Genomic DNA, 461,373 nt, shown 5'->3' on the forward strand with positions numbered 1-461,373 from the left:
TGGGGATGATGCGGTGGAAGATCACGTCCTTGTAGAGCGGACCTTCACCCTTGGCGCCGGTGGCGGGATTGGTCCATTCCTGGGTTCCATCGGACAGACCGATGAAGTTGCGGACGGTACGGGGAGCGTGGTCGCCGAACAGGTTGACCACGATGTCGCCGTGGTTGGTGTGCAAGGTCGCGACGGCGGTGTGAGTAGCCATGGGTACATTCTCTCAGAGTTATCTGCAAGGGTCCGTGGTGGGCACCGCCCGGTCTGGCAAGATGAAGCAACGTACATCCCATCGATAGGGAGGATGAGCCGTGGGCCTCAGCCGCAAGAGCAAGAAGGAACTGCGCAAGCTCCAGAAGCACGCCGCGAAGGTGTGGGAGTCGCAGCAGGTGCTGCTGGGCGAGAGCGGAAAGGTGGCTCGTGAAGCCGGCCACCAGCTCGGTCGCTTCAGCCGCGAAGACCTCGTTCCCGTCGTGCAGGACGGCTACAACAAGTACGCCGCGCCCTACGTCGACAAGAGCGTGAAGTACAGCAACCGCTTCCTCAGCAACAAGGTCATCCCGGCCGCCGGTGCTGTCGTGGGCGGGGCGATGTCGGTCTGGGACGCCGCGGGCGACACCCGCGACCGTCTCGCCAAGGGTCAGGGCTTCGACCTCGATGCCCACAAGTACGCCAAGCGAGCCGAGAAGTACGGCAAGAAGGCGTCCAAGAACCTCGCCAAGAAGCTGCCTCACCAGAACGACGGCATCGGTGCCGGTGGCGTCATCGCGATCATCCTCGGGGTGGTCGCCGCGGCCGGCGTGGCCTACGCCGCCTGGCAGACGCTTCGCGCCGACGACGAGCTGTGGGTCGCGGACGACCCGCTGCGCGCGCCGGACGCGTGAGCGACCCCACCATCAGAGTCCGAGAGGCCGCGCGTGAGCGCGGCCTCTCGGTCGATGTGCGCGAAAGACCCGCGGCCTCCAGCCTCGATGAAGCCGCGGAACTCCTCGGAATCCCTCCCGCGTCGATCGTGAAGACCCTCGTCGTCAAACGTTCCGACGACACCTACCTCTTCGCCCTTGTTCCCGGTGACCGGGCCATCTCGTGGCCGAAGCTCCGAGCGGCGGTCGGGGTCAACAAGCTCCGGCTGCCCGAGCCCGAACTGGCCCTCGCCGCCACCGGGTACGAGCGCGGCACGATCGTTCCGATCGGCAGTACTCACGACTGGCCGATCTACGCCGACGAGAGCATCGTGGGTCAGCGCATCGCGATGGGAGCCGGAGCGCACGGGTACAGCCTGTTCGTCGACGCCGACGACCTCATCCGCTCCTACGACGCGACCGTCGCCGACATCACGTCTCCTCGAGCCTGAGCGGTCACTGCTCGCCCTCCCCACGGGGAGGGAGCTTCGCCATGCGAAGCGCGATGTCCACGAGCTGTACCCGACGCAGCTTCCGCACCGCAGCAAAGCTGAACCACTCGGCTCGGTCGGTGGATCCGCCCACCTCATGGCGCAGCCGGCCACCGACGATACGCGCCCGATAAACAATGCGGAGGGTGTGCAGAGGCCCCTCCGCGCCCGTGGAGAGCCTGGAGGCGGCCGGGATCACCCGGGAATGGATGCCGAGGAGCGAGTCCACGTCGACGCGATACCCCGTCTCCTCTCGCACCTCGCGGCGAACAGCGCGTTCAGGGTCCTCGCCGGCCTCCAGGCCGCCTCCCGGGAGCGTCCAGGCCGCCCGACGCCCCTCGACCCAGTGCGCGAGCAACAGGCGATCGTCGGAGCCGGTGATGACGGCGTACGCGGCGACTCGCATGTCCATTGCGACACCATAGCGGCGCGGCCGACGACATGCTCGCGAAAGGTCGTGCCGTTTCACGCCTCGGGGAGATCGACGACGGATGTGCGGCGGTTCCGCTCGATGCCGCTTCCGGCATTCGGGAGAAGGAAGAAGATGTGGAGCCTGGGAGATTCGAACTCCCGACATCCTGCTTGCAAAGCAGGCGCTCTACCAACTGAGCTAAGGCCCCGTGGGGATGGGGTGGGGCTACCAGGACTTGAACCTGGGACCTCTTCATTATCAGTGAAGCGCTCTAACCGCCTGAGCTATAGCCCCGTTGCGACGACGTGATGTCGTCAACCTCGAAGACTTTACCGGAATCCCGAGGTTTTTCCGAATCGGCGTCAGTTCGAGGTGAAGCCGACCAGGAGACCGCCGGTCACCTTGACCGCGAGGTTGTAGATCCCGGCCACCACGGCGCCCAGCACGGTGATGACGACGAGGTTGAGGATCGCGACGATCGCCGCGAACGCCATGACCTGGGGAAGCCCGATGTACTGCGAAAGCGTCGTGCCGCCGTCGGTGAAGCTCGTGAAGAACTCGTCGAGCTTCGTGATGAGGCCCGTCGCGCTGACGACCAGGTAGATCAGGAAGTAGGAGACGACCGTCACGATCGCGACGGCCACCGCCGCGAGGAAGGACAGCTTCACCGCCGACCAGAAGTCGATGTAGACGAGGCGCAGACGCACCTGCTTCGCGGGGGTCTTGTGAGTCGACTTCTTAGCGAGCTTGTCGGCTACCGTGCTCATGCGTCAGTACTTTCCTCAGGGGTCTCGGGAGCGGAGGCGTCGGCCTCATCCGCGGGAACTGCGGCGGGCTCCGTGGTCGTCTCCGTCGTCTCTGCCAAGTTGCGTTCCGCGTTTCGCGCGATCGCGATGATGCGGTCGTCGCCTCCAGCGCGGGCGAACACGACACCCATCGTGTCGCGTCCCTTGGCGGGCACCTCGGCCACGGCAGAGCGTACCACCTTGCCGCTGGCAAGAACCACAAGGACCTCGTCGCCCTCCGACACCATCATTCCGCCCGCGAGGACGCCTCGATCGTCGGTCAAACGGGCCACCTTGATGCCCAGACCACCGCGATTCTGCATGCGGTACTCGGTCACCGCGGTGCGCTTGGCATAGCCGCCCTCGGTCACCACGAAGACGAACTCGTCGTCCTTGGCGACGGATGCCGAGAGCAGGCTGTCGCCCTCGCGGAAGTCCATGCCCTTCACGCCCGACGTCGACCGGCCCATGGGGCGCAGCGCGTTGTCGGTCGCGGAGAACCGGAGGGACATTCCCAGGCGGCTGATCAGAAGGATGTCGTCGCCCTCGTCGACGAGGAGCGCGCTGACGAGCTCGTCGGCGCCGCCCTGCTCGGTCTCGTCCGCCTCGTCCGACACCTGGCCGCGGAGCTTGATCGCGATCACGCCGCCCTGACGGTTCGTGTCGTACTCGTCGAGACGAGTCTTCTTGACCAGACCGTTGCGGGTGGCGAGCACCAGGTAGGTCGCGACGCTGTAGTCGCGGATGTCGAGGATCTGGGCGATCTCTTCATCGGGCTGCAGCGCGAGGAGGTTGGCCACGTGCTGGCCCTTGGCATCCCGTCCCGCCTCGGGGACCTCGTAGGCCTTGGAGCGATAGACGCGACCCTTGTTCGTGAAGAACAACAGCCAGTGGTGGGTCGTCGTGACGAAGAAGTGCTCGACGACGTCGTCGGCGCGCAGCTGCGCGCCCTTCACGCCCTTACCGCCGCGGTGCTGCGAACGGTAGTTGTCGCTGCGGGTGCGCTTGATGTAGCCGTCACGGGTGACCGTGATGACCATCTCTTCTTCCGCGATCAGGTCTTCGATCGACACGTCGCCGTCGAAGCCGTGCAGGATCTGGGTGCGACGGTCATCGCCGAAACGGTCGACGATCCCGGTCAGCTCGTCACGGATGATCGTGCGCTGGCGCGCGGGGGACGCCAGGATGTCGTTAAAGTCGGCGATGCGAGCTTCGAGCTCGGTCGCCTCGTCGACGATCTTCTGCCGCTCGAGGGCCGCCAGACGACGCAGCTGCATGTCGAGGATCGCCTGCGCCTGGATGTCGTCGATGTCGAGGAGCTTCTGCAGGCCCTCGTTGGCATCCTGAGCCGTCGGCGAGCGACGGATGAGCGCGATGACCTCGTCGAGGGCGTCGAGCGCCTTCAGGTAGCCGCGCAGGATGTGCATGCGCTCTTCGGCCTTGCGGAGGCGATAGCGCGTGCGCCGGACGATGACGTTGACCTGGTGGTCGATCCAGTGGCTGACGAATCCGTCGAGCGAGAGCGTGCGCGGCACACCGTCGACGATCGCCAGCATGTTGGCGCCGAAGTTCTCCTGCAGCTGGGTGTGCTTGTAGAGGTTGTTCAGCACGACCTTGGCCACCGCGTCGCGCTTGAGCACGACGACGAGACGCTGACCGGTGCGACCGGACGTCTCGTCGCGGATGTCGGCGATACCGGTGATCTTGCCCTCGCGAGCGAGGTCGCCGATCTTGACCGCGACATTGTCGGGGTTGACCTGGTACGGCAGCTCGGTGATCACGAGGCACGTGCGGCCCTGGATCTCCTCGATGTTCACGACGGCACGCATCGTGATCGAGCCGCGACCGGTGCGGTAGGCGTCCTTGATACCGCGCGTGCCGAGGATCTGCGCGGCGGTCGGGAAGTCGGGCCCGGGGATGCGCTCCATGAGCGCTTCGAGCAGCTCCTCGCGGGTGGCATCCGGGTTCTCGAGAGCCCAGAGCGCGCCGGCGGAGACCTCGCGGAGGTTGTGCGGCGGGATGTTCGTCGCCATACCGACCGCGATGCCGACCGAACCGTTGACGAGGAGGTTCGGGAAGCGCGACGGCAGGACGACGGGTTCCTGCGTCTGGCCGTCGTAGTTGTCCTCGAAGTCGACGGTCTCTTCTTCGATGTCGCGGACCATCTCGAGCGCGAGTTGCGACATCTTCGTCTCGGTGTAGCGCGGGGCGGCCGCACCCTGGTTGCCCGGGGAGCCGAAGTTGCCCTGGCCGAGCGCGAGGGGATAGCGCAGCGACCACGGCTGCACGAGACGCACGAGGGCGTCGTAGATGGGGGCGTCGCCGTGGGGGTGGTAGTGCCCCATGACCTCGCCGACGACACGGGCGCACTTCGAGAACGACTTGTCGGGTCGGAAGCCGCCGTCGTACATGCCGTAGATCACGCGGCGGTGCACGGGCTTGAGACCGTCCTCGACGCGCGGCAGTGCGCGACCGACGATGACGCTCATCGCGTAGTCGAGGTAGCTCCGCTGCATCTCGAGCTGGAGGTCGACCTGGTCGATCCTGCCGTGGTTGTGCGCGGGTTCCGACCGGACCTCGTCGGGCTCGGGCGTGATGTCGTCAGCCATGTCTTCTCAGTTTCGTAGTGCGTCGTCGATCGTCGTCGTGCGGGGTCGCAGAGCGACGGGTTCAGATGTCGAGGAAGCGGACGTCTTTGGCGTTGCGCTGGATGAAGCTGCGTCGCGACTCGACGTCTTCGCCCATGAGGACCGAGAAGATCTCGTCGGCGGCGGCCGCATCGTCGATCGTGACCTGCTTCAGGGTGCGCGTCTCGGGATCCATGGTGGTCTCCCAGAGCTCGTGGTCGTTCATCTCGCCCAGACCCTTGTAGCGCTGGATGCCGTTGTCCTTGGGGATGCGGCGACCGGCGGCCTGACCGTCGACCAGCATCGCGTCGCGCTCCCGGTCGCTGTAGGCGTACTCGTGCGGGTGGTTCGACCACTTCAGGCGGTACAGCGGCGGCTGGGCGAGGTAGACGAAGCCGGCCTCGATGAGTCCGCGCATGTAGCGGAAGAGGAGCGTGAGCAGCAGCGTCGTGATGTGCTGGCCGTCGACGTCGGCATCGGCCATCAGCACGATCTTGTGGTACCGCGCCTTGGCCATGTCGAAGTCTTCGCCGATCCCCGTCCCGAAGGCCTGGATCATGGCCTGGACCTCTTTGTTGCCCAGAGCTCGGTCGAGGCGGGCGCGCTCGACGTTGAGGATCTTGCCGCGCAGCGCGAGGATCGCCTGGGTGTGGGGGTCGCGGCCCTGAACGGCCGAGCCGCCGGCGGAGTCACCCTCGACGAGGAAGATCTCGCTGATCGAGGGATCCTTCGACGTGCAGTCCTTCAGCTTGTCGGGCATGGCCGCCGACTCGAAGACGCTCTTGCGACGAGCGGTCTCGCGCGCCTTGCGTGCCGCCAGGCGCGCGGTGGCCGCGTCGATCGCCTTGCGGATGATGTTCTTGGCCTGGCCCGGATTGCGGTCGAACCAGTCGCCGAGCTTGTCGCCGACGACCTTCTGCACGAAGGCGCGGGCTTCGGTGTTGCCGAGCTTGGTCTTCGTCTGCCCCTCGAACTGCGGCTCCGACAGCTTCACCGAGATGACGGCCGTGAGGCCCTCGCGGATGTCGTCGCCGGTGAGGTTGTCGTCCTTCTCTTTGAGGAGGTTGTTCGCGCGGGCGTAGCGGTTGACCAGCGTGGTCAGCGCGGCACGGAAGCCCTCTTCGTGGGTGCCGCCCTCGTGCGTGTTGATCGTGTTGGCGTAAGTGAAGACGTTCTCGGTGTAGGCGGTCGTCCACTGCATCGCGAGCTCGAGCGCGATGTGCCGGTCGGTGTCTTCGGACTCGACCTCGATGATCTCGTCGTTGACCACGTCGGCCTTGCGGACGCGGTTGAGGTGCTCGACGTAGTCCACGAGACCGCGCTCGTAGAGGAAGGAGTCGTTGCGCGCCTCGGTGACTTCTTCGCCCGGCTCTCCCTCGACGACCACCGACTGGGGACGCTCGTCACGGAGGCTGATGCGCAGCCCCTTGTTCAGGAACGCCATCTGCTGGAAGCGGGTGCGGAGGGTGTCGTAGTCGAAGTCGATGGTGTCGAAGATCGTCGCATCGGGCCAGAACGTGATCGTCGTCCCCGTCTGGTCGCTCTCTTCGCCCTTCTCGAGAGGGGCGAGGGGCTGGCCGCCGTCGCGGAAGGACTGGCGCCACACGTGACCCTGTCGCTTGACCTCGACCTCGAGCCGCGTCGACAGGGCGTTCACGACCGACGAACCGACGCCGTGCAGACCACCGGAGACGGCGTATCCGCCACCGCCGAACTTTCCACCGGCGTGCAGCACGGTCAGGACGACCTCGACCGTCGACTTCCCCTCGGTGCGGTGCATGTCGACCGGGATGCCGCGACCGTTGTCGACCACGCGGACGGCGCCGTCGCTGAGGATCGTGACGTCGATCGTGTCGCAGTAGCCGGCGAGAGCCTCATCGACGGAGTTGTCGACGATCTCCTGCACCAAGTGGTGGAGGCCGCGCTCACCGGTCGAGCCGATGTACATACCGGGGCGCTTGCGAACGGCTTCGAGACCCTCGAGCACCTGGATGGCGTCGGCCCCGTACTCGTTGGGAACCTTCGTGGAGGGTGCTTCAGGTTCCTCGGAAACGCTGTCGGGGTTTTCGGACGTCATGGGTGCGCGCGCTCCAGATCGGTTCTCGGAGCTTCCATCCTATCGCGCGGGACCCCGGGAAATGGCGTGTACGCCCCTACACGGGGATAAATCGGGCCGAGGCGGGATCGACCATGGCCTAGCCGTAGGTATCGCGCGGGCCGCGGCCTGGAACGGCTCTGGGCCCCCATTTCCAAGAGGGGACGTCCGGCCCTACGAACCGGATCGCCTCGACGCCGGCCTCCGGGAACCGTCTCAGGATCTCCGACAGGATCTGCGCGCGCATGAGCTGCAGCTGTTTCGCCCACGCCGTGGAGTCCGCCTGCACGGTGAGGGTGCCGGCATCCAGGGCCACCGGGCGGGTGTGAGCGGCGGTGTCCGCGCCCGCGACATCGTGCCAGGTGCGCACGAGATCCTCGCGGGCCAGCTGTGGCTCCCAGCCCGCCGACTGCGTGAGGGTCGCGAGAACGTCTCCCAGTCCTCGCGGGTCTCGGCCCGGCGAGAACGGGGCGTTCTCGTCGTCGTCGGTGCGGCGGCGACGCCTCCTCTTGCGGTACGGCGACGGCTCGAGACCGCGCAGACGCAGGTAGGTCGCCATCGTCTCGGGGAGTTCGGCGTCGTCACTCATCGTCGACCGTCACGATCTGGCCCGCCTCGACACGGACGACGTGCGCGCGAAGGGCATCGGGAACGTCCTCCTCGACGGCCGAGGTGACGATCACCTGCTCGTACCCGCCGACCAGCTCGGCGAGGCGAGCGCGCCTCCCCGCGTCGAGCTCGGCGAACACGTCATCGAGGATGAGCACGGGGTCTCCCAAGCGGGACTCGGCGCGAAGAATCTCCGCCGAGGCCAGACGCAGAGCAAGAGCGACCGACCAGGACTCGCCGTGTGAGGCGTACCCCTTCACCGGAAGGCCCCGGACGCGCAGGACCAGGTCGTCACGATGGGGACCGACCAAGGTCAGCCCGCGCTCGAGTTCCGCGGACCGTCGCGCAGCGAGGGCGGCGCGGAACTGCTCCGCGAGGGGCCCGCCCGGAGCGGAGGTCGCCGCGTCTCCCTCTTCGGGATCGCCGCCACCGACCGACAGTGCCCACTCCAAACGGGGCTCGTGGTCGGCGCCCGCGATCGCCGCGTAGGCGCTCGCGACCGGCTCGGACAGATCGGATGCCAGCGCCAAGCGCGCCTCGATCAGTTCGGTCCCCAGGGTGACGAGCTTGTCGTCCCAGACGTCGAGGGTTCCGAGGGCGTCACCGCGCACGCCCCGCGCCCGAGCGGACTTCAACAGCGCGGTCCGCTGGCGGAGGACCCGGTCGTAATCGGCGACGACCGCGGCCATCCTCGGAGTGCGCTGCACGATCAGCTGATCGGCGAACCGCCGCCGCGCAGATGGGTCGCCCCGCACGATCTGCAGGTCTTCGGGGGCGAAGAGCACCACCTGGGCGTACCGGGGAAGTTCCGCGGTGCGCACGTTCACCCCGTTTACCCGCGCGCGGTTGGATCCCTGGCGATTCAGCTGCAGCTCGAGCAGCACGCTGCGTTCCCCGTGGGCGAGACGCGCGCGGACGATCGCGGCATCCGTCCCGTCCTTCACCATCGGCGCGTCGCTGGACACCCGATGAGAACCGAGAGTCGCCAGATAGGCGACGGCCTCGACGAGGTTCGTCTTGCCCTGGCCGTTCCGGCCGACGAAGACGTTGGCACCGGTGGAGAGCGAGACATCGACTTCCGCGTAATTGCGGAAATCCCTGAGTCCCAACTGCTCCACGATCACCGAGTCAGACTACCCGCCGCCTCCGACATCCCGGCGGGGCGCCGGTCTCAGCGGAGCAGCAGGTTGGGCTGGAGGAGGTACTTGAAGGTCCCCTCGCCGCCCTTGTCGACCGAGGTCTGCGGGGTGACCAGCACGGGGCTGAGCTTGTTCGCGTTGTCGCTCGACGTGAAGGTGATGCGCGTGAACTCGCTGCGCACCGCGCCGAGGGACTCGAGGAGGTACTGGGGGTTGAGCCCCAGGGTGACCTCGTCGCCGACGAGGGTGGCATCCACGGTCTCGGTGGCGCGAGCCTGCTCGGTGCCGGAGGCGTCCATCGACACGCCATCCGCCCCGAAAGTGAAGCGGAGCGGCGCGGAACGGTCGAGGACCAGGGCGACACGGCGAACGGCCTCGGCGAGCTCGGCGGTGTTGACCACGCTGTGGTGTTCGGTCTGCTCGGGGAAGAGCCGACGGACGGGCGGGAAGTTGCCCTTGATGAGGAGCGAGGTCACCGTCTTGTTGGCTGCGGTGAAGGCGATGATCTCGCGGTCACCCGACCCGGAGAAGGCGATGGAGATGTCGCCACCGTGCGCGAAGGTCTTGCCGACCTCCTGCAGGGTGCGAGCGGGAACCAGCGCCGACGTCGTCTCGTCAGATGCCGCCTGCCCCCCGTCCCACGGGATCTCGCGGAGCGCGACCCGATAACGGTCGGTGGCCACGAGGCTCAACCGTGTTCCGGAGACCTCGAGCTGCACACCGGTGAGGACCGGAGTGACATCGTCACGCGATGCGGCGAAGGCGACCTGCGCGATGGCGGTGGCGAACTCGTCCGCCGGCACGAGACCGGACTCGCCGGTGACCTCGGGAATCGCGGGGTATTCCTGGACGGGCATCGAAGCGAGCGTGAAGCGCGCCGAACCACAGGTGAGCAGGATGCCGCCGTCTTCATCGACCGCGATCTGGATCGGCGCATTGGGCAGTCGGCTCGCGATGTCGCTGAGCAGTCGGCCGTGGACGAGGATCGTGCCGGGCTCGTCGACCGTGGCCTCGATGGTCGTCCGAGCGGATGCCTCGTAGTCGAAAGCCGCGAGCGTGAGTCCCTGCTCGTTCGCTTCGATCAGGACACCGGCCAGGATCGGCTGCGGGTTGCGCTGAGGCAGGAGCTTGACCACGAACGACACAGCTTCGCTGAACACATCGCGATTGACGTGGAACTTCACGGACGCTCCCTTGACGGCGGGTATGGCTTACCCATGCTAGCCCCCGGCCGGGGATGACCCCGGTCCACGACTGAGCGCACCACGAGGTCATCGAATCTCTCTTAACTCAATAGGGATCTTTCATCTTGTTAACAGCTGTGGAGAGTGTGGATAACTTCGCGGATCGCTGTTAACAGAAGGGAACGACAGGACTGTCACTTGTGGACGGGCTGCGGAGAGCTTGCGCAGTTAACACGGCGAGGAGGGAAGTCGATCCGATCGCCGTCCACAAGTTAAGGCGCGTCGTGCACAGTTCATCCGCAGAGATTCGGAGTTATCCACAGGTTTTCCACACTGTGTAGAACCCGCTGAAACATCCCTCTGGTGCGGGTGAAGCGGAGCTCTGACCGCCGAAAAGACGAAGGACCCGACCGCGGATGCGGACGGGCCCTGGGCCGGGAGAGAGGCGCTCAGCGCATACGCCCGAGCTGGCTCGTGATCTCGGAAACCTGGTTGAAGATCGAGCGGCGCTCCTTCATCAGGTCGCTGATCTTCTTGTAGGCGTACATGACCGTGGTGTGGTCGCGGTTGCCGAACAGCTGCCCGATCTTCGGCAGTGACAGGCTCGTGCGCTCACGACAGAGGTACATCGCGATCTGCCGAGCCGTGGCGACGGCTTGCGATCGGCTCGATCCGTAGAGGTCGTCGACGGAGAGCTTGAAGTATTGCGCGGTCGCGGTGATGATGTCCGTCGGCGAGACGACGTTGGCGTCGTCCTGGTCGATGATGTCGCGGAGCACGGTCTGCGCGAGCGACATGTCGAGCGTCGACCGATTCAAGCTCGCGAACGCCGAAACGCGGATGAGCGCGCCCTCCAGTTCGCGGATGTTCGACGAGACGACCGTGGCGATGTACTCGAGCACGTCGTCCGGGATGAGAAGTCTCTCGCTCTGCGCCTTCTTGCGGAGGATCGCGATGCGTGTTTCCAGGTCGGGCGCCTGCACGTCGGTGATCAGACCCCACTCGAATCGACTTCGCATGCGGTCCTCGAAGCCGGTCAGCTGCTTCGGGGGCAGATCGCTCGTGATCACGACCTGCTTGTCGTGATCGTGAAGGGTGTTGAACGTGTGGAAGAAAGCTTCCTGCGTCTCGGCCCGGCCCTGGAGGAATTGGATGTCGTCGATCAACAGGATGTCGACGTCGCGATACCTCGCCTGGAACGCCGAGCCCCTGTTGTTGGCGATCGAGTTGATGAAGTCGTTCGTGAACTCTTCGCTCGAGACGTACCGGACACGGATGCCGGCGTACATGCTCGCCGCGTAGTCACCGATCGCGTGGAGCAGGTGTGTCTTACCGAGACCGGAGTCGCCGTAGATGAAGAGGGGGTTGTACGCCTTCGCCGGTGCTTCGGCCACGGCGACGGCTGCGGCGTGAGCGAAGCGGTTGGACTGACCGATGACGAAGTTGTCGAACGTGTACTTGGGGTTCAGTCGGGTGTCGCTCCGGGATGCCGGGACGATCGGTTCCGGTGCCTGCTCCGGGATGAGCGAATGGCTGGTGGGAGCCGGCGCCGGGCGGTCATCGCTCGACGCGGATCGCGGGGAGTCGATGAGGTCGGGGTTCACGACGACACGGAAGGCGTTCACCTCGGGGTCGGGTCCCTGAACCTGGGTCAACGCTTCGAGGATGGGGGCGCGCATGCGCTTGTTCATCTGCGCCGCGGTCAGATCGTTGGGGACGTCGAGGTAGAGGGTCCCGCCCATGACGCCCTGCGGAACGGCGAGGTTCAGGAAGCCGTGGAGTTGCGGAGTGACGCGCTCGTCTTCCAAGAGGTGGTCGAGCACGGCGGACCAGACAGGAACATCCGGTACTTCGTGCAATGACATGTCCCCTCCGGGATCTCGGCGCGCGGGCAGACCGACGGAGTCGCGTCGAACCTGTGGATAACTTCCGGGGCCACGCTAGTTCGCGGCTCATCCGGAGCAAAATCCACTGTAGAACGCTGTCGCGTGTCTTTGCCACGCCTGTGGACAACGACTGGGGATAATGGGCGGTCGGTTTCTCGGTTTGAGTTAAGGGCGCGCGCGACGTAGCCTTAGTCGGTTGACTTATGCCTATACGGCAGTCCCGACCCCACGTCCCCGGCAGAAGAGCATCGGGCGACACCACCTCCGGAGTGACCCATGAGCAAGCGCACCTTCCAGCCCAACAACCGTCGCCGCGCCAAGAAGCACGGCTTCCGCGCCCGCATGCGCACGCGCGCCGGCCGCGGCATCCTCGCGGCCCGTCGTGCCAAGGGCCGCACCGAACTCTCGGCCTGATCCCCCTAGTGCTCGCGAAGCCGAACCGACTCACCCGCGGATCGGACTATAAAGCCACTGTCCGTCGGGGCTCTCGGTGCGCCGGAACGCACGCCGTGACGTACGTCGGCGGTGTGGACGAAGACGGCCCCGCCCGTTTCGGCTTCATCGTGAGCAAGCAGGTCGGATCCGCGGTCACTCGCAACACCGTTCGCCGCCGCCTCAAGGCGGTGTGCGCCGAGGCGCTCCCGTCTGTTCGCGGGGGCGCCTCGGTCGTCATCCGAGCACTCCCCTCTTCGGCGACAGCGGACTACGCGTCGCTTCGGTCCGACGTCCTTCGTTGCCTCCAACGGAAGGCCTTCGTATGAGCGCGTCGACCCTCCCCACCTCCTCCACCGGCACCGCTCACTTCGAGCTGTCCGCGGTGGTGGCCTCCGTCCCGCTCCTCCCCCGGAACGCGGGACTCGCCCTGTTGCACGCGTATCGCGCGACGATCTCGCACGTCTATGGCGACGTCTGCAAGTACTACCCCTCCTGTTCCGCCTATTCGGTGGGCGCCGTGCAGCAGCACGGACTCGTCAAGGGTGTCGCGCTGACCGCGGCCCGTCTCGCACGCTGTCATCCCTGGGCTCAGGGAGGCATCGACGATGTCCGTCCTCACCGCGCTTTCCGTCACGAACTCACTCCGCACGGATTCGTCGTGCCCTCCCGGAAGGACTGATCGTGCAATTCGATCTCATTGGGACCATCCTCTGGCCGTTGAAATGGATGGTCGAGCTCGTCCTCGTGGGCTGGCATGCGCTCTTCACGGCGCTCGGCATGGCGCCGGCAGCCGGCCTCACGTGGGTGCTGTCGATCGTGGGCCTCGTTCTCATCGTGCGAGCCGCCCTGATCCCGCTCTTCGTGAAGCAGATCAAGAGCCAGCGCAAGATGATGGAGATCGCTCCGGAACTGCGCAAGGTGCAGGAGAAGTACAAGGGCAAGCGCGACCAGCTGTCTCGCGAGGCCATGAGCCGCGAGACCATGGCGCTGTACAAGAAGCACGGTACGACGCCCGTCTCGAGCTGCCTGCCGCTCCTGGTGCAGATGCCGATCTTCTTCGCGCTCTTCAGCGTGCTGAACGACGTCTCGAAGCACGCCGCGAGTGGTGTCGGTGGTGTGGGTCTGCTCACGCCGGAGCTCACGACCGAGTTCTACGACGCACGCCTGTTCGACGTGGCATCCATGCACGTGAACCTGGTGACCGCGTGGAATCAGCCCGACGGTCAGGTCACCGTGGCGATCCTGCTCACGCTGGTCGTCCTCATGATCGCGTCGCAGTTCTTCACGCAGCTGCAGATCATCTCGAAGAACCTCTCCCCCGAGGCGAAGACGGGTCAGGCCTACCAGATGCAGAAGGTGATGCTCTACATCCTTCCGCTGGCCTTCATCTTCTCGGGTGTCTTCTTCCCGCTCGGTGTGGTCATCTACTGGTTCGTCAGCAACCTGTGGACGATGGTCCAGCAGTTCGTCGTCATCCGTGAGATGCCGACTCCGGGCTCGGACGCCGCCAAGGCTCGTGAAGAGCGTCTGGCCCGCAAGGGGAAGGCGATCGACTCCAGCGGCAAGGTCGTTCCCATCGAGAAGTACCGCGCCGAGCAGCAGCGTCTGCTCGAAGAGGCGGAGCGTGCCCGCGCCACGCAGCCGAAGCGCCAGCAGCCGGTCGGCAAGCAGCGCGCCAAGAAGCAGCAGGGCGGCAAGCCCGGGGGCTCCCCCGCGCGACCGGCCCCCGGCTCCACTGCATCCGATCCCTCCTCCTGACGACACGGAGACCATCATGACGACGTCCGAGCAGATCTCGACCGACCAGAACGCCGCCACCGAAGAGCAGCTCGAGCAGGAGGGCGACATCGCCGCCGACTTCCTCGAGGGGCTGCTGGACATCGCCGACATCGACGGTGACCTCGCCCTGGATGTCCGCGCGGGTCGCGCCTACGTGTCGGTGGAAGCGGAGGACGCGAGCGCACTGTCGGCGCTGTCGCACTCGGACACGGTCCAGGCGCTCCAGGAGCTCACGCGGCTGGCCGTGCAGAACGCGACCGGTCGTTTCTCCCGATTGATCCTCGACGTGGGCGGTTCGCGCGACGCGCGTCAGCGTCAGCTCGAGAACCTGGTCGACCGTGCGATCGAGCGCCTCGACGAGGGTGCATCGCAGGCGTCTCTGCCCGCGATGTCGAGCTACGAGCGCAAGCTTGTGCACGACATCGCCGCGGAGCGCGGTTGCGTGTCCGAGTCGTTCGGTGAGGGCGCGGATCGCCACACCGTCCTGCGACGCAGCTGAGGACGTCGGATGCCGATGGAGCTGGAGCCGGAGCCGGATGTCGCCGCCGAGATCTTCGGCGATCGTCTGGATCTCGCTCGGCGCTTCACACAGGCGCTGGCAGACCACGGTGAGGAGCGTGGGCTGATCGGCCCACTCGAGGTACCGCGTCTGTGGACGCGGCACATCCTCAACAGTGCCGTTGCCGCCCCCCTGTTCGAGGGGCAGGCGGCGGACATCGGTTCAGGTGCCGGACTCCCCGGTATCGTCCTTGCGATCGCGCGGCCGGATGTGCAGTGGACTCTCATCGAGCCCATGGAGCGTCGAACGGTCTGGCTCACGGAGCAGGCGGAGAGCCTCGGCCTCACGAATGTGACGGTCGCGCGGATGCGCGGTGAGGAGTGGACCGGCGGACGTTCCTTCGATGTCGTCACCGCTCGCGCCGTCAGTGCTCTGCGCACCCTGTTGCCTTCGACCGCACCGCTCGTGCGCCCGGGAGGCAGGCTCGTTCTCCTCAAGGGAGCGAACGTCGCGGCAGAGATCGACGCCGCGGCGAAGCAGGTGCGTCGCTTCGGATTGACGGACGTTCGTGTAGAGGTCGTCGGCGAGCGGCAGTTGGACGAACCGACGCGCGTGTTCGTGGCGACCGTTTCGCGCTGACCGCGCGTCGCGTCGTCCGTCTTAGAAGACACTGCCCCTCATCGATGACGGGCCACGTGGGCCGTCGGGCGTCACGCGTCGTTGCCGGTGCGGAGACCTCGCCTGCCCAGTCCGCGCCGCGAGGGATGCGCGTCGACGGGGTGGCGGGCGTCAGGCCGGAAGCTGGGGTGGCGACAGCCCGTCAGCGACGGACCTCACGGGAGGGTGTGTCCCTGCGTGCCGTGTGGATGTGAGTGTCCGCTCCCGTGATGTGATCCCAGCTCGGGAAGATCGCATCGATCCGACGGCTTGGGTCCGTTCGTTGCGAACTCCGACGGAGGGCGAGAGGAGTCAGATCGCCCTCGCTGTGGCAGGGCCAGGATTCGGGGCAGTGCGAGTCGCGGGCCTTTACTTAACTGGTTGTAAAATGAAGTCCTTATCGGCATCCGCGCGTTGATGCCGAGTGTGGGAACGGCTCTGTCGGCGTTCTGAATGCGCGAGCATCTTCCTGCCGTGGAACGCTGGCGTCGCCCCGGGCGTAGCGGACCGCGAGGTCATCGTCGTCGAGGAGATTGACCTGATGGACGACGAGGGCGGTGCGGATGTGGGGGGTGCCGTGCGCACGGGTCGACGTGGGACACCATCGCAGGCTTTTCGAAGACGAGCCGGGAGGGCCGGCGTTTCACGTGAAACGAGCTGCCAGGCGGACGTGGCGTGACGTGCGGTTGGGAGGTCTCCTCGGCCGCCGCTCGAGCTGGCCTTCGGGGTGCTCGGGTGCCCCCGTGGCTTGGCACGTTGCAGCAGGCGGCGTATTGCTGATCCTTCATTTCAGGTCGGACGATGATGCGGCGCCGAGATGAACTTCGGGTGCGTGAGCCTGCGAAAGGCCGGTGGTGTGCACGTGTCGCGGAATGGCTGCGGTGACGTCGGCGAGTCTCGGCGCCCTCGGTGACGACGTCCGTCCGCCGGAGTCGGGCCTTTGTCGGAGCTGGCTCGGTGGGTGCGGAGCGTCAGGGGTGGTTGGGTGCTCTCGAGGGGGGTATCCGCCGCCATGACGGAATGGGCTGGGTGAGGCGCGTCCAAAGGGGGTACTCGCTCAGCTCGTTGCGCGGGCATCCGGGCGAGCGAGAACTGCAATGCTGTCCGAGTGCGATTCTTCACGTGAGCGGACCCTCCGCGCGGCGGCGAGGATCGACGCCTCGATCCGAAGGCCGTGAGCGTGAGACCTATTCGGGATGTGTGTCGGACGCTGGTGTCTGACAGGTGATTCGTGCGGACTTCGTCGCGACGCTCAGATGGCGGAGCTCAACCAAGTTCCGGTGAGGGCTCCCCAGCGGACGGGATCATACGATCCGCTGTGGTCGGGTACATCGCCCGCGCTCCTGTTGACGGTGTTCCCGACGTCGTGAGGCGGCTTGAGGAGACGTCGCTGTTCCACTGTGAGCAGCGCTATCTCGTGTCACTGCTGCTTCGCCGCGGAGGCTGGCCGGCTTCGAACCAACACTCCCCCGCCTGGTTCCACAGCTCATAGGATGCGGATGATGCAGGTGTTGGTGAACGTCTTCGTCCGCTGCGGGAGGGCGTCCCCGGGGCTTGGCGGTGGATTGCGTGTCGTGATCATTCGGAGTTTCACGTGAAACATCCCTCGTGTGATGCAAATGGTTCGCATGTTGAGTCGGGCGCTCGGGCGGCTCGAGTGAGTGACCACGCCCCGATTGCAGGTTCTGGCACGACCTCACGGCGTGGACCTCGCGTGCAGTTCCGGCGCTGCCGTCGTTCTGTACCTGATTCCGATCTCGCCTGGCGCCACTTGCTGAACCTGACCTGGGCTTAGGCGAGCGCACGCGGGTGCCTCACAGCGCGGTGGTATACCGAGATGGGTTTCCGACGAGCGGAGCGTCGGATCCGTCGGACCGCCGAAGGACGTTGCCGCGCCGAGGTGCCAACCCCCGGCGAGTTGTGGCACTAGTTTCACGCGGTGTGGTGTGTTTCGTGGCAGCCGTCCGGTGTGAGCGATCACTGTGGAGCCACGAGCGAGCGCCATGTACGCCGAGATTCTTCTTCGAGGCGGTGTGGTTCGCGCCTGTTGTCGTGCGGGTCCGGCGGCATCGCCATAGGTGGCATCGCAGCGGTCTCTGCCGTCTCGAGTGCCGCAGTGACCGGAGCACATTCGCGTCGGTGTGCGCGACTCCGAGCCTGGAGCTGGCTGCGGGCCAATTCTCGCTCACTCGGAATGCACACGGTCGTGCTGATATCCGTGTGTGCTCCCGATCCACCCAAGACGGAGACGTTCGTAGATGGGGTGTGACAGGCGGGTCTCCCGGCTAGGAACTCACCAGGGCGCTGGACGCAGCTGGCGGTTGCGGATCGAGGGTGTCGGGGCCGCGTTGCCTCGGCGTCAGTCCAGCTGGGCCGCGGATTGGACGGAACTACACCGTGGGGTTGCGTGAGCCGAGGAACCTGTCCGCAGGCACCGCGTACGTCACGCCGACGCCATGGGGAAGCACAAAGTCGGGCATCCTGCGTCCCCGCACACACCCCTTACGGGGACACGGGAGCCGCGCGAGGTCTGCGGCAAAGTGTCAAATGTGCCTACAGGCACCGATCACGCGGTCAGATGCCGGCGGCGGCGGGTGCGCCGCGGCCACGATGGTGAGCTGTCGATCTGCCCTGCCCCTCCCCCGCTGCCATGTTGCCGCGTGCAAGACGGAGGGAGGGTGTTGCGCTGGCCAAGTGTTTGACGTGAAACATGCCGAGTGTCCGGGTGTCGGAAGAAGCCGCGGGCTGAACATCGCAGCCGCCTACATCCCTGAGCCGATCCGCGGGCGGTCATGAGAGTCGGCACTGTTGCAGCTTCGCCGCGTGGCCCGGGGAGTGCTCTCCGCGTGTACGGAGCGTCACCGCAGCCATCGATTGGGAGGTGGTCTGGGCCGCCTCGCGCGCTCTCCGGAGTGTGGTGGTGGTGGTCGGGCCCACAATTCTGCCAGCGCCCAACTCCCCCCGCGTCTTCCGCGCTGGCCCGCTACGGCGACAACGGCCGCTCGCGCCACGCTCCGCTGTGAGGGTCTACCGTGACAGCTATCGCTCGCGTCGCGCTCCGCTGTGGGGCGCTGTTGTGACAGTGGCGGCTCGCGTCGCGCCCTGCTGTGAGGGTCTATCGTGACAGCTGTCGCTCTCGCGGCGCTCCGCTGTGGGGCGCTGTTGTGACAGGGGCGGCTCGCGTCGCGCCCTGCTGTGAGGGTCTATCGTGACAGCTGTCGCTCTCGCGGCGCTCCGCTGTGGGGCGCTGTTGTGACAGGGGCGGCTCGCGTCGCGCCCTGCTGTGAGGGTCTATCGTGACAGCTGTCGCTCTCGCGGCGCTCCGCTGTGGGGCGCTGTCGTGACAGCGGCCGCCCGCACCGAGTCCGGCCCTGGGCCTTCTGCGGCCGTGGCCGCGTCGACGGTGCGACGAACACCCGCGCCGCCGAGAGATGTGGGCCGGTATCGCAAGATGGGGCCGACATAGCGAGGTGGACAGAGATGGCGGGCTCACGGGCCGACCTCCTCGGCTCGCGACGCCGCTACGACGCGTGTGAGGCGTGGAGATGAGTTCCGAAGACGCCCCCATTGGCGCGACTCCTTCGAGCTTTGTCTTGCTGGACCCGGTATTGGGCTCCCTTCCGCGTCTCAACGCGGGTGCGGCCTGCACGTGTGGCGTGTCGGCTGCTGTCTCGCGACATCACGTAGTGCAGGGGCTCCTGAGCGAAACCGCTTCTCGACGTGACGCGCGGAATCCGGTCAGCATCCCCGCGATGCCGTGAATCTGGCACCGACGCTCGACGGTTCTTGCGATGAGGTTGCGGCAAGGCGGTGGGGCACCTTGCACAGGCCCGCCCCAACTCGGACCGGGTCACCGCGGTCCAGAAGGAGGCTCCCGGGGTGCTGTCAGGACCAGATGCAGTGATCAGGTTGTGAATGGGCAGGGCGCCCGTGTTTCACGTGAAACCCCACGGGTGCGGCTTCTTCAGGACGCAGGGTCCGCGTGGCTGTGTGCCCTGGACGCGGCACGTGCCCTGTCGCGACGCCACGTGGCGTGGAGGAGAAACACCCCGCTTCGCACGGGAGCCGAGCACCGCCCCACGGCGGACGGGACAGCAACGTTTGTGTGAATGCCGGACGCCGGAACTGGCTCGGTGAATAGACGACACATTCTGCACCCGAGGCTTGGGGCGCGCGAGGCCAGTGCGCCGATCGCACTTCGCTGAGATCACGCCTGCGATGGCACATTGGATATTGACCCAATTGATGATGATCACGCCGCGGTGAGCCTTTCGCTCGGTTGCCCTACAGTGCAGAACGTCGCTGGCCGCCTCAATCGACAGGGATGGCTTGGCCGTGCACGGAACGGACTCCGGCGTTTCACGTGAAACATCGGGGTGTGAGCCTGGCTCATCCGAGTGCCGAAACCGTGGCTCCATGCGATCCGCTGCACACTCCCACGTTTGGAATGCGCACCCGCCCGCCAGGCGCTCTCTCGTCGCGAGTTAGCCGTCGCGGTCTCCGTGCAATGGTCTGGCGTTGACCCGCGGCGCCTCACCCGAGCGCGAGGTGGGGTGACACGGTGCGCTCGGCGTCGTCGAGTCCACTAGTCGTGGTGTGGACTGAGGGGAGTGTCCGCGGGGGTCTCAAGAGATCCTCGACGCACCGGCCTACTCGGACACGGGTGTCGCTTGGGGTAGTGCCGGCTTTGGACCAAGCGTGGGTGCCCCGCCCCAAATGGTCGCATCTAGCTCTACGGCGCTCTGGGCCCAAGGAACACCGTCTGGTGACGGAAAGCGGAGGGTGAGCGAGCAGGACATGTTTCACGTGAAACGGAAGAGAGATGTGCCGAGCGCGGGGCAGGTAGGAACGACTGTGGGCGGCCCTGGTGGTGTTCTGATCGGGAGCGGGCACGTCACGGCATCGCGCGACCGACCGCTCGTTCGCTGACATGCAGGGGCCGAAGGTGGACCGGATCAGGAGCGTCGAAGAGGCGCAACGAGATGGCGCGATGATGATCCGGACGCGAGCCAGAACGCATCGACACATCCACACGACGGGAATGGCTCCGCGGAGGGTGGGTCAGCGTGTCCCGATCGCCGCCATCCAGTACGTCGTTCCCATCAATGGAGCCGGAGCAGCACCACGGTAGACCGCTGCCGCGGCGGTGCGGCGGTGCGGCGGTGCGGCGGTGCGGCGGTGCGGCGGTGCGGCGGTGCGGGGATGCGGGGATGCGGGGATGCCCGGCTGCGGCCAACCCCCCTCAGGTTCAGATCGACGAAGGAGCGTTCCGAGTTGCATTCCTCCAATGAGTTCAGAATCGATCCCACGGCTCGCCCCGGCCGTCGAACGAGACAGGCTCGCGCTCCTGCGGCGCGACGTCAACGAGCGAGGCGTCACGGGCTCGGCGATGGTGAAGCACGCAATCGGGTAGCGCATTCTCACCTCACCTACCCTCCCCTCACCTACCCTCCCCACAGGGCATACGCGTCGGACGTCCGCGCCACCTCGCGGGTAGACTGGGCGAGTTCGGCGACGGCAAGGGAGAACGTTTCACGTGAAACAGTCCGACGAGACGCCATCGTCATCCTCGTTCTTCGACTCCCCTATCGCGCGCGAGATCGCTGACCTCTCCGCGCGACGCCGTGCGCTTGAAGCCGTGAAGGTCGAACTATCTGGGCGAACGCGGGTCTTCACCGTTTCGAATCAGAAGGGCGGCGTTGGTAAGACCACGACGGCCGTGAACATCGCCGCCGCGCTGGCCTCTGTCGGCGCGCGCGTTCTGGTGATCGATCTCGACCCGCAGGGCAATGCATCCACCGCTCTCGGTGTCGCGCACAACGCGGAAACGGCGAGCATCTACGACGTCCTGATCAACGAAGTGCCCCTCGCGGACATCGTGCAGACGAGCCCGGAATCCTCCGACCTCCTCTGCGCGCCGAGCACGATCCACCTCGCGGGAGCTGAGATCGAACTCGTGTCGCAAGTCGCCCGTGAGCACCGGCTTCGCGGTGCACTACGCGACTACCTCGCCATCGAGGGTAACCATCTCGACTTCGTCATCATCGACTGTCCCCCGTCGCTGGGCCTCCTCACGATCAACGCCTTCACCGCAGCCGACGAGGTTCTCATTCCCATCCAGTGCGAGTACTACGCGCTGGAGGGTCTGAGTCAGCTCCTGGGAAGCGTGCAGATGATCCAGAAGCACCTGAACCCGACGCTCCATGTCTCCACCATTCTTCTCACGATGTATGACGGGCGTACGCGTCTCGCGCAGCAGGTCGCCGACGAAGTTCGCTCGCACTTCACCGACGAAGTACTGAATACGGTGATCCCGCGCTCCGTGCGTGTTTCTGAGGCACCGAGCTTCGGCCAGACCGTGATCGCGTACGATGGCCAGTCAGCGGGCGCCATTGCCTACCGCGAGGCAGCGGTCGAGATCGTCAACCGCGACACCACGACGAAGGGCTCCTGATGGCAAAGAGGACCGGACTCGGGCGCGGTATCGGCGCCCTGATCCCCACGGCTGAAGCGTCCGAAGCGCGTCCGGTCGACGTGTTCTTCCCTGGTGCCCCGACGAAGGCACCGGTCGCAGCGGAGTCGGATACGGGTGCCACGCCCCCCGCAGACGATCTCGTGTCGGTTCCGGGTGCTCGCCTTGTCCACATCGACCCGAAGTCGATCGTCCCGAACCCTCGGCAGCCCCGTACACACTTCGACCCCGAGGACTTGGCGGAGCTGGTGCACTCCGTGCGCGAGTTCGGTGTTCTGCAGCCGGTGGTCGTTCGCGACAAGGGTGATGGCACCTACGAGCTCATCATGGGCGAGCGTCGCACGCGCGCATCGCGTGAGGCCGGTCTCGAGTCCATCCCCGCCGTCGTTCGCGAGACGGACGACGAGTACCTCCTGCGCGACGCTCTCCTCGAGAACCTCCACCGTTCGCAGCTCAACCCTCTTGAGGAGGCGTCGGCTTACCAGCAGCTCCTCGAGGATTTCGGTATCACCCAGGAGGAGCTTGCGACGCGGATCGGACGCTCCCGACCTCAGATCAGCAACACCATCCGCCTTCTGAAGCTGCCCGTGCCGGTACAGCAGCGCGTCGCTGCCGGCGTCCTGAGCGCGGGCCACGCACGCGCCATCCTCTCTCTCGAAGACCCGAAAGAGATGCAGAAGCTCGCGGACAAGATCGTCAACGAGGATCTCTCGGTCCGCGCGGCGGAGGCCGCGGCCAAGATGCCCGGGGTCTCCCCCGCGCGTCAGAAACCCAAGGCCGGCTCGCGCCGCTCTGGCCTCGACGATGTCGCCGAGCGTCTGGGCGACCGCCTCGACACCAAGGTCCGCGTATCGTTGACGGCTAAAAAAGGCCAGATCAGCATCGATTTCGCCACGATTCAGGACCTGAATCGCATCCTCTCCGCTCTGGGCGAAGAAGGCTACACAGGCTGACGTCGAGGCCCCGGTGTCGTTGGTCCCGCGTACCCTGGATGAGTGACCGCGAACGAACAAGACCCGCCCCGGCGGGCGAGTCTGGAACTGCTGCGGGCAGAGGCATCCGATGAACTGGCGGTGCTGATCCACGAGCGCCTGCGCGGCGGCGAAGACCCCTGGGACTTCATGGAAGACCTGCCGAGCGTGGACGAACTCGTCGTCCTGATCCTCCGCGCCGACAACATCGCCGAGAACGGTGGGCAGCGGCCCAACCGTGCGCGCAACTATCGCGTGCTCCGTCAGATCGCTTTGGACTATCCCCCGCTCACACGCGCTGTGTGGCGCATTCTGGGTGAGGAAGAGCCTCACCGTCGCTGGGATGCCAGCGTGCGCCTCGACGCGTCCTGAGCGCCTTACGCGCCGGATCGGACGGCGGGGAGAAGGGCGCGTGGGCCACCGGCCCGGCCCGCACCCTGTACGGCCCTACACCCCCGCACGACGAGCCCCGGCACGGACCGCGCCCCTGCACGACGAGCCACGGCCGGGGCCGCACGCCGGCACCACACACCGCTAGCGGTCAGACACCGCTCCTTGCACACGGTGACAAGCCAGGAGCCCGCCGGGTGCAGCTCTGTCTATCCGCCGCGCAGGGGTCGCGTTCCTCGGGCGCGGAGGGGCGGCATCCCTTCGCCTCGGGACGAGTCGAGAGCCCACCCGGAAACGACGAATCCCCGACGCCGAGGCGCCGGGGATTCGATGCGTGAGAGAGGGGACTCAGCCGATGAACGGCGCGAGGTCCTGCTCGAGCGCGTACTTCGGCTTCGCGCCGATGATGGTCGTCTTGACCTCGCCACCCTGGAAGACCTTCATCGCGGGGATGGAGGTGATCTGGTACTTCATCGCGAGGTCGGGGTTCTCGTCCACGTTGAGCTTGAGAACGGTGATCTTGTCCGCGTTCTCGGACTGGATCTCGTCGAGCACGGGGGCGACCATGCGACACGGTCCACACCACTCAGCCCAGAAGTCCACGAGAACGGGTCCGTCGGCCTGCAGGACGTCCTGCTCGAAGGTCGCGGAGGTCGTCGCCTTGGCGGTCATGTGCTTTTCTCCTTAATGAGAGCGTCGATAGGGGAAACGCCGGTGGGCGTCAGTTTGTTCCTCAGACCACAGCCGCGTCGGGGAGACCCTCGATGAGGCTGTCGGCGACGGCGGGTTCGCCGGCTTCGCCACGCGCCGCGAGGAAGTGCTCGACGTCGAGGGCCGCCACGGTGCCACTGCCGGCGGCGGTGATCGCCTGACGGTAGGTGGGGTCGATCACATCGCCGGCGGCGAAGACGCCCTCGACCGACGTGCGCGACGAGCGGCCGTCGACCCAGATCGTGCCCTGGTCGGTGAGCTGCAGCTTGTCGTGGACGAGGTGGGTGCGCGGGTCGTTTCCGATGGCGACGAACAGTCCGTCGAGCGGCAGCTCGCGCGTGGTGTCGTCGACCGTGGAGCGCAGACGCACACCGCTGACCGCTTCGTCGCCGAGGATCTCGTCGACGGCGCTGTTCCAGATGAACTCGATCTTCGGGTTCGCGAACGCGCGCTCCTGCATGATCTTGGAGGCGCGGAGCGTGTCCTTGCGGTGGATGATGTACACCTTCGACGCGAACTTGGTGAGGAAGTTGGCCTCCTCCATCGCGGAGTCACCGCCGCCCACGACGGCGATCGTGCGGTCGCGGAAGAAGAATCCGTCGCACGTGGCACACCACGAGACGCCGTGACCCGAGAGGCGGTCCTCGCCCTCGAGGCCGAGCTTGCGGTAGGCGGAGCCGGTGGCGTAGATGACCGAGACGGCTTCTTCGACCTTGCCACTGCCCAGCGTGACCTTCTTGACGGGGCCGTCCAGCTCGAGCGAGACGACGTCGTCGTACAGCACCTGGGCGCCGAAACGCTCGGCCTGGGCCTGCATCTTGGCCATGAGGTCGGGGCCCTGGATGCCTTCCGGGAACCCGGGGAAGTTCTCGACCTCGGTCGTGTTCATGAGGTCGCCGCCGGCTTCGACGGAGCTCGCGACGACGAGGGGCTCGAGGTTGGCTCGGGCGGCGTAGATAGCGGCCGTGTAGCCGGCAGGACCCGACCCGATGATGATGACGTGACGCACGATTGCGCCTTCCTCTCGTAGATACCGTCGGATGAAACCCATGGTAGCCGCGGGGTATTCCGCGACCGGGGGGGCTAGCGCTTGGGGAGGAACCGCCGACCGAGCGCGAGCGCCGGGGCGAGTTCGGGAGTGCGGAACAGAGCCAGGATGCCGATATAGACGGCGAGGACGCTTCCCCCGACGAGCGCCGACCCGAGGACACCGGTCAGGCGATCGGCGGAGAGCCACCCCTCGGGGCCGCCGCAGAGCAGGACGACGCCCCAACCCGCTGCTCCGGCCGGGATCCCGACCAGGACGAAGCGGCCCAGGGGCAGGAGCCACTCGCGGATGCCGATCCCGCCGAGACGACGGTTGAGGATCGCGGTGGCGATGATCACCTGCACGAGGCTCGACAGGGATTGGCCCAGGGCGACCGCGGCCGCGAGCTCGGTGATCGGGAGGAGTCCGGCATCCAGAGCCCAGCCCGCGCCGAGAGCGGTCAGCGCGACGAGGATGCCCTGGACGAGCGTGAAGAAGAACGGGGTACGCGTGTCGTTGTAGGCGTAGAACGTGCGCTGAATGACGAACAGCACCGCCAGCGGCAGGAGGCACACCAGGAAGCACAGGAGGACGGGGGCCGCGGCGACGGCCTCACGCGAGTCGTTCGTGAAGATGCGCGAAGCGGGTACGGACGCCGCGATGAGCGCCGCGGTGGCGGCGACGATGAAGAGGCCGAGCACTCGGATGCTGCGGATGATGTCGTCGCGCACGCGGTCGTCGCGGCCGGCCGCCGCGTGCTCGCTCAGCTGCGTGAAGTACGGGGTGCCGATCGACAGCACGATCAGGGAGTACGGGAGCATGAAGACCAGCCACGCGTTCTGCGAGGCGAGGACGGCAGGACCGTTTCCGGATGCCTCGAAGAGCACCCGGCTCTGCACGATTCCGGCGAGCTGACCGATGATCACCATGAGGAATGTCCACCCGGCCAGCCGCCCGATGTGTCTAAGGCCCACACCGCGCCACTGGAAGTCGGGGCGCAACTGCAGTCCCGCGCGCCGCCAGAACACGAGCAGGACGATGGTCTGCAGCACGATGCCGCCGGTCGCGACTCCCCCGAGGAGCGCGATCATGGCGGGTGTCCACTGATCGACAGCGGTGTTCGGGCCGCCGAAGATCAGCAGGAACACGCCGAAGCCGATGAGAGAGACGACGTTGTTCACGATCGGAGCCCAGGTGTACGGTCCGAAGACCTTCCGGGCGTTCAGGACCTCGCCGAGCAGCGAGTACAGACCGTAGAAGAAGATCTGCGGGAGGCACCAGTACGCGAAAGCCGTGGCGAGGGCGATCTGTTCGGGAGCCGCCGTCGCGGGTGTGTAGAGCCCCACGATCCACGGAGCGGCGATCATCGCCAGGGCCGTGGCGATGAGCAGGATGACCGTGCCGAGCGTGAAGAGCTTCGAGATGAACGCGCGGCCGCCGTCGGAGTGGGAAGCCGCTTTGACGATCTGCGGCACGATCACCGCGGTCAGCACGCCCGTCGAGATGATCGCGTAGATGGCGTTCGGCAGCGAGTTGGCCAGACCGAACGCGTCGCCCGCGTAGCTCTGCACGGATCCGACGATCGCGACCAGAACGACCTGGCGGAGGAGACCGCTGAGGCGGGAGACGACGGTACCCGCCCCGATGAGCACGCTGGCCCGTCCGATACTGCTCACGGGCGGTTCTCCTCGGGGATGGTGGCGGCGGGCTCGTGTGCGACGTCATCGCCTTCGGCGGGTGCGCGGCCGTCGGCCGGTTCGTTCTCGGCGAGCGATTCCGGCTCCTCGGCGCCGGAGGCCACGCGCCGTCGGCGGGCCAGAGTACGGATGACACCCACGCTCAGGAACACGATCACGAGCGCGATGACCACGACGAGGCCTATGCTCTCCCACTCGGCGCGCACCTCGACGTCGACGACCTGCGGCTCGCCGACCGGCTCACCGGTGGGGCTGTAGAGCTGAAGCCCGACGCTGACCTCGCCGTTGGCCAGTCGCGCTTCGACGGGGACCTCGACGCGCGTGTTGGCCGAGGCCTGAGCCTCTACCGGGGTGCGATCCTGCACCCTCAGCCGCGCGTCGTCGGGTCGCACCGCGAGCACGACGGAGACCGGCCAGGGCAGGTCGTTGCGCACCCACGGCCGCAGCGGAGCGCTCGAGCTGACGAGCCGGAAATCGGACGACAGGATGCCGACGGAGTTCAGGGTCGTCTGCGTCGCGGCCCGGTGGTCGGAGACGGCCGTGCGGGCGGCATCCCCGGTCCACGACACGCTCAAGACCTGCAGGACCTCGGCGCGCTCGCGGCCGGTGAGGAGTTCCGGTTGGTCGAGGATCGTCGCGAAACGGTCGATGACCTGCTCGTCGGCGGTGAGGTTGCTCACGTCGTCGACGCGCGCGGTGTCGACCGAGGCGTCGACGAGGGAGATCTCGGATGCCGGCTGCCCCGCGATCGCGTCGAGGGTCGTTCCGCTGAAACCCGGGGCGGTCGTGACGGCCGTCATGGTGGCGCGCAGGCTCCCGCGCGAGCGGTCCGTGCCGCGGTCGAGGACCGCGAGGATCGGTCGGTCGGCGCTCGCCGTCCGAGCGAACGTGAGGTAGCCGAGAGCCGAGGCGAGGTCGGATCCGCGGCGGGTCGTGTCGTTCTCCCCGGCTGCGCGGGTGAGGGCCGCCGAGACCTCGCTGTCGTACACGGGCGTCGACACTCCCCCGACGCTCGCGTTCGCGGGCACGGACTCCCCCGCGCCCGCGACGGTGCTCGAGGGGACGAGGACCCGCGCCGGGGCGTCGGCCGTGCCCAGGGCGCCGAGAGCCGCCACCGTGTCCGCGCCCGCGGAGCCGGACGCGGGCCAGTACACCGACGAGGTGGCCGCGCCGATATCGAGGAGGCTCTTCATATCGGGCAGGGTGGGCTGCCCGGCTGTCGGGGACGGGTTCGGTGAGGGGCTCGCGATCGCGGGCGGCTGCGCGAAGTCGCTCGCGGTCATGTACGAATCGAGCGAGGTCGGGGTGAGGGGCGTCGCGAGTCCGGACCGCAATTGAGACGCCAGGTCGGCGTCGCCGAACTGCAGGGCGAAGCGCTCGTTGGGCAGGGACAGGAGGCGCTGCAGCCACGCGACGGCCGTGGGCGGTGCGGAAGAGCCGAGAGCGCGGATCGCCGCCGGAATCGCCGGATCGACGGCGAGCGTCGCCGGGGTGCCGTCGACGGCGTCGAGCTGGGCGGAGAGGGGGCCGTCGACCGCCGTGAGGTCGGCGAGCTCGTTGGCCGTCAGGAGGCCCCGCGTCATCGGGGCGGCGGTGACGGGGACCACGATTCCGAGAGGAGTGGGCGCCGCGCCGTCGGCGACGACCACGACGACGCTGAGGGCGGAGAGTCCGTCGTCGGTGCGGGCGAGGAGCGGGTAGACGCCGGCCGCTCGACCGGCCACCGCGGGGTCGGTCGCGGGCACGCTGAACGCCGCCGTCGACTGCGCGCCGGCGGGGGTGGCATCCAGGGTCCCGACCGCGACCTGCTGAAGCGTCACGCCCGACGCGTCGCCGTCCAGCCACCGCGTGAGGGCGGCGTCGTCGGCGAGGGCCTGCGCGCCGATCGAGAGGGTGACGGATGCCGCGGGCAGGGGATTGTTGCCGGTGGGGTTCGCGCGGGACGCCGTGGCGGTGAGGGCGTCTCCGGATCGGAGGATGCCGTTGGCCGAGGGCGCCGTGGAGAGGACGGGGTTCGCGGCTGCCGGGGAAGACGACGGTGTGGGCGTCGGGTCGGCGACGGCCGCGGCCGGGGCGGCCAGACCGAACGCCAGGACGCTTGCGGCGAGGGTCGCCAGCAGCCGGCGCGTGAGAGGGCGCCGCAGCACGGGTGAGCCAGAGGGCTGGGAGGTCACGGTCATACGAGCGTCGGTGGAAACGAGGGGGCCTCGCACCGCGACGAGTCTATGGCCGCGCACCTCGGAGCCCCCCGATAGCCTCGCGGAGACGGTTGAATGGAGCGGTGCTCCCCGAACCCGATCCGACGCTGTGTCACCTGCTCGCCGATGACCTGAGGGCGGCGGGCTACGGCAGCGCGGCACTGCGATCCGCCTGGGGCCCTCAAGCCGACGACGCCATCGCCCGTGGCCTGCTGGACCCGGCGATCCGGGCGCTGGGCGACCGGCGGGATCCGCTCGCGGTCCTCGGGCGCCTGTGGGGGCTCGGTCGCCCGGTGCCCCGTGACGACCTCGCCGCCGCTCTACCCGCTGTCGGTATCTCCGGGGTGGTCGCGCTCGGCCTGGCCACGAGCGAGGGCGACACCGTGACGCCCGCCGTCCTCGTACGCCCGCAGGCGATCGCCGACGCCGACGGTGAGGAGGAGTGGTGGATCGCCAGCGACCTCGACGAGGCGGCGCTGGGGGGACCCCTTCCCGAAGACCACGTGCTGGGCGTCGGCGGGGCTTCGCAGACGCTCGCACGCCTGCAGCTCACGTGGCGTGCCGCCTCGGCTCTCGACATCGGCACGGGGTGCGGCATCCAGGCACTCCGACTGCGTCGCTTGGTACCCCGGGTCGTCGCGACGGACATCTCGGAGCGGGCGCTGCGTTTCACCCGCTTGAACGCCCTTCTGAACGACGTCGACGGGATCGAGACGCGGCACGGCTCGCTCTTCGACCCCGTCGCGGGGGAGACGTTCGAGCGGGTGGCATCCAATCCCCCGTTCGTCATCACCCCGCGGGTGGCCGGCGTGCCGGCCTACGAGTATCGCGACGGCGGGCTCGAGGGGGACGCGCTCGTGGCCTCGGTCATCCGTGGGGTGGGGGCGCACCTCGCCCCGGGCGGGGTGGCGCAGTCCCTCGGCAACTGGGAGTATCGCGACGGTGAGAGCGGACTGGACCGGGTGAAGGGGTGGGTGGACCCCGCCCTGGACGCGTGGGTGATCGAACGCGAGGTGCTGGATCCGCTCGCGTACGCCGAGCTGTGGGTACGCGACGGCGGAACGGTGCCCGGAACTCCCGCTTACGCCCGCCTGATCGACGCGTGGCTCGAGGACTTCGAGCGGCGCGGGGTCACGGGGGTCGGCTTCGGGTACGTCCTGCTGCGGCGGCCGCTGGCCGGGGCTCCCACTCTGGAGCGTTACGAGCGCGTCGCGGGCGGCGGCGAGGCGGCATTCGGTCCGCACCTGGCCGCATGCCTCGAGGAGCATGATCGCGCCGCTCTCCTCGACGACGACGGGCTGGTGGCCGCGACCCTCGGCGTGTCGTCCGACGTCACCGAAGCCCGACACCACCGCCCCGGCGAAGAATCCCCGTCGGTGATCGAACTGCGCCAGGGCGGCGGGTTCGGCCGCACGATCGAGGTCGACCCCGCGCTCGCCGCTCTCGTCGGAGCCTGCGACGGTGATCTGCCCGTCGGACCGCTGATCGGTGCGATCGCCGAGCTTCTCGAGGTGGATGCCGATGACCTGCGGGCGGACCTCCTCCCCCGCGTCCGCGAGCTCATCGTGACGGGCTTCTTGCGCTTCCTCGACGCATAGTCGCCGCGGCGGGCATGGGCCCGGGACCCTCGACGAGGGGCCGGCGCCCTTCCGGCGCGCTGTCAGTGGCCCCGGATAGGCTCGATGCATGCTGAACATGGCCGAGGGTCTCGCGCGCCTCGAAGAGCTCGCCGCGCACCCCGTGGTCGCCACCTTGGCCCGCGTTTTCGCCGACGCGGGGCGCGATCTCGCGATCGTCGGCGGTCCGGTGCGCGATGCTCTGCTCGGGCGCCTCACGCACGACTTCGACTTCACCACCGACGCTCGCCCCGACGAGATCCTCGCGCTCGTGAAGCCGGTCTCGTCGGTCCAGTGGGATGTGGGTCGGGACTTCGGCACGATCGGTGCGCGCGTCCACGGTGAGCAGGTCGAGATCACGACCTACCGCGCCGACAGCTACGACGGTGTCACGCGCAAGCCCACCGTCGAGTTCGGGGACACTCTCGAGGCCGACCTCACCCGCCGGGACTTCACCGTCAACGCGATGGCCCTGCGCGTCCCCGCGCGAACGCTCGTCGACCCCACCGGCGGCGTCGAAGACCTGATCGCCGGCCGCCTGCGGACCCCGATCGACCCGGCCGTCAGCTTCGGCGACGATCCGCTGCGCATGCTGCGCGGGGCGCGTTTCGCCTCGCAGCTCGAGTTCGACATCGACCCCGACACGCTCGATGCGATCGCCGAGCTGCGTCAGACCCTGCAGATCGTCAGTCCCGAGCGCGTTCAGTCGGAGCTGGTGCGGCTTCTCCAGACGGATGATCCGGTGCGTGGCATCCGGGTCCTCGTCGAGACACGGCTGATCGACGAGTTCCTCCCCGAGGTTCCCGCGCTGCGGCTCGAGGTCGACGAGCACCACCACCACAAGGACGTCTACGAGCACTCGCTCACGGTGCTGCGGCAGGCGATCGCGCTCGAGAAGCAGCGGACTCCGGATGCCGCGCCCGACGTGCCCCTCCGCCTCGCGGCGCTGCTGCACGACATCGGTAAGCCCGCCACCCGGCGTCTCGAGCCGGGCGGCGGCGTCACGTTCCACCACCACGACATCAAGGGCGCGCGGATGGCGCGCAAGCGCCTGCAGGCCCTGCGCTTCGACGCGGCGACCACCACGGTGGTCTCTCGCCTGATCGAGCTGCACCTGCGCTTCTTCGGCTACGCCGAGGGGGCGTGGACGGATGCCGCGGTCCGGCGTTACGTCCGCGACGCGGGCGACGAGCTCGAGCGCCTGCACATCCTCACGCGGGCCGACGTGACCACGCGGAACAAGCGCAAGGCCCAGCGCTTGGCATCCGCCTATGACGACATCGAATCCCGCATCGCGACGCTGCGCGAGCAGGAGGAGATCGACGCGATCCGGCCCGAGCTCGACGGGAACCGCATCCAGGAGGTCCTGGGGATCGCTCCCGGTCGCGAGGTCGGCGAAGCGTATCGCTTCCTCCTCGACCTGCGGCTCGACGAGGGCGTGGTCGGCGAAGAAGAGGCCGAGCGACGTCTGCGGGAGTGGTGGGCGGCGCGAACGACGAACGGGGCGTGATTCGGGCCCCCTTTCGCCGAATCACGCCCCGAGTTTCGGGTGCCTAGTCTTCGTCGTCGCGGGACTGTTCCAGCGCCGCGATGACGAGGTGGGTGAGGTCGATGCTCACGATGCGCGGCTCGTCGCTCATGGCGCCACCGTTTCCTGCACCGGCGTCGGGGTCGGTTGCGGCGTGGCGTTCGGAGAGGCTTCGGTGCTCGGCACCGCGCCCGTCGGCACCGGCTGGACGCGCAGGAAGGGGAAGGTCGGCGTCTTCGCTTTCGCGACGTCTTCCACCTCATCCCAACTCATCACGCCGGCCGGGATCTCGCGCAGCGGGTAGATGTTCCACGCATCCGCGGCCCCCGGTGCCGTGTAGGGCACCGGCACGGGTCCCCCTCCGCCGTAGAAGTAGTTGTCGAAGGGGGCCGAGCCGTTGTCGCTGCCGATGGTTGTGAGCGGCCTGCCGTCCTGATCGAAGAGCTGCACCATCGGAATGGCGTTGCCGTCGGATCCGAAGGCGTAGATGTTGCGGATGCGCTGCCCGTCCAGTGAAAGCCCCGGAGTGATGGATGCCGCGGCGTGATCGTTGTACGACGAGTCCCAGACGAGCGACTGCACGCTGCCGGCGATGCTCACGAGAGTGAACGGGGTCAGCACCAGGGTCACCACGGTCACGGCGGTGCGGATCCCGCGCGTGATCGAGGTGGGCGCCCACCGGCCGCGGCCCCACTGCACGCTCAGCAGCAGCAGGGCTGCCATGAGCACCATGCCGGGGAACTGCGTCGCCCCGACCAGGTACGCGACGGTGCCCGACATCGAGCCGTACCCGGACCAGAAGAGCGGCGCGATGAAGAGGTACAGCACCACCGCGCGGAGCACCCACCAGATCGGACGGAGGGATGCCGCGAACTCGAGCAACCATTCGGCCGCGGGGTTCCGCCGGATCTGCGTGTCGATCGACTTCCGGAGGTCGGCGATGCGCCGCCGGATCGGTACCCGCGCGGCCGCGGGCATGTCGCTGCGCTCCGGGAGCCCCGCGGCCGCGCGGAGTTCGGCGGCGTAGGTCGCGGCATCCGGAAGCGTGAAGGTGTCACCGGCCTCGGCGGCCTGATCCGAGAGGTCGGCTTCGAGACCGTCGAGCAGATCGTCGACGTCGTCGACGGGCAGGTCGTCGAGGTGTCGGCGGACCGCCGCGGCGAAGGCACGGATGTCGTCGTGCACGGGTGTGGTGATCATCGGGCGTCTCCGATCGTGCGCAGCTTCGTGGGGGTCGTGTCGTCGAGGAGGGTGGTCATGGCGGTGGAGAAGTGGGTCCAGCTCTCGCGCTGGGCGTCGAGCAGCTCTTTGCCCTGCGGGTTGATCGCGTAGTACTTGCGGTGCGGTCCCCCCTCGGATGGCACGACGTAACTCGACAGCGCCCCCGCGGAGTACAGGCGTCGCAGCGTGCCGTACACCGAGGCGTCCCCCACTTCGCCGAGTCCCGCCTCGCGCAGGCGCCGCACGATGTCGTAGCCGTACCCGTCGTCGTGCTGCACGACCGCCAACACGGCGGCATCCAGCACCCCCTTCAACAGCTGCGTCGTATCCACACGCGGCTCCCTTCGCTTCTCTGCCTCGGACAGTACCACGCAGTGCGCAGTAGTGCGCGGTGCGAAGGCGTGTCGCGCGTCGCGGCTCCCGGTGGCTTCGACGAGCTCAGCCACCTGCGCTCGGAGGTCCCTGCGCTTGTCGAAGGTTCCGGGACCCCCGCGTGCTGTGCGCGGAGGTCCCTGAGCTTGTCGAAGGGTCCGGTGCCCCAGCGCCCTGCGGACGCGACGGCGGTGCGGGAGGAAGGCCGAGGGGGTGGCATCCATCCCGACGAATGGATGCCACCCCCTCGAGGCGACGATCAGGGAACGACGACCGCGCGCCCGCGCACCTTGCCCGCGTGGAGCTTCTCGTACGCCTCCACCGCTCCGTCGAAGCCGTACCGCTCGACGTGGACGCCGACGGCGCCGCTGCGCGCGAGATCGAGGACCTCGATGAGCTCGCTGCGCGTACCCCAGTACGGCGCGCGCACGGCCGCACCCATGGGTGTGGAGAAGAAGCCGGCGGGGAGGATGCCGCCTCCGATTCCGACGATGTGGATGAAGCTGTCGATCCCGGCGACCTCTCGGGCGAGATCGATGGTGGGCTGGACGCCGACGAAGTCGAAGACCGCTGCGGCTCCGAGTCCGCCCGTCAACTCACGGATGCGCGCGGCGGCGTGCTCGTCGGAGGTCACGGTGTGGTGCGCGCCGACCTCGCGAGCGAGCGCGAGCTTGTCCTCGCCGAGGTCGACCGCGATGACGGTGGCCTGCGAGATCGCGCGCAGGATCTGGACGCCGACGTGTCCGAGACCTCCCACGCCGATCACCACAGCGGTGGCACCGGGGTACAGCTTCTCTTTCGCCGAGACGATCGCGTGGTACGGCGTGAGGCCCGCGTCGGTGAGAGAGACGGTCTCGACGGGGTCGAGGTCGCCGAGGGGCGCGAGGTGGCGCGGATCGTCGACGATCACGTACTCGGCCATGGCGCCCGGGCTGCCGAGGCCGGGAGGGGTGATGCCCATCTCCGCCGCGTGCGGGCAGTAGTTCTCCGCCCCTTTCGCGCAGGCGTGGCAGCGCCCGCATCCCCACGGTCCGTAGATGGCGTAGGCCTCGCCGATGTTCACGCCCTTGACGCCTTCGCCGAGCTCATCGACGACGCCGGCCCCCTCGTGGCCGAGCGTGAGGGGGAGCCCGTACGTGTACTGCTCCTCGGGGAGGTCCATCACGAACCAGTCGGAGTGGCACAGACCCGCCGCCGTCACCTTGAGACGCACCTGGCCCGGGCCCGCGTGAGGCTCCTCGATGTCGACGACCTCGGGGCCCTTGCCGATCTCGCGATACTGCACTGCCTTCATGGCATCCCTTCCTTTCGTTCCCCTCCACCGTGCGTGGTCCGTCGCTTCGCGGGCGCGGGGGTTGACGGCGTTTTCGGGGGATCGGGAACGGTTCTCAACCGGGTGCGGTGGCGGGCGGGCGTCTCCGCCCGCGGTCGCGGTCCGTCGGGGCGCCGTCGTGCAGCGGTCGGGCCCGAGTGCGAGGGCTTCGACGACGACTCGGGCAGCCAGGGCGTGACGGTACCGCCCTCCCGCGAGAGCGACGCCCGACCTAGACTGGCGAAGACCACCGTCACCGCCGATGGGAGTCCCGTGCCTTCTCCGTGGTCGCGACCGCCGATCTCCCCCGAGACCTCGGGGCTGCTGATCGCGCGAGCGCACGAGGAGCTTCTCGCCGGAAACGAGGAAGATCGGCGCCTGAACGACGTGCGGCCGCTTGTGCAGGAGTCGTGGCGCCGGTCGTTGGCGTCCCTCGTCGGACCCGAAGGGCTCCCCTCTCTCGACCTCGCGAGCGACGAGCTCGAGGCGTACCGCCGCGCGCACCCGCTCGCCGGGGTGATGGACATGGTTCGCGCTCTCCTGCTCCCCGGAACGGCCGAGGAGTCGGGGGTCGTCGTGGCGGTGGGCGACGCGGCGGGCCGCCTGCTGTGGGTCGAGGGCGACCGGCACATCCGCGCGCTGACGGGCGACATGGGCTTCGTCGCGGGCGCCAACTGGGCGGAGGATGCCGTCGGCACTTCGGCCCCCGGAACAGCTCTGACGCTGGATCAGTCGGTGCAGATCCGCGGTGCCGAGCATTTCAATCGACTCGTGCAGCCGTGGTCGTGCACCGCGGCGCCCGTGCACGACCCGGAGTCGCGGCGCCTGATCGGTGTGATCGACGTCACGGGAGGGCCCGAGGCGGTGACCCCGCAAGCGCAGTTGCTGGTGGATGCCACGGCCCGGGCGATCGAGAGCGAGATCCTCGTCGCGCGGCTGCGGGCGCAGCAGGCGCCACCGCCGAAGAGATCCGCGCCGTCGCGTGCGCTCCTGCGCATCCTCGGCCGCGACCGGGCGATGCTGGAGGTCGGTGGGGAGACGCTCGAGCTCAGTGCCCGACACGCCGAGATCCTGCTCCTGCTCGCCGTCCATCGCGAGGGACTGTCGGCCGAGGCCCTGAGCGAGGCGGTCTACGGCCACGCAGCGGTCGAGACGCTCCGGCCCGAGATGGTCCGTCTGCGGCGCGTGCTCGCCCCCGTTGCACCTCGCCTGGTCCCGGCATCCCGACCGTATCGGCTGCCCGACGCACTGGAGACCGACGCCCAGCACGTGCTGTCTCTGCTGGATCGCGGGGCGCACCGGGTGGCGCTCGCCGCGTACGCGGGGCCCGTGCTCCCCGAGTCGGATGCTCCGGGCGTCGTCGAGGCGCGCGAGTCGGTGCGCTCGGCGCTGCGGGAGGCGCTCCTCGCCGAGGCGGGCGTCGATGTGCTGCTCGCGTACGCAGAGACCGCGGATGCGCGCGACGACGAGGACGTGCTGCGGCTGTGCCTCGCGATGCTCCCGGCCCGATCGCCGAAGCGGGCGGGGCTCGTCGCACGGCTGGAGCGACTCGACAGCGCGTGAGGTCGCACGCGAGGGCGCTCGCGACGCGCCGGAGGGGTGCCCGATGTCGGAGGCCCTCGTTACGCTGAACATATGGACGAAAAGGCGCTCGACATCTTCTCGGCAGCTCGCGCTCGACGCGACGTGGGGCGCATTCGCGAGGCTCTCGCCGAGGTGAAGGCGGGCGACGTCGCTCGGGTCATCGTCCGTTCGCCGCGGTACGGGCTGTATGCGATCGAGGGCACCGTGCGCATCGGCGTGGGCGGTCAGCCTCTCGTCGGTGACATCATCCTGGGCACGAGCTCCGAGATCCAGCGGATCGACGTGGGCATCGAGTCGCCCGAACCGGCTCTCGGGGCCGACGTGGTCGATCCGTCGACACTCCCCCACGGAACCCCCGTTCGCGTGACGTTCTCCACGCCCACGAACCAGACTTTCGCGCTGACCGGTCCGATCACCGCCGGCAACGACCGCTTCCTCCTCGTCGGCAGCTGGATCGTCGCCGACGATCGCACGATCGCCCCTCGCGTCATCAGCATCGAGCGTCTCGACGACGTCGACCTGCACGAGGTGAACGTCCCGCCGCTGCGCTCGGTGCTGGCCGACGCCGACGCCTGACGGCACGCGCGGAACGGATGCCACGGCCTCGGGGTCGTGGCATCCGTCGTTCCTGCGCTGAGTCGGGGTTGCGCCCCGGGCGCGGCGGCGCTGCGCTGTGCGCCGGGTGGTCGTGCCATGCGCCGGGTGGCCGCGCCATGCGCCGGATGGCCGCGCTATGCGCCGGATGGTCGCGCTGTGCGCCGGGTGGTCGCGCTGTGCGCCGGGTGGTCGCGCTGTGCGCCGAGCGGCGCGTCGTTCGCCGAGATCACACCTTCGTGCCGAGATGGCACGTATTTCGAGCGAAATTGCGAGGGATCTCGCGCGGGACGTGTGATCTCGGGCGTCGTGCGCCGCCGCCCACCCCGTGCAACCCGATGCAACCTCCCCCGGCGTAGCGTCGGCGCATCGCCGCCCGGAGCCTGCGCGGCGACTCATGACCGTCGAAGGAGACACGCATGACCATCGTCGAAGAAGGCGTCTCGAGCGTCTACGCCGCCCCCGGAACGCGCGGGGCCGTCGCCCAGTACCGCGAGCGGTACGGGCACTACATCGGTGGCGAATGGGTTGAACCGCACAGCGGCGAGTACTTCGAAAACATCACCCCCGTCACCGGTAAGCCGTTCTGCGAGGTCGGTCGCGGCGACGCGCACGACATCGACCGGGCAGTGGATGCCGGCTGGAAGGCGTTCGCGACGTGGAAGAAGACCACGCCCGCTGAGCGCAGCGTCATCCTGAACAAGATCGCCGACCGGATCGAGGAGAACCTCGAGAAGATCGCGGTCGCCGAGACGTGGGAGAACGGCAAGCCCGTCCGCGAGACGCTCGCCGCCGACATTCCGCTGACCGTCGACCACTTCCGCTACTTCGCGGGCGTGCTGCGGGCGCAGGAAGGCTCGCTCAGCCAGCTCGACGAGAACACCGTGGCCTACCACTTCAACGAGCCGCTCGGTGTGGTCGGGCAGATCATCCCGTGGAACTTCCCCATTCTCATGGCGGCATGGAAGCTCGCCCCGGCGCTCGCCGCCGGCAACTGCGTCGTGATCAAGCCCGCGGAGCAGACCCCGGCATCCCTGCTCTTCCTGTTCGACATCATCGGCGACCTGCTTCCGGCGGGCGTCGTCAACATCGTCAACGGCTTCGGCATCGAGGCGGGGGCGCCGCTCGCGCAGCACAAGCGCATCCGCAAGATCGCCTTCACCGGAGAGACCACGACCGGGCGTCTGATCATGCAGTACGCGTCGCAGAACCTCATCCCCGTGACGCTCGAGCTCGGCGGCAAGAGCCCGAACGTGTTCTTCGAGGACGTGGCGCTCCGCAGCGACGACGCTTACTACGACAAGGCGCTCGAGGGTTTCACGATGTTCGCGCTCAACCAGGGCGAGGTGTGCACGTGCCCCTCGCGGTCGCTCATCCAGCGGTCGATTTACGATCAGTTCCTCGGTGATGGTCTCGAGCGCGTGAAGAAGGTGCGCCAGGGGAACCCGCTCGACCCCGAGACGATGATCGGCGCACAGGCCTCGAACGACCAGCTCGAGAAGATCCTGTCGTACATCGACATCGGCAAGCAGGGCGGAGCGAAGCTGCTCACGGGCGGCGAGCGCGTCGACCTCGGCGGAGACCTGTCGGGCGGCTACTACGTCGCGCCGACCGTGTTCGAGGGCACGAACGACATGCGCATCTTCCAGGAGGAGATCTTCGGGCCCGTCCTCTCGGTCACGTCGTTCGACGACTTCGACGACGCCATCTCGATCGCCAACGACACGCTTTACGGTCTCGGCGCCGGCGTGTGGAGCCGGAGCGGCGACACGGCGTACCGCGCGGGCCGGGCGATTGAGGCCGGACGCGTCTGGACGAACACGTACCACCAGTACCCCGCGCACGCGGCGTTCGGCGGGTACAAGCAGTCGGGCATCGGCCGCGAGAACCATCTCAAGATGCTCGATCACTACCAGCAGACGAAGAACCTGCTGGTGTCGTATGCCGACGGGGTTATGGGCTTCTTCTGATCGGCGGAGCCGGGGCCGCGGCGGGTGGCCTCGGCTCTCGTGACGTGACCCCCGGGTTCGCGCCCGGGGGTCGCACCGCCCGGTCGGTGCCGCTTCGGTGCCGCAACTCGCCTCGGCCGGGCCGAGGCTGCCGCGCGGCCTCTCGTCCCACTTATGGCGGGTTACGGGACCTCCAGCCGACACATTCTGGGACATGAACCGAAAGGAGTGGGACATGACGACGCAGCTCTCCCGCGTGGACGTGACGGATGCCGCGGCCGCGCTGCTGCGCGACCTCACGGCCCAGCACGGCCCCCTGATGTTCCACCAGTCCGGCGGGTGCTGCGACGGCAGTTCGCCGATGTGCTACCCGGTGGGGATGTTCCTGACCGGACCGAGCGACGTGCGCCTGGGCACCATCGAGGTGGGTCTAGAGGAGCCGATCGAGGTCTTCATGTCGGAGTCGCAGTTCGAGTACTGGAAGTTCACGCACCTGACGATCGACGTCGTGCCGGGGCGCGGCGCGGGCTTCTCAGTCGAGGGGCCGACGGGGATGCGATTCCTCATCCGGTCGCGGATGCTGACGGAGGAGGAGGCGGTGGCGTTCGGGGTGGGTGCGTGACGTGGCGGGGACAGCAGGTGAGTAGTTGACGGCGCCCATCGAGGCACAAGGAGGGGCACCCCGGGCACCTTTCCGGGGTGCCCTGGGTCAGTTCTCTGTGCTATCGGCCGTCTTGAGTTGCCGTCGGGTGCGGTTTCTCATCATGGCGGTCACGGCGTACCCCAGACAGATACCTGAGGGCGCTAGGACAGCTTCGGGCGCGAGCGCCGCGGTGCTGAGAGCGGCGAAGCACACGGCGCTCACGCTGCCCCACAGGGCGCGGGAACTTCGCAGCTCGAGGGCCAAACCCGTACCCACACCGACGAGGTTCGCAAGCACGGTCACGACCACGGGGACGCGGAGGAACTCGAGGATCTCGTGCACGGCTCAGCAGTACGTGTGTGAGATGGCGCCGGGCAGTGGGGCGACAACGATGTGCAGGCACCCTTTCGGCCGCAGTCTGTTCGCCGTGGCTGCCTGCACCTGCAGGTATCCCGACCAGAGACCGCACGCGAGTGTGAGTCTCTGGTTACGAGCGAGCGCGGCGCAGAAGGAAGCGGCGGCGGCGTAGTCCTTGATGCTCGCCGTCTCCGATCGGCTCAGGGTGAGACCCCAAGCGGCGTTGCGCCAGCCCCAGGTGGGGTCAGCGACGACCGGGTAGGCCGTGCTGGCCGTGGGGGTGACGATCTGTACCAGTCGATCGCCGCGCACCTCATAGTGCGTGGGCACCGACGCCCCTGTCGCGTCTGTGGCCCAGGGGGCATCGACGGGGACGAAGGCACCCTCGCTTCCGTTCTGCACGAAGCCGGCGTTGCCCGCGGAGTCGATGACCGCACGGAAGCCTTCCATGCCGAACGCAGCCTCATGAGTGGCATCTCGATCAGGGATCACCGTCTGCACCCGGGTGTCGCCGGACTCGAGGGTCTGGACAGCTACACTTGCGTCGCTCTCGCTCGGGTAGACGACGGTTCCGTCAGCGGTGGCCTCCGCGGCCGCGAGGTCGAGTCCGTTCGGCAGAGTGATGTTTGCCGAGATCTCGCGTCCGGCTACGTCGGCCGTCACCTCGATCGGCTGTGCAGGGTCAACGGGGATAGTGGTTGTGGCGTCAGGTGTGAACGTTTCGAAAGCAATGCCCGTCGCGCTCGCATCGACCGGCTGTGCGCCGTCGGGTGTGGCGCCCGCCACGAGCGCTGCGACGGCAGAAGGATCGGCCGTATCTACGCTGGTTTCTGCCGAGGCCGGTGTTGCCGAGAAGGCGACGACACAGCATGCGATTGCGGCGACGCTCACCTTCGACAGGAGCGCCGCCCGGTGGCGCGCGGTGAAGATTCTCATTGGATGCACCTTTCTACGACCACGATGTAGGCACGACGAGGTCACCGACATGACCGAGTGCAGACGATGGAAGGTCGCGGATAGGAGCATATTGAGATGCGCATGTTTACATGCAAGGTTGAAGAAAACTTCATCATCCGGAGTCGGTGTCACCCAAACGGACGACAACGCGAATTCGCCCAGAGGGTGACCCGCGGTGAGCTATCGCGCCGCTGCAGCCGCCCCGTTTCACAGTCGCCCGCACGGCATTCGCTGGATTCCGCCCGCCGGTCTTGCCGATCGCGCGCGACATGGCTTTTTCTCCGTTCCACGGCGACGTGCCCCGCGCGGAGTCGGCGATCTGGCCGCCGTCGCTGAGTAGTGAGCAGGCGTGAGCGGGCGAACCTCACCACCAGCCGGGTGAAAACAGATCCCTGATGCTCCGTCGTCCGTGCTGTGCTCGCTAGCTTGTGGTGCCCCCGGGCCCGACGCCCGCTTCGAGGAACGCGGGATTTCTGTGCGAGAGGTGCCCGATGAGGTTCACTGTTTGCCGTCGACGTGAGCTGAGGCGCGGACTCAGCGCCGATCGACTCTTCATGATGGTCTGTTCGTTCGCCATCTCGATCGGGGTGACAATCGTCGCCGCGCTCGCGCTCACCGCATTGGCGTTCGGTCAGGTCGTCACGATTCAGATTCCGCTCGTCGCGACGTTCCGTGGGTTCTCCGCAGAGGGCGGTGCACATGCCGTGACCGTGCAGGGATCGTGGGGCGGAGCGCTAGGAGTCATCCTTCTCCTCGCGACTCCTCTGTGTGCTGTTGCGATCGCTCACCGCGATGGCGGTAGCTGACTGATCGTCGGGTGTGGCTCCGGAACACGTGCGGAGCCACACCTAGCGAGGGCTATAGCCACCCCCGCTCCACCGCCACCCGCACGGCATCCGCCCGATTCCGCCCCCCGGTCTTGCCGATCGCGCTCGACAGATGGTTCTTCACCGTCCCCTCGGACAGATGGACCGTGCGCGCGATGTCCGCGATCGAGCCGCCGTCGCGCGCCGCGGAGAGCACGTCGGTCTCCCGCTCCGTGAGCGGTGAGTCACCCTGCGCGAGCGACTCCGCGGCGAGGGCCGGATCGACGACGCGGAGGCCGAGAGACACGCGCCGCACCGCATCGGCCAGCTCCGCGGCCGGAGTGTCCTTCACCACGAATCCCGACGCGCCGGCCTGCATGGCACGCGCCAGGTAGCCGGGGCGTCCGAAGGTCGTGACGATGAGGGCGCGGCATCCGGGAACCTCGGAACGAAGGAGGGATGCCGCGGCGATCCCGTCGATGCCGGGCATCTCGATGTCGAGCAGGGCGACGTCGGCTTCGGACGCTCGCGCGGCCTCGACCACCTCGTCGCCGCGGCCGACCTGCGCCACGACCTCGATGTCGTGCTCGAGACCGAGTAAGGCCGCAAGGGCGCCGCGCACGAGCGCCTGGTCATCGGCGATGAGGAGTCGGATCACCAGGCCACCTTCACTTTGAATCCGCCCAGGTCGCTACGGCCGACAGTCAGACGGGCGCCGGACGTCTCTACCCGCTCCCGGAGGCCGGTCAGCCCCGAGCCCGTGGATGCCGTGGTCGAGGGGCCGCACCCGTCATCGGCCACCTCGATCGACCGTCCGTCGAGCCGCACTCGGCAGGCGGTGGCACCGGAGTGGCGGATGACGTTCGTCACGGCTTCACGCACGACCCAGCCCGCGAGCTCGCGGCGGTCGGCGGGCACCTGTTCCGTCGTTCCGGGGAGGTCGGCGGAGACTCCGGCGCTCTCCAGCGCCGCCCGCGCGGCCGCGAGCTCTCCGCTGATGCTGACACCGCGATACCCGTGGACCGTCGTGCGGACGTCGGAGAGGGCGCCGCGAGCCAGCTGCTCGATCTGCGTGATCTCGTCGCGGGCGGCCGGGGAGCCGGCATCCAGGAGTCTTCCGGCCAGCTCCGCCTTGACGGTGATCACGGTGAGGGAGTGGCCGAGGATGTCGTGGACATCGCGCGCGACGCGGCCGCGTTCCTTCTCTGCGGCGAGTTCGGCGATCTGAGCCTGCGCGTCGCGGAGGCGCTCGAGGGTGGTGATGTTCTGCATGAAGCTGAACATCATGATCGAGATCGAGAGGATGATCGCTGAGTTGAGCACGCTCGTGAAGGTGTCGGCGCCGCTCCACTCCCCCACGGCGAACGAGAGGCCGCTCAGCACGCCCACGGTCGTCCACATGGTCCGGCGCCCCATGCGCGAGACAGCGACCGAGACGCCCACGAACGTCCACATCCACCGGACGTCGGCACCGAGCCACGGCCAGAGGGACAGGCTCAGAGCGAAGAGCGCCACGGGGGGAAGCAACCGGCGGCCGAACGACGGGGTGATGCGCGCGAGGGGTGCGGTCGCCATGAACAGCGCCGCGAACACGACGACGATCGCCGTTCCGACGACCCGCGGGGCCAGGCCCGGTTCTTCCCACAGGGTGAGCAGCGTCGGGAGGGTCCAGATCAGCGAGATCGAGGAACCGATCAGCCACCCGCGTTGAAACGGGCGACGGCCCGGAACGATCGCTCGTTCCGGGCCGGTCGTCATGCTCACGTCGTTCACGATAGGCGTGTCACGCGCGCCGCGTGTCGCGACGGAAGAAGTACACGGTCCCCGCGATGAACACCGCGAGCCAGATGACCGCGTTGATCAGGGCGCCGAGGTCGAAGGCATCCCCCGTCAGAGGCGACCGGGCGAGCTCGCCGATGCCGTACACGGGCGTCAGCTTGCCGATCACCTGGAGGAAGTCGGGCATCGAGGACAGCGGGAAGAACAGGCCGCCGAGGAACGACAGCAGCACCACGGCGAGGCTCGTGATCTGCGCCGCGTTCTCGCCCGGCACCATGTATCCGACCATGAGACCGAGCGTCGTGAACACCGCGCTGGCCAGGAGCCACGCCGCGAGACCCGTCACGATCCACTGCACGGGGGCGAGGGTCACGCCGGCGAAGGCGGCGACGGCGTAGGTGGCGATGACCGCGATGAGGCCGAACATCATGCCTGCCATCATCTTGACGACGACGTTGGCGACGGGGTTCAGCGGCGTGAGGCGCAGCTGGCGGCTCCAGCCCTGCGCGCGCTCGACCGCGACCGACGCCCCGGTCTGGGTCGCCGACATCATGGTTCCGTACATGGCCATCGAGACCATGATGTAGGCGGCCACCGACACTCCCCCGGATGCCAACGGGGTATCGGTCAGCGGAACGTCGAGTGTCTGGAACCCCACGATGAAGAACATCAGCACGGGGAACGCGACCGTGAACAGGAGGCTGCGCGGGTTGCGGAGCTTGCGCATCAGCTCGATGCGGAGGTAGGTGAGCGTGAAGCCGCCGAAGGCGGGGACCGGGCGGTCGAGGGCGATGGCGGTCATCGGACTGCTCCATTCAGGGCGGGCGCGGCGTTGTCGGCGGTGAGGGTGAGGAAGACGCTCTCGAGGTTCTGCGCCGTGATCTCCACGTCGCGCGCGTCCGTGGTGGTCAGCAGGTGGCGCGCGAGGGCGTCGGAGTCGCTCGTGCGGATGGCGACGCGCTCGCCGGCGGTCTCGACCGAGTCGACGCCCGGGAGGGCCGCGAGTGCGGCGAGATCGGCATCCGGAAGCGTCGCGTGCACCATGCGACCGGACACGAGGTTCTTGATCTCGGACGTGGGGCCGTCGGCGACGATCTCTCCCCCGCGCATGAGCACGATGCGGTCGGCGTACTCGTCGGCCTCGTCGAGGTAGTGCGTCGCGAACATGACGGTGCGGCCACGGGCGGCATCCGCCCGGATCGCATTCCAGAACGAGCGGCGCGCCTCGACGTCCATGCCGGTGGTCGGCTCGTCGAGGATGAGCAGGGCGGGGTCGCTCACGAGCGCCATCGCAAAGCGCAGCCGCTGCTGCTCTCCACCCGAGCAGAGGCCGACGCGTCGGCTCGCCAGATTCCGGATGCCGGCCCGCTCGAGCGCTTCATCGACGGGACGCTTCTCGGCGAACAGGCTCGCCGTGAGCTCGACGGTCTCGCGGACGGTCAGGTCTTTCAACAGCCCACCCGTCTGCAGCACCGCGGAGACGAGACCCCGGGCGATCGCGCCGCGGGGGCTGTGCCCGAAGACGCTGATCGAGCCGGAATCGGGGGTGCTCAGACCGAGGATCATGTCGATCGTCGTGGTCTTGCCCGCGCCGTTCGGGCCGAGGAACGCGACGATCTCGCCCGGCTTGATCGAGAGGTCGATGCCGCGGACGGCATGAACGGAGCCGAAGCTCTTGACGACGCCCCGCGCGTCGATCGCGGCGGGAGTGGGGGTGGAGGAGGTCATGTCTTCATGCTGGCCGGAAGTCGGCCGCACGACCTCAGACTCCCGTCACGTTGTGGGGGTGACGTTCGTCATGGGTGTGGGGCGGGTGCGGGGAATCAACGCGATGTCCCAGATGACTGCGGGCGCGCCCAGCATCCGTGCGGCGAGTCCGGCTCCGCCCCACGCAGAGAGGGACAGAGCCTCATCGGCCGTGGAGGAGCGCGTCCCTGTCAGGCGACGCTCGTGGGATCGCACGGTGACCTTGCGGCCACTCCGCCACGTTCCGTCCGCGGCGAGTCGCCCTGAGACGCGTCGTCGAGAGGACGCCACTCGGGTGGTTCGCGGCGTTCCCCCCATGGTGAAAACTCTCAAGACGGCTGCGAAGAACACCACGAAGCACAGGGCGGGAACGACGACAGGTGAGAGGGCGGCGAGGACGAGCATCCCGCCGCCGTGATTCCACCGTCGGATGCGACCGGCCGGCAGGCAGCACGCGACGACGACATTCGTGACGGTGGAGGCGGCGCAGAGCACCGTCGTGGCGATCAGGAGGGGCGCAGCCACCGGCCACATACCGGCGAGGGGCTGCGGCGGAAGAAAGAAGGAGATGACGAAGGCGTCGAACCAGAGAGCCGCAGGCAGGAGCATCGCGCCGATCGCCAAGGAGGTCGGCGTCCCGGCATCGTCGAGACGCCGCCACAGGGCGGCGGTCAACGACAGAACCCACCACCCGCCGAGGGCGACGACCGTCGCCGCGACGACGGCGGACGGTGCCGGGATGCGGCTCACGGCGCCGATGATCAGGATGCCGAGGGGCAGGCCCACGAGGACGAAGGGCCAGAACCGGGCTCGGTGGTCGCTCCCACGGAACGCGAAGGCCCGTGCGTAGCCCCGGACGGCGTCGAGGGCGAGCTTCCCCCACGTGATGCGTCGCATCCGAGCCACCCTCTGGTGCAGGGCCTCGCGCGCGGTGGGACGGCGGGGAGGAGGCGTCGGAGTGGACACGCGGTTCTCGGCGGCCTGGAACTGCGTCCAGATGCGCTCACGCGCCCGCGGGTCTTCGGGCGGACCGAGCGCGCGCAGCTCCTCCAGGAGGTTTGCGATCTCCTCTCGCGCTTTGGCGGGATCGGAGAGCTGACTCGCGCGCTCCGCCCGCTGCACGATGCGGACGTAGGGGGTCAGATCGGTCACGGCCGGACGATTTCGAAGCCGCCCGCGCCGTCGACGGTGATCCGCTCCCCAATGCGGCGGAAGTCGGCGCTGTGACCGTCCTGGCCCGTGTGTTCGAAAGCGCCGACGAAGCGGTAGTAGATCCGCCCGAACTCGTCGCGATAGTGCGCGAACACGAGTCTCTTCTCCCCCGTGCCGGTGCCGACCGGAAGTGGAGCGGGGTCGACTCCGACGGTCACATCCACCGCGAGCCGCTGCACGATGCGCCGGCCGTCGTCGAGCAGCGCGTTGTGCCACTCCTTGTTCGGGTAGAGCTTCGGGAACCACACCTGCACGGTCGGCGACACACGCAGCATGCCGGAGCGGTGCATGACGAGATCCTTGCCGAAGAGACGGGCGACATCGATGTGGCGACGGAAACGGGCATCCTCCTGGACGCCGACTCCCCCACGGACGATCCATTCGGCGGGGTCGGACGTGCGCCCGAACCGGAACGGCACGAAGGTGCCCTTCTTGATCTGTGCGCGCTTCCGCTCGCGGATGTCGACGACCAACTCGTCGATCCGCTCCCGCGCGTCGTCCAGGGTGCGGATGTCCTGCATCTTCCACCGCCAGAACTCGACGTTCGCGATGTCGATGACCCGGCGTTCCCGGAGCCGGTCCTGCGCGACCTGGTCGACGTGTTGGAGCTCGTCGATCTCTACGGCCAACCGGAACTGCGGGAAGTAGAGGTCGAGTAGCGCGAGCTTTTCGGCTTCGCGGGCGGGAACGGCCTGCTGGGTGACCCATTCGATCTCGGGGTCGTCCAACGCGTGCACGATGCGGCTGATCGCCCACACCTCGAACTTCTTGTGCACGATCTTCTGCAGCCGCAGCGCCTGCCATTCGAGTTCGGCGTCGATCGGGGGAACCGCGAGGGGCTTGTCGGCATCCGCGGTGCGGACGCGGTCGATGCGAGGCATCAGTCGACCGGTCGGATGTCGTAGCCGAGGACCGTGCGGAAGTGGTCGATCATCGCGAGGTGCGCGGCGCCGCCGCTGGTGGAGCCGAAACCGAGTCTCCAGCCGGTGCGGAGGGTCTCGCCGTCGAGGCGGATGACTCCGTCGTCACCGTGCGAGGTGAGCCAACGTTCGCCTTTCTTTCGTTCACCCTCCTTCTGGCCGGGGTGGACGACCTGCTGCAGAAGCAGGCGCGGGTTGAATGGGCCACCCGCCGCGTGCGGCTCTATGACCGGGCGGACCATGTCCCCGAACGCTTCGTCGAATGCGGCGCGGGTGGTGATCTCGGGGTGCTCACGCAGCCATCGCGCGCCGGCCAGGGCGAGCACATCCCACTTGCCGAGCTTCTCGGGGTCGTCGCCCCAGGTGAACTTGGTGCGATCGACGACATTGGTATGGAAGGTGGCGTCGGCCGCCTCCTGCCGCGTGCGGGCACCCTCATCCGACTGCACGACCGCGTACACGCGTTTGATGGATGCCAGAACCGCGTCGCGGACCTGGGGCTTCAGATCGTTGAACGCCGTCATTGCGTTCTGCCGATCGAGTGCGACGCCGTGGACATAGGTCAGGAAGTCGCGGTCGGATGCCGAGAGCGTCGGCTTCGCGAGGAGTTCGACGATCTCCCTCGTCGTGAGTGAGGCCTGGATGTCGAGCGCGATCTGGGTGTCTTCGAATCGCCGACGGCGGTGGTCGCCGACGAACTGGAAGACGGTCAGGAGTCCCAGCGCGAGGGTCGTTACGACTCCGAACGCGAAGTCGAGGAGTTCAATGTCCACCGTTTCATCCAATGGGATGCCGGTGCGTCGAGGTGGTCGTCAGCTGTTCGGGTTCGTTCGGATTCGGGTGTCGAAAGGGCTACGGCGTGGGCGATGGAGCACGGTAGTCGTCGTCGTAGTAGTCGAAGGGGTTGCCCGGAACGCAGATGCCACCGACGCTGATGGCGTAGGTGGGCGCCGTGCTGAAGGAGATCGCATTGACGGGGCCGCCCGATCCGAAGACGACGGGGACGGGCTTGGACACGATCCGTGACGTGATCTCCAGGCTGGCCCAGTAGTCCGCGACGCGCTGTACGTCCGCGGCAGGGTCGGTGCCCTCGGTCTGCGCGTAACCTCCGAGCGAGAAAGTCACCCCTTCTTGCCCATCCACTGAACACTGACCGGGCAGGGGCGCGCCTTTAGCGTCGAGCACCCACTCACGGGCACCGACAGCGTTCATGGTGTCGTACAGGACAGAGACAACGTCATCTCGTGCTTGCTCCGGAGTCGTCATGTGTCCTGACGGGTTGGCCGCGCACCCGACGATCCCCAGTAGCGAGGCCATTGCTGCGGCCACACGGCAGCCTCGCCGCACCTTCACAACGAGCGCCGCGAGGATATCCCTGCCCATACCCTGAGTCGCGGGGCCCGGGGGTGCGGGAGTCAGGGCCACGGCCGGGGTGTCGGAGTCTGGTCGTAGAAGTCATACGAGTTCCCCGGAACGCACGGGCCGCCGACACTTATCGCATATGTAGGGGCGGTGCTGAACGAGATCGCGTTCACTGGTCCACCCTCGCCGAAGACTCGGGGCACCGGGTCGGTGACCATGCGGGATCTGATCCCGAGGGTTTCCCAGTAGTCGGCGACGCGTTGAGCGTCGGCTAAGGGATCGGAGCCCAAGGTCGTTGTGTACGCGCCGTGCCCGAAGGCAACGCCACTCTGGCCGTTTCGGACGCATTCTTGCGGGATTGCCAATCCTTTGCGGTCGGGCACCCAGCCGGTCGCGCCGGAGGCGAGCATGGTGCCCTCCAAGATCTCAATGACCTGCTGCTGAGCCTCTTGCGGCGTCATGAAGTCTTCTTTCGTCGTGGCGCAGCTCGCGAGGGCTCCCGCGAGAACGATCGCCAGGGCCGCGGCGATGAGCCTAAGGGCGATCACAAGCTGAACCCGGGGGTGTTGATGATGCTTTCCCAACCTTGTTGAAGAGCGGTCCTGCTCTTTGGTACCGCGGGAGTGAGCCCGCCTTGACCGCCTGTAGCGAGAGCAGTGTTCAAGAGTGACTCCGTTCCCAGGTCGAGATATCCCCATCCGCGTTCGGGCTCGACGAGGACGTTGTGGTCGGTCACAGGGTGCATCCCGTTGTCTCCATCCGTCCCGAAGGTCTGTGCTCTGAAAGAATCCGCGGTCGGATCGATCGGATGGTCAGGGCTCATTCGACCCACCCACGCCCACTGGTCCCCTTGGCCGTTTTCCATGAGTGGGATCATGTTGCGCGCCTGCCCCGCGTAGACGGTGTTCGAGTTGATCTCGGACGCTGATTCGATGGAGGCGGGAAGCCCCGCCGAGCCGAGCGCGACGTACGCATCCACTCTCGGCGTCCCCGGAAGAGTCAGCGCGATCGAGGCGGTCGTCGTCCCATAGGAGTGCCCAACGACGCTCAACCTCGGATCATCCGCTCGAGTCGCGGTGAATCCCGACAGCGCACGACTCAGATTCAGTGCACCGGTCCGCGCGTACTCGTTGCTCATCACGTCGATGCCGCCCTCACTGAGTGGCACGGGCGGCGTTTTGTAGCCCATCCATGCCACCACCGCCTGATCATGAGCCGCTGCGGCGTGGGATTGCTCGTCTGAGATGTTCTGCGCAGCCCTGGCCCAACCTGTCATGTCACGAGATGTGCTTCCCATCCCGGGCACTGCGTACGTCACGGTAGAAGCCTGATCAAGGTCGCCGATCGAGATGGCCGCGAGTGGAGGGCGGTCGTCGTTCAGCATGATGAGTTGCCGATCGGGAGCCTCCGATGGAGCGTCCAGCGCCGCCTCGATGTTCAACAGATTGTCCAGGCGCTCCCTCAGATACTTCAGCCGTGATTCCTTTCCGCCTCCCACGCCGTACTCCGGTCCCCAGGTTGGATCCGCACGATTCATCTCCGTCTCTATGGCGGCGCGCGCCGCGTCGATCTCGTGAGTAAGCGTCGTGCGATTGGCGAGGTCGCGTGACCGGTACGTCACCCCTTCGAGGTTGCCGATGATGAGCGAGGCCCCGCTGATCAGGGCGGCTGCGTGAGAGGCATCCACATTCCGCCACCATGCGGCGACGTCCTTCGGGGCCGGTGGGTGATCGCGCAGCATCGCGGGCCAATCGGGATGCTCGGCCAACATCCGCGCCACCTCATCCGCCTCCATGGTGGCGAGCCGGTGGAGGATGCTCATCGAGATGCGTGAACGGAAGTCCTCGCTCTCTTGGGCCCAGGTCAGCGAGAGATATCGAGGCACCACTCGGGACCACATCACCGGTGAGGCACGCTCCACATCACCGATCCGGCGCAGATCCTGCTCGCACTCGACGAGGGCGGCGCGCAGCGCGCGTCGCAGGCTCTCGCAGCGCTCCTCGAGCTCTTCGTTCCGGGAGTAGCTGTACGGCCCCCACCCGGCCAGCGGGTCGTCCGGGTCGTCGGCCACGTCGTTCGATTCCCGGTAGGCGAGCACAGCGGACCGATGTGCGGCGATGTCCTCGATCAACCGAGCGCGAGTCGAACCGAGAGCGCTCAGCCTCTCGCCGAGGACCCGAAGGGCTGTGGATGCTGCAGCCGATGCGTCGTCGAGGTCGTTCGCCGCCATGGAGGCGGGCTGCAGGGCGGTGACCACCGAGGCTGTGTCGGGCGTATCGAAGACGTCGGGCAGAGTGCTCCACCTCGCGGTGGCTTCATCGACACGTTGACGCACCGTCAGGGCGGCGGCCGCCATCGTGTCCGCGGCCGCGACGAGCGAGGTGGCATCGGCGGGAAGCTCCGGCACGTCGGTGACATCGATGAGCTCGCTCATCTGGGCACCGCCCCGAAACCACGCTTCGTCAACGGAAGGACCCCTTTGGCGATGGCGGTCGTCTGCGCGGCCATCTCGTCGTCGCCGGTGACGAAGGCGATCGTGGCATCCTGCAGCTTCCGGGCGACCTCGCCGGCGTATGCGGCGATACCTGGGCCGCTCTGTCTGCGTGGCGAGAACACGGACTCGAGGCCACGGAGCACACCGGATGCGTCCGAGCGGAGCGCGGCCACCGCGTCGTCAACAGCGGCAAGGGTGCGATCCACAGCGGCGGTGACATCGTCGAAGCACACGGCCACATCGGACATGACGGCCGCCACGCCGACGGCATCCACGGAATAACGCATCCGGTAAAACTAGGTAGGCCGCGGGGGCGGTGAAGGCGTCGTGTGGATAACTCACGCTGAGTTTCATCCGCGTCATCACCCTCCTGGAACCCCCGCATGTCGTGACCGCGATGAACCTTCGACCGGGGCCGGTGTCGCAACGTGACGATGGGCGGACCCGATGTCGGGGCCCCGGGCTAGCCTGGCGACATGTCGGGCAGCGTGTACGTGATCCATGACAACCCCTCGTGGTTGCCGCCGTTCCAGGCGGCCTTCGATGCCGAGGGAGTGCCGCTCAAAGAGTGGCTCCTGACCGAGGGGGCGATCGATCTCTCGACAGAGCCGCCGGAGGGTGTGTTCTGGTCGCGGCTGAGCGCCTCCGCGCACACACGCGATCGCGCGCACAGCAAGGACTACGGTCGGGCCGTTCTCCGGTGGCTCGCGTCCTGGGGTCGCACCGTCGTCAACGGCGCCGACGTGCTCGAGCTCGAGGTGAGCAAGGTCGCGCAGCACGTGGCTCTTCAGCACGCGGGCATCGAGGTTGCGCGTACCGTCGCCGTGCTCGGCACCGAGGGGATCGTCGAGCGGGCTGCGGAGTTCGGTGCGCCCTTCATCAGCAAGCACAACCAGGGCGGGAAGGGCCTCGGTGTGCGGCGGTGGGACTCCGTCGCGGAGTTCGCGGCGTGGGTCGAGGGCCCCGACTTCGAGCCGTCGCCCGACGGGATCACGCTCCTGCAGGAGCTGCTCGTCGCGAAGGCGCCGTTCATCACGCGCGCGGAGTTCGTCGCGGGTTCGCTGGTCTACGCGGTGCGCGTCGACACGAGCGCGGGAAGCTTCGAGCTGTGCCCGGCCGAAGCCTGCGCCGTTCCCGGTGCCGACGGCATCGAGCCCGAGCCGATGTTCCGTCGTCGGGATGACGTCGACCCCGAGCTGATCGACCGGTACCTGGCCTTCCTGGCCGCCGAGGGCATCGGCATCGCCGGCATCGAGTTCATCGAGACGCGCGACGGCCGCACGGTCACCTACGACGTGAACACCAACACGAACTACAACCCCGACGTCGAGGCGGCGGCCCCCCGCTCAGGTCCGCGCGAGATCGCGCGCTGGCTCGGCTCGCTCCTGCCGCAGGAAGCGGTGGCGGCCCGTGGCTGAGGCTGCAGCGCCGCACGCGGAGTGGGAAGGCTTCGGCTTCCAGACGCGTCAAGTGCACGCTGGGGAGGTGGAGGACCTCACGCACGGTTCCCGCGTGACGCCCGTCCACCTGTCGGCGGCCTATCGCTTCGCGTCGTTTCAAGAGGCGACCGACCGGTTCGCGGGCGCCGATCTCGGGCACCTTTACTCTCGCAACCTCAACCCGACGAACCAGGTGGCCGAACGGCGTCTGGCTTCTCTCGAGGGTGGGAGCGGAGCGATCGTCGTCGGGTCGGGTCAGGCGGCGATCACGACCGCACTGCTGGCGCTGGCGGGTAGTGGCGAACACATCCTCTCCACCGCGAGCATCTACAGCGGCACGCGCGTGCTGTTCGACCGAACGTTCGCGCGCATGGGGGTGACCGTCGAGTACGTCTGGGACCCTGACGACGAGGCGGAATGGGACGCCCTCGTCCGTCCCGAGACAAAGGCGATCTTCACCGAGACGCTGCCCAATCCGAAGAACGACATCGTCGACATCGCCGCCGTCGCCCGCGTCGCGAAGCGCTACGGCATCCCCCTCATCGTCGACAACACCATCGCGACGCCGTTCCTGATCCGCCCGATCGAGCACGGCGCCCACGTCGTCGTGCACTCCGCGACCAAGTTCCTCTCCGGCCACGGGGCGAACCTCGCCGGGGCGGTGGTCGACGGGGGAACGTTCGACTGGGTGGCATCCGACCGCTCCTACCCCGCGATCACGGAGACGCCGATCGCCACGCATGCGTCGTTCGTCGACGCGTTCGGTCCGCGCGCCTTCGAATTCTCACTGCGGTTCGGGATCGCGAACGACACCGGCCCGGCATTGTCCCCTCTGAACGGCTTTCTGCTGCAGCAGGGCATGGAGACGCTGTCTGTGCGCATGCGCCAGCACCTCGCGAGCGCACGCACCATCGCCGAGTGGCTCGAGACGCACGACGCCGTTGAGAGCGTCGACTACGCCGGCCTCCCGTCGCACCCGCAGCACGCTCTCGCCGTTCGCGACTACGGCGGACTCTCCGGCTCGGTGTTCTCGTTCACCGTGCGCGGTGGCCGTGATGGTGCGGAGCGGTTCTTCGACGCCCTGCGTCTCTTCAGCCGCATGACGAACATCGGCGACACCCGATCGATGGCCCTTCATCCCGCGACCACCACGCACCTCGGCTTCACGCAAGAGACGCGCGACCGCCTCGGCATCGGCGACGGTCTCGTTCGCCTGTCGATCGGACTCGAGGATGCCGAAGACCTCATCGCCGACCTCGACCAGGCCTTGCGCGCGGCCATCTGACCGTCGCGCCGGTCCCGGACTCCGCGTCCAGTGTGTCGTGTGCCCGTGCGCCCGTGCGCCCGGCGCCTTGCGGGGGCCGTGCCGGCGTGCCCGCGCGCGGTCGTTGAGTGTCCAAAACACCCGGACGATTCCGGAAACCGTCCGGGTGTCTTGGACAGCGAATGGGTGGAGGGGTGTCGCGCGCGTCGCCCCTCACGGTGGACACCGCGCGGGCTCAGGCGTCGCGCAGCGCCTCCAGACGGCGCACGCGCGGGATCACCTCGAGGGCGAAACGCTGCATCTCAGGGAGGTGCGGTGAGAACTGCAGGAGCAGCGTCGAGACGCCGACGTCCGCGAACGCGACGATCCGCTCGGCGACCTGGTCGGGGGTGCCGACGAGGTTCGGGCGGAGGCCGCGGTTCGACACCGAGTACTCCTTCAGGTCGACGGGGGTGTCGAGCTTCGACTTGCTCACGAAGTCCTGGTACGACCCGTACGCCGCTCCCCCGCGCACGTCCGTGATGCGTGCGATCTCTGTCTGCGCCTCTTCCTCGGTGTCGCGCACCACGGCGTAGGCGGCCATGCCGAACGCCTCGAACGGCTTCCCCCCGGCGGAAGCCCGCCGCTGCCGCATGTCCGCGACCTTCGCCGACAGCTCCTCGAGGGTCCCGCCGTGCGTGAGGTACGCGTCGGCGAAGCGCGTGATGGCGGTGCGACCGGCCTCGCTCTCGCCGCCGGCGTACAGGCGCGGGCGCACTCGCGGCTTGGGCTCGGTGTAGGTCCCCTCGGTGCGGTAGTACTCCCCCGCGTACGCGAAGGGTGTTTCCGACCAGAGCCCGCGCAGCACCTCCACCCACTCGATCGTGCGGGCGTAACGGTCATCGTGCGCGCTGAACAGGCCGTCGTACTGCTTGGCCTCCTCGGCCCACCACGCCGACACGACGTTCAGGGTGAACCGACCGCCGCTCATCTCGTCGATCGTCGCGGCCTGCTTCGCCGTGTGGAACGGGTTGTGGAATCCCGGGCGGACCGCGGTCATCAGCTCGAGAGACGAAGTCACTGCGGCCAGGCCCGCGGTCACCGCCCAGGCATCGAGCGACGGAGCCTCGACACCCTTGATGTCGTTGAGGTTGAGCTCGGGGATGAGGGTCAGATCGAAGCCGCCCTCCTCGGCGACCCGCGCGATCTCGGCGATGTGCGCGAACGAGACAGGTGTCTGCTCGTCGTCGACATTGCGCAGCCACCCGCCGAAGATCGGGGTCCAGTAGCCGAATCGCACGCGCTGAGGGGATGCCATGCCTCCATCCTCACCCGAGCGACGGGCCCCGGCGCGACGCAGCGCCTTCCACCCAGCGCCTTCGACGCAGCGCCTTCCCCCCAGCGCCTTCCCCCCAGCGCCTTCGACCCCGCGCCGCCCGGCCTAGGCTCGAAGCATGGTCGAGACGCGGTACGTCACCCCCGACCGCCCCCGCGCCGAGGCTCTTGTCGCTGCGGCTCTCCGGGCCGCCGGGCAGCCCGTGGTGCCGGGCGAGTGGCAATGGGTCGAGCACGGCTCGGCCAACCTCGTCGTCCTCGCCGGCACAGCCGCCGTGCGGGTCGGCCGTACCGCGTCGGCGGCCGCGGAATCCCGCCGCGCCCAGGCCCTCATCGACGCCCTCCCCGACCTGCCCTTCGCGGTCCCGCGTGCGCTCGCCGATCCGCTGTCCGACGGAGACATGGTTGCGATCGTGCAGCGTCGGCTCGAGGGCATCCCCCATCCGAGTGGACACGGAGAGGCCACCGCACTCGAGCGCCTCCTCGACGCGCTCGCCGCCGTGCCGATCGACCCGCACGATCCGAACCTCGCGATCCCGCACGCGTTCATGGGCGGTGGGGAGTGGCATCCGGTGATCGTCGAGCACGCGGTCCCGCTGCTCTCACCGGAGGTCCGGGATGCCGCGCGTCAGGCCGCCGATGCCCTCGCGGGCCTCGACCCGGCGCCGTACGCTCTCGTCCACGGCGATCTCGCCGGCTCGAACGTGCTGTGGAGGGGAGGCACCGTGGCGGGGGTGATCGACTGGGATCTCGCGAGCGCGGGTGATCCGGCGGTCGACGTCGCCGCCCTGGCCGTGTGGCACGGGTGGGAGGTGATCGAGCGCGTTCGTCCGCCGGAGGTCGTCCGGCGGGCGCGGGTCGTGGCGGCAACGCATCCCCTCCAGGTGATCGCGTTCTCGATCGTGAACGAGCGCCCGGAGGCCGAGGTCCTCCGGGCCGCCGCATGGGCGACCGCGCGCCTACATTCCCCGGACGGCATGCGACGGAGAACGGCCCACGAAACGGGACGGGAGACGGTGCGATGAGCGGCGCACGGCTTGGATTCTTCACGCGACTTCTGGATGCCGGCACCGACGGCGAGCGATACCGTCGGGCGCTCGCGCAGGTCCGGGCCGCCGAGCAGCACGGCTTCGCCTCGCTCTGGGTGGCGCAGCACCACTTCGACCGCGACGAGGGCGGACTGCCCTCGCCGTTTCCCTTCCTCGCCGCGGCCGCCGTCCAGACAGAGCACATCGCGCTGGGTACGGGGATCGTGACCCTCCCGATCGATGATCCGGTACGCGTGGCCGAGGACGCCGCCGTCGTCAACGCCCTGAGCAACGGGCGCGTGCAGCTGGGCATCGGCACGGGCGGGACACCGTCATCGTTCGCCGCGTTCCAGCGCTCGTCCGAGGACCGGCGGGAGATCCAGGCCGCGCATATCGAGGTGCTGCGCGAGGCGTTCGGCGGGCGCGGCATCCGGGGCACGTCCTCGGTGCTCAATCCCCCGGCACCCGACCTTGCGGTACGCCTGTGGCAAGCGACGTTCTCGGTCGAGGGCGGCCGTCGGGCCGGGCTCGACGGCGACGGTCTGCTCCTCTCGCGGACCCAGCCGAAGAAGCCCGGCCAAGCGCTGCACGACGTGCAGCGGCCCATCGTCGACGCGTACCTCGAGGCGCTGCCACCGGGTGTCGAGCCGCGGATCCTCGCCTCGCGCAGCGCCGTCGTGGTGGATGCCGCCGACCTCGACGCCGCGTGGCAGACGGCGGACGCCGGCCTCCGGCGTCTCGCGCGGACGTTCCTCCGGCAGGACGGCGCCAGCGACCTGCGCGACGTCGCCCGCCTGACCGACACGCACCTGGGCACGGTGGACGAGGTCGTCGCCTCTCTCGAGGCCGATCTCACTCTCGGCCGTGCGACCGATGTCGCATTCCAGGTGCACTCCGTCGACCCCGCCCACGAGATCACCCTGCGCTCGCTCGAGCTGCTGGCGACGCAGGTGGCTCCTCGCCTCGGTCTCCGCACCGGCGCCGAAGCCGCCGCCGAGCTGCGGAACCTGACTGCCCACCACAGGAGTCCCCGCCGAACCGGTGTGATGGACCGCCGCCGCTCCCCGGTCGCGACGGCTTCGTCTGGACACGCGCGGAAAGGGTGACGAGACTCGATGCACGAAGGAGTGGGCATGAGCATCGACTTGACCGGACATCGGGCGCTCGTCACCGGGGGAGCCAGCGGCATCGGCGAAGCCATCGCGAGGAGATTCGCGGATGCCGGCGCCCAGGTGACCGTGGCCGACGTCAACGGCGAGGTTGCCGCGCGCGTGGCGGGGGAGATCGCCGGCCGCGCGTGGGCGGTCGACCTCTCCGACACGGCCGCGTTGCGGGACCTGACCCTCGATGTCGACATCCTCGTCAACAACGCCGGCATCCAGCACGTCAGTCCGATCGAGCAGTTCGATCCGGAGCGGTTCTCGTTCATGCTCCGGCTGATGCTCGAGGCGCCCTTCCTGCTCATCCGCGCGGCGCTCCCGGGGATGTACGAGCGCGGCTTCGGCCGGATCCTCAACGTCTCGAGTGTTCATGGCATACGCGCATCGGCATATAAGTCGGCGTACGTCACCGCGAAGCATGGGCTCGAGGGCCTGTCGAAGACGACCGCCCTCGAGGGCGGGCCGCACGGCGTCACCAGCGTGTGCATCGACCCGGGGTACGTGCGCTCGCCACTGGTCGAGAAACAGCTCGCTGACCAGGCCAAAGCTCACGGCATCCCGGAGTCCGAGGTGCTCGAGAAGGTCCTCCTCCAGGATGCCGCGATCAAGCGACTCGTCGAGCCCGATGAGGTGGCATCCCTCGCTCTCTGGCTCGCGGGTCCCGACGCCGGGATGGTCACCGGCGCGAGCTACACGATGGACGGCGGCTGGTCCGCGCACTGACGTCCCCACACGGACCTCGCGGCGAGTGTCCAAGACACGCCGCAACTCCCCCGCGCCCTATCGATCGGCGGAGCTCACGGAGCGCGCGTCAGCGGAAGAACACGTCCGAGACGATGCTCACGATCCAGTACCCGACGACGATCACGCCGATCACGACCGTCACCCAGGACACGCCCTGCTTGAGGCGCCGGCCGGTCGGAGCCACGCCCACCGGGGGTGGAATCAGCATCGGCATGGCCGACGCGACGCCCGACGACGAGAGCCGCTCGTCGCGCCAGCGCGCCCACTGCGCCACCTTCTCCTCGATCGCCGCCACCGTGGTGAACAGCCATTCCCACGTCCGCGGGTCGAGGGTCGAGAGGTCGCGCCGCGCGTAGAGGAACAGCCAGTCGTCGACGATCTCGACGTCGAGGGCGGCCGCGTTGTCGACGAACCGCGCCATGACGTCGGGCGTGAACAGGTACAGCGCATCGCGCTCGTACCCCTCGGGGCAGTACAGCGCGAAGTGCTTGTCGAAGTCGCCCTCGAGCCCGAGACGCTGTCCACGCGTGAACGTGATCGGCAGGTTCGACGCCCCGAACAGACCGTTGTTGCCCACGGCATCCAGAACGATGTGGGGGAGCGGGGTGTCGAGCCGGAGCGCGACGTACGCCCACTTGTGCGTCGTCTCGCTCTTCCCCGATCCCGTCTTGTACGTGTAGTTCGCGACCTCGATGAAGCGCGGACGGTAGCCGCTCACGACGTCACTCGCCTCGCGCGAGTGGCCCTGCGTGAAGATCATGCCGGGGAGGGGCGGGTCGTCGACGTCCCCGCGCCACTCGAGTCCGTTCGCGCGGGCGAAGCGGTCGAGCCGGAAGCGTCGCTCGGCCCTCCCGCGGAACGCGCGCACGATCGCCACCACGACCAGCGCGATGACCGCGACCAGGAACAGCACGAAGAAGATCGACACAGGGTTGACCGTGTTCCGGCCGGAGGTGAGCGTGTAGATCAGCGCGAGCAGCGAGGGGAACGCGAAGAGCACGATGGCGCTCGCGATGAGGGTCAGCACGAGACCCGACACCCACCTCGTCCGCAACGCCCCGCGCCGACGCAGATCAGCGGTGAAGGCGCGTACCTCGGCGCGGTCGACGGGCGCGGTCAGGGGCGTGGGGTCGAACGGGGGAGTTCCGGATGCCACGGGCACACCTTCCTCAGAGGGTCTCGTCGTGCGCGGCCCAGGTTACCGAGCCGTGGTCAGGGCAGCAGCGTGGTCAGCGCAGCAAGAGCACGGGGAGCAGCGCCATCCCGCCGACCAGGGCGAGACCCAGTGCCAGGACGCCGCCGAGGATCCCGAGCACCAGCCACGGAACGCCGCGGCGCAGGCGGCGACCCGGGGGAGCGACGCCGGGCGGCGCCGACAGCGGCACCGGCGCGACAGGAGCGGGAGCGGATGCCACAGCCCCCGGCATCCCTCCCCCCGGTGCCGCCAGGCTCGGGGCGCCCGCGGCCGCGCCCGCAACACCTGGCCCCCACGGCACCCCCGGATCCGCGGCCGGCAGCAACCGGTCGTCGCGCCAGCGTTCCCACTGCGCGAGCTTGTCGAGCAGGGCGGAGAGGAGAGAGAACGTCCAGGCCCAGCGTCCGGGGTCGAGCGTCGACATGTCGCCCGACGAGTAGAGGAACAGCCAGTCGTCGATGATCTCGACGTCGAACACCGCCGCGTTGTCGATGAAGCGCGCCATGACGTCGGGGGTGAAGAGGTACAGCGCATCGCGTTCGTACCCCTGCGGGCAGTACAGCCGGAAGTACCGGTCGAAGTCCCCCTCGAGACTCAGGTGCTGGTCGCGGTCGAACGTCCCGAGCGAGATGTTGTTGCCCGAGGCATCCAGGACGATGTGGGGGAGCGGCACGTTGAGCTTGATGGCGATGTATCCCCATCGCACCGTGGTTTGGTTCTTCCCGTTGCTCACCGTGTAGTGGTAGTTGCCGACCTCGACGAAGCGCGGCTCCCGCCCGCGGAGGACGTCGACGGCGGTCCGTCCGCTGCCGCGCTGGAAGATCGACCCGGGCAGCGGCGGCTGGCTGATCGAGGGAACGTACTCCATGCTCACGGCCTGCGCGAAGCGCGCGAGTCGCCAGCGTCGCTCTTGGGCGATGCGGTCGCCGCGCAGGCCGAAGAAGAAGGCTCCGACGATGACTCCGACGCACAGCAGGACGGGGAACGCGAACAGGATGCCGATGACGAGGGCACCCTCTTTGAGCACCGGGGCGAACGCGATCAGCAGGACGAGCCCCACCAGGGAGAAGCTGCCGATCAGGATGAGCATGACGACGTAGACGATGATGGCGGCGATCTTGCCGCCGTCGGAGACGCAGCCCTCTTGGCGCAGGCGCTTCGTGAACGCCCTCGCAGCCGTCGCATCGAGCGGATCCATCAGCGCACGTGCGTCGAACGGTCGAATTCCCGGCATCCGTCCCCCCACGGTCGTGATCGAGGACCACGTTACCGAGGAGGATTCCGCCGAGCGAGGCGGCATCCGTTAGACTATGAAGGTTGTCTGGCGACGCCCATGCGCGTATAAGCCCGAGACAACGTGCACCACACCCTCCTGCTGCCGGGAAATGCCCGTCAGCCGTTCTAGTCCGAAGGAGGTGGGTTAGTGACGCACCAGTACGAACTCATGGTCATCTTCGATCCCGAGGTCGACGAGCGCCAGGTCGCTCCGAAGCTCGACGGATTCCTCAAGGTCATCACGGCCGATGGAGGAACCATCGACAAGGTCGACATCTGGGGCCGCCGTCGTCTCGCCTACGAGATCCGCAAGAAGAACGAGGGCATCTACGCCGTCGTCAACTTCGTCGCGACCAGCGAGGCCACGAACGAGCTCGACCGTCAGCTGAAGCTGAACGAGCAGATCATGCGCACCAAGGTCCTCCGTGCCGAAGAAGCGATCGCCCAGGTCGCCGCCGAAGCCAAGCGTTCCGAGGAGAAGGCCGCTCGCAAGGCTGCCGCTCCCCGCAAGGTCGAGTCCGCCGAGAAGGCTGCGAAGTAACGACGATGGCCGGCGAAACCGTCATCACCGTTGTGGGCAACCTCACGGCCGACCCCGAGCTGCGTTACACGCAGAACGGTCTTCCGGTCGCGAACTTCACCATCGCGTCGACTCCCCGCACGTTCGACCGTCAGGCGAACGAGTGGAAAGACGGCGAGGCGCTGTTCCTGCGTGCCTCGGTGTGGCGCGAATTCGCCGAGCACGTCGCCGGTTCGCTGACGAAGGGCAGCCGAGTCATCGCGACCGGTCGCCTGAAGCAGCGTTCGTACCAGGACCGCGAGGGCAACAACCGCACCTCCATCGAACTCGAAGTCGATGAGATCGGCCCCTCGCTCCGCTACGCGACCGCCCAGGTCACCCGTGCCGCTTCCGGCGGCGGCGGTGGCGGCGGCGGTCAGCGCCCGCAGGTGCAGCAGTCCAACGACGAGCCGTGGTCGACGCCCGGTTCGAACAATGGCGGCGGCAACAGCGGCGCTGACGCGTGGAGCACTCCTGGTTCCTACGGAGACGACACCCCGTTCTGATCTTCGCCGCGCTCTCTCGAGCGAGACGACCCCCTGAAATTCCGGATGCCACACCTCGGTCCGCGTGACCGGCTCGGCATCCGAACCACACGAAAGAAGGAAGCATGGCTGGAAAGGCCACTGGCGACCGCCGCAAGCCGCGGAAGGGCGCGAAGAACGCAGCCCCCGCGAAGGCGATCCGCGTCGGCGTCATCGACTACAAGGACGTCGCAACCCTCCGCAAGTTCATCTCGGAGCGCGGGAAGATCCGCGCCCGTCGTATCACCGGTGTCTCCGTGCAGGAGCAGCGCCTGATCGCCCGCGCCATCAAGAACGCGCGCGAGATGGCTCTCCTGCCCTACGCCGGCGCCGGCCGCTAAGGAGCACCCGATGGCAAAGCTGATTCTCACGAATGAGGTCACCGGGCTCGGTAGCGCCGGTGACGTTGTCGAGGTCAAGAACGGGTACGCCCGCAACTACCTCATCCCGCAGGGCTTCGCCGTGGCTTGGAGCCGCGGTGGCGAGAAGCAGGTCGCGTCGATCCGCGCCGCTCGCGAGTCCCGCGCGATCCACGCGCACGAAGACGCCGTGGCCCTGAAGAACTCGCTCGAGTCGAACACCGTCAAGCTCGCCGTCAAGGCCGGCAACGAGGGTCGCCTCTTCGGTTCGGTCAAGCCCGCCGATGTCGCCGACGCCGTCCAGGCCGCCGGCCTGGGTGAGCTCGACAAGCGCAAGATCCAGATCACCTCTGCGATCAAGTCGGTCGGCCAGCACGAGGCGACCGTTCGCCTCCGTGACGACGTCACCGCCGTGATCACCCTCCAGGTGGTCGCCGCGAAGTAATTCGCGACGCTCGATTTGGCCCCGCTCCTGCTTCGGCAGGGCGGGGCCTTTTCGTTGCTGCCGGGGTGGCTTCGACGGGCTCAGCCACCGTGGCTTGAGGTCCCTGAGCTTGTCGAAGGGGCCGGGGGCGGCTTCGACGGACTCAGCCGCCGTGGCTTCAGGTTCGAGGGGCCGGGGTGGCTTCGACGGGCTCAGCCACCGTGGCTCGAGGTCCCTGAGCGTGTCGAAGGGACCGGGCCAGACGCGCGACACACGCCCGTCACACCGCGACCCTAGGCTGACGCCGTGCAAGAGCGTGTTGGTCGTGTCGTGGTGTACTCGGCATCCCTCGTCCTGCCGATCACCGCTCCGCCCATCCGCGGTGGCGCGATCGCGGTGGCGGCCGGGCGGATCCGGCACGTGGGGGAGCGCGAGTGGGTCGTGCACGAGCTGCGCACCCGCGGGATCGCCTTCGACGAGGTGCACTGGTCGGGCGTCCTCACCCCCGGGCTCGTCAACGCGCACGCGCACCTGCAGTACACCGGCATGGCCGAGGTGGGACGCGGCACGTACGACGGCTTCGACGACTGGGCGCGGGCGTTCCAGGTCGTCTACGAGACTCCGCACGACTGGCGAGTGGATGCCAGAGCCGGCGCCCAAGCGATGATCGCCGCCGGCACCACCGCCGTGGCCGACGTGGTCACCGACGTCGAGGCCGCCTCGGCGCTGCACGACGCTGGGCTGCACGGCATCACCTACTGGGAGGTAATGAGCTGGACCAACGCCGCGTGGGCCGAACGCGGGCGCGCGGAGGTCGAGGCGCGCCTCGACGCGCTGCCGTCTCCGCCCGGGACCGGACTCTCGCCGCACGCGCCGTATTCGCTCGACGTCGAGCCGCTCCTCGAGATCCCCGACATCGTGCGCGAGCGGGGGAGTCGTCTGCACATCCATCTCGGTGAGGCCGCGTTCGAGCGGGAGCACGGCGAGGCGGCCCCATGGCGCGAGCGGCGTCCCGCCAGCTTCCAGGCGCTGCGCGACCAGGGCTTCGGCACGGGGGCGACGGAGTTCGTCGACGAGCTCGGTGTGCTCGGACCCGACTGCCACATCGCGCACGGCGTCTACATGACCGCGCGGGACCGCGCGACGCTCCGTGCCCGCGGGACCACCGTGGCCCTCTGCCCGCGGTCCAACGCCGTCATCGGCCTCGACGAGCCGCCGGTCGCCGCCTACCTCGTCGAGGGCAATGCGCTGGCCGTGGGCACCGACTCTCTGGCATCCAGTCCCTCGCTGGATCTGCTGGCCGACGTGGCGGCGCTGCACCGGCTCGCTCGGGCGCAGGGCTACGTGCACCGCGACCTGTCCGAACTGCTGCTGCGCGCGGCGACCCTGGGCGGGGCGCACGCGATGGGGCTCGACACCGGTCCCGCACGCACGGGGTACCTCGCCGTGGGAGCGGCGGCCGACCTCGCGTTCTTCGACCTGGACGTGGATGCCGTCGACGACACGATCGAGAATCTTGCGACCGACGGTGCCGGGCGCGCGGCCGCCACCCTGATCGACGGCGTGGTGCGTTCGGCATCCGCTGTGTTCACCCGAGAGACCGGAGTACTCGCCCATGACCGATGACCGTCCCGCCACCGCCGTCCTGCTCGACCTGGAGCCGCACGCGGAGGGCGGGTGGTTCCGCCGCATGTGGACGGGCGGCTACGCCGTCGAGACGCCGGCGGGGGAGCGGCCGGCGGCGACGTGCATCCACTACCTGCTGACGCCGGGGGAGGAGAGCGCGTGGCACGTCGTGACGAGCGACGAGGTCTGGCTGTGGCACGGGCCGGGCAAGCTCGCCCTGTCGCTCGGCGGGGACGGCGAGGCGCCGTCGCTCGATCACACGGTCGTGCTCGGCCCGGACCTCGCGGCGGGGGAGCGGCTGCAGTACACGGTTCCGGCCGGGGTCTGGCAGGCGGCGCGGCTCGTGGCCGACGAGGAGGTCGTGGTGAGCTGCGTGGTGTCGCCGGGGTTCAGCTTCGAGGATTGGCGTCTCGCGGACTGAGGTGCGCCGGCGCGGCACACCGCTACGTGCAGCGCCTGTCTGACGGTCCTCCGCAGGGGACTTTCCTCGGCCGACGGGGAGTTTTCCGCCGTGGCGTGTGAGGCACGTGTGACGCGTGAACGGACGGTGAAGAGCGCCTGTCCGGACGACACGCCCACGCGAACGTGAACTTGACACGGGCGCGGCCCGCCAGTAGCGCAGTGGCGAAGTTATCCCCCTGGTTGTACACACCTTCTTGTCAAGTCGAGCAACCTTCAACTCCCACTTCAACCCGGATTTTCCCCCACCTCCTGTGGAGAGAAAAAGCCCAGGTCAGGGGCATCCTGTGCTTCGACTTTCCACATTTGACCCCAAGTTGTCCACAGAGGTTGTGCACAGCCTGTGCGGCGTTTCTCGCAATCTCTCCACAGAGTTATCCACAGGGTCATTTGCGTGTGGAGAGCGCCGTCCTTAACGTGGGTGCAGCCCCTCGGGCACACCCGTTCTCCCCCGCGCGCGTCGATGTCGGAACCCCCTGGTTCGATGCACTCGAGGCCGTCACCGCGCCCTTCTCGTGTCGCGATGGGTGAGTGCGTCCGAGAACAGAAGGAGAGCCTGTGTCGATCGCTGATATCGCCGAAGAGCGTCTCGGAAAAGCACCGCGCCCCGAGCGCACCCCGCCGCACGACATGCTGGCCGAGCAGTCCGCTCTGGGCGGCATGCTCCTGTCGAAGGATGCCGTGGCGGATGTCATCGAGACCCTCCGCGGTCCCGACTTCTACGTGCCGAAGCACGAGCTGATCTTCGACGCGATCCTCACGCTGTACTCGCACGGCGAGCCGACCGACGTCGTCACCGTCACCGACGAGCTCATCAAGACCGGAGAGCTGCAGCGCGCCGGAGGCCCGGACTACCTCCACACCCTTACCTCGATCGTTCCGACCGCAGCCAACGCCGGTTATTACGCGTCGATCGTCGCCGAGCGCGCTCTGCTGCGTCGCCTCGTCGAAGCGGGCACCCGCATCGTGCAGATGGGCTACTCGGGCGAGGGCGACCCGACCGAGCTCGTCAACAGCGCCCAGGCCGAGATCTACAACGTCTCGGGCGATGACAGCGCGGAGGACTACATCCCCCTGACGGTGGCGGTGGATGCCGCCGTCGACGAGATCGAGGCCGCTCGCGGTCGCGACGGCTCGATGACCGGCATCCCCACCGGCTTCGCCGGCCTCGACCAGCTCACCAACGGTCTGCACCCGGGCCAGATGATCGTGCTCGCCGCGCGCCCCGCCATGGGTAAGTCGACGCTTGCGCTCGACTTCGCCCGCGCCGCCGCGATCAAGTCGAACGCGCCGTGCATCTTCTTCTCGCTCGAGATGGGCCGCTCCGAGATCGCGATGCGCCTCCTGAGCGCCGAGGGAGCCATCCCCCTGCAGAGCATGCGCAAGGGCACGCTCGACTCCCGCGACTGGACCACCGTCGCCGCCACCCGCGGCCGCATCAACGACGCCCCGCTCTACATCGACGACAGCCCGAACATGACGCTGGTCGAGATCCGCGCCAAGTGCCGTCGCCTGAAGCAGCGCGAGGGCCTGAAGATGGTCGTCATCGACTACCTGCAGCTGCTCACGAGCGGTAAGCGCGTCGAGTCGCGCCAGCAGGAGGTCAGCGAGTTCTCGCGCGCGCTGAAGCTGATGGCCAAGGAGCTGCAGGTTCCCGTCATCGCCCTCTCGCAGCTGAACCGTGGTGCCGAACAGCGCGCCGACAAGAAGCCGGCCCTGTCCGACCTACGTGAGTCGGGCTCGATCGAGCAGGATGCCGACATGGTGGTGCTCCTGCACCGTGAGGCCGCGTACGAGAAGGACTCCCCGCGCGCGGGCGAGGCGGACCTGATCGTGGCGAAGCACCGTAACGGTCCGACGGACACGATCACGGTGGCGTTCCAGGGGCATTATTCGCGGTTCGCGGATATGGCGCCGGGGATGTGACAGAGGTATTCATCATGGTTTGAGAGTTCGCATCTCTCAGGTCATCTGATTCCCGAACGTGGAGGAATGCCGATCGGATGGGTAAGAAGTCGCATCTCTCTGACGATGCGCGCGAGCTGCTGGCGCGCGTGAAGAAGAGATACCTGGGGTCAAGAGATTTCAACGGACTCCACGTGAGCAGGCGCGAAAGCTCCGACACCGTCCTGGATGCCGCGATCGAACTCGTCGACGCTGGTCTCGTTCAGGTCGTCGGCCCGAGTGACTACATGAATATCCATATACGACCGTGGCCGTCGCGCCGCACGGTCTCCGATCAAATCTTGGAGCTTCGCGAGCTCACCGAGAACGAGTACGGTGTTGCCCTTTACCCGATGGCCAAGGCGATGAAGGGAGTCAGACTCCCCAAGAAGTATGAACAAGCTCCATTTTCGCGAGCAATGGCGCGTGGTCGCTCAACTCTCGAGGTCGCATACTTCTCCACGGATGTGCTCGAGGGCTACCGGAACGACGCGCGGTTCAGGTTCGGCATGGGCGACTTCGGCATCAGCTTTGGATTGACTGACGAGGCGTACGAGGAGGAGGAGGAGAAGGAGTTCGAGGGGACCACCTCGCTCATTCACCTTGGCTTCGGCTACGACGTGCGGGGACATGACGCGAGCGATCCGGACAGCACGATTGTCCGGCGAGTAGCGGCTTTCTACGGTGATCTTGACGACCTGACTCCGGCCCATCAACAGAGGTGGGCGAGCTATCAAGTCGACTCGGATGGGGTCGACCCTCATCCGGTGTGGTTCAGGTCGCAGATGGGTCACTGGCCGGATGCTGTTGGTCCATTCCATCGGCTTACGCAGGAGCTGAAGAACTTGAATGAGCTCTGGGAGAACGTGTGGAACGGCAGACTTTTTCGAACGCATCGTACGCCAGACGACTTCGGCTGGATCTTGCGTCCTGACCAGAGGGAGTGGGATCACTTCATTTTGTCCCTCGACAAGCTGTTGTCGGACAACATCGACCCCAAGGCGCTCGACCGAGCGGGTGCCTCGAAGACGAACGATGTGGGCCAAACGCTGGGAACTTTGGCTCGCCTCGAAGTATTCATGATGGCGAACGGCGTGGCGAGGGAGAAATCCCAATGGGCGCTGAAGCCGTTGCGGGAAGTGCGGGCCGCCAGGCAGAAGCCAGCCCATGCACTTCGGAGCAACGTGACCGACCGGACGTTGGTCCGCAAGCAAATGGATCTTATGCACGATGTCAACGAGGTATTGATCAACATCCGTCAATGGCTCGCTAGCTACCCGGCGAATCGAGGTTGGGAAGATCCGCTCGACGGCTTAAAGGACTATCCCATCTAAGCTGCGCTAGAACTGCCGCTGTGGCGTGGCGTTCGCCATAGTTCTGTCGACCGCCGGCGCGTGACTCTCCCTCCGTCGCGCCTCGCCACGAAGAGACCCGAGCCATGTCGAGCCATCGCGGCGAACCGGGAATGAGCTGCCTCACTTAGTTGTTGCGTCAACTAAATGCGGCCGGACCGTCCGCTCCGCAGGCCGAAGGACGTATCCGATGACCGCTCCCGCGCTGACCTGGCGCCCGTCTCCCCTTCACACCGCCGGTGCCGCGGCCGACGCCACGCGCATGGACACGGTCGAACTCCTCGTCGGAGACCTCGACGCGCAGACGGAGTTCTACCGCCGCGCCGTCACTCTCGAGGTGCTCGACCAGTCCGGCCCGCGCGCAACCCTCGGCCGTGACGGTATCCCGATCGTGACCCTCACCCACACGCCCGACCTACCGCCCTTCCGCCGGCACGATGCCGGGCTGTACCACACGGCCATCGCGTTCCCCGATCGCGCGGCGCTCGCCGCGGCGGTCATGTCGATGGCCCGACACGCGGGGCATCTGTACGAGGGCGCGACCGATCACACGTTCAGCAACGCCTTCTACTTCCACGACCCCGAGGGCAATGGCATCGAGCTCTACTGGGATCGCCCGGTCGAGGTCTGGCAGAACAAGCCCGCCGGATGGATGCCGCAGAACCTGGCGATCGACCCGAACGCCTTCCTCCGCGAGCACTTCGACCCCTCACGCGAGAGCACCGACGAGGCCACGATCGGCCACGTGCACCTGCAGGTCGGTGACATCGCGACGGCGCGCCGCTTCTACGTCGACACCCTGGGCTTCGACGTCGTCATGGACCTCGGGTCCGCGTTGTTCATCTCCGCCGGCGGCTACCACCACCACATCGGCATGAACACATGGCACAGCGCCGGCGCCGGCCCGCGTGCGGTCTCGCTCGGGCTGGGCGATGTCCGTCTCCGAATGCCAGAGCGCAGTGACGTGCTCGCCCTCGCCGATCGTGCACGCCACGCTGGCATCGCCACGGAGGACGACGGGCGGAGTCTCCGGCTCCGCGACCCCTGGGGAACCCTGTTGACCGTCACGCCGGAAGAAGGTGCGGCATGAACGCGGCGGTCTCGCTCCTCCCACGCGCGGAGGTCCGCACCGAGGTGCGCATCCCGCTGCGCTTCGCCGATGGCTTCGAGACCACGGCGCGAGTGTCGACTTTCCGTCACCTCGTCGACGGCGCCGAGCACCTGCTCCTGTCGTTCGACGGGACCGCACCGAGCGACGACGCTCCCCTGGTGCGGCTGCACAGCGAATGCCTCACCGGCGACGTGTTCGGTTCGGAGCGATGCGACTGCGGCCCGCAGCTGCGCGAGGCCGTTGAGCGGCTGTCGATCGAGGGTGGCGCGCTGCTCTACCTGCGGCAGGAAGGCCGTGGCATCGGGCTGTACGCGAAGCTCGACGCGTACGCGTTGCAGGATGCCGGACTCGACACCTACGAGGCGAACACCGCCCTGGGGCACGGGGAAGACGAACGCGATTACACCGCGGCCGCGCAGATGCTCGATGCGGTCGGGGTGCGTGGCATCCGGCTTCTGACGAACAATCCCGACAAGGTCGCGCAGCTGACCGCGCTCGGGATCACCGTCCATGGCGTCGTGCCGACCGGAGTGCACCTGACGGCGGCGAACGCTCGCTATCTGCAGGCGAAGCGCGATCACACCGGCCACCACCTCGACCTCGGGGTAGCGTGAGGGCGCGGTAGCCCTCCCGCTCCCGACGTTCGGAGCACCTGATGACCTACGCCGTTCCGCGCATGACCCCCGAAGAGGGCGAAGCCTGGCTCGGACTCTTGCGCGTCTGCAATCTGCTGCCGAGCGAGCTCGATGCGCAGTTGTCGCGCGACTCCGGGATGACGCATTACGAGTTCGGCCTCATGTCGTACCTGCGCGCGATGCCCGAGTCGACGGCATCCATGACCGAAATCGCCGAGGCCACGAACGCCACCCTCCCGCGGGTGTCGCACGTGTGCCGACGGCTGGAGGGGCGCGGGCTGGTCGAGAAGTCGATCTCGCCCGCCGATCGACGCGTCAGCATGGCCACTCTGACCGCGGCGGGGCGACGGGAGTTGATCCGCGCGACGCCGCGACACATCGCCACCGCGCGCCGGCTCGTGATCGATGCGCTCTCGCCGGAAGATCTGGCTCACCTCTCGCGGATCACCGCGATTCTCGGGAAGAATCTCGATCCGTTGCACCGGTTCGGCCCACGGGGATGAGGGAGCGCTCGATGACCACGCGTGTCGGTGAACCATGAAGCTTCTGCTGACCTCCGGCGGGGTCACGAACGACAGCATCCGTGCCGCTCTCGTCGAGTTGCTCGGCAAGCCGATCGAGGAGTCGCGCGCGTTGGTGATCCCGACGGCGCAGTGGGGCCACCCGATGTGCACGCCCGAGAGTCTGTGGCGCGCCGTGTCGGGGAAGACGCGTCTCGTCGAGCTGGGCTGGGAGTCCGTCGGGATCCTCGAGCTCCTCGCTCTGCCCACCATGCGTCGCGAGCGCTGGGAGCCGTGGGTGCGTCAGGCCGACGTCCTCCTCGTCGACGGGGGCGAGGCGGTCTACCTCGCGCACTGGCTGCGCGAGTCCGGGCTCGCTGACCTGCTCCCGTCGCTGCCGGACACGGTGTGGGTCGGGGTGAGCGCCGGCAGCATGGTGCTGACGCCGCGCATCGGGCCGGAGTTCGTCGAGTGGCAGCCGGACGGCCCCGACGAGACTCTCGGTCTCGTCGAGTTCTCGATCTTCCCGCACCTCGACTACCCGGGCTGGTCGTCGAACATCACGGAGAGCGCGCGGCGGTGGGCGTCGAAGATCGGGGTGCCGGCCTACGCGATCGACGACGAGACGGCCCTCATGGTCGAGGGCGATGAGGTGCGCGTGGTGTCGGAGGGGCGCTGGGAGCGGTTCGGCGGAGGGATTTAGCCGACGGTGCGCTCAGCCCCGGAGGGCGTGGTCGACGGGCATCGCGCGGGTCCAGCCCTGCTCGTGCAGCCGCTGCGTGCCGGCGAGGATCAGGTCGAGGGCGAAACCGAATTCAGCGTCGTCGTCGCAGGCCTCACCCGCGTGGGGAGAGGTGGTGGCCATGCGCACGATCGCGGGATACGACGTGGCGAAGGCCGCCATCGCGCGCGCCCGTTCGTCGGGGTCGCTGGGCGGTTGGGGCGTCGGTAGCCCGTCGCGCGTGAAGCCCCACATGCGTGTCGAGAGGGCGTGCATCGTGTGATGCACGAGGTCGGCCGAGAGCCCGCCGGCGAACATGCCCGCTATGAGGGCGTCCAAGTGCCGCAGGGTCAGCGGGGTCGCGAGCGGGCGCGTCTCGATCGCTTCTCGAGCCCAGGGGTGCGCGGCGAACGCCGCTCGGGCCGCGAAGATCCGTGCCCGCGTCGCGTGCATCCATTCGCCCTCGGCGTCGACGTCGGGGATGCCGGCGATCACCTGGTCGAGCATGTTGTCGATCAGCTCGGACCGGTTGGCGACGTGGTTATAGAGCGCCATCGGGGTGACCTTCAGCTGGTCGGCGAGAGCCCGCATGCTCGTCCGCTCGAGCCCCTGCTCGTCGGCCATCGCGACCGCAGCCTCGACGACGCGCTCCCTGTCGAGGCGCGGCGGAGTTGACATATGTACAGCGTATATCCATACTCTCGATCATGCAGGCATACACCGTATATACCGACGCTTCTCCGTCCCTCTCGCGGCACACCCCGCGCCAGCACGCTCGCGCCGCCGGCATCCTCTACCTGGTGACTCACGTGACCTCGGTCGTCGCGGTGGTCGCGTATGGTGCCGGGCTTCTCCCGGCGGGAATCACGCTCGAGTTCGCCCTGGCGATCGGGTGTGCGGGGACGGGGGCGCTGCTCTGGCACCTCCTGCGCGCCTTCGGGCCGGTCCGCGCCACGACGTTCGCTCTTCTTCGCGCGGTCGAAGCGGCGGTCATCATCGCCGGGACGCTGCCGATGCTCGCGAGGATGTGGGCGCCGATGGCTGGTGGCGCGGTGACGGAGGTGGCATCCGCGATGCACACCGCCTCGTTCCTCGTGGGCCAGGGCTTGGTGATCAGTGTCAACACGATCGTGCTCGGGTGGCTGCTGTGGGACGCGCGTGTCGTGCCCCGCGCGCTCGCCGCGCTCGGCCTCGTCGGGGGCGCGCTCGTGCTCGCGAGCAACCTCTGTCAGCTGTGGGCGGTCATCCCTCTCAACGGGCCGGTCGCGGGGGTGGCGGCGCTGCCGGTGTTCGCCTTCGAGGTCTGGCTCGCGATCCTGCTCATCGTCCGCGGGTTCCGGGAGCCTGTCGCCGAGGACCTCTCCGCCCAGTCGAGTGGCCCGATAGGGTCTCCGGCATGACCGATCGCGCCGTCCCGAACCTGCCGTCTCGCGACTTCGACGCCACCATCGCGTTCTATCGAGGGTTCGGGTTCGAGCAGGACTACCGCGACGAGGGCTGGCTCATCCTTCGGCGCGGCGAGCTCTCGCTGGAGTTCTTCCCCTTCGCCGACCTCGACCCCGCGAGCAGCTCGTTCATGTGCAGCATCCGCGTCGACGACGTCGACGAGCTGTACCGACGCATCACGGCGGCGGGGGTCGTCGAGAAGACGGTCGGGTTCCCGCGCGTTCATCCGGTGACGACGCAGCCGTCAGGATTGCGGATCGGGAACCTGATCGACATCGACGGCACGCAGTTGAATCTGATCGAGAACCCCGCGCCGTGAGACGTGGACTGAGCCTCCCTAGGCTCTTGCCATGAGCGTCAGTCTGAGGGTGGGCCCGATCGCGTATCCGATTGGACGCGCTGACTTTGTCGGGTCGTTCTTCGACACCGTCACGGTTCGGCTCGAGGGAGGTGCTCGCGGCTCGCGGTTCCCGACTCTCGCAGGGCTGTATCGGGATGGTGAGTTGTCTCCGGATGCCGCGGAGCTCGCCCGCGTGGAACTGGCGGACGTTGAGCGCGAGTTGCGGCAGCACCCGCCCGCCGACGTGATCTGGGACATCGACAAGTCGGACGTCAGCCCGCCGTGGGGGAGCGACATCGCCGACACGATCACCTCGCTCGGTGATTACTTCGTCACGGCCGATGGGCGGCAGCTCATTGCGGTGATGGACACTGCGCTTGATGCGAGCGTTCGTACCGGAAAGCCGGTGCGGATCGTCTGACTGTCTCGCGTTCGTTGTCGCGGCAGGATGGAGCGGTGAGTACTGAGCGGGACGCCGCGTACGCCGTTGTCGATGAGCTCGCCGAGTGGTCGGATTGGCGACCCTTTTTCGAGGTGGCCGAGGGTGCCCCCATGTCTCCCGGCGTGTATCAGATGCGCCTTCGGGATGATCTGATCGTCTATGTCGGAATGGCGGGGGAGCGTCGTGGCCAAGGTATCCGCGGACGGCTCTCGATCTACCGACGCGGCAAAGGGGCGGTGAGCGGTTTCGGTGAGGCGGCGCTGGATCGTGCGCTGGCGGATGCCGGGTTCATAGAGGAGCATCTCGCGAACGTCAGGGAGGGTCAGCCCTCGAGGGCATCGGTTTGGGCGATCGACGCGATTCGACGACTGGACGTCGAGGTCCGCTGGACCCCGTGCGAGACTGCGGCATCAGCGTTGGCAGTGGAAACAGCGGTCGTCGCGTTGCTGCGCACGCATGGCATCTGGAATCGTGTCGCCAGCCGCGCGATCCTGACGCCCGCATCCGCCCGGGCGGTTGCCGAGCAGCCCATTGAGGATGGAGCCGGGGGCCCGACGACAGTTGTCGCACTGAGTGGGGAACTCGGTCGCGACGACGGGGGCAAAGCGGTGCGGCGCACCCTCCGGCAGGGCTTTCCCGACCATGTTCGCCACACGTCATGGGACCCGCTGACTCCCGCCCATGTCGCGTACGTGCGGTCGAGACTAGGTGGCTCTCGCTACTGAGTCGTCGTCGAGGCGAGGGTCAGGGCACCCAGAACCCGAGCGTGCAGAGCAGCCGTGTCTCATCGTCGGCATCCGCGGGCGGGTCGATGGCCGGCGGGAAGACTCCCCACTGCCGCCACTCGTCGGCGTGCGGGGTGACGTGCTCGTTGAAGCCGGCGACCAGTTCGGGGGAGAGGTGGAACGGGATGCCGAAGTGCTTCGCGATCGAATACGCCTGGAACGCGCGGTACGTCGCGAGGTGCGCGAAGCCCTCGTCGGCCGGGTAGTCGCCGTAGGTGAACCGGAAGGTCTCGGCGATGTCGCCTGACCGCACGGCTGCCGTCGCCTTGTCGTTGAGCGCGTCGTATGACGCGATGGGGTCGTCGCCGAGCAGGTCGACGTCGGCGTACGGGTCGCCGTCCGCGACCGCGCGGCCCGCGAGCACGTCGGGAACCCAGGCTTCGTCGTAAGCATGGCGCCCCAAGATGCCGAGCAGCGTGGGCGACTCGAGCTGGCTCCACTCCTTCGGCACGGGGTCGTACAAGTCGGCGGGATCGAGCTGGTCGATGACCTCGCGCAGCGCGGCATCGGCGTGGAGGAAGAGGGTGGCTGGGGTCATGGCGCCGACCGTACTCCGAGCCACCGACACGGACCAGACCTGTCGCGGCGCACGATGAGTCTCAGGCGCGCCGGACGCCTGCGCGCTCGATTCCGGTCAGGAGAACGTCGATCGCGAAGTCACGCCGTGCCGAGTCGTCGGGGCCGGTGAGCAACGACGCTGAGCGAGCAACGTGCGGGAATCGCTCGGCGTCGGCCCGTTCGTAAGCGGTCAAGACGTGTTCGCGATCGTCGCCGACATCCCCCCGGTTGAGCCGGACGGTCCGCTCGACGGCGGTCGATGCGGCGAACTGCGCGATGAGGTCGACCGCGAGCGCGGCGCGGTCGGCGGGGACACCGCCCGCCTCCATGAGCGCCAACTCGTGTTCGGCGAGACGGAGAGCGCCGGGGAGGACCGGGATCGAGCCGAGCGCGATCGTGCCGAGGCCGGGGTAGGTCTCCAGCGTCTCGATCGTGTGGACGACGGTGCCGGCGAGGGCGTCTCGCCAGTCGCGCCCGCCGCCGGTGGCATCCACGAGCGACACCTCTGCGTACGCGGCGTCCAGGACGTGCTCGAGCAGGATGTCGCGGTTGCCGAAGTATGCGTAGAGCGAGGCCGGGCCGGTTTCGACCCGCGCGGCGACGTGCCGCAGGCTGACCGCGTCGACGCCGTTCTCGCGGATCAAAGCCATCGCCGCCTCGAGGATCGACTGGCGGGACAGGGGCTCTTTCGCAGGGCGGGCGCGGCGCGAGACCGGTTCTGCGGGTGACGACATGCGGACACGCTATCACTTGACACGATCGGCATTCGTGACGAACATTGTTCGCGAACATCGTTCGTGAAGGAGTGATCATGTCGATTTTGGTTGTCGGCGCCAGTGGCGCCGTGGGTGGTGCGGTCGTGGCGGGTCTGCTCGATCATGGGGAGCGGGTGCGCGCGACCAGTCGCACGCCGCAGAAGCTGGCTCTGCCGGCGGAGGTGGAGGTGTTCGCGGCGGATCTCGATGACCCGGCGTCGTTCACCGACGCTCTGACGGGTGTCGAGCGCGTCTTCCTCTACGCCGACCTCGCCGAGCCGGAGGCGTTGCTGGCAACCTTCGCGGCCGCGGGCGTGCGTCACGTGGTCGTGCTGTCGTCGTCGTCCGTGACGTTTCCAGGCGCGGCCGAAGACTTCAACGGGTCGCGCTTCCTCCGGGTGGAGGAGGCCGTCGTGCGGTCGGGTCTCGCGTACACGTTCCTGCGACCGGGCGGATTCGCGAGCAATGCGGCCCGCTGGAGCTGGGGCGTGAAGGGCGAGAGTGCCGTTCCGCTGCCGTACCCCGATGCGGTGCAGGCGCCCATTCATGAGCAGGACATCGCCGATGTCGCCGTGGTCGCCCTCACCACCGATGCCCTCGTCGGCGCCGCGCCGGTGCTCACTGGACCGGAGCGTCTCACCCTCCGCGAGCAGGTCGCGCTGATCGGCGACGTCATCGGACGCCCGGTGGCGGTGATCGAACAGACCGAGGCAGAATCGTCCGCGATGCTGTCGCGGTTCGTTCCCGAGGTATGGGTGCGGCAGATCATCAAGGATTGGCGTGAGGCGGTCGGCGCGACTCCACCCATCTCCGGTGAGTACACCCGCATCACGGGTCGCCCGGCGCGCACCTTTCGGGCGTGGGTCGTCGACCACGGCGAGCTGTTTCGTTGAGGGCGGGCCGAGGCGGCGTTTGATAGCGCGAGGGCCCGAAGACGGACGCCATCGACTGTCTGCAGCCGCCCGGCGATGCGAGCACGACAGAACAGGTTGCGTTCCGAAACGGGTGCTCACGATCATCTAGGCTCCGATACCACGGCCGAGTCGTAACGGGCGTCAGGGGGAATGTGATGACCATCGATACACGTCGAATCATCGGCGAATCCGTCGACGACCTGGCGGAGGGCCTCCGTCCGTTCATCGAGCGGGTGTTCGCGGAGCGACTCCCCGGTGGGCCGTCCTGGGTGCAGATCGTCGCTCACAAGGACGAGCTCGCGGGCAGACCCACCGCCCATCATCATGCGAATGACGTCGGACTGATGCTGCGCGTGATGACCGAGAAATTGGGCAACCTCGGCTACCCCTTCGATGGGCATATTTCGCGACAAGCGACGAACTGGGCGAGCGAGATGCGCGAGGTGCGTAACAAGCATGCGCACCAGGTCGAATTCAGTCTCGCCGAGACGTATCGGGCTCTTGATTCTGCTGAGTTGCTCCTTCGCGAAGTCGGCGCGGCCGACGAAGCGCAGCGGATCGCGGCGCGTAAGCCCGCGGTGCTGTCGGCACTCGGCGGTGGGGCGACCGGCCGCTCGCTTCCCTCCCCGCCGAGCGCGCCGCTTCCCGCGCCGCCGATTTCGCAGCTCCCCTCGCCACCCGCTGTTTCGAGCGCTTCGACGACCGAGCCCGTGAGACCCGCCGGATCGGACGCAGTGTCCGCAGAGCCGCTCACCCGCCGGCAACGGCGCGAGCAGCCCGAGACGGACGCGTTGGCGACCCCACCCGCTGCCGCGTCGAGCGCGCGCCTCTCGCTCGACGCGGTCACCGAGCTCAGCTACGCCATGGCGCATGCGCGCATCGTGCCCGTGCAGGAGATTCGGGTCGCATATGCGGGGCCCGAGCTCCGCGGAGCGTCTCTCGAGATCGAGGCCGCCACAGCCACTGGTTCCCTGGGGGCGCCGAAAGTCGTCATTCTCGACCTTGCGCCCGGGCTGAAGACGCTCGCGGGGCTCGACCTGCTGTCCCTCGATCCTGCTCCGATGCTTCAGGTCGATACGGAGCAGCCTGGCTCCATCACCCTCACTCTTCGCGGCCCCGACGGCACGGTGATCGCCGATCATCGGCATCCGGTCACCGTGCTGGCCGCGAACCAGTGGATCGCCAGGGAGCTGCACCTCGGCCTCGAGCTCCTCGCATCCTTCGCTCAGCCGCAGGCGACCGCATTGACGCCCGTCCTGCAGCGTGCCTCGGATCTGGTGGGGCAGTCGAGCGGTCGCACCGATCTCGACGGTTATCAGAGCGACAACCCCGCTCGGGTGGACGCCATGGTCGCGGCCATCTGGGATGCGGTGCGCGAACTCGACATCCGCTATGCCGAGCCTCCGGCGAGTTGGGGCCTGCACGGCCAGAAAATCCGCACGCCGCAGGAGGTGCTCGAGGGCCGACTCGGAACCTGTCTCGACACGACGCTGACGCTCGCCGCGCTGCTCGAGCAGATCGGGATCAACTCGACGCTGTGGATGGTGGACGGGCACATCTTCCTCGGGTACTGGCGTGAGAACGGCAGTCTTGGTCTACCCGCGACCACCGACATCGAAGAAGCGGTCAACCTCACGAAGCTGGGCCGGATCTCGTTGCTCGAGACCACGCAGGTGACCGGTGGCGCAGCATCCGCCCCGTTCGAGACCGCCCGCGCCACGCCCCGGGCGTACCTCGAAGCGCGCCGGGATGAGATCCTCGGCATCACCGACGTGCGCGCCGCCCGTGAGAACGGAATCTTCCCGCTCCCCAGCCGCAGGTTGGGTCCCGACGGTGAGGTGACCGTCGTCGAGTACCGACCGCTGGATCGCGTCCTGGCGCCGTTCGTCGCCGACCAGCGCGATGCACAGGGCCGCGCAGTGGCTCCACCGAGAGTGGCGCAATGGAAGAACGCCCTGCTCGACCTGAGTCTGCGCAACCGCCTCATCAACTTCACGAGTCGCGCCGGCTACCAACTCGCGGTACCGGGCGCGGCACTGGGCCGCCTCGAGGACATGATCAACGGAGGAGCGAGCGTCACGCTTCTCGCGTCCGACGACGTTCCCGAGATCGCACGAGAGCGGGGCATTCGCTTCGGTCGCGACCGCGACGAGGCCGATCGAGAGGCGCTGCTGGCTGACAAGAGGCAGGCGCACCTCACCGACGTCACTCAGGCGGCCTACACGACCAGGCTGCGCGCTCTGGCCGCGAAAGCCAAGACCGTCACCGAAGAGACCGGGGCGAACAACCTCTACCTCGCGTTCGGCACCCTGCGGTGGGAGTTCAACGACCGGCAGCTGCAATCGCCGCTCGTTCTCGTCCCGGTGACGTTGGAAAGCGTGTCGCGTGGACAGTCCTTCCGTCTCGTCCTAGACGAAGCGGGTGCGTCCACGCCGAACTATTGCCTCCTCGAGAAGCTGAAGGTGAGCTTCGGCATCGAGGTACCCGGGCTCGCGAATCCGGCGACGGATGCCGCGGGCATCGACCTCGGCGCGGCGTTCGATGCCGTGCGCCAGGCGATGGTCGACGCCAAGCGGCCCTTCGTCGTGGAGGACACCGTTCACCTCGGCATCCTCCAGTTCGCGAAGTTCCGGCTCTGGAAGGATCTCGACGACAACTGGGAAGATCTCGCGACGAACTCGCTCGTCACCCACCTCATTACGTCGCCGAATGAGGCGTACATCGACGATGTCCCCGCGCCGGTCGACGTCGATCTCGATGCGCTGTCGGCGCAGGTTCCCGTCTCCGCAGATTCGTCCCAACTCGAGGCTGTCGTCGAGGCCGTCGAGGGCCGCACGTTCGTGCTCGAAGGCCCCCCGGGTACCGGCAAGTCGCAGACCATCACGAACCTGCTGGCTCGGTCGCTGGCTTCCGGCAAGCGCGTGCTCTTCGTGGCAGAGAAGCGTGCGGCTCTGGAGGTCGTGAAAGATCGATTGGATGCCGTCGGGCTGGGCGCCTTCTCGCTCGACCTGCATGACAAGGGTGCGCGGCCGAATGCCGTGCGCGAGCAACTCCGTGCGGCGCTCGACGCCACGGCCCGGCCCGATCGAGCGGCGTTGTCCGCGCAGCGTGAGGCGGCGGAGTCCAGTCGTGGCGCGCTGTCGCGTTACGCGCAGCGGGTTCACGAACCGAACGCCGCGGGTCTGTCCCTGTACTCGGCGCGATCGCAGTTGCTGGCATCGGCTGCGGACATTCGGCCCTTGGATGTGCCCGCCTCCCTGGTTGCGTCGGGCGATCACATCGACGAGCTGCGCTCGACTCTGCGGGAACTGCCCGCGGTCAGCGATCTCGCCCGCCCGGCAGCGACGCACCCGTGGGGGTTCGTCGACGATCCCGATATCGACGCGGTCTCGCTGCACAGCGCGGCGCGCACGTTCGATGATGCGCTCGCCGCCGTCGGTCCGAGTGAGTTGCTGTCGCGCGTGCGTGAGCCGCAGCAGATGGAAGCGTGGGCAGGTGTCGCTCGCGCGCCGCGCCATCCCCTTGGTGCCCTCGACCGTGTCCAGCTCCCGTCGATTGATGACCTCCTTCGGCGGCTCGCAGAGGCCGCAGCGCAGCCGCCTGCATGGCTCGCCCAGATCGACCCGCGGGTGCTCTCGCGGGACGTTCGCGACATCCACGCCGCTGCCCTGGCCGCGGATGCGTCGTCGTTCTTCGGCCGCAAGAAGCGTCGGCGCGCGGTGCTGGCCCAGTTCGCGGCCGACCTGCGCGTCGAGCAGACCGCGATCGACCTGCGCGGTCTCTCGGCACTGACCGGGGTAATGGCCGAGACGGCCGCACAGGTCGACGAGTTGCGTAGTGTGCTGCAGCGACAGCCCGTCGTGGTCGCGGCCCCCGACGTCAATCCGTATATGCCTGGCGCGGCGGAGCAAGTGGGAGCCGCCCTCACGTGGGTGGGTTGGCTCTCGAGGACCCTCGCGTCCGATGCCTCGGCTGCCGGAGACCTCCGCTCGGATCTACGCCGTGTTTACGAGACCACGGCTCCGGACGTGGCCTCGGCCGAGCGATACGCAGCGCTCGCCGCAGCGTGGCGGGCAGTAGCTGCTGCTGCGGGAGGTGGCGCGTCACCTCACCGCCTCGCCGTCTGGACTGGGGAGGAGGGAATCGCATCGACCTGGGAACGTACTCGGACGGCGCGCAACCTGGCCACGACCGAACCGGTCACGCTCGGCCGCTGGATCGACCTCCTCCGGCACGTTGAACCCCTGCGGCGCCATGGAATGAATCACGCGCGCGAGGCGATTCTGGCCGGTCGCGTCCGCGCCGACGACGCGGCGCTCGCCTTCGACAAGGGCGTCGCGGCGGCGTCCCTCGATGAGCGCGAGGACGCTACCGCGCTCAGTGACTTCGATCCCACCGCGCACAACCGAACGATCGCGCGGTTCGCGGCGAGTTCGGCCGCCATCCGCGGCGAGCTTCCGCGGGCTCTGCCCGCTGACATCCTGTCTCAGCGGCGATTCGACCCGACCTTCGACGGCGGCGACATGGGCGCGCTCAAGCGTCAGCTTTCGCGTCAGCGCGGTGGCGACAGCGTGCGGACGCTCATGGATAAGTACGGCGACCTGATCACCCAGATCACGCCGTGCATGCTCATGAGCCCGGAATCGGTTGCCCGGTTCTTCCCCGCCCGAGCCGGGATGTTCGACATCGTGGTGTTCGACGAGGCATCCCAGATTCGCGTCGCGGATGCCGTCGGGGCGATGGGGCGCGCGCGTTCGGTCGTCGTCGTCGGAGACTCCAAGCAGATGCCGCCGTCGACCTTCGCGGAGGTGACGGCCGACGTCGACGAGGCGGAGACGGAGGCGGGCCTCGTCGCGGATGAGGAGTCCATCCTCACGGAATGCACCCAGGCACGAGTCCCGAGCAAGTGGCTCTCGTGGCATTACCGCAGCCAGGACGAGGCGCTCATCGCCTTCAGCAACCACCAGTACTACGAGAGCCGCCTGTCGTCGTTTCCGGCGCCGCTGCGCGACTTCTCCGCGTCCGCGCCCGACGCGCTCGCTGCGTCGAAGCCCGACTACGGGCTTTCGCTCGTGCGCGTCGACGGTCGGTTCGAGCGTTCGGGTGCGCGCGGGGTCCTTCGGACGAACCGCGTCGAAGCGCAGACGATCGTCGACGAGGTGATCCGTCGGTTCGCCGCCGCCGGCGACACCGCACCGTCGATCGGCATCATCACGTTCAACGTCCAGCAGCGCGACCTCATCGACAACATGCTGCGCGACGCTCCGGATGAACGCATCGGCCGCGCACTCGACGAGCGCGATGGATTGTTCGTGAAGAACCTCGAGAGCGTACAGGGTGACGAGCGCGACACGATTCTGTTCTCGGTCGCCTTCAGCAAGAACGACCGCGGGATGCTTCCGCTGAACTTCGGACCGCTCTCTCGCGCGGGCGGCGAACGCCGGCTGAACGTCGCGGTGACTCGTGCGAGACGACAGGTCGTGCTGTACGCGAGCTTCGATCCCGCTGAGCTGCGTGCCGAACAGACCTCGGCCCGTGGACTCAAAGACCTGAAGTCGTATCTCGAACTCGCCGCGCGCGGAGTCGCGCCGACCGACGACTCCACGTCTCGTGCGCCCGTGATCGATCGCCACCGCGACGAGATCGCCGCGGTCCTGACCGAGCGCGGACTCGTCGTGAAGACGGACGTCGGGCTCTCGGACTTCCGTATCGATCTCACGCTGGCATCCGCGTCCGACCCCGCCCAGCCGCTCATCGCCGTCCTGCTCGACGGTGAGGGCTGGCGCGCGCGCCGCACGGTGGCCGACCGCGATGGCCTGCCCGTTGATGTCCTCGGCAAGTTGATGCGGTGGCCGGGGGTCGAAAGGGTGTGGCTGCCGGAATGGCTGGATGATGCGGATGCCACGGCCGACCGGCTCGTCGCGGCGGTTGAGGCCGCCAAGGCCGGCGTCCGGTCTGTGTCAGACGCGCCGGTGGAGCGGGTCGAGAATCTTGACGCGCTTCCGGCGGAGGAGCCGCTTGAGCCTCCGCGCGGGGCAATGCCGGCAGGACAGGACGACGAGGATGCCGTCACTGTGACGCATCCGCACGTCCGCCCCTTCGTGCCCTGGACGTCCACCGCGTCGGGGGGAGTCGCCGTGCTTGATGCGCTTCCGAGTCCATCTGCTGCTCAGCGGGTTCGCTCCGTCCTCGTGGAGGCGATCGTCGCCGAGGGGCCAATCTCGCGAGCACGCTTGGTGAGGCTGGTGGCGGAATCGTTCGGACTGTCTCGTGTGTCGGGGCCCCGGGCTGCGGCGATTCTTGGGCTGATCCCGGATGCTCACACCCGCCAGGGCGACGAGCAGTTCGCCTGGCCGGTGGACGTGGATGTCGCCACCTGGCGTGATCTTCGCACGAGTGCTTCGGGGGAGAGTCGACCGCTCGAGTCCGTGGCTCTGGAAGAGATCGCGAACGCGATGGCCGTTGTTGCTGAGCTCGGTGGTGGGGTGCGCGAGGACGAGATCAAGCGAGAAGCTCTGCGACTGCTCGGGGGGAAGCGGATGACGACGCAGATCTCCGAGCGACTCACCGAAGCATTGACGGTGGCGGTGGCGACCCGACGGGTCGAGCTCGCACCGTCGGGGGCCTATCTCGCTCGTTTCTGAGTGGCCACGATCGATTTTGGACGACGGATAGAGTGACCTCGATCACGAGGGGGCGCAGTATGGGGCGAGGGTTCGCTGTCATCGATCTCGAGACGACAGGTCTGTTTCCGCAGAAACACGATCGCATCGTCGAGGTGGCGATCGTGCATGTCTCACCAGCAGGCGTCGTCGAGGGAGTCTGGGAAACACTCGTCAATCCGATGCGCGACATGGGCGCGCAGCGCATCCACGGCATCAGTGCCGCTGCCGCCGCGCGAGCCCCGGAGTTCAGCGCACTCGCCCCGTCCATTGCCTCGCTGCTACGCGGGCGGGTGCCTGTCGCACACAACGCCAGCTTCGACGCGCGATTCTTGGCCCACTCGATGGAGCACGCCGGACTGGCCTGCCCCGATCTTGCGTACTGGATGTGCACGATGCAGCTCGCGGGCACCTTCCTGCAGGGCAATCGCAGTCTCGCCGACTGCAGCGCGGCGATCGGATATGCCATGCAGAACGCCCATCGTGCTTCGGCGGATGCCCTCGCTGCGGCGGCACTCCTTCGCGCCTACCTCGGCGCGGGTCACGACCCCGCGTGGTGGGATGGTTGGCTCGCGACCCCGGGGGAGTGGCCGGATGAGCCGTTCGACACGACGGCCTGGCTGGCGCGCACGGACTCCGACACGGCGCCGCGGTCGGTTCTCGAGCGGTTGCACGTGGACGTCGCGACCGACGCCATCGACGACGGCGCACTGAACCTCGACTACCTTGCTCTGCTCGACCGGGTCCTCCTCGATCGGTACATGTCCGCGACGGAGACCGACGACCTCATTCGATTCGCCGCGGAACTCAACCTTTCGAGCACCGCAGTTCGCCGTCTTCACCGCGCCTACTTCGACGGTTTGGTTTCGGCGGCCTGGGCGGACGACCATCTCACCGCTGACGAGTGGGTCGATATCCGGAAGATCGGCGGGCTGCTCGAGATCGACGCGCAGACGATCGCCGGCGCCGCCTCGAAACCGGATGCCGCGGCGCCGACCCTCACCACCGGCTTCCGCCTGTCGCCGGGTGACACCGTCGTCATCACCGGCGATACGCGCCGGGATCGAGCGGCGTGGTTCGCCATCCTCACCGAGCGAGGTCTGATCCCAAAGGACAGCATGGTGAAGAAGGCCAAGGTGCTTGTGGCCGCCGACCCTGACTCGATGTCGGGGAAGGCGCGGCAGGCGCGGGCCTGGGGGATTCCGATCGTCACGGAGGAGGGGCTGGAGAGGTTGCTGGGGCTGTCTGCGGCTGAGTAGCGGCGTCTAGGGACCTCAGCGTGCAGGGGACGATGCCCTAGGGGGCGTGTCAGCACCGCTATGCACATCCCGCCATGATTTAGGGCAGGATGTTCCACGTCGCAGAGATTCGTCGACGAGCTGCCGTCCGCGAGCGACGCCATGGGGGTGGGGCGGAGAATGGTCGAGAACGCAATCGCGGATAACGCGGCCGAGCGTCTGACGGAATCGGCCTGGGGGGTGGGATACCGGACGGTCTTCCGAGTAAGGCCGCATGTCGATGCGATCGAAGTCGCCGAGCGCCACGTGCGCGGGTGGCTCGGCGAGAAGCTTGGTGGTGTCGGTCGACTCGACGACTGGGACGGTGCCACCAGCCGTGACTTCGATGATCGATACTCAATCTTCGTCACAGGTATCCACGACGCGGATGAGAGCGTTGGACGCAGGCTCTACCGGTTGGTCGACGCTAACCTCACCGGGACATTCATTATTTCCATCTACGCCGCACGAGAGACTGGTGCAAAGCGGGGGCTTCTCGTCGTTGAAGGCGCACTGGACGGGGTCACCGACGACGCTGCTTTGGACGTAGTTGGTACCCCGCGCATTGTGCGTGACCTCCTCGATGAGCTTGAGCCACTTGATGGATCGACTCTCCTGACTAGCCGGCCGCAGTTCGTCAGATCTGAGGACGTTCGTTCCGTCCTGGACGCAATCACGGACAAAACTCGCATCGGGTCCGTGATTGTCGCTTCTTCGCCGGGCACGGAGGTAGATGTTGCGTGGTCCGAGATCATCGAGAAACTGACGCGCAATAGCCTCGGAGTCGCTGCGACATTTGTGATCGCTGCGGAAGCTGTCCCTGTTCTCAACCAGCACTTGCCGGCGTCGCACGAAGCGCCGGCCGGCCGCGTACGAACCTTTGGCCCGGACGTCCAGCTCGACGATCCGCTCGACGGTCGGGCGCACCGCTTCCTCGGCCCATCCACACTCGCTCGGGCGATTAGGGGTCGAACCGTCATCGGCAAGCTACCCGCAGTGCATGCCCGCGGGCCGCGACTGCGTCTTCTGGAACGCGCGCTCCCGGCAGATGCCCGTCGAACCATCGAGTTGCTCGATCGAGCCGGCCGACGGCAGAGAATCGCTGAGCAGGTTGCGATCGAGTCCGCAGGCGAACAGCGGATACTCCCCGATTCGAGCGCCGCTGGCGCGCCGTCCGAGAGCGGTCCCTCGGAGGCAACCACGGGTACGCGGACACCCGTCTTGGCGATTCTCAAGCGCGTGCTGGCCCGGTGGCTTGGGCGCGCGGAAGTTACCGAACTCGAAGTTGAGGAACTCGACACCTTCATCGCCGCGAATATCGCGGATGCTCGCGTGGCCCACGACTACATCTCTGAAGTTGAAGCCGAGAACGATCGCTTGCTGACTGAGTTGACTGGTCTGCGAGCGCAGCTTGACGAACTCGGATTTGAAATTGCACTTTCCGCAGATGAGGTTCGAGTATTTAATCGTGAGAACCAGCTGCTCAAGGCGCGATTGCGTGAACTTCACGAGTTTACGCCCCCTATCGATGCTGAAGCCGAGCTTTGGGCTCCGCCGGCTGACGTCGAGGAATTGATCGCGCGCATAACTCCGGGTGAGGATGCTCACGCGGCATTGCAGTACGTGGAGTTCACTGGCGACCCTGCCGCTGTCGCTGAGGTCAGAAAGCGGGACCATTACGGCAAGTATGCAAGTGACTTGTGGGACTACGTGCGCGTTCTCGCTGAATACGCGGCTCTCCGCGAGGGTGGCGTATTCGATGGAAGCGTATATATGTACCTCGAACAGGACGACGTCGACGGATTCAAGTGTTCTCCGCAGCGGCATGCGGCACGCGAAAGCGACTCGGTTCTACAGAACAGCAAATGGCGAAGCGAGCGTGAACTACCCGTTCCGGCCAGTGTGGACGCCACGGGAAAAGTTCTGATGCAGGCGCACTTCAAGCCCACTCATCGAGACCAATTTGCCCCGCGCATGTACTACTTGGATGATCTAAAGTCCACCGGGAAGATTTACATCGGCTACATCGGTCGTCATCTCTCAAATACAAGAACGTCCTGAACTTGGGCTCCGGGAGCCGATGGCACAAGCGCCTGTTTGAGAGAAACCACGCGGTCCCGTCGTCCGCAGGAGGTCGACCTAGCGCTGCTTTTCGTGCGTCCGCTGCGAGCTGCTGCTCGTTCTCGACGGCGTTCATGTCGAGCACGTCCACCGAAGCGACGGGCTTCTGATCGTCCCCGTTCAGGTTCCGACGACGCCTGTCGGTTGTCCTTCGTGCGGGGTCGTGGGTGCTGTCGTTGCGTGTTGCGTAATGTGCCCGGCGTGATGCGAGCGCGAATCGTGTGGCGGCGAATGGTCTGGCTGCGGCGGCGACGGTTGCGCAAGAAGACGTGCGGCTCGACGTCGACGAGTGCAGGTCTGACGGGACCACCGCTCTGGGCGTTGACGAGCACATCTGGCATTACCTCGACCCACGCAAGCGAAGCCCGAACTGGCTCACCATGATGGTCGACCCCAGCCGCGATAGAACTAGAAACACGCGAGCGAGGCGGTTGGACCTTGTTCCCGGTAGGCCGGGGGAGGCGCGCGGGTCCCGGATCGCAGACCGTGGCGAGTCGTTCCGGAGGAACGTGGAGCTCGCGGTCCTGGGCTCGCTTGCCGGCTCAAAGACCGCACCAGTACCCCATCGGAGCCGAGCCACTCTCGTGCATTGCCTCGGCTAGCGTAAGAGGGTTACACGCGAGTCGGGAGAGTCTGTGGTCACAGGTCCGCTGAAGGGTCAGGTCGACAAGGTCTGGGATGCGTTCTGGTCGGGCGGCATCGCCAATCCCGTCGAAGTGATTGAGCAGATCACGTATCTGCTCTTCATCAAGCGGCTCGACGAGCTGCACACGAAGGCCGAGCAGAAGGCTGCGCGCTTCGGAGACCCGATCCAGAATCCGATCTTCCCTGACGGCTACGACAGCGATCTGCCGGGGCGCCGGCCGTTCCGCGACCTCCGGTGGAGCGTGTTCACGAACTACTCCCCCGCCGAGATGTTCGATGTCGTCTCCGAGCACGTCTTTCCGTGGCTGCGTCGGCTCGGCGCTCAGGGCTCGAGCTATGCGCGCAACATGCGCGACGCGCGCTTCACGATCCCGACGCCGGCGCTGCTGACGAAGGTCGTCGACCTGCTCGCCGAGATCCCGATGGAAGACCGCGACACTAAGGGCGACATCTATGAGTACATGCTGCTCAGGCTCTCGACGAGCGGCACAAACGGGCAGTTTCGCACCGCCCGCCACATCATTCAGCTCATGGTCGACCTCCAGCAGCCGCGCCCGGACGACCGCATCATCGATCCGGCGGTGGGTACGGCTGGGTTCCTCATCACCGCCGAGGAGTACCTGCGCGCGCACCACCCCGAGATTTGGACGGATGCCGCGACCCGCGCTCACTTCAATGGACCGATGTTCACCGGCTACGACTCGGACGCCTCTATGGCGCGTATCGCGAGCATGAACATGCTGCTGCACGGCGTCGAGAATCCGACAATTGAACGCGCCGACTCCTTGTCAGAGGGGCACCCCGGTCTCAATGAGTACACGCTAGTGCTCGCAAATCCCCCGTTTGCCGGCTCGCTCGACTACGAAACGGTGGCGAAGGACCTGCAGAAGGTCGTCAAGACCCGCAAGACCGAGCTCCTTTTCCTCGTTCTGATGATCCGGATGCTGCGCAACGGCGGTCGCGCGGCCGTCATCGTGCCTGAAGGCGTGCTCTTCGGCTCCTCGAACGCGCACAAGGCCGTCCGCAAGATGCTCGTCGACGAGCACAAACTGGATGCCGTCATCAAGCTGCCGTCGGGAACTTTCAAGCCCTACACCGGTGTGTCCACCGCGATTCTGCTGTTCACGAAGACCTCGTCCGGGGGTACCGACCACGTCTGGTTCTACGACGTGCGCGCCGACGGCATGACGCTCGACGACAAGCGGACGCCGATCGAGGCGAACGACCTTCCCGATGTACTCGCCCGTTGGCGGGAACGGGATGCCGAGGCCGCGCGCGCGCGGACGGATCAGAGCTTCGTCGTGCCTAAGCAGGAGATCGTCGACAACGATTACGATCTGTCGCTCAATCGCTACAAAGAGATCGAGATCGAGGAGGTCGAGCACCGCTCGCCACTGAAGATTCTCGACGAACTCGACGCGCTTGAGGTCGGAATTCAGGATGGCCTGAGGCGCCTGCGGGAGATGCTCGCGTGACCTGGGAGACCGTGCCGCTCGGCGAGGTAGCCCGATTTGTTCGCGGAGTCACCTACAAGCCGGGAGATGTCGTCGCCAATGGTGCAGACGGTGTTGCCTGCCTACGGACGAAGAACATCCAGTCAACTCTCGATCTGACGGACCTTGTATGCGTGAGATCCGATCTGAAGCACCGCGTGGAGCAACGTGTTCAAGAGGACGACGTGCTCGTGTCTTCAGCGAATAGCTGGCACCTCGTGGGTAGGGCGGTCCAAGCAGGAGCTGACGCCGAGGGTATGTTGATCGGCGGCTTCATCGGAGGCCTTCGATTCAAACCTGAGGACATTAGCCCCCGGTATGGCTACTACTGGTTCTCATCCCCCGTCATACAGGCAAAAGTTCGCAGCTTCGGTCAGCAGACAACCAACATTTCCAACCTGAACGTCGACCGCACGCTCCGGCTCCCGATTCCCCTCCCACCCCTCCCCGAGCAGCGCCGCATCGTCGCGATCCTCGATGAGGCCGACGCCCTCCGCACCACCGCGGTCACTGCGACTGAGCGGGTCGACGACGCCCGGGCAGCGCTGTTCGAACATCTGTTCCCCTCTGCTGGCGAAGACCTAACTACCATCGGCGCGCTCATAGAGTCGACTCAGTACGGAACCTCGGGAAAGGCTGGCGGCACGGGCCGATTCCCCATACTCCGCATGGGTAACCTGACGGCGCGAGGTCGAATCGACCTCCGAGACATGAAGTACATCGATATTCCTGATCAAGAGGTCGAAAAGTACTTGGTGCGCAAAGGTGACGTGCTGTTCAATCGCACCAACAGCGCCGAGCTTGTGGGAAAGACCGCCGTCTACCGAGAAGACGTTCCGCGGGCGTACGCTGGCTATCTGGTCCGGCTGCGGGCCTCCGACGAGTTCATCGCTGAGTACATCGCGGGGTATCTCAACTCTGTGCACGGCAAGCGGACACTTCGACGTATGGCAAAGAGCATCGTCGGAATGGCGAACATCAACGCTCGCGAAGTGCAAACCATTCGCTTGCCCGCCCCTAGCGCGGAGAAGATGCACGCCTACAAGGCATTCGTCGACGAATCGTGGAGCAATACGGCACGGTTCGAGAGCCGGGCCCGAGAACTCGACTCGCTCTTCGCGTCACTTCAGCACCGGGCTTTTCGAGGAGAATTGTGACTGACTCCGCCACCCCTGGGCCGATCTCGACGATGCCGCGATGGTACGAGTTCTTCCGACCACTTCTCGAGGTCCTCGCCGACGGCCAGACTTGGCAGAAGCGCGACATGGAGCGGGCCATCATCGCCCGTGCAGGGCTTTCGGAGGACGAGATCGCCGAGATGCTCAGCTCCGGTCAGCCTCGAGCGCTGAACCGAATCGGATGGGCTACGTCTGCGCTGCGCCGAGCGAAGGCGATCGAGTCCCCGTCGCGAGCTCACTTCCGCATCACCGAGACCGGGCGCAGACTGCTCAGTGAGCATGAGGGGGCCATCCCGGAGCCCGTTGTCTACGCAATTCCGGCCTATAGCGAGTACACCCCCGCGCGTGGACGGAAGACGATCGCCGTCGATCCATCCCCCGCCACAGTCGACGACGCTGACCCCGATGAGCTCATCACCTCGGGAATCGAGCTCATCGAGAGCGACACTAAGTCGACTCTTCTGCAGCGGCTGAAGGAGAGCGACCCGTATGACTTCGAGCGCGTTGTCCGTTCGCTGCTGGTGAAGATGGGCTATGGCCGCGATGGAACGATGTCTCCCTTGCGGGGCTCGGGCGACGGTGGTCTCGACGGAGTGATCGACCGCGATGAGCTCGGTCTGAGCAAGATTTACGTGCAAGCGAAGCGCTACGCGGAGGCGACGATCGGTCGCCCGAAGGTACAAGAATTCGTGGGAGCTCTTGCCACGCGGGGTGCGAACGTCGGGGTGTTCTTTACAACGAGTCGGTTTACCGGTGAGGCCGTTGATGCCGCGGAACGAGTGCCGCAGGAGATCGCACTCGTCGACGGCGAACGGCTTACCGCACTCATGCTCCGACACAAGGTGGGCGTGCAAGTGGCCAGGACGATCGAAATCCTCAAGGTGGACGAGGACTTCTTCGCCGACGAGTAGCCCGTGATCGGGTTATGTGCTCGACGAGTATGACCAGCACGTTGACGCCAACCAGCTTCGGGATTGGGCTTTGGTCGGGGGAGGGCAACGTCGGGACCGTTCGCTAGCATGGCGAAAGGTGGGGGCCGTGCCTGCCGCAGGGAGCCGCGCGTTGGGGAACTTCGACTTCGTCCGGGATCGCTGGCCGAAAGTGTGGGAGGCCGCATCCCGCGCTGAGGCATACCTGCGCAGTGACCCGCGCGCGTCGGCGACCTACGCCCGGCGCGCCGGCGAGATGTTCACCGAGTGGATCTACGCCGCCGAGGCTCTACCGCGCCCGTACGATGACTCGTTCGCGAATCTGACGGCCCAGGCCGCATTCAAGGCGTTGGTCGGCCAGAACGTGACGGGCAGCCTCCGCATCGTACGGACGATCGGCAACGACGCGGTCCACAAAGAAGAGGCGATGCCGCTCGGCCGCGCCCGCGGGTCACTCGAGCAGCTGCACACAATCTGCCGTTGGCTTGACCACGGCTACGGTGATCCGGATGCCGCCGGAGCCCCGCCGTTCGACTTCGCTCGGGTTCCGCCGGCTCCGGCCGCCGTGATCCAGCGCACCCGCGCCGAACTCGAACGCGCCCAGGAGGACTTCGACCAGGCGCGGCGGGCGCTCGTGGAAGAGCGCAAGCGCAGTGCAGCGCTGCAGGCGGAGCTCGCGCGACTGCAGGCCGAGGTCGCCGCGACGAAGGCCGCGAACGAGGTCGTGAACGCCGCGCGCGGCGTCCCTGACCCGACCGTTGCGACCGAGGCCGAGACCCGCCGAGACCTCATCGATCTGCAACTCTCCGAAGCCGGCTGGCTACTCACCGACGCACGCGATCGGGAGTGGCCCCTCGTCGGCGTTCCCACTGCTTCTGGTGAGGGTCGGGTCGACTACGTGCTGTGGGGGGACGACGGCAAACCGCTCGCTGTCATCGAAGCCAAGCGCACGACCAAGAGCGCGAAAGAGGGCCGGCTGCAAGCCGAGGTGTACGCGGACGCCCTCGAGCGCGACTTCGGCCAGCGTCCGCTGATCTACTACACGAACGGCTTTGAGACCTGGCTGTGGGACGACCGCCGCTACCCGCCTCGCGCGGTCGCCGGGTACATGACGAAAGACCAGCTCGCGCTGGCGATCCAGCGCCGGACTTCGCTCAAACCACTCGCGACGGCATCCGTGAATCACACGATCGTCGAAAGGCCGTATCAGCTGCGTGCGATCCGCGCGGTGACCGAGACGTTCGAGCATCAGCGCCGCCGTGCGCTGCTCGTGATGGCCACCGGGACAGGCAAAACCCGCACCGTCATCGCGTTCGTTGACGTGCTGCAGCGGGCGAACTGGGTCAAGCGCGTGCTGTTCCTCGCCGACCGCACGGCGCTGGTCACGCAGGCCGTCGCCGCGTTCAAGACCCATCTGCCCGATAGCGCCCCGGTCAACCTCGTGACTGACCGCGACAGCGACGGGCGGGTCTTCGTCTCGACCTATCAGACCGTGATGGGCCTGATCGACTCCGGCGAAGACGCGCTGCGCCGCTTTGGACCGGGCTACTTCGACCTCATCGTCGTCGACGAGGCGCACCGGTCGATTTACAACAGGTATGGCGAGATCTTCTCGTATTTCGACGCGCTCGTTGTCGGCCTCACCGCAACTCCGCGCGCCGACGTCGATCACAACACCTACCGGATGTTCGAGCTCGACGATGGCGTACCGACCGACGCATTCGAGCTCGACGATGCGATCGCGGGCGGATATCTGGTCCCTCCTGTTGCGCGGCCGACCGACCTCGGGTTCATGACGCGTGGCATCCGCTACGCAGACCTGAGTCCCGAAGAACGCGAGCGATGGGATGAGCTCGAGTGGCAGGACGGCGAGATCCCGGATGCCATCGACGCGGCAGCGATGAACCGATGGCTGTTCAACGAAGACACGGTCGATAAAGTCCTCGACGTTCTTGTCACGGAGGGGCGCCGCGTCGGCGGCGGCGACGTACTCGGCAAGACGATCGTCTTCGCGAAGAACCAACGGCATGCCGACTTCATCGAGTCGCGGTGGGATGCGAACTTCCCCGAGATGCGCGGCAACTTCACTCGCGTGATCACCCACGCGTCCGGGCCCTATGCGCAGGCACACATTGACGCGTTCTCCACGCCCGGGAAGTCTCCGTACATCGCGATCTCGGTGGACATGCTTGACACCGGCATCGACGTGCCCGACGTCGTAAACCTCGTGTTCTTCAAGCCCGTCAACTCGCACACGAAGTTCTGGCAGATGGTCGGCCGCGGCACACGCCTTCGCCCTGATCTGTATGGCCCCGGCGACGACAAGCGCGACTTCGTGATCTTCGACGTGTGCGGCAACATCGACTACTTCAACGAGCAGCTCGCTGAGGCAGCGGCACCCCGTTCGATGTCGCTATCGGAGCGCGCGTTTATGCTGCGCACGCGCCTCCTCGCTGCGCTGCACGGCACCGACGACGCGGATGCCGCAGGTCTGCGTGATGTGCTCGCGGCGCGTCTGCATTCCGCGGTCGCGGGCATGAACCACGACAACTTCCTCGTGCGCCGGCGGCTGCGCGCGGTCGAGCGCTTCTGTAGCCCGGACGCTTGGGACGGTTTCGGGGAGGTCGATGTGGATGCCGCGGCGGAGCTCGCAGGTCTGCCGTCAGCGGCCGAACAGGACGCCGACGAAGCCGCCAAGCGATTCGACGCGCTCGTGCTCACCGCACAGGTGGCCATCGCAAGCGGTGAGCCGGTTCCGGCCGGCGTGGGCGCCCGCATTGTCGACATCGCGCGTGCGCTGGGCGACCAGCGCGGCATACCGGCCGTGGCCGCGCAGGCGGCGCTGCTGGATGCCGTCGTGGATGCGTCGTGGTGGGAACACGTCGACGCCCTCCTGCTCGAGCGCGTGCGCGTAAACCTCCGCGGCCTTGTGCGTCTGATCGGCCGCGAGAGCCAGGCAATCGTGTACTCCGACTTCGAAGACACCCTCGACCCCGCACGGGACGTCGTCCTCACCCGAGTTGTACCTGGGCTGAACCGTCGCGCATTCCGGGAGAAGCTCTTCGGATTTCTCACCGGCCGATCGGATGTCGCCCTGCACAAGCTGCGCACAGGACGTCCGCTCACCGAGGTCGACCTCGTGCAGTTGGAGGAAGCGCTGACTTCAGCAGGTGGAGTCGACGCAGGCTTGTTGAATGAAGAAGCGAAGGGGGCTGGTGGCCTCGGGCGACTCGTGCGGTCAATCGTCGGTATGGATCGCTCGGCCATTGAGCAACAGCTCGCCGATTTCGTCTCGGCACCCGGTTTCACCCATCGCCAGCACGCGTTCGTCGACTTGGTTGTGCAGCAGCTTACGATCGCCGGGTATCTGGACCCGCGAAGGCTATATGAGGATCCTTTCGATGGCTTAGCCCCCGAGGGCCCGGACGCACTGTTCAGCGACGCGCAAGTATCCGATCTGATCGCGCGGCTGCGGCGCATCGACGAGTCGGCGAAGCCAAGCGATTCGGCGAGCGCTTGAGCCACATCGGGACGTGGATTGAACGTGCCGCCGAAGGTTTGGATTAGGCTGCTCGCGGAGCCAGGTCAACAAGCTCTGCCCGGTGAGCACTATCGACGCGCACCGGGTCCGCGTCGCGACCGCACGTCACTCCGCTGCAACCGACGCGCTCCACGTCACCCCGAACTGATCTGTCACCATCCCGAACCCCGCACTCCACGCCGAAGCCGCCAGCGGCTCGACGACCGTGGCATCCACCGCCAAGGCATCCCAGCAGCCCTGCAACTCCTCAAGCGTCGGCGCGCTGATCGAGACGAACACCGCCTGGTCGGTGATCGTCGTGCCGTTCTCGCGGTGCGTCGACCCGCCGCCCGCGAGGCCGCCCTCTGTGAGGCCCGGGATGTCGTAACCCATGACGCGGAAGCCGTTCTCACCAGTGACGAGGCCGAAGACGACCTTGTCGGATCCGGGAATCTCGGGCGGCATCCCGAAATCGGCGTACGTGTTGATCACGAGGTGTCCGCCGAAAACGGACTGGTAGAACGTGAGCGCCTCGCGGGCGTCGCCTCGGAAGTTCAGGTGGGTGGTGGTCTGCACGGACATATCTGCTCCTCGGTATCTTGGCCGGAATCGGCTTGTGAAACGACAATCGCACCCGTATAGGTCTGTTTCTGTCCTAAATGCGATCTAGCGTGGATGCCATGGCCACGACGTCGCGACTCCTGACCCTGCTGTCGCTACTGCAGGCCCGGCGCGACTGGCCAGGATCGGTGCTGGCGTCGCGGCTCGGCATCAGCGATCGCACGGTGCGGCGTGACATCGATCGGCTCCGCGAGATGGGGTACCGCATCGAGTCGACGATGGGCCCCGATGGCGGATACCGACTCGAAGCCGGCAACGACATGCCCCCGCTGCTCTTCGACGACGATCAGGCGCTCGCCGTCGCGATCGCGTTACGGGCGGCGCCGGCGCTCGGTGCCGGGATCGGCGAGGCCGCGGTCCGGGCTCTCGCGACGATGCGGCAGGTGCTTCCGTCGAGGCTTCGGCATCGGCTCGACGCGGTCGAGGTCACGACGGTGGGGCGTCCGGGCGAGGCGCCGATCGCCGCGGTGCCGCTCGACGTTCTGCTGACGCTTGCGCAGGCCGTGCGTGACCGGGTGACGCTGCGGTTCGATTACCTGCCGAGCGGCGAGGGCGACTCCCAGCCGCGACGCGTCGAGCCGCACCACCTCGTCACCTCGCACGGCCGGTGGTACCTGCTCGGGTGGGATCTCGATCGCGACGACTGGCGACTCTTCGCCGCTGAGAGGGTCCGCCCGCGCGTGCCGCACGGAGCCCCCTTCGTGCCGCGGATCGTGCCCGGCGGTGATGTCGACGCTTTCATCTCGGGACGGTTCAAGGGATCGGATGCCGATGAGTGGCCGTGCCGCGGAACGGTGATCCTGCATGCGCCCGCGCATCGCGTCCGGCCCTTCGCGGGAGACGGAACCGTCACGGTGGTCGACGAGGGCCGCTGCACCCTCGAAGCCGGATCGTGGTCCTGGGGCGCGCTGGCGGCATCCTTCGGTCGGTTCGAGGTGGGGATGGAGGTCGTCGGGCCGCCCGAACTGGCGGAGGCATTTGCGGTGCAGGCGGGGCGATTCGCGGCAGCAGGCTCTTCCGCGGAGGAGTCCCGGCGAGGAAGCTAGCGGCATGCCCCAACCCCTCCGCTACGCCACCAACGTCACCCTCGACGGCTGCTGCTCGCACGAGGAGGGCCTTCCACCCGATGACGAGTCGATGGCCTTCTGGACCGACGAACTCCGCCGTTCCGACACGCTCCTCTATGGGCGCGTCACGTACGAGCTGATGCAGGGCGCGTGGCGCAGGCCCGAATCGGGGGAGTGGCCGGACTGGATGGATGCCAGTGAGGTCGCCTTCTCGGAGGTGATGGATCCGATGCGGAAGGTGGTGGCATCCGCGACTCTCGACGAAGTCGACTGGAACGCGGAGCTTCTCGACGGCGATGTGGTGGAGGCGGTGCGGCGGTTGAAGGAGCGTCCGGGGCGGGGCATCTCGCTCGGCGGGGTGCGGCTGCCGGCGGCGCTCGCCGCGGCGGGGCTGATCGACGAGTACACGTTCGTGGTGCATCCGGTGGTGGCGTGGCGCGGGCCGCGGTTGCTCGATGGCATCCGGAATCCGGCGAGGCTCGCGCTGATCGAGCGGCGGGAGTTCGCCTCTGGGGCGACGGTGCAGCGGTACCGCTTCCGGGCGGGCTGAGCGCAGGCGACGCCTCGGCGCTGCGCGGTCACGACGTCGTGCGTGGCTCCGCCGATACGGTCGCGCGAAGAAGCCAGCCGTCGGCCGCCGGGCCCGCTGTCAGCTCGCCTCCGTGCTGCGCGAGTCGCTCACGTGCGCGACGCAGACCACGGCCTCCTCCGCGTCCGGTGGTGGCCCCGGCCCCGGAGGGCGCGACGTTCTCCACGACGAGCGCAACGGTCCCGGAGCGGGAATGGACCTCGATGCTCGCCCGTCGGGAACCGGGGGCGTGCTTCAGGATGTTCGTCACCGCTTCGGTGGCGGTCTCGACGAGCGCTCTTCGAGCGGGGGACCCCGCATCCAGGGGCGTTGACGGGGTCGAGACGGTGGTCGGGATGCCCGCATTGTTCAGCAGATCACCGAGCGACCGTGCGGCGCCGACGATGTCGCTGTCGTCTTCTGCGTCATCATCCGTCGATGACACCGAGGTCGTGTCGCGCAGGAGGGTCAGCAATGACTGGATGTTGACGAGCGCCTTCTCGGCCGCGCTCTCGATCGTCGCGAGGGACGTCCCGCGAGCTTCATCGTCGGTCTGCTTCGGCAGCGCACGAGCGTGAAACAGCACCAGCGTGAGATCGTGAGCGATCCCGTCGTGCAGTTCATCGGCGATGCGTTCCTGCTGCTCTTTGGCGAGGGCTTCGAGATCTTCCACGGCCCGGGAACGCTCGGAAACAAGCGCTGCCTCCCTCGCTGCGACGAGGCGGAATGCGATACCGATGAGGAGGGCGATGGCGGCGATACCCGCGATCCCGTACACGCCGCCGCTCGAGAGTGCCGATCCGTCGATCGACACGCCGACGGTCAGGATGCCGAGCAGCACGACGTGCGCGACGATCACCCACCACGTGCAGGTCGCCGCCACGAGCCCGAGGGTGATCGCCAGTTCGAGGAGATCGCCGCCACCGCCGGAGAACACGGCCCCGAGAGTGCACACCAGCATGACCACTATGGCCGCGGTGAGGGGTTGCCACACGAACATCGCGACGGCCGCGTAGAGCACCAGCGAGAGGACGTCGTCCCTGCGTGGACCGCCCGCCGCCAGCGAGAATCCGACCGCGATGCAGATCAAGACACCGACGACGACGAGGAGGAAGACGCGCGCGATCGGATGAAGGCTTCTGGGCCTCCAGAACTCGGCTGATCGCAGCGCACGCAGCACGGAAGACCGAGACTGCACCAACGACGCGGTCGAGGGCACCGCGTCGAAGGGGGGAGGGGCTTCAGGCACAGATCCCCATCATCTTGCACAGCCAGTCACCCAGGTCGGTGGCAGAGCCCGCGAGGGTCAGGACGAACATCTCGATACCGGACAGGTGCGTGATCACGGCATCCTCCTCTTCGTCGGTCGAAGGTCGGTGTCAGTCACGGAGCCGACATCAGCCCTCGAGGTGGTCATCCGTCCCACCCTAAGACCGCCCCCGCGGATGGTCAGGAACCATAGCCGTGGGGCTACGGATGCTCTCGAGCGCACGGGGTACCGTGAAGCGGTGGCAGAGGTGGTGCGGGTTCTCGTCGTCGACGACGAAGCGCTGGTCCGGCACGCTCTGCGCGCGTTCCTCGCCGCGGACGAACGCGTGACTCTCGTCGGGGAGGCATCCGACGGCACCGAGGTCGTCGACGTCTGCAGGGCGACGAGCCCGGACGTGGTGCTCATGGACATCAAGATGACGAACGTCGGCGGGGTGGAGGCGACCCGGCATGTCCTTGAGTGGAATCCGCAGTGTCGCGTCGTCGCGCTGACGACCTTCACCACCGAATGGCGTGCTCTCGAAGTCCTTCGGGCGGGCGCGTGCGGATATCTGGTGAAGAACTCGACTCCGACGCAGATCGTCGATGCGATCGTCGCGGCCCACGCGGGCGATCGGGTCGTTTCGCCAGAGGTCCAGGAACGCTTCGTCCGAGCCGCGATCGAAGCGGGCGAGAGTCGAGCAACAGGCGATCCGACGCTCAGCGACCGGGAGCGGCAGATCATCGAGTTGATCGCCAACGGCCTCTCCAACGCGGAGATCGCCGACGTCCTTCATTACGCCGAGAGCACGGTGAAGGCCGACATTCGTCACATCAACCACCTGTGGGGCGTCGAGAATCGGCTGCAGATCGTGCTGCGCGCGACCGAGCTCGGTCTGATCAGCCTCTGACCCCGCGGCATCCATTCATAGCCCCAGGGCTAACCCGGCCCCTCAAGCGTTGAATCCGTCAGGCGACGGTGCCCATGATGCGAGGGTCTGGTCGGGAACCTCCCGGGCAGTCGGGCCCACCACGAAGCGGGCACAGTCTCCCGGTGAGCCGGGATTCGGGAAAGGACACGACGATGTACGCCGACACCACCAGACGCGCGCCCCGGCACCGGGCGAGAGTCATCACCTCCCTCACCGCCGCGACCGTGACCGTGCTCGGCATGCTGTTCGCGGCACCGGCTGCCAACGCCGCCGAGCCAGCCGCCGAACCGGCACCCGCGGTCGCGGAACTGCCCGCCGCGGAGCAGGCGAACCTCGACGCCCTCCTGGCCGCATCCGACACGAGCGGTGAGGTACCCGTCTTCAATATCGACGATGCACTCGCACGCGGAGCCGATCGGGCGGCGACCGAGCAATTCGCGGCCACGTTCGTGCAGACCGGCGGAACCCTCACGGGAACCTCGTCGCCTGAGTCCGCGACCATCTCGGAAAGCTCCTCGGTGGTCGCCTTGGCCGCTGCGGACTGTCGCGGTCGGACCGGCTTCACCGGCTACTACTGGTTCGGACCGCAGACGGCCCTCGACTCGTGCCTGACGACGACCCTCATCAACGGGATCAGCATCGCCGCGGCGGGCGGCGGCGTCTACACCGCCGCTTCGGCTCTGACGGTTGCCGGGCTTCCCTCTTCGGCCGTGGTCGGTGTGGTCTCCGCCGTTCTCGCCCTCGGCGTGGTCTTCCTGAACGTCTGCAAGGACACGAGCAGCATCAACGCGATCTACCTCAACGGCGGAGTCCCCGGGGTGGTCTCGCCCAGCTGCTGGGCTCAGTAAGAGGACGGAAGAACGATCATGGGAACCGATAACCGCGTCACTCTTCTCGGTCTGATGCTCGGCATCCTGGGCCTGGGAATCGGGGTAGGGCTCGTGATTGCGAGCTTCCTGGTCGGGGTGGGGACAGCGATGGGAGCCTCCCTCTCGTCGTCGGGAACAGTCACGATCATCGCCTTCGTCATCCTGACCGTCGTCTTGAGCGCTGCGGTGCGGCGTCAGAGACAGGTCGGCCACTGAACACAGCCGAGGAGGGGTCCGTTCGTCGGGCCCCTCCACGGTTGTGTCCGCGCCCGTGGTGTCCTCGTGAGAAGGGTCGGTGACGGGCGACTGACCTAGAGGGCCGGGACAACCACGTCGGCCAGGTAAGCGCGCAGCCGCGGCACATCGCGCGTGAGCGTGCGCCAGACGCGATGCGGGTCGAGATCGTCGTACTGATGGGCGGCGAGGTTCCGCATGTCGATGATCTGCCGCCACGGCTGATCGGCGAAGCGCTCGCGGACGGGTCGCGGGATCTTGGCTACCGCCTCGCCGATCCGGATCAGGCCCATCTCAGCGGCCCACTGCGCCTCGACCTCGTGGAGGAAGTGGTCCTCGCCCTTCTCGACGATGAGTGCGATGACCTCGCACACGGCGATCACGCGGGTCGCGGCATCCTGTGCCCGACGATTCTTGATGCTCACAGAGGGACAGCCTCCCGGAGCACCCGCTCCCGAAAGTCACCGCGGAGGGTGTCGGACGCGATGACATCCACCTCGGCGTGAAGCAGATCGGTGAGGGCGAGGCGCAGGCCCACCTCGTCCAGAAGGCCGGCTTCGGGTGTGAAGTCGACCAGGATGTCGATGTCGGATGCCGCGGTGTCTTCGCCACGAGCGACGGAGCCGAACACCCGAGGGGCGGTGGCGTGATGCTCGGCGACGAGGCGATGGATTTCGTCTCGATGACGGAAGAGGCGCTCGTTGAGGGTGCCGGCCAGCGCGCGACGGATCCGTTCGAGAACCTCGGGACTAGGTTGGCGCCGGCCGTTCTCGTACGCCGAGATGTTGGGCTGCGCGACGCGGGCGGCACGGGCGAGCTCGGCTTGGCTCATGCCTGCCGCTTCTCGTCCCGCGCGGATGTTCATGCGATCAGGGTAGTCGAGGGGTTATCGGGGGTGATATGACCGAGTCCCCGACAAGCCACAGGCCCCACGCAGAATCTGCGCGGGGCCTCTGGCATCCGGAATCTCAGCCCTGCAAGAACGGGTAATCCGTGTAGCCGCGCTCGCCGCCGCCGTAGACCGAAGCCTGGTCGACCTCGTTCTCGGACGCGCCCTGCTCCCAGCGCGCGACGAGGTCGGGGTTGGCGATCGCGGGGCGGCCGACGGCGACGAGGTCGGCGATGTCGTCCTCTACGACCGACACCGCTTCGTCGCGCGTCGTCACGCTCGAGAAGCCGGAGTTGACGATGAAGGTGCCGCCGAAGGCGCGGCGGAGGTCCTGGATCAGCTCGCTCGCGGGGTCGGCGTGCAGCACGCTCAGGTACGCCAGGCCGAGGGGCGCGAGGCCGGACACGAGGGCCTCGTAGGTGGCGCGGGTCTCGGCGTCGTCGGTCTCCAGAACGTCCTGGATGTTGTGGGCGGGAGAGATCCGGATGCCGACACGCTCCGCGCCGATCTCCGCGGCCACGGCCTGCGTGACCTCGATGACGAAGCGGGCGCGGGCCTCGGGCGAGCCGCCGTACTCATCGGTTCGCTGGTTGGAGGCGGGGGAGAGGAACTCGTGCAGGAGGTAGCCGTTGGCGCCGTGCAGTTCCACGCCGTCGATGCCGGCATCCACGGCGCGGCGGGCGGCGGCGACGAACTCGTCGCGGACGGTGGCGAGCTCGGACGTCTCGAGCGCGTGCGGCACGGCGTAGTCGACCTTGGTGCCGTCGGCGAGGCGGGTCTCGCCCTGAATCGCGATCGCCGAGGGGGCGACGATGCGGTCGGTGCCGGTGATGGCGGGGTGCGTGACACGTCCGCCGTTCATGAGCTGCATGAAGACCGTGCCACCCTCGGCGTGCACGGCGTCGGCCACTTTGGCCCAGCCCGCGGCCTGAGCGTCGGTCACGATGCCCGGCTGGCCCGGGTACGCGCGCGACTCGTCGCTCGGGAAGACGCCCTCGGTGACCAGCAGGCCGATGCCCGCGCGCTGCGCGTAGTACGTCGCGACGATCGGGCCGGGAACGCCGTCAGCGCTCGCGCGCAGGCGGGTCATCGGCGCGAGCGAGACGCGGTTGCGGACGTCGACGGCGCCGACGGTGGTGGGGCTGAAGAGGCTCACGGGAGTCCTTTCGTGGGGAACAAGGGCCACGCGAACTCAACGGAGCGCGGCGATGACCTATTCCACGGAATGCACATGTGTGCAGCGGTGGGTTGACACGGGCTGCCTGGGCGGCCTTGCTCACAGGAGACTCATCTGTGGGGGTCGACGGTAGACAATCGCTGCTCGCGACACCCGCGGCGTACGAAGGTGGCTCGCCGTGTTATCGGTATCGTAAAGCCCAAATCGCTGGCGATACGAAGGACGTGCGGGAATGCCAACGTGGGCACTGTTCGAAGAGAAGGAGTTTGAAACTCTCGCCAACGCGGCCTTCGTCACCGAACAGGTGGTGAAAAAGCGCAACGTCCGAATCTTCAGCCCTGGTCAGGTTCTCGAAAAGAGTCTGGCTTTCGATTTCGCCACCCATGTCGGACCGCATACGCGGCTCTACCGGCGGCTTTTTGGCTCCGCTCCCGGCGCTCCAGGTGCAAGCGCGGGGCAACTCGCGCAATTCCAGATTCCGGTGGTGCCATCGACTCGGTTTCTGAACGTTTTTCTCCAGTACAAGCGGCCTGAATACTTTCAACGTGAGCATCGGTCGCAACTGTGGCCGAAGAATGAGGAGTTCCTTCGGTTCACCGTGTCAGAGAACTACGTAAGTGGCGGCGGATACCACTTCGATCAGATTTCTGCGTTGGATGATCTGGCGGGCTCGTTCGGATCCAACGCCGTCGTGCGCTACGCCTGCCCCAGTGTCTGGAGCAAGGCCGATCTGTACGGCCTGTTCAGTGCGCAACGACTTCTTGACACCTCCGTCTTCGTCGCTCCGGAGAAGCTGCGTGATGTCGGGGGAGGGGACCCCTACCATCGTCGCTGGACATTCCAGCGCGGCAGCGGAAAAGTTGGAGTGCCAAATCCGAATGGGCCGCTCACCCAAGCGGAAGACGGCGAGCTGTTCTTCGACCACGCGGAGGCCGTTGCTAAGCAACCCCGCAGATCAGCGTCCTACGTGGAGGACCTCATCGGCGAAGCGTCCAGCGTTCAAAAAGTCCGCGTCACTGCAGACGCTCGCAAGGGAAAATTGAGCAAGAAAGAAAGATCCCGAACGGATATCGAAGATAGGGCCCTTGAAAGCGACCTTAAGCGCGTGCCCCAAGATGAATCCGACGCGGTCCGGGCCTCGCTCGAACTCGCAACGATCGCGCGAGATCTTGGGGTGCAGTGGAGCGTTATTGCTTTCGAGTAGCCCGACACTTGGATCCCCCGCCACAGCATGCGCAATCCGGGGTCTGCAGCGACCAATCGTTGGGCGCTGACCTGAACGGCTCAGGGGAAGACGAGCCTGTCGCCGTCGCGGGTCAGCTCGGCCGGATCGATCGAGAATCGCTCGCCGATGGCGTCCAGGGTGTCGGCCCGCCCGACGTAATAGGACTTCACCTGACGGTCGACCCCGGAGACGACCGCGTACCCGTCCGCTCCCGGCACGGGGCCCAGATCGGCCCCGGGCGCGGCTTTGGGCGACACGAAGAACCGGTTGGGGTTCGCGGGGTCGAAATCGTGTTTCGCTGGGTCGTAGTAGTAAACGTTCAGTGGAAGGACGTCGCCGGGCTCCCCGATCAGCGACCGGTAGTCGTTCGGGCAGCCCTCGGTGCCCTGGCATTCGAAGCCGTCGGGGTAGATGATCCACGGACCCGACCCCTCCGCCCAGTCGGGCAGCTCGGGATTCTCGGGGATCGCCGGCGCGGTCGTCCGCACGGACGGCGCGTCGGCGGCGGGGCCGACCGCCGCGACGACCGGGGCCTTGGGTCCTTCGGCATCCATCCCGGTGAACGCGGGGACCACGAGGGCGACCAGCCCCGCGACGACGACGGCAGAGGTGGCGAACGTGATGGCGGCGGCGCGTCCCATGCGTTCAGGCTGACATACGGCTTCCGCGACGGCGAGTCGAGGTAAAGATGCGCGCGAATCGGCCATGCGTGCGGTCCGCGGCGGACCGAGCATGTTCGCGCACTCCACCGAGCGTTGGCGCGGCCATACGATGGTGCTTCCCGCGACCGACCGGAGACCCCGCGCGATGACCGAGAACCCCCTCGCCCACCGGCTGGATTACACGCTCGACGAGCTCGATGACGCGGCGCTCGCGGCATCCCCTCTCGCTCTTCTCCAGCGGTGGCTGGCCGACGCGGCCGATCTGCCCGAGCCGAACGCGATGGTCGTCTCGACGGTGGATGCCACCGGCTCGCCCACCTCGCGCACCGTGCTGCTGCGCGGAATCGACGACGACGGCGCCCTCTGGTTCTTCACGAACCGGCTCTCGCGCAAGGGCCGCGCGCTCGCCGAGAATCCGCGCGTCTCGATCCTGTTCCCCTGGTACGCGCTGCAGCGGCAGGTGATCGTGCTCGGCACGGCGACGCCGCTCCCGGCCGAGCGCGACGACGCGTACTTCGCCTCGCGTCCGCGCGGGTCGCAGCTGTCGGCCTGGGCGAGCCACCAGTCGGAGGCCGTGGCATCCCGGGCCGCCCTCGAGGAGCAGATGGCCGAGGTCACCGCGCGCTTCCCCGACGACCAGCCCGTGCCGAGGCCCCCGCACTGGGGCGGATACCGGGTGGATGCCACGGAGTTCGAGTTCTGGCAGGGCCGGCCGTCGCGATTGCACGACCGGATCGTGTTCCAGCGCGAGGGTGAGGGGTGGGCGGGGGTGCGGCGGCAGCCGTGACCACCCTCCGCGAGATCGCACCCGGCGTCCTCGTGCGCACGAGCCGGGTCATGCAGACGAACACGACGGTGGTCGTGGCATCCGGACGCGCTCTGCTCGTCGACCCCGCGTGGATGCCCGACGAGCTCGCCGCACTCGGCGCCGAGCTGCGCGAGCGCGAGATCACTGTCGCCGAGGGCTTCGCGACCCACGCGCATCACGACCATGTGCTGTGGCATCCGGAATTCGGGAACGTCCCGCGCCGGGCCTCGCCCCGAACCGCCGAGCTCGCCCGCACCGAGCGCGACGACCTCGTCGCGGCTCTCGGGCCGGAGTTTCCACCCGACCTCGTCGACCTCATGGGGAGGGTGGATGCCGGCACCCCGGCGTTCGAGGTCGAGCTCATCGTGCACGACGGACACGCCCCCGGGCACACGGCGCTGTGGCTTCCGGAGCCGCGCGTGCTGGTCGCCGGCGACATGCTGAGCGACGTCGAGCTTCCGCTGCCGTTCTGGCCCCACGACGTCCCCGCGTACGAGCGGGCTCTCGACCTGCTCGAGCCGTACGCGGACGCCGCGTGCCTCGTGATCCCGGGGCACGGGACCGTCGGCACCGACGCGCGCGCCCGCCTCGATGCCGACCGGCGGTATCTCGCGGACGTCCGCCGGACCGGTCGGTCCGACGACCCGCGGCGAGCGAACGCGGGCATGGATGCCGAGTACGAGCTGTTGCGGGAGATCCTCGGGGCGTGAGCCTCGCCGTTGTCCAGGGGCGGGCACGCGGCCACCGCGAATGCGACACTGACCACGGCGAGTCACACCGAGGGAGCGCAATGGCCAAGAAAGACGCGAGAAAGCCCGCATTCGACGAGCGGGCGTTCGTCGACGCGTCGTCGGAGGCGCGGTCGCGCTACGGGCGGTTCAACCTCGCGATCGTCGGAAGCTCGGGTGTGGGGAAGTCGTCGCTCGTCAACGCCGTCTTCGGGCGCGACTGGGCGAAGGTCGGGAAGGGGCTCCCGGTCACGCGGGGCGTGCAGTTCTACCGCGACGAGTCACTCGGGATCTGGGACGTCGAGGGCTTCGAGATCGGCTCGGCCGTTCCGCCCGATCAGCAATTGCGCAATCACCTCGACGCGATCGCGGCGCACCCGGGGGACCATCAGATCTCCGTCGTCTGGTACTGCGTGAAGGCGAACGACGACCGCCTCACTCCCGCCGACATCGCGATGATCCGCGAGCTGGACGCGCGCGGACTCCCCGTCATCCTCGTGCTCACCAAGGTCGACTGGATCAAGAACCCCCTCACCGGGCAGCGCGGGATCGCGAAAGACCTTCAGGCCTTCGTCGACTGGCTGCACGAACCCGTGGATGCCACCGGCCAGCCGCTGCACGTGCCGTATCGCCGCGTGATCCTGACCTCCACCCGCGACCGGCACGGGAAGGGCAAGGGGCACGGTCTCGGTGACCTTGTCACGGAGACCCTGGCGCTCGCCCCCGAGAGCGACAAGGATGCCTTTCGCATCGCGCAGCGGCTCAACCTTCCGTGGAAGCGCGAGATGGCGCGCCCCATCATCGCCGCCGCCACCGCAGCCGCCGCGGGAGCGGCGACGGTTCCCCTTCCTGTCACGGATGCTGTCACGCTGGCGCCGATCCAGCTGACGATGATGGGACGGATCGCGACGATCTACGACCTCGAGTTCAAGACGATGCTCTCCGCCGGCGCCCTGGCGCAGTTCGGGGTGCAGGTCGCCGGGCGCGCGCTGGCGACGAGCTTCCTGAAGCTCATCCCCGGCGCCGGTGTCGTGGTGAACGCCGGAGTGGCCGGTGCGCTCACCGCGGCAACCGGCGAGAGCTGGATGAAGCTGTGCGAACTCATCCACACCGGCAAGATCGACGTCGCGAAGCTCGACAAGGAATGGGCGAAGTACGCGCCGCACTTCGCTGACGTCGTCCGCAAGCTCATCGAGCAGCGGGCGGTCAAGCGGTAACCGCGCGCCCGCCCGTGCCGCGGGCGGAGGCCGGCGGCATCCGTCCCGCCCGGTCGGGTGCGGAATTCGCCCTCTCTCCGCGCGTCGTCACACCGGCCCTCGGTCTTCCGCGGCGTGCGACGCTGGGAGGACCGAAGGGAACACCATGACCGACTCCACGCCGGCCGAGCGGCTGCGCGCCGCGCTCGCGCACCCGGACGCCTCCGCACGCCTCGAGGCTGCGCTCGCCGCGGGAACACGCCCCGATGACAGCTACGTCGTCGAGCTCGTAGCGCGGTGCGCTGTCGAGCCGGACTTCTTCGTCCGCGACATGCTGACGTGGGCGCTCACGCGACACGACCCGTCGCTGGCGGTCGAGGTGCTGCTGCCCGAGGTGAAGTCCGAGATCCCCCAGGCGCGGAGCCAGGCGCTGCACACCCTCTCGAAGATCGGCGACCCGATCGCGTTCTCGGTCATCACGGCCGCGGTGCTGCGCGACCCGCACCCCGAGGTGGCGCGAGCGGCGTGGCGGACGGCATCCGGTCTCGTTCCCGAGGGAGCGCAGGAGGTCCTCGCCGATGAGCTCGCGACGCAGTTCGGGCGCGGAGACCACGACACGCAGCGGAGCCTGAGCCGGGCGTTCGCGACGATCGGGTTCCGGGCTGAGGGGGCCATCGAGCGGGCCATCGTCTCGCCGTACGACGTGATCAGCGCGCACGCGCGAGCCACGGCGATCGTCATGGACGAACCCGACGCCGACTTCGCTGAGGCGGCCGTCGAGGCGCGCCGTGTCGTCGCGAAGCGGGCGTTGCCGCGGGACTGAGCGTCCGGCCCGGCGGCGTCAGGAGCGAGCCGGGTGCGCCGCGCGGGCGGAGCTGTGCGTCGGGCCAGCCGCGTCAGGAGCGAGCCGGGTGCGCCGCGCGGGCGGAGCTGTGCAGGATGAACCAGGTCAGTCCGAGCATCGCGAAAATGCCGAGCAGGGTGGTCGCGGCGATCCCCAGATCGCCGGGAGACATCGTCACCTGAAGCACCATCGCCGTGGCGGCCCCCACCATCGCGACCGCGAGTGCGATCCACCGAACGACGGGGGATGCCACGAAGACGGCGACCACGAGAAGGACGCTCAGCGCGATCTCGGTGAGCCCGGCGGCGAGCATCGGCGGCGACGCCAGGCCGAAGCCCGTGAAGGCGACACCCACCGCGGCGAAGACGACGGCGAAGAACGGGGTGAGGATCCGCGTGCGGCGTGCGAGCTTCTCGGGCGGGACGGGTGCCGTGTTCGCGCTCATCGGTGGTCCCCCGGGTGAAGTCTTCGGATGCCGAGAGGTCAGGGTATCTCGACGCGCGTCAGACCCGCGGCACCGCCCCGCCCTCGCTCCACGTGCGGAGGAGCTCCACGCCGCTCGCCTCGAGCCCCACGGCGGCGGCGGTCTTGACGCCGCCGAGGCCCGTGGCATCCAGTCTTCCGGCCCGTCGCGCGAGACCCTCGGGGAGGCGGCGGGAGGAGAAGTCGAGGGTCGCATCGACTGTGACGACCTCGTCGCCCGCGGGCAGGGTGCGGACGCGGTGGATCAGGGACTGAAGCTTCCAGTGCTCCCAGAGGACGTTCGGGCCGGTGTCGACGCGGTCGTCGGTCGGCGGGACGGGGAGGTCGGCGGCATCCGGGAACCGCACGACATCGCTCAGGCCCAGGTCGGCGGAGAGGACTCGCAGTGCTTCGGGGTCGGTGAGGCGGTTCGAGTTCCAGACGAGGTCGGCGGAGAGGGTGCGCAGGCCCTCGACGACGGTGGGGCGGAAGAAGAAGCGCCCGCCCGGGAGCAGTTCGGCATCGGCGGGGACGGGGAGGGGCGCGTGATCCCGGCCGGTGCGGTAGTCGGCGTACGCGCGCACGGGGGAGTCGAGCTCGACGAGCAGCACTCCGTCGACGCCGAGCAGGATCGTGTGGCGGCCCATTCGACAAGTCTGGCAGGGCGGCTCGCTCCTCGCGGGGAGGAGATCCTGGGAGGGGAGGGCGGAAGCCGCCGGGCGTGTCCTCCCGTCCCGGTTCCTCCTCCGCGGGGCGCCGGTTCGGGTCGCGAGGCGTGATCGGGGGAGGGCCAGGGGTGTGCGGAGGATGCACGTGGCGGGACCGCCCTCCGTCCGCCCCAGGCCCTCCGCTCATCACGCGCGAGCCGGCCGGCTTTTTGTTGCGATCGCCAACTTACCTCTTGCGCTCGCCGCCGACCTGATCTAGCTTTGCGGTCGAAGCGCTTCTCGGAAGCGCTTCGACAGCTACGAAGGAGTCGCTATGGTCAAGATCGACGAGGTCGCCCGTGCCGCGGGTGTATCGATCAGCACCGTCTCCTACGCGCTCAGCGGCAAGCGTCCGGTCTCGGCCGAGACGCGTCGCCGCATCCAGGACGCCGTGCACGAGCTGGGCTACAGCCCCAACGCGGGGGCGCGCATGCTCGCCGGCAGCCAGACGAACATCTTCGCCCTGTCCGAGCCGCTGCGCGCCGACTCGCACGCGCCGAGCCACATGTCGTTCATGCACGCGATGACCGTCGCCGCGCGCCGCAAGGAGTACGACATGCTCCTGCTCACCGACGAAGACGCCTCGGCCGGCATGAAGCGGGTCGCGCAGAGCGGACTCGTGGATGCCATTCTCGTGCTCGACGTCGCCCCCGACGACGCGCGGGTCGAGATCGCCCGCGCGAGCGCGACCCCGACGATCTTCGTCGGCATCCCGAACGACCACGACGATCTCGTGTGCGTCGACCTCGACTTCGAGCGCGCCACGGTCGAGGCCGTCGACCGGCTCGCCGATGCGGGTCACCGCGCGATCGGCCTCATCGGCGGGTCGGAGCGCGCGTACGAGAAGTCGAACTTCCCGTCGCGCGTCCGCGCTGCCCTGTCGGAGCGGGCGACCGAGCGGGGGATGAGCGCCACGTCGGTGGCATCCGGTCCCATCGTCACCGACCGCGGCCACGTGCGCCGCTCGGTGCGGGCATTCGTCGACGCGGGGATCACCGGGATCGTGCTGCACGCTCCCGAAGAGGTGCTCCAGGTCGTGCTCGTCGAGCTCGAAGCGCTCGGCAAGAGCGTGCCGGCCGACGTGTCGATCGTGTCGGTCGGCAGCAGCTTCGACACCGACGCCCAGCCCACCCCGATCGACTCGATCCCGCTCGTGCCGCAGAGCTCGTGCGAACTCGCCGTCGATCTCGCCATCGAGCTGATCGCCGGTCGGCCGGTGGCATCCGGTCTCCATCTCATCGCCCCGACGTATCTCGAGCGCGGCTCAGTCGCCGCGGCTCCTTCCGTCTGATCCTCCAACTCCACATCTCGCTCTGTTCGCCCATCATCGAAGCGCTTCGACAATTCTTCGACGACGGGCCCAGCGCATCCGCCACCGCTAGCGGACCCCTCTGAACCAGCGGACCACAGTGAAAGGAGTGCCAACGATGGCACGCACGAACGCACAACGACGCGCGACCCGAGCCCTCGCGGCCGTCGGCTCGATCGCCGTCGCCGCCCTCACCCTCTCGGCCTGCAGCGGGGGAGGCGGCGACGCCGGATCCACCGACGGCGAGGGCAAGACCCTCACGCTCTGGCACTACGAGGGAGCCGACAGCGCCATGGCCAAGGCCTGGAACGCCGCCATCCCGATCTTCGAGGAGAAGACGGGCGCGACGGTCAAGGTCGAGGAGAAGTCCTTCGAGCAGATCCAGAAGACGGCGAGCCAGGTGCTCGACACCGACGCGGCTCCCGATCTCATGGAGTTCAACAAGGGCAACGCCACGGCGGGCTTCCTCGCCAGCACGGGGCTCATCGCCGACATCGGAGACGCCGTCAGCGAATACGGATGGGATGCCAAGCTCGCCCCGTCGCTGCAGACCACCGCGAAGTACTCCTCCGACGGGGTCATGGGCGGCGACACCTGGTACGGCGTGCCGAACTACGGCGAGTTCGTCGGCGTCTACTACAACCTCGACGCGTTCAAGGCGGCGGGCATCGAGGTGCCGACCACGTACGACGAGTTCGTGAAGGCGCTCGACGCGTTCGTCGCGAAGGGCATCACGCCGCTCGCCGAAGCCGGCGCGGAGTACCCGCTCGGCCAGCTCTGGTACCAGCTCGCGCTCACGAAGGCCGACCGCTCGTGGGTCGACGACTACCAGCTGTACAAGAACCCCGTCGACTGGAACGGCTCCGAGGTCGACTACGCCTCCGAGACGCTCAAGGAGTACGTCGACAAGGGCTACATCGCCAAGGACGTCTCGTCGGTCAAGGCCGAGGACGCCGGCGTCTCGTTCATCAACGGCACCTCGCCGATCTTCGTCTCGGGCTCGTGGTGGTACGGGCGCTTCTCGGAGGAGGCCGGCTTCGACTGGTCGCTCGCGACCTTCCCCGACGCGAAGCTGTCGCTCGGATCCTCGGGCAACCTCTGGGTCGTCCCGGAGCGCTCGAAGAACAAGGACCTCGCGTACCAGTTCATCGACATCACGATGAGCCCTGAGATCCAGGCGATCATCGGCAACAACGGCGGCGTCCCGGTCGCGGCGGACACCGCCGACATCACGGATGCCAAGAGCAAAGAGCTGATCGACACGTTCAACGGCATCCTGGCCGACGACGGTCTGTCGTTCTACCCCGACTGGCCCGCCCCCGGCTTCTACGACGTGCTCGTGCAGGAGCTGCAGGGCCTGGTGACCGGCACGCAGGATGCCGCGACCACCAACGCCAACCTCGGGAAGAAGTACGACGAGGGCACGGCGGACTTCCGCTGACCCCGGTGGGGGCGGCGCGTCCCGCCGCCCCCACCCCTCTCGAACGAAGGATCGCGAATGGCTCTCCTGACCCGCCCGGCGCGCGTGGCACTGCCACCCGAACAGCCGGCCATCCCCCAACGCCGGGGCGGCACCGCCGGCTACTGGCTCTACCTGCTGCCCGGCTTCGTGCTGCTGCTCGTGATCGTCATCGTTCCGCTGGTGTGGAACGTGTTCCTCACCTTCACGAAGTGGCGGGGCGTCGGCGACCCCGAGTTCATCGGACTCGCGAACTGGACGAAGCTCCTCGGCGACGAGGACTTCTGGACCTCGTTCGCGAACTCGGTGTGGATGATCCTGGCGATGGTCGTCGTGCCGACCGTGGTCGGTCTCACCGTCGCCGCGCTGCTCTTCGACGTCGTCGGCCGCAAGTTCGGCGGCAAGGTCGGCAGCTTCCTCCGCGCGACCTACTACCTGCCGCAGATCCTGCCGATCGCCGTCGCCGGCATCGTGATCGGCTGGATCGTCCGCCCCGGTGACACGGGCGCGCTCAACCAGATCCTCACGAGCCTCGGTCTGCCCGCCTACGACTGGCTCGGGCAGATGCCCTCGGCCCTCATCGTGCTCATGGTCGTGCTCGTGTGGGTGCAGATCGGCTACCCCGTCGTGGTCTTCATGGCGGCGCTCCAACGCGTCGACCCCGAGCTGTACGAGGCCGCGGAGCTCGACGGCGCGAACTGGTTCCAGCGCTTCACCGCGATCACGATGAGCATCATCCGGCCCGAGATCTTCGTCGTGACCCTCACGTGCACGATCGCGGCGCTCAAGGTCTTCGGCCCGGTCTACGTCATCACCCAGGGCGGACCCGCCGGCTCCACGATCGTCCCGGCCTACTACGCCTACCTCGAGTTCTTCACGAAGCGGAACGTCGGCTACGGCGCGACGATCGCGACCGTGCTCACGATCGTCGTCGTCATCGTCTCGATCGTGTTCATCCGCGTGCAGGGCTCGCTCGAGCGCAAGGAAAGGGCGGGACTGTGATGGCCTCGGCATCCGTTCTCACGACCACCGCTGCGGAGCGGCCGCCCCGGCGTCGCGCGGGCGGTTCAGGCCGCGGCGGCATGACCCGCCGTCGCCCGGTCGACTGGCTGCTGCTCGCGCTCGTCGTCGTCGGAGCACTGCTCGTGCTCGCGCCGTTCTACCTCGTGCTCGTGAACTCGTTCAAGTCGCCGCTCGACTACGCGACCTCGGGCCCGCTCGCGCTCCCGCAGCAGCTCGATTTCGGCGGGATCATCGACTTCTGGAACCGCGTCGACTTCCCTCGCAAGGTCGGCAACTCGATCCTCATCTCGGGCGTCGTCGCGGTGCTCGCGGTGCTGATCTCGGTGCTGAACGCCTTCGCGATCGGCATCGGGCGGGTGCGCGGGCGCACCGGGATCGTGCTGCTGTTCCTCCTGGCCAACCTGCTGCCGCAGGAGGCGCTGCTGTACCCGCTGTACTACATGTTCAAAGAGGTCGGTCTGTACGACAACGTCTGGTCGGTGATCATCGTCTTCACCGTGGTGCAGGCGGCGTTCGGCACCTACCTGCTGTCGTCGGTCTACGGCACGTTCCCGCGCGAGATCCTCGAGGCCGCCGCGATCGACGGGGCGAGCCGCTGGCAGATCCTCTGGCGCGTGATCTTCCCGATCAGCCGGCCGACCCTCGCGGTACTGCTCATCTTCTTCTTCATCTGGACGTGGAACGAGTTCCTCATCCCGCTGACGTTCCTGGCATCCAACGACAACCAGACCGTGCCGGTCGCGATCAGCGTCCTGCAGGGCGACCGCCTCATGGACGTCACCACCATCAGCGCGTCGGCGCTGCTCGGCATCATCCCGACGCTCATCTTCTTCCTCATCTTCCAACGCACGCTGACACGCGGCATCACGGCAGGAGCAGTCAAGTAATGAAGTTCACCGATGGGTTCTGGCTCATGCGTCACGGCGTGACCGTCGACTACGCGGCCGAGGCCTACGACATCAGCCGGACCGACGACACCCCGGACGGACCGGGACTGGTGGTGCACGCCCCGACCAAGGTCATCGCCAAGCGCGGCGACGTCCTCAACCGGACGCTCCTGACCGTCACGCTGTCGTCGCCGCTCGAGGGGGTCGTGCGCGTGCGGATCGTGCACCACGACGGCGCCGGACGCGGGCGCGGGTTCGCGCTGCCGGGGGCCGTCGGCGGCGGCGACGTCGATGTCGAGGCGGGCACCCTGACGGCGGGGCGGCTCGTCGCGCGCATCGCGCCGGGCGCGCCGTGGGACCTGTCCTTCGAGCTCGACGGGCGGCGGGTGACGGGCAGCGGGCACCGCTCGGTCGGTCGCGTGAGCCTCGCGGCGGACGCCGACGTCGACGCCGGCGTGATCTCGAACCGGGGTGCGGACACCGGCATCCCGGCATCCCGTCACTTCCTCCACGAGCAGCTCGACCTCGGCGTGGGCGACACCGTCTACGGGCTCGGCGAACGCTTCGGGCCGGTCGTGAAGAACGGCCAGACCGTCGAGATCTGGAACGCCGACGGCGGCACCTCGAGCGAGCAGGCGTACAAGAGCGTGCCGTTCTACGTCTCGTCCGGCGGCTACGGCGTGCTCGTGAACGACCCCGGGCACGTCTCGTTCGAGGTCGGGTCCGAGAACGTCGAGCGCGTGCAGTTCTCGGTCTCGGGCGAGGCGCTGGAGTACTTCGTCATCGCCGGCCCCACCCCCAAGGAGGTGCTCGAGCGCTACACCGCGCTCACCGGCCGGCCCCCCGTGATCCCCGCGTGGTCGTTCGGCACGTGGCTCAGCACCTCGTTCACCACCGACTACGACGAGCAGACCGTCACCTCGTTCATCGACGGGATGGCCGAGCGCGACCTGCCGCTGTCGGTGTTCCACTTCGACTGCTTCTGGATGCGCGAGTTCACGTGGACCGACTTCACGTGGGACGACCGGGTCTTCCCGGATCCGGATGCCATGCTCCAGCGCCTCCACGACCGCGGCCTGCGGGTGTCGGTGTGGATCAACCCGTACATCGCGCAGCGTTCCGTGCTGTTCGCGGAGGGGGTCGCGAACGGGTACTTCGTGCGCCGACCCGACGGGTCGCCCTGGCAGTGGGACCTGTGGACTCCGGGCATGGCGCTCGTCGACTTCACCAACCCCGATGCGACGCGCTGGTACCAGGACCACCTGCGTCGCCTGATCGCGCAGGGCGTGGACTGCTTCAAGACCGACTTCGGCGAGCGGATCCCCACCGACGTCGTCTGGCACGACGGCACCGACCCCGAGCGCATGCACAACCTCTATGCGCAGCTCTACAACGCGGCGGTGCACGAGGTGCTCGTCGACGAGCGGGGCTCCGGGGAAGCGGTGCTCTTCGCGCGGTCGGCCACGGCGGGCGGGCAGATGATGCCCGTGCACTGGGGCGGCGACAACTCCTCGACGTTCGCGTCGATGGCCGAGACGCTGCGCGGCGGTCTGTCGCTCGCGTGGAGCGGATTCGCGTTCTGGAGCCACGACATCGGCGGCTTCGAGGGAACCCCCGACCCCGCCGTGTTCAAGCGCTGGATCGCGTACGGGATGCTGTCGTCGCACAGCCGCTTCCACGGCTCGGACTCGTACCGGGTGCCGTGGGCGTTCGACGACGAAGCGGTCGAGGTGACGCGGTCGTTCTCGCGCCTGAAGCTCCGACTGATGCCGTACCTGTACGCGGCGGCGCGGGAGGCCGCGGCGACGGGTGTTCCGGTGATGCGGCCGATGGCGCTGGAGTTCCCCGACGACCCCACGACCCTGCACCTCGATCGCCAGTACATGCTCGGCGGCGATCTGCTCGTGGCGCCGGTGTTCTCGGCATCCGGTGACGTGAGCGTCTACCTGCCCGAGGGGGAGTGGACGCATCTGCTGTCGGGGGAGCGGGTCGCGGGCGGCGGGTGGCGGCGCGAGACGCACGGCTTCGACTCGCTGCCGCTGTACGTGCGGCCCGGGGCGGTGCTGCCGTGGGGTGCGCGCGAGGACCGGCCCGATTACGACTACCTCGAGGGGTTGTCGCTGCGGGTGTTCCCGGGTGGGTCGGGGGTGGCCGAGGTCACGGTTACGGCGCCCGATGGACGGAGCGAGACGTTCCGGGTGGACCGGGGGGATGTGACGGAGTAGGGGGGAGGGGGCTGAGCTTGTCGAGGTGTCCGGTCCCTTCGACGGGCTCAGGGACCTGCGTGGGGGTCTGGGGCCTGGGCGCGGGTCAGGGAGCTGTGAGCGGCTCGGGGACCTGGGTGGCGCTATGGGGCCGGGGTGCGGCTCAGGACCTGGGGGCGGCGCTCGGCGAGAAGGGGCCGCCGGGAGCGAAGGCGTAGTCGGCGAACCGCCTCCCCATGCGCTCGTACGCCGCGGCGTTGGGGTGCAGGCCGTCGTCGAGATCGCCGACCTCGGCCTCGGGCAGCAGCTCGCGTCCGTCGAGGCCGAACAGGAGAGGATCGTCGGACCGGCTGGAGAGGACCTCGTGCAGGACCTCCCGGACCGTGCCGAGGCTCATCGCGCCGCGATCGAGTTCTCGGACGTTCCCCGCGCTCGCCGCCTGCCCCGTCGCCGGGTCGATGACGGTCGGGCCCGGCATGCTCTCCAGCGACGGGCACGGGATCGGACCGAGCACCACGAGGGGCGTGGCGGGATGCCCCTCGCGAATGGTGTCGAGCACTCCGTGCAGCACCGGCGCGAATGCGCGCCGACGCATGAGGTCGCCGTTGACGACGTTGATGCCGATCTCGATGCTGATCGCCTCCGCCGGGTGGTCTCTGATCGTCCGAGCGACGAACGGATCGCCCACGGCGTTGCCGCTGAACCCGAGGCTGCGCAGGCTCACTCCGCCGCGGGCTGCGGCGATCGCGGGCCAGGTCCGGGTGGGACCGGATGCCTCGCCGCACTGGCTGATCGACGAACCGTGGTGCAGCCAGACCCGGCGAGTGTCGCGGGGAGGTTCGAAGGGGGCGTCGGCGCGGAGCGCCACGAGCTCCACCGCGGTGGTGTGGGGGAGCCACAGTTCGACGGACGACGTCGGTCTGTCGGCGCGGGGGAGGCGGAAGGACACTCGCGCGGGCGGTCGTTCCTGCGTCGAGGAGCCGTCCGCCGCCAGGAGCGTCTGCTCGTCGGCCGGGATCGAGACCGCATCCAGCCGCTCCCCGTCCACGACGAGTTCGACGAGGGCGAGCCCCCCGGGCGCGATGCCGATCACGGCGAGCTCGAGCTCGATCGCGCTCGCGCCCGTCGTGACAGCCACGCGGACGCCCGAGGTCATGCCGACGACGAAGTCGAATCCCGGGTCGGGGATCTGCCGGCGCGTCCAGTCGGGGAGCCGTCGCGGCGCCACGCCGTACCGGCCGGGCGCGAACCCCAGAGCGCCCACCACCTCGGCTGCGGCGGAGGGGAAACGTGTCGTGTGGCGGAGTTCGTTCACGGTGTCGCCGGGCTCGGGCCGCTCGAGGCCACGCCGCCCACCGGCGGCGCGGTCACCGTGCGCAGCAGCGTCTCCACGAGACGCAGGCGGGCCGCATCGCCGCCGCGTACCGTCGATCCGGGGGCGTAGACGGGCGCCACGGGCGTGGCATCCCCCTCCTTCTCTTCGAGTGCGGCGATGAGGTACCGGGCCGCTCGCTCGCCCACCGTCGTCAGTCGCGGATCGATCGACGCGAGGTACGGATCGACGTCGTCGCCGTAGCCGGAGACGTGGTCGTACCCGACGATCGCGATGTCGTCGGGCACCCGCACGCCGGCCGCTTCGAGCCCCGCCGCCAGTCCCACGGCGATCGCGTCGCTGCCCGCGAACACCGCGTCGGCGTCGGGCGCTTCGGCGAGGAGCATCTCGGCGGCGCGGTGGCCCCAATCGCGGCTGAAGCCGCCGTGCAGGACCGTGGCGGGGGTGAGGCCCGCCTCGCTCAGCGCGTCGGAGAAGCCGCGGGAGCGTTCGCGCACCGACGGAAGGTCCGCGGCGGCGGTCACGTGTGCGATCCGTCGGCGCCCCGCCTCGATGAGGGTGCGCGCGGCGAGCCTTCCTCCGGCGTGCTCGTCGGGGTGCACGCTCACCGCGCGGTCCGCATCGTACGGCCCGAAGGCGTGGACGACGGGGTGAGATTCGCTCGCGCCGATGTCGGCGATCGGGACGTCGGGCCCCTCGCCGATGACGATGATGCCGTCGACCTGCCGATCGAGCATGTGCCGCACGTGCTCGCGGCGAAGGGAAGCGTCGTGGCGAGCGTCGTAGAGGATGCTCGCCAGGTTGTGGTCGCTCAGGGCGCGGTTCACACCGATCAGCACGGGCATGCAGAAGGCACCGGCCGCGTTCTCGGCGAGCACCCCGATCGTGCGGCTGCGTCCGAGGGCGACGCTGCGTGCCAGCGCGTTGGGGCGGTAGTCGAGGTCGCGGGCGGCGTTGAGCACGCGTTCCCGCGTGGCCTCGGCGACGCGCCCGGTCCCGTTCATCACCTGCGAGGCCGTGGGGAGCGACACCCCCGCAGCGCGGGCGACGTCGGCCAGGCGCGCGGTTCTCTGGGGCATGGACTCATCCTCTCCCGGACCGATCGAACTGCTCGGACCCATCCTATGCCAAAGCGGTTCGGCAGTAGACTGGCGCGATGACCGACGATGCTCTCCCACCGGTTCCGGCGACGATTCTCCCCCGCGGCTACGCCCATCCCGCCTACGCCGGAGTGGCCGACGCGTTCGCTCGGGTGGTCGAGATGGATGCGGCCGGGGCGGCCCTGTCCGTGGTGGTCGATAGAGACGGTGGTCGACCTGTGGGGCGGTACCGACCCCCTCTCGGGGGCCGATTGGGTTCACGACAGCGCCACTCTCGCCTTCTCGGCGGCGAAGGGCATGATCGCGCTGTTGGCCGCGCAGCAGGTGCAGGCGGGTGCGCTCGATCCGCTCGCGCCGGTGGCCCGGTACTGGCCGGAGTTCGCGGCGGCAGGCAAGGACGGCATCACGGTCGCCGACGTCCTCACCCATGTCGCCGGGATGCCGACGCTCCCCATCGAGACGCCCGAAGACCTGCTCGATCCGGTCGGTCTCGCCGCGCGGGTCGCGTCGCGCGCCCCCGACTTCGCTCCCCGCAGCGCCCGCGTGTACCACGTGCTCAGTTACGGGACGATCGTCGGGGAGATCCTTCGTCGCGTGACCGGGACGGATGCCGCGACCCTCCTCCGCGAGAAGGTCGCCGACCCGCTGGGGGCCGCGCTGTGGTTGGGTCTTCCGGCATCCGAGGATCCGCGTTTCCTCCCCGCCCTCATGGAACCGATCGTGCCGCCGCCCGCGCCGGTGGGGACCCCCGAGGCATCCGGTGCCGCCTGTGCGGCGGCGTACCGCAGCACCCTGCAGATCGTGCCGCTGTTCGAGCGGGTCGATGGCGAGCTCGGCACCGAGCCCGTGAACGGCGTGCCTTTCCGTCGGGCACTCGTCGCGGGCGGTGGTCTCGTGGCCGACGCTCGCTCCCTCGCTCGCGTCTACGGCGCGTGCGTCGCGCCGGTCGACGGCGTCCGCCTGCTCGACGACGAGACGGTCGCCCGGGTCTCGCGCGACTGGCAGCACGGCATCCGGGAGCCCTCGTGCCTCCCGGGCGCTGCGCCGACCGAGCGGTGGGGGCTCGGATTCGAGATCTCGCACCCCCTCAACCGGATGCTCGGTGAGGGATCCTTCGGCCACTCGGGCATGGGGGGTCGACTCGCCTTCGCGCATGCCCCGTCGCGCACCGGGTTCGCCTTCGTCGGACAGAGGATGACGTTCCCGGCGCCGGGACAGGATCCCCGGTGGGCGCTCCTCCTGGACGCGCTCGCTCGGGTCTGACTCGCGACGCCGGGAGCCCGCCCGCGCGGCGGCGTCAGCGTCTCACCCTGTCGGCGCGGCCTGCTTCTCGGCCTCCAGCTGGGCGAGACCTCGATACGCGTCGTCTCGCGCGGTCGCGGCGCGGGCCGTGTGCAGGGCCGCCCGTACGGCCTCGACCGTGAAGGAGGCGGGAAGAGTCGTGCGGACGTGCCAGTCGGCGCTCTCGCCGGGCAGCAGGGTCTCGAGGGTGCGGTCGACGTGGGCGTCGGGGTCGATGCGGTCGACGAGCAACGTCGCATCCCTCAGGAGTGTGTCCGCGGTCAGCCGCACCACCACTCCGTCGGGCGCGGGCGTTGTCTGGACGTCGAAGCGGGGCGCGCTGTCCGGGTACTCGCGGTCGGTCCCACCCAGGAGGACGCTGCGGACGGGTCGCGCGTCGCCGGCGTCGGTGGCATCCGTCGTGCCCACCGTCGCGACGAGCAGCTCGTCGCCCGCGAGTCCGGTTGCGAGCGCGCCGAGCGGGACCTCGATCGCCGTGTGGGCGGGGACGTGTGCGTGCAGAGTGACACCGGCGGCGTGGCATCCACGTGTCCAGCGTTGGGCATCGATCGTCGCGTCCCACGGCTCGGCCGTGCTGTTGCAGGCGAACAGCGTCGGCGAGCCGTCCTCGTGCCGCAGGACGACGATGCGCGGGCGATACGCCTCGCGCACCGCGTAGGCGACGGGCTTGTACCGGTCGGCGACGTCGATCATCGACCACGAGAGGGCGGGCCAGCAGTCATTGAGTTGCCAGACGATGGTGCCCCGGCAGAACGGCTCGAGGGTGCGGAAGCGCTCGATGCCGTACCGGACGGCGCGAGCCTGGTCCAGCTGGGCGAGCCAGTACCACTCGTCGAAGTCGTGCGGGACGCCGAAGTGCGCGTCGAGCACATCGTTGATGCGCTCCGTTCCGCCCTCGGCCTTCTGGCGCTGCACCGATCCCGGCGAGAACGGCGCGGGGGACGCGTCATGCACGACCGCGTCGAAGGTCGCGCGGGCGGGGGGTCCCTGGAATCCGAACTCGGAGACGAAGCGGGGGCGCACGTCGTCGTAGGCGCGGTAGTCGTCGGGGATCCACCAGTGCACGATGCCGCGGGACGGGTCGTTCGGCTCGTCCCAGCGACCGCCCGACGAGGGGCTCCCGACGAGATACGCGCGAGCGGGGTCCAGCTCGGCCACGAGACGGGGAAGCAGGTCGATGTAGAAGCCCTCTCCCCAGGTCGCCCCGTCGAGCTTGTGCTCCCAGTCGTGGAGGAACCAGAACCAGAGGTTCTCGTTGTTGCCGTTCCACAGGGCGAGGCTCGGGTGGGACATCAACCGGGTGATGTTCTCGCGTGCCTCCGCCTCGACCTCGGTCGTGAACGGCTCCTCCTCGGGGTAGGCCGCGCACGCGAAGAGGAAGTCCTGCCAGACGAGGATGCCGGCCTCGTCGCAGGCGCGATAGAAGTCGTCCGATTCGAACACGCCGCCACCCCAGACCCGCAGGAGGTTCGCGCCGAGGTCGAGCGTCTCCGCGATGCGACGGCGGATATCGGATGCCGTCACCCGGGCCGGAGAAGTGTCGTCGGGGATCCAGTTGAAGCCCCGGACGAAGAGCGGGATGCCGTTGACCGTGAGGCCGAACCCGCGTCCTTCGCCGTCCGGGACCTGCTCCACGACGAGGTCGCGGAAGCCGATGTGCTGCGTCCAGACGTCCAGCGCCGTCCCGTGCGTGTCGACGAGCGTCACCGTCAGTTCGTGCAGCGCCGCGCGTCCCATCCCGGTGGGCCACCAGAGTTCCGGGCGGCGCACGACCAGCTCGCCGCGAAGCCGTTCGGCGCGCGCGGGTGCCGGGATCCAGGTGCGAGCCCCGCCGACCTCGACGAGGACGCCGAGGTCGGCGTCGCGCCCCGTTCGCTCGGTGCGCTCGAGCTCGATGTCGAGGGAGACGACGCCGTCGGCGCCGAGCAGCCCCACGGTGGGGCGGACGGCGCTCAACCGCGCGGTCGACCAGGCTTCCACCTCGACCTCGCGCCAGATCCCGGAGCCTGGAAGGGAGGGTCCCCAGTCCCAGCCGAACGCGCACGCGTTCTTGCGGATGAAGGGAGACAGGCTGCTGAACACGGTCCACCGCGCGCCGAGGCGGTCGCGCTCCGCTTCGGCCGCCGCGACCGGGGAGCGGAGGGCGACGCAGAGCTCGGCGGATGCCGCGGCGAGTTCGGGCGCCGGTACGCGCCACGTGCGATGCATGTTGGTCAGGCGGGCGCGCTCGGCACCGTCGATCGCGACCGTGGCATGGGTGTCGACACCGTGGAACACGACGTCGATGCGCTCGGGTGTTCCGCCGACGCGGGGCAGGGTCGTGCGGTATTCCCAGTCGGATCGGCCGATCCACGACAGGCGGTGCTCGTTGTCATCGTCGAAGGGGTCGGGGATCGCGCCGGCGTCGCGCAGTGCCATGTGGACGTCCCCGGGAACGGGCGCGTCGAAGGTGCGCCCGGAGATTCCCTCGGGAACAGGGCCGGACAGGCTGCGCAGCAGCCAGAGGGGCTCGGTGGTGATACGGGTGAGCACGGCGTTGTCCTCGTCTTCTCGGCGGGAGGGAGCGGATTTCGGATCGCGGTCTTGCGTCCGTCAGCGCTCGGGGGCTAATGTGCAAAAGCGCTTTGGCAACTGCCCGACCAAAGTACATCACGCCCCGAGTCACCTGCAATCCGACTCAGAAAGAGAAGTTTCGATGAAGAGACCACTCCGTTCTCGTCGCTGGGCGACGGCCGCCGCGTTCGTCGCGACGACGGCGCTGACCATCGGCGGGCTCACGGCCTGCAGCGGTGCCACGAGCACCGCCCCGTCCGACGGCCCCGTCGAGATCACCATCGGCAACCAGCCCGCCGCGACCGAGACCGCGCGGCTCGCCCTGTTCACCACCCTCGTGGACACGTTCAAGAAGCAGCATCCGACCTACGTGGTCACCACCACCGAAGACGGCTGGGACGCCCAGACCTTCTCCGCCCGCCTGGCCGGCGGCGATCTGCCGACCGTCATGGGGGTGCCTTTCACCGAGATCCGCGGGCTCATCGAGCGCAAGCAGGTGGCCGACCTGACCGACGCGGTGAACCAGCTCGGTGTGACCGACGTGCTCAACCCGCAGCTGGTCGACCTCGTCTCCGCCGACGGCAAGACCTACGGCGTGCCCACGATGGCCTACGCGATGGGTCTGGTCTACAACCGTGCGCTCTTCGAGAAGGCGGGTCTGGATCCCGCCGCCCCGCCCACGACGTGGGACGACGTGCGCAAGGCCGCCAAGCAGATCACCGACAGAACCGGCGTCCCCGGCTTCGCGCAGGTGACCACGAACAACCAGGGCGGCTGGGTGCTGGGCGCCGAGGCAGCCTCGCGCGGCGGCTCCCTCGTCAACGACGCGGGCGACAAGATCACCTTCGACGACTCGGCGACCACCGACTCGCTCACGCTCCTGCACGACATGCGCTGGAAAGACGACAGCATGTCGCCCAACGGCCTGATGGGCGCGCTCGATCTCGCCCAGGCGTTCGCCGGACAGCAGGTGGGCATGTTCATCCTGCAGTCCGACGCCTACCGACCGCTGACCGAGCAGCTCGCCTTCCCGAGCGCCGACTTCGGCTTCGGCGCCATGCCGACCGCGTCGAAGGCAGAGGCGCCCACCACGCTGTCGGGGGGCAACATCGACATCGTCCGACCCGACGCGTCACCCGCGCAGGCGAAGGCGGCCGTCGAGTGGATCCAGCTCGCCGAGCTCGGCAAGTACACGGACAAGGATGCCGCGCGGGCGGACGCGCAAGCGCTGGCGTCGCAGGGTTCGGCCGTGGCCATCCCCGGTCTGCCCGTCGTGAACGCGGACGCGTACACGCAGTACCTGTCGTGGATCGCCGACCTCAACAACGTGCCGATCGACAACTTCCGCCCGTACCTCGACAAGGTGGCGGAGCAGAAGGTGCAGTCGGAGCCGCCGGTGAAGGGACAGGACATCTACGCCACCCTCGACCCGGTCGTCCAGGCGGTGATCACCGACCAGAACGCGGACATCGACGCGCTCGTGTCGAGTGCCGCCGCGACGGCGCAGGGTCTGCTCTCGCGCTGAATCGTGCGGGGCGGCGGTGAGCCCGCGCCGCCGCCCCGTGCTCCATCGCGTCTGGCCTCGCTCGTCGCACCGGTTCCCTCGCCCCGCCCCGCCCCGCCCCGTCGCTCCGCTCCGCCTCGCCCCGCCCCATCGCCCCGCCCCCCGCCCCGTCGTCCCGAGGAGTCCGATGTCCGTCCGCACTCGACGTCGCCGCACGTCGCTGACGGCGCTCGCCGTCGCCGCGCCGACGATCGTGATCTTCGCCGCGTTCTCGTGGTGGCCGATCGTGCGCGGTGCTCTCATGAGCGTGCAGCGCCCGACCTTCGTCGGCCCCGTCGAATGGGTGGGGTGGAGCAACTTCGCGTACGTGCTCGCCGATCCGCAGCTGGGCCAGGCCGTCGTCAACACCCTGTGGTTCACGGCCCTCGCGATCGTGTTCGGCTTTCCGCTGCCGCTCGCCCTCGCGGTGGTGATCTCCACCGTGCGGGCGCGACGCCGCGGCCTCTACGCCGCGCTCGCCTACTTCCCGGTGATCGTGCCCCCGGTCGTCGCGATCCTGCTGTGGCAGTTCGCGTACAACCCCGCTCCGAGCGGACTGTTCAACAGCATCCTTCGCGCGCTCGGCGTCGGACCGTTGGCGTGGTTGAACGATGCCTCCCTCGCGATGCCGTCGATCGTGTTGCAGGCGACCTGGGCCGCCGCCGGCACGAGCGTGCTGATCTACCTCGCGGCCCTCACCGCCGTGCGGCCCGAACTGTACGAGGCCGCCGCGCTCGACGGCGCCTCGGTGTGGAAACGGGTATGGCACGTGACTCTGCCGCAGATGCGCACGATGATCCTCGTCATGCTGTTGCTGCAGCTGATCGGCGCCGCGCAGGTCTTCACCGAACCGTTCCTCATGACCTCCGGAGGTCCGCAGAATGCGACCCTCACCATCCTGCTGCTGATGTACCGCTACGCCTTCGGCGGCTCGGCCGACTACGGCGCAGCCACCGCGCTCGGCCTCCTCCTTGCGGTGGCCCTCGCCGTGCTCTCGGTGATCTACCTGCGCCTGACGAGGAGGTGGCAGGAGTGAGCGGCGGCATCCTCACCTCCGCGGAGCTGCGTCGCCCGGGCACGCGACGGATGCTGCTCCTGGTACACACGTGCGTGCTCGCGAGTCTGGTGGTGGCCGGGCTCGGGCCGCTGCTCTGGTTGTTCGCCGCCTCCCTGGGGCAGACCGACGACGTGCTGAGCGACCCGCTCGGCGTGTTCGGTCACATGACCCAGTGGCAGCACTACGTCGAGGCCTTCCGCGGTGTCGACACCGCGCGCCTCTTGGGGAACACCCTCGCGATGGCGGCCGGGTCGGCGGTGGTGACCGTGGTCGTGGCGATCAGCGCGGGCTACGTCATCGCGATCCTGCGACCTCGATGGGCGCCGCTGCTGTCGGGCGGCATCCTCGCCACGATCTTCCTCCCCGCGATCGTGTCGTTCGTTCCCCTGTACCTCACGGTGATCGACCTCTTCGGCACCGGCATCTCGCTGCAGAACAGCTTCTGGGGGGTGTGGCTGCCCGCGGGCGCGAACGCGTTCGCCGTCCTGCTGGTGACCGGGTACCTGCGCAGCATTCCGCGGGAGCTCATCGAAGCGGCCGAGATCGACGGAGCGGGTCCCCTGCGGATCCTCTGGAGTGTCGTGCTGCCGCTGGCCCGTCCCATCCTCGGGGTGGTCGCTCTGCTCGCGGCGATCGGAGCGTGGAAGGACTACCTCTGGCCCTCCCTCGTGCTCACCGATCCGAAGCTGCGGCCCATCTCCGTCGCTCTCCCGCAGCTGGAGCGCACGAACGACCTCACCACCTTCTTCGCGATCCTCGTCGTCTCGGCGCTGATCCCCATCGCACTGTTCCTGGTCTTCCAGCGGCCGCTGCTCGCCAGCGCCGGTCTCTCCGCGGGCATGAAGGACTGAAACCCGCCGCCGCACGCACCACACCCCCCCCAGACCCCCGCACCCGCCACGGACTCCCGCCGAGGCGACGATCGGCGCGCAACGACGCGCGCGGAAAAGAGAGGAGATCGGTCCATGACCGAACAATCGATCCCGCGGCCGGCCGGCCGCACGCCCCGGCGGCACCGCGCCCTCGCGGCGGCGCTCGCCGTGGCGCTCATCACCGCGGGCGGAGTGCTGGCCGCGCAGCCCGCGAACGCCGCGGCCACCACCTATTACATCGACAGCGTGAACGGCAGCGACTCCGCCACCGGCACGAGCGCCACCCAGGCGTGGAAGACGCTGGCGCCGGCGAACTCCCGCACGTTCGCGGCGGGTGACAGCATCCTGCTCGCGCGCGGCGGATCGTGGACGGGGCAGCTCGCCCCGCAGGGATCGGGGACGGCGGCCGCGCCCATCACCATCTCGGCGTACGGCTCCGGGGCGCGTCCTCATCTCAGCGGCGCCACCCTCGCCGGCGGAGGCACGGTGCAGCTGCAGAACCAGAGCTGGTGGACCATCCAGAACCTCGACGTGTCGAACAACTCCGGCGCCGACAACTTCGGCGACCCCACCGCGGGCACGCCGCGATCCGGCATCCTGGTCCGCAACACCGTCTCGAACACCCTCCAGCGGGGCATCGTCATTCGAGACAACGTCGTCAGCGACGTCAACGGATGCTTCAACTGCGCCGGCCTGGACGCGCACGACAACGGCGGCATCGTCGTCGACACCACCCAGCTCGGCGCGAACTTCGACGGCGTTCTCATCGAGAACAACACCGTGCACGACGTCGGTCGCACCGGGATCGTCGTGTGGGATGCCAGCTACTTCACCACCGACATGACGGTGCCCGTGCAGTCGGCGCTCACCTCGAACGTACGGATCCGCGGCAACACGGTGGTGGACACCGACAGCGACGGCATCCTCGCGTTCGGCACCGACGGCGCGGTGATGGAGTACAACGTCGTGCGCGGCGCCGGTCAGCGGACGATCGTGCCCACGGACGACAACGAGAAGTGGGTGATGCCCGCGTCGGCGGGACTGTGGCCCACCCGCGGCATGAACACGCTCGTGCAGTTCAACGAGGTGTCGGGCACGCCGACCCACACGACCGATGGTCAGGGCTTCGACGTCGACATGGGCAGCAAGAACACGCGCGTGCAGTACAACTACTCGCACGACAACGAGGGCGGCTTCATCCTCCTCATGGGCGGGTTCTCCAGCGATGTCGTCGTGCGCGACAACCTGTCGGTCAACGACGGCTGGGGTGGCGAGAAGGGGATCTTCACGTTCTCGTGGGGTGTTCCGGGCCCGGTGAAGATCTTCAACAACACCGTCTACATCCCGTCCGGATCGCCCGCCAAGCCGATCTACTGCGACGGAGACGCCGGGGCCTGCGCGCCGTCCACCCCCGGACAGTGGTCGTTCGTGAACAACATCATCGACAACCACGGCACGGGCGAGTACAGCTACCCGGGCATGGGCACGAACGCCACGTTCGCGTCGAACGTGTTCTCGGGCAATCACCCCGCCAGCGAACCCGCGGATGCCACGAAGATCACCGCTGCGCCCCAGTTCGTGGCCGCGGGGACCACCGGCAACGGCTTCGCCGTCGCCGACGCGTACAAGCTCACCAGCTCGTCGCCGGCGATCTCGAACGGTCAGGTGGTGAGTCCGAACGGTCTGCGCGACTTCTTCGGCAACGCCCTCTCGACCACCGCGGCGCCGTCGCGCGGCTTCCACGAGGCGGCACCTCCCGCCGTCGCGCCCGCGCTGGTCGACCCCGCGAACGACTGGAGCATCAGCACCGCGCGGTCGGCGAACATCATGCGCGACACGACCGCGCCGGCGTCCAACATGGCGGGGGACACCTCGCGCATCAAGCGCAGCGACGACCAGCCGGGCTGGGTGCGCTGGGACGCGGCACCCGGCAAGACGGTGACGCTCTCGACGTACTACTTCAACCAGCAGCCGAGCGCGTTCACGATCGTCGCCCTCGACGGGTCGGGCAACGCCACGACGGTGCCGTTCACCTCGACGGCGGCGACGCCGACCACGAACAACTGGGTGAAGCGCACGCTCACGAGCTCGGCTCTGCCCGCGGGTACGCGGGCGGTCGAGGTGCGGTTCGGTCTCGTGTCGTCGTGGGGTGTGCAGATCGGCGACATCACGATCGGCTGAGCGACGTGGCCGCGCGTCGCGGCTCCGGGCGCGCGGCTCCGGGGGCGCGGTTCCGGGCGCGCGGCTCCGGGGGCGCGGCTCCGGCGTGACCGAGGGAGGGCCAGGGAGGAGGGGAGGAGGGATGCCGAGATCTCGCCCTCCCTCCGTCCTTGCCCCTCCGCTCGTCACGCACGACTGCGCGATACGCCCCCGGTTCTCGACGAACGTCTGATGCTCGCGCCCGCCCCGCGGGGTTGAGTGGTCGAGCCACGTTCGTGGCGCACTCGTCGAGACAAGGAAGCGGGCAACGTCATGGCATTCGTGACCACCGAAGATGGCGCAGAGATCTACTACAAGGACTGGGGCGACCCCGAGGCGCAGCCGATCGTGTTCCACCACGGCTGGCCCCTGTCGTCCGACGACTGGGATGCGCAGATGCTCTACTTCCTCGGCAAGGGCTTCCGCGTGATCGCGAGCGACCGACGCGGCCACGGGCGCTCGTCGCAGATCGGCACCGGCCACGACATGGACCACTACGCCAGCGACGTCAGCGCCGTGGTCGAGCACCTCGACCTGCGCAACGCCGTGCACATCGGCCACTCCACCGGCGGCGGTCAGGTCGCCCGGTACGTCGCGAAGCACGGCGAGCCCCAGGGCCGCGTCGCCAAGGCGGTCCTGGTCGCGGCCGTCCCTCCGCTCATGCTGCAGCGCGACGACAACCCCGAAGGCACCCCGCTGTCGGTGTTCGATGGGTTCCGCGAGGCGCTCGCGGCCAACCGTGCCGAGTTCTTCGAGGCCGTGGCATCCGGACCCTTCTATGGGTTCAACCGCGAGGGCGTCACTCCGTCGCAGCCCGTCATCGACAACTGGTGGCGCCAGGGCATGACCGGCAGCGCGGTCGCGCACTACGAGGGCATCAAGGCGTTCTCCGAGACCGACCAGGAAGCCGACCTCAAAGCCATCACGGTGCCCGTGCTCGTGCTGCAGGGCGACGACGATCAGGTCGTGCCGTACAAGGCCGCGGCGGTCCGTCAGCACGAGATGCTCGCGAACTCGACGCTCAAGATCTACGAGGGCTACCCGCACGGCATGCTCACCACGCACGCCGACGTGATCAACCCCGACATCCTCGCGTTCATCCAGTCGTGAATCCCTGACGAGAGGCGCATTCCGGGCAGCCGGGGTGCGCCTTTCGCGTGCCGTGGGAGCGGTACCGTGTGTGCGAGAGGGCCACGCTCCCGCGTGTGCCGCCGACTTATGTTGTGAGCACCCCCACCGGACCGCACGCGAGGAGTCGGGATGCATCCGCCGCAGATCGTGGAACAGCTGTCGACGATGCTCGGTCGTCGGGTACGCCTGCGTGAGACGGCGCACCCCGCGATCGCCGACCGCGAGAGCGTGTGCGTCGACGTCCCGTTCGGGCGGGGGGCGGCGTACCTGCGCATCGTCGGCGCGACGCAGAGCGAGCTCGGTCCGTTCGAGTGGGCGGTGATCGACGCGGCGGCGTACCTTCTCGACCTCGGGGCGGGCCTGGCCGCCTCGCGCGACACCGTCCTCGACGGACTGATGGATGCCGACCCCCGGATCCGACGCGAAGCCCTCGGCGAGGTGCGCGCCCGGCGGTGGATCGACGGTCGGGTCGATGACCTCGACGTGCTCGTGGTCCGGCTCGAACCGGCGCGTGAGCTGGCGATCACCGCGTTCGGCCGGCATCTCGCCCTCACGCTGCACGGGGCGGTCCACTTCGTCGGCCTCCGCGAGGGATCGGCCGTCTTCCTCGCCGCTCCGGTGCGCGACATCGACGACCTGACGGATGCCGTCTCCCGCGAGGCCGCAGTCCACGGACTCGTCCCGCGGGGCCTCGGGACGGCGGTGTGTGCGGCGAGCGAGACCGATGTCGACGGTGCCGTCGAGCGCGCGATCGCCTCGGCGCGCCTGCGGGCGACCCTGCCCGACCAGGTCGTGTCGGTGCGGGCGGAGGACCTCGGCGGGTGGGCGCTCCTGCACACGGTGCCGCGCTCGCGCGCTCTCCTCAGCCAGGCGTGCCCGGCCGCCTTCGACCTTCTCGCCCTGGACGATCCGACGCCCCGCGAGACCGTCGAGGCCTACTTGGATGCCGCCGGGCGCGTGCCCGTGGCCTGCGAACGCCTGCACATCCACCGCGCGACGCTGTACTACCGGCTCGAGCACCTGCCCGATTCGGTGCGCGCAGCTCTCGCCGACGGTCTGCAGAGGACCACCCTGCACCTGGCGCTGAAGCTCCTGCGGCTCTGGGAGGAGGAGGCGGCCGAGGCATCGATGGTGCCGCTGCGCGAGGAGGGGCTGCTGCGGGCCTGACGGAGCGGGGCACTATCCCGCGGGAGCACGTGCCGGGGGGAGGGCCGGGGGTGGGTGGAGGAGCGTGCCGCGGCATCCGTCCTCCGTCCGCCCCTCACCCTCCGCTCAGCACCGCTGGCGCGTCGCTCGGGGTCACGCCCCGCCGAAACGCTCCGTCCGCACCCGGAGCGGCGGGTGGCCCGCGGCGACGACCGCGTCGGCGGTGGACTCGACGAACGCGGTCGGCCCGCAGATGTAGATGAGGGGCCGCTCGGACGGCGGGATCGTCAGGCGCTCGAGCTCGGCCAGCGAGACGCGGCCCGCGGCCCTCGGCGATCCGGGCGGGGCGAGGCGCGTGTGGATCCATTCGGTCGGGATGCCGCGCGCCCGAAGCTCTTCGATCTCGTCGGCGTACAAGGCATCCGGGGCCGAGCGCACCGAGTACAGCAGCCGGAAGGGCTGGGCCGTGCCCGCGGCCGCGCGCGCCCGGGCGATCGAGAGGAGGGGGACGATGCCGGAGCCGCCCGCGATGAGCTGCACGGGGGAGGGGTCGTCCTCGCGCCAGACGAAGTACTGGCCCAGCGGGCCCTTCACCTCGAGGAAATCCCCGGGGCGCACCTCCTCGACGAGGTAGGGCGAGACCTCGCCGTCCTCGACCTCGTCGACGGCGAGCTCGACGCGCTCGCCGGGGCCGAAGCTCGCGATCGAGTAGGAGCGCTCGGCCCGGTAGCCGTCCTCGGCGGTGAGGCGGATGTCGAGGTGCTGACCGGGAAGGCTCCCGGTCCAACCCGGAACGTCGAGCACGAGCGAGCGGGCGTGCGCGGTGAGAGGGGTCACCGTCTCGACGTGCGCCGGCAGCCAGGGCGTCGCGGTCACCAGTACCGCTCTTCGCGCCACGGGTCGCCGTGCATGTTGTAGCCGTTCTGCTCCCAGAAGCCGGGCTCGTCGCGCGACTGCAGGACCAGACCGCGCACCCACTTCGCGCTCTTCCAGAAGTAGAGGTGCGGGACGAGCAGTCGCGCCGGTCCTCCGTGCTCAGGTGCGAGCGGCTCGCCGTCGAACTCGAAGACGACCCATGCCTTGCCGCCCATCAGGTCCTTCACGGGCACGTTCGTCGAGTAGCCGCCGTACGAGTGCGCCATCACCGAGGGGGCCGCGCTGTCGATGTCGGCGAGGAGGGTGTCGACCGAGACCCCGCGCCACGAGGTGCCGAACTTCGACCACCGCGTCACGCAGTGGATGTCGGTGTGCACGTCTTCGATCGGCAGCGCGTGGATCTCGTCCCACGTCCACGTCGTCGTCGCTCCCGTCTCGGTGCGGATCGCGAACTGCCAGTCTTCTATCCGGATGCGAGGAGTCGGGCCCGCCGAGAGCACGGGGAAGTCGTCGGTGAGGTACTGCCCCGGGGGAAGTTGCGGGTCGGAGGCGCGTCGACGCGCCCCGAAACCCCTGCTGAACTCGGCCATGACGCCTCCTCGCCCCGACCCTACTCGCGGCGTCCGACACCCGGCTTCGACAAATGACGCACGCCTCAGGCGCTCTCCCAGACCGACGCGCGCGCCGAGTACGCCGCGAGAGCGGTGAGCCGCTCGCGCGGGACGCGGAGGCGACTCAGCTGGATGAGTCCCTGGGATGCCAGGACCGTGCGGTCCGCGTGGGCGCGGGCGTCGGCGGCATCCAGGACGACATCCTGCTCCGCGGCCGTGCGGAGGAACTTCTCGGCCAGGACCGCCTCCATCCGCTCGGTCGTCGCCGTGGAGATCTCGAGCACCTCGGGGAAGCGGTCGCCGAGCTCGACGATGGTGTTGAGCAGGAGGCATCCGCGTCGATCCGTCGACGATCCGCACTCGTCGACGACGCGCTCGAGGAACTGCGCGGCCGCGACCGCCAGGTCGGCACTCGGCTCAGCCGTCGCCTCGGCGACGAACGACACGCGTCCCTCGCAGTACCGGCGGAAGACGCAGAGGAACAGCCCGAGCTTGCTCGCGTATGCGGCGTACAGGCTGCTGGTGCCGACTCCGGATGCCGCGGCCACGTCTTCCATCGAGGTGCGGTCGTATCCGCGCGACCAGAACAGCTCCTGCGCGGCATCCAGGAGCTGATCTTCGTCGTATCGCCGGGGTCGACCCACGCCGACACGGTACCCGGTCGACCCCCGGGCGCTTCAACGGGCACGTCCGGTTCTCGAGCAATCGTGTCCGTTTGCGTCGTACGTCCGCCCGGGTCCGGCCGCAGAATTGGAGCGACCGTTCCATTACTCGCGTGGAGGATGCGCGTGACGACCTCGAGTGGCCCGCTGGCCGAGTTCCTGCGCGACCGACGCGAGTCGCTCACGCCCGCGCAGGTCGGGCTGTCGGACTCGTCCCGGCGCCGTGTCCGGGGCCTCCGTCGCGCCGAGGTCGCCGAGCTCGCCGGCATCAGCGCCGACTACTACCTGCGCATCGAGCAGGGCCGGGGGCACCGCCCCTCGGCCGAGGTGCTGTCGGCGCTGAGCCGCGCGCTGCTGCTCGACGTCTACGGCGACGAGCACCTGCACCGCGTCGCCAATCTGTCGGCGGGGCACGAGGCTCCGGCGGTCAGCGACGAGGTCCCCGCGGGCATCCGCGAGCTGCTCGACCTGCATCCAGACACGCCCGCGTACCTCTCGAACGGGACGCTCGACGTGATCGGGGTCAACGAGCCCGGCCGCCTGCTCGCGCCGGGGGGCCTGCGGCCGGGGCTCAACCTCGTCCTGTCGGTGTTCGAGCACTACCCCGACCCGCACTCGGAGTCGCACTGGCGGCGGACCGCGAGCAATCTCGTCGCGTCGCTGCGCTATCACGCGGACCCGCGCAGTCCGCGGCTGCGGCTGATCGTCGACACGCTGAGCGCCACGGACCCCCGCTTCGTGGAGCTCTGGCAGCAGTGCGAGGTGCGCCCGCACACGAGCTCGTGGCCGCTCGTGCACATCGAGTCCCACGGGTGGGTCGCGCTGCGCAGCGAGACGTTGGCGATCCCGGCATCCCGAGGCTGCACCCTGACGCAGTTCTTCGCCGAGCCGAACACCCCCGGGGTCGCGGCGCTGCGCGATCTCGTGCGGCGGGCGTACGGACGGGCGGATGCCTAGAGAATGGTCAGCGCTCGCTGTATAGTCAGCATGTGCTGACCATTGCCTCCCGTCTCGATGTCATGAACAGGCTCGGCCGGGCGATGGCGGATCCCACCCGTTCGCGGATCCTCCTGACCCTGCTCGACGCGCCGAGCTACCCCGCCGTGCTCTCGCGCGAGCTCGGGCTGACGCGGTCGAACGTCTCGAACCACCTGGCCTGTCTGCGGGATTGCGGCATCGTCGTCGCCGAGCCGGAAGGGCGGCAGACGCGCTACGAGATCGCCGACCCCCACCTGGCGGCGGCGCTCACGGCACTGGTCGAGGCGACGCTGGCCGTCGAGGACGGTTGCGCCGTCCCGGGATGCTGCGACAATCCGTGACCGCGCTCTCGCGACGCGACGTCCTGCGCCGACGCATCCGGATCATCGTCGCGGTCACCATCGCCTGGAACGTCGTCGAGGCGGTGGTCGCGCTCGTCGCGGGCGGTATCGCCTCGTCGGCGGCGCTCATCGGTTTCGGTCTCGACTCGATCGTCGAGGTGCTCTCCGCCGCTGCCGTCGCGTGGCAGTTCGCCGCGCCCGACCCCGAGAAGCGCGAGAAGGTGGCACTCCGTGTGATCGCGTTCTCGTTCTTCGGCCTCGCCGCGTACGTGAGCGTGGATGCCGTTCTCTCACTGCTCGGCCTCCGCGAGGCGCAGCACTCGCCCGTGGGGATCGCGATCGCGGCGTCGAGCCTCGTGGTCATGCCCTTCCTCAGCTGGTTCGAGCGCCGCACCGGCCGGGAGCTCGGCTCCGCGTCGGCCGTCGCGGACTCGAAGCAGACGCTCATCTGCACGTATCTGTCTGCCGCGCTGCTCGTCGGTCTGCTGCTCAACAGCCTGTTCGGCTGGGCCTGGGCCGACGCGGTGGCCGCGCTCGTCATCGCCGTTCTCGCGGTGCGGGAAGGCGTCGAGGCGTGGCGGGGAGACGCGTGCTGCGCCGCTCCCGTCGTGCGGGACGAGCCGCCCGCTCAGGCGGAGAGCTCCTGCGCGTGCTGCGTGACCGTCGACCGGAACCGCTGCTGATACCCCGACGGCGTCACGCGATAGCGCGCGAGGAACGCACGGCGCAGGGCCGCGGGTGAGCCGAATCCGGCGGCGGCGGCCGACTGGGCGATCGAGGCCCCCGACTCGAGCAGGTTCACGGCGAGCTCCAGGCGCAGCGACGAGATGTAGGCCGCGGGGGTCACGCCGAGCTCGTCGCGGATCACGCGGGTGAGGTGCCGCGGGCTGACGTTCACGTGCGCCGCGAGCTCGGTGACGCTGGTCGGGCGGGTCGGATCGTCGGAGACGTAGTCGGCCACCGCGCGGGCGATGCTCGTGCGCGGGGCGGGCATCTTCAGCGCGGCCGAGAACTGCGACTGGCCACCCGAGCGGCGCATGTAGACGAGGAGGTGCTGGGCGACGCTGCGCGCGACTTCCGCGCCGTGGTCGTCCTCGACGAGCGACAGCGCGAGGTCGATGCCCGCCGCGACCCCCGCCGAGGTGTAGACGTTGCCCTGCTTGGTGAAGATGCGCTCGGAGTCGACCGCCACCCTCGGGTACCGGCTGGCGAGGGCGTCGGCGAACTTCCAGTGCGTCGTCGCCGGGTGCCCGTCGAGCAGGCCGGTGGCGGCCAGACCGAAAGCCCCGCTGCAGATCGACGCGATGCGCCGGGCCTGACGGGCGAGGGTGGTGATCGCTCGCTGCAGGTCGGCGTCGTCGAACACCCCCGGGGCCAACTCGCTGCCCGGGATGATCACGGTGTCGAGAGGCCCGCTCTCGGACGCGGCCCCGTCGACGCCGATCCGCAGGCCCATGAACGCCGTGACGTCGGCGCCGGTGGGGGAGTAGAACCGGAGCTCATAGGCATCCGTCGTCAGGTTCGTCTCGGAGAAGACCTCGGCGGGGCCCACGAAATCGAGAGCCTTCACCCCGTCGAACAGCAGAATCCCGATTCGACGCCGTTGCCCCGTCATCCGCCGCTCCCGTCTCGACCCTGCTGCCAGCCTGTCATCGATCGCCGCGCCGCGGGGGACCCGCTTTCGACATTCGTCGAAGCCGAGTCTCGACGAATGCCCCTGCCGGCCCGCCCCGGTGCTGCCTAGCGTGGGCACCCACTCGCGGCGACCGGGCTGCGACGAGAGGAGTGGCATCCCATGTCCGTTTCCCCCACCATCGTCCTCGTGCACGGAGCCTTCGCGGATGCCGCGAGCTGGGCGCCCGTCACCCGCGCACTGCTCGACCAGGGGTACACGGTGCGCGTCCCCGCCGTCCCCAACCGCAGTCTGATCGGCGATGCGGCGTACATCCGCTCGGTCGTCGAGCACATCGAGGGTCCCGTGCTGCTCGCCGGGCACTCGTACGGCGGCGCGGTCATCACCGTCGCGGGGGCCGCCGACAACGTCGTGGGACTCGTCTACGTCGCCGGCTACGCGCTGGACGAGGGCGAGAGCCTCGGCCAGCTGCAGGGCGGTTTCCCCGACTCCGACCTCGCGCAGCACCTCGTCTACACGCCGTTCCCGGTCGAGGGCGGCGAGCCCGGCACCGATGTCTCGGTCGAGGTGGCCGCGTTTCCCGAGGTCTTCGCGCACGGCGTGCCGCTCGACCGGGCCGAGGTGCTCGCGGTGTCGCAGCGCCCCCTCGCCGCCCTGGCGTTCGGCGAGAACGCGCCCGTCGCCGCGTGGAAGACGAAGCCGGCGTGGGGCATCGTCTCGAGCGCCGACCACACGATCAACCCCGACGTCGAGCGCTTCGGCTACCAGCGCGCGGGCCTCCGGTCGGTCGTCGAACTCGACGCCCCGCACCTCGTGATGCAGAGCCACCCCGCCGAGGTCGCGAAAGTCATCACGGACGCGATCGCCGACCTCGCGTGATGTCCGCGCCCGAACAGATCGACCGGAGCCTCCCACCCACCGGAACCGGATGCCGGGAGTGCGACGCGAGCGGAAGCTGGTGGGTCCACCTGCGTCGGTGCGCCGCGTGCGGACACGTCGGGTGCTGCGACTCGTCGCTGAACCGGCACGCGACCGCGCACTTCGAGGCGACGGGGCACCGGTACATCCAGAGCTTCGAGCCCGGGGAGGTGTGGTGGTGGGACTACGGGACCTCGGCCGTCGTCCACGGCCCCCCGCTGGCCCCGCCCACGACCCACCCCCTCGACCAGACGGTGCCGGGGCCGGAGGAGCGACTCCCCGCGGACTGGGAGGAGCAGCTCGCCGCGGCCCGCGGGGGCGCGTGAGCCGGCCGCGGGCGCGGGGCGGACCACGGCGTGGGGCCCCGGCCCGGGGTGGGGGGAGGAGATCGGGCGACGGGAGGACGGATGCCGCGACGTCGGTCCTCCCGGCGCCGGATCTCCTCCGCTCGCCGCGCGGCGCCGGCCGCGCAGCCGGCGCCGAAGCGCTCAGCCCTTCGGCACCTCGATCGCCGGCGCGCACGCGGTGAGGAGCGCCAGGGCGCTCACGGTCAGTGCGAGGGTCTTCGTCGTTCGCCGCATGGCATCCACTCTAGGAAGACACCCCCGGCGATGCCCACCGGGCTAACGCCGTGCCGTCAGCGCCGGGATCAGCACGGGCGTGCGGTCGCGGTAGGCGCGGTAGTCGGCGCGGTCGCCCCAGCGTTCGTCGGCGCGCTTCTCGAGGAGCGGGATGCCGCTCACGCGGGTCAGCAGCAGGATGACGAAGAGCGGCGACAGCACCGCGACCCACTGCCAGCCCTGCAGCACCGGCGCGGCCACGAGGAAGACGCCGATCCAGACCAGGATCTCGCCGAAGTAATTCGGGTGACGCGAGCGCGACCAGAGGCCCGTGCGGATGAACTCGCCGTCGTTCGCCGGGTCGGCCCGGAACGCCTGCTTCTGCAGGTCGGCGACGACCTCGAGCGCCATCCCGAGCAGCCAGACGATGACACCCGCGATGACGAAACCGTCGAGGGGTGCCCGGCCGTCGGCATCCGCACTCATCGCGATCCACGCGGCCGAGGCGGTGAGGGCGACCCAGAGGCCCTGGATGCACCACACCTGGAAGAAGCGCAGCGGGCGCGTCTTGATCTCGTCGAAGCGTCCGTCGGAGCCCGAGCGGTGCACCCGCGCGAAGAGGAACGAGCCGAGGCGCGCCGCCCACACGATGACCATCGCGGCGAGGATCCACCCGCGGGCATCCTGCGCCGGAGCGAGAAGCGCGAGGGCGACCGACACGGTGATGAAGGTGAGGCTCCCGGTGAGGTCGAAGAAGCGCTCGGTCCGACGGATCGCCGAGGGGATGAAGACGAGGACCTGGATGCCGAACGCCGCCGCCACCGCGAGGGCGAACACCGGGATGCCGCCGACCTCCGCCCCGCGGGAGCTGCCGGCGACGGCCAGGCCCACTCCGATCGCGAGGGAGACGACGACCGCGATGAGCGCCGCGCGGTTCTGCGCGCCGGGGGAGCGCTCCGTGGTCGAGGGGACGGGTGCGCTCATGATGCGGCTCCTTGGTACAGGGTGTCGATCGTGTCGGCGGCGCGATGCAGGACCTCGCGGCGCTTGATCTTGAGAGTGGGTGTGACGAGCTCGCGATCGTCGAGGTCGGCGACCACGAGGATGAAACGACGTACCTGCTCGCTCCGCGCCACCAGGGCGTTCGCGGCGTCGACGGTGGACTGCAGGTGCGCGCGGAGTCGGGGCTCATCGATGGTCCGGAGATCTCCGGGCGAGCCCGCGGCGAACGTCCAGCCCTGGGATGCCGCCCACGCGGCCGACTCCACGGGATCGAGGATGAGGAGGGCCGACAGGTACGGCTTGCCCTCGCCGACCATGACGGCGTGCTGCACGAGGGGGCTCGCCTCGACCGCCCCCTCCCAGCGGGCGGGGACCACGGTCTTGCCGTTCGAGGTGACGATGACGTCCTTCAGACGGCCCTCGAGGATGAGGCGCCCGCCGTCGTCGATGCGGCCCAGGTCTCCCGTCCGGAAGAAGCCGTCGACGAACGCCTCGGCATCGTGGCGCGGGTCGCGGTAGCCGGCGAACACGCCCACTCCGCGAGCGAGCACTTCGCCCTCGGGGCTGATGCGCACCGTCGAGCCGGGCAGGGGGAGCCCGACCGTGCCCGACACGATGCGGCCGGGGAGATTCCCCGTCAGCGGAGCGGTGGTCTCGGTGAGCCCGTAGCCCTCGATGACCGGAACGCCGATCCCGCGGAAGAACAGCGACAGGATGCCGTCGAGGGTCGCCCCGCCCGAGAGGATGTAGTCCACGCGGCCGCCCATGATCGCGCGCAGCCGGGAGTAGAAGAGGGCGTCGAACACCGCCCCGCGCACGCGGAATCCCAGAGGAGCGCGGCGCCGGCGTCCGGCATCCTGCTTCTCGGCCAGTCGTCCGCGCGCGACAGCCGTCGAGACGGCGCGCGCCCAGACCCGGCCGACCTTCATCCGCGCCGCCTTCTCGGCGGCGGCGGCCTGGATCTTCTGCAGCACGCGCGGCACGACGACGAGGAACGTCGGGCGGAGCACCGAGAGGGCGGGCACGACCTGCGCGGGTTCAGAGAGGTGCGCGATGCGCATTCCGCTGGCGATGCAGATGAGCTGCAGGCCGCGCGCGAGCACGTGGGCGAGCGGGAGGAAGATGATCGTGTTCCCCGTCGGGGTGACCACTTCGCGGTAGGCCGCGGCGATGTTGAGCACCTGCCCGAGGAAGTTCGCGTGCGTGAGCACAGCCCCCTTCGGCTCCCCCGTCGTCCCCGAGGTGTAGACGATGGTCGCGGGGTGGTGGTGGCCGGCGAGCGTCCGGCGGCTCTCGAGCTCGGCGTCCGAGATGTGCGTCCCACGGGCGGCGAGCTCGTCGAGCGACGGGATGCCATCGACCCCGCGCATGGCCCAGGTGCCGATCGCGTCGGTCCCCGCGAGCGCGGTGTTCAGGAGGTCGGCGTGCGCCCGAGACCCCGCGATGGCCAGGCGCACGTCGGCATCGCGCACGATCGCGTCGACCTGCGAGGCCGAGGACGAGTCGTACACCGGGACGACGACGCCCCCGGCGAACCAGGTCGCGAGGTCGGCGACGGCCCACTCGTAGCGCGTCGGCGCCATGATGGCGACGGTGTCGCCCGCCGCGAGACCGGCGCCCATCATCCCCTTCGCGAGCGCCCGGACCTCGTCGAGGAACGCGGCGGTCGTCACGGGGCGCCACGCCGCGGGATCGTCCGTCGGCACGTCGAACGCGACGTGGTCGGGGGCGTCTGCAGCGCGGCGAGCGAGAAGGTCGGTCACGTTGCCGAACTCCTCGAGGCGCGCCAGAGCGGGCGTGGTCGTCTCGATCATCTGTCCTCCGGGTGCGAGAGCGCGGCCGTCGGAGAAAACGAGCCGCCGAGATCTGTTCGGAGGAGTGCGCGAATCGGATGGGTGTTGCGCGTGGAGGTGCGCCGCCCTCCTCGGCATCCCGGAGTCAAGCCCCACCCCTTTCAGGGATCTCTTCAAGAGCGCCGTGTACCGTCTGTCCCGGTCTGCGCGACGTCACGTGCTCAGGTCGACTCCATAGGCGGTGTCGTCGACGGGTGGGTGGGCGCGCTCGGTCACGACACGGGAGGCGATCACCATCAGCACGCTGACAGCACCCGTGGTCGCCCCCGTCGCGAAGGCCCCCGGCCCCCTCGACAAGGTCCGCAACCTGCCCTCCCTGACCGGACTGCGCTGGGCGACCGCGATGCTGATCTTCGGCCATCACCTCATGGCCGTGGAGTACTTCGGCGGCACACCCGGAGTGATCTGGGGCAACCTCTTCGAGGCGGGGAAGACGGGCGTGACCCTCTTCTTCATCCTCTCGGGGTTCGTCCTGGCGTGGGGGTACAAACCGCAGCAGACCGCGCGCTCCTTCTGGTGGCACCGCATCGCGCGGATCTACCCGCTGCACCTCGTCGGCGTCGGGCTCGCGCTGATCGCCGCGGCCACTCTCGTTCCCGAGATCCGCGCCGACGGCACCGCGCCCGTGGTCGCGAACGTCTTCCTCGTCAACGGCTGGGTGCCGGACTGGTGGCAGGCGGGAAACCCCGCGAGCTGGTCTCTCGTGTGCGAGGCGTTCTTCTACCTCACCTTCCCCTTCCTCATCCGCCCGCTCGCCCGTGCGTCGAACCGGGGTCTCGGGGTCGTCGTCGTGGCATCCCTCGTCGTCGCCGCTCTCGCTCCGCAGCTCGCGTCGATGTCTCCCGTTCCGATGTCGGCCGCATCGACGCCGCTGCTGCGGATGCCCGAGTTCGTCCTCGGCGTGACGCTCGCGCTGTTGATGAAGAAGAGCACCTGGCAGCCCGTCCGTTTGATCGTCGCGGTGCCGCTCGCGGTGGCCGGCTACGCGCTGTCCGAGGCGCCGACGCTGCCCGGGACCGACATCCACCCGGGGCTCGCCGCCACGGTCGGCTTCTACGCCCTGCTCGTCGCGTCCCTCGCGAACGCCGATGCCCGCGCGAGCTCGACCTTCCTCGCCCGACCGCTCTGGCAGGAGCTCGGCCGGGTGTCGTTCGCCTTCTACCTCGTGCACCTCCTCGTGATCGCGTCGGTCTCGTCGGCGTGGCCCGACGGGCACCCGCAGCTGCCGTGGCGGCAAGCCGTGCCGCTCGCGCTCGCCGCTTTCGGGATCGCCCTCGGCCTCGCGTGGGCGATGCACAAGCTCATCGAGATCCCCGCCCAGCGGTGGCTGCTGCGGTACGACCGGTCGCGGACGACGCGACCCGTCGCCGCGCGCGGTCGGGCGGACCTCCTCCCGAATCGCTAGGCCCGCGAGGTCATCGACGCGCGAACCCTCGGTGTCCGTGCGGTGTCTCGGCTGGACCGGATGCCACCCGGGACGGCATCCTGTGAGGTGGACGAGAGGGCGGGCATGGCGCAGCGCACGGCGAAGAGGTACGGCATCCGGGTCATCGTGGGGAGCGCCGTCGCGGCGCTGGCTCTCGCGTTCGGCGGAGGCGTCAGCCCGGCATCGGCGGTCGCGCCCGTCGTGCGCGACAGCGGCCGGGTCGTCGTCTACTACCAGAAGCAGTTCGTGAACGGTTCGACGGGTGCCTACATCTCGCCACTGCCGCTCGTCACCGAGCACACCGGCGTGGACGTCGTGAACCTCGCCGCCGTGCACATGAACGCCGACGAGCTGAAGCTCAACGACCTGCTGCCGGACGACCCCTCCTTCGACACGATGTGGGCCGAGCTCCGGCAGATCCAGGCGTCGGGGGTCGCCGTCGTCGGCATGATCGGGGGCGCCCAGAACGCCACCTGGCAGAGCCTGACCGACGACTACGACGTGCAGTACGCCCGGCTGCACGACTTCGTCACGGCGCACTCCCTCGACGGCATCGATCTCGACGTCGAGACCGACACCGACATCTCCGTGGTCGAGCGGGTGATCGTCGATCTGCGCGCCGACTTCGGCTCGACGTTCCTGGTGACGCTGTCGCCGGTGACGGCGGCGCTCGTCGGCGAGGACAACCTCTCGGGCTTCGACTACGACGATCTCTACGCCAGCTCGGGGCAGGCGATCGACTGGTTCAACACCCAGTTCTACTGCGGCTGGGGCGACCCGACGCCGGACGAGTACGGCGCGATCGTCGACTACCAGAGCACGCGGGGCGCGGGGATCCCGGCGAGCAAGATCGTGATGGCGGTCCTCACGAACCCCGACAACTGCGGCAGTGGATGGATTCCGCTCGCGGAGCTGACGGCATCCATCCAGGAGATCAAGGCGGAGACGCCCACCTTCGGCGGAGTCGCGGGGTGGGAGTACTTCAACTCGCTACCCGGCGGGCCCGACGCGCCGTGGAAGTGGGCGGGGGAGATGCGCGCCGCGATCGACGCGCCGCTGCCGACTCCCACCCCGACCCCGACGCCGACCCCGACCCCGACGGTGAGCCCCACCCCGACTCCCACACCGAGTGCGACCGTGCCCATGCTCGCGGCGAGCGGCCTCGACACCGGCGGGCTCGTCGGGGGCGGCGTCATCGCGAGCGTGGTCGCGATCCTCGGCGGAAGCGTCCTTCTGCTCGCCGCGCTCCGCCGCCGCTCCACCCGATGAGCCGGGGCCGGCGCGCCGGGGTTCTGGCGACCGCCCGCGCTCGCGGTTAGGCTCGCCGGATGTTCTCAGCTGTCGGAGGCGCCCACCTGTTCATCCTTCTGGCCGGCTGGCTGGTCGCTCTCGCGGTCATCGGCCTGGTCGTCTACTTCGTCGTGCGCCTCGCGGTCCTGCACGCGCTCAAGGCCCACACGCGCTGGGTGGACGGCGGCAAGCCGTAACCCGCGGCACGAGAACAGGCTCCGCGCCGGGGACAGGCCGATTCCGCTGATTCCGGCCTGTCTCCGTGGCATCCCCTGTTCTGGTGACGGCCGTGGTTCCCCGCCGACTCCCGGCGACACCTCGGTACACTTCCCTGTGCCCGAAACACCCCCCACCCCCGATCAGGACATCGCGCCGGATGCCGCCGCGCCCGATGCCGCGGCTGCGCCGGTGACCGACGTGGATCCGGATGCCGCTGATGCCGATGCCGCGGCTGCGCCGGTGACCGACGTGGATCCGGATGCCGCTGACGCCGGTGCCGCGCCCGAGGTCGAGCCCGTGGCATCCATCGATCCGACCGAGCTCGAGATCGCGCTGCGCGTGATCGACGCCGCCTCCTCGCTCGACCACGAGGACCCCGCCTACATTGCGCTGCGGCGCCAGACCGGCAAGCTCTACAAGGACGTCAAGCGGCAGTCGCGGCGCGAGAAGCGCCAGCGCATCGCCGATGCCGATCGCGCGGTCGTCGCCGCCACCGCGACCGGAGCCGCCGACCGCATCGACGACGAGACGCGCGGCATCCCGCTCGCGACCCGAACGACCACGCCCTTCGCCGGAGAGCTCATCAAGGCCCGCGCCTGCTACATCTGCAAGCAGGACTACACGCTCGTCGACGCCTTCTACCACCAGCTCTGCCCCGACTGCGCGGCGATGAGCCACGCGAAGCGCGACGCCCGCACCGACCTCACCGGCAAGCGCGCGCTGCTCACGGGCGGCCGCGCCAAGATCGGCATGTACATCGCCCTGCGCCTGCTGCGCGACGGCGCGCACACGACGATCACGACGCGCTTCCCGCGCGACGCCGTCCGGCGCTTCTCGTCGCTGCCCGACAGCGCGGATTGGCTGCACCGACTCAAGGTCGTCGGCATCGACCTGCGCGACCCCGCCCAGGTGATCGGACTCGCCGAGTCGGTGGCATCCGATGGCCCTCTCGACATCCTCATCAACAACGCCGCGCAGACCGTGCGGCGCTCGCCGGGCGCGTACAAACCCCTGGTGGATGCCGAGTTGGCGCCGCTTCCGGACGGACCCCTGCCCGAGCTGGTGACCTTCGGCCACACGAACGACGCGCACCCGCTCGCGCTCGCCCAGTCGGTGTCGTCGCACCCGATCCTCGCCTCGGCCGCGCGCACGGCCGAAGAGCTGACGGCCGAGGCGATGGCCGCGGGCTCGTCGTCGCTCGAGCGCCTGATGACCGGAACCGCGATCGACGCGGGCGGGCTCATCCCCGACGAGGACCGCATCAACAGCTGGACGCAGTCCGTCGAGCAGGTCGAGCCGCTCGAGATGCTCGAGGTGCAGCTGGCCAACATGACCGCGCCGTTCCTGCTCGTCAGCCGGCTGCGCCCGGCGATGGCCGCATCGCCCGCGCGTCGGAAGTACGTCGTCAACGTCTCGGCGATGGAGGGCGTGTTCGGCCGCGGCTACAAGGGCCCGGGGCACCCGCACACGAACATGGCCAAGGCTGCGCTGAACATGCTCACGCGCACGAGCGCGCGCGAGATGTTCGAGACCGACCAGATCCTCATGACCGCCGTCGACACGGGCTGGATCACCGACGAGCGCCCGCACTTCACCAAGGTGCGTCTGGCGGAGGAGGGCTTCCACGCCCCGCTCGACCTCGTCGACGGCGCGGCCCGCGTGTACGACCCGATCGTGCGCGGCGAGGCCGGTGAAGACCTCTTCGGCATCTTCTTGAAGGATTACCGCAAGAGCTCGTGGTGACGGCGCCCGGCGCCCGCCGCTCGCACCCTCGCACCCTCGCACCGTGAGTGTCCAAAACACCCGGACATTTTTGTGAGGCGTCCGGGTGTTTTGGACACTCACCGGCCCGAATGCGAGGGATGCGGCGCGCCGCGCGCCCGTGCCAGGCCGAGGTGCGTGAGCACTCAGGCCTGCGGTCGCAGCACCCCTTCGTCCACGGGAAACGTCACGTCGTAGAACACCTGCGGCGCTCCCACCGCGCCCCAATCGTCTTTCTTGACCCGGATGCCAGAGGTCGAGACCTCGGCGATGCGCACCCGCAGCCACGACCCGTCGTCGAGGCGCAGCTCGTACATGTCGGCGAGGTAGCCGATCCCGCGCTCGTCCAGCGTCTCTTCGGCGGTGAGCCAGTCAACCGCTTCCGTCGCGCGCCGACCGAGCAGATCGATGACGACGAAGCCGTCGCCGAGAGGCTCCATCCACCCGAGCACCTCGCCGTCGGGGCGTCGGTGCGTGATCCAGTCGCTGCGCATGGCGTCGAGCCTATGCGCCGGGGTGGGGCGCGCGGGGTGCGCTGAGTGTCCAAAACACCCGGACGTTTTTCTGAGGCGTCCGGGTGTTCTGGACACCCAACGTGGTGAGACGCGGGCAAGGGGGCGGGCGCCGGCCCGCACCACTCAAGACCACCGGCCCGTAGACAACTCGATTACCGAGCCGTAACCTAACTGCATTACCGGTCAGTAACTCAACGAGGAGTTGTCATGGGCTCAGACCGCTCGTACCGCGAGCTCGTCGACGAACTGCGCGAGCGCCGGGCCGTCGCGGCTGAAGGAGGACCCGCCCCAGCCCGCCAGCGCCACACCGCCCGCGGCAAGATGCTCGCCCGCGACCGCATCGACGCGCTCCTCGACGTCGGCAGCCCCTTCCTCGAGGTCGCGCCGCTTGCCGCGTACGAGATGTACGGCGGCGACTGTCCCGCCGGTGGCGTCGTCGCCGGGATCGGGCTCGTGCACGGGCGACACGTGATGGTCGTCGCGAACGACGCGACCGTCAAGGGCGGCAGCTACTTCCCGATCACGGTGAAGAAGCACCTGCGGGCGCAGGAGATCGCCGCCGAGAATCGCTTGCCCTGCGTGTACCTCGTCGACTCCGGCGGAGCATTCCTCCCGATGCAGGACGAGGTCTTCCCCGACCGAGACCACTTCGGTCGCATCTTCTACAACCAGGCACGGATGTCGCGCGATGGCATCCCGCAGATCGCGGCCGTGCTCGGCTCCTCCACGGCGGGAGGCGCGTACGTCCCGGCGATGAGCGACGAGACCGTGATCGTGCGGAACCAGGGCACGATCTTCCTCGGCGGACCGCCGCTCGTGAAGGCCGCGACCGGTGAGGTCGTCACCGCCGAAGACCTCGGCGGTGGCGTCGTGCACACCCGTGTCTCGGGCGTGGCCGATCACCTCGCCGAGAACGACGAGCACGCGCTGCGGATCGTCCGCGACATCGTCGACACCCTCCCTCCCCCCGAACAGCGGATGCCGGCCCCCGCCGCCGACCCCGCGCGGGATCCGCGAGAGCTCGAGGACGTCGTGCCCGTCGAGCTCACCACCCCCTACGACGCGCGCGAGATCGTCGCGCGGATCGTCGACGCCGGCAGCATCCACGAGTTCAAGCGGGAGTACGGCGAGACGCTCGTCACCGCCTTCGCCCGCATCGAGGGGCACCGCGTCGGCATCGTCGCGAACAACGGCGTCCTCTTCGGCGAGTCGGCGCTCAAGGGCGCGCACTTCATCGAGCTCTGCGACCAGCGCGGTATCCCGCTCGTCTTCCTGCAGAACATCGCCGGCTTCATGGTCGGCCGCGAGTACGAGTCGGGAGGCATCGCCAAGCACGGCGCCAAGATGGTCAACGCCGTCGCGTGCGCGTCGGTGCCGAAGCTCACGGTCGTCGTCGGCGGCTCCTTCGGCGCCGGCACGTACTCGATGTGCGGACGCGCGTACTCGCCGCGGTTCCTCTGGCTCTGGCCCGGCGCGCGCGTCTCGGTCATGGGCGGGCCGCAGGCGGCATCCGTCCTCTCCACCGTCCGTCGCGACCAGATCGAGGCCGGCGGCGGCGAGTGGTCGGCCGACGAGCAGGCCGCCTTCGAGGCTCCCGTCCGCGAGCAGTACGAGCGGCAGGGGAGCCCGTACTACTCGACCGCGCGGCTCTGGGACGACGGGATCATCGAACCGAGCCAGACCCGCGACGTCCTCGCCCTCGCTCTCGACGTCGTCTCCCGTTCGCCCCTCGACGCGCCGGGCTACGGCGTCTTCCGGATGTGACCCGCATGTTCACCACCGTCCTGATCGCCAACCGCGGCGAGATCGCCTGCCGCATCATCCGCACCCTCCGTTCCCTCGGCATCCGGTCCGTCGCCGTCTACAGCGATGCGGATGCCGGCTCCCGGCACGTCCACCTCGCCGATGTCGCGGTGCGCCTCGGGCCCGCGCCGGCGGCGCGGAGCTACCTCGATGTCGACGCCGTGATCCGCGCGGCGCGCGAGACGGGAGCCGAAGCGATCCACCCCGGGTACGGGTTCCTCGCCGAGAACGCGGCCTTCGCGCGCGCGTGCGAGGAGGCGGGGATCGTGTTCGTCGGCCCGGGCGCCGAGGCGATCCGGGTCATGGGCGACAAGATCACCGCCAAGCACGCGGTCGAGGCACGCGGGGTGCCCACGGTCCCGGGCGTCGCTCGCGCCGGGATGACGGATGACGAACTCATCGCCGCGGGTGAGGAGGTGGGCTACCCGCTCCTCATCAAGCCGTCGGCGGGCGGCGGGGGCAAGGGCATGCACGTCGTCGAGGAGTCCGCTGCCCTCCCGGAAGCGATCTCCGCGGCTCGGCGCGAGGCGGCGGCGAGCTTCGGCGACGACACGCTGTTCCTCGAGCGGTACGTGCGGAGTCCGCGGCACATCGAGGTGCAGGTGCTCGCCGACGCGCACGGCGGGGTCGTGCACCTGGGTGAGCGCGAGTGCTCGCTGCAGCGCCGCCACCAGAAGGTCATCGAGGAGGCGCCGTCTCCCCTGCTCGACGCTGAGACCCGGGCGCGCATCGGTCGGGCCGCGTGCGAGACCGCGCGCAGCGTCGACTACCGCGGGGCGGGAACGGTGGAGTTCATCGTGTCGGCCGAGGCGCCGGGGGAGTTCTTCTTCATGGAGATGAACACGCGCCTGCAGGTCGAGCACCCCGTCACCGAGGAGATCACGGGGCTCGACCTCGTCGCGCAGCAGCTGCGCATCGCCGCGGGCGAGCCGCTCGGCTTCAATCAGGATGCCGTCACCCTCACCGGCCACGCGATCGAGGCGCGCGTGTACGCCGAGGACCCGGCATCCGGGTTCCTGCCCACGGGTGGTCGCGTGACGCGCGTGCGGCATCCGGGTGGGGAGGGGATCCGCGTCGACACGGCTCTGGAGGACGGCCTCGACGTCTCGGTCGACTACGACCCGATGCTCGCGAAGATCATCGCGTGGGGGCCCGACCGCGAGAGCGCGCGGCGCCGGCTCGTCACCGCGCTCGGCGACACGGCGGTGTTCGGCTTCGCGACGAACGTGGCGTTCCTGCGGGCGCTGCTCGAGGTTCCCGACGTGGTGGCGGGCGAACTCGACACGGGGCTGATCGCGCGCGAGCTCGAGGCGCTCACGGTCGAGGCGGTCGACGAGCGCGCCTTCGCGGAGGCCGCTCTGATCCTGGATGCCACGGCCTCACGGTCGCGGGAACCGTGGCGGCGTCGTGACGGCTGGCGATTCGGAGCGCCCGCGCCGCGGCGCTACCGCCTCGCGCTCGGCGGGGAGCAGCGCACGGTCGAGGTGACCGGAGCGCGGGAGATGCTCGCCGTCGCGGGACCGGAGCGGGAGGGAGCACGGCCGGCGCGCATCACTCCGCACGACGACGGTCTCGTCTCGGTCACGCTCGATGGCCTCACCCGCACCGTCGCGGCCGAGGGCGACGACGACGGCGCGTGGATCGCCCGCGACGGGGCGGTGCGGCGTCTAACCCTCGTCCGCGCCGAGCATCGGGCGGATGCGACGGCCGACGCCGACCCGCAGCTCGTGTCGCCCATGCCGGGCACGGTGGTGGCCGTGCACGTCGCCGACGGCACCGTCATCGGGGTGGGCGATGCCGTGATGGCGGTGGAGGCGATGAAGATGGAGCACGTGGTGCGATCGAGCGTGGCGGGGACGGTGTCGCTGCAGGCGCGGGTGGGCGACGTCGTGGCGCGCGGGCAGGCGCTCGCGGTGGTCGCGCCGGCGGCCGGCGAGGAGGCTCCGCGCGACGGCGCGGCCCCGGGCGGCACGGATCGCTCCGGGAATCGCGGCACCGACGACGAAAGGGGCGCCGCGTGAGTGGCATCCGGATCATCCAGCGAGGGCTCTACTTCGACGAGCTCGAGGAGGGGGCGACCTACGTCCACAGCCCCGGCCGCACCGTGACCGAGGCCGACAACGTCTTGTTCACCACGCTCACGATGAACACGCAGTCCCTCCACCTGGATGCCGCGTGGTCGGCGTCGACCGAGTTCGGCGAGCGTCTGGTGAACAGCATGTTCACGCTCTCGACGTTGGTCGGCCTCTCGGTCGCGCAGCTCACCCAGGGCACGATCGTCGCGAACCTCGGCTTCAGCGACGTGCGCTTCCCCGCGCCGGTGCGGGTCGGCGACACCCTCTTCGCCGAGACGCTGGTCGCGGGCAAGCGCCTGTCGGCGTCGCGACCGGGCCAGGGCATCGTGGAGTTCGCCCACACGATGCGCAACCAGAATGGGGTGGTGGTCGCCGAAGCGCGCCGCTCGACGCTCATGCTCACCACCCCCGACCCGCTCCCGGAGGAGGCGCCCTGATGCACGGTCCCGCCCTGCTGTTCTGCCCCGCCGATCGTCCCGACCGGTACGCCAAGGCGGCCGCGGCGGCCGACACCGTGATCCTCGACCTCGAGGACGCGGTGGCCCCCGCCGACAAGGCCCGCGCGCGCGAGGCGCTCGCCGCGAGCACTCTCGACCCGGAGCGGGTGATCGTGCGGCTCAACGCCGCGGGGACGCCCGAGCACACCCTCGACCTCGCGGCCGTCCGGTCGAGCGGCTACACGACGGTGATGCTCGCGAAGGCCGAGTCCGCCGCCGACGTCGCTGCGACCCCGGGCCTGCGCGTGCTCGCGCTGTGCGAGACGGCGCGCGGGGTGATGAACGCCCCCGAGATCGCCGCGCACCCCGCCACGGCCGGGCTGATGTGGGGAGCGGAGGACCTCATCGCGAGCATGAACGGACGCTCGAGCCGCTTCGCCGACGGCCGATACCGCGTCGTCGCCCGCACCGCGCGCGCGACCGTGCTGCTGGCCGCTCGCGCGCACGGCAAGGACGCGATCGACGCGGTCCACCTCGACATCGCCGACCTCGACGGCCTCCGGACGGAGTGCGAGGATGCCGCCGCCTCCGGCTTCACCGCCACGGCGTGCATCCACCCGACGCAGGTCGCGACGATCCGCGCGGCCTACGCGAGCAGCGACGCCGAGCGCGAGTGGGCGCGCGCGGTCCTCGCCGAGGCGCAGGAGCAGCCCGGGGTCTTCCGCTTCCGCGGGCGCATGATCGACGAGCCCGTGCTGCGTCAGGCGCGCGAGATCCTGCGGTGACGGCGACCTGGAGAGCGACGCAGAAGGCCAACCGTCGCGCGTCCCTGATGCGGTCGGCGGCGGCGCTGTTCGCCGAGCGCGGCTTCGCGGCGGTGTCGACGGTGGAGCTCGGCGAGGCCGTGGGCATGAGCGGCCCGGCGCTGTACAACTACTTCCCGAGCAAAGAGGCCCTGCTGGCCGAGCTGCTCGTCGACGCCAGCGAGCGCCTGCTCGAGGGAGGACGGGCCCTGGTCGCCGAGGCCGGGACCCCCGACGAGGTGCTGTCGCGGCTCGTGCGATTCCACCTCGACTTCGCGACCGCCGACCCCGACACGATCCGCATCCAGGATCGCGAGCTCGCGCAGCTCCCGGCCGACGCCAACCACCGCGTGCGCAGCCTGCAGCGTCAGTACGTGCAGGAGTGGGATGCCGTCCTGGCATCCGTCCGTCCCGAACTCGATGCCGCCGAGCGCCAGACCCGCCTCCTCGGCACCTTCGGCCTGCTCAACTCGACCCCGCACAGCGCCGGTTCCTCCGGCGACCGCGCGGCCGAGATCCTCGCCGCGATGGCGCTGCGCGCGTTGGTGGGTCGGCCGGCCGAACCTCTGTGACGGTACGGGCCGTCACGCCGGCAGGAAGAACTCCCGCGCGAGCGGGGCGATCTCGATTCCGGATGCCGTCGCGGCGGTGACCCAGCGAAGTTCCACGATCTCGGCATCCAGGACCGGCTGCTGGTCGCCGATGTCGACACGGAAGACGTCCGCGACCACCTCGAAGCCGGGCTCGTTGGCCGCCGCGGCGGCGAACTCTCCGAGCGGCTCGAGGGCGGCGGGATCGACGTCGAGGCGGATCTCCTCGGCGAGCTCGCGGGCGAGGGTCTCGGCCGGCGTCTCCCCGGCCTCCGGCTTGCCGCCGGGCTGCATGAACGCGGTGGTCCCGGCCTTGCGCACGAGCAGCAGGCGCCCGTCGGCGTCGGTGATGACCGCCGCCGAGACGCGGATTCGGCGTGGGGTCGTGGCATCCGTCTTCACCCCCGCACGCTAACACCCGCGCCGGTCACGGCACATGACCCCGGCCTGCGGAGCTTTGAGGGTCCAAGACACCCGGACGAGTGCCCCCATCCATCCGGGTGTCCTGGACACTCAACGCTGTCGGCCGCGTCACATCGCGCCGCGACGGATTCCCGTCACGATCGGGCGCGTCGACGCCAGGGCCGCGGCCACCAGCGCGAAGCCCGCCACGAACGTCAGCGCGATCGTCGCGACCGAGAGCGGGGCGACGAGGAGGCTGATCCCGACGATCGGGAACGACAGCACCCCGCCCAGCGCGGCGCCGCCGATCGCGGCCCAGCGCAGGGGGACCATGACCGTGAGGCGACGGGCGCGGCGGAGTTCGGCATCCGGGATGCCGAGACGATCGAGGCCCACGATGAGGTCGCGCTCCTCGAGCACCGACGCCGCCTGCGTCACCCCGACCGCGCACGCGAGGAGCACGAAGGCGATCCCGAGGGTGAGGAGCACGCCCGTGCGGATGTCGGCCATGAGCGTCCCCTCGGCGCCCGAGGCACCCTCCGCGACGTCGGTGATCGCGAGACCGCAGCCGGCGACGACCGCGATGAACGACACGATGGCCATGCCCGAGACGCGGCGCCACGAGGGCCCGGCGTGGGCGGCGAGCTCCCGGCCGGCGACGAGCTGGGCCGCCCCCTTGGCGTGACGGGCCATCGCCCGTCCCCGCGCGGCGACGATCGGCGCGCCGACGAGGTTCAGGAGGGCCATTCCGCCCGCGAACACGCCGAGCAAGACGGCAACGGCGATCGCCGGGCCGAGGAGCTCGCCCACCACCGCGAAGTTCGCCACCAGAAGCGCCACCCCCGCCAGAGCGACGAGCCCGACGATCAGCGCCGCGCGCCGCGAGGGCGGAGCGGCGCTCCGCGTCCGCACGCCGAGCGGGGTCACGGTGACCCTCCGCAGACTCGCCGCCGCGCTGACCGCGGCGATCACGACCACGCCGACGAGCACACCGGCTCCCAGCAGCGGGTCGATCGCGACGGATGCCATCCCGACCGGACCGCCGAAGAACGGCAGCAGCCCGACGAGGGGCAGGAGCACGACGTACAGAACCACGCCCACGACAGCGCCCGCGGCGGCGACCAGCGTCGCCTCGAGGACGGTGAGCGTCCAGATCTCGCGTCCGCTCGCGCCCAGCAGGCGCAGGGTCGCGAGGCGGTCGTTGCGGCGGCGGCTCGACAGCCGGGCGGCCGCGGCCCCCAGCGTCACGAGCGGAACCGCGAGCAGCAGCAGGGCGAGCGAGGCCAGGATGCCGTAGAAGCCGTCGCCCGCGTCCTGAGCGCGGGGATCCACGAGGAACATGCGTGCGCCGCCCGCGACGACGAGGAGCAGAGCCGTGGTCACGGCGAAGGCGACGGCGGGGAGGACGATCGCCGCGCGGCCCTGACGGCTGGGCCGCGACAGCAGGCGCGCGAGGGGGAGGACGGTGCTCATCGCGCGGCCCCCGAAGCAACGGTGGCGGTGTCGTCGATCACGCGACCGTCGCGCAGACGCACGATGCGCGAGCACCGCCGGGCGACCTCGGCGTCGTGCGTGACCATGACGAGGGTGCGGCCTTGGCCCGTGGTGGCGTGCAGGAGCGCGCTCAGCACGTCCGCCGAAGTGGCCGAATCCAGGGCGCCGGTGGGCTCGTCGGCGAAGACGACCGGCGCCCCGGTCACCTGGGCGCGGGCGATCGCGACGCGCTGCGCCTGCCCGCCCGACAGCTGGCCGATGCGGCGGGTCTCCATGCCCGCGAGCCCCAGGGCGGCGAGCCATCCCGCGGCGTGACGCTCGGCATCCGTTCTCCTCATCCCGGTGAGCAGCAGCGGCAGGGCCGCGTTCTCGACGGCGGTGAGCTCGGGCAGCAAAAGGTGCTCCTGGAAGACGAAGCCGAGGAGCGTGCGACGGACACGTGCCCGTTCGCTCTCGCTGAGGCCGACGAGCTCGGTCGGCTCGGTGCCCGGGGGCGAGAGCACGACGGAACCGGAGTCGGGCGCGATCACGGCCGCGAGGGTGTGCAGGAGGGTCGTCTTGCCGGAGCCCGACGCGCCCATGACGGCGACGGATTCGCCGGGGCGAATGGTGAGAGAGACGTTGTCGAGAGCCGCCAGGGCGCCGTAGCGCTTGACGAGCCCGGTAGCGGTGAGGACGGGGGAGGAAGTCATGGTTCCATCCCAGCCGCGTCGGCGTCCGGTGTCGTCCGCCCGCCGAGGTATCCGCGTCCTCCCCGCGGTTGATCCCGAGCAGGTCAGATGAGGCGCCTGAGGGCGTCGTAGACGGCTTCCCGTCGTTCATCGATTCTGCGGTTGCTCTCGACGTCCGGAACGCTGCCGTCCATCACGACGAGGTCGTTGACAGAGTTCATGCCGCCGAAAGCCGCCAGACCGCGGGCGGCTGCCCCTCGAACCTCGCCCGGGTCGCCGGCGTGAAGGAGGTCATCGATGACGCCGTCGAAGAACGTCGCGTAGCGTTCTTGTCCAACGGTTCTCAGCACACCGGAGAATGCCGACAGATTCGCCACCGCGGCATCCATGGGGTCCCCCGTCATCGACGCGCCTCACCGTTCCTGCAGGGGCCGGACGGCGTCCGGGATGGGGAGGTCGGGGCGGTACTGGCGGAAGTATTCGATGAGCTGCGGGTAGCCCAGCATGATCCCGGTGGCGTAGAACCGGGTCTTCGATCCGGTCTTGCCCAAGATGCCGCCGTAGTTGCTCATGATGTGCGGGGCGAGCGCGGTGATCTCGGCGAGGGGGATTTCGCGAGGTGCGGCGATCATCGGGAAGGACCAGATGGTGTCGGGGGTCACTTCGAGGCGCAGGCGGTGCATGCCCTTGGCGAGGAGGATCAACAGGATGCCGCCGACGACAGTGGCAACGCCGGCGATCCTCATCGCGGGCGGTGATGCCGGACGGGTGAAGGCGACCAACGCGATGACGGCTCCCAGCGCGACGACGGCGATGCCGACGGTGCGGATGAGCACGCGTTGCCAGCGTCGGGTGGAGACGACGAAGAGGACGTTGGCCTTGGTGGCCTTGTAGGTCGCGGTCGATGGGGAGCGGCGGATGCCGGCTGACACGGCGAGTGTGACGATGACCATCGCGGCGACGGCGACTCCGACACTCACGGCCGTGGTGGAGAAGTTCATGGCTCAGCCTTTCATGCACTCGATCGTGGCGTCGGTCAGCTCACGGGCTCATACGACTGGGCCTCGGGAAGCCCGTTCGGGAGAAGCCTGATCAGGTACACGGATACCCAACCAATCTGGAAGTCGTAGGTGCCCGGCACGAAGTCGGCGGCGATCTCGGTGTTGTTGTCGAAGGTCACGCCGTTCTGCAGGGCGATGTCGCCGCAGTCGCTCGTGTCCAGGAGCACGCTGGGCAGGGTGGTCGACCCCTTGAATGTGCCTGACAATTCATGAGGCTCTGCCGATGTCACGTCGCACTGCCATGTCGTGAGCACGTTCCGCTCTAGCGAGGGGGCGACAAACAGGAAGAAGACGACGACTCCCACCATGAGGAGGAAGATCGATCCGAACACCTTGAGCCTGAGCGAGAACTTGCGCCGGGGAGTCGCCATCACGGTGCCCACCTTCCTACGACGGGTCCGTCCCCGCCGTTCGCGAAGCCCTGGAGCAGACCACTGACGATGTCCGTCGACCTCACGTCGCCGGGCTTGAGCGGGTCCGTGCCTTCATCCTTATTCGCACTCCGCTATTCGGCAGAGAAGCTTGTTCGTCCCCGAGCGGGCCGATCTCACCACTTGCATCGGGTATGAGATAACGCGCCGCGCGGAGAAGTCAAGTGCCTCTGCCATGATTACCCTTGTCTGGCATTCATCAAGGGTTGGTGATGGGTTTCCCGTATGGGTAGTCGACCCACGTGCCGGGCTGGCCGTAGCCGACCATGCTTCTCGCTCCCTCAACGGTGGCGTGGTAATCGGCGGGATACCGTGAACCCTGCAGAACCCTTCCGATATTCACGTTCTCGATCACTGTACCGTCGGCGTACATCACGTCGTACTGCATGGCGTACTTTCCGAAGATCAATGACCGACGTGCGCGAGGAAGCTGAGTGACGCGGACCCGCGTCGGCATCTCCTCCAGTCGTCCTGCGTTCTTTCCCCGGTTCTCGTTCATGGGTTACCGCCGCCAAGGATGGGTCGCAGGTCCATATTCGGCTGAAAGTCCTGGCGGTAGTTGGCATACCCGTCGACGGCGTGACGTTCGATTTGATAGAACGTCGAGTCCGTAGCCACCCCGATATCAACGATGTTGCGCTCAGAATTCACCTGTGCATTAATCCATGCTCGGTTAAAGTTCTCGTCGATCGTGTCCATCACTTTCTTGGTCGCGCTCTGCAGAGGCGACCCTTCCGGAGCGTTTTCCCAAAGATGTTCCAGGGGTTTATGAATCGGGCCCGGCGTGCCCCGATACCAGCCGAGTCCGTTGGCCTCGGCGTACGGAGTGACTCGGCCATCCATCCAGCGTCCTATTGCCACACCTGACGCGCCGGGATTTGCTGTCCGCAGATTCATCAGCCAGCGAGCACCGTAGGTCCCTGCCGTCCCGCCAGCTGCCCCGAGGAGAGCACCGGACCCCGCGCCGCTCGCAGCTGCCCCCAACGCTCCGAGCGGTGTGTGCGGTCCCGGGCCAGAGGTGCGACGCCCGGTGGGTGCAGTGTGGGGTCCGCAGCGCCAGCCGGGTGCGTGGGTCGCGACGGATCTCGGTGACCCGGCGCCCGTCGACTGAGAGACCGGATGCCAGCCCCGCAGCGTCATACGTCCACTCGGTGGTGACGCCGTCCGGCGCCGTCTGGGCGATCTGGCGACCGGCTGCGTCATACGCGGCGGTGGTGACCCGACCGAGCGGGTCGGTCTGCGCCGCGACCTGGTCGAGGTCGGTGTACGTGCGCGTCGTCACCGCGCCGAGGGGGTCGGTGATCGACACCAGGCGCCCTCGGTCGTCGTAGGCGTAGCGGGTGGCTCCGCCGATGCCGTTGGTCGCCGCGATGAGCTGTCTCGCGGCGTCGTAGGACAACCGACGGATGCCGTAACGCGGGTCCTGCGAGAACGTCAGGCACCCGGCTCGGTCGTAGCCCAGGCGTGTCACGTCGGCGCCGGGGTGTCGAGGCGGACGATGCGCCCGACCGCGTTGCAGACGGTGTCGGCGCGCCCTCCGGTCTGCGCGACACGCGCGACCGTGCGAGCCGGCGTCGTACTCGGGCGTCGTTCGCATGGATGGCTGCGACGGGCTTCTCAACCGAACATTTCTTTGCTGCGTTTGCGTTGGATGCCTCTTAGGTCCTGCTCGGTTTGCGGCCACTCGTCAGGACCGAACTTTCTCTCTATATCCAAAAGTCGAGTTCGCACAAACTCCGCGTACTCAGGACTTAGAATCGACGTTCCCAGGCGCTCTCCGGTGAGAAGCCGGTAGACAAGATCGATCGAGTACCAGTCTTTCTCTTTCTGCGAGGTCGGCGGTCGGAGGTCGAGGAATAGCTGATCTCGTTCTTTTATGAAGCGAAAGTGGAGTCCATCCGAAACAAACACGACGACGGAATCACCTCCGTTCGCCGCAGTCTCCATCGTTTCGACTACCTTGTATCGATCGGCGTTCAAAAGAAAAGGCATGTAGTTCGTGATGAACGAGCTGATCTGGTCCATCGGTGTCAACCGTTCGGGTGCAAGGACCACTGGTTTACCCAGTGGTCATTTTTGTCGGTCAGGTTTCAGCTCATCTTCGAGATGCGAACCCTCGCGCATCTCGCCTCTGGCTAGTCGTCCATGGGAGCGGCGAATGGAAAGCCCACCCATCGTGGGTCGTTGGCGTCAGCGAGCCGCCCGGCAAGTGTCAGGCACATCTGAAAGTCAGTACCGCCGCCCGGACAGCGTTTAGTCAGGCCGTCGAAGTCGACGATGGAGTTGGGTGGAAAATCTTCTTTGATCTCAAACCGACGTCGTCGAAATCGTAACGGCAGCCACCGAGGGCCCTCGGGGGGTGCGTACCTGAATTTGACTATTTCGATGTCTGGCATGTGTGGCCTCAGTTCTTATTACGTATCTGGCGTCACGTCAAGTTCCACGATGACTGGATGTCCTGCGAGTATCCGCCATAACCCGAAACCTGCTCCAACTCCATCGAATAGTAGGGGCTGTGATCAAGCGGGGGCACCCCGGGAGGGCGGAGCGCGGGGTCAGGTGCGCCGATATCGACAAGACCCTTTCCCTGCATCATTTGGTAATTGATCCACTTCTTGTTGACCCACACGTTGACGCTCTCGTTGAGGTCGTGTCCCAGGAGTTTCTCTCCCGTGTTGAAGAGAGGCTTCGGCAGGGCCTCGTAGTAGCCGTACCCGTTATCAATGGCATATGGCTCGACGCGGTATTTCATGGATCGCCCCATGGCCATGACGTCGGCGGACGGGTTGTGTGTGATGAGTCCCATGAGCTTGTCGCTCACGGCGTGACCCGCGGCACCTCCAGCGCCGCCGAGCACCGTTCCTGCCAGTGCCCCGCCTCCTGCCGCGCCGAGTGTTCCCGCCACCGTGTGGGGGCCGGGACCGGTGAGATAGCTGTATGTGTTCATCACGCCGCCGCTGACACCACCTGACGCAGCCCCCGCGGTGATGGCCGCCTTCGCGCCCGTCAGTCCGGCGCGAGCGGCCACGCCCGCGCCCCCGAACGCGCCGAGCGCGCCGCTGAGCGCGACCTCGCCCCAGTTGACCTCGCCCGTGGTGGCCTTCTGGATGATGGTGTCGGCACCGGCGCCGATGAGCATGGCCCCCACCGGGCCGCCGACTCCGGTGGCCATCATGACGCCGCCGGCGATGACCATGGCGCCGCCGGCGACGTACTCCCAGTTGTCGTTCCACCATTCGCCGATGGCGTTGCCGGCGGTGGCGAGGGCGCCCTGGTGGGCGTTGGCGTAGGCGGTGAGTTGTTCGTCGGTGACGGGTTGGAGGCCGAGGGGATCGGTGGCGTGGAGGGGGTCGTTGCCGGCGAAGGAGTACGGGTTTGCTGACCACGCGGCGCCGGCGGGGGCGGTGATGGGGTCGGTGCTGAGGAATCCGCGGGTGGTGGGGTCGTAGGCGCGGGCGCCCATCCACTCGAGCCCCGCGACCTCGAGGCCGCCGGCGGGGCTGATGGCGACGGCTCCCCCGCCGAGGGCGTGCGCGGCGGTGAGAGCTTCCCAGGGGTCGTCGGTTCCGGTGGTACGGGTGCCGCGCCATCCGCCGGTGCTCCAGGTGTCGCCGATGCCGGTGATCGCGCCGGGGGCGTGGAACACGTCCGTGTCGCCGACGGTGAGCGGGGTGGCGGCGTAGGAACCGGCATCCCAGGTCAGGGGGGTCCCGTCGACCTCGGCGAGCTCACCGAGGGCGTTCACGCGCAGCTCGGTGCGACGCTGTCCTCCGTCGGGGCTGTGCGTGGTGATGGCGTGGATCCAGCCGCGGTCATCCCACGCGTACTGCGTCGACCCGGCGGGGGTGGTTTCGCGGGTGCGGCGCCCCTGTGCGTCGTAGGCGTAGGTCGTGTCGCCGTCGGGCGCGGTGAGGGTGAGGAGTTGCCCGGCGGCGTCGTACGCGAACGCCCGCTCGACATCGTCACGGGTTTCGCGGATGAGGCGCCCGGCGGTGTCGTACTGCCAGGCGTTGGTGTGCGTGTCGCTGACGGCGGTGAGGAGTTGCCCGGCGTCGTCGTGGGTGTACCGGGTGGTGCCGTCGGGTCCGTCGATGGCGGTGATGCGGCCGTCTTCGTCACGGGTGATGCGGGTGAGGGTGGCGCCGTCGGCGTCGGTGCGGGTGTGCGCCACAGGGAACCCGTCGGCGTACTCCCATGTCTGCAGGCTGTCGCCGGCGCGGGCTTCCAGGATCCGCCCGAACGCATCGCGGGTGTAGTGCACCGCCCCCAGACGCGAGTGGTCGATGCGGGTGAGGTGCCCGGCGGCATCCCTCGTGTAATCGACCGTCACCCCGTCGGCAGTGATCAGGCGGGTGCGAGCACCGTCGGCGTCGTACTCCCAGCGGGTCGAGCGACCGTCGCTCGTGCTCTCGGCCAGACGGTCCAGGCGCGTGAACCGGAGGGTGTGCGTGGTCGGCTCGGCCGTGGTGTGATCGACGATCGTCGCCGTGCGGGCACGCGCGTCGCGACGGATCTCCGTCACGACCCGCCCGTTCACGCTCAGCCCGGATTCGAGGCCCGCGTCGTCGTACGACCACTCCGTCACGGTCCCGTCGGGGCCGGTCTGCCGGATCTGACGACCCGCCGCGTCGTAGTCCGCGGTGGTCACCCGGCCCAGCGGGTCGGTCTGCGAGGCGACCTTGTCGAGATGCGTGTAGGTGCGGGTGGTGACCCCGCCAGCGGGATCGGTGATCGACACCACCCGCCCGCGCTCGTCATATGCGTACCGGGTCACCCCGCCGATGCCGTTCGTCGCGGCGACGAGCTGACCGGCAGGGTCGTAGGAGAAGCGACGGATGCCGAAGCGCGCATCCTGCGCGAAGATCGGGCGCCCCACCTTGTCATAACCGAATCGGGCAACACCCGCGCCGGGGACGTACTCGCGTACCACCCGTCCAGCCAGGTCGTACTCGATCTCGGCACGCTCTCCCGTGGGGAGGACGCGGGCGATCACGCGGGAATCGGCGTCGTACTCCAACGCCGTTCGAGCCCCCGTCGGGTCGACGGCGGCAACCGGGCGCCCGCACGAGTCGTAGTCATACCGGGTCGTACGGCCGGCCGGGGTCGTTATGGCGGTGACGCGTCCCGCGCGATCGCGTTCGAGGCGTGTGAGGCCGCCATCCGCGTTCAGCACCTCCACCGGACGACCACAGGGGTCGTAGGTGATCAGCGACGCGTCGTCTGCGGCATCCTGGATCTTCTCCGGACGACCGTAGCTGTCGTACCGGACCGAGGTCTCCTCGAATGCGGTCTGCACCGTCATGGTCGTGTCTGAGCGGGACGCCTCCGCCGACACACCGGTCGGATCCGTCGTGCGCGCCAGTTCGCCGACCGCGTCGTACTCGCGGGTCCAGACCCCGCCGGCGGGGTCGGTAATTGCCCTCAAGCGCGAGAGGGCGTCGTGGGTGAAGCCCCAGGCGGCACCGTCCGGGAGGGTGACGCCGGTGACGTTGCCGAAGGCGTCGAACGATCGGTCGATGCGACGCCCGAGCGGGTCAGTCGTGCCGGTCAGGCTCCCGTGGGGGCCGTATTCCAGCTCCGTGCGCGCACCCAGCGGATCGATGACCGCGGTCACGACCCCGCCGGCACCGTACTCGTACCGCCAAACGGAACCGTCCGGACCTTCCCGCGAGGCGAGGCTTCCCGCGTCGGTGTAGACGTACCGCGTGACCGCGCCGAGGGGGGTGATCGCTTGGGTGACCCGGCCCGTGGCGTCGCGGACGAGCTTCGCGACCGCCCCGTCCGCGTTCCGCGTCGCGACCAATTCGCCGTGGGCGTCGTAGTCGAAGCGGACGACGACACCCTCGGGGTCTTCGACCCGGCGGAGGAGCCCGGCGGCCCAGTCGAGTTCGGTGACGCCCCCGCCGGGGTCGGTGACCCGGGACGGGTTCCGCTCCAGGTCGTTGGGGTAGTCGTAGGTGACGATGCCGCCGCCGGCGGTGACGACGGTGGTGACGCGGTCGTGGTCGTCGTACCCGTAGGTGATGTCGGCGCCGTCGGGGGTGACGGTGCGGGTTCTGCGGCCGCGGGTGTCGTAGGCGTGGACGGTGATGCGTCCCTCGCGGTCGGTGACGGAGACGAGGTTCCCGTTCGGGTCGTACGCCATCGACTGACGGTTGCCGTCGGTGTCGATGATCCCGACGAGGCGGCCCTTGCGGTCGGCGATCCACGTGTTCGCGTTCGACCCGTCGGCGTCGGCGACCTCGGTGACGCGGCCGGAGAGGTAGGTGAAGCGGGTGTGACGACCGAACTCCGTGACCTGCTCCCGCACCCGACCTTGCACGTCGTACACGTTCGTGCACTCGATCACCCCGGCAGCCGAGACCACCTGGTCGATGAGGTCGTCCTCGTTCCACCGGTACGTCCGCGTCCCCGCCGGACCCGTTACCGCGCTCAGGCGGCGGTCCTCGTCGTACAGGTACTCCACGCGGCGACCGTCGGAGGAGGTGACGGATGCCACGAGCCCGTCGACGTAGTCGACGTCCACGCGGCGGTCACGGGAGTGCTCCAGGGCGATGATCGCGCCCGCGGCATCCCGGACGACGGTGACGACGTTGCCTGCCCCGTGGCCTGCGCCGAGCCAGTCGCCGCCGGTGGTGAACGCCCACCACGCCCCGGTGTTGTCGGTCACCAGCAACCCGTCCGGCCCGATGAGACCCCGCGCGGCAAACTCGGCAGCACGGACACGGTTCAGCCAGTAGTTCTCCCCCGTCGCCCGTGCCCAGTCGCGCCCGTCACGGCCGAAGACGATCTGTCGCCCGTCCGCCATCACGAACCGGGCATCATCGTCCGACAGCAGCAGGGCCGTGTCGAGGATCGAGGACCAGCCGAGACCGAACACCCCGTCCCCGTCGTTCAGGGAGTTGTACATCCGCGTCAGCGACAGCAGGCCCGTCGCCGCGGGGAACGGGAGGTCGTTCTCCGGCTCCAAGAAGTTCCCGGTGGCGGAGTTGACGGGGTCGTTCACGAACCCCGTGGTCGGTGCCCCACCCCACGCGGTCGGGGGGTCGATCACCAGATCCTGACGCGTCGCGGACACCCCCGCCGCCGCCAAAGACGCCGCCAACGCGGCATCCGACACCGTCCCGATCCCCCCGTTCGTGCCAGCGTCCTCGAACGCCTGCGCGATCGTGTTCGCCCACGCCGTGTCATTCGCATTCGCGTCGAGCCAGGCGCGGAAGCCCGCGACCACGGGACTTACGTCGATCCCGCCGAAGTCGCACGTCGACATGAAATCGCTCGTCCACTCCGAGAGTCGACCCGGGTGCGCCGAGAGTCCCGCGTCCAGCTCGGCGTTGCCGTTGGCGAAGGTACGCAGGTTCTCGGGCCGCGCCGAGGACGTCCCGCCCCCGCCGCCGCCGCTGCCCGGTGCGGGCGTCTGGCGGACGGAGGGCGTCAGCGCGGTCGACTGGAACACCGGCGGGCTGATCTCGCCCGCGGTGGGCGGCGGCTCCTCGCCGAAGATGTCGTCCCACGTGGCATCCAGCCAGTTCGACCGCCGCGCCTCGACACGGTCGCGCCACTCGCGCGCCCGCTTCCGGCGGGCGTTCTCCTCGCGCGCCGCGTCGCTGAGACGCCCCATGAAGGACGCCACGTCGCGCAGCCGGTACACCAGCTCGCGGGCATCGCCGGCGGCGATGTCGGCGTTCGCGTTGAACAGTTCGGAGAAGTACCCCTGGAAATCGGTCCGCGCTGTCGCGGCGTACGAGATCCGCGAGGCGGTTTGATCCTCGATGGAATTCGCGGCCGCGTTCGCGGCCGACGCGACGGCATCCGCCGCCGGAAAGTCGTACGTCAGATCGGGTGCCCCATACACCTCGAGATCGACATCAGTCATCCGTAAACCCCCAAAGACGACGCGCGGTCACCCACCGACCGCTCACGGCGTGAGAAAGGATAGCTCCCGGGCCTTTCGCGAGCGGAAGACTTGCTTTTGCCCTCCGTCTGCGCCTAAGAATCGCCTCCTCGGCTGGGGATTGCCGATGAGCCCGACGGCATCCAGGCTCCCCGGAGGTCGGCCGCTCCCCGAGGAATAGACTGGGTGCCATCGACACCGTTCTTCCGGGATCTTCCGTGGCCACTTCCTCTTCTGCGCGCGCCTTCGACGTGCGCCACCTGCAGCTCGCGCGCGCCCTCTTCGCCGCCATCGCCGCAGCGATGGTCACGTTCTCGTCGGATCACTCCGCGGCCGTCGGCCTCGCGGTGTTCAGCGGCTTCGCCCTCGCCACGGCCCTCGTCTTCGCGCTCTCGGCCTGGCTCGTCTTCCCCCGCGGACAGCGCGCCACCGTCATCCTGCTCGCGGTCGTCGCGGCGGTGGCGGGCATGGCGGCCAGCGTCCCGTCCTGGCGCGAGACCGGCTTCTTCTTCGGCATCGTCATCTCGTGGGCGGTCGTGAGCGGTCTCATCGAGGTCATCGCCGCGGTGCGCGATCGCCGGGCCGGCCGCACGGCCACCGCCCCGCGCGATGGCCTGCTCATCGGCATCCTGACGCTCGTCCTCGCCGTCGTCCTCCTGATCACCAGCCCCCAGTACTCGCTCGGCTACGCCATCGAGGGCGCGGGCTCGTTCACCCTGACCGGCATCGTCATCGCCGTGGGCCTCTTCGGCGGCTACACGGCGGTCGTCGCGGTCTTCCTGGCGATCGCGGGCTTCTCGCCCCGCCGCCCCGAGCCGATTCCGGCTGCACCCACCGAGGAGGCCGTGTCGTGACCGACAAGCCCGCCGCAAAGCCGACCCGCCGCGACCTGATGAAGCCCGTTCAGCTTCTGGGACTCGCCTTCGGCGCCGCCCTGTTCGCCGGCTTCACCACGCTGATGTCGATGGGCTTCTTCCAGACGCGGCCGGCCGACGAGATCCAGCGCGCCCTCGTGGTCGGACTCGTCGCGGCCGGGGTGACGTTCATCGTCGTCCTCGTCACCGTCGCCCTTCTCCTGCTCGTCGTCGATCCCGCCAAGGTCACCACGACCGTCGATCGTCCGCTGCTCCTTCCCCAGGAGACTCCGGATGCCACCGCCCCCGAGGCCGCCGGTACCCCCGAGGCTCCGCGCTCCGACGACGGCCCCGAGAAGCCTCGCGCCTGAGCCCCCGCGTCAGTCGAGCCGCGGGTCGATCATCGTCATCCCCGCCGGTGAGGCCGTGTCCATCGCGGGGAGAAGCGTCGCCGCCTCGCTCAGGCCGATCACGCGCTCCACGAGGTCCTGCGGGCGCAGGGCTCCGCTCTCGATGAGCGAGAGCATCTCGGGATAGTCGACCGCAGCCATGCCGTGGCTGCCGAGAAGGTCGAGCTCCCACGCGATCACGCGCGCCATGGGCATCGCGGTCATCCCGTCGGCGGTGGGCAGCAGCCCGATCTGCACGTGGCGCCCGCGGCGGCGCAGGCTCAGCACGGCGTCGCGCGAGGTCTGCGCGCTCCCGACCGCGTCGACCGCGACGTGGCTTCCGCCGCCCGTGAGCTCGTGCACGGCGGCGGCGATATCGGATCCGTCGGCGAGCAGTGTGTGTTCGGCGCCGAGCCGGGCGGCTGCCTCGAGGGCTGCGGGCGTCCGGTCGACGACGATCACCCGTGCGCCGAGCGCCACCCCGATCATGCCGGCGCTGAGGCCCACTCCGCCCGCGCCCACGACCGTGATCCACTCGCCGGCCTGCACCCGCGCGCGGCCGGTGAGGGCCCGATACGCGGTGGCGAAGCGGCACCCGAGGGCCGCGGCCGCCTCGAACGAGACGCCGTCGGGGATCCGCACGACGTTCGTGTCGGCCGCGCGCAGGACCACGCGTTCGGCGAACGAGCCCCACTGCGTGAAGCCGGGCTGCTGCTGGTCCGGGCACACCTGCGCGTTGCCGCCGAGGCACCACTCGCACGCCCCGCAGCCCATCACGAACGGCACCGTCACGCGATCGCCGACGTTCCAGCGCTGCACGCCTTCCCCGACCTCGACGATGACGCCCGCCAGCTCGTGCCCGGGGACGTGGGGGAGGGTGACATCATCGTGCCCGACCCACGCGTGCCAGTCGCTCTTGCAGAGTCCGGTCGCGTGCACCTCGACCACGACTCCGCCGACGGGCGCGATCGGGGCCTCGACGTCGCGCACCTCGAGGGGGGCGGCCAGGGCGTCCATGATCATCGCGCGCATGGCATCCATTCTCCCGCGTCTCCCGCGCGCGAACGGCGGGCCCGCGCCCCGTGTCAGTTCATCCAGAGGACGATGCCCCGCTGCCCGGTGAGCACCGAGGCGACGCCCGCGCGCACGGCGGCACCGGCCCGCTCGGGGGTGAACGACGCGGGGTCGTACGCCGATGCCGTACCCAGACCCTCGCCGCGGTAGGCGGCGCCCGTCCAGTCGGCTGCCGTCACGTTCTCGGTCGGCTCGGCCAGCTCGGCACCGACGACGAGGAACTGCCGATCGAGATGGCTCGCGGTGACCGTGGCGAGCGGGTCGACCAGGGCGTCGCCGGCGCTGATGATCAGGTCGGGATTCATGTTCATCGCGGCGACGATGCCGTCGATCATGTCGTCATCGGCGTGCACGACCTCTAGGTCGGCCCGCGTCTCGGTCGCCCAGTCCTGCACGGCCCGGACGAGCACGGCGGTCGGCGCGTCGTCGCCGACGGTGAGGAGCACCACCCGGTAGCCCGCGGGGGCGTGCACCCCGTCCCACGATCCCGGCAGCGGGCTGTGGGTCGACTCCGGCGCGGGAGGGGTGGCGGGGAAGAAGCCCGCAGCGGGTGAACCGATGGGCGACGGCGCATCGCGCATCTCGCTCCATCCGGGCGCTGTGGAGCACCCGGTCAGCAGGGCCAGGGCGACAATCGTCGCCGCCATCGTCGTCGTCCGCCTCACGCCCTCACTGTGCGCTCGTCGTGCGCGACGAGGGTGGCGTGCGGGAGAACAGCGGACACACGTTACGTTTCCGTTCTCTTCACCGCGTCCCGCCGTTCAGCACCGCGGAGCACTCTCGTCGCGGAAAGGTCTTCATGTCATCAGTGGTCCGGCGCGCGTTGCGCCCGCTTCTCTTCGTCCTCGGGCTGATCGCGCTCCTCGCCTCGGCGGCACCGGCCTCGGCGCACGGCATCCTGTCGGTGGTCTACGCCGACCTGTCGAGCGGCGGCCCGGGTGTCGTGCACACCCAGCTCCAGCTCGAGTACGACCTCCTCGTCGTCTCGGCGGCCGACGCCGCCCACGAGGACGCGTTGTACCAAGCCGGAACGGATGCCTTCAACGCCGCCGATGCCGGCCAGCAAGTCGACGCTCTCCAGGCGCATCGCGCCGCGGTGTCGTCATACGTGACCGAGCGCTTCCGCATCGATGCCGAGGGGCGCGACTGTACGCCCACCCTCGCGGACGACATCACCATGACCCAGCAGGACAGCGTGCCGTACGCGGTGCTCGACCTGGACTACGCCTGCCCGCCGTCCGAGAACGGGCACGCAGTCGTCTCGACGCTCTTCCCCGACAACGAGGGCTTCGTCACCGACACCAAGACGATCCTCACCTATGCCCTCGACCTGCACGAGGGCAGTACGGTCCTGGATGCCGAGCACCCGTCGTTCAGCACGGCGCAGTCGCCGCTCGAGCGCTTCTGGGAGTTCTTCCGGCTCGGTGCCGAGCACCTGCTCACCGGGATCGACCACATCCTGTTCCTCCTCGCGCTGATCGTCGGCTCGCGGCGTCTGCGCGAGGTCGTGATCGCCGCCACGACCTTCACGCTCGCCCATTCGGTGACGTTCATCCTGGCGGCGACGGGGGTCGTCGCCGCTCCTCCCGAGCTCGTGGAGCCCACGATCGCCCTCTCGATCGCCGTCGTCGGGGCCTGGTACCTCTGGCGGCTGTGGCGCGGCGGCAAGGTCGACCAGGATCTCTCGCACGCCCACGGGTTCCTCCGCCTCGACCGGGCGGGTTGGCTGCGGGTGGGGGTCGTCTTCCTCTTCGGCCTCGTGCACGGGCTCGGCTTCGCCTCGGCCCTGGGCATCGACGAGCCGTGGTCGTGGACGCTCCTGTGGTCGCTCCTGGTCTTCAACGTCGGCATCGAAGCGGTGCAGATCAGCATCATCGTCGTGGCGTTCCCGCTCCTCGTCCTGCTGCGACGTCGGTACCCCCGCATCGGAATGTGGGCGAGCGGCCTGCTCGCGGTCGTCGTCACGGTCGCCGGCCTCGTCTGGTTCGTGCAGCGCGTCCTCGGCATCGAGTGACGAGCGTTGGGTCACTCGCTAGATGCCCTGAGTCAACCATTCATCGGAACGTCACCGAGCGGGCGGAGCGTGGGAGAGCCCGCCGATCGCGGGCGCCTCCCCCAAGAGAAACGGAAAACCATGCTCTCTTCCGCATCGACGTCGCACGGGACGCGTACGCGTCGCCGCGCCACGTGGATCGCAACGACCGTCGTCGGCTTCTCGCTCGTGCTCTCCGGCACGGCAGTGGCCTCGGCCGCGCAGGCCGATTCCACGACGACCGTCTCCGGCGTCATTCTCGGCGTCGGAGCCGACGAAGCACAGCGCATCGTCACGTGGTACTCCTCCGCCGACACCACCCAGTCGGTGCAGGTCGCCCCCACCTCGACGCTCGTGAACGGGGCCTTCCCGGCCTCGGCCACGACGTTCTCGGCATCCGGCACGGCCAACATCGCCACGAGCGGCGGGTTCAACCGCCACGCGTCGATCACCGGCCTCGCCGAGAACACCGCGTACTCGTACCGCGTCGGATCCGACGGCAACTGGTCGTCGACGTACGCGTTCAAGACGCAGTCGTTCGAGGGCGATTACGACTTCCTCTTCTTCGGAGACCCGCAGATCGGTTCGTCCGGCGACGTCGCGAAGGACCAGGCGGGGTGGCAGGACACCACAAAGGTCGCCCTCAGCGCCAACCCGAACGCGGAGCTGCTCGTCTCGGGTGGCGACCAGGTCGACTCGGCCAACAAGGAAGACCAGTGGAACGCCTTCCTCGCTCCCGACGAGCTGCGCCAGTACCCCTGGGTCAGCACGATCGGCAACCACGACGTGGGTGGCAAGGCGTACGAGCAGCACCTGTACACCCCGAACACCGACCGCTCGGGCGCCTACTACCGCAAGGGCGCCTCGAGCACCGGGACCGAGTCGGGTGGTGACTACTGGTTCATCTACAAGGACACGCTGTTCATCGACCTCAACAGCAACAGCTACGCCACCTCGCAGGGCGGCGGCGGCGACGACGCGCACGTGGCCTACGTCACCGACGTCGTGAACAAGCACGGTGCCGACGCGAAGTACACCGTGCTCGTGTACCACCACGCGATCTATTCGCCGGCGGATCACGCGAAGGATGCCGACAACAAGGTCCGCCGCGTCGACTTCCCGACCGCGTTCTCGAAGCTCGGCGTCGACCTGGTCCTCCAGGGTCACGACCACAGCTACTCGCGCTCGTACGAGATCAAGAACGGCGCGAAGGCGAACGCCGACGAGAAGCCGGGCCAGGACGAGGTCTTCGAGGGCCCCGGCGGCGTCGTGTACGTCACCGCGAACTCGGCATCCGGATCCAAGTACTACGACATCACCGCGCCGGACAACAGCGGCACGAGCGGTGCGGGTAACGGCGCCGACCCGCTGAACCCGAACAACTACTGGTACAACTCCGTCGAGAACCAGGAGCACGTCCGCACCTACGTCAAGGTCCAGGTGCAGAAGGACCAGCTGGTCGTGCAGAACATCCGCTCCGGCGACTGCTCGGCCCCGAACGCCGCCGTCGAGCTGAACCGCGTGCTGTGGTGCGGTCCCCAGAACGGCACCCAGCCGGCCCAGGCCGTCGGGTCGATCCAGGACGAGGTGACCATCCACCCCAACCACGGTGACGGTCAGGACATCCAGGTCGACGTCCCCGCGGGTGCACCGGGCGAGTTCGGCTGGACGATCAACGGGCACAACGGCCTGGTCGACCTCGGCACCGCCGAGGAGAAGAACCTCCAGTACTTCGAGGCCACCGGTCAGATCAACCCGATCGCCGTGACCGACACGCGTCGGAGCAAGGCCGCCTGGTCGGTCTCGGCGTCGGTCGGGAACTTCACGGACGGGGCCAAGACCTTCGAGGGCAAGTACCTCGGGTGGACGCCGAAGGTCGTCACGCCGGGTGCCGGTGCTGTCGCGGGTGCGCCCGTGGGGTCCGGCTACGACGGGGGCGACGGTCTGTCGACGTCGCGGGTGCTCGGCTCCGCCGCCATGGGCCACGACCGTGGCACCGGCGTCGTGGGAGCGGACCTCGACCTGAAGATGCCCAACTCGATCGACAAGGGGAGCTACCGCGCGACCCTGACCCTCACCGCGCTGGCCGGCTGACCAGCGAACCGGGCCGGCGGGGAGTTCGCTCCCCGCCGGCTCTTCCCGAAGGATCCCTCATGAACAGACTCTCCCGCCCGCTCGCTTTGTTCGTGGCGACGGTGGTCGCGGCCGCCGTCCCGCTCGTCGGCGCCCCCGCCGCCTTCGCGTCGACCGACGACGTCACCTGGACGGTGCGCACCGCATCGAACGCGCTCGGCGCCGACCGCACGAACTTCGCGTACGCGCTGAACCCCGGGGCTCACCTCGACGACGGCCTCGTGATCGCCAACCGGGGAACCGAGGCGGTCGAGCTCGACGTGTACGCCGCGGACGGCTACACGACCTCGACGGGGGCGGTCGACCTGCGTCTGGCCGCCGAGAAGCCGACCGGTGTCGGCAAGTGGATCGCCGTTCCGCAGCATCACGTCTCGGTGCCCGCCGGGCAGACCGTCGAGGTGCCCTTCACGATCGACATCCCCGCCGATGCCACGCCCGGCGACTACGCCGGTGGCGTCGTGACGTCTCTCACCGTCGCCGATCAGACGGCGAACGTCAACGTCGACCGTCGTCTCGGCATCCGCGCCGGCATCCGGGTCGGGGGCGATCTGGCCCCGGCCCTGGCGGTCGAGGGTCTCCGCGTCGACTGGGACGGCGGTGCCGTGCCGTTCCTCTTTGGCGACGCCACCGTGCACTACAGCCTGCACAACGCCGGTAACGTCTCGCTCACCGCTGCCGACACCGACGCCGTTGCGGGTCCCTTCGGGTGGGGCGAGGTCGACGCGATTCCCGGCGACGCCGCTCCCGTCCTCCTCCCCGGGGAGTCCTGGCAGCGCGACGTCCGGGTTCCCGCCGTCGCCGCGATGGGCCTGGTGTGGGCATCGGTGACGGCGACGCCCGCGGTCACCGACGCCTCGGGTTCCACCACGGATCTCGACCCGGTCGTCGCCTCCGCCGTGGGCTGGGCCCCGCCGTGGCCGATGCTCGTCGTCCTGCTCCTCGTCGTCGCCGCGGCGGTTCTCGGTCCGCGCTGGCTGCGCGATCGTCGTCGCCGTCGACAGGATGCCGAGGACGCCCGCGTCGCCGAGGCGGTGGCGCGCTCGCTGGCCGAGAAGGACAGCGACGTCGCGCCGGTGGCCTGAGGCCGCCACCCACCGCAGTGCCCGAGGACGGGCGGGCGATACCCGCCCGCCCCCGTGATGCTGCTCCGTCCCTTCATCCGTCGGCGGGCGGGTGGTCGGGACGGATCGCCGGTCAGCCGCAGCTCCGTGCCGTGAACGGCACGCTCTGCTCTCCCTGAGCGCCGTCGATCGACGTCTTCACCGTGATCGTCCCCGCGACGATGGAGGTCGCACGGGTCGCCTGGGCGATGGAGGCGGCCGAACCGGCGGCCATCGCGGTGAAGGTCTTCCGTCCCCACGGTGAGGCGATCTCGACGGTCGCGGGGGTGGCCTCGGTGTTGCGCACCGTGGTCACCAGCGTCACCTTCCCGGAGAGGCAGCGAGAGGTGACCGTGGCCGTGGCTTTCGGCGCCGCGACGCCCTCGGGAACGACGATCTCGGGGATCTTCAGGTAGGAACCCGGGGTGGCGAACGTCAATCTCAGGCCCGTCGCGACCACCTGGGTGAACGACAGGGTCGTCTCGCGACCGTTCGTCACCGTGGGCGCAGCACCGGTCAGGGTGACCGGCTTCCACTCGTTCGCGCTCGTGCGGTACTCGGCCGAGACACCCGTGATCGCGCCCTCGGTGTTGGTGAAGGTCACCTTGTCGAGACGGTGCGTCCCGGTCGTCTCGAGGGTGAAGGTCGCGGAGTCCTTGAACCCGGCGTCGGTCCACGTCGACCACTGCGTGTTCTGGCGGCCGTCGCAGGCGTTGCTCGCGGGCAGGGTCGCCCACTTGGTCTGCGAGAAGGATGCCGACACCGTCGCGTCGGAGCCACGGCAGACGTTCGCGGCGAGGGCGTTGCCCCAGATCTCCACCTCGGCGACCGACTGCCACGTGTTCGCGTCGCTCGTGAGATGCAGGCGGAGGGCACTGGATGCCGGAAGGCCCTTCCCGTCGAGCGTGACCACGGGCGCTGCCGACGCGGCATCCTGTGTCAGGGTCGCCGCGACGGTCGTGTCCTGCCAGGTGCCGGCGGCGTCGCGGTACTGCACCTGGATGCGCGACGGCCAGGTCGCGGTTGCGCCGTCCTTGTACGTGTACACGGCGAGGGAGTCGAAGGTGCGGTTCGTCCCCCAGTCGAACTGGAGCCAGCTGTTGCGCGGGTAGCCGTTGCCGGTCCAGTCGTCCCATCCCTTGCCGGTGCGGTTGCCGTCGGTGATCGTGCCGAGGAGATCGGTGCGGCTCGAGGCCGTGACGGTCGCCTCGGGCGCGATGTTCGCGACGCCGGGCGTGGTGACGGTGATCGTGCGCTGGAACGAGCGACCGGTCGTGAACTTCGCGTCGGCGGCGAGGGTGCCCGTGAGAGTCTGCGGCCCGAGGACGCTCGTGTCGATCGCGCTCCAGGTCACCCCGACGGCGGAAGCGGTTCCGTCGACGTCGACCGACACCGTACTCGGCAGCTGCGGCGCCTGACCGCGGAGGACCGTCGTCGGGAGAGCCGTGGTGACCTTCCACGTGCCGTGGCCGAACCCCTTGTCGTTCCAGTACGACGCGTCCCAGCCCGAGCTGTACCGGGCGGGGTCCTCCGCCGCGGGGTTGTGCATCTCGAGGCGACCGTTCTCGCCCACCGTCAGCGGCAGCCAGACGTAGGTCGAGTCGGACTTGCCCTCGTTCCAGCGGTCGCCCATGTAGACGAACTTGCCGGGCTCGAGCTCGAAGACGTTCGTGGACTGCGAACCGAAGGTCGAGCGGTTCTTGTCGCCGATCGAAAGCAGGCCGTCGGAGCCGTCGGGCATGCTGGCGTACCACGTGTTCTCGTTCGCATCGCCGGCCTGCACGCCGCGGATCCACGATCCCATCAGGTTCTTCGTGGTGTAGTACGTCTGCGGGTTCGGGGCCCAGCCGGTCGCGCCGGAGGCGATGGCCGTGTAGGTCCCGTCGCGCTCGAAGATCGCGGGGGCCTCGAGGTAGCCGCACTCCTTCACGATCTGGAAGTCCTGGCCCCGCACGGGCGCGCCCTCCTTGCCGTCGGCGAAGACGTAGGGGTAGCGGCCGTCCTCCGAGTACTGCTTCACGCCGAGGGTGTCCGAGTCGACGGTCTTGAGCACGTTGGTGTAGTCGGCGTTCAGCTCGGCCACGTAGAGCGAGGAGTTCTCCTCGGACGAGTACGAGATGTATGCCGTGCCGTCGTCGTCCTGGAACACGTTCATGTCACGGGCCTGACCGGGGACGGCGTACTGCGAGCACCCCTTGTAGTCGGTGCGGTTCGGCATGCGGAAGGCGCCCGTCATGCGGAAGGGGCCGGCGGGGGAGTCCGACACGGCGACCGCCGCCATCGAGCGGGCGTAGGTGCTTCCGCCGGGTTCCGTGCGCCCGTCGGCGTGCCACCACATGACCCACTTGCCGGTCTTGTCGTTGTGGAGCACCTTGGGGCGCTCGAAGATCGCGGTGTAGTCCGACTTCTCGGTCGAGTTCAGGTGGTACGCCAGCGCGTCGATCTTCGCCGTGCGCGGCTGGCCGTTCTCATCGACGGTGTCGTAGAGGTTCTCGAAGTAGGGCGTGAGCAGGTCGTCGCGCGTCGAGATGCTGCGAAGCGCATCGCCGAGGTTCGTCCAGTTCTTGGCATCCGTCGATCGGTACACGGCGACGCCGGGGCTGTTGTAGTACCCCTTGGTCCGGTCCTCGCCGTACCAGTAGTAGACGGTCTGCCCGTTCTCCTGGGTCGTCACGACCTGTCCGCCGTGCGCCTGGATGTGTCGTCCGTCGGTGTCGTACCACTTCGGCTGGAGATAGTCGGCGGCTCCGCGGCCGGGGTCGGCGATCGGCTCGAATTTCGTGTACGTCACCGGAGGGTCGACCCGGGGCACTCCGTCGCTCGGGTCGGTCGGCACGCCCGTGACGGCGGAGGCCGCGAGAGGAGATGCCAGGGCTCCGGCCAGGACGGCGGCCGTTGCGGCCGCGAGGAGGCGGCGGGCGGTCAGGGGGCGTCGATGCGTCATCGCGTCTGTTCCGATCCGCGCCGCGACGATGCGGCGCACGGGTGACCCGGGGCAGGTCGGGGAATGTTGACGTCAACACGCTAGACCCCGGGGCACTCCCGCGTCCAGGATTTCCTGACGCGGATGCGGTTCCGCCGCGTCCGCCCGCACGCGAGCGTCTGGGGGACCCGGAGAAGGGATGCCGCAAGGCGGCCGCCGTCGTACCCCGCGGGCGCGCGGCGTCTCACGGGGACCGGAGCAGGGACGTCGCGGCCGCCCGACCACAGCGCGTCGACCGGCGCACGGTCGCGGCCGCCCGGACTACAGCGCGTCGACCACCCGCGACGCGAGCCCCGCGTACGCGGCGGGGGTCAGCGCGAGGAGGCGCTCCTTCGCGGCATCCCCGATGTCGAGGCCGCGCACGAACTCGGCGAGTTCGGGGGCGCCGACGCGGCGACCGCGCGTGAGGTCCTTGAGCAGCGCGTACGGGTCGGTGATCTGCGAACGCCCGGCCGCGATCTCGGCGCGCACCACGGTCTGGATGGCCTCGGCGAGCACCTCCCAGTTCACGTCGAGGTCGGCGAGCAGCACGTCTTCGGCGAGCGAGATCTCGGTGAGCCCGCGCTGCAGGTTGTCGAGAGCGAGCAGGGAGTGCCCGAACGCGACGCCGATGTTGCGCTGCGTCGTGGAATCGGTCAGGTCGCGCTGCAGGCGGCTCGTCACCAGGGTGGATGCCAGGGTGCTGAACAGTCCGCCGGCGATCTCGAGGTTCGCCTCGGCGTTCTCGAACCGGATCGGGTTGATCTTGTGCGGCATGGTCGACGACCCGGTGGCGCCCGCGACGGGGATCTGCGTGAAGTAGCCGAGCGAGATGTAGGTCCAGATGTCGGTCGCCAGATTGTGCAGGATGCCACCCGCGTGCCGCGCGCGGTCGTACAGCTCGACCTGCCAGTCGTGCGACTCGATCTGCGTCGTGACCGGGTTGAAGCCGAGGCCCAGCGACTCGATGAACTCCCGCGTCAGCGCGGGCCAGTCGACGTCGGGCTCGGCGGCGACGTGCGCCGACCAGGTGCCGGTGGCTCCCGAGAACTTCGCGAGGTACTCCCCGGCATGCAGCTGACGGATGACGCGCTCGAGGCGCCACGCGAAGACGCCGATCTCTTTGCCCATCGTCGTGGGCGTGGCGGGCTGGCCGTGGGTGCGCGACAGCATCGCGGCGTCGCGGTGCTCCACCGCGAGCTCGGCGAGCGCGGCGGTGACCGAGCGCAGCTTGGGCAGCCACACGCGCTCGACCGCGCGCTGCACGGTGAGGGCGTACGCGGTGGAGTTGATGTCCTCGCTCGTGCAGGCGAAGTGCGTCAGCTCGGCGAGGGCCGTCAGCCCGAGGGCGTCGAGGCGGTCGCGCACGAGGTACTCGACGGCTTTGACGTCGTGGCGGGTGACCGCCTCTTTCTCCTTGAGCCAGGCGATCTCGTCGGCGCCGAACTCTTCGTACAGCGCGCGGAGCTTCGCGCGGTCGCCGTCCGACACCGGCGAGGTGCCGAAGAGGGAGCGGTCGGTGAGGGCGAGGAGCCACTCGACCTCGACCTCGACGCGGGCGCGGTTCAGGCCCGCCTCCGACAGGTAGTCGCCGATCTCGGACACGGTGGCGAAGTACCGACCGTCGAGCGGGCTGAGGGGCTGCGGAGGCAGAGAGGACACGGGTCTCCCGGGGATCGCGCGAAAGGGTCAGCCCGCGGAACGGATGGCGGGCTCGAGCTGCCGGAACAGAGCGCGGCTGGCGCGTTCGATCATACCGAGGACCTCGTCGAACATCGGGGGCCCCGCGTAGTACGGGTCGGGGACGTCGAGGGTCTCGGCATCCGGCACGAACGACTGCAGCAGCGCGATCTTGTCGGCCGCGTCGTCGTCGCGGGCCCAGCCGCGCAGGACCCGCTCGTGACTCCGGTCCAAGGCGACCACGAGGTCGTTGCGGTCGAAGTCGGCGTACTGGAACTGCCGCGCACGGTGGGCGGACCCGTCGTAGCCGAGGCGTTCGAGGGCTTCGAGCGTGCGGTGGTCGGCACGCTCGCCGACGTGCCAGTCGCCGGTGCCGGCCGACGACGACGCGACGCGCGACCCGAGGCCCGAGGCATCGGCGAGATGACGGAAGACCACATCGGCCATGGGGGAGCGGCAGATGTTGCCGCTGCACACGAACACGACGCGGAAGGGCGCGTCGGCACTCGCGGTCATCCCTCCATCATGGCGGGGAAGCGCCGCGACCGCACGCGTCGATTCCGGCGGAGGAGGCTGAGCCTGTCGAAGTCTCCGCCTGGATGCGGCTTCCGGTCCCCTCGACGGGCTCAGGGGTCGGGGCGACGCGAAACCGACCCCTCAGCGGCGTGAACGCTCGTCTCGACGGGGACGCAGAATGCCGCCGAGCACGGCGTTGATGACACCGATCAGCAGAGCGGCCACGACCGTCAGCCAGAACTCCCCGGTGCGCAGGCCCCAGTTCCAGTTCGAGGTGATGACGGCGGTGAGCCACAGCAGGAACCCGTTGATCACGAGGGAGATGAGCCCGAGCGTCAGGATGTAGAGCGGGATCGCCACGATCTTGACGACCGTGCCGACGATCGTGTTGACCAGGGCGAAGATGAGGCCCACCAGCAGGAGCGTGAGCGCGACCTGCAGCCACTCCCCGGGCGCGAATGGGATGAGCTGCACCTGCAGGGCGGGCAGCAGGGTGACGATCCAGATGGCGAAGGCGTTGACGGCGACGCGGACGACGAAGCGCATGATCCCACCCTGGCACGGGGCGCCACCGTCCGGCAGGGGCTTGCGACGGATGCCACGGGGGGACTGACGCGCGGCGGGCCCCCGCGGTTAGGCTCGCGGGGTGAGTGAAGAGCCGGTTCTCCCCCGTATCCGCCCCGAGATCGCCGCGCTGCCGGCGTACCGCCAGGGGCGGCAGGCCAGCGCCGACGCGTTCAAGCTGTCGAGCAACGAGAACCCGTTCGACCCGCTCCCGGGCGTGCTCGAGGCGATCCAGGCGGCATCCGGCATCAATCGGTATCCGGATGCCACGGCCTCCCGCCTCCGCGAGCGTCTCGCCGCACGACACGGTGTCTCGCCCGACGACGTGCACGTCGGTGCCGGGAGCGTCTCGCTCCTCGCGCAGTTGCTCCTGGCGACGTCGGGGCCGGGCGACGAGGTCGTCTACGCCTGGCGCTCGTTCGAGGCGTACCCCTCGCTCGTCGCCGTCGCCGGCGCCACCAGCGTGCAGGTGCCCTTGACCGAGGACTTCCGCCACGACCTCCCCGCGATGGCCGCGGCGATCACCGAGCGCACGCGCCTGGTCATCGTGTGCAGCCCCAACAACCCCACGGGGCCCACCGTCACGCACGACGACTTCGCCGCGTTCGTCGACGCCGTCCCGGCCGACGTGCTGATCGTGCTGGACGAGGCCTACGCCGAGTTCGTCACCGAACCCGCCTCGGTCGAGGGCGACCGTGTGCGCGCGATCATCGCCCGGCCGAACATCGTCATCCTCCGCACGTTCAGCAAGGCCTACGGCCTGGCCGGCCTGCGCGTGGGGTACGCGGTCGGGCACACGCGCGTGCTCGACGCGGCACGGAGCACCGCGATCCCGCTGTCGGTCACGGCCGCCGCGGAAGAGGCGGCGCTCGCGAGCCTCGCCGTCGAATCGGAGCTGCTGGAGCGCGTGCGCGTGATCGCCGAGCGCCGCGACCGTCTCGTCGCGCGCCTGCGCGAGGCGGGCTGGTCGGTCCCCGACGCCCAGGGGAACTTCGTCTGGCTGCCCGCCGGAGAGCGCACGCTCGAGGTCGCCGCGGCCTTCGAGGACGCCGGTCTCGTGGTGCGTCCGTTCGCCGGAGACGGCGTCCGCATCTCGATCGGCGAGGAGGAGTCGCTCGACCGCATCGTCGAGGTCGCGGCCGCTCAGCGCTGACGCGCTGCGGTGCCGGTGGCTTCGACAGGCTCAGCCACCTCGGCCCGCGCCCGCGCGAGGTCCCTGAGCCTGTCGGACGGCCCACGCCCGCGTGAGGTCCCTGAGCCTGTCGGACGGCCCACGCCCGCGTGAGGTCCCTGAGCCTGTCGAAGGGACCGGGACCAAGGACCGGCTACGGCCGTCTTTGTCGATGATGCATGCCGAATCGCGGCATCCGTTGTGCACCTCATGCGGTCCCCGGCATAGGGCGAGCATTAGCGTGGGAACATGACCCCGCTCGACGATCCCGCTCTCGTGCGCGTTCTGGCAGCCGACGGCACGATGGCGCCCACGCCCGCGGCCGAGCGCTACCTGCCGCTCATCGACGCCCTGACCGACGCCGAACTCGAGACGTTCTACCGCGACATGGTGTCGATCCGCGCGTTCGACGTGCAGGCCACCAACCTGCAGCGCCAGGGGCAGCTCGCCCTGTGGCCCCCGTCCTTCGGGCAGGAGGCCGCTCAGGTCGGCTCCGCCCGCGCGGCCCGCGCCCAGGACCACATCTTCCCCTCGTACCGCGAACACGTGGTCACCCGTATCCGCGGCGTCGACCCGCTCGACATCATCCGCCTCATGCGCGGACTCACCCACGGCGGGTGGGACCCGACCGACCCGAAGAACGGCAACACGCACATCTACACGCTCGTGCTCGGCGCGCAGACCCTGCACGCCACGGGCCTCGCGATGGGCCTGGTGTTCGACGGCAAGAGCGGCAGCGGCGACCCCGAGCGCGACGAGGCCGTCATCGTCTACTACGGCGACGGCGCCTCCAGTCAGGGCGACGTGCACGAGGCGATGGTCTTCGCCGCGAGCTTCCAGACCCCCGAGGTGTTCTTCCTGCAGAACAACCAGTGGGCCATCTCCGTCCCCGTCGCCACGCAGTCACGGTCGCCGCTGTACAAGCGCGGTGAGGGATACGGCATCCCGAGCCTGCAGGTCGACGGCAACGACGTGCTCGCCAGCTATGCCGTGTCGAAGGTCGCTCTCGACGAGGCGCGTGCCGGCGGCGGACCCCGCGCGATCGAGGCGATGACCTACCGCATGGGCGCGCACACGACCAGCGACGACCCCACCAAGTACCGCACCTCGGATGAAGAGAAGGCGTGGGCCGAGCGCGACCCGATCGCCCGCATGCGCGCCTACCTCGAGGGTCGCGGCGCCCCGCAGCAGTTCTTCGACGACGCGGATGCCGAGGGTGCCGCGCTCGCCGACGACGTGCGCGTGCGCACGAACGAACTCGGCACCATCCCCCGCGTGCACATGTTCGAGAGCGTGTACTCCGAAGCGCACGCGCTGATCCAGGAGGAGCAGCGCTGGCTCGACGACTACGAGGCCTCGATGGAAGGGGGCGCGCAGTGACCGAGAACATGCCGATCAGTCGCGCGCTGAACGCGGGCCTGCGCCGCGCGCTCGAGACCGACGACCGCGTCCTGCTCATGGGCGAGGACATCGGCCCCCTGGGTGGCGTTTTCCGCGTGACCGAGGGGCTGCAGAAGGACTTCGGTCCGCGCCGCGTCATCGACTCTCCGCTCGCGGAGTCGGGAATCGTCGGCACCGCGATCGGCCTCGCGATGGGCGGCTTCAAGCCGGTTCTCGAGATCCAGTTCGACGGCTTCGTCTTCCCCGCGTTCGACCAGATCACCTCGCAGCTCGCGAAGATCACGAACCGGCACGAGGGCGGCGTGCGCATGCCCGTCGTCATCCGCATCCCCTACGGCGGGCACATCGGCGCGGTCGAGCACCACCAGGAAAGCCCCGAGGCGTACTTCACGCACACCGCGGGCCTGCGGGTGGTCAGCCCCTCGAACGCGAACGACGCCTACTGGATGATGCAGCAGGCGATCGCCTCGCCCGACCCGGTCATCTTCCTCGAGCCGAAGGCGAAGTACTGGCAGAAGGGCGAGGTCGACACCGACAAGCCTGCTCTGCCGCTGCACGCGAGCCGCATCGTCCGCCGCGGCACCGACGTGACCCTCGTCGGCCACGGCGCGATGGTCACGACGCTGCTGCAGGCCGCTGCCCTCGCCGAGAGCGAGGGCACGAGCTGCGAGGTCATCGACCTGCGGTCGCTCTCGCCCGTCGACTACGGTCCCCTCCTCGACTCCGTGCGCCGCACCGGCCGCATGGTCTACGCGCAGGAGGCTCCGGGCTTCACCTCGCTCGGCTCCGAGATCGCCGCGACCGTCATGGAGAAGGCGTTCTTCGCCCTCGAGGCGCCCGTGCTCCGGGTCTCGGGCTTCGACGTGCCCTTCCCGCCCGCGAAGCTCGAGGGCACGTACCTGCCCGACGCCGACCGCATCCTCGAGGCCGTCGACCGGTCTCTCGCCTACTGACCCTCCCTCCGGCCGTCAGGCCCTCCCGCCGCCGGATCATTCCGTTGCGGCATCGCCGGTGGCAAGCTGGCTCCCGAGCAAAGGACACACCGTGACCGAGCAGACCTTCGTTCTCCCCGACGTCGGAGAAGGCCTCACCGAGGCCGAGATCGTGCAGTGGCGCGTCGCGCCCGGTGACACCGTCGCCGTCAACGACGTGATCGTCGAGATCGAGACGGCCAAGTCCCTCGTCGAGCTGCCCTCGCCGTACGCGGGCACGGTCGGCGAGCTCTTGGCATCCGAGGGCTCGACCGTCGAGGTCGGAGCGCCCATCATCACGATCGGAGGGGCGGATGCCGGCACCCCGGCGCCCGCGGAGCCCGTCACGGTTCCCGAGCCCAGCGACCCTGGTGGGGCCGTGCTCGTCGGCTACGGCACGGGCGGAGCGGTGTCGTCGCGCCGGCGCACCCTTCGACAGGCTCAGGGACCGTCCGCCGAGCGCCCCGTGAAGGCCTCGGTCGGCGTGGTCGCGAAGCCCCCGATCCGCAAGCTCGCGCGCGACCTCGGCGTCGACCTCTCCGCCGTGACGCCCAGCGGTCCCGCCGGCGAGGTCACCCGCGACGACGTCGTGAAGCACGCCGAGCAGGCGAGCGTCTTCCGCAACATCGAGACGCCCGCGTGGGGAGAGGTGCGCGAGGAGACGATTCCGGTCGCCGCCCCGGCAGCCCCGGCCCCGGTCGCCGATGCGCGCGAGGAGTCGATCCCCGTTCGCGGCGTCCGCAAGGCCACGGCGAACGCGATGACCTCGAGCGCCTATTCGGCCCCGCACGTGTCGGTGTGGGTCGACGTCGACGCCTCGCGCACGATGGAACTCGTCAAGCGGCTGAAGGCCTCGCCCGACTTCGCCGACGTTAAGATCTCGCCCCTGCTGATCATGGCGCGCGCCGTGATCTGGGCCTTGCGCCGTACGCCGATGATCAACGCCGCGTGGGTCGACACGGAGGACGGCGCGCAGATCTCGGTGCGTCACTACGTCAACCTCGGCATCGCCGCGGCGACGCCGCGGGGTCTTCTCGTGCCGAACATCAAGGACGCGCAGTCGATGAACACGCGCGAGCTCGCCAAGGCGCTCGAGAGCCTCACGCTCACCGCGCGCGAGGGCAAGACGAGCCCGGCCGATCAGATCGGCGGCACGTTCACGATCACGAACATCGGTGTCTTCGGAGTGGATGCCGGCACCCCGATCATCAACCCCGGCGAGGCCGGCATCATCGCCCTCGGCGCGATCCGCCAGAAGCCGTGGGTCGTCGACGGCGAGGTGCGCCCCCGCTGGGTGACCACGGTGTCGGGCTCGTTCGATCACCGCGTGGTCGACGGCGACGGGATCTCGCGGTTCATCGCCGACGTGGCATCCGTTCTGGAGGAGCCGGCTCTGCTGCTCGACTGAGGTACGGAAGACTCTCGCGAGCACCGGCTGGCCGCAGCCAACGTCGGGGCCACACGAAGTGCATCGTGCTGAGGCAGAACACGCCCCATCCGGAGACGAGGAACTGCCAGCCGTCCACGCCCGGCGAACCTGCCTCTGCGCCCGCCCGGGCGAGAACCACGCCGACGATCAGGACGATGAAACCTCCCACGGCGCCGATCAGCGTGTACTCGCCGTGCGACAGCCACCACCGGCGAATCGGCGGGACGAGCCGGATCGGCAACCCGATCACCAGGGCGATCAGAGCCGACGGGATGGCGACGACGATCGGCAGGACGACCATCCCGATGAGCGTGAGCATCCCGTCGTATTCCGTCCACATCCCCCACAGCGACACTGCCGCCCCGGCGCCGACGACCGCGCCTCCGCCGAAGACGTTGATCAACGCCAGAGCGCCGGTACTCCGCCCCCAGGGCGGCGGAGTCCAGGTTCCGACGGGAACTTCTGCGGGGCGACCGGCATCCATATCGCGATCCTGACAGCCCGGAGACGACAGCGTTCGCCGATACTTCGACATCGCCTCATTCGTCTCGTCGCGTCATCGCTTCGGGGGCGCTGTCGACCGTGAACGCGCCGTGGCGGCGTCCGGCGCCGATATAGTGAAGCGCATTCACTAGCGTTGCCCCTCCATCGCCCGTCCGGGAAAGAGCCCCCATGTCCGACTCCACCGACATCGCCATCGTGACGGGCGCGGGAAGCGCCGACGGCATCGGCGCCGCGACCGCTCTCCTCCTGGGGCAGGCCGGCATGCGCGTGGTCGTCACCTCGACCACCGATCGCATCCAGGATCGGGTCGCCGACCTCCGCGCCGCGGGCATCGACGCCCGGGGCGTGGCCGCCGACCTCACGGACGAGCGGGGAGTGGATGCCGTGCTCCAGGCGGCGCGAGAAGCGTTCGGGGAGCCGACGGTCCTCGTCAACAACGCCGGCATGACCTCCGTCTCGCACGCGGATTCGCCCGCCGCCATCGACGACATCACCGTCGATCAGTGGCTGACCTCGCTGGACCGCAACCTCACCACCGCCTTGCGCATGACGCGCGCCGTCGTCCCCGCGATGCGGCGGGCCGGGTACGGACGCATCGTGAACATGGCATCCATCTCCGGACCCGTCATGGCGTACACCGGTGACGTGGCGTACCACGCGGCGAAAGCGGGCATGCTCGGGCTCACGCGGGGTGCGGCGGTCGACGTCGCGGCATCCGGGATCACCGTCAACGCGGTGGCGCCCGGGTGGATCGCGACGCCGTCGTCGAGCGAGCACGAGCTCGCGATGGGGCGCGCGACGCCCGTCGGACGCTCCGGCACGCCGCTCGAGGTCGCGGCCGCGGTCGCCTTCCTCGCGAGCCGGGGAGCGTCGTACGTCACGGGTCAGTTGATCGTCGTCGACGGGGCGAACTCGATCAACGAGGAGCGCGGGGCGTAGAACTCACTCCGGGAGCGACGCGCGCTCGCCGGCCGGGTTCTCGCGCGTCGGGATGAGCAACGCCAGGACGAGAGCGACGGCCGCCGCGCCGATCCCGAGCAGGAACGACACGTGGAACGCCTCCGCGGTGGGGACGCGGGTGTCACCCTCGCCCGTGGAGAGGGTCGCGAGGACGACGCCGACGATCGCGGCCGCCGTGCTCGTGCCCAGGGAGCGGGCGAGGGCGTTGAGACCGTTCGAGGCACCCGTCTCGCTCGGCGGGACGGCGCGCATGATGAGCATCGGCATGGCGGCGTAGCCGAAGCCGATTCCGAAGCCGATGAGGATGTTGGCGACGACGAAGTGCCACACCTCGGTGGAGAAGAAGAGGCTGAAGCCGTAGGCGAGGATCAGCGAGATCGATCCGGCCACGAGCAGCACGCGCGGTCCGATCGTGCGCGCGAGGGTGCCCGAGATGGGGGAGAGCACCATCATCACCAGCCCCGAGGGCATGACGACGAGGCTCGCGGCCAGCAGCGACAGTCCGAGGCCCACGCCGGTGGCGAGCGGGAGCTCGAGCATCTGCGGGTAGGCGACGTTCGAGGTGAACAGGGCGAAGCCCATCGCGATCGAGGCGAGATTGGTGAGCAGGACCGGACGGCGCGCGGCGACGCGAAGGTCGAGGAGGGGGTTCTCGACGCGCAGCTCGTACCAGCCCCAGACGAGAAGGATCAGGATGCCGCCGACGGCCAGCCCGAGAGTGAGCGGCGAGGTCCAGCCCCAGGTGTTGCCGCGCGAGACAGCGAGGAGGATGCCGATCAGGCCGATCGCGAGGCCCACGGCTCCGAGGTAGTCGAAGCGCCCGGCCGTGCGCAGCACGCTCACCGGCACGATCCACAGGACGAGCGCGAACACGACGGCGCCGAGGCCGCCCGCGATCCAGAACAGCCAGTGCCAGTCCGCGTTCTCGGCCACCAGGGCGCTGATGGGGAGTCCCAGCGCCCCGCCGACGCCGAGCGTCGCGCTCATCAGCGCGATCGCGCTGTCGACGCGGTTCTCATGCAGGACATCGCGCATGATCGAGATGCCGAGCGGCACCACGCCCACCACAGCCCCCTGCAGCGCGCGGCCGACGATGAGGCCGACGATTCCGCCGGACACGGCGGCGATCACCGAGCCGACGATCATCACCGCGAGGAGCACGAGCACCATGCGGCGCTTGCCGTACATGTCGCCCAACCGGCCCGCGATCGGTGTGAAGACGGCCGCGGCGAGCAGCGTGGAGGTCACCACCCAGGCGGTGTCGTCGCGCGAGGCGTTCAGCAGCGTCGGGAGCTGCGACTGGATCGGCACCACGAGGGTGAACATGAACGAGGAGCACAACCCCGCCAGGGCCAGCACCGCGACGACGGCTCCCTGGGATGGCATCCGGGTGAGTCTCTTGCGCGCGTTCTCATCCCGTGACATCGATTCCAGGCTATCCGTCGCACGAGGGGGGAGGATCGCGGGGGGCTATGGTCGATCCGTGCAGATGCGCCTCGAACTGGTTCCTCTCGCGGTCTCCGACGTCGAGCGGAGCATCGCCTTCTATCGCGACCGGGTCGGCTTCACGCTCGACCACGATGTCTCGCCGGGGAACGGGATGCGCGTCGTGCAGCTCACGCCGCCCGGTTCGGCCTGCTCGATCGCCTTCGGAACAGGGATGGGCGGCGGGGCGCCGGTGTCGAACATCCACCTCGTGGTGGACGACGTCGACGCGGCGCGGGCGGTACTCGCTGACCGGGGTGTCGAGATCAGCCCCGTGCAGGACGTGGGTGGAGGGGTCCGCTACGCGTTCTTCGCCGACCCCGACGGCAACTCGTGGGCCCTGCAGGAGATCGCGGTCGGTGCCGCTCCACCCGAGTAAGGCGGCTCAGACTGCCGCGCTGCGGCGCGCGGGTGCGGCCCCGCTGGTGGCACGCACCCGGAGAGCCGGGGAGAAGACCCGCCGCTGCGCATCTTGCCGTCCGCCGATGCGCTCGAGCAGCAGCTGTGCCGCCGTCGCGCCCATCTCCTGGCCGTGCTGGTCGACCGTGGACAGCCCGATGAGGGGGTGGCTGGCGATGGGGACGTCGTCGTAGCCGACCACCGCGAAGTCCACGGCGCTGAGTCCCCTCTCGACGGCCACCTCGAGCGCGGACAGGGCCAGGGAGTCGTGACCGGCGAACAGTGCCGTCGGTCGTGTATCGCGGTCCAGGACGTCACCGACCGTGTGGCGCACGTCGTGATCCGAGGAGTCGATGCGGATGACCTCGGGTTCGAGGCCGCGCTCGCGCATCATGCTCTCGTAGACGCGGAGCCGGCGCGGGTGCGGGTCGGTGCGCGGTTCGACGAGGATGCGCTCGTCGTTGGTCACGTGAACGATGCGGGTGTGGCCCGCCTCGAAGAGGTGTTCCATCACCAGGCGCGCGCCGGTGTCGTCGTCGCCGACCACGACGTCGTAGTGCTGCGGGTGGTCGTGCTGTCCGACCTGGACGAGGGGAACGCGCCGCCCGAGTCCCTCGAGCCAGGTCTGCGGGACGGCGGGCGCGACGGCGATGATCCCGTCGACCTGCCGGTCGTACAGACTCTCGAGGGCGGCCGTGCCGCTCACCGGGTCGGCCATCGGCGCGATGATCAACTGGTACGCGGACGCGTTCAACTCCTGCACGATGCCCGTCAGGATGCGCGTGAAGAACTCATTGTCGACCTGCGGGAGCTGCACGCCGATCGTCGCAGTCGACCCGCGCATGGCTCGCGCCGCCACGCGGGGGCGGTAGTCGAGAGCGGCAATGGATGCCATCACCCGTTCGCGCATCCGATCGCTCACGCCGTAGGCGTCACGGATGACCTTCGAGACAGCGGCGCGGGACACCCCGGCGTGCTGCGCGACATCTTCGATGGTGGCGGCTCGGGCGGGAGAGCCGGGGGGCGACGCGTTGTCCAGCATCGAACTCCTTCGGTCGGTCTCCACCCAATGTAGATCGGTTGACGAAATCGCGCCAGTCGGTTTATTGTCGCTTCGTCACCTCGTGTAGATCGGTTTACACTCGATCTCGCACCCGATCACGAGGCGTCGAATCGACCGGACTCTTCAGCGCCCGGCCCCTTACAAGGAGGTAAGCAGTGTCCTCATTCATCACCCCGCGCCGCACGACGACCGTCGTCGCCGGTGCCGCTCTCGCCGCTCTGGCCCTCGCCGGCTGTTCCGGCGGAACGGGGGGAACCTCGGCTGACGGCAAGGTCGAGATCACGTATCTGACCACGAACGGCGACGACTCGATCGCCACCGGGAACGCCCTGATCGCGGCGTTCGAGAAGGCCAACCCCGACATCACGGTCACGCTGAACACCCGCCCGGGCGGCACGGAGGGCGACAACCTCGTCAAGACGCAACTGTCGACCGGCGAGATGGACGACGTGTTCTTCTACAACACCGGCTCCCTCTTCCAAGCACTCAACCCCGACCAGACGCTGGCGAACCTCGCCGACGAGTCGTGGGCGTCGGAGGTGACCGACAACTTCAAGACCGTCGTCTCCACCGGCAACGGCACCTACGGTGCGCCCCTCGGCACCTCGATGGCCGGCGGCATCGCCTACAACACCAAGGTCTTCTCCGATCTGGGTATCAGCGTCCCCACCGACTGGTCCTCGCTCGTCGCGGCAGCCGAGAAGATCAAGGCGGCGGGGATCACCCCCATCGAGCAGACCTACGGCGACACCTGGACCTCGCAGCTGTTCCTGCTCGCCGACTTCGGCAACGTCCTGAAGCAGGACGAGAACTGGGCGAAGGACTTCACCGCCAACAAGGCGAAGTTCGCCCAGGAGCCCGCCCTCGCCGGCTTCACGCACCTGCAGGAGGCGTTCGACAAGGGCCTCTTCAACGCCGACTTCGCCTCGGCCACCGCCGCGGACGGCTCAGCCGCCCTCGCCACCGGCAAGGCGGCGATGTACCCGATGCTCTCGAGCGCCGTCCTGAGCAACATCAAGCAGTCGAACCCCGACGCGGTGAACGACATCGGGTTCTTCGCCATGCCGGCCGACAAGTCCGCGAACACGACGCTGACGGTCTGGGAGCCGAACGCGGTCTACATCCCGAAGACCACGGAGGGTGCGAAGCTCGACGCGGCGAAGAAGTTCGTCTCGTTCATCAACTCGTCCGAGGGTTGCGACATCCAGAACGCCAACTTCGTCGCGGGCGGTCCGTTCTCGATCAGCTCGTGCTCGGTTCCTTCGGATGCCGCGCCCCTGGTCGCGGAGATCCAGAAGTACGTCGAAGACGGCAAGAGCGCCCCGGCGCTCGAGTTCCTCTCGCCCGTCAAGGGACCGAACCTCGAGAACATCGCGATCAGCGTCGGCTCCGGGATCTCGAGCGCCCAGGACGGCGCCGCGGCCTATGACGAGGACGTGAAGAAGCAGGCCCAGCAGCTCGGTCTCTCCGGCTGGTGAATCCGCGCTGATCCCAGCGCTCCCCCGTGCGGCCGGTGCCCCCACGCCGCCGCACACCGCGGGGCCGGAGACCCCCTCTCCGGCCCCGCTCTCCCCCACGAAGGAGTGACCGATGGCCCAGACGTTCGCCAATGTGGTGCCGCCTCAGGTGCGGAACCGGCGTCGAGGCGCACCCCCCGCCACGCGGGCGGGCCGCAAGATGCGCAGCATGTACCCGTCGTGGTTCTACATCCCGGCGGCCGCGCTGTACGTCGTGCTCTTCGCGGTCCCGACGTTCGCCTCGTTCTACTTCAGCCTGACGCGGTGGTCGCTGTTCGACGTCCACTTCATCGGACTGGACAACTTCGTGCAGTTCTTCTCGGACCCGCAGCTGTCACAGGCGTTCCTGCACACGCTCGTCTATGCCGTCATCACCAGCGGCCTCAAGGTGGTTCTCGGGCTCGCGCTGGCCGTCCTCCTGACGTCCTCCCTGATCGGGCGCGGCTACCTGCGCGCCGTCACGTTCTTCCCCGTGCTCGTCTCCACGATCGGCGTCGGTCTGACCTTCAAGGTGCTGCTCGACCCTTTCGACGGCGTGGTGAACGGTGCGCTGTCGGTGTTCGGCATCCAGGGTCCGGGGTGGCTGACCGATCCGAATCTCGCGCTCATCAGCGTGGCGCTGGTCGACGTGTGGAAAGGCCTCGGCATCGCCACGCTCATCTACATCGCGGGGATCGTCGCGATCCCGCAGGAGTACTTCGAGGCCGCCCGCGTCGATGGGGCGAGCGCGTGGAAGGTCTTCCGCAACATCACTTTCCCCCTGTCGTGGCCCGCGACCGGGACGGTCGTGATCCTGTCGCTCATCGGTGGCTTGCGCTCGTTCGACCTGATCTGGGCGATGACCAAGGGTGGCCCCGGATTCAGCTCGGACGTCATCGCGTCCGTGATCTACAAGCAGTACCAGGCGGGCTTCTACGGTCTGTCGACCGCGGGCAACGTCGTCCTCTTCGTCGTCGTCACGGCCGTCATGATCCCCATCTCGATCTTCATCAACAAAAGGAGCGTGGACTCATGAGCCGCCTCGCTGTGCGGCGGTGGACCGTCGGCACGATCGCGATCGTCGTGTCGGTCGTCGTGTTCCTCGTCCCGTTCGCCTTCATCCTCGTCACCGCGGCCAAGACCGCGCCGGAGGCCTCGACGCTCTCCTTCAGCTGGCCCGCGGAGTGGAAGCTCTGGGACAACATCGCCGCCGTACTCGCCGATAGGGACGGCATCCTGATCCGCGCCTTCGTCAACAGCATCGTGCTGACCGTGGCGAGCGTGGTGATCATGGTCGTCCTCGCGGCGATGGTCGGGTACGTGCTCCAGCGCAAGAAGTCCCGGTGGAACGGCATCATCAACTTCTTCGTCCTCGCGGGCCTCATCGTGCCGCCCGCGGTCGTCCCGACGATTTGGGTTCTGCAGGGGCTCGGGCTGTTCAAGACGCTGGGCGGGCTGATCCTGATCGAGGCGACGTTCGGTCTGTCGTTCTGCATCCTGCTGTTCCGGGCGTTCGTCTCGACGATCCCGCGCGAGCTGGACGAGGCCGCCCTGATCGACGGCGCCGGTCCCATCCGCCTGTTCTTCCAGATCGTGCTGCCGCTGCTCAAGCCGGTCATCGTCACGGTCATCGTGGTGCAGGCGGTCGCGGTGTTCAACGACTTCGCCAACCCCCTCTACTTCCTCCCGGGCGACGCGAATGCCACGGTGCAGCTCACGCTCTACGCCTACGCCTCGAGCTCGACCAGCGCCGGGCAGCTGAACCTGCTGTTCGCCGACATCCTCCTCATCACCATCCCGCCACTCGTCATGTACGTCTTCTTCAACCGCCAGATCGTGGCGGGCATGACCAGCGGCGCGATCAAGGGCTGACCCATGTTCACGATCGCTCGTCTCATCACTCCGACCGCACCCGTGGACGGGGCCGCCACGCTCGTCGGTCGCTTTGCGCTCGATCAGGGTCACGGCGACCTCGTCCGCGCAAGCCTGCGATACTCCGCGCTCGGCGTCGTCGAGGCGACACTGAACGGTGTGCGGGTCTCGGACGAGCTCCTCACGCCGGGTTGGTCGAGCTACGAATGGCGGGTGCGGGTCGCCGAGACCGACGTCACCTCCCTCGTCGCCGACGATTCGACGCTCGAGCTCACCCTCGGCAACGGCTGGTACCGCGGCAGCCTGACCTGGATGGGAGCGACCGGGGTCTACGGCGACCGCCTCGCCGCGGTCGCCCAGATCGACCTCGTCTTCTCCGACGGACACACACAGGTGTGGGCCACCGACGACTCGTGGTCGGCGAGGCCCTCCGACACGGTGTCCGACGACCTCTACCACGGGCAGACGATCGACGCCCGGCGTCGTCAAGCCGCCTCCTTCGAGGCGCCGGTCGAGGCCATCGACGACGCCTCCGTCCGCTTCGAGCCCTACGTCGGACCGCCCGTGGTTCCGGTGGAGACGCTCGCGGTGCGGGACGCCTGGCTGTCGCCCACCGGGCGGATGATCGTCGACTTCGGCGAGAACGTCGTCGGGTGGGTCCGTGCCGAAGTAACCGGCGAGCCGGGTCGCGTCGTCACGCTGCGGCACGCCGAGGTGTTGGAGAAGGGCGAGATCGGCATCCGTCCCCTGCGGTCGGCTCGCGCCACCGATCGGTTCATCCTCTCCGGCGGCGACGACGTCTTCGAGCCCCGTTTCACCTTCCACGGCTTCCGCTACGTCGAGGTCGAGGGCTGGCCCGGAGGAGTGGATGCCATCCGCCGGGGCGGACTCACCGCGATCCGGATCAGCTCGCGCCTGCGGCGCACCGGCACCTTCTCGAGCTCCGATCCCCTGCTCAACCGTCTGCACGAGAACGTGGTGTCGAGCACCCTCGGCAACTTCGTCGACCTGCCCACCGACTGCCCCCAGCGCGACGAGCGTCTGGGCTGGACCGGCGACATCTCCGTCTTCGCGCCGACGAGCGCGTACCTGTTCGACGTCAGCGACTTCCTCCGGGACTGGCTGCGTGATGTCGTCGCGGAGCAGGAGCACCAGGGCGGAGTGGTGCCGTACGTCGTGCCCGATGTGCTGAAGTACGTCGGCGTACCGGAGGACATCACCCCGGTCGACTCGACGGCCGTGTGGAGCGACGCGATCGTGTGGGTGCCATGGGCGGTGTGGATGGCATCCGGTGACGTCCGCGTGCTCTCGGAGAATTTCGAGGGGATGCTGTCGCACCTCCGCCACGTCTCCTCCCTGGTCTCGGGCACCGGCCTGTGGGACCGCGGTTTCCAGTTCGGCGACTGGCTCGACCCGGACGCGCCCCCGGAGGACCCCGCCGCCGCCAAGGCCGACCGAGGACTGGTCGCCACCGCGTGCCTGTACCGCTCCGCCGATCTCGCCCTGCGTGTCGCCGACGTGTTGGATCGCGAGGACGTGCGCGACGAGCTGGAGCGCCTGCGTGACGCGACCCGGGCCGCGTTCCGCGCCGCCTACGTGGACATCGAGGCGCGGCGGCTGCGCAACCACTGCGAAACGTCGTACGCGCTCGCCATCGTGTTCGGGCTGCTCGACGACGGTGAGCGTTCCTGGGCGGGCGCGCGTCTCGCTGACCTCGTGGAGGAATCGGGGTTCCGCATCTCGACCGGCTTCGCGGGGACGCCGTACATCCTCGACGCGCTGAGCGGCACGGGGCACGTCGACGCGGCGGGGCGCCTGCTGCTGCAACGCGAGTGCCCCTCGTGGTTGTACCCGGTGACGATGGGGGCGACGACGATCTGGGAGCGCTGGGATTCGATGCTGCCGGACGGCACGATCAACCCGGGCGAGATGACCTCGTTCAACCACTACGCCCTGGGCGCGGTCGCCGATTGGATGCATCGCGAATTGGCCGGACTGGCCCCGATCGAGCCGGGCTACTCCCGGGTACGCGTCGCCCCGCAGCCGCTCGCCGGTATCGATCACGCCCAGACCTCGTTCGACAGCGTGCACGGGACGGTGGCGGTGTCCTGGCGTCGCGAAGGAACCGTCGTGCACCTCGACGTGACGGTTCCCGAGGGGGTCGTCGCCGACGTCCGGCTCGGTCAGGTCGCCGCCGAAGTCGGAGCCGGTCTGCACCGGTTCTCCGCGGAGCTCGCACCGACCGTCGCGGTGTGATCGCCGTGGCAGGCCGACCGTGACGGCGGCCGGCCTGCCACTCCCGACGGCGGTGTCGCCGCCGGATTCTCGATGAAGAGCCGAACGCGAGCCCCTCCGTCAGCGCCATCCGGCGGAAGGGCTGACTCGGTCCTCGGGCACTGACGACCGGAGAGCGCTTCGTCTACTCGATGACGCCGCGTGACGACCCGTTACCACCCGTAACGCTCCGACTTTGGCATCCACTCTGCGCATGTTGACGTGGTGTCATGACTTCGCACCGCACCGCACGCCTGGCCACGATCCTCGGCGCCTCCACCGCAGCACTCCTCTTCGCCCTCACCGGGTGCGCCGGGGGAGCGGCATCCTCCGATGACTCCTCGCGCATCGTCCTCGGCGCCGACGACGGCAACGAGGCGCACTGGACGGTGCTGAAGCAGAAGCTCGCCGACGAGGGCATCGACCTCGAGGTGCGCACCATCAACGACGGTGTGCAGCTCAACCAGGGCGTGCAGGACGGCGAGCTCGACGTCAACCTGTTCCAGCACCTCATCTACCTGTCGCAGTTCAACGTCGAGAACAACGGCACGCTCGTGCCCGTCGGCGCGACCGCGGTGTACCCGCTGGCGTTGTACTCCGAGAAGTACCAGGACGTGAAGGACCTGCCGGAGGGCGCCAAGGTCGCGATCCCGAACAACCCGACGAACCTCGCCCGCGGCCTTCTCAACCTGCAGACCGCCGGCCTGCTGACGCTGAAAGACGGCGGCAACGCGCTCTCGACCCCCGCGGACATCGTCACGACGAAGGTCGAACTGCTCCCGGTCGACACGAACCAGACGGTCACGGCACTCAAGGACGGCAGCGCCCAGGCCGCGATCGTCAACAACACGCAGGCGCAGAAGGGCGGGCTCGGGGACGAGCTCATCATCTTCAAGGAAGACCTGAACAACCCGCAGCTCGCGCCGTACATCAACGCCTTCGTCACGCGCGAAGACAAGAAGGACGACCCCCGCTGGGCCAAGCTCGTCGAGGCGTACCACTCGCCCGAGGTCGAGGCCGCGGTGACCGAGCTCAACCAGGGCAACCTCCAGTTCAAGACGGAGTGGACCGGCGCTCAGCTGCAGGACGAGCTGACCAGCCTCGAGGACGCCCTCAAGGCCCAGAAGGGATGACCGCGGTCATCGAACTGCGGGGCGTCACGAAGACCTTCCGCACCGATCGCCGCTCCTCCTCCACCGCCGTCGACGACGTGTCGCTGACGGTGGAGGAGGGCTCGATCGTCGGCGTCATCGGATACTCCGGTGCGGGCAAATCGACCCTCGTGCGCCTGCTCAACGGCCTCGAGAAGCCGACGTCGGGCGCCGTCGAAGTGCTGGGCGTGAACGTGGGGGATGCCGGCGAGGCGAAGCTGCGCGACCTCCGGCGCCGCGTCGGCATGATCTTCCAGCAGTTCAACCTCTTCACCTCGCGGACGGTCGCGGCCAACGTCGCCTACCCGCTCAAGGTGGCGGGCTGGAAGAAGGCCGACCGCGACAAGCGGGTCGCCGAGCTGCTCGACTTCGTGGGAATCGGCGACAAGGCGAAGCAGTACCCGCGGCGCCTCTCGGGCGGGCAGAAGCAGCGCGTCGGCATCGCTCGAGCGATCGCGACGAACCCGCAGATCCTGCTCGCCGACGAAGCCACCAGCGCGCTCGACCCGCAGACCACGGCCGAGGTGCTCGACCTCCTGCGCGAGATCAACCGGCGCTTGGGCATCACGATCGTCGTCATCACCCATCAGATCTCGATCGTGCACGAGCTGTGCGACCAGGTCATCGTGATGGACGGCGGACGCGTCGTCGACAGCGGCGACACGTACCGGGTGTTCGCGCACCCGCGTGCCGAGCTGACCAAGCGCTTCGTCGCCGCGGTGACGCAGGGCGTGCCCTCGGGTGAGGCGCTTTCGGCGCTCGCCGCGGGCGGGGGTGACCTCGTCAGCGTCGAGGTGAACGAGTTCACCAGCGAGGACGTGTCGGAGGTGTTCCACCGCCATGGCGCGCGGCACTCGGTGGTCTACGGCGGGGTGACCGACGTGCTCGGAAGGCAGCTCGGCACTCTCACCTACCGCGTTCATGCCGACGACGTGGATGCCCTCGTCGCCGAGCTGCGCACGCACACCGACGTCGTCGTCCCCACTGCGGAGGCCCGCGCATGAACAAATGGGACACCCTCACCCCGGTACTGCTGCAGTCCATCGGCGAGACCGTCTACATGGTCGCGGTCTCGCTGCTCATCTCGGGCGTCGCGGGACTCGCCATCGGCGCGCTCCTGTACGCCACCCGTCCCGGCAACCTCTTCGCGAACCGGGTCGTGTTCGCCGTCGCGAACCTCGTGATCAACCTCATCCGTCCGATCCCGTTCATCATCTTCCTCACCGCCGTGGCCCCGGTCACGCGCGCGGTGACGGGGACGACCCTGGGAACGGATGCCGCGATCGTCCCGATCACGATCATGGCCACGGTCGTGATCGCCCGCGTGGTGGAGCAGAACCTCGTCGCCGTCGACCCGGGCACCGTCGAGGCCGCCCGCGCGGTGGGTGCGCGGCGCATCGGCGTGCTGTTCGGCGTCGTCATCCCCGAGGCGCTCGCGCCGCTGATCCTCGGCTACACGTTCATGTTCATCGCGGTCGTCGACATGTCGGCCATGGCCGGGTACATCGGCGGCGGCGGTCTGGGCAACTTCGCGATCATCTACGGCTACCAGCAGTTCAATCAGCAGGCGACCTGGGTGACCGTGGCGATCATCGTGGTCATCGTGCAGGCGGGTCAGCTGGTCGGCAACGCTCTCGCCCACCGCATCCTCCGGCGCTGAGACGTGGTGTCACGGGCGCGCTGAGTGTCCAAAACACCCGGAGCGCACGAAAATGCGTCCGGGTGTTTTGGACACTCACGGCCGCGAGGCCGCGCACGAACCACCCGTTCCGAACGAGGGCGAGCGGCGACGGCGACGGCGTGGCTGAGAACACGTCATGAACCCCCTCCTGAGTTTGAGAACGGTTATCAGTACCGTTACAGTGACTGGCATGACCCGACGCCTCCTCGCTCCTCTCGTCCTCGGTGCGGCCTCCGTGCTCGCCCTCGCCGGTTGTGCCGGGGCGTCGCCCTCGGCCGGTTCGACCGCGAGCGCCGACGGCAAGGTCACCGTCGTGGCATCCACCGACGTCTACGGGTCGATCGCCCAAGCGGTCGGCGGTGACTTCGTCGACGTGACCTCGATCATCACCTCGCCGACGCAGGACCCGCACGAGTACGAAGCGAGCGCGCAGGACCAGCTCACCCTGAAGAACGCCGGTCTGGTCATCGAGAACGGCGCCGGATACGACTCCTTCATGGAGGGACTCGTCCAGGCCAGCGGCACGACCGCGCCGGTCCTCACGGCTGTCGAGTACAACCACGACTACCCCGGTGCAGAGTCGCATGACGACGCGAGCCCCGCGCCGAGCGAGAGCGCCGATGACCACGACCACGCGGACGACGACGGTCACGATCACATCGAGGGCTTCAACGAGCACGTCTGGTACGACCCGCACACGATCGAAGACCTCACCGCGGCGATCGCGAGCGAGCTCGGCAAGCTGGCACCCGACCACGTCGCGGACTTCAACACCAACGCGGAAGCCTTCACCCAGCAGGTCGCGGGTCTCGAGGGCTCTCTCGACCAGATCAAGGCGAAGGATGCCGGAGCGAAGATCTTCGTGACCGAGCCGGTGCCGCTGTACCTGACCACCGCGGCGGGCCTCGACAACGCCACCCCCAACGAGTTCAGCGAGTCGGTGGAGGAGGGTCAGGACGTCCCGCCGGCCACCCTGCTCGAGTCTCTGCAGCTGCTGGATTCCGGCCAGATCAAGGTGATGATCGTCAACCCGCAGACCGGTGGCGCCGAGGTGACGAAGGTCCAGGACGAGGCGAAGTCGAAGAACATCCCCGTGATCGAGTTCACGGAAACGCTCCCCGAGGGTCAGACTTACATCTCGTGGATGCAGAGCAACATCACGGCGCTGAGCGACGCGCTGGCCGCGTGAGCGCAGCGGCACCGCTGCGCATCCACGGCGCCGCCCTCGAGCGGGGTGGACGCGAGCTCTGGTCCGGGCTCGACCTCGAGGTCGAGCCCGGCGAGCTCGTCGCGGTGCTCGGCCCCAGCGGCTCGGGCAAGACGACCCTCCTGCGCGCGATCCTCGGCCTCGAGCGCCTGAGCACCGGCTCGATCGAGGCGCTCGGCGAGCCCGTGCGTCGCGCGGGCAACCGCCACATCGGCTACATCCCGCAGCAGCGTCCCCTGCCGCGGGAGACGCCCCTGCGCGGCCGCGACATCGTCGGGCTGGGTGTCGACGGACACCGCCTCGGCCTGCCGCTGTCCCGCAAGAAGGACCGCGCGCGCATCGACGACCTCCTCGAGGCCGTCGGAGCCACCGCCTTCGGCGACCGGCCCGTCGGACTGCTCTCCGGCGGCGAGCAGCAGCGCCTGCGCGTGGGCCAGGCCCTCGCCGACAACCCCGCTCTCCTGCTCTGCGACGAGCCGCTGACGAGCCTCGACCTGGCGAACCAGCAGGCCGTCGTCCGGCTCATCGACCGGCACCGCCGCGAGCGCGACGCGGCCGTCCTCCTCGTCACCCACGACATCAACCCGGTCCTCACGCGGGTCGACCGCATCCTCTACATCGCGAACGGCCGTTTCACGCTCGGCACCCCCGACGAGGTGCTCACGACCGAGACGCTGACCGCCCTCTACGGAGCCCCCGTCTACGTGGTCCGCGCCGGCGGACAGCTCATCGTCGTCGGAGCTCCGGATGCCGATGAGGCCCACCACCATCACCACGACGAGGATCACGCATGAACGGGGCCGACATCGGCAACGCCCTCTTCGGGGGCGTGAGCCAGTACGGCGCGATCCTCGAGCTGGTGCAGAACTCCGTGTACGCGGGGGCCATCCTGGGCCTGGTCGGCGGACTGATCGGCGTCTTCGTGATGCAGCGCGACATGGCGTTCGCCGTGCACGGCATCAGCGAGCTGTCGTTCGCCGGCGCGGCCGTCGCCCTGCTGATCGGGGTCGACGTGGTCTCGGGCTCGATCGTGGGCTCGCTGATCGCCGCGGCGTTGATCGGCGTGCTGGGTGCCCGCGCGCGAGACCGCAACTCGATCATCGGCGTGCTCATGCCGTTCGGCCTGGGTGTCGGCATCCTGGCCCTGTCGCTCTACAACGGGCGCAGCGCCACCCGGTTCAGCCTGCTGACCGGGCAGATCGTGTCGGTCCAGAGCGGGCAGCTCGGGTGGCTCGTCGCGATCGGGGCGGTCGTCCTCGTCGCGCTGCTGCTGATCTGGCGCCCTCTGCGCTTCGATTCTCTCGACCCGCAGTCCGCCGCCGCGCGGGGGGTGAACACCACCGCGGTCTCGCTCGTGTTCATGCTTCTTCTGGGGCTCATCGTCGCCGTCGCGGTGCACATCATCGGCGCGTTGCTCGTGATGGCGCTGCTCGTCACCCCGGCCGCGGCGGCGATGCGGGTGGCATCCGGTCCCCTGTCGGTGCCGGTGCTCGCGGCGCTGTTCGGATTCGTGTCCGCGGTGGGCGGCGTGCTGCTCGCGGTCGCGGGAACCCTGCCGGTCAGCCCCTACATCACGTCGATCTCGTTCTTCATCTACCTCGTGTGCCGCGTGATCGGTGCGCGCCGCGACCGCACGACGCGAGCCGCGTAGGGCGCCCAGCCGATTCACCGATCACCTGGCTAAACTCGGGGCCATGGTCCAGCGCAACACGTGGCAGCGAGAGCGGGTGCGCGAAGCCCTGTCCGGTGCGGGCGGCTTCGTCAGCGCCCAAGCGCTCCACGCGACGCTGCGCGACGAGAACACCGGCATCGGCCTGGCCACCGTCTACCGCACGCTCGCGGGGATGGCCGCCCAGGGTGACGCCGACTCGCTGCAGAGCCCGGAAGGCGAGAATCTCTTCCGCGCGTGCGAGACCCGCGGTCACCACCACCATCTGATCTGCCGTTCGTGCGGCGTCGCCGTCGAGATCGCCGCGACCGACGTCGAGGAGTGGGCCCAGCGCACCGCCGCCCAGCACGGCTTCACCGAGGCTGAGCACGTGGTCGACATCTTCGGCATCTGCGCCGATTGCGCCCGCGCGCGGGCCCGTGAGCGTGGCGACGAGTAGTCGCACCGCGACGCCGTCGCCGCAGCGCACCGGCGCCTCCCGCACCCTCGTCGCTCTCGGTCTGGGTGTCGTCGTCGTCGCGGCGCTCTTCTTCATCGACGCCTTCGCGCCGACGTTCTTCTCCCAGCCGCTGCCGACCCGCGCGCAGGACGGGCTGACCCTCGCCCTCAGCGTGCTGATCGAGTCGCTGCCCTTCGTCGTCCTCGGCGTGGTGCTGTCGATCATCGTGCAGGTGTGGGTGCCGCCGGGAACGATCGAGAGATGGATGCCGCGCGCGCCGTGGGCGCGCCGAGCGGTGCTGTCCCTCCTGGGCATGTTCATCCCCGTGTGCGAGTGCGGCAACGTGCCCTTCGCCCGCGGGCTGCTCATGCGCGGCTTCGGGGTGTCCGACACGCTCACCTTCCTGGTCGCGGCGCCGATCGTGAACCCGATCGTCATCATCAGCACGCACGCGGCCTTCGGCTTCAGTGACGGCATCCTCGTGGCGCGTCTCATCGGCGGGTTCCTCGTCGCCAACCTGATCGGCTGGCTGTACAGCCGGCATCCCGATCCCGACAAGCTGCTCACGGAGCGCTTCCTCGAGACGTGCGAGATCGTCGTGCAGGAGCGCGGCGACCGCGGTCGACGGACGCTCGCGCAGCTGGTCGTCGAACTGCGCTCGGTCATGCCGGCGCTGATCATCGGGTCTCTGCTCGCGGGTGCGGTGCAGGTGCTCATCCCGCGCAGCGCTCTGCTGGCGATCGGGTCCGACCCGGCACTGTCGATCGCCGCGATGATGGCCCTCGCGATCGTGGTGTCGCTGTGCTCCAACGTCGACGCGTTCTTCGCGCTGTCGTTCGCCTCGACGTTCACCCCGGGCTCGATCGTCGCCTTCCTCGTGGTCGGTCCGATCATCGACCTCAAGATGATGGCGCTGCTGCGCACGACGTTCTCCACTCGTGTGCTCCTGGGGATGACGGTGGTCGTCGTCCTGTTCGCCTTCGCGCTCGGAACGGTGGTGAACCTCCTTGTCTAAGACCGGTGCCCTCGCCACCCGCTGGCTCGGGGTGGGCCTCACGGCCTGCCTGTCGATCACGACGATCACGCTGTGGATCACGGGCCGGATGTCGCTGTACATCAACCCCGATTCCGCGTGGTTCGCCGTCGGGATGTCCTTCGTGGCGTTGATCGGCGCGATCGCGTCGTTCGCCCTCCCGCTCGGCGCCGAGGCCGACCACGGCCATGACCACGAGCACGGCCACGCGCCGGCGGCTGCGTCGGCTCGTCGAGAGGCCTTCGCTCACGCCGACCACGCGCACAGCGATCCCGCCGACGCCCATGACCACGCCGCGCACGACCACCTCGCGGCGCGCCCGCGCCTGACGGCGGGGGGCATCGCCGCGTTCACGGGAGGCGTCCTCGCCTCGACCGCCGTGGTCGCCGTGCTGCTCACGCCCGCCGCCTCGCTCTCCACCGAACTCGCGGTGTCGCGCGACGTGGGTGCCGCTCCCCTCTTCGCCGGGTCCGACGTGATCACGCTCGCCGCCTCCGGCGACACCTCGAAGTTCGGCGTCGGCGACTGGTCGGCGGTCTTCGCGCACGCGACCAACCCCGAGACCTTCGACGGCAAGCCGGTCACCCTGACGGGGTTCATCACGCCCGGCGGCGACGGCGCGACCTTCGACCTCACGCGGCTCGTGATCACGCACTGCGTGATCGACGCGCAGACGGCCCGCCTGCCGATCGCCGCGACCGGGGACGCCCCCGCGAGCGGGCAGTGGGTCACGGTCACCGGTACCGTGCGATCGAGCGGCGACGGCAAACTCGAGGTGCACGCCGAGCAGGTCGCCGCGATCGACGAGCCGGCGGACCCCTATGAGTACTGAGACCCGGCGTCGGGGCGGTTCCGATTCCCGCCGAGCGCGCGCGCGGCGACGACAGGGACGCGGCTACCTCCTCGCGTTCGGCGCCGTGATGCTCGCCCTCGTCCTCGTGGGCGGGGTCGGCGGGGTCGTCGCCGTCGCGCAGGGTCCCCGCGTGACGGACGTGCAGGTCGATCCCGAGGCCGGGATCGCGGCATCCGGATCCCGGGTCATCCTCACCACGACGCAGTCGCTCGAGAAGGTGGATGCCTCGCAGGTTCAGGTCGAGCCGGCCACGCCGTTCACCGTCGACACCTCGGGGCGCAGCGTGGGGATCCGCTTCACGCTGCCGCTGCGCGACGACTCCGACTACACCGTCACGGTCACCGACGTGAAGGGGCTCGGCGCCGGCCCCGGGGCGACCCTGACCGAGTCGTTCCGCACGCCGCCCCTGCAGGCCTACCTGATGCAGCGCGGCAGCCCCGAGGGCGACACGATCTTCCGGACCGACCTCGCCGGGAAGGCCGGACTCCCGGTGTTCACCGACCCGCACATCGAGGACTTCCGCACGACCGCGAATCACCTCGTCATCTCGACGCGCGACGGCGACAACGCTCGGGTGATCGTCACCGACCTGGACGGCAAGAACCCCCGGGATGTGACGCTTCCCGGGCCCGGCTTCGTGTCGAACCTGCAGTCCGCCGACAGGGGTGAGCGGTTCGGCTTCACCTTCTCGGATGCCACCCTCGGCGCCGCGGGCGGACGCGAGAGCCGGCTCTTCACCGCGTCGGCCGCGACCGACGATGCCCCGGTCGAGGTGGGACTCAACGGTGGCGACGTCCGCATCGCCGACTGGCGCTTCGTCCCGGACACCGACAGCATGCTCGTGCTCACGTTCGATTCGCGTCTCCTGCTGACCGATGCGGTGGGCGGAAACGCCGCCCCGCTCGGCAGCGCCGTGGCCATCGACGGCATCGCCCGCGGGTCGTCGGTGGCGATCGTCGAGCGCATCGAGGGGGTGCGCGAGATCAACCTCACGGACGGGTCGGAGCAGGAACTGGTGGCGCCGGTGGACCCGCCCGGGACGCCGGGACGGGCGACACCGGTCCCCGGGATCGACGCCGGCACCGTTCGCTCGTTCGCGGACATCGGCTCGGACGGGGCGTACCGCTCGACCATCGTCGGACACGTCGACACCGACGGAACGGTGCGCAAGCTCCTCGACGTCCCCGGAACCGACACGGTGCTGCAGACCTGCGTCTCCCCGAGCGGTCGCTACGCCGCCGTCCTCGTGGCGCCGCAGGCCGTGAGCAATCCCTTCGACCGCTACCAGCTGCCCCTCCCCGGCAAGCTCCTGACGCACCTCGTCGAGCTCGACACCGGTCAGGAACTCGTCGCCCTGCAGGGCTTCGACCTGTCGTGGTGCCAGGTGCCCCCGGGATGACGCGCTTCGCGACACGGAGCGATCTCTCGGCCCTGCCGGTGGAGGTCGCTCCGCTGCTGCTCGGGGCCGTTCTCGAGACCGAGGTCGAGGGGGAGCGGGTCGCGGTGCGCCTCACCGAGGTGGAGGCGTATCACGGCCTCGGCACGGGCGATCGCCCCGATCCGGGCTCGCACGCCCGCATGGGCCCGACGGCGCGCAACGCGACGATGTGGGGGGAGCCGGGTCACCTGTACGTGTATCTCAGCCATGGCATCCATTCCTGCGTCAATGTCGTGTGCGGCCCGGACGGTGTCGCGGGAGGTGTGCTCTTGCGCGGAGGCGAGATCGTGGAAGGAGCCGATGTCGCCGAGCGACGGCGCCTCGAGCGCCGAGGGGCGGTGCGCGCTGCGCGCGACCTCGCGCGCGGGCCGGGTCGTCTGGGCGACGCCATCGGCCTGCGGCATCCTCGGCACGACGGGATCGATGTGGTGACGGGCGAGGTCCGCGCGGGTGCGCGAGCCCGGCTGCGGTGGCCGGACGAACCGGTGCGCGCGGTGGCGACCGGACCCCGCGTCGGCGTGGCGGGCATCGCCGGCACGGCCGCGTTCCCGTGGCGCTTCTGGATCGAGGGGGATGCCACGGTGTCCGCGTTCCGCTGGGGCCGCGGTGCCGCTGAGGCGGCGGGGGAGTAAGGGTCCCGGTCCCTTCGACAGGCTCAGGGACCTCGACGGCGAAGGCGGCTCCGCGAGGTGCGAGGTGGCTGAGCCTGTCGAAGCCACCGGGAGTCAAGGCGACACGCCGTCCGTGCTAGACTGACCCCTTGTCTGCGCGCACTCCAGCACGCAGTTCGCATCCCTTCTCCTGATCCCGACCTTCCGTCGTGTTCAGGCGGGGTGCAGACAAGGGATCTTGGGTGGCACCGTCCGGTGTCACGGTACAGAAGGAGACATCACCATGGCAGCAGTGTGCCAGGTGACTGGAGCGGTTCCCGGCTTCGGTCACAACATCTCGCACTCGCACCGCCGGACGAAGCGCCGCTTCGACCCGAACGTGCAGAAGAAGACCTACTTCGTTCCGTCGCTGGGTCGCAACATCAAGCTCAACGTTTCGGCGAAGGGCATCAAGGTCATCGACGCGCGCGGTATCGAAGCCGTCGTCCGTGACCTGCAGGCGAAGGGCGTGAAGCTGTAATGGCGAAGAAGGCTCAGGACGTCCGTCCGATCATCAAGCTGCGTTCGACCGCGGGCACGGGGTACACCTACGTGACGCGCAAGAACCGCCGCAACAACCCCGACCGCATCGTGCTCAAGAAGTACGACCCCGTGGTCCGCAAGCACGTCGACTTCCGAGAGGAGCGCTAAGCACATGGCTAAGAAGAGCAAGATCGCGCGCAACGAGCAGCGCAAGGTCGTCGTCGAGCGCTACGCCGCGAAGCGCGCCGAGCTGAAGAAGACCCTGGTCGACCCGACCGCCACCGACGAGGCCCGCGAGGCCGCCCGCGTGGGACTGCAGAAGCTCCCCCGCAACGCGTCGCCCGCGCGCGTGCGCAGCCGCGACGTCATCGACGGCCGCCCCCGCGGTGTCCTCACGAAGTTCGGCGTCTCGCGCGTCCGCTTCCGTGACATGGCCCACCGTGGCGAGCTGCCCGGTGTGACCAAGTCGTCCTGGTAAGCACCAGACACACGAACGAAGGGCGGGGTTCCGAGAGGAGCCCCGCCCTTCGGCGTTCCTCCCGACCGCTCGGAGGCGTCAGAACCCGCGCTTGAGCAGTTCTTCGACGGCCTCCGCGCGCCCGTTCACGCCGAGCTTGCCGTAGATGGAGCGCACCTGGCTCTTGACCGTGTTGAGGGACACGCCACGCTCGCGCGCGATGTCCGTGAGGGGGAGCTCGGAGGACAGCAGAATGGCCAGCTCGCGCTCGGCCGGGGTGAATCCGACGACCTCGCCGACGGGAAGCGCCGGGGCGGCGACGGCGGGCAGGAACTCTCCGATGCCGGCGGCGAGCGGAGCCAGCTCGGGCCGCGTGCTCACCACCACGTCGAAGAGGGCCAACGTCTCGTCGAGGGGGAGCATGATGAACGGCGTGATCGACCCGCCGGTCTGCGAGATCAACAGCAGGGCGGCCTCCATGCTCTGCTCGGCGCGGCGTGCGCTTCCCACCCGGGCGAAGGCGATCGCGCGACGCAACAGAGTGGGTGTCAGGGTCCGCAGGCAATGATCGGTCTCGTCGGCGACGCACCCCTCCGTCTCGGCGAGCAGTTCGCGCTCTCGCCCGAGCAGCAGGAGGCACGCGGCGCGCTGCATGTGGAAGCAGACCCCGTGGCCCGGCGGGGTCTCCGCCGCCGAAAGGACGGCGAGCGCCTCGGCGTATTCGCCCCGCGCCACGAGGATGTCGGAGCGGATGCACGTCAGGAAGTCGCGGATCATGCGATGACTCCGGTGACGCGGTGATCCATACGCGAGCCGCCAGATCTCGGCGAGCGCGCCGGAGTAGTCCCGCTCGAGAAGGCCCCGCATGACGTCGATGGCGCGCGCGGAGTACTCCCAGTAGGGGTCGCCGGGGCGTGCCTCGCGGAGGTCTCGCGAGACCTCCGCCAGCCGATTCGGCTGCAGCCGCGCGGACGCGACCAGCGACTCGGCCAGCAGGATGAGGTAGTCGGTCTCTTCGATCGGCCACCCGTGGGCCTCGAAGAGCGCCTTCGCCTCCGTCATGTCGCTCTCGCTGCTCTCGTACTCGCCGTTCAACGCGTGCCCCAGGGCGAGGACGCAGTGCGCGCGGTAGCGGATCGCGTCGGTGTCGGCGAAGAGGAGCGCCTCGGCTCCGTACCGCGCACCGATCTGCGGCCACCCCAGGGCGCAGCAGTACTCACCCGCGGCGGCGAGCAGCTGGGCTCGCGCGCCGCTGGAGATGTTGGCGGCGCGGGTGAGCCGGGTGTCGTCGAAGTAGCGCTCGATGAGGCCGAGACCCTCGGAGAGAGCGTCGCGGCGCGACCGCGAGGCCAAGACCGCGGCCAGAGTCAACGCCGTCGTGTCCGTCCAGATACGCGGCGCCGGCGGCGGTTGCGCTTCGGCGAGGAGGGCGAGATGACGCTGCTCGGGAGTACCGTGGCCGGGTGCCAGGCGAGCGGCCGTGGTCACCACGGCGGCGTGGAAGGCGGCACGGGCGTCGATGGAGGTCTGCGTGCTCGGCATCCCACCCCCTTCCGCGGCAGAGTCCGTCTGATTCACCCGGGGGCCTTCACCGGTGCGTCGCGCCTAACCCGTGAGTCCTAAACATACGAAATGTCGCGCGTGTCCGATCACCGCGCGACGGCGCATTACCGCCGTGATTCATGCTCATACTCACCCGCCGTAGCGTGCCGCTTCGCCCACGGCGCTCGCCGGTCGGAGCCAGGACGCCCCTCTCTGTCGCCGTGCGAACCCGGCAACGGCCCTGTTTCGCGCGACACGCCGGGTCCTTCGACGAGGAAAAGCCTCAAAATCCCCGTAATTCCGCGGTTCGGTTGATACTGTCGAGGCGGTCTCCCGACCACCGAGGAGAATTCCTCCTCGTCCGATGTAACGAGAGGCGACGGCATCGTCGCCTGGAGGACAACCACATGGCTGACAAGTCCATCACCAAGACCGAGCTCGTCGCGAGCATCGCCAGCGCGACCGGGCAGAGCCAGTCCGCCGTGTCGGGCGTGCTCGACTCCCTCTTCTCCACCGTCTCCGAGGCGGTCGCCAAGGGCAGCAAGGTCTCGATCCCCGGCTGGATCGCCTTCGAGCAGGTCGCCACGTCCGCTCGCACGGGTCGCAACCCGCAGACCGGTGAGGAGATCTCGATCCCCGCCGGCAAGCGCGTCAAGGTCACCGCGGGCTCGAAGCTGAAGGCTGCCGTCAAGTAAGACGACGCCGTACCGCGACAGAGGGGGATGCCGAGGCATCCCCCTCTGTCCTTTTCCGCACCTGTTTGCTCGACGTCGACGGGGTCGAGGCGCCGGGGCATCCTCCCCCGTGTTCGCCGACGTAGTCTGGGTGGGTGAACGCCCGTGCCCTCCGCGTGGCGGGACCCGTCATCCTCGTCGTGGTCTCGCTGATCGCCGTCGTCGTGGGCCTGGCGTTCGGCGGGGGTGCTGCTCAGCCGCTGCTGGCCGACCCCGGCCCCGTCGTGCGGTGGGGGCTCCCGCTCGCGACGCTCGTCGTCAACCTGTCGGCGGCCACGATGGTCGGCTCCCTCGTGCTGGCGCTGTTCGCCCTCGAGGCCGGGGAGCGTCCCTTCGAACTCGCCCTCGACACCGCCTCGATCGGCGCCGCGATCTTCACGGTCGCCTCGGCGACGACCGGATACCTGACGTTCCTCAACATCATCAATGCGAAGCCGACCCTCGACCCTCTGTTCGGCCAGCAGCTCGGACGCTTCCTCGTCGAGAGCGAGATCGGCCCCGCGTGGTTGATCACCACGATCGCCGGGGCGGTGCTCACGGTGCTGACCTTCGCCGTGCGCTCGTGGGTGCCGACCATGATCGTGGCGATCCTGGCGCTCGCCGCCCTCGTGCCGATGGGCACGCAGGGTCACGCCGGCACGGAGGCGAGCCACACGGCCGCCGTGACGTCGCTGGTGCTGCACATCATCGCTGCCGCCGTGTGGCTGGGCGGCCTCGTGCTGCTCGTCGTCGTGCGGCCGGCGATGTCGCGGACCCAGCTGCAGACCGTGCTGCTGCGCTACTCCTCCCTCGCTCTCGCGGCGTTCGTCGTCGTCGCCGTCTCGGGCACGGTGCGCGCCTCGATCGGTCTGCTGGGCTGGGATAATCTCCTCTCGCCGTACGGCATCCTGGTCCTGGTCAAGGTCGGAGCGCTGCTCGCGATGGGCGTCCTGGGAGCCTGGTACCGGCGCCGGCTCATCGCGCGCATGGCGGACGAGCAGGGCTCGAGGCGCTTCTGGGCGATCATCGTGCTCGAACTCGTGTTCATGGGTGTCGCGAGCGGAGCCGCGGCCGCCCTGGCCCGGACGCCCCCGCCGATCGCCCCGCCGCTGGTCGGGCAGACGCCGGCGGAGATCCTCACGGGGTCGCCGCTGCCGCCCGAGCTGACCATCGAGCGCTGGTTCACCAGCTGGGACATCGATCTGCTCTGGGCCTTCGTCGTGGCGTTCGGCCTCTTCTTCTACCTCGCCGGGGTGTGGCGACTGCACCGCCGCGGCGACGGCTGGCCGATCTCCCGCACAGTGCTCTGGTGCCTCGGCATGCTCGCGGTGTTCTGGATCACCTCGGGTCCGGTGAACGTCTACCAGGACTACCTGTTCAGCATGCACATGATCGGGCACATGCTGCTGTCGATGGCGATCCCGCTCATGCTCGTGTCGGGAGCGCCCGTGACCCTCGCCGCCCGCGCGATCCGCAAGCGCGACGACGGCACGCGCGGCGGACGCGAGTGGATCCTCTGGGCCGTGCACAACCCGGTCGCGAAGGTGCTCACGAACCCCTACGTCGCCGCGGGGCTGTTCATCGGCTCGCTCTGGGCGTTCTACTACACCGATCTCTTCCGCTGGTCGCTGTACGACCACCTCGGCCACATCTGGATGGTCGCGCACTTCCTCGTCACGGGCTATCTCTTCGTGCTGAGCCTCATCGGGATCGACCCGGTGCCCTACCGCCTGCCGTATCCGATGCGCCTTCTCGTGCTCATCGCGATCATGGCGATGCACGCGTTCTTCGGTATCGCGATCATGATGAACTCCGGTCTGATGGTGGCCGAGTGGTTCGGGGCGATGGGCCGCACCTGGGGAGCGACTCCACTCCAAGACCAGTACGTCGGCGGCGGCGTGGCGTGGTCGGTCGGCGAGATCCCGACCCTCATCCTCGCGATCGCCGTCGCGATCCAGTGGAGCCGCAGCGACGAGCGCCAGCAGCGTCGGCGCGACCGGCACGTCGATCGCGTCGGCGACGTCGAGCTCGACGCCTACAACGAAGAGCTCGCGCGGCTCGCGGCGCGCGACGCCCGCGTGGCCGAGCGCGACGCGGCCCGTCGAGGCTGACGCGGCCGCTCCGGCTCCGACGGAGGCGCGGGGCCTCAGTCGGCGCGGGCGCCTCCACTGACGAGGATGGATGCCGTGCCGTCGGGGAGCACCGTGATCTTGCCGTCGACGGCGAACGGCACGTCCTCATCGACCTTGCGGAGGGAGCCGTCGAAGATCGAGCGGATGTCGACGTCGATGTGCGCGACCGCCTCGGTGGTGGGGATCCGCCAGCCCGCGCCGTCCGGGACGACCGTCACTTTCGGCTGCTGGGCGATCGACCACGACGGTGCACCGTCGATGCGGTTGCGGACCGTATAGCCGAAGGGACACCCGGTCGGTTGCAGGACCTTCTGCTCGGCGCAGGTGGTGAGGAAGTCCTCGACGCGCTGCTGCACGACCGAGACGAACTCGTCGGTCGGCTCCGCCTGCACGTCGACGGGGATGCCGGTCAACGGAGCGTCGGCCAGCACGGCGACACCCGGGGTCGCCGAGATCGGGGTGTCGACCGACACGGAGTACAGACCGGGTGAGAACACCAACAGGGGAACGGCGGCCGAGGGGTCGGCATCCGCCTGATCGACCGAGACCTGCCTCTTGTCGATCTCGAATCCGTTGACCGAGAAGCGCATCGAGCCGCGCACCGACAGGTCGACCACCGCGAGCGGGCTCGTGGCGAAACGCCACCGGGGCAGCAGGCTGCCGGACGCGTCGCTCTGGACCGCGAACGTCGTACGACCGTCGTGACCGCCGGCGCGGTAGGTCACGCTGACCCGCGTGAGGTCGCCGTCGGTCTGCTCGTCGACGACCTCGGCATCGCTCAGGACGCTCAGGGCATCAGGACGCAGGAGCGCCTCGGAGGCGGTCGCCGGCAGACCCGCCGCCTCGAGGTCGGCGGCGTCGATCGCGACTCCGGGAACGGCGAGGGCTTCCGCGGCACGATGGTCCTCGAGCAGCTCGAGGTAGTGCCGCACGAAGGCGCTCGGGCTGTAGAGATCGCGATACAGGGCACCGGCGCCGGCGGCGAGGGCGAGGAACAGCAGCACCCCGACCACGCCGAGGGCGGTCAGTTCGAGCGCGAGCCGCGGGCGCGCGGAGCGGACACCCTCGGGCGTCGCGGGGCCCCCGCCTGCGTTGTCCACACCCCCAGTCTAGGAAGGGCTCGCCGCCCGCACCTGTGCGTCCGCCTGCACGACGGCCACGGCCGCGAGCTGCCCGGCCGCGATCGCCGCCGCGAGCGACGCCATCGGCCCCGGGAGGTGATCGGGGTGGGCCATGTCGCCGACGGCGTAGACGCCCTCGACGCTCGTCCGGCCGAAGGGGTCGACGCGGACCGCCCCCGATTCCTGCCGTTCGAGGCCGAGCTGGTCGGCGAAGGGTGCGCGCTGTCGCGACGTCGGCGCCACGAACGCCCCGGCGACGTCCTCGGTCGTGCCGTCGTCGAGGTGCAGTCGCAGCCCGGTGGCCGCGTCGCCCACGTCCCGCACGCCTTCCGGGTCGATGACGAGCACCTCGGATGCCACGGGCTCCAGCATCGCCGCGAGCATCGCCGCGTGGTCGCCGGCGTTGAGTACCGCGACGCGCTGCCCCGCGAACTCGTGGCCGTGGCAGAACGGGCAGTTCGCCACGCGGTCGCCCCAGCGCTCGCCGAGGCCGGGGATGGGCGGCAGGTCGTCCGCGAGCCCCGTCGCGAGGATCACGGCGGTCGTACTCAGCGGAACTCCGTCGACCGTCACCACCAGAGCGGAGTCGGTCCGCGCGACCTCGGCGGCGACGGCATCCTGGATCTCGACCGTCTCGTAGGCGGCGATCTCGGCGCGCGCGAGGCGGCGGAGCTCCGCGGGGTCGCGTCCGTCGTTGGTCAGCAGGTTGTGGGCGTGGGGGACCGTCCCGTTGCGGTAGGCGCCCGAGTCGAGGAGCAGTGCCTTCCGATGCATGCGCCCGAGGGTGAGAGCCGCCTGGAGGCCTGCGGGGCCGCCCCCGATGATGATCGCGTCGTACACGATGAACTCCTTCCGCTTGCGTTCGGATCCATCGTGTGACTTCATGTCGACATGAAGTCAAGGGCCTCTGCTTCGTACAAATCTGCGCACGTAGCGGGCGGGGCCGCAGGCCCGAAACGGAGGGGGTCCTGGACATATGATCGAACCTCACTACCCGAGGTGGGGTTGGGCGTGGTATCGTCACGGCATCACGATCAGCCCGCTCGCCTCACGGCTCGGGCTGATTTTCTTTTGCGGGGATTGATGCGGTACGGCAAACCATGGCTGCCGTTGGGCGACCAGATCGACCGGCTGGAGCGTCGCGGCATCGACATCGGCGATCGAGCACGGGCGGAACGCCTGCTGTGCGAGGTGGGCTACTACCGCCTGACCGGATACCTCCATCCGTTCCGTGCGGTCGACCCGGCGATCGGTTATCTCCCCGGAACCCATGTGTCCCACGCGGCGGCGCTGATCGACTTCGACCGACGGCTCCGTCTCCTCGTCCTCGATGCCCTGGAACGGATAGAGGTGTCTCTGCGAATGAGGGTCGGTTACGTCCTGGGTGAAGTCTCCGCCTTCGCTCATCGCGATGCACAGACGTTCATGCCTGAGTTCACCAGGCGGCCCGAGCATGCGGCCGACAGGACCATCGCGACGTTGCTCCCGCCGGAGCTCTCCCTGAGCAAGCACGACGTGTGGCTCGTGAAGGTGGCCGAACGGCAGAGTCGGTCGAGTGAGAACTTCGTGCAGCATTTCCGCGAGAAGTATGCAAACGAGATGCCGATCTGGGCACTGACGGAGATCCTCGAATTGGGGCAGCTCGTGACGCTCTATCGGGGCCTCAACACACGCTTGTCGCAAGCCATCGCGGACGCCTATGGGGTTCCGACGAAGAAGCTCTTCCTCAGTTGGTTGGCAACCCTCAACTACGTGCGGAACGTCGCGGCGCACCATGCACGTCTCTACAACCGCAAGCTCGTGACCGCGCCCAAGCGGCCTGCGCCCTCGCGAGTACCTCTTCTCGCCCATCTCAGCGACAGCGCCCTGCCGAAGGAGTACGGGCTTTACAGCGCGTTGGCTGTGGCGCAGTATCTCCTGCTCGCCGTTGACCCGGAGTCGTCCTGGGGTGCCGAGCTCGCGCGCCTCTTGAGCGAGTTTCCCGCAGCCGGACCGGTTGCGGTCTCCTCCCTTGGCGTCCCCGAGGGGTGGGAGACGATGCCCCTCTGGGCGGGCCCGCGGAGCTCTCGTGAGCCTCTCCCTACGAGCGAAGTGACCTCGTGCTGACCCCCGGTGGGGCGTCAATCGGAGACGCCGCCGCGCAGTTCGGCCTCGACACGCACGTGCTGCGGTACTGGGAGGACGAGGGTCTTCTGCATCCGGATCGGGATGCCGCCGGCCGACGCCGCTACTCGGACGACGACAGCGTCCGGATCGCGATCATCCTGCGCAACAAGGCGGCGGGCCTGTCGCTCGAGCAGATCCGCGTGCTCCTCGACAAGGGGGCACCCGACCGGCATCGCGTGCTCGAGGAGCACATCGCCGAGCTCGAGCGGCGTGCCGCCGACATCGCGCAGGCGCGGGCGATGACCGAGCACGCGCTGCGCTGCCGCGCGCACGACATCACGCAGTGCCCGCGTTTCCGCAGCCACGTCGCCGATGTGCTCTCCGGAGAGGCGCGGTGGCTGCTCGTCCACACCGAGCCGACGTGCGATGTCCCCGCGAACTAGCATGAATCGGTGACCACCCCGCCCCTTTCCGCCGAGCAGCAGGCGCTGTTCCGGCTGATCGAGGACACCCGCGAGCACGTCTTCGTGACCGGGCGCGCGGGGACGGGCAAGTCGACGCTCCTGCAGCACCTGGCGTGGAACACGCAGAAGCAGATCGCCGTGTGCGCGCCGACGGGGGTCGCGGCCCTGAACGTCGAGGGGCAGACGATCCACTCGCTGTTCCGCCTCCCGATCGGGCTCATCGCGAACGGCGACATCGACCAGAACGACGCGACGCGGAAGATCCTCAACGCGATCGACACCCTCGTGATCGACGAGATCTCGATGGTGAACGCCGACCTGATGGATGCCATCGACCGCTCGCTCCGTCAGGCGCGCGGCCGGCGCGCCGAGCCGTTCGGCGGCACCCAGATCGTCATGTTCGGTGATCCGTACCAGCTCGCTCCCGTGCCTCCGCGCGGCGACGAGGCGCGCTACATCCGCGATCATTACCGCTCGTTCTGGTTCTTCGACGCCAAGGTGTGGTCGGGCGAGGCGGCGAGCGACGGGCTCATCGACATCGGACGCCACGGGGCCGATCTCCACGTGAACGAGCTCGTCGAGATCCATCGGCAGTCCGACCCGGGGTTCAAGACGCTCCTCAACGCGGTGCGGTACGGGCGCGTGACGGCCGAGATGGCCGGCATCCTGAACACCGCCGGAGCCCGCACACCCCCGCATCCGGCCGACGGCGAGCACCCGATCATCACGCTCGCCACCCGCAACGACCGCGTGAACAGCATCAACCGGCGCCACCTCGACGAGCTCATCGGGCGGACGCAGACGGCCAACGCCGAGATCTCCGGCGACTTCGGGCGCGGTGAGGCGAACTACCCGGCCGAGATGGAGCTCACGCTGAAGGTCGGCGCGCAGGTGATGTTCCTCCGCAACGACGCGGCGCAGTTCGGCGAGGCGCCGCGGTGGGTCAACGGCACGATCGGCACGGTGACGCGCATCGCGGGCGACAGCGTGCGCGTCGAGGTCGACGGCATTCAGCACGATGTCGAGCCGGCCGTCTGGGAGAGGTACCGCTACGCGTACGACCCGGGCACGAAGAACCTCTCCCGCGAGATCGTCGCCGAGTTCACGCAGTTCCCGCTCCGCCTCGCGTGGGCCGTGACGATCCACAAGTCTCAGGGCAAGACGTACGATCGTGCGGTCGTCGACCTGGGGGCGGGGGCGTTCGCTCCCGGACAGACCTACGTGGCCCTCAGCCGCCTGACCTCTCTCGACGGTCTGTACCTGTCACGGCCGCTGCGGCCGAGCGACATCCGCGTCGACGAGGACGTCCGCCGCTTCATGAAGCAGGCGTGGCTCGGACGCCGAGAGGGCGACGAGGCTCAGGCGACCTGAGACGCCTTCGCGCGGGCGAGGTCCGCGAACAGCTCGGTGTTGAACCGGTAGGCGACGAGCACCTCGTCGATGACGCGCGCCTTCTCGTCGTCGTCCCACGGGACGGCGTCCAGCTGCTCGCGGTAGACGTTCTTGAAGGCCCTCGGGTCGGCGATGTCGCCGAAGAGGAAGAACCCGATCCCGTTCGTGTCGAACCCGAAGCGACGCTGCATGAGGCGGCCGATGAACGGCCCGCCGGACAAGTCGCCGAGGTAGCGCGTGTAGTGGTGCGCGACGAAGCCGCCGGGCCACGTGGCGGCGACGCGACGGATGCGCGACACGTACGCCTGCGTCGTGGGGAGCGCCGAGATCTGCGCGCGCCACTCGGGCCCGAGGAGGAACGCGAGGTCGGCCTCCAGGGCGGGCAGGCGCGTGAGCTTGTCGCTGAGGAACACGGATGCCACGGGGTCGTGGCGCATGCGCGCGGCGGCGGTCTCGAGCGCTTCGTAGATGAACCAGTGCTGCGCGATGAGGGCGATGTAGTCGTCGCGCGAGCCCGTGCCGTTCAGGAGGTCGGCCATGAAGCCGTCGCACTCGCGCGGGGAGTGGGCGCTGCTGGCGCGCTCGTGGAGAGCGGCGGAGAACGGGACGACGGCGTTCATGGAGCCATCATACGCACAAGGTTAGGTCAACCTAACCCCTGATTTCCTGTGGTTTCACGCCGGGGTCGCTCGCTGTCGCGTTCTTCGGGGAGATGTGATGGAGACGTGACGCCCCCGGAGCGCAAGCGGCGGTTTCCCCCAGGTGGCGTGTGTTTGAATCTTGGAGCGCGTGATTCGTCGTGCGCGGATTCCAGGGGGTTTTCGGTATGGGGACATGGCGTCGATCTGCGGCGGCCGCGATCGCCGGTGCGGGTGTCCTCGCCGTCATCCTGAGCGGGTGCACCCCGGAGAGCACGGTCGCGGTCGACCTTCCGGCACAGGTCGACGCTCCGTTGGCCGACCAGACCGTCACCGAACTGCGGGATGCTGTCACCACGGCCATGGCCGCGACGGGATCGAGCGGGGCCATCGTGGGTGTCTGGGTGCCCTGGAGTGGGACGTGGGTGTCGGGTCTCGGGACGCAGGGGCCCGGTGGGGCGGAGGTCAGCGCGGACCTCGACTTCCGCGCGGCGGACGTGACCGGCGCGATGACGTGCGACGTGCTCTACGACCTCGCCGCCGATGGCACCGTCAAGCTCGACGACCCCGTCACGACATGGGTCAGCAACCTCCCCGGCTATGACGACATCACTCTGCGGATGCTCTGCAACGGCACCTCGGGGCTCGGCTCGTACTCGTCGGTGCTCCAGGGCGTCGAACTGAACAATCCTGACCGCGCGTGGAACCCGCGCGAGCTGCTCGCCTACGGGATCTCGAGCCCGCGACGCAACGCACCCGGAGCCGCGTTCGCCGACTCGGACACCAACTACCTGGTCGCCGGGCTCGCCGTCGAGCGCGCGACCGGAGAATCGCTGTCGGATCTCATCCGCGAGCGTGTCGCCGCACCGCTCGGCCTCTCCGACACGACGCTGCCGGGATCGGCCGCCGCCGCGCCCTCCTCCTCGGCCCTGGAGGGGTTCCGCTCGCAGCAGATCCCCGAGGGCGGATGGACCTGCGACCAGCCGCAGGACGTCACGGTGGTCTCGGCGAGCTTCGGCGGAGCCGCCTCCGGCGCGGTGACCGACATCACCGATCTCGGGCGCTACACGCAGGCGCTCGCCGCGGGTTCGCTGCTGCCCGCGGAGAGCGACCGATTCTCGTCGCCCCTGCCGGTCAGCCCCGACGACCCGACGTGGTTCACGGCGGCCGGCGGCGCGTACCAGGCCGGCTCTCTCATCGGACAGTTCGGCGCGACGGCGGGCTACATGGTGGGCTCGTTCGCCGACCCCCAGACCGGAATGGCGGTCTCGGTGGTGCTGAACAACTCCGCGGGCAACCAGAAGACGGCCGCCTGGCTCGCCTGGGAGCTCGCCGCGATCGCCTCGAAGGCCCCCGCGGCGTCCGGACAGACCGCTCCCGAGGCGGGACTGCCGTGGACGGCGCAGCAGATGCGCGACGGCATCGTCGGCAACGCGATCTGCCCGGTCCCGTGACCCGGGAATGAAGGCGCCCGGCGGCCCGCAGTCGGCGGCGGCGCTGGTCCTGATCGGTCTGGCCTGCCAAGAGGTCGGCGCGTCGTTCGCCGTGATGCTGTTCCCCCAGACGGGGCCGCTCGGCATCGTCATGCTGCGCCTGGTGTTCTCGGCGCTGCTGCTCCTGCTCATCGCCCGCCCACGGGTGCGCGGTCACGCGGCGGCGGACTGGCGCGCGGTCGTGGCGTTCGGACTCGTCCTCGCGACGATGAACGGCCTGTTCTACCTCGCGCTCGAGCGGCTTCCGCTCGGCGTCACCGTGACCATCGAGGTCCTCGGTCCGCTCACTCTCTCGATCCTCACGGCGACAGGCCTCGCGCGCTGGCTCTGGGCGGGGCTCGCCCTCGCCGGCGTCGTGGCGCTGGGCGCGGGTGGATGGGAACGGCTCGACCCGCTCGGGGTGGCGTTCGCCCTGGGGGCGGCGGTGAGCTGGGCGCTGTACATCCTCGCGTCGGCGCGAGTCGGACGCGCGTTCCCGCGCCTGGACGGCCTGGCCTTGGCCATGGCGATCGGCGCGGCGATCGCGCTCCCGTTCGGCATCGTGCAGGCGGGGGCGGTGCTGGTCCGCATCGACATCCTGGCCTTGGGTGCCGCGGTCGCCGTGCTGTCGTCGACGGTGCCCTACGCTCTCGAACTCATCGCCCTGCGCCGGCTCCCCGCCTCGGCGTTCGCCATCCTCATGAGCCTCGGTCCGGCGACGGCGTCGACCGCCGGCTTCCTCCTCCTCGGCCAGCGCCTCTCGTGGCTCGAGGTCGGCGGCATCGCCCTGGTCATCTCGGCGAGCATCGGCGCGGTGAGGGCCGCCGCCCGACGCGCGCCGGGGTCTCGGCATCTGGGATCCGATCCGGATGAGCCGTTGAGCGAGCCCGTCGGCTGACCGGCCCGCCGCGACTGTTCGTTATGGCGCCGCTGTGAATCTCGTGCCCACGGGTGCCCCACCGCGGGGACCGCATCGTCGGCGTCATCGTCCGTCCACCTGGCGGGCGTAGAACTGATACATGCCCATCATCGACAGCGCCGTGTACGTCGACGGCCATCGCATCGAGAATCCCGCGAGCCTCGACCAGACCTTCGAGTACATGGAGGCGCACGGGGGAATGGCGTGGATCGGCCTCCTCCGGCCCTCACCGGAGGAGCTCGAGCGCGTCGCGGCCGAGTTCTCGCTGCATCCCCTCGCGGTCGAAGACGCGCTGGCCGGGCACCAGCGGGCGAAGCTCGAGCGATACGGCGGCAACCTCTTCGCGGTCCTGCGTCCCGCGCGCTACATCGACGAGACCGAGACGGTGGAGTTCGGCGAGCTGCACGTGTTCGTGGGCCGGGACTACGTCGTCACCGTGCGCCACGCCGAGGTGCCCGACCTCGCGCGGGTGCGGCACCGCCTCGAAGAACAGCCCGAGCTGCTGGCGCGCGGACCCGAAGCGGTGCTCTACGCGATCCTCGACGAGGTCGTCGACCAGTACGACCCCGTCGCCCGCGGACTGCAGAACGACGTGGACGAGATCGAGGATCAGCTCTTCGGCACGGGCGGGACCGAGCTGACTCAGCGCATCTACGAACTCGCTCGCGAGGTCATCCACTTCCAGCGGGCCACGGAGCCGTTGCGCGACATGCTCCAGGCGCTGCTGCGCGGAGCGGAGAAGTACGGCGTCGACATCGAACTGCAGCGGTCGCTGCGCGACGTGCTCGACCACGTCCTGCGGCAGTGCGACAAGCTCACGTCGATGCGATCGATCCTCGACAACGCCCTCACCGTCAACGCGACGCTCGTGACGCAGAGGCAGACCGAGACGTCGCTCGAGCAGAACGAGCAGGTGAAGAAGATCTCGGGATGGGCGGCGATCCTCTTCGGGCCCTCGCTGATCGGCGGCATCTACGGCATGAACTTCAAGAACATGCCCGAGCTGGACTGGGAGTTCGGCTACCCCATGGCGCTGGTGCTGATGGTGGTCGTCTCCGCCGGTCTGTGGCTGACGTTCAAGATCAAGAAGTGGCTGTAGGCGGCGGCATCCGGAATCCCGACTCGCGGCGCGCTTGCTGGACAGGGGCTGCGTGAAACGAATGATGGGTACGTGACCGACTCCACCCCCCGCTCCGGCGACGCTGCCGAGCAGATCCACACCTCGACCGTTCAGCTCGAGGACGCCGGCTACCACAAGCGGCTGACGTCGCGTCAGGTGCAGATGATCGCCATCGGCGGTGCGATCGGCACCGGGCTCTTCCTCGGAGCGGGTGGACGCCTGGCCGAGGCCGGCCCGTCGATCGTCATCTCGTACGCCGTGTGCGGCCTCTTCGCGTTCTTCATCCTGCGGGCTCTCGGCGAGCTCGTGCTGCACCGGCCGACCTCGGGCTCGTTCGTCTCGTACGCCCGCGAGTTCTTCGGCGAGAAGGCCGCGTTCGTCTCGGGCTGGTTCTACTGGATCAACTGGGCGACCACGACGATGGTCGACATCACCGCTGCCGCGCTCTACATGAACTTCTTCGGGAAGTACGTGCCGTGGATCGCCGCCGTGCCGCAGTGGGCGTGGGCGCTCGCCGCGCTCGTGACGGTGCTCGCGGTCAACCTCGTGTCGGTGAAGGTGTTCGGCGAGCTGGAGTTCTGGTTCGCCCTCATCAAGGTCACCGCCCTGGTCGCGTTCCTGCTCGTGGGCATCTACTTCGTCATCTTCGGCACGCCCACGGGAGCGCCCACCGGGTTCTCGCTCATCGCCGACAACGGCGGATTCTTCCCCAACGGCATCCTGCCCGCGATCATCCTGATGCAGGGCGTGGTGTTCGCCTACGCGTCCATCGAGCTCGTCGGCACCGCCGCCGGCGAGACGAAGGACCCCGAGAAGGTCATGCCGCGCGCGATCAACTCGGTCATCTTCCGCGTCGCGATCTTCTACGTCGGCTCGGTGCTGCTGCTCGCCCTGCTGCTGCCGTTCACCGCTTACTCGAAGGACGAGAGCCCGTTCGTGACCTTCTTCGGCTCGATCGGGGTGCCGGGCGTCGACGTCATCATGAACCTCGTCGTGCTCACCGCGGCGCTGTCGTCGCTGAACGCGGGACTGTACTCCACCGGCCGCATCCTGCGCTCGATGGCGGTCGCCGGATCGGCTCCGAAGTTCGCGTCCCGGATGAACAAGGCGGGCGTCCCCTACGGCGGCATCGCGATCACCGCGGTCGTGGCGCTGCTCGGCGTCGTCATCAACTACGTCAACCCGAGCGACGCGTTCGAGACCGTCCTGAACGTCGCCGCGGTCGGCATCCTGGTCACCTGGGCGACCATCATGCTCTGCCAGATGAAGTTCAAGCGCCTGACCGATCGGGGGGAGCTGGTGCGCCCGAAGTTCCGGCTGTTCTGGGCGCCGTACACGGGCTACGCGACGCTGGTTTTCCTCGCGATCGTGCTGGTGCTGGTGTTCATCGACTCTCCCGCGACGCTCGTCGTCGCGATCGTTGCGAGCCTGCTGATCACGGCGGGATGGTTCGCGTGCCGCAAGCGCATCGCCGAGCTCGCCGCCGAGCGCGAGGGGTACACGGGGACGGTGCCGGTGGTGCCGAGCCCGTTCCCGAAGCCGCGCGACAAGAAGGACTGAGCCTCACGGGCTTCACGCGGCGCTCGGGCCTCGGTCCGGGCGCCGCGGTCGTGTGCGGGGGAACGTGCGTTGAGTGTCCAGGACACCCGGACGTTTTCGGCTTCGGTCCGGGTGTTGTGGACACCCAACAGGGCGGGGTGCCCGGATGCCGGCATCCCGGCGCTCGCGTTCCTGCTCGGGCGGCGCGCTCCCGTGTCCCGGGTCGGGTCGGGTCGGGTCGGGCCGGGCCGAGTCGGGTCGGGCCGGTTTGGGCCGGTTTGGGCCGGGCCGGGTCGGTTGAGTGTCCAGAACACCCGGACGATTTCGATTTCGGTCCGGGTGTCTTGGACACTCGAGAGGGGGCGGGAGCGTGCGCGCCGGGTGGGGCGCCAGGGGGCGCGCGGCGGGAGCCGGTCAGGCGTCGAAGGGCCAGCCGCAGTACGCCTCGGCGAGGTAGGCGCGGCCGTGTTCGGACTCCACGACGGTGCGCAGCTCGCCGAGCTGGCGGCGGCGGTCGAAGTCGGTGGCATCCGGAGCCACGTGGAGCAGGCTCGTCATCCACCACGAGAAGTGCTGCGCCTTCCAGATGCGGCGGCTCGCGGTCTCGGGGTACGCGTCGAGCAGGCGCTCGTCGTGCTCGAGCAGCAGCGCCTCGAGGGCGGCGGCGAGGAGGCGGACGTCGGCGATCGCGAGGTTCATGCCCTTCGCGCCCGTCGGAGGCACTGTGTGCGCCGCGTCGCCGACGAGGGCGACCCGGCCGCGGCGCAGCTCGTGCGCGACGAAGCTGCGGAAGCGCAGCACGTCGCGCTGGAAGATGGGGCCCTGCTTCAACGTCGTGCCCGGCACGCGCTTCTGCAGCTCGTCCCAGAGCTGCTCCTCGCTGTAGGCGGCGGTGTCGGTGTCGGGGTCGCACTGGAAGTACATGCGCTGCACGGTGTCGGAGCGCTGGCTGACGAGCGCGAAGCCGTCGGGGGAGTTGCTGTAGATGAGCTCGTCGCTCGACGGCGGGGCTTCGCACAGGATGCCGAACCAGGCGAACGGATACTCGCGGAAGTACCCGCCCGTGCTCGATCCGGTCACGGCGGCGCGGGCGACGCTGCGCGAGCCGTCGGAGCCGACGACGAAGTCCGCCTCGATCTCGAGGGGGTTCCCCTCCGCATCGCGGGCGATCACGCGCGGGCGATCGCCGTTCTCGATGCCTTCCGCGGTGATGCCGAAGCGCAGGTCCTGGCCCGCCGCGAGGCGCGCGGCGATGAGGTCTTTCAGCACCTCGTGCTGCGGGTACAGCCACACCGCCCGGCCGACCGTCTCGGCGAAGTCGATGCGGTGCCCCTCGCCCTCGAAACGCAGCTCGATGCCGTCGTGGCGGTGCCCGACGGTGCGCGCGCGCGACGCCTCGCCGATCGTGTCGAGCAGCTCGACGGTGCCCTGTTCCAGGATGCCGGCACGGATCGTGCTCTCGATCTCGTCGCGCGAGCGCTGGTCGATGACGACGGAGTCGATGCCCGCCCGATCGAGCAGGTGGGACAGCAGGAGGCCGGCGGGGCCGGCGCCGACGATGGCGACACGGGTGCGAACGGTGGTGGTCATGGCGTCTCCTTCGACGGTGCTGACTCCGATGCTGCCCGCCCCGCGCTCAACCGGCCGGAGTATTCCCATTGATCGGGATGCCGCGCGGGCTCCCTGCGGCGCAGGCGGGCGGGGTCAGCGGCGGTAGCCGAGGGCGCGCTCCGTGTCGCGGGCGGAGCGGTGCAGCTCGACGAGGGCGAACTGGGTCTCGGCGTCACGGGGGAGCACGACCGAGAGGGCCGCGATCACGGCGCCGGTCTCATCGCGGACGGGAACCGCGACACCGGTGGAGACTTCGTCGACGTACCCCGGCGCGAGCACGCGGCCGAGCGTCCGGATCTCGGCGAGGGTGCGGCGTAGCGCCGCCGGGTCGACGATCGTCTCGGGCGTCACGCGGGCGAGCGGCCCCGCGAGGACGCGCTCCTGCAGGTCGTGCGGCGCGAAGGCGAGCAGCACCAGGCCCGATGACGAGGCGTGCACCGGCAGGCGTCCGGCCACGCGCGTGATGTTGGCCCCGGAGTCGGGGGCGCTGAGACGCTCGAGGAAGAGCGCCTCGTCGTGCTCGAGGATCGCGAGCTGCGTGTGCTCGCGCACGCGCTGCTGGACGCGCTCCATGTACGGAAGGGCGGCTTGGCGCAGCCGGAGCGCGTGCGACGATCGCGTCGCCAGTTCCCACAGGCGCATCCCCACGCGCACGCGTCGCTCCTCGTCGCGCTCGAGGAGGCCGGCATCCACCAGTTCGTTCACGATCCGGTGGGCGGACGAGCTCGGCAGCCCCGCGCGCCGGCCGATGTCCGCGGTGGTCTGGGCGGTGCGCGTGGGGGTGAAGGTCTCGAGGATGCGGACCAGCCGTTCGGTGACCGAGTCGCCCGAGGGGGAGTTCGCCATGGGCTCAGGATGCCACGATTCCCATTGAGCGGGAAGAATTGGCCGTCCGTGGCGGTCATGCCGGACGATGGTCTGGTCGAAGGAGACCCCATGACGAACACTCCCGCCGCCGCGCCCGAGACACTGCTCGCGGCTCCCGATCAGGCCACGCAGGATCAGATCGTCGAGGAGATCCGCGCGCGTCACGCCGAGCTCGATGCGCGCGAGGCCGCGGGCCACCCGATTCCGGCGACCGCCCACGACTTCCCCGCGTACCGCTCGAGCGTGCTGCGCCATCCGACGAAGAATCCGAAGCTCGTCGATCCCGAGACGATCGAGCTGTTCTCGCCCGCTTTCGGGCAGCGCGACGTCGCCGCGATCGAGTCCGACCTCACGCTGCAGCACGCGGGAGAGCCGCTGGGGGAGCGCATGGTCGTGCAGGGGCGGTTGCTCGACTCGTGGGGTCGGCCCGTGGCGAACCAGCTGGTCGAGATCTGGCAGGCGAACGCGGCCGGTCGCTACATCCACCAGCGCGACCAGCACCCCGCACCGCTCGACCCGAACTTCACCGGGGCGGGCCGTACGGTGACGAACGAGAACGGCGAGTACCGCTTCACCACGATCAAGCCCGGTCCCTACCCGTGGAAGAACCACCGGAACGCGTGGCGGCCGGCGCACATCCACTTCTCGGTGTTCGGCTCCTCGTTCACGCAGCGTCTCGTGACGCAGATGTACTTCCCGGGCGACCCGCTCTTCGCGCTCGACCCGATCTACAACACCATCCACCGGCAGAAGGACCGCGACGCCCTCGTCGGCGTCTACGACCACGACCTGACCTCGCCCGAGTGGGCGACGGGATACCGCTTCGACATCGTCGTGGACGGTCCGGATGCCACGTACTTCGAGCAGGAGGGTGAGTGACATGACGACGACACCGACGCACGGCGTGGTTCCTGAGCCTGTCGAAGGACGAGCAGGAGGGCGACGAATGATCCCGCCGAGCACCGCGGCCGAGCCCGCGCGCGTTGCCCCCGCCAAGACCCACCGCGCGACCCCCGGGCAGACCGTCGGTCCCTTCTTCGCCTACGGCCTGGAGTACCCGAAGCAGCACGAGGTGGTCTTCCCGCACTCGCCGGGGGCGATCGTGCTGGGCGGCACCGTGTTCGACGGGGCGGGTGCTCCCGTCCCCGACGCGCTGGTCGAGATCTTCGGGGCGGATGCCGACGGCTCCGTGCCGCGGGCGCGCGGCGCGTTCCGTCGCGACGACCACACGTTCACCGGCTTCGGGCGCGCGTTCACCGACGACGAGGGGCACTTCGAGTTCTGGACGCGCGAGCCCGGTGGCATCCAGGGTCGACCCGGTTTCTACGCGGCGATCGTGTTCGCCCGGGGGCTGCCCGACAAGCTGCACACCCGGATCTACGTGCCCGGGGACGAGGCGGCGCTCGCCGCCGATCCGCTGCTGTCGACGCTGACGTCGGAGGAGCGCGCTAGCCTCGTCGCGACGCGTACGCCCGGCGGTGATCTCACGCACGACATCCGGCTCCAGGGCGAGAAAGAGACGGTCTTCCTTGCCTTCTGAGCCCTTGCCGCACATCGACCTCGGTCTGCTCTCGCCCGTGACCGTCGGGCACGACCTGTTCGTGTCGGACGGGTTCGTGCTGAACGAGCTCGTGCGCGCCGAGTGTGCGCTCGTGGCCGCGTACGTGGAGGTGGGCGTCGCCCCGCGCGAGGCCCGCCGCGACATCGACCACGTCTTCGGTCTCGACGAGAAGTACAGCCACCTCACTCGCGGCCTCGACGTCGACCGCCTCATCGCGGAGTCGGTGAGCGGGGGCAACCCGGTGATCCCCCTCGTCGGCATGCTCAAAGCGCAGGTGCCGGCCGAGCACCGCGGGTGGATCCACCGCGGGGCGACGAGCCAGGACATCCTCGACACGGCGCTCATGATGGTCGTCCGTCGCGCGATGGGACAGGTGCGCTCGTCGCTGAACATCGCGGGGCAGTGGACGCGGCAGCTCGCCGCGGCCCACGCCGACGACGTCGCGGCGGCGCGAACCCTGACCCAGCACGCCGTCCCCACGACCGTCGGGGCGCGGGCGGCGACGTGGGCCCGCGGGATCGAGCGGGCGGTGAAACGCATCGATGCGCTCGAGTACCCCGCGCAGCTCGGCGGAGCCGGCGGCACGCTCGCCTCGTTCGTCGAGATCACCGGGTCGGAGGAGAGGGCGGCGGCGCTGCCCGCGGCGTTCGCCCGGGCGACGGAGCTCGACGTCCCCGACGCGCCGTGGCACGTGACCCGGTGGCCCATCACCGAGATCGGTGACGCGATCGTGCAGGCGCTCGACGCGCTGGGGAAGTTCGCGGGCGACGTCGCGACCCTCAGCCGCACCGAGGTCGGCGAGGTGTCAGAGGGCGTGGGCGGCGGGTCGTCGGCCATGCCGCAGAAGCAGAATCCGGCGGAGGCGGTGCTCATCCGCTCCGCCGCCCTGCGTGCGCCGCAGTTGGCGGCGACGCTGCACCTCGCGGCATCCCTCGCCGTCGACGAGCGTCCGGACGGGGCCTGGCACGCCGAGTGGCCGACGCTGCGCGAGCTCGTGCGGCTCGCGCTCGGGGCGACGCGGCACGCGGCCTCGCTCGCCGCGCACCTGCGGGTGAACGTGTCCGCCGCGGAGCGCAACGCCGACCTGACCCGAGGACGCCTCGTCAGCGAGCGGTTGCGCGGCGTGCTCGTGCCGTTGATCGGGGCGGAGCGTTTCGCCGAGCTGCTCGCGGGTGACGACGACCTCGCTCTCGCGCTGCGGGCGCTGCCCGAGACCGCGGGCCTGGACGTCGATGCGCTGCTCGACCTGCGTGCGTACGTCGGCCTCGCGCCGCGGCTGGCGCGGGGCGGCGGCGGGCCCAGCGGCGGCGGGCCGGGCGCTGGCGCCGAGACCGCACGCGATGACCGAGACCGCACGGGATCGGATGCCAACGGATACGGGGTGCACGAATGACTGCGGTGTCGCTGATCTCGCTGACCGAGCCGGTCGGGCCCGAGGGCGCGCCGCTCGTCGTGCTGGGGCCCTCGCTCGGGACCTCGACCATCCTCTGGGAGGACGTCGTTCCGCTGCTGGCCGACGACTACCGCGTCGCGGCGTGGGATCTCCCGGGGCACGGCGCGGGGCCGCTCGCTCGGGAGGGCTTCACGGTCGCCGACCTCGCGGATGCCGTGGCGGATGCCGTCCCCGACGAGACGTTCCTCTATGCCGGGGTCTCCCTCGGCGGGGCCACCGGGCTCGAACTGGCCCGTCGCCATGGCGATCGGGTGCGGGCGGCCGCGATCGTGGCATCCGGAGCCCAGCTCGGCGACCCCTCCGCGTGGGCCGACCGGGCGGCGCAGGCCCGGGCGCAGAGCACGTCGAGCCTCATCATCGCCTCGGCGCAGCGCTGGTTCGCCCCCGACTCGATCGCGCGTCGCCCCGAGCTGACCGGCCGCCTGCTGCACGCGCTGCAGGATGCCGACGACGACAGCTACGCGCGCTGTTGCGAGGCGCTCGCCGCGTACGACGTGCGTCCCGTGCTCTGCGACATCGCGGTGCCGGTGCTCGCGGCGTGGGGTGCGTTCGACGCCGTCGCGCCCGAGACGAAGGCGGTCGAGATCGCCGAGGGCGTCCGGGACGGCCGCACCGCGCGCATCGAGGAGGCCGGGCACCTGCCGCCCGCCGAGCAACCCGAGGCCGTGGCGGCGCTGTTGCGCTCGTTCTTCGCATCCGTCTCTCGAAAGGACGCCTGATGGCCACCGACCAGGAACGTCACGACCAGGGGATGGCCGTGCGCCGCGCCGTGCTGTCGGACGCGCACGTCGACCGCGCCACGGCGGCGACCACCGACCTCACCGCCGACTGGCAGGACTTCATCACGCGCGTGGCCTGGGGGGACATCTGGTCGCGCCCGGGCCTCGACCGGCGCTCGCGTTCGGTCGCGGTACTGAGCTCGCTCATCGCGCACGGGCACCACGAGGAGCTCGCGATGCACCTGCGCGCGGCCCTGCGCAACGGCCTGACGGTCGACGAGATCCGCGAGGTGATCCTGCAGTCCGCGATCTACTCGGGCGTCCCGGCGGCCAATACGGCGTTCCGGATCGCGTCCGAGGTGTTCGCGGCGGACCCGGAGCACGGACAGAACGCCGACTGATCGTCCCGGTCGAGCCGAGCGCGGCGACCGGCGCTCCGGCATCCGGAATCGCCGTCCGAGTCGCGGTCAGGCCGGGGCGATGACCAGGTACACCGTGTGCGCGACGCGCTCGAGCAGTTCGTCCCAGTCGTACGCCCCGTCGGGGGTCGCCGTCGCGGTGACGCCGAGGCCGAGGTACCGCACGCACAGGCTGTAGAAGATCTCGAAGGCCCACTCCGCGGTCCGCTCGGAGAGGGCGACGCCGTGGTTCTCGGCGCAGCGGCGGAGCGCGCGGACGAAGACAGCTTGCCCCGCGTCGCCGGACTGGCGTCCGCGCTCGAGGATCGCGCCGTCGTCCACGCCGAGGAGGAAGAAGGGCGACAACAGGTCGCGGTCGCGCCGCAGGATGTCCGCGTAGGCGGTGACGATCTGCGCGGTCGCTTTCGCGAAGCTCGGGGCTTCCCGCCCCGCCTCGCCGACCTGCTCCTCGGTCTCCCGGTCGAGGCGATCGAACTCCTGGCTCTGGACGATGCGCAGCAGTTCCGCCTTGCCGGCGACCCGGCCGTAGATCGCCCCGATCGACACATCGGCCCGGGCGCTCACCTCGGCCAGTGAGAACTGCGCGGTTCCGCGCTCCTGGAGGAGTTCGAGCGCGGCGGCGCGCACCTTCGCGAACGAGTCGCGGCTGCGCTGCTGCTTGGGCTCCGACAGGCCGCTGACGGTCGGTCGTACGGACACGGCTCCCCTTCCCGCCGTCAGACGCTCAGTTCGACGAGGAACGCGGACTGGGGCGGGAGGGCGACGTCGAGGTGAAGGGTACCGCCGTCCGACACCGTCACGTCGCGGGGGCCCTCCACCTCTCCCGTCAGCGAGGTGATCGTGACCGTTGCGGCGCGACCGGCCCACGGGAGGTTGTACAGCTCGATGCGGGCCGCGTCGACTCCCGCGGACGCCAGTTCCGCGCGCTGCGGCGGCAGGGTCAGTCCCAGCTCGATCCGCTGTTCGCCGATGGGGATGCGGAAGGTGAAGCGGTCCTCCTCGCGCGGGGCGAGAGCGCTGTCGGGCGCGACGTAGTTCGCCACGAGAACGCGCACGGTGTCGCCGTCGCGGCCGGCGATGCAGGCGAGTCCGGATTCGTCTCCGCCCGTGGCGGCGAGGCGACGACCGCGCATCGCCCGCCCGGCCAGGGCGAGCGCCCGGGATCGCTCGTCGGGTCGCCCGTCCACGTCTCCCACGCCGCCCGGGTCGACGAAGCCGTAGTGCGGGTCGCGGCCGCTGTCGGCGCGGAAGAAGAACGCGTGGTCGAGGACGGTGTCCTGCAGGGCGATCGCCGTCGCGGCCTGGAACGCGCCCTTCTCGGCGGCGGGCGCGGAGCTGCTCGGAACGGCGAGGTAGTTCCAGTAGCAGAGCGTCAGCTCCGTGTCGTTGAATCCGTGGCGGTCGAGCAGCGCCCGCAGGTCCTCGGCCACGTAGCGGTAGTCGAACGGGTCGCGGCTGCCGTCGGTGAACCAGAGGAACGAGAAGAAGTGGAGGGGCAGGTCGTTCTCGCGCACGAAGCGGAGGAAGCCCTCGCGATACGGCGCCTCGGCCTCGAGCGGGAAGGCGGTGGCGGGACCGCCGACGGTGAGCGTGGGATCGACGCGATGCACCGCCTCGCAGAAAGCGCGGTACATGGCGTAGAACTCCTCGGGCTGCCCGGCGAAGTGCAGGGGGCCGAAGTCGGGTTGGTCGCCGAACTCGTAGATGCGGATCGGTTTCGCCGGCCCGTTCGCCCACCCCTCGGAGAAGTGCCGCACGATGTGCTCGACGACGCGGCCGTACACCTCGACGTCCTCCGCCGGCAGCTTGTTCTGCGGGATGGAGCTCGCCACCGTGAACATCACCTCGGCGCCGATCGCGTGCACCGCCTCGACCCACTGGTCGGTCGCGGCGAAGTTGTAGCTCGCGGGGTCGTCGACGTCAGCGCTCCAGTCGGGGAAGAGGCTCGTCGGGTTGTCACGCGTGTCCAGGCGCGAGACCCAGTCGAACGAGCGCACGACCGTCACGCCCGCCTCGCGCCAGAGCGGCGTCATGTCGGGGAACTCGGGGTACGTCTCGACCGGGCCGGGCACGCCGCCGACGCCGTTCAGCGGGCGGAACGCGCTTTCGCGGGCGGCGTCCACGACAAGGGTGCGGATGGGGGTGCGCGACACGGTCGTCTCCTCGGGTCTCAGTACGGCATCCGCAGGAGGCGGTTCGCGTACTCGTTCGCGATCGGCTCGTCGTGACGGAGGTGGTCGATGCGCGCGCGATAGGTCTCCTCGGTGACGGAGTCGAACTCCTCGAGCATCGACTCGATCGAGCGCTCGTGCACGGCGCGCACGCGCGGGAGGCGGCGCTTCATGACCTCGAGCTGGGCGTCGAGCAGGGACTGGTCCTTCGCGAGCTCCTGCGCGAGCACGACGCCGTCCTCGATGCTCATCGCGGCTCCCGACCCGAGGTACGGGGTCATGGTGTGCGCCGCATCGCCCATGATCATCACGCGACCGCGGAACCAGGGGTACGGCACCCACACGGTCGAGTAGGGCGTGTAGGCGACGTTCTCGGCGTGGCGGACGTCCTCCAGGGCGTCGGCCAGGAACGTCGAGCCGCGCGTGAGGTCAGCGGCACGGTCGTGCATGATCTCGGCCATCTTGCTCGCGTCGTAGCGCGGTCGTCCCTCCTCGGCGACCGTGAGCACCATGTACATCGTGTCCTCCGACAGCGGCGTGAGCATGATCTTGCCGCCGTAGCCCTGACAGATGATCGGCTGCATGATCTTGCGGCGGTTGGGAAGCCCCGCGCGCCACGCCACCCCGCCCACCGGCCGGGGATCGTACTTCTCGCCGAAGTAGTCGCGGCGGATCTGCGAGTGCAGGCCGTCGAAGCCCAGGACGAGGTCGTAGTCGACCTGGTCGCCGCCGCTGAACGTGACCGTCGCCCGGTCGTCGTCCTGTGCGATGTCGGCGACGGTCGTGCTCATGCGGAACGTGCAGCCGTTGTCGCGGGCGTGCCGCGCGGCCAGCTCGAGGAAGGCGATCCGCGACATCGTGACGCACCCGGGGAGGCCCTCGTCCCGCGTGCCGTAGCTCATGGTGCTGAGGAGGTTGCCCTCGGCGTCGTAGTTGTCGATCCCCGGCGCGGGGTGCCCGATCTCGAGGACCTCCTCGAGCAGGCCGATCTCGCGCACCGCCCGCAGGCCGTTGATGCGCAGACCGAAGCCGACTCCCGCGACGCTGATCTCGGGCTTGTCGTCGATGACGTCGACGGATGCGCCGATCCGCGCCAGGGCGGAGGCGGTGGTGAGACCGCCGATGCCGGCGCCGACGATGAGGACCTTCAACGGGTGGGTCATGGGGTGCTCCTCTTCGAGCGTGGGCGGGAGTCGATCTGAAACCAGAACGATGGTTCGGATTCGGACGGTACCCGGGGCCAAGCGTCGCGGCAAGCGTCCGGCGCGTGCACCTCGTGGATGCGCGTCATCAGAACCCCTTATGTCTGATTGCAACAGAAGTCGGGTAGCGTCGGAGCATCCCACCACAGAAGGAGCGACGATGCTTCTCGAAAGAGACCTCATCCAGTCCGTCGGATTCCGCAACGTCCGCGAGGGCGGCGCCGGCGGCGAGATCACCGGCTTCCAGTTCCGGGTCCGGATGCCGTCGTACCGCGGCATGGCCGCCTCGCTGATCGACGGGATCGGCGTGAGCATCCCCGGTCTGGTCGACGTCGCCCCCGATGTGCCGCTGTGGACCCTGCAGGGGCAGCAGTACACCCTCGCTGAGCTGTGGGACGGCGACGGCGTGCGGTGGCCCCTCGAAGACGCGGCCGTCATCTTCGTGCCTCTGCCCGGCGGTCTCCCCGATGGTGTCCACGAACTCTCGATCGAGCTGCGCCTGCGCATGTCGTACATCCCGCAGGAGCACCAGCCGAGCACCTACCGCGTCACCAAGCACGTGACGCTCGCGCCCGAGGCATCCGGTGCCCCCTTCCGCTACGGCGTTTCGCTGTACAGCTACATGACCGACTTCGGCACCGTCATGGACCTCGAGACCGCCATGGCCTCGATCGCCGACCTCGGGGCGACGGGGCTGGAGATCCTCGGCGAGGCCCACATCCCGAACTACCCGAACCCGTCCGACGAGTGGGTGGAGCAGTGGTTCGCGCTCCTGCAGAAGTACGGCCTCGAGCCGACGAACTACGGGTCGTGGATCGACACGCGCCTGCACTCCAGCGGCCCCAACGGCCGCGACATGACGGTCGACGAGGGCGCCGCGGCGCTCCAGCGCGACCTGCGGCTCGCGAAGCGCCTGGGCTTCCGCTTCGTGCGGCCGAAGATCGGCGTCGTCTCGAGCGACCTGATCCCGCACCCGATCTGGACCGAGGTCGTCGAGGCATCCCTCCCGCTCGCCGAGGAGCTCGACGTCATCATCTGCCCCGAGATCCACTCGCCGACCCCCATCAAGCACGAGGTCGTCGACGACTACATCGCCCTGATCCGTCGCACGGGTACGAAGCACTTCGGCCTGCTGCTCGACACCGGCATCTTCCAGGACCGTCCGATCCCGCTCAAGCCCGGCGAACTGCCCGGGCAGCGCCCGGCGTTCCTCGACGGCATCCATGTCGACCCGAGAGACGTGTTCGACGTGATCGAGAACGTCGTGTTCATCCAGGCGAAGTTCCACGACATCGACGAGGAGCTCGACGACAAGCAGATCCCGTGGGAGCCGGTGCTCAAGGCCCTCAAGGACGCGGGCTACACGGGTTACCTCTCGAGCGAGTACGAGGGCGAGCGCGAGCCGTGGCGCTCGATCGAGCAGGTGCGGCGCCAGCACTCGTTGATGCGCCAGATCGCGGATCGGCTCTGAGGACACGCCATGCCCAACGGACTCATCCACGATGACAGCCTCCGCACGCACCCCGACGGGCTCGCGCTCCGGCTGACCATCCCCTGGTACCGCAGCCTCTGGCTCTCGTCGGTGACCTCCCTCGCGCTCACGGTCGACGGGAAGGAGGTGGATGCCGACGACCTCCGCGTCGCGTTCGGCGACACCTCGTACCGCCTCGACGAGCTGCCCGAGCAGAGCGAGCGGCTCTGGTTCCTGCAGGAGCACCCGCTGCTCGTCGCGCGGCGCGCGGACCCCGTTTCGCTCGGTGAGACCCACGACGTCGTGCTGCACGGCGAGCTGCGGCTGCCGTACATGCAGATCGCGCCCGGGTCCGACAGCGGCCCGGGGATGTACGTGCCGAACGTCGTGCACGACGTGAAGACCTTGACGGTCGCCGACACGGATGCCGCGCCCCCGGCGCTCGTGACCGAGGTGGCGCCCCCGCCGCCCGCGGTGGACGGGGATCCCTTCCAGCTCGGCCTGACCCTGTACTCGGCCAGCGCGGAGTTCCGCGCGGGATGGTTCGACTTCGACGGGCTGCTGGACCGGGTTGCGGAGCTCGGGATCGGTCCGGGCATCGAGATCGTGGCATCCCAGATGGTGCCGACGTACCCCGTCGTCGGCGACGACTTCGTGCGCACGTGGCGCGCGGCCTTCGATCGACACGGGTTCGTCGAGAGCTCGTTCGGCGCCAACCTCGACATGGGTCGGCGGCGCGACCGCGACATGACGCCCGACGAGGAGTTCGCCTTCTCGAAGCTCATGTTCGAGGGGGCGAAGAAGCTCGGCTTCCCGCTCGTGCGCATCCAGAGCGCGAAGCCCGAGCTGCTGCGGCGGCTGCTGCCGATCGCCGAAGACCTCGAGCTCAAGCTCGCGTACGAGATCCACGCGCCCATGGGCCCGAACGCCGAGCCGATCCTGCGCGTGCGCGAGACCTACGCCGAGCTCGACTCCCCGCTGCTGGGCTTCGTCGCCGACTTCTCCTCCACGATGCACGCGATGTCGCCGACCCTGCTGCGTGCCGTGCGCCGCGCGGGCCTCGACGACGAGGCGGTGGCGAAGCTGCAGGAGATCTGGGCGACGGATGCCACGATGCAGGCGCGTCAGCAGGAGTTCCTCGGCTACCTCCGCGCGCGCGACTTCGACCCTGGCCGCCTGGGCTCGTTCGCGCACCTCGCGTTCAACATGCACGGGCACGTCGACCCGCGCGAGTGGGCCGACATCATGCCGCAGATCCTGCACGTGCACGCGAAGTTTTACGACATCGACGACAGCGGACAGGAGCCCGCGATCGACTACCCCGAGCTCGTGCGCGTGTTCGTCGAGGGCGGGTACCGCGGGTTCTGGTCGAGCGAGTGGGAGGGTCACGCGTTCGCCGAGCTGGGCGAGGTCGATCCCTTGCTGCTCGTGCGGCGGCAGCACGATCTGATCCGGTCCGCGATGCGGGCGGTCGCGGTGTGACCGACCTGCGTGCGCTGCCGTTCCGTGAGATGCTCACTCACCTCCGGGAGCACGGCGAGCCCGCTGATCCGCGCGACGACATCGACACGGACTCGCTGAAGCGCCGGTTCCCGCGCCTGGCGGGAGTCGAAACGCGTGACCTCGCGGTCGACGGCGCCCGCGGGCCTCAGCCGGCGCGGCTGTACCGCGACCCCTCGGTCGCACCGAGCGGACGGGCCTTCGTGTGGGTCCACGGCGGCGCGTTCGTCGGCGGGTACCTCGACATGCCCGAGTCGCACTGGGTCGCCCTCGAACTGGCGTCGCGCGGCATCCCGGTCCTGGCTCTCGACTACACGAAGTGCCTCGGCGACGTGCACTTCCCGGTGCCGTCCGACGACGTCTTGGCGGGGTGGCGCCTGGCCCTCGAGAACGCCGAGGAGTTCTTCGGCGTGAGACCGGATGCCGTCGTCCTCGGCGGCGCGAGCGCCGGGGGCAACCTGGTGGCCGGTGTGTCCGCGCGGCTGCGGGACGGTGCGGGACCCGCGCCGGCCGGTCTGGTGCCGGTGTATCCGGCGCTGCATCCGAACAGTGCCGCGCCGGGGGAACCGCTGGACCCCGATGCGCCGATGGGGCGGATCTCGCTCAACTTCGCCGGGCCGACCGGCATCCACGATCCGTACGCCTTTCCCGGCCTCGGGCGCGGTGACGGATTCCCGCGCACGCTCGTCGTCGTGTGCGAGCTCGACGAGCTCCGTCCCTCGGGCGAGGCCTTCGCGGAACTCGTCCGCGCGGCCGGGGGAACGGTGGACGTGCACCTCGAGCCCGGTGCCGGGCACGGGCACATCAATGAGCCCGCGGACCCGACCGCTCTGCCGACCGTCGAGGCGATCGCCGCGTGGATTCGGCGGCTTCCCCTCGACGGAGACGCGCGGCGCGGGGCGCACGCCCCTACGAACGGGTGTGAACCTGCCTGTGGATAACTCTGTGGAGAGGTGTGCGTAAACCGCCATTCTCTGTGCAGATACCCTGTGGAAAACCCTCGCCCCGAGCGAAGCTTCGAAACTACACCGGCGTAATTCCGGGGCCTGTGCGGAGTGCGGGAACGCCGCGGTGGGCGGGGACCCGAGATCGATTGAGTGTCCAGAACACCCGGACGTTCGACGAAATCGTCCGGGTGTTTTGGACATCGAAGGGGGCGGGGGCACGGGCCCGCGGGTGCGTGCGTGGGCGCCGAAGGGGGCGAGGGGGGCGAGGGCCCGCGGGTGCGTGCGTGGGCGCCGAAGAGGGCGAGGGGCGCGGGCCCGGGGGCGCGGAGTCAGTGCGGGGCGTGACCGGCGGCGATGACGCGGCCGGCCTCGGCGAAGAGGCCGCGCATCCACTCGTGCTCGGGGTCACGGTTGTGGGACGGATGCCACCACAGCGCGCTCACGATCGGCGTCGCCGCGAACGGCAGGGGCACGACGCGGATGCCGCCGATCCTCAGCAGGTGCGGAGCCAGAGCCGACTGCACGAGCCCGACGCGGCGGGTGCCGCTGACGAAGTGGCCCACCGACAGGAAACTCTCGAGGACGACCTCGATGTGCGGCTCGACACCGAGCTGCTGGATCTGGCGCGCGGCCGAGGTGAAGGCCGACCGCGACTGGAAGGTGAGGACCCAGGGCATGTCGGCGAGGTTCTGCATGGTGAGCGTGTCGCCGACCTCGTCGTTGTCGTCGGCGACGACGGCCAGCCAGTCGTCCTGCCAGAGGTCGAGGTAGGGCAGCTCCGACACGGGGCCGTGCGGGATCACCATCGCGTCGGCGGAGCGCAGCCGGTTCGCCGCGTCTTCGACGATTCCGGGGTTGTGCAGCATGTAGCGGAAGCGCACGCCCGGCGCTTCCTGGGCCGCGAGCTGAGACACCACGGTGCCGACGGTGACGAAGCCGTAGTCGGAGCCGTAGATCGAGAACTCGCGCGTCGACTCCGCCGGCGACCACGACGCCTGACTCTCGAACACGCGGCGGGCGGCCTCCAGAGCCGTGCTCGTGTGGTCGGTGAGGCGGATGGCGAACGGGGTCAGTTCGTACGTGTTGCCGCGGCGGGCGAGGATCTGGTCGTTGAAGTGGGTGCGCAGTCGCGCGAGCGACGCGCTCAGGGCCGGTTGGCTGAGATGCAGACTCTCGGCCGCGCGCGTGACGCTGCGCTCGGTGAGCAGGGCGTCGAGCGAGACCAGGAGGTTCAGGTCGAGGCGGGAGAGGGCTGCGTTGTCGGACACGTCGTCGTGTTCTCCTCGTGCCGGGTGGAACGAATGGGAACCCCGAGCGTATCAATCCGGTCGATGGAATGGCGGAGAATATTCCTGATCGTGATCCGGTGTCAGAGCGCCTCGACCCCCACGAGCCGGGTCGTCGCGAGCGTGCTCCCCACGTGCAGCTCGAAGCGCCCCGGTTCGACCCGCCACCCCTCCGCCCACAGGGCGAAGACCTCGCGCGGCAGAGCGATCTCGACGCTCGCCGTCTCGCCGGCATCCAAGGTCCGCCGGCGGAAGCCGACGAGACGCCGGACGGGCTGCGTGACCGAGGCGACGACGTCGCGCAGGTACACCTGCACCACCTCGTCGCCGCGCCGGTCGGAGGTGTTCGTCACGTCGACCCGGACCGTCAGCACCGTCTCGTCGAGAGAGCCGGTGGCGGCGAAGGCGGATGCCGAGACCTCGGGCCCGCCGTGGGCGAAGCGGGCGTAGCCCGACCCGTGGCCGAAGGAGTACTGCGGCCCCAGGGGCAGGTCGAGGTACTTGGACGTGTACTTGTCCTGCACATTGCCGGGGCCGTGGAGGCCGACGTCGTGGTGCTCGGCCGTGAGGGTGCCGCCCGTGGAGGCGGGGCGGCCGGTGTTCTCGTGGGCGTAGGGGATCGGGATCTGCCCGACCGAGCGCGGGAACGACATCGGCAGGCGACCGGAGGGCTCGGCGTCACCCAGCAGGAGGTCGACGATCGCCGCCGGGGCTTCGGTGCCCCCGTGCCACACGACGACAGCGGCCGCCACCTCGTCGATCCAGTCCACGACGACGAGCGGTCGGCCGGTGACGAGCATCACGACGGTGGGCGTGCCGGTGGCGGCGACCGCGCGGATCAACGCCTCCTGCCGACCGGGGAGGCGCAGGTCGCTTCGCGAGGCGGCTTCGCCGGAGAGGGCGGAGGGCTCCCCGGCGAGGACGACCGCGACGTCGGCGGCGGCCGCCGCACGGACGGCTGCCGCGATGCCGTCGTCGTCGGGTGAGAGGAAGTCCACGCCCTCCTCGACGGCGATCTCGAGGTCGGGGCGGCGATCGGACAGCTCGTCGACCACGGACCCCGCGCGGGCACCGAAGAACTGCACCCACGCGCCGAGGTGGTCGGTCGACGTGGCGTACGGGCCCGTCAGCAGCACGCGGCGCGGCGCGACGAGGGGGAGGGTGCCGTCGTTGTGCAGCAGCACGCTGCCGCGCGTGGCGGCGGCGCGGACGAGCGCGCGAGAGGCGGCATCCGGGGTCGTGATCTCGGCATCCGGATCGACGTAGGGGTTCTCGAAGAGGCCGAGCGCCTCCTTCACACGCAGCACGCGGCGTACGGCGTCGTCGACGCGGCCGGGATCGAGACGTGCGAGTTCGTCGCCGGCGAGGGTGAGTGGAGAGCCGCCCATCTCGATGTCGAGCCCGGCCGCGTACGCCTGGCGGACGGCATCCGCGAGGTCCTCGGCCACGCCGTGCGGCACGAGGTTGGCGACACCCTCGGCATCTCCCACGATCACGCCGTCGAAGCCCCATTCCTGCTTCAGAACCTCGGTCAGCAGGCGCCGGTGAGCGTGCATCGGGATACCGGAGACCGACGTGAACGCGGCCATCACGGACGCGGCTCCCGCGCGCACCGCCGCCTCGAAGGGAGGAAGGTGCACGGTGCGCAGAGCGCGCTCGCTGAGGTCGGCGCCGTTGTAGTCGCGACCGCCTTCGCCCGCGCCGTAGCCGACGAAGTGCTTGGCGGTGGCGGCGATGGCATCCGGAGCCGAGAGATCGTCGCCCTGGTACCCGCGGACCATCGCGGCCACGAGCAGCGAGGTGAGCCACGGATCCTCGCCGAAGCCTTCCGACACCCGCCCCCAGCGCGGGTCGCGCGAGACGTCGGCCATGGGAGAGAACGTCCAGGTCACGCCGCCCGAGCGTGCCTCCGTGGCTGCGAGGTGCGCGAGGGAGCGGACGAGCTCGGGATCGAAGGACGCGGCCTGCGCGAGCGGGATCGGGGCGATCGTGCGCTGGCCGTGGATGACGTCGAGGCCGACGAGCAGGGGGATGCCGAGGCGCGTCTCCTCCACCGCGACGCGCTGCAGGGCGTTCGTGGCTTCGGCCGACGGCGGCCAGAAGGTCGAGCCGATGCCGCGGCGCACCAGGGCGGCGGCGTCGTCGGGGTGGGGGCGGAAGACGATCTGCAGTTGGCCGATCTTCTCCTCCCACGTCATCCGGGCGAGGAGCTCCTCGATGCGGGCGCTCACGACAGCGGCCGGTAGGTCACGGAACGGAAGCGGGCAGAGCCGCTCCCGGTCGCGTACAGCGCGGGGCGCAGGCTCAGCAGGTCGCCGACGGTGTTGGCGTGGTAGCCGGAGACCTCGAAGCGCAGGCCGTGGCGGGTCCAGTCGCCGCCGGGTTCGCGGTAGTGGATCTCGACGATGTGCTCGATGTTGCGGATGCGCAGCTGCAGGCGCCGGACCGCGGGCGCGGGCTCCGGCCGGTGGTGCGGGTGCCCGCCGAAGTACGTGCGCATGCGCGCGCCGTCGATGCCGACGCCCACGTACAGGCGGTCGTTGAAGAAGAGCAACAGGCCCGCCTCGGTGTCGTCCCCCAGGACGTCGACGTCGGCCTCGATCTCGTACGAGTGATCGGGTGCCATCGTGACCAGGGGAGACGTGTCGGCGGGTGAGGTGCCCTTCGCCGCGAGCACGAGACCGTCGTCGAGGGCGAGTCGGTCGGCCTCTCCGGGCCCGGGGGCGTGGAACGTCCACCGCTCGCCCGAGGGGAGCGCGGAGAAGTCGTCGGTCCAGCGCGCGGGCTCCGCCTGCGGGGCGGCTCCGGTGGGCGCGTCGAGGTCGCCGCCGACGTCGTCGGCGCCCACGGGCCACCCGTCCTCGGTCCACGTCACGGGCTCGAGCAGGATCTGCCGGCCGAGCGTGCGGTAGCCGTTCTCGTAACCGTGCGAGAGCATCCACCAGTCGTCGCCCGCGGGCCCGGGGACGATCGTCGCGTGCCCGCGCGACCACCAGGCCTGCGCGGCATCCGTCGTCCGGGTCACGGGATTGTGCGGGCTGTTCTCCCACGGCCCGTGGACCGAGCGAGACCGCGCGGCGATGACCATGTGCCCGGTGGGAGGACCGGCCGTCCCGCCGACCGCGCTGACCAGGTAGAACCAGTCATCCTTGCGCAGCAGCTTGGGGCCTTCGAGAGCGTAGGCCTCGGTGATCCAGGCGTCCGGATAGTGCCACCCGTCGTAGACGTGCTCCAGCTCGCCGATCGTCGACAGCCCGTCGTCGCTCAGCGCGATGCGGCGGATGCCGTTGGTGAAGAGATAGCGCGAGCCGTCTTCGCCCACGACGTGGCCGGGATCGATCGCACCCCGGATGCCGAGATCGATCGGCTCCGACCAAGGGCCCTCCATCGCGTCGGCGTGGATGACGAAGATCGAGGGTTCGGTGAGGGAGGACCAGGGGGCCGGGATGAAGGGGATGTAGATGAAGAAGCGCCCGTCGACCTCGGCGATGTCGACCGCGAAGGTGACGCCGACGGGGGCGGGGAGCGCGGCCGTGACGTACTCCCAGGTGACGAGGTCGCGGGAGCGGTAGAGCAGCAGGCCGGGGGCCGACTCGAACGAGGAGTACGTCATCCAGTACTCGTCGCCGACCTTGATGACGGCGGGATCGGGGCGGTCGCCGCCGAGGACGGGGTTGCGGAAGGTGGTCATCGCGGCTCCTGATCAGGGAAAACGGCGGCCGGCTGCCGCCCCGAGGGGCGACAGCCGGCCGGTTCGGGGATCAGCCCCAGGCGGTGTCCATGTCGGCGAGAACCTGGTCGACCGTCTTCTGGCCGGTCAGCAGGCCCTGGACGCCGGCGCCGAGGGCGTCGTAGACGCCCGGGTTCGGCCACGCGGCGTTCGGCAGGCCGGTGTAGGAGTTCGACTCGAGCAGCGAACCGATGTTCTTGTACTGCGGCAGGAGCGTGTCCTGCGAAGCGCCGACGATCGGCACGCCGCCGAAGCTGTCGGCGAAGGTCTTCGCCTGCTCGGGGGTGGCGACCCAGTCGAGGAAGTCCTGGATGAGCTTCTTCTTGGCGTCGCTGGCCTTGGCGTTGACGCCCCAGGCGTAGTTGGCGGAGGCGAGCACGAAGGGCTTCTGTCCGGCGGAGGGCGGGAAGCTCTGGACCGTGAGGTCGGCGCCGGTGGCGGCACCGATCGAGCTGGCAGCGCTGCCGGGGACGGCGGCCGAGAGCGAGGTCCCGCCTCCGAGGCCGGCCGTGATGTTGTCGAACGTGCCGCCCGCGGCGCCGTCCTGGAAGCAGCCCGCGCTGTTCATGTCGACGAGGTCCTGCAGCGTCTCCTTCCAGCCGTCGCTGTCGGCGAAGGTGACCTTGCCGTCGGCGCGCTGCTGGTTCCAGTCGGGCTGAGCCTCGTAGACGCGGGTCGCCGAGATGAGCTGAGCCATCAGGCCGGTGTTGAACGTGATGGCGCCCGCGAGAACGGTGAAGGTCTTGCCCGCGTCACGAGCGGTCTTGCAGTCCGCCAGGAGCGAGTCGTAGCTCTCGGGGTACTCGGTGAGACCGGCTTCCTTCGCGGCGTCGTTGTTGTAGACGAGGCCGACGGGGATGAGCGCCGTGGGCTGTCCGTAGACCTTGCCGTCGACTTCGTACTGGTTCTCGGCGTTCGCGGGGACGAGGCTCTCGGACGTGCCGCCCAGCGGGGCGAGCAGTCCGGCCTCGGCGAGCGAGATGACCGAGATGGGCTGGCCGGTACCGGGCGCGAGGATCATCACGTCGGCGGCGTTGCCGGCCTGCAGCTGGGTCGTGACCTGCGTGTTGTAGGCCTCGGAGGGGTAGGGGATGACCTCGATGTTGAGGCCCTTCTCCTGCCCGTACGCCTCGAGAGTCTTGGCGTAGGACTGGTCGTCGTCGTTGGCCTGAGCGACCATGACGGTGAATCCGTTGGCGCTGTCGCCGTTCCCCGAGTCGCCGCTGTTGCCCGAGCATCCGGCGAGGATGAGAACACCGGCGAGGGGGGCTGCGAGCAGGGGAAGGCGGAGGGGCCGAAGCGAACTGTGCTGTGGCATGGACGAACCCTTTCGTGACTTCTTTGTCTCCAGCCCCGGGTAGTGGCTGGTACGGCTTCGTAGCCGCGAATTCAGGGTGACACACATCTGTCGGTTTTCGACATTAGCTTTGCTGATGCCGGGCAATAGTCCCAGCGATTCGCCCGGGAAAACTTCCCTGATCAGGGCTTACAGAGAAGAGTCACGGGCCCGGAGATGCCCGCCGGACGAGGAACGGCGTCGACCGAGAACACCTGTGTCATCGGGGCGAAGATCTCGCTGGAGGGGTGGGTGGCCTCGGCGATCAGCCGATTGCGCCACGGCACCGCCACCTCCACACGCACCTGGTTCACCCCTTCCTGCCACGCGGCGGAGACGTCGACGCGGTACGGAGCGGTCCACGCGATCCCGCAGTCGGTCCCGTTCACCCGCACGCGGGCGACCCCGTGCACGGTGCCGAGATCGAGCTCGGTCGGGGTCCCGGCATCCGGTGTCGACAGCTCCGCGCGATAGACCCCGATGCCGGAGAAACCGCGCGCGGCGGCGCCGTCGTCCGTCCAGGGGTGCGGGTGCTCACCGTGCGAGACCGCAGGGATGCCGGGGAGCTCGACGCTCCACTCCCCCTCGGGGTTGATCGTGCGCCCGGGGGAGGCGTCGTCGGCCCCCGTGCCGTCGACGACGAACACCGAACCGAACGCAGGGAGAGTCACGTCGACGCGGCCCTCGGCGGCGGAGGGTGCGTGACGCGTCCGACGGACGGGGTCCCAGATCTCGACCGGGCCCGGCACTCCCGTGAGTGTCACCGTGACGGGGTCGCCCGACGGGTTGGCCAGGAAGTCCACGCGACGATCGCCGACGATGCGGGCGATGCGACGTACCTGCGCGCCGGTCACGGGCCGCTCGGGAGCGCACCCGAGTTCGGCCAGTGCCTGACCGAGGTCGTCCGTCTCGACGACGCCCGGTGACGCCCAGACGCGCGCCACGAGCGCGGTGAACTCCTCGGCGTCGTCGCCCAGCGACGGCGTCGTCTCGGGGCGGAGGCCCACGAGAGACGCCCCCGCGTCGACGAGGGTGGCGAGCCGTCGCAGCGTCGGGACCGTCATGCGTCTGCTCGACCCGCCGAGGAAGAGAAGCCGGTAGCGCGAGTGCCCGGCGACGAGGCTTTCGCCCTCGACCTGGAGGATGTCGAGCCCGTCGACGCCGAGATAGTCGAAGTCGAAGCCGGCGGGCACAGTGTCGTCGAGGCGGTGTTCGTACAGCCCCGTGACCGGAGCCTCCTCGCCGACGAAGACGGCGACATCGACGGCGGGGCGTCCCGCGGCGAGCAGGGCCGAGCATCGCGCGAGGTAGTCGATCCAGGGCCGTGCCATGTCGGCCCACGTCTCGTGCCGGGTGAAGGCCTGACCGAGGAACGGTGCCAGCGCGATGCCCGGCGGAGGAGTGGATGCCGGCTGGTGCGGCGACGTGTGCACGCAGAAGCGCGTGACCCCCAGTGCCAGCTGGAGGTCGGCGACGTGTTTGAGGTTCGACGGCATCCATCCCCAGGGATCACCGAACGACGTGAAGGCTTCGGCACCGGTCCAGGTGCGCCCGTGGACGTGCGCGACCGAGGAGGCGCCCTTGAGGTCGGCGACGTACGTGGGCTTCGGGCCCGCGGACGGGTCGAAGGTCCACATGGCGCCCATCGGCACGTCGGCGGGACCCCGCATGGCGAGGTCGTCGCCCCACTGGGGACGACCGTCCTCCAGGGCCTCGGCGTAGTACGTCATGCCGCGCGCGTGTGCTTCGGTGGCGAGGGTTCCGTAGTACTCGCGCGCCAGCAGCTCGCCGAGCGTGCGCCGATAGTCGGCGAGGAACCCGTCGCTGGCCTCGGCGCCCTCGACGAGGTACCCCGCGAGCGTGGGCAGCCACGCGGTGGGGTCGTAGCCCCGCGCGGCGGCGAACCGCTCGGCGATGGCGTCGGTGAAGTTCTGCGCTCCGGCCTCGATGCTGTCGCTGAGGAGCGCCGTGAACCGGCCGGTGCGCGGTCGGTACCGCTCGAGGTGGGTCTCGAGGTACGCGGCGACGCGGTTCCCGTCGAGTTTGTCGACCTCGAGCCCGGTCGAGACAGCGGGGGCCGGGCCGTTGGTCTGTCCGGTGGGTGACGCGCCCAGGCGCAGGATGCGCCAAGAGCCCGGGGGGATCTCCCCGCGCAGACGTTCGCCGTCGAAAGAGGTCGTGAGGTCGATGACCGTCGCGGGGTCGATCGCGGGGGAGTCGGGGTCGGCGACCGAGTCGAGGGCGTAGAAGTCGGGCTCGACGCCGAAACCAGCCTTCGTCTCCGCATGATGGACCCGCGCCGCGGCGAACAGCGCGAACTCGCTCACCTCGAACGCGTCCGCACGCCGCAACACCGGTGGCATCCGGACTCCCGGAGCCATGGTCGGCAGCGCCTCGCTCGCGCTCGCGCCCGACAGCAGCAGGCGGAAGCGACGGGCGGTCACGGCGGGGAAGCTCGCGGTTCGCGCGACGACGGTCGTGGGCTCGAGGCGCACGAGGTCGTGAAAGCCGGCGCCGTCGTCGACCTGCAGGACCGCGAGCGGCGGGGGCGCGGCGCCGAAGCCCCGCGGGCCGGGCAGGCCCAGGGTGACGGCGCGCACCGTCACCGGCTCGCGGAACACCGCCTCGATCGCCGCCTCCGACCAGGCGTCGGGGTCTCGGGGCAGACGGATGCCGGGACCGAAGGCGCCGTCGATGAGGGTCGCGCCGTCGATCGCGACGCCGTCGACCCGGTAGCTCGCGGGTGCGAGCGGCAGCTGACCCGCGGAGGCGGGGAAGGCCACCACCCGCCAGTCGGCGCTCCACCGGGGCGAGCCGTCCGCGCCGTGGCGCGGGGCGTCCTGGAACCCGCCGGCGGAGTCGGGGAGCGGGGGAAGCGCGACGTCGATCCGGCCGCCGTCGACGACGACCTCGCTCCACACGACCTTCTTCATCGCGTCGACGGGTGCGACCCACGGTCCGCCCGACGCGCTCCACCCCGCCGAGGTGGCGATGGCGATCTCCATGTCCAGGCGCGCCGCGGTCGTGACCGCGGCCTCGATCGCGTCGTCCCACTCCGGCATCCCCGGATGCCGAGGAGCGCCGACGACCGACGGCATCCCCATCCCTCCGTCGAACAGGTGCACTCCGCGCACGCCGATCCGGTGCAGCCACTCGAGGTCGGCGACGGCGCCCTCGGCGTCGGCATTGCCGTCCATCCAGTGCCACCACGCGCGCGGGCGGGCCTCGTCGGGCGGGTCGACGAAGAGGTTCCACAGGTCGTCGGGGGAGGAGTTCGCGGGGCTCGGGCTCACTGCCGCATCCTTGCAAGATCCCGGCGTTCGCGGGGCTCCCGCCTTGTTATGTCGAGCATCCATCTCACTAATGTGTCTTTTCGACACAAGGGTGCGATAGTCGGAGAACCGGCGCTCGACGCAACGGAGCGCAATGACGAAGAAGTCAGAGAGCAGATGACTGTGACCATCGAACAGGACACCACACGGACGCTCACCGTGCCGCCCAAGGCGCGGCGAACGTCCCAGCGGCCGGTGCGCGGGGGCAAGCCCCTCATCAGCTACGGGCAGTGGTGGTGGGCCCTCCCCGCCATCCTCCTCGTGCTCGGCGTGCAGTACGCCGCGACCCTGACCGGCGGGTTCTTCGCCTTCACGAACTGGACCGGCCTCGGCTCCTTCGAGATCACCGGCTTCGACAACTTCGCGAAGATCTTCGCCGATCCGCAGCTGCTCGGCGCGGTGTGGAACACGCTCTTCCTCGCCTTTGGCTCGGTCATCATCACCAATGTGCTGGGCCTGCTGTTCGCCCTCGCGATCAACCGCACGCTCAAGACGCGCTACATCCTGCGCACCCTTCTCTTCATGCCGGTGGTGCTGAGCCCGCTCGCGGTGGCGTACGTCTGGAAGTTCATCTTCCAGTTCAACGGCCCGCTGAACGGCTTCCTCGGGGCGATCGGCCTCGAGGAGCTGCAGAAGACCTGGCTCGCCGACCCGACCTGGTCGATCTGGGCGATCCTCATCACGGTCGTCTGGCAGCAGACGGGCTTCACGATGGTCATCTACCTCGCCGGACTCGCCTCGGTCCCCGTCGAGGTCGAGGAGGCGGCGGCGCTCGACGGCGCGGGCGTCTGGGGACGCTTCTGGAACGTCGTCGTCCCCGCCATCCGTCCCTCGATCGCCATCGCCACGACGCTCGGGCTCATCCAGGGCCTGCGCATCTTCGACCAGATCCTCGCCCTCACCGGCGGCGGTCCGGCGGGTGCCACCGAGACGCTCGCCACCGAGGTCTACAAGAACGCGTTCTCGCTCGGGCAGTTCGGCTTCGGCTCGGCGCTCGCGCTCGTGCTCACCGTCATCATCTTGGCGTTCGCCATCCTCCAGCAGTACGTCACGCGCGACCGCGAGGTCGGGAAGGTCTCCTGATGTTCCGCTACACGAAGTTCACGGCCGTCCGCGAAGTCCTGGTCTGGGTCGTGACCCTGATCGGTCTGCTTCCCCTCTACATCCTCGTCGCCACCGCGCTGAAGAGCGACAAAGAGGCCCTGTCCAGCAGCGCGGTCGCTCCGCCGACGAGCATCGACTTCAGCGCGTTCGTCTCGGTGCTGACCGCGACCGGGCGCAACAGCATCCCGATGAGCATCCTGAACAGCGTCATCATCACCGGCGGCGCGATCCTCGGACTCGTGCTCTTCGGCTCCGTCGCGGCCTACGTCATCGCGCGCCGCACGCGGAAGTGGACGACCATCACCTACTACCTCGTGCTGATCGCGATCATCCTTCCCGCCCAGCTCGGAACGGTGCCGCTGTACATCGGAGCGCGTTCGATCGGCTTGACCGGCAACGCCTTCGGCATGATCGTGCTCTGGGTCGGCATCCTCATGCCCCTGTCGGTCTTCCTCTACGCGAGCTTCTTCCGGGGACTCTCTACCGAGTACGAGGAGGCGGCCGTCATCGACGGGGCCTCGCCGGTGCAGGCCTTCTTCCGGGTGGTGCTGCCCCTGATGGCCCCGGCCACCGGCACCGTCGCGATCCTCGCGGGTCTCATCGTCTGGAACGACTTCTTCAACTCGCTGATCTTCCTCGGCGGCTCCACCACGCAGACCCTGCCGGTGGCCATGTACACCTACGTCGGCGGACTGGTCTCGGCCTGGAACAAGATCTTCGCCGTCGTGATCATCTCGATGATCCCGATCCTGCTCTTCTACATGTTCGCCCAGAAGCGCTTCATCCAGGGCTTCGCCGGCGGCTTGAAGGGCTAGCGCTTTTTCCTCACGGAGGCCGACCGCCGGCCTCACGGGCTAGCGCCCTGTCTACATGGATGCCGGATCACCGGCCTCATGGGCTGAGCCTGCCCAGATGGATGCCGATCGGCATGGCATCCGTCGATCGTCGTGCCCGCGTCTGTCGAAAGGACACCCCGTGTACCAACTCGCCCCCAACATCGAACTCCTCTTCACCGAGGCCGGCGACTACCACGACCGCGTGCGCGCGGCCGCGGCCGCGGGCTTCGACGCCGTCGAGATGTGGGGTCCGACCGGCGTCGACGCCCCGGCGACTCCCAAGGACCTGCCCGCGCTCAAAGCGGCGCTCGAGGAGACCGGCGTGCAGCTCACCGCGCAGCTCGCCGAGCCCCGCACGCAGTTCATGATCCCGCCGTGGGACCACTCGGAGTTCTTCCGCAAGCTCGACGAGGGCGTCGCGATCGCCCGCGACCTCGGGTGCCCCCGCATCGTCGTCGGCAGCGGCACCGGCTTCGGGGGGTGGAAGCGGCAGGTGCAGCTCGACAAGCTGATCGAGATCTACACGAAGGCGATCGCTCAGATCGAGGGATCGGGCGTCGGGCTCGTGCTCGAACCGGTCAACGTCCGTGTCGACCACCCCGGCTCCCTGCTCGACCGCACGGCCGAGGCCGTATACGTCGCTCGCGGCGTCGACTCGCCGCGGTTCGGCGTGCTGTACGACATCTATCACTCGGCCGTCGAGGGCGAGGACATGGAGGCGGAGCTCGCGAACGCCGGCGACCTCATCCACTACGTGCAGCTCGCCGACGCGCCGGGCCGCGGCGAGCCCGGCACCGGTGACCTCGACTGGGTCGAGCGCTTCCGCCTCCTGCGCGACAGCGGCTACGACGGTCCCGTCGGCCTGGAGTACTACCCGACCACCGCGTCGGAGGCGTCGGTCGCGCACGTCGTCGAGATCGCGCTCGCGGCATGAACGCGCGGCGGTATCCGGAAGCGGTCGACGTCGTCATCGTCGGTAGCGGCCCCACGGGCTCGGCCTACGCGCGCATCCTTTCGGAGCGTGCGCCGGGCGCGACGATCGCGATGTTCGAGGTCGGCCCGACGGTGTCGGACCCGCCCGGCGCACACGTCAAGAACATCTCCGACCCCGCCGCCCGCGCCCGCGCGCAGGTCGCGTCGGAGGGCCCGGGCGAGCGCGGTGCGAAGGTCGCCAATCCCGGGGCCGCGAAAGCCGGGGTGCGAGGTGCCCGCCCCGGGACGTTCCTCCTGGAGGACGGCTACGCGTTCGAGGGTGAGGACGGCCTTCCGGTCGTGGCGATGTCGAGCAACGTCGGCGGCATGGCGGCGCACTGGACGGGCGCGTGCCCGAGACCCAACGACAGCGAGCGCATCGACTTCGTCGACGACCTCGATGAACTGCTCGACGAGGGAGACCGGCTGCTGGGGGTCACCCGGAACGCCTTCGACTCCGCTCCCTTCGGGGCGATCGTGCGCGAGCGTCTCTCGGCGGCCGTGGACGCGGGGCGCGTCGACGAGACGAAGGTGCAGCGGATGCCGCTCGCCGTGCACCGGCGTGACGACGGTCGCCTGGTGTGGTCGGGCTCGGACGTCGTACTGGGCGAGGCGACGCGGAAGAACCCGGGATTCTCGCTGTTCGACGAGTCCCTCGCGGTGCGCGTGATCGTCGAGGGCGGCCGCGCGGCCGGTGTCGTCGTGCGCGATCTGCGAACGGGCGAGGAGCACCGGGTGACAGCGCGCTTCGTGGTGGTCGCGGCCGATGCGCTGCGCACGCCGCAGCTGCTCTGGGCGTCGGGGGTGCGCCCGCAGGCCCTCGGGCGGTATCTGAACGACCAGGCTCAGGTCGTCTTCGCCTCTCGCCTCCGGGACATGCCGCCGCTCGCCGCGGACGCCCCGACGGCGGGCCTCGCGGAGTACAGCGGCGTCAGCTGGGTCCCCTTCACCGACGACATGCCCTTCCACGGGCAGATCATGCAGCTCGACGCCTCGCCCATCGCGCTCGCCGAGGACGACCCCGTCGTCCCGGGGTCGATCGTGGGGCTCGGACTGTTCTGCGCGAAGGATCTGCAGGCCGACGACCGCGTGGTCTTCGACGATGATCACGCGGACGGATACGGGATGCCGGCTCCCCGCATCCACTACCGCCTCACCGCTCGTGATCACGAGGTGGTGGAGCGGGCTCGTCGCGAGATCGTGCGCTTGGCCGAGGCCATCGGTGACCCGGTCGGCGACCGACCTTTCACGCTGCCGCTCGGCTCGTCCCTGCATTACCAGGGCTCCACGCGCATGGGCGTCGTCGACGACGGGACGAGCGTGTGCGACATCGACAGCGAGGTGTGGGGCGTGCCGGGGCTCTTCGTCGCGGGCAACGGGGTCATCCCCACGGCGACGGCGTGCAATCCCACGCTGACCTCGGTCGGCCTGGCGGTCCGGGGAGCGCGCAAGATCGCGGCATCCCTCTCCTGATTTCCTTGCTTATGCAGGAATCAGACAATAGAGTGTAGAAATCAAGACAAAGAGGTCCGCGGCTTCGGTCGCACCGACGAGGAGGTCATCGTGATCCCGGATCGAATCATCGAGCAGGGGACGCTCACCGCCCACGGCGGCCGTGCGTCGGTGGAGGTGCGCCTGCCGTGGTACCGGGCGCTGCCGGCATCCTGCATCTCGGGGGCGAAGCTTTCGATCGACGGGGTCGAGGCGCCCGCGGACTCGCTGCGCTGGCGGATGAACGGCGAGGAGTTCACGTTCGCCGACATGAAGACGAACACCCAGCAGTGGTGGTTCCCGACCGACTCGGCGGTTCTGTCCGGAGACGTGTCGGTGGATGCCGGGGAGCACGAGGTGCGGGTCGACCTCGAGCTCTACATCCCGTACATCATCATCTCGGATGACAGCTCTGCCGACAGTGTGCTGCACATCGAGGAGCACGACACCAAGACGATGGAGGTCGCGGCATGACCGCTCTCGGCACGCCCATCCAGGGCGTCACGCTCTACAGCTTCACGCGCGCGTTCCACGGCCGCGAGTACGACCTCGACCAGCTCATCCGCAAGACGGCGGCCGAGGGCTTCGGCCCGGGGCTCGAGATCATCGGGTTCTCGAGCTTCCGCGGGTTCCCCGAGATCGACGACCACTTCGCCGGGCGCTTCAGCGACCTCGTCGACGAGGTGGGGCTCGTCCGCACCTCTCTCGCGGTCAACGCCGACATCGGCCTGCGCCCCGACAAGCTGATGGACCAGGACGAGCTCCTCGCCTACATGCGCAAGCAGATCGCGGCGGCGGCGAAGCTCGGCTTCCCCATCGCCCGCGTGCAGATCTCGATCACGCCCGACTCGATGGAAGCCCTGGCCCCCATCGCGGAGGAGTACGGCGTCACGCTCGCCCTCGAGGTGCACGCCGACCAGTACGCGTCGCATCCGCGCATCCTGGCGCTGCGCGACCGCTATGAGAAGGTCGGCTCGCCCTTCCTCGGCTTCACGATGGACTGGGGCGCCACCGTCACCGGCTTCGCCCCCTCGCTCATCGAGGCGTACCGCCGCCGAGGGGCCTCGGAAGAGTTGCTCTCGGCCGTCGTCGCCCTGTGGGACGAGTACTACGAGCAGGGCCCGCCCGTCGACCAGGCCGACCACGGCCAGCGCTTCGGCAGGTTCATCGGCCTCGGACACCAGTACGGCCGCCCCGACCTCGGCATCGACTTCGGCATCAACGGCACGGGGCTCTTCGGCCCTGCGCGCGTGGACGACTGGCTCGAGATCATGCCGTGGGTCAAGCACGTGCACGGCAAGTTCTTCGGCATCGACGAGAACGGCGACGAGCCTTCGGTGCCCGTCGCCGACCTCATCACCCTGCTCGTCGAGAACGGCTACAGCGGAGCGGTGTCGAGCGAGTACGAGGGCTGGCACTGGAACCACTGGCAGAGCCCGTTCGAGATCATCCGCGGCGAGCAGGCGATCCAGCGCACCGCGGCCGAGGCGGCCGGATCGCGCATGATCACGGATGCCGCCGAGGCCCGCCGCGTCCTGGACACCCACCTCGCGCACGCCGTGCGCGCCTGACCCTTCGACAGGCTCAGGGACCGCCCTTCGACAAGCTCAGGGAGCCCGGCCGAGGTGGCTGAGCTCGTCGAAGCCACCGGAACCACCTCCCGCACACGACCCAAGGACCGAAATGACGGACACCACCGGCATCGCCGGAACAGGCATCACGCTCGGCACCACGCTCTACTCGATGACGAGCGAGTTCGCCGCGGGCCTCTACACCCCCGAGACCCTCATCAAAGAGGTGCACGACCAGGGCATCGGCCCCGGTGTCGAGTTCAACTTCGCGCAGCTGCTGCGCTCGTACCCCGACGTCGACGCCGACTTCGTCACGCTCTGGTTCGACTCGCTCGAGAAGTACGGCGTCGAAGCCAGCGCCGTGGGCACGAATCTCGACATGGGGCGGCGCAAGGACCGCGACATGACCCCGGACGAGGAGCACGACTTCTTCGCGCGACAGCTGAAGTCGGCGCACACGCTCGGGTTCAAGAGGGTCGTCATCCGTTCGGCGGGCAAGGAGCTGCTCCGCCGCCTGCTGCCCCTCGCCGAGAAGTACGACCAGAAGCTCGGCTATGAGATCCACGCCCCCTCGGGTCCCAACGACCCGAAGGTGCTCGAGATCCGGGAGGTGTATGAGGAGCTCGGCAGCGACCGCCTCGGCTTCACCGCCGACTTCTCCTCGACCATGCACTCTCTGTCGCCGACCCTGCTGCGCACGCTCGGGCAGATGGGCATGGACGAGAAGCACTTCCCCGTCATGGAGGAGATCTGGCACGAGCCGACCCCCATGCACGTGCGCAACCAGAAATTCGAGGACTACCTCTCGAGCGAGGGCGTCGACCCCCTGCGCTTCGGGCCCTTCACCCGCCTGGCGTTCAACATGCACGGGCTCGTGCCGCCGGAGGAGTGGCTCGACATCATGCCGCAGATCTTCCACGTGCACGCGAAGTTCTACGACATCGGCGCCGACGGCGAGGAGCCCGCCATGGACATCCCCCGCATCGTGAAGCAGTTCGTGATCGGCGGGTACGAGGGCTACCTCTCCAGCGAGTGGGAGGGGCACGCCTTCAGCGACCTCGGCGAGAGCGACCCCATCGATCTCGTCAAGAAGCAGCACGCGCTCATGCGTCAGGCCATCGAAGACACCGTCGCGGAGCGCGCGAGCGCGAACCAGCCCGCGTGACACCGAACCATCACGAAGGAGTGAAAATGTCGAACACCACCACGGAAAGCTCCGTTTCCGAGCTCGTCGCAGAGGTCGCCCGCCTGCGCGAGCAGGTCGAGGCCGCCCACGCCCTCGCGCAGCGCGCCGAGGACCGCGGCCAGGTCGAGAACCTCTTCAACCGCTACATGTTCCTGCACAACGCGTTCGAGGACGAGCAGATCATCCCGATGTGGGTGAAGGAGGGCACCGAGGGTATCCGCGCGCGCTACACCAACGCCGGTCAGTACACGACCTGGCAGAGCGTGACCGACTACCACCGGGGCCGCCCCCACCCCGAGGGCAAGCTCATCCTCCACACCACGAACACCCCGGTGATCGAGGTCGCCGCCGACGGCAAGACCGCCAAGGGCGTCTGGCTGATGGCCGGCACCGAGTCGGGCCTGACCGACCCGAGCGTCGCCGAGGCGTTCCCCGACATGTACTCGCCCGAGGAGGTGCTCGGCAAGAAGGTCTGGGCGCACTGGGTGTGGTGCAAGTACGCCATCGACTTCCTCAAGCAGGACGGCGAGTGGAAGTTCTGGAAGTTCCGCTGCTACGAGCTGGCACGCGCGCCGTTCGAGGAGAACTGGGTCAGCTTCGGCCTGAAGAATCAGGGCGCCTTCGACCTCGACCTCATGTACTTCGGCGACGACGGCAAGCCCGTCTTCATGCCCCCGGCCGACGAGCCGGTGCCGTCGACCAACCACCCGTACAGCCCCGAAACCACGCAGAAGCTCGAGCCCGTGCCGCCGGTGGCTCACGACCGCTTCACCGACACGTTCGCCTAGGAGCCCTCATGGCCACCCACAACTCGCTCTTCGCCGAGAAGGACGTCCGTCGCACGGACGACGGTCTCGCGGTCTCGGTGCAGCTGCCCTGGTACCGCAGCCTCTGGCTGTCGGCCGTCGACGACGTCGGGGTCTCGGTCAACGGCGTCGCGGTGCCGAAGGACGACCTGCGCTTCGCGCTCGAGGGACGCGAGTATCGCGTCGAGGAGCTGCCCGAGCAGTCGGAGACGCTCTGGTTCGTCGCGGATCGCCCCGACGTGCTCATCCACCTCGACACCCCGCCGGCGGCGGGCGAGGAGATCACCGTCGAGGTCGTGCTGACGATGCGTCTGCTCTACATGCAGATCATGCCGGGCGTCGACGGCGGCCCCGGTCGCTACGTCACGAACCGGGTGCCGGTCGAGCGTGAGCTGGTGTTGTCGTGACCCGTCGACAGGCTCAGGGTCCCGCGCTGCGCGTCGCCATGATCGGCTACGGCTTCATGGGGGCCGCGCACTCGGTGGGTTGGCGCCAGGCGCCGCGCATGTTCGACCTGCCGCGCGCGGTCGAGATGACCGTCGTGGTGGGCCGGAACGCGGATGCCGTGGCATCCGCCGCCGAGAAGTGGGGATGGGCCGAGTCGGCCACCGACTGGCGCGAGATCATCGCGCGCGACGACATCGACATCGTCGACATCGTCACCCCCGGTGACTCGCACGCCGAGATCGCGATCGCGGCGCTCGATGCCGGCAAGCACGTGCTGTGCGAGAAGCCCCTGGCCAACACGGTCGCCGAGGCCGAGGCCATGGCCGAGGCGGCCGCGCGAGGCCGTGCCCGTGGCATCCGGTCGATGGTGGGATTCACGTACCGTCGGGTTCCCGCCGTCACGCTCCTGCGCGACATGATCGCGGAGGGCGCGGTCGGCACGGTGCAGCAGGTGCGCGCGGCCTACCGGCAGGACTGGCTCGTCGACCCCGAGATGCCGCTCGCGTGGCGCCTGCAGAAGGAGCACGCCGGTTCCGGTGCGCTCGGTGACATCGGCGCGCACATCATCGACATGACCCAGTTCGTGACGGGTCTGGGCGTGGAGCGGGTGTCGGGCACGATCGACACGATCGTCGAGGAACGCCCGCTGCAGGCCGCGGGATTGGGCCTGTCGGGGGCGGCGGGCGAGGGCTACGGCGCCGTCACGGTCGACGACGTCGCCATCTTCACCGGGCGCCTGGCGAACGGCGCCCTGGTCTCGTTCGAGGCGACGCGCTTCGCGACCGGCCGCAAGAACGCCCTCACCATCGAGGTGTCGGGCGACCGCGGAGCCCTCGCGTTCGACCTCGAAGACCTCAACAGCCTGCGCTTCTACGACCGCACCGCGCCCGAGGGGCGTCAGGGCTTCACGCAGGTGCTCGTCACCGAGCCGCAGCACCCCTACGTCTCGGCATGGTGGCCCGCGGGGCACATGCTCGGCTACGAGCACGGTTTCAGCCACCAGGTCGTCGACCTCGTCACCGCTGTGGCGGACGGCACCGACCCGCACCCCTCGTTCGACGAGGGACTCAGCGTTCAGCGCGTGCTCGACGCGGTCGAGCGCAGCAGTGACAACGATTCGGCCTGGACCGGCGTCGCCGCCGGCGTCCCGGTCGCCTGACGCGAAGGAGCATCATGGCCCGCCCGATCACCCTCTTCACCGGCCAGTGGGCCGACCTGCCATTCGAAGAGGTCGCCCGTCTCGCCGGAGAGTGGGGCTACGACGGCCTCGAGATCGCCTGCTGGGGCGACCACATCGATGTCTCGCGGTGGGACGACGCCGACTACGTCCAGTCGCGCCGCGACATCCTCGAGAAGAACGGCCTGAAGGTCTGGACGATCTCCAACCACCTCGTGGGCCAGGCCGTGTGCGACGACCCCATCGACGAGCGGCACCACGACATCGTGCCGCCGCGCGTCTGGGGAGACGGGGATGCCGAGGGCGTGCGGCAGCGCGCGGCGGAGGACCTCAAGAACACGGCGCGCTTCGCCGCGAAGCTCGGGGTGAAGACGGTCACGGGCTTCACCGGGTCGAGCATCTGGAAGTACGTCGCGATGTTCCCGCCGGCCTCCGACGCCATGATCGAGCGAGGCTATGCGGACTTCGCCGCCCGGTGGCATCCGATCCTCGATGTGTTCGAGGAGGTCGGCGTGCGCTTCGCGCTCGAGGTGCACCCGTCCGAGATCGCCTACGACTATTGGACGGCGAAGAAGACGCTGGATGCCATCGGCCACCGGAAGAGCTTCGGCTTCAACTTCGACCCCTCGCACTTCGTGTGGCAGCAGCTGGACTCGGTCGCGTTCGTGCTCGACTTCGCCGACCACATCTTCCACGTGCACTGCAAGGAGTCGACGACCAACCTCGACGGCCGCAACGGCGTGCTCGGCTCGCACCTGTCGTGGGACAACCCGCGTCGCGGGTGGACGTTCGTCTCGACCGGTCACGGCGATGTGCCGTGGGAGCCGCTCTTCCGCGCGCTGAACGCGATCGGCTACGACGGCCCCACGAGCGTGGAGTGGGAGGACGCCGGCATGGACCGCCTCGTCGGCGGACCCGAGGCGCTCGCGTTCGTCCGCAAGCTCGGCGAGATCACTCCGCCGCACCAGTTGTTCGACGCCGCGTTCTCGCAGAAGGGCTGAGGCATGACCGACGTTCTGAACGTGCTCATCCTCTCGGGGCACATGACCATCGAGCACGACAACGCCCACCGCAGCTTCCGCCTGCACAACCAGTGGATCACGACGCTGCTGGAGGACACCGGACGCTTCAAGGTGCGCGTCGTCGAAGACCCGCGGGGGCTGCCGGCGAGCGTGATCGACAAGTACGACGTGCTCATCGTCATCTTCGAGGGACGCGACGGCTACCACGACATGGCGACCGGCTTCGGCGAGGAGACGGATGCCGCGATCCTGCGCTTCGTGCACGACGAAGGCAAGGGGATCGTCTGGTTCCACGGCTCCGCTGCGCAAGAGGACCGCTGGGGCTACCCCGAGGAGTACAACGTCATGCGCGGAGCCAAGCTCAGCGCGTGGGAGACGGGCCTGCGCCCCCGCCCGTGGGGCGAGGCGCAGTTGCACACGACCGAGCCGCGGCATCCGATCACCGAGGGCATCAATGCCACCTGGACCGTCACCGGCGACGACATCCTCGTCGGCGTGCAGATGTACGAGGGCGCCCGAGTGCTGCTGACGACGTTCGACGACCTCGAGGCGTACGAGAAGGCACCCGTGTGGCCGATGTCGCACTACCCGGTCGACATTCCTGAGGGCGGCATCGCCGACCTGCCGGGCATCAACACCGAGCAGCCTCTAGCGTGGATCAACGAGTACGGCGCCGGCCGGTCGTTCACCATCACGATCGGTCACGACATCGACACGTTCCGCCGCATCGAGTTCATCCGCATGTTCCCGCGCGGCGTGGAGTGGGCGGCGACGGGCGAGGTCTCACTGACCGGCCCCGACCGCCGCGGCGACCGCCGCATCAACCCCTGGCCGTACTACAACGGCGAGGGGTGAGCCGCGCCCCGGCGCGTCGGCGCGCGCGGGTGCGTGCCCCGGCGCGTCGGCGTGCGGGTTCGTACCCCCGCGATAAACGCTCTTCCTCGCGAGAAACGCGGTGTGGCGGCGTTTATGGCGAGGAACGGCGTTTATCAGTGAGGGGGGGGGACGGGCATGATCGGAATCGGAATCCTCGGCGCGGGCGGCATCGCGGAGCGCGCGATGGTCGAGCCCGCGCGCGGCGTCGACGGGGTCGAGGTCGTGGCGATCGGGGCACGCGACCCCGAGCGGGCGCGCGCGTTCGCCGAACGCCTCGATCTGCCCGCGTGGGGCGACTACCGCGCCGTGCTGTCGGACCCGCGGGTCGACCTCGTGTACCTCGCGCTGCCGCCGATCGTGCATGCCGAGTGGGCCGTCCGGGCGCTCGCGGCGGGCAAGCACGTGCTGTGCGAGAAACCGCTGTCGGCCAACGGGACGACCGCCGAGCAGATCGCGGATGCCGCGGATGCCGCGGGCCGACGCGCCTTCGTCGGGTTCCACTTCCGCCGGCACGGCTTCATCCGCGAGCTCCTCGAGACGATCGCCTCGGGCGTGCTCGGCGAGGTGAAGCTGGTCGAGATCGACTTCAGCATCCCCCACTTCGTCGTGCAGCCGGGCAACATCCGCCTCGACGGCGACCTCGCGGGCGGAGCCGTGATGGACGTCGGCTGCTACGCCGTCGACCTGCTGCGCGCGGCCTTCGGCGAGCCCGAGGTCGTCATGGCGACGGCGCAGACCTACGACGCGGATCCCCGGATCGACCTGCAGACCGACACGGAGTTGCGTCTCCCCGGTGGCATCCCGGCCCTCCTGCGGGCTTCGTTCCTCGGTGACGACCAGGGCGCGATGTGGGTGCGCGTCGACGGTACGGCCGCTTCGCTTCTCGCGACGAGCGTGATCGTGCCGCAGTGGGGAGGGACGCTGACCGTGACGTCGTCCGGCGGCGAGGTCCTCCGCTCCGTCGCGGCGGAGCCGGGGGAAAACAGCTACGCGCGACAGCTCGAGCACCTGCGCGATGTGCTTTCCGGCGGGGCGGAGAGCGTCCTCGACGCCCGCCGAGGCGTCGGCACCATGCGCGTGGTCGACGCGATCTACCGCGCCGCGGGGCTGCAGCCGCGCTGACGCCGCTTGTCTGCCCGACGTCCGCTCCATCGAGTGTCCACAACACCCGGAAGCGCCCGTACCCGGGTCCGGGTGTCCCTGACGCTCGACGACGGAGTCGGGTTCATCTGTGTACACAACAGCGCCAGTTGCTACACTTGCGCCATGGACACCGTCACGACCGAACTCTCCACGCGCGAGCTCCGGAGTCAGCTGTCCGACGTTCTGGGTCGGGCGATGTACGCGGGCGAGCGTATCGGGGTGACCCGCAACGGCAAGCTGGCGGCGGTGGTCGTGAGCGTCGCCGACGTCGAAGCCCTCGAAGAGTTCGAGATGGCGCAGGACGTGGCCGCCTACCGTCAGGCGAAGAACGACGATGACGGCGTGCGTGTGACGCTCGATGAGCTGCGCGGCGACCTCTCGTCGTGAGCTATCGGGTCGAACTCACCTCCGCGGCGGCCCGTCAGGTGAGGAAGCTGCCGCGACCCGCTCGTGACCGAGTCGTCGAGGCGATCAGCGGCTTGCGAGAGGACCCTCACCCTCCCGCGGCGAAGAAGCTCGTCGGAGAGCAGACCGCCTGGCGTATCCGTGTCGGCGACTACCGGGTGATCTACGACGTCTTCGACGGCGACCTGCTCGTCACCGTCGTCCGGGCCGCGCACCGTCGAGAGGTGTACGACCGGTGACCGGGCAGTCATACGCGCCAGTGGTCGAGACGGCGACCCTCGCCGACATCGACGCGCTGCTGGCGTTCTGGGCGATCGCGGGCGAGAACGACGCGCGACCGAGCGACTCCGCCCCGGCCGTCGAGGCACTGCTCCGTCGTGACCCCGACGCGGTGCTCGTCGTCCGCGCCGAGGGCCGGATCGTCGGCACCGTCATCGCCGGCTGGGACGGGTGGCGCGCCCACCTCTACCGCCTCGCCGTGCACCCCGACCACCGCCGACAGGGGATCGCCCGGCTCCTGCTCGATGCGGCAGAAGCTCGTCTTCGCGCGCTGGGCGCCGGACGCTTCGACGCCATGGTGCTCGAGGGCAACGACCTCGGCGCGTCCGCGTGGGCGGCTCGCGGATACGCGCCCCAGCCCGAGTGGCGGCGCTGGGTGCGTTCCGCGCGCTGAGTCCGCGGCATCCGCGTCACGAGAACAGGGGATTGCGCCGGAGCAGGCTGCGCGCGAGGTGAATTGCCCTGTTCCGGGTGGATCGCCTGTTCTCGCGCGGACCGTCAGCCCCGGTGGAACGGGCAGCCCGACGGCGCGTCCGCGCGGCGCACCCGCCCGCCGGAGCGCGGCTTGGTCGGCATCCGGCGCCTGTTCACCTCGAGTCCGCGGCCCGAGATGCGCAGACGCGGGCCGCTGAGGACGGCGATGGATGCCGCGAGCCCGGCGATCGCGAGCTTCTCGCCGGGGCAGCGGTGACCGGTCGGCACGTCGCCGCCGCCGTGGGGGACGAAGGCGTGCAGCGCCTCGTAGTCGTCGACGCCGCGGAAGCGCTCGGGGTCGAATGTCGACGGTCGCTCCCACTCGCGCGCATCGGTGTCGGTGCCGAGGATGTCCAGGACCACTCGTCCGCCCGCCGCCACCCGCTCTCCGTCCAGCTCGACGTCGGTCTTCGCCCACGCCGGCAGCATCGGCACGAAGGGGGCGGTGCGGCGGATCTCCTGCGCGAACATCGTCGCGAGTTCGCCGCCCACGAGCGATCCGCGCTCGGCCGTCTCGACGGCGATGCGCTCGCGCCACTCCGGTCGGTCGTGCAGCTCCTTCGCGGCGAAGGCGACGAAACGAGAGACGGCGATCATCGGACGGAAGCTGTTCTGCAGCTCGATCCCCGCGCGCTTCGCCGGGAGCAACGCGCCGCCCTGGTCGCGGTGGTGCGCCCACGCGTGCAGCGCGGTGCCCTCGGCGGGGTCGAGCGTGCCCTCACGGACGGCGTCGATGAGCTCCGCGGCATGGCGATCCGACCACCGGCGGTTGAGCAGGGCGAGCGCGAACTCGGGCGAGTACGGCACGCCGAACCCGTCGACGATCTGCGCCTGCCGCCTCGCCCACCGCGTCTGCGCGGCCGCGGTTCCCGGAATGCCCGCCCACCGCATGATCGCCCGGCCCAGCGCTCCGACGGCGGCGTCGTACGCCGAGCGCTCCCCGCCCGCGACCCACGCGTCGAGCTCGCCTCGCCACTGCCGGTCGAGCTCGGGGAGCAGACGCTGCACCTCGGCGTCGTCGTACAGCACATCGACGAAGGTCGCCTTGCGGTGCCGGTGCTCGGCGCCGTCGAGGCTGTGCACCGAGCCGTGGCCGAAGAGCGACTCCTGGATGAAGGCGGGCATGGCCCCGTGGCGGCGGGTCAGCGACTCGTCGTAGAAGAGCCGCACGCCCTCTTCGCCGCGGACGAACAGCGCCTCGCGCCCGAGCAGGCGGAACGGCACCGCACGGGCGCCGCGGTCGGCCCGGCGCCACAGGTGCGCGCCGAAGCCGTAACCGCGGACCAGGAGCGAGAGCGAGTCGTCACGAAGGAGGGCGAGGGGGGATGCCATGCCCCCCACGGTTCCACGTAGGTCGAGGGGCCACCGAGGGGGCGGCGCGTTCTCGGCGCGTGTGGTACCGAGTCAGGTGCACAGGCGCCGCGACCGCCCCTCACGCGCCGGGCCGGGGTGGGCGCGCGGCGACGAGAACAGGGGGATGTCACCGGAGCAGGACGTCTCGGGACGGATCGCCCTGTCCTCGTGGCATCCCCTGTTCTGGTGACGGGCACAGCAGAGGGGCGGCGGCCGCACGGCCACCGCCCCTCCAGAAGACCGTCGATCAGGCCGGAACCCGCGCCCCCTCGAGGATCGGCCGCAGCACCTTCTGCACGTACCACCCCGCGACCATCGTGCTCTCGGCGGGGTGCGGGCTCTGGTCGGACTCGACCACGATCCAGCCGCGGTAGCCGTGCTCGGCCAGCGCGCCGACGAAGCCCTCGAAGTCGACCAGCCCGCGCTCGTCGCTCGGCTCGGAGAACCAGCGGAGGATCTTCCGCGAGCCGCCCTCCGTGCGGATGAACTGCTCCGCGTGCGGCGTCGTCGCCTCGGCGTCGTCGACCGTCTCGCGCGCGTCCTTCAGCTGGACGTGCACGACCCGATCGGCGTGCTGCCGATACAGCGCCACGGGGTCGATCCCCGCGATCGCGAGCTCGGCGGTGTCGATCGCGAGGCCCACGGTGTCGGCATCCGTCGCCGCCAGCAGACGGTGGATGCCGTCACCCAGCCGCAGCGCGGAGAGGAAGTCGACGTGCAGGCCCAGGGCGATGCCGTCCTCGGCGATGGCCGCGCCGACGGCGTTCCACAGGTTCGCCAGCACGCCGATCTGCTCGTCGGAGAGCGCCCCCGTCTGCCACGCCGACGGCGCCGCGCGCACGACCAGCACGCTCCCGCCCAGTCGGCGGATGGCATCCGCGAACCACCGCGCGGTGCGCACGATCTGCTCGACGGAGGCGGGGTCGAGCGGGTCGGGCCCGCGGCCCATCTCGACCTCGAAGCCGACGGAGGGGTCGTACACGTAGCTGCTCACGGCCTCGATCGCGCATGAGGTCAGGAACTCCCCGAACTTCTCGACCGAGCCGTACAGGTCGGCGAGCTGCTGCGGGGTGCCGAGCGGCTCCCACGCGCCGAAGCTCTCGGCGGTGAGTTCCACTCCCGAGAAGCCGCTGATCGACACGGTTTTGAAGGCGCGTTCGTGCTCGCGCGTGCGGACGAACGAGTCGATGTTCGTGTCCCACTGGTTGATGGCGTAGGCCCAGCGCACGTCGCTCATCGCGCGACCTCCTCGGCGTAGATGCCGTCCAGGACGTTCTTCGCGTACCACCGGGCGATCGCCGTGCTCTCGGCGTAGTCGCCGCCGAGCTTGTCGGCCTTGTCGTGCTCGACGCTGATCCAGCCGGTGTAGCCGTGGTCGCGGACGGAGCGCATCATCGCCTCGAAGTCGACGAGCCCCTCGTCGGTGCCCATCTCGTAGAACCACTTCTCGGTCGTCTTGGCCGACACCTCGGCGTCGGGGAACATCCGGTAGTCGTCGTTGACGTCCTTGTGCCGGGTGTCTTTGAAGTGGAATCCGGTCACGCGCTCGTGGTGCGCTTCGTACACGTCGACGGGGTCGACGTCGGCGATGCAGTGCTGAGCGGTGTCGACGAAGAACTTCACGTACCGCGGGTCGGCGTAGGAGTAGAACCGGCCGATCTGATCGCGCGTGCGGATGCCGGCGTAGAACTCGTGGTGGCAGGTGAGGTTCACGCCGTGCTGCTGGGTGAGCTCGCCGACCTTGCCCCAGATGTCGGCCGCGTGCTTGAGGCCGTCGTCGGGCACGCCCGCCTCGTCGAAGTACCGGGAGCCGGGCATGACGATGATGTTGTCCAGCTGGATGCCCGACCACATGTCCAGCGTCCGCTGGAAGTCCTCGAGGATCGTGCCGTGCGTCGCGGGAACCTCGGGCGCATAGCGGTCGGGGGAGTAGTAGACGCCGTGGAAGGTGTTGACGATGCGCTCGAGGCCCTGCTCCTGCACGAACTCCTGGTAGTTCGCGACGGACCCGTACTGCTCGAGGATCTGCCAGATGCGGAAGTCGAAGGTGTCGATCGCATCGAACCCGACGGCGGCGACCTGCTGCAGGAAGCGCTTCATCGCCAGGCGCGACTGCCACTGGTCGTAGGGCCCGGCGGGGCCCTGGGCCCGCCAGTGGTCCATGTAGCTCCACTTGATGGGTCGGTCGGTCATGGTGTGCTCGCTCTCGGAGAAGGTGCGGATGAGGGACGGTCGGAGAGGAGAGCGCCGGCCAGAGCGAGATGACGTGACGTCATCTCCCACGGGTCGTCGTCGAGCCACTCCTGGCCGCCCCACTCGCTGCAGAGCGTGCCGGTGAAGCCCGTCGCGGCGAGGGCGGCGCCCACGTCGCGAAGGGGGTCGGAAATCCGGTGGTCGGCGTCGTCCAGGTCCCAGAACTTCAGGTGCACCCCACCGAGGAGGGGGAGGACGGATGCCAGGTCGTGCACGTGCGATCGGCCGAAGCGCACGAGCAGGTTCATGTAGAGCGTGTGCACGGGGCCGGGCACCTGCCCCGATCGCAGCAGGTCGACGACCGCGTCGTGGGTCGCGGGATCGCGCCACTCGTCGCGCAGGCGACGGAGAAGGTCGGGACGGATGCCGCCGCGCTCGAGCCGTTCGAGGTAAGTCACCGGCAGTGCCGGCATGAGCATGCTGATGTCGAGCAGCAGGCGCACGTGCGGGGTGTCGAGCGCGGCGATGCGCCCGTAGGCCTCCGGACGGGCGGCGGGTGTCTCGTGGCCCTGCGCCTCCTCGTAGAGGACGAGGTCGAGTTCTTCGAGCAGCGGCACGAGCTCGTCGAGCAGTGCCCCGGCCTGGCCGATCGGCAGACGGACCCCCGCGGCTCCCGCCCAGGCCGCCGTGCGCAGCTGAGGTTCGAGGAACGCTCGGCGCTCGGCATCCGTTCTCCGCCTCCCGTGGTCGAACTCGTCGATGGAGACACCGACGATGCTGACGCGTCCGCCCGCGGCCGTGAGCCGGTCGCGGAACGCCTGTACGTCGACGGCCGGAGGGGAGGGGAACCCGCGCCACATCTGGCCCAGCTCGATCTCGATCGCCGGTGCGATGCCCTGTTCGACCAGCGTGAGGGCCAGGTCGGGAGCGGTGCGCTCGGCGCGGATCACCGCGGGCGTGAGGTTGAAGGCGCTGGCGGTCAGGGTCCAGCCGTCGGGGAGGCTCATGCGGCTTCTCCCACGTCCCGCGACACGCTCGCAGCGGCGGCGCGCGTCTCGAGCGTGCGGGTGACCGAGAACGGCAGGCGCAGCGGGGCATCCGGGCCGCCGGGCAGATACGGGATCTCGAGACGGAACGACACCGACACCTCGTGGATGCCGGGGGTGGTGGCATCCGGGATCTCCAGCACGACGCGATCTTGGAGATACCACCAGGCGTCCTCGGCGCCGAGGTCTGCGGGGGCGATGCGCCGCTCTCCGAGGACGATCGACGGCTCGTGCGGCTCGCCGTCGAGGTTGACGAGAGGTTCGATCAGGCTGGCGAGGGGAAGCGAGCGGATCCAGGGGAGCGAGAGGCGGACCTCGGTCACGTCGTCGGCGACGCGCAGGGCATCGTCGCGCAGAGCGGAAAGGGTCATCGCGGGCACGTCCTCGTGTCACAGCGCACCCGACGGCGCGCTTCCGCTTACAACCTACCTACTAAAGTCGAAATGCGGAAGAAGTCAGTTCGCGACGCCGTGCACGGCCGCCACCGTCGGGCGTCCCTCGGCGAACCAGCGCGGCAGACTCACCTCGAACAGCTGCTCGAGCGCGAGGTCGACGCCGCCGCGGACGGGCTCGCGCGTGTCGTTCTCGCTCGTCTTGATCGAGAGGTCGCGCGTGGCCAGGGGCAGGGAGAGCTCGTAGACGCGGTGGCGCACTTCGGCGAGGAACAGCTCGCCCGTCGACGCGACGGCGCCGCCGATGACGATGACGCTCGGGTTGAACATGTTGACCAGGGCGGCGATGGCCTCGCCGACCTGACGGGCCGAGGCCTGGACGAGCGAGACGGCCAGAGCGTCGCCTCTCGAGGCGGCGAGGGTGATTCTCTCGAGGCTGAGGTCGTCTCCGGCGGCCACGCTGTCGGCGAGAGACCCCGTGGCGCCGGCCTCGATCGCGGCGCGGGCGTCGCGCACGAGCGCCCATCCTCCCGCGACGGCTTCGAGGCAGCCGATCTTGCCGCAGCGGCACACCTGCTCCGCGCCCGGGACGCGCACGTGGCCCATGTCGCCCGCCGCCCCGTTCGCGCCGCGGTGCAGTCGTCCGTGCGAGACGAGCCCCGCGCCGATGCCCGTGCCGACCTTGCAGTAGATGAGGTCGACGCCCTCGTCGCGACGGCGGGCGCGCTCGCCCGCGGCGAGGAGGTTCACGTCGTTGTCGACCCAGACGGGGGCGTCGTAGCGCGTCTCGAACGCACCGCGGACGTCGAAGCCGTTCCACCCGGGCATGATCGGCGGAGCGACGGGGCGTCCCGTCTCGAAGTCGACCGGGCCGGGGAGGCCGACGACGATCGCCCACACCGGAGTGCCGTCACCCGCGGCGAGCAGCTCGTCGACCATCGCCGTCGCGGTGGCCAGCGTCTCGTCGGGGCCGCGGGCGATGTCCCACACGCGATGGGCCTCGTCGAGGATCTCTCCGTCGAGGTCGGTGACGCCGACGTGGATGTGCAGGCCGCCGAGGGCGCACACGACGATGCGACCGCGTTCGGCGCGGAACCGCAGGGTGCGCGGGGCGCGTCCGCCGGAGGAGGGGGCGTACTCGGCATCCTCGAGGAAGCCCATCTCGACGGCACGGTCGACGCGCTGGGCGACGACTCCGCGGCCGAGGCCCGTGACGCGACCGATCTCGGGACGGGTGACGGCTTCGCCGAGGCGGACCATGTTGACGATGCGCAGGAGGCTCGTGACCTCGTCGGTCTGGGCGCCGAAGCGGAGGGTGGACACGTTGGCCATGGGTTGATCTTCACATAAGAGGGGCTCTCGCCTCCCCGAATCCCGTCATCTATAGTTCGAGAAGTATCAACTTCTGCGTTAATCGCGCCGAAGTAGGCGAGGGGGCCGACATGACGTGGGGCGTGGGCATCATCGGATCGGGACCCGGCGTGGCGGCGCTGCACGCACCGACGCTCGCGCGAACCGGAGGCGACTTCCGCCTCGTGCACGTCAGCGACGCGGGGAGCGGGCGGGCGGCGGCGATCGCGGAACGCTTCGGCGCCCGTGCCTCGGAGGGGATCGACGAGCTCCTCGCCGACCCCGAGGTCGACGTCGTCGCCGTCTGCAGCCCGCCTTCCCGGCACGCGGAACACGTGCGCGCCGCGCTCGCCGCGGGTCGACGGGCCATCTTCTGCGAGAAGCCGCTCGCCGACAGTGCCGAAGACGCCGACCGCCTCGTCTCGGAGTGCGCGGCGGTCGGTGCGCTGCTGGTCGTGGGCACGAACCATCTCTTCGACCCGGCGTGGGTGCGGGCCACGCATCACCTGAGCGCCCTCGACGGACGTATCTCGGCGGTCACCGTCACGCTGTGCCTCTCGCCCAACGATCGCTATCACGCGCTCACGATGGGCGAGCCGCTTCCGGCGGCGCCACCCCCGAAGCGCCCTCCGCTCGACCTCGACGATCCCGAGCAGAGCGCCGCGATCGTGCGTCAACTCGTCGCCGGGCTCGGCGTCCACGATCTTCCGCTCGTCCGCGACCTCGTGCCGGGCGTCCCCGAGGTGCTCTGGGCGCGGCCCGTGCCGCCGGTCGGCTTCGATCTCGCGCTGCGCGCGAACGGTGCCCTCGTGCGGTTCACGACCGTGATGCTGCCCGAGGGCGCGGACTCGCTCTGGCGGGTGAGCGTCGCCACCGCCGGCGCCCGCGTCGACGTCGAGTTCCCGCCTCCCTTCGTGCACGTGGGCGGGGCGCGCACGACGGTGCGCGATGCGCAGGGGGTGCAGACGGTCTACCCGATCGACCGCCGCAATGGGTACGAGGTGGAGTGGCGGGCGCTCGCGGCGCTGCTGCGCGGGGAGGCCGCGATGGAGTACGACGAACTACGAGCGGATGCGGCGTTCGTGACGGCGATCGCCGACGGCGCCGCCGAGGCGGTGCGGGCGGGGGCCGCGGGGGCCGCGGGGGAGCGGGCCGAGCGCGAGGGCGTCGCGCGCGCCGACGCCGAGCGCAAGGGGGCTGCGCGCGAAGACGCCATGCGCGAGGGGGCGGCGCGATGAGTGCGCGCGAGGTGCGGACCGACCTCGCCGCCTACCGGGCGGCGGTGGCCGAGCTCGCGCCGCTGGTCCGGCTCGGCCGCGGTGCCGGGGCGATCCGGGTGGTCGAGGGCCGGGGCGCCTGGTGGGAGCGTCTGGTCGACGCGGCGGCGTTCGTCGTGGACGAGCCCGACCCGGCGCCCGCCGAGACCCACGCGGAGCTCGGGGCGATCGGCGTTCCGGTCGCCGTCGTGCGTCGACGCCTGCGTCCCGACGTCGTCGCTGACGCAGGTGCGGAGCCCGTCGCCGCCCGGCACGTCGTGGTCGACGCCTGGGGAGGGCGAACGGATGCCACGGCCCTCCTCCGCGACGCGCTCGGGTGGGCGCGGGTCCTGGCCGGCGGCCCGCTGAGCGTCGTCGATCGCGCCGACACGGCGACGGCCACGACCCTGGCCCTGCGTGGTCCGGACGGCGTCGGCGCGAGCGTGACCCGCGCGATCGGCGGCGGCGTGGGCGGCGCGCTGGTCGCCACCGCGCTGGGACCGCGCCGTCTCGAGGTGCGCGTGGACTCGGCGTCGCCGCTCGCCGAGGTGGCGTTCGACGACGAGGAAGGCCGCCGCATCCGTCCCGTTCGGCGGGAATCGCCCGAGCGCCTCGCGCTGCGACGGGTGCTGGAGGCCGTCGAGTCGGGCGCAGCGCTGACCGATCTCGCAGACCTGTCGGCGGATGACGCGGTCATCGCACCTTCTTCCGACTAAGCCGCTCATCCGGATACGCCGCTCTTCCGGACACGCCGCTCCCGCCGGACCATGTCCCACTTATGGCCGGTTGCAGGCTCCTCAACCGGCCAGATGTGGGACATCCACCGTCAAAAGTGGGACGAGCGAAGCCTGGGCCCGCGGTCACCGCATCGCGCTCGCCCCACCGCGCTCACCGGCGCGAGCGCCGGGCAGATAAGTCACGCCGATGCCCGGCATCCACAGAATCGGATTCCCTGATACCGACTTCGGTCGGATAGTGGAAGAAGAGTCGGAACGACCCGATTCACCGAAAGGATCGAAGATGATCAAGCTTCTCTCTCATCTGTCGTTCGTCGCGATCACGACTCCTGATGTCGAGGCCTCGGTGGACTTCTACGTCAACCAGGTGGGCCTGACCGAGGTCGCCCGCGAAGACGGCCGTGTCTACCTGCGTTGCTGGGGCGACTACTACGCGTACTCCGTCATCGTCGTCAAGGGCGACGAGCCGGGGATGGAGACCATGGCCTGGCGCACCTCGTCGGCCGAGGCGCTCGAAGAGGCCGCGAAGCGCGTGCAGGCCGCCGGCATCGAGGGCGAGTGGTTCGAGGGGCGCGGCATCGGCCGCGCGTTCCGCTTCACCGGACCGCAGGGCCACAACATGACCCTGCACTGGGACGTCGAGCGTCAGCGCGCCGAGCCGCACACCGCCTCGATCTTCCCCGACCGGCCCGAGAAGCGCAGCGGCGTCGCCGGCGCCCCGCGCCAGCTCGACCACGTCACTGTTGCGACCAAGGACGTGGATTCGTTCGTGCAGTGGTACGTCGACACGCTCGGCTTCCGCTTCATGGCGCGCACCGTGCTCGACGAGGCGCCCATCTCGGTGTTCTCGGTGCTCACCACCAACGAGAAGTCGCATGACCTCGGCGTCGTCCTCGATGGCTCGAGCCGCGCCGGCCGCATCAACCACTACGCCTTCTGGGTCGACACCCGCGAAGAGCTGCTCATCGCCGCCGACACCCTCATGGAGAACGGGGTGCCGATCGAGTACGGCCCCAACATCCACGGCATCGGCGAGCAGACCTTCCTCTACTACCGCGAGCCCTCCACGCTGCGCATCGAGCTGAACACCGGCGGGTACCGCAACTACGTGCCCGACTGGGAGGCCAACACCTGGAAGCCCTCGCTCGGCTCGAACAACATGTACCGCAACGGCGCCATGCCGATGTCGATGACCGAGTCGTTCCCGCCCGCCGACGGCCCCAGCGCCACCGAAGAGGGCGTGCCCGACGAGATCAAGGACGCGCTGCTCAACCCCTACGCCCAGCAGGGCCGGGGCTGACGTCATGACCGCCCCCTACGCTCTCGCCCGTTTCCGTGACGGGGATGCCGTTCGCGTCGGCCTCGTGGCCGGCGAGCGCATCCGTGCGCTGACCGCCGACGAGCTCGGGGGCGGTCTGAACGCCTTCCTCGCCGCCCCCGACTGGGATCGCCTCGAAGCCCTGATCTCGGCACAGGATGACGCGTCGGGGGAGTGGCATCCGCTCTCCGACGTCACTCTCACGGCCCCCGTCGAACCGCGGCAGGTTCTGCAGACCGGCGCCAACTACCGTCAGCACGTCATCGAGCTGGTGGCCGCGGGTCTCACGCAGAACACCGACCGCACGCCCGAAGAAGCGCGTGCCTTCGCCGCCGACATGATGGACGAGCGCGCGCGCAGCGGCGAGCCGTACTTCTTCATCGGGCTGACGGCGTGCGTCGTTGGCGACGACGTGCCCCTCGTGCTCCCCGCCTACAGCGAGGTGCACGACTGGGAGCTCGAGCTCGCCGTCGTGATCGGTCGCGAGGCGTTCCGCGTCTCGCGGGAGGACGCCCTCGACCACGTCGCCGGTTACACGATGGTCAACGACATCACCACGCGCGACCTGGTCTTCCGCAAGGACATGAAAGAGATCGGCACCGACTGGTACCGGGCGAAGAACGCCCCCGGGTTCCTGCCGACCGGCCCCCTGCTCGTGCCCGCGCGCTTCGTCGATCCGGCCGACACGTCGGTGCGCCTCGAACTGAACGGACAGGTGATGCAGGATGCCAACACCTCCGACCTCCTGTTCGACGTGCCGGCGCTCATCTCGGCGGCATCCCAGACCCACCCCCTGCTCCCCGGCGACCTGCTGCTCACCGGCAGCCCCGCCGGCAACGGGCAGCACTGGAAGAGGTTCCTGCGCGACGGGGACGTCATGACGGGGACCATCGGCGCGCTCGGGACGCAGGTCGTGCGGTGCGTGGGGGAGGCGGGGTCGTGACCCTTCGACGAGCTCAGGGACCCGACGCTGCGGTGCAGGGACCCCTTCGACAGGCTCAGGGGCCCCTTCGACGAGCTCAGGGGCCCGACGCGGCTCGGGGACCGGCGCCGTCGGAGGACCCCGCCGATCTCGACCGGCAGAACCCCGAGGCGGAGATCGCCGCGCGGGCCGAGGCGTTCCGCAACTGGGGACGCTGGGGCGACGACGACGTGCTCGGCACCCTCAACTTCATCGACGCCGACAAGCGCCGTCAGGCCGCGGCCCTCGTGCGCGACGGCGTCTCGATCTCGCTCTCGCAGCGCTTCGACACCGACGGCCCGCAGAAGGGCTGGCGCCGGCGGACCAACCCCGTCCACACGATGACCGACACGGGGACGGATGCCGAGCGCGGCAACCAGGGCTTCCCGCACGGTATCGGCGGCGCCGACGACGTCATCGCGATGCCCCTGCAGTGCTCGACGCAGTGGGACGGCCTCGGCCACATCTTCGACCACGGCTTCGCGTGGAACGGCCGGCGCGCGGGCGACGTCGTCACGAGCGACGGCGACCTCGTCACCGGCATCGAGCACGCGGCATCCGTCATCGTCTCGCGCGGCGTGCTGCTCGACCTCGGCCGGCACCTCGCACCCGAGAGCGGTGAGCTCGCCGACGGCCACGCGATCACCGTCGCCGACCTCGAGGCGTGCGCTGCCGCCGAGGGCGTCGAGATCGGGCGCGGCGACATCGTGCTCGTCCGCACCGGCCACTACACCCGCGCGCACCGCGACGGGTGGGGCGACTACGCCGGCGGTCCGGCTCCCGGTCTGTCGCTCACGACCGCCGGGTGGCTCCACCGCACCGAGATCGCCGCGATCGCGACCGACACGTGGGGTTTCGAGGTGCGGCCGAACGAGTTCGACGTGCCGGCCTTCCAGCCCCTGCACCAGGTCGTCATCCCCAACATGGGTCTGACGATCGGCGAGATGTGGAACCTCGATGCGCTCGCCGAACACTGCGCCGCCGCGGGCCGCTGGGAGTTCCTGCTCTCGGCTCCGCCGCTCCCGATCACCGGGGCCGTCGGGTCGCCGGTGAACCCCGTCGCTCTGCTGTAATTCCTTCACCCGTCCCAGAACAGAGAGGTTCTGACATGACCGCCGTTCAGAAAGTCGCGATCGCCGGAGCCGGCGTCGCGGGCCTGGCCACCGCCATCTTCCTCGCCAAGGCAGGCGTCGAGGTCGATCTCTACGACGCTCAGCCCGCGCTGTCCACGCGCGGCTCGGGCATCACCCTGCAGGGCAACGCGCTGCGGGTCTTCGACGAGCTCGGCGTCTGGGACGAGATCGCCGCCGCGGGCAAGGCCTTCGAGGGGCTCAACCTGCGCGCTCCCGGTCCCGGCGCCCCGGTGGTCGCGGCTCTCCCCGACCTGAAGACCGGCGGCCCCGACTACCCCTCCACGATGGGCATGTCACGCCCCGACCTCGCCCGCATCCTCCTGGCGGCCGCGGAACACCACGGTGCCCGCGTGCACTTCGGCACGCGCGTGACCGGCGTCTCGCAGACCGACGACGGCGTCGCGGGTGTCGCCCGGACCGACGGCGTCGCCGGCGTCGCCCGGACCGACGGCGTCGCCGTCGAGGTCGACGGGGAGCCGGCGGGCACGTTCGACCTGCTCGTCGGAGCGGACGGACTGCACTCCGCCGTGCGCGAGATGATCGGCATCCACGTCTCTCCCGAACAGACCGGCATGGGTATCTGGCGCACCTTCGTGTCGCTGCCGCCCGAGGTCGACCGCAGCGAGCTCTACTACGGCGGCCCGATGTACATCGCCGGCTACACGCCCACCGGCGACGACACGATGTACGCCTTCCTCGTCGAGGCCGCGCAGGACCGCTCGAACGTCTCGCCCGAGGAGGCGCGCCGCATCATGGTCGAGCAGTCGCGCGCCTACGACGGCCCGTGGAACCACATCCGCGCCGACATCGAGGCCGGCGCCGACGCCAACTACACCTGGTTCACGCGCCACCTCGTCGAGGCCCCGTGGAACCGCGGCCGGGCGGTCGTCATCGGCGACGCCGCCCACAGCTGCCCGCCCACGATCGCCCAGGGCGCAGCCCAGGGCCTCGAGGACGCGGCGGTCCTGAGCGAGCTCCTCGTGGAGCGGGATGCCGTCGACCAGGCGCTCTGGGACGCGTTCCACGAGCGCCGCGTGGCGCGCGCGAAGGCGATCGTCGACGCCTCCGTCCAGCTCGGCCAGTGGCAGCTCGACGGCGTCCGCGACGCCGACATGGGTGGCCTGATGTTCGGTGTGGCCCAGCTGACGGCGGCCCGCGCATGACCTCGACCGAGGGGCAGGACGTCACCGACGTCCACGCCCACCTCCTCATGCCGGGGCTCCACGCCGAGGTCGAGCGCCGCGTCCCCGACGAGGTGCAGGCCGCGGCCGATCTCGAGCTGCGCCGCAACGGCCTCGCGAGCCTGCAGGCCTCGGGCCGGATGATCGGCGAGCGCTTCCCGCGTCTGACCGACGTGCGCGCGCGCTTGGCGGCGATGGACGAGCAGGGCGTCGACCGGCAGTGGGTCAGCCCGTCGCCGAACCACTTCTACCCGTGGGCCAATGAGGGCCTGGCGACCTGGGCGAGCGGTGAGGCCAACCGGCTCATCGCCGAGCACGTCGCCCTGGCCCCCGACCGGCTCGTCGGTCTCGGCGTGGTGCCCCTGCAGCACCCGCACCTCGTCGTCGACGCCCTCGACGACGCCGTGCTCGGCCGCGGTCTCGCGGGGGTCGAGATCTCGTCGTTCGCGGGCGACGTCGAACTCAGCGACGAGCGCCTCGAGTCGTTCTGGGCGCGCGCGGCGGAGCTTCGCGCCGTGGTCTTCCTGCACCCCTTCGGCTGCTCGCTCGACGAGCGCCTCGACCGGTTCTACCTCTCCAACACGGTCGGGCAGCCCACCGAGAACGCCGTCGCGCTGTCGCACCTCATCTTCTCGGGCGTGCTGGATCGGCATCCGGGGCTCCGCCTGATCGCCGCGCACGGCGGAGGCTACCTGCCGACCGCGATCGGGCGCTCCGACCGCGCCTGGAGGGTGCGCCCCGAGGCGCGCGGCTGCGCCCACGCGCCGTCGACCTACCTCTCGAAGCTGTGGTTCGACACCGTCGTGCACGACGAGCGGGCCCTCCGGTGGCTCGTCGAGGCCGCGGGTGCCGATCGGGTGCTGCTCGGCAGCGACTTCCCGTTCGACATGGGGCTCGACGACCCGGTCGCCTTCGTGCGGGGCGCGGGACTTCAGGATGCCGAGGTCTCCGGCATCCTGGGCGGGAACGCCGCGGAGCTGCTGCGCACCCGGGTGCACGCGTGAGGATCGCGCGCTGGGCCGACGGCGCCGACGTGGGCGAGGGGTTCGTCGACGGCGACCTCGTCGTGCCGTTCCCGGACGGGCTGCGGGTGGCGGAAGTGCTCGCGCAGGGGCTGTCGGCGGCCGCGTCGCTTTTCGACCGGCGGGACGTCGCAGCGGCGAGACCTCTCGCCGAGGTGCGCCTGCTCGCCCCGCTCGTGCCCGCGTCGATCCGCGACTTCGTCGCGTTCGAGGAGCACGTCGAGGGCGTGAGCGCCTCGGTCGACGGCAAGAGCGAGGTCGTGCCCGAATGGTACGAGGCACCGACGTTCTACTTCACCAACCCGCACACGGTGCGCGCGACGGGAGAGGTCGTTGCGATCCCCGAGACGCAGCGCCTCGACGTCGAGCTCGAGCTCGCCGCGGTCATCGGTGCGGTGCCCGGCTCCGACGGAGAGAACGTGGATGCCGAGACCGCGGCATCCCACATCTTCGGCTACACCGTGATGAACGACTGGTCGGCCCGCGACCTGCAGTCGCGCGAGATGAAGGTGCGGCTGGGGCCGGCGAAGGGCAAGGACTTCGCGATGACGCTCGGACCGTGGATCGTCACGGCCGACGAGCTCGAGCCGTTCCTCGACGCCGAGGGTTTCCTCGCCGTGCGCGCGGAGCTCTTCATCAACGGCGAGCTGATCGGCCACGACCTCGTGTCGAACATGGGCTGGCCGTTCCCCGAGCTCGTGGCCTACGCGGCGCGCAACTCGGTGGTCGTGCCGGGCGACGTGCTCGGCTCGGGCACCGTCGGCAACGGCGGCTGCCTCGGCGAACTGTGGGGGCGCCGCGGCGGTCTCGACCCGCTCCCGCTCGAACCCGGCGACGAGGTGCGTCTGGTGATCGAGGGCGTCGGCGAGATCGTCAACGTCGTGGGCGAGCGCGTCGCCGCGCCGCCTGTGCCGCGCGCGCGGGTGCGGCCCCGGACCCGATCCTTCGAGCGATGAGCTTCGCCGGCCGGCTCTTCGTCGTCACGGGGGCGGCGAACGGTCAGGGGGCCGAAGAGGCGCTGATGCTCGCCGCGCAGGGGGCCGACGTGGTGGCGGGCGATCTGGCGGCATCGGCTCCCGATCTCCTGGCGCGCGCGGACGCGCTGCCCGGCTCGGTGCGGTACCGGCGCCTCGACGTCGCGTCCGAGGACGACTGGCGCGCGCTCGCCGCCTCTCTCGAGGGGCGCCCGGTCCGCGGGCTCGTCAACAACGCGGGCGTCACGCATCGCGCGCGCATCGGGCAACTGGAGCGCGCCGACTGGGATCGCGTCCTCGCGGTCAACGTCACGGGGGCGATGCTCGGCATCCAGGCCCTCCTCCCGTTGATGGATGCCGGGTCCTCCATCGTCAACATCGGCTCCGTCGCGGGACTCACCGGGCACTACACGGCGGCGTACACCGCGAGCAAGTGGGCGCTCCGCGGCCTCACGCACGCCTGCGTCACGGAGCTCGGGCCCCGTGGCATCCGGGTCAATCTCGTGCACCCGGGCTACATCCACACGGCGATGACCGAGAGCGCCCCGCCGGCGTTCCGCACCGCGAACGAGGCGATCGTTCCGCTCGGGCGCGGGGGACAAGCCGCCGAGGTGGCGAGCACGGTGGTGTTCCTGCTGTCGGATGGCGCCGCCTACCTGTCGGGCGCCGAGATCACCGTCGACGGCGGACAGACGCTGTCCGGAGCGGCGACGGTCCTCTCGAACGCCGTGCGGCCCTAATGTTGAAAATCGACATAAGTCGGGTATGCTGGACCTGACGTCGGGGCCCCTCGGGTCCGTTCGCCCGGTGAGGGAGCCGGAGCGGCACATCCGGTCGCGTCGATCGCCCGGTCGTACGGGCGCCCCACGCATGACCCTCTCTCCGGCGCGCCTGCGCATCCTCGTCGCATCCCTCCTCACGGTGTCGTTCCTCGGCGCCCTCGACCACACCGTCGTCTCGACCTCGCTCGCCACGATTGCCGGCGACCTCGGCGCGCTCGAGCACATGAGCTGGATCATGGTCGGCTACACCCTCGCCGCCACCGTGATGCTGCCCGTCCTCGGCAAGCTCGGCGACGTCGTCGGCCCCCGCCGCGTGTTCCTCGTCTCGCTCGTGCTCTTCCTCGTCGCCTCGCTCGCGTGCGGCTTCGCGCCCGACCTCGGCTGGCTCATCGCCGCGCGCGTCCTGCAGGGCCTCGGCTCGGCGGGACTCCAGCTCATGTCGCAGACGATCATCGCCCGCGTGACCAGCCCCCGTCAGCGCCCGCGCTACATGGCGATCATCGGCGCGGCGTTCCCCGTCGCGATCGTCGTCGGACCCGTGGTCGGCGGTCTCATCACCGACTTCTGGGGCTGGTCGTGGGTGTTCTGGATCAACCTCCCGGTGGGGCTCGTCGCCCTCGCCCTCGCGCTCGTCGCGATCCCGCGGCTGCCGGGCGGCGCTCATCCCCGCTTCGACATCCCCGGATCGATCGCCTTCACCGGCACGCTCGTCGCCCTCGTGCTCGCCGTGACCTGGATCGGCGACGACGCCCTGCGTCCCGCGGCGATCCTCTGCGCCACCGCCGTGGTCATCGGCATCCCGGCTCTCGTCGTCATCGAGCGGCGGGCGGCCGAGCCGATCCTCCCGCCGAGGATCCTGCGCCACCGCACGATCCTCGTGTGTCTCGGCCTCTCGCTCGTCGTCGGCGCGGGGCTGTTCGCGATCGTGGCCTACGTGCCGACCTACATCCAGATGGCGTTCCGGACGACCGCGACCGTGTCCGGACTCGTGCCCATCGCGACCGTGCTCGGCATGCTCGTCAGCAGCCTGCTCACCGGGTGGCTCGTGAGCCGTTCGGGACGCTATCGCGCCTACCCGGTGATCGGTACGGCCCTCGGCGCTGCCGGGCTCACGGCCATGGCGGCTCTGCCGGTCGGGACGCCGTTGTGGGTGCCCATGGCCGTCATGGCCGTCGTGGGCATCGGCACGGGGTCGTTCACGAACCTCATCTTCGCCGTCGTCCAGAGCGCCGCCGCCCGCTCCGACCTCGGCGCGGTCACCGCGACCACGAACCTCGTGCGCCAGATCGGCTCGGCCGTGGGGACCGCGATCGTCGGCGGCGTGGTGGGCTTCGGGGTCGCGTCGAGCCTTCCCGCGGGGCTGGATGCCAACACCCTCACGCCCGCGGTGGCCCGGGCCACCTCCGAGAGCGTGCGCGAGGAGATCGCCGTCGTCTACCACGACGTCTTCGCCCCCGTGTTCCTCGGCCTCGCGGCCGTCTACGCCTGCGGCGTGGTCATCGCCCTCCTCCTCCCCGCCGGTCGGCTCTCCGACGAGGCGCCCACCCCGGTTTCGTCCGACGCCCGACCCCAGCACGCCTGATCTCGAAGGAGAGAAATGTCCGACACCCCCACCATCGCCGTCGTCGGCAGCGGACCGATCGGCTCCGCCTACGCCCGCGTGCTGCTGGAGACGCTGCCCACCGCCCGCGTGATCATGTTCGAGGCCGGCCCGCAGATCACCGAGCGCCCCGGCGAGAGCGTGCGCAACATCGCCGATGCCGACGAGAAGGCCCGGGCCCGTGAACGTTCCCAGGGGCCGCAGGCCGGCACCCACCGGGAGTCGCTCGGCATCCCCGGCGGAACCGTCGTCGAGGGCATGTTCACCGCGCGGCAGGGCACCCATCTCTACGACTTCGGCGGCGAGGGCTCCGCGCACGCGCCCACCTTCCCCGCCGCGGCCGCCGCGACCAACGTCGGCGGCCAGGGGGCGCACTGGACCTGCGCCATCCCGCGTCCGGCCTTCAGCGAGAGGCTCGACTTCATCGACGACGACGAGTGGGAGGACCTGATCTCCACCGCCGAAGACCTCCTGCACAAGCAGAGCGCCGCCTTCTCGGATTCCCCGGTCGGCGCCGCCATCCGTACCCTCCTCGACCGCGAGTTCGGCGCCGAGCTGCCCGAGGGCTACGGCGTGAGCACTCTCCCCGTCGCCGGAGACCCGCAGCCCGACGGATCGATCCGCTGGGCCGGCGCCGACACCGTGCTGGGGCCCCTCATCGAACCCGGGACCGACACCGCTGCGCGCTTCGAGCTCCGCGACCTCACGCTCGTCCGCCGCATCGACCACGACGGTGCACGCGTGCGCGGTCTGGTCGTCGAGGACCTGCGGACGGGAGAGGAGTCGTTCGTCGCTGCGGATGCCGTCGTCGTCGCCGCGGACGCGTTCCGTTCCCCGCAGTTGCTCTGGGCCTCCGGCATCCGTCCCGCCCCGCTCGGCCGCTACCTGACCGAGCACCAGGTGGTCATCAGCACGGTCGCGCTCGACGAGGACCGCATGTCGGCGCTCGTCACCGACGGCGAGCTCGAGGCCGAGCTTGCCCGTCGCGCCGCGAACCCGAGCGATCCCGTGGCCGCGGTCAACCGCATCCCGTTCTCGGAGCCCGGGCACCCGTACTCGGCGCAGATCATGTACGCCGAGACCCCGCCCTTCCCTCTCGCTGCGGACCACCCCGCCCACGGCAACCGGTGGGGATACGTGAACATGGGCTTCGGCATCCGCAAGTTCCCCCGCGTCGAGGACGGCGTGACCTTCTCCGATGACGAGCTCGACTATCGCGGCCTGCCCAACTTCACGATCGAGTACGCCCTCACCGACCGCGAGGAGAAGGAGATCGCCGAGGCGACCGAGCGCCTCCGCCGCGCCGGCGACGCCCTGGGGACCTTCGTCGCCGAGCCGCGCCTGCTCCCGAACGGATCGAGCCTGCACTTCATGGGCACGATGCGGGCGGGGACGGATGCCGCGACCTCGGTCGCCGACCCGTACTCGCGCGTGTGGGGCTTCGAGAATCTCGTCGTCGGGGGCAACGCCCTGATCCCGACGGCCAACACGATGAACCCGACCCTGACGAGCGTCGCGATCGCCGTCCGCGGGGCGCGTCAGCTGGCGGCGGACCTGGGCGGCGCGCGTCACTGACGCGCGCGGGCTCCCGCCGGGCAGCCCCGCGCCGACAGCCCGTCCCGGCGCCGACAGCGCGTCCCGCTGGGCAGCCCCGCCGGATAATGGAGCGGTGGAGGCCTGGGAGACGCGCGAGTGGTTCGCCGAGTTCCTCGACGCCCAGAATCGCCACGATCTCGAGGCCGTCCGCGGTTTCCTCGACCCGGGGGTGCGCCGCGCGCACCGTCCCGCCGGGGCGGAGGCGTGGATCGCCGAGGCCGCCGAGCTCCTTCACGCCTTCCCCGATTGGCGGTGGAAGCGGATCCAGCTGATCGTCGAAGACGACCGTCTCGCGGTGCACCTGCGGGGGTCGGGGATGCAGGCGGGAGCGTTCCAGCACGTCCCGGCCACGCGTCGGCGGGTCAACATCGCCGCGTTCGCGATGTACCGACTCGAGCGCGGGCGGATCGTCGAGGCATCCGGAACCGACGACGCCGAGCAGATCCGCGCCCTGCTCGTCTGAGAGCGGACGGGTTCGGGCGTCGCTGTCAAGGAGCGTGCGCCCTTCCTCGGGATAGGTACGGTCGAAAGTCCGCGGATCCGCCGTGGGAGAGGAGCTTCGACATGACGGACACGAACCGCCCGGGCGCCGGCGTGGTGTGGGCGCGCGTCGAAGAGGGGTTCCACGTGGGCAGCCGCAACGGCGTCTTCCTGGGCTACCTCGACCGCGAAGCCGACGGCAGCTACCTGGCCTACAACGGACGTTCCCGCCTGGTCGGGCGCTTCCCCACGCTCGTCGCCGGGATGGCGGCCGTCACGTCCGCGCCGACCGAGACCCGTATGCCGGTTCGGTCGGAGGAGGAGATCGTCTTGCAGCAGGTCCGGACCGACCGCGAACTCCCCGGATCGATGGTGCGGTGATGACCGAAGCCCTCCGGTCGATGACCTACTCCAGCACGGCCGTGTCGGCCTTCGGCGCGAAAGAACTCGCCGATCTCCTCTCGTCGAGCCGCGCCGCGAATCTCGCGCGCGATCTGTCGGGAATGCTGCTCTTCCGCGGGAACCGATTCCTCCAGGTGCTCGAAGGGCCGGAGTCGCTCGTCCGCGAGCTCGTCGACCGGATCCGTCGCGACCCGCGGCACCGCGACATGCGGGTCCTCGTCGACGAGGAGATCGATGAGCGGCGCTTCGCCGACTGGACCATGGGGTACGAAACCCTGAACGTTCCGCAGAAGGCGGCGCCCGAGGGTTTCCGTGACTCGTTCGACGACCTCTACTCCGACGACGACACGATCACGGCGCGCGCCCTGCGCGAGCTGACGGTCTGGTTCCGCGCGCGGACGTCGAACCCGCGCTGATCAGCGGCGCCGCCGCGGCCCCGCCGACCGCGGTGGGGCGGACCGCAGGGGCCGGCGCACTTTCGCGAGGAGCGCCCCCAGCGTCTCGACCTCGTCGTCGGTGAGCTCGGCGAACAGCAGGGCTCGCACCGTGTCGATGTGACCGGGGAAGACGTCCGCCAGCACGTCGCGCCCCGCCGTGGTGATCGTGACGACCACGCTGCGCTCGTCATCGGGCGACGGCGCGCGGGACAGGAGCCCGCGCTGCTCGAGCAGCTGCGCCTGATACGTCAGTCCGCTGCGGCTGTACACGACGCCGTCGGCGAGATCGGTCATGCGCTGGCTTCCCTCAGCGGCGTCGCCGAGGCGCGCGAGCAGCTGGAACTGCACGTAGCTGAGGTCGCCCGCGTCGCGTAACTGCTTCTCGACGGCGTGGCGCACCAGGCTCCCCACCTCGGTGAGGGCGAAGTACGTCTCGAGTTGCGCCGCGGAGAGCGGGGCGGGCATGTCGGGCATGGCTCCATCCTATTGCTTGCTTCGAATTCAAAGCAGTGCTACGTTCGGCATACCGCTTCGAATTCGAAGCAAAAACCGAAGGAGAGAATCATGAAGGCTGTGCAGTTCACCCACACCGGCGGACCCGAGGTGCTCGAGACCGTGGAGATCGCCGAGCCGACGCCCGCCCCGGGCCAGGTGCGAGTGGCGGTCTCGGCATCCGCGTTCAATGCCGCCGACAACGGCATGCGCGCGGGCACCCTGCCGCTCCCCGTCCGACTCCCGCACGTTCCCGGATACGACGTCTCGGGTGTCGTCGACGCGGTCGGCGAGGGCGTGGACGATCTCGCCGTCGGTGACGCGGTGGTCGGATTCCTGCCCATGACCGAGAACGGGGGTGCCGCTGAGAAGGTCGTCGCCCCCGCCGAGGCGTGGGTCGCCGCTCCCACCACCGTGCCCTTGACCGACGCCGCGGGCCTGCCGTCGGTCGCGCTCACAGCCTGGCAGGCGCTCTTCGAGCACGGCGAGCTCCAGCGCGGTCAGCGCGTGCTGATCGTCGGCGCCGGAGGGGTCGTCGGCACCTATGCGGTCGCGCTCGCCGCCCGCGCAGGTGCGCACGTGATCGCGACGGCGAGTGCCCGGAGCGTCGAGAAGGTCCACGCGGCCGGGGCCGACGAGATCATCGATCGCGCCGACACCGCCTTGACCGACGGTGTGACCGCCCCGGTCGACGTGCTGCTGAACCTCGCCCCCCTCGAGCCGGAGGAGTTCGCCGGTCTTGTCGCCCTCGTACGCGACGGCGGACGGGTCGTCAGCGCGACGGCCTGGATGCCGACCCCCGACGATGCGGAGCGCGATGTCCGCGGCTCCACCGTCTTCGTCCGCAGCGATCGGGCGCAGCTGGCGGAACTGGTCGCTCTCGTGGATGCCGGAGAGCTGACCATCGAGGTCACGCGCCGCATCCCGCTCGCCGAGCTCCCCGCCCTGCACGCCGAGGCGGCGGGACGCGGAGTGAGCGGCAAGGTCGTCATCCTGCCGTGACGGTGGGGCGTGTCAGCGCCGGCGCCACTGCTCCTCGCCCGTGAACGGGACGACGGGCGGGGGCGCCGGCCTCGTCTCGATGTCGACACGCGCGCCGGTGCGTGCCGACTCCTGCAGGGCCGTCATCACCTCGAGGACGTGCAGTGCGATGGCCGCGTCGGTGCGATCCGACCCCGTACGGACGCGATCCAGGATGCCGATCCCCCGACCCGCGTGGTCGTACCCGGCGCGCTGGGTCACGGCGTGCCACTCGTCCTGGCGGCCCGCGCGGACGCGGACCTCGCCGTCGAAGAGGTTGGGGTCGGGGACCGACAGGGTTCCCGTCTCGCCGTAGACCTCGATCGGGGAGGCGTCGCTCACCGGCGCGTCGAAGCTGAAGGTCACCGTCGACACCGCACCGCCGACGTGCTCGAGCACCCCCGTCACGTGGGTGTCGACCTCGACCGGGATGACCTCGCCCGCGCGCGGGCCGCTCGCGATGGTCCGCGTGTCTCGCGGTCGCGACGACGCCCCCGAGGCCCGGGCGACCGGCCCGAGGAGGTGGAACAGCGTCGTGAGGTAGTACGGCCCCATGTCGAGCAGTGGCCCGCCGCCCTCGCGGTAGTAGAAATCGGGGTGCGGATGCCACGCCTCGTGGCCCGCGGACACCCAGGTCGCCGTGGCCGCCACCGGTCGCCCGATCGTCCCGGCCTCGAGGGCCGCGCGCGCCGTCTGCACGCCCGTGCCGAGCACCGTGTCGGGAGCGCAGCCGAGCCACGATGCTCCACGTTCTGCCACGATCCGGCGAGCGTCCGCGAGGGTCGCCGCCAGCGGCTTCTCCCCGAAGACGCCCTTCCCCGCCGCGAGCGCCTTCGAGGCCACCTCGGCGTGGGCGGCGGGGACGGTGAGGTTCAGGACCGTGTCCACGGCCGGGTCGGCGACGAGGTCGTCGACGCGGAGCGCGCGGCATCCGGCGAACCTGCTCGCGACCTCCTCGGCGCGGGAGTGGTCGAGGTCGGCGGTCGCGACGATCCGCACGTCGGGGTGCTCGCCGAGGGTGGCGAGGTACTGCGCCGAGATGACGCCGAGTCCGACTATTCCGATACCGTGCGGCTGGCCCACAGCAGTCCCCTTTCGATGATGGTGCGCACCGACGGCTCGCGAAGGACGTCGGGGCTGTGCCCCGGGGTGGCGACGAACACGCGTCCGGCTCCCCATTCGCGGGTCCAGACCGCCGGCGAGACGATCGGGCGATGCCACGGGTGATACGGCTGCACGGGGTGCGTGGTGGTGGCGAGGACGTCGTTGAGATCGTCGGTCAGCACCCAGTACTGCTCGGTGTCGAGGTCGAAGTCCTCGAGGCCCGCGGTGATCTCGTGCGTCCGGCCGAGGTCGGTGAGCTCGACGCGGTAGGGGAGGAAGTTGTCCTCCTCGGTGCCCGGTCGCTCTTCGGGATGCCGACCCGGGTGCGTGGCGAACTGCCCGCCGACGAGCTGCAGGTAGTCCGACGACGCGCGATACGAGTCGGCGATGCCCCCGTGCCAGCCGGCCAGCCCCGTCCCGTTCTCGACGGCGGCGCGCAGGCCCGTGAGCGCCTCGCGCGAGATCTCCGACATCGTGACGCACTGCAGGACCAGATCGACCGCGGCCATCTCGTCGGCGTCGGCGTAGACCTCGTTCGTCTCGCTCACGCGCACGTCGAAGCCGTTCTCGCGCAGGAACGGGAGGAACAGGTCGGTGGCCTCGACCGGGTGGTGGCCATCCCAGCCGCCGCGGACGACGAGTGCTCGTCGATGGCTCATGCGTCCTCCTCATTGTGGATGGATGCCACCCTGCCACGGCCCGCGCGACGGCCGGCGAGGTTTTGCGCAAAAGCCCGTGGCATCCGGCACACTGGGGTCGTGTCCCGTCCCACCCTTGCTCAGGTCGCGGCCGCCGCGGGCGTGAGCGTCGCGACGGTGTCGCGCGTGCTGCGCGAGCGGGGCGAGATCTCGCCGATGACGCGCGCCCGCGTGCGCGACGCGGCGGCTTCGCTGGGATACGGAGGCGCAGGGTCCGGGCGTCCGCGCGCCGGGACCGCGCGTCTCATCGACCTCGTGATGGGGCGGTACGACGGTCCGTACAGCGAAGAGGTGGTCGTCGGCGCGCGCCAGGCGGCGACGCGCCTCGGTTACGACCTCGTGCTCACCGCCGAGAGGGAGGATCCGGCCGACGACTGGCCCGCGCGCATCGCGGCGCGCGGCTCGGGCGGGGTCGTGCTGGGCTTGACCGTCCCGACGGCGCGGCAGCGCGCGATGCTCGAGGCCGCGGCCATCCCGCTCGTGCTGTTCGAGCCCTCGTCGGAGTCGCGCGTCCCGCTCCCCAACGTCCGCACCACCGATCGCGCGGGCGGCGCCGACGCCGCGCGGCACCTTCTCGACCGCGGCGCGAGCCGCTTCATCGTGGTCGACGGGGCGCCCTCGTACCGCTGGGGTCGCGCGCGCGTCGAGGGTTTCGGTGCGGCCCTCGCGGAGAGCGTTCCGGATGCCGTGCTCCGCCGCGTCGCGACCGGATGGAGCGCGAGCGGCGCCCGCCGCGTCGTCCGCGCGGTCTTGCCGGAGCTGCCCGGTGACGGTCCCGTCGGCGTCTTCGCGTGCTCGGACGAGATGGCCGCCGGCGTGTACGCGGCGGCCGCCGACCTGGGGCTTCGCATCCCCCAGGACGTGCTCGTGGTGGGCTTCGACGACGTCCGCGGCGCCCGGTGGCTCCGCCCCGCCCTGACCACGGTGCGCCAGCCGATCCGCGAGATGGCGGCGGCCGCGGTGGAGCTGCTCGTGCACCCGCCCTCGACCGACGAGCCGGTGACCATCGAGCTGCCGACGCGGTTGATGGTGCGGGGGTCGACGGGGTGAGCGGTGGACGGCCGCCGCGGGCCGCGCGGGTGGGCGCGTGGCATCCGTTCCGCGAAACCGCACGTGTCTGCCGAGACCGCGCCCCATCGCATGCCAGCACGTGCGGTCTCGGCGATCGGGTGCGGTTTCGCGGCGGCGACCGCGCTCAGCTCGCCGGATCGACGGATGCCGCGAGCCGGGCGACGTGCGCGGCGATGCGCTTTGCGCGCAGGGCGTCGCTCGTCGCCGTGACCACGGGGTGCAGAACGGAGTAGCGCTCGGACTTGTTCAACGCCTCGAAAGCGCGGGCCGCCGCGGGATTGGCATCCAGGGCTGCCCGCAGGTCGGGCGGAACCTCGATGGTCGCGGATCCCGCGTACGCGCGGTCCCAGCGGCCGTCGGCCTGCGCTCGAGCGATCTCGTCGGCACCGCGCGGGCGCATGCGCCCGTCCTCGATCAGGCGAGCCACGAGGTCGACGTTGCGCGTGGACCACATCGACCGCGCGCGCCGCGGGGTGAAGTGCTGGCGGAATGTCTCGGCATCCCGAGACTGCTTGCGCCCGTCGATCCACCCGCTGCACAGCGCTTCGTCGAGGGCCTCGGCGTAGGTGAGCGACGTCGGCGCGGTCGTGCCCTTCTTCGCCAGAACGAGCCAGACGCCGTCACTCGTGCTCTCGTTCTCGTCGAGCCACGCGCGCCAGCGCGCGACGTCGGCGACGGTGAGTTCGGGTGGGTCGGCCACGGGCGCCTCCTCGTGCGGGGTGTGTTCGGAGGGTAGCGCGGGGGTCCGACATCGGGAGCGGCGCGCTCGACCTGTGCGGGGTTGGCGGGAGGACACTCTGGGAGCGGAGGATGGATGCCGCCCCGCTGGTCCTCCCGTCCCGGATCTTCCTCCGCTCCTGGGCGCCGCTGTGCGCCGCGCGGAGCCTCTGGCGGCAGGGGCCCACCCAAGGCTTCGATTCACTTCAACACGAAAGCCCTCCCGAACGGCCTGCGGCCGCCCGTGAGGGCTTTGAGGGGCTGACGGGAATCGTCCCCACCGCCCCTCCACGCGCCGCTCCGCGCCGCGCGGAGCCTCCGGCGGCGTGGGCCCACCCGCTGCGGGATCGGTTCCTACGGCACCCACGCGAAAGGCCCGCCATCCCGGCTGCGCCGGAATGTCGGACCTTTGGAGGGGCTGACGGGAATCGAACCCGCGCTGTCTGCTTGGGAAGCAGAAGTTCTGCCATTGAACTACAGCCCCGGATGCCGTGCGGCAACCCGGCCAGCATAACAGCGTCCGCGCCGCGTGCCGGCGGTGCCGATCGGCATCCCTCGCTGAAACCGCACGCGATTCGCGAGACCGCAGGCTTTCAGCAGCCGGCGGATGCGGTCTCAGTAAACGCGTGCGGTCTCGGCGCAGAGGTCGCGCTCCCGGCGGCGTCGACCCGCGACACGGGCGGACCCCGCGCTCTAGGCTGGCCTCGTGCTGCTCTCCGATCGCGACATCCGAGCCGAACTCGCCTCCGGACGCCTGGGGCTCGACCCCTTCGACCCGGCCATGGTCCAGCCCTCGAGCGTCGACGTGCGGCTCGACCGGTACTTCCGGCTGTTCGACAACCACAAGTACCCCTTCATCGACCCGGCCGAAGACCAGCCCGAGCTCACGCGCCTCATCGAGGTCGAGCCCGACGAGCCGTTCATCCTGCACCCGGGGGAGTTCGCGCTCGGATCCACCTTCGAGCGGGTCTCGCTGCCGGACGACGTCGCCGCGCGCCTCGAGGGCAAGTCGTCGCTCGGACGCCTGGGCCTGCTCACGCACTCGACCGCCGGCTTCATCGACCCGGGCTTCTCGGGTCACGTCACGCTCGAGCTCTCGAACGTCGCGACCCTGCCGATCAAGCTCTGGCCGGGCATGAAGATCGGGCAGGTCTGCTACTTCCGCCTGACCTCGCCGGCCGAGAACCCCTACGGTTCCGGCCCCTACGGCAACCGCTACCAGGGCCAGCGCGGCCCGACGGCCTCGCGCTCCGCCCTGAATTTCCACCGGACCGACGTCGGCTCGACCGACGCGGGCTCCGCCGGACGCTGACCCGCACGCGAACAGCCCCATCGAGTCGAACTCGGTGGGGCTGTTCGTTTCGCGGCGCGCGCCGCGCCATAAACGCGATCCATGCACAGAAACACGGCGTCCGCGTGTTTCCCGTCGCGGAGAGCGTTTATCGCTGATCACTCGGATGCCGAGGGCTCACCGGATGCCGAAACCTCACGGCCGCGGACGAACCCGGCGTCGAAGCCGCGCTCGAAGGCGCGCTGCGCCGCGCGGTGGGCGCGGTGGGAACCGCCGTGGCGGTGCTCGCCATCACGGTGCGCGCCGTGGCCGTGCCGGCCGCATGCCCCGCGTCCGCGGGGGTCGCCGTGTCCGTCGCCGGAGCTGAACCCGGCGTGGTCGCCGCGCCGGCCGTGTCCGGTGTGCGCATCGCGCTCGAACCCCGCGCGCTCGCCGCGCTCGAACCCGGCGAGCTCGCCGTGCCGCTCGTGGCTGCGCGCGAACCTGCCGCGGTGGCCCGGCCGACCGTGACCGCGTTCCGCGTGCTCGCCGCGCTCGAACCCGGCGTGGTCGCCGCGCCCGCGGAGCTCGGGACCGAAACCCGGCCCGAATCCCCGACCGAACCCGGGACCGAACCCGGGACCGAAACCCCCGCGTCCGCCGCGGAATCCACGCGGCCCGGAGTCCGTGGCATCCACCCCGAGGGCATCCGCGACGGCGTCGAGGGAGGTGTTCAGCTGAGCCAGCTCGTCGGCGGGGAGGTCGGCGAGCAGGGACGCGCGCTCGGCGTCCACCCGGTCAAGGGCGGCCCGGCCGTCGTCGGTGAGGGTCCACGCGTCGTCGACGCGGGCGATCCACCCGCGCTCGGCGAGAGCCGTGACGCGCTTTCCGCCGCGGGCGATGCGGTCGCTCACCCAGGGGGCGTCGAGGCGACCGTCGATGACGCTGAGGATCGCGATGGTCCGCGGGTCGAGGTCGCTCGCGCGGAGCTGCTCGAACAGGCGGTGGTGCAGCGCGTGGCCGACCGCGTTCAGGCGGTGGGCGAGGCTGCGGGCATCAAGAGAAGAAGAGGCGTTCATGGGGTGTCCTTTCGTGGGCGGGAGATCCGCCGATGTATGTCATGTGACAACGAATGTACTGTGACATGTATTCCGGATGCTTGTCAAGCGACATGTAAAATCTCCCCGTGACCTTCGATCCCGCCGACGACATCGCCGCCGCCCTCGCCAAGCTGCGCGGCCGACGTCCGCGTCCGCCGTTCGGCCCGGACGAGCACCACCACCCGCACGGACACGGCGGACCCTGGGGGAGAGGCGCTCCGCCGTGGGGCGACCCCGCGCACGGACGCTTCGGGGGACCCGCGCGCCTGCGCCTGCTGGATGCGCTGGTCGCGGCATCCGATGCCCTCTCCGTCAGCGAGATCGCCGAGGCGGTGGGTGTGGATCAGCCGCGCGCTTCGCGCCTTGTGCAGCAGTCGACGCAGATGGGCTTGGTCGCCCGCGAGCCCGACCCCGACGACGCGCGCCGCACGCGCGTGCGCCTCACCCCCGAGGGCGAGCGGCTGATCTCGAGCTTCCGCGGGAGGCGACGGGATGCCGTGCGCTCCGCCCTCGAGTCGTTCACCGAGGCCGAGCGCGCCGACTTCGCGCGTCTGCTGACGAAATTCGCCGAGGCGTGGCCGCGCGACTGAGTCCGCGGCATACCGAATCGTCCCCGCTGCGCGGACGAAACTCCCGAGAATTCGCGTGCGCCACTGACCTCCGCCGCGAGATCACGCGGACGTCCGGGACGGCGACGCCGAAAAGTCAGGAGTCTCGCACGCCCCGCTCCGGCCCCCGGCCGCGCGCGACCGCAACGCGCGATCGCAACCCGCCGCCCACCGCCGCAGCGCGGCGCGTCAGACGATCGCGGCCGGTCTCGTCTTCACCGGGAGCAGGAGCACCAGGCCGACGGCGAGGATCAGCACGATCCCCAGGATGCCGAGGCGTGTGTCACCCGTCAGCCCGACGAACAGCGCGAAGAGGCCGGGCGCGAGGAACGACACGGCGCGTCCGGTCGTCGCGTAGAGGCCGAAGATCTCGCCCTCGCGGCCCTGCGGCGCGACGCGCGCGAGGAACGACCGGCTGGCCGACTGCACCGGGCCGACGAAGGCGCACAGTCCCAGACCCACGATCCAGAACCCGGTCTGCGACGTGCCGATGAAGAGCATGGTCGCGCCGAGGACGATCAGACAGACCAACGATGTGGAGATCACGCGCTTGGGGCCGAAGCGGTCGTCGAGGCGACCGGCGAGGAACGTGCAGACCCCCGCCACGACGTTCGCAGCGACCGCGAAGTAGAGCACCTCGGTCGAGGTGAAGCCGAAGACCTGCGCCGCGATGATCGCACCGAAGGTGAAGACGCCGGTGAGGCCGTCGCGGAACACCGCGCTCGCGACGAGGAACAGCAGCACCTGGCGGCTGTCACGCCACAGCGAGCGCAGCGTGTTCCACAGCACGACGTACGAGCGGAAGAAGCCGACGCGCACCTCGCGCCGCTGCGCGGGGATCTCCGGCACGCGCACCAGCACGGGGATCGCGAACACCCCGTACCAGAGGGCGGATGCCAGGACGGCGAGGCGGATGTTCAGACCGCCGTCCTTCGACACGGCGAGGAGGCCACCGGCATCCGGATTCCCGAAGCTCTGGATGAACAGCACGAGGAGCAGGATCAGGAGCACGATGCCGCCGACGTAGCCCATGCCCCAGCCGAAGCCCGAGACGCGGCCGATGTTCTCGCGCGTCGAGACCTGGGTGAGCATCGCGTAGTAGTTGACGCTGGCGAACTCGAAGAAGACGTTGCCGACGGCGAGCAATGTCGCGCCGAGCACGAGGTAGCCGGGCGTGCCCTCCACGAACACCATCGCGGCCATCGCCAACACGACGAGGCCCGTGTTGACGCCGAGCCAGAGCTTGCGGCGGCCCGTTCCGTCGGAGCGCTGGCCGAGCACGGGGGCGACGAGAGCCACGACGATGCCCGCGAACATCAGCGCCAGGCCCACGAGGCTGGCGTTCTCGGCCAGGGCGCGGACGAGCGCGGGATCCTTGTCGTCGCCGTTCGCCGCGGCGACGATCGCGGGATCGACGAAGAGCTGACTGGACAGATACGTGCTGAACACGAACGTCGTCACCACGGCGTTGAACGCCGCTGATCCCCAGTCCCAGAGGGCCCAGGCGATGACCGGACGGCGGCCCTCGGCGGGCGGGGAGGCGGGGGAGGAGGACGACGCGGAGTGCGGCATGTCGGTCACGGTAGGGTCCTCCGATGAACTCCCGGTGATCCCGGAATCTCGCCGCGCCGACGTCGGCGCGCGCGTTCAGGTTATCCTCAGGCCCGCGCGCGGCAGCGCAGCGGACTACCGTGGAGTCATGGCATCCGAAAACCCCGTCGACTCCGCTGAAGCTGAGACCGCCCCCGAAACGCTCACCTTCGCCGATCTGGGTCTGGATGCCAACGTGCTCAAGGCCCTGAAAGACGTGGGCTACGAGACCCCCTCCGCCATCCAGGCGGCCACCATCCCCGTGCTGCTGCAGGGGCGCGACGTCGTCGGCCTCGCCCAGACGGGAACCGGTAAGACCGCCGCCTTCGCGCTGCCGGTGCTGTCGCAGATGGAGACCGGCCACAAGAATCCGCAGGCGCTCGTGCTCGCCCCCACCCGCGAGCTGGCGCTGCAGGTGTGCGAGGCGTTCGAGAAGTACGCCGCGCACATCAAGGGCGTCTCGGTGCTGCCCGTCTACGGTGGGCAGGGCTACGGCCAGCAGCTGTCGGCGCTGCGCCGCGGCGTCGACGTGATCGTCGGAACTCCCGGCCGCATCATGGACCACCTCGACAAGGGCACCCTCGACCTCAGCGAGCTGAAGTTCCTCGTGCTCGACGAGGCCGACGAGATGCTGAAGATGGGCTTCGCCGAGGACGTCGAGACGATCCTCGCCGACACCCCCTCGACCAAGCAGGTCGCGCTGTTCTCGGCCACCATGCCGGCGCAGATCCGCCGCATCTCCGCGCAGTATCTGAACGACCCCGAAGAGATCACGGTCAAGACCAAGACCACGACCTCGGCGAACATCACGCAGCGCTACCTGATCGTGTCGTACCAGCAGAAGATCGACGCCCTCACGCGCATCCTCGAGGTCGAGAACTTCGAGGGCATGATCGTCTTCACCCGCACGAAGAACGAGACCGAGACGGTCGCCGAGAAGCTCCGCGCCCGCGGCTACACCGCCGCCGCGATCAACGGCGACATCGCGCAGGTGCAGCGCGAGCGCACGGTCAACCAGCTGAAGTCGGGCAAGCTCGACATCCTCGTCGCGACCGACGTCGCCGCGCGCGGTCTCGACGTCGAGCGCATCAGCCACGTCGTCAACTACGACCTGCCGATCGACACCGAGTCGTACGTGCACCGCATCGGCCGCACGGGTCGCGCCGGTCGCACCGGAGACGCGATCAGCTTCGTGACCCCGCGCGAGCGCCGCATGCTCACCGCGATCGAGAAGGCCACGCGTCAGCCGCTGACCGAGATGTCGCTGCCGAGCGTCGACGACGTCAACGCCACGCGCCTCACCCGCTTCGACGACGCGATCACCACGGCCCTCGAAGACACCGCGGCGATCGCGACCTTCCGCGACGTCGTCGCCCACTACGTGTCGCACCACGATGTGCCCGAGGCCGACGTGGCCGCGGCCCTCGCCGTGGTCGCCCAGGGCGACACTCCGCTGCTGCTCGAGGAGGAGACGCTGCGCCAGCAGCGCTTCGACAACGACCGCCCCGACCGCTCTTCGCGCGATTCCCGCGACGGCGGTTCGCGCGACAGCGGTCCGCGTCGTGAAAGCTCGGGTCGCTTCGCGACGTACCGCATCGCCGTCGGCCGCCGCCAGCGCGTCGAGCCGCGCCAGATCGTCGGTGCTCTCGCGAACGAGGGCGGCCTCCGCCGCAACGACTTCGGGGCGATCCAGATCCGCCAGGACTTCTCGCTCGTCGAGCTGCCGGCCGACCTCTCGCGCGACACGATCAACCGTCTCGCCGACACCCGCATCTCGGGTCAGCTGATCGACCTGCGCCTCGACCAGGGCGGGCGCTCGGCGAAGCGCAGCGACCGTCCGCAGCGCCGGGACCGCGACCGCGACTGAGTCCGCGGCATCCGTCCCCTCGCCCGCGCTCGTCGCGACCCGAGGTTCGGCATCCATCGACGCCCCCGTCCCCCTGTGGGTTCGGGGGCGTCGTCGTCCCTGGGTGGGGCCGCTTCGCTCTCCGCCGGAGCCATCTCGCTCCCCGGCGGGGCCGCGTCGCTCCCGGCCCGGGGCCGCGTCGCTCCCCGGTCAAGCCACCCTCGTCCCACTTATGGCCACTTCAGCGCCCCTGGACCGGCCACAAGTGGGACATGAACCGCCACAAGTGGGACAAACCCCCGTCGGCGCGCAAGGCCAGCCGTCCCGGAAGTTGAGCCAATTCATATCAAGTCTCCTTGACGACCGGAAAGCCCTGCGATAACCTTGAGTCATCGCGGCTCAACCCGCGAGAAGACTTCATCGGAACCATGAGTTCGGCACCGGTCGGACTCACAAGCAAGGAGACACATATGCCACGTGCAGTGGGAATCGACCTCGGTACGACCAACTCCGTCGTGAGTGTGCTCGAGGGTGGCGAGCCCAAGGTCATCGCCAACGCCGAGGGTTTCCGTACGACCCCCTCGGTCGTCGCTTACACGAAGGACGGCGAGGTGCTCGTCGGCGAGACCGCCAAGCGCCAGGCCGTGACCAACGTCGACCGCACCATCTCGAGCGTCAAGCGCCACATGGGCACGACCTGGACCTTCGACGTCGACGGCAAGAAGTGGACGCCGCAGGAGATCTCGGCCCGCATCCTGCAGAAGCTCAAGCGCGACGCCGAGGAGTACCTCGGCGACAGCGTGACGGATGCCGTCATCACGGTGCCCGCCTACTTCAACGACGCCGAGCGTCAGGCCACGAAGGAAGCCGGTGAGATCGCGGGCCTCAACGTCCTGCGCATCATCAACGAGCCCACCGCTGCGGCCCTCGCGTACGGCCTCGACAAGGGCAAGGAAGACGAGCTCATCCTCGTGTTCGACCTCGGTGGCGGAACGTTCGACGTCTCGCTGCTCGAGGTGGGCAAGGACGACGACTTCTCGACCATCCAGGTGCGCGCCACCTCCGGTGACAACCGCCTCGGTGGTGACGACTGGGACCAGCGTCTCGTCGACTACCTCATCAAGCAGTTCAAGGACACCACCGGTGTCGACGTCTCGGGTGACAAGATCGCCCTCCAGCGTCTGAAGGAAGCGGCCGAGCAGGCCAAGAAGGAGCTGTCGAGCTCGACCTCGACGTCCATCAACCTTCCCTACCTGTCGCTGACCGACTCCGGCCCCGTGTCGCTGAGCGAGACGATCACGCGCGCCAAGTTCGAGGACCTCACCAAGGACCTCCTCGACCGCACCCGCAAGCCCTTCTCCGACGTCATCCGCGAGGCCGGCGTCAAGGTCGACGACATCGCCCACGTGGTGCTCGTCGGCGGCTCGACCCGCATGCCCGCGGTCGCCGAGCTCGTCAAGAAGGAGACCGGCAAGGACGCGAACAAGGGCGTGAACCCCGACGAGGTCGTGGCCGTGGGCGCAGCCCTGCAGGCCGGTGTCCTCAAGGGCGAGCGCAAGGACGTGCTGCTCATCGACGTCACCCCCCTGAGCCTCGGTATCGAGACCAAGGGCGGCATCATGACCAAGCTCATCGAGCGCAACACGGCCATCCCGACCAAGCGCAGCGAGACCTTCACCACCGCCGACGACAACCAGCCGTCGGTCGCGATCCAGGTCTTCCAGGGCGAGCGCGAGTTCACCCGCGACAACAAGCCCCTCGGCACCTTCGAGCTCACCGGTATCGCCCCGGCTCCCCGTGGCATCCCGCAGGTCGAGGTCACCTTCGACATCGACGCGAACGGCATCGTCCACGTGTCGGCGAAGGACAAGGGCACCGGCAAGGAGCAGTCGATGACCATCACGGGCGGCTCGTCGCTGCCCAAGGAGGACATCGAGCGCATGGTGCGCGAGGCCGAGGAGAACGCGGCCGAAGACAAGAAGCGCCGCGAGTCCGCCGAGACCCGCAACCAGGCCGAGACCCTGTCGTACTCGATCGAGAAGCTGATCAAGGAGAACGAGGACAAGCTCCCCGCCGAGGTCAAGGCCGAGGTGCAGGGCGACGTCGATGCGCTCAAGACGGCTCTCGCCGGTGACGACGACGACGCGGTCAAGACCGCGTTCGACAAGCTGAACGCCAGCCAGGGCAAGCTCGGCGAGGCCATCTACGCCTCGTCGCAGGCCGCGGGCGAGCCCGCCGACCCCAACGTGGGTCAGCCCGGCAACGGCGAGACGCCGAACCCCGAGGAAGACGTCATCGACGCCGAGGTCGTCGACGACGAGAACCCCGACGAGAAGAAGTAAGCAGAGACCATGGCACACAAGGACGACGAACAGCCCACGGGCTCGGGCGCCGGTCCTGACGAGACGGGGCCGGAGGAGAACACCTCCGGCCCCGCGCCGTCGGGTGACCAGCCTGAGACGGACGCCGGCCAGGACCCGGATGCCGAGGGCCTGACCATCGACGACATCCTCGGCGCCGAGCAGACGCCCGAGGCCGCCGCAGAGGGCGCTTCCTCCGACAAGGAAGCGTCGCTGCTGATCGACCTCAAGCGGCTGCAGGCCGAGTACGCCAACTACCGCAGGCGGACCGAGGAGCAGCGCGAGCGCGAGATCGAGCGCGCCAAGGGCGAGGCCGTGAAGGGCCTCCTGCCCGTCATGGACGACCTCGACCGGGCCGCCAAGCACGGTGACCTCGTCGAGGGAAGCCCCCTCGCGGCCATCGGCGAGAAAGTGCGCGCCGTGGCCGAGCGCCTCGGCGTGGTGTCGTACGGCGCCGTCGGCGACGTGTTCGACCCGCAGCAGCACGAGGCGATCTTCCAGGCCCCGACTCCGGGCGTGACCGAGACGACGATCCTCGAGGTCGTCGAGGTCGGCTACCGCCTCGGCTCGGTCGAACTGCGACCGGCGAAGGTCGTCGTCGCCGTGCCGGCCTAAGAGGAGGACACATGGCGAGTCAGGACTGGTTCGACAAGGACTTCTACAAGGTCCTCGGTGTCGACAAGAGCGTCAGCGCGGCTGATCTGAAGAAGACCTACCGCAAGCTCGCGCGCCAGTATCACCCCGACTCGAACCCGGGCGACGCGAAGGCGGAAGCCAAGTTCAAGGAGATCAGCGAGGCCTACTCGGTGCTCAACGATCCCGAGCAGCGCGAGGAGTACGACCAGATCCGGGCCATGGGCTCGGGGGCGCGCTTCTCGGCTCCGGGGGCGAGCGGCGGGGGCTTCGACGACGTCTTCAGCCGATTCGGTCAGCAGCGCGGGGGATCGACGAGCGGTCCCGCCGGCTTCGAGGACTTCTTCTCGATGTTCGACCAGGGCGGAGGGGGCTTCGGCTCCGGACGCTTCGGCCAGACGACGGGCGGATACCGCGGGTACGGCGGTCCGCAGCGCGGATCGGACGTCACGGCGCGTACGACGATCGACTTCGTCACCGCGGCCAAGGGCGAGACCATCACCCTGCAGGGCGAGGACAACAAGCCCTTCAAGGTGAAGATCCCCGCCGGCGTCTCGGACGGGCAGAAGATCCGTCTTCGCGGTCGAGGTCGTCCCTCGCCCGACGGCGGCGAGAGCGGCGACATCGTCGTGACGGTCGCGGTGCGTCCGCACCCGGTCTTCACGCGTGACGGCCTCAACCTGCGGCTGACGGTCCCCGTGACCTTCACCGAGGCGGCGCTCGGCGCGACGATCGAAGTCCCCACCCTCGGCGGCGACCCGGTGCGGCTGCGTGTCGCCCCGGGCACCCCGTCCGGGCGCGTGCTGCGCGTCAAGGGGCGTGGCATCCAGACCTCCAAGGGCACCGGCGACCTGCTCGCCGAAGTCCAGGTCGCGGTCCCCACGCACCTCGACGACGCCGCCCGCGAGGCCCTCGAGCGGTTCCACGAGCTCGAGCCGAAAGAGAATCCCCGCGCCGACCTGATGGCCAAGGCGCGATAACACCACGACGCCGGGGCTCGGCATCCGGGATCCACGGATGCCGGGACCCCGGCGAACGGCACGAGCGAGAGGAGAAGACGTGGCCGACCGAGAGATCGATGAGGATTCCCCCCTCTTCGCCATCGCCGTCGCCGCCGAGCTGTCGAACATGCACCCGCAGACCCTGCGGCAGTACGACCGGCTCGGTCTCGTCGTTCCCGCGCGGACCCAGGGTGGTTCGCGGCGGTACTCGAGTCGGCACGTGCAGCAGCTGCGCGAGGTCGCCCGCCTGTCGAGCGAGGGCATGAGCCTGCCGGCGATCGCGCGGCTGTTGACTCTCGAGCGCCAGGTGCACGACCTGTCGCGTCGGGTGAACGAGCTCGAACGGCAGCTGGTGGCCGAGCGCGAGTCGCGTCCCGGGGCGCGCGTGTTCGCCGCGGGGGCGACCGGCTCGGTCGTGACCCTGCGTCACGGAGCGCGCGTGCGCCGCGCGACCGACATCGTGTTGTGGCGTCCGCGCGATCCGCACGGCGACTGACGCCGCTCCCGTGTGACGCGAGCGCCGCCCCGCGCGCCGCGAGCCCCCTGAGTGCGAGGCAAGGTCCCTGAGTGCGAGGCAAGGTCCCTGAGCTTGTCGAAGGGACCGGGATGCCGCGGTCGCCCGGTGGCTTCGACGAGCTCAGCCACCTCGACGAGCTCAGCCACCTCGACGAGCTCAGCCACCTCGACGAGCTCAGCCACCTCGACGAGCTCAGCCACCTCGGCGGGGTCAGGCCGGATCGAGCCTCAGCACGGTCGGTGACTCGCCGAGCTTCAGGTCGTCGACGATGCGCACCGTCCGGGCGATGTCGTCCACCGCGCCGATGATCGTGCCGAAGCGCTCGCGGTCGGAGCAGACCGCGGTGACCGTCACGAAGTGCGAGCCGGTGTCCCACGTGTAGGTGGCGAACGGCGGCGTCTTCGGGTCGGTCGGCAGTGGCATGGCGAGCTTCTCGCCGACGCCGAGGTAGGGGTTCCGGAACGACTCGGTGTCGTCGTACTCCATCGGCATCATCGCCCGTGCGGTGCGCAGCTGCGGTGTGGCCTCCTGCAGCTGCGCCATCACGACGAGCAGTTCCGGATCGCTCTTCCACACCCACACCAGCACGCGCCCGGCCGCGCGGCGCATCAGCAGCGGAGCGGCCTGGCTGAGGATCCACGCGAAAGCCCCGCCGCCGGGACGGGGCGTCGAGCCCGCGGCGGTGTTCGCCTGGTTGAGGAGCATGCCGATGGCGGCCTTGCGGTGGCGGCGGCCACGGAATCCGAGGGAGCCCGTCACGGGCACCCAGCGGTCGGCGGGAGCGTCGGCCTGCAGTCGGGACATGGGTCCAGCCTAAAGGCCGCCCCTCTTGTCATCCAGTGGGATATGCGTTTCACTGAACGACATGACCGAGGCTTCCACGCGCACCGTCGACCGGGCTCTGTCGCTCCTCGCGACCGTGTGCGACCGGGGTCCGTTGACGCTGGCGGACGCCGCGCGCGCGGCCGACCTCTCGGCGAGCACCGCTCTGCGGCTGTTGCGCACGCTCGAGGCCCAGGAGTTCGTGCGCCGCGGGGACGACGGCCGCTACGTCGCGGGCGTGCGGCTGGTGCAGCTCGGCGCGCGCGCTCTCTCGAACGATTCGCTCGTCTCGCTCGCGGAGCCCGCTCTCTCTCGGATCGTCGACCGCACGGGGGAGTCGAGCTACCTGGCCGTCCGCGGTGCGGGCGAGACGGCCGTCTACATCGCCATCGTCGAGGGCACCCACTCCATCCGCCACGCGAGCTGGGTGGGGCGAACGATCCCCCTGAACGGATCGGCGGCCGGTGCGGTGTTGACCGGGCGCACCGGCCCCGACGGCTACGTCGTCGTCACCCAGGGCGTCGAGGCCGACGTGACCGCGATCGCGGCGCCGATCCTCGTGGGCGGGCGGGCCGTGGCATCCCTCTCCGTCGTCGTCCCCAGCTACCGCACCACCGAAACCCGAACCGCCGAGATCGGACGCGTGCTCCTCGCCGAGAGCCGTTCGATCGGGGCGGTGTCCGACGTCGAAGGAGACAGAACGACATGACCGGAACGCGAGAGATCCGCGCCCCACGAGGGACGACGCTCACCGCCAAGAGCTGGCAGACCGAGGCCCCGCTGCGGATGCTCATGAACAACCTCGACCCCGAGGTCGCCGAACGGCCCGAAGACCTCATCGTCTACGGCGGTACGGGCAAGGCCGCCCGCAACTGGGCGAGCTACGACGCGATCGTCGCGACGCTCGCCGACCTCGACGACGACGAGACGCTGCTCGTGCAGTCCGGCAAGCCCGTGGGGGTGTTCCGCACGAACGTGTGGGCACCGCGCGTGCTTCTGGCCAACTCGAACCTCGTGGGTGACTGGGCCACCTGGCCCGAGTTCCGCCGCCTCGAGGCGGAGGGCCTCATGATGTACGGCCAGATGACGGCCGGCTCGTGGATCTACATCGGCACGCAGGGCATCCTGCAGGGCACGTACGAGACGTTCGGGGCGGTGGCGCGCAAGCGCTTCGGCGGCACCCTCGCCGGGACCCTCACCGTCACCGGCGGCTGCGGCGGCATGGGCGGCGCCCAGCCCCTGTCGGTCACGCTCAACGGCGGCGTCGTGCTCATCGTCGACGTCGATGAGACGCGGCTCCGGCGCCGCCAGGGCAAGCGCTACCTCGATGAGGTCGCCACCGACCTCGACGACGCGCTCGAGCGCGTGCTGGCCGCGAAGGCCGAGGGCCGTGCCCTCTCGGTCGGTCTCGTCGGCAACAGCTCCGAGGTGCTGCCCGAGCTGCTCCGCCGCGACGTGCCGGTCGACATCGTCACCGACCAGACCTCCGCCCACGACCCGCTCGCCTACCTTCCCGCGGGCATCGCCTTCGAGGACTGGCGCACCGAGTCGGCCCGCGACCCCGAGGGCTTCACCGCCCGTGCGCGCGAGTCCATGGCCCGCCACGTCGAGGCGATGGTGGAGTTCCAGAAGCGCGGCGCCGAGGTGTTCGACTACGGCAACTCGATCCGCGACGAGGCTCGGCAGGGCGGATACGCCGACGCCTTCGCGTTCCCCGGCTTCGTGCCGGCGTACATCCGCCCGCTGTTCTGCGAGGGCCTCGGCCCGTTCCGCTGGGTGGCGCTGTCGGGCGACCCCGCCGACATCGCCGTGACCGACCACGCGATCCTCGAGCTCTTCCCCGAGAACGAGGGGCTCAAGCGCTGGATCACCGCCGCGCAGGAGCACGTGGAGTTCGAGGGCCTTCCCGCCCGCATCTGCTGGCTCGGCTACGGCGACCGCGCCAAGGCGGCGGTCCGCTTCAACGAACTCGTCGCCGAGGGCAGGATCTCGGCCCCGATCGTGATCGGCCGCGACCACCTCGACTCCGGCTCGGTGGCCTCGCCCTACCGCGAAACGGAGGCCATGGCGGATGGATCGGATGCCATCGCCGATTGGCCCATCCTCAACGCGCTCCTCAACACCGCCTCCGGCGCCACCTGGGTGTCGCTCCACCACGGCGGCGGGGTGGGCATCGGCCGCTCGATCCACGCGGGCCAGGTCTCGGTCGCCGACGGCACGCCGCTCGCGGCCGAGAAGCTCCAGCGCCTCCTCACGAACGACCCCGGTATGGGCGTCATCCGTCACGTGGATGCCGGATACGACCGCGCGATCGAGGTCGCCCGCGAGCGCGGGGTGCGCGTGCCGATGCTCGACTCATGACGCCCGTCACCACCCTCCTCGACGCCATCTCGGGCATCGGCCGCGAGCCGCGCAGCGGCGGCTACGCCCGCCCGGTCTTCTCGACCGCCGAACGCGACCTGCGCGCGTGGTTCGTCGCCGAGGCCGAGGCGCGCGGGCTCGACGTCGAGGTCGACCGCAACGGCATCCTGTGGGCCTGGTGGGGGATGCCGGGACCCGGCGCCGTCGTCACCGGAAGCCACCTCGACTCGGTGCCCGGTGGCGGGGCGTTCGACGGGCCGCTGGGCGTCGCGGCTGCGCTCGCCGCGGTCGACGTCCTGCGCTCGCGGGGGATCGCTCCCGCAAAGCCCTTCGCGATCGCGGTGTTCCCCGAGGAGGAGGGCTCGCGCTTCGGTGTCGCGTGCCTCGGTTCGCGGCTGCTGACCGGGGCGTTGTCTCCGGATGCCGCGCGCCGCCTCACCGACCGCGACGGCGACACGCTCGCCGACGTCTTCGCCGCGGGCGGCATCGACCCGGCCCGGATCGGACCCGACGCCGAAACGCTCGCCCGCATCGGCGTCTTCGTCGAGCTCCATGTCGAGCAGGGGCGCGGGCTCATCGACCTCGACCGTCCCTTCGCCGTCGCCGAGTCGATCCTCGGCCACGGCCGCTTCAAGGTGTCGGTGCGCGGCGAGGGCAACCACGCCGGGACGACCCTCATGGCCGACCGCCGCGATCCGGTGGTCGCCGCCGCCGGCATGGTCGGTCGCATCGCCGACCTGGCCGACGCGGTCGAGGACGCGCGTGCTACCGTCGGCCGCTTCGAGCCCGTGCCCGGCGGCACCAACGTCATCGCGTCGTCGGTCGACTTCTGGATCGACGCGCGGCATCCCGACGACGCCGTCACCCGCCGCCTCGTCTCCGACATCGAGCGCTCGTGCGTCGAGCTCGCCGCCGCGCGGGGGTGCGAGGCGGTGCTCGTCGAGGAATCGTGGAGCCCCACGGTCGGCTTCGACCCCGCGCTCGCGGGACGCCTCGGTGCGGCGCTCGCCGACGCCCCGTACCTGCGCACCGGGGCGGGCCATGACGCCGGCATCCTCGCGAGCGCCGTCCCCACCGGCATGCTGTTCGTCCGCAATCCCTCGGGCATCTCGCACTCACCCGAGGAGCACGTCGCCGACGCCGACGCCGACGCGTCCGCCGCGGCGCTCGCCGATGTCCTGCAGGACCTGCTGTCGTGACCCGCTTCTGGGCGCCGCGGGCGTGGATCGGCGACGCCGTGGCGAGCGGCGTCCGCATCGTGGCATCCGGTGGGCTGATCACCTCCGTGGAGACCGAAGCGACTCCGGATGCCGACGACCACCGCCTCGACGGACTCGTGCTGCCGGGGGCGGTCAACGCGCACTCCCACGCCTTCCACCGGCTGCTCCGGGGCCGCACGCACGGCGACGGCGGCAGCTTCTGGACCTGGCGCGAGCTGATGTACCGCGAGGCCGGGCGGCTCGATCCCGCGTCGTACGAGCGCATCGCCACGGCGGTGTACGCCGAGATGGTCGCCGCGGGCTGGACGTCGGTCGCCGAGTTCCACTACGTGCACCACGCGCCCGACGCCTCGCCCTACGACCCTCCGCATGCGATGGAGCGCGCGCTCGCGCGCGCGGCCCGGGCCAGCGGCATCCGTCTCACCCTGCTCGACACGTGCTACCTCTCCAGCGGCTTCGGGAAGCCTCTCGAACCCTCCCAACGGCGTTTCGGAGACACGGATGCCACGACCTGGCTCGCGCGTTCGTCGGCGCTGCGCGAGGTCTTGGCCGACGAGCACCCCGAGGTCGTGGTCGGCGCGGCCGTGCACTCGGTGCGCGCGGTGCCGGTCGACGCCCTCGAGCGGATCGGCGCCGAGCTCGACCCTGCGATCGCCCTGCACGTGCACCTGTCGGAGCAGCCGGCCGAGAACGCGGCCTGCCGCGAGGCCACGGGTCTCACCCCCACCGGGCTCCTCGCCCGCAGCGGCCTGCTGTCGCCGCGGCTGTCGGCCGTGCACGCCACCCACCTCACCGACGACGACATCGCCGCCCTCGGCGACGCCCGCGCGGCGATCGTGATGTGCCCGACCACCGAGGCCGATCTGGGTGACGGCGTCGGCCCCGCCCGGCGCCTCGCCGACGCGGGAGTGCGCATCGCGCTCGGCACCGACCAGCATGCGGTGGTCGACCCGCTGCTCGAGGCGCGCGCGCTCGAACACGGGGAGCGGCTCGCGTCGGGGCGGCGCGGACGATTCTCGCCCGCCGAGCTCGTCGCCGCCCTGACCCACGGCGGCGCCTCGGCCGTCGGGCGGTCGATCGGACGGATCGCCGTGGGGGAGCCCTGCGATCTCCTCGTCATCGACGAGACCAGCCCCCGGACCGCGGGGAGCGATCCCGACCAGCTCGTGCTGAGCGCCACCGCGACCGATGTGACGCGTGTGATCATCGGGGGACGCGAGCGCGCGGCCGGCGGCGCGCACACCGACCTCGGGCCGGTCGGCGATCTGCTGCGAAAGGCGATGGCATCGTGAGCACTCTCATCACCCGCATCGGCGAACTGATGACCGTCGACGACGAGGATCGGGTGCTCCGTGACGCCGCCGTGGTCATCGACGGTGACCGGATCGTCTGGATCGGCTCCGCATCCGCAGCCCCCGCCGCCGACGAGCGCGTGGATGCCGACGGCCGCGCCCTGCTGCCCGGCTGGGTCGACTCGCACACCCACCTCGTCTTCGACGGCGATCGCGCGGCCGAGTTCGAGGCCCGGATGGCGGGGCAGAGCTACGCCGCGGGAGGGATCGCGGTGACGCGGGATGCCACCCGCGAGGCGTCCGACGACCGTCTCACCGCCCTCCTGGCGGCCCGCATCCGCGAGGCGCGCGCACAGGGGACGACCTGGATCGAGACCAAGACCGGCTACGGTCTCGACATCGCGAGCGAGGTGCGCAGCGCGCGCATCGCCGCGGCGGCCGCCGACGACGCGACCTTCCTCGGCGCGCACCTCGTCCCCGCGGGCCGGGACGCCGACGACTACGTGCGCGAGGTGTGCGGGCCGATGCTCGCCGCGGTCCGCCCGTACGTGTCGTGGGCCGACGTGTTCTGCGAACGCGGGGCGTTCACGCCCGAGCAGTCGCGGGAGGTCCTGCTCGCCGCGCGCGCCGCGGGACTCGGGCTGCGGGTGCACGGCAACCAGCTCGGACACGGCGAGGGGATCCTGCTGGCCGTCGAACTGGGCGCGGCGAGCGTCGACCACTGCAACTTCGTCTCGGATGCCGACCTCGACGCGCTCGCGGGAGGATCGACCGTCGCGACGGTCCTGCCCGCGTGCGATCTGTCGACGCGGGCTCCTCTCGCTCCCGCGCGGCGGCTGCTCGACGCCGGGGTGGAGGTCGCGATCGCGTCGAACGGCAACCCGGGGACGTCGTACACGACCTCGATGCCGTTCTGCGTCGCGACGGCGGTGCTGCAGATGGGGCTCAGCGTCGCCGAAGCGGTGCGAGCGGCTACGCGCGGAGGGGCGATCGCGCTCGGTCGCGCCTCGGGCGACGGTTCCGTCGGATCGATCGCGGTCGGCCACCGCGCCGACCTGCACCTGCTCGACGCCCCCTCGGCGACCCATCTGGCGTACCGGCCCGGGATGCCGCTGACCGCGGGCGTATGGAAGGACGGTCGCCGCGTGGCGGCACCGCTCGTCGCGCGCTGAGGGCGCGTGTCCGCGGGTGTTCGCGGTGAGCGCTACCGGCTTCCACCCCGGATTCGCGCGGATGTCGGAGGTCCGTGCCAGGCTGTAGCTGCGGTCATGGCGACCGTGATCCGTTGATTACCGGAGGGCTCCGTGCTCGCCAAGCTCCTCATCCGCTACCTCAAGCCGTACCGCTGGCTGCTGCTCGCGCTCCTGATCTTCCAGTTCGCGGCGGCGATGGCATCCCTGTATCTGCCGCGATTGAACGCCGACATCATCGATCAGGGCGTCGCCCGCGGCGACACGAACTTCATCTGGTCGCGCGGCATGATCATGCTCGTGATCTCTCTCGGACAGATCACGGCGTCGGTCATCGCGACCTACTTCGCCGCCCGCGCCGCGATGGCGGCCGGGCGCGACATCCGACTCGACGTGTTCGAGAAGGTCAGCGGGTTCAGCGAGCGCGAGCTGTCGCAGTTCGGCGCGGGTTCCCTCATCACCCGCAACACCAATGACGTGCAGCAGGTGCAGATGCTCGCGATGATGGGCGCGACCATGCTCGTCAGCGCCCCGCTGCTCGCCATCGGCGGCATCTTCATGGCCCTCCAGCAAGATGTGGGGCTGAGCTGGCTGATCGCCGTCGCGGTGCCCGCTCTCCTGATCGCCGCGGGCCTGATCATCGCCCGCATGGTGCCGCTGTTCCGCAGCTACCAGACCAAGCTCGACGCCGTGAACCGCATCATGCGCGAGCAGCTGACGGGCGTCCGCGTCGTGCGCGCGTTCGTCCGCGAGCGCATCGAAGAAGAGCGCTTCCGCGAGGCCAACACCGACATCATGGTCGTCGGTCGGAAGGTCGGATCCCTCTTCGTCCTGCTGTTCCCCCTGGCGATGCTCGTGCTGAACGTCACCGTGGTCGGGGTCATCTGGTTCGGCGGCATCCAGGTCGACAGCGGCGCGGTCGAGATCGGCACGCTGTTCGCGTTCATGCAGTACGTGGCCCAGATCCTCATGGGCGTGCTGATGGCGAGCTTCATGACGGTGATGATCCCGCGCGCCGCGGTCTCGGCCGAGCGCATCGGGGAGGTTCTCGACAGCCACTCCACCCTCGAACGGCCCGCCCACCCGGTCACCGCGTTCCCCGAGCCGGGCGCGGTCGAGCTCGACGACGTCGCTTTCGCCTACCCCGGTGCCGAGTCGCCGGTCGTGTCGGGCGTGAGCTTCGCGGCCCGGCCGGGCGAGACCGTCGCGATCGTCGGATCGACAGGTGCCGGCAAGACCACGCTCGTGTCGCTCATCCCGCGCCTGTTCGACGTGACGGGCGGTGCCGTCCGCGTCGGCGGTGTCGATGTGCGCGAGGCGGATCTCGACGGACTGTGGAAGAGCATCGGTCTCGTTCCTCAGCGCCCGTTCCTCTTCAGTGGCACGGTCGCCTCCAACCTGCGCTTCGGGCGCGAAGACGCCAGCGACGACGAACTCTGGCGCGCGCTCGAGATCGCGCAGGGCCGCGACTTCGTCGAGGCGATGGAGGGCGGGCTCGAGGGGCGCATCGCGCAGGGGGGCACCAACGTCTCCGGCGGGCAACGTCAGCGCCTGGCCATCGCCCGCGCGATCGTCCACCGCCCCGCCGTGCTCGTCTTCGACGACTCCTTCTCCGCGCTCGATCTCAGCACCGACGCGAGGTTGAGACAGGCCCTGTGGGATGAGTTGCCGGAGGTGACCAAGATCGTGGTCGCCCAGCGCGTGTCGACCATCACCGGGGCCGACCGGATCGTCGTGCTGGAAGACGGTCGCATGGTCGGTCTCGGCACGCACGACGAGCTGCTCCAGACGAGCGACACGTACCGCGAGATCGTCGAGTCGCAGCTGGGGGTGGAAGCATGAGCACCCCCGATGCCCTCACCGAAGAAGACCGGGCCGAACTCGAACTCGCTGAACAGGCGCGCTTGAACTCCGGCGACTGGGACAGCGTCGCGCCCGGAAAGGCCGCGAACTTCGGGCCCAGCTTCCGTCGACTGATCGGACTCCTGCGTCCGCACGCCGTCGCGTTCGCGTTCGTGTCGCTGCTCGGCGCCCTCGGCGTCGTCCTCGCGGTCCTCGCCCCGCGCGTCCTCGGAGACGCCACGAACATCATCTTCGAGGGGGTCGTCTCGAAGGGGCTGGCGAACCAGTTCCCCGCCGACACCTCGCAGGCCGATGTCGTCGCGGCGCTCCGCGCGGCGGGTCAGAACGACTTCGCCAACATCATCGGCGCGATGAACTCGTTCCAGGTCGGCGCGGGCGTCGACTTCGACGCTCTGCGCCTGGTCATCGTCGCGGTGCTCGCGATCTACGTCGGTTCGTCGCTGCTGTCGTGGATCCAGGGGTACGTCATCAACGTGATCATGGTCCGCACGATGTGGCGCCTGCGCGAAGACGTCGAGGCCAAGATCAACCGCCTGCCGCTGTCGTACTTCGACAAGGTCCAACGCGGAGAACTCATCTCGCGCGTGACCAACGACATCGACAACATCACGCAGACGATGCAGCAGTCGCTCTCGAGCGCACTCACGTCGGTGCTGACGGTGGTGGGCGTGCTCATCATGATGTTCACCATCTCGTGGCAGCTCGCGCTCGTCGCCCTCGTCTCGCTGCCGCTCATGGCGATCATCTTCGGTGTGATCGGCCCGAAGTCGCAGAAGGCGTTCGGCACGCAGTGGAAGAAGGTCGGGCGCCTGAACGCCCGCGTCGAGGAGTCCTTCTCCGGCCACGCGCTCGTCAAGGTGTACGGCCGCGAGAAAGACGCGCGCGAGAAGTTTGAGGTCGAGAACGAGGAGCTGTACCAGGCGAGCTTCAAAGCCCAGTTCCTCTCCGGCATGATCATGCCGGGCATGATGTTCGTCGGAAACCTCACCTACGTCGGCATCGCCGTGCTCGGCGGGCTGATGGTGGCCGCTGGCCAGATCCGCCTCGGCGACGTCCAGGCCTTCATCCAGTACTCGCAGCAGTTCACGCAGCCGCTGTCGCAGCTGGGCGGCATGGCCGCCGTCGTCCAGTCGGGCACCGCCTCGGCCGAGCGCGTGTTCGCGCTGCTCGACGCCGACGAGCAGGACCCCGACGCGGCGGACGCGCCCGACCCGGTCGACGGGCGCGGCGTCATCGAGTTCGCGAACGTCGCCTTCGCCTACACGCCGGAGCGCCCGCTCATCAGCGATCTGTCGTTCCGCGTCGAGCCCGGGCAGACGGTCGCGATCGTCGGGCCCACCGGTGCGGGCAAGACCACGCTGGTCAACCTCATCATGCGGTTCTACGAGCTCGACGGCGGGCGCATCCTGCTCGACGGGCAGGACATCGCCGACCTCCGCCGCGACGACGTCCGCTCACGGACCGGCATGGTGCTGCAAGACCCGTGGCTCTTCGCCGGCACGATCCGCGACAACATCCGGTACGGCCGCGAGAGCGCGACCGATGACGAGATCGTCGAGGCCGCCGTCGCGACGCGCGTCGACCAGTTCGTGCACTCGCTCCCCGAGGGCTACGACACCGTCCTCGACGAGGACGCGGCCAACGTCTCCGCCGGCGAGAAGCAGCTGATCACGATCGCGCGCGCCTTCGTCGCGCGGCCCTCGGTACTGATCCTCGACGAGGCCACCTCCTCGGTCGACACCCGTACCGAGCTGCTGCTGCAGCAAGCGATGGCGGCGCTCCGCGAGGGGCGCACCTCCTTCGTGATCGCGCACCGTCTCTCGACGATCCGCGACGCCGACCTCATCCTCGTGATGGAGCACGGCGACATCGTCGAGCAGGGAACCCACGACGAGCTCATCACGCAGCACGGCGCCTACTGGCGTCTGTACCAGTCGCAGTTCCAGAATGCCGCGTCCGAGGGCGACGGAGCCGCCCAGCCCGTGCACGAGTCGGAGTCCTAAGGCGAGTCCCGGCATGCCGCGCGGACGATGGCGCCGCAGCCTCGCAGCCTCGCAGCCTCGCAGCCTCGCAGCCTCGCGGTCTCGCGGTCTCGCGGTCTCGCAGCCTCGGAGCCCCGCGGCGCGTGCTTCGGTGCCGGAGGTGTGCGGTGTGCGGTGTGCGGCGTGCGGCGTGCGCTTCCTCGCGCGGCTCTCACCTGAGGTTTGGGGCGCATTTCGCAGCTTGGGGCGTATGGCGTACGCCCCAACGCGTGTCTCGCGCCCCAAACCCGCTTTGGCCATGCCGCCGTCCCGGCCGCAGCGCCGTCCCGCCGTGCGTCGTCTTGCCGCCGCCTCGTTCTGAGCGTGCTGGCCCGCCGCCGCCTCACCCGCCGCCGCCTCACCCGCGGCGCTCCGCCCTACCCCGCCGCCGGATCCGGCGCGATGAAGAAGTTGTCGCGGAACAGCCCGCTCGGGTCCCAGACCGCCTTCAGGTGACGGAGCCGGGCGAGGTGCGCGGGTGGGAACGCGCGGGCGATCACCTCGGGGCCGATGTCGGTCTCGAAGCTGAGGTACATGCCTTCAAGCGCGGGGACGAGGTCCGCCCACCGCTGTTCGACCTCCCCTGACCCGCCACCGACCATGGCGAGGAGGAAGTTCGCGTCCCGCCATCCGTAGGCCGCGGCATCCGCGGCGACGTCGCCGACGGCACCGCCGGCGGAGCGGATGCTCAGGATGAACGAGGACCGGGATGCCATCAACTCGGTGATCTTCCCCGCCACCTCGTGGTCGAGGTGGCGGATCAGACCCGAGTGTCCGCGGGGCTCTCCGTGTCCGTGCTGGAGCTCGCCCCCGGCGGGAAGCTCGAGGAGCGCCGCGTAGGGGACCATGTGGACGGACTGGTTCGCGATGGGCGCGAGCCGGGCGAAGGGCTGGAGTCGAACGGCGACCGTGTCGGGATCGTGCTCGTCCACGACGATCAGCGCTTGCACGACGGGCGATGTTCCCGGGGCGACGGGGCCGATCATGAGGGTCCCCGTCACCGAGCGGTCGGCGTCTTCGATCGCCTTTCCCCATCCTTCGAGGAAGGTGGTGAGGTCGTCGGGGGCGAACGCGAGCATCGCGAAGCCGACCTGCGGAGAGACGGGGTGCGCGTCGAACGCGAACGAGACCACGACGCCGAAGTTCGCGCCCGCGCCCCGCACGGCCCAGAACAGGTCCGGGTTCTCCGATGCGCTCGCGTGGACGAGTTCGCCGTCCGCCGTGACGATGTCCACCGCGCGCAGGTGGTCGATCGCGAGACCTCGCTTGCGTGCGAACCACCCGATCCCCGCCGTGGTGGCCAGACCGCCCACACCGACGCCGCCGTAGTCGCCGGCCGTGATCGCCAGGCCGTGCGGCGAGAGCGCTGCGGCGACCTCGCCCCAGCGGGCACCCGGGCCGACCCGGACCCGGTTCCCCTCGCCGATATCGATCCCGTTCAGCGCGTCGAGGGCGATCACGATGCCGCCGTTGTTCAGCGACCGACCCGACATGCCGTGCCCGCCGCTGAACAGGCCGAGTGGGACGTCCCGGTGGCGGGCCGCGAAGCGCACGGCATCCTGAACCTCCGCCGGCGACTGCGGGCGGATCACCAGCCCGGGCCGGGCGCCACGGAAGTACCCGGCCGTGTACCGGATGTAGCCCGGATCGCCGGGCAGCAGGGTGCGCGAGGCGAGCGCGTCGGGGATCGCATCGGCACGGAACGCGCGCGCCACCGGGGCCGGGCGCGTGGCCCGGCGGGCTTCGGTGACACGGTCGCGGATGCGCGGCGCCGTCTCCGCTGCGAACCTCCGGATCTCGCGCGGGTCGTCGGAACCCAGGATGAAGACGCTGATCCCGTGCCCGACCGCCAGCTCGGCCAGGTCGACGGCGTCGTACTCCGCGGTCACGTTCATCAGGCGGGTCACCGCCCGCGGGTCTCGGCCGACTCTGCGGGCGGAGTCGTCGATGATCTGGTTCCCGCGCTCGATGTCGCCGGGCTTCATCCACGGCAGGCTCGGCAGCCAGCCGTCGCCCTTCCGGCCGATGATGCGCTGCATCCGGGGCTTGTAGGCCCCGACCCAGATCGGAATGTCGTGAGCCGGGGCCGGTCCACGGGCGGCGTCGGACACCCGGTGATGCACGCCGTCTAGCCGCAGCGGCGACGGGTCGCTGGCGTCCCAGATGCCCCGAATGATGTCGAGAGCCTCGTCCAGCCCGCTCACGGCCTCGGCCGGGGTCAGCAACGGCGCCCCCATCGTCGCCATCGCCTCGAAGTATCCGCCCGTACCGAGCCCCAGCTCCGCACGCCCATCGCTGAGCCGGTCCAGGCTCGCCATCGCCCGCGCGAGGACGGCGGGCTGGCGCAGCGGGAGGTTCAGGACGTTGCCGGACACGTGGATGCGAGAGGTCTTCGCCGCGACCCACGACATCAGCGTCCAGGTGTCCTGGAACGCCGGTTGATACGGGTGGTCCTGGAACGTGACGAGGTCCAGCCCCACCTCTTCGCTGAGGAGCGCGAGATCGACCGGGCGCTGCGGGGCGGACGCGATCGGAGTGACGAAGGTGCCGAAGCGCAAGGGATGCAGGTAGTCGGGCATGTCTTCAGCCTCCGGCGAGGCGTGATCCTCGACAAACACCACGTAACCCGCTTACCTTGAGTAAGTGACTACTTCGCCACCCCTGCACATCGACGACGAGGAATGCCGCCGCATCTCCGGTGTGATGGAGGTCGTCGGTCGGCGGTGGTCCAGCGGCATCCTGCTCGCCCTCGGTATGGGGGCCGAGCGCTTCAGCGAGATCGAACACCGTGTGCAGGGGCTCTCGGGTCGCATGCTGAGCGTTCGACTCCGTGAGCTCGAAGCCGCCGAACTCGTGGCGCGTGACGTCCGGCCGACCACGCCCGTGACGATCTCCTATCGCCTCACCGAGCGCGGCATCGAGCTTCTCCGCTCTTTGCAGCCCATGGCCCGCTACGCCCGCCGATGGGAACCGGTCGCCGAAGAAGGGAAGGGTGCAGAGGCGACGGGCTGAGGCGTTCGGGCGGGGCGTTCGGGGAGCGCAAAACCCCCTCCGGTACAGTGGACGCGCCCCGCGAACCCGCCCCGCGCGCCCCTTCCGCCGCTCAGATAGGCCTCACCCCTCGTGACCACTCCTGCGACGCCCTCCGATTCGACGCCCTCCGACTCGGTGCCCACCGAGCGACCGCTCACCGTCCTCATCGGAGCCGACACCTTCCTCCCCCACGTCAACGGGGCCGCCCGGTTCGCCGAGCGCCTCGCCGCGGGACTCGTCGCTCGCGGGCATAACGTCCACGTCGCAGCTCCGAGCGTCGGGCACAGCCACTCCGGCACCTTCACCGAGGTGATCGAGGGTGAGGCCATGACGATGCACCGGCTCCCGGCGTACCGTTTCCTCCCGCACGACTGGCTGACGTTCGTGCTCCCGTGGCGGGCGAAGCACTACGCCCGTAAGGTGCTCGACCAGGTGAAGCCCGACGTGGTCCACATCCAGTCGCACATCGTGATCGGCCGCGGTCTCACCCGCGAGGCGCGCAAGCGCGGCATCCCCGTCGTCGCCACCAACCACGTCATGGCCGAGAACATCCTCGACTTCACGACGCTCCCCGATTTCCTCGATCGGATCTTCGTCAAGCTCGCGTGGGCCGACGCGGCGCGGACGTTCGCGATGACCCGCGCGGTCACGACCCCGACGCGCCGCGCAGCCGACTTCCTCGAGTCCACCATCGGCATCCGCGGCGTCATCCCGATCTCATGCGGCATCGACCGGTCGAACTACACGCCCGACCTCGAGCCCCGCGATGCGAACCGCATCCTCTTCGTCGGCCGCTTGACCACCGAGAAGGGCATCGACGTCGTGCTCCGCGCACTCGCGATGCTCGACCCGGCCCTCGACGTCTCGTTCGACATCGTGGGCGGAGGCGACCAGCGCCGCACCCTCGAGCAGCTCGCGGAGCAGCTCGGCCTCTCGTCCCGCGTGACGTTCCACGGTCACACCTCCGAGGAGGAGCTGCGCGCGCTCTACACGCGGGCGAGCGTGTTCGCGATCGCCTCGATCGCCGAGCTGCAGTCGATCGCGACGATGGAGGCCATGGCATCCGGTCTCCCCGTCGTCGCGGCCGACGCCGTCGCCCTCCCGCACCTCGTGCACGACGGCGAGAACGGGTACCTGTTCGAACCCGGCAACGCCGAGGAGCTCGCGGCGCGCTTGACCGACGTGCTGACCGCCGATCCCGAGGAGCGCCGGCGTATGCAGCAGGCCTCGCTCGACGGCGTCATCGTGCACGACATCGGACGCACGCTCGACACCTTCGAGGCGCTGTACCGCGGACAACCGATCCCGGAGTGACCACGTGCACGTGGTGATGTTCGCGGATCAGCACCTCGAGTCCCTCGGCGGGGCGCAGGTGTCGATGCGGCTGCAGAAGCGCTTCCTCGAGCGCGCGGGTCACGTCGTCACCGTCGTCGCTCCACGGATGCACCGCCCGGCACCCGATGACGGGGCGTACGTCAACCTGCCGTCGATCGCGATCACGCCCGATCGCGAGTACGCCCTGACCTGGCCCGGCGCGCGCACGGATCGATTCGTGGATGCCGAACTCGGCGCGCGCCTCCCCGTCGACGTCGTGCACGTCCAGGCGGATTTCTGGGGCGCGTTCATCGGCCACCGCTACGCCGCACGTCACGGCCTCCCCGTCGTGCACACGATGCACAATCGCGTCGACGTCGGGATCGAGGCGACCGCGCCTTTCCCGACGCTCGTCCTCCGCGTGCTGAACGCCTGGGCTCGACGCGCGCTGCGCGGTGCCGAAACGCGGAGAACCGCGGCGTCCTCGCAGTCTGTGGGCGGAAATCTGCGAGATTCGCGCGACTCTGCGAGCTCCGCGTCGGCCGGACCGGTCGGACCCGCGCCTGCCGCGCCTGACGCACCCGTCGCGCCCGCTGGAACCGCCACGCCCGCCGAACCCGCCGCCGCCCGCGGCACCGGTCCGGCCGACGGCTGGGCCTACCTCCGCCGCTTCGCGCGACTCTCGCGGGCGATCACCGCGCCCTCCGGCCACTTCGCGCGCCGTCTCGAGGACCACTCCGTCGCCCCCGAGACGGCGGGCGTCGACGTCATCTGGAACGGCATCGACGACGACATCCTCGACGCCGCCCTCGCGGCCGGGGTCGAGGCCCGCCGCCCCGGGAAGCCGCGCTTCGTCTGGCTCGGCCGCATGAGTCCCGAGAAGCGGCTCCTTCCCTTCCTCGAGGCGGTCGCCGCGTCGGGCATCGACGCCGAGGTCGAGGTCATCGGCGGGGGAGCGCAACTCCGCGCGGCGCAGAAGCTCGTCGCGGAGCGGAGGTCGGTGGCATCCGTCGTCTTCTCGGGACGCCTCAGCTACGCCGAGACGCTCGCGCGGCTCGCCGCTTCCGACGCCGTGGTGCAGACCTCGATCGGCTTCGAGACGCAGGGCATGACGGTCTTCGAGGCGGCGTCGCTCGGAACGCCCGCCGTGGTGAGCGACCCCGACATCGCGTCCGAGCTGGGCGCGGGAGTGTGGGCGGTTCCGGATGCCACGACCTCGGCGCTCGCGGACACGCTCCGTCGCGCCGCCGACGACATCGCGTCGGGGAGCCCGGTCGCCGTCGATCCGTCGCTCGCGGAGCGCTTCCGCCAGTCGTCGCGCACCGCGGCGATGATCGCGGTGTACCAGCGGGCGGTCTCCGCCGGACGGTGAGCCCGGGCCGACCGCGGCGCAGTTCTCCGCGTGGGGGAGGTCTCCCGGTGACGCGCGGCCCGGGCGGGATCGGTGGGCACGGAGCCGTAGCCGTCGGTGTGGATGAGCCACGCCGTGGCGACCACGCCGACGAGGGCGAGAACAGCGAGAGCGATCAGGTAAGCCATGGCAGAAAAGCTACGCATCGCGAAATCGTGCCGCGAGTGGCATGATGGACGGCATCCGTTCGATTTCTGCCACATCCGAGGTGCACATGCGTTCTGTCGCCGTCGTCATCCAGCCGGGTTTCGCGCCCTTCGAGTTCGGTCTCGCGTGCGAGGCGTTCGGCCTCGACCGCACCGATGAGGGCATCCCGAACTTCGACTTCCGTATCGTGGCGCCCGATCCCGGCGTCGTGCCCTCGAACATCGGCTTCTCCGTCAACGTCGAGCTCGGTCTCGACGCGGCAGCCGATGCCGACATCGTCATCCTCGCACCGATCCCGCGCGAGCAGTGGGGTGCCGTCGATGCGCGCGTGATCGAGGTGGTTCGCGCGGCTCACGCCCGCGGCGCGTGGCTGCTGAGCGTCTGCAGCGGCTCCTTCGTGATCGCCGCGTCCGGCGTCCTCGACGGGCAGCGGGCCACCACGCACTGGCGCTACGCCGACGTGATGGCGCGCATGTACCCCTCGATCGAGGTCGACCCCGACGTGCTCTACGTGCAGTCCGGTCGCATCATCACGAGCGCGGGGACCGCCGCCGGACTCGACGCGTGCCTGCACCTGCTGCGTCAGGAGCTCGGCGCCGAACTCACCAACCGCATCGCCCGACGCATGGTGGTCGCCCCGCAGCGCGACGGTGGTCAGGCGCAGTTCATCGCGTCGCCGCTGCCGGCCGCGCCGTCGATGTCGCTCGCGCCGGTGACCGAGTGGATGCTGCAGAACCTGGATGCCGAACTCTCGGTCGACCAGCTCGCCGCCCGCGCACACATGTCCCCGCGCACTTTCGCCCGGCGTTTCAAGGCCGACCTGGGCGCCACGCCGGCGGCCTGGCTCGCGCGCCAGCGCCTCCTGCACGCGCAGCGCCTGCTCGAGGAGACCGACCTCGGCCTCGACCGCATCGCGGCGGAGTGCGGCTTCGGCTCGGCCGCCGTGCTGCGCCAGAACTTCGCCCGCACGTTGGGGCTGACCCCCACCGCGTACCGCGCGCGGTTCTCGTGCGCCGACGAGGTGTCCGCGGCGCCCCGCGAGGCCGTTCCGGCCTGAGCGCCCGCTCCGGGCTAAGCGCCCGCTCCGGCCTGAGTGCCCGCTTCGGGCTGAGCGCCCGCTCCGGGCTGAGCGCCCGCTCCGGCCTGAGTGCCCGCTCCGGCCTGAGCGCCCGCTCCGGCCTGAGCGCCCGCTCCGGGCTGAGCGCCCGCTCCGGCCTGAGTGCCCGCTCCGGGCCGCCTCGGTAGGCGTCGAGGGGTGCGGCGGCACCCACATCACACGATCATGCCGAGATCGCACGCGGCTGCGGTGACTCAACGGGTGCTCTCGCGCCGAACGTGCGATCTCGGCGCGCCGGGCGTCGGCGCAGGACGGGATCGAGGCGGGGGAGGTGGCATCCATTGCCCTCCGGCGGACGCGCTGGTAAACTTGAGTCAACGCCACTCAAGTTTGAGTGCAGCGACGAAACTTCCAGGAGAACACATGAACGCCACACAACAGCCGGGGCAGGAGGACGCGCGGAGCGCCCTCGAGCAGTTCGGCATCAACCTCACCGACCGGGCCCGCCAGGGCAAGCTCGACCCCGTGATCGGGCGCGACGGCGAGATCCGCCGCGTCAGCCAGGTGCTCACCCGGCGCACCAAGAACAACCCCGTGCTCATCGGCGAACCCGGCGTCGGCAAGACCGCCGTCGTCGAGGGGCTCGCCCAGCGCATCGTCGCGGGCGACGTCGCCGAGAGCCTCAAGAACAAAGAGCTCGTCTCGCTCGACATCTCGGCGCTCGTCGCCGGCGCGATGTATCGCGGACAGTTCGAGGAGCGCCTCAAGAGCGTCCTCAAAGAGATCACCGAGTCCGACGGACGCATCATCACGTTCATCGACGAGCTGCACGTGCTCATGGGCGCGGGCGGCGGCGAGGGCTCGGTCGCGGCCAGCAATATGCTGAAGCCCATGCTCGCCCGCGGCGAGCTGCGCCTGATCGGCGCGACCACGCTCGACGAGTACCGCGAGTTCATCGAGAAGGATGCCGCTCTCGAGCGCCGCTTCCAGCAGGTGTACGTCGGCGAGCCCACGGTGGAGGACACCGTGGCGATCCTTCGTGGCCTCAAGGAACGGTACGAAGCCCACCACAAGGTCGCGATCGCCGATGCGGCGCTCGTGGCCGCGGCATCCCTGTCCAACCGGTACATCCCCTCGCGCCAACTGCCCGACAAGGCCATCGACCTGATCGATGAGGCCGCGTCGCGCCTGCGTATGGAGATCGACTCGGCCCCGCTCGAGATCGACGAGCTTCGCCGGCACGTCGACCGCCTCAAGCTCGAGGAGCTCGCGCTCAAGAAGGAGAAGGACGACGCCTCGAAGGAGCGCCTCGCCACCCTCCGCGAGACCCTCGCCGCCGAGCAGGCCAAGCTCGACGAGCTGCAGGCCCGGTGGGAGCGCGAGCGCGCCTCGCTCAACCGCGTCGGTGAGCTGAAGACCCGTCTCGACGCCGCCCGTGTGGATGCCGAGCGCGCCCAGCGCGAGGGCAACCTCGAGCGCGCGTCGCGGCTGCTGTACGCCGAGATCCCCGCGCTCGAGCGCGAGCTGATGAAGGCCGAGCGCGAGGAGCCGGCGGGGGACCGCATGGTCAACGAGCAGGTCACGGATGAGGACATCGCGGCGGTCATCGCCGCCTGGACGGGTATCCCCGTCGGGCGCCTGCTGCAGGGCGAGACCGAGAAGCTGCTGCACCTCGAGCGTGAACTCGGCAAGCGGCTGATCGGACAGAAGGATGCCGTGAAAGCGGTGTCCGACGCCGTCCGGCGCTCGCGCGCCGGTATCAGCGACCCGAACCGCCCGGTCGGCTCGTTCCTGTTCCTCGGCCCGACCGGTGTCGGCAAGACCGAACTCGCGAAGTCGCTCGCCGACTTCCTCTTCGACGACGAGCACGCCATGGTGCGCATCGACATGTCGGAGTACGGCGAGAAGCACTCCGTCTCCCGCCTGGTCGGTGCCCCTCCGGGGTACGTCGGGTACGAGGCCGGAGGCCAGCTCACCGAGGCCGTGCGGCGGCGCCCCTACAGCGTCGTGCTGCTCGACGAGGTCGAGAAGGCGCACCCCGAGGTCTTCGACGTGCTGCTGCAGGTCATGGACGACGGTCGCCTGACCGATGGCCAGGGACGCACGGTCGATTTCACCAACGTCATCCTGATCCTCACCAGCAACCTCGGCTCGCCGATCCTCATCGATCCGACGCTGTCGATGGATGCCAAGCGCGAACAGGTGCAGGCGCTGGTGCGCCAGGCCTTCAAGCCCGAGTTCATCAACCGTCTCGACGACATCGTGATCTTCCAGGCCCTCAGCCAGGACGATCTCGCGCAGATCGTCGAGCTCGCGGTCGACGCCCTGCACAAGCGCCTGCGCGAGCGCCGGCTGACCCTCGCGGTCACGCCCGACGCCCGCTCGTGGCTCGCCGAGCGCGGCTACGACCCGGTGTACGGCGCGCGGCCGCTGCGTCGCCTGATCCAGTCCGAGATCCAGGACCGCCTCGCGATGGCGATCCTCGCCGGCACGGTGCGCGACGGCGACGTCGTCCGCGTCGACGTGGCCAGCGACGGCGACTCGCTCATGCTCGTGAGCACGGGCCCGGCGGCGGAGGAGTCCGGCGACGACTCCGGTGACGACGTGATCGAGGCGGAGATCGTCGAGTAACCAGCCGGCGCGCGACCGTCTTCGTCACGGTTCGCGCGCCGGCCGACCGGTTCAGGGACAGGGCGTGAACCAGGCTTTGACGAACGCCGCGGTCTGGTACGCGTACTCGAAAGCCCAGTCGTACAGCGACATGTTCGTGTCGACACCCATCACCGTGACGTCCCCCGCGTAGCACTTCTGAAAGATGTAACGCGTGCGGGCGACGTGCGGAGTGAAGGTGATCACGACCGTTTTGTCGCTGGGATGACTCGCGACGTAGTCGGAGAGGAGTTTGGCCTCACCGGCGGTCGTGAACGGCTCCGGGCGTTTGCAGGTGACCCCGGGCTCGCCGCACGCGTCGATCTCAGAGGCGTCGAAGGCGCGTTCTCCATGCCCCTTCGCGGAACCCGACACGGAGATCAGCATCGGCAGGTTGCCGTCGGCGTCGCGAAGGGTCTCTCCGAGATCGATTCGCTGCTGCTGCGGCGGCCCGATGACGTAGACGAGGTTCGCATCCGTCGGATCGCCCTGTGACGGGAAGACGTACAGAGGGAGACCCGCCACGACGATCGCGACGATCACCACGGCGAGTGCCACGCTGAGTCGACGCACGCGTCGCCACCGCAGGCGTCTGCGCCGCACCCGCGCGAGTGCGATGGGCTGCGATTCGGGCGAGCCGGCTTCGGTGGGCGGAGAGGTCGTCACGGAGGTGATGGTAAGCCGCTCTCGTGAACGCGATGTTGCCGAGGAAGGGCGGAGCCGCGGGGTGCAGGCGAGGAGAGGGGAGTCCGCGTGACGTTCTCGGCATCCGTCGCCTTCCGTCGCGTTGGAGAGGTGATGTTGTATCGGGAATCGAACGAATGATGATTCCCCATACGACATCACGGATACAATGAAGTCGTATCGGGAATCAACCAGGAGGCCTCATGCGCGCGCACATCGAATCCCCCGCGGACATCGGTCACGTCGTCCGTCGCATCCGTGAGTCACAGGGGTGGTCGCAGCGGAAGCTCGCCGCGGCCCTCGGCGTCGGCCAGCGCTATCTGCACGAGCTTGAGGTCGGTCGCGCGAAACGCATCGATGATCACTATTTCGAGGTCCTCTCCACGCTGGGGATCAATTTGGTTGCGGAGTTCGATGACGCTCTCGTGCGCCGGGTCGCCTCAGCCTCGAGCTCGAGCTCTGCGGAGTGACTGTCGACCGTGTGCCGGTCGTGCTGTACGGCACGATGATCGGTCACCTGACGCGAGAAGGCTCCCGCGCCGTGCTTCGGTGGTCCGCGGAGGCTGAGCAGCGATGGGGTCTCCGGTCGCGCGTCCTCAGCGCGAGTCTGCGCGTCGGCGAAGAGTCCGCAGACCTCAGCGAGTCGTTCTTCGGCGCGCTTCTGCCTGAGGGGGAGCACATCGCCCGCCTGGCGCGAGACGTGAAGGTCGACCGAGGAGATCTCATCGGGTTGTTGGCCGAGGTCGGCGCAGACCTCGCGGGCGCTTTGCGGATCAGCGGTGCTGCGGCGGACCCCCGCCGCGAGCCCGAACGGCTGTCGGCTGCCGAAGTCTCGGCTCTCCTGGACCGGGCCGACGGCTTCCTTCTGGGAGGGGGCGGTTCCGCTCTGCCCGGTTTTCAGCGCAAGCTCACCCTTACCCGCGGGGATGGCGGGTGGATCCGCGGCAACGGTGTTCTGCCGTCGACCCACATCCTCAAGCCCGTGGGGCCGGACGCGCGCAGCGCCGTCGAGGCCGAGGCCTACGCGCTCGCGGTGGCCCGCCACGCGGGACTGACCACGATGGACTCGTGGGTCGAGCAGATCGGCGCGAGGTGGGTGCTCGTGATCGAGAGGTACGATCGTCGCCTTGTCGGCACCCAGATCGAGCGCCTCCACCAGGAGGATGCGGCGCAGGCGCTCGGCATCCCGTGGGGCGGCAACGAGAAGTTCGAAGAGAACGACTCCCGTGTGTCTCTGCGAGCGGTTGCGGGCCTGCTCGATCGCGGCGGAAACCTGTTCGCCGAGCGAGACGCTGACAAGCGTCGGCTCCTGCGATACGTCGCCTTCAATGTCGCGATGGGCAACACCGACGCCCACGCCAAGAATTTCTCACTCCTACACGACGACAGCGGGGCCACGTCGCTCGCGCCGATCTACGACGTCGCCCCGCTCGCCCTCGCGTACGGTGCCACGACGCGTCTGTCGATGTGGGTCGACGGCGTGCAGCACCTGCCCGAGGTGACGCGAGAAGATCTCGTGGCCGAGGGCAGGTCCTGGGGACTGAAGGATGCCGTCGCAACGGCGGCGGTGGACGAGACGCTCAGCGCGATGGTCGAGGCGACTCGAAGACTGCCCGCTCACGACAGCATCGAGGCCCACGTACCGGGATATGTCCGAGGTCAGGCGCAGGACCTTCTCGACGGCGAGCCCGCGCGCATCGCCTCCCACCTGCCGCTGATGCTGCGCGAGCGCCTCGGGGCGCCCCAGCCCCGCGGCGATGCTTCCGCCGAACCGTCGAGGTGACACGCGTTCGCCCCCGCACCCAGGTTCGGGTGCGGGGGCGAACGCCTGTCGGGGTCAGGCGTCGACGAGCAGCGAGTCCGCGACCGTGCGGCGCTCGCGCGGGGCGAGCTCGCGCTGGCGCAGGCCCTCTTCGGCGGCGTCGACGTCACCGAGGGTGCCCACCGCGATCACGGTCACGGGGACGAAGCGGGGCTCGATGTCGAAGGCGGCGCGGAGCGCGTCCGCCTCGAAGCCGCCCATCTGGTGGGTCGCGAGGCCCTCGGCGTGCGCCTGGACGGTGAAGTGCGCGGCGGCCTGGCCGGCGTCGTACAGCGCCCAGGGGCGCGCCTCGCCCTCGGCGGTCTCGGTCTCGGCGAGCACCACGAGCAGAGCGCCTGCGGCGGGGGCCCAGGCCTGGTTGAAGCCCATCAGGGCCGACACGATGCGCTGGTGCGCGTCGGAGCCACGGCGCGCGAGGAGGAAGCGCCACGGCTGGTGGTTCATGCCCGAGGGAGCCCACCGGGCCGCTTCCAGGGCGGAGCGCAGCGCGGTTTCGTCGATGGGCGTCTCGGGATCGAAGACGCGGGTGCTCCAGCGCTCGGCGAGGACGTCGAGGATGGGGGCGTCGGTGGGGGCGGTGCGGTCGAGAACGAGAGACATGGGTACTCCTGAGAACGAGGACTGAGCCGGGACGCCGTTGACCCGAACCAGTGAACGCCACTCGCGCGTGAGATGTTCCCGTGTGACGCCGCGCGTCGTCGCCTCAAAGGGAGGTCTCAGGATGCCGCGCCCCGGCGCAGTCGGCCCGACGGGCGCGAGTCATCCCACGACTCGGGCCCCGAGCCCGGGTGCCGCGAACGGCGGGGACGCGCCGGTCAGCCCTGCCAGGAGGCCGGCCCCGTGCTTCCCGCCGGGTACTCGTCGAGCGGCACCTTGTTCTGGCGCCACGCGTCGATCACGGGCTGCACGATGCGCCAGCACTGCTCGGCCGCATCGCCGCGGACGGCGAGCATCGCGTCGCCGTCGAGGATGCCGGACAGGACTTCGCCGTAGGCCTTGAGCGCGCCCTCGCCGAGATCTGCGGCGAGGGCCACGCGCTCGAGCTCGAGCGGGTCGTCGGCGCCGTTGACGTTGAGTTCGAGACTCATCGTGTCGGGGCCGAGCGAGAAGACGAGCTTGGACGGCTCGCTCTCGCCGACGAAACCGGTGGGAAGGTGCCGCACGGGCTTGAACGTGACGGTGACGGCCGGGTCTCCGGCATCCAGTGCCTTGCCCGACCGCAGGGTGATGGGCACGCCCTGCCATCTCGTGGTGCGCACTTCGACGGTCATCTCGGCGAGCGTCTCGGTGTCGCGCGAGGGGTCGACGCCGGGCTCGTCCACGTACGAGACGAAGTGGCGGTCGCCCACGTCGCCGGCGGTGTAGCGCGCGCGGCGGGAGTTCGCCACGGGATCGTCATCGAGCACGTGCGTGGCGCGCAGGACGGCCGCGGTCGCATCGCGCAGATCGAGCTGGTCGAGCGAGGAGGGCGGCTCCATCGTGACGAACGCCATGACCTGCAGCAGGTGGCTCTGGATCATGTCGACCAGTGCCCCGGCGGAGTCGTAGTAGCCCGCGCGGCCTTCGAGGCCGAGCTTCTCGGGGAAGTCGACCGTGATGGTGGCGATGTCGTCGGCCGACCACACGCTCTCGATGAGGCGGTTCGCGAAGCGCACGCCGAGCAGGTTGAGCACGGTGGAACGGCCGAGGAAGTGGTCGATGCGGAAGACCTGGCTCTCGGGCACGAGCGTCGCCAGCTGCTGGTTGAGCTTGTGCGCGCTCGCCTCGTCGGTGCCGAAGGGCTTCTCGAGCGCGAGGATCGTGCCTTCGGGGATGTTCACGTCGGCGAGAGCGATGCACGACTTCTCGGTGACGGCCGGGGGCACGGCGAAGTAGAGCGCCGGGCGGCCCTCGGCCGCGTCGAGAAGGGTCAGCAGATCGGCGGCCTTCGTGATGTCGGCTTGTGAGTAGGTCGTCGCCGAGACCTGGTCGAAGGCCGCGTCGGCATCCATCGTCTGGAACGCCTGGTGGACGACCTCGCGCCAGTGCTCGTCGGTCCAGTCGTCCATGCCTGCGCCGTGCAGGCGCACCGAACGCCCCGGCTCGCGCGCGAGCAGTTGCCCGAGCGCCGGGAGGAGCAGTCGCGAGGTGAGGTCGCCCGAGGCGCCCAGGATGATCAGGGTGGTGTCCGCCGCCATGCCGCTCACTGTAGCGATCCCCTCCGACGTCGCCGTGCCCTTGCGGCGGACCGCTAAAGAGGTACATAGGTTTGAGCCGGTGTTTGCTGCCATGATCCGAGGGTGACCACTCCGATCGAGGACTACGCCGTCCTCAGCAACTGCCGCTCCGCCGCCCTGGTCTCTCGCGACGGGAGCATCGATTGGCTCTGCCTGCCGCGCTACGACAGCGGATCGATGCTCGGCGCGCTCCTCGGAGACGGGTCGCACGGGCGGTGGTCGCTGCGGCCCGCCGACCCCGCGGCGCGGGCCACCCGGCGGTACGACGGCGACACGTTCGTGCTCGTCACCCGCTGGGAGACGGAGACCGGCGTCGCCGACGTCTACGACGCGATGCCCGTCGATGAGGGCGTCGAGGCGGTGATCCGTCGCGTGGTCGGGGTGTCGGGCGAGGTCGATTTCGTCAGCGAGGTGCGATTGCGCTTCGACTACGCCCGCGCGGTCCCGTGGGTGCAGCAGATCGGGCAGGGCGGCGAGCACGCGATCCTCGCCGTCGCCGGCCCCGACGCGGTCGTCGTCCGGGGACCGCGGCTCATCGCCGTGGACACCGCCCACCGCGGCCGGTGGACGACGGCGGCCGGGCAGAGCGTCGATTCCGTGCTGTCGTGGGGGGCGTCGTGGCAGGAGCCCCCGGCACCGTTCAACGTCGAGGCGGCGCTCGAACGCACGCGCGAGTGGTGGGCCGCGTGGGCCGACCGGGTGCAGTCGGCCGGGACGCATGCGGCCCTCGTCACGCGCTCGCTCATGGTGCTGCGGGCGCTCACGCACTCCGAGACGGGCGGCATCGTCGCCGCGGCGACCACCTCGCTGCCCGAAGCCTTCGGCGGTTCTCGCAACTGGGACTACCGCTACGTGTGGCTGCGCGACGCCGCGCTCACGCTGAGCGCCTACATCGATCACGGATACCTGGATGCCGCCCAGCACTGGCGCACCTGGCTGCTCCGCGCGATCGCGGGCGATCCGGCCGACGTGCAGATCATGTACGGCATCGCGGGGGAGCGCGACCTCCCCGAGCGCGAGATCCCGAGCCTGCCCGGGTACGGGGGAGCCGCGCCCGTGCGAATCGGCAACGGCGCGGTCACGCAGTACCAGGCCGACGTCATCGGCGAGGTCATGGTCGCGCTCGAAGCGGCGCGGAACGCGGGCGTCGAAGAGACGACCTTCTCCTGGTCGCTCCAGCGCGCGTTGCTGAACCAGCTCGCCGGAGAGGTCGACAAGCCCGACCTCGGTATCTGGGAGATGCGCGGCGAACCGCACTTCTTCACGCACTCCCGGGCGATGGTGTGGGCTGCTTTCGACCGTGGCATCCGGGCCGTCGAAGAGGGCGGTCACGATGGCGAGGTCGACACCTGGCGGACCCTGCGCGACAAGGTGCGCGCCGACATCGACGCGCGGGGCGTGCACGACGGCGGCTGGTTCACGCAGCATTTCGACACCGACGAGGTCGACGCCTCGCTCCTCGTCCTGCCCCAGGTCGGTTTCTGCGCGTACGACGATCCGCGCATGCTCGCCACGGTCGCGCGGATGGAGGAGACCCTCATGCCCGACGGCTGGCTGCTGCGCTATCGCACGACCGGGGTCGATGGGCTGAGCGGTGACGAGCATCCGTTCCTCGCCTGCTCGTTCTGGTTGGTGGGGCAGTACGCGCACAGCGGGCGGCGCGACGAGGCCGTGGCGTTGATGAAGCGCCTGACGGCAGTCGCGAACGACCTCGGCCTGCTGTCGGAGGAGTACGACCCCACGACCGGGCGGCAGGCGGGAAACACCCCGCAGGCGCTGTCGCACCTCGCGCTGGTGGGCGCGGCCGATGCCCTGGATGCCACGGCCGCAGGCTGAGCCGCCGCCCGGCGGAGGTGGCTGAGCTTGTCGAAGCCTCCGGTCCCTTCGATGGCCTCCGGTCCCTTCGACGGGCTCAGGGACCTGGGTTGCGGCGGAGGTGGCTGAGCTTGTCGAAGCCTCCGGTCCCTTCGACAAGCTCAGGGACCTCGCGCGGTGACGCCGCCCCTACGCCTCCGCCACGGCCCTAGAGTCGTCGCATGGACGACGACGTCGAGCTGCGGCGCCTGCGCGAGCAGGTGTACGGCGTCGACGGTGCCGAGGCCACCCCGGCCATGATCGCCCGCCTCGCTGAGCTCGAGGAGAGCGCCCGGACCGAGACGACCGAGGGGGATCCGCCCCCGGAGACACCGGATGCCGAACCCCCGGCCCCCGTGGTCGAGGTCACCGAACCGGCCGCCCGCCGCCCCGCCCTCCGTGCCACGTTGATCGGGATCGGCGCCCTCGCCCTCGTGGGTCTCGGCGTCGCGCTGGGATCCTCGCTGTCCGCTCCGCCGTCGACCGCCGCGACCACAGCGACTCCCGACCCCGCGGAGGAGAGCCTGCCGGAGCTCACGTTCCCCCAGACGGTCGAGGACGTCATCTCGGCCGAGATCCTGAGCGACAGCGGCATCGACCCCTCCAGCACGCGCTACATCGCGACCGTGAGCGACTTCCGCATCTACCTCGCGCGACCGGACGACGGCGATGGGCGGTGCATCGCGACCTTCACCTCCACCGACAACCGTCCCTGGTCCGCCGGATGCGCGAGCGGAGCGCAGATCGGGGCCGCGGTGTTCGGCGTCGACAAGACGCTGACCGTCGCGATCGGCGAGCCGGTCTCGTCGGGGGTCGACGGCATCCCGATCCGTCTGTCCGACAGCGTCACGGCCTTCGTGGCGCGCTGAACGAAGGAGAAGTCCATGTTCGATCCCGCCGGTGCCTTCTCAGGCTTCGCCGTCGACGACCTCGACGCCGCGCACCGCTTCTACGCCGAAGCCCTCGGCCTCACCGTCGAGGTGTTCGCCGACACGGGCTTCCTCTCGCTGCAGCTCGGTTCGGGTGGGAGCGTACTCGTCTACGGCAAGCCGCATCACGAGCCGGCGTCGTTCACGGTCCTGAACTTCCCCGTCGCCGACGTCGAGGCGGCCGTCGACGACCTGCGGTCGCGCGGCGTCGAGACGAAGATCTACGACGACGCGGACTTCCCGACCGACTCGCGCGGGATCATGCGCGAGGGCGGGCCGTTGATCGCATGGTTCCGCGACCCGGCGGGCAACGTCCTCGCCGTCCTCGAGGAGTGAGGCCGTCTCAACCCGTGGCGCGAAGGTTCGTGCCGTTCGCGTCGAGGCGGAAGAACGCGTCGCGATAGTCGTCGCGCAGGCCGAACGACATCTCGGGGACTCCGACGTTCCGGATGAACGTCGGGCTCTGGACATCGTCGTCGGTGGCGCGCTCGATCAAGGCCGTGGCCCCGTCGGTGGGCAGCCCGCTCTGGGCCGATGCCTCCTCCATCGCGGGCCAGAGCCGGTCAAGGGCGACGTCCGACCACGAGAACTGCTCCTCGGGGAGCTCGGGCTGGCTGTGGGCGGCGCCGTCGTGGCTCACGACCCCGCCGCGGTAGGCCCACTCGTCGGTCTCCACGGCACCGACGCGGATCGGGGCGTCGACGATGACGGCATCCGGGATCACGGTGATCGACACCACCCGGTCGTGTCCGATCGCCTCCTGGAGCGCTCGCTCCGCGGTCGCGAGCGCGTCGGGGTGGCGCATGTCGACGCTCAACCGGCCGTCCGACCACGCGTCGAGGGTCAGCCCGGCCGCCTCGCGGAAGGGCAGCACGACCACGGCACCCGCGAGCACGGCGACGAGGGCGAACAGGGCCAGACGCAGCGGTCGTCCGCGGCGGCCGATGCCGATCAGCGGTCCACGGCGGCGCCCCTTCTCGATACGCGTCCCGGGCGGAATCGGTCGCACCTCGACCTCGGAACGCGGCGGGACGACGAGGCGGTCGATCTCGGCGGGTGAGAGCTCCCCGTCGGCGAAGGCGATCTCCGGCCCGCCTTCGATGAGGATCGCGACATCGCGCTCGAGGCCCGCCTGGTACGCCGCCAATTCGGTCAGAGGCACGAGCTTGCGGATCGTCGTCGCCCATGCCTCACCGGTGAGGGCGATGACCGTGACGTCGATGTCGCACACGGGCTGCTCGTTGATGAAGGTGCCGGTCTGGCGCACCGAGTCGACGCGCGCACGTCCGAGGCGCCGGGCGTCACGAGCGTCCTGGACCGCCGCGGGCGACGGTAGCGAGGCGGCGAGTCCCCCGGCCAGTCGCGTGATGGTGGTGGCGGCGATGCAGACCCCGATCGCGATGCCGAAGATGAGCATCCCCGGGTCCGGATTCCCCAGCAGCGAGACGACGAGACCGCCGATCGCTGCCCCCAACGCGGCGAAAGCAAGAAGGCGAAGCACCGAAAAAGCCTAATCGCCCCGGGGGAACGCGACGAAAAGGGGGAGGGATGCCGAAGCCGTGGCATCCCTCCCCGTTCCCGCCCCGCGGGGTCGAGGTCCCTGAGCCTGTCGGGGTCCTGAGCCTGTCGGGGTCCCTGAGCCTGTCGGGGTCCCTGAGCCTGTTGAGGTCCCTGAGCCTGTCGAGGTCCGTGAGCCTGTTGAGGTCCCTGAGCCTGTCGAAGGGACCGGAGGCTTCGACAGGCTCAGCCACCTCTGCCGCCGCGCCGGGCGGCTCAGCCACCTCCGCCGCCGCGCCCGGCCGCTCAGCCCTTCAGCGCCTCCGCGAGCTTCACGCGCGCCCCCATCCGCAGCAGCGAGTTCCGGTAGATGCGCGAGCCGATGCCGATCGCGACGACGCACGAGGCGATCAGGACCAGGAGCGACAGCACCGGCTCCCACCACTGGGCGTCGCCGAGGTACATGCGCAGCGGCATCCCCACCGGCGCCGAGAACGGCACGTACGACATGATCGTCAGCACGACGGGGTTGTCGTTGAAGAAGATCACGAGGAAGTACGGCGCCATGATCAGCATCGTGATCGGGGTGGTCGTGGCGCCGATGTCCTCCTGGCGCGAGACCATCGCCGCCGCGGCGGCGAACAGCGACGCGAGCAGCACGAAGCCGAACAGGAAGAAGATCGCGAACCAGGCGATCGGGGCGCCGAGGGCGCTCAGCACCCCGGCCTGATCCGTCACGGCCAGCCCGATCACCGCGACCGCGGCGAGCAGCACGATCTGCGCCATCGCGAGCACCGTGTTGCCGAGCACCTTGCCGGCCAGGAGCGCGCGCACCGGGATCGCCGAGATGAGGATCTCGACCACGCGCGTCTGCTTCTCCTCCACCACGCTCTGCGCGATGGTGCCGCCGAACGTCGACGCGGCGATGAGGAACACGAGCCCGAAGGCGAGGGCGATGAAGTAGCGCAGCGCGCTCGCCGCGCCAGCTCCCGGCTCGAGCTCCTGCACGGGCGGGGTCTCGCTGAGCATCTGCAGAAGCGTCGAGGGAACGTTGTCTTTCACCACGACGGTGTAGTCGAAGGCGGCATCCGAGGATCCCGAGACCAGGGCGGCATCCACCGTCCCGTCCTCGACGAGGGCCTTGGCGGCGTCGTCGCTGTCGGCGACGGTGACCTCGAGACCGTCGAGACCGGACACGGCCTGCTGCGTCTGCGCGGTCACGGCGACGGGGGTTCCGCTTCCCGAGAGGTTGTTCGCGGCGAAACCGCCCCAGACGACCGAGGCGAGGGCCGCCAGGACGAGGATCACCGTCGAGATGACGAACGCCTTGCTGCGCAGCTTCGAGCCGATCTCGCGCTCGGCGACGAGCCAGATGCTCTGCAGATCGCTGGGGGCGCGGTGCGCTGTCTGGTTCCGCTGTGCGGTGCTCACTGGATGACCTCCTTGAAGATCTCGGCGAGGGTCGGTCTCTGGGGGGCGAAGCTGACGACGTCGCCGCGAGAGACGGCGCCCCGCAGCACGCGCTGCGCCGAGGCGTCGTCGTCGGCGTCGAACAGGGCGTAGCCGCCGTCGAAGTCGAGCACGGTCACGCCCGGCTCGTCGCGGAGCCACCCGGCATCGCCGCGCGAGACCAGCTCGTAGCGGTGGGTGGCGTGCTCGGCCCGCAGCGCGTCGCGGGTCCCGGCCGCGCGGATCGTCCCGCCCGCGATGATGACGAGGTCATCGCACAGGCGCTCGACGACGTCGAGCTGATGCGACGAGAACAGCACGGCGGCGCCCGAGGCCGCCTTCTCCTGCAGCACTCCGGCGACGACGTCGACCGCAAGCGGGTCGAGGCCCGAGAACGGCTCGTCGAGGATGAGCACGTCGGGTTCGTGGACGAGGGATGCCGCGATCTGCGCGCGCTGCTGATTGCCGAGCGAGAGCGTCTCGACGAGGTCGCCGAGGCGCTCGCCGAGTCCGAGGCGCTCGAGCAGCGCGGTCGCCTTCGCGGTGGCCTCGGCCTTGCCGAAGCCGTGCAGCCGCGCGAGGTAGGCGATGTGCTCGGCGACCTTCATCTTCGGGTACAGCCCGCGCTCCTCGGGCATGTAGCCGAAGCGGCGGCGGTCGCCCGTGGTCACGGGAGAGCCGTTGAGCTCGACCGATCCGGCGTCCTTCGCGAGCACGCCCAGGGCGATGCGCATGGTGGTGGTCTTGCCGGCGCCGTTGCCGCCGACGAAGCCCGTCAGCCGGCCGGGGGCGACGGTGAAGCTCACGTCGTCGAGCACGCGGCGGCCGCCGTAGCTCTTGGTGATGCCGTTCAGATCGAGCACGGTGCATCCCTTCTTCTCAGTACCTCCACGCTAGGGAGGGAGGGGTGCCCGCACCTCCGCCCGCGGTGGGGTTGTGCCCCTCCCCCCTGAGGAGGAGACCCGTGAGGTTCCTGAGCTCGTCTCCGCGGTCCCTGAGCCTGTCGAAGGGACCGCTCGCGTGCTTCCGGTGGCTTCGACGGGTTCAGCCACCTCGCGTCGAGGTTCCTGGGCTCGTCCCCGAGGTTCCTGAGCTCGTCCCCAAGGTTCCTGAGCCTGTCGAAGGGACCGGTCGCGCTCAGGCCAGTCCGTGCCGGTGCGCGAGCACCACGGCCTGCACGCGGTCGCGCGCGCCGAGCTTCTGCAGCACGTTCGACACGTGCGTCTTCACGGTCGCCTCGCCGATGAACAGCCGCGCGGCGATCTCGGCGTTGCTCAGCGCCTCGGCGACGAGCTTCAGCACCTCCGACTCCCGCTCGGTGAGCGGCTCCGCGAGCGACAGAGGGGGACGAACGGATGCCGCGGGCTCGGGCGCTCCTCCCGACGCGAAGCGCGCGATGACGCGGCGGGTGACCTCCGGCGCGAGCAGGGCGTCTCCTGCCCCGACGATGCGCACCGCGGAGACGAGTTCCTCCGGTCCCGCGTTCTTCAGGAGGAACCCGCTCGCCCCGGCGGACAGGGCGGCGAAGAGGTAGTCGTCGCGGTCGAACGTCGTGACGATGAGGATCGCGGCATCCGAGTCGGGGTCCGCCGTCAGCAGCCGCGTCGCCTCCAACCCGTCCATGTCGGGCATCTGCACGTCCATGCAGATCACATCCGGGCGGAGCTCCGCCGCGGCGGAGATCGCTTCGCGGCCCGTGGCGGCCTCTCCGACCACCGTGATGTCGTCTTCGAGCGAGAGGATCGTGCGGAAGCCCGCGCGCATCATCGCGTGATCGTCGACCAGCAGGACACGCAGCTCAGACATGGGCGACCTCGCTCTCGGTCGCGGGCACGCGGACACGCACGAGGTAACCGCCCCGGGAGCGCGGGCCGATCTCGATCGTGCCGCCCGACACGGCCGCACGTTCGCGCATGCCGAGCTGGCCGAGTCCCGGCGTCGTCGAACCGGAGCGTCCGGTGTTCGCGACCTCGAGCTCGATGGCATCCGTGTCGAAGCGGAGCCGCACATCGGCCGTGGCGTGGGGGCCGGCGTGCCGGCGCGCGTTCGTGAGCGCCTCCTGGGCGATGCGGTACAGGTTCACCTGCACGAGGGGAGGCGGGTCCTGCGCCGGTTCGCCGATCACGGTGAAGGTGGTGGGAAGGCCCGCGGCGGAGGCCTCGTCGACGAGCGCCGCGATCGAGGTCAACCCGTGCGTGGTCGGCGCGGTGTCGGGGCCGCTGTCGCTGCCGGGCGCGCGTAGCGTCTCGAGCAGTTGCCGCAGCTCGTGGAGGGACGTCCGAGCGGAGCCCTCGATGCCCGACAGCACCTCGCGCGCCTTCTCGGGGTCCTTCGTCAGAACGGCACGGGCGACCCCGGCCTGCACCCCCATGAGCGACACGTGGTGGGCCACGACGTCGTGCAGTTCACGGGCGATGCGCACGCGGTCGAGAGCGACGGCTTGGGCCGCGGTCACTTCGCGCTCGGACTCGAGCTCCGCGGTGCGCTCTTCGAGGGCCGCGCGCTCGCGCATCTGCTGGTACGAGCGGTCGCCGAAGTAGTAGGCGCCCCCGAAGAACAGGGCGTTCACGCCGATGGTGAGCAGTTGGTACGCCACGAAGGGGGAGAACGATCCCGCCCGGGAGAAGGCCCCCTCGACCTCTTCACCGACGGGGAGGGTGGCCTGCTGGAACATGACGACGAACAACCACGCGAACATGCCCACGATGAGGGCGATGCGCACGATGGTCGCGCGTCGCCGGTTGGTCTCCCATGCGCCGACCGTGTAGAGCGCGATGAACATCGCGATGTTGCCGGCGTAGAGCTCGGGGATGCGGAAGGTCACGGCGAGGAAGTACGCGAAGGTCACGATGACCGCCGCCACCGACGGCCACCGTCGGCGGAACGCCAGCGGGATCGCGAGCACAGCGACGTAGCCGAGCGCCACGGCGAGAGAGCCCTGCTGGTCACCGTAGATGCCCGAAATCGACGACAGCACCGCGCTCAGCCCGCCGCCGAGGAACAGCACGACCGCGAGCACGATGTCGTTCCGCTGTTGCGCGCGCGTGAGTCGTGGCATCCCTCCACGCTAGAGCCGACCGCCGACACCTGCATCCCCCGCGCGACGGAGTCAAGAGCAGGGGGAATACAGCTTCGGCGGGAAGGCTTGCACGAGAACGAACCCGGGCGCTCGGCGCCCCCGTCATCCCAGAGAGGATCACCGTGACCGACTACACGATCGGCTACATCGTCGGAAGCATCTCCAGCACCTCGATCAACCGCCGTCTGGCGAAGGCCCTCGAGAAGGTCGCTCCCGAGGGAGTGACGCTCAAGGAGATCCCGATCAAGGACCTCCCCTTCTACTCGCCCGACTACGACGGGAACTTCCCCGAGGTCGCGAAGGACTTCAAGAAGGCGATCGAGGATGCCGACGGCGTCTTCGTCGTGACCCCCGAGTACAGCCGCTCGATCCCCGGCGTGCTGAAGAACGCGCTCGACTGGTCGGCGCGCCCCTACGGCGAGGCGTCGTTCAACGACAAGCCGACCGCCGTGATCGGCACCTCGCAGGGCGGCATCGCCACCGCCGCGGGCCAGCAGCACCTGCGCGCGGTGCTCCTGCACTACAACGCCCTCGTCCTCGGCCAGCCCGAGGGGTACATCCAGTCGACCCCCGGGCTCTTCGAAGAAGACGGCACCGTCACCGACGAGGGAACCGCCGCGTTCCTCCGCTCGATCATCGAGGCGCTCGTGACGCTCATCCAGCGCACCGCTCCCGCCGAGGTCCCCGCGGTCTGAGGCGCGGTCACGGCGGGGTCGGGGTTTCGTCCCGGCCCCGCCGTACCTGCCGCTGTGCGTCGGCACGACTCGGACCGCGCCACCCCGAGGTCCCTGAGCTTGTCGAAGGGACCGGGACCAGCCGTGATCACGCCATCCCGAGGTACCTGAGCCAGTCGAAGGGACCGGGACCAGCCGAGACCGGGTCAGCGGCGCAGTGCCTCGGCCTTCCGCCGCAGGAGCGCCGCCTCACGCTCGTTGCGGCTGCGGTCTGCGGCCTCGAGCAGTTCCGCGCGCGCCTCGCGCGTGCGCCCCAAGCGTGAAAGCAGCTCCCCCCGCACCGACGGGATGAGGTGCGAGCCTTTCAGCGCTCCGCTCGCCGCGAGCCCGTCGACGATCGCGAGAGCCCCGAGGGGACCGGATGCCATCGACACCGCGACCGCGCGATTGAGCTCGACCACGGGACTCGGGGCGATGCGGCCGAGCATCTCGTACAGCAGCACGATGCGGTCCCAGTCGGTCGCGTCGACGCTGGCAGCCTGGGCGTGACACAAGGCGATGGCCGCCTGCAGCTGATACGGGCCGCGCCCGCGGCCGAGGGCGTCGGCGCGCTCCAGCAGGGCCGCACCGCGGGCGATCGCCGAGCGATCCCACCGCCGGCGGTCCTGGTCGGCCAGGAGCACGGCATCCCCGTTCGCATCGACGCGGGCGGCGAAGCGTGAGGCCTGCAGCTCCATAAGCGCGGAGAGCCCCAGGGCCTCGGGCTCGCGGGGCAGCAGCCGGTTGAGCACGCGACCGAGACGCACGGCCTCGTGCGCGAGTTCCGTGCGCAGGACGGCGCCGCCGGCGCTCGCCGCGTAGCCCTCGGTGAAGACGAGATAGACCACGCTGAGCACCGCCCCGACGCGCGCCGGCCACTCCGACGGATCGGGGACGGTGAACGGCACGCGCGCCGCCGACAGCGCCTTCTTCGCGCGCACGATCCGCTGCTGCATCGTGGGGACGGGCACGAGGAAGAGCCGCGCGATCGCGTCGGTTTCGAGACCGCCCACGACCTTCAGCGTCATGGCCACCTGCGCCTCGCGGGCGAGGACCGGATGGCACGCCGTGAACACCAGGCGCAGCACGTCGTCGTCGATCGGCTGCCACTCGGCATCCGTGATCTCGTCCAGGTCCGCACCCATGAGCCGGTACTTCTCATCGAGGTTCCGCTGTCGCCTCCACCCGTCGATAGCCCGGCGCTTGGCGACCGCGGTGAGCCACGCGCCGGGGTTGTTCGGCACGCCGTCGCGGGGCCACTGCACGAGCGCTTCGGCCACGGCATCCTGAGCGAGGTCCTCGGCGGTCGGAAGGTCGCCGACCACGCGCGCGAGCGTCGCGACGATCCGGGCGCCCTCGATGCGCCAGATCGCCGCGACGCGTCGCGCGATGTCGTGGTCGGAGCTCGTCATCCGGTGCCCGCCGCTCCCGCCGCTGTGCCGCGTGACCGCGCGAGGGTCACCGCGAGGCCTGCTCCTCGCGCCAGCCCTCCTCCTTCTGGATGTACTCGTTGTCGGCGAACGCCGCGAAGTCGGTCTCGTCGGTCACCCGACGCACCTCGAGCTTGTTGCCCGCGATCAGAGGCGCGCGCCGCGCCCACTCGACGGCCTCTTCTTTCGTCGACACCTCGATGATCCAGAAGCCGTTGAACAGCTCGTGGGTCTCGCCGTAGGGGCCGTCGGTGACGACCGGCTCCTCACCGCCGAACTCGACGACGAAGTTCTGGCTCATGTCCTCGGCCAGGCCGTCGCCGGCGACGAGTACGCCCGCGTTCACCATGGACTCGTTGTACGCGCCCATCTCGTTGATGACCTGCTCGAACGGGATCTTCTTGTACGCCGCGTACGCCTCGTCGGTGCCGCGCATGATCAGCATGTACTTCGTCATGGTCTCTTCTCTTCTCTGCTCCGAGGGGTGCGAGTGCCTGCCCCTACTATCGCGTCGAACGGGCTGTGGCGGAATCGACAGGCTCCCGAAAAATTTCGGAGCCTGTGTGTGGTCGGTTCACCAGAATCGGACGGATGCAACGGATTCGGATGCCGCGGGGGTGTGCGTCCGATTCCGTGGCGGTGGTCCGCTTCTGCTGTCGTCGCGGGGCGGAGTGAGCGCGGCGGGTGCTCGACTCGCGCGGTCTGTGTCGCGCGGGACGTTCACGAGGGTCGTGCGGCCTGCGCGCGCGGGCAGGTCACCGGAATCGGAGGGGACCATCGGATTCGGATGCCGCGGCGGCATCCGTCCGATCCTGTCGCGCCGGTCCGATTCCGGTGCGCGGGTCGGAACGCGCGCGTCGGCGCGGGGCGTCGTCAGCCGGATGCCACGCCCCGGCGCTCAGCCGAAGATCATCGGTAGATCGTCGTCGTCCCCGGCATCCGTCGGGTCGAGATCGGCGACGACGGGGACGTGGTCGCTGGGGACCTCGCCCTTGCGTTCGTCGCGGTGGATCTCGGCGCCCTGCACCGCGTCGGCGAACGCGCGCGATCCGAGGATGAAGTCGATGCGCAGGCCCTCGTTGCGGGGGAAGCGCAGCTGCTTGTAGTCCCAGTAGGTGTAGCCCGTGGGGATCAGCGGCCGGACGACGTCGGTCAGCCCGGCCGTCTCGAACGCCGCGAAGGCCGCCCGCTCCGCCGGAGAGACGTGGGTCGTCGCGCCCTCGACGACCGTGGGGTCGCCGTTGTCGGCATCCGTCGGGGCGATGTTGAAGTCGCCGGTCAGCGCGAGCGGGAGGTCGGGGTCTTTCGCGAGCGTGTCGGCGGTGTACTGCCGGAGCTTCTCGAGCCAGTCGAGCTTGTACGCGTAGTGCGGGTCGTCGAGTCCGCGCCCGTTCGGGACGTAGAGGCTCCACACCCGCACCCCGTTGACGGTCGCGCCGATCGCGCGCGCCTCCTGCGGGAGGTCGGGGCCTTCTTTGCCCTTCTCGAAGCCGGGCATGTCGGGGAAGCCGATCTCGACGTCCTCGAGCGGCTCACGGCTCGCGATCGCGACGCCGTTCCACTGGTTCAGCCCGTGCGCGGCGACGTGGTATCCGGCCTCCTCGAAGGCCGCGTACGGGAACTGCTCCGTCTTGCACTTGATCTCCTGCATCGCCAGCACGTCGATGTGCTCGCGCACGCAGAACTCGACGGTGCGGGTGACGCGAGCGCGGATGGAGTTGACGTTCCAGGTGGCCAGGCGCATGGCATCCAGCCTACTTTCGCGCACCGACATCGCCGTCCGATCTCGCGCGCCGGCCGTGGCGCCCGAGCTCTTGGGCCCCGGCCGTGGCGCCCGAGCCGTGGTGCCCGAGCCGCGGTGGCCGAGCCCTTGGGCCCCGGCCGTCACGCCCGAGCCGTGGCGCCCGAGCCCTTGGGCCCCGGCCGTCGCGCGGAGTTCCTCGCCGGCGCGCCGCTCCCGGCGCCGCGGCCACGGTGAGTCGCCCGCGGACTCCGCGGGACGGATGCCGGAGCCCGGCGCCGCGCCATCCCGCGGTCGCGCGCGGCCGGGGCAATAGACTCGACGCCGTGACCGCCGCCAGCACGCCCGAGCTCGAAGCCGACCGCCAGGCCCTCATCTGCCTCATCAACGCCGAGGCGGTGTTCCACGGCGACTTCACCCTCTCGAGCGGCAAGAAGGCGACGTACTACGTCGACATGCGCAAGCTCACCCTCGACCACCGGGCCGCCCCCGCGATCGGACGTCTCGTGCTCGACCTGGTCAAAGACCTCGACGGTGTCGTGGCCGTCGGCGGTCTGACCCTGGGCGCTGACCCGATCGCCAACGCCGTCATGCACGAGTCGGTGCACGCCGGCCGCCCGCTCGACGCGTTCGTCGTGCGCAAGGAGCCGAAGGACCACGGCCGCGGCCGCCAGATCGAGGGCGCCGACGTGAAGGGCAAGCGCGTCGTCGTCGTCGAGGACACCTCGACCACCGGTCAGTCGGCGCTCAAGGCCGTCGAGGCCCTGCGCCGCGAGGGTGCCGAGGTCATCGCCGTCGCCGTCATCGTCGACCGCAAGACGGGCGCTCAGGCGGCGATCGAGGCCGAGGGCCTGCAGTGGCTGGCATCCATCGATCTCGACGACCTCGGGCTGCAGCCGCAGTAAGCCCCGCCCGCGGTCTCCCGCCGCGTCACGGGCCCTCGCCGCGTCACGAGAACAGGCCACGCACCCAGAACAGGTCGTTCACGCGGATATCGCCCTGTCGCGGTGGCGTCCCCTGTTCTGGCGACATCGCCGGACGCCGGATGCCGGACGCCGGACGCCGGATGCCGGACGCCGGACGCCGGGTGCAGGGGTCAGCGCCGTTCGTCGTCGCCCGGGCCCGGACCGTCGAACGGGTCACGCCGTCCGCCGCCGCGCCGCGAACGCCGCCACTGCACGATGAGGGCGACCAGGCTGCCGGCCGTGATGATCAGGGCCGAGATGAGCCAGAGTGTGCGGTCGTCCACGGGTTCGTCCTCTCGGATGGGCCTAGAGCCCTTCGGCGAGGCCGTCCTCGCCGTCGGCGAAGTCGCTCTCGAGGGGCTCGTCGCGCACCAGCTCCGCAACGGAACCGAGGATCTCGTCGGGGCGGAACGGGTACCGCTCGATCTCGCGCTCGTCGCTGATGCCCGTCATGACGAGTACCGTGTGCAGGCCCGCCTCGATACCCGCGACGATGTCGGTGTCCATGCGGTCGCCGATCATCCCGGTGTTCTCGCTGTGGGCACCGATCCGATTCAGCGCCGACCGGAACATCATCGGGTTGGGCTTGCCGACGATGTAGGGCTCGCGCCCCGTCGCCTTGGTGATGAGCGCGGCGATCGCCCCGGTCGCGGGCAGCACGCCCTCGGTCGAGGGGCCCGTGGCATCCGGATTCGTGGCGATGAAACGCGAACCGCCGCGGATGAAGCGGATCGCCTTGGTGATCGCCTCGAACGAGTAGTTGCGCGTCTCGCCGACCACGACGTAGTCGGGGGCCGTTTCGGTCATGATGAACCCGGCTTCGTGGAGCGCGGTCGTCAGCCCCGCCTCGCCGATGACGAAGGCGGACCCTCCGGGCATCTGCGACTTGAGGAAGTCGGCGGTCGCGAGCGCCGAGGTCCAGATCGACGACTCGGGCACCACCAGGCCGGAGGCCCGCAGCCGGGCGCTCAGATCGCGCGGCGTGAAGATCGAGTTGTTGGTGAGGACGAGGAACGGCGTGCCCTCGGCACGCCACTGCGCCAGGAGCTCGGCGGCTCCCGGGACGGGGGTGTTCTCGTGGACGAGCACGCCGTCCATGTCGGTGAGCCAGCACTCGATCTCGGCACGGGTTCGCATGGGGTCAGCCTAGCCTCGACGTCCGACATCACCACCGGGACAGCAGACGGGAGGGCGGGGCCGCCACCCCACCCTCCCGTCGTTCATGCGGCTTACTTGAACGCGTCCTTGACGTTCTCGCCGGCCTTCTTGGCGTGCGCCTCGGTCTGCTCGAGCTTGCCCTCGGCCGCGAGCCGGTCGTTGTCGGTGGCGTTGCCGATGGCTTCCTTCGCCTTGCCGACGATGTCCTGAGCGGCGTTCTTGATCTTGTCGTCGAGACCCATGATCGGTTCCTTTCGGGGATGTATCGGCGTCGCGGAACGGTCAGGTCACGCGGCGGAGCGGGTGCGCTCACAGGGAAGACGGGACGAGTGGGCGATTCGTCACGCGAAGCCCGGATTTTTTTCTCGCGCACCGGTATGCCGGATCCGGAATGCACCCGTGACGCCGCCGCCGCTTCTGGTTAGGGTCGGAGGGTGACGCGCGCGGAGTGGGACCCCAGGAACCTGCCCGACCTCTCGGGTCGGACGTACCTCGTCACGGGTGCCACGCGCGGACTCGGTTTCTTCGCGTGCGAGCAACTCGCCGCCGCGCGCGCCCACGTGCTGCTGACCGGACGCAGCCCGCACAAGCTCCAGACCGCGAAAGAGGCGCTGAAGAGGTCGAATCCGGATGCCTCGATCGAGACGCTCCTGCTCGACACGAGCAACCTCGGATCGGTGCGCGCCGCCGCGGCCACCGCGCGCGCCCGGGGCCGGCTCGACGGTCTGCTGCTGAACGCGGGCATCGTGCACCCGCCGAAGAACCGCGAGACCGCGGGCGGCCACGAGCTGGTCTTCGCCACGAACGTGCTGGGGCATTTCGCCCTCGCGGGCGAGATGCTCAAGCCCCTCGCCGCGGCGCGCGGCCGGATGGTCTGGGTCGGCAGCATGTCGACCTCTCTGTGGAACCACGTTCCGACCGACCCCGAGCTCGTCGAGGGGTACTCGCCGTGGCGCGCGTACGTGCAGTCCAAGGCGGCCACGACGGCTCTCGGGCTCGAGGCCGATCGTCGCCTGCGCGCCCACAGCGTTCCGGTGGAGAGCCTCGTCGCGCACCCCGGCTATTCCACGAGCGGCCGCACGCGCGGCATCCGCGGGGTCAACGAACCGACACGCCTGTCGCGCTTCGTCGACAACCTGCAGGCGCCCGTGACGCAGTCGAAGGAACAGGGTGCGTGGTCGCTCGTGCGCGCCCTCGTCGACCCGACGGCCGAGGGCGGGACCATGTACGGTCCCGCGCTCGTGGCCCGCGGTCTTCCGCGTCCCGCGACCCCGTCCCGCCGCGCGCGGGCGACCGACCTCGGCTCCGACCTGTGGCTCGCGTGCGAGACCGCGACCCACGTGCGGTGGCCCTTCGACCGGGTGCGGCGCGCGGCATCCTGAGTCCGTCGTGTCCGTGTCGGGGGCTACCCCTACAGTGATCGCATGGACCAGGCGATCGCCGACAGCACCGACGCCGACGACGCCCGCGGTCTGACCGCCGCCGCCGTCGCCGAGCGGGTCGCCTCGGGGCAGACCAACTCGTACGCCGCCGACACGAGCCGCAGCGCGTGGAACATCGTGCGCGCGAACGTCTTCACGCTCTTCAACGGCATCGTGGCGGCGTGCTTCCTGGTGCTCCTGCTCCTCGGCCGCTGGCAGGACGCGCTGTTCGGCATCGCGGCGCTGTCGAACGCGGTGATCGGCTGCGTGCAAGAGTTCCGGGCCAAGGCGGCTCTCGACCGCCTCGCCCTCCTCAACGCCCCGCGCGCCCGCGTGCGGCGCGACGGCGTCGACGCCGAGATCGCGCCGGGAGAGGTCGTGCGCGACGATCTGCTCGTGCTCCGCGCGGGCGATCAGGTGCCCGCCGACGCCACGGTGGTCGAGTCGCGCGGCCTGCAGATCGACGAGTCCATGCTGACCGGCGAATCGGATGCCGTCGACAAGCGCCCCGGTGACGAGGCGCTTTCCGGGTCCATCGTCGTCGGCGGTGAGGGCACCGCGCGCGCCACGCGCGTCGGAGCGGAGTCGTACGCCAACACGTTCGCGAGCGAGGCGAAGAAGTTCCAGCTGGTCTCGAGTGAGCTGCGCACCTCGATCGACCGCGTCTTGACCTGGGTCGGGTGGGGGATCGGCCCCGTCGGTCTGCTCGTGCTGAACGCGCAGATGATGGTCGCCGGCGGGTGGGCCGAGGCCTTCCAGCAGGGCACCTGGTCGCAGGCCGTGGTCAACACGATCGCCTCGCTCACCGCGATGATCCCCCTCGGGCTCGTGCTCATGACCTCGATCGCCTTCGCGGTCGGCGCGGCGCGGCTCGCGGGCAAGAAGGTTCTCGTGAACGAGCTGCCCGCCGTCGAGGGACTCGCTCGCGTCGACGTGATCTGCCTCGACAAGACGGGGACGCTGACCGCGGGCGAGATCCGCTTCGACGACGCCCTCGCCCTCACCGACCGCCCCGGCTGGCGCGAGACGCTGGGGTGGTACGGCGCAGCCGACGACGCGAACGCCACCGCGCGCTGCCTGCGCGATCCGTTCCCCGTCGACGCCCCGCTCGTCCCGGTCCAGCGCATCCCGTTCTCGTCGGCGCGCAAGTGGAGCGCGGTGTCGTTCGCGGAACGCGCCGAGGGGACCTGGATCCTGGGCGCCCCCGAGATGGTCTTCGGCGACCAGGCCGCCGACCCCGCCACGGCGCTCGGTGCCGCCGTCACGCGCCTCGCGTCGTCGGGCCGCCGAACGCTCGTTCTCGCGCACACGGCCACGGCGCTCGATGACGACGATGTCGCGGCCGAGCGATTCCGCGACGACCCCGTCCCGGTCGCGGTCCTCACCTTTATCGAGGCGGTCCGACCGGATGCCGCCGGCGCCCTGGCCTTCTTCCGCGAACAGGGCGTGGGGGTCCGGGTGATCTCGGGCGACAACCCGCGCACGGTCGCCGCGATCGCGCGCGAGGTCGGGCTCGAGGTCGAGGAGGGCTACGACGCGCGGCGGCTCCCCGAGGACGACGTCGAGCTCGGACGCATCATGGAGGAGCACACCGTCTTCGGTCGTGTGACCCCCGATCAGAAGAAGCGGATCGTCACGGCCCTCCAGGCGCGGGGGCACGTCGTGGCCATGACCGGCGACGGCGTCAACGACGCCCTCGCGATCAAGACCGCCGACATCGGCATCGCCATGAACTCGGGAGCCGCCGCGACCAAGGCGGTCGCCCGGCTCGTGCTGCTCGACGGGCGCTTCTCGCATCTTCCCTCGGTCGTCGCCGAGGGGCGTCAGGTGATCGCCAACATCGAGCGGGTCTCGATGCTCTTCCTCACCAAGACCGTCTACGCCACGGGGCTCGCGGTGCTCTTCGGTGTGCTCGTCATGGAGTTCCCCTTCCTTCCGCGTCAGCTGTCGATCACCGACGGCCTGACGATCGGCATCCCGGCGTTCTTCCTCGCGCTCCTACCCAACACGCAGCGGTACGTACCCGGGTTCTTGAAACGCTCGCTCAGCTTCGCCATCCCGGCGGGGGTCGTCATCGCGGTGTCGTTGACCGTGTACACGCGGCTCGCGATGGATCTCGGTCTGTCCGTCGAGCAGCTGCGCACGGGGGCGACGATCATCCTGGCGATCGTCGCGATCTGGGTGCTCACGGTGCTGTCGCGTCCCATCACCCGCGTGAAGGTCCTGGTGGTCGGGGCGATGTTCATCGCACTCACGGCGATCTTCACGATCCCGGTGCTGGGAGAGTTCTTCCAGCTGAAGGACCCGGGCGAAGACGGCGCGTGGTTGGTCACCGCGGTCGTCATCGTCGCTCTCGCGGCGATCGAGGCCGTGCGGTTCGCGCACCGCCGCTTCGTCCGGCGGCTTCTCGCGCAGAGGGCCGCGCGCGCCGAGACACCTCAGATGACGGGCGTGGCGGGTGCCTCGACGGGCGGGCGGGTGAAGTAGCGCCGCGCATTCCCCGGGATCCACAACGCCGCGATGACCGCGAGCGCGGCGACCAGGGCCGCGGCCAGGGTCGCGTCGAGTTCGGTGAGCGCCATGGCGGCGGCCTGCAGGACGACGAGGACCGACAGGTATGCCGTGAGGAGGATCCGCGCGAGGCGGCTGCCGCGAGAGAGGGCCGACCCTCCGGCGATGGTCAGGAGACCCAGGAGGATGGTCGCGGCGCCGACCAGGGAGACCGGGAGGACGAGGTCGGCGGACACCTCGTACCGGGAGAGCAGCACGAGCACCCCGAGCGCGGTGTTCAAGAGGCCGCCGATGTAGACCAGCATGATGGCCACCGTCACCGCGACGGGGCGGCGCACCTTCGCAGGAGTGGTCATGGAGCCTCGCGTTCGCCGGGCCGGCCGGGCGCCGGTGTGGTCAGCGTAGCGGGGACGGTGGAGGCTCCGCACCGGCCGCGAAACCACATTCGGTCATCGAGGCCGTATGCGATGGCACCCCGAAGTGTGCGGTCTCGGAAGGCGCGTGCGGTCTCGCGGAACAGGTGCCGCGCCCCGCGTCAGCGCGTCAGCCAGACCGACCCGGCCGCACCGGCGGGCAGCTCGACCTCGACGCCGTCCGCCCGCACGGTGGCCGCGGACACCACCTCGACCTCGTGTCCGACGTCGATTCCGCGCTCGACGAGCGCGCGCAGCAGCTCCGGGTCGCGGTCGCTCACCCGCAGCACGCGCCCCGCGTGCCCGGGGGCCGCCGCCGAGAGCAGCACGAACGGTTCGCGGTGGACGGCACCCGTGGCATCCGGAATCGCATCTCCGTGCGGGTCGAAGCGTGGGCGTCCGAGGCGGACGTCGATGCCCTCCAGCAGGCGGTCGCTGAGGGCGTGCTCGAGCACCTCGGCCTCGTCGTGGACCTCGTCCCAGGCGTAGCCGAACTCGCGGACGAGCCACGACTCGATGAGGCGATGGCGGCGGATCACGCCCGCGGCCCGGCGGTGCCCCGCCGGGGTCAGCGACACCGGGCCGTAGGGGCGATGCGTGACGAGGCCCTGGGCGGCGAGCTTCTTCACCATCTCGGTCACGCTCGAGGGAGCGAGCCCGAGCACGGCGGCGAGCTGCGAGGGGGTGATGGGATCGTTCTGCCACTCGGTGTGGTGATAGATCGCCTTGAGATAGTCGTCGGCTACGGGCGATTCCACGCGGGTCAGCCTATCCGCCGGTGAACACCAGCCACAGGAGGACGGCGTTCAGGGCGATGAGGAAGACCGCCGCGGCGATCCCCGCGGCGGTCGTGAGCACGCGGTTTCGATGAACGCCCAAGACCTCCCGCCGGGCTGTCAGCGCGACGAGCGGGACGAGGGCGAACGGGATGCCGAACGACAGCACCACCTGGCTCAGCACGAGCGCGAGGGTCGAGTCGACCCCCACCGCGAGGATCACCAGGGCCGGAATCAGCGTCACGAGACGGCGCGCGAGCAAGGGGACGCGCACGCGCAGGAGGCCGTGCATGATCTCCGCCCCGGCGTAGGCACCCACCGAGGTCGAGGCCAGGCCGCTGGCGAGCAGCCCCACCGCGAACATCGTCGCGACGAGCGGACCGAGTCCGTCGCGCAGCGCCGCATACGCGCCTTCGAGGCTGTCGGTGCCGTTGACGCCCGCGAGGTTGGCCGCGGCGAGCAGGAGGATCGCGAGGTTGACGGTGCCGGCGACGGCGAGGGCGATCGTCACGTCCCACCGCGTCGCGCGCAGCAGGCGCGGGGTCGAGATCCCGCGCGCGTGCTCGAGGCCCGAAGCCGCGGTGGGTGCGGCCGGCGCGAAACGATCGCGGCTGAGCGCGGAGTGCGCGTAGATGGCGTGCGGCATGATCGTCGCGCCGAGGATCGAGGCGGCGAGTAGGACCGAGTTCGTCCCCTCGAAGCGCGGCACGAGTCCCCCGACCACACCGCCCGCGTCGGGGGGTGCGAAGAACAGGCCGAACGTGAAGCCCACGGCGATGACCAGGAGCAGGCCGATCAGCACCGTCTCGAACGCCCGAGCGCCGCGGCGCGATTGCACGACGAGCAGGAGCATCGACACGATGCCCGTGATCGCTCCGCCCCAGACGAGCGGGATGCCGAACAGCAGGTTCAGGGCGACGGCCCCGCCGATGACCTCGGCGATGTCGGTTGCCATCGCGACCAGTTCGGCCTGGAGCCAGTAGGCGCGGCGCGCCCATCGACGATGCAGGCGTCGGCCCAGGATCTGCGGGAGGCTCTCGCCCGTCACGATCCCGAGCTTCGCCGAGAGGTACTGGATGAGCCAGGCCATGACGTTCCCCAGCACGACGACCCACACGAGCAGGTAGCCGAAGCTCGCCCCCGCGGTCATGTTGCTCGCGACGTTGCCGGGGTCGAGGTAGGCGACACCGGCGACCATCGCGGGACCCAGGAGCCAGGCGGCCCGGCCCGGAGCGTGTCGGCGGCCGACGGCATCCAGAGTTTTCGGCATGCCGAAACCTTAGCTATTTTTCGGCGGGCCGAAAACCCGTCATCGGGCGAGAGTGCACGTTCGGGTCGAGAGAGCAGGGTGCGCACGTTGCACAGCGTGCGACCTCGCGCGGAACGGGTGCTCTCGAGACGACCGGGCGCGCGGGTAGCCTGAGGCGGTGACGGATGCCGACGAGCCCACGCCGGCGCCGGAGAGCGCGGTCGAGACCGACCCGACGGATGCCACGCGCTCCGCGCCCGCGCCCGCCCCCACGCACGGGGTCGGTCCCTGGCCGGGGGAGTGGCCCGACGACCCGCGCTACGACCCGGAACTCCTGGCCGAGGGGGATCGCCGCAACGTCGTCGACGACTACCGGTACTGGACGATGGAGGCGATCGTCGCGGACCTCGACGCGAAGCGGCATCCGTTCCACGTCGCGATCGAGAACTGGCAGCACGACCTCAACATCGGCTCGATCGTCCGCAGCGCGAACGCCTTCCTCGCGGCCGAGGTCCACATCATCGGCAAACGCCGCTGGAACCGCCGCGGCGCGATGGTGACCGACCGCTACCAGCACGTCCGGCACCACGAAGACGTCGAGACGTTCACCGCGTGGGCGCGGGGGTCCGGGCTCCCGGTCATCGCGATCGACAACGTCGAGGGCTCGGTGCCGGTGAACCGTGCCGAGCTCCCCGAGGCCTGCGTGCTGCTCTTCGGGCAGGAGGGGCCGGGGCTCTCGCCCGAGGCGCTCGCCGCGGCATCCGCTGTCGTCGAGATCACGCAGTACGGATCCACGCGCTCGATCAACGCGGCCTCGGCTGCCGCGGTCGTCATGTACGAGTGGTGTCGCCGCTGGGCGTGAGAGTTTTCTCACCGTCAAGTCCTTGAGAACCCCGCCGCGGTGCGGATAAATCGACGGGTACGCCGTTTTCCTCGCCCCCCGAACGGATAGGACCTCCCGTGATCTCCTCGTCGCCCGCTTCTTCCGGATTCGATCGCCGCTCGTTCTTGAAAGTGGGGGCGTGGGCGGTGCCCGCGATGGCCGCGGCGACCGCGATGACCGCGACCCCGGCGTGGGCGGCGACGCCCAAGACCGTGAACCTCGCCCTGCAGGGGCCGCAGTTCGGGAGCAGCATCCCCCTCTTCACGCCCGCGCTGACGCAGCGTTTCGACGCCTCCGAGCCGGCCGGCACCGTGATCGCCAACACCGGGACGACGGCGTATAAGGGGACCATCGTCCTGACGCTCGAGGTCGACAGTCGCCTGTGGAAGGTGACCGGTTTCACCTACGACACCCGCACCTCGGCCGGATCCGCAGCCGCGAAGTTCAGCGGACCCACCATGTCGGGCAACCGTGCGACTTACACGGCGACCTTCACGGCGACGATCGCGCCGAAAACAGATCCGTTCACCGGCGTCCTCGTGCGGCCGAAGGCCACGTTCCTGGGGGACTACCCCAACGACACCTTCGCGCCGGCGGACACCGCGTACACCTGGCGGTTGAAGACTCCGAACGACGACGCCGACACCTCCGACAACGTGTGGAAGATCACGGCCGGCAAGCCCGTGAGCGCCAAGCCCTTCGGCGGGGCGTTGAAGGTGAAGTGGGCCAAGATCACGTCGGGGAATGGGTCGGCGTACCGGCCGTCGTCCGCGACGCTCACCTCGATCGGTCCGAATCCCATCAAGGCAGGGGACGGGATCCGCGTCTCCTTCGACGCCGCGATCGGCGGCGGCGTCACGCCGAAGAGCGTCACGGTCAACGGGAAAGCGGTGTCGAAGCTGCTGACGGTGGCCGAGAACACCGTTTCCGGGGGACGGCGGTCGGTGTTGTTGAAGCTGTCGTCCGCGCTCGCCGCGAAGGACGTCCTCTCGTTCACCCTCTCCTACTCGGCCGGAACCAAGGGCAACCCGACGACGGGCGTCACCTCGCAGATCGGGTACTCGCCCGCGTCCGCCAACTCGGCCGATCAGCGGGGCGTGAACGTGTCGTACGCCAACCAGCCCGGGAGCTGACCGCGGGCTCCCGCCCTCGGACGGCGCGGTGCGGATTCAACCGCCCGCGGTCGTCCACGCCTGGCCGCGGACGCGGAGCCCGAGGGTGACGGCCCGGGCGAGCAGGTAGACGCCGAAGAACGCGGCCGAAAGCCACGCCAACCCGCCCGCACCGCCGCCCGCCCACACGGCGACCGCGACGAGGGCGGGCACGTACGGCACGAGGTTGAGCACGCCCGCGAGCGCGAGATAGCGCGCGTCTCCGGCGCCGATGAGCACGCCGTCGAGCACGAACACGACCGCGGCGAGCGGCTGCGCGACGGCGAGCACCAGGAGTGCGGGCTGGATCAGGGCCGCGACCGCGGGGTCGCCCGTGAAGATCAGCCCGACCACCCCCGAGGCTGCCGCGATGACGGCCCCCACGGCGACGCCGAACCAGAGTCCCCAGGCGACCGTGCGCTGCAGGACGCGGCGGACGGTCGCGAGATCGCCCGCGCCGAGACCGGCACCGATCAGGGCCTGAGCCGCGATGGCCAGGGCGTCGAGCGCGAACGCGGCCGTCGAGAAGATCGTGAAGGCGATCTGCCACCCCGCGAGTTCGGCCGAGCCGAGCTGGGTGGCGACGGCGACCGTGGCGAGGAACGCCACCCGAAGGCTCAGGGTGCGCAGGAACAGCCATCCGCCCGATCGGGCGGTCCCCCCGAGCCCCGCGCGTTCGGGACGAAGGGATGCCGTGTGCCGACGCGCGAGCCGCCCCACCACGACCACGTACGCACCGACCATCGCCCACTGCGCCACGACCGTGCCCGCCGCGGAGCCCGCGATCCCCCACCCGAACCCGTAGATGAAGACGGCGTTGAGGGCCGCGTTGGCTGCGAACCCGACGCCCGCGATCCACAGCGGGGTCACGGTGTTCTGGAGGCCGCGGAGGAGGCCCGTCGCCGCGAAGACGATGAGCATGGCCGGCAGGCCCCACATCGAGATCGACAGGTAGACGCGGGCGTTCTCGGCGACGTCGGGTGCGGCGCCGAACGCGTCGACCACGGCCGGCGTCGCCCACACCCCGGCGACGGCGAGGACGGCTCCCAGCGTGAGGGCGAGCCACATGCCGTCGATGCCGACGGAGACGGCGCGCCCCATCTCTCCCGCCCCGAAACGGCGCGCCACCACGGGAGTGGTGGAGTAGGCGAGGAAGACCATGAGCCCGACGACGGTGTGCAGGACCGCGCCCGCGATACCGAGACCGGCGAGCGGGGCGACGCCCAGGTGCCCGACCATGGCGCCGTCGACGATGAGGAACAGCGGCTCGGCGATCAGCGCACCGAGCGCGGGGACGGCCAGCCGGAGGATCGACCGATTGAGCGTCTCGGGCGGTCGGGTGCTCACGCGTCGAGCCTAAGACGACCCGCCGACATCGCCGGGGAGGCGTCGCGGTTCACGCGGCGCGGCTCGCGCGGTGCGCGGCGCGCCCCACGCAACGCGTCCCGCGCCACCCCACCCCGCGCCGCCCCACCCGCCGCGCCCCCACGCAACGCCGCCCCACGCAATCTCGGCATCCCCAGCCCGCACCGAACATGGGGCATTTATCCTGGCTGAATGACCGAGACCCCCCGTTCCGGTCTCGCGCTCGAAGAGCTGAGCGACGAGATCCGCCCGCAGGACGATCTGTTCCGACACGTGAACGGCCGTTGGCTCGAGCGCACCGAGATCCCCGAGGACAAGGCGCGCTGGGGCGCGTTCCACCTGATCGCCGAGCAGGCCGAGAAGGACGTCCGCACGATCGTCGAGGAGTCGCAGCAGGCCGAGCCGGGCACCGAAGCCCGCAAGATCGGCGACCTGTTCGCGAGCTTCATGGACACCGCCCGCATCGACGAGCTCGGCCGCACGCCGATCGAAGACCAGCTGCGGCGCGTCGACGACGTCCACGAGGTCGCGGACCTCCTCCGCCTCACGGGCGAGCTGGAGCGCGAGGGCATGAGCGGCCTGATCGCCCTCTTCGTCGAGCCCGACCCGGGCGATCCGACGCGCTACGTCCCCGTGCTGTACCAGGGCGGCATCTCGATGCCGGACGAGAGCTACTACCGTCTCGACAACTTCGCCGAGACACGCGACGCCTACCGCGCGCACATCGAGCGCATCCTCGACCTGGCGGGCGTTCCCGACGCGGCGGATGCCGCTGCCCGGGTGTTCGCCCTCGAGACCGAGATCGCGGCGCACCACTGGTCGCGCGAAGACAGCCGTGACGCGGTCAAGACCTACAACCTGAAGTCGTGGGACGACACGGTCGCCCTCGCCGGCGTCGACCTGGAGCCGTGGCGCGCCGGTGTCGCGCCCGGGCACGAGGCCGCCCTCGCCGAGGTCGTGGTCTACCAGCCCAGCTTCGTGGAGGCGCTCGGCTCCCTGCTGACGCCGGAGCGTCTCGACGACTGGAAGGCCTGGCTGCGCTTCAAGATCGTGCACGCCTCCGCCGCGTTCCTCCCCGACGCGTTCGTCGCCGAGAACTTCTCGTTCTACGGCACGCAGCTCACCGGGGTACCGGTGAACCGCGAGCGGTGGAAGCGGGGGGTGAGCCTCACCGAGGCCGCCCTGGGCGAGGCGATCGGCAAGGTGTACGTCGAGCGGCACTTCCCGCCGGCGGCGAAGGACGCGATGGACGGACTCGTCGCCCACCTCATCGAGGCCTACCGGCGCTCGATCGCGGCGCTCGAGTGGATGACCGCCGAAACGCGCGAGCGCGCTCTGGCCAAGCTCGAAGCCTTCACGCCCAAGATCGGCTACCCCGTCCGCTGGAAGGACTACGGCGACCTCGAGATCCTCGCCGACGACCTGATCGGCAACGTCCGTCGGGCCAACATCTGGGAGCACGACCGTCAGCTCGCCAAGGTCGGTCAGCCGATCGACCGCGACGAGTGGCACATGACGCCGCAGACGGTGAACGCGTACTACAACCCGCTCATGAACGAGATCGTCTTCCCCGCGGCGATCCTGCAGTACCCGTTCTTCGACGCCGACCGCGACGCCGCCGCCAACTTCGGCGGGATCGGCGCCGTGATCGGGCACGAGATCGGGCACGGCTTCGACGACCAGGGCAGCCGTTTCGACGGCGACGGGTCGCTGCGCGACTGGTGGACGGATGCCGATCGCGCGGCGTTCGAGGAGCGGACGAAGGCCCTCATCGCGCAGTACGACGCGCTCGTCCCCGAGGGGCTGTCCGAGGAGCACCACGTCAACGGCGCGCTGACGATCGGCGAGAACATCGGCGACCTCGGGGGACTCGGCATCGCCATCTCGGCGTACCGCCTCTCGCTCGAGGCCGAGGGTCTCGACCCCGAAGGTCCGGTCGTCGACGGGCTCACCGGCATCCAGCGTCTCCTGTTGAGCTGGGCGCAGGTGTGGCAGCAGAAGGGCCGGGATGCCGAGACCATCCGCCTTCTCACCATCGATCCGCACTCTCCCAACGAGTTCCGTTGCAACCAGATCGTGCGTAACATCGATGCGTTCTACGAGGCGTTCGAGGTCACCGAGAGCGACGCTCTCTGGCTGGACGCCGACCAGCGCGTCACCATTTGGTGAGGCGGAGTTTGTTGCTCTTCTGACCCGGAAGGAGCCACGCTCGTGGGCATGCCCCCGGTTCCCGAGCCCGCCGCCCCCGAGCCCCTCGGCGGGGCCGTCGAGTCGTCACGACGCGATGCGCCCGCGCTCCGGGGGGCCGGGCGGAAAGGTCCGAAGCGCCTCCCGCGGCGCGCGGCAGCCGGGCGGCGCTCGTTCACCGCGACGCTGCGAGCGCTCGACGAGCTCGCGGCGTCGGGGGCGCGTGTCTCCGTGCGCATCGACGAGCTCGACGGCGGGTCGCAGGTGCTCGTCGGCGACGACTTCCTGACGCTGCCCGTCGGCGGCCTCGGGGTCGTTCCGCTCCTCGTCGAGGTGGCGGCATCCATCGAGGCGGGCACGATCGACGCGCTCGAGATCATCGATCGCTCGACGGTGCACGGCGCGGCGGTCGGCGGTATGTGGCAGCACCTGAAGGCACCGGCGCTGCCGATCGCGGACGTCGCCGTGCTCGCCGCCTCGGCGGGCGATGCTCTGGCCGCGAATGCTCTTCTGCAGCGCGTCGGTCTCCAGGCGGTGCGGGCGCGATCGGAGCAGCTGGGGCTGCGGCGAACGGCTCTGCTCGACCGGTTCCGCGACGACCGCGGCCCCGACGACGCCCCGCACGTGGCCCTGTCGACCGCCCGCGAGATGGCGCAGTTGTTCGCGGGGCTCGTGAACTCGACGGTGGTGTCACCGGGCGTCAGCGCCCAGGTGGCGGAGTGGTTGAGTCTGAACCACGACCTCGCGCTCGTGGCATCCGCCACCGGCCTCGATCCGTTCGCGCACGAGAACGACCAGCACGGCCTGCTGTTCATCAACAAGACGGGCCGCGCCCCGGGCGTGCGGGCCGAGGCGGGGGTGCTCGGGGGACCGCGTGCGGGCGTGGCGTACGCGCTCATCGTCAACTTTGACGATCTCTCCATCTCGCACCGTCTGCGGGCGCACGACGCGTTCCGGGTGCTCGGCGTCGAACTGATGGAGTACGTGTACTGACCCTCAGGCGCGGATGCTCCAGACGCTCCGCGAGCTCGCGGCGACCGCCGTCGCGACGACGATGATCGCCGCGCACCCGAGGAGCACCGGGACCGTCCCCGCGGCGTGCGCGAGGGGACCGACGACGATCTCGCCCAGGGGGACGGCGACGAAGGACCCCACCATGTCGTACGAGTACACGCGCGACAGAGCGTCTCGGGGGACGTGTGCCTGGAGGGATTGATCCCAGGCGATCGCGAAGAGCTCGATCGCGAAGCCGCCGAGGGCGAAGGCCGCGACGAGCGCCGGGAGAGTCGGGGCGAGAGCGAGCGTCGCCACCGGAAGAGCCGCGGATGCCATGGCCGCGACGCCGATGCCCAGGGCGCGCCGCGGCCGCCACCGCAGGGCGAGGAGTGCTCCCAGGGCGAAGCCCGCCGTCTGCGCCGCGATCACGAGGCCCCAGCCCCCGCGTCCGAAGGTCTCGTCGGCGACGAGGGGCCCCAGGACCGTGGTGGCACCCGTGAACGCGGCGTTCAGCACGGCGAACTGGAGCACGACGATCCAGATCCACCGACGGCTCGAGAATTCCCGCCACCCGTGGCGCAGCTCGGCGAGGACCGAGGCGCCGGCCGCGGAGCGCGGGGGTGTGCGGGCGAGCCGGAGGCGCGAGAACAGCGCGGCCGCCCCGGCGAATGCGACGGCGTCGATGACGAGGCCCCAGCCCGGACCGATGAGGGCGATCACGGCCGCCCCCACCGACGCCCCGAGGATGCTCCCCGCGTTCAGCCCCAGCCGCAGCCAGGCGTTGGCCGGGCGGAGCAGCGCGTCGGGCACGGTGTCGGGGACGAGCGCGGCCGCCGCCGGCAGGCTCACGGCGGCGACCGCCCCGTTCACGACGCCGAGCAGGGCGAGCGACCAGACGGCGGCGGTGCCCGTGAGCACGAGGGCGGCGACGAGGCCCTGGCTGGCGGCCGCGGCGAGCGACGCGCCGACGAGGACGACGTTGCGCGGAAGGCGGTCGGCGATCACCCCGCCGAACAGCAGCATGCCGACGTTCGCGAGGGAGCGCGCGGCCACCACGACGCCGAGATCGGCCGCGGATCCGGTCAGATCGAGCACCGCGAAGGCGAGGGCGATCGGCGCGACGGCGTTGCCCACGATGGCGGTGGTACGTGCGGCGAGAAGCCATCGGAAGGGCGCGTGCGCCAGGGGGCCGGGTGCGGTGTCGTTCATCGGGTCCGCCGCAGCGGGAACAGGGCCGCCGTCATCGAGACGGGTCGAGTCCCCGGCGTGCGCGGCGGCTGCGCCGCGGCATGGAGCAGAGCGGATGCCTCGCCGACGTGCTGTACGACACGGCGCCAGACGGCGGGATCGAGCCACAGCTCCGCGTCGGTGCTGAGGGCCGGCCCGTCGACGCGGTGGCGCGCGCGCCGACGCAGTTCGTCGGAGAGCGCGTCGATGTACTCGGCCTCCGCCTCCGCGGAGCGCGTGACGCCCGGGGCGTCGACGTCGTAACGCCGCGACGACGCCTCGTGTCGATAGCGCTTGGCGTCGCCGCCGCGGACGCGCTCGACCTCCACCACGCGGATGAGCCCCGCCCGTTCGAGAACGCGGAGGTGATAGCTGGCCGAGGCCTGCGAGACCCCGAGCTCGCGACCCGCGTCCGCCGCGCTGAGAGCGGTCGCCGTGAGGAGCGACAGCAGTCTCAGGCGGAGCGGGTGCGCGAGGGCGCGCAGTTCGTCGAGCGAGGCCATACGTGCCATGGTGAACGGTCGGCGAGGAACCGTCAAATGCTTCTTTGGGGGTGGGCGAGCCGTGCCCTCGACGCGAGAACACCCGACGAATTCCGCGCGATCACGAGGGAATCGCGCGCTTTTGTCACGAAATCATCTCGACCCTTGTCTAAACATATGACGTATGGCCTATGCTGGCATCCGGTCACCCGACCTCGTCGAAGAAGACAGGAGCTTCCGCAATGACGCAGCATGTTTCTCGCGCTCATCGTCGCCTCGCCCTCGTGGGCGGAGTCGCCGTGGCGTCCGCCCTCGCCCTCACCGCGTGCAGCCCGAGCACCGGTACCGGCGGCAATGAGTCCGACAACCAGTACGGCTTCACCGCCGCGGAGCAGGACCCCTCCAGCGCCATCACCGTGTGGGTCGACTCGTCGCGCGAGCCTCTCGCGCAGGCGTTCGAGAAGGCCAACCCGGACGTGAAGATCAACATCGAGACCTACGACGGCGGCTCCGGCGGCTCGGGCTCGTTCCAGCAGAAGGTCGCGCTGTTCGACCAGTCCGGTGAGGGCTGGCCCGACGTCGTCTTCTCGACCCAGCAGAACGACACCTCGTGGGCCTCGAAGGAGAACAACGGACAGCAGGCGTTCGCCGCTCCGCTGAACAAGGGGTTCTTCGACCAGAGCTTCCTCGACGGCTTCACCAAGGGCGCGCTCGGCCCCATGACCGTCGACGACACGGTGTACGGCCTCCGCAACGACCTCGCTCCGGTGCTGTTCTGGTACAACAAGCCGCTGCTCGACCAGTTCGGCTACTCCGTCCCCACCACCTGGGAGGACTACGAGGCACTGAGCGACAAGATCGCCGCTGAGCACCCCGGCTACATCCTCGGCTCGGTCGGCGACTCGTTCCAGGCGCCGTACGTGTACTACTGGGGCGCCGAAGCCCCGATCTTCCAGGTCGACGGCAACACCTTCACCTCGAACTTCTCCGACCCCAACTCGAAGAAGGCCACCGACCTCATCGACCACATGCTCGCCAACGGCACGCTCGTGACCGACAGCGTGTTCGGCGCCGACTTCGTCTCCAAGTACAAGGACAAGCTCGTCGGCATCCCCGGCCCCGCCTGGTACGCCGGCGCGCTGTTCGACAACGAGAAGAGCCTGAACTACACCGCCGGCACCATCGGTGCGGGAGCCCCGCTCTCGTGGTCGGGTGGCGACAAGGTCACCGGCAACGTCGGTGGCGGTGTCTGGTACGCCTCGAGCCACTCGAAGAACCTCGAGGCCGTCAAGAAGTTCCTCACGTACGCCACCAGCTCGGACGACGCCGTCAAGCTCGCGTCCGGCCTGCCGGCCTACCAGTCCGCGGCCGACGCATGGCTGAAGGAGCAGGCGGCGCAGGGCTTCTTCACCGGCGACCTGCAGTCGAGCGTCTCGACGGCGGCCAGCTCGGTCTGGCAGGGCTGGGGCTACCCGAGCTTCAGCGTCGAGGCCGCGTTCTCGAAGGCCGCGCTCCCGGTCATCACCGCCGGTAAGCCCCTCTCGGATGCCACTCAGGCCTGGCAGACCGAGATGGACAACCAGGCGCAGGTCCAGGGCTACGACGTCAAGAAGTAACCCGCACCCCTTTCGGGCTGGCCGCATTCGCCCCGCGGATGCGGCCAGCCCCTTCCCCCCGAGAACGGACGTGAGCATGCTCTCTCTGCGTCGAGCCCAGTCGACGTTCGGCTACCTGATGGTCAGCGGATACGTCGTGCTGCTCCTGGCGTTCGGCATCCTGCCGACCCTCTACGCCGCGTACCTGGCGTTCACCAAGGACGGAGCCTTCGTCGGCTTCGACAACTTCCTCAAGACGGTGCAGGACTACCGGTTCCTCCCGGCCGTCGGTCACGTCGCGGCGTTCATCGCCATCTGGCTGACCAGCCTCGTCATCATCGTCGTGATCCTCGCGGTGATCGTGCACGCGATCCGTGTGCGGTGGCTGTCGTCCGCGTCGCGCTTCATCTTCTACATCCCGGGGGCGCTCGCCGGTGCGTCGAGCGTGCTGCTGTGGCTCTTCATGCTCGACCCGACCGTGAGTCCCGTGAGCGGACTGCTGCGGGCGCTCGGCTTCAACACGTTCGTCGACGTCGTCGGCAACGAGGGCAACCTCCCCGTCGTCTTCACCGTCATCGCCTTCTGGGCCGGAGCCGGCGGCTGGATCGTCATCATGTACGGCGCCCTGAACAACATCAACGTCGAGCTCATGGAGGCCGCCCGCATCGACGGCGCCGGCCCGATCGCCACCGCCTGGTACATCCAGATCCCGCTGCTGCGGAAGTGGATCTCGTACATGGCCGTGATGTCGTTGGCCGCCGGCACCCAGCTCTTCGTCGAGCCGCGCGTGCTCTCGCAGGCCAGCAAGGGCGTCGTCGGTCTCGACTACTCCCTGAACCAGGTCGCCTACCTCTACGCCTTCCGCCAGAACGACTTCAACGGCTCGGCGGCCATCTCGCTCATGCTGCTGGTCGTCGCCGCCGGTCTTGCGGCCTTCTTCGTCTTCCGAGGAGGACTCTTTGAACGCGACTAAGTCCCGCGCGACCGCGCGCACAGTGACCCCCGCGGCCTTCCTCGGGAAGGCTTTCGTCACCGTCGTCATCCTGTTCTTCGTCTTCGTCTTCGGGATGCCGATCGTCTGGCTCCTGCTGGCGCCGACGAAGTCATCCACCGAGCTGACCGGCCAGCCGCCGTTCTCCTTCGGCTCCTTCGCCACGATCGCCGACAACTGGGCGCGATTGAGCGAGTTCCAGAACGGCATCATCTGGCAGTGGACCGGCAACGCCGCGCTCTACACGGGAGTGGCGCTCGTCATCACCCTCATCGTGACGATCCCCGCGGGGTACGCGCTCGCGATGACCCGGTTCCGCTTCCGCGGGCTGCTGCTCATCCTGACGCTCGTGGTCATGCTCATCCCCAACACCGCCCTCGTGCTGCCGGTGTTCCTCGAGATGAGCGCGCTCAAGCTCGTCGGCACCCCGTGGGCCGTCATCCTGCCGTTCTCGTTCTTCCCGTTCGGGGTGTACCTCACGTACATCTACTTCACGACGAGCGTGTCGCAGGACCTCCTGAACGCCGCGCGAATCGACGGCGCGAGCGAGATGCGGGTCTTCCGGTCGGTGGCGCTGCCGCTCGCGACGCCCGTGATCGCGCTGGTCGGCTTCTTCAACCTCGTCGGCAACTGGAACAACTACTTCCTCCCCTTCGTGATGGAACCCGGCCGCAAGGCTCCCATCCAGGTGGGCCTCGCCGAGCTGCTGTCGAACGTGCCGTTGTTCAACCCCACCTCCTCGGCATCCGTCACTCTCGATCTCCCGGTGATGGCGCTCGCCACGATCGTGTCCATCGCGCCGATCCTCATCGTGTTCCTGTTCTCGCAGCGATTCCTCGTCGAAGGAATGACGGCGGGCGGGACGAAGGAATGACCCCGGTCACCCGGGTGGAAGAGGTTCACTCATGAAGATCACGGGATACCGCCTGATCAACACCACGCTCGACTGGGGGCGTCCGGTCGGCGACGTCAACGGCTACATCGCCTCGGGCGTCACCGCCCTCCCGCTCGTCATCGTCGAGACCGACGAGGGCATCGAGGGGGTCGGGATGGGGATGCACGACGGCATCCCGCAGCTCTTCGAGGCCGTCGAGGGCGAGGACCCGCGGGCGACGTCGTGGTTGTACGACCGCATGATCGCGCGCATGTTCAAGAACGGGCACGGGGGTGCCGTGTTCGGGGGCATCGGGGCGCTCGACAGCGCCTTCTGGGACATCAAGGCGAAGGCCCTCGGCGAACCGCTGTGGCGTCTGCTCGGAGGACGGGACCGCTTCATCCCGGGATACGCGTCGGGGCTCGACATCGCCCTCGACTCCGCGGGGCTCGCAGAGTTCTACTCCTCGATGCGCGAGCGCGGATTCACCGCCGCGAAGCTGAAGGGGGGACGCAATTATCGGCACGACGCCGAGCGCCTCGCTCTCGTACGGGACGTGCTCGGTGAGGCGACCGACGAACCGCTCGTGATGCTCGACGCGAACGAGTCGTGGAACCTCCCGCAGGCCATCCGCTACATCCAGCACCTCGAGCAGACCGTCGAGATCGCGTGGGTCGAGGAACCGCTGCGGCGGTGGGACGCGTCCGGCCTGCGCCGATTGCGGGATGCCATCTCCCCGGCCGTCGCGACGGGCGAGAACCTCACGGGCCTCGAGCAGTACCGACAGCTCTTCGACGCGGAGGCCGTCGACATCGTCCAGGCGGCCGCCGTCTGGGGGGTCACCCACTCGCTCCGCGTCGCGGTCGCCGCGCACGCGAGGGATCTCCCGGTCAGCCCGATCGGGATGACGTCCAACCCGTCGACGATGGCGGTGGCGACGGCGATCCCCAACCACCTGCTGACCGAGGTCACCACCGCACAGATGCCGACGGGCATCACCGTCGACTACGAGGTGGCCGACGGCGGCCTCGTTCTCGGTGATCTCCCCGGGGGAGGGATCGCGATCGACGAAGCGCTCCACGCGGGCGAGGCGGACTTCGTGTGGGGCGGGGAGAAGGGCCCTCACGTGCGTGACAGTCGGACCGGTCTGGAACTCGGCGTCCGCCGGAGCGTGGAGCGGTAGGCGGAGTAGAGTGCTCTCCATGCTTCCCGCCACCGAGCCGCGCGCCGGGGTGCCGAAGCGCGGGCAGATCGACCGGATCGGGGCGCGGGTCCTCGAGGAGCTCGTCGAGTCGATCGTCACGGGTGCGGTCGCCATCGGGGAGTATCTGCCCCCGGAGCAGGCTCTCTGCGACGAGTTCGGCGTCAGCCGCACGGTCATCCGCGAGTGCATCAAGAGGATCCAGGAGAAGGGTCTCGTCGAGGTCGCCCAGGGCCGCGGTACGCGCGTGCGCCCCTTCAACGACTGGAACGTGCTCGATCCGCTCGTCTTCGACTCCCTCGTGCGCCACGACGAGTCGCTCGGCGTGCTCGACGAGGTGAGCGTGGTGCGCGCCGCGCTCGAGGGCGTCATGGCCGGCGAGGTCGCGGCCACCGGCAGCCACGAGTCGCGGGTGCAGATCCAGGGCCACCTGCACGACATGCGGCGCCTGCAGGACGACAACCCCGCCTTCCTCGAAGCGGACATGCAGTTCCACCTGTCGGTCATGGCGGCATCCAAGAATCAGATCGCGGCGACCATCGCGCGCTCGTTCTTCGTGCGCCCGCGCCAGAGCGCCCGGTGGGACGGCAACAACCCCGTCGACGCGGTGCCCCGCACGCTCGCCGAGCACGAGCGCGTGTTCGAGGCGATCGAGGCGGGCGATTCGGCGGCGGCCCGCGTGGCGATGGAAGAGCACATCCTCGGCTCGTGGCGCCGTCGACGTCTCCCCGACGGGGCGCACCACCTCAGCCCCTGACACCCGCTGCCTCAGCAGGACGCGAAGCGCAATCCCTCCTTCGTGTTCCGTCTCCGGTGCGACCCTGGTGCCCTTCATCGACCGAAGGGATGCCGTCATGTCCGATTCCACCGCCCCCACCGACCCGTTCGCCGACCCCGCGGGGCCGTCCGGGCACTCGATCACCGACTGGACCGACCTCGGTCGGGAGATGTGGTCGTACCTGACCGGCCGCGGCGCCGCCGTGAACTACTCGTTCGTCGACATGACGATCGAGGTGCCGCGCGACATCGGCCCGGACGCTCCGCGCGCCACGTGGAAGCTCAACGGCACCCTCCGCGTCACGACCAGCGACGACACCGCGGCGGGTTCCGACCCGTACCGCGGCAACTGAGAGGCGGCGCCGACATGGTGCGCCTCGACATCGACCTCGCCTTCGCCGAACAGGACGGAGGGGCGGATGCCGGCATCACTCCGTTCGAGGGGACGATCACCGCCGCGGGGTCGGAGGTTCGTGTTGTGATCAACGATCCGTCGCGGTTGCCCGGCAATGGCCGCCGCACCCTCGCGGAGCTGTCGACCGTGGCCGACGCGCTCGCCGCGCGCGGGATCTCCGTGCGGGTCGAGGGGCCGGACGGCCCGATCCTGCACCTCGGCGACGTGCGCAGCAGCGTCCTGCAGCGCGCGGTCACCGGCTCGGCTCACATCCGGCTCGGCTCGGTCGCGGCCGTCGCCCCGCTGCTCGTGCGGCGCGGTAGTGGCCGGGGTCCGTCGGTGCCGGTGCCGCCCGGAACGCGGATGCCGCTCGTGCCCACGGTCAACCGAAGGGTGCGGCGACGGGTCACGACGACGCACTACACGCCGGGCTCCGGTCGGCCGCGCCTCATCTTCGCCGTCGGCTCGGCGACCTGGGACGGCAAGCCGCCGCGCGAGTTCGACCTGCTGCCCGAGCGCACGGTCATCGGATCGGGTGACGAGGCCGACCTGCGCCTGCCGGGCTTGGCGCCCGTGCACGCCGAGATCCGGCACGAGGGCGACGACGAGTACGTCCTCTACGGCTTCGACGAGGTCGGGGGCGGCGGGTCGTCCGTCGAAGGGCGACGCGGTGACGGCCGGATCCTGCGCACGGGCGCGCGGATCGAACTCGGCGACTGGCGCTTGGCGTACTTCCGCGCGGAGTTCGCCGATCACGGCCGCCCGTACGGCGGACGCGTCGGCGGCGAGCTGTCGGACCAGCGCAAGCAGCCCCCGCGCGGCGGCACGGGCCCCCTGAGCCGCGCGACGGATCCCGACTGACGCGCGGCGGCCCGCCCCGCCCCGCCCCGCCGGCCCGGCCGCCCCGCCCGGCCCGCCCCGGCCGCCCCGGCCCGCCCGTCGCCGAGACCGCACTCGTTTGCCGAGGCCGCCTGCCGTTACACGCAAACGCGTGCGGCCTCACCAATCACGTGCGTTCTCGGGGTCGCGGCGGCTGGCGGGGCCGCGAGACGCCGCGCCGGCGGTCGCCGGGCGCGTCAGAAGACGATCGTGTGGTTGCCGTGGCGGATGACGCGGTCTTCCGCGTGCCACAGCACCGCGCGTGACAGCACCTGACGTTCCACGTCGGCGCCGCGGCGGGCGAGCTCGGCCGCGGAGTCGGCGTGCGTCACGCGCACGGTGTCCTGCTCGATGATCGGGCCCTCGTCGAGGTCGCTCGTGACGTAGTGCGAGGTGGCGCCGATGAGCTTGACCCCGCGCTCCTTCGCCTTCTTGTAGGGCTCGGCGCCGATAAAGGCAGGCAGGAACGAGTGGTGGATGTTGATCACCGGCACCCCGATCTTCTCGAGGAAGTCGGGCGAGAGGATCTGCATGTACCGGGCGAGCACGACGAAGTCGACGTTTCCGACCAGCAGTTCGAGGATGCGCGCTTCGGATGCCGACTTGTCGGGGCCGGGCGTGGAGGGGACGTGGAAGAACGGGACGCCGAACGACCGCACGTCCTCGGCCGCGGTGGTGTGGTTCGACACGACCATCGGGATGCTCACGGGGAGGTCGCCGCGTCGGTGTCGCCACAGCAGGTCGAGGAGGCAGTGGTCCTGCTTCGAGGCGAGGATCGCCATGCGCTTGGGCGTGGAGAGGTCGGTGAGCGTCCACTCCAGCTCGAAGCCGTCGCCGAGCGTCTTGGCCAGGTCGGCCTCGATCTCGGGGAAAGCGGCGGCGAGGTCGGGACGGAAGAACACGACCCGCTGGAAGTACGCGCCCCCGCGAGGGTCGTCGGAGTACTGGTCGAAGGCGACGATGTTGCCGCCCTGTCGAGCGATGAGCGCCGACACCGCGGCGATGATGCCGGGGGTGTCGCTGCCGTGGACGATGAGGCACGCGTGATCGGGCTGCAGGTGGGGGCTCGCGGAGACCATCGGACCATTCTGCCGTGCCCGCGTGAGGTCGCCGACCACACCTCGTTCCGGTTCGGCTGCGATCAGAGTCGGACCACGATCTTGCGCGCCGAGACCCCCGCCCGCTGCCGGTCGAGGGCGTTCTGGATCGCCTCGAGTCCGGTGCCGACGACCATCGGCTCGGGCAGGGGGGCGCAGGCGCCCGTCGGCCAGGAGGCGGGGCACCACCTCTCCCCACAGCCGCGGCCCGAGAGCGTCGTCGCGCAGGCTGCTTCCCCACACGAAGGCGGCACGGATGCCACGGCGCCGGGCTCGCAGCATCGACCGCGCCGTCGCGAGCCCGATGCGCGAGAAGGTCGGGATCATGGCGGGGAACAGGCGCCGGCGGCCGACCAGGCCGGCGAGCGAGTACGGGGTGCTGGCCAGCGCGAGGCGCGTGCCGCCCGTGCGCGCGAGGATGTCGATGCACGCGTCCGCCGACCCCGCACCGAGCGCGACGGCGCCGATGACGGGGCGTGAGCCGATGGCGGCGACGAGGTCATCGACGGCCGTCGGGGAGCCGTGGTCCGCGACGGCGTCGGCTCCGAGCGATCGCACGAGGTCGGCGTTGCGCGGCGAGGCGGTGCTGACGACCTCGTAGCCGGCGGCGCGCGCGAGCTGGACGGCGTTCATCCCGACGCTGGTCGACCCGCCCCAGACCACCACCACGCCGGCGTCGCCGTCCGCGGTGTCGACGGAGGGAAGGGGGAGCCCCAGGTGGGCGGGTTGGAACAGGGCACAGGCCGCGGTCGACAGGCCGAGGGGGAAGACCGCCGCCTCTTCGTCGGTCAGCGATGCGGGGGTCGCCGCCGTCAGTCGCTCGCTCAACACGGTGGCATCCTGGAACGCGCCCTCGCGGAGCGGGTCGCGCCCGCGGTCGGTGCCGGTCGCGAGGCCGAAGACCCGCTGGCCGACGCGGAAGCGCGTGACGTTCGCGCCGATCGCGAGCACGTCGCCCGCGACGTCGGAGCCGAGGACCGCGGGGGTGCGGAGCCACCGATACGTGACCCGGCTGGTGCCCTGGATCACCCAGTCGACGGGATTGACCGCGACGGCCCGCACCCGGACGAGGACTTCGTCGGGGGCGGGTGTCGGGGTGGGCAGCGTCGTCGCGGTCAGGCGGGCGCGGGGTGCGGGCATGATCGCCGCAGCGTGGGAGGACATCGGAGCCTTTCCGCAGTGATGACACGAGGTGTCTTCACTATAGACCTGATGACACTCGATGACATCACCTATGCTCGGACGCATGGCGAGATGGGCTCCGGACACGAGAGAGCGGCTCCGCGTCGCCGCGTTGGAGCTCTTCGAGGAGCGCGGCTTCGGCGCGACGACCGTGCCCGACATCGTCGAGCGGGCCGGCGTGACGCGGAGGACGTTCTTCCGCCATTTCAGCGACAAGCGCGAAGTCTTCTTCGGCGACGACGAGATTCCGGCCCGGGCGAGGGACATGCTCGCCGCCGCCCCGGTCGCCGCCTCGCCCTTCTCAGTCGCCTGGACGGGTCTGCGCGTGCTCGCCGTGGAGCGGTTCGAGCCGCGGCGCGAGCAGATGGCGGCCTCCCGTCGGATCATCGAGGCCGAGCCCGCTCTCCGAGAACGCGACCTGCAGAAGCAGGCCGACCTGCGCGAGGCGATCCGCGCGGGATGCACCGCACGGGGCAGCGATCCCCTCACGTCACGGGTCGTGGCGGGTCTCACCGTCGAGCTGTTGCAGACCGCCCTCGAGCGCTGGTTGGCGGATGAGGACCGGATGCCGTTGACCCGCCATCTCGACGAGGTCCGCCAGCGCATGTCCGACGTGCTCGGCGACCTTGCGTCCTGACCGCGCGCCTCCTCCTCCCGGGCAGCGGCGGACCGATGTCGGTGGGCGCGGATAGCCTGGAACCGTGACCGAAACCCTGCGCCTGGACCGCCCCGGGTGGCGCACGTGGTTGCTGTGGGGGATCGGTCTCCTCGCGTACGTCGTGTCGATCGTGAACCGCACCTCGCTCTCGGCCGTGGGCGTCGACGCGGCCACCCGCTTCCACGCCGACGCCTCGGCGCTGTCGATGTTCGCCGTGATCCAGCTCTTCGTCTACGGCGCGATGCAGATTCCCGTCGGCCTCCTCCTCGATCGGTTCGGCGCGCGCCCGATCATCGCGACCGGCATGCTGCTGATGGCGGCGGGCCAGCTCGTGATGGCGTTCGCCGATGCGGTGGGGATCGGCATCCTGGCCCGTGTGCTCATCGGCGCGGGCGACGCGGCGATCTTCCCGAGCGTGCTGCGCGTGATCGCGACGTGGTTCCCCGCTCAGAGAGCGCCTCTGCTCGTGCAGCTCACCGGGATCATCGGGCAGTTCGGGCAGATCATCGCGGTCGTACCGCTCGCCGCCCTTCTGCACGCGACGAGCTGGAGCGTCGCGTTCGGCAGCGTCGCCGGTCTCGGCGTGCTCTTCGGTGTGCTGACGTACCTGATCATCCGCAACCGTCCTCCCGAACGACGCTCCGACCCGGTCGACACGTCCGTCGACACGCAGACGGGCGCGATCCGGGTCGTGAAGTCCTCCGCCGACCTGCGGCAGGGCTTCCGCGAGTCGTGGGCGCACCCGGGAACGCGGCTGGGCTTCTGGTCGCACTTCGCCACGCCGTTCGCGGGCACCGCGTTCATGCTGCTGTGGGGTTTCCCGTTCCTCACCGCGGGTGAAGGACTGGCTCCGGCCACCGCGTCGCTCATCATGACCACGCTCGTCTTCTTCGGCATCCTGTGCGGTCCAGTGATCGGCGCGCTGTCGAGTCGGCATCCGACGCGGCGCTCGCGCTGGCTCGTGCTGCCGACGGTGGTGTTCCAGGCCGCGGTGTGGATCGTCGTCATCGTCTGGCCGGGGCCTGCGCCGGTGTGGCTGCTGATCGTGCTGATGTTCGCGCTGTCGACCGGCGGACCCGCGTCGATGATCGCGTTCGACCACGCCCGCACGTTCACGCCGAGCCACCGACTCAGCACCGCGACGGGCATCGTGAACGGCGGCGGGTTCCTCGCGGCGCTCCTGGCGATCCTGTTCATCGGCATCGCGATGGACGTGCAGGGAGCCGGCACCCCCGACACCTACTCCCTGGATGCCTTCCGCTGGGCGTTCCTCATGCAAGTGCCGCTGTGGCTCGTCGGGGGCATCGCGATCGCGGTCGAGCGCGGGCGCACGATCCGCCACGTCGGCGGGATCGACAAGCTGCCCCGCTGACGGCTCACGCCTGACCGGTCAGGCGGCTCCACAGCTCGCCGAGGATCGGGACGACGTCGGAGGCGCGCTCCGCGGATCCGGATGCCACGGCCACGAGCGGGAACACCGTCACCGCCAGCGCGACGACGACGGCGAGCACGACCCACACGATCGCGAAGCCCGTGCGACGGCGGGTGAGCGCGAGAAGGAGGAGCCCCGCGACGACGACGGCGCCGACCAGCGTGACGAGGGTCACGCTCAGCGCGGGGAAGGGGATGAGCCCCGCAGTCGACGCGGTGGTCCCGGCGAGGAAGCCGACGAGCGGAAGGAAGAGCCCCAGCGCGATGAGGACCACGAGTCCTGCGCCGATCCCCGTCGCGATGAAGACGCCCCGCGGGCGACGGGCGGTGGTGATGCGTCCGGCTCTCATCGTGTCGTCTCCTCGTCTGCCCGCGCGGCGCGGGCGTCACGGGTGAGACGAGTCGACGGGGGCCTTCGTCATGCGTCGAGGCTGATCCGGTTCCCCAGGCCCCGGTGCGGCATCCCCTGTCCCACTTATGGCCGGTCGCGTCGCCGCGAACTGGCGAAAAGTGGGACACGAAGCGTCAGAAGTGGGACGAGGGTGTCTGGCGCCGGCGCGGGCGCGGGCACAGTCGCGGGCGCGGGCGCGGGCGCAGGCGCCGTCGCCGGATGCCAGACTCGGGGCATGAGCGAGATCGACATCCGTCCGCTGGGAACGATCGAGGGGATCCACGAGGCCTCTCGTCTCTTCGACGCCGTCTGGGTCGGGGATCGCGCGACGATGCCGGCGAACATCCTGCGGGCGCTCGAGCACTCCGGCAACTACGTCGTCGGGCTCTTCGACGAGGATCGCATGATCGGAGCCTCGGCGGCCTTCTTCGGCCCGCCCGCCGACAGGTCGATGCACTCGCACATCACCGGCGTGCTGCCCGGCTATCAGGGCCGCGGCCTCGGTCGACAGCTGAAGAACCACCAGCGGGAGTGGGCGCTTGAGCGGGGCGTCGGACGCATCACGTGGACCTTCGACCCGCTGATCGCGCGCAACGCGCACTTCAACCTCGCCGCCCTCGGCACGCGCGTGACCGACTACCTCGTCAACCAGTACGGCGAGATGCCCGACGACGTGAACCGCGGCGACGAGTCCGACCGGCTCATGGTCGCGTGGGCGCTCGCCGAGCCGCCCGCGGCCACGCGCGGGGACGCCGAGATCCTGGCCGTCGTGCCCGTGCCCGACGACATCGAGGCTCTCCGCCGCACCGACCCGGCGGCGGCTGCCGAGTGGCGCGTCCGCGTGCGAGACGAGCTGCGGGGGCAGTTGGCATCCGGGCGCCGGATCGGCGGCTTCGACCGCCGGGGCTACCTGATCGTCTGAGGCTCAGGAGCCAGAGACGGGTTCGTCCTTCTCGGCAGCCGCGTCGCCCTGACCCGGACCCGGGCGCACCGCGGCGTCATCGCGCACGTCGATGCGTGTGACGCCGTCGTGCTCGGTCACGTCGAAGCGGGGGGCCGCGTCTTCCTCGGTGGCCTTCGGGGCGCTCGTCAGCTGGTCGTGACGGTTCTCTTCGAAGCTCTTGTCGTCGCTCACGCTCACTCCTTCTCGCCGGCCGAACGCCACGCGTCCGAGTCCATGTGCGAGCCCGCCTGCGGGCCCATCTGCAGCATTCCGCCGTCGACGACCCAGCTGGCACCCGTGACGTACGAGCCCGAGGGGGAGGCGAGGAAGCGGATCACGTCGGCGATCTCCTCGGGCTTGCCCGGGCGGCCGAGCGGGATGCCGGGGCGGTGGGTGCGCTCGGCATCCTCCGACGACATGTCGTTGATCGGGGTGGCGATCTCGCCCGGCGCGACGGCATTCGCGGTGATGCCGTACTGCCCGAGTTCGAGGGCCATCGTCTTGATGAGGCCGCCGACGCCGTGCTTCGCGGCGACGTACGGCGCGGAGCCGACGCGCGGCTGGTGCTCGTGCACGCTCGACACGACGATGAGTCGGCCGCCGACCCCCGCCTTCACCATGCGGCGGGCGGCGGTGTGCAGAGCGAGGAAAGCCCCGTCGAGATTCAGGGAGATGTCGGTGCGCCAGGTGTCGAAGTCGAGGTCGAGGAACGAGCCGCCGATGCCGCCGCCGGCGTTGTTCACGAACACGTCGAGGCCGCCGAGCTCGTCGGCCATGGCGTTCACGGCATCCGGAACCGCGTCGAAGTCGGTCGCGTCGAACTGCGCGACGATCGCGCGCGATCCGCGGGCGCGCACCGCGGCGGCGGTCTCTTCCGCGCCGTCCTTGTCGGAGTGGTAGGTGACCGCGACGTCCATACCGGCGTCGGCGAGGGCGAGTGCGGTGGCCGCGCCGATCCCCGAGTCGGAGCCGGTGACGATCGCGTGGCGGGGGGTGAAGTCGTCGCTCATGCGCCCGACCGTACGCGCGCGACCCGGCCCGGTCGTCGGCCTTGCCAGGGTGGGGTCCGGGCGTTACGGTCGCGCCGTCCCGTGGGGCCGTCGCCGGTCCCTCCGCCGGCCCTCGCCGGTCCTCGGCTTGCGGCGGGACCGCGAGCGAAACTCCTGAGAAACCGGCGGTGGAAGGTCGCTCGGTCCCAGGGAAGCGGCCTGAGCACCGATCTTTCAGGAGTTTCGCTCGCCGAAGGTGCGCCCCCGGCTCGCCGCGAGCGCGCCCCCGGCTCGCGCGGCCGTCCGGTTAGCCTGCCGTCATGCCCGTGACCCGCGCCGCCTCGCCCGTGACCCTGGATGCCGTGGAGCTCCGCGTCCTGCACCTGCCCCTCGTGTCGCCGTTCACGACGTCGTTCGGCACCGAGGCCGTGCGCGAGGTGATCGTCGTCGCGGCGGAGACGGCGGACGGTCGCGGCTGGGGAGAGGTCGTGACGATGGCCGCGCCCCTGTACTCCAGCGAGTACACCGCGAGCGCGTGGGACGTGCTCCTTCGCTACCTCGCCCCGGCCCTCCTCGAACGCCGCACCTTCGCGCCGGAGGAGGTCCCCGGCATCCTGGCGCCCTTCGTCGGGCACCGCATGGCCAAGGCGGGCCTCGAGCTCGCCGTGATCGACGCCGCGCTCCGCGCCGAGGGGCGGAGCTTCGGCGCGTACCTCGGCGCCGAGAAGACCCGGGTGCCGTCGGGTGTCTCGGTCGGCATCCAGAGCGATCCCGCCGCGCTGGTCGACGTCGTCGGCGGGTACCTCGACGAGGGCTACGTCCGCATCAAGATCAAGATCAAGCCGGGGCGCGACCTCGCCGACACCGCCGCCGTCCGCGGGACCTTCGCCGACATCCCGTTGCAGGTCGACGCGAACTCGGCGTACACGCTTCAGGATGCCGACACCCTCGCCGAGCTGGACCGCTTCGACCTGCTGCTCATCGAGCAGCCCCTGCAGGAAGACGACCTCGTCGACCACGCGCGCCTCGCGAGGACGATCCGCACGCCCCTCTGCCTCGACGAGTCGATCGTCTCGGCGAAGGCCGCGGCCGACGCGCTGGCGCTCGGCTCCGCGGCGATCGTCAACATCAAGGCGGGACGCGTGGGCGGCTACCTCGAGGCCGTCGCGGTGCACGATCTGTGCCGGGAGGCCGGGATCCCCGTGTGGTGCGGCGGCATGCTCGAGACGGGGATCGGGCGCGCGGCCAACGCCGCTCTCGCCGCGCTCCCCGGCTTCACTCTTCCCGGCGACATCTCGGCATCCGCCCGTTTCTACGCGAACGACATCGTCACCGAGCCCGCGGTGCTCGAGGACGGGCACATGCGCGTCCCCACCGGTTCCGGCCTCGGCGTCGAGATCGACGCGGCCGCGCTGGACGCCGCCACGGTACGGCGCGAGCGCCTCACGCGCTGAGCGGGGGAGAGGCCCGGCGGCGACGGGCCGCTTCGGTAAACTGGAGGTCCGCGTCATCCGCGGCATCCCACAGCTTTCCCGACCATTGGAGCCACCGTGGCCGAACAGTCCCGCCTCGACAAGGTCATCGCCCTCGCCCGCCACCGCGGGTTCGTGTTCCAGGCCGGTGAGATCTACGGCGGTTCGCGCTCCGCGTGGGACTACGGCCCCCTCGGCACCGAGCTGAAGGAGAACATCCGTCGGCAGTGGTGGCAGACCTTCGTCCGCGGGCGCGGTGACATGGTCGGCCTCGACTCCAGCGTCATCCTCCCCAAGCGCGTGTGGGAGGCGTCGGGGCACGTCGCGACCTTCACCGACCCGCTCGTCGAGTGCCTGCACTGCCACAAGCGCTTCCGCGCCGACAACCTCATCGAGGACTTCGAGGCGCGCAAGGGACGCAAGGCCGAGAACGGCCTCGCCGACGTCCCGTGCCCGAACTGCGGCACGAAGGGCCAGTACACCGAGCCCAAGTCGTTCTCGGGTCTGGTCAAGACCTACCTCGGCGTCGTCGACGACGAGTCGGGGCTGTACTTCCTGCGTCCCGAGACCGCGCAGGGTATCTTCGTGAACTTCTCGAACGTGCTGACGGCATCCCGTCGCAAGCCCCCGTTCGGTGTCGGCCAGGTCGGCAAGGCCTTCCGCAACGAGATCACGCCCGGAAACTTCATCTTCCGTACGCGCGAGTTCGAGCAGATGGAGATCGAGTACTTCACGCCCCCGGCCGAAGCGAACGAGTGGTTCGAGCACTGGGTCGAGGCCTGCTGGAACTGGTTCATCGACCTCGGGATCGACCCCGAGAACATGAAGCGTTTCGACGTCCCCGAGGACGACCGCGCGCACTACTCCGCCGGCACGATCGACGTCGAGTACCGCTTCGGCTTCCCGGGCAAGGAGTGGGGCGAGCTCATGGGTGTCGCCAACCGCACCGACTACGACCTCAAGAGCCACTCCGAGGCATCGGGTCAGTCGCTCACGTTCTTCGACCAGGCTTCGGGCGAGAAGTACACGCCCTACGTGATCGAGCCCTCGTTCGGTCTCACCCGCGCGATGATGGCGTTCCTCGTCGACTCGTACCGCGAAGAAGAGGTGCCCAACGCCAAGGGCGGCACCGACACCCGCACGGTGCTGAAGCTCGACCCGCGCCTCGCGCCCGTCAAGGTCGCCGTGCTGCCGCTCTCGCGCAACGAGCGCCTGTCGCCGCTGGCTCGCGAGACCGCCGACACCCTGCGCGCGGCCGGGTGGAACATCGACTTCGACGACGCCGGCGCCATCGGCCGCCGCTACCGTCGCCAGGACGAGATCGGCACCCCGTTCTGCGTCACGGTCGACTTCGACTCGCTCGACGACAACGCCGTGACCGTGCGTGACCGCGACACGATGGGCCAGGAGCGCATCGGCCTCGATGCGCTCCACGGCTACCTCGCCGAACGGCTGCGCGGAGCCTGATCCGGTCATGACGGGCTCCGAGGACTTCGTCAACATCATCCGGGCGGCCGTCGCGGCCGACCCCGGGAACCTCGGTCTGCGCGTCGACCTCGTCGAGCTGCTGCTGCAGGATCACCTCGACGAAGCCGCCGTCGAGATCGAGCGCGTCGCCGAACGGGGAGCGAACGCGGCCACGGTGAGCGTGCTGCGCGCGCGGCTGGCGGCGGCGCGTCTGCGCGCGGGACAGGCTCCGGATGCCACGCCCGACGCGAGCGCGACGGGTGCGGCTCCGGTCGGCCCGGCCTCGGTGCCTCCGCCTCCCGCGCCCTGGGCCACGTCGCCCGCCGCGACCCCGCCTGCCGCCGCGACACCGCCCGGCACGACGCCGCCCACCGCGCCCCCGCCCGCCGCGGCGACCGGGCCGGCCCCCGCCGCGCCCGACACCGCGCCGGACGACCCGCCCCTCGTCGGGATCTCCGCGGAGCAGGTCGAGAAGCCGGTGTGGGACGTCGAGCGTCCGGCCGTGACCCTCGCCGATGTCGCCGGGCTCGACGAGGTCAAGCAGCATCTCAACGGGGCGTTCCTCCTCCCGATGCGCAATCCCGAGATGGCGCGGATGTTCGGCAAGGCCGCGCGCGGCAGCCTGCTCATGTACGGCCCACCCGGATGCGGCAAGACCTTCATCGCGCGGGCGATCGCCGGCGAGCTCGAGGCGAACTTCGTGCACGCGACCCTCGCCGACCTCGTGCGCCCGCACTTCGGCGAGACCGAGCAGGCGATCCACTCCCTCTTCGAGGCGGCGCGCGCGGCGCGGCCGTGCGTGATCTTCATCGACGAGTTCGACGCGATCGGCGGCCGGCGGACGTCCGGCGGGTCGTCGTCCCAGTACCTGCGGATGTTCGCGAGTCAACTGCTCGAAGAGCTGGACGGGGTGGATGCCGACAACGACGGCATCTACATCCTCGCCGCCACGAACCGTCCGTGGGACGTCGATCCGGCCCTCCGTCGCCCCGGACGCCTCGACCGCACCGTGCTGGTGCTTCCGCCCGACGAGCCCGCGCGCGTCGCGATCATCGAGAACACCCTGCGCGACAAGCCCGTGGCTGCGGTCGACGCGCGCGAGGTGGCGAGACGGACCGCCGAGTTCTCCGGCGCCGACATCGCCTACGTCGTGCACCAGGCGATCGAGGCCGCGTTCACCGAGTCCGTGGCATCCGGGATCCCCCGCATGATCGGCACCGCCGATCTGGAGAGGGCGGCGGCCAGGGTCGTGCCTTCCACGCGCGAGTGGTTCGAGCAGATCAAGCCGGTGCTCGAGTACGGGATCGACGACGGCACGTTCGGCCAGCTGCGGGCGTACCTCAAGCGTCACCGCATCTGACATGGCTCCCGACCCGATCGCCGAGGCGCGGCGGTACCTCCTGCTCGATGAGCCGGAGAGAGCGCGAGGGGTGCTTGAGCGGGTGCTCGCGGAGCAGCCCGATCACGCGGCGGCTCTGACGCTGATCGCTTACGCGCGCCTCGAGACCGGAGAGCTCGACGCCGCTGAGCGCGATGCGCGTCTCGCGTTCGCGCACGCCGAATGGCGACCGGATGCCGCCGCCTTGCTCGCTCGGATCACGATGACCCGCGACCCGGTCGAAGCGACGGGCTGGGCGAGCGAGGCCGTGCGGCTCGATCCCGGCCGAAGCAGATTCCGGATCGTTCTCGCGAGGATCCTGCGCGAGCGTCGGCTCTACGAACCCGCCCGGATCGAGGCGGAAGCGGCCCTCGCGAACGCCGCGTCGGACGATGAGCGGATCGACGCGCTGATTACGGCGTCGTCGATCGCCGTCGTCCACGCTCCGCGACGCGCGGAGGCTCTGCGCCTCGCCGAGGAAGCGGTCCGGATCAGCCCGACGGATCTGCGGGTGGGACAGATGCTCGCCGCGGCGCAGGTCATGAACGGGCAGCGTGCCGCGGCGATCCGGACGGCGCGGCGGGTGCTGAGGGAGAACCCGCTTGCGCTCGCCCCGCCGTATCTCGCCCAGGTGGCCACGGCGCTGCTGGTGCGCCAACTGATCGGGCTCGTCACGATCGTGACGGCGATGGTGCCCTTCTTCACGTTCGCGATGTTCGCGCAAGCCCTCGGCGCGCCGGTCGGCTCCCGCGTGGGAGCGGTGCTGGGACTGATCTGCACGGTCGTGATCGGTGTGGGGACCCTGGGCCCTCTGCGCGATCGAGCGGTCGCGCGCGCGATCTGGCTGTTCGCCCGTCAGCGCGCGATCGAGGTCGTGTCGGTCGTCACCGTCGCGGTGATCGCGGTGGGCTACCTCGTCGTCGCGGCGACGGGGTTCTTCCCGCTCATCGCCGTGCTGCCGTTCCTCTCCGTCGCGGTCTGGACCGTGCACGAGGCGAAGCTCACGCAGCTGCGTCCGCCCGCGTAGCGAGGAGCTCAGGCGCTCAGCCCCTCCCGCCGGGAGCCAGGTCGCGGGCCGTTCCGTCCGACACGGCCGTCAGCGCCGCGACGACACGGGCGGCGCGCTCCTCGGCCTCCCACGGCGCGACGAGGTCGACCCACCAGCGCGGTTCCGCCTCGGGCGGGGCATCCTCGCCGAGGAGCCGGCGCACCTCGACCGGCCGCGCGGGAACCGGGTGCACGATCGTCAGCACGGTGGCATCCCCGTCCAGGAGCACGATCTGCATGCCGCCCGCGTCCATGCGGTAGGCGAGCGACGGCTCGGCCGCGGCGACGGCGTGGGCGACCTCGCGCAGGCCGATCAGGCGCGGGGTGAGGAGGACGTATTCGTGCGGCATCAGCGGTTCCGCCATTCGTCGATGTCGAGGCGGAACCCCGTCAGCTCTGCGACGCGCTCGACGCCGAGGGTCTCGGTGACCTCGACGACTCGGTTCCACGCGATCTCGGCGGGCTCTTCGGAGCGCCGGAGCGGGATCACGAGAGCGGGCGTGCGCGGGCGACCGGCCACGCGCGCGCCGAAGCGCTCCGCCCAGACCGCCGGGTCGAGCATGAGGTCGCGCACCGCCGGGGCTCCGATCAACAGCGCGAGGGGCCGGGGCATCGGGGCGACGAACGCCGAGGTCGTGAGATCCGCACGGCCCGGCCGCGTGAAGAGGGCTGCCATCAGGGGCCACGGGGTGACGGCGAGCTCGTCGAGCAGCTCGACCGCGGCGTCGGCGCGCGCGTCCGTCGCCGGGTCGTCGAGGGCTCCGAGCGAGACGAGGGCCTCCGTCACCTCCTCGACGCCGCGCGCCGTGCGGCGGGCGGTGAGGGTTGCGACCATCGGGCGAGTGGCATCCCCGGTCGCGATGAGGCGGGTGTCGCTCGGCATCCGGGCCCTCGCGAAAGCGGTGAGGGCGTCGCGGTCCCACGCGAACTCGGCCGGCTCATTGGGCCCCCACGCCATCGGCGCGGCCTCGGCCGGTCGCGCCAGAACCTCGAGGGCGGCACCCAGCCGCGTCGACGCATCGGCGCGGTGGCGCACCGACACCGACGCGACCAGCTGCAGCGTCGTGGGCTGCTCGAGGGAGAGGGCGTCGGGGTGGGGGGCAGCGGGAGTGCTGTCGAATGCCGCCGCCAGGTCGGCGAGGGGACGCCACGTGAGCCCGTCGCGAAGGCCCCCGGCGGTGCGCACGACCCAGGGCACGCGGGTGGCCGCGAGCGCGGCGCGCATCGGTTCGGTCAGGCGGGTCCCGTCTCCGGTGAGGAAGACGAGCGGATGCCGAGCCCTGCCGGCCTGCATGAGCAAGTCGGTGCGGGTCGCCGTCAGTGCCAGCAGTGGGGCACGGCTCTCGGACACGGCGATGCCCTCGACGATGCCGTCGATCAGTGGATGGCTGAGCATGCTCTTTGCGTCTCTCGACATATCGACCACGTTTTCTATCATGGTCGAGGTCGAAAGCGGAGGTGGACGATGACCGGATGGCGTGTATCCCCCGACGGGGTGCAGCAGGTTCTCACCGGGGTCGACACGGCGGCGACGTCCCTCGTGACGGCGCTCACGGGTCTCTCCGATCAATTGTCGGCGGCTGTCGCCGGCACGCAGTCCGCCGAAGTCGCCGAAGCGATGCAAGCCTTCGTCGAAGCGCAGACGGCCGACCTCACCCTCATCCAGCAGCGCATCCCGAGCGCCCGGCAGGCAGTCATCGACGCGACCAACGCCGTCACGGCGGGGGACATCGAGATGGCGGCGACGACGCAGGCGCTCGCCGCGTCGGCCTGGGCTCCGGATGCCGACGCCTTCGCGCACCACGGCGGATCGGTGCCGTACTGATGTCGCACGGTCTCATCGATCCTTCGAAGCTCCCGGGACACAACCTCGACCTCGCGGGGGTGAGCCAGGCGGCGGCCGACATCTCGTCCCGCGGCGGCTCGATCCAGCAAGCCGGGACGGATGTGGCCTCGTCGTGGTCGACCCTGCCCGCGTCGTACGAATCGACGGGTGCGGAGTCGGTCTACGTCGCGATGAACCCCGTGCGTGACGCCTCCGATCGCGTCGGCGGCGACCTGACCGCGGTCGCGAGCGCGCTCACCGACTGGGTGACGACGGTGCAGCCGATCCTCACCCGCGTGGCCGACCTGCGCACCGACGCCGAGGCGTTCGTGGTCGAGGCGAACAACTTCTCGTCACGCCTGGCGTGGACGAACAACCTCGCCGTCACCTTCCTGCCCGTGCCGGTGGACAACTGGTGGGAAGACCCCGACATGGTCCAGCGCAATGCCGACCTCGTCGACCAGGGCTACCTCCTCGGCGAGCAACTGCGCGTCGCGAATGAGGACCTCGCGAACGCGATCCGTCGCTCCGCCGGGCTGTCGACGAATGCCGTTCCCCCGGCCGCGACCAGCGCGCCGGACAACCTCCAGACCGACTGGGGCAGCGCGTCGCCGCGTGAAGAATCGTGCGCCGAGAAGACGATCGGCTTCCCGATGCATCTCACCGGGGGAGTGCTCAACGGCGCCTGGGACATGGTCGGCGGTCTCGGCATGCTGCTCGGCGGGTACGACTTCAAGAGCTGGCCCCCGCCGGCCTGGGGCATGGTCGGCGACATGCTGTCCGGCGACTTCCAGGGCGCAGTGGACCGCGGCGGCGACTGGCTCTCCGGCTGGGGGCAGTCGTGGATGGGGCTCGGGCATCTGGTGACCGGCGTCTCGATGGGCTTCATGGCGCCCGTGATGACGGAGGTCGTGGCTCCCGGGCAGATCTCGGACCTGAAGTCGAAGGGGGCTGACACCGGTTTCCTCGAGTGGCAGCAGCAGTGGATGCGCGACTCGTACCGGTCGTACATCGACCTGTTCGGCAGCTTCGTGGGCTACCACGCGCCGGAGGAATGGTGGAAGGCCACGCCCGATCAGTGGGGCGAAGGATGGTCGGACTGGGGCAAGGACCCCGGCGGCACCGCGGGCACCTCGCTCTTCAACATCGCGACGCTCGTTCTCCCCACCAAGGGCGGGGGCGCGCTCCTCGACGGGGTGAAGGGCGGACGCGGGGCGGAGGGCCTCGGTGACGACGTCGGCCGGGGCGGGGCGGTCGAACGTCCATCTGGTGCCACACCGGAGTCGAACGGTCTGCACCTGCGGTCGGACGGACTGGTCGATGACGGAGCGCGCTTCGGCGGTGCCCAGGACAACCTGGCGAACACGCTCGAACGCAGTTCTCTCGACGATGGCGGGACGTTGCTCGACGACATCCGCGGCGGCGACCACCTCGTCCGCCCGGATGCTGATGTTCCGCGCGTGCACGCGGGCGACCCCGATGTCCAGCAGTTCCACCTCGGCGATCCGGACGCGCCGGCGGTGCATCACGGCGGCGGGGAGGGTCACGGAGCGCCCGATCACGGAGGGCCGGGCGTTGACGGACCTGGATCCCCCGCGAGTCCTGGCAGACCGCCGGTGGGTGGCACGGTGGAGAACATCGGCGGCCACGACATCTGGCTGCCGGACGGCTTCAAACATGAGGGTGGTGACATCGTCCGATACGAAAACGGCGTCCCCGGCTCTCGCATTCCGGCCGATGACTATGTCGGACTCCGCGAGCGCTCGGTCCACAACGGGGGTTCTGACACGCTCATGCTCGGGCGGTTCTTGAAGGACGATCCCGCCTCTTACATCGACGTCGCCAAGCGTGAGGGTGCGACATACTTCGACATGGGGCCGGAGTGGGGCCAGGCGGAGGCGAAGTACGGACTGAGCCCGCGCGACGACATGTTCGATTTCTTCAACCGGCCCGTACTCGACGAGGCGATCCGGTCAGGGAAGACCATCCGGTTCTCGCACGACCCATTCGCGAAAGTCTCCGAGGGGAAGTTCCTTGAGATGGAAGCGCGATACCTGGAAGCCCACGGATTCACGATCATGGAGGATGCAAATGGCTGGATCGCTGTCGGATAAACCTGCTGTCGATCTGGCGAGAGAATTCGTCTCCGCGTTCCGTGGTTTCTTCGGTGACCGGGTCGGCCGCTTCTCCGTCAAAGACATCGTGGACGGCGACGGGCACACAGAGTTCTCGGTTCTGTTCGACATCTACGCGTTCTTCCCCTTGAGGTTCAACTTCGACCGGGGTGCGTTCGGATTCTCGATCGACTATGGCGAGCGCGGGATCTCGGTCGAGCCGGTCACGGGGTGGCCGGAGTTCACTGATCTTTCCCTCGTCGCCACGGAACTGGATCGCGAGATCCGGATGCGGATTCCCGAAAGGTTCCTTGAGGATCGCGGGTGGACTGAGCCGCTTCGTGATGGTGGGACTGATTCACGCGCGTGAATGACAGAGCAGAGCCGGTGGCATCCGAGATCGTGCTCGATCCGGACCTGATCGCCTTCGCAGCTCAGGCGGGGTTCCGCCTTCACGACGACATCACATCCCTCACTCTTGCCGACGCGGGGGGCGAGATCAGATACACGATCGCGGCGGTGCCGGATGGATACCTCCTCACCCGGGCGGAACGGGCGGAGGAGCCGGAAGAGCTCATGTGGGCGGCGACGCTGGGCTACGTCGAGATCATGCTCGTCGAGCTCATGTCGCCGGCTATCGAGCATCGCCGGTTGCCGCGGATCAAGCTGCCGTACGGCTGGGACGAGGCTGCGGACGGTTTCGCGCCGTTTCGCGCTGACGGGCGATGGGCGGGGCTGCGTCGCGACGGGGTTGAGCTCCCCGTGCGCCTCGTCGACGGGGGCATCTTGCACCCGGTGATCCAGTACTCCCACCTCCTCGCGGGTTCGCTCCGCGAACTGATCAATTCGTTCTCCTCCCCCGATGGGACACCCCTGCTGCGGGACCACGTCCGAGAGTCGTCTGACCGATGAATGTCGACGCGGTCGCGAACGCGGTGTGGGGGTACATGAGCTCGGCATTACTGGCGAGCTACAACGGCGGCGTGAGTATCGCGAAGTTCCTCCACGAACGGAGCGAGGAGGAGGCGCGGCGGTCATGGACGGGACGCATCGCGCGCGAACTCAGTGGCCTCCCACCGGACGTGCGCGAGTCGATGTCCTTCGATCCGGACACCGGGACGGTGAGGCTCTCAGAGGGGGTGACCGCGGAATTCGAACTCGGCGATGTGACCGTCTCGATCTTCGGCGGTGACGTCTGGAAAGCGGCTCTCCGCCCCGGCGTGAGTGCAGCGATCATCGCGGGGCTCGGCTGGAGCCGCTGGGGTGAACGGTGGGCGGAGGAACTCCGTCGTCTCGGCCCGGAACGCGGACCGATCGTTGACACGCGGGACGGCACCGCTCTGCCGTGGGTCGCTCAGCGCCCCGACAAACCCGGGCCGTGGACCCGAGCTCGTTCGGAGGCGGATGCCGCCCTGATCGGCGATGCGGAGTCGCTGGGGACGCCGCGGCTGCTCGCGGCGTATGAGGCGTGGGATCGTCGCTGACGGTCCGATGCCCCGGAACACGCGATCGAGGTCGCTGGCGTCGGTCGGCAGGTCGGGGCCGCTGACAGCGCCCTGACAGCGCCCCCGCCGCCGTGACAGAAGCGCGACAGCGCAGCCGGCGCATCCTGTCGTCATGACCACTTCATCCACCCGCTCTCCCGCGGTCCGAGCCGAAGGGCTCGTCAAGACATTCGGCTCCAACCGGGCCGTCGACGGCGTCGATCTCGTCGTCGAAGCCGGCACGGTCTACGGCGTGCTCGGCCCCAACGGCGCCGGCAAGACCACCACCATCAGCATGCTCACGACGCTCCTGCGTCCCGACGGCGGTCGGGCCGAGATCTTCGGCCACGACGTCGCCCGCGAGCCCCACGTCGTGCGCCAGCTCATCGGTCTGACCGGGCAGTTCGCTTCGGTCGACGAGAAGCTCTCCGCCACCGAGAACCTCATGATCTTCGGACGCCTGCTCGGCCTCTCCCGCGGCGATGCGCGCCGCAAGGCGAGCGAACTGCTCGAGGAGTTCGGACTCACCGAGGCGGCATCCCGCCCGCTCGCGAAGTTCTCCGGCGGCATGCGCCGCCGCCTCGACCTCGCGGCATCCCTCATCGCCCAGCCGCCGCTCATCTTCCTCGACGAGCCGACCACGGGGCTGGATCCCCGCACCCGCGGACAGATGTGGGACACGATCCGCCGGCTCGTGGCATCCGGATCCACCGTCGTGCTCACCACGCAGTACCTCGACGAGGCCGACCAGCTCGCCGACCGCATCGCCGTGATCGACCGCGGCCGCGTCGTCGCCGAGGGTACGGCTCTCGAGCTCAAGGCGTCGGTCGGGCAGGCGTCTCTCGTGCTCCGGCTGCAGCCCGGCTCCGACCTCGAGACCGCACGGACCACGGTCGGACGGGTCCTGGATGCCACGGCCATCGTCTCTCCGGAGGCGGCGCGCCTCACGGTGCCGATGTCCGACCCCGACCAGGTCACCGATCTGCTCGTGGCCTTCCGCGAGGCGGGCCTGCACCTGAGCGAGTTCAGCGTGCAGCAGCCCACCCTCGACGAGGTCTTCCTCACCCTCACCGGCTCGGGTGTCCCGAGCGACGACAGCCCGGCGCGCGAGAGCGCCGACGCCCTGGAAGGAGCCCGCTCATGAGCGCCCTCACCCTCGAACGCGACCTGCCGCGCACCGCGAGCCTCGCGCAGACCGTGCAGAACACCCTCACCATGGCGGGCCGCGGGCTCCTGAAGATCCGGCGCACGCCCGAGCAGCTGATCGACGTCACCGTGCAGCCGATCCTGTTCACCCTGATGTTCACGTACATCTTCGGCGGCGCGATCGCCGGGGACGTGCAGAGCTACCTGCCGATCATCATCCCGGGCATCCTCGTGCAGACCGTCATCACGACGTCGGTCGTCACCGGCACGCAGCTGCGCGAAGACATGGACAAGGGCGTGTTCGACCGCTTCCGCTCGCTGCCGATCGCGCGCATCGCGCCGCTGTCGGGGGCGCTGCTGGCCGACACCGTGCGGTACGCGATCGCGACGACCCTGACCTTCACGATGGGCTACATCATGGGCTTCCGGCCCGAGGGTGGCCTGTGGGCCGTGGTCGCCGCGGGCCTGCTCGTCATCGCGTGCTCGTGGGCGATCAGCTGGATCTTCGCCTTCTTCGGCGTCATCGCGCGCAGCGCGTCCAGCGTGCAGGGCATCTCGATGATCATCCTGTTCCCCCTGACGTTCCTCTCGAACGCCTTCGTCCCGGCGAACACCATGCCCTCGTGGCTGCAGTGGTTCGTCGATGCGAACCCCGTGTCGCACCTCGTCACCGCAGTGCGCGACCTCGTCAACTCCGGCACCCTCGGCGCCGACGCGGTCATCTCGCTCGTCGGTGCGGCGGTGATCGTGGCGGTCTTCGCCCCGCTCACGGTGCGCGCCTACATGCGCAAGGCCTAGTCGAGCAGGGCCGCGAGGGCCTCGGCATCCACGTCCGTGAGGGGCGTCCGGATGCCGGGGCCCTCCGTCGTGGAATCCTCGGGCAGCGCGGCCAGGCGCTCCCGGATCCACACGTGGAAGGGATCGCGGACGTCGGCCGCCCCCCGCACGGCGGCCGCGCGGGCGAGGGCCTCCTCGGCGTGGAGGCGGCGTCCGGTTGCGGCGTTCCACCCGGCGATCGCCAGGAGGACCGTGGCGACGATGGGGAAGTCCCTCGACTGCGCGGCCCGCGTGAGCGCGGTGCGGAGTGCCTCGCGGGCCTCTTCGTGGCGGTCGAGGAGGAGCAGCGCCTGGGCGCGCTGCGCGTCTCGCCACGCCACGAACTGGTCGGGGAAGCCCGGCTCGAGCGTGATGCGCTCGACCGCAGCCAGGGCCGCTTCCCCGTTGCCGGCGGCCACCTCGACGTGGGCGGCGGTCATGGCGGCTTGAGCGAGAGCGCGCACCGAGCCGTCCGCCTCGGCCAGGCGTGCGATCTCGTCGGCGCGGGCGCGCGCTTCGTCGTCGCGACCGAGTCGGAGCAGGATGCCGACGGCCTGCGCGCGCTGCTGAAGGTAGTCGGAGACGGAGCTCAGTCCGCGGATCGCGTCGCTCGAGTGATCTGTGACGTCGAGCGCCTCGTCGAGACGGCCCTCGAGGACGAGCCACTCCGCGCGCAGCTGGCTCGCGAAGCCGGTGCCCCAGGGGTCGCCGATCTCGGTGAACATCGCCAGTGCCCGTTCGCTCTCGCTACCGAGGGTGGCCGTGTCCCCGGTGTTCTGGGCCGCTCCCGCGTGCAGGGTGTGCAGGATCGCCTGCGACCAGGGCGGAGCGGCCTCGAACTCCGCGTCGGTGACATCGACGTGCCAGGTGCGGGCGGCATCCCCGTCTCCCGCGGCGAGGACCGAGCCCGCGAGACGCAAGAGCGGCGGAACGAGCGCGGTCACTTCCGAGGGGTGCCGCCGGGCCGCTTCCTCGAGCGCCGTCCGGCGGGCGAGGTAGACGTCGGGGGACAGGGCGCTCGCGCCCCCGGGCTCGGGGAAAGCGGCCGCGAACAGGGCGACCGCCTCGACCACGACCGTCGGCTCGTCGTCGAGCGGAGCGGCGGGGTCGGTGACGTCGGCCACCGCGCGGCGCAGGTCGTCGCTGCGCTCGCGGATCGCCCACGGCCAGAGCAGGCCGCGCAGCAGCCGTGCGCCGCCGCGTCGGTCGTCGGCGCGGGCCAGCGCGCGCAGGGCGGCCGTGAGGTTCTCGTCGTTCGCGTCGAACCAGGCGAGGGCTGCGCGGAGCCCGGGGCCTCGGACATCCCGTTCCCACCGCGCCGCGAGATCCGTGAGCACGTCGGCGGCCGCCCGGCGGTAGCGCTCCTCGTCGCCGTCGGCGCGCAACCGGTCGAGTCCGTACTCCCGCACGGTCTCGAGCATGCGGAAGCGCCCCTCGCGCCGGGTGAGGAGCGATCGATCGACCAGGGCGTCGAAGGCGTCGGCATCCACGTCGAAGGCCCCGGCCACCTGGGGGGCGTCGGGGGCGCCGATGCCGTCGGGGAACACCGCCGCGACGCGGAGCGCGATCCGTTCGTCGTCGGTCAGGGTGTCCCAGCTCCAGTCGATGAGCGCCCGCAGGGTGCGGTGGCGCTCGGAGCTCAGCCGCGGCCCCCGGGAGAGCAGTGCGAAGCGGTCGTCGAGGCCCGTGTCGATCTCGGCGAGCGTGAGGGTGCGCGAGCGCGCGGCGGCGAGCTCGATCGCCAGCGGGAGGCCGTCGAGGCGGCGCACGATCCGCGCGGCGACGTCGTGCTCGTCCACGGACGGCTCGCTGCCCCGCGCCGATCGCACGCGCCGGGCGAACAGGGCGTCGGCGTCCGCGGGCGGGAGGGGACCGAGGTCGACGAAGGCTTCGCCCGGGATGCCGAGGGGCTCGCGGCTCGTCGCCAGGACGCGCACGCCCCCGCTCATGCCGAGGAGGGTCAGCGCGGCGTCGGCGGCCTCGCGCGAGACGTGCTCGCAGTTGTCGAGGACGAGCACGACCTCGCGCCCCGCGACGGCTTCGGCGACGCGCTCGGCCGAGGTCGAGGGAGGTCCGCTCGTCTCACGCACGCGCACGCCACGGCCGACGGCGCCGGCGATCGCGGTCCACACCTCGCCGCTGGCGGCGGGCGCGAGCTCGACGACGATCGCGTCGGCGAGCGCGCGCGCTGTCTCGACGGCGAGGGTGGTCTTTCCGGCTCCTCCCGGGCCGAGGATCGTCACGAGACGGTCGGTGGTGAGGCGCGAACGGATGGCGTCCAGCTCGTCGCCGCGGCCGATCAGGCTCGTGACAGGGGCGGGGAGCGCGGGCGGAGCCTCGGGTGCGGGGGCCGCCGCGGCGAGTCGCTCGGCGTGGGCGCGATCCTCGAGGAGGTCGCGGACGAGCCAGTCGAAGCCCTCGCCCGGCGTCCAGACATCACCGGTCCACAGCGCCAGTGCCTCCCGGGCCCGGTCCGCGTCGCCGGCCGAGCGTGCTTCGGCCACGAGGTCCTGGAAGTGCGTGACGTCGACGTCGCGGCGGTCCACATCGAGCCGGTAGCCGCCGGGCGTCGACGACACCCACCCCGCGGGGAGCGCGCGGCGCAGACGCGACACGAGCGACTGCAGGGCGGCGCGCGGGTCGTCGGGGGCGTCGAGGGGCCAGAGGTCCTCGGCCAGGGCGCGCGTGCTGACGGTGGTGCCGGCATCCACCGCGAGGCGGAGCAGCAACGACTGCTGGCCGCGCCCGGGCACGACGGCATCCCCGTCATCCGTGGCGACGCTCAACCCGCCGAAGAACCGCACCCGCACGGATTCACTCTAGGTCGCCGCTCGCTGTCGCTTGACGCGCCCGCGTGGTCCGCAGATTCGGAAACTGTCGCCGGATACGGGAGAAACACGGAATGCGGTCCGAATGCGGTGTCGTCGTCCGAATCCGGCGCGTGGCGCCTACGGCGCGGCGGTGCTCGCGCGGACGATGAGGCGCGGGAGCCTGACCTGCACGCGATCGCCCGGGGGCGCGGCATCCTGGATCGCGGTGAACAGGTCCAGGCAGGCCGCGCCGACCTCGCGGGCCCCGAGATCGAACGAGGTCACCGCCGGCGTCAGGAGGCCGTGCATCGGCTCGTCCACGTACGCCGCGAGCAGCAGGTCGGTTCCGACCTCTCGCCCGGCGCGGTGAGCGGCGTCGAGGGCCGGCGCGGCTGAGCCGCTCGGCCCCACGATGAGCGCGTCGACCTGCTCGGTCGCGAGGATCTCGCTCACGGCGGCATCCACCTCGTCGGCGGTGGGGATGAAGCTGATCGTGCGGGAGATCGGGATGCCGCCCCGTTCGGCGATCCACGTCTCGTACGCCCTCGTGAGCTCCCGGGCCCAGGCGGTGCCGCGGGGCGGGAGGATCGTGGCGATGCGCTGGGCGCCGCGGGCGGTGAGGTGGTCGAGGAGTCCGCGGAGGGCGGTCTCGTGGTCGTACACGACGCTGCCCGCGACCCGGTCCTCCGCGCCGAGGAGGTGCTCGGCGCTGACCACCGGGCGCCCGGTGTCGAGGATCGCCCGGATGCCGGCATCCTCCGCCGTCGCGTCGACCACCACGTATCCGTCGACGAACGCGGTCGGCGGGGTCTCGTCGTCGGCGTCCCGATGGGGGAGCAGGATCACGGACAGCCCGCGATGGTCGGCGGCGTCGACCAGCCCGAAGGCGAACTCGGTGTAGTACGGCAGCCGGGTGGCCCCGGGCGGGAGGTGGAGACCGACCGCGCCGTACCGGGCCGTGCGGAGGCTGCGTGCGGGCGCATTCACGACGTAGTTCAGCGCGCGAGCGGCGGCCAGCACGCGCTCGCGCGTCTCGGGGGAGACGCCCGCCTTGTCGCGCAGGGCGAACGACGCGGCCGCGATCGAGACGCCCGCGGCGGCGGCCACGTCGTGCAGCGTCGGTTTGCGGGGCGTCACAGGGCCCGACGTTACCCGACGGGGAATCCGCTCTTGCGCTGCGGTCTACTTAAACGTTTAATGTCCCTGAAACACCTCCGGCTCACCGACCGAAACACGCGGTCCGTAGCCTCGGCCGCATCCGGTCGTGATCGACGACGATCCGCCGAGGCCCGGCGCCCGTGCCCGACGGCAGGCCGCCCTCCCCGATGAATCCGACAGAAAGAGATGGCCCGCTGATGAGTTGGCGCATGCCGAGCGAGACCGCCCCGCAGACACGCACCTGGATGGCCTTCCCCGCCGAGGGGCCGACCCTCGGGGAGACCGACGCCGAGCGCGAGGCCGGCTACGCCGCCTGGACGGCCGTCGCTCACGCGGTCGCGGAGTTCGAACCGGTGGCCATGGTCGTCGACCCCGCCGAGCTCACCCGGGCGCGGCGCATGCTCTCGTCCGACATCGAGATCTTCGAGGCTCCGGTCGACGAGTTCTGGATGCGCGACGCCGGACCGACGTTCGTCCTCGACCCGGAGCGCCCCGGCGTGCTCGGAGCCGTCGCCTGGACCTTCAACGGCTGGGGCGACCACTGGTGGGGCGAGTGGCGGAAGTCCGCCGGACTCGGTCGCTTCGTCGCCGAGGCGGCCGGCGCCGAGCTCGTGTCGTCGCTCCTGGTGAACGAAGGGGGTGGCATCCACGTCGACGGCGACGGAACCGTGTTCCTCACCGAAACCGTGCAGCTCGATCCGCGCCGAAATCCGTATGCCGACCGCGCCCGCGTCGAGGCCGAGATGGCCCGCACGATCGGGGCGACGCATTTCGTGTGGCTGCCGCGCGGACTCACCCGTGACTACGAGGACTTCGGAACGAGCGGGCACGTCGACATCGTCGCGACGATGCCCTCGGCGGGAACCGTGCTCCTGCACGACCAGCGCAACCCCGCCCACCCCGACCACGCCGTCTCGGCGGAGCTGCGGGCTTTCTTCGCCGAGCAGACGGATGCCGCCGGCCGCCCCTTCACGGTGCGCGACCTCCCTGCTCCCGACGCCCTCCGCGACGCCGACGGCGACACCGACTGGAGCTACGTGAACCACCTCGTCGTCAACGGCGGAGTGATCGCGTGCGGCTTCGACGAACCCGAGGCCGACGGCCGGGCGCGCGGGATCCTCGAGGAGGCGTATCCGGGACGCCGGGTGGTCACGGTCGACGCCCGCGAGCTGTACGCCCGGGGTGGCGGCATCCACTGCATCACCCAGCAGCAGCCGGAGGTCGGGGCATGATCGAGGTCACCGAGGCGACCATCGCCCAGCTCGCCGCCGCGCTCGCCGCGGGCGAGACCACCGCCGTCGAGCTCCTCGACGCGCACCTCGCGCGCATCGCGGCCTATGACGCCCCCGACTCCGCGACGAAGCTCAACGCCGTCGTGGTGCTCAATCCCGACGCGCGGGCCGAGGCCGAGGCCTCCGATGCGCGGCGCGCTGTGGGGCAGGCGCGCGGGCCGCTCGACGGCATCCCGTACACCGCGAAGGACAGCTATCTCGTGCGCGGTCTCACTGCGGCATCCGGGAGCCCGGCGTTCGCGGACCTCGTCGCGCGGAGCGACGCCTTCACCATCGAGCGGTTGCGGGAGGCGGGGGCGATCTGCCTGGGGCGCACGAACATGCCCCCGATGGCCAACGGCGGCATGCAGCGCGGTCTTTACGGCCGCGCCGAGAGCCCGTACAACGCCGACTACCTCACCTCCGCGTTCGCCTCGGGGTCGTCGAACGGATCCGGCACGGCGACGGCGGCGTCGTTCGGCGTCTTCGGACTCGGCGAGGAGACCTGGTCGAGCGGGCGGGCTCCGGCATCCTGCAACGGGCTCTGCGCGTACACGCCCTCGCGCGGCGTGATCTCGGTGCGCGGCAACTGGCCGCTCGTGCCGACGATGGACGTCGTCGTGCCGCACACGCGCTCGATGGCCGACCTGCTCGCCGTGCTCGAGGTGGTCGTCGCCGACGATCCCGAGACGCGGGGGGATTTCTGGCGCGCGCAGCCGTGGGTGCCGCTCCCGGCCGCGTCGGAGGTGCGGCCGGAGTCGTACTCGGCGCTCGCGGCCGACGCCACGCTGGTCGGCAAGCGGATCGGCATCCCGCGCCTGTTCCTCGGCACCGACCCGCTCGCGGGCACCGGCCCGAAGGGCGTAGGCGGGCCGACGGGGGAGCGGATCGAACCGCGCCCCTCGGTGCTCGCGCTGTGGGAGGCCGCCCGCGCCGACCTCGAGGCCGCGGGGGCGATCGTCGTCGAGACGGACTTCCCCCTGGTGAGCAACTACGAGGGCGACCGGCCCGGGGCGCCGACGATCTCGACGCGCGGGCTGGTGTCGCCGGAGTTCCTCCACAGCGAGATCGTCGACCTGTCGGCGTGGGCCTGGGACGACTTCCTCCGCGCGAACGGGCACCCAGGACTCGCCGTCGTGGACGGGGCCGAGATCTTCCCGCACCCCGAGGGCGCTCTGCCCGATCGGTACACGGGCTTCGACGATGACATCGCCCTGTACCCCGCGCATGTGCGCGAACATCCGGTGGAGGCATTCACCGAGATCCCGCATCTGGAGGAAGGGTTGCGCGGTCTGGAAGAGACCCGCCGCCGTGATCTCGAGGAGTGGATGGATGCCGAAGGCCTCGACGCCCTGGTCTTCCCGACGCAGACCGACATCGCCCCCGCGGACGCCGACGTGAACCCCGCCGCGGCGGACATCGCGTGGCGCAACGGCGTCTGGGTCTCCACCGGCAACCTCGCGATCCGCCACTGCGGGGTGCCGACCGTGACGGTGCCGATGGGAACCCTCGACGACATAGGGATGCCGGTGGGCCTGACCTTCGCCGGACGGGCGTACGACGACACCTCTCTCTTGCAGCTCGCCGTCGCTTTCGAGGCGACGGGCGTGCGGCGCACGGTGCCGCCGCGGACGCCCCCTCTCCGCACAGGCGGCTGAGCGCGGTCGGGGCTGTGGACAACCCCCTCTCGGCGTGAGCGCTTCGCTAGCCTGGAGCACGACCGACGCCGAGGGGGGACCATGACGGAAGTCGCGGGAAGGGATGCCGGGAACCACCGGCTCGTGTGGCCGTCGCAGCCGGAGCTGCTGACCGACACCTCACGGTGCCCGTGGTGCTTCGCACCGATCACGGCCTCGCCGTGCGCGACGTGCGGACTCGACCTCAGCGACCCGCGGACCTTCGACGTGCTCTCGCTGTCGCAGCGCATCGCGGGCCTCGCGCGGGCGCGCGACGAGGCTCTGCGGCGGATCCGGACGGATGCCGTTCCGGCGGCGGAGCCTGCGGTGGCCCCGGGGACGGCGCCCGCGGGGCCGGCACCGGCGTCCGTCCCCGCGCCCGTAGCGGCGTCTGCGCCGGAGCCGACACCCGACACCGCGTCCGGGCCGGTGGCGGAGCCCGCATCCGTGCCGGAAGCCGCGGCCCGGCCGGAGCCCGCGTCCGCGCCGGAAGCCGCGCCCCGGCCGGAGCCCGCGTCCGCGCCGGAAGCCGCGCCCCGGCCGGAGCCCGCGTCCGCGCCGGAAGCCGCGCCCCAGCCGGAGCCCGCACCCGTGCCGGCGCCGGAAGGCGCGCCCGGGCCGGTAGCGGAGCCCGCATCCCTGCCGGCGCCCGAAGCTGCGCCGCCGGTGCCGGTGGCGGCGAACGCGGCGGCCCCACCGACCTTCGCCGCCCTTCCGGGCTTCGCGCCGCCCGCGGGCGCCACGCCGCCGCCGGGGGCCGCGCTCCCTGCCGGCGAGCTGCACCCCTTCGCGGGCGGCGGTTCGCCGCAGGCGCCGGCGACCGTCACGGGGGCACCGGTCGGCCCGCCGGTGCCGACGCCGACGCCCGGCGAACCCGCCAAACCCCGCCGCTCCGGGGTGCAGGTGTTCCTGCTCTCGATCGGAGTCGTGCTGCTCGCGGTGGCCGCGGCGTTCTTCCTGACCGTCGCGTGGGTCAGCGGGGGGCTCGTGCTGCGGTCGATCATCGTGGGCGCGGCGACCGCGGGCGTCATCGTCACGGCATCCGTCCTTCGCCGTCGTCGGCTGACCGCGACCGCGGAGGGCATCGCGCTCCTCGGGATCGCACTCGTCGCGCTCGACGTGTGGGCCGTGCGCGCGAACGACCTCGCGGGAGCCTCCGGCGTCGACGCGCGCGTCTACTGGGGGTGGGCGGCGATCGCCGCCGGGGTCGGGTTCGTGGCCTGGGCTCGCCTCGCGGGTCTTCGCGCCCCGCTGTCCACGGGGATCGCGGCGCTCGCCGTGGGGCCGCCTCTCGTCGTCGCCGGTCTCCTCGCCCACGATGCGACCCTCGGGTGGTACGCCTCCGGCCTGACGATCCTCGTCCTCACCCTCGCCGCCCCTCTCGTGTCGCGGCTGGCCCGCGCGGACGCCGGATCCGTCGCCGTCGAGATCATCTCGCTGCGGGTATTCGCGGGACTGGGCGCGTTGCTCGCCCTGGTCGCCGCGCTCGTGCTCGATCCCGACACGGCGTGGACGCCCCTGGCTGCGAGCATCCCGATCGCGGTGCTGCTCGCGATCCACGCCGGGCTGCTCGTGCGCACGGGAGTCGCCCAGGTCGCGCCCATCGCCTCGCCCTTCGCGGTGCTCGCCCTCGGTTCCGGGGTCGCGGCGAGCGTCGTCCGGCTCGCGGATGCCACGGTCGCCGTCACCGTGCCGGTCCTCGTCGCGGTGGTCGTCGCTCTCGCCCTCGAAGCCGTCGCGGGTCGCGTTGCGGCCGGCGCCGCCCGGACGACCCTGCTCGCCGGAGCCTTCACGGCCGCAATCGGAGCGGCGCTCGCCGCGGTGGCCCCGGTCCTGTGGGCCCTCGCGGCCCTGGGCACGCCGCTGCGGCGACTGCTCCCGCTCTTCGGTGAGTCCTCTCTGGCGATGAACGACGTGGATGCCACGAGCACGGCGGCCGTGGTCACCCTCGTCGCCGCGGTGGTGCTGGCCGCTCTCGTGTGGCGTCTCACCGGCCGCGGATCGAGCCGGCGTCTCGCCATCTGGTGGGCCGGCGGGGGCGTGATGCTGCTCGTCGGTCCGCAGCTGCGGGTCACCGTCGTGATCGTGCTCTGGTACCTCGCGATGGCGATCGCCGGCGTGATCCTCTTGCGACGTCGACGCGGCGACATCGCGGCGTCGGCCGTCGTCGGCAGCCTCGCGCTCCTCACCGGTTGGACGCTGTCGTTCTCGTCGCCCCTGGCCTGGACAGTCGCGACGCTCGGCGTCCTCGCGGTCCTCTGGATGCTGGCATCCCTCGCACCCGCCGCCCGCGTGCCGGCCGCGGTGGTCTTCGTCGTCTTCGCGTCGTGCAGCGCGTGGCTGGCGCCCGCCGCCGCGTTCGAAGGCCTCGATGTCGACATCCTCGGTCTCGGCCCGCTCGAGGCGGTGGCCGCGACCGCGACGATCTGCCTGATCCTGGCCTTCGTCCCCTGGCGCGGGGCGCTGGCCGCACCGCGCGGACTGGACGCGAAACAGCGCGAGGCGGCCGCTCTCGCGGCCCTGGCGATCGTCCTCCTGGCGTCGTCGATCTTCGCCGTCCTCGGCAACGCCGATTCGGCCGCGGCGACCTGGTGGGCCGTGATCGGCATCCTGGCCACGAGCGCGGCGGCGGTGGTCGCTCTCGGCCCCGTGTACCGCGCGTGGGGTGTTCTGCGCCCCGCCGCAGCGGTCGTCTGGCCCCTGCTGGGCGCGATGGCGGCCCTGGCGATCGCCCGCCCGCTCACGGAGGTCGCGCTGGTCTCGAGTGTCGCGGTCGCCGCCGTGGCGCTGGTCGCCGCCGCGCTCGCTCTGGTGGTCCTGCGGCGCGAGGTGCGGGTGCGGCTGCTCGCCGACGTCGGCGCCGCCGTGGTCGCCCTCCTGGCGGTGACGGCGCTCGCGCCGCGCGGGAGCGTGTGGCTTCCCCTGCTCATCGTCGCGATCACGGCAGTGGTGTGGTCCGTCGATGCGGACGGGCTCTTCGTCTCGCGCTCGCCCCGTCGTCACGTCGTGTGGCTCGCGCTCGCTCTGGGGACGGCAGCGCTCTGGCTGCAGCTCTTCGCCGAGCGCGTGGAGACCGTCGAGCTGTACACGCTCCCGCTCGCCGTCGCCCTCCTGCTGCTGGCCGGGCTCACGGAGCGTGCCCGCCGACGCGTCGAAGGGCGCGCGGTGGCTCCTCCCGCCGTCATCGCGTTCGCGGGCTCCGCGCTCGCCCTCGTCCCCACGGCCGTCGCGGATGCCGGCGACACGGTCCGCGTGGTCATCGCGGGGGTGCTCGGCGTGACCCTCGTCGTCGCGGGTGCCTGGGCGCGACCGCCCCGGACCCCCGACGTCCTTCCCCTCGCCGTGGCTGCCGGTGGCGCGCTCTCGGTGGTGCTGGTGTGGGGGACGCAACTTCTGCGTGCGGCCGAGCGAGGAGACAGCGAAGGCCCCCTCCGCGATGTGCTCGTGCTCGTCGTCGCGGCAGCCCTCGCCGTCGCGGCCGTCGGTTGCAGCCGTCGTGCGGCGTCGTGGGCTCTTCTCGTCGCGCGATCGACGACGATCGCGGCGGCCGTCGTGCTCGCGATCGGCGAGACCGTGCTCGTCGCGGTGGACGGCGGTCCGCTCGTGCGCGGCGTTCTCGCGGTGCTCGCCCTCGGCGCCGCAGGCGCGGCCGCGTCGCGCACGCGGCACGCGCTGGCCGGAGTCCCGCTGGCATCCGTCCTGCTCGGCGGAGCGGCGCTGGTCGCGGTGACCGGCCTGGGGGTCGGCATCCGTCCCCTCGAATGGATGACTCTGCCCCTGGCTCTCTCGCTCATCGGTGCCGCGGCGGTCTCACGCGTGCGCCCCCTGCCTCCGCAGGTGGTGGGAGGGGTGACGCTCGGGCTCGGCGTCGGTCTGCTTCCCTCCGCCGCTCTCGTCGCCGATGAGATTCCCCGGGCCATCGCCGTGCTGGTCGCGGCGATCGTGCTCCTCGTTGTGGCATCCCTCGTCTCGCGTGAGGCCGCCCGCCCGCTGGTGCTTCCCACGTTGGGCGTGGCCGCCCTGGCACTCGTCGTCGCCGGCGGGGTGCGCGGAGTCGTCGACCTCGAGCGTCCTCTCTTCGACGTCTGGGTGCTCGCGGTGGCCGTGCCGCTCATCGTCGCCGGGGTGCTCCTGCAGCGTCGGGGCGAAGCCGTTCCGTCGTTCGCGCCCCTCACGGCGGTCGTCGCGGGCCTCGGGTTCACCGCGATCCTGTCCACCGTCCGCATCGCGACGGTCGGCGACGAGAGCCTCCGTGCCGCGGTGACGATCATCGCGATCCTCCTCGTCGCGGTGCTGTGGCGCGGTGCGCACAGCGTGGTCGTGTTCTGGGTGGGCGTGGGTCTCGCGGGCGCGGTCGCCGCGGTCGCGCTCGGGGCACGCTCCGCCAACCCGGTCGAGCTCGTCACAGCGCCGATCGCCGTCGTCCTGATGCTGCACGGCATCCGGTCGCTCCGCGCCCGTGCCGAGCTGGGCAGTTGGCCCGCGATCGGCGTGGGAACGGCGCTCCTGCTTCTGCCGTCGCTCGTCTTCGATTTCGCCTCCGACAACGTGTTGTGGCGCGTGATCGCTCTCGGAGTCGTCGCCCTCGCGGTGCTCCTGGCGGGCGTGCGGTTCCGCTTGCAGGCTCCGGTACTCCTCGGCGGCATCGTCCTGATCGTTCACGCCGTCGCGCAGCTCTGGCCCTGGATCGCCTCGATCTACGAGAGCGTCTCGGGGCTGTGGTGGCTCTGGCTCGCCATTGTCGGTGCTCTCCTCATCGTCGTCGCCGCGACCTACGAGCGTCGCATCCGCGAGGTGAAGGCTGTGGCGCTCGCCATCCGCGCGCTGCGCTGACGCGCGTTGGTGCTGGCGTGGGCGGCGGGGGCGCGGCGCGGGGGCGCAGCGGGGTGCGCGGGGGCGCGGCGCGGGGGCGGGGTGCGCGAGGCGCCGGTCGCCCGGGCGTGGGTTGTGCGGGTGTGAGTCTGCGCGAGGCGAGTCACCGGCCCATCGGCCGCGTGCTGCCGCGACGCGTCGACTTTGCATCGCCGCCCGGCCGAGGTCGCAGATTCGGAGACGCATCGCAGAATCGGACGAAACCAGGTTCTGCGTCCGAATCTGGTGCGGTGATCCGATTTCGGTGACGGCTGCGCGCTCGGGTCGCTCTCCTCCGCTCGATTCGAGCGGCGGCGACGCATCAATCGGGAGCTCGCCGCCGGTCGGCGCGAGGGTTGTGGCACCCTGCGAACTCGCAGACCCGCGCAAACCTCGCAGAACCGCGCAAACCTCGCAGGATCCACGCCGAAATCTGCGAGTTGGCGGGATATCTCCGAGCGTGAGCCACTCCCACCCCCGGCTAACCCGGGCGGTTCGCGTGCCGACGCCGCGTCAACCGGGAGCTCGCCGCCGGTCGGCGCGAGGGCTGTGGCACCCTGCGAACCTCGCAAACCCGCGAACCTCGCAGGATCCACGCCGAAATCTGCGAGTTAGCGGGATATCTCCGAGCGTGAGCCACTCCCACCCCCGGCTAACCCTGGCGGTTCGCGCGCCGACGCCGCGTCAGTGGGACCTCGCCGCTGCCCGTGTCCGCCGACGCCGAGCGCGGGGCCACCGGCATCGTGGTGCCCTCCGGCTCGTCGATGCCGTCCTGGCGGGTCGCCGCGACCTGTGCGGGGGTAGCGGGAGATTCTGCCGCGCCGGCAGGGTCGTCCGGGAGACTCATCGCCGACGGATCACCCCCACCCGAAGCGCCCGCCGCGACACCCCGGCCGCCGTCACCGGTCGCGCGTCCCACGCCCGCACCACCCGAAGCGCCCGCCGCGACACCCCGGCCGTCGTCACCGAGACCTCGTCCCTCTCCGGCTCCGTCCGAAGCCGCCGCGCCGCGTGAAGCCGCCGCGCCGTCCGAAGCCGCCGCGCCGCCCGCAGCGCCCGCGCCGCCCGAAGCGCCCGCGCCGCCCGAAGCCGCCCGCCCGAAGCCGGTGCGACGGAAGCAGCCGCCCCCGTGGCATCCGGATCCGACGCGACGAAATTCGCGATCTGCACGAGCGTCGGCCGCTCGCCACGCCGCGCGAGGCGTCCGCGGCCGGCGATCATCGGCTCGGCGTAGAGCTTGGGCAGGATCGCGCCCTCCGAGCGGTCGCCCGACATGATGAGCGCGGTGCCGCCGGTGTCGCGGATGCCCTGCAGTGCGGAGTCGAACATCGCGCGCGAGGCGCCGGCCACCGGCCTGCTCACCACGACGTTCAGCCGGAGGTCGCGGGACGACGCGAGGTACGGCAGCAGGGGGCGCAGGGGCTCGGTCCCCCCGGCGGCGAGGATGTCGAAGTCGTCCGCGATCACGAGGATCCGCGGCCCCGCATCGCGGTCGGTCTGACGCTTCTCCAGCTCGACGGCGATCGACTCGGCGAGCAGGCGCGCCTGACGTCCCGAGGTCGCGTGTCCACCGAGATAGGCGTCGGGAACCTCGGCCACGAGCTCGCCGCGGGCGTCCATGAGCGCGATCACGAGCTCCTCCGGGGTGTGCCGGTCGACCGCCCCGCGCACGATGCCGCGAAGAGCCGTGGTCTTTCCGCAGTGGCTGTCGCCGAGCACGAGCAGGTGCGGGTCGCGCGTGACGACGTCGACCAGCACGGGCTCCATCGTGTCTTGGCGAAGCCCCAGGGGCACGGCATCCGGTTCGTCGATCGCGTCGGGAAGGTCGCCCGGCGACAGTTCCTCGGGAAGCAGCCGGATGGGAGCGGCGCCCTGACCGCCCCAGCGGGCCGCGCTCTCGCGGGCGAGCTGCTCGAGCGCTTCACCGGTGTCGCCGTCCTCGACCTCTTCGAGCAGCGGCAGCGCCACCTGCGCGAACAGCTTGTCGTCGGTGAGGACGCGGCCGGGCTGATCCGCCTTGAGCGTCGTCGAGAGCTTGCGGGCGATCTGCGAATCAGCGGGGTCGTTGAGCTTCAGCTCGAGGCGCGTGCCGATCAGGCCCTGCAGGTTCATGCGCAGTTCGTTCCAGCGCGAGAGGGCGACGACGACATGGATGCCGAAACTTCCACCCCGCTCCAGGAGCTGCGCGAGCGGCGGCTCGAGGTCTTCGAAGTCCTGGCGGAGCGCTCCGAGACCGTCGACGAGCAGCACGACGTCCGCGCTCGGAAGCTCGGGCAACCGCCCCTGGGCGTGCTGCCGGCGCATGTCGGCGAGCGAGTCGAGGCCCTGATCGCGGAACACGCGCTCGCGCGTGGCGAGCATCCCGGTGAGTTCCTCGAGCAGGCGGGTCAGACGTTCGCGGTGACCGCGCGTGGCGACGCCACCCACGTGCGGGAAGGGCTCGATGCGCGCGAGGCCACCCCCGGTGAGGTCCATGCCGTAGATGCTCACCTGACGGGGGGAGTGCGTGAACGACAGGGAGGCCGCGAGAGTGCGCAGGAACATCGAGCGCCCGGACTGGGGCGCCCCCGTGATCGACACGTGTCCGCCCGAGCGGGTGAGGTCGAGCATCCAGGGAGACTGCGTCTGCGTCGAGGGGTTGTCGAGGAGACCCATCGGCGCGCGCAGGGTGCCGGCGCCGTCGGCCTGCGGGAGGACACCGCCCAGGGTGAGCACCGGGGGGAGCGGTGGAAGCCAGACGGGCCGCGTGCGGGTGACCCCTCGGGCGAGGCGTTGGGTCGCGGCCTGGACGAGCGTCCGGCCCGTCGTGGGCGTCTCGGGCTCGGCGCTGTCGAACTCCTCGGCCTCGAGCGCTTCGTCGGGCAGGTCGTACGCGGGCAGCGGCAGGACCGGCGGTGCGTCGTCGTGGTGAGGTCCCGCCTCGACGGGGTCGGGGACCGGGCCCGAGACGTACCCGGCGCGGAACCGCGTGTAGACCGAGGTGTCGACCTTGAGGTACCCGAACCCCGGGATGGCCGGCAGATGGAAGGCATCGGGGGTGTCGAGGACGACCGCCGACTCCGCCTCCGAGAACGTGCGCAGACCGATCCGGTACGACAGGTACGTGTCGAGACCGCGCAGGCGCCCGCCCTCGATGCGCTGGCTCGACAGCAGCAGGTGCACGCCGATCGAGCGACCGATGCGCCCGATCGTCAGCAGAAGCTCGACGAAGTCGGGTTCGGCCGTGAGCAGCTCGCCGAACTCGTCGATGACCAGGAAGAGGTGCGGCAGCGCCGGCAGATCGGGGCGTTCCCGGCGCATCTGGCGGTAGTGACCGATGGATGCCGCGTTCCCGGCGTCCTTGAGCAGGCGCTGGCGACGCACGACCTCGCCCTGGATGCTCGAACGCGCGCGCTCGGTGAGCTGGGGGTCGTCGGCGAGGTTGTCGATGATGCCCGCGACGTGCGGCAGGCGCGCGAACGGCGCGAACGCGGCCCCACCCTTGTAGTCGACGAGGATCATGCTGAGGTCGTCGGGGGAGTGCGTCAGGGCGAGCCCGAGGATGAGCGTGCGCAGCAGCTCGCTCTTGCCCGAGCCGGTCGCGCCGATGCAGATCCCGTGCGGTCCCATGCCGAGCTGCGCCGACTCCTTGAGGTCGAGCAGCACCGGCCCGCCCCGGTCGTCGACGCCGATCGGCACCCGCAGGAACTCGGCGGCACTGCGCACCCGCCACGCGGCCTTCACATCGATGGCATCCACGTCGGCGACGCCCAGGAGCTGCGTGACGTCGGGAGCGAGCGAGGTCCCGGCGTCCTCGGCGGACGTGCGCGTGAGGCGAAGCCCGGCGAGCGGCCTCGCGATGACCTCGAGAGCGTCGCTCGAGACGAGGTCGATCCGGATGCCGGTGGACGGGGCCTCGCCCGATCCCGGTGTTTCGACGGTGGCGATGCCCTCGGTGACGGTCACGCGAGCTCCGACGGTGGGCGGCTCCTTCAGCCGGTCGTCGACGAGGTGGACGACCGTGACCCCGAGGTCGGCGAGGCTGAGCGCCGCGTCGAGGCGTGGCATCCCGCTCGCTTCGCCGTCGCCCTCGTCGACGAAGACGATCAGACGGCCCGGCTTCGTGCGGCGTCCGGCGCGTCGAGATGCGGCGGCGGTCGCGACGCGGTCGCGGAGCTCGGCGCTTAACAGCGACAGGACGTCGTCGAGGGTGGGGGCGAGGCGCCGTGCCGCCACGGCACCCGAGGGGGGAGTGTCCGACGACAGGTGGGGCACGAGGTCGAGGCCGCGCCAGTCGTCCCGGTGGTGCGGGGCGACGGCGGCGGCGATGTGCACGTCATCGGGCGAATGGAACGCAGCGATCTGCGCCACGAGGGCGCGGGCCACGTTCAGGGTGTCGGCGCGTTCGCCCACGATCGAGACGTGTCCGCCGCGCTCCAGGTCGACGGTGGCCGGCATCCCCTGCGCGACGCCCGCGAGACGCACCATCCGCTCGGCCGACTCGCGCATGACCGGATCGAAGGGTTGCACCGGATTCTGCTCGGCGGGGAGGGCCACCTCGATCGCACGCAGGTCGCCCGTCCCGATCCGGACGCGGAGGAAGTCCGTGTCGCCGGGGCGCCGCTCCCAGCGCCGCGCCGGGTCGGCTCCGATCTCGACGAGCGTGCCCGGAGACGGGTTCAGCGCGAGCGCCGCGTCGCGCTGCCGGTCGGCGCTCTCCCGCACTCTCCCGCGCGTCTCCTCGAGATAGTCGAGGTAGCGTTCGCGCTGCACGCGCCGTTGGCGGGCGGCGTTCCCCCGCTGGGTGAACGCCATGCCCAGACCGCCGACGAGGGCGACCACCAGGATGACGGCGCCCACCACGACCATGATCGGGTTGTTGCGCAGCAGCACGATCATGGTGATCGACGACAGGCTCCCGACGATCGGCAGGAGCGACTGCAGGGGGAAGCCGGTCGGCCCCTCGCCGATCGGCGGCGGCGGAGCGAGGACGACGTCGTCCGCGGGCTCGACGGGTTCGCTGATCCGCGCGGGACGGTGGACGATCCGGACGTTCACGCGACCTTCTCCTCGGCTCGCACCAGGGTCGCCGCGAGACGCACGATGGCGCGGTGGGTGAGCGAGCGGCGGGCGGCGCCGCCCGCGTTCAGGCCCGGATCGAACGGCACCGCGACCACCGGGTGCACGGCGCCGACACCGAGGGCGCGCGCGACGGCGTCGCCTTCGCGGGCATGATCGACGAGGGCGAGCGTCACCTCGGGAGATTCGGGAAGAGACGCGATCGCGGCCACCACGGAGCGGGCGTGTTCGGCCGGCGACCGACGGGCGTCGCTGACGACGCAGACGACGTCGCACAGGGCGGCGCACGCCGCGAGGTCGGCGAGGGGATGCCGGACCCCGAAGTCCGTGATCGCGACGTCGAAGAAGCGGGTGATGGGGGCGGCTTCGCCGAGCCACGTGCCGACCGCATCGGAGTTGTCGCGCGGACGGAGCGCGACGACGCCGTCGACGACCTCGAGCCCAGAGAGCGCCTCGGCCGTGGTGCGCGCGGCGGCGCGCGTCTCGTCGGGGGCCGCGGGTGCCGCGCCGAGACGCGCGCCGAGCCCGCTGTCGCCGGCCGAGACGTCGACGGCCAGCACGGGGTCTTTCCGACGCGCGGCGATCGCGCGCGTGAGCTGGTGAGCGACCGTGCTGGTCCCCGCGCCCGGCGACAGCGACAGCACGCCGACGCGACGCGTGGTCGACAGACCGCCGCGGATCGCGGCATCCCACGAGGTCAGTTCGACGCGCCCGTTCGCGCCGCTGCCGAACACCGCCGTGGCGAGAGCCCGGCCATCGAGCACCGTCACGAGCGCCCGCCGAACATCGCGAGCAGATCGGCGTAGACCCCGAGAGCTCCCACCAGCAGCGGCAGGAGGGAGATGACGGCCAGCGTCTCGATGACGTTGCCCACCCCGCGCAGCCGCGCGCGGACGTGCGGGCGCGGGCGGACGAGCACGAGGGCGGAGATGACGGCGGCAGCCACGACGGCCACGGCTGCGCCGATCCACGCGCGGTCGCCCGAGAGCAGGATCGTCAGAGCCGAGGCGGCGATGACTCCGGCGGCCGCCCACAGGAGCCAGCCCTGCGAGCGGAGCGGGAACGCGCGGGTGCGCAGCGCCGCCACGAGGAAGAGGGCGAGGGCGAGGAGCTCGGTCCAGACGGTTCCCGAGAACGCGAGAACGACACCCGTCACGCCGAGAACCGAGGCCGTGGCCGCGACGCTCCAGGTGAGAGCGGCGTAAGCCTCGTCGATCGCGGCGAACGTGCGGGAACGGGTCGGCGGCGAGCCGTCCGCGGCGCGCTGATCGAGATCGGTGAGCCCGGCGGCGGCGAGGGCGATCCAGGGGAGGGGCCCGGTCGCGAAGGCCGCCACCACTCCCGTGATCGCGGCAGCCGACACCACGTCCACCCGCGCGAGCACGAGACCCAGGAGGAGAGAGGCGAGCACCGCGCCGACCGCGCCACCCGCCGCGGCTCCGCGTCGCCGATGGGCGACACCCACGGCCAGGATGACGGCGGTCGAGCCGACGGCGATCGCGGCCGCGATCCCGGCGACGAGCGCCGCCGTCGCGGGATATCGGGCCGCCCCGAGCGCCGCGGCTGTCGCGCCGCCCACGGGCAGCGCCAGACCCGCGGCGGCTGCCGCCACGCACACGGAGAGGCGGCGGAGGCCCCCGAGACCGAGCGCCGTGGTCGCCCCGAGCAGGAAGAGAGCGACACCGAGGAGGGCGAACGCTCCGACCGCCGGGTCCCCCCAGGGGGCCATTCCCCCGGCGAGGGCGAAAGCGGCGGCGATCCCCGCCGAGCCGGCGATCGCGCGCGAACGGTCGTCCCATCGATCGGGGCGGGCGTCATGCGCGTCGGCGGCGGCGTCGGTGACGTCGATGACCACGGGCGGCGGGGGCGCGGCATCCAGTCGCACGAGTCGCACGAGCGATCCGTCGACGAGGTCGAGCTGTTGCGGAGTGAGAGCGATGTCGATCTGCTCCCCGTCCGGGGCGACGACGGCGAGCGGACGCGCCACGGTGCCGGCGGTCTCGCCCAACAGGTCGAGCAGACGCGGAACGGCCGCTCCGAGGGGCTCGGCGCTGGGGACGACGACCTCGACGCGGCGCTGCGCGCCCGCCACGGTGACGCGGGTGTAGATGCTCACGGTGTCTTGGCTCCGGTCGGGGTCGGGACGGACGACGGGGTCTGCACGGTCGACGACGCCTGCGCCCGCTCGCTGAGCAGCTGCGACACGAACGACACGCCGACGCACGCCGCGCACGCGACGGCGGCGATGACGATCGTGCCCATCAGTCGCTTGGCGTGGTCGTTGACGGTGCGGCGCTCGCCGATGTGGCCGTAGAGGAGGGCCGAGCCCAGACGCATGCGCTGGATCTTCGCCTGCTCGATGAGCACCGTGTCGCGTTGGTCGGGCATCAGCGGCCTGCCTCTCGGATCGTCAGGACGCGGTCGCCGATCTCCAGCGTCACGGTGCCGGGCACGGGCGTGCGCTGGTGGGCAAGAAGGGGCGTCGGCGACCCCGCGCCGCGCACGAACGTGCCGTTGGTGGAGCCCAGGTCGGTGACCCACACCTGTCGGCCGTCCCACTCGAAGCGCACGTGCGACTTCGACAGCGTGCGCGACATGTCGGCCCACCGGTACACCTGGGCGGGGGCGTCGGGGGGCGCGACCGGATCCCGACCCAGAACGAGGGCCGAGTCGAGCGACAGCCGCTCGCCCGAGTCGAGGGAGAGTGTGGGCACCATCCCGCGCCGGGGGCGAACGGATGCCAGGGCCCCCTCACCCGCCTCGGGAAACGCGAAGGCGGCGATGGCGGGGGCGAACGGGTCGCGGCCGCGCCGGAGGTCGTACGCGCCGAGCGCTCCGCTGACGAGCGCGAGGAGAGCGCGGCTTCCGGCGGCGGCTCCGGTCGATCGCCGGACGACGCGGATGTCGACGGTCGCGGCTCCGAGCGTGCGCCCCGTGCGTCCGAGCAGCCAGGCGGCCACCCCGAGCAGGATCAGGGCGATCACGACGAGGATCGCGCCCACAGCGGGAAGGCCGGCGACGGCGATCGCGATACCGGCGGCGAGCACGGCGAGGGGCATCACCACGTCGAGCGCCACGGCTCCGATGACCTTGGCCGCGCTCGCCCGTTCGGTGAACACGAGCGGATCGACGTCGGCGAGCCGCAAAGCCTCGTTCGTGGTCATGCCGCCTCCCTGGACATCGACCAATACCTTATTCGGGTCGCCCACCCGACCCCGCGGGCTTGATCACGCGCGCGAAAGGCCCCCCGGCACGACGACGGCGCCGGACGCGAACGTCCGGCGCCGTCGTCGCGAATCAGCCGATGGATTCGACGGCTGCGCGGGCCTTGCCCAGCGCCGTCTGGGCGGCTTCGTCGTTGCGCTCGAGCGAGGAGCGGAGGGTCTGGATGATCCCTCGGACCTCGGCGGCGGCGTTCTTCCACCGCACTTCCTTGCCGTGGTAGTCCTCGGACACCCCGTCGGCGGCGTAGTCGGCCATCGCGGCCTGCACGTCTTTGTCGCGCTGGTCGATGAGCGCCTCGAGCTGCGCCGCGACGCGGTTGAAGTTGTCTTGGGCGTTCTGCGAGGCCGCGACCGAGTAGTCGCGACGATCTGCCTGGTTCACCATTCGTACGTCTCCTTGTCTCAGCGGGCGCCGAAGCGCGCGGCGTCGAACGACGATCCGGACTCGAGGCTCGTGGTCTCGTCGACCATGGCCGACTCGCCCTCCTGGAACGAGCGGTCCATGCCGGTGATACCGGTGAGGACGCCGTCGAGCGAGAGCTTGAGCTCGGCCGAGATCTCGTCGGTGCGGGACTTGAAACGGTCGAAGGCGGCGCGCCCGGCGCCCTGGAACTGTCCTTCGAGAGGCTCAGCGGCCTCGAAGAGCTGGCGGACGAGCAGAGAAAGCTCGTCGCTCGAGCCCGATGTTGCCTTGCTCAGCACACCCAGTGTGCTGGAGCCCATTGCGAACTTCACGAGAGACCACCCTTCGGTCGTGAAACGGGGATGACGAACGACACGACATTAATCACGTCGGCGCGGGCAGGGAAGCCGTTGCACAGGACTCTCCCCAAACCCTCATCTTGTGCAGGAGGAGTCAGCTCGCCTTCTCGCGGGCCGCCGCCTTGGCGGCACGCTTGAACTCGCGCACCTTCGTCAGCGACTCGGGACTCGTGATGTCGGCGACCGAGCGGAACGATCCGTCCTCCCCGTAGGGAGCAGCGGCGTCGCGCCAGCCCGCGCCGTCGAACCCGCGCTGTTTGCCGAGCAGCGCCAGGAAGATCTTGGCCTTCTGCTCACCGAATCCGGGGAGTGCTTTCAGGCGCTTCAGCACCGTCCGCCCGTCGGGGTCGTCCCGCGTCCAGATCGCGGCGGCATCCCCGCCCCAGTCCTGCTCGATCGCGGCGCAGAGGGCTTGCACGCGCGTGGCCATCGATCCCGGGTAGCGGTGCACCGCCGGCGACTGCGAGAAGGCGGCGGCGAAGGCCTCGGGGTCCGCGTGCGCGATGGTCGCGGCATCCATCGATCCGGTGCGTTCCCGGATCTTCAGCGGGCCCGCGAACGCGGTCTCCATCGCGACCTGCTGGTCGAGCAGCATGCCGATCAGCAGAGCGAGAGGATTGCTCGAGAGCAGGTCGTCGGCGGCGGGGTCGTCCGTGATGCGCAGACTCATGCGTCCATTCTCGCGCGGACCCGCCCCGATCACTCCGGCTGGACTTCTTCGGGCTCGGCGATCCACTTCTGCGCGAACGGCACGGCATCCAGGGTGTCCAGGTCGGCCGTGACCTCGGTGAGCTGCTTCTCGAAGTGCTCGACGTCTCCCGCCGGGAGGCGCTTGACGAGCGAGCCGTCGGCCCGACGGATCACGACCTCGCTCACGGACGGGGCGTCGGTGCCGGCGTCGAACAGTCCCATGACCACGGTCGCCGCCCAGCGCAGGCCGTTGCCGGAGCGCTTCTCGCCGGCGACGCGGTACACCTCGGATGCGGGAGTGCTCATGGCATCCATCCTGCCCGACGGGGTGCCCGCTCCGGTTCCGACCTGCGTGACGCCGGGCTCCCGGAATCCGCGCTCCGCTCCGCGCCACGGCTCGCGGTCGGGGGAGGATCAGGGACGACGGGAGGACGGATGCCGAGGCCAGCCCCTCCGCTCGTCCCGGGCCCTCCGCCGGTCACAGCGCGGCGGCGCCTCGAACCGCGTCAGCCCGCGTCGGCCACGGGGCGTTCGACGGAGGTCGCCGAATCGGCGACCTCGATGCCGAACAGGGCCGACAGTGCGTCGATGTACTCGTCGGCGCGACCGGTCTCGGCGAGTTCGTGCGCGCGCGTGGTCGGGGTGTGCAGCAGCACGCCGACCAGGTGGCGCAGGGCCTGCTCGGTCTGTCCGCCCTCGTCGCCGCGGGCGCGGACGCGCGCCACCTCGGCGTCGAGCACGCCGAAGACGTGCGCACGCAGGGCGACGACCGCGGGCGTGATGTTCTTGCGCTCTCCCACCGACACGAAGCGGCGGGCGGCGTCGCGGACAAGGTCGCGGGCGGCATCCGTCGCCTGGAGTTCTTCGAGCGGAGCGTGCAGGCGGATCGTCTCGAGGTCGAGCAGGTCGACCCCGGGAACCTTGGCGACATCGGGGTCGACGTTGCGGGGGAGCCCGAGGTCGATCACGAGGCGTCGACCGGAGTGGTCGACCGGGCAGCCCCCGGTGGCGGGGGCGGCGGCCTCGACGGCGGTGCGGCCGGCGGCGTAGGTGGCGGCGCTCACGACGTGGTGCTCGCTCGTCGTGCACGTGATCACGAGGTCGGCGTGGACGACGGCGGTGGGGAAGGTCTCGGCCGACACCGCCCGCAGGCCGTGCTTCGCGGCGAACTTGGCGGCGCGACCCGAGGGCGAGTGCACCGAGATGTCTTCGGCGCCCTGGTCGCGAAGAGCGGCCACGGTGGCGGCGGCGTAGGCGCCCGTGCCCACGAGCAGGACGCGCTGCGTCGACCAGTCGGCGATGCGGCTGCTCGCGAGCTCGAGGCCGAGGCGCACGAGGGAGCGTCCGGCGCGGCCGATCGCGGTCGAGTTCTTCACGCCCCGCTGCGCTTCGGACGCGCGCTGGAACAGGCGCTCGAGCTCGGCCGAGGTGCTGCCCTGCTGGCGCGATTCGGTCAGCGCGCGCCGCACCTGCCCGGCGATCTCACCCTCGCCGACGACGACGGACTCGAGTCCGGATGCCACGGCGAACAGGTGCTCCGCGACCTCGCTGCCGCCGAGCACGGTGTACGAGCCCTCGAGCTCGCGGGCGGGAACGCCCGTGGCGGCCTCGATGGCGGCGAGCGTCGCCTCGACGCCGAGGGCGACGCCGGCGGTGACCGGCTCGTCCATGTCGATGTACGCCTCGAAGCGGTTGCAGGTCGCGACGACGACAGCGCCCTGCACGCACTCGCCATGCTCGGTGATCAGGGGGGCGACCGGGGTGCTGGGTACGCTGAGTCGCTCGAGGAGCTCGAAGGACGCGGTCTTGTGACTCGCGCTGACGCACAGCAGCACCCGCCCATTCTACGCCCGGGTCTCGACCCATCGCCCAGGCGGCCGCTCGACATCGAGGCATCCCCTGTTCGCCCACGTGCCGAATGGGAGAATGGATGCCATGGCCACCCCCGATGCCCCCCTTCTGCGCGCCCTTCGCGGCGACCGTCCCGAACGGCAGCCCGTCTGGTTCATGCGGCAGGCGGGGCGCTCGCTTCCCGAGTACCGCGAGCTGCGCGTGGGGACCCGCATGCTCGACGCGTGCCTCACTCCGCACCTCGCGGCCGAGATCACACTGCAGCCCATCCGCCGGCACGACGTGGATGCCGCCATCTTCTTCAGCGACATCGTGGTGCCGCTGCGTCTCGCCGGCGTCGACGTCGTCATCGAGCCCGGCCGCGGCCCGGTCTTCGCCGATCCGGTGCGGACGGCCGACGACGTGGCGCGCATCACGGCGATCGATCCCGCCGACGTGGCCGCGGCGGCGGAACCGGTGCGCGAGGCCGCCCGCCTGGTGACCGCCGAGCTCGACGATGCCGTTCCGCTGATCGGCTTCGCCGGAGCGCCCTTCACCCTCGCCGCCTATCTCGTCGAGGGCGGCCCGTCGAAGGAGCACCTCCGGGCGCGCGGGATGATGCACGCCGACCCCGAGTCCTGGCACCGGCTGGCCGGCTGGCTGTCGCGCGTCTCCCGTGCCTTCCTCGACGCGCAGATCGAGGGCGGCGCTCAGGCGGTGCAGCTCTTCGACTCCTGGGCGGGGTCCCTCTCGCCGGCGACGTTCCGCGAGTTCATCGCCCCGCACTCGCGCGCGGCGCTCGAGGGCATCGAGGTGCCGCGCATCCACTTCGGCGTCGGAACCGGTGCATTCCTCGACGACATGCGCCTGAGCGGCCTCGCCGACGCGGTCGGTGTGGACTGGCGGATGCCGCTCGACGAAGCGGCAGCCCTCGTCGGGCCCGACGTGACGCTCCAGGGCAACCTGGATCCCGCTCTGCTCGGAGCCCCGTGGCCTGTCCTCGCGGCCCACGTCGACGACGTGCTCGCCCGCGGACGCGCGGCCCGCGCGCACATCCTCAACCTCGGTCACGGCGTCCCGCCCGACACCGACCCCGACGTGCTCACCCGGATCGTCGCGCACGCGCACGGGCACCCGCACGGCGAGCTCGAGCCGGGGACGCCGGCATGAGCGAGCCGCTCGATCGCCTCGCCCGCCAGGCGTCCGAGACCCACGTCGTCGTGGCCGGTGGCGGGATCGCCGGCCTCGTCGCCGCCCGGGAGTGCGCGAAGGTCGGATTGCGCGTGACCGTGCTCGAGGCCTCCGACGCGTTCGGCGGCGTCGTCCGCTCGGCGGAGGTCGGGGGACTCACCCTCGACGTCGGCGCCGAGAGCTTCGCCACCCGCGGCGGCGTCGTGAGCGCGCTGCTCGACGAGCTCGGTCTCGCCGACGCCGTCGTCTCGCCGAACCCCGCCGGTGCGTGGGTCGCAGGAGTGCCGGGAGTCGGGGCGGCTCCCCTCCCGAAGGGCGGGGTGCTCGGCATCCCGGACAATCCCTTCTCCCCCGACGTCCGCCGCATCATCGGCTGGAGCGGAACCTGGCGCGCGTACCTGGATCGCCTGCGTCCCCCGCTGACGATCGGTCACCAGCGCAGCCTCGGCACCCTCGTGCGCACCCGCATGGGCGCGCGCGTGCTCGATCGGCTGGTCGCTCCGGTGACGAGCGGGGTGTACTCCGCGCGTCCCGACGACATCGACGTCGACCTCGCCGCGCCGGGGCTGAACGCCGCCCTCACGCGGACGGGCTCGCTGTCGGGAGCGGTCGCCGAGATGCGGCTCAGCCGCACGACGGCCAAGCCCGCGGACGCCCCGGCCTCCGACGTTCCCGCGGCAGACGGTCGCAAGGCGCCCGCCCCCGGGGGAGCCGTGCAGGGCATCGCGGGCGGGATGTCGCGCCTCGTCGACGCCCTGGTCGCCCAGCTCGAGGAGCTCGGCGTCGAGCTGCGCACGGGAACCCCGGTCGAGGAGCTCGCCGCCGCAGGTGCGGGCTGGAGCGTCACGACCTCCGACGACGCCGACCCGATCGCCGCGGACGCGGTGATCGTCGCGCTGCCCGAGGGGCCGGCCCGCGCGCTCCTCGCCCCGGTCGTGCCTGCCCTCGAGGCGGGAGACCCCGTCGCGCCGGTGGTCGAGGTCGTCACCCTCGTCGTCGACGCCCCCGCCCTCGACGCGGCGCCCCGCGGAACCGGCGTCCTCACCGTGCCCGGAAGCCACGTCGCGAAGGCGCTCACGCATTCGACGGCCAAGTGGGACTGGGTCCGGGATGCCACCGCCCCCGGCGTCCACGTCGTCCGGGTCTCGTTCGGTGCCCAGGGCGAAGAGCCCGCCACCGCCGAGCTCGACGACGACGCGGCGGCCCACCTCGCCCTGTCGGAGGCGGCGGCGATGTTCGGCGTGGAACTGCCGGCATCCACTCTCCGTGCCTCTCGCCGGGTGCGCTACGTGCAGTCGCAGCCCGCGGCGACGATCGGCCGCGCGGCCGAGACCGCCGCAGCGCGCGGTGCGGTGCACGCGATCGCCGGGCTCGGGGTGACGGGGGCGTGGGTCGCCGGAACGGGACTCGCGCAGGTGATCCCCGACGCGCGCGCCGAGGCGGACCGCGTCCGCAGCGCGGCGCTGTGGCACCACTGACCGACGAGCTCTCTCGGAGATGTCCGGGTCTGTCAAGGCCGGATGCCGGAATCGGAATACGTGACTATCGTGAGAGTCGACCAGCACTCGATCGAGCGTGAGGAGACCCCATGAGGGGCAAAGCAGCACTCGTCGTCGGACTCGTGGCGGGCTACGTGCTCGGTGCACGCGCAGGCCGCGAACGGTACGAGCAGATCAAGACGCAGGCCGAGAAGGTCTGGGAACAGCCCGTCGTCCAGGGGCAGGTCGAGAAGGTCAAGGCCTTCGGCGTCTCGGCCCTGAAGTCCGTGCCCGGCGTGGTGTGGAAGGGCGCGAAGTCCGTCACCGGCGCCGCGGCCCAGTCCGGCAGCGTCTCCGAGCGTGCGGAGCGCGCCGGCCGCGCGGCCAAGCAGTCGGCATCCGAGGTCGCCGATGTGGTCGAGGATTCCGTCGACGACGCCAAGCAGGCGGAGAAGACCGCGACGACGCGCGCTCGCGCGTCCAGGAGCGGCACCACCTCGTCCGGGAGCTGAGGCATGACCACTCCTCGCGGGTTCCGCGATCGTTCCGACGACAGCCTCTTCACGCTGATCGGCGACATCCCCGAGCTCGTCCGCAACCTCGTGATCGCCGAGATCAACGGGGCGAAGGCCTGGGCCCAGCGGACGGCGAAAGACGCCGGCATCGGCGCGGGCTGGTTCGTCGGCGCGCTGATCGTCGTGTTCTGGGCCGTTCCGGTGTTCTTCGCGTTCGTGATCGCCCTGCTGTCGCTGTGGCTGCAGGTGTGGGCCGCGGCGCTCATCGTGTTCGGCGTGATGATCCTCATCACCGCCGTGCTCGCGCTGCTCGGCTGGATGCGGTTCAAGAAGCTGGCGAACCGCGAGAACCCGGGCGAGGCGATCGCCGAAGACGTCCGCATCGTGAAGGAGGCCGGCAGTGAGTATTGAGCGTCCCGTCCCCGTTCCCCGCACCGCGGTGCCGCTGGGTATCACCGACCCGGTGCAGTCGGCGCGCGCCGAGCTGAAGGCGGCGCTCGCCGCCCTCGAGGAGAAGGCGAACATCCCGCGCCGCGCGAGCGAGGCCGTGGATCAGAAGATCCGCGACGTGCGCGAGAGCGCGCAGCGCAACCCGGGCGCGGCGGCGGCGCTCGTCGCCGGTGTCGCCGGTCTCGTGGGCTTCGCCGTCTGGGGCATCGTCCGCGCGTACACGCGCTGAATTTCCTCCGAAGCGGCCCGTTCCCCTTCCGGGGTGCGGGCCGCTTCGTCGTGCGGTTCCGGCCTACGGCTCGTTCGTGAACAACCCGTCCAGCAGGTCCTGGAAGTACTCCGGCGTCACCGCGATCGGACCCGCGTAGGCGTGGTCGAAGCCGGCTATCGCGTAGAGCAGGAGCGCGACGAACAGCGCGAGCATCCCCGACATCAGGAGGTGGATCCGCAGGTTCCGCACCTCGATGAGGCCGATCAGCACCGCGTTGAGCACCGCGCCCACACCGAGCACGATCCACAGCACGCCGGGGAGGGCGAGGTGGGTCAGCGCGATGCGGTCGCGGCGGTCGTGCACCAGCTGGCGGAACTGCTCGAGCGCCTCCTGCACGTAGACGACCTCGACGGCCGACGAGGGCTGCACGGCGTCGATGGCCTTCTGCATCCCCGTGATGTTGGCATCCGATTCCGCGGGAAGGCGGAGCTGCCGCTGCTCGGGCCAGTCCTCATCGATCACGGCGCGGGTGTACTGCACGATCTGGTTCTGCAGCTCGTCCTGCTGCGGCTCGGGCAGCAGCGCCGCCGTGCGATAGAGCGAGGCCAGCGACGACGACTCCTCGAGGACGATGCCGTCGACCTCGGTGAAGTTGCCGTAGGCCGCCGCGGCGATGAGCGCGAGGGTGACGCCGTAGAAGACGCCGTAGGCGCCGACCGCGTAGCTGAGGACGCGGTCCCACTCCTCGCCCTGCGGGGCCACCCGGAAGACCCATTTGCGCAGCACCAGCAGGATGCCGCACGAGATCCCCACCACGAAGATGATGAACAGCGGCAACCCCACGGCCATGGGGAAGTCGTAGAGCCACATGGGGCACCCTTTCGGCGGGCGTCCCCCGACGCCGTCGGGGCACAGTATCAACCGACGGCCCGCCCGCGCATCCCGATGCGCGAAAAGGCTCGGGAGTGAGCCAATCGGTTTGATCGTCCGCGCGCACACGACGAGACTGAGAGCATGTCCGACGACAGCTCCTCCATCTACACGCTCTGGGCCATCCTCCGCCGCGACCCCGAGAACCCGGTCACGGCTTCGGAGGCCACCGAGCTCGCGGATCTGACCGCCCTGATCGAGGCCGACGGCGTCACCGTCCGCGGCTTCTACGACGTGAGCGGTCTGCGCGCCGATGCCGACCTCATGATCTGGCTCCACGGGCCGGACCCTCAGGCCCTCCAGCGCGACCTGCGCCGCCTGCGCCGCACCGAGCTGCTCAAGAACCTCCTCCCCACCTGGAACGCCATGGGCGTGCACCGCGACGCGGAGTTCAACCGCTCGCACGTGCCCGGCTTCCTCCGCGGCATCCCGGCCCAGCAGTGGCTGTGCCTCTACCCGTTCGTGCGCAGCTACGAGTGGTACCTGCTGCCCGAGGCGGAGCGTCGCGAGATGCTTATCGAGCACGGCAAGAAGGGTTCCGCCTACAAGGGCGTCATCGCCAACACCGTGGCATCCTTCGCTCTCGGCGACTACGAGTGGCTGCTGCCGATGGAAGCCGACGTGCTGACCGATCTCGTCGACATGATGCGCGACCTCCGCTACACCGAGGCCCGCCGCCACGTCCGCGAAGAGGTGCCGTTCTACACCGGTCGCTTGGTCACGCTGGACGAGATCCCCGAGATCCTCCAGTGAGCGCCCCTCTGCGTCTCGGCACCCGGCGTAGCGCGCTGGCACTGGCGCAGTCGCAGATGGTGGCCGACGCTGTCGCCGCGGCATCCGGTCGTGAGGTCGAGCTCGTGCCGATCGTCTCGGAGGGAGACGTCAACCGGGCCTCGCTCTCGCAGCTCGGAGGACGCGGTGTCTTCGCGAACGGACTGCGCGAGGCTCTCGCGGCCGGCCGGTGCGACTTCCTCGTGCACTCGCTCAAGGATCTGCCCACCGCGCAGCCGGAGGGGCTCGTCATCGCGGCCACGCCGCCGCGCGAGGATGCCCGCGACGTCGTGATCACGCGCGACGGAACTCCGCTGCACGCCCTGGAAGCCGGTGCGCGCGTCGGCACCGGTTCGCCGCGCCGCATCGCTCAGGCGTTGCGTCACAACCCGCGCCTGGACATCCGCGACATCCGGGGCAACGTCGACTCGCGCCTCGCGCGCGTGCGCGACGGAGAACTGGATGCCGTCATCCTCGCGGCCGCGGGACTCTCGCGCCTGGGGGGCGAGCTGGGTGGTCTGCAGTCCGAGCCGCTCGGCCTCGCGGAGTGGCCGACCGCTCCCGGGCAGGGATCGCTCGCGGTCGAGACGCGCACCGACATCGACGCCGACATCCTCGCCGCCCTGTCCGCTCTGGACGACGAGGTCACCCGCGCCGCGATCACGGCCGAGCGCACGGTGCTGTCGGTCCTGGATGCCGGATGCCACGCGCCCGTCGGCACGCACGCGTCGATCGTCGACGGCGATCTGCGTCTGCGGGCCGTCGTCTACGCCCTCGACGGGGCGCACCGCATCGGTATCGACCGGACGGTGCGCGTGGAGCCCCTCCGCGGGGAACCCGAACGCGTGCGGCCCGTACCCGGGGTTCCCGAACCTTGGGTGCCCGAACCCGGTGTTCCCGAGCGCGAGGTGCCCGGATACGTCGAGCCGGGGCGCGCCGAGCAGGGGTATGCTCGGGAAACGGGCAGTGGCAATGGAGCGGGTGCTGCCGACGACGGGGGTCTCATCGCGCGGGCAGCGCGGATAGGCCGCGAAGCCGCGCGTCGGTTGCTCGAACGTGGGGCGGCCGACTTGGTACCACGAGAGTCGACCACATGAATGAAGGCCACTGGCAAACGCCGACCACCTCGACCGGCAGCGTGCCCAAACCGCTCGCCGGCCGCCGCGTGCTCGTGCCGCGCGGTGGCCCCTGGGGAGACGGCGTCGCGGCGAGTCTGCGCCAGCGCGGGGCCGTTCCGGTCATCGCCCCCCTCATCAACTTCGCGCCCACGAACGATCAGGCGACCCTCGAGAAGGCCCTCGCCGATCTGGCGGCCGGAGCCTTCGATTGGCTGACTCTCACGAGCGCGACCACCGTCGACGTGCTCTACGCCTATCGGGCCGAGATTCCCGCCGAGACGAAGGTCGCCGTCGTCGGTGAGACCACCGCCGCGGCGATGCAGGCTGTCGGCTACCGCGTCGACCTCGTCCCCGAGCGCGACAACTCCGCTCAGGGCATGGCCGAGCAGATGATCGACCTCGAATCCGAGCCGCGCAAGGTGCTGACCCTCCGCAGTGAGATCGCCAAGCCCGTCCTCACACGCCTGCTGATCGAGGCGGGCCACGACGTCCGCAGCGTCGTCGCGTATCGCACGGTCGGCGTGCCGGTGACCGAGAAGATCGCCGGCGACGTGCACTCGGGACGGATCAACGCGATCCTGGTGACCAGTGGCTCGGTCGCCGAACAGGTGGTCGCGCAGTTCCCCGAGATTCCGGCATCCACCGTCATCGCGGCCATCGGCCCGCGCACGGCCAAGGATGCCAAGCGCGCCGGGCTCAGCGTCGACGTGGTCGCCGAGAAGCAGACCGTCGAGTCGCTCATCGAGGCCGTCGCCCGTTTCCCCCTCGCCCCCGACGAATCGACCTCATGAGTTTTCCCGAGCACCGCCCGCGGCGTCTGCGCCGCACCCCCGCCGTCCGCCGTCTCGCTCGGGAGACGCACCTCGTGCCCTCGCAGCTCGTGCTGCCGATGTTCGTACGCGAGGGCATCACCGAGCCGAGCCCGATCGGCTCGATGCCCGGCATCGTGCAGCACTCGATGGACTCGCTCCGCCGCGCGGTCGCGCAGGCCGCGGAGGAGCGCATCGGCGGGGTGATGCTGTTCGGCGTCCCCGAGACGCGCGACGCCGTGGGTTCCGGAGCCGACGATCCGAACGGCATCCTGAACCTCGCCACCGAAGCTGTGGTGGCCGAGGTCGGCGATGCGCTCGTGGTGCAGACCGACCTGTGCCTCGACGAGTTCACCGACCACGGGCACTGCGGTGTGCTGCAGTCCGACGGTTCCGTCGACAACGACGCCACCCTCGAGCGGTACACCGCGATGGGCCTCGCGCAGGCGCGCGCGGGTTCGGCGATGCTCGGGCTGTCGGGCATGATGGACGGCCAGGTCGGCGCGGTGCGCGACGCACTGGATGCCGAGGGGTTCACCGACACGCTGATCCTCGCGTACTCCGCGAAGTACGCCGGGGCCTTCTACGGCCCGTTCCGCGAGGCCGTCGACTCGCAACTGAAGGGCGACCGTCGCTCGTACCAGCTCGACCCCGGCAACGGACGCGAGGGCGTGCGCGAAGCGCTGCTCGACGTCGAAGAGGGTGCCGACATCGTCATGGTGAAGCCCGCGCTGCCGTACCTCGACGTGCTCGCCGACGTCCGCGCCTCGGTCGACGTGCCGGTGTGGGCGTACCAGGTGTCGGGCGAGTACGCGATGGTCGAGGCCGCCGCGGCCCACGGCTGGATCGACCGCCGCGGCGCGATCCTCGAGAGCCTGCTCGGCATCCGTCGTGCCGGCGCCGACGCGATCCTCACGTACTGGGCCGTCGAGGCCGCCCGCTGGCTGCGCGAAGAACTCTGAGTCGCCCTCGCTCACAAACGCGGGGCGTGTGTGCTTTTCGACCCTTCACACAGGGGCGCCCGGAAGAATGGATGCCATGACCGATCTCAACGACAAGTGGTTCGCCCGCGCCAAGGACGTCATCCCGGGCGGCGTCAACTCGCCCGTGCGCGCGTACGGGTCCGTCGGGGGCACGCCGCGGTTCGTGCAGTCCGCGTCGGGTCCGCGGATCACGGATGCCGCGGGTCGGGAGTACGTCGACCTCGTCGCGTCGTGGGGGCCGGCACTCCTCGGACACGCGCACCCCGAGGTGGTCGAGGCCGTGCGGGAGGCGGCATCCCGAGGTCTGTCCTTCGGCGCTCCCACGGGAGCCGAGGTGGAGCTCGCCGACCTCATCGCCGGTCGCGTGCAGGTCGGCGACCTGAAGCCCGTCGAGAAGGTGCGGCTGGTGTCGACCGGCACCGAGGCGACGATGACCGCCATTCGCCTTGCCCGTGGTGTCACCGGGCGCGACCTGCTCATCAAGTTCGCCGGGCACTACCACGGGCACTCCGACGGTCTGCTGGCCGCCGCCGGCTCGGGCGTCGCGACGCTGGCGCTCCCCGGTTCGGCAGGGGTCCCCGCGCCGATCGCCGCGCAGACGCTCGTGCTGCCGTACAACGACCTCGACGCCGTGCGGGAGGCGTTCACCGTGCACGGCGAGAACATCGCCGCGATCATCGTCGAGGCGGCGTCCGCCAACATGGGCGTCGTTCCGCCGTTGCCGGGCTTCAACGCCGCCCTGGCCGACATCGCGCACCGCCACGGCGCTCTGCTGATCATGGACGAGGTGCTCACCGGCTTCCGCGTGCACCCCGCCGGGTTCTGGGGCCTGCAGGCCTCGCGAGGCGAGACGTACGTGCCCGACATCCTCACCTTCGGCAAGGTCGTCGGCGGAGGGATGCCGTTGGCCGCCCTGGGCGGTCGCGCCGAGGTCATGGACCACCTCGCCCCCCTCGGCCCGGTGTACCAGGCGGGCACGCTGTCGGGGAACCCGCTGTCGGTGGCCGCGGGTCTCGCGACGCTGCGCCTCGCGACGCCCGAGGTCTACGCCGCGGTGGACGCGAGCGCGACGCGGATCGCCGACGCGCTCGACGCCGCGCTGACCGCCGAGGGCGTCGTGCACGCCGTGCCGCGCGCCGGGTCGCTGTTCGGCGTCGCGTTCCTGCCCGAGGTTCCGCGCGACTACGCCACCGCGCTCACGCAGCAGTCCTACCGCTACGCACCGTTCTTCCACGCGATGCTGGATGCCGGCATCTCGCTGCCCCCGAGCGTCTTCGAGGCGTGGTTCCTCACCGCCGCGCACGACGACGCGGCGCTCGAGCAGGTCCTCGACGCTCTGCCCGCCGCCGCGAAGGCCGCGGCGGAGGCGCTGGACCCGACGCTGCTCGCCCAGTAGCCGCGATCTCATCCCCGCGGGGGAGGGACATCGTCCTTCTAGACGATGTGGCGCCGCGGCGGCCTCGCGAGGCTGGGAGCATGCTCGTCATCCCCGTCCTCGTCGTCCTGTCGCTCGCTCTCGCCGTGATCGTGGTCGCGGCGCTCGCCCTGGTGCGTCGACCGGCGCTCGTGATTCCCGGACGGGTGGATGCGCGTCGCCCGCGCCGGCGTCGTGCGACGTGGCGACCCATCGGGACCGTCTCGTCCTGACGGGTTGGGGTGGTGCGCGCCCGCGGTGGCGCGCCTGCGGTGGCGCGCCTGCGGTGACGCGGCGGTCGCGCCCCGGCGAGGTCGCGTCGTCGGGGCCGCGCCGGCCCGGGCGTCCCGCGCGGCGCCGCCGCTGTCACCGGAATGGAAGACTGGACGGATGGAGTCTTCCGCCCCTCGCGTCGTCGTCCTCGCCGGTGGAGTCGGAGGGTCGAAGTTCACCCTCGGGGTGCGCGCTGCGCTCCGCCGCCTCGGGGCACCGGAGGCCACCGTGGTCGTCAACACGGGCGACGACCTCTGGCTGTCGGGGGTGCGGCTGCAGCCCGACGTCGACTCGATCACCTATGCGCTCGCCGGCGTCAACGACACCGAGCGCGGCTGGGGTCGCGCGGGCGACACCGAACGCGTCAATGAGGAGTTGCAGGCGTGGGGCGCCGGCTGGCCCTGGTTCACCCTCGGCGACCTCGACCTCGGCACGCACCTCGCCCGGACGGGTTGGCTGCGGGAGGGTCTCACCCCGACCCAGGTCCTCGCCCGGATGGCGCAGCGCTGGCCGCTCGGCATCCGGCTCCTGCCCATGACCGACAGCGAGGTCGACACGCACGTGCTGCTCGAGGATGGGCGGCGTCTGCACTTCCAGGAGTGGTGGACGCGCCATCGCGCGCAGCTGACTCCGCGCGCGTTCGAGAACCCCGGGATGACGGATGCCACGCCCGCACCCGGTGTCGCGGACGCGATCGCGCAGGCCGACGTGGTGCTGGTGGCGCCGTCGAACCCGGTCGTGTCGATCGGTCCGATCCTCGCGGTGCCGGGCATCCGGGAGGCGCTGCGCGCCACCCCCGCGCGTGTGGTGGGTGTCTCGCCGATCATCGGCGGGCGCGTGGTGCGCGGGATGGCGGACGTGTGCCTGACGGCGATCGGGGTCGAGACCTCGGCAGCCGCCGTCGCTCGGCACTACGGCGCGCGGTCGGCGGACGGGGTGCTGGACGCGTGGTTGCTCGCGGAGGAAGACGCCGCGGCCGCGCCCGAGGTGGAGGCCGTGGGGATCCATACCGTCGTCGCGCCCCTGTGGATGCGCGACGAGGAGACGTCGGCGGAGATCGCCGAGGCGGCCCTGCGGGCCTGAGCTTCCGCTCGCTTTTTCCCCGGTGTCTAGACGGCGCGAGCAGATTCGGAGATGTGCCGCAGATCCGGATGCCGTGGGCCATCTCATCCGAATCCGTTGCGCATCTCCGAATCTGCGCGCAGGGGCTAGCTGTGCTGCCCAGGGACGTTGGTTGAGGTGTGACGCGATGGACGGGTGAGGACCTCCCGGTCGAGAGTGGAGCTGTCTAGTTCCCGCACTCGATGACCAAGGAGGTCCTCGTGACCCACGCTAACGCTGCTCTGACACCGCGCCAACGCCTTCGACTCGCCCGGCAGGTCGTCGATGACGGCTGGTCTGTCGCTGCGGCGGCGGCCCATTTCCGGGTGTCGTGGCGCACCGCGGAGCGGTGGGCTCGCCGGTACGTCGAAATGGGCGAACAGGGTATGCACGATCGTTCCTCGAGGCCTCATCGCAGTCCGAGCAAGACCCCGCGGCAGCTGGTTCGCAAGGTCGTGCACCTGCGATGGAAGCAGCGGCTGGGGCCGGTCGGGATCGGCGCCCGGCTCGGGATGCCCGCGTCGACTGTTCACGCCGTTCTCACCCGTTGCCACATCAATCGGCTCAGCCACGTCGATGTCCGCACCGGCGAACCCGCCCGCCGTTACGAACACGAACACCCCGGTTCGATGATCCACGTCGACGTCAAAAAGCTCGGCAACATCCCCGACGGCGGCGGCTGGCGATACGTCGGCCGCTTCCAGGGCGACCGCAACCGCGCCATCACAGCCAAACACACCGGCAAACGCGGCATCGCCGGCGACATGATCACGGGCACCGCGTTCGTCCACACCGTCATCGACGACCACTCCCGCGTCGCTTACGCCGAGATCCACGACGACGAAACAGCCGCCACCGCCATCGCCGTTCTACGCCGAGCCGTCGGCTGGTTCGCTGCACGCGGCGTCACCGTCGAACGTGTCCTCTCCGACAACGGCTCGGCCTACCGGTCCTTCGCCTGGCGCGACGCCTGCGCCGAGCTCAGCATCCACCCCAAACGCACCCGCCCCTACCGGCCGCAGACCAACGGCAAGATCGAACGCTTCCACCGCACCCTCGCCGAGGGCTGGGCCTACTCCCGGCACTACAACTCCGAATCAGCCCGCCGAAACGCGCTCCCGGCCTGGCTGCACTCCTACAATCACCACAGGCCCCACACCGCAATCGGAAGCCACCCACCCATCAGCAGATTGACCAACCTGCCTGGGCAGCACAGCTAGCGGGGACCGCGTTCCGGGGACGCGGGGGTGACGGCATCCGATTCACCGAGGAGGGTCACCGACTGCGTCGGCGGCAGTGACAGGTCAGCCGGACCGAAGCCGGTCACTCCGCGCACAGCGCGGTCCCCTCGGGGGCTGCATCGACGACCGTCGTGGTCACCGACGTGGAGCCCGTCGCCGTTCCCGCGGGTAGATCGGCGCCGGGGCGCAGCAGCACCTGACGTTCGCCGATGAATGCGCCTGTCTCGGGGTCGATGATGATGTCCTGGCGGAAGCCGTTCGCCCCCTCGTCGCGACCGATCGCGGTGCCCGTGCGGCCGTTGAGGGTCGCCAGCTCCTCGGTGATCGTGACGCCGGGGATCAGCGCTGCCGTCTCGTAGAACACCGAACGCAGCTCCGCGGGGACGGTGCCCGAGCGCAGTCGGTCGGCCAGCCAGACCAGCGCTTCGCCGTCGCGGGAGGGACCGGCCGAGCCGTTCTCCTCGTAGATCCTCTCCAGCAACTGACGAGGGTCGCGGGGGAGGTCGGCGGCGGTGTCGGCGTCGAACATCGTGATGGGGGCGCCGTACTCGGTCTTCCCGGCCGGGAACACCTGACGGCTGTCTCCTCCCACGATGCCCATCTCGGCGGCGAACGTCTCGGAGCGGGGGCCGAATGTCTGGACCGGGGTGCGCGCACACCGGACCTCCACCCAGTCGCCGGATCGGTCGGCGGGTACCCACAGGGCCTGCACCTCGCTCTCGAGGAACGACGTGAAATCGCCGTCCTCGAGGTTGCCGTCGCGCTCCTGTCGGGCCACCTCGGCGTCCGCCTCGGTCGTGCCCGTCGCCGCGTAGACGGCATCCGTCCGGATCTCGAGGTACTGACCGGGACCGACGACCGGGTCGACGACACTGCGTGCGGCCGTTGCAGCCGAGCCCAGGACGGCGGCCGCGGCGGGGTCGGCGCCGCCCGGGGCGCCGAGAGCGCCGCCGAACACGAACACCCCGGTGAGGGCGCAGGTCGCGGCGACGGCGGACCCGACCCAGATCCACCGGAGTCGGGGCCGGCGGGCCGGCGCCGGGGAAGGCGGCGCCTCGATCGCGCGCAGGAGCGCCGCGCGACCGCGGATCACGTCGTCGGGGGTGCGCTCGGGAAGGTCGGCCCGGACGCGGGTCAGCAGCGAGATCTCATCCACGGTGGTGCTCTCTTTCTCGGCCGGGGGCCGGCAGGGCGTGCGGGGTGACATGCGGGGCGATGGCGGCGCGGACCTTCCGCCGCGCTCGGCTGAGGCGCGAGCGGACGGTGCCGAGAGGGATGCCGAGGGCCTCGGCGATCCCGGCGTAGTCGAGCTCGCCGAAGGTGTGCAGGAGCAGCACATCGCGGTCGCCACGCGAGAGGTCGGCGAGCGCGGTGCCGAGATGAGGCGCGAGGCCGTCGGCATCCATCCGCTCGTCCGCGGACTCGATGTCGTCGACGTGGACGCGGGCGATGTCGGCCGCGAGCATGCCGCGCCAGGCGCGCGCCTCGAGTCGTGTGTGCTTCTGCATGAGGACGGTCGCGATGCCGAGGAGCCAGGGCCGGGCGTCGAGGCCGCCGGTGAAGGATTCGCGGCGTGCGAAGGCGACCAGGAAGGTCTCGGAGGTGATGTCCTCGGCGAACGCGGTGCCGAGGCGACGGCCGACGTAGCGGTGCACGACGCGCTGGTGCCGGTCGTAGAGGTCGGCGAAGGCGGCCCCGTGTGCCAGGGACCGAACGATGATGTCGCCGTCGTGCATGCTCACAGTGGGTATTGTCCGATTCGCGGAATTGGTTCTCGATCGCCCGATATTTGTGAGCGCGTTGCGGTGGCGCGTGCGTTCCCACGATGAACGACCCCCCTGCGACGGGGGCCGTCCCGGCCCCGCAGTGCTCGCTCGCGCGGCACGGTTCCTCGGAGAATCGCGGGGATCTCGAACGATGACGCCGGAGAATTCCGAGAATCGAGCGATTCTGCGAGATCGGGCGGCAGCGGGGCGCGCGGCTCAGGCGACGGCGGTAGTCCGGACGGGCCGAGACCGGGTTCGAGCGGCGGCCACTGCGGCGGGCGGTGTCCGGGTCAGGCCACCGCCGCGCGCAGCACGGCCGCGGTCCGCGGGCCGACGCCGAGAGCGACGGCCTCGGCCAGCTGGGCCGCGGTGTCGACGTCGCGGCGGAGCGTCGACTCCCGCGGGACCGACAGGTCGGTGCAGCCCAGCAGCCGGTGGCGGGCCGCCGAATCGGCGCCGAACGCCGAGACCCACACCGCGCCCGGCCGGGCGGTGACGAGGGTGGAGCCGGTGCCCTCGGCATCCGGGACCAGGCCCCGCTCGACCTCGCCCGCGAGCGCCAGAGCGGCATCGAGATCGCGCGAGGCGAGGGCGGGGAGGTCGCCCAGGAGCGCCGCCCGGGGAGCGCTCACCCCCGCCGCCTCGGCCCCGAGCGCGATCGCCGCGTCGAGGCCGCGGACCTCGCCCTCGGCGAGGACGTCGACCGCGGGCCACTGCGCGACCTGCGCGCGCACCTCGGCGTCGTCGGTCACCACGAGGACGCGCCGGACGCGAGCGGTCGCGGCGACGGCGGCGATCGTGTCGAGCGCGATCGCGCGGGCCAGGGCCTCGCGGTCCGACATCACGGCGGTCAGCCGCGTCTTGCCGAGCGCGGCCGGTTTGACCGGCACGACGACGGTCCAGCCGTCACGGATCTCGGGAGTGCTCATCGCATCCATTGTGTGCCGGACTCCGGACATTCCGGGTTGGGGGTAGCGGTGTCGCGTCGGAACATGCAGCGTTGATCGGGTTTTCCGGAGCGCGGGACACCGCGGCTCCTCTATCCGGACTCAGGCGAAGCGCTTGCGCAGGCGGGGGAGGATTTCCTCGCCGTACATGCGCAGGAACTGCTCCTGGTCGTGGCCGGGGTCGTGGAACACGAGGTGGCGGAAGCCGAGGTCGACGTACCGCGCGATGCGTTCGACGTGCTCGTCGGGGTCGGTCGACACGATGAAGCGGGATGCCGCCCGCTCGATCGGCAGCTCGTTCGCGAGGCGCTGCATCTCGATGGGGTCGTGGACGCTCATCTTCTCTTCGGCCGTGAGCGCGAGCGGGGCCCAGAAGCGCGTCTTCTCGAGCGCGGTGTCGTGGTCGGGGTGGTACGACACCTTCACCTCCATGAGGGTGTCGACGTCGTCGCGCGTACGACCGGCCTTCGACAGGCCGTCGTCGAGGGCGGGGAGGAGCTTCTCGGTGTAGAGCTCGGGATCCTTGCCGCTGGTGGTGATGTATCCCTCGGCGATACGACCGGCGAGGCGCGTGGCGGCGGGGCCGGAGGCACCGATGTAGATCGGCACCTTCTGCTCGGGGCGGTCGTAGATCGTGGCATCCTTCACCGAGTAGTAGGTGCCCTCGTAGGTGACCCGCTCGCCGGCCCAGAGCTCGTTGATGATCGTGATGGCCTCTTTGAGCCGCTGAAAGCGCTCGGGGGCCTCGGGCCACTCGAGACCCAGCGTCACTTCGTTGAGCGCCTCGCCGGTGCCGACGCCGAGGACGACGCGGCCGGGGTACATCACGCCGAGGGTCGCGAAGACCTGGGCGATGACGCCGGGGTGGTAACGGAAGGTCGGGGTGAGCACGCTCGTGCCGATGATGACGCGTTCGGTGCGGGCGCCGAGGGCGCCGAGCCAGGGGAGGGCGTTGGGGGCGTGGCCGCCGTCGTGCATCCACGGCTGCAGGTGGTCGGAGAGGAAGACGGAGTCGAAGCCCATCTCCTCGGCCAGCACGCCGAAGTCGAGGAGCTCGTTGGGCCCGAACTGTTCGCTCGAGGCCTTGTATCCGAATCGCAGGGGAATGGTCATCGCTGTCTCCTAGCCGTGCGGGTGGGTGGGGATGGAACCGGTGACGGGGGCGCGAGCGGGTTCGAACTCCGACCCGTCGGTCCCGACGAGTCGCTCGTGGAAAGCCTGCACCGTGCCGGGCCACAGCAGGGTCAGCCGGCCCGAACGGTCGTCGACGTACCAGTTGCGGCATCCGCCGGTCAGCCAGGGCGTGGATGCCGCGGCCGCGGCGATCTCGTCCGTGTACGCCGCTTCGGCCTCGGGGCGGACGCGTAGCGTCCGGTCGGGGCGGCGATCGCGCTCCGCGAGCGCGCGGACGACGTACGCGGCCTGCTCCTCGGCCATGAGGACGGCCGAGTTGTGGCCGAGGCTCGCGTTCGGACCGTTGAGGACGAAGAGATTCGGGAAGCCCGCCACGACGGTCGAGCCGAACGAGGTCATGCCCTCGGACCAGTGCTCGGCGAGGGTGCGCTCGTCGCCGCGCACGAGGTCGGCGTAGGGCTGCTCGGTCGAGGCGAAGCCCGTCGCGAGGACGAGGATGTCGGCCTCGTACCGCTCGCCGCTCGCCGCCGTGAGGGTGGACCCCTCGACGGCGGTCAGGGCCGTGGGCTCGAGGGTCACGGCATCCGACGCCACGGCGGGGTAGAACGCGTCCGAGAGCAGCACGCGCTTGCAGCCGAAGGCGTAGTCGGGGGTGAGGGCGGCGCGCAGCGCGGGGTCGGACACCTGGGCGTGCAGGTGCGCGAGGGCCGCGGCGCGGGCGGTGGCGGATGCCGCGGCGTCGCCGGAGCGAGAGGCGAAGCGGGCTTCCCCCTCGGCGTAGAGCTCCGCGCGGAGGCGCGCGAGGTCGCCGGGGCTGTCGGCGAGACGCTCGCGCTCCGCGAGGGGGATCTCGCCCCCTCCGCGCGGGACGATCCAGGCCGGCGTGCGCTGGAAGAGCGTCACGTGCGCGGCACGTCGGGCGAGCTCGGGGACGAGCTGGACGGCGCTCGCGCCGGTGCCCACGACGGCCACGCGTTTGCCGGTGAGGTCGACGTCGTGGTCCCAGCGGGCGGAGTGGAACAGGGGGCCCTCGAACGACTCGAGCCCGGCGATCGCGGGCACGTGCGGCTCGGTCAGGCGACCGCAGGCGAGGACGAGCGAGCGGGCCGCGAGGGGTTCGGCGCCGGTGTCGATCCGCCAGACCGCCTCGGCGGCATCCCACTCCGCGCCGAGCATCGGCGTGCGCAGCCGCAGGCGGTCGCCGAGGCCCTCGCGCGTCGCGACGTCTCGCAGGTACGCGTGGATCTCGCCTCCCGGGGCGAACGTGCGTGACCAGTGCGCATTCGGATGCGCGGAGAGGCTGTAGAGGTGCGCGGGGACGTCGCACGCGACGCCCGGGTACGTGTTGTCGCGCCAGGTGCCGCCGACGTCATCCGCGCGCTCGAGGACGACGAGGTCGTCGCGGCCCGCTCGGCGCAGGGCGCCCGCCATGGCGAGGCCGGCGAAACCGGCACCGACGATCGCCACGTCGATGGTCCTCACCTGCGGGCCCCGTTTCCGAGTGCTGCGGTTCCGGGCGCGACGGCTCCGGGCGCGACGTTCCCGGGTGCTGCGGTACCGGGCGCGACGTGTCCGCCCGCGACCCGGTAGTCGGTCGTCCGCCGGCGGAACGGACGCATGAGGCTCCGGGCCAGGCGCTCGGCGGCCGCGACAGGGAGCTCGAGACCCTGTTCGATGCCCGTGTCGGGGAGCACGCGTCCGTCGTAGAGCGTGCCGCCGAGGTCGTCTCCGCCCGCGCGCAGGAGGACGGCGGCGGCGTCACGGCCCACGCGCGTCCACGGGATCTGCACGTGCGGGATGCTGCCCGACAAGAGTAGGCGCGATACGGCGACCATCGCGCGGTGCTCGTCGAGGGGACTGCGTCCCGCGACCAGGGGGACGTCGCCGCCGGGCAGCGGGATGGGCACGAACTCGGCGAAGCCGCGGGTGTCGGCTTGGATCTCGCGCAGGCGGCGCAGGTGGGCGACGCGCTCTTCGGCCGTCTCGACGTGTCCGTAGAAGAGCACCGAGGTCGAGCGGAACCCCGCCCGGTGCGCCGCGGTGATGCCCTCGACCCAGCGATCGATGTCGAGGTCGCCCGGCGCGACGAGAGCGCGCACCCGCTCGCTGAGGATCTTCACGCCCGTACCCGGCACGGTGTCGACGCCCGCTTCGCGCAGCGCGGCGAGGGCACCGGCGAGTCCGAGTCCGCCGCGGTCCGCGAGATCGCGCACGTCCGCGGGACGGTAGGCGTGGACATGGATGCCGGGAGCCCCGCGCTTCACGGCCCCCACGAGGTCGAGGTAGCCCGACGGGTCTTCATCGGAGCGGAGGGTGCCCTGGATGCAGATCTCGGTGGCGCCGAGGTCGGCCGCGTCGGCGGCGATCGCGGCGGCGTCGTCGAGATCGAACTCGCCCGTTCCCGCGCGGCCGGTGCGCCGGAATCCCGTCGAGGTGAGGTTGCGGTTCTGCACCAGGGTGATGGGTTCGCCCACGGTGTAGCGGCGCGCGTCGTCGGCGGTCGCGGTGAGGGCGTCGAGCTCGGTGCCGGTGGCGCGGAGCAGGCGGGTCCAGTCCGCGTCGTCGAGAGCGAGGGGATCGGATGCCGCCCGCTCCGCGAGCCGCTTCACCCCGGGGTCTCTGCCTTCGGCGTGACGAGCGGAGGAGGAGGGACGAGCGGAGGACGGGAGATCGGCGGAGGATCCTCCCTCCGTCCCTGCCCCTCCCTCTGCCGCGGCGCGCGGGATCACATCGGCCGCGAGCCCCTCGGCATCCGCCAGCGCGTGCACGGGCGCGTGAAGGGCCGGGTCGATCCAGCGCGCGGCATCCTGGACGAACTCGGGATGCGCGGTGAGGCGCTCGCGGAGCGTGTAGCCGTGGGCCGCCGTCTGCGCGGCGAGGTCGTCGATCTGCGGCCAGGGGCGCTCGGGGTTCACGTGGTCGGCGGTGAGCGGAGAGACCCCGCCCCAGTCGTCGATGCCAGCCGCGATCAGGGCACCGAGTTCGCGCGGATCGGACAGGTTCGGCGGCACCTGGATGCGCATGTCGGCACCGAAGACCAGTCGCGCCGTCGCGACGGCGGCGAGATACTCGGCCAGGTCGGCGTCGGGCGCGCCCTGCATGGCCGTGCGGGGCTTCGCGCGGAAGTTCTGCACGATGATCTCTTGCACGTGCCCGTGGCGGTCGTCGAGCTCGCGCAGGGCGACGAGCGACTCCGCGCGGTCGCGCACCGTCTCGCCGATGCCCACGAGGATGCCGGTCGTGAACGGGATGCCGGCGGCCCCGGCGTCGCCGATCACCTTCAGGCGCAGCGCGGGGTCTTTGTCGGGGGAGCCGAAGTGGACCTGTCCCGGCTCCTCGTACAGGCGCCGGGACGTGGTCTCGAGCATCATGCCCATGGACGGCGAGACCGGGCGCAGCGCCTCGAGCTCGTCGGGGTGCATGACGCCGGGGTTGGCGTGCGCGAGCATGCCCGTCTCGGCCGTGATGAGCCGCGCGATGTGGGCGACGTAGTCGATCGTGGAGGCGAAACCGTGCTCGTCGAGCCACACGCGCGCCTCGGGCCAGCGCTCTTCGGGCCGGTCGCCGAGGGTGAGCAGCGCCTCTTTGCAGCCGAGCGCCTGGCCCTGGCGCACGACCGTGAGCACCTGTTCGGGACTCATGTAGGTGGGCTTGCGCAACAGGCTGAGCTGGCCCGGCGTGTCGACGAAGACGCAGTAGTGGCACCGGTCTCGGCAGAGGGTGGTGAGCGGGACGAAGACCTTGCGGGAGTACGTCAGAACCGCGGGACGGCCCGCGCGGGCCAGGCCCTCGTCGCGGAGGGCCCCGGCGACGCGAAACAGGTCGTCGAGCGGGGCGTGCAGAAGCTGCTCGGTCTCGTCGACGTCCGGTCGGTGACCGGCGCTGACGCGCGCGAGAAGATCGTCGATCGATGCGCCTCGGGCCGGTGCGACTCGCGGCGCCACACTGCCCGTACTCATCGCTCCAGGCTATCCCTCGCCTCCGACATCCGGGCCGGGTTCGCGATCGTTGCCGTCTCGTGAGGGTCGTGCCCGGTGGGGATCCGCGAGGGCTGGCAGGATGGATGCCATGGTGACCCTGCTGCTCGACTCGACGCAGCTCGAGGTCGTGCTGTCGCCGACCGAGCGCGCGCTCTCCTTCCGCAAGAACAACATCGTCGTCCCGCGCGAGCACATCGACCGCGTCCAGTTGACCGACGACGCGTGGACGTGGCTCCGCGGCGTCCCGAACCCCGGGATCAACCTCCCGGTGGCGGTCGGGGCGGGGACGTGGAAGTCCGCGGGCGGAAACGACTTCGTCATCATCCGGGGTCGGAAGCCCAGTGTGGTGATCGACCTGACGGGTCACGACGAGTTCGAGCGGCTCGTGCTCACGACCAAGCACGGCGTGGCGTTGCTCAAGGCGCTGCGCCTGGATGTGGCATCCGAGCCCGAAGACGTGGCCGACATCGTCGCCTGACATCCCGCGGGTCGCCGTTACCGGGTTGAGTGTCCACAACACCCGGACGATTTTCTGAGACGTCCGGGTTTCTTGGACACTCAACGACCACTCAACGACGTGACGGCCCACCGCGGAGAAACGCGCTCAGGACGTGAACGAGGCCACCGTGTCCCACGCGAGCTTCACGATGAGGATCGACAGGGTCACGAGGAAGACGATCCGCACGAAACCGCTGCCGCGGCGGGTCGCCATGTGCGCGCCGATGAACCCGCCCGTGACGTTCATCACGGCCATGGCGAGGCCCAGGACGACGAGGATCTCGCCGTGCACGCCGTAGACCGCGAGAGCGGCGAGGTTCGTGGTGAGGTTGGCGATCTTGGCGTTGACGCTCGCCTGGAGGAACCCGTAGCCGAGGACGCTCACGATGAGGATCACGAAGAACGACCCCGTGCCCGGCCCCAGGATGCCGTCGTAGAAGCCGACCGCGAGACCGATCGCCGCCGCCCGCCAGGCGATGGCGGTCGGCGCGCTGTACCGGGGCTCGTGCTCGAGGCCCATCTTGGGCTTCAGGAGCGTGTAGAGCGCCACGGCGATCACGGCCACCAGAACGATCGGTGTCAGCACCTCGCGCGCGATGTAGCGGGAGAGGGCGGCGCCGACCGTGGAACCGGCGTACGCGCCGACGACAAGGGGGAGCAGCAGCACGAGCTGCACCCTGATCTTGCGCAGGTACACCCAACTGGCCGAGAGCGTGCCGAAGAACGACGAGAGCTTGTTGGTGCCGAGGATGAACGGTGTCGCGACGTCTTTCGGGACCCCGACGACCAGGGCCGGCAGCTGGATCAGCCCGCCGCCGCCGACGACCGCGTCGACCCAGCCGGCCACGCCCGCGGCGATGAGCAGGACGACGAGCGCGGCCACCGAGACGGGGAGCCACTCGGCGATCACCGGTCCATCGAGCACGGTTGATTCTCACCGACGCGGTCGGCGGCGCCAAATGCGCTGAGCGCGCGGACCTCAGTCGATGTCGCGACGCCAGGTCGTGAAGAGGCCGATCACGAGGAAGACCACCGCGTACGCCAGCAGCACCAGACCGCCGACCCACCAGTCCAGCGAACCCGAGCCGCCGGCCGACATCGCGCCGAAGATCGTCTTTCCCACGAGCGCGTCGCTCGCGGCGCTGGGGAACCACTTCACGACGTCGCTGAAGCCCGAGACGAGCCCGCCCAGGGTGCGCACGATCGGCTCGATGAAGAGAGTGACGGCGAGGACGATGACGATCGCGGCGACCTGGTTGCGCACCACGGTGCCGACGCCGATCCCGACCACGGCCCACAGCGCGAACGCGAGCAGCATCCGTCCGATGAGCGTCCAGGTGTCGGACGAGCCGAGTTCGGGGTCGACGCCGAAGATGCTCAGGACACCGGCGCCCGCGGCGACCGCGGCGGCGGATCCGAGGATGCCGTAGAGCAGGCCGACCACGATCCCCACGAAGAACTTCCCCCCGAGGACGACCCCGCGACGCGGGGTGGCGAGGAACGTCGGGGTGAGCGTCTTGTGGCGGAACTCGGTCGTCACCATGAGGGTGCCGACCAGCAGCGGGAAGACGTAGCCGACTCCGCTCGCGGAGCTGTAGACGAGACCCGCGAGCCCGTCGGTCTGCGGGGTGGGCCCGCTGCCCGTGAGCCGGCCGGAGGCGACACCGCCGAAGACGAGGGCAAGCACCCCGGCGGTGAAGGCGACGTAGACCACGAGCACGATCGCGAGCACCCACCACCCGGCGGTGGAGAACTGCTTGGTGTACTCGGAACGCGTGACGGCGACGAGGCTCATCGCTGCACCTCCGTGTTGTCGGACGCTGCGTGGTCGGGCGTGGGCGAAGGCGGCACCACGTCGATGACCCCCGTGGATGCCACGGAGTACGACGACCGGGGCGCCTCCGGCTGCGCGGCGACAGGCGGTGCCGGAGTCGGGGCCGCGGGCGGGGTGGCGACCGACACCATCGCGGTGGAGGGCGCCGGCTCGGGAACGGACTGCACGGGGGCAGCGGCGGGCACCGGGTCGGGCGCGGGCGCCGGGGGCTCGGCATCCGGAACTCCGGCGGTGGGGGCGACGGCCGGAACCTCGGGGGCCGGGACCGTGGTGCCGCCCGCGCTCGCGTGCACGCGCACGCCGCTGACGAGCTCGAGGAAGATGTCCTCGAGGCTCGCGCCCTTGCTCTGCAGGTTCGACAGTGCGATGCCGGCCCCGGCGGCGAGGGCGCCCACCTCGACCGGCTCGAGGTGGCGGATCGTGAAGCCGTTGCGCAGCAACTGGTACGGGATGCCGCGCTCGTCCAGCAGGGCGGACAGCGCCGCGCGGTCCGGGGCGTCGACGACGGTGGCGTACTCGTCGGGGTCGGCGAGGTCTTCGACGCCGCCCTGGAAGACGAGACGGCCGTGCGAGATGATCAGCAGCGCGTCGACGGTCTGCTGCACCTCGGCGAGCAGGTGCGAGGAGATGAGGACGGTGCGTCCCTCTTCGGCGAGGTGACGCAGCAGCGAGCGCATCCACCGGATGCCCTCGGGGTCGAGACCGTTCGTGGGCTCGTCGAGCACGAGCACGCCCGGGTCGCCGAGGAGCGCCGTGGCGAGGCCCAGGCGCTGGCGCATGCCGAGCGAGAATCCGCCGACGCGGCGTCCGGCGACATCGGCGAGGCCGACCAGGCCCAGCACCTCGTCGACGCGCGAGGTCGGGAGCTTCGCGGCGCGCGCGTACACCTTGAGGTGGTTCGCGGCGGAGCGGCCGGGATGGAAGCTCGAGGCTTCGAGGGCCGCGCCGACCGTCTGCAGGGGCGAGGCGAGATCGGCGTAGCGCTGACCGCCGATCGTGGCGGTGCCCGACGTGGGGCGAACCAGGCCGAGCAGCATGCGCAGCGAGGTGGTCTTGCCGGCGCCGTTCGGCCCCAGGAAGCCGGTGACGAGACCGGGTTCGACGCGCGCGTCGAGGGAGTCGACGGCGGAGACCGCACCGAACCGTTTGGTCAGGCCGGTGAGTTCGAGCACCTGTCCCTCGGGCATGCGGCACCTTTCGTTCGGCGGGCGTTCTTGCCCATCTTCCCCGATCCGGGGCCGAAAACGCACGTCCGGACGGGCGGAGGGCCCGCGAGGCGCCTGTGTAACGTGGCAGCGTGAACGCTCAGCGAGCCGACGACGACCCCGTGTGGGCGGAAGCCCTCCGCGGTGTCGGGCATCTGACCCTCAACCGACCGCGGGCCATCAACGCCCTCGGGCTCGACATGATCCGCGACCTCGCCGCGGCCCTCGACCGGTGGCAGGACGACACCGACATCGAGCTGATCCTGCTCGACGGAGCCGGCGAGCGGGGCTTCTGCGCGGGCGGCGATGTCCGCGCGCTGCACGGGCTTGTCGTGGAGGGCCGGGTCGACGAGGTGCACACCTACTTCCGCGAGGAGTACGCGCTCGACCACCTCATCGCGACCTACCCGAAGCCCGTCGTCGCGATCGCGGACGGGGTGACCATGGGCGGCGGCATCGGCCTCGCGGGTCACGCCGCGATCCGCATCGTCACCGAGAACTCGCTTCTCGCGATGCCCGAGACCCGCATCGGCTTCACCCCCGACGTGGGCGGCTCCTGGCTGCTCTCCCGCGCGCCCGGCCGGCTGGGCGAATACCTCGGGCTGACCGGGGCGACGATGGATGCCGCCGACGCGATCTACGCGGGATTCGCCGACCACCTGGTGCCCACGGCCCACCTGCCGGCTCTTTACGACGCGTTCCAGGTGCGGGCGGATCCGGCGAGTCCCACCGAGCTGGTGCTGCTGTTCGACGAGACTGCGGGCCCCTCCCGCCTGGAGGCTGCGCGACCGTGGATCGATGACGCGTTCGCCGCCGATGACGTCCACGGCATCCTGGAGCGCCTCCGCGCGCGTCCCGAGGCCGAGGCGCACGAGACGGCTGAGCTGCTGGCCGCATCCGCGCCGACGGCCGTCGCGGTGACGCTCGCCGCCGTCCGCCGGGCGCGGACGCTCCCGGATCTGCGGGCCGCGCTCGCGCAGGAGTACGGTCTGGTCATGTGGTTCGCCCAGACCCAGCCCGACCTGGTCGAGGGCATCCGCGCGCAGCTCATCGACAAGGACCGGTCACCGACGTGGTCGCCGGGGCGGCACGAGGACCTCGGGCCCGAGGTCGTGGCATCCGCCCTCGCCCACGAACCCGCGACGCCGCTCTGGTGAGACGCCCGTGACCCGCAGAACGCGTCGGTGGTCGGTCGGGCATCTGCTCGACGGTTTCTTCTTCGTGTTCGCGGGTCTCGCCGCCATCTGGCTGGCGTATCTGAGCCTCACACAGGCGTTCCAGGTGGGGTGGGCGGGCGTGCTGCTGGCGATCGCTTTCTGGGGGCTTCTCGCCTATCTCGTGCTGCCGCGCCTGCACCGGATCCTCACGACGATCTACGTGCCCGACTACTTCATGGGGCGCACGCGCACCTCTGACGGGCTGCTCGGCGACCCGGTCAACCTCGCCGTGCTCGGCGAACGGGAGGACATCGAACGCGCGATGGCCGAGGCCGGCTGGATCGCCGCCGACCCGGTGGGGTGGGGCTCCTCGTGGCGGATCGTCACGTCGACGCTGCGGCGACGCAGCTACCCGACGGCTCCGGTGAGTCCGCTGTTCCTGTTCGGGCGCATGCAGGACCTCGCCTACCAGCAGGAGGTCGCGGGCTCTCCGGCGCAGCGCCACCACGTCCGTTTCTGGCAGTGCCCCGACGGGTGGCTGCTGCCGGGCGGGCGCCGGGTGGACTGGCTCGCGGCCGGCACGTTCGATCGGGCCGTCGGACTCTCGCTCTTCACGCTCCAGGTCACGCACCGCATCGACGCCGACACCGACATCGAGCGCGACCACATCGTCGAGAGCGTGACGCGCGTGCCCGGGGTGGGGGTCGACGTGATCCGCGACTTCGCGACCGGCTACCACTCGCGAAACGGCGGGGGAGACAGCATCACGACCGACGGCGACCTGCCGATCCTCGACGTCCGTTCGGTCCGGATTCCGGATGCCGAGATCCCGGATGCCGAGATCCCGGATGCCACGATCCCCGGGCACGCGGCCCGAGGCGCGGGCGACGTGGGGGCGCCGCGGTGAGTGCGCAGCGGCATCCGCGCAAGCGTGCGGCCTTCGAACCCCTCGCGCCGCCGGTGGTGCGCAATCCGCGGATGCGGCGGCCGGCCGCCACCGTCGCGGGCGGCGTGCTCGTGCTGCTGCGCGCGATCTCCGGTGCGGTCTGGGGAGCCTCGGTCGCTTTCGGTCTGCCGCCGTGGTTGAGGTCGGTCTCCGGCTTCGCGAACGGCGACAACACGATCCCCACCGATCAGACGATCGACGACCTCGGCATCGGCATCGAGGCGTTCGTCGGGATCATCGCCGTCATCTTCCTCGTGCAGGTGGTGTTCGGCATCCTGCTGCTGTGGGGGAGCAACGTCGCCCGGGTGATCGTCATGATCGTGTCGACGATCTCGATCGCGACGGCGTTCGTGAGCTGGTGGGAGACGGGCGTCGAGATCACCGTCGCGACGAGCCTCGTCACGCTCGCGCTGGACATCCTCGTGCTGCTCGCGCTGTCGAGTCGGGATGCCGCGGCCTTCGCGCGGCGCAACGAGAAGCGCCGCTGACCCTCACCGGCCAGGCGCTCCCGGGGCTCGTCCCGGCGCGGCGGGTTAGCCTGAGAGGCGCCGCGCACGCGCGCGGCGGAGGGGATGACGCAGGTGTTCGACAGTCCGATGTCGGTCTCGGCTTACGAGGTGCTTCGCGTGACGGTCGACGTCGACGACGACACCCTGCGCCGGGCCTACCGCACGCGCCTGCGCGAGACGCACCCCGACACCGGGGGCGACGCGGCCCTCTTCGTGCAGGTCCAGCGCGCGTGGGAGCTCGTCGGAACGCCCGAGGCGCGCGCGGCCTACGACCGCGGCCGCGGATCCTCGTCCGGCGAATGGGGCGCGGGGCCGGCGGCATCCGCTCCCTCCCGTCCGGCTGACACGCGCCCGCGGGCGCGCTCGCACGGGCAGCCCGGGGGCTGGCGGCGCGAGCGGTATCTGTCGCTGATCCGCGAGTGGGTCGGGCGCGGGGTCGACCTCGCGGATCCGTACGACCCGGCGCTCGTGCGCTCGGCGCCTCCCGAGATCCGGCACATCCTCGCCGACGCGCTCGCCGAGGAGGAGACGGCGCGACTCGTCGCGGAGCTCGGCATGGGGTACACGGTGTGGCACGACGTGTTCGCCGACCGTGACGGGCGGGATCCGGAGCAGAAGATCGATCACCTCGTGCTCGGTCCCAGCGGGCTGTACGCGATGCTGAGCGAGGACTTCGGGGGGCCGGTGGGCGTCCGGCGCGGAGAGATCTCGGGGGCGAACGTGATCGGCTCTCCCGTCACGCAGCTCGTCTCCCGCGCCCGGGTCGTCGCGCGGGCGGCGGGGGTGCGCTTCAGCGGGGCGATCGTCGTGCTGCCGGATGACGCCGTGCTCGACGCGATCACCGACCTCGGCAAGGTGCGGGGGATGCCCGTGGCGCTCGTGACCCGCAGCGCTCTGACGACGCTGCTCCGGCGGGGGATTCCCGGCGCGCGCGAGGTCGGCGGCACGGAGCTGTTCGACATCCGCACGCGCCTGCAGCAGCGGGTGCGGCACGTCTGACGCCCGGACGTGCCCGCGCGCGTGCGCCTAGGGTGGGGGCATGAGTACCGACGAAACCCCGGACGCCCCCGGATCCGAGGACGCGGCGTCCGACATGAAGCGCAAGTTCCGTGAGGCGCTGGAGAAGAAGAACGGGCAGCAGCGCACAGGTCAGGCGCACCTCGACGGCAATTCCGCGGTGCACGGGACGCACGCTGCCGTGACGAAGCGCGAGTTCCGCCGCAAGAGCGGCTGATCGGCGAGCCCGCGTACGGCGCCCGTTCGCGGCGTCTCGTTCGCGGCGCCCCTCGTTACACCGGCTGCCGGAGCGGCGCCTCGAAGAACGCGAGCTCGAGGGCCATCGAGCGGTCGTAGGCCGCGGCCATCGCGGCCCGGACGGTGGGGGATGCCGTGCGCGCGGCGGCATCCGTGATCTTGGCGGCGGTGGCCGAGGAGGCCGCGAACCGCTCGTCGCCGTACGCCGTGAGCCAGTCCGCGTAGGGATGGTCGGCGTCGAACGTGCCGCGCCAGCGGACGCCGATGTCGGTGTAGAGCACGAAGCACGGCAGGATCGCGGCCACCAGGATCGCGTACGAGCCCGAGGCGGATGCCGCGTGCAGGTGGTCGGTGTAGTCGAGGGTCGATGCCGCGGGCTCGAGTCCTATCGGGTCGACGTGCGACTGGTGGAGCGCGGCTTCCTCCTCGAGGCACGACACCGAGGCCGCGGCCCAGAAGCGCTGTTCGTCGACCGAGGGCGCCAGCGCCGCGGCTCTCGCGAGGACGCGCGCGTACTCGCGCAGGTACAGCAGGTCCTGGCCGAGATACCACGCGAACGCGGCGCGATCGAGGTCTCCGGATGCCAATCCCCGCACGAACGCGCAGGCGTCGACGTCGGCTCGGGTCGAGGCGGTGGCATCCCAGCGCTCCGTGCTCCACGAACGGCCGAGGTCCCCGCTGGCCACGTCGATGTACGGGCGGAGTTCGTGCAGGTGGTCGATCGGGCCGTTGCCGTGGCCGACGCGGAGGGCTTCGGCGTGCTCGAGGGCTCCGGTGAGCCACTGCTTCGCGCGCTCCAGGGCCGCGGGCCACGGGAGGCCGTGGGCGGCGAGGGTGGCCATCGCGGACGACAGCGAGCAGCCGGTGCCGTGCGTGTGGCGTGTGGCGACGCGGCGTCCCGGCACCGGGTGCGCACCGGCGGTGTCGACGATGGCATCCGGGCTCTGTGCGCCGCCCAGGTGGCCGCCCTTCAGCAGGACGGTGGTGACGGCTCTCTCGGCGAGGGTCTGGGCCTGTGCGACGGCGGCGTCCCACGTGGTCGCGACGGGCGCGTCGACGAGGACCGCGAGCTCGGGGAGGTTGGGGGTGACCAGGTCGGCGCGCCGACAGAGCGCGCGGACCGCGGCTTCGGCGTCGCCGTCGAGGAGCCGGTCGCCGCTGGTCGCGACCATGACCGGGTCGAGGACCACGAGCGGCGGGCGCACCGCGGCGAGCCAGGCGTCGACCGTCGCGACGACGTCGGCCGAGCCGAGCATTCCGATCTTGACCGCGTCGATCTCGACGTCGTCGCTGACCGCGCGCAGCTGCGCGTCGAGGAACGCCGTCGGCGGCACGTGCACTTCGCGGACGCCGAGGGTGTTCTGGGCGACGAGCGCGGTGACGACGGCCATGCCGTAGCCGCCGAAGGCGGCGATGGACTTGAGGTCGGCCTGGACGCCGGCTCCCCCGGTGGGATCGGTGCCGGCGATGCTGAGGACGCGGGGGATCATGCGGCGGCCGCTCGGAGCTCGCGCACGACCGCGCCGGGATCGTCGGCCGCGCACACGGCGGAGACGACGGCGACCCCCGCCGCTCCCGCGCGGCGCAGGGCGGCGACGTCGTCGACGCCGATGCCGCCGATCGCGACGCACGGTAGCGCGGTGGATGCCGCCAGCTCGGCGAATCCGTCGACGCCGAGCGGCTGCGGGTGGTCGGGTTTCGTCGCGGTGGCGCGGATGACGCCCACGCCGAGGTAGTCGACCGTTCCCTCCGGGAAGGCGGCGGCCGCGGCGAGGTGCGCCGGGGTGTTCGCCGTCCAGCCCACGAGGGCGTCGGGTCCGAGGAGGGCGCGTGCGGCATCGACGGGAAGGTCGCTCTGTCCGAGGTGGATGCCGTCGACCCGCGCGCCCCGGTCGCGCGCCGCCAGCACGATGTCGAGGCGATCATCGACGACGAAGGTGCAGCGTCCCGCGACGACGTCGGCGAGGTCGAGGGTCCGGGCGAAGAGTTCTCCGCCGGAGGCGAGCTTGTCGCGCAATTGGACGACGGTGACGCCGGCGCCGACGGCCGCATCGACGATGTCGCGCAGGCGCGAGAACGGCACGCGGTGGTCGGTGACGAGGTGGAGCGACAGGTCGGTCATCGCGCGATCTCCACGCGGCCGTCGAGGTCGGCGGGCTGGACGCGGGCGAGCTCGTCGAGGAAGGCGACGGCGAACGATCCCGGCCCTCGGGCTCCGGATGCCGCCCGCTCCGAGGCCACGGCCCAGACGGCGCTCGCTGCGATCGCGGCGTCGAACGGTTCGCTGACGGTCGCGAAGGCCGCCATCGCGGCGCCCAGGGCGCAGCCGCCGCCGGTGACCTTGGTCAGCAGGACGCTTCCGCCGGGGACGCGGGCCGTGCGGGTGGCATCCACGATCAGGTCGGTCTCGCCGGAGACGGCGACCGTGCCGCCGGTGCGCGCGGCGAGGGCGCGGGCGGCGTCGACGGCGTCGTCGGCGCTGTCGGTCGCGTCGACGCCGCGCCCGCCCGCACCGGCGCCGGCCAGGGCGAGGATCTCGGACGCGTTGCCGCGGATGATCGCGGGCCGCGCGTCGAGCAGCTCGTGGGCGAGTGCCGTGCGCACGGGGAGGGCTCCGACCGCGACGGGGTCGAGCACCCAGGGGGTACCCGCCGCGACCGCCTCGCGCGCGGCGTGGCGCTGCTCGGCGGTGGGGGTGCCGAGGTTGACGAGCACGCCGCCCGCGATGCCCGCGAACATTCCGGCCTCGCCGGGGATGTCGCACATCGCGGGAGCTGCGCCGAGGGCGAGCAGGGCGTTGGCGGTGAAGTTCGTCACCACCGCGTTGGTGATGCACTGCGTGAGCGGCGCGGCCTCGCGGAGGAGAGCCAGCGCTTTCGCGGGGGCTTCCCCGGGGCCGGAGGCAGTGGCGGACGGAGACGACGACGTGCGAACGACCATTCGCGACATCCCTTCGCTAGTACGAACTAGATCAGGTTCGACGGGTGTGTTCTCAGCCCTGGCGGGCACCCCGTGTCACTGCGGGCGACGCTAGCACAGAGGTCCTGCGTGGGGTTGCGCGGTGGATTCCGCGGCCGGGTTACGCGGCGGGTTACGGCCGGGGGCCGGGGCTCGCCCGACGCGTGTGGGGTCGACGTGAGTTGCGGGTGCGGGTGGGGATCCGGTGCGTGTGTGGTGGGCGGCTGTGCGCGTGCGACTTGCGTGTGCAGCCGCGGGTGGGGTGCGTGCGGGGTGTGGCGGCGCGCGAGCGGTAGCAGCTGAGCGGGATCGCGGCGGCACGAGCGGGCGCAAGCGTGGTGGTGCGCGGGTGAGCGCAAGCGGTAGTGCGTGGGCGAGCGCAAGCGGTGGTGCGCGGGCGAGCGCAAGATCGGTGGTGCGTGGGCGGGCGCACGCGGTAGTACGTGGGCGAGCGCAAGCGCGGTAGTGGGTGCGCGGGTGTGAGGGATCGGTTCAGAACGGGGCATGGTCGGGTTCGGGTTCGGGTTCGGGTGGGTCGTCGGGGAGGAATTTGATGGTGGGTGAGTAGGGGAGGGGTTCGTCGCGGTAGGTGCGGCCGGTGGGGCTTGTCCATTCGAGGATTCCGTCGGGGAGTTGGGTGACGCTCCAGCGGGTGAATTGTTTTTGGGTGTGGTGTCGTTGGCAGAGGTGGGCGAGGTTTCGGATGTGGGTGGGGCCGCCGAGGGCGTAGTCGAGGGTGTGGTCGATTTCGGAGCGGATGGCGGGGACGGTGCATCCGGGCCATCGGCAGTGGCGGTCGCGGGCGCGGAGGTACCGGTCGATCGCGGTGGTGCGGTGGTAGGTGTCGGTGTGCAGCACGGCCCCGGTGATGGGGTGGGTGATCACGCGATCCCAGGGGGTGGTGGTGGATTCGGTGAGGGCGCGGGCGGTGTCGGCGTCGAGGGGACCGTGTCCGATGAGTTCGGCGGGGTCGGTGTTCTCCTGCTGCGGGGTGAGCATGGTCAGGGCGGGCACGACGACTTGGACGCGGGCGCGGATGGTGCCGAGGGTGCCGGGTCCGTCGTCGGTGCGGGTGGGGTCGGCGTCGGGGGCGGCGGTGAGCAGGAGGTCGGCGAGGACGTCGGCGCGCAGTTGCGCGGTGGTGCGCTCATCCGTGGCCGTGAGGGGGGTGTCACCGCGGGTGTCGATGATCGCCCGGGCTTGCTGGGTGAGGCGGTCGTAGATGCCGACGGCCAGGACCGTGGGGAGGGTGGCGACGAGGTCGGACATGCCGTCCTGCCCGGTCACGACCCGCACGCACCGGGTGTCACGGCCCCGCTGGTGGCGTTCGGTGATGGTCGTGGGCTGCAGGGTCTCGGCCAGCACGGCCAGGCGGGTGCGGAGGCGGCCGGGGCTGAGGCCTTCGGCGGTGGCCACGGCGAGGGCGTCGAACTCGGCACGGACCTCTACCGGTAAGGGGGCACCGATCTCGAGGATCGCGTGCACGTGGGCGCGGGTGATCGCCCCCTGCTCCCACGCGGTGAGGGTGCCCGGGTAGTCATCGACGAGGGTCATGGCGCGACCGATCTGGGTCTGCACCGTGCGGTCGGAGACATGCTCGGCCGTCGCGATCTCGGACGCGACCTCCCGCAACGCCATCTCCGCCACCCGCGACGACACCGGCCGCTCCCCCATCACATCCAGGGCGAGATGCCCCGCCTCCGCCAACGCACGCATACGCGCCACCTCCGCCGCAGCGAGCACCGCACCCGTGCGGAGCACCTCGCCGAGCACCGCGGACAGGGCCCGCGGCCCCCCACCCGCGGGTGTCGATGAGACGTTCATGAACATGTTTGCATGCTAGCGAGGGGGTCCGACATTGCCGGGGCCTCAGCAGCCCCGATGAGGACGAATCCGGACATTGCTCCGATGTGCAGGAGTGGTCCCGAGGCGTCGGTGTGCGCTGCTCGGAGCGTCCGGCGTGGGTGACGTGAGCGGGGCGACCGGCGTGGGTGACGTGAGCGGGGCGGCTGGCCGGGCTTCACCGCACACGGCCTGCCCGCCGCGGCATCCATGACGCTGTTTGCAACCGCGACCGCGACCGCGGCCCGAGCCGCCCCTCAGCCCCGCCGCACAGCGCCCAACCGCAAACCTCGCTCCGCCGCAGAGCTCCCCGCCCCGCGGCCCGAGCCGCCGCAGAGCTCTCCGCCGCAGATCTCCCCACCGCAAAGCTCGCCCGCGAAGCTCAGCCGCCCAGCGCCGCCCGAACCAGCTCCACGGCATCACCCGGTGCGACGCCCAGCCGGCGCACGGTGTCGACGTACGCGCGCGCAGCCTGAGCCGCCTGCGCCGCCGCGGAATCCCGGCCGCGCACGACCGTCCCGGCGCGACCGCGGGTCTCGACGTAGCCCGCTTCCTCGAGCTCCTTGTACGCGCGGGCGACCGTGTTCGCCGCGAGCCCGAGGTCGGCCGCGAGCGTGCGGACCGGCGCGAGGCGCGTCCCCGCGACGACGGAACCGACGTCGATCGCGGCGATGATCTGCGTCCGGACCTGCTCGTACGGCGGCATCGGAGAGGTGGCATCCACTCGGATATCCACGCTCATCAGCCGTTCAGCCCGAACAGGTCGAGGGGGTGCGTCAGTCTCCACCACGGGTCGGGCGGATCGATCGTGCTCGACAGCTGCGCGTCGACCGTGTCGGTGTTGAGGGGCCCGGTCACCGTGAGCGTGCCGACGGTGTCACCGGACGTGCGGGAGTCGCCGAGGTCGAACTGTGTCACGGTCTCGGCGACGGCGCTGTTCCAGAGGACGACCGTGGCGTCCGCGGTCGTGACGACATCGGCATCCTGTCCCCAGAGTGTCTCGACGCGACCGATCACCGTGCCCGACGTCACCGACGGGCGCGGCTGCAGTTCCTCCGCGATGCGGGCGTAGAGGTCGCGGCTGGCCTGGTTGCGCTCGTCGGGTCCGGGCTGGCCGAGGACCGCGGCGTACGCGCGCACCGTCACGGTGCCGATGGTGAAGTCCTTCGCCGACAGGAGGTTCCACGCGTCGAGGGTCCCCGTCTTCACCCCCACCACGCCGGGGTCCGCGAGCAGCGGGTTGCCGTTCTTGAACGACCCGGCGCCGGGCAGGGTGAGCTCGGGCGTCCGGACGATCTCGGCGATGACCGGGTTGGCGAGCGCCTTCTCGGCGAGGGCGATGAGGGCCGCCGGGGTCGCGGTGTTGCCGGCCTCGATTCCCGTCGGGTTCACGATCGTGATGCCCGTGATCCCCCGCTCCGCGAGATACGCGTTCGCCGCCGCGGCGAAATCGGCGTTGGAGGGGAAGAGATCGGATGCCAAGCGCTGGGCGTAGTTGTTCGCGGACGCGATCAGCATGCCCTGGAGCATCTGCAACTCGGTCAGGCTGCCGTCCACGGGCACGTCGAGGGAGGACTCCCCGCGCGCCCGGTACTGCCAGTAGTCCGCGCTGTCGGCCTGCGTGAAGGCGTACGAGGGGCCCTGTTCGCCCGGTGCCAGGGGGAGACGATCGAGCACGACGAGAGCGGTCACGATCTTGGTGATGCTGGCGATCGACTCCGGGGCGCTTGCGGACGACGAGAGCTCGCCGGGCACGCCCTCGAGCGCGATCGCAGCCTCCCCCTGCGCGGGCCAGGCGGGGTCGGCCGGGGGTGCCGCCGTGGGCTGGACGGCCACGGATCGGACCGTGGGCTGAACCGCCGAGAGCGGCCACAGCAGCGTCGCGGCGGTGTACGCGCCGACGAGCAGGAGCAGGAGGACCGTCGGGATGACCGTCGCGGGGCGAAGGGCCCTGCGCCGACGACGCCCGGCGAGGAGATCGACGGACCGTCCGGTGGCGCCGGACACGACGAACGTGGGGGCGGGGCGCGGCGCACCGGCGGCGTCCGGGTCGACCCACCCGAGCGCGCCGAGGGCGGCCGCGGTGGGTTCCGCCGGGGGAGCCGAAACGGCGGGGACGGATGCCGCCGGCGCGGGCTGCGTGGGCGCCGCGGCGTCGACGGAATGAGGTGTGGATGCCGCGGGCCCGGCCTGTGTAGGCGCTGCGGCGTCTGCTGAAAGAGGTGTGGATGCGGCCGGCGCTGCCTGCGTGGGCGCTGCGGAATCAGGCGCGGATGCCGCCGGCGCTGCCTGTGCGGGCGTTGCGGCGTCAGCCGAATCAGATGTGGATGCCGCGGGCCCGGGCCCGGCGGGAGAATCGCCGTTCGGGGCTTCGGTCTCGGGCGTCGAGGGCGACGAATCAGCGGGCAGATCGGCGGAGTCGCGCGCGGCTCGCCGCGTGGCCGGAGTCTGCTCGTTCACCCGCCCACGCTACCCCGGGCGTCCCCCTATACTCGTCAGCACAACCACGGGAGTCCGGTGAGCCGGGCTGAGAGGAAGCGAATCCACGCTTCGACCGTCGAACCTGATCCGGATCATGCCGGCGCAGGGAGGAGAACACATGCACACGTCCACGTCTGCGCGCACGGCCCCGGCCGTGGCATCCGCGTCCCGGTTCTCGTGGCGGGTCGTCGACATCGTCGTCGCCGCCGTCCTCGGAGTCGCGATCGGTCTCGTCTTCTGGGGCTGGAACACCGTCGGCGGCCTCTGGTTCGCCGCGATGGACGGTCTGACCCCCGGCCTCGGCGGCATCGCCGTCGGCATCTGGCTCATCGGGGGCGTGATCGGCGGGCTGATCATCCGCAAGCCGGGTGCCGCGCTGCTCGTCGAGCTCATCGCGGCCGTCGTCTCAGCGTTGATCGGCAACGTGTGGGGCGTCACCACGATCTTCTCCGGCCTCGCCCAGGGACTCGGCGCGGAGCTGATCTTCCTCGCGTTCCTCTACCTGCGCTTCACCCTGCCCGTGGCGATGCTCGCCGGCGCCGGCGCCGGTGTCGGCGCGTGGGTCCTGGAGCTGTTCCTGACGCCGAATCTCTCGAAGACGGTCGAATTCAACCTCACCTACCTCGGCACGCTCGTCGTCTCGGGCGCTCTCCTGGCCGGTCTCGTCGGATGGCTCCTCGTGCGCGCGCTCGCCGCGACGGGGGCGCTCAGCCGGTTCGCCGCCGGGCGGGAAGCGCGCCGCGACGTCTGATGGCGGCCCCCGCACGCGTCGACGTCGAGGGCTGGGGGTGGCGCTACGCCGGCCGCAAGCTCCCCGCCACGCGTGACGTCGACCTGACGATCGAGCCCGGCGAGCGGGTTCTCCTGCTCGGCGCCTCGGGAGCCGGCAAGTCGACCCTGCTCGCGGGCCTGGCCGGACTCCTCGGCGGCAGCGACGAAGGAGAGGCCACGGGGCGGATCCTCGTCGACGACCGTGCTCCCGAGGGGCAGCGAGGCCGCATCGGTCTCGTGCTGCAGGATCCCGAGGCCGGGATCGTGCTGTCGAAGGTGGGCGACGACGTGGCGTTCGGCTGCGAGAACCTCGGTGTGCCGCCGGCGGAGATCCCGGCGCGGGTCGCGGAGGCCGTGGCATCCGTGGGTCTGTCCGTTCCCCTCGATCGCCCGACGAAGGCGCTGTCGGGTGGGCAGAAGCAGCGTCTGGCGCTCGCGGGGGTGCTCGCGATGCGTCCGGGACTGCTCCTGCTCGACGAGCCCACGGCCAATCTCGACCCCGAGGGCGTTGCCGAGGTGCGCGCCGCCGTGGAGCACGTCGCCCGCGCCGACGGGACGACCGTCGTGCTGATCGAGCATCGCACCGCGGTGTGGGCGGACCTCATGACCCGCGTGGTCGTGCTCGCGCCCGGCGGGGGCGTGCTCGCCGACGGCCCGCCCGACCGGGTGTTCGCCGTGCACGGCGACGCGCTCGCCGCGGCGGGGGTGTGGGTGCCGGGGCGTCCGGTCGAGCTGCCGGTGCTTCCGCCGCTCGAGATCCCGGATGCCGCCCTCTCGACGTCGGCGCTCTCGATCGGACGCGAGAAGCGCACGGTCGTCGCCGCGGACCTCGGCCTGGCCGTACCGCGCGGGGCCGCAACGGTGATCACCGGCCCCAACGGGTCGGGCAAGTCGACTCTCGCCCTGACCCTCGCCGGGCTCCTGCCCGAGCTGTCGGGAGAGGTCGTGGCCGCGGAGTCCCTCGCGGCTCGCGGCATCCGTCGTCCCTCTCGGTGGCGCTCGACCGAGCTGCTCACGCGCATCGGCACGGTGTTCCAGGAGCCGGAGCACCAGTTCCTCGCGCCGACCCTCCGCGACGAGCTCGCCGTCGGACCGAGGGCCCTGCGGATGCCGGCGGCCGAGGTCGACGCGATCGTGGACGAGCTTCTCGAGCGGTTGGATCTGGCATCCCTCGCTCTGGCGAACCCCTTCACGCTCTCGGGGGGACAGAAGCGGCGCCTGTCGGTCGCGACGGTGCTCGCGGCCTCGCCCGAGGTGATCGTGCTCGACGAGCCGACGTTCGGGCAGGACCGCCGAGGGTGGAGCGAGCTCGTCGCCCTGCTGCAGCGCGAGGTCGCGCGGGGACGCACGGTCGTCGCGGTCACCCACGACGCCGATGTCGTGCGGCACCTGGGCCAGCACCGGATCGTGCTCGGAGCCGCGGCGTGACCGCGGCGGCCGTCGCCCCGCGCACCGCGTGGCTCGACGGCGTCAACCCGGTGACGAAGGTCGCGATCGTGGTGCTGCTGGCCCTGCCGCTGTTGATCACGGTCGACGCGGTGAGCGCGGCCACGGCTCTCGCGCTCGAGCTGCTGTGCGTTCCGATGACGGGCTTGGCGTATCGCGTGGTGTTGAAGCGCCTCGTACCCGTGCTCCTGTTCGCGCCGATCGCTGCGGTCAGCATGCTGTTGTACGCGCGCCCGGGCGGGACCGTCTACGGCACGTTCCTCTTCGCGACGATCAGCGACGACTCGCTCGCGCTGTCGTTCGCGGTGTTGCTGCGCGTCGTCGCGCTCGCGCTGCCGATGATCCTGCTGTTCGCCCGGACCGATCCGACCGAGCTCGCCGACGCCCTGTCGCAGGTCGCGAAGCTTCCGAGCCGCTTCGTGCTCGGCGTGCTCGCGGGCGCGCGGACGGTCGGGCTGTTCGTCGACGACTGGCGCACGATGACTCTCGCCCGGCGCGCCCGCGGCCTCGGGGATCGGGGCGCACTGCGCCGCTTCTTCTCGATGGCGTTCGTGCTGCTGGTCTTCGCGGTGCGCCGCGGGACGACGCTCGCCACCGCGATGGAGGCCCGCGGATTCGGCGCCGACGTCGAGCGCACATGGTCGCGCCCCTCGACCCTGTCGCGTCGGGATGCCGTCGCCCTCGCCGGCTCCCTCGCGCTCGTGGCCGTGGCGCTCACCGCCGCCGTGGTGTCGGGGGCGTTCCGCGTGGTGGGGACGTAGGCCGCGGCGCGGGCGTCGTGTCCTCGTGTCGCGCGGGAGTGGCGCTCGTGTCGCGCGGGCGTCGCGCTCGTGTCGCGCTCGCGCCGCGCCGCCTCGTGAGAGGTGAGTGTCCAAAACACCCGGACACTTTTCGAGTTCGTCCGGGTGTTTTGGACACTCAACAGGGTTCGGCGGGTCCGGGGCGCGGGAGCGGACGCGGGGCGCCGGGGTGCGGGAGCGCGGGGGAGGTAGCGCGGGGCGCGGGAGCGCGGCGGAGGTAGCGCGCGGGCGCGGAGCGCGGGGGAGGGAGCGCGGGCGTCAGGTCCCGTTCCAGAGAGCCTGGTAGAACGCCAGACGGGTGGCATCCGGAGCCACCCCGTAGGCGGTGAGGAGGGCCTCCTCCCAACCGGGGCCGTAGTTCCACCCCGTCGAGAGGGTCGCGGCGGCGAGGTCGGCCCAGCGGTCCGCCACGCCGAGCGCGCCGAGGTCGACGTGCGCCGTCCACTCTCCGTCGTCGCCGAGGAGCGTGTTCGGTGCACAGGCGTCGCCGTGGCAGACGACGAGCCGGTCGATCGGCGGGGCGTCGTACAGTTCGACGGGAACCTGGATGCCGCGGCCGGCGGCGTTCGCGAGACGGTCGGGCACCGTCCACGAGAACGGACACTCCGCCACCGGCAGCGCGTCATGAAGGGCGCGAAGCCCTCGGCCCACCGCGCGCACCGCCCGGGCGGGATCGGCGATCCACCGCGGATCCACCGCCGAGAGCCCCGGCACCGCCTCGGTCACGAGCCATTCGTGCGTGGCATCCCGGCCCTCATCGAGCGCCCTCGGCACGGGGGTGAACGCGCTCGCCCAGCGCAGACGTTCGGCCTCGGCCCTCATCGAGGTCTCGGCGTTGCGCGGCCCGTACTTCACGAACCGGATGCCATCGGCCCCCGCCGCCCGGAACGTCAGCCCGCCGAGGGCGTTGCGCCAGACCGGCTCGATGTGCGCGTCGCCGGCGAGTTCCCGCACGCGGCCGGGAACGGGCTCGGAGGCCGCGGGAATGCTCATCCCCCGATCTTCCCGCGCTCCCCGCCGTTCGCGAAGCGTCCCGCGACGGAAACGCGGCGAAGGGCGGATGCGCTCCGGCGTGAGGGGCGGGGAGCGAGTCCAGGGGCGGGCATGCGTCCGTGTGCCGGGCCGTGCGCATCTCGGCCCGTCCGGACGAGAGGGGGCGGGGCACAATGGAAAGTTGGGGGGTGTCATGGAACTGTCGCTCGGAATTCTGGCGGTGAGCGTCGCGGTGGCTGCAGCCGTGCTCTTCGCCGCGCTGCCGCGGATCGGGACGCCGGGGGCGATGACGTTGTTCCTGCGCTACGCCGCGGTGTCGGGCGTCGCGGCGGTGGGGTCGAGCGCGATGTACTTCATGCACAGCGCGGGCGGTGGCATCGTCGCCCTGGTGCTGGGGGACGTCGCGATGGTGCTCGCCCCGGCTCTGCTGCTCGTGGCGCTCGAGGTGCTCGCGGGGCGAAGGGCGCGACGCGCGGCGATCGCCAGCCTGGCTCTGGCCCTGGTGACGGCTGTCGTGACGGCCACGGTGCCCCTCCCGGGGTCTCTCGCGGTGAAGGTTCTCCTGGTCACGCTGCCGTGTACGGCGTGCGCCCTCGTCGCTGCACGCTCGCACCTCGAGCCTCGCTGGCCGATGCGTCTCATCCTCGCCGCCAACGCCGCGTACGCGGTGTACTCGGCGGCCCGCGTCGCCGTGGGACTCGCCGCCGGGTGGGAGTCCCCGCTGTTCGACCTCGGATTCTCGTTCGCCCCGGCGACGTTGGCGGGCGCCCTTGTCATCGCGGCCGTCGGGATCGCCGTCGTGCGGGTGCGGCTCGGTCCGCGCGCTCGAGCGGTGCCGGCCGTCTGCCCGGCGGGCCGCGCGGTCGTGGTGGGGGACTGGGCCCTGGCATCCGCCGCCTACGGACAGGAGCGCATGCGCTCGATGGTGGCCGAGCTGCAGAGCGCGGGGCGCGCGTTCGACGAGTCCGCGCGGGTTCTGCCGCGCGGGGTGGAGACCTCGATGCCCGACGCGATCGAGAAGCTCGGCGACCGTCTTCGCGACGTGCACGGGTGGAGGCCCGACGAAGTCGCGCTGCTCGTCGACGGAGCGGCGACGGGCGCCATCTCCCTGCCTTCGGCGCGCTCCCGACGACCGCGCTCGCGGAACTCGGCGCGAACCTGAGTCCCGGGTAGGGTGGGACTGAGTTTCTGCTTCGAAGGAGAACGCATGGATATCTCAGGAGCTGCCGCCCTCGTCACCGGCGGTGCCTCGGGCCTGGGCCTCGCCACCGCGCGCCGCCTCACCGCGACGGGTGCGCACGTCACGATCGTCGACCTGCCCTCTTCCCCGGGGGAGGCCGTGGCCGCCGAGCTCGGCGGCACGTTCGCCCCGGCCGACGTCACGGATGCCGAGCAGATCGCCGCCGCCGCGAGCCGCGCCGCCGAGGCCGGACCGCTGCGCGTCGTCGTCAACTGCGCCGGCATCGCGCCGCCCGCGAAGGTGCTCGACCGCGACGGTGCCCCGTCGTCGCTCGCCGACTTCGAGCGCGTGATCCGCGTCAACCTCCTCGGCACGTACAACGTCGTCGCCCAGGCCTCGGCCGTCATGGCCAAGACCGAGCCGACGGAGGGAGGCGATCGCGGCGTCATCGTCAACACCGCGAGCGTCGCGGCCTTCGACGGTCAGATCGGCCAGCCCGCGTACGCGGCGAGCAAGGGCGGCGTGCACGCGATGACCCTCCCCATCGCCCGGGAGCTCGCGCGCTACGGCATCCGCGTCGTCACGATCGCCCCGGGCATAATGGAGACGCCGATGCTCAAGGGCCTGCCCCAGGCCGCCCAGGACTCGCTCGGTCAGCAGGTGCCGTACCCCTCGCGCCTCGGCGCCCCCGACGAGTACGCGCGTCTCGTGCTCGCCATCGTCGACAACGGCTACCTCAACGGCGAGACGATCCGCCTCGACGGCGCGATCCGGATGGCGCCGAAATGACCGACGGCATCCTGCTCCACGTCTCGGACGGCCTCGCGCGGGTCACGTTCGACCGTCCCGCCTCGCTCAACGCGATGGACTTCCCCATGGCCGCGCGCTGGCGCGCCGTCGCCCACGAGGTCACCTCCGACGCCTCGGTGGGAGCGGTGATCCTGGATGCCAACGGCCCCGCGTTCTGCGCGGGCGGCGACGTGGTGGCCATGGCGACCACCGGCTCGTCGGGCGCCGAGGTGACCGAGACCGCTCGGGCCATCCACGACGGCATCCGCACGTTCGCCGAGGCTCCGCTGCCGATGGTCGCCGCCGTGCAGGGCGCGGTCGCGGGCGGCGGTCTGGGGCTCATGCTCACCGCCGACTACGTGGTCGCGAGCGAGAACGCGCGGTTCGTGAGCCGGTACGCGAACATCGGCCTCACGCCCGACCTGGGCGTCTCGACCCTCCTCCCCGCCGCGATCGGTCAGCGGCGGGCGCTCCAGCTGCTGCTGCAGGATCGGATGCTCACCGCCGCGGAAGCCCTGGACTGGGGTCTCGTCGCCGAGGTCGTGGCATCCGGAGACCTCGTCTCGCGGGTCGAGGAGATCGCGCGCTTCTGGCTCGACGGCGCGACCGCCGCGTTCGGGCAGGCGACGCGTCTCGTGCGGGTGGGCGCCGGTCGCCCTCTCGCCGAGAACCTGGACGACGAGGCTGCCACGATCGGCGCCGCCTTCGACACCCCCGAGGCGAAAGCGCGGGTCGCCGCGTTCGCCGCCGCCTCCGCGAAAGGACGTTCGTGACGCTCTCTGGGAAGACCATCCTCATGTCGGGCGGCAGCCGCGGCATCGGCCTCGCGATCGCGCTGCGCGCGGCGCGTGACGGCGCGAACATCGCGCTGCTCGCCAAGACGGACACCCCGCACCCCAAGCTCGAGGGCACGGTGCACACCGCGGCGGAGGCGATCCGCACGGCGGGCGGTCGGGCGCTGCCGATCGTCGGCGACGTGCGGGACGAGGCATCCATCACGGAAGCCGTGATGCGCACGGTGGGGGAGTTCGGCGGCATCGACATCGTCGTCAACAACGCCAGCGTGATCGACCTGTCGGGCTCTCTCGAGCTCGCGACGAAGAAGTACGACCTCATGCAGGACGTCAACGTCCGCGGCACGTTCCTGCTCTCGCGGGCCGCCGTGCCTCAGCTGAAGGATGCCGAGAACCCGCACATCCTCTCGCTCTCGCCGCCGCTCAACGTCACGCCGAAGTGGCTCGGCGCCCACACGGGGTACAGCCTCGCCAAGTTCGGCATGACGATGGCGACGCTGGGTCTCGCGTCGGAGTTCGCGAGCGACGGGATCGCGGCGAACACCCTCTGGCCGCGCACGACGATCGCGACCGCGGCCGTGCAGAACGTGATCGGCGGCGACCGGCTCATGGCCGTGTCGCGGACGCCGGAGATCTACGCGGATGCCGCGTACGAGGTGCTGTGCGCGCCGTCGCGCGAGCTGACCGGGCAGACGCTCATCGTCGAGGACGTGCTCCTCGGCGCGGGGATCACCGACTTCTCGGGGTACGCGGCGGTGCCGGGGACGCCGGATGAGGCGATGTACCCGGACATCTTCTTGGACTGAGGCGCGGCGCGGGTCCCGGTCCCTTCGACGGGCTCAGGGACCTCGCCTGCGGGGGCCGGGGGAGCGGTGGCTGAGCCTGTCGAAGCCTCCGGTCCCTTCGACGGGCTCAGGGACCTGGGGCGGGGGTGGCTGAGCCTCCGGTCCCTTCGACGGGCTCAGGGACCTGGGGCGGGGCCGGGGGAGCGGTGGCTGAGCCTGTCGAAGCCTCCGCGGACGAGCGCCGCCTCAGCGCTCGCCGCGGAGCGGGGCCAGCGGGTCCAGGTCGTCCTCCCCCTCGGACAGCGCGTGCGCCACGCGGTTCTTGGCGCTGACCAGGTGTGTTCGCAGAAGTTCCGCCAGGCGCTCGGCGTCGCCGTCGCGGATCGCGGCGAGCATCTCGCGGTGCTCCTCATCGGCCTGTCCCCGACCGCCGAGGTGGTCGATGTTCTCCTGCGAGTACGGCTGCACGGCGGCCAGGAGTCCCCGCAGGATCTCCGCCGTCCGGGGTCGCCCCGCCGCGTCGTAGAGGCGCGAGTGGAACTCGAAGTTCGACCGCATCCACCGGCCGACGTCGTCCGAGGACTCCATCTCGGCGACGCGTGACTCCAGGGCGGTGATCTCGCCGCGCGTGATGCGTCGGACGATGTCGTCCGCGATCGTCGGCTCGAGCAGGAGCCGCAGCTCGTACAGCTCGTCGAGCTCGTCGCGATCGAGGGTGCGCACGGACGCGCCGCCGCCGGGCGTCATCTCGATCACGCCCTCGGTGGCGAGGATGCGCAGCGCCTCGCGGACCGGGCTGCGGCTGACGTCGAAGCGACGGGCGAGGTCTTCCTGCACGAGCGCCGCCCCCGGGGGGATGACCTTCTCGCGGATGGCCAGGGCGATCCGCGAGGCGATCACCTCGGGGCTCATCGATGCCGCCACTTTGCCTCCTCGTTCGGTCGCACGTGCCGTCTCCCGTTCGTTCGAGGATAGAGGCGGGCGCGTTGCGTATCCATTGGATCCAGTGTATACAGTGGATACGCGTTCCCCCGACGCGGCATCCCGAACCCCGACGATGGAGTTTCTGCAATGAGGCACGATGTTCGACCGAACCGGCGCGTCCGCCGGCTGATCCCGCTCGCCGCGCTCGCGGCGGCATCCGCCCTCGTCCTCTCGGGCTGCGGCGCCGACGGCACCACCAGCACCGGGAGCATCTCGGACGGCGGCGAACCACAGGCGGGCGGCACCCTGACGGTGGCGCTCTCCGCGACGCCGTCGATCATCGACCCGTTCGCGACGAGCCTCCAGGCCGACTGGGTCATCGCGCGTCAGGTGTGCGAGCCGCTCTTCGACGTCTCGACATCGTTCGAGATCGGTCCCGTGCTCGCGAAGGACCTCGTCGACAACGGCGGCGGAAGCTACACGCTGACCCTGCGCGACGGCGTGACCTTCCAGGACGGCGAGCCGTTCACCTCGGCCGACGTGATCGCGAGCCTCAACCGGTACTTCCTCACCCCGGGCAACGGCTCGATCCTGAAGTCGCTCACCACCTCGATCGAGGCCGTCGACGACACCACCCTCACGATCACGCTGAACACGCCGAGTCCCCTCCTCCCGACGCTGCTCACGACCGCGTACATGATGCCCGCGAGCGTCGTGAAGGACCGCCCGATCACCGACCCCGTGTCCGACCTCGTGTGCACCGGCCCCTACAAGCTCACGAGCTACGCGGCCGACGGCGACGTCGTCCTCGACCGCTGGGACGGATACAAGAAGCTCGACACCCCCGGTGACGGCGGGCTCGGTGCGAAGAACGCCTACGCCGACCAGATCGTCTTCACCCCGATGCCCGAGGCATCCACGCGTCGGCAGGCGACCGAGGCCGGTCAGGTCGACATCGGCGGCTCGCTCTCGTACGACGACTACGACTCGGTCAGCAGCGGGGGCGTGGCCCAGGCCGTGCTGCTCAGCCCGACCTCGGGCTCGACCGTCGTGTTCAACAAGGCGCAGGGCATCATGTCGAACGTCGCCATGCGGCAGGCGTTCCTCGCCGCGCTGAACATGGATGACATCATGCTCGCCGCCTTCGGCAACCCCGAGTTCTACTCGGTCGACGGCAGCATCATCCCCGAGGTGAACAGCACCTGGGCGACCGATGCCGGGACCGAGAACTACAACAAGCCCGACCTCGACCGCGTGAAGAAGCTCCTCGACGAGGCCGGCTACAAGGGCGAGCCGATCCGCTGGCTCACCACCAAGGAGGACCCCTCCTGGTACGGTCCGTCGCTCCCCGCTCAGCAGCAGCTGAAGGAAGCCGGCATCAACATCGACCTGCAGGTCATCGACCGGGCGAGCGTCATCCAGCTGCGCACCGACCCGACCGCGTTCGACCTGTTCTCCTCCGGCATCCCGACCTACGCCGATCCCGTCCTGCTGCCCTACCTGCAGCAGACCTTCCCCGGGACCTGGGTCTCGCCCGACCGCGATGCCCTGCTGGCGAAGCTGTCGACCGAGTCCGACCCCGCCGCCCGCAAGGCGACCTGGGAGCAACTGCAGACCCTCGTGTACGAAGACCTGCCGTTCCTGAAGTTCGGGACCTCGCGCCCGCTGCTCATCACGGCCAACCGCGTGCACACCGAGCACCCGGACGAACTGGCCGGCTGGTACTACAACACCTGGCTCGACCAGTCCTGATCCCGCTCCACCCCTGACAAGGATCCCCCCATGTCCGAGATGACCGTCCCCACGACGACGTCGATCGAAGCGGCGGCCGCGCGCACCGTGCGACCACGACTGTGGCGTCGACTCCTGCACCGACCGATCGCCGTGGTGGCGCTCATCCTCCTTCTCGTGATGGCGGGGGCGGCTCTGCTCGCCCCCGTCCTCGCAGGGGATCCCAACGCCTTCGTCGCCGTCGAGCGGCTCCGCCCGCCCTCCGCGACGCACATCTTCGGCACCGACAACCTCGGGCGTGACGTCTACTCCCGCACCGTGTTCGGGGCGCAGGCCTCGCTCACCGTGGGCGTCGTCACCGCCGCGATCACGACCGCGATCGGGGTGGTCCTCGGCATCCTGGCCGGAATGTTCCGCTGGTTCGACGCGATCGTCATGCGCATCGTCGATGGTGTGATGTCGTTCCCGATCATCGTGCTCGCGCTGGCGATGACCGCGATCCTCGGGCCCGGGCTCGGGACCGTGATCCTCGCGATGACCATCGTGTTCGTCCCGGGCATGACCCGCGTCGTCCGCAGCTCGGCGCTCGTGGCGAGCGAGCTGCCGATGGTCGACTCGGCCCGTGCGATCGGTGCCGGCAGCGTCCGCATCTTCTGGCGCTACATCCTCCCGCAGGCGACGACCCCGGTGCTCGTGCAGGCCGCCATCACCTTCACCACCGCCGTGCTCGTCGAGTCCGCGCTGAGCTTCATCGGCGCGGGTCTGCCGCCGAACGTGCCGAGCTGGGGAGCGTCGCTGTCGGAGGCCCGCAGCTACCTCACCTCGGCGGTGTGGATGTGGGGCTTCCCGGGCCTCGCGCTGATCCTCACGGTCCTCGCCATGAACATCGTCATCGACAACGTCCGTGACATCCTCGACCCGCGTGCCGGAGGCCGCTGACATGCTCCGCTATCTCGCGCAGCGACTCCTCGCGCTGCTGCCCACCGTGGCCGTGCCCCTGGTGCTGGTCTTCCTCCTGCTGCGTCTGGCCCCCGGCGATCCGGCCGCCATCCTGCTCGGCGACTCCGCGACGCCTGACCAAGTGGCCGCCCTCCGCGAACAGCTGGGCCTGAACGCCCCCCTCTGGGAGCAGTTCGGCCGTTTCCTCGGCGACGTGGTCACCCTCCGCCTCGGCGACAGCCTCTTCCTCGGCAAGCCGGTGGTCGACGTGATCCCCGACTACGCCCTCGTCACCCTCGAGATCAGCGTGATCGCGCTGATCGTCGCGCTCGCGCTCGGCATCGGCCTCGGTGCTCTCGCGGCGTTCCGCAACGGGCGCCCCGCCGGCCGCATCGCCACGGCCCTCGGCATCATCGGCATCTCGGTGCCGCAGTTCGTCGTCGCGCTGATCCTCATCGTCGTGTTCGCCGCCTGGCTGCACTGGTTCAACGTCGGCGGCTTCGTGCCGATGTCGAAGGGGTTCTGGCCGCACCTGCGCTCGATCACCCTCCCGGCCCTTTCGCTCGGGATCGCCGAGTCGGCGTTCGTCGCCCGCATCACGCGAGGCGCGATCCTCGACGTCGTCCGCGAGCCGTTCGTCACGACGGCCCGCTCGCTCGGCGTCGCTCCGCGGCGCATCGGCGCGGTGCACGTCGTGCGCGTCGCCGCCCTGCCGATCATGACCGTCGCCGGCCTGCTGGTGGCGAGCCTGCTCTCCGGGAGCGCCGTCGTCGAGACGATCTTCGGTGTTCCCGGGATGGGTCGCCTGCTCCTGGATGCCGTCGGGCGCCGGGACTACTCGCTGGTCCAGGGAATCGTCCTCTTCACCGGCCTCTTCGTGATCATCGTCAATCTCCTGGTCGACCTGTCGTACTCCGTGGTCGACCCGCGCGTCCGTCTCGGGAGGAAGAGCGCATGAGCGCCCCACTGCTGCAGGTCTCCGACCTCTCCATCACCGCCGACACCACGGGCGGACCCTATGACGCCGTGCGATCGGTCGACTTCGACCTCGACCGCGGGCAGGCTCTCGCCGTGGTCGGCGAGTCCGGCAGCGGCAAGTCGCTGACCGCCCTCGCCATCGCGGGCCTCCTGGGCGAGAAGCTCACCCCGAGCGGCTCGGTCCGCTTCGACGGGCGCGAGCTGATCGGCATGGGGGCCGCGGACCGTCGCGCGATGGCCGGTCGGCGGATCGGCTTCGTCTTCCAGGAGCCGATGTCGTCGCTGCATCCCATCCTCACCGTCGGTCAGCAGCTCGAGGAGGGCCTCCGCGCCCACTTCGACATGAACCGGCGGCAACGGGCCGACCGGGTGCGCGAGTTGCTCGACATCGTGGGCCTCGGCAAGGCCCGTGACATCCGCGGCGACCGGATCGGCCAGCTCTCGGGCGGGATGCGCCAGCGCGTGATGATCGCGATGGCCATCTCGTGCGAGCCCGAGCTCGTGATCGCCGACGAGCCCACCACCGCTCTCGACGTCACCCTCCAGCGCCAGGTCATCGACCTGCTGGGGTCGCTGCGCGAGCGCCTGGGTCTCGCGCTCATGCTCATCACGCACGACCTCGGCGTCGTCGCCGAGACGTGCGACGAAGCCGTCGTCATGTACGGCGGGCAGGTCGTCGAGAGCGGCCCGACCGCGACGCTCCTGCACGACCCGGCGCACGACTACACGCGGGCCCTGTTGATGTCGATCCCCGTGCTCGGCGACGATCGCCCGCGGCTTCCCACCGTGGCATCCATCGCTCCCTGGTTGCGCGATGCGCGACAGGATGCCGCCGACCTCCGCCCCGTCACCGAACTCGTCACCGTCGCCCCCGGTCATCGGGTGCGGCGAGAAGCAGAAGGAGTCGCGGCATGACCGCCCTGCTCGAGGTCGAGGACCTCACGAAGACCTTTCACATCTCGCGTCGCCGACAGGTCACGGCCGTGAAGGGCGTGTCGTTCCAGATCGAGAAGGGGCGCACGTACGGCCTGGTCGGGGAGTCGGGCAGCGGCAAGTCGACCGTCGCCCGCATGATCGCGCGGCTGACCGAGCCCACCTCGGGCACCGTGCGCTTCGACGGCGTCGACGTCACCCGCCTCGACCGGGCGGCGCGGCAGCAGTATCGGCGCGACGTGCAGATCGTGTTCCAGGACCCGTTCGGCGCGCTGAACCCGCGCATGACGGTCGCCGATCTCATCATGGAGCCGCTCCAGGTGCACCGCCGCGGCACCACGAAGGATCAGCGCGATCGCGCCCGCGCGCTCGTCGACCACGTGGGCCTCGGCACGGCGGCGCTCGAGAAGAAGCCCGTCGACTTCTCGGGAGGCCAGCGCCAGCGCATCATGATCGCTCGCGCCCTCGCCCTGCAGCCGCGGCTCATCGTCGCGGACGAGCCGGTGTCGGCCCTCGACGTCTCGGTGCAGGCGCAGGTGCTGAACCTGCTCAAAGACCTGCAGGAGGCGTTCGACCTCTCGTACCTCTTCATCTCGCACGACCTGTCCGTCGTGGAGTTCATCTCCGACCGCATCGGCGTGATGTACCTGGGCGACCTCGTCGAAGAGGGGGACAAGCGCGACATCTACGCGCACCCGACCCAGGACTACACGCGGTCGCTGATCGAGGCGATCCCCACCATCGAGGGACGACCGTGAGCGCCGAGATCGACGCCTGGCTGGGCGTGCGGTTCGCGACCCTCGCGCACCCCTTCGCGGCCCCGGCCCCGACCGACCCGGTGGCTCCTGCCTCCCCGGGCGGGGAGTTCGGCCCGGCCCCGATCCAGCCGCCCGTCCCCGGTTTCCACCTGCCCGGCGGGCAGTCGGCGATCGACTGCCTGACCCTGAACGTCTGGGCACCTCGGGGCGTGGAGGCCGCTCCCGTGGCCGTGTGGCTGTTCGGCGGAGGCTTCGAGATGGGCACCGCCTCGACGCCGTACTTCGACGGCGCCTCTCTCGCCGCCGCCGCGCAGAGCGTGGTCGTGACCCTGAACTACCGTGTCGGCGCGTTCGGCTTCGGCACCTTCGCTCAGCGCGGTGGAGAGCTCTCGGCCGCGCACGACCTCGGGCTGCAGGACGTCTGCGCCGCCCTGCGCTGGATCGACGCCGCGGCGCCCTCCTTCGGCGGGGATCCGGCGCGCGTGACGCTCATCGGGCAGAGCGCCGGGGCGTTCCTCGCCGCCGCTGCCGCGGTGGCACCGGGTGTCCCGCGGCCCCGGGCTCTCGCGTGCTTCTCGGGTGGCGCGTCGCGCGTCATCGCCGCGGACGACGCGGCGCGGTTCGGCGAGGCGATCCTCGACCGGCTCGACGCGCAGCACCTGATCGACCTCGACCCCGAGACGGTGCTCGCGGCCCAGGCTGCGGTCGCCCCGCGCGATCTGGGGGTGCGCAACGGCGTCCGGCCGGTCGGTTTCGGCGTCGCGATCGATGAGGGGACCCCGGATGCCGTCGTCCCCCGCCACCCCCTGGATGCCGTGCGCGCGGGCGCTCTGCGCGATACCTTCGTGCTCGCCGCCGCCGGCACCGACGAGATGGAGGGCTTCGGCCCGGGCTCGGTGCCGGATCTCGACGGACCGCTCGCGGACGCGATCGAGTCTCTGACCGGTGACGCCCCGCGACGCGTGCTCGACGCGTACGGCGAGGGCGACGCGACCGCGACCTGGCGGCGTCTCCTCGGCGACTACATCTACCGGCTGCCCGCCGCGCGTCTCGTCGCGACGCAGCACGCCGCGGGCGGAGGGGCCGCGTACCTCGAGGTCGGTCGCGAGGGCGATACCCCGGGCGGTCACGGCGCGGAGCTGGACGGGATCTTCGCGCGGGGCGATGATGCGCGCTCGCGCGCGGTGCAGGAGACCCTCGTGGCGCTCATCCGCGAGGGACGCCTCGACGGTGGGGAGCTCGGCGCCGCGCTCGTCGCGGGCACCGTGCCCGCGGCATCCCTCTCTCCCGACGATCTCGTGACGATCTGGCAGGGGGTCGACCGACCATGAGCACGTATCGCATCGGCGCCGGAAGCGGCTTCGCCGGCGACCGTTTCGAGCCGGCCGAGATCCTCGCCGCGCGCGGGGAGCTCGACGCCCTCGTGTTCGAGTGCCTCGCCGAGCGCACGATCGGCCTCGCCCAGCAGCGCGCCGCCACGTCGGCGGGCGCCGGCTTCGACCGCGTGTTCCTCGACCGGCTCGCCGGCGTGCTGCCGCACCTGGAACCGCGCACGCGGGTGCTGACGAACGCCGGCGCCGCCGACCCCGTCGGTCTCGCACGCGCCGTCGTCGACCTGCTCTCGGCGCACCCGCGAGGAGCGGGACGCCGGGTGGCCGCGGTCGTGGGCGACGATGTCACGGCGGTGATCCCGGCGGATGCCCGCATCACCGGCACCGACCTGACCATCGGCGACCTGGGTGACCGTCTCGTCTCCGCGAACGCCTACATCGGCGCCGGGGCGGCGATGCGCGCCCTCGAGAACGGCGCGGACGTCGTGATCACCGGCCGCATGGGCGACGCGGCCCTCTTCGCCGCGCCGATCGCCGTGCACCACGGCTGGGACGACGCTTCTCCCGACCAGATGGCCGCCCCCACCCTCGTCGGGCACCTGCTCGAGTGCGCGGGGCAGCTCACCGGCGGGTACTTCGCCGACGGTGGACGCAAGGTCGTGCCGGGCCTGGCGACCCTCGGCTTCCCCTTCGCGGATGTCGCCGCCGACGGCGTCGCCGACTTCGGCAAGGCCGCGGGCACGGGCGGGCTCATCTCGCGCGCCACGGTGCTCGAGCAGCTGCTGTACGAGATCGACGACCCGGGTCGCTACAAGACCCCGGATGCCACCCTCGACCTCGGCGACGTGCGCATCGACGAGGTGGGTTCCGACCGCGTGCGCGTGTCGGCCGCTTCCGCGCAGGGGAGGCCCGAGCAGCTCAAGGTGAGCGTCGGCGTCCGCGACGGGTTCCTCGCGGTGGGAAGCATCGCGTACGCGGGCCGGGGGGCGCGCGAGCGCGCCGAGTTGGCGCTGCAGATCGTGCGCGAGCGCTGGGAAGTGGTGCACGGACGCGATCCGGGCGAGGTCCGTGCCGACCTGCAGGGCTACAACTCCCTGCGGCCGTGGCACGAGCCGGCGGGAGAGCCGGCCGAGGTACGCGCACGGCTCTCGCTGCGCACCTTCGATCGCGCCGCCGCGGCTCTGCTGCACCGCGAGGTCGAAGCGCTGTACACGAACGGTCCCGCCGGCGGCGGCGGCGCCGACCTCAGCCTGAGAGAGACGGTGGGGATCGTGTCGACCTTCATCGACCGCGAACGGGTCGACCCCCGAGTGGAGATGGTGTCATGACGACCCTCGGCGATCTCGCCCATGCCCGCGCGGGAGACAAGGGCGACACGTCGATCCTCGTCGTCGCGCCCTACGAGCTCGACGACTACGCCCGCGTGGATGACGTGCTGCGCGCCGAACGCGTCGCCGTGCACTTCGGGGTGGACGCGAGCCACGTCACGATTCATCCGGTGCCGCGTCTCGGCGCGTTCACGGTGGTGGTGCGCGCGCGGCTCGACGGGGGCGTGACCCGCTCGCGTGCCGCGGATCCGCACGGCAAGACGCTGTCGGGTCACCTGCTCGACCTGGTCGTGGAGGGGTAGTCCCGGTCCCTTCGACGGGCTCAGGGACCTGGGGCGGGGGTGGCTGAGCTTGTCGAAGCCTCCGGTCCCTTCGACGGGCTCAGGGACCTCGCGTGCGGTGGGGGTGGCTGAGCTTGTCGAAGCCTCCGGTCCCTTCGAAGGGCTCGGGGACCTGCGGTGGGGGTGGCTGAGCTCGTCGAAGCCGCCGCGACCCCCGCGCGTCAGATCAGCCCGAGCTCCGCGAACGCGTTGTGCACCCCGTCGTCCAGCACCGACGTCGTGACCCGCCCGGCGAGCTTCTGCAACTCCGGTGCGGCGTTGCCCATCGCGACGGGGGTGCCGACGACCTCGAACATCTCGACGTCGTTCCAGCTGTCGCCGATGCCGATGGCATCCGTCGCCGACAGGCCCAGTTTCGCGAGCACCGCCGTGATCGCGGAGCCCTTGGTCACACCCGCCTGGCCGATCTCGCCGTTCGAGCCGCCCGGAAGCGGGATGGACCCCGGGATGACGTGGAAGCCGTCGCCGAGCTCGGCGGCCGCGTGCGCGACCGTGTCGATGGAGGGGCTCACGAAGACGGCCTTGGCCACCGCGTCGCGGTCGACCTCGGACACCGGACGCGGCTCCTTCCACAGGGGCTCCTCCGCGGTGAGACCCTCGGCCGCGAGCTGCGCGGCCCGCTCGGCGTGACGCTCGCGGCGGTACGCCGTCATCACCGGGCCCATGCCCTCGCTCGCGAAGACGCCGCCGTGCGTCTGCAGGAAGTAGTGGATGCCGTGGGCCTCGAAGTACCGCTCGAGCAGATCGACATCGGCTCGGGGCATCGGGCGCTCGACCAGCGTCTCGTCGCCACGCGTCGCGTACGCGCCGCCGTTGGTGATCGCGCCGTCGAATCCGATCGCGAGGACATCGGGGTGGACGTCGCCGGCGGACCGTCCGGTGCTCAGCCACACGAGGTGGCCGTTCGCGCGGGCCTGGCGGATCGCGGTCACGGTCGAGGGGGCGATCAGCGAGCCGTGCTCGAGGATCGTGCCGTCGACGTCGAGGAAGGCGATGCGGGTCATGGTGCACTCCAAGGGGAACGGCCCCGGGTCGCGAGGACCCGGGGCCGAGCCGGTCAGGGGGATCAGCGGGTCAGGGACGCGCCGTTGGATCGGATGACGTCGGCGTACCAGCCGAACGACTTCTTCCGGTAGCGCTCGAGCGTTCCGGTGCCGTCGTCGTTTCGGTCGACGTAGATGAAACCGTATCGCTTGCTGAGCTGCGCGGTGCTGGCGCTGACGATGTCGATGCAGCCCCACGAGGTGTAGCCGAGCACGTCGACGCCGTCCTCGATCGCCTCACCGACCTGCACGAGGTGGTCATTCAGGTAGGCGATGCGGTAGTCGTCGACGACCGTCTTCTCTCCGTCGATCTCGACGAGCTGGTCGCGCGCGCCCAGCCCGTTCTCGACGATGAAGAGCGGCTTCTGCCAGCGGTCCCAGAACTGGTTCAGCACCAGGCGCAGGCCCACGGGGTCGATCTGCCAGCCCCACTCGCTCGCGGGCAGCGTCGGGTTCGACACACCTCCCATGATGTTGCCCTCGCCCGCGACTTTCTTCGCCGGGTCGGCGGTCTCGGCGATCGACATGTAGTAGCTGAACGACACGAAGTCGACGGTGTTCGTCAGGTCGTCGCGGTCCTGATCGCTGATGTCGAGCGTGATGCCCTTCGCCCGCAGCGTGCGCAGGAAGTACCCGGGGTACGTGCCGCGCGCGTGGACGTCGCCGTAGACGAGGTTGCCGTGGTCGGCATCCATCACCGCGAGGGCGTCGTCGGGCGAGGGGCTCAGCGGGTACACGGGCATCGACAGCACCATGCAGCCGATCTTCGCCTCGGGAGCCACCTCGCGGGCGATCCGCGTGGCGCGGGCGGATGCCACGAGCTCGTGGTGCATCGCCTGGTACAGCTGCTCCTCGGGAACGCCGCCCTCGGGGATCGGGATGCCGCCGCTCATGAACGGCGCGTGCAGGAGCGAGTTGATCTCGTTGAAGGTCAGCCAGTACTTCACCCGCGCGCCGAAACGCTCGAAGAGCGTGCGCGCGTAGCGCTCGTAGAACCCGATGAGCTCGCGGTTGGTCCAGCCGCCGTACTGCTCCGCGAGGTGCAGCGGGGTCTCGTAGTGCGAGATCGTCACGAGCGGCTCGATGCCGTGTTTCTCGAGCTCGTCGAGCACGCGGTCGTAGAACGCCAGACCCGCTTCGTTGGGCTCGGTCTCATCGCCGTTCGGGAAGATGCGGCTCCACGCGATCGAGAAACGGTAGACCCCGAATCCCATCTCCGCGAACAGCGCGATGTCCTCCGCGTAGCGGTGGTAGTGGTCGATGCCGACGAGCTTGAGGTTGTCGGGGGTGGGCGTCTCCGATCGCGGGCCCGAGATGCCGCGAGGCATCACGTCCTGCACCGACAGGCCCTTGCCGTCTTCGTCGTACGCGCCCTCGATCTGGTTGGCGGCGGTCGCGCCGCCCCAGAGGAAGCCGTGGGGGAAGGGGGTGTTGCTCATACGGAGGTCTCCAGGGGATCAGCGGGTGGCGGACAGGGAGTCGACGGACACGGCGCGGAACAGCGTCTCGCCGTGCGAGAGGGGTCCGGATGCCACGTCCGCGACGTCGGGATACAGGTCGCCGTTCGTGACGATGACCGGGGTGATGAGGTCGTACCCGGCCGCCGCGATCGCGTCGCCGTCGAACTCGAGCAGCAGGTCGCCGGCCTTCACCTCGGTGCCGGACTGCACCTTCAGCGCGAAGTGCTGACCGCCGAGCTTGACGGTGTCGAGGCCGACGTGGATCAGCAGCTCCACGCCGTCGACCCCGCGCAGGCCGATCGCGTGACCGGTGGGGAAGGCGGCGACGACGGTGCCGTCGAAGGGGGCGTAGACCGCGCCCGACGTCGGCCGGATCGCGACGCCCTTGCCGAGCGAGCCGTCGGCGAAGGCGGCATCCGGAACCTCGCTGAGGGCGACGACGGTGCCGTCGACCGGGCTGGACACCACGGTGTCCGTCGCCGCGGTGGGAGCGGCGGGAGCGGCCGCGTCGACCGGATCCTTGAAGCCGACGATCACCGTGAGGAGGAACGGCACGATGATCGCGACCGCGAGACCGATGCCGAGCATGACCATGTTGCCGTTGCCGAGCAGGGCCGGGAGGGCCAGCCCGGAGGGCACGACGAAGGCCTTCGAGAAGACTCCGCCCATCGCGATCAGCGCGCCACCGAGCGCACCGCCGACGATCCCGAAGGCGAAGGGGCGCTTGAGCGGGAGGTTGATGCCGTAGATCGCGGGCTCGGTGATGCCGGCGAGGAAGCCCGACAGGGTGGCCGGGGCAGCGAGCGAACGCAGGTTGGCGTTGCGCGTGCGCACGAGCACGCCGGCGACCGCGGCGGCCTGGGCGAGGACCGCGGCGAACACGGGTCCGATGAGGAGCATCTGTCCGGTGGTCTGCAGCTCGAGCTGGAACAGCGGCACGAGACCCCAGTGCAGGCCGAAGATCACGAAGACCTGCCACAGACCGCCCATGATCGCGCCACCCAGCCACGGCACGGTCTGGAACACCCAGCCGATCGCCGACGCGAGGCCGCCGCCGATGAGGCTCGAGAGTGGGCCGATCGCGAGGAACACGAGCGGGACGGCGATCGCGACGACGATCATCGGCGTGAGGAAGCGCTTCACGGCCCCGGGCAGCACCTTGAGCAGGAACCGCTCGGCATAGCTCTGCAGCCACACGATCACGATGATCGGGATGACGCTCGAGACGTAGCTGACCATCGTCACCGGGATGCCGAAGAAGGTGATGTCGGGCTGCCCGTTGAGCGCCACGATGCTCGGGTAGACCAGCGCACCCGCGATCGCGAAGGAGGTGAACTCGGACGCCTTGAAGTATCGGGCGGCCGTGATGGCGAGGGCCATCGGGAGGAAGTTGATCAGCGCGTCGGAGAGGGCGTTGAGGATGACATAGGTGGAGCTCGTGGCATCCAGCCAACCGAAGGTGACGGCCGCGGCGACGAACGCCTTCAGCAGACCGGTGCCCGCGAGCGCCCAGAGGATCGGCGTGAAGATCGCCGAGATCATCTTGATGAAGCGGTTGAAGAGGTTCCCCTTGGGACCCTCGTCGCCGCCCTCGGACCCGGCGCCGCCGAGCTTCGTCTGCGCCTGGATCGCGGCGAACACGTCGGGGACGTCATTGCCGATGACGACCTGGTACTGGCCGCCCGCCTGCGCCGTGGTGATGACGCCGGGCGTGGCCCGGAGCGCGGCGGCATCCGCCTTGCTCTCGTCCTTCAGGACGAACCGGAGCCTCGTCGCGCAGTGCACGAGCGAGGTGATGTTGCTCTCCCCACCGACGCCGGTCACAACCGCCGCCGCTGTCTTCGCGTGATCCACCATCGGAATCCGCCTGCCTTTCGCCGCTCCTGTGCGGCCTTCTCGAGATGTTCGGGCGACGCCTCCGGAGTGTTTCGGGCAATAAAAAAGACCCGAATCCGTTCATTGCTCGTCAGCAATGTGGATTCAGGTCTTGCCCGCTCGCGCGGTAACAATCCAGAAAATCGTCGGCAGGTTCTGACGCCTGCGACGGCGACTATAGCACCGGTGCGTCGGGCCCGCCAGTGCCGTCGGGGCGACCCAGGCTCGTCGCCAGCCGCTCGACGTGCACCGTGAGGTAGAGCACCTCCTCGTCGGTCAGGGTCGACCCGGTCGCCGCGAGCACGTAGCCCTTCACGCTCTCGGCGATGCCGAAGGCGCGGGGGTAACGGTGCTTGGCGAACTCGAAGAACGACGAGTCGCCGCTGGTCAGCATCGCGCGGTTGACGAGCCGCTGCAGGAGGAACCGCACGTGCAGGATGAACCGCGCGTAGTCGGGACTCTCGGTGTCGAGAGCGACGCCGAGGCCCGTCTCGACGGTGCGCACCACGTGCTGCACGCGGCGGAACAAGAGTGCGGCGGTGCCGTTCGGCTCGTCGCGCGTGGCGTTGAGCAGGTGCATCGTGAGGAACACGCCCTCCTCGGGCGGAAGCTCACGATCGAGGGATGCCGCGATCGAGGCCGCCATGCGCTCCGCGGCGCGCGATTCGTCGGGGTGGAGGATCCGCAGCTCGGGCATCGAGGTCCCGGGGATGCGGATGCCCTGGTCGAGGCGTTCGACGACGTAGTTCACGTGGTCGATCACGGCGAGCGGCAGGCGGCGGCCGAGGTCGCGCCCGAGGTCGCGCTCGGCCTGGTCGACGGCGTGCAGGACCGCCTGCACCAGCGCGTAGGGAGCGTCGGTGAGGAGCTTCTGCGCGTGCGCGGTGTCGCTGCCCTGCTCGAGCACGAACGTCTTCTCGACCTTCGCCGGATCGACGTGGCCCTCGTGCTTCAGCTGGAAGCCGATGCCGCGCCCCATGAGCACGCGCTCGCGGCCGTCGGCGTCGATCGCCACGACGACGTTGTTGTTCAGCAGCTTCTGCACGCCGCCGGGCGGGAGGGAGACGTCACCGGCACCGGGCATGGGATGCAGTTTAGGGCGGTGCGAGCGGGAGGGGTGCGGGGCCTATGACTGTGCAGCGCACACTTCACACGTCGAACCACCCCAGGAGCTTGTCTCGACGCCGGCGGCGACGCTCCGACCGCTCATCGCGCTGCCGCTGCGCCACCAGCGCCTGCGTGGCACGCAGGCGCTCTGCGGATCGGTTTCGCTGGCGAACGATCTTGAGATAGCTGATCGTCGCCCAGTGATTGGTTCCCCTCCGACGCCACAGGACGGTCACGATGAGTGCCGCGGATCCGCCGACGTACACCCCCGCGTATGCCCATCGGATGTCGAAGTCGACGCGGCTGTACTGGACCAGGAGTGCGGTGGTCAGAATAACAACCGAGCCGACGGCGAGACCGATGAGGATGGTGCACAATGCAAGACACCAGGGCGTGGGCGTGCGCCGATACGCCGGACGATCGAGTCGCCACAGCCACCCTCGTGGTTGGTTCCAGACCACTCGAATCGCGCCCACTGCGGCTGCCGACACCGCCCAGAACGTCCAGAACATCACCACCGCGATAGCCGCTTCTCTCGGCTTCGGATGTGCTCCGTGATAGAGCACGACGACGAGTCCACACGTCGCCGTCATCCATGCCAGAGCCACCGGCCCCCAAGCGGCCCATCGGGCCCTCGCCAGTGACGCGCTTTTGTTGTTGACGCGAGGGCTAATCTCCTGCAGTTCTCGATCCAACCTGGCGAGAGTGACTTGGATTACGGAGATCTGGAATTCCGGCGCCACGCGTCGGAACCGACCCGCGAAGAGAGCCGCCCCGATGGTGAGCGGGCCAGCGACGAACACGACGCCCCAGAGCTGACTGCGCAGCGACGGGTCGTCCACTGCCCCGGGGAGAACAACAGCGATGAACGCGCTGAAAATCCAGAGCGCTGCTCCCACTCCTATCGACTGTGCGGCCAAAGTCAGGGCTGATCCGAGGATGGCGTCGCGACCGACCGACGAGTTCGAGAGAGCAGCAAGGGCTCCCGCGCTGGTGACGAGAAGAGGAGCAGACCAGGGGATGTGTCCGCTGCTGCTCGCGCCCCATTCCGCCACGACGTGCGGCCATTGCCCGGCCCCGTCGGGGGAGGCGAACTGCACGGCGAGCATGCACATTGAGTAGAGGCCGACGGCGCCGAAGATGAGCGGGACGAGGAGGCTGGTTCTCAGATCCGTGGCGTCGGACCTGGCGTCGTGAAGAGTTGACCTGGCCGGCCCCGAATCGTGGTGCATGAGGACATCCTTGTAGGCCCATGATGAGACGCTCCGACGCCCGCGGATCGGGGCGAGCGGGTGAATGCCTCCTGCGTGTCTATGAGGCGATCGACGAACCGGCGACGCGCGCCACCGCTCTCAGCCGCGCATCGATCGACTCGCCCATCATCGCGATCTCGCGGCCCGCGATACCGTTCGTTCGAGCTCGCTCCCGCCAGTTCTCCAGTGCGTGCATGACGGATGCCATCCGCCCGCGCGCGGAAACGGGATCGAGGTCGCACTCCTCTGCGAGGGCGATGAGCGCCTCCGCCTCGTCCGGCGCGGTATCCGCTCCCGTGATCGACGTCGAGCGGGGGCGATCCGCGTCCGGCTGCGGATTCACGTCGAACGCCGGGCTGAGCGCCCATCCACCTCTTTCCGCGAGAAATCCGTGATTGCGGAGGTGATCGTCGGTATTGCCCAGCACGACACTCGCCACGACGCGATCGAACAGCTCGCGGAGGTCGCGTCGCGGCGAGGTCGACAGGTCGCGGACGGCCAGCGCGACGTCGGCATAGTCGCGGTGGTCGCCGTCACGAGCGCCGACGGCGGTCATGGCGCTGATGTAACCGATGCGCTCACTCCCCACGCGATCGAATCGCCGCAGCAGAAGGACGCTGCGGTCGCCTACCTTCGTCAACGTGCGCTGCGGTGTGCGGATCCCCGCTGACTCGAGGAGATCCAACGCGGTCGCCTCCCACCCCATGACGTCCCATTGGTCGCTGGCGTGCGGGAACTTCGCAATGGCGAGATCGCCGTTCCCCAGCCGGACGGAGGCCTTCGGCCGGGCCCCTCCCAGGCCGGTCGTTCCTGTGTCGAGGAGCTGTTTGATGGCCTCGGCGGACTCGTCGCCTGCCGACAGGTCGTCGGCTGCGCGCAGGAGTCGGGGGAGCGACACGAGCGGGGGAACGTGAGCGTCGTCGCCGAGGAAGGCGCTCGTCCCCGATAGCCGAAAACGCAGAGCACCCTGGCGAGTGTCGTCACTGACGCCCAGCAGGAAGTCCAGATCGTCCATGCGGCGGGGCGCGCGCTGCTCCTCCCGTGCGCGAACGCGCTCGGCCTTCTCGATGAGGTTCCGCCCCCACCTGTCTGGAGCGCTGTCGGCGAACGCCCGCACCAGCCCGGGCGCGTGCTGACTGCCGGACACGAGGGGAAGACCCGGGTCGATACGCGCCCCGCCGCCAGTGAGATAGACGGTGTCGTAAACGAACGTCGTCGATACCTCGCCGCGGCTTCGTGTGATGTACGCCTGACCGACCTTTCGCGGGGTGCCGCCTTCGTCGACGAAGACGTCGAGACTCGTCATCGAGCGCGCTTCTTCGTGAGGTCGCCAGCGCGCAGACGACCGATGTCGCTCGCCAGGGGATCGGCGGCGTCCACGACCTGATCCAGGATGCCGAGTGCACGGAGGACCTGCGCGACACTGCGGAAGTTCACCCCGGCGTCGCCGGTTTCGATCTTTCGAAGCGTGTCGCGCGTGATGTCGGCACGCTCTGCCACCTGTTGGGCGGTCAGCCCGAGGATCATGCGCCATCCGCGCACGTGCGCGCCGAATTCGCGTAGTTCGTGATCGATCCGATAGCCGCTCATTGATCTCCTATGACGACGATAATATCCATAAAGCGGCTTTATGGCTATAAAAGCTGCCACAGGACACTCCGCGTTCGACGTCGTGCCTCGCTCTCCGCCGCAATGCCGAGGCTCTCCCGCGCCCAGCCGCAGCGCAGGCGCGCCCCGGTACCCTGGAAACCATGACTGATCAGCCCCCCGTGCGCTCCACCACGCCCCGGCAGGCGCGCCCCGCGGGGGCGCCGGCCGACACCGGCATCCGCGAGACCCGTCCGCGGACCGCTCCGGCGCGCCAGGTGCGTCCCGCGACCGAGGGGTGGCAGCAGGCCAAGGACGAGACCGGTCGACCGCTGCTGCAGTTCGCCAGCCCCAAGCGTGGCAAGCCGCCCGTGCACCTCGCGGACATGACCGCCGCCGAGCGCGTTGAAAAGGTGAAGGAACTGGGTCTCCCCGGGTTCCGTGCGAAGCAGCTCGAGAAGCACTACTTCACGCACTACACGTCCGACCCGGCCGAGATGACCGACCTTCCGGCATCCGGTCGCGAAGAACTCGTCGCGGGGATGCTGCCGCCGCTGCTCACCGAGGTGCGCCGTCTCGAGACCGACCGCGGTGACACGATCAAGTTCCTCTGGAAGCTGCACGACGGCGCGCTCGTGGAGTCGGTGCTCATGCGCTACCCCGGCCGCATCACGCTGTGCGTGTCGAGCCAGGCCGGCTGCGGCATGAACTGCCCGTTCTGCGCGACCGGCCAGGCCGGGCTCACCCGCAACATGTCGGCCGCCGAGATCATCGAGCAGATCGTGCGGGCGAACGCCCTCATCGCGGCCGGCGGCCTCGGGGGCAAGACCCTTCGACAGGCTCAGGGACCCGGGCAGGTGCCCGAGCGCGTGAGCAACATCGTCTTCATGGGCATGGGCGAGCCGCTCGCCAACTACGCCCGTGTCATGCAGGCCGTGCGCGTGATGGTCGACAAGGACCACGGCCTCGGCATGAGCGCCCGCGGCATCACCGTCTCGACCGTGGGGCTCGTGCCCGCGATCAAGAAGCTCGCCGACGAGGACATCCCGGTCACCTTCGCCCTCTCGCTGCACGCGCCGGACGACGGCCTGCGCGACGAGCTGATCCCGGTGAACTCCCGCTGGAAGGTCGACGAGGCCCTGGATGCCGCACGCGCCTACTTCGACAAGACCGGGCGCCGCGTATCCATCGAATACGCCCTGATCAAGGACATGAACGACCACGCCTGGCGCGCCGACCTGCTGGCCGACAAGCTCAACGCGCGCGGTCGCGGTTGGGTGCACGTGAACCCCATCCCGCTGAACCCGACCCCGGGCTCGATCTGGACGGCATCCGAGGTCCCGGTGCAGAACGAGTTCGTGCGCCGCCTCAACGACGCCGGCATCCCGACGACCCTGCGCGACACCCGCGGCAAAGAGATCGACGGCGCGTGCGGCCAGCTCGTCGCGACCGAAGAGGACGAGGTCGCCGCGGCGGCCACCCCCGTCGCCTGACGACAGCGGTCAGGACGCGGGCGTCGCCGTCACCCTCGGGCCCGCGAGCACCGAGAAGGAGAAGCCCTCCGCGCCCCGGTCGACGAGGGTCAGCTTTACGGGGTGGTTGTCGACGAGGACCGTCTTCTTCTCACCGGCGGGGTCGGTCTCCGACCCGCCCGCCGTGGCCGGGAAGTCGCCGAACCTCTGCGCCACGGCGTCGCGAACCAGCTCCGCGTCGCCTCCTCGGCTCGACGTGAACGTCCACAGTCGATCGTTCTGGGTCACGGTGAGCCCGTCGATCTGCTCGAGATCGACCCCGTCGAGCTGGGGCACTTCGGCGCGGAAGTCGGCGAGCGTGCGCGGCACGCCCCCCGCCTCGGAGCTCTCGGCGCGCGCGACGGAGGACGTCGAGTCGTCCCGAGCCCCGGACGACGCCGGGGACCCGCACGAGGTGAGGGCCAGGATGCCGAGGGCGAAAACGCTGAGCAGACCGGTGCGACGCATGCCAGCGAGGCTACCCGTCGGTCCCGAGCGGCGATACGGGTTGCGCGGGGCGGCCGGAGCGCGGCACGTGGCGCGTGAACGCCACCCGTCACGGTTCCGCCGCCTGAGGCCCGGGCCTCCATCGGTTCCGCCCGCGGGCTGACGTATCCCGGTACCCCGCGCACTCAGTGGTGGAACCCCGGACCCGTTCCCTCCATCGGCATCGGCGACTCCAGCTTGTCGAGGTAGGACACCTCGGTGCGGATGTCCTCCAGCAGGTCGTCGGCGAGGTCGAGGCTGAGCCCCGCGCGCACGACGATCCGCTGCACGGTGCGGCCGGACATGTCGTCGGGCAGCGGGTACGCCGGCACGAGCCAGCCGTGCATGCGGAGCCGGTCGGACAGGTGGTACAGGTTCCAGTTCTCGGTGTAGCCCGGGCGCATGCGCCACGCGAACACCGGCAGGTCGCTGCCGTCGCTCACCAGCTCGAACGGCCCCATCGCGCCGATCCCGTGCGACAGATGCAGCGCCACCTTCTGCAGGCCGCGCTGCACGGTGGCGTAGCCCTCGAAGCCGAGACGCAGGAAGAGGTAGAACTGCAGCAGCACCTGAGCCCCGGGCCGCGAGAAGTTCAGCGCGAAGGTGGGCATGTCGCCGCCGAGGTAGCTCACGCGGAAGACCAGGTCCTCGGGCAGCCACTTCTCCTCGCGCCAGACGACCCAGCCGACGCCCGGGTAGACGCCGCCGTACTTGTGTCCTGACGTCGAGATCGAGTGCACGCGCTCGAGGCGGAAGTCCCAGACCAGGTCCGGCCGCAGGAACGGCGCGACCATGGCGCCGGATGCCCCGTCGACGTGGATCGCGATGTCGAGGCCGGTCGCCTGCTCGATGGCATCCAGAGCCTCGGAGAGGGATGCCACGGGCTCGTACGCTCCGGTGTAGGTCACCCCGAGGATGGCGACGACGCCGATCGTGTTCTCGTCGACGTAGTCGGCGAGGTCGTGGCCGTCGAACACCGGGTGCTCGTCGGTGACGGGGACGTAGCGCGCTTCGACGTCCCAGTAGTTGCAGAACTTCTCCCAGCACACCTGCACGGCGCTGCTCATGACGAGGTTGGGCTTCTCGGTCGACTTCCCCGCCGCGCGTCGCGCGTGCTGCCAGCGGCGCTTGAGGGCGAGCCCGCCGAGCATGCACGCCTCGGACGAGCCGATCGTCGAGGTGCCCGCCGCTCCCTTGACCGACGGCGCGTGCCAGAGGTCGGCGAGCATGCGCCAGCACGTCCGTTCGATCTCGGCGGTCCGCGGGTACTCGTCCTTGTCGATCATGTTCTTGTCGTACGCGTCGGCGTAGAGGCGGTCGGCGTGCTCGTCCATCCATGTGCCGACGAACGTCGCGAGGTTCATGCGCGCGTTGCCGTCGAGCATCATCTCGTCGTGGACGATCTGGTACGCCGTCTCGGGCAGCTCGGGCGTCCGTGGGAACCGGTTTCGAGGGCGCCGCGAGGCCTCTCCCGCGCGGTCGAAAACGGGCGTCAGCGCATCGTCGGGTCGGTGCGTCATGGGGGTGTCCTCCGTCGGTGCGACGCCGACCGGCGCGCTCGCACCGAGCCTGGCAGAACACCGGTCCGGATGCCACGGCCCCGATGTCGGCGGCCGGGTCTAGCGTGGAGGCATGGTCGGTTATCGCTACCTCGGAAACAGTGGATTCAAGATCTCGGAGATCACCCTTGGAAACTGGGTGACCCACGGTTCGCAGGTCGGTGACGACGCGGCGATCAAGACCGTGCACGCCGCCCTCGACGCCGGCATCACGACGTTCGACACCGCCGACGGCTACGCCAACGGCGCCGCCGAGACGGTGCTCGGTAAGGCCCTCGAGGGGCAGCGACGCGAGTCGCTCGAGATCTTCACGAAGGTGTACTTCCCGACCGGCCCGATGGGGCCGAACGACACCGGACTGAGCCGCAAGCACATCCTGGACTCGATCAACGGGTCGCTGAAGCGCCTCGGCACCGACTACGTCGACCTCTACCAGGCGCACCGTTTCGACTACGAGACCCCGCTCGAAGAGACGTTCCAGGCCTTCGCCGACGTCGTGCGCCAGGGCAAGGCCCTCTACATCGGTGTGTCCGAGTGGACGGCCGAGCAGCTGCGCGAGGGGCACGCGCTCGCGAAGCAGCTCGGCATCCAGCTCATCTCGAACCAGCCCCAGTACTCGATGCTGTGGCGCGTGATCGAGGGCAAGGTCGTGCCCGCCAGCGAAGAGCTCGGAATCTCGCAGATCGTCTGGTCGCCCATGGCGCAGGGCGTGCTGAGCGGCAAGTACCTGCCGGGGCAGCCCGCGCCCGAGGGGTCGCGCGCGACCGATGAGAAGAGCGGTGCGAACTTCATCAAGCGGTTCCTGAACGACGACACCCTCGAGGCCGTCCAGCGGCTGAAGCCCATCGCCGACGAGGCTGGGCTCGCCATGCCGCAGCTCGCGATCGCGTGGGTGCTCCAGAACCCGAACATCGCCGCGGCGCTCGTGGGCGCCTCGCGTCCCGAGCAGCTGGCCGACACCGTGAAGGCGTCGGGTGTGACCCTGGATGCCGACACCCTCGCCGCGATCGACGAGGCCCTCGGCGACGCGGTGTTCTCCGACCCCGAGAACACCTACGACGTGTCCCCGAAGAAGCGCCTGGTCTGAGCGGTCGCGCGAGCGGGTCGGGCGTTGCACGTCCGGCCCGCTTTCGCGTCCCCGCGCGGCGCAGGTGGCTGAGCCTGTCGAAGCCCCCGGTACCCCCCCCCGCGTGGCGGCGCCGCACCGGCGAAACCGCATCGCGTTGCCCAAACCGCACGCGATTGCGAACCAACGGGTGCGGTCTCGGCGAAAGACTGCGGTCTCGCCGTTCCGAGGTCGGGTCTCGGGGTGCCGCGTGCCGGTGAGCGCTCGCGAGAGGTGATCGGTGCGCTGGGCTGCGCCTCAGGCAGCGCACAGGAGAGGGCAGGGTCGGCGTCGTACCCTCTGCGAATGTCCTTTTCCGCTCATCGGCCCGGCCGTTTCGGCTCCGACGGCCACATCGAGTTCACGACGGACGAGGAACGCGAGCATTATCTCGACGACATCCTCGCCGCGCAGAGTTCGGCGAAGCGTCCGGCGGCGCACGATCATCCGACCGAGCCGTGGGGTGCACCTCCCGGGGCCGAAGACCCGACGCTGCCGATCGACGCCACGCGCGGCGACACCGCGCCGCACGACACCACTGTGCTCGAAGACCCGTCGCCCGAAGCCCCAGCGCCCAAAGGTCCGGCACCTGAAGCCCCGGTGCCCGCGTTCCCCGCCGCCGACGAGACCCTCGTGCTCGAGCCGCACGCGGTCCCGGCTGAGCGAGTCGACCCGACCGACCCCGACGAGGACACGTCCGGGGACCGTGAGCCCGCGGCATCCGGTCCCCGCCACCCGCGGCTGCGCCGCGACGACCCGCGCCGCCCGCGCCTGTCGCTCGTCCGCCGCATGGCCGTGCTCGGCGGCGCCGACAACGACGTGCTCAACGAGGTGCCCGAAGAGGTGCCCCGCTTCGTCCAGATGTTCCTCGTGCTCGCGGGCACCGCGCTGGTGTCGTCGCTCTCGATGATGTTCGCGCTGCTCACGGGCGTGCGCGTGAGCCTGTTCCTCGCGATCCCGCTGGCTCTGGTGTGGGGCCTCATCATCTTCAACCTCGACCGCTTCCTCACCTCGACGATGCGCTCGACCAAGAACTTCTTCCGGCTCCTCGGTCTCGCCATGCCGCGCGTGATCATGGCCGCGCTCATCGGCATCGTCGTGGCCGAGCCCCTGGTCTTGCAGGTGTTCCAGAACGACATCGCCCGCGAGGTGAACTCGACGAACGTCACGCAGGCCCTGAGCGATCAGGATGCCGTCACCAACGGCCCCGAGAAGCAGGCCCTCGACGCCGCGTCGGCCCAGGTCTCGGCGCTCGAGAACCAGGCGGCGACGGGCATCGTCGCGGGAACCTCCTCGACCTCGGCCGAATCGGCCGCCGCCCAGCAGACCGTGGACCAGCTGACGCAGCAGCTCGCGGCCCAGCAGTCCGTCATCGACCAGGCGCGCGCGGTGTACCAGTGCGAGCTGACCGGGCAGGGCGCGGGAACCGTCCCGGGCTGCACCGGAGTCGCCGGCAATGGCGCGAGCTCCGACGCCGCGAAGGCGCAGCTCGCCCAGGCCCAGTCGTCGTACGACGCTCTGTCGACGCAGCTGCAGCAGGCCCAGACCGCGCTCGCGACCGCGAACGCGGCGGGCACCGAGGCCGCGGCATCCTCCGCCGACCAGAACAAGAAGCAGGCCGAGGATCAGCTCCCCGCCGCCCGGACCCAGTACGAGACCGCGCTCGCCGCGTACAACCAGCGCGCGGCATCCGTCGCCGACGGCAACGCGGGAGCGGTCGGTCTGCTCAGTCAGATCACGGCGCTCGAGCGACTGTCGGATCGCGAGCCGGTCCTGCGCTGGGCGCACTACCTGATCGCGGCCCTGTTCTTCATGATCGAGCTCCTCCCGGTCCTCGTGAAGGTGCTCACCGGGTTCGGCGGCCCGTCGCTGTACGAGAAGGCCGAGAAGATGCGCGGGCAGATCGCCCTCGACCGCGTGACCGCGCGGACGTACCGCAAGCGCGCCGACGTGATCGTCGACGAAGCCGCGCGCGTTCCCGTGGCGACCGCCTGATGGTCGCCTGGAGCGCGGGGCTGCTGCTCTATCGTCTGACCCCCGAGCCCGAGGTGCTCATCGCTCACATGGGCGGGCCGTTCTGGGCGAAGAAGGACGCCGGTGCCTGGTCGATCCCGAAGGGCGAGTACGACCCCGAGACGGAGGGGGCTCTGGATGCCGCCCGCCGCGAGTTCCACGAGGAACTCGGTGTCGAGGCGCCCGATGTCGCCTGGGCCGAGCTCGGCACGTTCCCGTCCTCGAGCGGCAAGAAGGTGGTCGTGTTCGCGGGCGACGGCGCCGGGTTCTCGGCATCCGGATTCACGTTCGGCGAGTTCGAGATGGAGTGGCCGCCCCGTTCCGGCAAGCGGGCGTCGTTCCCCGAGGTCGACCGTGCCGAGTGGATGGGCCTGGATGCCGCCCGCGAAGCCCTCGTGAAGGGCCAGCGCCCCGCGCTCGACGCCCTCGCCTCCGCGCTCGAGGCCCTACCCGGCTGACGCGGCCGTCCGCGCCCGTTCCCCGCCGCCCGTGCCCCGCGCCCCGATACGCCGAGTGTCCAAAACACCCGGACGTCTCGCGGAATCGTC

The 461,373-nt window shown here is 70.1% G+C and carries 418 protein-coding genes, 3 tRNA genes, 1 pseudogene and 2 riboswitches (1 of these 424 cut by a window edge); of the genes and pseudogenes, 254 read left to right on the top strand and 168 right to left on the bottom strand.

From position 1 onward, the window contains the following. A protein-coding gene (locus tag MTES_RS07305) for a peptidylprolyl isomerase (protein WP_013584587.1) crosses the window boundary here: on the bottom strand, window positions 1–202 show its beginning. Its footprint begins 356 nt before the window's first position; 202 of the gene's 558 nt are visible here — the first part of the coding sequence; the start codon lies at window positions 200–202; the stop codon falls past the left edge of the window. A gap of 100 nt (window positions 203–302) precedes the next feature. Between MTES_RS07305 and MTES_RS07310 the strand changes: the two genes are divergently transcribed. Next, a complete protein-coding gene (locus tag MTES_RS07310; RefSeq protein ID WP_013584588.1) occupies window positions 303–875 on the top strand; it encodes a hypothetical protein in 573 nt (190 codons plus the stop codon). Beyond that, window positions 872–1,345, top strand: a complete 474-nt coding sequence (locus MTES_RS07315) for an aminoacyl-tRNA deacylase (RefSeq protein WP_013584589.1) — start codon at window positions 872–874, stop codon at window positions 1,343–1,345. The genes MTES_RS07310 and MTES_RS07315 overlap by 4 nt, the downstream gene beginning before the upstream one ends. A 4-nt stretch (window positions 1,346–1,349) precedes the next feature. Here the strand turns inward: MTES_RS07315 and MTES_RS07320 are convergent, their stop codons facing one another. The 10 genes from MTES_RS07320 to dnaA all read right to left on the bottom strand — a co-directional run bounded on the left by MTES_RS07320 (window position 1,350) and on the right by dnaA (window position 12,100). Then, window positions 1,350–1,796 (bottom strand): NUDIX hydrolase, encoded by a 447-nt coding sequence (locus MTES_RS07320; protein WP_013584590.1) that lies wholly within the window; start codon window positions 1,794–1,796, stop codon window positions 1,350–1,352. 135 nt (window positions 1,797–1,931) lie between these two features. After that, window positions 1,932–2,004, bottom strand: a tRNA-Ala gene (locus tag MTES_RS07325). A gap of 12 nt (window positions 2,005–2,016) precedes the next feature. Next, a tRNA-Ile gene (locus tag MTES_RS07330) sits at window positions 2,017–2,090 on the bottom strand. A gap of 68 nt (window positions 2,091–2,158) precedes the next feature. Further along, the gene (locus MTES_RS07335; RefSeq protein WP_013584591.1) at window positions 2,159–2,563 is read right to left on the bottom strand and encodes a DUF3566 domain-containing protein; all 405 of its coding nucleotides are present in this window, start codon (window positions 2,561–2,563) and stop codon (window positions 2,159–2,161) included. Further along, on the bottom strand, window positions 2,560–5,190 hold the full coding sequence (gene gyrA / locus MTES_RS07340) for a DNA gyrase subunit A (protein WP_013584592.1): 2,631 nt from the start codon (window positions 5,188–5,190) through the stop codon (window positions 2,560–2,562). Before gyrA ends, MTES_RS07335 begins: the two co-directional genes overlap by 4 nt. 61 nt (window positions 5,191–5,251) lie before the next feature. After that, window positions 5,252–7,285: a DNA topoisomerase (ATP-hydrolyzing) subunit B gene (gyrB, locus tag MTES_RS07345; RefSeq protein ID WP_013584593.1), complete on the bottom strand. Its 2,034-nt coding sequence runs from the start codon at window positions 7,283–7,285 to the stop codon at window positions 5,252–5,254. 118 nt (window positions 7,286–7,403) lie between these two features. Then, window positions 7,404–7,892 (bottom strand): DUF721 domain-containing protein, encoded by a 489-nt coding sequence (locus tag MTES_RS07350; protein WP_013584594.1) that lies wholly within the window; start codon window positions 7,890–7,892, stop codon window positions 7,404–7,406. After that, on the bottom strand, window positions 7,885–9,036 hold the full coding sequence (gene recF, locus MTES_RS07355; protein ID WP_013584595.1) for a DNA replication/repair protein RecF: 1,152 nt from the start codon (window positions 9,034–9,036) through the stop codon (window positions 7,885–7,887). Before recF ends, MTES_RS07350 begins: the two co-directional genes overlap by 8 nt. 47 nt (window positions 9,037–9,083) lie before the next feature. Then, complete coding sequence (gene dnaN, locus MTES_RS07360) at window positions 9,084–10,235, bottom strand: DNA polymerase III subunit beta (protein WP_013584596.1); 1,152 nt, start codon at window positions 10,233–10,235, stop codon at window positions 9,084–9,086. A 449-nt stretch (window positions 10,236–10,684) separates the two neighbouring features. Beyond that, window positions 10,685–12,100: a chromosomal replication initiator protein DnaA gene (dnaA, locus tag MTES_RS07365; protein WP_013584597.1), complete on the bottom strand. Its 1,416-nt coding sequence runs from the start codon at window positions 12,098–12,100 to the stop codon at window positions 10,685–10,687. A gap of 297 nt (window positions 12,101–12,397) precedes the next feature. On the opposite strand from dnaA, the gene rpmH reads away from it, so the two are divergent. The 9 genes from rpmH to MTES_RS07410 all read left to right on the top strand — a co-directional run bounded on the left by rpmH (window position 12,398) and on the right by MTES_RS07410 (window position 23,306). Continuing rightward, window positions 12,398–12,535 carry a 50S ribosomal protein L34 gene (rpmH, locus tag MTES_RS07370; protein WP_013584598.1) on the top strand — a complete coding sequence of 46 codons (138 nt, stop codon included), beginning with the start codon at window positions 12,398–12,400 and terminating at the stop codon, window positions 12,533–12,535. Between the two features lie 8 nt (window positions 12,536–12,543). Further along, window positions 12,544–12,882, top strand: coding sequence for a ribonuclease P protein component (gene rnpA, locus MTES_RS07375; protein WP_013584599.1), 339 nt, complete (start codon window positions 12,544–12,546; stop codon window positions 12,880–12,882). Beyond that, the gene (gene yidD / locus MTES_RS07380) at window positions 12,879–13,235 is read left to right on the top strand and encodes a membrane protein insertion efficiency factor YidD (RefSeq protein ID WP_013584600.1); all 357 of its coding nucleotides are present in this window, start codon (window positions 12,879–12,881) and stop codon (window positions 13,233–13,235) included. The genes rnpA and yidD overlap by 4 nt, the downstream gene beginning before the upstream one ends. Window positions 13,236–13,282: 47 nt before the next feature. Further along, a complete protein-coding gene (yidC, locus tag MTES_RS07385; RefSeq protein ID WP_148272946.1) occupies window positions 13,283–14,314 on the top strand; it encodes a membrane protein insertase YidC in 1,032 nt (343 codons plus the stop codon). 16 nt (window positions 14,315–14,330) lie between these two features. Continuing rightward, window positions 14,331–14,834: a protein jag gene (locus MTES_RS07390; protein ID WP_013584602.1), complete on the top strand. Its 504-nt coding sequence runs from the start codon at window positions 14,331–14,333 to the stop codon at window positions 14,832–14,834. 9 nt (window positions 14,835–14,843) lie between these two features. After that, entirely contained in the window at window positions 14,844–15,473 is a 630-nt protein-coding gene (gene rsmG / locus MTES_RS07395) for a 16S rRNA (guanine(527)-N(7))-methyltransferase RsmG (RefSeq protein WP_013584603.1), read from the top strand. A gap of 5,554 nt (window positions 15,474–21,027) precedes the next feature. Further along, window positions 21,028–21,945 (top strand): ParA family protein, encoded by a 918-nt coding sequence (locus MTES_RS07400; protein ID WP_013584605.1) that lies wholly within the window; start codon window positions 21,028–21,030, stop codon window positions 21,943–21,945. Next, a complete protein-coding gene (locus MTES_RS07405; RefSeq protein ID WP_013584606.1) occupies window positions 21,945–22,916 on the top strand; it encodes a ParB/RepB/Spo0J family partition protein in 972 nt (323 codons plus the stop codon). The genes MTES_RS07400 and MTES_RS07405 overlap by 1 nt, the downstream gene beginning before the upstream one ends. 42 nt (window positions 22,917–22,958) lie before the next feature. Further along, a complete protein-coding gene (locus MTES_RS07410; protein WP_013584607.1) occupies window positions 22,959–23,306 on the top strand; it encodes a hypothetical protein in 348 nt (115 codons plus the stop codon). A gap of 366 nt (window positions 23,307–23,672) precedes the next feature. On the opposite strand, the gene trxA is transcribed toward MTES_RS07410, so the two are convergent. The 4 genes from trxA to MTES_RS07430 form a co-directional block, all read right to left on the bottom strand. Next, on the bottom strand, window positions 23,673–23,996 hold the full coding sequence (gene trxA, locus MTES_RS07415; protein WP_013584608.1) for a thioredoxin: 324 nt from the start codon (window positions 23,994–23,996) through the stop codon (window positions 23,673–23,675). 61 nt (window positions 23,997–24,057) lie between these two features. After that, window positions 24,058–25,044 carry a thioredoxin-disulfide reductase gene (gene trxB / locus MTES_RS07420; RefSeq protein WP_013584609.1) on the bottom strand — a complete coding sequence of 329 codons (987 nt, stop codon included), beginning with the start codon at window positions 25,042–25,044 and terminating at the stop codon, window positions 24,058–24,060. Window positions 25,045–25,118: 74 nt separating this feature from the next. After that, window positions 25,119–26,738, bottom strand: a complete 1,620-nt coding sequence (gene murJ, locus MTES_RS07425; RefSeq protein WP_013584610.1) for a murein biosynthesis integral membrane protein MurJ — start codon at window positions 26,736–26,738, stop codon at window positions 25,119–25,121. Then, a complete protein-coding gene (locus MTES_RS07430) occupies window positions 26,735–28,939 on the bottom strand; it encodes a DUF6049 family protein (protein WP_050901770.1) in 2,205 nt (734 codons plus the stop codon). Before MTES_RS07430 ends, murJ begins: the two co-directional genes overlap by 4 nt. Before the next feature lie 101 nt (window positions 28,940–29,040). Between MTES_RS07430 and MTES_RS07435 the strand changes: the two genes are divergently transcribed. Both MTES_RS07435 and MTES_RS07440 read left to right on the top strand, forming a co-directional pair. Beyond that, entirely contained in the window at window positions 29,041–30,555 is a 1,515-nt protein-coding gene (locus MTES_RS07435) for a DUF7059 domain-containing protein (RefSeq protein WP_013584612.1), read from the top strand. A gap of 88 nt (window positions 30,556–30,643) precedes the next feature. Then, window positions 30,644–32,083 (top strand): CCA tRNA nucleotidyltransferase, encoded by a 1,440-nt coding sequence (locus MTES_RS07440; RefSeq protein WP_013584613.1) that lies wholly within the window; start codon window positions 30,644–30,646, stop codon window positions 32,081–32,083. Window positions 32,084–32,209: 126 nt separating this feature from the next. Here the strand turns inward: MTES_RS07440 and MTES_RS07445 are convergent, their stop codons facing one another. The 3 genes from MTES_RS07445 to MTES_RS07455 form a co-directional block, all read right to left on the bottom strand. Further along, window positions 32,210–33,301 carry a hypothetical protein gene (locus MTES_RS07445; protein WP_013584614.1) on the bottom strand — a complete coding sequence of 364 codons (1,092 nt, stop codon included), beginning with the start codon at window positions 33,299–33,301 and terminating at the stop codon, window positions 32,210–32,212. Beyond that, a complete protein-coding gene (locus MTES_RS07450; RefSeq protein WP_013584615.1) occupies window positions 33,298–33,654 on the bottom strand; it encodes a PadR family transcriptional regulator in 357 nt (118 codons plus the stop codon). Before MTES_RS07450 ends, MTES_RS07445 begins: the two co-directional genes overlap by 4 nt. A gap of 299 nt (window positions 33,655–33,953) precedes the next feature. Then, entirely contained in the window at window positions 33,954–34,988 is a 1,035-nt protein-coding gene (locus MTES_RS07455; protein WP_013584616.1) for an NAD(P)-dependent alcohol dehydrogenase, read from the bottom strand. Between the two features lie 291 nt (window positions 34,989–35,279). Between MTES_RS07455 and MTES_RS07460 the strand changes: the two genes are divergently transcribed. The 4 genes from MTES_RS07460 (at window position 35,280) to MTES_RS07475 (ending at window position 39,755) form a co-directional block, all read left to right on the top strand. Further along, entirely contained in the window at window positions 35,280–36,569 is a 1,290-nt protein-coding gene (locus MTES_RS07460; protein WP_043361168.1) for a GAF domain-containing protein, read from the top strand. A 72-nt stretch (window positions 36,570–36,641) separates the two neighbouring features. Continuing rightward, window positions 36,642–37,166 (top strand): hypothetical protein, encoded by a 525-nt coding sequence (locus MTES_RS07465; protein ID WP_013584618.1) that lies wholly within the window; start codon window positions 36,642–36,644, stop codon window positions 37,164–37,166. 437 nt (window positions 37,167–37,603) lie between these two features. After that, window positions 37,604–39,154, top strand: coding sequence for an aldehyde dehydrogenase family protein (locus MTES_RS07470; protein WP_013584619.1), 1,551 nt, complete (start codon window positions 37,604–37,606; stop codon window positions 39,152–39,154). A 214-nt stretch (window positions 39,155–39,368) separates the two neighbouring features. After that, window positions 39,369–39,755 (top strand): DUF779 domain-containing protein, encoded by a 387-nt coding sequence (locus MTES_RS07475; protein WP_013584620.1) that lies wholly within the window; start codon window positions 39,369–39,371, stop codon window positions 39,753–39,755. Between the two features lie 366 nt (window positions 39,756–40,121). On the opposite strand, the gene MTES_RS07485 is transcribed toward MTES_RS07475, so the two are convergent. The 12 genes from MTES_RS07485 to MTES_RS07545 form a co-directional block, all read right to left on the bottom strand. Further along, entirely contained in the window at window positions 40,122–41,069 is a 948-nt protein-coding gene (locus MTES_RS07485; RefSeq protein ID WP_013584622.1) for a hypothetical protein, read from the bottom strand. 879 nt (window positions 41,070–41,948) lie between these two features. After that, complete coding sequence (locus MTES_RS07495) at window positions 41,949–42,554, bottom strand: response regulator transcription factor (RefSeq protein WP_013584624.1); 606 nt, start codon at window positions 42,552–42,554, stop codon at window positions 41,949–41,951. Continuing rightward, window positions 42,551–43,654, bottom strand: a complete 1,104-nt coding sequence (locus MTES_RS07500; protein WP_013584625.1) for a sensor histidine kinase — start codon at window positions 43,652–43,654, stop codon at window positions 42,551–42,553. Before MTES_RS07500 ends, MTES_RS07495 begins: the two co-directional genes overlap by 4 nt. A gap of 25 nt (window positions 43,655–43,679) precedes the next feature. Further along, a complete protein-coding gene (locus tag MTES_RS07505) occupies window positions 43,680–44,477 on the bottom strand; it encodes an ABC transporter permease (RefSeq protein WP_013584626.1) in 798 nt (265 codons plus the stop codon). Continuing rightward, window positions 44,474–45,403: an ABC transporter ATP-binding protein gene (locus MTES_RS07510; RefSeq protein ID WP_013584627.1), complete on the bottom strand. Its 930-nt coding sequence runs from the start codon at window positions 45,401–45,403 to the stop codon at window positions 44,474–44,476. The genes MTES_RS07505 and MTES_RS07510 overlap by 4 nt, the downstream gene beginning before the upstream one ends. Before the next feature lie 45 nt (window positions 45,404–45,448). Beyond that, entirely contained in the window at window positions 45,449–46,573 is a 1,125-nt protein-coding gene (locus MTES_RS07515; protein ID WP_013584628.1) for a hypothetical protein, read from the bottom strand. Next, window positions 46,570–47,514, bottom strand: coding sequence for an AbaSI family restriction endonuclease (locus MTES_RS07520; RefSeq protein WP_013584629.1), 945 nt, complete (start codon window positions 47,512–47,514; stop codon window positions 46,570–46,572). The genes MTES_RS07515 and MTES_RS07520 overlap by 4 nt, the downstream gene beginning before the upstream one ends. Beyond that, entirely contained in the window at window positions 47,514–48,326 is an 813-nt protein-coding gene (locus MTES_RS07525; RefSeq protein ID WP_013584630.1) for a hypothetical protein, read from the bottom strand. The genes MTES_RS07520 and MTES_RS07525 overlap by 1 nt, the downstream gene beginning before the upstream one ends. Before the next feature lie 79 nt (window positions 48,327–48,405). After that, a complete protein-coding gene (locus tag MTES_RS07530; RefSeq protein ID WP_043361172.1) occupies window positions 48,406–48,678 on the bottom strand; it encodes a hypothetical protein in 273 nt (90 codons plus the stop codon). A 290-nt stretch (window positions 48,679–48,968) separates the two neighbouring features. Then, window positions 48,969–49,376 (bottom strand): hypothetical protein, encoded by a 408-nt coding sequence (locus MTES_RS07535; protein ID WP_013584632.1) that lies wholly within the window; start codon window positions 49,374–49,376, stop codon window positions 48,969–48,971. Window positions 49,377–49,459: 83 nt separating this feature from the next. Next, window positions 49,460–51,349, bottom strand: coding sequence for an alpha/beta hydrolase (locus MTES_RS07540; protein WP_013584633.1), 1,890 nt, complete (start codon window positions 51,347–51,349; stop codon window positions 49,460–49,462). After that, on the bottom strand, window positions 51,346–51,696 hold the full coding sequence (locus tag MTES_RS07545) for a DUF6507 family protein (protein ID WP_013584634.1): 351 nt from the start codon (window positions 51,694–51,696) through the stop codon (window positions 51,346–51,348). The genes MTES_RS07540 and MTES_RS07545 overlap by 4 nt, the downstream gene beginning before the upstream one ends. A gap of 189 nt (window positions 51,697–51,885) precedes the next feature. Here MTES_RS07545 and MTES_RS07550 point away from each other — a divergent pair, with 189 nt between their 5' ends. Then, window positions 51,886–52,827: an ATP-grasp domain-containing protein gene (locus MTES_RS07550; RefSeq protein ID WP_013584635.1), complete on the top strand. Its 942-nt coding sequence runs from the start codon at window positions 51,886–51,888 to the stop codon at window positions 52,825–52,827. Further along, window positions 52,820–54,133 carry an O-acetylhomoserine aminocarboxypropyltransferase/cysteine synthase family protein gene (locus MTES_RS07555; RefSeq protein ID WP_013584636.1) on the top strand — a complete coding sequence of 438 codons (1,314 nt, stop codon included), beginning with the start codon at window positions 52,820–52,822 and terminating at the stop codon, window positions 54,131–54,133. Before MTES_RS07550 ends, MTES_RS07555 begins: the two co-directional genes overlap by 8 nt. Window positions 54,134–54,347: 214 nt before the next feature. On the opposite strand, the gene MTES_RS07560 is transcribed toward MTES_RS07555, so the two are convergent. Continuing rightward, window positions 54,348–55,409, bottom strand: coding sequence for an LLM class flavin-dependent oxidoreductase (locus tag MTES_RS07560; RefSeq protein ID WP_013584637.1), 1,062 nt, complete (start codon window positions 55,407–55,409; stop codon window positions 54,348–54,350). A 136-nt stretch (window positions 55,410–55,545) separates the two neighbouring features. Between MTES_RS07560 and MTES_RS07565 the strand changes: the two genes are divergently transcribed. Genes MTES_RS07565 through MTES_RS07575 form a run of 3 tightly spaced genes read left to right on the top strand, consistent with a single transcriptional unit; the run spans window position 55,546 to window position 58,337 of the window. Next, a complete protein-coding gene (locus MTES_RS07565) occupies window positions 55,546–56,451 on the top strand; it encodes a phosphotransferase family protein (RefSeq protein ID WP_013584638.1) in 906 nt (301 codons plus the stop codon). Beyond that, the gene (locus tag MTES_RS07570) at window positions 56,448–57,560 is read left to right on the top strand and encodes a putative FMN-dependent luciferase-like monooxygenase (RefSeq protein WP_013584639.1); all 1,113 of its coding nucleotides are present in this window, start codon (window positions 56,448–56,450) and stop codon (window positions 57,558–57,560) included. Before MTES_RS07565 ends, MTES_RS07570 begins: the two co-directional genes overlap by 4 nt. 27 nt (window positions 57,561–57,587) lie before the next feature. Next, window positions 57,588–58,337: a 3-hydroxybutyrate dehydrogenase gene (locus MTES_RS07575; RefSeq protein ID WP_013584640.1), complete on the top strand. Its 750-nt coding sequence runs from the start codon at window positions 57,588–57,590 to the stop codon at window positions 58,335–58,337. Between the two features lie 88 nt (window positions 58,338–58,425). Here MTES_RS07575 and MTES_RS07580 read toward each other — a convergent pair whose 3' ends face one another. Continuing rightward, on the bottom strand, window positions 58,426–59,514 hold the full coding sequence (locus MTES_RS07580) for a hypothetical protein (RefSeq protein WP_148272835.1): 1,089 nt from the start codon (window positions 59,512–59,514) through the stop codon (window positions 58,426–58,428). Window positions 59,515–59,587: 73 nt separating this feature from the next. Further along, window positions 59,588–60,751, bottom strand: a complete 1,164-nt coding sequence (locus MTES_RS07585) for a hypothetical protein (RefSeq protein WP_013584642.1) — start codon at window positions 60,749–60,751, stop codon at window positions 59,588–59,590. A gap of 225 nt (window positions 60,752–60,976) precedes the next feature. Between MTES_RS07585 and rpsF the strand changes: the two genes are divergently transcribed. The 12 genes from rpsF to MTES_RS07645 all read left to right on the top strand — a co-directional run bounded on the left by rpsF (window position 60,977) and on the right by MTES_RS07645 (window position 71,024). Then, window positions 60,977–61,369 (top strand): 30S ribosomal protein S6, encoded by a 393-nt coding sequence (rpsF, locus tag MTES_RS07590; protein ID WP_013584644.1) that lies wholly within the window; start codon window positions 60,977–60,979, stop codon window positions 61,367–61,369. 5 nt (window positions 61,370–61,374) lie between these two features. After that, window positions 61,375–61,893 carry a single-stranded DNA-binding protein gene (locus tag MTES_RS07595; RefSeq protein WP_013584645.1) on the top strand — a complete coding sequence of 173 codons (519 nt, stop codon included), beginning with the start codon at window positions 61,375–61,377 and terminating at the stop codon, window positions 61,891–61,893. A 104-nt stretch (window positions 61,894–61,997) separates the two neighbouring features. Next, window positions 61,998–62,252, top strand: coding sequence for a 30S ribosomal protein S18 (gene rpsR, locus MTES_RS07600; protein WP_013584646.1), 255 nt, complete (start codon window positions 61,998–62,000; stop codon window positions 62,250–62,252). Between the two features lie 10 nt (window positions 62,253–62,262). Next, a complete protein-coding gene (gene rplI, locus MTES_RS07605) occupies window positions 62,263–62,715 on the top strand; it encodes a 50S ribosomal protein L9 (protein ID WP_013584647.1) in 453 nt (150 codons plus the stop codon). 285 nt (window positions 62,716–63,000) lie between these two features. Next, complete coding sequence (locus MTES_RS07610; protein WP_043361184.1) at window positions 63,001–64,320, top strand: amidohydrolase family protein; 1,320 nt, start codon at window positions 63,001–63,003, stop codon at window positions 64,318–64,320. Continuing rightward, window positions 64,310–64,741 (top strand): cupin domain-containing protein, encoded by a 432-nt coding sequence (locus MTES_RS07615; protein ID WP_013584649.1) that lies wholly within the window; start codon window positions 64,310–64,312, stop codon window positions 64,739–64,741. Before MTES_RS07610 ends, MTES_RS07615 begins: the two co-directional genes overlap by 11 nt. A 668-nt stretch (window positions 64,742–65,409) precedes the next feature. Next, entirely contained in the window at window positions 65,410–66,705 is a 1,296-nt protein-coding gene (gene dnaB / locus MTES_RS07620) for a replicative DNA helicase (protein WP_419865644.1), read from the top strand. 77 nt (window positions 66,706–66,782) lie between these two features. Continuing rightward, window positions 66,783–68,057 carry a hypothetical protein gene (locus MTES_RS07625; RefSeq protein ID WP_013584651.1) on the top strand — a complete coding sequence of 425 codons (1,275 nt, stop codon included), beginning with the start codon at window positions 66,783–66,785 and terminating at the stop codon, window positions 68,055–68,057. A gap of 208 nt (window positions 68,058–68,265) precedes the next feature. Beyond that, a complete protein-coding gene (locus MTES_RS07630) occupies window positions 68,266–69,165 on the top strand; it encodes a VOC family protein (RefSeq protein WP_013584652.1) in 900 nt (299 codons plus the stop codon). After that, complete coding sequence (locus tag MTES_RS07635; protein WP_013584653.1) at window positions 69,162–69,800, top strand: GTP cyclohydrolase II; 639 nt, start codon at window positions 69,162–69,164, stop codon at window positions 69,798–69,800. Before MTES_RS07630 ends, MTES_RS07635 begins: the two co-directional genes overlap by 4 nt. Before the next feature lie 41 nt (window positions 69,801–69,841). Beyond that, window positions 69,842–70,324 carry a MarR family winged helix-turn-helix transcriptional regulator gene (locus tag MTES_RS07640; RefSeq protein ID WP_013584654.1) on the top strand — a complete coding sequence of 161 codons (483 nt, stop codon included), beginning with the start codon at window positions 69,842–69,844 and terminating at the stop codon, window positions 70,322–70,324. Between the two features lie 34 nt (window positions 70,325–70,358). Continuing rightward, window positions 70,359–71,024: a Type 1 glutamine amidotransferase-like domain-containing protein gene (locus tag MTES_RS07645; protein ID WP_013584655.1), complete on the top strand. Its 666-nt coding sequence runs from the start codon at window positions 70,359–70,361 to the stop codon at window positions 71,022–71,024. A gap of 12 nt (window positions 71,025–71,036) precedes the next feature. Here MTES_RS07645 and MTES_RS07650 read toward each other — a convergent pair whose 3' ends face one another. After that, complete coding sequence (locus MTES_RS07650) at window positions 71,037–71,720, bottom strand: TetR/AcrR family transcriptional regulator (protein WP_013584656.1); 684 nt, start codon at window positions 71,718–71,720, stop codon at window positions 71,037–71,039. 29 nt (window positions 71,721–71,749) lie between these two features. Here MTES_RS07650 and MTES_RS07655 point away from each other — a divergent pair, with 29 nt between their 5' ends. The 4 genes from MTES_RS07655 to MTES_RS19710 are packed head-to-tail and all read left to right on the top strand — an operon-like array spanning window position 71,750 to window position 73,995. Next, a complete protein-coding gene (locus tag MTES_RS07655; protein WP_013584657.1) occupies window positions 71,750–72,442 on the top strand; it encodes a DUF4386 domain-containing protein in 693 nt (230 codons plus the stop codon). Next, the gene (locus MTES_RS07660) at window positions 72,439–72,807 is read left to right on the top strand and encodes a bleomycin resistance protein (RefSeq protein WP_013584658.1); all 369 of its coding nucleotides are present in this window, start codon (window positions 72,439–72,441) and stop codon (window positions 72,805–72,807) included. Before MTES_RS07655 ends, MTES_RS07660 begins: the two co-directional genes overlap by 4 nt. Window positions 72,808–72,838: 31 nt before the next feature. Next, a complete protein-coding gene (locus MTES_RS07665; RefSeq protein WP_013584659.1) occupies window positions 72,839–73,249 on the top strand; it encodes an Imm70 family immunity protein in 411 nt (136 codons plus the stop codon). 35 nt (window positions 73,250–73,284) lie between these two features. After that, complete coding sequence (locus MTES_RS19710) at window positions 73,285–73,995, top strand: nuclease subunit of the excinuclease complex (RefSeq protein WP_013584660.1); 711 nt, start codon at window positions 73,285–73,287, stop codon at window positions 73,993–73,995. 19 nt (window positions 73,996–74,014) lie between these two features. Here MTES_RS19710 and MTES_RS07675 read toward each other — a convergent pair whose 3' ends face one another. Then, a complete protein-coding gene (locus MTES_RS07675; protein WP_013584661.1) occupies window positions 74,015–74,593 on the bottom strand; it encodes a hypothetical protein in 579 nt (192 codons plus the stop codon). Between the two features lie 61 nt (window positions 74,594–74,654). Further along, a complete protein-coding gene (locus MTES_RS07680; RefSeq protein ID WP_013584662.1) occupies window positions 74,655–75,347 on the bottom strand; it encodes a TetR/AcrR family transcriptional regulator in 693 nt (230 codons plus the stop codon). A 44-nt stretch (window positions 75,348–75,391) separates the two neighbouring features. On the opposite strand from MTES_RS07680, the gene MTES_RS07685 reads away from it, so the two are divergent. The 8 genes from MTES_RS07685 to MTES_RS07720 all read left to right on the top strand — a co-directional run bounded on the left by MTES_RS07685 (window position 75,392) and on the right by MTES_RS07720 (window position 94,107). Beyond that, window positions 75,392–76,261: an NAD(P)H-binding protein gene (locus tag MTES_RS07685; protein WP_231848158.1), complete on the top strand. Its 870-nt coding sequence runs from the start codon at window positions 75,392–75,394 to the stop codon at window positions 76,259–76,261. Window positions 76,262–76,437: 176 nt separating this feature from the next. Continuing rightward, a complete protein-coding gene (locus tag MTES_RS07690) occupies window positions 76,438–82,926 on the top strand; it encodes a DUF3320 domain-containing protein (protein ID WP_013584664.1) in 6,489 nt (2,162 codons plus the stop codon). A gap of 59 nt (window positions 82,927–82,985) precedes the next feature. Then, complete coding sequence (locus tag MTES_RS07695; RefSeq protein ID WP_013584665.1) at window positions 82,986–84,203, top strand: exonuclease domain-containing protein; 1,218 nt, start codon at window positions 82,986–82,988, stop codon at window positions 84,201–84,203. 159 nt (window positions 84,204–84,362) lie between these two features. Further along, complete coding sequence (locus MTES_RS19270; protein WP_013584666.1) at window positions 84,363–86,282, top strand: hypothetical protein; 1,920 nt, start codon at window positions 84,363–84,365, stop codon at window positions 86,280–86,282. Between the two features lie 695 nt (window positions 86,283–86,977). Further along, the gene (locus MTES_RS07705; RefSeq protein ID WP_013584668.1) at window positions 86,978–88,462 is read left to right on the top strand and encodes a type I restriction-modification system subunit M; all 1,485 of its coding nucleotides are present in this window, start codon (window positions 86,978–86,980) and stop codon (window positions 88,460–88,462) included. Beyond that, on the top strand, window positions 88,459–89,637 hold the full coding sequence (locus MTES_RS07710; RefSeq protein WP_013584669.1) for a restriction endonuclease subunit S: 1,179 nt from the start codon (window positions 88,459–88,461) through the stop codon (window positions 89,635–89,637). The genes MTES_RS07705 and MTES_RS07710 overlap by 4 nt, the downstream gene beginning before the upstream one ends. Next, entirely contained in the window at window positions 89,634–90,569 is a 936-nt protein-coding gene (locus MTES_RS07715) for a restriction endonuclease (protein WP_013584670.1), read from the top strand. Before MTES_RS07710 ends, MTES_RS07715 begins: the two co-directional genes overlap by 4 nt. Window positions 90,570–90,696: 127 nt before the next feature. Then, window positions 90,697–94,107, top strand: coding sequence for a DEAD/DEAH box helicase family protein (locus MTES_RS07720; RefSeq protein WP_231848159.1), 3,411 nt, complete (start codon window positions 90,697–90,699; stop codon window positions 94,105–94,107). A gap of 126 nt (window positions 94,108–94,233) precedes the next feature. On the opposite strand, the gene MTES_RS07725 is transcribed toward MTES_RS07720, so the two are convergent. Continuing rightward, window positions 94,234–94,689, bottom strand: a complete 456-nt coding sequence (locus MTES_RS07725) for a VOC family protein (RefSeq protein ID WP_013584672.1) — start codon at window positions 94,687–94,689, stop codon at window positions 94,234–94,236. Window positions 94,690–94,787: 98 nt separating this feature from the next. On the opposite strand from MTES_RS07725, the gene MTES_RS07730 reads away from it, so the two are divergent. Continuing rightward, window positions 94,788–95,774 (top strand): helix-turn-helix transcriptional regulator, encoded by a 987-nt coding sequence (locus MTES_RS07730; RefSeq protein WP_043361192.1) that lies wholly within the window; start codon window positions 94,788–94,790, stop codon window positions 95,772–95,774. Window positions 95,775–95,778: 4 nt separating this feature from the next. Further along, the gene (locus MTES_RS07735) at window positions 95,779–96,345 is read left to right on the top strand and encodes a dihydrofolate reductase family protein (RefSeq protein WP_013584674.1); all 567 of its coding nucleotides are present in this window, start codon (window positions 95,779–95,781) and stop codon (window positions 96,343–96,345) included. Window positions 96,346–96,373: 28 nt separating this feature from the next. Here MTES_RS07735 and MTES_RS07740 read toward each other — a convergent pair whose 3' ends face one another. Beyond that, entirely contained in the window at window positions 96,374–97,612 is a 1,239-nt protein-coding gene (locus MTES_RS07740) for a histidine kinase (protein WP_231848160.1), read from the bottom strand. A 259-nt stretch (window positions 97,613–97,871) separates the two neighbouring features. On the opposite strand from MTES_RS07740, the gene MTES_RS07745 reads away from it, so the two are divergent. The 3 genes from MTES_RS07745 (at window position 97,872) to MTES_RS07755 (ending at window position 99,628) form a co-directional block, all read left to right on the top strand. After that, window positions 97,872–98,522, top strand: coding sequence for a response regulator transcription factor (locus tag MTES_RS07745; RefSeq protein ID WP_043361194.1), 651 nt, complete (start codon window positions 97,872–97,874; stop codon window positions 98,520–98,522). A gap of 173 nt (window positions 98,523–98,695) precedes the next feature. After that, window positions 98,696–99,391 (top strand): hypothetical protein, encoded by a 696-nt coding sequence (locus tag MTES_RS07750; protein WP_013584677.1) that lies wholly within the window; start codon window positions 98,696–98,698, stop codon window positions 99,389–99,391. Window positions 99,392–99,409: 18 nt separating this feature from the next. After that, window positions 99,410–99,628 carry a hypothetical protein gene (locus MTES_RS07755; protein WP_013584678.1) on the top strand — a complete coding sequence of 73 codons (219 nt, stop codon included), beginning with the start codon at window positions 99,410–99,412 and terminating at the stop codon, window positions 99,626–99,628. A gap of 95 nt (window positions 99,629–99,723) precedes the next feature. Here the strand turns inward: MTES_RS07755 and MTES_RS18455 are convergent, their stop codons facing one another. From MTES_RS18455 to MTES_RS07770, 3 genes are all read right to left on the bottom strand, one after another. Continuing rightward, the gene (locus MTES_RS18455; protein WP_013584679.1) at window positions 99,724–100,071 is read right to left on the bottom strand and encodes a DUF86 domain-containing protein; all 348 of its coding nucleotides are present in this window, start codon (window positions 100,069–100,071) and stop codon (window positions 99,724–99,726) included. Further along, the gene (locus MTES_RS07765; RefSeq protein ID WP_043361197.1) at window positions 100,068–100,511 is read right to left on the bottom strand and encodes a helix-turn-helix domain-containing protein; all 444 of its coding nucleotides are present in this window, start codon (window positions 100,509–100,511) and stop codon (window positions 100,068–100,070) included. The genes MTES_RS18455 and MTES_RS07765 overlap by 4 nt, the downstream gene beginning before the upstream one ends. A 103-nt stretch (window positions 100,512–100,614) precedes the next feature. Further along, window positions 100,615–101,691, bottom strand: a complete 1,077-nt coding sequence (locus tag MTES_RS07770) for an alkene reductase (RefSeq protein WP_013584681.1) — start codon at window positions 101,689–101,691, stop codon at window positions 100,615–100,617. A gap of 253 nt (window positions 101,692–101,944) precedes the next feature. On the opposite strand from MTES_RS07770, the gene MTES_RS19275 reads away from it, so the two are divergent. Continuing rightward, entirely contained in the window at window positions 101,945–102,916 is a 972-nt protein-coding gene (locus MTES_RS19275) for a hypothetical protein (RefSeq protein WP_013584682.1), read from the top strand. Window positions 102,917–102,996: 80 nt separating this feature from the next. On the opposite strand, the gene MTES_RS07775 is transcribed toward MTES_RS19275, so the two are convergent. Continuing rightward, window positions 102,997–103,578 (bottom strand): hypothetical protein, encoded by a 582-nt coding sequence (locus tag MTES_RS07775; protein WP_013584683.1) that lies wholly within the window; start codon window positions 103,576–103,578, stop codon window positions 102,997–102,999. Window positions 103,579–103,744: 166 nt separating this feature from the next. Here MTES_RS07775 and pdxH point away from each other — a divergent pair, with 166 nt between their 5' ends. From pdxH to MTES_RS07795, 4 genes are all read left to right on the top strand, one after another. Then, window positions 103,745–104,386: a pyridoxamine 5'-phosphate oxidase gene (gene pdxH, locus MTES_RS07780; RefSeq protein ID WP_013584684.1), complete on the top strand. Its 642-nt coding sequence runs from the start codon at window positions 103,745–103,747 to the stop codon at window positions 104,384–104,386. Beyond that, entirely contained in the window at window positions 104,383–105,117 is a 735-nt protein-coding gene (locus MTES_RS07785) for an MBL fold metallo-hydrolase (RefSeq protein ID WP_013584685.1), read from the top strand. Before pdxH ends, MTES_RS07785 begins: the two co-directional genes overlap by 4 nt. An 80-nt stretch (window positions 105,118–105,197) precedes the next feature. Next, on the top strand, window positions 105,198–106,352 hold the full coding sequence (locus MTES_RS07790; protein ID WP_013584686.1) for a DUF697 domain-containing protein: 1,155 nt from the start codon (window positions 105,198–105,200) through the stop codon (window positions 106,350–106,352). Between the two features lie 145 nt (window positions 106,353–106,497). Next, window positions 106,498–107,154: a HEAT repeat domain-containing protein gene (locus MTES_RS07795; RefSeq protein WP_013584687.1), complete on the top strand. Its 657-nt coding sequence runs from the start codon at window positions 106,498–106,500 to the stop codon at window positions 107,152–107,154. A gap of 73 nt (window positions 107,155–107,227) precedes the next feature. Here MTES_RS07795 and MTES_RS07800 read toward each other — a convergent pair whose 3' ends face one another. Next, on the bottom strand, window positions 107,228–107,620 hold the full coding sequence (locus tag MTES_RS07800; RefSeq protein ID WP_013584688.1) for a hypothetical protein: 393 nt from the start codon (window positions 107,618–107,620) through the stop codon (window positions 107,228–107,230). A 58-nt stretch (window positions 107,621–107,678) separates the two neighbouring features. Next, a complete protein-coding gene (locus tag MTES_RS07805) occupies window positions 107,679–108,284 on the bottom strand; it encodes a hypothetical protein (RefSeq protein WP_013584689.1) in 606 nt (201 codons plus the stop codon). A gap of 334 nt (window positions 108,285–108,618) precedes the next feature. Between MTES_RS07805 and MTES_RS07810 the strand changes: the two genes are divergently transcribed. The 5 genes from MTES_RS07810 to yicI all read left to right on the top strand — a co-directional run bounded on the left by MTES_RS07810 (window position 108,619) and on the right by yicI (window position 115,247). Next, window positions 108,619–109,635: a LacI family DNA-binding transcriptional regulator gene (locus MTES_RS07810; protein ID WP_013584690.1), complete on the top strand. Its 1,017-nt coding sequence runs from the start codon at window positions 108,619–108,621 to the stop codon at window positions 109,633–109,635. Window positions 109,636–109,771: 136 nt separating this feature from the next. Continuing rightward, entirely contained in the window at window positions 109,772–111,094 is a 1,323-nt protein-coding gene (locus tag MTES_RS07815) for an ABC transporter substrate-binding protein (RefSeq protein ID WP_013584691.1), read from the top strand. A 57-nt stretch (window positions 111,095–111,151) separates the two neighbouring features. Next, window positions 111,152–112,114, top strand: coding sequence for a carbohydrate ABC transporter permease (locus MTES_RS07820; protein WP_013584692.1), 963 nt, complete (start codon window positions 111,152–111,154; stop codon window positions 112,112–112,114). Further along, on the top strand, window positions 112,114–113,022 hold the full coding sequence (locus MTES_RS07825; protein WP_013584693.1) for a carbohydrate ABC transporter permease: 909 nt from the start codon (window positions 112,114–112,116) through the stop codon (window positions 113,020–113,022). Before MTES_RS07820 ends, MTES_RS07825 begins: the two co-directional genes overlap by 1 nt. Then, a complete protein-coding gene (gene yicI, locus MTES_RS07830) occupies window positions 113,022–115,247 on the top strand; it encodes an alpha-xylosidase (protein ID WP_013584694.1) in 2,226 nt (741 codons plus the stop codon). The genes MTES_RS07825 and yicI overlap by 1 nt, the downstream gene beginning before the upstream one ends. 142 nt (window positions 115,248–115,389) lie before the next feature. Here the strand turns inward: yicI and MTES_RS07835 are convergent, their stop codons facing one another. Both MTES_RS07835 and MTES_RS07840 read right to left on the bottom strand, forming a co-directional pair. Continuing rightward, window positions 115,390–116,541, bottom strand: a complete 1,152-nt coding sequence (locus tag MTES_RS07835; RefSeq protein ID WP_013584695.1) for a GDSL-type esterase/lipase family protein — start codon at window positions 116,539–116,541, stop codon at window positions 115,390–115,392. Continuing rightward, complete coding sequence (locus tag MTES_RS07840; protein WP_013584696.1) at window positions 116,538–117,638, bottom strand: LacI family DNA-binding transcriptional regulator; 1,101 nt, start codon at window positions 117,636–117,638, stop codon at window positions 116,538–116,540. The genes MTES_RS07835 and MTES_RS07840 overlap by 4 nt, the downstream gene beginning before the upstream one ends. A gap of 228 nt (window positions 117,639–117,866) precedes the next feature. On the opposite strand from MTES_RS07840, the gene MTES_RS07845 reads away from it, so the two are divergent. Further along, a complete protein-coding gene (locus tag MTES_RS07845) occupies window positions 117,867–118,922 on the top strand; it encodes a serine hydrolase domain-containing protein (RefSeq protein ID WP_013584697.1) in 1,056 nt (351 codons plus the stop codon). Window positions 118,923–118,964: 42 nt separating this feature from the next. Here the strand turns inward: MTES_RS07845 and MTES_RS07850 are convergent, their stop codons facing one another. Continuing rightward, window positions 118,965–121,493, bottom strand: a complete 2,529-nt coding sequence (locus tag MTES_RS07850; RefSeq protein ID WP_013584698.1) for a glycoside hydrolase family 2 protein — start codon at window positions 121,491–121,493, stop codon at window positions 118,965–118,967. 163 nt (window positions 121,494–121,656) lie between these two features. On the opposite strand from MTES_RS07850, the gene MTES_RS19520 reads away from it, so the two are divergent. From MTES_RS19520 to MTES_RS07880, 6 genes are all read left to right on the top strand, one after another. Further along, on the top strand, window positions 121,657–123,039 hold the full coding sequence (locus tag MTES_RS19520) for an ABC transporter substrate-binding protein (RefSeq protein ID WP_013584699.1): 1,383 nt from the start codon (window positions 121,657–121,659) through the stop codon (window positions 123,037–123,039). A gap of 166 nt (window positions 123,040–123,205) precedes the next feature. Continuing rightward, a complete protein-coding gene (locus MTES_RS07860; protein ID WP_013584700.1) occupies window positions 123,206–124,093 on the top strand; it encodes a carbohydrate ABC transporter permease in 888 nt (295 codons plus the stop codon). After that, window positions 124,090–124,965 carry a carbohydrate ABC transporter permease gene (locus MTES_RS07865; RefSeq protein WP_013584701.1) on the top strand — a complete coding sequence of 292 codons (876 nt, stop codon included), beginning with the start codon at window positions 124,090–124,092 and terminating at the stop codon, window positions 124,963–124,965. The genes MTES_RS07860 and MTES_RS07865 overlap by 4 nt, the downstream gene beginning before the upstream one ends. 114 nt (window positions 124,966–125,079) lie before the next feature. Next, on the top strand, window positions 125,080–127,167 hold the full coding sequence (locus MTES_RS07870) for a right-handed parallel beta-helix repeat-containing protein (RefSeq protein WP_013584702.1): 2,088 nt from the start codon (window positions 125,080–125,082) through the stop codon (window positions 127,165–127,167). 291 nt (window positions 127,168–127,458) lie between these two features. Then, complete coding sequence (locus tag MTES_RS07875) at window positions 127,459–128,295, top strand: alpha/beta fold hydrolase (protein WP_013584703.1); 837 nt, start codon at window positions 127,459–127,461, stop codon at window positions 128,293–128,295. Between the two features lie 150 nt (window positions 128,296–128,445). Then, window positions 128,446–129,483 carry a helix-turn-helix domain-containing protein gene (locus MTES_RS07880; protein ID WP_013584704.1) on the top strand — a complete coding sequence of 346 codons (1,038 nt, stop codon included), beginning with the start codon at window positions 128,446–128,448 and terminating at the stop codon, window positions 129,481–129,483. 132 nt (window positions 129,484–129,615) lie between these two features. On the opposite strand, the gene MTES_RS07885 is transcribed toward MTES_RS07880, so the two are convergent. From MTES_RS07885 to MTES_RS18460, 3 genes are all read right to left on the bottom strand, one after another. Further along, window positions 129,616–130,338 (bottom strand): FAD-binding oxidoreductase, encoded by a 723-nt coding sequence (locus MTES_RS07885; RefSeq protein ID WP_013584705.1) that lies wholly within the window; start codon window positions 130,336–130,338, stop codon window positions 129,616–129,618. After that, entirely contained in the window at window positions 130,335–130,928 is a 594-nt protein-coding gene (locus tag MTES_RS07890) for a molybdopterin-dependent oxidoreductase (RefSeq protein ID WP_013584706.1), read from the bottom strand. The genes MTES_RS07885 and MTES_RS07890 overlap by 4 nt, the downstream gene beginning before the upstream one ends. Window positions 130,929–130,993: 65 nt before the next feature. Continuing rightward, window positions 130,994–131,593 (bottom strand): TetR/AcrR family transcriptional regulator, encoded by a 600-nt coding sequence (locus tag MTES_RS18460; RefSeq protein WP_050901771.1) that lies wholly within the window; start codon window positions 131,591–131,593, stop codon window positions 130,994–130,996. Between the two features lie 138 nt (window positions 131,594–131,731). Between MTES_RS18460 and MTES_RS07900 the strand changes: the two genes are divergently transcribed. Genes MTES_RS07900 through MTES_RS07910 form a run of 3 tightly spaced genes read left to right on the top strand, consistent with a single transcriptional unit; the run spans window position 131,732 to window position 133,613 of the window. After that, window positions 131,732–132,568 (top strand): helix-turn-helix transcriptional regulator, encoded by an 837-nt coding sequence (locus tag MTES_RS07900; RefSeq protein WP_148272838.1) that lies wholly within the window; start codon window positions 131,732–131,734, stop codon window positions 132,566–132,568. A gap of 32 nt (window positions 132,569–132,600) precedes the next feature. Continuing rightward, on the top strand, window positions 132,601–132,930 hold the full coding sequence (gene cmtR, locus MTES_RS07905) for a Cd(II)/Pb(II)-sensing metalloregulatory transcriptional regulator CmtR (protein ID WP_013584709.1): 330 nt from the start codon (window positions 132,601–132,603) through the stop codon (window positions 132,928–132,930). Next, window positions 132,912–133,613: a cation transporter gene (locus tag MTES_RS07910; protein ID WP_043361201.1), complete on the top strand. Its 702-nt coding sequence runs from the start codon at window positions 132,912–132,914 to the stop codon at window positions 133,611–133,613. The genes cmtR and MTES_RS07910 overlap by 19 nt, the downstream gene beginning before the upstream one ends. Here the strand turns inward: MTES_RS07910 and MTES_RS07915 are convergent. After that, window positions 133,559–134,545: a GlxA family transcriptional regulator gene (locus tag MTES_RS07915; protein ID WP_013584711.1), complete on the bottom strand. Its 987-nt coding sequence runs from the start codon at window positions 134,543–134,545 to the stop codon at window positions 133,559–133,561. The genes MTES_RS07910 and MTES_RS07915 overlap by 55 nt on opposite strands. A 180-nt stretch (window positions 134,546–134,725) precedes the next feature. On the opposite strand from MTES_RS07915, the gene MTES_RS07920 reads away from it, so the two are divergent. Then, complete coding sequence (locus MTES_RS07920) at window positions 134,726–135,442, top strand: alpha/beta fold hydrolase (RefSeq protein WP_013584712.1); 717 nt, start codon at window positions 134,726–134,728, stop codon at window positions 135,440–135,442. Continuing rightward, window positions 135,442–135,807, top strand: coding sequence for a UBP-type zinc finger domain-containing protein (locus MTES_RS07925; RefSeq protein ID WP_013584713.1), 366 nt, complete (start codon window positions 135,442–135,444; stop codon window positions 135,805–135,807). The genes MTES_RS07920 and MTES_RS07925 overlap by 1 nt, the downstream gene beginning before the upstream one ends. Before the next feature lie 297 nt (window positions 135,808–136,104). Here MTES_RS07925 and MTES_RS07930 read toward each other — a convergent pair whose 3' ends face one another. Both MTES_RS07930 and MTES_RS07935 read right to left on the bottom strand, forming a co-directional pair. Continuing rightward, window positions 136,105–137,025, bottom strand: coding sequence for a DUF1295 domain-containing protein (locus MTES_RS07930; protein ID WP_013584714.1), 921 nt, complete (start codon window positions 137,023–137,025; stop codon window positions 136,105–136,107). Then, complete coding sequence (locus MTES_RS07935; RefSeq protein WP_013584715.1) at window positions 137,022–138,857, bottom strand: AMP-dependent synthetase/ligase; 1,836 nt, start codon at window positions 138,855–138,857, stop codon at window positions 137,022–137,024. Before MTES_RS07935 ends, MTES_RS07930 begins: the two co-directional genes overlap by 4 nt. Before the next feature lie 220 nt (window positions 138,858–139,077). Between MTES_RS07935 and MTES_RS07940 the strand changes: the two genes are divergently transcribed. The 4 genes from MTES_RS07940 to MTES_RS07950 all read left to right on the top strand — a co-directional run bounded on the left by MTES_RS07940 (window position 139,078) and on the right by MTES_RS07950 (window position 143,574). After that, window positions 139,078–140,301, top strand: a complete 1,224-nt coding sequence (locus MTES_RS07940) for an acyltransferase family protein (protein ID WP_050901772.1) — start codon at window positions 139,078–139,080, stop codon at window positions 140,299–140,301. Window positions 140,302–140,406: 105 nt separating this feature from the next. Beyond that, window positions 140,407–141,591 carry a glycosyl hydrolase family 18 protein gene (locus MTES_RS07945; RefSeq protein WP_013584718.1) on the top strand — a complete coding sequence of 395 codons (1,185 nt, stop codon included), beginning with the start codon at window positions 140,407–140,409 and terminating at the stop codon, window positions 141,589–141,591. A 59-nt stretch (window positions 141,592–141,650) separates the two neighbouring features. Continuing rightward, complete coding sequence (locus MTES_RS19525; RefSeq protein WP_013584719.1) at window positions 141,651–141,809, top strand: hypothetical protein; 159 nt, start codon at window positions 141,651–141,653, stop codon at window positions 141,807–141,809. Between the two features lie 262 nt (window positions 141,810–142,071). Next, window positions 142,072–143,574: an SDR family oxidoreductase gene (locus MTES_RS07950; protein WP_050901851.1), complete on the top strand. Its 1,503-nt coding sequence runs from the start codon at window positions 142,072–142,074 to the stop codon at window positions 143,572–143,574. 164 nt (window positions 143,575–143,738) lie between these two features. Here MTES_RS07950 and MTES_RS07955 read toward each other — a convergent pair whose 3' ends face one another. Further along, window positions 143,739–144,086 (bottom strand): hypothetical protein, encoded by a 348-nt coding sequence (locus tag MTES_RS07955; protein ID WP_013584721.1) that lies wholly within the window; start codon window positions 144,084–144,086, stop codon window positions 143,739–143,741. A 228-nt stretch (window positions 144,087–144,314) separates the two neighbouring features. Between MTES_RS07955 and MTES_RS07960 the strand changes: the two genes are divergently transcribed. The 5 genes from MTES_RS07960 to MTES_RS07980 are packed head-to-tail and all read left to right on the top strand — an operon-like array spanning window position 144,315 to window position 149,797. Further along, entirely contained in the window at window positions 144,315–145,871 is a 1,557-nt protein-coding gene (locus MTES_RS07960; RefSeq protein WP_013584722.1) for a carboxyl transferase domain-containing protein, read from the top strand. A 5-nt stretch (window positions 145,872–145,876) separates the two neighbouring features. Continuing rightward, window positions 145,877–147,931 (top strand): biotin carboxylase N-terminal domain-containing protein, encoded by a 2,055-nt coding sequence (locus MTES_RS07965; protein ID WP_013584723.1) that lies wholly within the window; start codon window positions 145,877–145,879, stop codon window positions 147,929–147,931. Beyond that, the gene (locus MTES_RS07970) at window positions 147,928–148,422 is read left to right on the top strand and encodes a MaoC family dehydratase (protein WP_013584724.1); all 495 of its coding nucleotides are present in this window, start codon (window positions 147,928–147,930) and stop codon (window positions 148,420–148,422) included. The genes MTES_RS07965 and MTES_RS07970 overlap by 4 nt, the downstream gene beginning before the upstream one ends. Further along, the gene (locus MTES_RS07975) at window positions 148,422–149,207 is read left to right on the top strand and encodes an HpcH/HpaI aldolase/citrate lyase family protein (RefSeq protein WP_043361203.1); all 786 of its coding nucleotides are present in this window, start codon (window positions 148,422–148,424) and stop codon (window positions 149,205–149,207) included. Before MTES_RS07970 ends, MTES_RS07975 begins: the two co-directional genes overlap by 1 nt. Continuing rightward, the gene (locus tag MTES_RS07980; protein ID WP_013584726.1) at window positions 149,204–149,797 is read left to right on the top strand and encodes a TetR/AcrR family transcriptional regulator; all 594 of its coding nucleotides are present in this window, start codon (window positions 149,204–149,206) and stop codon (window positions 149,795–149,797) included. Before MTES_RS07975 ends, MTES_RS07980 begins: the two co-directional genes overlap by 4 nt. 12 nt (window positions 149,798–149,809) lie before the next feature. Here the strand turns inward: MTES_RS07980 and MTES_RS07985 are convergent, their stop codons facing one another. The 10 genes from MTES_RS07985 to MTES_RS08025 all read right to left on the bottom strand — a co-directional run bounded on the left by MTES_RS07985 (window position 149,810) and on the right by MTES_RS08025 (window position 161,750). Further along, window positions 149,810–150,217 carry an NUDIX hydrolase gene (locus tag MTES_RS07985; protein WP_013584727.1) on the bottom strand — a complete coding sequence of 136 codons (408 nt, stop codon included), beginning with the start codon at window positions 150,215–150,217 and terminating at the stop codon, window positions 149,810–149,812. 129 nt (window positions 150,218–150,346) lie between these two features. After that, on the bottom strand, window positions 150,347–151,690 hold the full coding sequence (locus MTES_RS07990; RefSeq protein WP_013584728.1) for an FtsX-like permease family protein: 1,344 nt from the start codon (window positions 151,688–151,690) through the stop codon (window positions 150,347–150,349). Then, entirely contained in the window at window positions 151,687–152,403 is a 717-nt protein-coding gene (locus MTES_RS07995; protein WP_013584729.1) for an ABC transporter ATP-binding protein, read from the bottom strand. The genes MTES_RS07990 and MTES_RS07995 overlap by 4 nt, the downstream gene beginning before the upstream one ends. Before the next feature lie 83 nt (window positions 152,404–152,486). Beyond that, complete coding sequence (locus tag MTES_RS08000; RefSeq protein ID WP_013584730.1) at window positions 152,487–152,786, bottom strand: hypothetical protein; 300 nt, start codon at window positions 152,784–152,786, stop codon at window positions 152,487–152,489. 9 nt (window positions 152,787–152,795) lie between these two features. Continuing rightward, on the bottom strand, window positions 152,796–153,383 hold the full coding sequence (locus tag MTES_RS08005) for a hypothetical protein (protein WP_013584731.1): 588 nt from the start codon (window positions 153,381–153,383) through the stop codon (window positions 152,796–152,798). 35 nt (window positions 153,384–153,418) lie between these two features. Continuing rightward, window positions 153,419–153,817: a hypothetical protein gene (locus MTES_RS08010; protein WP_148272839.1), complete on the bottom strand. Its 399-nt coding sequence runs from the start codon at window positions 153,815–153,817 to the stop codon at window positions 153,419–153,421. A 256-nt stretch (window positions 153,818–154,073) separates the two neighbouring features. Next, a complete protein-coding gene (locus MTES_RS19530) occupies window positions 154,074–154,262 on the bottom strand; it encodes a hypothetical protein (protein WP_043361211.1) in 189 nt (62 codons plus the stop codon). 107 nt (window positions 154,263–154,369) lie between these two features. Beyond that, window positions 154,370–154,717, bottom strand: coding sequence for a hypothetical protein (locus MTES_RS19285; protein WP_013584734.1), 348 nt, complete (start codon window positions 154,715–154,717; stop codon window positions 154,370–154,372). 774 nt (window positions 154,718–155,491) lie between these two features. Continuing rightward, the gene (locus MTES_RS19290) at window positions 155,492–155,899 is read right to left on the bottom strand and encodes a UDP-N-acetylmuramyl tripeptide synthase (RefSeq protein ID WP_013584736.1); all 408 of its coding nucleotides are present in this window, start codon (window positions 155,897–155,899) and stop codon (window positions 155,492–155,494) included. Between the two features lie 403 nt (window positions 155,900–156,302). Next, on the bottom strand, window positions 156,303–161,750 hold the full coding sequence (locus MTES_RS08025; protein ID WP_013584737.1) for a DUF6531 domain-containing protein: 5,448 nt from the start codon (window positions 161,748–161,750) through the stop codon (window positions 156,303–156,305). Between the two features lie 236 nt (window positions 161,751–161,986). Between MTES_RS08025 and MTES_RS08030 the strand changes: the two genes are divergently transcribed. Together MTES_RS08030 and MTES_RS08035 are read left to right on the top strand one after the other, a co-directional pair. Beyond that, complete coding sequence (locus MTES_RS08030) at window positions 161,987–162,622, top strand: hypothetical protein (RefSeq protein WP_013584738.1); 636 nt, start codon at window positions 161,987–161,989, stop codon at window positions 162,620–162,622. Further along, complete coding sequence (locus MTES_RS08035) at window positions 162,619–162,993, top strand: hypothetical protein (RefSeq protein WP_013584739.1); 375 nt, start codon at window positions 162,619–162,621, stop codon at window positions 162,991–162,993. Before MTES_RS08030 ends, MTES_RS08035 begins: the two co-directional genes overlap by 4 nt. 9 nt (window positions 162,994–163,002) lie before the next feature. Here the strand turns inward: MTES_RS08035 and MTES_RS08040 are convergent, their stop codons facing one another. Further along, window positions 163,003–164,043: a zinc-dependent alcohol dehydrogenase family protein gene (locus MTES_RS08040; RefSeq protein WP_013584740.1), complete on the bottom strand. Its 1,041-nt coding sequence runs from the start codon at window positions 164,041–164,043 to the stop codon at window positions 163,003–163,005. Between the two features lie 53 nt (window positions 164,044–164,096). Continuing rightward, window positions 164,097–164,750 (bottom strand): hypothetical protein, encoded by a 654-nt coding sequence (locus MTES_RS08045; RefSeq protein WP_231848161.1) that lies wholly within the window; start codon window positions 164,748–164,750, stop codon window positions 164,097–164,099. Between the two features lie 134 nt (window positions 164,751–164,884). Between MTES_RS08045 and MTES_RS08050 the strand changes: the two genes are divergently transcribed. From MTES_RS08050 to MTES_RS08060, 3 genes are all read left to right on the top strand, one after another. Beyond that, window positions 164,885–166,099: a HupE/UreJ family protein gene (locus tag MTES_RS08050; protein ID WP_043361214.1), complete on the top strand. Its 1,215-nt coding sequence runs from the start codon at window positions 164,885–164,887 to the stop codon at window positions 166,097–166,099. Between the two features lie 120 nt (window positions 166,100–166,219). Then, window positions 166,220–168,211, top strand: coding sequence for a purple acid phosphatase family protein (locus tag MTES_RS08055; protein WP_013584743.1), 1,992 nt, complete (start codon window positions 166,220–166,222; stop codon window positions 168,209–168,211). 59 nt (window positions 168,212–168,270) lie between these two features. After that, window positions 168,271–169,332, top strand: coding sequence for a WxL protein peptidoglycan domain-containing protein (locus MTES_RS08060; protein ID WP_013584744.1), 1,062 nt, complete (start codon window positions 168,271–168,273; stop codon window positions 169,330–169,332). Between the two features lie 112 nt (window positions 169,333–169,444). On the opposite strand, the gene MTES_RS08065 is transcribed toward MTES_RS08060, so the two are convergent. From MTES_RS08065 to MTES_RS08080, 4 genes are all read right to left on the bottom strand, one after another. Then, window positions 169,445–172,294: a discoidin domain-containing protein gene (locus tag MTES_RS08065; protein WP_013584745.1), complete on the bottom strand. Its 2,850-nt coding sequence runs from the start codon at window positions 172,292–172,294 to the stop codon at window positions 169,445–169,447. A gap of 300 nt (window positions 172,295–172,594) precedes the next feature. Continuing rightward, window positions 172,595–173,974: an adenylosuccinate lyase gene (gene purB, locus MTES_RS08070; RefSeq protein ID WP_013584746.1), complete on the bottom strand. Its 1,380-nt coding sequence runs from the start codon at window positions 173,972–173,974 to the stop codon at window positions 172,595–172,597. Window positions 173,975–174,001: 27 nt separating this feature from the next. After that, complete coding sequence (locus tag MTES_RS08075; RefSeq protein WP_013584747.1) at window positions 174,002–174,508, bottom strand: low molecular weight protein-tyrosine-phosphatase; 507 nt, start codon at window positions 174,506–174,508, stop codon at window positions 174,002–174,004. A gap of 141 nt (window positions 174,509–174,649) precedes the next feature. Continuing rightward, window positions 174,650–175,054, bottom strand: coding sequence for a phage holin family protein (locus tag MTES_RS08080; RefSeq protein ID WP_013584748.1), 405 nt, complete (start codon window positions 175,052–175,054; stop codon window positions 174,650–174,652). Between the two features lie 100 nt (window positions 175,055–175,154). Here MTES_RS08080 and MTES_RS08085 point away from each other — a divergent pair, with 100 nt between their 5' ends. The 4 genes from MTES_RS08085 to MTES_RS08100 all read left to right on the top strand — a co-directional run bounded on the left by MTES_RS08085 (window position 175,155) and on the right by MTES_RS08100 (window position 180,023). Next, the gene (locus MTES_RS08085; RefSeq protein ID WP_013584749.1) at window positions 175,155–176,225 is read left to right on the top strand and encodes a histidinol-phosphate transaminase; all 1,071 of its coding nucleotides are present in this window, start codon (window positions 175,155–175,157) and stop codon (window positions 176,223–176,225) included. A gap of 267 nt (window positions 176,226–176,492) precedes the next feature. Beyond that, window positions 176,493–177,623 carry a thiamine pyrophosphate-dependent enzyme gene (locus MTES_RS08090; RefSeq protein WP_013584750.1) on the top strand — a complete coding sequence of 377 codons (1,131 nt, stop codon included), beginning with the start codon at window positions 176,493–176,495 and terminating at the stop codon, window positions 177,621–177,623. A gap of 8 nt (window positions 177,624–177,631) precedes the next feature. Beyond that, the gene (locus MTES_RS08095) at window positions 177,632–178,597 is read left to right on the top strand and encodes an alpha-ketoacid dehydrogenase subunit beta (protein WP_080575495.1); all 966 of its coding nucleotides are present in this window, start codon (window positions 177,632–177,634) and stop codon (window positions 178,595–178,597) included. Between the two features lie 91 nt (window positions 178,598–178,688). After that, complete coding sequence (locus tag MTES_RS08100) at window positions 178,689–180,023, top strand: dihydrolipoamide acetyltransferase family protein (RefSeq protein WP_013584752.1); 1,335 nt, start codon at window positions 178,689–178,691, stop codon at window positions 180,021–180,023. On the opposite strand, the gene MTES_RS08105 is transcribed toward MTES_RS08100, so the two are convergent. Beyond that, window positions 179,971–180,528, bottom strand: coding sequence for a hypothetical protein (locus tag MTES_RS08105; RefSeq protein WP_013584753.1), 558 nt, complete (start codon window positions 180,526–180,528; stop codon window positions 179,971–179,973). The two genes, MTES_RS08100 and MTES_RS08105, sit on opposite strands and share 53 nt — an antisense overlap. A gap of 188 nt (window positions 180,529–180,716) precedes the next feature. Here MTES_RS08105 and MTES_RS08110 point away from each other — a divergent pair, with 188 nt between their 5' ends. Next, on the top strand, window positions 180,717–181,487 hold the full coding sequence (locus tag MTES_RS08110; RefSeq protein ID WP_013584755.1) for an SDR family NAD(P)-dependent oxidoreductase: 771 nt from the start codon (window positions 180,717–180,719) through the stop codon (window positions 181,485–181,487). A 3-nt stretch (window positions 181,488–181,490) separates the two neighbouring features. On the opposite strand, the gene MTES_RS08115 is transcribed toward MTES_RS08110, so the two are convergent. After that, window positions 181,491–182,894: an MFS transporter gene (locus MTES_RS08115; protein ID WP_043362456.1), complete on the bottom strand. Its 1,404-nt coding sequence runs from the start codon at window positions 182,892–182,894 to the stop codon at window positions 181,491–181,493. 97 nt (window positions 182,895–182,991) lie between these two features. Here MTES_RS08115 and MTES_RS08120 point away from each other — a divergent pair, with 97 nt between their 5' ends. Next, on the top strand, window positions 182,992–183,372 hold the full coding sequence (locus MTES_RS08120; protein ID WP_043361217.1) for a VOC family protein: 381 nt from the start codon (window positions 182,992–182,994) through the stop codon (window positions 183,370–183,372). A gap of 6 nt (window positions 183,373–183,378) precedes the next feature. Here the strand turns inward: MTES_RS08120 and MTES_RS08125 are convergent, their stop codons facing one another. After that, on the bottom strand, window positions 183,379–184,434 hold the full coding sequence (locus MTES_RS08125; protein WP_013584758.1) for a LacI family DNA-binding transcriptional regulator: 1,056 nt from the start codon (window positions 184,432–184,434) through the stop codon (window positions 183,379–183,381). A gap of 176 nt (window positions 184,435–184,610) precedes the next feature. Between MTES_RS08125 and MTES_RS08130 the strand changes: the two genes are divergently transcribed. From MTES_RS08130 to rpsN, 18 genes are all read left to right on the top strand, one after another. Further along, window positions 184,611–185,933: an ABC transporter substrate-binding protein gene (locus MTES_RS08130; protein WP_013584759.1), complete on the top strand. Its 1,323-nt coding sequence runs from the start codon at window positions 184,611–184,613 to the stop codon at window positions 185,931–185,933. A gap of 112 nt (window positions 185,934–186,045) precedes the next feature. Beyond that, window positions 186,046–186,987, top strand: a complete 942-nt coding sequence (locus MTES_RS08135) for a carbohydrate ABC transporter permease (protein WP_013584760.1) — start codon at window positions 186,046–186,048, stop codon at window positions 186,985–186,987. Continuing rightward, window positions 186,984–187,823, top strand: coding sequence for a carbohydrate ABC transporter permease (locus MTES_RS08140; RefSeq protein ID WP_013584761.1), 840 nt, complete (start codon window positions 186,984–186,986; stop codon window positions 187,821–187,823). Before MTES_RS08135 ends, MTES_RS08140 begins: the two co-directional genes overlap by 4 nt. 3 nt (window positions 187,824–187,826) lie before the next feature. Continuing rightward, on the top strand, window positions 187,827–190,079 hold the full coding sequence (locus MTES_RS08145; protein ID WP_013584762.1) for an alpha-L-rhamnosidase: 2,253 nt from the start codon (window positions 187,827–187,829) through the stop codon (window positions 190,077–190,079). Between the two features lie 248 nt (window positions 190,080–190,327). Further along, window positions 190,328–191,230, top strand: coding sequence for a MetQ/NlpA family ABC transporter substrate-binding protein (locus MTES_RS08150; protein WP_013584763.1), 903 nt, complete (start codon window positions 190,328–190,330; stop codon window positions 191,228–191,230). Next, entirely contained in the window at window positions 191,227–192,252 is a 1,026-nt protein-coding gene (locus tag MTES_RS08155; RefSeq protein WP_013584764.1) for a methionine ABC transporter ATP-binding protein, read from the top strand. Before MTES_RS08150 ends, MTES_RS08155 begins: the two co-directional genes overlap by 4 nt. Continuing rightward, a complete protein-coding gene (locus tag MTES_RS08160) occupies window positions 192,249–192,908 on the top strand; it encodes a methionine ABC transporter permease (RefSeq protein WP_013584765.1) in 660 nt (219 codons plus the stop codon). Before MTES_RS08155 ends, MTES_RS08160 begins: the two co-directional genes overlap by 4 nt. A gap of 211 nt (window positions 192,909–193,119) precedes the next feature. Continuing rightward, entirely contained in the window at window positions 193,120–194,118 is a 999-nt protein-coding gene (locus tag MTES_RS08165) for a metal ABC transporter solute-binding protein, Zn/Mn family (RefSeq protein WP_013584766.1), read from the top strand. After that, the gene (locus MTES_RS08170; protein ID WP_013584767.1) at window positions 194,115–194,930 is read left to right on the top strand and encodes a metal ABC transporter ATP-binding protein; all 816 of its coding nucleotides are present in this window, start codon (window positions 194,115–194,117) and stop codon (window positions 194,928–194,930) included. Before MTES_RS08165 ends, MTES_RS08170 begins: the two co-directional genes overlap by 4 nt. Further along, a complete protein-coding gene (locus MTES_RS08175) occupies window positions 194,927–195,787 on the top strand; it encodes a metal ABC transporter permease (RefSeq protein WP_013584768.1) in 861 nt (286 codons plus the stop codon). The genes MTES_RS08170 and MTES_RS08175 overlap by 4 nt, the downstream gene beginning before the upstream one ends. Before the next feature lie 43 nt (window positions 195,788–195,830). Then, a complete protein-coding gene (locus MTES_RS08180; protein ID WP_043361219.1) occupies window positions 195,831–196,244 on the top strand; it encodes a Fur family transcriptional regulator in 414 nt (137 codons plus the stop codon). Continuing rightward, window positions 196,225–197,259, top strand: a complete 1,035-nt coding sequence (locus MTES_RS08185) for a permease (RefSeq protein ID WP_013584770.1) — start codon at window positions 196,225–196,227, stop codon at window positions 197,257–197,259. Before MTES_RS08180 ends, MTES_RS08185 begins: the two co-directional genes overlap by 20 nt. After that, window positions 197,252–198,109: a DUF1980 domain-containing protein gene (locus MTES_RS08190; RefSeq protein WP_013584771.1), complete on the top strand. Its 858-nt coding sequence runs from the start codon at window positions 197,252–197,254 to the stop codon at window positions 198,107–198,109. Before MTES_RS08185 ends, MTES_RS08190 begins: the two co-directional genes overlap by 8 nt. Continuing rightward, window positions 198,099–199,529 carry a hypothetical protein gene (locus MTES_RS08195; protein WP_013584772.1) on the top strand — a complete coding sequence of 477 codons (1,431 nt, stop codon included), beginning with the start codon at window positions 198,099–198,101 and terminating at the stop codon, window positions 199,527–199,529. Before MTES_RS08190 ends, MTES_RS08195 begins: the two co-directional genes overlap by 11 nt. Beyond that, entirely contained in the window at window positions 199,526–200,200 is a 675-nt protein-coding gene (locus MTES_RS08200; RefSeq protein WP_013584773.1) for a DNA-3-methyladenine glycosylase, read from the top strand. Before MTES_RS08195 ends, MTES_RS08200 begins: the two co-directional genes overlap by 4 nt. A gap of 262 nt (window positions 200,201–200,462) precedes the next feature. Next, window positions 200,463–200,699 carry a 50S ribosomal protein L28 gene (rpmB, locus tag MTES_RS08205; protein WP_013584774.1) on the top strand — a complete coding sequence of 79 codons (237 nt, stop codon included), beginning with the start codon at window positions 200,463–200,465 and terminating at the stop codon, window positions 200,697–200,699. Next, window positions 200,699–200,869 (top strand): 50S ribosomal protein L33, encoded by a 171-nt coding sequence (gene rpmG, locus MTES_RS08210; protein ID WP_013584775.1) that lies wholly within the window; start codon window positions 200,699–200,701, stop codon window positions 200,867–200,869. The genes rpmB and rpmG overlap by 1 nt, the downstream gene beginning before the upstream one ends. Window positions 200,870–200,873: 4 nt before the next feature. Then, the gene (gene rpsN, locus MTES_RS08215; protein ID WP_013584776.1) at window positions 200,874–201,179 is read left to right on the top strand and encodes a 30S ribosomal protein S14; all 306 of its coding nucleotides are present in this window, start codon (window positions 200,874–200,876) and stop codon (window positions 201,177–201,179) included. A 78-nt stretch (window positions 201,180–201,257) separates the two neighbouring features. On the opposite strand, the gene MTES_RS19850 is transcribed toward rpsN, so the two are convergent. Further along, window positions 201,258–202,700, bottom strand: coding sequence for a helix-turn-helix transcriptional regulator (locus MTES_RS19850; RefSeq protein ID WP_013584777.1), 1,443 nt, complete (start codon window positions 202,698–202,700; stop codon window positions 201,258–201,260). Between the two features lie 407 nt (window positions 202,701–203,107). On the opposite strand from MTES_RS19850, the gene MTES_RS08225 reads away from it, so the two are divergent. Both MTES_RS08225 and MTES_RS08230 read left to right on the top strand, forming a co-directional pair. Then, window positions 203,108–203,395, top strand: a complete 288-nt coding sequence (locus MTES_RS08225; RefSeq protein ID WP_013584778.1) for an HU family DNA-binding protein — start codon at window positions 203,108–203,110, stop codon at window positions 203,393–203,395. A 134-nt stretch (window positions 203,396–203,529) separates the two neighbouring features. After that, on the top strand, window positions 203,530–205,524 hold the full coding sequence (locus MTES_RS08230) for a cytochrome c oxidase assembly protein (RefSeq protein ID WP_013584779.1): 1,995 nt from the start codon (window positions 203,530–203,532) through the stop codon (window positions 205,522–205,524). 35 nt (window positions 205,525–205,559) lie between these two features. On the opposite strand, the gene MTES_RS08235 is transcribed toward MTES_RS08230, so the two are convergent. Both MTES_RS08235 and MTES_RS08240 read right to left on the bottom strand, forming a co-directional pair. Next, window positions 205,560–206,645, bottom strand: a complete 1,086-nt coding sequence (locus MTES_RS08235) for a hypothetical protein (protein ID WP_013584780.1) — start codon at window positions 206,643–206,645, stop codon at window positions 205,560–205,562. 9 nt (window positions 206,646–206,654) lie between these two features. Then, window positions 206,655–207,551, bottom strand: a complete 897-nt coding sequence (locus tag MTES_RS08240; protein ID WP_231848163.1) for an NAD(P)/FAD-dependent oxidoreductase — start codon at window positions 207,549–207,551, stop codon at window positions 206,655–206,657. Window positions 207,552–207,776: 225 nt separating this feature from the next. On the opposite strand from MTES_RS08240, the gene MTES_RS08245 reads away from it, so the two are divergent. From MTES_RS08245 to MTES_RS08255, 3 genes are read left to right on the top strand one after another with little or no spacing between them, the layout of a single operon-like run. After that, window positions 207,777–208,772: an Abi family protein gene (locus MTES_RS08245; protein ID WP_231848164.1), complete on the top strand. Its 996-nt coding sequence runs from the start codon at window positions 207,777–207,779 to the stop codon at window positions 208,770–208,772. Then, complete coding sequence (locus MTES_RS08250; protein WP_013584783.1) at window positions 208,766–209,215, top strand: MerR family transcriptional regulator; 450 nt, start codon at window positions 208,766–208,768, stop codon at window positions 209,213–209,215. The genes MTES_RS08245 and MTES_RS08250 overlap by 7 nt, the downstream gene beginning before the upstream one ends. Window positions 209,216–209,224: 9 nt before the next feature. Then, a complete protein-coding gene (locus MTES_RS08255) occupies window positions 209,225–210,607 on the top strand; it encodes an ATP-dependent DNA helicase (protein WP_013584784.1) in 1,383 nt (460 codons plus the stop codon). Here MTES_RS08255 and MTES_RS08260 read toward each other — a convergent pair. Next, window positions 210,595–211,248, bottom strand: coding sequence for a heme oxygenase (biliverdin-producing) (locus tag MTES_RS08260; protein WP_013584785.1), 654 nt, complete (start codon window positions 211,246–211,248; stop codon window positions 210,595–210,597). The two genes, MTES_RS08255 and MTES_RS08260, sit on opposite strands and share 13 nt — an antisense overlap. A gap of 206 nt (window positions 211,249–211,454) precedes the next feature. Here MTES_RS08260 and MTES_RS08265 point away from each other — a divergent pair, with 206 nt between their 5' ends. The 4 genes from MTES_RS08265 (at window position 211,455) to MTES_RS08280 (ending at window position 216,337) form a co-directional block, all read left to right on the top strand. Further along, the gene (locus MTES_RS08265) at window positions 211,455–212,720 is read left to right on the top strand and encodes a serine hydrolase domain-containing protein (protein WP_043361222.1); all 1,266 of its coding nucleotides are present in this window, start codon (window positions 211,455–211,457) and stop codon (window positions 212,718–212,720) included. Window positions 212,721–212,727: 7 nt separating this feature from the next. Continuing rightward, entirely contained in the window at window positions 212,728–213,636 is a 909-nt protein-coding gene (locus MTES_RS08270) for an EamA family transporter (protein ID WP_013584787.1), read from the top strand. 121 nt (window positions 213,637–213,757) lie between these two features. Next, entirely contained in the window at window positions 213,758–214,756 is a 999-nt protein-coding gene (corA, locus tag MTES_RS08275) for a magnesium/cobalt transporter CorA (RefSeq protein ID WP_013584788.1), read from the top strand. Window positions 214,757–214,828: 72 nt separating this feature from the next. Next, window positions 214,829–216,337, top strand: a complete 1,509-nt coding sequence (locus MTES_RS08280; protein WP_013584789.1) for an amino acid permease — start codon at window positions 214,829–214,831, stop codon at window positions 216,335–216,337. Between the two features lie 393 nt (window positions 216,338–216,730). On the opposite strand, the gene MTES_RS08285 is transcribed toward MTES_RS08280, so the two are convergent. Beyond that, window positions 216,731–217,906: a 4-hydroxybenzoate 3-monooxygenase gene (locus MTES_RS08285; protein WP_013584790.1), complete on the bottom strand. Its 1,176-nt coding sequence runs from the start codon at window positions 217,904–217,906 to the stop codon at window positions 216,731–216,733. Window positions 217,907–218,020: 114 nt separating this feature from the next. Beyond that, window positions 218,021–218,773: an IclR family transcriptional regulator gene (locus tag MTES_RS08290; RefSeq protein WP_013584791.1), complete on the bottom strand. Its 753-nt coding sequence runs from the start codon at window positions 218,771–218,773 to the stop codon at window positions 218,021–218,023. 90 nt (window positions 218,774–218,863) lie between these two features. Between MTES_RS08290 and pcaH the strand changes: the two genes are divergently transcribed. From pcaH to pcaC, 5 genes are all read left to right on the top strand, one after another. After that, on the top strand, window positions 218,864–219,673 hold the full coding sequence (gene pcaH, locus MTES_RS08295; RefSeq protein WP_013584792.1) for a protocatechuate 3,4-dioxygenase subunit beta: 810 nt from the start codon (window positions 218,864–218,866) through the stop codon (window positions 219,671–219,673). A 67-nt stretch (window positions 219,674–219,740) separates the two neighbouring features. Further along, window positions 219,741–220,334: a protocatechuate 3,4-dioxygenase subunit alpha gene (gene pcaG, locus MTES_RS08300; RefSeq protein WP_013584793.1), complete on the top strand. Its 594-nt coding sequence runs from the start codon at window positions 219,741–219,743 to the stop codon at window positions 220,332–220,334. Next, window positions 220,324–221,748, top strand: coding sequence for a lyase family protein (locus tag MTES_RS08305; protein WP_013584794.1), 1,425 nt, complete (start codon window positions 220,324–220,326; stop codon window positions 221,746–221,748). The genes pcaG and MTES_RS08305 overlap by 11 nt, the downstream gene beginning before the upstream one ends. Beyond that, the gene (locus MTES_RS08310; RefSeq protein WP_013584795.1) at window positions 221,745–222,527 is read left to right on the top strand and encodes an alpha/beta fold hydrolase; all 783 of its coding nucleotides are present in this window, start codon (window positions 221,745–221,747) and stop codon (window positions 222,525–222,527) included. The genes MTES_RS08305 and MTES_RS08310 overlap by 4 nt, the downstream gene beginning before the upstream one ends. Next, window positions 222,527–222,928 carry a 4-carboxymuconolactone decarboxylase gene (gene pcaC, locus MTES_RS08315; protein ID WP_013584796.1) on the top strand — a complete coding sequence of 134 codons (402 nt, stop codon included), beginning with the start codon at window positions 222,527–222,529 and terminating at the stop codon, window positions 222,926–222,928. Before MTES_RS08310 ends, pcaC begins: the two co-directional genes overlap by 1 nt. A gap of 66 nt (window positions 222,929–222,994) precedes the next feature. On the opposite strand, the gene MTES_RS19535 is transcribed toward pcaC, so the two are convergent. The 3 genes from MTES_RS19535 to MTES_RS18465 are packed head-to-tail and all read right to left on the bottom strand — an operon-like array spanning window position 222,995 to window position 226,280. Next, a complete protein-coding gene (locus MTES_RS19535) occupies window positions 222,995–223,645 on the bottom strand; it encodes a TetR/AcrR family transcriptional regulator (RefSeq protein ID WP_013584797.1) in 651 nt (216 codons plus the stop codon). A 17-nt stretch (window positions 223,646–223,662) separates the two neighbouring features. After that, window positions 223,663–225,099 carry a GH39 family glycosyl hydrolase gene (locus tag MTES_RS19295; protein WP_050901773.1) on the bottom strand — a complete coding sequence of 479 codons (1,437 nt, stop codon included), beginning with the start codon at window positions 225,097–225,099 and terminating at the stop codon, window positions 223,663–223,665. 17 nt (window positions 225,100–225,116) lie between these two features. Next, window positions 225,117–226,280: an FAD-dependent monooxygenase gene (locus MTES_RS18465; protein ID WP_013584799.1), complete on the bottom strand. Its 1,164-nt coding sequence runs from the start codon at window positions 226,278–226,280 to the stop codon at window positions 225,117–225,119. 199 nt (window positions 226,281–226,479) lie between these two features. Here MTES_RS18465 and MTES_RS08330 point away from each other — a divergent pair, with 199 nt between their 5' ends. The 3 genes from MTES_RS08330 to MTES_RS08340 are packed head-to-tail and all read left to right on the top strand — an operon-like array spanning window position 226,480 to window position 230,231. After that, window positions 226,480–227,790: a C-glycoside deglycosidase beta subunit domain-containing protein gene (locus MTES_RS08330; protein ID WP_013584800.1), complete on the top strand. Its 1,311-nt coding sequence runs from the start codon at window positions 226,480–226,482 to the stop codon at window positions 227,788–227,790. A 9-nt stretch (window positions 227,791–227,799) separates the two neighbouring features. Next, complete coding sequence (locus MTES_RS08335) at window positions 227,800–229,272, top strand: C-glycoside deglycosidase beta subunit domain-containing protein (RefSeq protein ID WP_013584801.1); 1,473 nt, start codon at window positions 227,800–227,802, stop codon at window positions 229,270–229,272. After that, complete coding sequence (locus MTES_RS08340) at window positions 229,269–230,231, top strand: alpha/beta hydrolase (protein ID WP_013584802.1); 963 nt, start codon at window positions 229,269–229,271, stop codon at window positions 230,229–230,231. Before MTES_RS08335 ends, MTES_RS08340 begins: the two co-directional genes overlap by 4 nt. A gap of 335 nt (window positions 230,232–230,566) precedes the next feature. Here the strand turns inward: MTES_RS08340 and MTES_RS08345 are convergent, their stop codons facing one another. The 5 genes from MTES_RS08345 to MTES_RS08365 all read right to left on the bottom strand — a co-directional run bounded on the left by MTES_RS08345 (window position 230,567) and on the right by MTES_RS08365 (window position 239,882). Beyond that, entirely contained in the window at window positions 230,567–231,505 is a 939-nt protein-coding gene (locus MTES_RS08345) for a LysR family transcriptional regulator (RefSeq protein WP_013584803.1), read from the bottom strand. 101 nt (window positions 231,506–231,606) lie between these two features. Then, entirely contained in the window at window positions 231,607–233,754 is a 2,148-nt protein-coding gene (locus MTES_RS08350) for a glycoside hydrolase family 3 N-terminal domain-containing protein (protein WP_013584804.1), read from the bottom strand. Further along, entirely contained in the window at window positions 233,751–235,214 is a 1,464-nt protein-coding gene (locus tag MTES_RS08355) for a family 43 glycosylhydrolase (protein WP_013584805.1), read from the bottom strand. The genes MTES_RS08350 and MTES_RS08355 overlap by 4 nt, the downstream gene beginning before the upstream one ends. A 70-nt stretch (window positions 235,215–235,284) precedes the next feature. Then, a complete protein-coding gene (locus MTES_RS08360; RefSeq protein ID WP_013584806.1) occupies window positions 235,285–236,571 on the bottom strand; it encodes an ABC transporter substrate-binding protein in 1,287 nt (428 codons plus the stop codon). A 161-nt stretch (window positions 236,572–236,732) separates the two neighbouring features. After that, on the bottom strand, window positions 236,733–239,882 hold the full coding sequence (locus MTES_RS08365) for a glycosyl hydrolase (protein WP_013584807.1): 3,150 nt from the start codon (window positions 239,880–239,882) through the stop codon (window positions 236,733–236,735). A gap of 156 nt (window positions 239,883–240,038) precedes the next feature. Between MTES_RS08365 and MTES_RS08370 the strand changes: the two genes are divergently transcribed. From MTES_RS08370 to MTES_RS08445, 16 genes are all read left to right on the top strand, one after another. Continuing rightward, window positions 240,039–241,004, top strand: a complete 966-nt coding sequence (locus tag MTES_RS08370; protein ID WP_013584808.1) for a carbohydrate ABC transporter permease — start codon at window positions 240,039–240,041, stop codon at window positions 241,002–241,004. Continuing rightward, window positions 241,004–241,840 (top strand): carbohydrate ABC transporter permease, encoded by an 837-nt coding sequence (locus MTES_RS08375; protein ID WP_013584809.1) that lies wholly within the window; start codon window positions 241,004–241,006, stop codon window positions 241,838–241,840. Before MTES_RS08370 ends, MTES_RS08375 begins: the two co-directional genes overlap by 1 nt. A 160-nt stretch (window positions 241,841–242,000) precedes the next feature. Next, window positions 242,001–242,795 carry a TIM barrel protein gene (locus MTES_RS08380; RefSeq protein WP_013584810.1) on the top strand — a complete coding sequence of 265 codons (795 nt, stop codon included), beginning with the start codon at window positions 242,001–242,003 and terminating at the stop codon, window positions 242,793–242,795. Next, entirely contained in the window at window positions 242,792–244,306 is a 1,515-nt protein-coding gene (locus MTES_RS08385; RefSeq protein ID WP_013584811.1) for a GMC oxidoreductase, read from the top strand. The genes MTES_RS08380 and MTES_RS08385 overlap by 4 nt, the downstream gene beginning before the upstream one ends. Before the next feature lie 90 nt (window positions 244,307–244,396). After that, a complete protein-coding gene (locus MTES_RS08390) occupies window positions 244,397–244,798 on the top strand; it encodes a C-glycoside deglycosidase beta subunit domain-containing protein (protein ID WP_013584812.1) in 402 nt (133 codons plus the stop codon). Next, complete coding sequence (locus MTES_RS08395; protein ID WP_013584813.1) at window positions 244,795–245,895, top strand: sugar phosphate isomerase/epimerase family protein; 1,101 nt, start codon at window positions 244,795–244,797, stop codon at window positions 245,893–245,895. Before MTES_RS08390 ends, MTES_RS08395 begins: the two co-directional genes overlap by 4 nt. Window positions 245,896–246,007: 112 nt before the next feature. Beyond that, a complete protein-coding gene (locus tag MTES_RS08400) occupies window positions 246,008–247,060 on the top strand; it encodes a sugar phosphate isomerase/epimerase family protein (RefSeq protein WP_013584814.1) in 1,053 nt (350 codons plus the stop codon). A gap of 26 nt (window positions 247,061–247,086) precedes the next feature. Further along, the gene (locus MTES_RS08405) at window positions 247,087–247,869 is read left to right on the top strand and encodes a nuclear transport factor 2 family protein (RefSeq protein ID WP_013584815.1); all 783 of its coding nucleotides are present in this window, start codon (window positions 247,087–247,089) and stop codon (window positions 247,867–247,869) included. An 8-nt stretch (window positions 247,870–247,877) separates the two neighbouring features. Beyond that, window positions 247,878–248,294 (top strand): C-glycoside deglycosidase beta subunit domain-containing protein, encoded by a 417-nt coding sequence (locus MTES_RS08410; RefSeq protein WP_013584816.1) that lies wholly within the window; start codon window positions 247,878–247,880, stop codon window positions 248,292–248,294. 38 nt (window positions 248,295–248,332) lie between these two features. Then, window positions 248,333–249,493, top strand: coding sequence for a Gfo/Idh/MocA family protein (locus MTES_RS08415; RefSeq protein ID WP_043362470.1), 1,161 nt, complete (start codon window positions 248,333–248,335; stop codon window positions 249,491–249,493). 14 nt (window positions 249,494–249,507) lie between these two features. Next, window positions 249,508–250,512: a sugar phosphate isomerase/epimerase family protein gene (locus tag MTES_RS08420; RefSeq protein ID WP_013584818.1), complete on the top strand. Its 1,005-nt coding sequence runs from the start codon at window positions 249,508–249,510 to the stop codon at window positions 250,510–250,512. A gap of 3 nt (window positions 250,513–250,515) precedes the next feature. After that, window positions 250,516–251,388 carry a ThuA domain-containing protein gene (locus tag MTES_RS08425; RefSeq protein WP_013584819.1) on the top strand — a complete coding sequence of 291 codons (873 nt, stop codon included), beginning with the start codon at window positions 250,516–250,518 and terminating at the stop codon, window positions 251,386–251,388. Between the two features lie 156 nt (window positions 251,389–251,544). Then, on the top strand, window positions 251,545–252,531 hold the full coding sequence (locus MTES_RS08430) for a Gfo/Idh/MocA family protein (protein WP_013584820.1): 987 nt from the start codon (window positions 251,545–251,547) through the stop codon (window positions 252,529–252,531). Between the two features lie 144 nt (window positions 252,532–252,675). After that, the gene (locus MTES_RS08435) at window positions 252,676–252,939 is read left to right on the top strand and encodes a type II toxin-antitoxin system prevent-host-death family antitoxin (RefSeq protein WP_043361233.1); all 264 of its coding nucleotides are present in this window, start codon (window positions 252,676–252,678) and stop codon (window positions 252,937–252,939) included. After that, complete coding sequence (locus MTES_RS08440; protein WP_013584822.1) at window positions 252,936–253,196, top strand: type II toxin-antitoxin system RelE family toxin; 261 nt, start codon at window positions 252,936–252,938, stop codon at window positions 253,194–253,196. Before MTES_RS08435 ends, MTES_RS08440 begins: the two co-directional genes overlap by 4 nt. Continuing rightward, on the top strand, window positions 253,193–253,630 hold the full coding sequence (locus MTES_RS08445) for a GNAT family N-acetyltransferase (protein ID WP_013584823.1): 438 nt from the start codon (window positions 253,193–253,195) through the stop codon (window positions 253,628–253,630). The genes MTES_RS08440 and MTES_RS08445 overlap by 4 nt, the downstream gene beginning before the upstream one ends. A gap of 104 nt (window positions 253,631–253,734) precedes the next feature. Here the strand turns inward: MTES_RS08445 and MTES_RS08450 are convergent, their stop codons facing one another. The 6 genes from MTES_RS08450 to MTES_RS08475 form a co-directional block, all read right to left on the bottom strand. Next, window positions 253,735–255,042, bottom strand: coding sequence for a cytochrome P450 (locus MTES_RS08450; protein ID WP_043361238.1), 1,308 nt, complete (start codon window positions 255,040–255,042; stop codon window positions 253,735–253,737). 268 nt (window positions 255,043–255,310) lie between these two features. Further along, a complete protein-coding gene (locus tag MTES_RS08455; protein WP_013584825.1) occupies window positions 255,311–256,300 on the bottom strand; it encodes a sugar phosphate isomerase/epimerase family protein in 990 nt (329 codons plus the stop codon). Beyond that, window positions 256,297–257,256: a sugar phosphate isomerase/epimerase family protein gene (locus MTES_RS08460; protein WP_013584826.1), complete on the bottom strand. Its 960-nt coding sequence runs from the start codon at window positions 257,254–257,256 to the stop codon at window positions 256,297–256,299. The genes MTES_RS08455 and MTES_RS08460 overlap by 4 nt, the downstream gene beginning before the upstream one ends. After that, a complete protein-coding gene (locus MTES_RS08465) occupies window positions 257,253–258,263 on the bottom strand; it encodes a restriction endonuclease subunit R (RefSeq protein ID WP_013584827.1) in 1,011 nt (336 codons plus the stop codon). Before MTES_RS08465 ends, MTES_RS08460 begins: the two co-directional genes overlap by 4 nt. Further along, complete coding sequence (locus MTES_RS08470; RefSeq protein WP_043361240.1) at window positions 258,260–258,673, bottom strand: hypothetical protein; 414 nt, start codon at window positions 258,671–258,673, stop codon at window positions 258,260–258,262. The genes MTES_RS08465 and MTES_RS08470 overlap by 4 nt, the downstream gene beginning before the upstream one ends. Before the next feature lie 84 nt (window positions 258,674–258,757). After that, window positions 258,758–260,026, bottom strand: a complete 1,269-nt coding sequence (locus MTES_RS08475) for an ROK family protein (protein WP_013584829.1) — start codon at window positions 260,024–260,026, stop codon at window positions 258,758–258,760. A 110-nt stretch (window positions 260,027–260,136) separates the two neighbouring features. Here MTES_RS08475 and MTES_RS08480 point away from each other — a divergent pair, with 110 nt between their 5' ends. From MTES_RS08480 to MTES_RS08545, 14 genes are all read left to right on the top strand, one after another. Then, a complete protein-coding gene (locus tag MTES_RS08480; RefSeq protein ID WP_013584830.1) occupies window positions 260,137–261,282 on the top strand; it encodes a Gfo/Idh/MocA family protein in 1,146 nt (381 codons plus the stop codon). After that, window positions 261,279–262,016 (top strand): hypothetical protein, encoded by a 738-nt coding sequence (locus MTES_RS08485; RefSeq protein ID WP_013584831.1) that lies wholly within the window; start codon window positions 261,279–261,281, stop codon window positions 262,014–262,016. Before MTES_RS08480 ends, MTES_RS08485 begins: the two co-directional genes overlap by 4 nt. 304 nt (window positions 262,017–262,320) lie before the next feature. Then, a complete protein-coding gene (locus tag MTES_RS08490; protein WP_013584832.1) occupies window positions 262,321–263,337 on the top strand; it encodes a VOC family protein in 1,017 nt (338 codons plus the stop codon). Between the two features lie 4 nt (window positions 263,338–263,341). Beyond that, window positions 263,342–264,298 carry a fumarylacetoacetate hydrolase family protein gene (locus MTES_RS08495; RefSeq protein WP_013584833.1) on the top strand — a complete coding sequence of 319 codons (957 nt, stop codon included), beginning with the start codon at window positions 263,342–263,344 and terminating at the stop codon, window positions 264,296–264,298. A 155-nt stretch (window positions 264,299–264,453) separates the two neighbouring features. Continuing rightward, window positions 264,454–265,389, top strand: coding sequence for a cyclase family protein (locus tag MTES_RS08500; protein ID WP_043362476.1), 936 nt, complete (start codon window positions 264,454–264,456; stop codon window positions 265,387–265,389). A 35-nt stretch (window positions 265,390–265,424) separates the two neighbouring features. Next, window positions 265,425–266,612: an FAD-dependent monooxygenase gene (locus tag MTES_RS08505; RefSeq protein WP_013584835.1), complete on the top strand. Its 1,188-nt coding sequence runs from the start codon at window positions 265,425–265,427 to the stop codon at window positions 266,610–266,612. Further along, window positions 266,609–267,634, top strand: a complete 1,026-nt coding sequence (locus MTES_RS08510) for an amidohydrolase family protein (protein ID WP_013584836.1) — start codon at window positions 266,609–266,611, stop codon at window positions 267,632–267,634. The genes MTES_RS08505 and MTES_RS08510 overlap by 4 nt, the downstream gene beginning before the upstream one ends. Then, on the top strand, window positions 267,631–268,608 hold the full coding sequence (locus MTES_RS08515; RefSeq protein ID WP_013584837.1) for a fumarylacetoacetate hydrolase family protein: 978 nt from the start codon (window positions 267,631–267,633) through the stop codon (window positions 268,606–268,608). Before MTES_RS08510 ends, MTES_RS08515 begins: the two co-directional genes overlap by 4 nt. Next, on the top strand, window positions 268,605–269,366 hold the full coding sequence (locus MTES_RS08520) for an SDR family NAD(P)-dependent oxidoreductase (RefSeq protein ID WP_013584838.1): 762 nt from the start codon (window positions 268,605–268,607) through the stop codon (window positions 269,364–269,366). Before MTES_RS08515 ends, MTES_RS08520 begins: the two co-directional genes overlap by 4 nt. Before the next feature lie 130 nt (window positions 269,367–269,496). Then, window positions 269,497–270,990, top strand: a complete 1,494-nt coding sequence (locus tag MTES_RS08525; protein WP_013584839.1) for an MDR family MFS transporter — start codon at window positions 269,497–269,499, stop codon at window positions 270,988–270,990. Between the two features lie 15 nt (window positions 270,991–271,005). After that, the gene (locus MTES_RS08530) at window positions 271,006–272,583 is read left to right on the top strand and encodes a GMC oxidoreductase (RefSeq protein WP_013584840.1); all 1,578 of its coding nucleotides are present in this window, start codon (window positions 271,006–271,008) and stop codon (window positions 272,581–272,583) included. Window positions 272,584–272,677: 94 nt separating this feature from the next. After that, window positions 272,678–273,067 carry an ester cyclase gene (locus tag MTES_RS08535; RefSeq protein WP_013584841.1) on the top strand — a complete coding sequence of 130 codons (390 nt, stop codon included), beginning with the start codon at window positions 272,678–272,680 and terminating at the stop codon, window positions 273,065–273,067. Window positions 273,068–273,168: 101 nt separating this feature from the next. Continuing rightward, entirely contained in the window at window positions 273,169–273,465 is a 297-nt protein-coding gene (locus tag MTES_RS08540) for a hypothetical protein (RefSeq protein ID WP_013584842.1), read from the top strand. Next, window positions 273,465–273,902 (top strand): BLUF domain-containing protein, encoded by a 438-nt coding sequence (locus MTES_RS08545; RefSeq protein WP_013584843.1) that lies wholly within the window; start codon window positions 273,465–273,467, stop codon window positions 273,900–273,902. Before MTES_RS08540 ends, MTES_RS08545 begins: the two co-directional genes overlap by 1 nt. Here MTES_RS08545 and MTES_RS08550 read toward each other — a convergent pair whose 3' ends face one another. Continuing rightward, window positions 273,903–274,397 (bottom strand): MarR family winged helix-turn-helix transcriptional regulator, encoded by a 495-nt coding sequence (locus tag MTES_RS08550; RefSeq protein ID WP_013584844.1) that lies wholly within the window; start codon window positions 274,395–274,397, stop codon window positions 273,903–273,905. Window positions 274,398–274,487: 90 nt separating this feature from the next. Between MTES_RS08550 and MTES_RS08555 the strand changes: the two genes are divergently transcribed. Then, window positions 274,488–275,417 carry an NADP-dependent oxidoreductase gene (locus tag MTES_RS08555; protein ID WP_013584845.1) on the top strand — a complete coding sequence of 310 codons (930 nt, stop codon included), beginning with the start codon at window positions 274,488–274,490 and terminating at the stop codon, window positions 275,415–275,417. Between the two features lie 12 nt (window positions 275,418–275,429). Here MTES_RS08555 and MTES_RS08560 read toward each other — a convergent pair whose 3' ends face one another. Both MTES_RS08560 and MTES_RS08565 read right to left on the bottom strand, forming a co-directional pair. Continuing rightward, entirely contained in the window at window positions 275,430–276,518 is a 1,089-nt protein-coding gene (locus tag MTES_RS08560) for a Gfo/Idh/MocA family protein (RefSeq protein ID WP_013584846.1), read from the bottom strand. Next, entirely contained in the window at window positions 276,491–277,198 is a 708-nt protein-coding gene (locus tag MTES_RS08565) for a ThuA domain-containing protein (protein WP_013584847.1), read from the bottom strand. The genes MTES_RS08560 and MTES_RS08565 overlap by 28 nt, the downstream gene beginning before the upstream one ends. 99 nt (window positions 277,199–277,297) lie before the next feature. Here MTES_RS08565 and MTES_RS08570 point away from each other — a divergent pair, with 99 nt between their 5' ends. Next, window positions 277,298–278,287, top strand: a complete 990-nt coding sequence (locus MTES_RS08570) for a substrate-binding domain-containing protein (protein WP_013584848.1) — start codon at window positions 277,298–277,300, stop codon at window positions 278,285–278,287. Window positions 278,288–278,432: 145 nt separating this feature from the next. Here MTES_RS08570 and MTES_RS08575 read toward each other — a convergent pair whose 3' ends face one another. After that, window positions 278,433–279,008, bottom strand: coding sequence for a YdeI/OmpD-associated family protein (locus MTES_RS08575; RefSeq protein ID WP_013584849.1), 576 nt, complete (start codon window positions 279,006–279,008; stop codon window positions 278,433–278,435). 427 nt (window positions 279,009–279,435) lie between these two features. After that, a tRNA-Gly gene (locus MTES_RS08580) sits at window positions 279,436–279,509 on the bottom strand. A gap of 222 nt (window positions 279,510–279,731) precedes the next feature. Between MTES_RS08580 and dcd the strand changes: the two genes are divergently transcribed. Then, window positions 279,732–280,337, top strand: coding sequence for a dCTP deaminase (gene dcd, locus MTES_RS08585; RefSeq protein WP_013584850.1), 606 nt, complete (start codon window positions 279,732–279,734; stop codon window positions 280,335–280,337). Window positions 280,338–280,474: 137 nt separating this feature from the next. Here the strand turns inward: dcd and MTES_RS19715 are convergent, their stop codons facing one another. After that, window positions 280,475–281,374 carry a MarR family winged helix-turn-helix transcriptional regulator gene (locus tag MTES_RS19715; RefSeq protein ID WP_013584851.1) on the bottom strand — a complete coding sequence of 300 codons (900 nt, stop codon included), beginning with the start codon at window positions 281,372–281,374 and terminating at the stop codon, window positions 280,475–280,477. A 107-nt stretch (window positions 281,375–281,481) separates the two neighbouring features. Between MTES_RS19715 and MTES_RS19855 the strand changes: the two genes are divergently transcribed. After that, window positions 281,482–281,985 carry a MarR family winged helix-turn-helix transcriptional regulator gene (locus MTES_RS19855; RefSeq protein ID WP_013584852.1) on the top strand — a complete coding sequence of 168 codons (504 nt, stop codon included), beginning with the start codon at window positions 281,482–281,484 and terminating at the stop codon, window positions 281,983–281,985. 207 nt (window positions 281,986–282,192) lie between these two features. On the opposite strand, the gene MTES_RS08600 is transcribed toward MTES_RS19855, so the two are convergent. Beyond that, window positions 282,193–283,575 carry an MFS transporter gene (locus MTES_RS08600; protein ID WP_043362487.1) on the bottom strand — a complete coding sequence of 461 codons (1,383 nt, stop codon included), beginning with the start codon at window positions 283,573–283,575 and terminating at the stop codon, window positions 282,193–282,195. 127 nt (window positions 283,576–283,702) lie between these two features. Here MTES_RS08600 and MTES_RS08605 point away from each other — a divergent pair, with 127 nt between their 5' ends. From MTES_RS08605 to MTES_RS08625, 5 genes are all read left to right on the top strand, one after another. Continuing rightward, entirely contained in the window at window positions 283,703–285,460 is a 1,758-nt protein-coding gene (locus MTES_RS08605; protein ID WP_013584854.1) for a DEAD/DEAH box helicase, read from the top strand. Between the two features lie 449 nt (window positions 285,461–285,909). Further along, window positions 285,910–287,781 carry a molecular chaperone DnaK gene (dnaK, locus tag MTES_RS08610; protein WP_013584855.1) on the top strand — a complete coding sequence of 624 codons (1,872 nt, stop codon included), beginning with the start codon at window positions 285,910–285,912 and terminating at the stop codon, window positions 287,779–287,781. A 9-nt stretch (window positions 287,782–287,790) separates the two neighbouring features. After that, window positions 287,791–288,414, top strand: a complete 624-nt coding sequence (locus tag MTES_RS08615) for a nucleotide exchange factor GrpE (RefSeq protein WP_013584856.1) — start codon at window positions 287,791–287,793, stop codon at window positions 288,412–288,414. Between the two features lie 11 nt (window positions 288,415–288,425). Beyond that, entirely contained in the window at window positions 288,426–289,412 is a 987-nt protein-coding gene (locus tag MTES_RS08620) for a DnaJ C-terminal domain-containing protein (RefSeq protein ID WP_013584857.1), read from the top strand. A gap of 79 nt (window positions 289,413–289,491) precedes the next feature. Further along, window positions 289,492–289,929, top strand: a complete 438-nt coding sequence (locus MTES_RS08625; RefSeq protein WP_013584858.1) for a heat shock protein transcriptional repressor HspR — start codon at window positions 289,492–289,494, stop codon at window positions 289,927–289,929. Window positions 289,930–290,160: 231 nt separating this feature from the next. On the opposite strand, the gene MTES_RS08630 is transcribed toward MTES_RS08625, so the two are convergent. Then, window positions 290,161–290,754 carry a hypothetical protein gene (locus MTES_RS08630; protein WP_013584859.1) on the bottom strand — a complete coding sequence of 198 codons (594 nt, stop codon included), beginning with the start codon at window positions 290,752–290,754 and terminating at the stop codon, window positions 290,161–290,163. 61 nt (window positions 290,755–290,815) lie between these two features. On the opposite strand from MTES_RS08630, the gene MTES_RS08635 reads away from it, so the two are divergent. The 7 genes from MTES_RS08635 (at window position 290,816) to MTES_RS08665 (ending at window position 300,701) form a co-directional block, all read left to right on the top strand. Further along, window positions 290,816–291,481 (top strand): IclR family transcriptional regulator, encoded by a 666-nt coding sequence (locus MTES_RS08635; RefSeq protein ID WP_013584860.1) that lies wholly within the window; start codon window positions 290,816–290,818, stop codon window positions 291,479–291,481. After that, window positions 291,478–293,133 (top strand): urocanate hydratase, encoded by a 1,656-nt coding sequence (gene hutU / locus MTES_RS08640; protein ID WP_013584861.1) that lies wholly within the window; start codon window positions 291,478–291,480, stop codon window positions 293,131–293,133. Before MTES_RS08635 ends, hutU begins: the two co-directional genes overlap by 4 nt. Beyond that, window positions 293,130–294,332: an allantoate amidohydrolase gene (locus MTES_RS08645; RefSeq protein ID WP_013584862.1), complete on the top strand. Its 1,203-nt coding sequence runs from the start codon at window positions 293,130–293,132 to the stop codon at window positions 294,330–294,332. Before hutU ends, MTES_RS08645 begins: the two co-directional genes overlap by 4 nt. Then, window positions 294,329–295,645 carry a formimidoylglutamate deiminase gene (locus MTES_RS08650; RefSeq protein WP_013584863.1) on the top strand — a complete coding sequence of 439 codons (1,317 nt, stop codon included), beginning with the start codon at window positions 294,329–294,331 and terminating at the stop codon, window positions 295,643–295,645. Before MTES_RS08645 ends, MTES_RS08650 begins: the two co-directional genes overlap by 4 nt. Continuing rightward, complete coding sequence (gene hutI, locus MTES_RS08655) at window positions 295,642–296,817, top strand: imidazolonepropionase (RefSeq protein WP_013584864.1); 1,176 nt, start codon at window positions 295,642–295,644, stop codon at window positions 296,815–296,817. Before MTES_RS08650 ends, hutI begins: the two co-directional genes overlap by 4 nt. 132 nt (window positions 296,818–296,949) lie before the next feature. Continuing rightward, complete coding sequence (locus tag MTES_RS08660; RefSeq protein WP_013584865.1) at window positions 296,950–298,677, top strand: ABC transporter ATP-binding protein; 1,728 nt, start codon at window positions 296,950–296,952, stop codon at window positions 298,675–298,677. Continuing rightward, window positions 298,674–300,701 carry an ABC transporter ATP-binding protein gene (locus MTES_RS08665; RefSeq protein ID WP_013584866.1) on the top strand — a complete coding sequence of 676 codons (2,028 nt, stop codon included), beginning with the start codon at window positions 298,674–298,676 and terminating at the stop codon, window positions 300,699–300,701. The genes MTES_RS08660 and MTES_RS08665 overlap by 4 nt, the downstream gene beginning before the upstream one ends. Window positions 300,702–301,096: 395 nt before the next feature. On the opposite strand, the gene MTES_RS08670 is transcribed toward MTES_RS08665, so the two are convergent. Continuing rightward, on the bottom strand, window positions 301,097–303,298 hold the full coding sequence (locus MTES_RS08670; protein WP_013584867.1) for an LLM class flavin-dependent oxidoreductase: 2,202 nt from the start codon (window positions 303,296–303,298) through the stop codon (window positions 301,097–301,099). Window positions 303,299–303,362: 64 nt separating this feature from the next. Here MTES_RS08670 and MTES_RS08675 point away from each other — a divergent pair, with 64 nt between their 5' ends. The 5 genes from MTES_RS08675 to MTES_RS08695 all read left to right on the top strand — a co-directional run bounded on the left by MTES_RS08675 (window position 303,363) and on the right by MTES_RS08695 (window position 310,312). After that, window positions 303,363–303,731 (top strand): winged helix-turn-helix transcriptional regulator, encoded by a 369-nt coding sequence (locus tag MTES_RS08675; protein ID WP_013584868.1) that lies wholly within the window; start codon window positions 303,363–303,365, stop codon window positions 303,729–303,731. Between the two features lie 111 nt (window positions 303,732–303,842). After that, window positions 303,843–305,066 (top strand): glycosyltransferase, encoded by a 1,224-nt coding sequence (locus tag MTES_RS08680; protein ID WP_013584869.1) that lies wholly within the window; start codon window positions 303,843–303,845, stop codon window positions 305,064–305,066. A gap of 4 nt (window positions 305,067–305,070) precedes the next feature. Further along, window positions 305,071–306,438, top strand: coding sequence for a glycosyltransferase (locus tag MTES_RS08685; RefSeq protein WP_013584870.1), 1,368 nt, complete (start codon window positions 305,071–305,073; stop codon window positions 306,436–306,438). Between the two features lie 253 nt (window positions 306,439–306,691). Continuing rightward, window positions 306,692–307,681, top strand: a complete 990-nt coding sequence (locus tag MTES_RS08690) for a GlxA family transcriptional regulator (RefSeq protein WP_013584871.1) — start codon at window positions 306,692–306,694, stop codon at window positions 307,679–307,681. Window positions 307,682–308,104: 423 nt separating this feature from the next. After that, window positions 308,105–310,312: an ATP-dependent Clp protease ATP-binding subunit gene (locus MTES_RS08695; protein WP_013584872.1), complete on the top strand. Its 2,208-nt coding sequence runs from the start codon at window positions 308,105–308,107 to the stop codon at window positions 310,310–310,312. Window positions 310,313–310,363: 51 nt separating this feature from the next. On the opposite strand, the gene MTES_RS08700 is transcribed toward MTES_RS08695, so the two are convergent. After that, window positions 310,364–310,996 (bottom strand): hypothetical protein, encoded by a 633-nt coding sequence (locus MTES_RS08700; RefSeq protein ID WP_013584873.1) that lies wholly within the window; start codon window positions 310,994–310,996, stop codon window positions 310,364–310,366. Between the two features lie 221 nt (window positions 310,997–311,217). On the opposite strand from MTES_RS08700, the gene MTES_RS08705 reads away from it, so the two are divergent. Both MTES_RS08705 and MTES_RS08710 read left to right on the top strand, forming a co-directional pair. Beyond that, on the top strand, window positions 311,218–311,484 hold the full coding sequence (locus tag MTES_RS08705) for a helix-turn-helix domain-containing protein (RefSeq protein ID WP_013584874.1): 267 nt from the start codon (window positions 311,218–311,220) through the stop codon (window positions 311,482–311,484). Continuing rightward, window positions 311,481–312,797: a type II toxin-antitoxin system HipA family toxin gene (locus MTES_RS08710; protein WP_013584875.1), complete on the top strand. Its 1,317-nt coding sequence runs from the start codon at window positions 311,481–311,483 to the stop codon at window positions 312,795–312,797. Before MTES_RS08705 ends, MTES_RS08710 begins: the two co-directional genes overlap by 4 nt. A gap of 54 nt (window positions 312,798–312,851) precedes the next feature. Here MTES_RS08710 and MTES_RS08715 read toward each other — a convergent pair whose 3' ends face one another. Beyond that, complete coding sequence (locus tag MTES_RS08715; RefSeq protein WP_013584876.1) at window positions 312,852–313,436, bottom strand: nitroreductase family protein; 585 nt, start codon at window positions 313,434–313,436, stop codon at window positions 312,852–312,854. 215 nt (window positions 313,437–313,651) lie between these two features. After that, window positions 313,652–315,013, bottom strand: a complete 1,362-nt coding sequence (locus tag MTES_RS08720) for a glucose-6-phosphate dehydrogenase (protein WP_043361244.1) — start codon at window positions 315,011–315,013, stop codon at window positions 313,652–313,654. 102 nt (window positions 315,014–315,115) lie between these two features. On the opposite strand from MTES_RS08720, the gene MTES_RS08725 reads away from it, so the two are divergent. From MTES_RS08725 to MTES_RS08735, 3 genes are all read left to right on the top strand, one after another. After that, the gene (locus MTES_RS08725; RefSeq protein ID WP_013584878.1) at window positions 315,116–316,888 is read left to right on the top strand and encodes a glycoside hydrolase family 15 protein; all 1,773 of its coding nucleotides are present in this window, start codon (window positions 315,116–315,118) and stop codon (window positions 316,886–316,888) included. 200 nt (window positions 316,889–317,088) lie between these two features. Beyond that, window positions 317,089–317,775, top strand: coding sequence for a hypothetical protein (locus MTES_RS08730; protein ID WP_013584879.1), 687 nt, complete (start codon window positions 317,089–317,091; stop codon window positions 317,773–317,775). 15 nt (window positions 317,776–317,790) lie between these two features. Then, window positions 317,791–318,171 (top strand): VOC family protein, encoded by a 381-nt coding sequence (locus MTES_RS08735; RefSeq protein WP_013584880.1) that lies wholly within the window; start codon window positions 317,791–317,793, stop codon window positions 318,169–318,171. Between the two features lie 7 nt (window positions 318,172–318,178). Here the strand turns inward: MTES_RS08735 and MTES_RS08740 are convergent, their stop codons facing one another. From MTES_RS08740 to MTES_RS08760, 5 genes are all read right to left on the bottom strand, one after another. Further along, window positions 318,179–319,336 (bottom strand): hypothetical protein, encoded by a 1,158-nt coding sequence (locus tag MTES_RS08740; RefSeq protein ID WP_013584881.1) that lies wholly within the window; start codon window positions 319,334–319,336, stop codon window positions 318,179–318,181. A gap of 302 nt (window positions 319,337–319,638) precedes the next feature. Continuing rightward, a complete protein-coding gene (locus tag MTES_RS08745; protein ID WP_013584882.1) occupies window positions 319,639–320,763 on the bottom strand; it encodes an ABC transporter permease in 1,125 nt (374 codons plus the stop codon). Continuing rightward, window positions 320,760–321,644 (bottom strand): ABC transporter ATP-binding protein, encoded by an 885-nt coding sequence (locus tag MTES_RS08750; protein WP_013584883.1) that lies wholly within the window; start codon window positions 321,642–321,644, stop codon window positions 320,760–320,762. The genes MTES_RS08745 and MTES_RS08750 overlap by 4 nt, the downstream gene beginning before the upstream one ends. Window positions 321,645–321,918: 274 nt before the next feature. Beyond that, on the bottom strand, window positions 321,919–322,587 hold the full coding sequence (locus tag MTES_RS08755) for a response regulator (RefSeq protein WP_013584884.1): 669 nt from the start codon (window positions 322,585–322,587) through the stop codon (window positions 321,919–321,921). Beyond that, complete coding sequence (locus MTES_RS08760) at window positions 322,580–323,839, bottom strand: sensor histidine kinase (RefSeq protein WP_043361248.1); 1,260 nt, start codon at window positions 323,837–323,839, stop codon at window positions 322,580–322,582. Before MTES_RS08760 ends, MTES_RS08755 begins: the two co-directional genes overlap by 8 nt. Window positions 323,840–323,982: 143 nt before the next feature. Between MTES_RS08760 and MTES_RS08765 the strand changes: the two genes are divergently transcribed. Continuing rightward, window positions 323,983–324,555, top strand: coding sequence for an NADPH-dependent FMN reductase (locus tag MTES_RS08765; protein ID WP_013584886.1), 573 nt, complete (start codon window positions 323,983–323,985; stop codon window positions 324,553–324,555). Window positions 324,556–324,740: 185 nt separating this feature from the next. Here MTES_RS08765 and MTES_RS08770 read toward each other — a convergent pair whose 3' ends face one another. The 3 genes from MTES_RS08770 to MTES_RS08780 all read right to left on the bottom strand — a co-directional run bounded on the left by MTES_RS08770 (window position 324,741) and on the right by MTES_RS08780 (window position 327,747). Next, a complete protein-coding gene (locus MTES_RS08770) occupies window positions 324,741–325,985 on the bottom strand; it encodes an RNA polymerase sigma factor (protein ID WP_013584887.1) in 1,245 nt (414 codons plus the stop codon). Window positions 325,986–326,031: 46 nt separating this feature from the next. After that, window positions 326,032–326,460, bottom strand: a complete 429-nt coding sequence (locus MTES_RS08775) for a YciI family protein (RefSeq protein ID WP_013584888.1) — start codon at window positions 326,458–326,460, stop codon at window positions 326,032–326,034. A gap of 441 nt (window positions 326,461–326,901) precedes the next feature. Further along, complete coding sequence (locus tag MTES_RS08780; RefSeq protein WP_013584890.1) at window positions 326,902–327,747, bottom strand: exodeoxyribonuclease III; 846 nt, start codon at window positions 327,745–327,747, stop codon at window positions 326,902–326,904. A gap of 323 nt (window positions 327,748–328,070) precedes the next feature. On the opposite strand from MTES_RS08780, the gene pyrE reads away from it, so the two are divergent. After that, on the top strand, window positions 328,071–328,649 hold the full coding sequence (gene pyrE, locus MTES_RS08785; RefSeq protein WP_013584891.1) for an orotate phosphoribosyltransferase: 579 nt from the start codon (window positions 328,071–328,073) through the stop codon (window positions 328,647–328,649). A 191-nt stretch (window positions 328,650–328,840) separates the two neighbouring features. Here pyrE and MTES_RS19540 read toward each other — a convergent pair whose 3' ends face one another. The 3 genes from MTES_RS19540 to MTES_RS08795 all read right to left on the bottom strand — a co-directional run bounded on the left by MTES_RS19540 (window position 328,841) and on the right by MTES_RS08795 (window position 330,109). Next, the gene (locus MTES_RS19540) at window positions 328,841–328,993 is read right to left on the bottom strand and encodes a hypothetical protein (RefSeq protein ID WP_013584892.1); all 153 of its coding nucleotides are present in this window, start codon (window positions 328,991–328,993) and stop codon (window positions 328,841–328,843) included. A 22-nt stretch (window positions 328,994–329,015) separates the two neighbouring features. Next, the gene (locus MTES_RS08790) at window positions 329,016–329,846 is read right to left on the bottom strand and encodes an HAD-IIA family hydrolase (protein WP_013584893.1); all 831 of its coding nucleotides are present in this window, start codon (window positions 329,844–329,846) and stop codon (window positions 329,016–329,018) included. 92 nt (window positions 329,847–329,938) lie between these two features. Continuing rightward, window positions 329,939–330,109 carry a CsbD family protein gene (locus tag MTES_RS08795; RefSeq protein ID WP_013584894.1) on the bottom strand — a complete coding sequence of 57 codons (171 nt, stop codon included), beginning with the start codon at window positions 330,107–330,109 and terminating at the stop codon, window positions 329,939–329,941. 192 nt (window positions 330,110–330,301) lie between these two features. On the opposite strand from MTES_RS08795, the gene MTES_RS08800 reads away from it, so the two are divergent. Continuing rightward, window positions 330,302–331,249: an SDR family NAD(P)-dependent oxidoreductase gene (locus MTES_RS08800; protein WP_013584895.1), complete on the top strand. Its 948-nt coding sequence runs from the start codon at window positions 330,302–330,304 to the stop codon at window positions 331,247–331,249. Window positions 331,250–331,291: 42 nt separating this feature from the next. Then, window positions 331,292–333,775 carry an HAD-IC family P-type ATPase gene (locus MTES_RS08805; RefSeq protein WP_013584896.1) on the top strand — a complete coding sequence of 828 codons (2,484 nt, stop codon included), beginning with the start codon at window positions 331,292–331,294 and terminating at the stop codon, window positions 333,773–333,775. Here the strand turns inward: MTES_RS08805 and MTES_RS08810 are convergent. The 3 genes from MTES_RS08810 to MTES_RS08820 all read right to left on the bottom strand — a co-directional run bounded on the left by MTES_RS08810 (window position 333,727) and on the right by MTES_RS08820 (window position 336,258). Further along, complete coding sequence (locus MTES_RS08810; RefSeq protein WP_013584897.1) at window positions 333,727–334,155, bottom strand: hypothetical protein; 429 nt, start codon at window positions 334,153–334,155, stop codon at window positions 333,727–333,729. The two genes, MTES_RS08805 and MTES_RS08810, sit on opposite strands and share 49 nt — an antisense overlap. A gap of 179 nt (window positions 334,156–334,334) precedes the next feature. Continuing rightward, the gene (locus MTES_RS08815; protein ID WP_013584898.1) at window positions 334,335–334,970 is read right to left on the bottom strand and encodes a metal-dependent transcriptional regulator; all 636 of its coding nucleotides are present in this window, start codon (window positions 334,968–334,970) and stop codon (window positions 334,335–334,337) included. 10 nt (window positions 334,971–334,980) lie between these two features. After that, window positions 334,981–336,258 (bottom strand): Nramp family divalent metal transporter, encoded by a 1,278-nt coding sequence (locus MTES_RS08820; RefSeq protein WP_013584899.1) that lies wholly within the window; start codon window positions 336,256–336,258, stop codon window positions 334,981–334,983. A 157-nt stretch (window positions 336,259–336,415) separates the two neighbouring features. Here MTES_RS08820 and MTES_RS08825 point away from each other — a divergent pair, with 157 nt between their 5' ends. Next, a complete protein-coding gene (locus MTES_RS08825; protein WP_013584900.1) occupies window positions 336,416–337,099 on the top strand; it encodes a TrmH family RNA methyltransferase in 684 nt (227 codons plus the stop codon). Window positions 337,100–337,197: 98 nt separating this feature from the next. Further along, window positions 337,198–338,253 (top strand): hypothetical protein, encoded by a 1,056-nt coding sequence (locus tag MTES_RS08830; RefSeq protein WP_013584901.1) that lies wholly within the window; start codon window positions 337,198–337,200, stop codon window positions 338,251–338,253. A gap of 36 nt (window positions 338,254–338,289) precedes the next feature. Here MTES_RS08830 and MTES_RS08835 read toward each other — a convergent pair whose 3' ends face one another. Further along, window positions 338,290–339,618 carry an MATE family efflux transporter gene (locus MTES_RS08835; protein ID WP_013584902.1) on the bottom strand — a complete coding sequence of 443 codons (1,329 nt, stop codon included), beginning with the start codon at window positions 339,616–339,618 and terminating at the stop codon, window positions 338,290–338,292. A 210-nt stretch (window positions 339,619–339,828) separates the two neighbouring features. Between MTES_RS08835 and MTES_RS08840 the strand changes: the two genes are divergently transcribed. Both MTES_RS08840 and MTES_RS08845 read left to right on the top strand, forming a co-directional pair. Continuing rightward, window positions 339,829–341,805: a M13 family metallopeptidase gene (locus tag MTES_RS08840; protein WP_013584903.1), complete on the top strand. Its 1,977-nt coding sequence runs from the start codon at window positions 339,829–339,831 to the stop codon at window positions 341,803–341,805. A 48-nt stretch (window positions 341,806–341,853) separates the two neighbouring features. Continuing rightward, window positions 341,854–342,816 carry a serine hydrolase gene (locus tag MTES_RS08845; protein ID WP_043362500.1) on the top strand — a complete coding sequence of 321 codons (963 nt, stop codon included), beginning with the start codon at window positions 341,854–341,856 and terminating at the stop codon, window positions 342,814–342,816. Window positions 342,817–342,819: 3 nt separating this feature from the next. On the opposite strand, the gene MTES_RS08850 is transcribed toward MTES_RS08845, so the two are convergent. Together MTES_RS08850 and MTES_RS08855 are read right to left on the bottom strand one after the other, a co-directional pair. Next, window positions 342,820–344,028 carry an MFS transporter gene (locus MTES_RS08850; protein WP_013584905.1) on the bottom strand — a complete coding sequence of 403 codons (1,209 nt, stop codon included), beginning with the start codon at window positions 344,026–344,028 and terminating at the stop codon, window positions 342,820–342,822. Then, the gene (locus tag MTES_RS08855) at window positions 344,025–344,558 is read right to left on the bottom strand and encodes an ArsR/SmtB family transcription factor (RefSeq protein WP_043361251.1); all 534 of its coding nucleotides are present in this window, start codon (window positions 344,556–344,558) and stop codon (window positions 344,025–344,027) included. The genes MTES_RS08850 and MTES_RS08855 overlap by 4 nt, the downstream gene beginning before the upstream one ends. 212 nt (window positions 344,559–344,770) lie before the next feature. On the opposite strand from MTES_RS08855, the gene MTES_RS08860 reads away from it, so the two are divergent. The 7 genes from MTES_RS08860 to MTES_RS08890 all read left to right on the top strand — a co-directional run bounded on the left by MTES_RS08860 (window position 344,771) and on the right by MTES_RS08890 (window position 351,221). Beyond that, on the top strand, window positions 344,771–346,144 hold the full coding sequence (locus tag MTES_RS08860) for an ABC transporter substrate-binding protein (protein ID WP_013584907.1): 1,374 nt from the start codon (window positions 344,771–344,773) through the stop codon (window positions 346,142–346,144). Window positions 346,145–346,220: 76 nt separating this feature from the next. After that, complete coding sequence (locus MTES_RS08865) at window positions 346,221–347,096, top strand: carbohydrate ABC transporter permease (protein ID WP_013584908.1); 876 nt, start codon at window positions 346,221–346,223, stop codon at window positions 347,094–347,096. Continuing rightward, on the top strand, window positions 347,083–347,988 hold the full coding sequence (locus MTES_RS08870) for a carbohydrate ABC transporter permease (protein ID WP_013584909.1): 906 nt from the start codon (window positions 347,083–347,085) through the stop codon (window positions 347,986–347,988). Before MTES_RS08865 ends, MTES_RS08870 begins: the two co-directional genes overlap by 14 nt. A 31-nt stretch (window positions 347,989–348,019) precedes the next feature. After that, window positions 348,020–349,171: a mandelate racemase/muconate lactonizing enzyme family protein gene (locus MTES_RS08875; protein ID WP_013584910.1), complete on the top strand. Its 1,152-nt coding sequence runs from the start codon at window positions 348,020–348,022 to the stop codon at window positions 349,169–349,171. Window positions 349,172–349,190: 19 nt separating this feature from the next. Beyond that, window positions 349,191–349,946 carry a FadR/GntR family transcriptional regulator gene (locus MTES_RS08880; protein ID WP_043361254.1) on the top strand — a complete coding sequence of 252 codons (756 nt, stop codon included), beginning with the start codon at window positions 349,191–349,193 and terminating at the stop codon, window positions 349,944–349,946. Between the two features lie 97 nt (window positions 349,947–350,043). Beyond that, complete coding sequence (locus MTES_RS08885; protein WP_013584912.1) at window positions 350,044–350,319, top strand: hypothetical protein; 276 nt, start codon at window positions 350,044–350,046, stop codon at window positions 350,317–350,319. 14 nt (window positions 350,320–350,333) lie between these two features. Beyond that, window positions 350,334–351,221: an FHA domain-containing protein gene (locus MTES_RS08890; protein WP_043361257.1), complete on the top strand. Its 888-nt coding sequence runs from the start codon at window positions 350,334–350,336 to the stop codon at window positions 351,219–351,221. A gap of 215 nt (window positions 351,222–351,436) precedes the next feature. On the opposite strand, the gene purU is transcribed toward MTES_RS08890, so the two are convergent. Both purU and MTES_RS20025 read right to left on the bottom strand, forming a co-directional pair. Next, complete coding sequence (gene purU / locus MTES_RS08895) at window positions 351,437–352,318, bottom strand: formyltetrahydrofolate deformylase (RefSeq protein ID WP_043362505.1); 882 nt, start codon at window positions 352,316–352,318, stop codon at window positions 351,437–351,439. A gap of 888 nt (window positions 352,319–353,206) precedes the next feature. After that, a pseudogene (locus MTES_RS20025) lies at window positions 353,207–353,680 on the bottom strand (alcohol dehydrogenase catalytic domain-containing protein); the annotation flags it as partial. Here MTES_RS20025 and MTES_RS08905 point away from each other — a divergent pair. After that, on the top strand, window positions 353,583–354,155 hold the full coding sequence (locus tag MTES_RS08905; protein ID WP_043362506.1) for a TetR family transcriptional regulator: 573 nt from the start codon (window positions 353,583–353,585) through the stop codon (window positions 354,153–354,155). The pseudogene MTES_RS20025 and the gene MTES_RS08905 overlap by 98 nt on opposite strands. A gap of 64 nt (window positions 354,156–354,219) precedes the next feature. Next, complete coding sequence (locus tag MTES_RS08910; protein WP_013584916.1) at window positions 354,220–355,548, top strand: MFS transporter; 1,329 nt, start codon at window positions 354,220–354,222, stop codon at window positions 355,546–355,548. 4 nt (window positions 355,549–355,552) lie between these two features. Here MTES_RS08910 and MTES_RS08915 read toward each other — a convergent pair whose 3' ends face one another. Further along, on the bottom strand, window positions 355,553–355,957 hold the full coding sequence (locus MTES_RS08915; RefSeq protein ID WP_013584917.1) for a hypothetical protein: 405 nt from the start codon (window positions 355,955–355,957) through the stop codon (window positions 355,553–355,555). A gap of 276 nt (window positions 355,958–356,233) precedes the next feature. Between MTES_RS08915 and MTES_RS08920 the strand changes: the two genes are divergently transcribed. Continuing rightward, the gene (locus MTES_RS08920; RefSeq protein WP_013584918.1) at window positions 356,234–356,920 is read left to right on the top strand and encodes a GNAT family N-acetyltransferase; all 687 of its coding nucleotides are present in this window, start codon (window positions 356,234–356,236) and stop codon (window positions 356,918–356,920) included. 3 nt (window positions 356,921–356,923) lie between these two features. Here MTES_RS08920 and MTES_RS08925 read toward each other — a convergent pair whose 3' ends face one another. Together MTES_RS08925 and MTES_RS08930 are read right to left on the bottom strand one after the other, a co-directional pair. Then, window positions 356,924–357,133, bottom strand: coding sequence for a hypothetical protein (locus MTES_RS08925; RefSeq protein WP_013584919.1), 210 nt, complete (start codon window positions 357,131–357,133; stop codon window positions 356,924–356,926). Window positions 357,134–357,135: 2 nt separating this feature from the next. Continuing rightward, entirely contained in the window at window positions 357,136–357,951 is an 816-nt protein-coding gene (locus tag MTES_RS08930; protein ID WP_013584920.1) for an SDR family oxidoreductase, read from the bottom strand. 299 nt (window positions 357,952–358,250) lie between these two features. On the opposite strand from MTES_RS08930, the gene menC reads away from it, so the two are divergent. From menC to MTES_RS08950, 4 genes are all read left to right on the top strand, one after another. Further along, a complete protein-coding gene (gene menC / locus MTES_RS08935) occupies window positions 358,251–359,384 on the top strand; it encodes an o-succinylbenzoate synthase (protein WP_013584921.1) in 1,134 nt (377 codons plus the stop codon). A 96-nt stretch (window positions 359,385–359,480) separates the two neighbouring features. Continuing rightward, the gene (locus MTES_RS08940; RefSeq protein ID WP_013584922.1) at window positions 359,481–360,869 is read left to right on the top strand and encodes a glycine--tRNA ligase; all 1,389 of its coding nucleotides are present in this window, start codon (window positions 359,481–359,483) and stop codon (window positions 360,867–360,869) included. A 7-nt stretch (window positions 360,870–360,876) separates the two neighbouring features. After that, window positions 360,877–362,229 carry an ATP-binding protein gene (locus tag MTES_RS08945; protein ID WP_013584923.1) on the top strand — a complete coding sequence of 451 codons (1,353 nt, stop codon included), beginning with the start codon at window positions 360,877–360,879 and terminating at the stop codon, window positions 362,227–362,229. Between the two features lies 1 nt (window position 362,230). Further along, window positions 362,231–363,274, top strand: a complete 1,044-nt coding sequence (locus tag MTES_RS08950; protein WP_013584924.1) for a tetratricopeptide repeat protein — start codon at window positions 362,231–362,233, stop codon at window positions 363,272–363,274. A 16-nt stretch (window positions 363,275–363,290) separates the two neighbouring features. Here MTES_RS08950 and MTES_RS08955 read toward each other — a convergent pair whose 3' ends face one another. Beyond that, window positions 363,291–363,644: a hypothetical protein gene (locus tag MTES_RS08955; protein WP_013584925.1), complete on the bottom strand. Its 354-nt coding sequence runs from the start codon at window positions 363,642–363,644 to the stop codon at window positions 363,291–363,293. Continuing rightward, a complete protein-coding gene (locus MTES_RS08960) occupies window positions 363,644–364,711 on the bottom strand; it encodes a DUF6177 family protein (RefSeq protein WP_148272844.1) in 1,068 nt (355 codons plus the stop codon). Before MTES_RS08960 ends, MTES_RS08955 begins: the two co-directional genes overlap by 1 nt. Before the next feature lie 48 nt (window positions 364,712–364,759). Here MTES_RS08960 and MTES_RS08965 point away from each other — a divergent pair, with 48 nt between their 5' ends. From MTES_RS08965 to MTES_RS08995, 7 genes are all read left to right on the top strand, one after another. Next, window positions 364,760–365,119: a DUF6507 family protein gene (locus tag MTES_RS08965; protein ID WP_013584927.1), complete on the top strand. Its 360-nt coding sequence runs from the start codon at window positions 364,760–364,762 to the stop codon at window positions 365,117–365,119. After that, window positions 365,119–367,233, top strand: a complete 2,115-nt coding sequence (locus MTES_RS08970; protein ID WP_013584928.1) for a hypothetical protein — start codon at window positions 365,119–365,121, stop codon at window positions 367,231–367,233. Before MTES_RS08965 ends, MTES_RS08970 begins: the two co-directional genes overlap by 1 nt. Further along, a complete protein-coding gene (locus tag MTES_RS18475; RefSeq protein ID WP_013584929.1) occupies window positions 367,211–367,603 on the top strand; it encodes a hypothetical protein in 393 nt (130 codons plus the stop codon). The genes MTES_RS08970 and MTES_RS18475 overlap by 23 nt, the downstream gene beginning before the upstream one ends. Window positions 367,604–367,620: 17 nt before the next feature. Next, the gene (locus tag MTES_RS08980; protein ID WP_013584930.1) at window positions 367,621–368,145 is read left to right on the top strand and encodes an Imm61 family immunity protein; all 525 of its coding nucleotides are present in this window, start codon (window positions 367,621–367,623) and stop codon (window positions 368,143–368,145) included. Then, entirely contained in the window at window positions 368,142–368,717 is a 576-nt protein-coding gene (locus tag MTES_RS08985; RefSeq protein ID WP_013584931.1) for a hypothetical protein, read from the top strand. The genes MTES_RS08980 and MTES_RS08985 overlap by 4 nt, the downstream gene beginning before the upstream one ends. Window positions 368,718–368,850: 133 nt before the next feature. Beyond that, window positions 368,851–369,861, top strand: a complete 1,011-nt coding sequence (locus MTES_RS08990; protein ID WP_013584932.1) for a daunorubicin resistance protein DrrA family ABC transporter ATP-binding protein — start codon at window positions 368,851–368,853, stop codon at window positions 369,859–369,861. Further along, window positions 369,858–370,661 (top strand): ABC transporter permease, encoded by an 804-nt coding sequence (locus MTES_RS08995; RefSeq protein ID WP_013584933.1) that lies wholly within the window; start codon window positions 369,858–369,860, stop codon window positions 370,659–370,661. The genes MTES_RS08990 and MTES_RS08995 overlap by 4 nt, the downstream gene beginning before the upstream one ends. Here MTES_RS08995 and MTES_RS09000 read toward each other — a convergent pair. After that, window positions 370,658–373,489: an ATP-binding protein gene (locus tag MTES_RS09000; RefSeq protein WP_013584934.1), complete on the bottom strand. Its 2,832-nt coding sequence runs from the start codon at window positions 373,487–373,489 to the stop codon at window positions 370,658–370,660. The two genes, MTES_RS08995 and MTES_RS09000, sit on opposite strands and share 4 nt — an antisense overlap. A 138-nt stretch (window positions 373,490–373,627) precedes the next feature. Then, window positions 373,628–374,626 carry a LacI family DNA-binding transcriptional regulator gene (locus tag MTES_RS09005; RefSeq protein WP_013584935.1) on the bottom strand — a complete coding sequence of 333 codons (999 nt, stop codon included), beginning with the start codon at window positions 374,624–374,626 and terminating at the stop codon, window positions 373,628–373,630. A 218-nt stretch (window positions 374,627–374,844) separates the two neighbouring features. On the opposite strand from MTES_RS09005, the gene MTES_RS09010 reads away from it, so the two are divergent. The 3 genes from MTES_RS09010 (at window position 374,845) to MTES_RS09020 (ending at window position 382,427) form a co-directional block, all read left to right on the top strand. Beyond that, complete coding sequence (locus MTES_RS09010; protein ID WP_013584936.1) at window positions 374,845–375,879, top strand: agmatine deiminase family protein; 1,035 nt, start codon at window positions 374,845–374,847, stop codon at window positions 375,877–375,879. Continuing rightward, the gene (locus MTES_RS09015) at window positions 375,876–377,576 is read left to right on the top strand and encodes an amidase (protein ID WP_013584937.1); all 1,701 of its coding nucleotides are present in this window, start codon (window positions 375,876–375,878) and stop codon (window positions 377,574–377,576) included. Before MTES_RS09010 ends, MTES_RS09015 begins: the two co-directional genes overlap by 4 nt. Before the next feature lie 81 nt (window positions 377,577–377,657). Further along, on the top strand, window positions 377,658–382,427 hold the full coding sequence (locus MTES_RS09020) for an SCO7613 C-terminal domain-containing membrane protein (RefSeq protein ID WP_013584938.1): 4,770 nt from the start codon (window positions 377,658–377,660) through the stop codon (window positions 382,425–382,427). 861 nt (window positions 382,428–383,288) lie between these two features. Here the strand turns inward: MTES_RS09020 and MTES_RS09025 are convergent. The 10 genes from MTES_RS09025 to MTES_RS09070 all read right to left on the bottom strand — a co-directional run bounded on the left by MTES_RS09025 (window position 383,289) and on the right by MTES_RS09070 (window position 394,014). Beyond that, window positions 383,289–387,482 carry a type VII secretion protein EccC gene (locus MTES_RS09025; RefSeq protein ID WP_013584940.1) on the bottom strand — a complete coding sequence of 1,398 codons (4,194 nt, stop codon included), beginning with the start codon at window positions 387,480–387,482 and terminating at the stop codon, window positions 383,289–383,291. Further along, the gene (locus MTES_RS09030) at window positions 387,479–388,273 is read right to left on the bottom strand and encodes a hypothetical protein (RefSeq protein ID WP_013584941.1); all 795 of its coding nucleotides are present in this window, start codon (window positions 388,271–388,273) and stop codon (window positions 387,479–387,481) included. The genes MTES_RS09025 and MTES_RS09030 overlap by 4 nt, the downstream gene beginning before the upstream one ends. Then, window positions 388,270–389,619: an EsaB/YukD family protein gene (locus tag MTES_RS09035; RefSeq protein ID WP_013584942.1), complete on the bottom strand. Its 1,350-nt coding sequence runs from the start codon at window positions 389,617–389,619 to the stop codon at window positions 388,270–388,272. Before MTES_RS09035 ends, MTES_RS09030 begins: the two co-directional genes overlap by 4 nt. Continuing rightward, window positions 389,616–389,891 carry a hypothetical protein gene (locus MTES_RS19545; RefSeq protein ID WP_013584943.1) on the bottom strand — a complete coding sequence of 92 codons (276 nt, stop codon included), beginning with the start codon at window positions 389,889–389,891 and terminating at the stop codon, window positions 389,616–389,618. The genes MTES_RS09035 and MTES_RS19545 overlap by 4 nt, the downstream gene beginning before the upstream one ends. Next, on the bottom strand, window positions 389,891–390,667 hold the full coding sequence (locus tag MTES_RS09045) for an FHA domain-containing protein (protein ID WP_013584944.1): 777 nt from the start codon (window positions 390,665–390,667) through the stop codon (window positions 389,891–389,893). Before MTES_RS09045 ends, MTES_RS19545 begins: the two co-directional genes overlap by 1 nt. Window positions 390,668–390,800: 133 nt before the next feature. Further along, window positions 390,801–391,112, bottom strand: a complete 312-nt coding sequence (locus MTES_RS09050; RefSeq protein ID WP_013584945.1) for a pore-forming ESAT-6 family protein — start codon at window positions 391,110–391,112, stop codon at window positions 390,801–390,803. A 17-nt stretch (window positions 391,113–391,129) separates the two neighbouring features. Then, window positions 391,130–391,462, bottom strand: coding sequence for a hypothetical protein (locus tag MTES_RS09055; RefSeq protein ID WP_013584946.1), 333 nt, complete (start codon window positions 391,460–391,462; stop codon window positions 391,130–391,132). Between the two features lie 121 nt (window positions 391,463–391,583). Then, window positions 391,584–392,159: an HhH-GPD-type base excision DNA repair protein gene (locus tag MTES_RS09060; protein ID WP_043362517.1), complete on the bottom strand. Its 576-nt coding sequence runs from the start codon at window positions 392,157–392,159 to the stop codon at window positions 391,584–391,586. Window positions 392,160–392,188: 29 nt separating this feature from the next. Beyond that, on the bottom strand, window positions 392,189–392,485 hold the full coding sequence (locus MTES_RS09065; protein WP_013584948.1) for a hypothetical protein: 297 nt from the start codon (window positions 392,483–392,485) through the stop codon (window positions 392,189–392,191). A gap of 200 nt (window positions 392,486–392,685) precedes the next feature. Next, window positions 392,686–394,014 carry a glutamyl-tRNA reductase gene (locus MTES_RS09070; protein ID WP_013584949.1) on the bottom strand — a complete coding sequence of 443 codons (1,329 nt, stop codon included), beginning with the start codon at window positions 394,012–394,014 and terminating at the stop codon, window positions 392,686–392,688. Window positions 394,015–394,114: 100 nt separating this feature from the next. On the opposite strand from MTES_RS09070, the gene hemE reads away from it, so the two are divergent. From hemE to MTES_RS09095, 5 genes are all read left to right on the top strand, one after another. After that, window positions 394,115–395,179 (top strand): uroporphyrinogen decarboxylase, encoded by a 1,065-nt coding sequence (gene hemE / locus MTES_RS09075; protein ID WP_013584950.1) that lies wholly within the window; start codon window positions 394,115–394,117, stop codon window positions 395,177–395,179. After that, complete coding sequence (hemG, locus tag MTES_RS09080; RefSeq protein ID WP_013584951.1) at window positions 395,176–396,678, top strand: protoporphyrinogen oxidase; 1,503 nt, start codon at window positions 395,176–395,178, stop codon at window positions 396,676–396,678. Before hemE ends, hemG begins: the two co-directional genes overlap by 4 nt. Before the next feature lie 110 nt (window positions 396,679–396,788). Then, on the top strand, window positions 396,789–397,190 hold the full coding sequence (locus MTES_RS09085) for a hypothetical protein (RefSeq protein WP_013584952.1): 402 nt from the start codon (window positions 396,789–396,791) through the stop codon (window positions 397,188–397,190). A gap of 3 nt (window positions 397,191–397,193) precedes the next feature. Then, window positions 397,194–397,604 carry a phage holin family protein gene (locus MTES_RS09090; RefSeq protein WP_013584953.1) on the top strand — a complete coding sequence of 137 codons (411 nt, stop codon included), beginning with the start codon at window positions 397,194–397,196 and terminating at the stop codon, window positions 397,602–397,604. Continuing rightward, window positions 397,594–397,872: a hypothetical protein gene (locus tag MTES_RS09095; RefSeq protein ID WP_013584954.1), complete on the top strand. Its 279-nt coding sequence runs from the start codon at window positions 397,594–397,596 to the stop codon at window positions 397,870–397,872. The genes MTES_RS09090 and MTES_RS09095 overlap by 11 nt, the downstream gene beginning before the upstream one ends. 63 nt (window positions 397,873–397,935) lie before the next feature. Here the strand turns inward: MTES_RS09095 and MTES_RS09100 are convergent, their stop codons facing one another. Beyond that, window positions 397,936–398,724, bottom strand: coding sequence for a DUF4239 domain-containing protein (locus tag MTES_RS09100; RefSeq protein WP_013584955.1), 789 nt, complete (start codon window positions 398,722–398,724; stop codon window positions 397,936–397,938). Between the two features lie 144 nt (window positions 398,725–398,868). Here MTES_RS09100 and hemQ point away from each other — a divergent pair, with 144 nt between their 5' ends. From hemQ to MTES_RS09135, 8 genes are all read left to right on the top strand, one after another. Further along, window positions 398,869–399,537 carry a hydrogen peroxide-dependent heme synthase gene (hemQ, locus tag MTES_RS09105; RefSeq protein WP_013584956.1) on the top strand — a complete coding sequence of 223 codons (669 nt, stop codon included), beginning with the start codon at window positions 398,869–398,871 and terminating at the stop codon, window positions 399,535–399,537. Next, window positions 399,534–400,652, top strand: a complete 1,119-nt coding sequence (hemC, locus tag MTES_RS09110; protein ID WP_013584957.1) for a hydroxymethylbilane synthase — start codon at window positions 399,534–399,536, stop codon at window positions 400,650–400,652. The genes hemQ and hemC overlap by 4 nt, the downstream gene beginning before the upstream one ends. Continuing rightward, window positions 400,649–401,464, top strand: coding sequence for a uroporphyrinogen-III synthase (locus MTES_RS09115; protein ID WP_013584958.1), 816 nt, complete (start codon window positions 400,649–400,651; stop codon window positions 401,462–401,464). Before hemC ends, MTES_RS09115 begins: the two co-directional genes overlap by 4 nt. Then, the gene (hemB, locus tag MTES_RS09120; RefSeq protein WP_013584959.1) at window positions 401,461–402,444 is read left to right on the top strand and encodes a porphobilinogen synthase; all 984 of its coding nucleotides are present in this window, start codon (window positions 401,461–401,463) and stop codon (window positions 402,442–402,444) included. The genes MTES_RS09115 and hemB overlap by 4 nt, the downstream gene beginning before the upstream one ends. A 76-nt stretch (window positions 402,445–402,520) precedes the next feature. Continuing rightward, window positions 402,521–403,861 carry a glutamate-1-semialdehyde 2,1-aminomutase gene (gene hemL, locus MTES_RS09125; RefSeq protein WP_013584960.1) on the top strand — a complete coding sequence of 447 codons (1,341 nt, stop codon included), beginning with the start codon at window positions 402,521–402,523 and terminating at the stop codon, window positions 403,859–403,861. Window positions 403,862–403,941: 80 nt separating this feature from the next. Beyond that, on the top strand, window positions 403,942–404,112 hold the full coding sequence (locus tag MTES_RS19550; protein ID WP_013584961.1) for a hypothetical protein: 171 nt from the start codon (window positions 403,942–403,944) through the stop codon (window positions 404,110–404,112). 157 nt (window positions 404,113–404,269) lie between these two features. Further along, complete coding sequence (gene cofD, locus MTES_RS09130) at window positions 404,270–405,235, top strand: 2-phospho-L-lactate transferase (protein ID WP_013584962.1); 966 nt, start codon at window positions 404,270–404,272, stop codon at window positions 405,233–405,235. 239 nt (window positions 405,236–405,474) lie between these two features. Further along, window positions 405,475–406,473: an IS481 family transposase gene (locus MTES_RS09135; RefSeq protein WP_013584963.1), complete on the top strand. Its 999-nt coding sequence runs from the start codon at window positions 405,475–405,477 to the stop codon at window positions 406,471–406,473. Window positions 406,474–406,576: 103 nt separating this feature from the next. On the opposite strand, the gene MTES_RS18480 is transcribed toward MTES_RS09135, so the two are convergent. The 6 genes from MTES_RS18480 to cofG form a co-directional block, all read right to left on the bottom strand. Continuing rightward, window positions 406,577–407,650 carry a CU044_5270 family protein gene (locus MTES_RS18480; protein WP_013584964.1) on the bottom strand — a complete coding sequence of 358 codons (1,074 nt, stop codon included), beginning with the start codon at window positions 407,648–407,650 and terminating at the stop codon, window positions 406,577–406,579. Then, the gene (locus MTES_RS09145) at window positions 407,643–408,230 is read right to left on the bottom strand and encodes an RNA polymerase sigma factor (protein WP_043362529.1); all 588 of its coding nucleotides are present in this window, start codon (window positions 408,228–408,230) and stop codon (window positions 407,643–407,645) included. The genes MTES_RS18480 and MTES_RS09145 overlap by 8 nt, the downstream gene beginning before the upstream one ends. A gap of 320 nt (window positions 408,231–408,550) precedes the next feature. After that, window positions 408,551–409,189, bottom strand: coding sequence for a 2-phospho-L-lactate guanylyltransferase (gene cofC / locus MTES_RS09150; protein WP_013584966.1), 639 nt, complete (start codon window positions 409,187–409,189; stop codon window positions 408,551–408,553). A 120-nt stretch (window positions 409,190–409,309) separates the two neighbouring features. Then, window positions 409,310–410,320: a glucose-6-phosphate dehydrogenase (coenzyme-F420) gene (gene fgd / locus MTES_RS09155; protein WP_013584967.1), complete on the bottom strand. Its 1,011-nt coding sequence runs from the start codon at window positions 410,318–410,320 to the stop codon at window positions 409,310–409,312. Window positions 410,321–410,329: 9 nt separating this feature from the next. Then, on the bottom strand, window positions 410,330–411,823 hold the full coding sequence (locus MTES_RS09160; protein WP_043361269.1) for a flavin-containing monooxygenase: 1,494 nt from the start codon (window positions 411,821–411,823) through the stop codon (window positions 410,330–410,332). After that, window positions 411,820–414,300, bottom strand: coding sequence for a 7,8-didemethyl-8-hydroxy-5-deazariboflavin synthase CofG (gene cofG / locus MTES_RS09165; RefSeq protein WP_013584969.1), 2,481 nt, complete (start codon window positions 414,298–414,300; stop codon window positions 411,820–411,822). Before cofG ends, MTES_RS09160 begins: the two co-directional genes overlap by 4 nt. A 100-nt stretch (window positions 414,301–414,400) precedes the next feature. Here cofG and MTES_RS09170 point away from each other — a divergent pair, with 100 nt between their 5' ends. After that, window positions 414,401–414,799 (top strand): hypothetical protein, encoded by a 399-nt coding sequence (locus tag MTES_RS09170; protein WP_231848063.1) that lies wholly within the window; start codon window positions 414,401–414,403, stop codon window positions 414,797–414,799. A gap of 126 nt (window positions 414,800–414,925) precedes the next feature. On the opposite strand, the gene MTES_RS09175 is transcribed toward MTES_RS09170, so the two are convergent. From MTES_RS09175 to MTES_RS09185, 3 genes are read right to left on the bottom strand one after another with little or no spacing between them, the layout of a single operon-like run. Next, the gene (locus MTES_RS09175) at window positions 414,926–415,744 is read right to left on the bottom strand and encodes a TSUP family transporter (protein ID WP_013584971.1); all 819 of its coding nucleotides are present in this window, start codon (window positions 415,742–415,744) and stop codon (window positions 414,926–414,928) included. Window positions 415,745–415,798: 54 nt separating this feature from the next. Next, on the bottom strand, window positions 415,799–416,614 hold the full coding sequence (locus MTES_RS09180) for an ABC transporter permease (protein ID WP_013584972.1): 816 nt from the start codon (window positions 416,612–416,614) through the stop codon (window positions 415,799–415,801). Continuing rightward, a complete protein-coding gene (locus MTES_RS09185) occupies window positions 416,611–417,840 on the bottom strand; it encodes an ABC transporter ATP-binding protein (protein ID WP_013584973.1) in 1,230 nt (409 codons plus the stop codon). The genes MTES_RS09180 and MTES_RS09185 overlap by 4 nt, the downstream gene beginning before the upstream one ends. Before the next feature lie 110 nt (window positions 417,841–417,950). Between MTES_RS09185 and MTES_RS09190 the strand changes: the two genes are divergently transcribed. From MTES_RS09190 to MTES_RS09210, 5 genes are all read left to right on the top strand, one after another. Next, window positions 417,951–419,015 carry an enoyl-CoA hydratase/isomerase family protein gene (locus tag MTES_RS09190; protein ID WP_013584974.1) on the top strand — a complete coding sequence of 355 codons (1,065 nt, stop codon included), beginning with the start codon at window positions 417,951–417,953 and terminating at the stop codon, window positions 419,013–419,015. Between the two features lie 7 nt (window positions 419,016–419,022). Next, a complete protein-coding gene (locus MTES_RS09195; protein ID WP_013584975.1) occupies window positions 419,023–419,922 on the top strand; it encodes an LssY C-terminal domain-containing protein in 900 nt (299 codons plus the stop codon). Then, window positions 419,919–420,449 carry a spermidine/putrescine ABC transporter ATPase gene (locus tag MTES_RS09200; protein WP_013584976.1) on the top strand — a complete coding sequence of 177 codons (531 nt, stop codon included), beginning with the start codon at window positions 419,919–419,921 and terminating at the stop codon, window positions 420,447–420,449. Before MTES_RS09195 ends, MTES_RS09200 begins: the two co-directional genes overlap by 4 nt. Window positions 420,450–420,542: 93 nt before the next feature. After that, the gene (locus MTES_RS09205) at window positions 420,543–421,469 is read left to right on the top strand and encodes a DnaJ domain-containing protein (RefSeq protein WP_043362535.1); all 927 of its coding nucleotides are present in this window, start codon (window positions 420,543–420,545) and stop codon (window positions 421,467–421,469) included. 40 nt (window positions 421,470–421,509) lie between these two features. Continuing rightward, complete coding sequence (locus tag MTES_RS09210; RefSeq protein WP_013584978.1) at window positions 421,510–421,704, top strand: DUF5302 domain-containing protein; 195 nt, start codon at window positions 421,510–421,512, stop codon at window positions 421,702–421,704. A gap of 55 nt (window positions 421,705–421,759) precedes the next feature. On the opposite strand, the gene MTES_RS09215 is transcribed toward MTES_RS09210, so the two are convergent. From MTES_RS09215 to MTES_RS09240, 6 genes are all read right to left on the bottom strand, one after another. After that, window positions 421,760–423,214 carry a bifunctional hydroxymethylpyrimidine kinase/phosphomethylpyrimidine kinase gene (locus tag MTES_RS09215; RefSeq protein WP_013584979.1) on the bottom strand — a complete coding sequence of 485 codons (1,455 nt, stop codon included), beginning with the start codon at window positions 423,212–423,214 and terminating at the stop codon, window positions 421,760–421,762. Further along, a complete protein-coding gene (gene thiE, locus MTES_RS19865; RefSeq protein WP_013584980.1) occupies window positions 423,211–423,846 on the bottom strand; it encodes a thiamine phosphate synthase in 636 nt (211 codons plus the stop codon). Before thiE ends, MTES_RS09215 begins: the two co-directional genes overlap by 4 nt. Further along, on the bottom strand, window positions 423,843–424,664 hold the full coding sequence (thiM, locus tag MTES_RS09225; RefSeq protein WP_013584981.1) for a hydroxyethylthiazole kinase: 822 nt from the start codon (window positions 424,662–424,664) through the stop codon (window positions 423,843–423,845). Before thiM ends, thiE begins: the two co-directional genes overlap by 4 nt. Beyond that, window positions 424,656–424,747, bottom strand: a riboswitch (TPP riboswitch). (Overlaps the previous gene by 9 nt.) 427 nt (window positions 424,748–425,174) lie before the next feature. Continuing rightward, complete coding sequence (locus MTES_RS09230; protein ID WP_013584982.1) at window positions 425,175–426,512, bottom strand: HNH endonuclease; 1,338 nt, start codon at window positions 426,510–426,512, stop codon at window positions 425,175–425,177. A gap of 394 nt (window positions 426,513–426,906) precedes the next feature. Next, window positions 426,907–427,266, bottom strand: coding sequence for a GntR family transcriptional regulator (locus MTES_RS09235; protein WP_043361274.1), 360 nt, complete (start codon window positions 427,264–427,266; stop codon window positions 426,907–426,909). After that, the gene (locus MTES_RS09240) at window positions 427,266–428,984 is read right to left on the bottom strand and encodes a D-alanyl-D-alanine carboxypeptidase family protein (RefSeq protein ID WP_013584984.1); all 1,719 of its coding nucleotides are present in this window, start codon (window positions 428,982–428,984) and stop codon (window positions 427,266–427,268) included. The genes MTES_RS09235 and MTES_RS09240 overlap by 1 nt, the downstream gene beginning before the upstream one ends. A gap of 36 nt (window positions 428,985–429,020) precedes the next feature. Continuing rightward, window positions 429,021–429,131: riboswitch (TPP riboswitch) on the top strand. Between MTES_RS09240 and MTES_RS09245 the strand changes: the two genes are divergently transcribed. From MTES_RS09245 to MTES_RS09255, 3 genes are all read left to right on the top strand, one after another. Then, entirely contained in the window at window positions 429,124–429,756 is a 633-nt protein-coding gene (locus tag MTES_RS09245; RefSeq protein ID WP_013584985.1) for an ECF transporter S component, read from the top strand. It overlaps the preceding riboswitch by 8 nt. Next, window positions 429,756–431,204, top strand: a complete 1,449-nt coding sequence (locus MTES_RS09250; RefSeq protein ID WP_013584986.1) for an ABC transporter ATP-binding protein — start codon at window positions 429,756–429,758, stop codon at window positions 431,202–431,204. Before MTES_RS09245 ends, MTES_RS09250 begins: the two co-directional genes overlap by 1 nt. Continuing rightward, the gene (locus tag MTES_RS09255) at window positions 431,201–431,983 is read left to right on the top strand and encodes an energy-coupling factor transporter transmembrane component T family protein (protein WP_013584987.1); all 783 of its coding nucleotides are present in this window, start codon (window positions 431,201–431,203) and stop codon (window positions 431,981–431,983) included. Before MTES_RS09250 ends, MTES_RS09255 begins: the two co-directional genes overlap by 4 nt. A 297-nt stretch (window positions 431,984–432,280) precedes the next feature. On the opposite strand, the gene MTES_RS09260 is transcribed toward MTES_RS09255, so the two are convergent. Continuing rightward, window positions 432,281–433,015 carry an aminoglycoside 3'-phosphotransferase gene (locus MTES_RS09260; RefSeq protein ID WP_013584988.1) on the bottom strand — a complete coding sequence of 245 codons (735 nt, stop codon included), beginning with the start codon at window positions 433,013–433,015 and terminating at the stop codon, window positions 432,281–432,283. A gap of 193 nt (window positions 433,016–433,208) precedes the next feature. Here MTES_RS09260 and MTES_RS09265 point away from each other — a divergent pair, with 193 nt between their 5' ends. From MTES_RS09265 to MTES_RS09280, 4 genes are read left to right on the top strand one after another with little or no spacing between them, the layout of a single operon-like run. After that, the gene (locus MTES_RS09265) at window positions 433,209–434,177 is read left to right on the top strand and encodes a hypothetical protein (protein WP_043361277.1); all 969 of its coding nucleotides are present in this window, start codon (window positions 433,209–433,211) and stop codon (window positions 434,175–434,177) included. A 45-nt stretch (window positions 434,178–434,222) separates the two neighbouring features. Continuing rightward, window positions 434,223–434,984, top strand: coding sequence for an SDR family NAD(P)-dependent oxidoreductase (locus tag MTES_RS09270; protein WP_013584990.1), 762 nt, complete (start codon window positions 434,223–434,225; stop codon window positions 434,982–434,984). Next, window positions 434,981–435,757, top strand: coding sequence for an enoyl-CoA hydratase/isomerase family protein (locus MTES_RS09275; protein WP_013584991.1), 777 nt, complete (start codon window positions 434,981–434,983; stop codon window positions 435,755–435,757). Before MTES_RS09270 ends, MTES_RS09275 begins: the two co-directional genes overlap by 4 nt. After that, a complete protein-coding gene (locus MTES_RS09280; RefSeq protein WP_013584992.1) occupies window positions 435,754–436,584 on the top strand; it encodes an SDR family oxidoreductase in 831 nt (276 codons plus the stop codon). The genes MTES_RS09275 and MTES_RS09280 overlap by 4 nt, the downstream gene beginning before the upstream one ends. 225 nt (window positions 436,585–436,809) lie before the next feature. On the opposite strand, the gene MTES_RS09285 is transcribed toward MTES_RS09280, so the two are convergent. After that, window positions 436,810–437,487 (bottom strand): GntR family transcriptional regulator, encoded by a 678-nt coding sequence (locus MTES_RS09285; RefSeq protein ID WP_013584993.1) that lies wholly within the window; start codon window positions 437,485–437,487, stop codon window positions 436,810–436,812. A 147-nt stretch (window positions 437,488–437,634) separates the two neighbouring features. Between MTES_RS09285 and MTES_RS09290 the strand changes: the two genes are divergently transcribed. Genes MTES_RS09290 through MTES_RS09325 form a run of 8 tightly spaced genes read left to right on the top strand, consistent with a single transcriptional unit; the run spans window position 437,635 to window position 445,787 of the window. Further along, a complete protein-coding gene (locus MTES_RS09290) occupies window positions 437,635–439,239 on the top strand; it encodes an ABC transporter substrate-binding protein (protein WP_013584994.1) in 1,605 nt (534 codons plus the stop codon). 30 nt (window positions 439,240–439,269) lie between these two features. Further along, a complete protein-coding gene (locus MTES_RS09295) occupies window positions 439,270–440,157 on the top strand; it encodes an ABC transporter permease (protein WP_013584995.1) in 888 nt (295 codons plus the stop codon). Continuing rightward, window positions 440,123–441,115: an ABC transporter permease gene (locus tag MTES_RS09300; protein WP_148272847.1), complete on the top strand. Its 993-nt coding sequence runs from the start codon at window positions 440,123–440,125 to the stop codon at window positions 441,113–441,115. The genes MTES_RS09295 and MTES_RS09300 overlap by 35 nt, the downstream gene beginning before the upstream one ends. After that, on the top strand, window positions 441,112–442,050 hold the full coding sequence (locus MTES_RS09305; RefSeq protein WP_013584997.1) for an ABC transporter ATP-binding protein: 939 nt from the start codon (window positions 441,112–441,114) through the stop codon (window positions 442,048–442,050). The genes MTES_RS09300 and MTES_RS09305 overlap by 4 nt, the downstream gene beginning before the upstream one ends. Continuing rightward, window positions 442,047–442,826 carry an ATP-binding cassette domain-containing protein gene (locus tag MTES_RS19305; RefSeq protein WP_013584998.1) on the top strand — a complete coding sequence of 260 codons (780 nt, stop codon included), beginning with the start codon at window positions 442,047–442,049 and terminating at the stop codon, window positions 442,824–442,826. The genes MTES_RS09305 and MTES_RS19305 overlap by 4 nt, the downstream gene beginning before the upstream one ends. Next, window positions 442,823–444,157: a carboxylesterase family protein gene (locus MTES_RS19310; protein ID WP_013584999.1), complete on the top strand. Its 1,335-nt coding sequence runs from the start codon at window positions 442,823–442,825 to the stop codon at window positions 444,155–444,157. Before MTES_RS19305 ends, MTES_RS19310 begins: the two co-directional genes overlap by 4 nt. After that, entirely contained in the window at window positions 444,154–445,485 is a 1,332-nt protein-coding gene (locus MTES_RS09320; RefSeq protein ID WP_013585000.1) for an acyclic terpene utilization AtuA family protein, read from the top strand. Before MTES_RS19310 ends, MTES_RS09320 begins: the two co-directional genes overlap by 4 nt. Beyond that, window positions 445,482–445,787 (top strand): hypothetical protein, encoded by a 306-nt coding sequence (locus MTES_RS09325; protein ID WP_013585001.1) that lies wholly within the window; start codon window positions 445,482–445,484, stop codon window positions 445,785–445,787. Before MTES_RS09320 ends, MTES_RS09325 begins: the two co-directional genes overlap by 4 nt. Window positions 445,788–445,987: 200 nt before the next feature. On the opposite strand, the gene MTES_RS09330 is transcribed toward MTES_RS09325, so the two are convergent. The 7 genes from MTES_RS09330 to MTES_RS09360 form a co-directional block, all read right to left on the bottom strand. Next, complete coding sequence (locus MTES_RS09330; protein ID WP_013585002.1) at window positions 445,988–446,830, bottom strand: Cof-type HAD-IIB family hydrolase; 843 nt, start codon at window positions 446,828–446,830, stop codon at window positions 445,988–445,990. A 62-nt stretch (window positions 446,831–446,892) separates the two neighbouring features. Next, window positions 446,893–448,308 carry a glycoside hydrolase family 1 protein gene (locus tag MTES_RS09335; RefSeq protein ID WP_013585003.1) on the bottom strand — a complete coding sequence of 472 codons (1,416 nt, stop codon included), beginning with the start codon at window positions 448,306–448,308 and terminating at the stop codon, window positions 446,893–446,895. A gap of 18 nt (window positions 448,309–448,326) precedes the next feature. Next, window positions 448,327–450,186 (bottom strand): beta-glucoside-specific PTS transporter subunit IIABC, encoded by a 1,860-nt coding sequence (locus MTES_RS09340; protein ID WP_013585004.1) that lies wholly within the window; start codon window positions 450,184–450,186, stop codon window positions 448,327–448,329. A gap of 193 nt (window positions 450,187–450,379) precedes the next feature. Next, a complete protein-coding gene (locus MTES_RS09345; protein WP_013585005.1) occupies window positions 450,380–451,288 on the bottom strand; it encodes a PRD domain-containing protein in 909 nt (302 codons plus the stop codon). Window positions 451,289–451,352: 64 nt separating this feature from the next. Continuing rightward, window positions 451,353–452,543 carry a hypothetical protein gene (locus MTES_RS09350; protein ID WP_013585006.1) on the bottom strand — a complete coding sequence of 397 codons (1,191 nt, stop codon included), beginning with the start codon at window positions 452,541–452,543 and terminating at the stop codon, window positions 451,353–451,355. 79 nt (window positions 452,544–452,622) lie between these two features. Next, the gene (locus MTES_RS09355) at window positions 452,623–453,870 is read right to left on the bottom strand and encodes a type II toxin-antitoxin system HipA family toxin (protein ID WP_013585007.1); all 1,248 of its coding nucleotides are present in this window, start codon (window positions 453,868–453,870) and stop codon (window positions 452,623–452,625) included. Continuing rightward, window positions 453,867–454,154 (bottom strand): helix-turn-helix domain-containing protein, encoded by a 288-nt coding sequence (locus MTES_RS09360; protein WP_013585008.1) that lies wholly within the window; start codon window positions 454,152–454,154, stop codon window positions 453,867–453,869. The genes MTES_RS09355 and MTES_RS09360 overlap by 4 nt, the downstream gene beginning before the upstream one ends. 161 nt (window positions 454,155–454,315) lie before the next feature. On the opposite strand from MTES_RS09360, the gene rlmN reads away from it, so the two are divergent. Beyond that, window positions 454,316–455,644, top strand: coding sequence for a 23S rRNA (adenine(2503)-C(2))-methyltransferase RlmN (gene rlmN, locus MTES_RS09365; RefSeq protein ID WP_013585009.1), 1,329 nt, complete (start codon window positions 454,316–454,318; stop codon window positions 455,642–455,644). A 9-nt stretch (window positions 455,645–455,653) separates the two neighbouring features. Here rlmN and MTES_RS09370 read toward each other — a convergent pair whose 3' ends face one another. Both MTES_RS09370 and MTES_RS09375 read right to left on the bottom strand, forming a co-directional pair. Continuing rightward, a complete protein-coding gene (locus MTES_RS09370; protein WP_013585010.1) occupies window positions 455,654–456,130 on the bottom strand; it encodes a hypothetical protein in 477 nt (158 codons plus the stop codon). Between the two features lie 164 nt (window positions 456,131–456,294). Beyond that, entirely contained in the window at window positions 456,295–457,668 is a 1,374-nt protein-coding gene (locus MTES_RS09375) for a glutamate decarboxylase (protein ID WP_013585011.1), read from the bottom strand. 112 nt (window positions 457,669–457,780) lie between these two features. On the opposite strand from MTES_RS09375, the gene MTES_RS09380 reads away from it, so the two are divergent. The 3 genes from MTES_RS09380 (at window position 457,781) to MTES_RS09390 (ending at window position 461,283) form a co-directional block, all read left to right on the top strand. Then, complete coding sequence (locus tag MTES_RS09380; protein WP_013585012.1) at window positions 457,781–458,794, top strand: aldo/keto reductase family protein; 1,014 nt, start codon at window positions 457,781–457,783, stop codon at window positions 458,792–458,794. Between the two features lie 324 nt (window positions 458,795–459,118). Beyond that, window positions 459,119–460,807: a DUF4407 domain-containing protein gene (locus tag MTES_RS09385; RefSeq protein WP_013585013.1), complete on the top strand. Its 1,689-nt coding sequence runs from the start codon at window positions 459,119–459,121 to the stop codon at window positions 460,805–460,807. Beyond that, window positions 460,807–461,283, top strand: coding sequence for an NUDIX domain-containing protein (locus MTES_RS09390; RefSeq protein ID WP_013585014.1), 477 nt, complete (start codon window positions 460,807–460,809; stop codon window positions 461,281–461,283). Before MTES_RS09385 ends, MTES_RS09390 begins: the two co-directional genes overlap by 1 nt. The last annotated feature ends 90 nt before the right edge of the window (window positions 461,284–461,373 follow it).

Source organism: Microbacterium testaceum StLB037 (genome assembly GCF_000202635.1).
Lineage (GTDB): Bacteria > Actinomycetota > Actinomycetes > Actinomycetales > Microbacteriaceae > Microbacterium > Microbacterium testaceum_F.

Coding starts and splice junctions, on each gene's coding strand:
- MTES_RS07995 (WP_013584729.1), bottom strand. CDS start 152,403: ATGACTTCCTCCCCCGTCCTCACCGCTACCGGGCTCGTCAAGCGCTAC.
- rpsR (WP_013584646.1), top strand. CDS start 61,998: ATGGCTGGAAAGGCCACTGGCGACCGCCGCAAGCCGCGGAAGGGCGCG.
- MTES_RS08135 (WP_013584760.1), top strand. CDS start 186,046: ATGGCCCAGACGTTCGCCAATGTGGTGCCGCCTCAGGTGCGGAACCGG.
- MTES_RS08465 (WP_013584827.1), bottom strand. CDS start 258,263: ATGAGCCTCCCCGACGGCTGGACCCTGACCGCCAGCGCCTTCAACCTC.
- MTES_RS07485 (WP_013584622.1), bottom strand. CDS start 41,069: ATGAGAATCTTCACCGCGCGCCACCGGGCGGCGCTCCTGTCGAAGGTG.
- MTES_RS19530 (WP_043361211.1), bottom strand. CDS start 154,262: ATGCAGTACGACGTGATGTACGCCGACGGTACAGTGATCGAGAACGTG.
- MTES_RS19850 (WP_013584777.1), bottom strand. CDS start 202,700: ATGCCGAGCACGCAGACCTCCATCGACGCCCGTGCCGCCTTCCACGCC.
- dnaA (WP_013584597.1), bottom strand. CDS start 12,100: ATGTCATTGCACGAAGTACCGGATGTTCCTGTCTGGTCCGCCGTGCTC.
- MTES_RS07635 (WP_013584653.1), top strand. CDS start 69,162: ATGAACGCGGCGGTCTCGCTCCTCCCACGCGCGGAGGTCCGCACCGAG.
- MTES_RS09295 (WP_013584995.1), top strand. CDS start 439,270: ATGTCCGAGATGACCGTCCCCACGACGACGTCGATCGAAGCGGCGGCC.
- MTES_RS08490 (WP_013584832.1), top strand. CDS start 262,321: ATGATCAAGCTTCTCTCTCATCTGTCGTTCGTCGCGATCACGACTCCT.
- yidD (WP_013584600.1), top strand. CDS start 12,879: ATGAGCGCGTCGACCCTCCCCACCTCCTCCACCGGCACCGCTCACTTC.
- MTES_RS08495 (WP_013584833.1), top strand. CDS start 263,342: ATGACCGCCCCCTACGCTCTCGCCCGTTTCCGTGACGGGGATGCCGTT.
- MTES_RS09180 (WP_013584972.1), bottom strand. CDS start 416,614: ATGAGCCTCGTCGCCGTCACGCGTTCCGAGTACACCAAGCAGTTCTCC.
- MTES_RS08165 (WP_013584766.1), top strand. CDS start 193,120: ATGACCCGACGCCTCCTCGCTCCTCTCGTCCTCGGTGCGGCCTCCGTG.
- dnaK (WP_013584855.1), top strand. CDS start 285,910: ATGCCACGTGCAGTGGGAATCGACCTCGGTACGACCAACTCCGTCGTG.
- MTES_RS07565 (WP_013584638.1), top strand. CDS start 55,546: ATGGTCGAGACGCGGTACGTCACCCCCGACCGCCCCCGCGCCGAGGCT.
- MTES_RS08905 (WP_043362506.1), top strand. CDS start 353,583: ATGGCGAGATGGGCTCCGGACACGAGAGAGCGGCTCCGCGTCGCCGCG.
- MTES_RS07505 (WP_013584626.1), bottom strand. CDS start 44,477: ATGACCGCCATCGCCCTCGACCGCCCGGTCCCCGCCTTCGGCGGCTTC.
- MTES_RS08105 (WP_013584753.1), bottom strand. CDS start 180,528: ATGGATGCCGGTCGCCCCGCAGAAGTTCCCGTCGGAACCTGGACTCCG.
- MTES_RS08265 (WP_043361222.1), top strand. CDS start 211,455: ATGGGGACATGGCGTCGATCTGCGGCGGCCGCGATCGCCGGTGCGGGT.
- MTES_RS08270 (WP_013584787.1), top strand. CDS start 212,728: ATGAAGGCGCCCGGCGGCCCGCAGTCGGCGGCGGCGCTGGTCCTGATC.
- hutU (WP_013584861.1), top strand. CDS start 291,478: ATGACCGGAACGCGAGAGATCCGCGCCCCACGAGGGACGACGCTCACC.
- MTES_RS08615 (WP_013584856.1), top strand. CDS start 287,791: ATGGCACACAAGGACGACGAACAGCCCACGGGCTCGGGCGCCGGTCCT.
- MTES_RS08945 (WP_013584923.1), top strand. CDS start 360,877: ATGACGGGCTCCGAGGACTTCGTCAACATCATCCGGGCGGCCGTCGCG.
- MTES_RS08225 (WP_013584778.1), top strand. CDS start 203,108: ATGGCTGACAAGTCCATCACCAAGACCGAGCTCGTCGCGAGCATCGCC.
- dnaB (WP_419865644.1), top strand. CDS start 65,410: ATGCTGGCCGAGCAGTCCGCTCTGGGCGGCATGCTCCTGTCGAAGGAT.
- trxA (WP_013584608.1), bottom strand. CDS start 23,996: ATGACCGCCAAGGCGACGACCTCCGCGACCTTCGAGCAGGACGTCCTG.
- thiE (WP_013584980.1), bottom strand. CDS start 423,846: ATGACCGACCTGTCGCTCCACCTCGTCACCGACCACCGCGTGCCGTTC.
- MTES_RS07585 (WP_013584642.1), bottom strand. CDS start 60,751: ATGGATCCGCTCGATGCGACGGCTGCGAGGGCGTTCACGAAGCGCCTG.
- MTES_RS08865 (WP_013584908.1), top strand. CDS start 346,221: ATGCTCTCTCTGCGTCGAGCCCAGTCGACGTTCGGCTACCTGATGGTC.
- MTES_RS07660 (WP_013584658.1), top strand. CDS start 72,439: ATGACCGATCGCGCCGTCCCGAACCTGCCGTCTCGCGACTTCGACGCC.
- MTES_RS09390 (WP_013585014.1), top strand. CDS start 460,807: ATGGTCGCCTGGAGCGCGGGGCTGCTGCTCTATCGTCTGACCCCCGAG.
- rpmB (WP_013584774.1), top strand. CDS start 200,463: ATGGCAGCAGTGTGCCAGGTGACTGGAGCGGTTCCCGGCTTCGGTCAC.
- MTES_RS08715 (WP_013584876.1), bottom strand. CDS start 313,436: ATGTCTCTCGTTCTCGACCGCACCGCCCCCACCGACGCCCCCATCCTC.
- MTES_RS09320 (WP_013585000.1), top strand. CDS start 444,154: ATGAGCACGTATCGCATCGGCGCCGGAAGCGGCTTCGCCGGCGACCGT.
- MTES_RS08520 (WP_013584838.1), top strand. CDS start 268,605: ATGAGCTTCGCCGGCCGGCTCTTCGTCGTCACGGGGGCGGCGAACGGT.
- MTES_RS09375 (WP_013585011.1), bottom strand. CDS start 457,668: ATGACGCACCGACCCGACGATGCGCTGACGCCCGTTTTCGACCGCGCG.
- MTES_RS08635 (WP_013584860.1), top strand. CDS start 290,816: ATGACCGAGGCTTCCACGCGCACCGTCGACCGGGCTCTGTCGCTCCTC.
- cofC (WP_013584966.1), bottom strand. CDS start 409,189: ATGAGCACTCCCGAGATCCGTGACGGCTGGACCGTCGTCGTGCCGGTC.
- MTES_RS08805 (WP_013584896.1), top strand. CDS start 331,292: ATGGACCAGGCGATCGCCGACAGCACCGACGCCGACGACGCCCGCGGT.
- MTES_RS19520 (WP_013584699.1), top strand. CDS start 121,657: ATGAAGAGACCACTCCGTTCTCGTCGCTGGGCGACGGCCGCCGCGTTC.
- MTES_RS19525 (WP_013584719.1), top strand. CDS start 141,651: ATGTTCTCAGCTGTCGGAGGCGCCCACCTGTTCATCCTTCTGGCCGGC.
- MTES_RS07755 (WP_013584678.1), top strand. CDS start 99,410: ATGGGAACCGATAACCGCGTCACTCTTCTCGGTCTGATGCTCGGCATC.
- MTES_RS07520 (WP_013584629.1), bottom strand. CDS start 47,514: ATGCCTCGCATCGACCGCGTCCGCACCGCGGATGCCGACAAGCCCCTC.
- MTES_RS08810 (WP_013584897.1), bottom strand. CDS start 334,155: ATGACCACTCCTGCGAAGGTGCGCCGCCCCGTCGCGGTGACGGTGGCC.
- MTES_RS07920 (WP_013584712.1), top strand. CDS start 134,726: ATGTCCGTTTCCCCCACCATCGTCCTCGTGCACGGAGCCTTCGCGGAT.
- MTES_RS08510 (WP_013584836.1), top strand. CDS start 266,609: ATGACCTCGACCGAGGGGCAGGACGTCACCGACGTCCACGCCCACCTC.
- MTES_RS07655 (WP_013584657.1), top strand. CDS start 71,750: ATGCAGGCATACACCGTATATACCGACGCTTCTCCGTCCCTCTCGCGG.
- MTES_RS08795 (WP_013584894.1), bottom strand. CDS start 330,109: ATGGGTCTCGACGACAAGATCAAGAACGCCGCTCAGGACATCGTCGGC.
- MTES_RS19305 (WP_013584998.1), top strand. CDS start 442,047: ATGACCGCCCTGCTCGAGGTCGAGGACCTCACGAAGACCTTTCACATC.
- MTES_RS07390 (WP_013584602.1), top strand. CDS start 14,331: ATGACGACGTCCGAGCAGATCTCGACCGACCAGAACGCCGCCACCGAA.
- MTES_RS09090 (WP_013584953.1), top strand. CDS start 397,194: ATGACCACTCCTCGCGGGTTCCGCGATCGTTCCGACGACAGCCTCTTC.
- MTES_RS08395 (WP_013584813.1), top strand. CDS start 244,795: ATGACCGCTCTCGGCACGCCCATCCAGGGCGTCACGCTCTACAGCTTC.
- MTES_RS08405 (WP_013584815.1), top strand. CDS start 247,087: ATGTCGAACACCACCACGGAAAGCTCCGTTTCCGAGCTCGTCGCAGAG.
- pdxH (WP_013584684.1), top strand. CDS start 103,745: ATGACCGAGAACCCCCTCGCCCACCGGCTGGATTACACGCTCGACGAG.
- MTES_RS08050 (WP_043361214.1), top strand. CDS start 164,885: ATGTCATCAGTGGTCCGGCGCGCGTTGCGCCCGCTTCTCTTCGTCCTC.
- MTES_RS07975 (WP_043361203.1), top strand. CDS start 148,422: ATGCACGGTCCCGCCCTGCTGTTCTGCCCCGCCGATCGTCCCGACCGG.
- MTES_RS08735 (WP_013584880.1), top strand. CDS start 317,791: ATGTTCGATCCCGCCGGTGCCTTCTCAGGCTTCGCCGTCGACGACCTC.
- MTES_RS09045 (WP_013584944.1), bottom strand. CDS start 390,667: ATGACCACGAACGAGGCTTTGCGGCTCGCCGACGTCGATCCGCTCGTG.
- MTES_RS07510 (WP_013584627.1), bottom strand. CDS start 45,403: ATGACCTCCTCCACCCCCACTCCCGCCGCGATCGACGCGCGGGGCGTC.
- MTES_RS09210 (WP_013584978.1), top strand. CDS start 421,510: ATGAGTACCGACGAAACCCCGGACGCCCCCGGATCCGAGGACGCGGCG.
- hemQ (WP_013584956.1), top strand. CDS start 398,869: ATGTCCGACGACAGCTCCTCCATCTACACGCTCTGGGCCATCCTCCGC.
- MTES_RS09370 (WP_013585010.1), bottom strand. CDS start 456,130: ATGCGTCGCACCGGTCTGCTCAGCGTTTTCGCCCTCGGCATCCTGGCC.
- MTES_RS08985 (WP_013584931.1), top strand. CDS start 368,142: ATGAATGTCGACGCGGTCGCGAACGCGGTGTGGGGGTACATGAGCTCG.
- MTES_RS08850 (WP_013584905.1), bottom strand. CDS start 344,028: ATGAACGACACCGCACCCGGCCCCCTGGCGCACGCGCCCTTCCGATGG.
- MTES_RS08375 (WP_013584809.1), top strand. CDS start 241,004: ATGTTCCGCTACACGAAGTTCACGGCCGTCCGCGAAGTCCTGGTCTGG.
- MTES_RS08140 (WP_013584761.1), top strand. CDS start 186,984: ATGAGCCGCCTCGCTGTGCGGCGGTGGACCGTCGGCACGATCGCGATC.
- MTES_RS08455 (WP_013584825.1), bottom strand. CDS start 256,300: ATGAGCGACGTGCGCTGGGCCTACGCCATCAACCAGTGGGACACGAAC.
- MTES_RS08125 (WP_013584758.1), bottom strand. CDS start 184,434: ATGCTGGACAACGCGTCGCCCCCCGGCTCTCCCGCCCGAGCCGCCACC.
- MTES_RS07545 (WP_013584634.1), bottom strand. CDS start 51,696: ATGCGTTATTCCGTGGATGCCGTCGGCGTGGCGGCCGTCATGTCCGAT.
- MTES_RS09265 (WP_043361277.1), top strand. CDS start 433,209: ATGGAACTGTCGCTCGGAATTCTGGCGGTGAGCGTCGCGGTGGCTGCA.
- pcaC (WP_013584796.1), top strand. CDS start 222,527: ATGGCCACCGACCAGGAACGTCACGACCAGGGGATGGCCGTGCGCCGC.
- MTES_RS08545 (WP_013584843.1), top strand. CDS start 273,465: ATGACCGAAGCCCTCCGGTCGATGACCTACTCCAGCACGGCCGTGTCG.
- yicI (WP_013584694.1), top strand. CDS start 113,022: ATGAAGTTCACCGATGGGTTCTGGCTCATGCGTCACGGCGTGACCGTC.
- MTES_RS08080 (WP_013584748.1), bottom strand. CDS start 175,054: ATGCGCTTCGTCGTCCGCGTCGCCGTCAACGCCTTCGCCATCTGGATC.
- MTES_RS09260 (WP_013584988.1), bottom strand. CDS start 433,015: ATGAGCATTCCCGCGGCCTCCGAGCCCGTTCCCGGCCGCGTGCGGGAA.
- MTES_RS07725 (WP_013584672.1), bottom strand. CDS start 94,689: ATGTCCGTGCAGACCACCACCCACCTGAACTTCCGAGGCGACGCCCGC.
- MTES_RS07815 (WP_013584691.1), top strand. CDS start 109,772: ATGGCACGCACGAACGCACAACGACGCGCGACCCGAGCCCTCGCGGCC.
- MTES_RS08885 (WP_013584912.1), top strand. CDS start 350,044: ATGTCCGATTCCACCGCCCCCACCGACCCGTTCGCCGACCCCGCGGGG.
- purU (WP_043362505.1), bottom strand. CDS start 352,318: ATGGTCTCCGCGAGCCCCCACCTGCAGCCCGATCACGCGTGCCTCATC.
- MTES_RS09100 (WP_013584955.1), bottom strand. CDS start 398,724: ATGTGGCTCTACGACTTCCCCATGGCCGTGGGGTTGCCGCTGTTCATC.
- MTES_RS09325 (WP_013585001.1), top strand. CDS start 445,482: ATGACGACCCTCGGCGATCTCGCCCATGCCCGCGCGGGAGACAAGGGC.
- MTES_RS07645 (WP_013584655.1), top strand. CDS start 70,359: ATGAAGCTTCTGCTGACCTCCGGCGGGGTCACGAACGACAGCATCCGT.
- MTES_RS07730 (WP_043361192.1), top strand. CDS start 94,788: ATGGCCACGACGTCGCGACTCCTGACCCTGCTGTCGCTACTGCAGGCC.
- MTES_RS08605 (WP_013584854.1), top strand. CDS start 283,703: ATGGCATCCGAAAACCCCGTCGACTCCGCTGAAGCTGAGACCGCCCCC.
- MTES_RS07430 (WP_050901770.1), bottom strand. CDS start 28,939: ATGACCGTGACCTCCCAGCCCTCTGGCTCACCCGTGCTGCGGCGCCCT.
- MTES_RS07875 (WP_013584703.1), top strand. CDS start 127,459: ATGGCATTCGTGACCACCGAAGATGGCGCAGAGATCTACTACAAGGAC.
- MTES_RS08115 (WP_043362456.1), bottom strand. CDS start 182,894: ATGCCATCCCAGGGAGCCGTCGTCGCGGTGCTGGCCCTGGCGGGGTTG.
- MTES_RS08755 (WP_013584884.1), bottom strand. CDS start 322,587: ATGTCTGAGCTGCGTGTCCTGCTGGTCGACGATCACGCGATGATGCGC.
- MTES_RS08175 (WP_013584768.1), top strand. CDS start 194,927: ATGAACGGGGCCGACATCGGCAACGCCCTCTTCGGGGGCGTGAGCCAG.
- MTES_RS09275 (WP_013584991.1), top strand. CDS start 434,981: ATGACCGACGGCATCCTGCTCCACGTCTCGGACGGCCTCGCGCGGGTC.
- MTES_RS18475 (WP_013584929.1), top strand. CDS start 367,211: ATGGCTGGATCGCTGTCGGATAAACCTGCTGTCGATCTGGCGAGAGAA.
- MTES_RS07965 (WP_013584723.1), top strand. CDS start 145,877: ATGTTCACCACCGTCCTGATCGCCAACCGCGGCGAGATCGCCTGCCGC.
- MTES_RS19545 (WP_013584943.1), bottom strand. CDS start 389,891: ATGCCCGACCAACGCGACACGGTGCTCATCGAGCAGGCGAAGATCCAG.
- MTES_RS09065 (WP_013584948.1), bottom strand. CDS start 392,485: ATGAGCACTCCCGCATCCGAGGTGTACCGCGTCGCCGGCGAGAAGCGC.
- MTES_RS08550 (WP_013584844.1), bottom strand. CDS start 274,397: ATGCCCGACATGCCCGCCCCGCTCTCCGCGGCGCAACTCGAGACGTAC.
- MTES_RS08955 (WP_013584925.1), bottom strand. CDS start 363,644: ATGCCGCACGAATACGTCCTCCTCACCCCGCGCCTGATCGGCCTGCGC.
- MTES_RS08915 (WP_013584917.1), bottom strand. CDS start 355,957: ATGAGAGCCGGACGCATCACCACCGCCCGTCGCCCGCGGGGCGTCTTC.
- MTES_RS08790 (WP_013584893.1), bottom strand. CDS start 329,846: ATGCGAACCCGTGCCGAGATCGAGTGCTGGCTCACCGACATGGACGGC.
- MTES_RS07575 (WP_013584640.1), top strand. CDS start 57,588: ATGAGCATCGACTTGACCGGACATCGGGCGCTCGTCACCGGGGGAGCC.
- gyrA (WP_013584592.1), bottom strand. CDS start 5,190: ATGGCTGACGACATCACGCCCGAGCCCGACGAGGTCCGGTCGGAACCC.
- MTES_RS08690 (WP_013584871.1), top strand. CDS start 306,692: ATGCGTTCTGTCGCCGTCGTCATCCAGCCGGGTTTCGCGCCCTTCGAG.
- MTES_RS07860 (WP_013584700.1), top strand. CDS start 123,206: ATGTCCGTCCGCACTCGACGTCGCCGCACGTCGCTGACGGCGCTCGCC.
- MTES_RS08060 (WP_013584744.1), top strand. CDS start 168,271: ATGAACAGACTCTCCCGCCCGCTCGCTTTGTTCGTGGCGACGGTGGTC.
- MTES_RS07650 (WP_013584656.1), bottom strand. CDS start 71,720: ATGTCAACTCCGCCGCGCCTCGACAGGGAGCGCGTCGTCGAGGCTGCG.
- MTES_RS08075 (WP_013584747.1), bottom strand. CDS start 174,508: ATGACCGCGAGTGCCGACGCGCCCTTCCGCGTCGTGTTCGTGTGCAGC.
- MTES_RS07795 (WP_013584687.1), top strand. CDS start 106,498: ATGACCGACTCCACGCCGGCCGAGCGGCTGCGCGCCGCGCTCGCGCAC.
- MTES_RS08540 (WP_013584842.1), top strand. CDS start 273,169: ATGACGGACACGAACCGCCCGGGCGCCGGCGTGGTGTGGGCGCGCGTC.
- MTES_RS08890 (WP_043361257.1), top strand. CDS start 350,334: ATGGTGCGCCTCGACATCGACCTCGCCTTCGCCGAACAGGACGGAGGG.
- MTES_RS08555 (WP_013584845.1), top strand. CDS start 274,488: ATGAAGGCTGTGCAGTTCACCCACACCGGCGGACCCGAGGTGCTCGAG.
- MTES_RS08335 (WP_013584801.1), top strand. CDS start 227,800: ATGCCCAACGGACTCATCCACGATGACAGCCTCCGCACGCACCCCGAC.
- MTES_RS08950 (WP_013584924.1), top strand. CDS start 362,231: ATGGCTCCCGACCCGATCGCCGAGGCGCGGCGGTACCTCCTGCTCGAT.
- MTES_RS07625 (WP_013584651.1), top strand. CDS start 66,783: ATGGGTAAGAAGTCGCATCTCTCTGACGATGCGCGCGAGCTGCTGGCG.
- MTES_RS08730 (WP_013584879.1), top strand. CDS start 317,089: ATGGACGACGACGTCGAGCTGCGGCGCCTGCGCGAGCAGGTGTACGGC.
- MTES_RS08630 (WP_013584859.1), bottom strand. CDS start 290,754: ATGTCCCGACTGCAGGCCGACGCTCCCGCCGACCGCTGGGTGCCCGTG.
- MTES_RS07825 (WP_013584693.1), top strand. CDS start 112,114: ATGGCCTCGGCATCCGTTCTCACGACCACCGCTGCGGAGCGGCCGCCC.
- MTES_RS08000 (WP_013584730.1), bottom strand. CDS start 152,786: ATGACGGGGGACCCCATGGATGCCGCGGTGGCGAATCTGTCGGCATTC.
- MTES_RS07810 (WP_013584690.1), top strand. CDS start 108,619: ATGGTCAAGATCGACGAGGTCGCCCGTGCCGCGGGTGTATCGATCAGC.
- MTES_RS08330 (WP_013584800.1), top strand. CDS start 226,480: ATGCTTCTCGAAAGAGACCTCATCCAGTCCGTCGGATTCCGCAACGTC.
- rpsN (WP_013584776.1), top strand. CDS start 200,874: ATGGCTAAGAAGAGCAAGATCGCGCGCAACGAGCAGCGCAAGGTCGTC.
- MTES_RS07350 (WP_013584594.1), bottom strand. CDS start 7,892: ATGAGTGACGACGCCGAACTCCCCGAGACGATGGCGACCTACCTGCGT.
- rplI (WP_013584647.1), top strand. CDS start 62,263: ATGGCAAAGCTGATTCTCACGAATGAGGTCACCGGGCTCGGTAGCGCC.
- MTES_RS08930 (WP_013584920.1), bottom strand. CDS start 357,951: ATGAGCGACGACTTCACCCCCCGCCACGCGATCGTCACCGGCTCCGAC.
- MTES_RS08760 (WP_043361248.1), bottom strand. CDS start 323,839: ATGCCACGACTCACGCGCGCGCAACAGCGGAACGACATCGTGCTCGCG.
- MTES_RS07880 (WP_013584704.1), top strand. CDS start 128,446: ATGCATCCGCCGCAGATCGTGGAACAGCTGTCGACGATGCTCGGTCGT.
- MTES_RS08460 (WP_013584826.1), bottom strand. CDS start 257,256: ATGACCGACCGACCCATCAAGTGGAGCTACATGGACCACTGGCGGGCC.
- MTES_RS09360 (WP_013585008.1), bottom strand. CDS start 454,154: ATGAGCGGCTATCGGATCGATCACGAACTACGCGAATTCGGCGCGCAC.
- MTES_RS08450 (WP_043361238.1), bottom strand. CDS start 255,042: ATGGCATCCCCCCTCGCCCTCCTTCGTGACGACTCGCTCTCGCTCCTG.
- MTES_RS08505 (WP_013584835.1), top strand. CDS start 265,425: ATGACCGCCGTTCAGAAAGTCGCGATCGCCGGAGCCGGCGTCGCGGGC.
- MTES_RS09020 (WP_013584938.1), top strand. CDS start 377,658: ATGACGGAAGTCGCGGGAAGGGATGCCGGGAACCACCGGCTCGTGTGG.
- MTES_RS07900 (WP_148272838.1), top strand. CDS start 131,732: ATGCGCGTGACGACCTCGAGTGGCCCGCTGGCCGAGTTCCTGCGCGAC.
- MTES_RS09015 (WP_013584937.1), top strand. CDS start 375,876: ATGATCGAGGTCACCGAGGCGACCATCGCCCAGCTCGCCGCCGCGCTC.
- MTES_RS07750 (WP_013584677.1), top strand. CDS start 98,696: ATGTACGCCGACACCACCAGACGCGCGCCCCGGCACCGGGCGAGAGTC.
- MTES_RS07615 (WP_013584649.1), top strand. CDS start 64,310: ATGACCGATGACCGTCCCGCCACCGCCGTCCTGCTCGACCTGGAGCCG.
- MTES_RS07935 (WP_013584715.1), bottom strand. CDS start 138,857: ATGATCGAGACGACCACGCCCGCTCTGGCGCGCCTCGAGGAGTTCGGC.
- MTES_RS07445 (WP_013584614.1), bottom strand. CDS start 33,301: ATGATCACCACACCCGTGCACGACGACATCCGTGCCTTCGCCGCGGCG.
- MTES_RS08990 (WP_013584932.1), top strand. CDS start 368,851: ATGACCACTTCATCCACCCGCTCTCCCGCGGTCCGAGCCGAAGGGCTC.
- MTES_RS08055 (WP_013584743.1), top strand. CDS start 166,220: ATGCTCTCTTCCGCATCGACGTCGCACGGGACGCGTACGCGTCGCCGC.
- MTES_RS08480 (WP_013584830.1), top strand. CDS start 260,137: ATGACGTGGGGCGTGGGCATCATCGGATCGGGACCCGGCGTGGCGGCG.
- MTES_RS08525 (WP_013584839.1), top strand. CDS start 269,497: ATGACCCTCTCTCCGGCGCGCCTGCGCATCCTCGTCGCATCCCTCCTC.
- MTES_RS07405 (WP_013584606.1), top strand. CDS start 21,945: ATGGCAAAGAGGACCGGACTCGGGCGCGGTATCGGCGCCCTGATCCCC.
- MTES_RS09350 (WP_013585006.1), bottom strand. CDS start 452,543: ATGCACCACGATTCGGGGCCGGCCAGGTCAACTCTTCACGACGCCAGG.
- MTES_RS08530 (WP_013584840.1), top strand. CDS start 271,006: ATGTCCGACACCCCCACCATCGCCGTCGTCGGCAGCGGACCGATCGGC.
- MTES_RS08960 (WP_148272844.1), bottom strand. CDS start 364,711: ATGTCGAGAGACGCAAAGAGCATGCTCAGCCATCCACTGATCGACGGC.
- MTES_RS07775 (WP_013584683.1), bottom strand. CDS start 103,578: ATGGGACGCGCCGCCGCCATCACGTTCGCCACCTCTGCCGTCGTCGTC.
- MTES_RS08705 (WP_013584874.1), top strand. CDS start 311,218: ATGCGCGCGCACATCGAATCCCCCGCGGACATCGGTCACGTCGTCCGT.
- MTES_RS09215 (WP_013584979.1), bottom strand. CDS start 423,214: ATGATCCCCCGCGTCCTCAGCATCGCCGGCACCGATCCCACCGGGGGA.
- MTES_RS09380 (WP_013585012.1), top strand. CDS start 457,781: ATGGTCGGTTATCGCTACCTCGGAAACAGTGGATTCAAGATCTCGGAG.
- MTES_RS08485 (WP_013584831.1), top strand. CDS start 261,279: ATGAGTGCGCGCGAGGTGCGGACCGACCTCGCCGCCTACCGGGCGGCG.
- MTES_RS08770 (WP_013584887.1), bottom strand. CDS start 325,985: ATGACGAGCTCCGACCACGACATCGCGCGACGCGTCGCGGCGATCTGG.
- MTES_RS09235 (WP_043361274.1), bottom strand. CDS start 427,266: ATGAGCGTGGATATCCGAGTGGATGCCACCTCTCCGATGCCGCCGTAC.
- pcaH (WP_013584792.1), top strand. CDS start 218,864: ATGACGAACACTCCCGCCGCCGCGCCCGAGACACTGCTCGCGGCTCCC.
- MTES_RS19275 (WP_013584682.1), top strand. CDS start 101,945: ATGCCAACGTGGGCACTGTTCGAAGAGAAGGAGTTTGAAACTCTCGCC.
- MTES_RS08860 (WP_013584907.1), top strand. CDS start 344,771: ATGACGCAGCATGTTTCTCGCGCTCATCGTCGCCTCGCCCTCGTGGGC.
- MTES_RS09245 (WP_013584985.1), top strand. CDS start 429,124: ATGCACACGTCCACGTCTGCGCGCACGGCCCCGGCCGTGGCATCCGCG.
- gyrB (WP_013584593.1), bottom strand. CDS start 7,285: ATGACGTCCGAAAACCCCGACAGCGTTTCCGAGGAACCTGAAGCACCC.
- MTES_RS08415 (WP_043362470.1), top strand. CDS start 248,333: ATGATCGGCTACGGCTTCATGGGGGCCGCGCACTCGGTGGGTTGGCGC.
- MTES_RS09085 (WP_013584952.1), top strand. CDS start 396,789: ATGAGGGGCAAAGCAGCACTCGTCGTCGGACTCGTGGCGGGCTACGTG.
- MTES_RS08155 (WP_013584764.1), top strand. CDS start 191,227: ATGACCGCGGTCATCGAACTGCGGGGCGTCACGAAGACCTTCCGCACC.
- MTES_RS08110 (WP_013584755.1), top strand. CDS start 180,717: ATGTCCGACTCCACCGACATCGCCATCGTGACGGGCGCGGGAAGCGCC.
- MTES_RS09060 (WP_043362517.1), bottom strand. CDS start 392,159: ATGAGTCTGCGCATCACGGACGACCCCGCCGCCGACGACCTGCTCTCG.
- MTES_RS07820 (WP_013584692.1), top strand. CDS start 111,152: ATGGCTCTCCTGACCCGCCCGGCGCGCGTGGCACTGCCACCCGAACAG.
- MTES_RS07680 (WP_013584662.1), bottom strand. CDS start 75,347: ATGTCGTCACCCGCAGAACCGGTCTCGCGCCGCGCCCGCCCTGCGAAA.
- MTES_RS08470 (WP_043361240.1), bottom strand. CDS start 258,673: ATGACCCTTTCCGCTCTGCGCGACGATGCCCTGCGCGTCGCCGACGAC.
- MTES_RS08095 (WP_080575495.1), top strand. CDS start 177,632: ATGCCGATCAGTCGCGCGCTGAACGCGGGCCTGCGCCGCGCGCTCGAG.
- yidC (WP_148272946.1), top strand. CDS start 13,283: ATGGTCGAGCTCGTCCTCGTGGGCTGGCATGCGCTCTTCACGGCGCTC.
- MTES_RS07910 (WP_043361201.1), top strand. CDS start 132,912: ATGCTGCGACAATCCGTGACCGCGCTCTCGCGACGCGACGTCCTGCGC.
- MTES_RS08670 (WP_013584867.1), bottom strand. CDS start 303,298: ATGCCCGACTACCTGCATCCCTTGCGCTTCGGCACCTTCGTCACTCCG.
- MTES_RS08845 (WP_043362500.1), top strand. CDS start 341,854: ATGCCCCCGGTTCCCGAGCCCGCCGCCCCCGAGCCCCTCGGCGGGGCC.
- MTES_RS08920 (WP_013584918.1), top strand. CDS start 356,234: ATGAGCGAGATCGACATCCGTCCGCTGGGAACGATCGAGGGGATCCAC.
- MTES_RS07695 (WP_013584665.1), top strand. CDS start 82,986: ATGGGGCGAGGGTTCGCTGTCATCGATCTCGAGACGACAGGTCTGTTT.
- MTES_RS08425 (WP_013584819.1), top strand. CDS start 250,516: ATGACCGACGTTCTGAACGTGCTCATCCTCTCGGGGCACATGACCATC.
- MTES_RS07945 (WP_013584718.1), top strand. CDS start 140,407: ATGGCGCAGCGCACGGCGAAGAGGTACGGCATCCGGGTCATCGTGGGG.
- MTES_RS07800 (WP_013584688.1), bottom strand. CDS start 107,620: ATGAGCGCGAACACGGCACCCGTCCCGCCCGAGAAGCTCGCACGCCGC.
- MTES_RS08620 (WP_013584857.1), top strand. CDS start 288,426: ATGGCGAGTCAGGACTGGTTCGACAAGGACTTCTACAAGGTCCTCGGT.
- MTES_RS09230 (WP_013584982.1), bottom strand. CDS start 426,512: ATGTTCATGAACGTCTCATCGACACCCGCGGGTGGGGGGCCGCGGGCC.
- rpmG (WP_013584775.1), top strand. CDS start 200,699: ATGGCGAAGAAGGCTCAGGACGTCCGTCCGATCATCAAGCTGCGTTCG.
- MTES_RS07955 (WP_013584721.1), bottom strand. CDS start 144,086: ATGCGCAGCGACTGGATCACGCACCGACGCCCCGACGGCGAGGTGCTC.
- MTES_RS08430 (WP_013584820.1), top strand. CDS start 251,545: ATGATCGGAATCGGAATCCTCGGCGCGGGCGGCATCGCGGAGCGCGCG.
- hemL (WP_013584960.1), top strand. CDS start 402,521: ATGACCGATCTCAACGACAAGTGGTTCGCCCGCGCCAAGGACGTCATC.
- MTES_RS09385 (WP_013585013.1), top strand. CDS start 459,119: ATGTCCTTTTCCGCTCATCGGCCCGGCCGTTTCGGCTCCGACGGCCAC.
- MTES_RS08040 (WP_013584740.1), bottom strand. CDS start 164,043: ATGCGCGCGATGATCATGGACGCCCTGGCCGCCCCCCTCGAGGTGCGC.
- MTES_RS09290 (WP_013584994.1), top strand. CDS start 437,635: ATGAGGCACGATGTTCGACCGAACCGGCGCGTCCGCCGGCTGATCCCG.
- cofD (WP_013584962.1), top strand. CDS start 404,270: ATGGAGTCTTCCGCCCCTCGCGTCGTCGTCCTCGCCGGTGGAGTCGGA.
- MTES_RS07470 (WP_013584619.1), top strand. CDS start 37,604: ATGACCATCGTCGAAGAAGGCGTCTCGAGCGTCTACGCCGCCCCCGGA.
- MTES_RS07840 (WP_013584696.1), bottom strand. CDS start 117,638: ATGCCCCAGAGAACCGCGCGCCTGGCCGACGTCGCCCGCGCTGCGGGG.
- MTES_RS08355 (WP_013584805.1), bottom strand. CDS start 235,214: ATGACCACCTTCCGCAACCCCGTCCTCGGCGGCGACCGCCCCGATCCC.
- MTES_RS09355 (WP_013585007.1), bottom strand. CDS start 453,870: ATGACGAGTCTCGACGTCTTCGTCGACGAAGGCGGCACCCCGCGAAAG.
- MTES_RS08410 (WP_013584816.1), top strand. CDS start 247,878: ATGGCCACCCACAACTCGCTCTTCGCCGAGAAGGACGTCCGTCGCACG.
- MTES_RS09145 (WP_043362529.1), bottom strand. CDS start 408,230: ATGCACGACGGCGACATCATCGTTCGGTCCCTGGCACACGGGGCCGCC.
- MTES_RS08820 (WP_013584899.1), bottom strand. CDS start 336,258: ATGCCGAAAACTCTGGATGCCGTCGGCCGCCGACACGCTCCGGGCCGG.
- MTES_RS08600 (WP_043362487.1), bottom strand. CDS start 283,575: ATGCCGCACTCCGCGTCGTCCTCCTCCCCCGCCTCCCCGCCCGCCGAG.
- MTES_RS08195 (WP_013584772.1), top strand. CDS start 198,099: ATGAGTACTGAGACCCGGCGTCGGGGCGGTTCCGATTCCCGCCGAGCG.
- MTES_RS09305 (WP_013584997.1), top strand. CDS start 441,112: ATGAGCGCCCCACTGCTGCAGGTCTCCGACCTCTCCATCACCGCCGAC.
- MTES_RS08310 (WP_013584795.1), top strand. CDS start 221,745: ATGACTGCGGTGTCGCTGATCTCGCTGACCGAGCCGGTCGGGCCCGAG.
- MTES_RS08695 (WP_013584872.1), top strand. CDS start 308,105: ATGAACGCCACACAACAGCCGGGGCAGGAGGACGCGCGGAGCGCCCTC.
- MTES_RS07665 (WP_013584659.1), top strand. CDS start 72,839: ATGAGCGTCAGTCTGAGGGTGGGCCCGATCGCGTATCCGATTGGACGC.
- MTES_RS07475 (WP_013584620.1), top strand. CDS start 39,369: ATGACGACGCAGCTCTCCCGCGTGGACGTGACGGATGCCGCGGCCGCG.
- MTES_RS08420 (WP_013584818.1), top strand. CDS start 249,508: ATGGCCCGCCCGATCACCCTCTTCACCGGCCAGTGGGCCGACCTGCCA.
- MTES_RS08970 (WP_013584928.1), top strand. CDS start 365,119: ATGTCGCACGGTCTCATCGATCCTTCGAAGCTCCCGGGACACAACCTC.
- MTES_RS07925 (WP_013584713.1), top strand. CDS start 135,442: ATGTCCGCGCCCGAACAGATCGACCGGAGCCTCCCACCCACCGGAACC.
- MTES_RS08400 (WP_013584814.1), top strand. CDS start 246,008: ATGACGGACACCACCGGCATCGCCGGAACAGGCATCACGCTCGGCACC.
- MTES_RS08005 (WP_013584731.1), bottom strand. CDS start 153,383: ATGAACTTCTCCACCACGGCCGTGAGTGTCGGAGTCGCCGTCGCCGCG.
- MTES_RS08965 (WP_013584927.1), top strand. CDS start 364,760: ATGACCGGATGGCGTGTATCCCCCGACGGGGTGCAGCAGGTTCTCACC.
- MTES_RS08025 (WP_013584737.1), bottom strand. CDS start 161,750: ATGACTGATGTCGATCTCGAGGTGTATGGGGCACCCGATCTGACGTAC.
- MTES_RS08645 (WP_013584862.1), top strand. CDS start 293,130: ATGACGCCCGTCACCACCCTCCTCGACGCCATCTCGGGCATCGGCCGC.
- MTES_RS08360 (WP_013584806.1), bottom strand. CDS start 236,571: ATGCCACAGCACAGTTCGCTTCGGCCCCTCCGCCTTCCCCTGCTCGCA.
- MTES_RS08240 (WP_231848163.1), bottom strand. CDS start 207,551: ATGAAGTCACACGATGGATCCGAACGCAAGCGGAAGGAGTTCATCGTG.
- thiM (WP_013584981.1), bottom strand. CDS start 424,664: ATGGTCGTTCGCACGTCGTCGTCTCCGTCCGCCACTGCCTCCGGCCCC.
- MTES_RS09330 (WP_013585002.1), bottom strand. CDS start 446,830: ATGACCCGCATCGCCTTCCTCGACGTCGACGGCACGATCCTCGAGCAC.
- cofG (WP_013584969.1), bottom strand. CDS start 414,300: ATGAGTACGGGCAGTGTGGCGCCGCGAGTCGCACCGGCCCGAGGCGCA.
- MTES_RS07930 (WP_013584714.1), bottom strand. CDS start 137,025: ATGAGCGCACCCGTCCCCTCGACCACGGAGCGCTCCCCCGGCGCGCAG.
- MTES_RS07440 (WP_013584613.1), top strand. CDS start 30,644: ATGCTGAACATGGCCGAGGGTCTCGCGCGCCTCGAAGAGCTCGCCGCG.
- MTES_RS07805 (WP_013584689.1), bottom strand. CDS start 108,284: ATGGGCCGCCACACGATCCTGCTCGGCGTCGACGGAGTGCTGCTCGTC.
- MTES_RS09270 (WP_013584990.1), top strand. CDS start 434,223: ATGGATATCTCAGGAGCTGCCGCCCTCGTCACCGGCGGTGCCTCGGGC.
- MTES_RS07320 (WP_013584590.1), bottom strand. CDS start 1,796: ATGGACATGCGAGTCGCCGCGTACGCCGTCATCACCGGCTCCGACGAT.
- MTES_RS08875 (WP_013584910.1), top strand. CDS start 348,020: ATGAAGATCACGGGATACCGCCTGATCAACACCACGCTCGACTGGGGG.
- fgd (WP_013584967.1), bottom strand. CDS start 410,320: ATGACCATTCCCCTGCGATTCGGATACAAGGCCTCGAGCGAACAGTTC.
- MTES_RS08145 (WP_013584762.1), top strand. CDS start 187,827: ATGTTCACGATCGCTCGTCTCATCACTCCGACCGCACCCGTGGACGGG.
- MTES_RS08065 (WP_013584745.1), bottom strand. CDS start 172,294: ATGACGCATCGACGCCCCCTGACCGCCCGCCGCCTCCTCGCGGCCGCA.
- MTES_RS07915 (WP_013584711.1), bottom strand. CDS start 134,545: ATGACGGGGCAACGGCGTCGAATCGGGATTCTGCTGTTCGACGGGGTG.
- MTES_RS18465 (WP_013584799.1), bottom strand. CDS start 226,280: ATGACCCACCCGTTGAAGGTCCTCATCGTCGGCGCCGGCATCGGCGGT.
- MTES_RS08385 (WP_013584811.1), top strand. CDS start 242,792: ATGAACGCGCGGCGGTATCCGGAAGCGGTCGACGTCGTCATCGTCGGT.
- corA (WP_013584788.1), top strand. CDS start 213,758: ATGCCCATCATCGACAGCGCCGTGTACGTCGACGGCCATCGCATCGAG.
- MTES_RS08840 (WP_013584903.1), top strand. CDS start 339,829: ATGACCGAGACCCCCCGTTCCGGTCTCGCGCTCGAAGAGCTGAGCGAC.
- MTES_RS09185 (WP_013584973.1), bottom strand. CDS start 417,840: ATGCCCGAGGGACAGGTGCTCGAACTCACCGGCCTGACCAAACGGTTC.
- pcaG (WP_013584793.1), top strand. CDS start 219,741: ATGATCCCGCCGAGCACCGCGGCCGAGCCCGCGCGCGTTGCCCCCGCC.
- MTES_RS19290 (WP_013584736.1), bottom strand. CDS start 155,899: ATGGACCAGATCAGCTCGTTCATCACGAACTACATGCCTTTTCTTTTG.
- MTES_RS07465 (WP_013584618.1), top strand. CDS start 36,642: ATGGACGAAAAGGCGCTCGACATCTTCTCGGCAGCTCGCGCTCGACGC.
- MTES_RS07335 (WP_013584591.1), bottom strand. CDS start 2,563: ATGAGCACGGTAGCCGACAAGCTCGCTAAGAAGTCGACTCACAAGACC.
- MTES_RS19715 (WP_013584851.1), bottom strand. CDS start 281,374: ATGAACGCCTCTTCTTCTCTTGATGCCCGCAGCCTCGCCCACCGCCTG.
- MTES_RS07960 (WP_013584722.1), top strand. CDS start 144,315: ATGGGCTCAGACCGCTCGTACCGCGAGCTCGTCGACGAACTGCGCGAG.
- MTES_RS07790 (WP_013584686.1), top strand. CDS start 105,198: ATGGCCAAGAAAGACGCGAGAAAGCCCGCATTCGACGAGCGGGCGTTC.
- rsmG (WP_013584603.1), top strand. CDS start 14,844: ATGCCGATGGAGCTGGAGCCGGAGCCGGATGTCGCCGCCGAGATCTTC.
- MTES_RS07595 (WP_013584645.1), top strand. CDS start 61,375: ATGGCCGGCGAAACCGTCATCACCGTTGTGGGCAACCTCACGGCCGAC.
- MTES_RS09340 (WP_013585004.1), bottom strand. CDS start 450,186: ATGGTGGATCACGCGAAGACAGCGGCGGCGGTTGTGACCGGCGTCGGT.
- MTES_RS09170 (WP_231848063.1), top strand. CDS start 414,401: ATGGATGCCATGGTGACCCTGCTGCTCGACTCGACGCAGCTCGAGGTC.
- MTES_RS07870 (WP_013584702.1), top strand. CDS start 125,080: ATGACCGAACAATCGATCCCGCGGCCGGCCGGCCGCACGCCCCGGCGG.
- MTES_RS09335 (WP_013585003.1), bottom strand. CDS start 448,308: ATGAGCAACACCCCCTTCCCCCACGGCTTCCTCTGGGGCGGCGCGACC.
- MTES_RS07455 (WP_013584616.1), bottom strand. CDS start 34,988: ATGAAGGCAGTGCAGTATCGCGAGATCGGCAAGGGCCCCGAGGTCGTC.
- hemB (WP_013584959.1), top strand. CDS start 401,461: ATGAGTTTTCCCGAGCACCGCCCGCGGCGTCTGCGCCGCACCCCCGCC.
- MTES_RS09010 (WP_013584936.1), top strand. CDS start 374,845: ATGAGTTGGCGCATGCCGAGCGAGACCGCCCCGCAGACACGCACCTGG.
- hemG (WP_013584951.1), top strand. CDS start 395,176: ATGAGCGAGCCGCTCGATCGCCTCGCCCGCCAGGCGTCCGAGACCCAC.
- MTES_RS08665 (WP_013584866.1), top strand. CDS start 298,674: ATGAGCACCCCCGATGCCCTCACCGAAGAAGACCGGGCCGAACTCGAA.
- MTES_RS08435 (WP_043361233.1), top strand. CDS start 252,676: ATGGACACCGTCACGACCGAACTCTCCACGCGCGAGCTCCGGAGTCAG.
- MTES_RS08880 (WP_043361254.1), top strand. CDS start 349,191: ATGCTTCCCGCCACCGAGCCGCGCGCCGGGGTGCCGAAGCGCGGGCAG.
- MTES_RS07540 (WP_013584633.1), bottom strand. CDS start 51,349: ATGAGCGAGCTCATCGATGTCACCGACGTGCCGGAGCTTCCCGCCGAT.
- MTES_RS07640 (WP_013584654.1), top strand. CDS start 69,842: ATGACCTACGCCGTTCCGCGCATGACCCCCGAAGAGGGCGAAGCCTGG.
- MTES_RS08160 (WP_013584765.1), top strand. CDS start 192,249: ATGAACAAATGGGACACCCTCACCCCGGTACTGCTGCAGTCCATCGGC.
- MTES_RS07735 (WP_013584674.1), top strand. CDS start 95,779: ATGCCCCAACCCCTCCGCTACGCCACCAACGTCACCCTCGACGGCTGC.
- MTES_RS08200 (WP_013584773.1), top strand. CDS start 199,526: ATGACGCGCTTCGCGACACGGAGCGATCTCTCGGCCCTGCCGGTGGAG.
- MTES_RS09345 (WP_013585005.1), bottom strand. CDS start 451,288: ATGCCCGGTGCCGGTGACGTCTCCCTCCCGCCCGGCGGCGTGCAGAAG.
- MTES_RS08180 (WP_043361219.1), top strand. CDS start 195,831: ATGGTCCAGCGCAACACGTGGCAGCGAGAGCGGGTGCGCGAAGCCCTG.
- MTES_RS08090 (WP_013584750.1), top strand. CDS start 176,493: ATGACCCCGCTCGACGATCCCGCTCTCGTGCGCGTTCTGGCAGCCGAC.
- MTES_RS07675 (WP_013584661.1), bottom strand. CDS start 74,593: ATGACCCCAGCCACCCTCTTCCTCCACGCCGATGCCGCGCTGCGCGAG.
- MTES_RS07690 (WP_013584664.1), top strand. CDS start 76,438: ATGACCATCGATACACGTCGAATCATCGGCGAATCCGTCGACGACCTG.
- MTES_RS08775 (WP_013584888.1), bottom strand. CDS start 326,460: ATGACGAAGTACATGCTGATCATGCGCGGCACCGACGAGGCGTACGCG.
- MTES_RS09115 (WP_013584958.1), top strand. CDS start 400,649: ATGAATGAAGGCCACTGGCAAACGCCGACCACCTCGACCGGCAGCGTG.
- MTES_RS08290 (WP_013584791.1), bottom strand. CDS start 218,773: ATGGCGAACTCCCCCTCGGGCGACTCGGTCACCGAACGGCTGGTCCGC.
- MTES_RS07890 (WP_013584706.1), bottom strand. CDS start 130,928: ATGGCCGAGTTCAGCAGGGGTTTCGGGGCGCGTCGACGCGCCTCCGAC.
- MTES_RS08260 (WP_013584785.1), bottom strand. CDS start 211,248: ATGAACGCCGTCGTCCCGTTCTCCGCCGCTCTCCACGAGCGCGCCAGC.
- MTES_RS07990 (WP_013584728.1), bottom strand. CDS start 151,690: ATGAGCACCGTCCTCCCCCTCGCGCGCCTGCTGTCGCGGCCCAGCCGT.
- MTES_RS07765 (WP_043361197.1), bottom strand. CDS start 100,511: ATGAACATCCGCGCGGGACGAGAAGCGGCAGGCATGAGCCAAGCCGAG.
- MTES_RS19550 (WP_013584961.1), top strand. CDS start 403,942: ATGCTCGTCATCCCCGTCCTCGTCGTCCTGTCGCTCGCTCTCGCCGTG.
- MTES_RS08780 (WP_013584890.1), bottom strand. CDS start 327,747: ATGCGCCTGGCCACCTGGAACGTCAACTCCATCCGCGCTCGCGTCACC.
- MTES_RS19270 (WP_013584666.1), top strand. CDS start 84,363: ATGGTCGAGAACGCAATCGCGGATAACGCGGCCGAGCGTCTGACGGAA.
- hemE (WP_013584950.1), top strand. CDS start 394,115: ATGGCCACCCCCGATGCCCCCCTTCTGCGCGCCCTTCGCGGCGACCGT.
- MTES_RS09250 (WP_013584986.1), top strand. CDS start 429,756: ATGGCGGCCCCCGCACGCGTCGACGTCGAGGGCTGGGGGTGGCGCTAC.
- MTES_RS07570 (WP_013584639.1), top strand. CDS start 56,448: ATGAGCGGCGCACGGCTTGGATTCTTCACGCGACTTCTGGATGCCGGC.
- MTES_RS08370 (WP_013584808.1), top strand. CDS start 240,039: ATGACTGTGACCATCGAACAGGACACCACACGGACGCTCACCGTGCCG.
- MTES_RS07630 (WP_013584652.1), top strand. CDS start 68,266: ATGACCGCTCCCGCGCTGACCTGGCGCCCGTCTCCCCTTCACACCGCC.
- MTES_RS07560 (WP_013584637.1), bottom strand. CDS start 55,409: ATGGCATCCCCTCAGCGCGTGCGATTCGGCTACTGGACCCCGATCTTC.
- MTES_RS19285 (WP_013584734.1), bottom strand. CDS start 154,717: ATGGATGGCCGAGTCACTCCGTACGCCGAGGCCAACGGACTCGGCTGG.
- MTES_RS07535 (WP_013584632.1), bottom strand. CDS start 49,376: ATGACGCCGCAAGAGGCTCAGCAGCAGGTCATTGAGATCTTGGAGGGC.
- menC (WP_013584921.1), top strand. CDS start 358,251: ATGCCCGTGACCCGCGCCGCCTCGCCCGTGACCCTGGATGCCGTGGAG.
- MTES_RS08285 (WP_013584790.1), bottom strand. CDS start 217,906: ATGACCACCACCGTTCGCACCCGTGTCGCCATCGTCGGCGCCGGCCCC.
- MTES_RS07500 (WP_013584625.1), bottom strand. CDS start 43,654: ATGACGACCGGCCCGGAACGAGCGATCGTTCCGGGCCGTCGCCCGTTT.
- rpmH (WP_013584598.1), top strand. CDS start 12,398: ATGAGCAAGCGCACCTTCCAGCCCAACAACCGTCGCCGCGCCAAGAAG.
- MTES_RS08720 (WP_043361244.1), bottom strand. CDS start 315,013: ATGGCGGCGGACACCACCCTGATCATCCTGGGCGCCTCGGGCGACCTC.
- MTES_RS08150 (WP_013584763.1), top strand. CDS start 190,328: ATGACTTCGCACCGCACCGCACGCCTGGCCACGATCCTCGGCGCCTCC.
- MTES_RS09050 (WP_013584945.1), bottom strand. CDS start 391,112: ATGGTGAACCAGGCAGATCGTCGCGACTACTCGGTCGCGGCCTCGCAG.
- MTES_RS08565 (WP_013584847.1), bottom strand. CDS start 277,198: ATGAGCCATCGACGAGCACTCGTCGTCCGCGGCGGCTGGGATGGCCAC.
- rlmN (WP_013585009.1), top strand. CDS start 454,316: ATGACTGATCAGCCCCCCGTGCGCTCCACCACGCCCCGGCAGGCGCGC.
- MTES_RS07550 (WP_013584635.1), top strand. CDS start 51,886: ATGTCGGGCAGCGTGTACGTGATCCATGACAACCCCTCGTGGTTGCCG.
- MTES_RS08475 (WP_013584829.1), bottom strand. CDS start 260,026: ATGGCCAACGTGTCCACCCTCCGCTTCGGCGCCCAGACCGACGAGGTC.
- MTES_RS08855 (WP_043361251.1), bottom strand. CDS start 344,558: ATGGCACGTATGGCCTCGCTCGACGAACTGCGCGCCCTCGCGCACCCG.
- MTES_RS08995 (WP_013584933.1), top strand. CDS start 369,858: ATGAGCGCCCTCACCCTCGAACGCGACCTGCCGCGCACCGCGAGCCTC.